This window comes from Rathayibacter sp. Leaf185 (assembly GCF_001423885.1).
Classification (GTDB): Bacteria; Actinomycetota; Actinomycetes; order Actinomycetales; family Microbacteriaceae; genus Rathayibacter.
This window is the reverse complement of sequence record NZ_LMPP01000001.1, coordinates 499,527-955,741: the sequence shown is the minus strand read 5'-3', so window position 1 is coordinate 955,741 and position 456,215 is coordinate 499,527. Positions and strand designations below refer to the sequence as shown.

Sequence of the window (456,215 nt, the reverse complement as noted above, 5' to 3'; positions counted from 1 at the left end):
CGGGCCACCCAGCGTCCCTCGCCGAGCCACTCGCTGCGGCCCTCGAGCAGCTCCCAATCGGCGGCCGGGTCGGCCGCGGCGCCGGCATCGAGCCGGGTGCCGAGCGGCATCGCCCAGCTGGTGACCGCGGTGAGCAGGAGGCGCCCGGCGCCCCTGTTCTCGACGGTGGTCGTCGCGCGGAAGGCCCCGTCGAGAGCGTCGATGGTCGTGGTCGCGCAGACGCCGTCGCCGGTCGTCGACACGATGCGCAGAGTCCGGCCGGGCTCCTCCTCGTGCGAGACGTAGCGGAGCGAGTCGCCGATCGCGGTCTGCACGAGCCGGTCGGTCGCGGTGACGTGTCCGCGGCCGGCGGCGAGGATGCCGACGAGTGGCAGCGGGTGATCGAAGCCGATCTCGAGCTCTCCGGCGACGAGTCGGGCGAGGCTCACGGGCTGCTCGGGGGAGTGGTGGAAGTCGAGCCGGAGGCGGCCCGCGCGCCACGAGACCGTCAGCGGCCCGTCCGCGGAGGTGTCGTCATCGGAGTCGGGCAGCGCTGCCATGGGAGGTCTCTCTGGTGAGGGGGAGCGCCCGACGCCGTCGGTCGCGCGAGGGATTGAAGAGTACCGGCGCGAAGGCTGTCGGCGGGGACCCGTTCTCGAGTGACCCCGGAGGGGCGTACCGAGACCCGCCGCAGCCGGGAAGGAGGTCTGTGGACCTGGTCCTCCGGCGGTGGTGGACCTCGATACGCCCGCTTCGTGGGCTTCGGGCTCGATCAGCAGGGATCGCCCGGCCTCAGCTGAGAGCAGGGCTCGCAGCAGAAGCGCTGCCTGCTCGTCAGCCGCAGCTCCGTGCGGAGTACGGCGCCGTGACGGTCGCGGAGACCGGCTTGCCACCGACCGTGGCGGTCGCGGTGACCGTGGCCTCACCGGCGGCGAGCTGTGCCGCGCGCACCGTGTAGGCGGCGGAGGCGCTCGCGCCCGGCTTCACAGCGGCGAACGTCTTTACGCCCTCCGTCGTGCGCACGGTCACGTCCATCGGCACGGTGTCGCCGTTCTTGGCGACGACGGTCAGCACCGGCTTGCCCGCGACGCAGCGCGAGGAGGCCGTGGCCGTGACCTTCAGCGACGCCTGCACGGTGACCGTGGCGGTCACCGGCATCCGCGACGCGTCCTGCGCGACTCCCGAGACCGTGAAGGTCCCGGCGGCGGCGTAGGAGCTCGGCGCGACGGCGTCCCAGGTGACGGCGACCGACTGCGTCGCACCGGTCTTCGTCGTGATCTGGGCGCCGGGCAGCACGGGGGCGGTGCCGGCCTGGGTCGTGACGGCGATCGGAGCGACCGAGGCCACCGCGATCGAGGGCGCGAGGCCCTCGAGCACCTTCTGGTACTCGGCGCGGGTCACCGGGATGACCGTGCCGTGGCGGGGCTTGCCTCCGTCGGAGTTCTGCGGGAGGTTCGTCCGCAGCTTCGCTCCGAGCGGCTGCCACGAGTCCCCGTCCGCCAGGTCGTCCGAGCCGAACGGGATGTAGTGGTTCGGGCCGCCGTGGTAGTCGGGCTGGTCGATGAACAGGAACCAGTCGAGCCCGTTCACGTCGCCCTCGTTGGCCGGGAACACGTTCGGGCCCTCACCGCTCGTGAAGGTGCCGCCGGGCTCGCCGTTGGGCAGACCGGAGGCGACGCGCTCCTTGACCAGGGTCCACTCGTCCGCGGGTCCCGAGGTGCCGGGCAGGGTTCCGCTGATGGTGGCGAGCAGGTCGGTGCTCTTCTCCTCGCGCAGCGTCATCGACGCCTCGTCCTTGGTGAAGCGGTAGTAGGTGTCGCCGTCCTTCGCGATCGTGGAGTCGATGGTGCCGCGGCCGGTGCCGCGCTTGACGTCGATCCACGGCTTCGCCTCCGAGAAGGTGACGAAGTCGTCGGTCGTCGCGTACATCATCTGGTTGTAGGTGACCGCGGTGCGGTCGGCCGCGTTCGCGGTCGGGTACATGTTCGACGCCCAGAACACCACGTAGGTGTCGAGCTCGTCGTCCCAGTACGCCTCCGGGGCCCAGGTGTTGCCGGCGAAGTCGGTCGAGACCTTCACGTGGCGCTGCGCCGACCAGTTCACGAGGTCGGTGGACTCCCACACCTCGATGTACTTCGAGCCCGACTTCTGGGCCGTGTCGAATCCTCCGGCGAGGCCGTCGATCTTGAGGTCGGTGGCGAGCATGAAGAACTTGTCGCCCTCGGGGGAGCGGACGATGAACGGATCGCGCAGGCCCTGCGTGCCCTGCGTCGAGGTGAACACCGGCTGTCCGCCGTTGAGGGTGTTCCAGCTCAGCGCGTCGTCGCCCTTCGAGGCGGCGAGGCTGACGCGCTCGGCGCCGGCGCCCTCACCGGTGAAGAACGCCCACACGTAGGCCTCGGTGTCGTCGGTCCCGGCGGGGAGCGGCTGGAGGCGCAGCGTGATGTCGCGCGTCTTCGTGACGGATCCGCTGGTCGCGGTCGCGCGGACGACGACGTCGATCGCCGGGGAGCCCGCCTGCGGCCGGTCGACGTCGATCGTGCGGCTGTCGGCGGTGCTGCCGGAGCGCACGGTGGCGCCGGATCCCACGACGCTCCACGTGATGCTCGAGCCGAGCGCTCCGCGCGCGGGCACCGAGACGTCGGTGCGGACGTCGGAGGCGTTCGGGATGCTGATCGCGTCGAGGTCGCGCTGGGCCTTGTCGGCATCGGCGACGTCGGCGAGGACCTTCACGGGGTAGTCGACCGAGCGGGTGTCGGTGCCCGAGGTGTACGTCGCGGTGAGCGTGACGGACGCGTCGGGGGAGCCGGCCGCGGGGCGGGTGACCGTCGCGGTCGCTCCGTTCACGGTGACCGCCGGGTCGTTCGAGCGCCAGGTGATCGCGACTCCGGAGGAGCTGGCGGGCAGGGCGAAGCCGGCCGTCGCCTCCGTGGGGATCGTCACCGACGCCATCGCGCGGTCGATCGCCTCGGAGGAGTAGAGCGCCTTCACGGTGTCGGCGCTGAGCGCGCTGCCGTAGACGGCGAAGTCGTCCACGTCGCCACTCCAGCCGGGGTCGTTGTAGGTGGAGCGCGCGAGGTAGGCGACGAGGGAGGTGCCGAACGAGGCGACATCGCGCGCGATCGCATTCTGGCTGATGCGGGTGCCGTTGATGTAGACCGACAGGGTGCCGGTGGTGCCGTCGATGACGGTCGTGTAGAGGGAGAGTCCCGCGGGGGTCTTGGCGCCCGTGGTGCCGGCGTTCGTGGATCCGGGGCCCACCTCGGTGCCCCAGGGGGCGCCGGCGTTCACGGAGTCGGTGACGACCGACTTCACGTAGCCCGACGGGTTGCTCGGGTTGAGCAGCCAGTAGCCGGCCGAGTGGGAGGCGCCGGTGGCGACGGGCGCTCCGACGAACGCGGCGGCGACGTTGCCCGGGCCCGAGCGGGGCGAGAGCCAGGTCGAGAAGGTGAGGTCCTTCTTGCCGACCAGGCCGGCGGTGGGGATGTCGAGGTAGGGGGCGGCGGAGGCGGATCCGCCCGGCAGGCTGATGCGGCCGTTGCCGAAGGTGGCGCCCGTGCGGCGCACCGTGGCGTCGTAGCCGTTGCCGCTCGAGTCGGCCACCGTGGTGCCGTTCGGCGCGGTGTCGAACGTGTAGTGCAGGAGCGGCTTCTCCGTCGCTCCGAAGGCGGAGCCGGGGACAGCGGCCCCGAGCAGCGCCGTGGCGGCGACGGTGGCGACCGCCAGAGCGGTCCTCACCGCCGATCGTGATCGTGTCATCAAGAACGTCCTCGTGGTCGATGCGGCGACGGAGGCACGACCCGCGGACGGATCCGTGCACCCTCGCACAGATTGTTAACGTGAACATCATAGGAGCGCGCGGTTCAGGGGGGCCAGCCCCGAACCGTGCGCATCGAGCCCGCTGCTCAGGGCGTGCGCCACTCGCGGAGGAACTCCTCGGTGGTCTTCGTCTCGAGGTCGAGCTCGACCTGGCCGAGCAGGTGGTGCGGGTCGCCGATGTCGGCCTTCGTGCGGATGACCTCGGCGCCGGTGTCGAGGCGGGTGACCACCAGGTCGTGGACGGTGACGATCCCTCCACCCAGCGCCGCGTCGATCGCCATCCGCAGGCCGCTGAAGCGTCGGAGGCGGAGCTCGGCCCGCAGGTGCTCGGCCGCGACCTCGCGGCCGTCGTACTCGTCCTCACCCACGCCGACACTGTAGCGACCGGGTTCCGTCTGCTGGACTGTGCCGCATGATCCGTTCCGGCCGCGAGCCGCTCGCCGTGCTGGTGCAGCCGGTGCTGACGGGCGCCGCCGCGCTGACCCTCGGCAGGCGGGCGGGGCCGCTCGACCAGCGGCTGTTCACGGTGGGTCCGCGCGAGCCGGCGGTCCTCCGGGCGCTGGGGGTCGGGCGCTTCGGGAGGATGCTCGACCGGACGGGCTGGAACCGGCGGATCACGCGCCTGCGTGCCTACGACGGCACCCGCGCGGGTCTCGCGGCCCTCGATCAGCACACCCGGCGCTCGGAGCTCGTGCACCTCGTGTGCACCGCGGGCGGCGTCGCCTTCGCCGCGGCCGCCCTCCTGCGCGGCGCGCGGAGCGAAGCGGTGGGGCTCCTGGCCACGACGATCGTGCTGCAGCTCTACCCGGCGCTGCTGCAGCGGCTCGTGCGATCGCGCATCCAGACGCTCCGGCGTCGGGACCTCGCATCCGGGCACGGCAAGCTGGAGGGATGACTGCGCCGACACCTCCCACCAGCCTCGACCGGGTCCGCGTCCGAGGCGCCCGCGAGAACAACCTGAAGGGTGTCGATGTCGACATCCCCCGCGACGCCCTCGTCGCCTTCACCGGCGTCTCGGGCTCGGGCAAGAGCTCGCTCGCGTTCGGCACCCTCTATGCGGAGGCGCAGCGCCGCTACTTCGAGTCGGTCGCGCCGTACGCGCGTCGGCTGATCGACCAGGTCGGTGTGCCCGATGTCGACTCGATCGAGGGGCTGCCTCCGGCGGTCGCCCTGCCGCAACGGCGCTCCGGCGGATCGGCGCGCTCGACGGTCGGCAGCGCGACCACCCTCTCGAGCGTCGTGCGGATGGTCTTCTCGCGGGTCGGCCGGTATCCGGAGGGGGCGCCGATGCTCCTCGCCGAGGACTTCTCGGCGAACACCGTCCAGGGCGCCTGCCCGACCTGCCACGGCATCGGGCGGGTCTACGACGTCCCGGAGGAGCTGATGGTGCCGGACGACACCCTCTCGATCCGCGACGGCGCCCTCGCCGCCTGGCCGACGGCCTGGCACGGCAAGCAGCTGCGCGACAGCCTGATCTCGCTCGGCTACGACATCGACGTCCCGTGGCGCTCCCTTCCCCGCAAGGAGAGGGACTGGATCCTGCACACCCCCGACTCGCCGCAGGTGCCCGTCTGGACCGACCGCTCGCCCGCCGAGGTGCGCGAGGCCGTCGCCGCCGGCGTCGAGCCGCGCTACATGAGCACGTTCCTCGGGGTCGAGCGCTACGTGCTCGACACCTTCGCGGGCTCGAAGAGCGCCCGGATGCGCGAGCGCGCGGCGACGTTCATGGTGAGCGTCGCGTGCGGCAGTTGCCACGGCAAGCGTCTGAAGCCCGAGGCGCTGGCCGTCACCTTCGAGGGCCGCGACATCACCGAGCTCTCGGCCCTCCCGCTCGAGGACCTCGTGGTCGTGCTGAAGCGGGTGCTCGAGCCGGGCTGGATGCCCGCGGACGGCGCTGCGCAGACGCGACTGGCCGCGCAGCGCCTGGTCGAGGACCTGGTCGGGCGGATGTCGCCGATCATCGACCTCGGTCTCGGCTACCTCTCCCTCGACCGCTCGACGCCGACCCTCTCCTCCGGCGAGCTGCAGCGGATGCGCCTCGCCACCCAGGTGCTCTCGCGGCTGTTCGGCGTCGTGTTCGTCCTCGACGAGCCCTCCACGGGCCTCCACCCGGCCGACACGGAGGCGCTCCTCGGCATCCTGCGGACCCTGCGCTCCACCGGCAACACGGTCTTCTTCGTCGAGCACTCCCTCGAGGTCATCCGCCAGGCCGACTGGATCGTCGACATCGGCCCGGCCGCCGGGTCCGGCGGCGGCACGGTCGTCTACTCGGGCGAGCTCGACGGGCTGCCGGGCGCCCGCGACTCCGTCACCCGCCGCTACCTCTTCCCCGAGGGCGAGGCCGCGCCGCTGCGCACCCGCCGGACGGCGGAGGCGCAGATCGAGCTCGCAGGAGTCGCGCGCAACAACCTCCGCGACCTCGCCGTCTCGTTCCCGGTCGGGGTCCTGACCGCCGTCACGGGCGTCTCCGGATCGGGCAAGTCGACCCTGGTGAACCAGGCGCTCCCCGATCTCCTGCGCGCGTCCCTTCGCGCCGACGTCGCCGAGGACACCGCCGCCGCGGAGGACGGGCGATCGGACGACGATCCGCTGCTCGACTCGACCGCGAGCAGCGTCACCCTCGGCAGCGCGACGGGCCCGTCCGAGCGCCTCCGCCGCGTCGTTCAGGTCAGCCAGACGCCCATCGGCCGCACCTCGCGCTCGAACGTGGCGACCTACACCGGCCTGTTCGACCGGGTGCGGGCGCTGTTCGCGGCGACTCCGGAGGCGAAGCGCCGCCGCTTCGGCGCGAGCCGGTTCTCGTTCAACCTGCCGAGCGGCCGCTGCCCGGTCTGCAAGGGCGAGGGCTCGATCGAGGTCGAGCTGCTGTTCCTCCCCACCGTCGAGGCGCCGTGCGCGACCTGCGGAGGCACGCGCTACAACCCCGAGACCCTCGAGGTGACGCTGAACGGGCAGACGATCGCCGACGTCCTCGCGCTCAGCGTCACCGCGGCCCGCGAGGTCTTCGCCGGCGAGCCGGAGGTGGTGCGGCACCTCGACGCGCTGCTCGACGTGGGCCTCGGCTACGTCTCGCTCGGCCAGCCGGCCCCCGAGCTCTCGGGAGGCGAGGCCCAGCGGGTCAAGCTCGCCTCGGAGCTGCGCCGAGCCCAGCGCGGCGACACGCTGTACCTCCTCGACGAGCCGACCTCGGGTCTGCACCCCGCTGACGCCGACCGCCTCCTCGAGCACCTGCAGCACCTCGTCGACGCGGGCAACACCGTCATCGTCGTCGAGCACGACATGCGGATCGTCGCCGACGCCGACTGGATCATCGACCTGGGGCCGGGAGCGGGCCAGGCGGGCGGCTCGATCGTGGCGACGGGCACTCCGGAGGAGGTCGCGCAGTCCGGGGGGAGCCGGACCGCTCCCTACCTAATGGAGGCGCTCGACCGGAGAGGCGCTCGCGGGCCGCGGGTCTGAGCGGCGTCCTCGGAGGCCGTCAGTCCGGATCGACGGTCAGTGTCCATCCGCCCCGGATGTTGCCGCCGAAGGCGTACAGCGGCAGCACCGAGGTCCCGCCCGCGTTGGTGCAGGCGGCGTCGCCCACCACGACCTGGCAGACGCTGCCGTTCTCGTAGTCCGCCACGGAGAAGTTCACGATCCGCCACCGGGCAACGACAGCACCGCCCGCCTCCTCCGGCTCGGAGGAGGTGATCGTCCACGACGCCAGCGCCCGACGACCCGAGTCGCAGTACCGGCCGTCGAGGGTCTGGTCGTAGCGGATGTCGGTGTAGTAGCCACCGAGCCAGGACTCGAAGGGGACGGCTTCGGAGTCGGTACCGGGGTCGACCAGGTTCACGCACCGGTCGATGCCCGGATCGGCATGGATCTCGACCTGACGGCCGTCATCACTGTCGGCCGGCAGGGCGACCGGGACGGTGTACTCCAGCGGTGCCGGGGGCCGCCTGTCCGTCCACCGATAGCCCAGCTGACCGTCGCTCTCCAGCGTGGCGGCATCGGTGGCCTCGATCGGAGAGTACGGGTCCGCCACCTCCGGGCTCGTCGCGCGGAGGTCGTTGCCGATGATCGCACCCCCGATCTCGGCGATCAACGAGGCGATGATCCCGACGGGCGAGAGGGCCAGCGCCGCGAGGATCGCGGTACCGCCGGAGCCGAGCGACGTCGTGGCGGAGTTGCCGTCGATCGCGTAGATGCGCCAGGTGTCGACGAGGTCGAGGTTGTCGTAGAACTCGATGTCCCAGCTGAGGGTGCTCGCCTCGAAGAAGCACGAGCCGTCCGAGATCGGCTGCCACTCGAGCGTTCCCCGGAACGTCGTCTCGCCGTCGGGGCGGCCGAACCCGAAGACCTGCTCGTCGTCGTAGGGTGCCTCGCCGCGTTCGAAGACGCAGTTGTTGACGTCGCGCGGACCTCCCCAGACGCGCCGGGTGACCACGTAGCCGGTCTCGGGAGCATCGCGGACGGTGAAGGTGAGCCTCTGCACGGCGCTCCCGACGGCGGGCGCGGTGGGCCCGATCGTGGGCGAGGGCTCGATCGTGGGCGTCGCCGTGCTCGTCGGCTCGTCCGACGGTGACACGGAGGCGATCGGGCTCGGCTCCGTGGTGACGGCGACGGCCGGGATCCGCCCGCCGCCGACGCAGCCGGACAGTGCAGACGCATGAGCGGGCGCGCCGACCGACACCGAGACCAGGAGGGCGGCGACGACGGCGAGTGCGGTGAACACGCGTGAGCGGGTGCGCCGGCTGCGGTGCCGCAGGGCGACGACGACGAGTCCCGTCACAACGAGGACACCGGCGATCAGAGTCGCGGCGATCGGATCCGCGCCGGTCGCGGCGAGACAAGAGGTCATGGTGGTCCTTCGATCGGGCGTCCGCCCGCTGCACGCGATGAGGAGGCGGGGCTGCCGGAGCCTCGGCTGACGGTAGCGCCGCACGGCGACGCCGGACACCCCCCGAAAAAACGGCCGAACGCGACGGCTCGATACCTCCCGGGGGCGCTCGAGCAGCGCGGGGTGAGCCCTCGCGAGATGCCACTTCGGTACGCCTGCATCGGCGTGTCGTGTACTCAAGTGGCATCTCGCGTCTCCGGACGAGGGGCGCACGAGCCTGGGCGTTATCGATTCGTTATCAGAAACGCGGGGCGGCGACCAAACCGGCAACACCCTGCGAACGGGCAGGTCAAGAGCGAATCATGACTCCCATGAAACAGACAGCAGCACCGACGCGGACCCCTCGCCTGCGGTTCCTCGCGCTCGCCGCGTTCGCCGGCATCGTCGTCGCCGGGGTGCTGCTCGCGGTCGCCGAGCTCGTCGCCCTCCTCGTCGCCCGCACGGCCAGCCCCGTCCTCGCCCTCGGCGCGTTCGTGGTCGACATCGTGCCGCGGCCCGTCAAGGAGTTCGCGATCACGACGTTCGGCGAGAACGACAAGATCTTCCTGCTCATCGGCATCGGCGTCGCCGTGCTGGTGGCGGCCGCCGTCGCCGGCGTGCTGCAGCTGATCCGCCCGCCGCTCGGCCAGATCCTCCTGATCATCGCCGGCGGCCTCTCGATCGCCGCGATCGTCACCCGCACCGGAGCGACGCCGCTCTCGGCGGTGCCCACGCTGGTCGGCCTCCTGGTCGCCCTCGTCGTGATGCACATGACGATCTCGCGGCTGCGCCGCTGGCGCACCGCGCGGGCCTCGGAGGCGAGGGGAACAGGCCCCGAGGCCCGGCCGGCCGGCATCGAGCGCCGCGGCTTCCTCCGCGTCACCCTGATCGCCGCGGTCGGCGCCGCGGTCGTCGGCACCGGCGCCCGCCTGGTCAATGCCGCGACCTCGTCGCTGGCCAGCGTCCGCGAGGCGCTGCGCCTCCCGAGCCCCCGCACCACCGTGACGGTGCCGGCCGGCGCCGAGCTCGACATCGACGGGCTCTCACCGCTCTACACTCCCAACGCCGATTTCTACCGCGTCGACACTGCGCTGACAGTCCCCTCCGTCGACCCGTCGACCTGGACCCTGAAGATCAGCGGCATGGTCGACGAAGAAGTGACGCTCACCTTCCAGCAGCTGCTCGACATGGGTCTCGACGAGTACGGCGTCACCCTCACCTGCGTCTCGAACGAGGTCGGCGGCGGTCTCGTCGGCAACGCGAAGTGGCTCGGCGTGCCGATCCGCGACGTTCTGGCGCTCGCGGGAGTCCAGAGCGGCGCCGACATGGTGCTCTCGACCAGCACCGACGGCTACACCGCCAGCACTCCGCTCGGCGCCCTGACCGACGACGGGCTCGATGCGATCCTCGCCGTCGGCATGAACGGCGAGCCGCTGCCTCTCGAGCACGGATTCCCGGTGCGGATGGTCGTCCCGGGCCTGTACGGCTACGTCTCGGCGACCAAGTGGCTGACCGAGCTGAAGGTGACCACCTTCGCGGCCGACGAGGCCTACTGGACCCCGCGCGGCTACTCCGCCGAGGCCCCGATCAAGATGTCGTCGCGCATCGACACCCCTCGCATCGACGCCGCCATCCCCGCCGGCCCGACCAAGATCGCGGGCATGGCGTGGGCGCAGTCGATCGGCATCGAGAAGGTCGAGGTCAGCATCGACGACGGCGACTGGCAGGCCGCGACGCTGTCGACGCCGGTGAACCTCGACACCTGGGTGCAGTGGTACGTCGACTGGCAGGCCGAGAGCGGATCGCACTACGTCGCCGTCCGCGCCACCGACGCCAACGGCATGCTGCAGATCGAGGACCGCGCGCCCATCGCTCCGAACGGATCGAGTGGCTGGCAGCGCACCCTCGTCCGCGTGAGCTGACGCGCCGCCGCCGTCTCTGCGCCGAGGCAGCCAGCTTCTCGCCGAGACACCGCCGTCTGCGCGGTGTCTCGGCGAAGAGCCGGGTGTCTCGGCGCAGGCGTCAGACAGTGCGGCGGAAGGAGGACGCGTGGTGCTCCGGGGCGATGTGCGCGCCGCCGCCGAGCAGGCGCTCGCGGAAGGTGGCGCCGGTCGCGGGCGGATCGAGGCGGCCTCGGCGGCGCAGCTCCGGCTGCACCAGCTCGATGAAGTCGGTCAGTGACGCGATGCCGAACACCGCCTCGAGCATGATGCCGTCGAGGTCGGTCTCGTCCATCATCCGCTCGAGCTCGTCGGCGACCTCGATGGGGTCGCCGGTGACCGCGAAGCCGCGGGTGCCCTTGCCCTTGAGCTCGTCGAGGATCTCGCGCACGGTCGGCGCGGTGCCGTCGGGCCGCGTCAGGAAGCGCTCGATGTTGCTGGTGCCCATCTGCCCGGCCTGGTCGTCGAGCACGAGCTGCTCGGCGAGCGTGCGGTCGAGGTCGTACTCGAGCAGGTCCACGCCGGTGTTGCCCGCGTAGTAGTGCGCGGCGAGCTCGTCGCTCTGCAGGGCGTCGAACTCGGCACGGAGGCGCGCGGCGTCCTCGGAGGTCTCACCCACCACGACCGTGACTCCGACCATGACCTTGATCGCGGAGCCGTCGCGCCCGTTCTCGTCGGCGCGGCGGCGGATGTCGGCGATGTCGGAGGCGACCTTCGCGTAGCTCGATCCCTGCACGAACACGCACTCGGCGTTCTTCGCGGCGAACGCCCGGCCGACCGGCGAGGTGCCCGCCTGGAACAGCAGTGGCGAGCGCTGCGGCGACGGCGGCAGCGTGTGGTACCCGTGCGAGCGGTAGAACTCGCCCTCGTAGGCGACCGGGTGGATCTTCTCCGGGTCGGCGAACACGTTGGCCTCGTGGTCGAGCACGATCGCGTCGTCGTCGTTGCCACCCTCCCAGAACGAGAAGGCGACGTCGACGTACTCCTGCGCCGCGCGGTAGCGCTCGTCGTGCGGCACCATCGTCGCCTGCCCCAGCATCGCGGCCATCGTGTTCTGGGAGGCGCCGGTGACGATGTTCCAGCCGATCCGCCCGTTCGTCACGTGGTCGAGCGTCGAGAACTTGCGGACGGCGTGCAGCGGGTGGTCGGCTCCGGTGGTCGAGGTGACCACGAAGTTGAGCCGCTCCGTCCCGACCGCCAGCGCGGGGATGAGGTAGGCGCCGTCGAGCGAGAAGGTCATGCCGGCCTCCACCAGCACGTCCGAGAGCTCGCCGCGGCGGGAGGAGTAGCCGAACGAGCCGCCGGCGAAGAAGAGGAAGTCGAAGTCGGCGTCCTCCAGCACCTGCGCCATCCGGATCCAGTAGCCGATGTCGCGGAAGTCGCCGTCGCGGCTGCGCGGGTGGGACCAGCTGATCGTGCCGCCGACGTGCGGCGTGCCTGCTTCGAACACTCCGAGGACGATCTTCTTCATGCTCTCCCGCATTCTCCGAGCCTCATCGAAGGGGATGTTTCCCCCTCGTCACGACGCCGTTTCCGACGCCCGCATCGCCCGAGAAGCCCGTGATCACGCGGCTTGACAGGGATGAACCATTTGGTTCACGATAGCGGAGAAAAGGGCGCACCACTCTCCCTCTCCTTCCTCTCCCGAACGAAAGGGCACTCCGTGGCCACGCTCGCCCTCACCCGCATCGAGGACGCCCTCGCGCACGTCCCCTCCGCCGTCGCGGCCGTCGCGGCCCTGGTCGACGGCGTCCCCGAGGGGCTCGTCGCCACCTCTCTCAGCGTCGGCGCCTCGTTCGACCCGCCGCTGGTGATGTTCGCGGTTCGGGAGGCGTCCACCACCTGGCCGCTCCTGCGCACCTCCCCGCGCATCGGTGTCTCGATGCTGGCGGCGGAGCAGGCCGCGGCCACCCACCGCCTCGCCTCGCGCACCCGGCACAGCCGTTTCGAGGGTCTGGCGCGGGAGGAGCGCGAGGGTGGCGCGGTGCTGCTCGGCGGATCCTCCCTCCGCTTCGAGTGCTCGGTGCACGCCGAGACGCCCGCGGGCGATCACCGCGTCGTCCTCCTCCGCGTGCACTCGCTCGAGGTCGACACCGCGGTCGAGCCGCTCGTCTACCACCGCTCCGGCTTCCGCGAGCTCCGCGACGCGAGCTGAGCGCTACGCTGACCGGCGACCGCGACGGAGAGGCCGCCATCATGATCACGACACCGACGAGGCGGACCCAGCTCCTCGAGAGCATCGTCGACCACATCCTCGAGCACGGTGTCGCCTCCGTCTCGCTCCGGGCCCTCGCCCGGGCGGCCGACTCGAACAACCGGATGCTCCTCTACTACTTCGGCTCGCGTGCCGCCCTGCTCTCGGAGGCGATGATCGTCGCCGCGCGGCGGTTCCCGGACATGCAGCGTGCCGCCGACGAGCTGCTGGTGCCAGGGCGGTCCCTGGCGGAGCGGCTGGACCGCTCGTGGGTCGCGCTGGCCTCCTCCGCGAACCGCCCGTTCCTCCGCCTGTTCTTCCAGGTCTTCGGGCTCGCCGCGTTCGAGCAGGCCGAGGAGTGGCGGGCGATGCGGGCGCGGTTCGACGAGTTCCTGCAGCCCGAGCTGCGTCGCGCTCTCGCCGAGTCGGGAGTCCCGGAGGAGGAGGTGCCCGTCGCCGCGCGCGAGATCGTCGCGTTCTGGCGCGGCCTCGAGATCCTGCTCATCTCGATCGAGGACGACGCCGGTGTCGACGCGGTGCGCCGCCGCGGGCACGAGGATCTGCTGGCGCGACTGGCGCCTCCGCAACCGGGTGCGACGACTCCCGGGCCCGCCTAGCCTTCGAGGATGCGCTCCCGGATCCTCCACGCCCGCGAATCGTTCTGGTTCCTGCCCGCGCTGTTCGGAGTCGTCGCCGTCGCGCTCGCCTTCGGCCTGATCGAGCTCGACCGCGTCCTGATCCGCGCGGGTGTCAGCGACATCCCCCTGGTCGAGGACCTCTCGGCGACCGGCGGCCGCGCGATCCTCTCGGCGATCGGCGGCACGATGCTCGGTGTCGCGGCCACCTCGTTCTCGATCACGATCTCGGTGCTGGCGACCACCTCCTCCGCCTACGGACCCCGCCTCGTGCGCAACTTCATGGCGGACCGCGGCAACCAGGTCGTGCTCGCGGTGCTGACCTCGACGTTCCTCTACTCGCTGATCGTGCTGCGCTCGGTGCACACCGAGGACGACTCGTCGCTCGCCTTCGTGCCGGTCGTCGCGGTCGGGTTCGCGGTGCTGCTCGCGGTCGGCGACGTCGCGGTGCTCGTCTACTTCATCCACCACATCGCGCTGTCGGTGCAGGTGACGACGCTGCAGAAGCGCGTGCTGTCGGAGCTCGAGGCGGTCATCGAGCGGCTGCACCCCGAGGGCGACGAGCCGGGCGGCGACGCGCCCCGGGGGAGCGCGACCCTGGCCGCGCCCCGCGGAGGCTACGTCGAGCAGATCGAGATCGAGCGGCTCGTCGAGCTCGCGCGGCGCGACGGCGCGGTGCTGCGGGTGCTGGCGCTGCCGGGCGATCACGTGCTGACCGGCGATCCGGTGCTCGAGGTCGCCTGCCCGTCGTCGGGGCTCGCGGAGGCGGCGCTCGCCGCCGTCGTCATCGCCGACGCCCGGACGCCCTACCAGGACGTGCGCTACGCGGTGCAGCAGGTGGTCGAGATCGGCGTGCGCGGGCTCGCGACCGGCACGAACGACCCGTACACCGCGGTCGGCGCGGTCGATGCGCTGACCGGCGCGCTCGTCTCACTCTGCGACGGGCCGGCTCCGCGCACGCACTACCGCGACGCGGACGGCGCCGTCCGGCTCGTCTGCGAGTGGCCGCAGGTCGAGGCGCTGCTCGCCGAGGTGTACCTGTCGCTGCGCGCCTACGCGATGGACCAGCCGCTCGTCGTCCGCGCGGGCATCCGGCTGGCGCAGCGGCTCGAGCCCGTGGCGCGGGGAGGCGCGCGGGACGAGCTGCGGCGCCAGATCGGCGCGTTCGCCGACGCCTACGCGGCGGGCGAGCGCGATGCGCTGGAGGCGCCGGCCGTCCGCGCCGACCTCGAGGCGCTCGAGTCGCGGCTGTCTGCGGCGCAACAGCCGCAGAAGTAAGGCTGAACGGCCGGATCTGCGGAGAATCCGTGAGTTCGCCGCTCTCAGCCTTGGTTGTGGGGCCGTCCCGCCTCCGACCACAGCTCTGCGATCGCCGCCGTGAACTCCGCGCGCAGCCGCGCCTTCTGCTCGGGCGGGCAGAACGCCGCCTCCACCCCGTTCAGCGCGATCGTGCACGCGTCGTCGACGCTCAGCCCGAGCGCGGGGAGCGCCTCGCGGTACTCGCGCTCGAGGTCGGTGCGGAAGAACACCGCGTCGTCGGTCGAGACCGTCACGCGCAGGCCGGCGCGCACCATCGCGGCGATCCGGTGCGAAGGGTCGAGGGTCCAGCCCGAGCAGATCGTGGTCGAGACCGGGGTGGTGGTGAAGCCGATCCCGGAGTCGCGGGCCCGCGCGACGAGGTCGAGGTCGTCGAGGATCCGGTAGCCGTGGTCGATGCGGTCGACCTGCAGCTCGTCGAGGGCCACGCGCACCGCGTCGGGCTCGGAGCGGTCGGTCTCGCCGACGTGTGCCGTGAGCTTCAGCCCCGAGCGGCGGGCGAGCGCGAACGCCTCCACGAACCGGGCCGGATCCTCGGTGCCCTCAGGGGTCAGGTCGTCCATCCCGAGCGCGAGCACGCCGTCGCGCGGGTGCGCGCGGATCTGCTCGACGAGCTCGACCGCGCTCGCCGCGGAGTCGCGGCGGTTCACGGCGACGACGATCCCGAATCCGACACCGAGGTCGGTCTCGGCCGCGCGCAGCCCGTCGAGGATCGGGTCGAGCAGGTCCGCATAGCCGAGCCCGCTCCAGCCGAGGAACGCGACATCGGCGAAGTACTGCGGATTGATCGCGTACTCGCGGTAGCGCAGGCCCTGCGCGGCCGCCGCGCGCACGCCGTCGTACGCGACCGTCGCCAGATCGGCCGGTGTCCGCAGCACGCGGTGGGCGGCGCGGAAGGCGACCAGGAACTCCTGCAGATCGGCGAAGTCGAAGAGCGTCGCCGGGTCGTCGGAGGCCAGCGGCACCCCGTAGGCATCGGCCGCCGCGATCAGGTGCGCCGCCGACATCGTCGACGCGAAGTGGCAGTGCAGCTCGGTCTTGGGCAGCCGCCGGAGCAGCTCGTCGTCGTTCATGCGCGCCGCTCGTGCGCGAGGACCGACATCAGCACCTCGTCGTGGAACGACCCCGCGTGGAACACCGCGTCCCTCCGCCGGCCCTCCTCCGTGAAGCCGGCGCGGCGGTAGGCGGCCTGCGACCGGGTGTTGAAGGCCGCCGTGCCCAGCTCGATGCGATGCAGGCCGAGCTCGTCGAAGCCGTAGTCGACCGCGACCCGGACCGCATCCGGTCCGAGCCCGCGGCCCACGGCGTGCGGCCCAAGGATGATCGCGAGGGTCGCGCAGCGCTGCGGCAGCCCGCCTCCGTAGAGGGTGACGTGACCGGCGAGCGAGTCGTCGGCGAGCTCGACGACCGCGAAGCCGACCGCGCCGGCCGTCGCGTTCGCGCTCCAGCCGCGCAGCGCCTCCGCCGCCGCCCCGGCGGGACGCGGCAGCACCGTCGTGTGCTGCAGCACCGCCTGCGCGGGGTCGTTCCACCACGTGTCGATCGCCGCGAGGTCGTTCTCGGTGGCGGGGCGGAGGCGCGTCCGCTCGCCGCGCAGCAGGCCCGCCCCGTAGGCGGTCGCCGCATCCTGATCGGTGAAGGCGCTCATGCCGACCAGCCTGCCAGGCCCGTCCGGGTTCAGCCGAGGTCGAGGCGGTGGCGAGGGGCCGTGAGCAGACTCGCGGAGTCGACGCTCGCCCGGCCGGGGACGCGCCGATCGCGGACGCGGGCGTCGACGAAGACGGTCGAGTCCTCGCGCCACGGGAGGATCCGCACGCGCACGGGCTCGGAGGCGAGGGCCTCGCGCCAGGGCGCCAGGTCGATCTCCCATGCGCGGCCCGACCAGAACTGATCGGCGACGAGCACCCCGCCGATCTCGATGCGCGCGACGTCGCCGCTCCACTCGAGGACGAGGACCGTGGCCGCGTCCGGAGCCGGCCCGGACACCGGGATCTCGATGACGGCTGCGTCATCGAAGTCGCTGTCCAGCGGAGCCGACAGACGGCCCATCGACCCGCCGCGACGCTCGGGCGCGGGGGAGGACTCGGCGCGCACGACCGTGACGGGCAGCTCGCGGAGCGGCTCGTGCGCGGGGAGCCGGAGGCGTTCGAACGCGAGCGACGGCGTGCGCAGGATCGAGACCTCGGCGGAGTCGCTCCAGCGCTCCAGCACGATCCCCTGCTCGTCCACCGTCACTCCGCCGTCGAAGAGCATCACGATCGGCTCGCCGGCGATGTCGACCCGCCACAGCCTCGAGGCGGTGCTGTCGTCGAGGATCACGAACCTCGTGTCTCCGACGGTGACGACGCAGTCCCGCCCGGGCGCACTATCCGGGCGCCAGCGGTCGCCCGAGCGCGATGCTCCGACGACCGCAGCCTCGGTCTCGAACTCCAGCTCGACCGGGATCCCCTCGGTCGCGGCGAGGATCACCACGGTCGTGGCTCCGTCGCTGATCTCGGTGATCGGCTGCGCCGTGGCCGAGACGGCGCGGAGCGACCCGAACGGCCGGCGCACGGGCCAGGCGAGGAAGGCGCCGGCCGGGATCGCCGTCGGCTCGGCCGGGAGCATCGTCACGCGATCATCGATCGCGACCGGGAGGCGCACGCCCTCGACGCGGGGGAGCGGCGCCGCGGCCGGCTGGCGGTTCGTCACGAAGACGTAGCCGCCCTCGGCGTCCGCCCGCGTCGCCCAGCGGACCCCGGCCTCCGGCGAGCCCACCGTGACCGTCATGCCCGTCAGCTCCCCGCCCCAGCGCTCGAGGAACAGGTGCTGGCGGCGCAGCAGGTGGTAGTGCGGGCGCAGCGTCCCCGCCGCTCCGATCGGCGCGAAGAAGTCGTAGTCCTTCCGCGGCATGTCATTGGGGTAGTCGCTGTCGTGCGACTCCTGCGTGCCCGCGCCCCCCGCCCCGGTGACCTGCGTGGTGCCGTGGTAGAGGTAGAAGCCCTGCCAGGCCGAGCCGCTGCCGATCTTGGTCAGCGCGAGCGCGGCGATGTCCTCGCCGTCGACGAGCGGGCGGCGGTGGTAGGCGGTGGTCATCCCGCCGCCCAGCTCGCAGGTCAGGAACGGGTAGCGGTGGTCCTCCGCGATCGGCTGCGCGGGCGCGGGGTCGCCGCGGACGTCGGCTCCCACGGACAGGTCGTCGCGCACCGTCGAGTACTCGAAGTGCATCCGCCCGAAGGCGGGCCACTCCACGTCCGCCTCCTCCCAGAAGCCGTCCGAGTAGCCGGCGTAGACCGGGGCGACCCGGTCCAGCGGCAGCTGCGCGCCTCCCCAGCCCGTCGCCACCCAGAGTGGAGCCGCCATGCCGGCGCTCTCGGCCAGGTCGCGCAGGCGCGCGAGGTGCTCGGGCTGGTCGTAGAGCTCGTTGTCGACCTGGATGCCCACGATCGGCGAATCGGGGTGGCCGGAGTCGCGGAACAGCCCGCGCAGCTCCCGAGCGATGCCGCGGAACCAGCCCTCGACAAGCTCGAGGTACGCGGGATCGTTCGTACGGTGCCGGATCGGCAGCTCCTGCAGCCAGTCGGGGAACCCGCCGTGGCGCGCCTCGCCGTGCGCCCAGGGTCCGATGCGGAGCATGACCGACAGGCCTGCGCGCCGGGCCTCCTCGACGAAGCGCCGCAGGTCGAGGTGGCCGTCGAAGCGGCGCTCGCCGCGGGTCTCCTCGTGCAGCATCCACAGCACGTAGGTCGCGACGACATCGACGCCGCCCGCGCGGATCTTCCGCAGCTCGTGCTGCCAGCGCTCCGGGCGGTCGCGGCTGAAGTGATACTCGCCCATCACAGGGAACCACGGCGCACCGTCGCGCGTCACCGAGATCGAGTCGAGGGCGATGGTCTCCGCCCGAGTGGCCGGCGGGGTCTGCTCTGCTGTCGACATCCCTCGACCGTAGGGCGGATCGACCCCGCGCCTCCAGCACGCGGCCGCGGTCTGCCTGGACGATCCTCTGATCGTCGGCTCAGTGCAGCGGCTCAGTGCAGCGGCGCCGTCGAGCTGCGCAGCACGAGGCGCGCCGAGACCGCCGTGCGCTCCTGGCGCTCGCCCGTCCGGATCCGCGCGGCGAGCATCCGGAGCGCCTTCTCGCCCAGGAGCTGGTGGTCGAGGTGCATGGTCGTCAGCGGCGGCGAGTAGTACTCGGTTTCGGGCATGTCGTCGACCCCGACGATCGAGTAGTCCTCGGGAGCAAACCGCCCGCGGTCGGCCATCGCCCGGAGGAAGCCGAGGGCGATCTGATCGTTGGCGGCCGAGACGGCGGTGAACGATTCGGGGTCGCAGAGGCGTCCCTGCTCGGCACCGGACCCCGCGTCCCATTCCCGGCACCGCAGCACCTCGAGCGGCTCGACCCCCGCCTCCGCGAGTGCCGCCCGGTAGCCGCGCTCGCGGTCGACGGCCTCGTTGCGGTTGCCGGGGCCGGCGACGTGGAGGATCCGCCGGTGCCCGAGCTCGAGGAGGTGGCGGGTGCCGAGGTAGCCGGCGCCGTAGGAGTCGGCGTAGGTCGAGTCCTCGGAGGGGCCCGCGTGCTCGGAGCGGGTGACGACCGGCACCGAGGCGGAGATGTAGTCGACGAGCTCGTCGAGCCCTTCGTAGGGCGTGCCGACGATGATGCCGTCGACCTGGAACGACAGAAGCTTGTCGACGGCGTGCAGCATCTCGAGCCGCGCGCTCGGCTCGCGCGGGTCGACCTCGAGCAGCGCCGTGATCAGCGAGAGCCCCTCGGAGCGGGCGGCGCGGCTGACGCCGGTGAGCAGCTCGGAGTGGCCGTAGTTGAGGGGTCCCATCGCGAGGAACCCGACGGTGTCGGTGCGCTGCACGCGGAGGTTCCGGGCGACGCGGTTGTGCCGGTAGCCGAGGTCGGCGATGGCCGCCTCGATGCGCCCGCGGGTGGCCGGAGCGACGTAGCCGCCGGTGAAGAAGCGCGAGACGGTCTGCGCCGAGACCTCGGCGTGACGGCCGACGTCGGCCATGCTCGGCCGCGCGCGGGGGGAGGGGAGGCTCGACATCGCTGCTCCTCGCTGTGTCCGGGCTCACTCTAGCGAGCGACTCGGCCGTTACTTGATCGTGACCTATCAACCGGTTGGACGCATTGTCACCCGAATGTGTTATCGATAACGTATCCCTCATCCGCCGCCGGGATCGATGCGAATCGGCCCTGCGGATCCGACGTCGATGTCGCGCTGCCCGCGATGTCGCGCAGCGAAAGGACGCGACGATGCGTGCTCTGACCCGAAATGCGACCCGCTCCCTGGCCTTCGCCACGGGTGCCCTCCTCCTCGCCGGTCTCGCCGGCTGCTCCTCCGCGGGCGGCGACTCCGGAGGGAAGACCGAGCTCACCTGGTTCAAGCTCACCGAGTCGGCCGAGTCGGCCAACACGACCATCAACGAGATCGTCAGCGACTTCGAGGCGGCCAACCCCGACATCACGATCAAGGTGGAGGAGCGCGCGACCGACGCCCACAAGGATGCGCTGCGCACCACGCTCGGCACGAGCGGCGCCCCCGACGTCTTCTTCTCGTGGGCGGGCCCGGGCCTCGGCGGCGAGTTCATCGACGCCGGCGCCAGCCTCGACCTCGAGAAGTACTACGACGAGTACGGCTGGGCCGACCGCTTCTCCGACACCACGATGTCGACCGTCACCCAGTACGGCGGCTACGACGGCGTCCCGTACACGCAGCGCACCGAAGCGGTCTTCTACAACAAGGACCTCTTCAGCCAGGCGGGCATCGACGCCGCTCCCACCAGCTACGACGAGCTCGTCGAGGACGCCGGGAAGCTCAAGGACGCGGGCATCACCCCGTTCGAGTTCGGCGGCACCGTCAACTGGCACGTGATGCGCCTGCTCGACAGCCTCCTCGAGACCGAGTGCGGCGCCGACGGCTACCAGGCCCTCGTGACGGGGGAGGCGAGCTGGGCCGACGAGTCCTGCGTCACCGACACCTTCACCGAGTTCGCCACCTGGACGAAGGACTACGTCAACGACGGCTTCGTCTCGATCAACAACGACGAGTCGAGCTCGCTCTTCTTCTCCGGCAAGGCCGCGATGGCGATCGAGGGCGACTGGTTCAACCAGCAGGTCCGCGACGCGGGCATGAAGGAGGACTCGGTGGGCATCTTCGCCTTCCCGACCGGCACCGACCGCGTCTACGGCTTCAACGAGAACAACTACATCTCGGCGAACTCCGAGCACCCCGACGAGGCCGCGAAGTTCCTCGACTACCTGACCTCGGCCGAGGCTCAGCAGAAGTTCATCGCCACCTTCGGCAGCCGCTCGGTCAACGTCGACGTCACCCCCGAGAACCAGAGCGCCTTCGACGCTCTCTGGGGCCCGATCACCGAGGCGGCCACCGGCGTCTACATGAACAACGACCAGAACCTGTCGCAGTCGCAGACCACCGAGTACTGGCGCATCCAGAACCTGGTGGCGACCGGTGAGCTCGACCCGTCCGAGGCGGGGACCGAGTTCCAGAAGTTCATCGACCAGCAGTAGCCGGCGACGGGCGGAGGGGGCGGCGGCCCGGCGCCGCGCCCCCTCCGCCCCCGCGACGCCAGAGAGGTCCGACATGACGACATCCACCCCCGCCCGGCAGCGCACGAAGCGCCGCCGTGCCCTCGCCCGCTTCGGCGGCACCGGCTTCCTCGCCGCCCTCCCCTTCCTCGCCCCGGCGCTCGCCGCCTACCTGGTCTTCGTCGTCGGTCCGTCGCTCGAGTCGGTGCGGCTGAGCTTCTTCGAGTGGACCGGATTCCAGGGCGCACCGCAGGTCTTCGTGGGGCTGCAGAACTACGTCCGCATCTTCACGCAGGACCCGGTCTTCTGGACCGCCTTCTCGAACACCCTGATCTGGGTGCTGATGTCGCTCGTCATCCCGGTGGGGCTCGGCCTCGTGATGGCGCTGGCGCTCAACCGGCCGCTCTTCGGTCGCAACGCCTTCCGCTCCCTCTTCTACATCCCCGGAGTGCTCGCTCCGATCGCCATCGCGAACATGTGGCGCTGGATGTACAACCCCAACTACGGCGTCGGCGTGAACCTCGCGCAGCTCTTCAACCTGCCGTGGCTGGCCGACGTGCAATGGCTGGGCGACAAGAACCTGGCGCTCTACTCGATCTTCGCCGCGTTCGTCTGGCAGATCGCGGGCACCAACATGGTGCTGTTCCTCGCGGGCCTGCAGAGCGTCTCGCCCGACCACGTCGAGGCGGCGAAGCTCGACGGTGCGAACGCCTGGCAGGTGTTCCGCAACGTCACGCTGCCGGCGCTGCGGCCGACCACCGTCGTCGTCGTGGTGCTCACGATCATCAACTCGATCAAGGTCTTCGACCTGATCGTCGGCATGACCGGAGGCGGCCCCGCGCAGCAGACGCAGGTGCTCGCGCTGTGGTCGTTCCAGCAGTCCTTCAACAACCACGAGTACGGCCAGGGCAACGCGATCGCCACGGTCCTGCTCGTGATCACCCTCGTCATCGTCGTCCCCTACATGGTGTGGACCGCGCGTCAGGAGAAGAACGCATGACCGTCACGAGCATCCCGACGAGCGCGCCGGGCCTGGTCGAGCCGCCGAAGAAGCAGCGGCGCCCCGTCGGCGGCCGCGACTTCGTCCGCCTCGGCCTCTGGATCGCCCTGGTCTTCGCCGTGCTGATCTGGGCCGTGCCGCTGATCTTCATGGTCTTCACGTCGCTCAAGAGCGAGGCCGACATCTTCAGCACACCGGCCTTCGTGCCGCCCTGGTCGCCCGACTTCGGCAACTACGTCGAGGCGCTCGACCGCGGGAACCTGCTGACGGCCGGCGGCAACAGCCTGCTGATCGCGCTGATCAAGGTGCCCGTCGGGCTCTTCATCTCGGCCGCAGCGGCCTTCGCGCTCGCCCGGATGCGGTTCCGCCGCCAGCGCCTCCTGATGGGCGTCATCGCGCTCGGGGCGATGGTGCCGATCCAGGTCGCGATCGCGCCGCTGTTCCAGGTGATGAACGGGCTCAACCTGCTGAGCAGCAACGTCGGCATCATCCTGCCGTACATCGCATTCGGCCTGCCGTACCAGACCTTCATCCTCTACGGCTTCTTCCGTCAGATCCCGGAGGAGATCGACGAGAGCGCCAGGATCGACGGCGCCGGCAACTGGCGGCTGTTCCTGACGATCATCCTGCCGCTGGCCCGCCCGGCGCTCGCCGCGCTGTTCATCCTCGACTTCGTCTCGACGTGGAACGAGTACTCGATCGCGCTGGCGCTGCTGCAGAGCCAGGAGTCGTGGACGATCCCGCTCGCGCTGCAGGGCTTCCAGTCGCAGTTCACCAGCTCGTACGGGCCGCTCAACGCCTTCACCATCATGTCCGTGTTCCCCGTGCTGATCGTCTACCTGATGTTCCAGCGCTACTTCGTCGAGGGCGCCTTCGCCGGCGCCGTGAAGGGCTGACCGTGTCGCACGTCGCCGCCACCACCGAGCGCTTCTCGCGCGCCACGCGCCTGTTCGAGGTCCTCCGCGACCCGCGCGGGCACGAGATCGTCGAGCGCCACCTCCCGGGGCTCGCGCACTCGTCGATCCTGCACACCCTGCACAGCTACCCGGTGGGCCTCGTCGTCGACACGGAGGAGTCGCTCGACACCGCCGGCCGCGAGGCGCTGCTCGCCGAGATCGAGGCGATCCCGACCGAGGAGCCGGCTCCCGTCCGCGAGCAGGAGCAGTACGCCGCTCCGTCCGTCTCGTACGAGTCGGGCGAGGTGGAGCTCGGCTCGGCCGCTGTCGTCGCGCCGTCGTCCGTGCCGGTCTACGAGCGGTTCGAGGTCGAGCTGCGCGGTCCGTCGCACGGCAATCCCTTCGTCGACGTCGACCTGTCGGCGATCGTCGACGGGCCGGGCGGCGCCGTGCGCGTCCCGGGCTTCTACGACGGCGACGGGGTGTTCCGCCTCCGCTGGATGCCGGAGGCGCCGGGGGAGTACGCCTGGACGACCTCGAGCACCGCGCGCTCGCTCGACGGGATCACCGGCGCGGTCTCGGCGACGCCTCCGCTCGAGGGGCGGCACGGGCCAGTGCGCGTCGCCGACACGTTCCACTTCGCTCACGCCGACGGCACCCGGCACCGCCCGCTCGGCACCACCTCGTACGCGTGGACCCACCAGGGCGACGAGCTCGAGGAGCGCACCCTCGCGACGCTCGCCGAAGCGCCCTTCACGAAGATCCGGATGGGCGTGTTCCCCAAGTCGTACCTCTTCAACGAGAACGAGCCGGTGCTCTACCCGTTCGAGGGATCGCCCGAGGAGGGGTTCGACCACCGGCGCCCGTCGATCCCGTTCTGGAGGCACTTCGAGCACCGCATCGACCAGCTCGCCGCGCTCGGGATCGAGGCCGATCTGATCCTCTTCCACGCCTACGACCGCTGGGGCTTCTCGACGATGGACCCCGTCGCCGACGACCGCTACGTCCGGTACGCGGTGGCGCGCCTCGCCTCGTTCGCGAACGTCTGGTGGTCGCTCGCGAACGAGTACGACCTTCTCTTCGAGAAGACGGAGGAGGACTGGGAGCGCTTCGCCGCGATCGTCGTCCGCGACGACCCGTCGCGGCACCTGCTCTCGATCCACAACTGCCGCGAGTTCTACGACTACTCGCGCCCGTGGATCACCCACGCGAGCATCCAGCGGCAGGACGTCTACAAGACGTCGGAGTCGACGACCCAGTGGCGCCGCTGGGGCAAGCCGGTCGTGATCGACGAGTGCGCCTACGAGGGCGACATCGACCAGGGCTGGGGCAACATCACCGGAGAGGAGCTGGTGCGCCGCTTCTGGGAGGGTGCGCTGCGCGGCGGCTACGTCGGCCACGGCGAGACCTACGTGCACCCCGACGACGTGCTGTGGTGGTCGAAGGGCGGCGAGCTGCGGGGCACGAGTCCCGCGCGCATCGCGTTCCTCGAGTCGGTGCTGGCGGAGGGCCCCGCGAACGGCCTCGAGCCGATCCTGCTCGACTGGGACGTCCCGCGCGCCGGTGTCGAGGGCGAGTACTACCTCTACTACTTCGGCTTCGACCGCCCCACCTACCGCCGCTTCCTGCTCGAGCCCGACGTGTCGTACACGGTCGACGTCATCGACACCTGGGGCATGACCGTGGAGCGTTTGCCCGGCACCTACTCCGGCCGCTTCCGGATCGCCCTCCCGGGCCGCCAGTACATCGCGGTCCGCCTGCTGCGCGCGTCCTGACCCGCGGCCCCGCGAGGTAGCCAGTTCTCGCCGAGGCGCCGCGTACTCGGCGGTGTCTCGACGAGGAACTGGTTCCTTCGGCGACCTCGAGGTCAGGATGGCCCGCCGCGACGGCGATGCTCGACGACGTCTGTGGGAGTGACGCTCGGGGCCCCGGCCGATCGTAGGCTCGACGGATGGACGACACGCAGCCGCCGGCACGGGACGCGAGCGAGCCCGAGGTCGCTCCGACGCCGGAGCAGCGGGCGCTCCGGGCCATCCGCAACGTGAGCGAGGGCTGCGACCCGAGCATCGAGGCGTTCATGCTCTCGAACGAGTACACGGATCGACGTCTCGAGCAGCTGCGGAGCATCTGGACCCGCTGGCGCTCCCGCCGCTGACCCCGGGCGGCGTCGGGGGCCGGACAGCGGTCTCGATGGGCCCCTGCGGCGCTGCTCGACCAGCAGATCGGGGCCGGACGCTCCCTTCACCCTCGCCACGGGGCGTGAAACGGCATCGCTGCCCCCGGTCGAGGGGGCCTGCGCAGCCCGGACAGCGACGACCCTCCGGTGCCGGGCGCGGGCTAGGATTCGCGGGACGCGACCCGACGCGGATGGACGGAACCCGGCCGGCCACGATCGTCGGTGCGCCGGAACCCGGTGACCCCATGGATGCTCGACGACGCCTGCTGGTGGTGGCCGGCGCGGTCGCGGCGGTGCTCGTGGTGGGCGCGATCGCGCTCGACGCGACCGGCGGGAACGGCGGCGGCAACGCGTCCACGAGCAGCCCGGTCGCCGCGAGCTCGAGCGAGGCCGTCCCGACCTCGACCGAGGCCGTCCCGACCTCGAGCGCGACCGGCGCGACCACCCCGGGCGGGCTCGCCACCGTGACCCCGCCGACCCCCGTCGCGGAGGCCGACCCCTCGGCTCCGCTCGAGGTCTCGGGGCCGGCGCCCGCCGAGACGGGGCTGCCGAGCTCGGCTCCCCGCGCGGCCCTGATCACGCTGCCGCTGCCGGCCGCGGCGAGCGCCTCCCGCTCGGTGGTGGCGGGCTACCCCTCGAGCGTCGTCGCGGCGCTGCCCGGCTCGGTCGTGGCGTCGAGCTCGGTCGAGCCCGCGGGAGACGTGCTGCGCTCGGGCCTCACGGCGACCGTCGAACTCACGGCGGAGCAGATCACAGAGCAGTACCGGAGCTCGCTGGCCGAGCAGGGCTTCACCTCGGCGGCGGTCGACGCGCCCGAGGGCGGCTCCGCGATGCTCTTCACCGCCGGCGACGACACGGTGAGCCTCTCGGTGTCGCCGACCGGCACGCCCCGGATGAGCTACTCGCTGCTCTCGGTCCTGCACGCGTCGAGCGGCGGCTGAACGTGTACATCTCGCTGTCCGACCGGCCGGAGGGCTCGGCCGAGGAGCCGACTCGCGCGACCGGTCCGGCACGGGTCGCCCCGGCCGTGATCGCCCTCGGCATCGTGAGCCTGCTCACCGACATCTCGTCGGAGTCGACCGCCGCGATCCTGCCGTTCTACATCACTGCGGCGCTGGGGATGTCGACGCTCGCGTACGGCTTCCTCGACGGCCTCTACCAGGGCGTCAGCGCGTTCGTCCGGATCGGGGCGGGCTGGACGGCCGACCGCACCGACCGGCCCAAGCTCGTGGCGCTCGCCGGCTACGGGCTGTCGATGCTCGCCCGGCTGGGCCTGCTGGCGGGGAGCGGGCCGGCCGCGCTCACCGCCGTGGTCGCCGTCGATCGCGTCGGCAAGGGCATCCGCACCGCTCCGCGCGACGCGATGATCTCGGCGTCCTCCGACTCCGGCTCGCTCGCGCGCTCGTTCGGCGTGCACCGCATGCTCGACACCGTCGGGGCGACGATCGGGCCGCTCCTGGCGTTCGTCGTGCTCCTGCTCGTGCCCGACGGCTACTCGACCGTCTTCGTGGTCTCGGCCGCGTTCGCGACCCTCGGAGTGGTCGTGCTGCTCCTGTTCGTGCCGGATCTGCGCACGCGCGCGCCCGGCACCCCGACCCGGGCGCGGCTGCCGTGGCGCCGGCTGGGGGATCGGCGCCCGCGCCGGCTCCTGCTCGCCGCGGGCCTCCTCGGCGTGCTCACCGTCGGCGACGGCTTCGTCTACCTCGTGCTGCAGAGCCGGAGCGGCTTCGCGGCGCAGTGGTTCCCGCTGCTGTACGTGGGGACGAACGCGGCCTACCTCGCCCTCGCGATCCCCTTCGGGCGCCTCGCCGACCGCTGGGGTCGCGCGCGGATGTTCGCCGCCGGCCACGTGCTGCTGCTGGCCGTGTACGTGCTGGGGGCGTCGCCCGCCTCCGGTCTGCCCGCGACCCTCGCGTGCCTGCTGCTGCTCGGCGCCTTCTACGCGGCGACCGACGGGGTGCTGGCGGCCGTCGCCGGGTCGAGCGTCCCCGTCGAGATCCGCGCGAGCGGGATCGCGGCGGCCCAGACGGTCGTCGCCGTCGCGCGCCTGATCGCGTCGGTGGGCTTCGGCGCGCTCTGGCTCTGGCTCGGGCGGGAGGGCGCGATGATCGCGGTCGCCGTGGCGCTCGTGGCGGCGCTGCCGGTGGCGGTGCTGCTGCTGCGCGAGCGGTTCGCGGAGGAGTCGCGATGAGCGAGGTGCCGGGCCCCCGCCTCTCGGAGCGCGCCCGCTGGATCATCGCCGTCGTGGCCGCCGTCGCCCTGCTCGGCGGCGCGGCCGTGTACGGCGTGGGCGCGTGGTCGCGGTTCGAGGCGCGCGCGTCGGCCGGGTCCGCCGTCGCGGTCGCCACCGGGGTGCCGGCGGACGGCGACCGGATCGTGTTCCGCAACACCGCGAGCGGGCAGGGCTACGGGATGGTCGCCTCCGTGCCCCTGGCGGATCCGGGCGCGGCGCGCACGGTCACCGACCGGGCCTGCGACCGGGTGGCCGCCACCGCCGAGACGGAGCTGTGCCTGCGCACCGACCGCGGCGTGCTGACGACGTTCGAGGCGGTACTGACGGACGCCGACGGCGCGACGCTGCTCCAGTGGCCGCTGCCCGGCATCCCGAGCCGGGCGCGGATCGGCGACGGGATGCTGAGCACGACCGCGTTCGTCACCGGCCACTCCTACGCGCCGACCAGCTTCTCGACCCAGACCGTGATCCGGTCGCTGGACCCGGCGGTCCCGGACCCGGGCGATCTGGAGTCGTTCTCGCTGAGCGTCGCCGGTGCCCCGCTGACGGCCGCCGACCGCAACCTCTGGGGTGTCACCTTCGCCGAGGACGGCGACACCTTCTACGCGACCGCCGCCTCGGGCTCGCGCACCTGGCTGGTGCGCGGGAGCATGGCGGCGCGGACCTTGACGGCCATCCACGACACCGCCGAGTGCCCCTCGATCTCGCCCGACGGTACCCGGATCGCGTACAAGAAGGCCGCCGGCGGTGCGGTGCCGGACTGGCGCATCGCCGTGCTCGATCTCGCCTCGGGCGCCGAGACGATCCTCCCGGAGGAGCGCAGCGTCGACGATCAGGTGGTCTGGCTCGACGACGGCACGCTGCTGTACGGGATGCCGCGCGAGGACGCGCCCGGCGACACCGACGTGTGGTCGATCCCGGTCGACGGGGGCGGGAAGCCGGAGCTCTACCTCGAGCACGCGTGGTCGCCGTCGGTGGTGCGGCCCTAGGCGGAGCCGGTCAGCTGACGATCACCGCGGTGCTCCGGGGGCTCACCGTCGACCCATCGCCGACCGAGGCGAGCCGCCGCGCGAGCCGGTAGGCGTTGCGCGTCGAGTCGAGCGTCGCCGCCCCGGTGCCCACGATGTCGAACGCCGTGCCGTGAGCCGGCGTGCAGATCGGCAGATCGAGCCCGGCCTCCAGCGTCACCCCGCCGTCGAAGGCGCGGGTCTTCAGGGCGATCTGACCCTGGTCGTGGTACATCGTGACGATCCCGTCGAAGGAGCCGTCGAAGCCCCGCCGGAACAGGGTGTCGCAGGGGAAGGGCCCCGATGCGTCCAGTCCGGCGGCGACCGCTCGCTCCACACCGGGGCGGATCTGCGTGATCTCCTCGTCGCCGAAGAGGCCGTGCTCTCCGGCGTGCGGGTTGAGCGCGCAGACGGCGATCCGCGGGGCGATGATGCCCGAGTCGACGAGCAGATCGTGCAGCAGGGCGATCGACCGGACGACCCGCTCGGCCGTGACCAGGTCGGCGACAGCCCGCAGGGCGACGTGCGAGGTCACCCGCGACGTCCAGAACGTCTCCGTGACGTTCACCTCCGAGGCCGTGTGCGAGCCCCGGAGGCGGTTCTCGAACCAGCGCATCTCGTCCGGCTCGCTCATCCCGGCCTCGTGCAGCGACGTCTTGTTCAGCGGACCGAAGACGAGCCCGCCGATCTCGCCCGCCTCGTGCAGCTCGAGGCCGCGCTCGAGGCAGGCGAGCGCCCACCGTCCGCTCCCAGCGCTCACGGCGCCGCGAGCGGACGGCCAGGAGCCACTCGGCTCGACCACGCGGACGCGACCGGGTTCCAGCAGGTCGTCGAGGGCGAGCTCCAGACCGCTGCGGGCGAGCCCCTCGGTCAGCTCCTCCCGGGAGGAGACGACGACGAGGGGGTCGCCGGTCGAGCCGCGCAGCTCGTCGAGCAGCCTCGCGATGAGCTCGGGCCCGACACCGGCGGGGTCTCCGGTGGTCAGTGCCAGGGGGATCGTCATGAGCGTCCTTTCGTCGTCGGTGGGAGCGTCCTGGGCGGTTCGTCCGGGTCGCGGGGGGGGTCAGCCGGTGAAGTCCGGCGGCACCTTCGCCCCGGTGACCGGCCGTACGGTCGGGAACTCGGCGATCCGCAGGCGGGCGGTGCCGTACGGCACGAGCTCGATGGTGTTGATCCACCGCGCCGGCGCCGGGCCGTCCACCGGGTGGCTCGCGCTCGCTCCGTCGCGCTTCCACTCCGGGAGATCGCGGATGCCGACCGCGTGCACCGTGACCGGCGGGTCCGTGCGATCGAAGGGCACATCGCCCACCGGCGACCGGTGCACGGCCCACTCCTCGAGCGGTACCGGGGCGTCCGGATAGAGCGCCTGATTCCAGGAGCGCTGCGGGAACACCTCCCACTCGCCCATGCCTCGGGCGTCGGGGACGGGACGCCAGTACTCGTTCGGCGTCGCGACCATCACCAGCGGCCCGACCCGGACGCCGACCGCCTGGCGCTCCCGGCGGATGCGGCGCGGGCTCATCGGCAAGTGGAGGACGACCTCGTCGCCCTCGACCCAGAGCCGTTCGACGGTGAGGTAGCCGTCCTCGGCGGGCGTCGTGTCGTGGGACTCGCCGGCGACGGTGAGTCCGACCTCGCTCGCCCAGTCGGGCACGCGGAGCATCAGCTTCGTCGGCTCCCGTGTCGTCGAGGAGACCACGCGGAAGGTGACGGTCTCGGTGAAGGGGTAGTCGGTGACCTCCTCGATCACCAGCTCGCCGCCGCCGATGCTCGCGCGCACCTCGCTCGGCCCGTAGGCGGTCACGGCCAGCGCCTCGTCGCGGCGCATCCACAGCGCCGCGACGAACTTGGGCCAGCCCTGGTGGTAGTTGGCGGTGCAGCAGCCGAAGTGCGGCTCGAGGCCGAAGACGTTCGCCCCGTTGGTGCTGTACGACCAGTCGCGGTCGGCGGTGGACGCCTCGATCTGGTTCGCCTGCTGGTGGTACTGGTGGGCGACCATCCGCGGATCCGACGACGCGGGCAGCAGGTTGTAGGCGGCCCCCTCGAGGAGGTCGGAGTAGACGCCGCGCCCGGTGACGCGCGCGGCGATCTCCATCGTGAACATGTACTCGACGACCTGGCAGGTCTCGACGCCCCGGTTGGCCTCTCGGCCGGCGAGCCACTCGTCACCGGAGAAGAGGCCGTGCACCTGGCCGTGCCACCGGTCGAGGTTGGCCAGCGCGCGCTGGGTCGCCTCGTGGGCGTCCCCGCCGAGCATCAGGGCGCGGACGGCCGGATTCTTCAGCGCCATCGCGACGTTCGGCCCGTGGGTGCGGTGGTCGAAGTACATCGCCCGCCCGGTGATCAGGCCGTCCGAGAAGGCGTCGTCCCAGTCGGGTCCCTGGGTGAAGAGCATCTCGGCCAGGTGCGTCCACTCGTCACGAGGGGCGCGCTCGTGCACCCACGCCAGGGCGAGGACGTTCTCGGCGGCGCGGGCGGCGGCCCAGTCGTGCAGCGGGCGGTGCGGCAGCTCGCGCAGCTGGTGCTCGAAGTAGCGCTGCAGGAACGGCAGCACCCGCGGGTCGTCCGTGGACTCCGCGTGCTGCTGCAGCACTTTCGCCGCGACCATCCGCGGCCACCAGTCGTCGTTGCTCATCGGGCCGAACTGTCCGTCCGGCCTCTGGCTGTCCAGCATCCACTCGATCCACTTCTGTGTCCGCTGGATCAGGGCGTCATCGCCGAGCAGGTGCGCGAGTGGCACGAGCCCGTCGAGGTAGTAGGGACCGCGTTCCCAGCTCTCGCCGGGCCCGCCCAGCCAGCCGGAGTCGGGACCGAGGTCGTTCCAGATCTCCTCGATGTGGCCGGAGAGGCCGTCGGCCTGGATCCGGAGCTGGCGGCGCAGCCAGCCGGCGGGGCGCACGGATCCGAGTGGGAGCGCGTCGAAGGCAGCGTGTATCGGTACAGTTGTTTCCTTACGTCGTGAGAGGTGTCAGCCGCGCAGGGCGCCCTCGGTGAGACCACCGATGTAGAAGCGCTGCAGCAGCAGGTAGAGGACCAGGCAGGGCAGGATCGCGACGGTGGTGCCGGCCTGCAGGAGACCCCAGTCGATCGATCCGTAGGCGCCGGTCCGGATGTTGACGAGCATCACCGAGAGGGTGAAGGTCGAGCCGTCGTTCAGCAGCAGGAGCGGGATGAAGAACTCGTTCCACGACACCAGGAAGGCGAAGAGGGCGACCGTCACCACCCCCGGGAGCACGAGCGGCAGCGAGACCCGGAGGAACACGGCGATCGAGGAGGCGCCGTCGACGCGCGCGGCCTCCTCCAGCTCCACCGGGATCGCCTCGAAGCTGTTGCGCATCAAGAAGATGCTGAAGGGGAGCTGGAACACCGTGAGCACGAGACCCACCGCGATGAGGCTGTCCTGCATGCCCGCCCGGGCGAACATGAAGTAGAGCGGGAGGACGAGTGTGGCGTGCGGGACCATCAGCACGGCGATGACCGCGAGGAAGACGATGTTCTTGCCGCGGAACCGGAAGCGGGCGAAGCCGTACCCGCCCAGCGTCGCGATCACCATGGTGAGGACGACCGAGACCGTCGCCACGATCAGCGAGTTGCCCACGTACTGGCCGAGCCCCTCGCCGTTCTGCACGAGCTCGTCGTAGTTCGCGGTGCTCCACTCCTGGGGCCAGAGCGTGGGCGGTGCCGCGCTCGCCTCGCCCGGTGTCTTGAACGAGTTCAGCACGGACCAGAGCAGGGGGAAGAGGAAGAGGAAGGCCAGGACGATCCCCGTGACGTGGAACGGGATGCCCCGTGCGGTCGAGCGCCAGCCCTCCCGGCGCCGGGGCGGCGTTGTGTGCAGTGACGGCTCCGGGGGAGTCGTCGTGGGCGGCCGGGTGACGGTGGTGCTCATTTCTCGGATCCCTTCACCAGGCGCAGCTGCACGCCGTTGATCACCACGAGGGCGACGAGCATGATGATCGACAGGGCGGCGGCCTTGCCGAGGTCGAACGAGGTGAACGCCGTGTTGTAGATCGACATCACCATCGTCACGGTCGAGTTGTCGGGTCCCCCCTGCGTCATGACGGTGAACTGGTCGAAGGCCAGCAGTGATCCGGTGACCGAGAGCACGAGCAGGAGCGCGAGGGTCGGCCGCAGGAACGGCAGGGTGACGAAGAGGAACCGCTGCCACGCGTTGGCGCCGTCCATCAGGGCTGCCTCGTTGACGCTCGCCGGGATGGACTGCAGCGCCACCAGGAGGATCACCACCTGGAAGCCGACGAATTTCCAGACGATCATGAAGGTCACCGCGAGGGTCGCGCTCAGGGGAGTGTCGAAGAACCCGACCGGCCCGTCGACGATCCCCAGCCAGCGGAGCGCCTGGGCGAAGATCCCGACCTGGTCGTTGTAGTTCACGACCCACATCAGGCTCGCCGTCGACAGTCCGACGACGTAGGGAGCGAAGATCGCGATCCGGTAGAACTTCGCTCCGCGGCGGGTGGAGTTGAGGAACGCCGCGAGCACCATTCCCAGCACGAAGATCGAGACGGTGGCCAGCGCGGTGTAGCCGAGGGTGAAGAGGATCGCGCCGAGATAGCCGGGGTCGGTGAAGATCTCGACGTAGTTGCCCAGCCCGATGACAGTGGGTGACCCCAGCAGCGGCCAGTCGCTGAGCGACATGAATACGACGATGCCGAGGGGCAGGACGAACAGGACGAGGATCGTCGCGGCGGTCGGCGCGATGAACGCCCAGCCGGCGAGCTGCTCGCGCGAGGCGGCGGTCCGCCCGCGGGGACGGAGCGCAGGCGCCGTCCCCGCGGGAAGAGTTGTGGTCGCCACGATCAGTAGGCCCCGTCCAGCAGTGACTGGATCGCCGTCTGGCCGGTCGACAGCGCATCGGACTCGCCGTTGAACACGACACCGCGCAGCGCTGTCAGCCAGGGGCCGTTCGGGGAGTTGATCGCCTCGCCGTAGGCCAGGGTCGACGGGGTGTAGCCGTTCGCCAGGCCGGCGGTGATGGCGACCAGGCGCGGATCTCCGGCGGTGTACTCGTTCTCGGCGAGGTCGACGCGCACGGGGAGGTCGCCCGCTTTCGCGACGATCTCGACCTGCTGGTCCTCCTCCAGGGTCCACTGGATGAAGTCCCACGAGGCGTCCGCGTTCTTCGAGGTTCCCGAGATGCCGATGACGTCGCCGCCCACGAACGTCCCGGTCCCGGTGCCGTCGGCGGTCGCGAGCGGCATGTAGCCCCAGTCGAAGTCCACGGTCTCGTTCACGCTCGGGATCGAGTACGAGCCGTTCGGCCAGATGCCCGCCTTGCCCTGCAGGAAGGGCTCCTGCTGGGTGGTGGAGTCCCCGGTGGAGGCGCCGGGCGCGACGAGGCCGTCGGCGTAGAGGCGCTGGTACAGGCCGAACCAGTCCGCGAGCGCATCGCTGTCGATGTTCGCCGTCGCGCCGTCGTCGCTGAACGGCACGTCCTCGGCGGCCTTCGCCACTCCGAAGGAGGTGTAGGCGTTGCAGCCGGCGCAGTTGCCGGGGAAGTACGCGCCGTACGTGCCGTCGCCGAGCGCGGTGATCGCCTTCGCGGCCTCGTAGATGCCGTCGTAGGTGGTCGGCGGGTTCTCCGGGTCCAGGCCCGCCTGAGCGAAGAGGTCCTTGTTGTAGAAGATGAAGCTCGAGTCGACCTTGTGCGGCACGGCGTAGCTCGTGCCGTCGAAGGTGGACGCGTCGACGTGCGCCTTGACGAGATCGTCCGCGTAGGGGAGCTCGGCGATGCGGCCGGTGATGTCGAGGTAGACCGACTGCTTGGCGTAGTTCGGGGCGTAGACGACGTCGGAGGCGAGGATGTCGGGCAGGGAGCCCGCCCCTGCCGCTGCGCCGACCTTCTGCTGGAAGCTCTCCGACGCGACGATCGTCAGATTGATCTGCGTGTCGTGCGTCTCGTTGTACGCGTCGACGAGCGCCTCCGTGTAGTCCTGGGTGGAGGAGCGCGCCCACATCGTGAGCTCGCTCGCCTCGCCGGAGCCGGTGCTGCCGCCCGCTGCTCCGCACGCTGAGAGTGCCAGAGTCGCGGCCAGGACGGTCGCGCCGCCGACCGTGAATCGCGTCGGTCTGTTCATGATTTCTCCTCTTCGAGATGATGAAGCCGTGGTGCTCACCCAGTGTCGAAGGCAGAGTGCGCACAAAGCAAAACTTTCTCAACATTTCTCAGATCCGACTTGCAGTTGGCCTGAACAATGGGAAAATTGACTGCGCAAAGGAGGTGGGTCTTGGGAGAATCACGAGTCACGCTGTCGGACATCGCCCGCGAGGCCGGCGTCTCGCTGAGCACGGTGTCGAAGGCGCTGAGCGGGACCGGGCGGATGCGGGGCGAGACGCGGGAGCACATCGCGGGCATCGCCCGCCGGCTGGGCTACGACCAGGGCACGGCGCGTCGCGAGGTGCGCACGACCCGCGCCTACACGATCGGCCTGCTGACCACCGACAGCTTCAGCCGCTTCGCCATCCCGCTCATGCTCGGCGTCGAGGACGCGTTGAGCGCCGGGCAGATCTCGGTGCTGCTCGCAGACGGCCGCGGCGACCCGATCCGCGAGAACCACCACCTGCAGACCTTCCTCGCCCGGCGGGTGGACGCCGTGATCGTCACCGGTCGGCGTGCCGAGAGCAGGCCGCCGATCGCCATCTCCACGAAGGTCCCGGTCTGCTACGTCCTCGCGCGGTCGCAGCAGCCCGACGATCTGTCGATCGTCATCGACGACGAGCACGGTGGACGGCTCGCGACCTCGCACCTGCTCGCCCTCGGCCGCCGGCGCATCGCCTACATCGCCGGGCCGCAGAAGCACCTCGCCGCCCGGCTGCGCTACGCCGGGATGCTCGACGAGCTCGCGGCGGCCGGCATAGAGCCGGGCGAGGTCACCGCGATGTGGGGCAGCTGGAGCGAGGCCTGGGGGCGGCAGGCGGCCAGCATCCTCACCCGCGACGGACGGCCCTACGACGCCGTCTTCTGCGGGAGCGACCAGATCGCGCGCGGCGTGGTCGAGCAGCTCCAGGAGGACGGCGTGCGCGTGCCGGAGGACGTCTCGGTCGTCGGCTTCGACAACTGGGACGTGATGGCCCTGGCCACGCGTCCGCCCCTGACCACCGTGGATCCGCGGCTCGACGAGCTGGGACGCCTCGCCGCCGAGTCGGTCCTCGCGATGCTCGGCGGCGAGCAGCGGCGCGGCATCCTTCCGCACGAGTGCGAGCTGGTCGTCCGCGAGTCGACGTCGGTGAGCCCCGCATGACCGGGACCGACGCGACCGAGCTGCCCGACCCCCTCCTCCGGCCGGAGACGCTGCACCGGCTCTCCGAGCACGTGCACCTGATCCCCGACGGCTCGCGGCCCCGCGTCCCGAACGTCGGCATCGTCGTCGGCGACCGCCGGGCCCTGGTCGTCGACACCGGGATGGGCGCGGAGAACGGCGCGAGAGTCCTCGCCGCCGCGCGGACCGTCGCGGGAGAGCGCCCGATCCTGCTGATGACGACCCACACGCATCCCGAGCACGATCTCGGCGCCGAGGCCTTCCCCGCCGACGCGGTGATGCTGCGCGCGCGCAGCCAGGTCCGCGAGCTCGAGAGCACGGCCCCGACGGTGGCCGACGACTTCCGCGCGGCGTCGCCGCACTACCGGCGGCTGCTCGCGGGAGCGGTGTTCCGGCCGGCCGACATCGTGTTCGACGACATCCTCGACCTCGATCTCGGCGGGGTCGTGGTGCGGCTCACCGCCATGGGCACGAACCACACCGAGGGCGACACGATCGCCTTCGTGCGCGAGGACCGCGTGCTGTTCGCCGGCGACCTCGCGATGTCCGGCGCTCCGGCGTTCGCGAGCCGGCACTCGCGCATCGGGCCGTGGCTGAGGAGTCTCGAGCGGCTGCGCGCGACGACGCCCGCGATCATCGTCCCCAGTCACGGCCCGACGGGCGGCCCGGAGCTGATCGACGGCTACGAGACCCATCTGCGCCGCGTCCTCGATCGGGTGACGGAGCTGCGCGCGGGGGGAGCCGACCCGGACGAGGTCCTCCGCAGGGTCGTGGCGGAGCGGGCCGGGGACTTCGGCGACACCGGAAGGCTGGAGGGCGCCGTCCGGGCGGCCCTCCGCGAGGACGAGGACGAGAGAGAGGGCGGGAGCCGATGAGCGACGGGACACCGAGCGACGGGACGACGAGCGGCGAGACGCTTCTGCAGGGCGACGGCGGCCTCGAGCGGCTCGGCACGGGTGCCGTCTGGAGCGAGGGGCCGCTCTGGATCCCGGCCGAGGGCCGGGTCCGCTGGAGCGACATCCCGAACGACCGCATCCTGCAGTGGGACAGCGCCACGGGCGAGACGTCGGTGCACCGCGAGGGCGTCGAGTTCACCAACGGCCGGCTGCTCGACGCCGACGGTAGCGTCGTCCAGTGCTCGCACGGGCTCCGGCGCCTCGAGCGCGAGCGGCGGGACGGCACTGTCGAGGAGCTCGTCTCGACCTGGGACGGCGGCCGGCTGAACTCGCCCAACGACGTCGCGGTCGCTCCCGACGGCTCGTACTGGTTCACCGATCCCGACTACGGCATCCGCCAGCCGGCCGAGGGGTACCCCGGGGAGCGGGAGTACGGAGCGCGCTGGGTCTTCCGTTGGAGCGCCGAGGACGGCCTCGCACCGGTCGTCACCGACATCGTCCAGCCGAACGGGATCGCGTTCTCGCCCGACGGCGGGACCGTCTACGTGACCGACACCGCCCGCGGACTCGACGACGGCCCCGGCCACTGGATCCGCGCCTACGACGTGGTCGATCGGGGAGCCGGCGCCCGGGGCGGCCGGCTCTTCGCGGTGATCGAGAAGGGCCTCCCCGACGGCATCGCCGTCGACGAGCGCGGGCGGGTGTGGTCCTCCGCCGGCGACGGCGTGCACGTCTTCGACCCGACCGGCGCCGAGCTGCTCGTCGTGCCCGTGCCGGAGGTCGTGGCCAACGTCTGCTTCGGCGGACCCGACGGCACCGACCTCTTCATCGCGGCGACCACCAGCCTGTACCGGCTGCGGACCCGCACCCGGGCCGCGTGACGCCCAGGACGAGGTCCTGGATGTCGCGGCTGCGGAGGACGTTCGCTCGGTAGCGGGCACTCCCGGGCGTCGTCCGCGGAGGAGCTCCCCCGGATGTCATTCGAAGCTGCGCACCAGCTCGGCGATGCCCTCGAGTGCCGCGTCGGGCTTCCGAGCCAGAGGCGAGTCGGTGGAGACGAGTGCGATGATCCTGGCGCGTGCCGCGCGACCACGGGCGGTGATCTCGATCACGCGCTGTCGCAGATCGGTCGGTGACGCTCGACGCTCGACGAGCCCCCGCGCCTCCAGCTGGCGGCACATGAACGTGACGTTCTGGGGAGTGCACCGTGCTCGAGCAACAGCAGTGCCCATGGTGGGCGCGGGTTCGTCGGGATCGGCGCAGCGCGGTAGCCGCTTCGGCGGGGGACGGCTGCCGGCCGACCGGCTCGAGAGCGTCAGTGTGCCTCAGTGCCTCAGTGCCTCAGTTGCTCAGCGCACCAGTCGCAGCAGGGCGCGGATGTCGGCGGCGAGCAGGTCCGGCTCCTCGTGCGGGGCGAAGTGGCCGCCGCGCGGCATGCGCGTGTAGCGCACGACGTCGTAGCTGCGCTCCGCCCAGCTGCGCGGCGGATGCGTCAGGTCGGAGGGGAAGACCGCGACCGCGGTGGGCACCCGGACCCGCCCGACCCGGGCCGTCCGCCCGGTCGCGTACTCCCAGTAGGGCCGCAGCGATGTCGAGATCGAGTCGCTGAACCAGTACAGCGACGCGAGGGTGAGCAGGTAGTCGTCGTCGAAGCGGGTCGAGACGTCGCCCCCGCAGTCGCTCCACGCGCGGTGCTTCTCGAGGATCCACGCGAGCAGTCCGACGGGGGAGTCGGACAGCGCGGGCGCGAGAGTGAGCGGCCGCGTCTGCTGCTGGTGCTCGTACGCACCCTCGTCCTGGAACCACCTCCGCTGCTCCTCGACGTGCTCGCGCTCCTCGGCCGTGAGCGATGCCGCGTCCCACTGCTGCGGTGAGGCGACCGCGAGCAGGTGGATGCCGGCCACCGCCTCCGGGTGGCTCTCGGCCAGCCGCGAGGTGATGCCCGCGCCCAGGTCGCCGCCGTGGGCGACGTAGCGGGCGACGCCGAGCTCCTCGGTCATCAGTCGATGCCAGAGCTCGTGCGTCTGCTCGCCCAGGTGCGGCCGTTGCGGAGAGAAGGGGAAGCCCGGCAGCGCCGGGACGACGACCGTGGCGGCCTCGGCCGGACCGCCGCCGAAGCGCGACGGAGTCGCGAGCCGCTCGGCGAGGGGCACCAGCTCGAGCGCCGAGCTGGGCCAGCCGTTCGTCAGGACTATCGGGAGGCGACCCTCCGTCTCGGCCTCGAAGCGGAGGTAGGACAGGGGGGTCCCGTCGAGATCGGCCTGCGCCCAGGGCAGCTCGTGCATCCGACGCTCCTGCGCCCGCCAGTCGAACCCCTCGGACCAGCGCCGGGCCAGGCGCCGCAGCTCGGCCTGGTCGGTGCCCGCCGACCAGCCCTCGACGGGCCATTCCGGCGACCAGCGGGTCCTTCGTACGCGATCGCGCAGATCGGCCCACTCCTCCACCGACACGTCGGGGACCGGAGCGGTGGTCGAATCCTGCGTCATCGCTCGACCGTATCGCCAGGGGGCGGTGACCGGAGCCACCGCCCCCTCGTCCGCTCCGGGATCTCGGAGCGGGGCGGGCTACTTCCCGGAGCCGCGGTAGGCGACCGCGAAGGTCTCCCGGGTCCCGTCCGGAGCCGTCGCGGTCACGCGGACGGTGCCGGCGGGCACTCGGGACAGGTGCGTGTCGACCGACACGCTCCTCGTCCGCCCCTCGCCCAGCGCAGCGACCTTCAGGGCGCCGAACGGGGTCGGGATGCTCAGCCGGACGGGCGTGTTCCCGGTGTTGGTCGCCGTAGCGGTGAGGACGATCGATCCGTTGCGCTTCGTGCTGGTGATCGTCACGTCGACGTTCACGTCGGTCGCCGGGGCGACCACGGTGACGGCGGGGAGCACCGTGCTGGTCTCTCCGCTCGCCGCGGTGATCGAGACGGTGCCGGTGCCGGGCCCCGCGGTGGCGGCGGGCAGCGCAGCGGAGCCGTCGGCCCCGGTCGTGGCCGTGGCCGTCGTGGTGCCGTCCGCGAAGCGGGCCGGGCCGTCGAGGGTGAAGGCGACGTCCGCGCCGCCGACGGGAGCGCCGGCGGCGTTGGTCGCGGTGACTCCCAGCCCGGAGATCGCGTCCCCGGTCTCGACGGTCTGCGGGGCTCCGGTCGCGGTCAGGGTGGCGACGGCGGCCGGGTCGGTGAACATGGAGCGGTCGAGCGGGGTGAGCGTCAGGCTCTCCAGACGCGCCGTTCCTCCGCTGGCGAGGAGCGAGACGCCCTCGCTGGCGGCGTCGGGGAAGATCTGGTCCGTGATCGTCGTGATCCCGCCCTGGGCGAACGTCTCCACCGACGCCGTGTCGACGTAGAGCTCGAGGTGGAGCTTCCCGTCCTCGAGAGCCACCGGCGCGGTCTCGACCGAGGGGAAGTCGGCGTCGAAGCCGACGTCGCCCGAGCGCGTGCGGTCCACGCTCAGCTGACCGGACGCGACGTCGTAGGTGATCGGAGTGCGCTGGCTGCCGTCGGCGGAGTTGCGGACCGAGAGGCCGAAGGACTCGGCGTCCCCGGCGCTGAGCACGGCGTCGAGCTTGTACACGCTGCCGTCGGCTGCTGCCGGCAGCGCGGTCTCGCCCTCGATGATGTCGGTCGCGCCGAGCGTGACGGCGTTCTCCGTCTGCTCGAGGTCGGCCGTCTGATCGACGACCTTCTGCACGAGCTTCGGAGCGCCGTCGACGCTCTGCAGGGCGAGCTCACGCGGCAGGGCCATCGCTCCGCGCCACTGGCCGGTGGGGATCTCCTCGCCGTACTGCCAGTTGTTCATCCACGCGATCATGATGCGCTTGTCGTCCGGCGCGTTGTCGAAGGTGACTCCCGCGTAGTAGTCGCGGCCCCAGTCGAGCCAGTCGTAGTCGACGAGGCGGCTCTGCGCGGGCTCGTCCGAGAGCATGAACTGGTCGGCGAGGATGTGGCCCCAGCCGGAGCGGTTGTTGTCGACGACCTGGAGGTGCGCAGTGCGCCCGCCGAGGTCGCTGACGTCCCACGAGGTCCAGTCGAGCGTCTCGCTGTCATTGCCGGTCGCCGTGCGGACGACGTCGCCGTCCACGACGAGGTTCACGCTCGTCTCGCTGGAGCGGACCTGCGCCGGGGTGTCCGCGAGCACGAGGTGATCGAGCGTCAGGTGCCCCCAGCCACCGGTCGCGTCGTCCACGACGACGATCCGCGCCGCCTTCCCCTGGTAGGCCGAGACGTCCCAGCTCTTCCAGTTGAGCGCGCCGTCGTTGCTGCCGGCGGTGGTCTCGACGACCTCTCCGTCGACGACGAGCTGCACCTCGAGGGTCTGGGCGTCGCCCTCGGGGCGGAATCCGCCTCCGACGAGCATGCTGAGGTGGCTCTTGTCGATCGTGAACTCCGGTGAAGTCAGGGTGCCGAGGTTGTCGTCGCCCTTGGGCCCGCCGTCGTAGGTGTTGATGCGCTTCTGGTCGAGGAAGAACTCGCCGCCGCTCGTGGAGGGGTTGGTGCCGTCGGCGAGGTCGCCGGTCAGCGTCCAGCCGTTGTCCGCGAGGCTCTGCTGCTCCGGGTACTCGAAGCCGTCGAAGAGCAGCTCGCTCCCGGCCGGCGGGTCGTTGGCGAGCTGCGTGCCGTCCACGTGCGGGTGGTTCCCGCCGCCGACGAGGAGGTTCAGGTGGTCCTGGTCGAGGGTGAAGTCGGGCGACTCCATCGTGCCGACCGGCCAGTCGCCGTCGTTGAAGCCGTTGATGAGCCCCGCTCCGGCGAAGCCGGTGACCGTCTGCTGGCCGTCGATCGGACCGGTGGCGGGGGTGGCGCCGAACGGCCCGTTCTTCCAGTTGCCGGGCTCGTTGTTCACAGTCCAGCCGTTGTAGGTGCCGTCGTCGAAGCCGGCGAGTGTCGTGCCCTCGGGGAGGGTGTCGGAGCCGACGGTCGACTCGGAGGTGAAGGTGGTCCCGTCGAAGTCGCCGACGAAGTACTGGCCGCCGGATCCGCCGCCCACAGCACCCGGGTTGAGGTTGACGACCATGACCCACTTGATGTTCGAGGGGTCGCCGTCCACCGCGAGCGGGAACAGGTCCGGGCATTCCCAGACTCCGCCGGTCGCGTTCGCCGGGCCGAACTCGCTGAGCTCCGTCCAGTTCTTCAGGTCGGTCGACTTGTGCAGGAGGACCTTGTGGTCGTCCGCCTCGACGGTGACGACGACCCAGTACGACGACTCCGGCGTGCCGCCGTCGTACCAGAACATGTGCGGGTCGCGGAAGTCGTTCTGGTCGCGGTCGATGACGGGGTTGCCGTCGTACTTGGTCCAGGTCTGACCGGCGTCGATGCTGTAGGCGAGGGCTTGAGCCTGCTCGCCCGTCTTGTAGGCCGCGGTGTACATGGCGACCAGGGGTGGATTGTCGGCGGTGCCGAATCCGGAGGTGTTGTCCTTGTCGACCACGATCGAGCCCGAGAAGATGTCGGACTCGGCATCGCCGGGGATGGCGAGGGGCTGCTCGGTCCAGTGCGTCAGGTCGGGGCTGGTCGCGTGGCCCCAGCTCATGTTGCCCCAGCGCGTGCCCTGCGGGTTGTACTGGTAGTAGAGGTGGTAGACGCCCTGGTAGTAGACGAGACCGTTCGGGTCGTTCATCCAGTTCTGGGCCGGCGAGTAGTGGACGGCGGGGCGGTAGGCCTCGGAGGCGGGGTCGAGGGGTGCCGCCGAGACGGCGGAGACGGAGAGAGCTCCGCCGGCCAGGCAGAGCGCCGCCGCGACAGCGACGAGCCCGCGGCCGCGACGCGGCCTCGGCGGGGAGGAGCGATGAGGAGATAGCACGGAAGTGACGCCCTTCGTTGCGCGTGCCACCGGAGTGACAACGTTGTCAGTACGAACGGGAACCTACGGTCTGTCCTCCGGACAATTCAAGGGCGTCTGAGAAAGTCACCGGAGCGACGGCCCGATCGGGGCTGCTCCTCGACGCCTCGGGGCCCGGGCGGCTCCACGGCGTCAGGGACGCGGGGGGATCTCTGCAGATCCGCGGGCGATCAGGGTGGTGGGGATGACGAAGGTCTGCGCGGGCGCATCCTCGCCGTCGAGGCGGAGGAAGACGCGTTCGGCGGCGGTGCGCCCGATCCGGGTGGGGTCCTGGGCGATGACGGAGACGGCGGGGTGGAGCAGCTCGGCGAGGGGGATGTCGTCGAAGCCGATCAGGGCGACGCGACCGTGCTCCTGGCGGCGGCGGAGAGCGGCGAGCACACCGATGGTGATGAGGTTCTGCCCTCCGATGACCGCGGTCGGCGGCTGATCGAGTCCGAGGAGCTCGAGGGCGGTCTCCTCGGCGGCGAACTCGTCGTGAGCGCCGTGCCGCACCAGCTCGGGGACGACGGGGAGGCCGAGGCGCCCCATCTCCTCGAGGAAGCCGCGCTCGCGCTCCCGCGCCGTGAAGATCTCGGGGCGGTCGCCGATGAAGGCGATGCGCCGGTGCCCGAAGGAGGCGAGATGACCGACCGCGCGCGCGATCCCGGCGGCGTTGTCGGTGATCACGGCATCGGCCGCGATGCCGGTCGGGACGCGGTCGACGAAGACCGCAGGTGTGCCACGATCGACCTCGACACCGAGGTAGGCCTGGCTCGGGGCGACCGCCGTCAGGATGAGCCCGTCGACGCGGCGCGACACGAAGGCGTTCACCGACGACCGCTCGCGCGCGGGGTCGTCATCGAGGCTGGAGGCGAAGACCGCCACTCCGCGCTCGTTCGCGACGTCCTCGACCGCGCGATGCACGGCTCCCGAGAACGGGTTCGCGACGCTGCCCACCAGGAGCCCCAGGGTGTTCGTGCGGCCGTTCGAGCGGCGCAGATTCCCGGCGTGCAGATCGGGCTGGTACTGCAGCTGCGCAGCGGCGGCCTGCACGCGCTCGATGGTGGCGGCCGAGACGTTCGGCTCCCCGTTGATGACCCGGGACACCGTCTTGATGCCGACTCCGGCGAGGGCGGCGACGTGCTTCATGGTCGGGCGGCGCCCGGAGGCGAGTCCATCGCGGGGGGATGACATCGATGTCACAGTCTCATCTCACTTCGTCAGGGATGACTTGACCTTAGCGATGAGGACGCGCTAGACCTACCTCTGACATCGTTGTCGGGAGGATGCTCCCGCCCTATGAACAGGACTTTCAATGACGAACCGCTCCCCTCGTTTCAACCGGTACATCGGGCTCGGCTCGGTCGCGATCCTCGCGGCCCTGGGCATGACCGCCTGCTCCAGCTCCGACTCGGGAGGCGGCTCGTCCGACGCCGGATCGTCCGCCGGCAGCGGAGACGGCGTCGGCGTGACGCTCATCGTCAAGACGACCACCAACCCGTTCTTCGTCGCCATGGAGGACGGAGCGAAGGACGCCGCGACGTCCGCCGGCGTGAACCTGACGCTCGCCGCGGGCAAGGAGGACGGCGACGAGGACACCCAGATCCAGGCCATCGAGAACGCGATCTCCAAGGGCGACAAGGGCATCCTGATCACCCCCAACGGCCCGTCGGTCGTCGACGCGATCCAGAAGGCCCGGGACGCCGGCCTCTTCGTGATCGCCCTGGACACCGCGCCCGACCCGGCGGACGCCGTCGACATCACCTTCGCGACCGACAACTTCACCGCCGGAGAGTCGATCGGCAAGTGGACCGCCGCGCAGCTCGACGGTGAGAAGGCGACCATCGCGATGCTCGACCTCTTCGACGACAAGGTCGTCTCGGTCGACTACAACCGCGACCAGGGCTTCCTGACCGGCATGGGCATAGACGTCGCGGACGACGAGGTCAACGGCGACGAGGACAAGACCGGCAGCTACAGCGGCGGCGACTACGAGATCGTCGGCAACGAGGCCACCCAGGGCGCCGAGGACGGCGGCCGGACCGCGATGGAGACGCTCCTGTCGAAGAACCCCGACATCAACGTCGTGTACACGATCAACGAGCCCGCGGCGTACGGCGCCTACCAGGCCCTGCAGGCCGCAGGCAAGGAGAAGGACGTCCTGCTCGTCTCGATCGACGGTGGCTGCGCAGGCGTGAAGAACGTGAAGGAGGGGCTGATCGGCGCCACCGCGCAGCAGTACCCCGTGAAGATGGCGCAGCTGGGCGTCGAGGCGATCGCGCAGCTCGCGAAGGACGGCACCAAGCCGACCACCAGCGAGGGCCTGGACTTCTTCGACACCGGCTCGCAGCTCGTCACCGACACCCCGGTCGACGGCCTGGACAGCATCAGCTCCGACGACGCCGCCGGGATCTGCTGGGGCGAGTAGCCCACCGCGGGCGGGGCGCCTCCGGTGCTCCGCCCGCTCCCTCCCGTTCCCAGCGACTCCAGAAAGGCCATCGTGGCTCAGAAGACCACCGACCCGAATCCGCCGACCTCCGCACTCGATCTCGCCAGCGAGTTCCTCGACCGACGCACACCGCTGGATCGCGTCCGCGGCGTCCTGCACCGCTACCCGGCCGTCAGCCCGGCCGTCGTGCTCGTCCTCGCGATCATCGTCTTCGGACTGCTGAACGACCGCTTCCTCGATCCCTCGAACCTCTCCCTGATCACGCAGCAGGTCGCCGTCGTCGGAACGCTCGCTGTCGCGCAGACGTTGATCATCCTCACGGCCGGCATCGACCTCTCCGTCGGCGCCGTGATGGTCCTCACCTCGATGGTCATCGCGCAGACCGCGACCGAGAACGGCCTGCCCGCGATCGTCGCCCTTCTCCTGGGCCTGATCGTCGGCCTCGCGGCGGGCGCCTTCAACGGCCTGCTCGTCACGCGGCTCCGTCTCCCACCGTTCATCGTCACGCTCGGCACGCTCAACATCTTCGTGGCGCTGACGCTCCTCTACTCCAGCGGCTCGACCGTTCGCGGCACCGACATGCCCGCGCTGCTGCCCTCCACCGGCGGCACGTTCGACATCCTCGGCGTGCGGATCAGCTTCGGCGTGATCCTGATGCTCCTGCTCTACATCGTGGTCGCGTTCATCCTCGGCAAGACCGCCTGGGGCCGGCACGTCTACGCCGTGGGCGACGACAAGGAGGCCGCGCGCCTCGCCGGCATCAGCGTCAACCGCGTCCTCATGAGCGTCTACCTCGCTGCCGGCGCGATCCTCGCCATCGGCGCGTGGATCCAGATCGGCCGCACCAACGCCGCGAGCCCGAACGCCGGAGCCGACCTCAACCTCGACTCCATCACCGCCGTCGTCATCGGCGGGACCAGCCTCTTCGGCGGCCGCGGCACCGTCTGGGGCACCCTCCTCGGCGCCCTGATCGTCGGCGTCTTCCGCAACGGGCTCTCCCTCGCCGGACTCGACGTCCTCTACCAGACCCTCGCCGTAGGCGTGCTCATCATCGTCGCCGTCTCGGTCGACCAGTGGATCCGGAAGGTTCGCAAGTGACCCTCATCGACCCCGCGGGAACCGCCCCCGCCGACACCCGCACCCCCGTGCTGCAGGCCAAGCGCCTCGTCAAGACCTTCGGCCGCGTGGTCGGTCTCGACGGCGTCAGCCTCGAGCTCTACCCCGGCGAGGTCCTGGCGATCATCGGTGACAACGGCGCCGGCAAGTCCACCCTCATCAAGTGCCTCACCGGCGCCGAGATCCCCGACGAGGGCGAGATCCTCCTCGACGGCAGGCCCGTGACCTTCAAGCGCCCGCAGGACGCACGCGGTGCCGGCATCGAGACCGTCTACCAGAACCTCGCCGTCTCGCCGGCGCTGGACGTCGCGTCGAACCTCTACCTCGGCCGCGAGAAGCGCAAGAAGGGTGTTCTCGGCTCCGTCTTCCGGATGCTCGATACGGCCGGCATGCGCAAGGAGGCCCGCGCCGAGCTGACCGAGCTCGGCATCTCCACGCTGCAGGACGTCACGGTTCCGGTCGAGAACCTCTCCGGCGGTCAGCGCCAGGCGGTCGCCGTCGCTCGCGCGGCGGCCTTCGGCTCGAAGGTCGTCGTCCTCGACGAGCCCACCGCCGCGCTCGGTGTGCGCGAGTCGAACCAGGTGCTGCAACTGGTGCGCAACCTCCGCGACCGCGGGATCCCCGTCATCCTGATCAGCCACAACATGCCGCACGTCTTCGACGTCGCCGACCGCATCCACATCCAGCGCCTCGGCAAGAAGGCGGCGACCATCACGCCGCAGTCGCACTCGATGACCGACGCGGTCGCGATCATGACGGGAGCGGCCACCGCATGACGGACCCGGCGCCCCGCATCCTCTACGCCGAGTTCACCGCGAAGCCCGGACACGAGGAGACCGTCGCCCGGATGATCGCCGACCTCGGCGATCTCGTGCGCCGAGAGCCGGGCAACGTCGAATTCGTGCCGTACCGCCGCGAGGACGACCCTGCGAGGTTCTTCGTCTACGAGGTGTACCGCGACGAGGACGCCTTCCAGTCGCACATCTCCGCCGACTACGGAGCGGTCTTCAACGAGAAGCTCGGCCCGCTGATCGTCGAGCCGCACTCGCAGCTCACCTGGCTCCAGCCGGTCTGAGCGCCCGCCGGAGCCGCCGGAAGAGCACCGTCCTTCCCTCGGGAGGCGGTGCTCTTCTGTGCCCGGGCCGCCCCGTCCGGCCTCACCGCGAGCGGACCGCGAACGCCTCCCCCGGAGCGACGACCCGGATGCGCGACGGATTGACGATCCGCGACCAGAGCGTCGCGGGGTCGCCGTTGAAGGGCGCGAACTCGGGGGAGTCGACCGAGCCCCAGTGGTGGAGGACCAGGTCGGCTCGCGGGTACGCGTTGGCCATCTCGACGGCGCCGTCGAGACCGAAGTGCCACTCGCTGTCGGAGAAGTCGAAGAGGAGGACGTCGGGCTCGGGCATCGTGAGGTGGTGATCGCGGATCAGGCGGGAGTCGCCGGGCGCCCAGACGACTCCGTCGGGAGTGCGGATCCAGAAGCCGCAGCTGTCCTCGTCGTGGAACGTCCGGCCCCGGTGGTCGGGCTGGGCGTTCTGCCAGGCGTGGTCGGCGGGCAGCACGGTCACGTCGACGTGGTCGCCGACGGAGAAGGCGTCGCCGATGTCGTGGCCGGTCCCGGGGATCCCCTCCTCCTCCATCACGGAGGCGACGTACCGGGTCGAGTGGAACGCGGTCGTCACCCGCACCAGCTCACGGCAGCTCGGGATGCTGAAGTGGTCGTTGTCGGCGTGGGTGACGAGGATCGCGTCGACGCGCGGCACGTCGTCGACGCGGAGCGGGATGTCGATGAGCAGCGGCATGTCGAAGCTGTGCAGCACGGGGTCGATCAGGATCGCGGTTCCGCGGCTGGTGAGGAGGAAGCCGGCCATCCCCAGCCAGCGCAGAGTGGTTCCGGCGCTCTCCGCGAAGGCGTCCTCGCCGATCCGCACGCTGGGAGGGGCGACCGCCTGGCGGTCCGGTCGTGCGTCGCTCATCGGGTGCTTCTGTTCGTCGAGTCCACCCCTCGAGTCTCCCCTTCCCGGGGACGTCCGCGGGGATCCGCCGTTCACGACCGACCGTAGGCTCCGCGGCCCCGGCCCGGGGTGCCCTGCCGGTGCACCTCTCGAGAGGGCATCCCGCCGGGCCGTCGGAGGGTCTTCGATGGGAGGAACGACGGAGAGGACTCGAGATCGTGACGGACGCACCGGCGGCGAGGCGCCGTCGACTGACGCTGCTGCTGTGCTCGTCCGGCTTCTTCCTGATCACTCTCGACATCCTGATCGTCAACGTGGCCCTGACCGCCATCGGCCGGGACCTCGGCGGAGACACGGTCGCCCTGCAGTGGACCATCGACAGCTACACGCTGGTGTTCGCCTCCCTGCTGCTGCTCGCCGGGAACCTGTCCGAGCGCCTCGGCGCGAAGCGCGCCTTCCGATCCGGGATCGTCCTGTTCGCGGCGGCGTCGATCGGGTGCGCAGTGGCTCCGTCGATCGAGCTGCTGATCGCGGCGCGCGCGTTCCAGGGAGCCGGGGCCGCGGTGATGCTGCCGGCGTCGATGGCGCTGATCCGCGAGGCGTACGTCGACGATCGCGAGCGGACGCACGCGCTCGGGATCTGGGCCGTCGGCGGGGCGGTGGCGACGGCCGTCGGCCCGGTCCTGGGCGGAGCTCTCACCACCGGAGACTGGCGGCTCGTCTTCGCGATCAACCTGCCGGTGTCTGTTCTGATGCTCGTCCTGCTCCGCGCCGTCGGCCGTTCTCCCGTCGCGACGTCTCCGTTCGACTGGGCCGGACAGCTGGCGTCGATCGTCGGGCTCACCGCGCTGGTCTTCGGTCTGATCGAGGGCGGTGCGGTCGGATTCGCTGAGCCGCTCGTTCTCGCGAGCCTGATCACCGCCGTCGCCGCGATCGTCCTCTTCCTCGTGATCCAGGCGCGGGTCCGGCACCCGATGATGCCGCTCGATCTGTTCCGCTCGAGGGGCATGCGGATCTCGCTCGGAGTGGGCTTCGCGTTCATGGTGAGCAACTTCGGCACGGTCTTCGTCCTGAGCCTCTTCCTCCAGCAGCAGCTCGGCCTCCCGCCGCTGCTCGCCGGTCTCGTGTTCCTGCCCGGCGCGGCCTTCAGCATCCTCGGCAACGTCGCCAGCGGAGCGCTGGCCAACCGCTTCGGGACGCGGGTCCCGATCGTCGCCGGGCTGCTCCTCCTGGCGCTCGGTCTCGCTCTCGCCGTGGTCACTGCTCCGCTCGCCTCGCCCCTGCTGGTCGGGGCGGCGGTCTGCCTCACCGGGTTGGGCGGCTCCGTCACGATGCCGCCGGTGACCTCGGTCGTGCTGAGCAGCGTCCCGCCCGCTCGAGCCGGCACGGCCAGCGCCGTGTTCAACACGTTCCGTCAGGTCGGAGGCGCGGTGGCGATCGCCGTCTTCGGCGCGTTCATCGCCGACAGAGCGACCTTCGTCCCGGGCCTGCAGCTCAGCCTCACCGTCGCGGCCGTCCTCATCGTCGGTGCTGCCGTGGCGAGCCTCTTCCTCCGCACCGGATCGGCTTCTCGACCCATTCTGTGATCCGGTCGTCCGACCCGGTGATCCCGGAGTTCGTCGACCCCGCAGCCGGTGAGCACGCCCGTCGCCGTGCGGTCAGCGGGTACGCATCGTCCGACGTCGCGCGTGAGGACCGCTTGACAGATAGCGATTTCAGGCGCATCCTGATATCGCTTTCAGAGCGGCGGATCCTGAACACGAAGGAGTGGATCGCCCGCCATCGTGTCGACGTCCGCTCTCCCGAACGCCTGAAGGCTCGACCACCCCCCTCATCTGGTGACCAGCACCGCATCGGTGTTGCTGAGGTCGCCTGCGATCACTTCAAGGAAGACGAGATCATGACTTTTCGAACCCGATTCGTCGTCGCCGCGCTCGCGGCCTCGACCGCCCTTCTACTCTCCGGTTGCGCTGCCGGCGGCGACCTCTCCTCCTCGTCGGGCGAGGATGTGCCGTGGAACGATCCCACCGCATCGCTGGAGGGTGTGACGCTGACCTACGGCGGCGGAGCGGTCGCGGACGAGGGCCTCAAGCAGGTTCAGGACGCTTTCGCGGAGGCGACGGGCGTGACGTGGAAGCAGGTCGCGTACCCGGCTCCCTACGAGCAGAGCCTTCTCACCAAGGTCGCCGCCGGCGACATGCCCGATCTCGCCGCCTGGCAGCCGACGGCCAGCTCGCTGAGCGCTCTGCAGGCCGAGCGGAACCTCCTGCCGCTGGAGGACGCTCCGTGGCTCGATCGGCTGGACCCGTCGGTCCGCGACGTCACCGGGATCCTCGATGACACGCGGTACGCGGCTCTCGTGAGTTCTCCGTCCGTCATGGGCGTCTACTACAACAAGGGCGCGTTCGAGAGCGCCGGCATCACCAGCGAGCCCAAGAACTGGGACGAGCTGATCGCTGCGGCCGAGAAGGTCAAGGCGAGCGGGGGCACTGCCTTCTACGAGGCCGGGGGCGCCCAGTGGCCGACGCAGTGGTGGGTGCAGGTGCAGCTCGCCGAGGCGGCGAAGGACGGGCTCTGGGAGGACATCAACACCAACAAGGAGCAGTTCACGGGAGCGACGATCACCGACGCGATCACGAACTACAACGATCTCTTCGCTCAGGGTCTGTTCAACTCCGACTACAAGACCGGGACGTTCGAGGACCAGGCTGCGGCACTCCTCAGCGGTGACGCCGCCATGTCGGTCCAGGTGAACGCGCTTCTGCTGCAGATGCAGCAGACCTCCACCACGGAGGACATCGACGCGAACATCGGGTGGTTCCCCATCTCCAAGGACGGCACGCTCGCCACGTCGATCCCTGACAACAAGAACGGTGTCGTCGCCTTCCGCACGGGAGACGCCGAGCGGGAGGCTGCGGCGAAGCAGTTCCTGAACTTCTGGCTCACGACCGACTACCCGGACTACCTGGCCGCGGTCAAGGGCGTCTCGATCCAGACGGACGTGCCGACTCCGGACGGTGTCCCTGAGGTCGCGTCGACGATCGCCGCCTCCCTGGGCTCCTCCGTCGGCTCGATGCAGTCGCTGGCGATCGCGAACCCCGACCTGTACATCAACCTGGCCAACATGCTCCAGGGAACGGTGACACCGGAGGAAGTCGCCTCCACCACGCAGAAGCAGTTCGAGCAGTTCGCCAAGGCGCAGGGAGCCGAAGGCTTCTAGCCCCGGTTCCGGGGTCGGGCACGCCGTGCCCGACCCCACCCTCTTGATCGGAGACTCCCATGGCACTGCCCACCACGCTCGTACGACCGCCCACGCGCGGCACACCGCAACCGCCCGCACGCAGCAGACCACGACGGTCCGCCGACCGGGCCGCGGCGAGGAACCATCCGCTCTGGTTCCTGATCCCGGCTTTCGCGATCCTCGCCGTCTTCTTCCTGCTCCCGACGGTTCTCAACTTCTTCTACGCCTTCACGAACTGGTCCGCGTACAACGACAGCGTGGACTTCGTCGGCTTCGACAACTTCACGTCCCTCTTCGGCGATGAGGAGGTGCTGCGCGCCGTCCGCGTCACTCTCGTCTGGGCGCTCCTGGTGGCGGTCTTCCAGAACTTCTTCGGGCTGGCACTCGCGCTGTTCTTCGAACGGGACACGCGGATCAACCGCATCGGCCGCGCCTTCTTCTTCATCCCCGTCCTGATCTCTCCCCTCGCGGTCGGCTACATCTTCCAGGCGTTCCTGCAGCCCTCAGGTGCTCTCAACGGGATCTTGAGCGCGATCGTCGGCCAAGAGGTGAGCACGGCCTGGCTGGGGAGCACGACCTGGTCGATCGTCGTGGTCTCCCTCGTGCAGTCCTGGAAGTGGATGGGCCTGTCGATGCTGATCTTCCTCGCCGGCTTGAAGACGCTTCCGGAGGACGTGCTCGAGGCGGCGCGCATCGACGGAGCGTCGTGGTGGAGGACGCTCCGCAGCGTCCGCTTCCCACTCCTCGCCCCCGCCATCACCTTCAACGTCGCCACCGCTCTGCTGGGTTCGATGAACGGATTCGACACCGTCCAGGCGACGACGCGCGGCGGACCGGCGCAGACGACCGAGGTGCTGAACATCTTCATCTACCGAACCTTCGGGCAGGGGCTCTACGCCCAGTCCACGACGATGAGCCTGGTCCTGTTCCTCCTCGTGGTGGTACTGGCCTTCCCCGTCATCGGTTTCCTTCGACGTCGGGAGCAGCAGCTGTGAGCACGAGAAGCATGACCGGGATCCGCCCGCCGAGAACCGGATACGCCGTCTCCCGCCGCACCGGGTCGGTCATCCACAACGTCATCGCCGTCATCGGGACTGCGGTCGTCATCGGGATTCCGCTGTGGCTGCTGGTGATCACCTCCGGCAAGAGCACCGCCGATTCGGCTTCACCGGATCTCTCGCTGCCCGCCACCTGGCACTTTGTCGAGAACTACTCGCAGGCCATCACACAGGGTGGAGTCCTCGCCGCCATGGGAGGCAGCCTCCTCGTGACGATCCCCAGCGTGCTGCTGGTCCTCGGCCTCGGTTCCGCCGCGGCCTGGGTCCTCGCCCGCCGCTCGTCCCGCCTCACGTCCGTGCTGTACTCCATCGGCATCAGCGGGATCATCCTCCCTCCCGCCGTCATCATGATCGTCCTCACGCTGAAGAGCATCGGGTTGGACGGCACTCTCGTCGGCGCGATCGGCGTCTACGGCGGCAGCTTCATGGCGACGGCGATCTTCTTCATCACCGGCTTCGTCAGGTCCATCCCTCTCGAGCTCGAAGAAGCGGCGCGCATCGATGGCGCCGGCCCGGTGGGAGTGTTCTTCCGCGTGATCCTGCCACTCCTGCAGCCCGTCCTCGCCACTGCCGCGATCCTTGTGACGATCAGCGTCTGGAACGAAGTGTTCTACGCCTTCTTCATTCTCAGCGGAGGACCGATCAGCACCATGCCGCTCGGCCTGTTCAACGTCGCCTCGCAGTCGGAGTACGTCAAGAACTGGAACCTGATCTTCGCCTACGTCGTCATCATGAGCATCCCGATGGTCGTCGCGTTCATCATCGGCCAACGCCGCATCATCGCCGGAGTCACCTCCGGCGCTGTCAAGTAAGCCGCATCCCCACTCGCCCCGTCTGCGGCTGTCCGGCCGCTCCCAGGAGGATCCATGTCCGCACTGACCCCCACGCTCACCGGCACCGACGCCGGCACCATCCGGATCGACGCGGGTGACGACGCGCTCGACCTCGTCCTCGCCCAAGACGGCGACGAGCCGCTCCGCGTGCTGCGGTTCGGGCCCCGAGGAGCGAGCGGCGACCTGGCGACCGGCCGGCCGGTCCTGGAGGTGGTCACCAGCGACTCCGGGCGAGCTCCGTCGACACCCCGTCTCATCGGGGGGCAGGCCGGGCTCGGCCTCCGCTACCGCAGTCATCGGTCGGTCGCGTCGGTCGGAGTCGTCTCGACGATCGTCCTGCTCCGGGATGACGAGGCCGGTCTCGAAGCGGAGCTGCGCCTCGAGGTCGTGCAGGGAGCCGCAGCGGTCCGCTGCACGACGGTCGTGCGCAACACCGGAACCCAGCGCCGAGTCCTGCGGTCGGTGACGTCGATGGCGCTCCGGGTCGGTGTCGGATCCCGCGCGGAGACCCGGCCGACCCGTCTCTCCCTCACCTCGGGCCGCAGCGACTGGGTCGGCGAATCGCGATGGTCCACCGCTCCGCTGGACACGTTCCTGGTCGACCTGCGCAAGGACGCACACGGCGGAGGTGCTCGGAACGGCTATGCCGTCACCTCCACCGGGACCTGGTCGACGGCCGGCACACTGCCCGTCGGCGTGCTGGCACTGTCGGACCCTGCCGAGGAGGCCGCCCTCGCCTGGCAGGTCGAGCACAACGGAGGCTGGCGCTGGGAAGTGGGGGAGGACCCCGACGGGACCTATCTGGCGTTGTCCGGCCCCACCGATCAGGACCACCAGTGGCTGCAGCCGCTCGAGCCCGGCGGATCCTTCACGACCGTCCCGGTCCTGCTTTCCGCCGGACGAGGCTTCGACAAGGCTCTCGCCGCCCTGACCGACGGTCGCCGGACGCTGCGGCGTCCGCATCCCGATTCCGCCACCCGTCCCGTCGTCTTCAACGACTACATGAACACCCTGATGGGCGATCCGACGACCGCGCGCCTGCTGCCCCTCATCGACCAGGCCGCCGAAGCGGGCGCGGAGATCTTCTGCATCGACGCAGGCTGGTACGACGACTCCGGCGACTGGTGGTACAGCGTCGGCGACTGGCAGCCCTCCACCGTCCGATTCCCGGACGGTGGCCTGATGGCGGTCCTGAACCGCATCCGGGAGCGGGACATGGTGCCCGGGCTGTGGCTCGAGCCGGAGGTCATCGGCGTCAGCAGCCCCGCCGCCGAGCGCCTTCCCGACGACGCCTTCCTGCAGAGGCTCGGGGAGCGTCTGGTCGAGCACGGTCGCTACACCCTCGACCTCCGCCATCCCGCCGCGATCGCCCACCTCGACGGCGTCATCGACCGGCTGGTCGGCGAACTGGGGGTCGGCTATCTGAAGCTCGACTACAACATCGATGCGGGTGCCGGCACGGATGTCGGAGCGCCCTCCGTCGGCGCCGGGCTCCTCGAGCACAACCGCGCGCATCTGGCGTGGCTCGATGCGGTCCTCGATCGGCACCCCGACCTCGTTCTTGAGAACTGCGCCTCCGGTGCCATGCGGATGGACGGGGCGATGCTCTCGCGCCTCCAGCTGCAGTCGACCAGCGACCAGCAGGACCCGATCGCCTACCCTCCGATCGCCGCCGCAGCTCCGCTCGCCATGATCCCCGAGCAGGCCGCCAACTGGGCCTACCCTCAGCCCGACATGAGCGACGAGGCGATCGCCTTCACCCTGTGCACCGCGATGCTGGGACGGTTCTACCTGTCGGGACGCCTCGACGGCATGAGTCCGGCCCAGCGGATGCTCGTCGCCGAAGGAGTCGCCGCGCACAAGCGACTCCGACCGGGACTCGCCCGAGCGCACGCGGCCTGGCCCCTCGGCATCGACCTGTGGACCGCACCCTGGGTCGCGCTCGCTCTCGGAGACGAGCACGAGACGCACCTCACCCTCTGGCGCCGAGAGGGGGATCGATCGATCGACGTGCCGCTGCCCGCCTTCCGCGGGGGGCCGCTCGTCGTCGAGACCGTCTTCCCGCGCCGCCTCACGCCGTGGCTCACGGAGTGGGACCAGGAGAGAGGTGTTCTCACTGTCACGCTCCCCGAGGGAGACGACGAACCCGCTGCTCGCACGTTCCGTATCGGGCGCGCACCGTTCGTCGAGCACGTGGTCATCGACGCCTCGGCGACAACCGGCGCGGTGCACGGCGGCGCGACGGGAATGCTGTACGGGCTCGCGAGCCCCGATGCACCGTCGTCCGCACTGCTGTCCGGTATCCGCCCGCGCACCCTGGCGCAGAAGGCCCCTGGGGGGCGCCAGCATCCGGGAGGCGACGCCCTCGAGGTCGCGGACGACTTCTTCGCAGCCGGAGGCGAGGAGATGGTCGTCTACCTGCAGGACCTCCTCGAGCAGTGGCCGTACGAGGAGATCGGGGTCGACCGCTACGCGGAGCTGGTGCAGGACGCTGTCCGCACGATCTCCCGGCGTGAGGACCGGGACCGCTTCGTGTACGTGCCGTTCAACGAGGGGGACTGGATCTGGTACGCCGCGTGGGACGCGGCCGGCCGGGACAGGTTCCTCGCCGACTGGACGACGCTGCACCGCGCCATCCGCGCAATCGATCCCGAAGCGCGGATCGTCGGACCGAACGAGTCCCACTACTACCCGAACCGCGTCCGGGACCTCCTCGAGTACGGCAAGGCCAACGGCGTCCTCCCCGACATCATGGCGTGGCACGAACTCCAGCCCTCCTCGCTCGAGCTGCTCCCCCGTCATCTGGAGCACTACCGCGCGCTGGAGGAGGAGCTCTCGATCCCACCGCTTCCCGTGAACATCGACGAGTACGCGAACCGGCGGGACACCTCGGTGCCCGGACGGCTCATCCAGTGGATCGACATCCTCGAGACCGGGAAGATCGACGGCGACCTCGCGTACTGGACGATGGCGGGGAACCTCGACGACCACGCGGTCGGACGGCACCAGGCGAACGGCGGCTGGTGGCTCCTCCACTGGTACGCCGCCCTGCGCGGAGAGACGGTGCGCTCCGAGACGGCCGCCTCGAGCATCCGCGACTCCCTCCACTCCCTCGCGGCCCGGGACGGGGACACCGTGACCGCGCTGATCGGTGGAGGCCGTCACCCCGTGGAGGTGGAGGTCCGCGGGCTCGCGACCGACCTGCACTGGCGTGTCGCCGTGGAGCGTGTCGAGTGGAGCGGGTACGAAGGTCCGCTCAGCAGCACCACGACCGTCGTCGACGCGCCCATCGGCACCAGCGATGGCGGACTCCGCTTCACGATCGCGAACGACGACCCCCTGGCGGCCTACCGGGTCACGATCGCGCCGGACGACGGCACTCCTCCGACTGCTGTCCCGGCCGCCGTCGTGGTGCCCGCAGACGTCGCCACGGGCGAAGGGCTGACGTGGAGTCGGCACGACGACGACATGCAGCAGTACGCGGGTACGGGCCGATCCGGTATCTCGGGAACCCCGGACGCCGGCAGCCGCGCCGAGTTCCCGGTCGTGGTGGAGCAGAAGGGCGAGCACCTCCTCGCGCTCTACTACGGAACCGACTCCGTGCCCGCGACGGCCGAGATCGAGATCGATGGACGCGACGCCGTCCGGATCGACCTGCCGGCGACTCTCGCCCGCGGGTTCACCGGACGGGTCGAGACGCCGGTCCGGCTCGACGCGGGGCCCCACGTGGTCGCCGTCCGGCCTCTCGACGGTGCCGATCTGGCTATCGACCGCGTCGAGCTCCACACGATCGTGCCGGTGCGGCACTATCCCGCAAGCCGAGCGCTGCACACCGGAGGCGAGGTGCGGCACGGAGCCGACGGCGAGAGGACGGCGGTGATCATCGGACCCGACGACAGCCTCTCCTTCCACATCGGAGTCCCCGACCGCGCCCGTTACCGCCTGAGCCTGGACAGCGACGCGGGAGCGACGGTCGAGCTCGACGGCACGGTGCTGACCAGGCTGGACAGTGTCGTGCTGCCCTCCGGCATCAGCGAGGTCCGCATCACCGCTGGTCGGCCGACGGCGATCAGGGCGCTGACCGTCGAGCGGTCGAGCGGGGGGACGTCGGAGATCCCGGTGTCCGACGAGCGGTGGCGGCTGACGGGCGGGGCTCGGCTGAGCAGCGATACGGCCGTCCCTGTCATCGACGGTCTCGGGTCGGCGGACGGGCGGCCTGCCGGCGCGGCGGAGCTCGTCGCGCCCTCTGCCGGGCGCTATCTCCTCTCGCTGCGGTACAGCAACGCCGACCGCAGGACCGGACACCTCTACAACACCGACGTCATCGACCGTCACCTCCAGATTCGAGCCGGGGACGCACCGGCGATCCCGGTGACGTTCCCCTTCACGCACGACTGGACGAATTTCGCGACGGTGTCCGTCTCGATCGATGTCCCTCGAGGCGCCGACGTCCTTCACCTGACCTCGACCACGGGCGCGGGCCCGCTCCTGGCCGGTGCCGCCCTCGATAAGGTCGAGGAGGGAGGTCCGATCTCATGAGGCAGGTCTCCGCCGGCGATGACATCCCGGCCTCGGGCAACCGCCCGTCGACCATCTCGGACGTGGCCGAGTACGCACGGGTGTCCGTACCCACTGTGTCGCGGGTGCTCACCGGAGCAGCTCGCGTCAGCCCGGACCTGACCCGACGGGTGACCGACGCGATCGAAGCTCTCGACTACCGGCCGAGTGCGACTGCCAGAGCTCTCGTGCGCGGCGTGGCCACCACGATCGCCGTCCTCAGTTCCGACACCACGATCTACGGGTACTCCTCCACGATCCGCGGCATCGAGCAGGCTGCGAGAAGGGCGGGATTCTCGGTGACGATCTCCGTCATCGACGATGAGGGGTCGAGCTCAGCCCGCGCTGCCATCGATGCGGCGCTGAGGCTGCCGCTCGCGGGCATCATCGTGCTCACGTTCGATCCCGCAGGAGTCGCTGCGCTCCCTCACCTCCCGGATCATCTCCCGGTGGTCATCGCTTCGGGGGAGATCAACGGCCTCTACCCGCAAGCTGCCCTGGACGAAGTCGCAGGAGGACGAGCGATCACCGAGCACCTCCTGCAGCTCGGCCACCGGACCGTGCACCACGTGACGGTGCCGCCCTCTCGGACGGGGATCGAGGACGGCCGGACGACCGGGTGGCGCGACGCCCTGCGCGAGAGGGGTGCCGTGGCGCCGGCGGTTTCCGCGGGCAGCTGGGAAGCCGCGTCCGGCGTCGCTATCGGCATCGACCTCGCTCACGACCCTGATGTCACGGCGATCTTCTGCGGCAATGACGAGCTCGCGATGGGGGTGATCGCCGGGCTCACGGATTCCGGCCGCAGGGTGCCGGAGGATGTCAGCGTGGTGGGGTTCGACGACCACCCGCTCTCGTCCGTCTGGCGGCCGTCGATCACGACGGTGTCGCAGGACTTCGACGACCTCGGCCAGCGTGCCTTCGCGCTGCTCGAGCGACGGATCGCGGGCGACAGAACGCCGACCCTGTCCACGGCGATTCCTCAGACAGTGCTGCGGGCGAGCTCCGGCCCACCTCCTCAAAGCCGTCAGGAGATACAGGCGTAAGAGTGTGTGTGGTTCTTGCTGCACGACAAGTGGCACCTCTACGGCGCGGCGCGCCCGCGATGGCAAATTCTTATCAACGGCCGTCAGGGTTGATCCGATAGCCCCGGTCATATCGGGTTGCCCTGAGTGCGGCCGCTCACAGAGTTCTCCGCTCCCACAGTTGGCGTCGACCCCTGCGCCTCTGTACCGGTTCGGTCAGCGTTGTGCACCGACCCCGACCATCGAGCCCACCGCCCCTCCGGCATGACCGCGACGCCGCGCGCCCGCCCGTCTCGACAGCAGAACCGACTGCTTTCTCGTCTAAAACAATGCAGAGACACCTACTAGAAAGGCCAATGATGAGCAGTTCATCCAGCGTCGGAGTGATGCTCCCGCGCGATCTTCCAGCGAACGAGATCATCGTTTTCGCCCAGCGCGCTGAAGACCTCGGCTTCGACGAAGTCTGGGTCGTCGAAGATCTCGGTTTCCGGGGCGGAATCGCCCAGGCTGCCGCTGTCCTCGCGAGCACGACACGGGTCACCGTCGGCGTGGGCATTCTGCCTGCCGGCTCGCGCAACGTGGCCTTCGCGGCGATGGAGATCGCGACCCTGGAAGAACTCTTCCCCGGTCGAGTCGTCATCGGCATCGGCCACGGCATGCCCGACTGGATGCGCTCCGTTGGTGCTTGGCCTGCCAGCCCCCTCACGCTGCTTCGCGAGTACACCATCGCTCTGACGACGTTGTTGCGAGGAGAGCCGGGTCCCGCCGCCGGCCGCTACGTCGACGTCGCGGACGTGCGCCTCGAGATGGTGCCCAGCACGCCGCCTCCTATCGTGTGGGGCGTGCGAGGTCCGAAGTCACTGGCCGCCGCTGGTCAAGTCGCCGACGGCGTCGTCCTCGCGGAACCCGCAACCCCGGAATACATCCGCTCGTCGGCTGAGACTGCAGGAATGGACACCGGTCGCGCGGGTCGTACTCCACGACTCATCACCTATGACATCGCCGCCGTCGCGCCCACGGACGCCGAAGCGCGAGAAGTGGTGCGGTCACCGCTCGGAGTCATCGGCGAGAGCGACTGGTTCCCGCACATCGCCCCGTTGCCGTTCGCCTCCGAGTTCACAGAGCTTCGCGAACACGCCGGCAGCGCTGAAGCCTTCGCTGCCGCGCTCCCGGATGAGTGGATCGACACCCTCACCCTCGCCGGCACAGCAGGACGCGTCCGCGACGGTATCGCTGCCCGGCACGCAGCCGGAGCGACGTGCGTCGTGCTCACGCCCATCGGATCCGACAGTCTTCGCGCGCTCGAGAACCTCGCAGCCGCGCTTCCTGCGCAGTAGCACGGTCACGTCCCCAGCCGCCCAGGGCTGAGGCAGCTGCCACGGCAAGGGGGCCACGACTGCGCAGGATCTGCGGAGTCGCGGCCCCCTTGGTCAATCCCGCGGTCATCACTGCGTCGTCATGCATTCCTGCGCCTCCCTCACAAGACCCGCCGGTCCCGGATCGCCGTCGAATGTCCAGCTCCCGCTCTGACCGTCGATCCGCGCCCACACTCGAAGGCGCCCCCGGGCCGCCCGACTTCATGAAGGAAATCCGTGTCCTCCGCCCTGTCCCGGCGCCGTCTGGCGCTGTTCGCACTGTTCTTCATCCCCGGCTTCTCGATCGCCTCCTGGGTCACCCGTACCCCCGCGATCAGGGACCTCCTCGGCGCCTCCACTGCTCAGATGGGACTCGTGCTCTTCGGCCTGTCCGTCGGCTCCATGATCGGCATCCTCGGCTCCGGGCCCCTCGTGGCCCGTTTCAGCACCCGCCCCGTGATCCTCTTCGGAGTAGCTCTCGTCGTCGTGAGCATGCCCACCGTGGGCCTCGGAGCCGCCGTGTCGAGCGCCGCTCTCGCGACCGCCGGTCTGGCCCTGTTCGGCCTGGGCATGGGCAGTACCGAAGTCGCGCTGAACATCGACGGCGCCGACCTCGAAAGGGCCATCGCCAAGCCCGTCCTCCCCGCGTTGCACGGCTGCTTCAGCCTCGGCACCGTCATCGGTGCCGTCGCCGGCATCGCCTTCACCGCCACCTCCTTCTCCGTCGTCTGGCATCTCGTCCTCGTCGGAGTCGCCGTCGGCGCCGTCGTCCCCCTCGCGATCCGCCACATCCCCGGCGGCGTCGGGCAGAGCACGCGAGCCGACCCGCGAACGGACGCAGAGACGACGGTGAAGCCCGCCCCCGTATGGGCCGACCGCACACTGCTGCTCATCGGCGTGATCGTGCTCGCGATGGCCCTCGCCGAGGGCACCGCGAACGACTGGCTGCCCCTTGTCATGGTCGATGGACACGGCTTCACCGCCGCTTTCGGCTCCGCGGTCTACGCCGTCTTCGCAGCCGCGATGACCATCGGACGCTTCGCCGGCGGCTACTTCGTGCACCGCTACGGCCGCGCCGCAGTCCTCACCGTCAGCGCCGCCGCCGCCACCGGAGGGCTCGCCCTTGTCAGCTTTCCCGACAGCCAGGTCCTCGCCGGCGCCGGAGTCCTTCTCTGGGGGCTGGGCGCCTCACTCGGCTTCCCCGTCGCCCTCTCCGCTGCCGGCGACTCCGGGCCCCGCCCGGCCGCACGCGTCTCCTTCGTCGCGACCCTCGGCTACGTCGCGTTCCTGGTAGGGCCGCCCGCCCTCGGTTTCCTCGGAGAGCACTTCACCCTCCGCGCGGCACTGATCATGCCCATGATCCTCGTCGTCATCGCGATCTTCGTCGCCCCAGCCCTCCGCGGGCAGACCGCCACCGACTCCCTTGCCCTCGACGACCGGTCAGGTTCAGGGCGGCGCGACTCGTGACCCCGGCTGCGATCGGCTCCGGCCCGCACGAGGCCGTGATCCTGGACCACTCCGACCCTCACGAGGTCGAAGGCGTCCGCGACGAGCTCGCGCCCGACTATCTGGGGAGCACCGCGGGAGGCGGTGCATCACTGCCTCGAAGCGGGAAACGGGTCTGAGTCGGGGTGGTCGGACGACCTGCGCGGTGGGGAGTCCGCGGGGGGAGAACCGTCCGAGACGGGGAAGCAGCCGCACTGGGTCCATGAGCCCGACGCGGTTCTCGTCCTCGTCGGCGTCGTCTCGCGGGGTGGCCGGATCAGCCGAGGGTCGAGGGCGACAGGCAGGGTGGCGGCTACGGTCGGAAGCCTCCCGTAGCCGAGCAACCGCTCTTGCAGGAGGGCTGCCGAAGCGTGCTCGCGGAGCTCGAGGCCGCGTCCGCACCGCGCAGTCTGCGGGCACCCGATGGTGGGGGCGCGGCAGCTCTCGGCCGACTCGCTGAGCACCCACTCGCGGAGTTCACTCGGATGACGAGTTCTTCCCGCTCGAACCTCTCCGACAGAGCCGACCACCTCTATCGATACGGCTCAGTCGCCGTTGCGCAGGTCGACGACGGTTCGGCGCTCGAACGCGATGTCGGTGAACGAGACTCGGCATCCGTCTCCGGTCGGGCTCTGCACCTCGAAACCCACCGACAACCGGGTCGCCGCTCCCGGCAGCGTGAACGCGCGGACGAAACGCCAACCAGTCGCGTCGTGCGCGTGGAAAGCCAGAACGTTCCCTACCCGCGCGAGACGAAGTCGCGCTTCGGGAGCGTTCACGATGAACCCGTTGGCGTCATCCGAAGTCCCTTTCGTGACGACCGAGACGATCATCACCTCTCCCGCGGGAGAACGCTCGAAGCACAGCTTCGCCCAGTTGCTGTCGTCGACCCACGCGAGCAGAACCCCCGCGTCGAACGTCGCTCGATGATCGGGCGTCACTTCGGCGGCGAAGGTGAAGTCTCCCTCTGGTGGAGACCCGAGGAGGGTGTGTGCGTTGAGCAGAGTCTCCGCGGCGACACCGCTGTCCCCACTGGGGTCTACGAAGAGATCCGTTCCCGCGGGGGCGGCTCCCTCGATGCCTGACGACGTGGTGGTCCAGTCCGACCCCTCGGATGCGAGGAGATCGAACGGCAGGTGGGAAAGGCGCATGACGGAAGCCTAACGAGAGCGGGAACCGGCCCTCCTCGAGAACGTTCTGATGATCGCCGGTGGGCTGCCTGGCGGCTCTCGACTGAAGGAGACGGTCGCGCATCGCCGCGATCTCCGCTGGGGAATGAGCCTGTGATGGATCGATCGCGCCGAGCCGCACCTGGAGTGACGCGATGGCAGGCGCGCGCAGAACGGCAGACGGCAGGCGACACGATCGGTCCTGCGTGGGGACATTGCGCGCGACTTGTGCTCGGATCGGGGATCCGACTGCGTCGACCAGGAGGGATCCACCTCGTCGGGCGCGGAAGCCGCAGCCGGACGAGGCTCCGCCTCACTTCGTGTCGCGACTCAGAACGGCGAGCGACGGGGCGCGGCCCGACTCGATGTGGGCGGCGGCGACCGCCTCCGCCAGGCGCGGGTTGCCGGAGCGGATGGCACCAAGTCGAACACGGTGATCTCGCTGCAGAGTGCGCACAGGGTGTATTCGAGCGTATCCACCATCCGCTACACGAGAACGTCTAGCGGCCGGACGCCCCGCCTACCCCTGGAAGTACACGTCCACGAAGTAGTTCGTGCTGGTGTACGCCGACGTCGGCATCACTCCGCCCGACCCGTACCGGTACACCCCGTTGGGCGCGGACGCCGTCGTCAGCGCGCCGTTGGTCACCGACGACGCGAGCCCGCTCGGCGTCGCCGAGTAGTACCCCGCCGGAGCCAGGTACGACACCGTGTACCGCGCCCCCGGCGCGAGGCTCACCGGCGACGCGAACGCCGCGCTCTGCCAGCCGCTCGCGGTCTCGCCGGTGAAGGTCACCTGCGCGATCCGCGTGCCGGAGGCGTCCCACAGCGATCCGACGTGCGTCCCGGTGTTGCGGGAGCCCTTGTAGAACGCGATGCCGGTCGCACTGCCCGCGGCGGAGGCGGTGAAGCTCATCCCCACCTCGACCGAGGACGGGTCGTCGGCGGAGGCGGTCGCGGGCGTCGCGTCGGCGAACAGGCGCGTGCCCGCGGGGAGGGGAGCGGGCGTCGGGGTCGCAGGAGCCACCGTCGGCGCGAACGTGACATCGACGAGGTAGTTCGTGGTCGAGCGCGACCCGGCGAAGCCGCCGCTGTACGAGTACGCACCGGAGTCGCTCGCGGTGACGAGCGGGCCGCGCGTGCCTCCGGAGCCGAACCCGTTCACGGTGGCCGAGTAGTTCCCCGTGGTCGTCGTGTAGGCGGCGACGTAGTCGGTCCCGGCCGTCACGGCCACCGGTGCAGCGAACACGACCGACTGCCAGCCGCCCGTGCTCTCGCCGACGAACGTCGCCCGGCCGATCTCGGCTCCGGTGTCGGCGTTCGAGAGCGTCCCGACGTGGGTACCGGTGTTGCCGGGGCCCTTGTAGAAGCGCACGCCGGTGACGGTGCCGTCGACGGTCGGCGCGAAGCGGACTCCGAGGGTGACCGGGTTGCCCTCGGCGACCTGCGCGATCCCGGGAGCAGTGGAGTCGTCGAAGAGGCGGCAGGGGCAGACCCCTACGACGGCGTCCGGCGCCTGGGTCGTGAAGGTCCAGCTGCCACCGGCCGTGACGGCGCCTCCGGTGGTCGCGGTGCCCGCGAGGGTGGCGGTGTAGGTGGTCGACGCCGCGAGCGGGGCGCTCGGCGTGAAGGTCGCGGTGCGGGTGGTCGCCGAGTAGGCCGTGCTCCCCGCCACGCTCGCTCCGGAGGCGGTCTTCAGCGTCATCGCGACCGAGGCCGACGTCACGGCCTTCGAGAAGACTCCCGACACGCTCGTCGAGCGCGCGACGCTCGACGAGCCCGCGAGCGGCTTCTGCGACGCGACGCTCAGGGGAGTCGAGTCGACCGTGCTGTAGACGGCGTCGACGTAGTAGTTGCCCGCGCGGTAGCTGTCGGCGGGGAATCCGCCGGAGGTGCTGTAGACCCCCGCCGGCTCCGCGCCGAAGCCGCCGGCGACCCGCAGCGGAGCGGCGTCGTAGCCGGCGCTCGCCCAGAACCACTCGGCCGCCGAGTAGCGGCCGGTCGTGGTCGTGTACGAGACGACGTACGGGGTGCCGGCCGTCACGGCGACGGGCGCGGCGAACGAGGCGGTCTGCCATCCGCTCGCCGTCTCGTTCGCGAAGGTGAGGGTGCCCAGCTGCCGGCGGTCGAGGCTCCAGAGCGTGCCGGTGTGGGTGCCGGTGTTGGCGGCGCTCTTGTAGAAGCGCACGCCCTGGATGAACCCGTCGGCGGTCGGCGTGAAGCGCAGCCCGAGGGTGACCGGGTCGGTGTCCCCGGAGTCGATCGTCCGGGGCGTCTCGGCACCGAACACGCTCGCCGTGCCGGTGATGGTGACGGTGCGGCTCACCGCGGTGCCGATGGTGGCGCTGTCGTCGACGGCGCGCACCCTGATGGTGCCGCTGCCCGACCCGTGCTGCACGTAGCTGTAGGTCCAGGACGTGGTCCCCGTCGCCGGGTGCCAGGTGGCACCGTCGGTCGAGACCTCCACGCCGGCGACCCGTCCCGAGGCGTCGGCCGCGGTGCCCGAGACCGTCACCGTGCTGCCGTTGGCCTTGCTCGTGGTGCCGGAGGGGTTCGTGATCGAGACGGTGGGGCCGGCGGTGTCGGTGCTCTTCGTGGCGGCGACCAGGCCGGTCATCAGGGTGGTGGGCTGCACGCCCATGTCGGCGAAGAGGTTCACCTGGGCCTGCTGCATCCGCACGTCGGCCGGCGCGCCGTCGCCGTCGTGCTCCTGGTCGAGGCCCCACGTCCACTGCACGGAGCCGGCCGAGAAGACCAGCGCGCCGCTGGCGGCCTTGTAGAGCGTGAGGTTGTGCCGGGTGGTGCCCGGCGCGACGGTGTTGCCGAAGTCCTGCAGGTACTCGGGGACCGCTCCGGTCGTCGTCGAGAGCCGGACCAGGCCCGGTGGGCGCGCGCCGTTGTCGAGGTCCTCGTTCGACTCGTAGCCGATCGTGTGCGGGGCGAGCGCCGCGCTGCTGCCTGTGGCGAGCTTGGTGAGCGAGGTGTTGCGCCAGAGCCGCAGCTTCCCCTCCGCGGCGCTGACCGTCACCGGCAGATCGGAGTAGTTGGACATGTAGAGCGTGCCCGCGAGGCTGTTCTCGGGGCGGCCGCCTCCGTTCGCCACCGAGGCGAAGCGCGGGTCGCGCCACGTGCCGGTCGACTCGGCCGCCGGGTCGGTCTTGGCGTTCGCCCACGTCTCCTTGTAGGTGACGATCGTGCGGTAGTCCGTGCCTCCGGTGGTCGGCGAGGGCTCGTAGCGGGTGCGCCAGTAGTTCTCATTGCCCGAGAGGAACTGGAGGTGCACGCCCGCGTCGCGCGCGGCCGTGACGTTCGCCCGCTGGGCGCCCGACCAGTACTCGTCGTGGCCGACCGAGAGGAAGGTGCGGTGCTGCTTGAGCGCCGAGCCGAAGCGGTCGGTGTCGATGCCGCTGAAGTAGCTGACGTCGTAGCCGTTGCGCTCGAGGAAGCGCACCAGCGGGTACTCGTTGGCGAAGTAGAAGTCGCGGCCCGCGTTGTCGCCGCGGGTGGTGACGGGGCGGTTGTAGCTCAGCTTGTAGGCGCGGCCGTTCGCCCCGCCCGAGTAGAAGTTGGAGCCTCCGTAGGTGTTGTAGGCCTGCCACGACGTGTCGGAGGTCTGGAACAGCACGGCCGAGGTGCTCGCGGTGTCGCGCACGACGAAGGTGATCTGGCTCCGGCCGCCCGTGTCGGCGCGGCTGAGCAGGGCGAAGTAGACGCCCGACACGGCGGTGCTCGGCACGTCCCAGCCCGCCGAGACGCCCCAGGTGCCGCAGTCGTAGAGCTCGGTGGTGACGTCCGAGAGGCATTCCGGCTGGATCTGCGGGAGGCTCGCGGTCGGGGCGGTGGAGGCGATGAGGCGCGCGCCCTTCCCGGCGTACCAGCCGGTGCGGTAGATGTCGACGGAGTAGGCCGCGGCGTCGGTGTCGATCTTGAAGTCGATGCGCCGGCCGACGTTCACGCTGATGTCGGTGGCGTAGCCCTGGATCGACGGGTCGCCGGCGCCGGAGACGTCCCAGACCGAGGGATCGGCGCCCGATCGCGAGTTCTCGCAGACGATGGCGTTCTGCCCCGCCGCGCACGGGGTCTCGGCGCTCGCCGTCGGGACCACGGTGCCGACGACGGCGAGCGCGATCACGGCGGTGACCGCCAGGAGGGTGGCGCGCACACGACCCCCGCCGAACGCCACTGCGCGCCTATACCTCGGAAACCTCACGCGCACATCTTGGCGTGAAATGACCCTCGGTGCCCCCCGTCCTGTCGCTGAACGAGGAGAGATTCCCTCGGCTCCGCCGATGACCGGAGACCTTTTGGTCTGTTCGGGGGGTGGGGCGCGCTCCGGGCCGGCTCCTACAGTGGCGGAGCCGGTCATCCGGTCTCGCGGTGAGATCTCGCTGCGATCCGGATACAGGAGTTCTCGAGAGCGGATCCGTGCTGCTGACGAGGCAGGGAGGGTCCTGGCACGAAGGGTTCTCGACGGGAGGCACCACGCCGGAGCCGACGCCGGGCGGGTCGGGCGCGGCACCCGTGGGTCCGTCCGGGGGAGTGACGGAGGCGGTCGCTCCGGCCGCCGCCGACCCCGTGTCAGCGCGGGGCGGGCGGCTCGCCGCGACGGGCACCGACGCGCTCGGGATGCTCGCGGCCGGCTCGGTGCTCGCGCTGCTCGGGGCCGCGCTGATCGGACGCCGGGCGCTCCGACGGGGTGTGCAGGGGCGCGGACGCTGACGCGATCGACGCCCTCCGCGCAGCCGCAGTCGTCATGACGGCTGCGGCTGCGCGGCTCCCGGGCACTGCGCCGGTCACCTCCTCCGGAGGTCGAGGCCGGCGAGGATCGGCTGGTCGACCTTCGCGTCGAACGACACTGTGAGGCCCGTGCCGCCCGTCGCCGTCGCCACGCCGTCGAGGTCGTAGTTCGTGAACGCTCCGACGAGGGCGACGAGGTCGAGGTCTTCGACCAGCACCGTGTCGCCGAGGCGCACGCGGAACACGCGCTGACCCGCGGTGTCCTTCTGGGTCTCCGCGAAGCGCAGCCGCACGTCGTAGGTGCCGTCGGGAACATCGAACCGGTAGGCGGTCATCCCTACACGGAAGAACTGGTAGAGCGGATCCTCGGTGGAGCCGTTGATCCATCCCGCATCCGTCCACCCCAGGGTTCCGCCGACGGCGCCCCAGCCCCCTTCGCGATACTCCTGGTCCTCGATCCACACCGTCTCGTCCGGGTCGACGTACTGCGTGACCCCGCCGATGTTGACGGGAAGCCGACGGACGATCGACGACGGATCCGCGAGCACGGGGGAGTACCGGACGAACGCGATCTCCACGTCGTCCTTCACGGTCGCGGCACCACGGCCGTGAGCAGTGAACGTGTTGCGCCCGTCGACGAAGGGCACCTCCCACACCGCCTCGGAGGCGGCGCCGGTGGCCTTGGTCCCCAGCGAGACGCCGTTGTGCACGAGCTCGATCCGGCCCTGGTTCGAGTACACCTTCAGCGGCTGCGTCACGGTCGCGGCACCGGTCGACTCGGCGGTGCCGGCGCGCCGCGTCCACTCGTGGGCCGCGATGTGCACCACCGGAGTCTCGAGCCACTGCGACCGGTAGAGGCCGACCACGTCCTTCGGCGTGCGGTCGGGGTGCATGATCCCCTTCTGGTTCACGTGCGGGATGGTGCCCGACCGGTCCTCCGAACCGAACTCGAACTGCGCCCACAGCGTGGTGCCGACGAGCCAGGGCCGCTCATTGATGGCGGCGAGGTACTTTTCGTTGAAGAGCTGCTGGAACTCGACGGACTGCTCCTTGTAGCTGACACGGCCCGACTGCGGGTCGACGGGCAGCTCGGTGGCGCGGACCCAGTGCAGGCGGCTGTCGCTGTCGGCGCCGTACTCGCTGACCCACAGCGGCCGGTCGGGGTACGTGGCGTGCTGCTCGTCGAGGAACCGGGCGAAGTCGTCCAGGCCCGAGTAGTACCAGCCGTGGTAGAGGTTCCACGCGGCGATCTTCGGGATGTCCGCGAGGCCCAGGGTGTTGTAGCGGTTCGCGGTGTCGCGGTTCATGGCCATGACGGTGGGACGACTCGGGTCCTCGGCTCGGACGACCTCCTCGAGCCGGCGGGCGAGGTCGACGATGTACTGCTCGTACCCGGGCGGGGTGGGGCGCGGCGCCTGCAGGAGGATCTCGTTCATGTATCCCCAGAAGACGACGCTGGGGTGGTTGAAGTGCTGCCTGATCATCTCGACGGTCTGCGAGACGCTCGAGGCGGTGAAGCCGTCGCTGATCGTGGCGCGGCTGACCAGGGGCGCCTCCTCCCACAGGATGAGCCCCAGCTCGTCGGCGGCCTCGAGGACTGCGGGCGCCTGCGGGTAGTGGGCCAGCCGCAGGACGTTCGCGCCCATGTCCTTGATGATCTGCACGTCGCGGCGGTGCTCGTCGTCGGTGAGCGCGTTGCCCTTCCCGACGATGTCCTGGTGCCGGTTGACCCCGCGGAGGGGGTAGGCGGCTCCGTTCAGCGAGAACCCGGTCGCGGCGTCGAAGGAGTACCAGCGGAAGCCGAGCGGGGAGTCGACGCGGTCGATGCGCAGGTCGGCCTCGATGACCGTGCTGACCCGGTAGAGCGTCGGCGACTCGGGTGACCACAGTGTCGGGTTGCTGATCCGGGGCAGGGTCCGCGTCACCTCGCGGGTCTCGCCGGGGGCGAGCGTGTACTGCGCGGTGTCGAAGACGACCTTGCGGCCGCGGGAGTCGAGCACCGCGTTGAGCAGGCGGACCTTCTTCGTGGACCCGCCCTCGTTGACGAGGCGGGCCTTGACCGCCACGGTCGCCGAGGCGGCGGAGACGCTCGGCGTGCTCACGAACACACCGGAGGAGCCGCTGTCGAGCATGTCGAGGTGGACGTCCTCGGTGATGACGAGCCAGACATTGCGGTAGAGGCCGCCGTAGAAGGTGAAGTCGGCGGTCAGCGGTGCGATGTCGGGGTCGATGGCGTTGTCCACGCGCACCGCGAGGTCGATCCGCCCGCTCGCGACGGCGGCGCGTGCCTGCGCCGAGACGTCGACGGTGAACGCCTGGTAGCCGCCGACATGGCGGCCGACCGCGACGCCGTTCACGAACACCTCGGCGACCTGGTTGGCCCCCTCGAAGTGCAGGAACGCCCGCTTCCCCGGCGGTACCGTCGCCGTCTTGGGCACCTCCACACTGCGGCGGTACCACCCGGGCCCCTGGTAGTAGCCGGGCTCGTCGTCGATCGAATCCTGGTCGTTCCAGGTGTGCGGGAGCGTCACGCTCTCCCATCCCGCCGTCGACGTGATCGCCGCGTCGGCGGCGTCGGTGCGCGAGAACGACCACCCCGTGTCGAGGAGCACCCGATCGCGCTGGCGGGTGATCGACGGGATGCTGAAGCCGCCGGGCGTGCTCCAGGCGGCTCCGGCACTCAGCGCACCGATGGCGGCGCCGGCGCCTGCTCCGATGAGCACGGAGCGCCGTGTGGGGGTGATGTTCTTCAGGACGTCGTTCATGTCGGACCCTCTCCTTTGACGGACGCTTCGGACATTAGGACGGAGCCGAGCGGAGACGATATGGCTTGCCGTCAGTTGCCGCGGATCCGCCCGTGCTGGGTGAGGAGGCACCGACGGGAGCGATCGCGCCGAGCTGGAAGTGGCGTCTGATCAGGGCGGAGGCTCGCCGGTGATCAGGGCGGAGGCTCGCCGGTCGGCCGTGAACGACTCCCCCGTCGCCAGGCGCACGCTCGCCGCTGACGGGTACTGCACGGGGCGGGCCAGGCCCCTGCGGACTGCTGGTCAGACGATCATCGTGTCCGCGTCACCGTCACGTCCTCGGTCAGCGAGATCTCGCGACCATCGACGGTCGCCGTCAGGGTGACCGCGATCGTCCCTGTCGGGAGCGAGGTGCCGGGGAGGGTGATGGTCCTCGTCACGGTAGCTCCCGCCTTGAGCGCGGGCAGCTTCACGGTGCCGTAGGGCGTCGTGAGGGCCACACCGGCCGCGACGTCCTCGTTGTTCGTGGCCGTGACGGTCACCTTCGTCGTCCGTCCCGACACCGTCGAGACGGCGGAGAGGTCGATATCCAGGGTGCTGGTCCGCTCGTACGAGAGTCCGTGGCCGAACTCGAACAGCGCCCCGTCATCGGTCTCGTCGTACCCGGCGAGGTCGCTGTACTGCTGCTCGACCGCCGCGCGGGTCCCGGCCAGGGCGAACGGCATGCGTCCCTGCGGGTCGAACGCGCCCGAGAGCACATCCATCAGCGCCGTCGGGCTGCTGCCGAAGCCGGCCACGATGGCACCGGCGTCGCGCAGTCCGCTGGCCTCGTCGAGGACGAACGGCTGGCGGAAGTACACGTTGAGGATCACCTTGTCGGGATCTCCGACCTCGGCCATGGCCTGCTGGACCACGTCGAGCGACGGGGTCACCTGCCACGACTCCGACTCCGACATCCCCGTGAAGTCGAGGATGCTCGACTCCCACGGCAGCGAGCCGCCGAAGCGCAGACCGTTGTCGCTGCAGCTCGCCGCGGGGTCGATCACGCAGGCGTCCGTCGCGCCGTAACGGCTCTCCCCGTCGAGTCCTTCGAAGCCCTCGGCGACGATCGGGTTGATCGGCGCTGTCTCGGCCGCCACGCGGCTGTCGTACTGACCGGTGTTCACGTTGTTCGCGCGCATCGAGACGATGACGTGATCGCTGCCCTCCGCGCTCGGGCGGTTGCCGTTCTCGTCGAGCACGTTGCCGTCGACGACCTCGTAGCCGTACTCGGCGACGACGGCCGGGTCGAGGTCGCCCAGGACGTAGACCTTCGCGCCCTCCGTGAGGGGCAGCGCGGCGGTGCCCGCCGACGTCGTCTCGTTCTGCAGCAGGACGAGCGACTTGCGCTGGAGGTCGAGGGCGGTCTCCTCGTTCTCGGCCGAGCCGACGATCGCGTCAGCGGCCGCCGCATCGACGTAGGGGTCCTCGAAGAGCCCCATCTGGAACAGCGGCGTCAGCAGGCGGTCGGCCGCGAGCGAGACGCGCTCCTCGGTGACCAGACCCTGCTCGACGAGATCGGTGATGGTCTTCGTGTCGCTGAAGCCCGACAGCGTGTCGGTGCCGCCGTTGATCGCGGTGGCCACGCGCTCCGGGACGGTCGCGTCCTCGAGCCCCCAGGCGCGATCGGTGATGATCCCGGTGTCAGAGTTGACGTAGCCGTCGAAGCCGAGGTCGTCCCTCAGCAGGCCGTTGACGATCTGGTCCGAGAAGGCCATGCCGAGCGGGTTGTACTGGACCCCCTGGTACTCGACGTCGATCGGGACGCCGTAGTACGGCATGATCGACGACACTCCGGCGTCGATGGCGGCCTCGAACGGCTTGATGTGGTCGCCGAACGCGCCACCCGGGTAGACCTGGGTCTTGCCGAACGAGTAGTGCGGGTCGAAGCCGAGCTCCTGCGGTCCGCCGCCGGGGAAGTGCTTGAGCGTGAGCGCGACGTCGGTGTCGGCCGAGAGCGAGACCCCCTCGCCGTCGACCGGTCCCTGCAGCTCGCGCACGAGGGTGCCCATGATCTCGGAGTTGAGGTCGGCGTTCTCGGTGAACGTCTCGTGGGTGCGGTACCAGCGCGGCTCCGTCGAGAGATCGGCCATGTAGCCGTACATCCCGCGCAGGCCGATCGCCGACCATTCATCGCCCATGACTCCGGTGAAGTCCTCGATGACCCCCATGTCGCCGAGGGTCGCGGTGTCGTTGACCTGCGCCTCGCCGAGCGCGGCCGCGGCGAGTCCCGCCTCCTTGGGGAAGGCCGTCATCGCGCCGGCCGCCTCGTTGATCCCGAAGCGGACATCGGGATCGATGTGGTTGCGGGCGTTGGACTTGAACAGCGACGGGATCCCGAGTCGGCTCGCCTCGGACAGCTCCTGCACCGAGTTCGTGAATGTCGCGGCCTCACTCGCGGTCGGCGAGGTGCACGACGCCGAGGCGGCATCGGCGACGACGCTCCTGAAGACGAAGCGGCGCATGTTCTGGTCGTTCAGGAGCGCCACCCCCGAGGCCGGCACGATGCCGCGCTCGCCCGTGGTCTCGTCGCAGGAGGCGTTCATGGTGTTGATCAGCATGAGTCCCGCCTTCTCGGCGAGGGTCATCCGCCCGACGAGGTCGCCGACGCGCTCCTCGACGGAGAGGCGCCAGTCCTCGTAGGGCTCGACGGCTCCGGTGCCGTTGAGGTCGCGGAACTGCACTCCGTCGAGGGTGACGGTGTCCTTGACCCTCGACTCGATGGTCGGCTGACTGACCGCCGCGGCGGCGGGGAGGGCCTGGGCCGTGACGGCCCCTCCCGTCAGCGCCAGCGCGGCGATGGTCGACACGGCGAGCGCTGAGCGCCTCTGGCGTCGTGTCCGGGTGGATGGCATCGATCGATCTCCTTTGATCCTCTGGCTGAACGCCCGGCTCGCGGGCACCGCCCCCAGGGCAGTGGCCCTACTGTGTCGCCGCCCTCAGTGGCCGAGAAGCGATTGCCAGCAGTTGTCGCCGTTGCAGAGGGTCAGACCCGGCCGGAGAGATCGAGCGCGACGTGAGCGAATCCCGCCGCGCCGACCGCTCGCAGCACCTCGCCCCTCAGCGGGCTGTTCGCGATGAGGCTGAGCTCGCGCGCGGGCGCGGCGATGATCGCGAGGTCCCCGCGGTGCAGCACTCTGACCTCCGCGAGTCCCAGCCGTCGCAGCTCGTACTCGGCCACATCGACCTGAGTCGCCTGCTCGGGAGTGAGGCCGGTCGCGGCGGCGGAGCTCTCGTCCGTCTCGCCGGCGATCTCGTTCTTCGACGGGTCGGTCATCCGGTCATGCTGCCTCACTCCGGCGGCTCCGCCGCCTGTTGCTGCTTGTTGCCAGAACAATGTCGATCCAGCGGCATCCGTTGGCAACTGCGCGCAGGGCTCGCCTACTATCGGGGCCATGGCGAAGACGTCGAGTGGTCCGCCGGACGAGCCGGAGGTCCCCGCGGAGCCGACCACCAGGCGTCTGACGATCTACGACGTGGCGGCCGCGGCCGGAGTCGCCACCTCGACGGTGTCGCGCACCTTCTCGCGGCCGGGCAGGGTCAGCGCCGAGTCGGCCGCGCACATCCGCCGGGTGGCGTCCGAGCTGGGCTACCGCACCGATCCGCTCACCCGCCCGGCTCCCGCCGCCGAGTCCTCGCTGATCGCGATCGTCGTCGCGGACGTGACGAACCCCTACTTCTTCGACCTGCTCCGCGGCGCGGAGGAGCAGGCCGCCGAGGCCGACTACACGCTCCTCGTCGCCGACGTGCAGGAGTCGGCGCAGGCCGAGAAGCGGGTGCTGGACCGCACCCTGCCGATGGTCGCCGGCATCGTCCTCGCCACGTCGCGGCTGTCGGACTCGGCGATCAGGATGGCCGCGAGACAGCGGCCGACGGTGCTGCTGAACCGCTCGATGAGCGATGTGACCAGCGTCACCTCCGACAATGCGGGCGGGATGGCCCGGGCCGTCGACCATCTGGTGCAGCTCGGCCACACCTCGATCACCTACGCCGGAGGACCGGAGGCCTCCTGGGCGAACGGCATCCGATGGCACGCTCTGCGCGGGGCGACCCGGGAGCGGGGTCTGAAGACGCGCAGGATCGGACCGTTCGAGCCGACCCAGGCCGGCGGACTCGCCGCAGCCAACGAGCTCGCGTCCTCGCAGGCGACCGCCGTCATCGCCTACAACGACCTCATGGCCATCGGGCTCCTTAGGGGCCTGCAGAGCCTCGGCGCCAGAATCCCCGACGACGTGTCGGTGCTCGGGTTCGACAACATCTTCGGCTCCGACTTCTGCACGCCACCTCTGACGACCGTGGCCGCGCCACTGCGGCAGCTCGGCGCCGTCGCGATCGACACCCTCCTCGCCGATCTGCGCGGCGCCCCGACGCGGCGCCCCAGCGACGCCAGCGGCGGTCTGAAGACGGCCCTGCTCCCCACCCAGCTGATCGTCCGCGAGTCGACCGGTCCCGTCCGCCCGACGCGGCGGTGGGCGAGCATGCGCGGAACCGGTGGCCGCTGAAATCACGGCAACTGACGGCAACTCGTTGCCGCTCCGCCGGGCGCTTGGGTGAATGGACTCCACCGCGCGACTCTGCGCAGAGCACCCGCACCAGCTCTGCCCGGGACCACCCCGCCGCGACACCCCCTGCATCACCATGCGCACTGCATTCGAAGGAGAATCACATGCGGAAGAGCACCCGGCTCCTCACCACCGTCTCGATCGCCGCCGTCGCCTCGCTCGGGCTGGCAGCCTGTTCAGGCGCCGGCGAGGAGGGATCCTCCGGCGGGGGCGGCGGTGAGAGCAAGACGCTGCGTCTCGCCCTCAACCAGACCGAGGAGCACCCCTCCTACATCGCCCTCGAGGCGTTCGGTGAGCGGCTCGACGAGGCGACGGACGGCCGCTGGTCGATCCAGGTCTATCCCAACGAGACCCTGGGCGCGCAGGCCGAGACCCTGCAGCTGGTGGGCGACGGCTCGGTCGACCTGGCGATCGTCTCCGGCCCGCAGCTCGAGAACCTCTCCTCGGACTTCCTCGTCTACGACCTCCCGACGGTGTTCGACTCGATCGACCACCAGATGACGGTCGTGAACGACTCTCCCGATCTGACCGACGAGCTCTACTCCTCGCTCGAGGAGAGCAACAACCTCACGGTGGTCGGCGGCTTCACGCAGGGCGCGCGCAGCGTCTACACGAAGGACGGACCGGCCGAGGAGCCGGCCGACCTCTCGGGCCTGAAGATCCGCGTCCAGGAGAGCCCGCTCTTCATCTCGCTCATCGAGGCTCTCGACGCCTCGCCCACTCCCCTCGCGTTCGGCGAGGTCTACACGGGCCTCCAGTCCGGCGTCATCGACGGCGCCGAGAACAACGAGGTCTCGTACTTCACCCAGAAGCACTACGAGGTGGCGCCCTACTTCTCCTACACCCGTCACCTGATCGGCCTCGACTACCTCATCGGCAACACCGGCGTCCTCGACGAGATGTCCGAGGAGGACCGCACGGCCTTCACCGAGGCGTGGGGCGAGACCTGGCAGCAGCACACCGAGCTCTGGAACGAGGCGACCGAGACGGCGATCACCGATGCCACGGCCGCGGGAGCCACCTTCACCGAGGTCGACAGCGACGCGTTCACCGACGCCATCGCCCCCCTGCTGGACGAGTTCATCACCGACGACCGCCAGGAGCAGCTCTTCGATGAGGCCCGCGCCGCCGCCGAGTGAGTGGAGGAGGCGACCGCCGCCCGCGGTCGCCTCCCGCTCCCGACCGGCCGCCCCGTCGCGGCACGAATCCCTCGAGAAGGACGACGACATGTCCGAAACACCCCCGTCCGGCGGCGCCCCCGAGAGCGGCTCCGTCCCGCCACCGCGGGCGATCGTGGTCCTCGACCGCGTGCGCCGAGGACTCGATCGAGTCCTCGGGATCGTCTGCATCGTCCTCTTCGTCGCCCTCGTGGCGATCGTCAGCTGGCAGGTCTTCACCCGGCAGGTGCTGCAGAACTCGGCGCCGTGGACGCAGGAGGCCGCGCTCTACACCTTCGTGGTCCTGGCGCTGCTCGGCGGGGCGCTCGTCTTCTCCGAACGCGGCCACATCGCGGTCGAGATCCTCGTCGACAAGTTCGCCCGGCCTGCGCAGCGACTCGTCGCCGTCCTCGTCCAGGTGACCATCATCTTCTTCGCCCTGTTCGTCTTCGTGCTGGGCGGCTCGCGGATCGCCGAGAACGCCTGGGGCCAAGCGGTCTCCACCCTCCCCATCACCGTCGGCCAGGTCTATCTGGCCCTCCCCGTCGCCGGAGTCCTCATCACCGTGTACTCGCTCATCCACCTCGCCCGCATCCTCACCGGCGCAGAGGATCCGACGCCCGCGCTCGACGACACCACCGAATCGGTCTGATCGCCGTGGACACCGCTACCGTCATCGCCACCGTCGTCCTCCTCGGCGGCATCACCCTCGGCATCACCTTCGGGCTGCCCGTGGCCGTCGCCATGGGTCTGCCCTCGGCGCTCGCGATCGTCGTCCTGCTCGGCTGGGAGGGCGCGGCCCTCACCTCCGCCCAGCGCGTCTTCGCGGGCACCAACTCGTTCGCACTGCTGTCGATCCCGTTCTTCATCCTCGCCGGCGGCCTGATGAACACCGGAGGCATCGCCACCCGCCTCATCGATCTGGCCCTCGTGATCGCGGGCCGGCTGCCCGCCCCCCTCGCCCAGACGACGGTCGTCGCGAACGCGATGTTCGGAGCCGTCTCCGGCGCCTCCGTCGCCTCCGCGGCGGCCGTGGGAACCGTGCTGTCGCCCCGGATGCGCAAGGACGGCTACGACCCCGCCTTCTCGGCGGCGGTCAACGCCGCGGCCTCTCCCGCCGGCATGCTCATCCCGCCGAGCAACACCTTCATCGTCTACGCGCTGGTCTCGAGCACCTCGATCGCCGCTCTGTTCCTCGCCGGCGTCGGCCCGGGCCTGCTCTGGGTCGCCATCTGCGCCGTGATGGTCGCCCTCTACGCCCGCAAGAACAAGGGACTCCCGGTCGCCGCGCGCCCCACAGCGCGACAGGGCTTCGTCATCCTCCTCCGCGCGATCCCCGCGCTGCTGATGATCGTCATCGTGATCGGAGGCATCCTGAGCGGCTTCTTCACCGCCACGGAGTCGGCGGTCATCGCGGTGATCTACTCGTTCCTCCTCGGCCTGGCGCAGCGCACCCTGCCGCTGAAGTCCCTCCCCAAGGTCGTGCTCGACGCGTCGAAGACGACGGCGATCGTGATGCTCCTGATCGGCGTGTCCAGCATCCTCGCGTGGGTCCTCTCGTACGCGCGGATCCCGCAGCTCATCACGGAGGGACTGCTCGGCGTGACCGACAACGTCACCGTGATCCTGATCCTGATCATGGTGGTGCTCCTGCTCGCGGGAACCGTCATGGACCCGACTCCGGCGATCCTGATCTTCACGCCGATCTTCCTGCCGGTCGTCACGGCGCTCGGAGTCAGCCCCATCCACTTCGGCGCGATGATGGTCTTCAACATGTGCCTCGGCAACATCTCGCCGCCGATCGGCAACAACCTCTTCGTCGCGGCGCGGGTCGCCGGCGTCCGCATCGAGCCGGTGATCAGCCGCCTGTGGCCCTTCTTCTGGGCGCTCTGCGTGGGCCTGTTCATCGTGACCTTCGTCCCGCAGCTCTCGCTGTGGCTGCCGACCGCCTTCGGCCTCATCGCGCCGTGACCCCGCGCTCGGCGCTCCAACCGCCCGAGGGGCGGTGGGGAGCGCCCGGCACCCCTGTTCCCCGAGCCCGCCCGGCTCGATCCAGCAAGAGACGCCCCGAAGGGCGGAAGTGAGGAAGCCATGATCATCGACAAGGCCGAAGTGATCGTCACGAGCCCCGACCGGAACTTCGTGACGCTGAAGCTCACCACCGACGACGGACTCACCGGCCTCGGCGACGCGACCCTCAACGGCCGGGAGATGGCGGTCGTCGCCTACCTGCGCGAGCACGTCGCCCAGCTCCTGATCGGGCGCGACGCGTCTCGCATCGAGGACACCTGGCAGTTCCTCTACCGCAGCGCCTATTGGCGGCGCGGGCCGGTCACCATGGCCGCCATCGCGGCCGTCGACATGGCGCTGTGGGACATCAAGGGCAAGGCAGCGGGCATGCCCGTCTACCAGCTCCTCGGCGGTGCGTCGCGGTCGGGCCTGCTCGCCTACGGGCACGCCTCGGGCAAGTCGACCGAGGAGCTGTTCGACTCGGTCCGCGAGCACCAGGAGGCGGGCTACCGCGCGATCCGCATCCAGACCGGCGTCCCCGGTCTGAAGTCGATCTACGGGATCGCCTCCAACGCCACCTTCGAGGCCAACAGCGGCGTCCGCTACGACCACGAGCCGGCGCAGCGCGGCGCCCTGCCGAACGAGGAGGACTGGGACACCCGCAGCTACCTCCGGCACGTCCCGACCGTCTTCGAGGCGGTCCGCAACGAGTTCGGACCCGAGCTCCCCCTCCTGCACGACGCCCACCACCGGATGACGCCGATCCAGGCCGCGCAGCTGGGCAAGTCGCTCGAGCCCTACGACCTCTTCTGGCTCGAGGACTGCACGCCGGCCGAGAACCAGGAGGCGCTGCGGCTGGTGCGCCAGCACACGACGACGCCGCTCGCGATCGGCGAGATCTTCAACTCGGTCTGGGACTACCAGCAGATCATCCGCGAGCAGCTCATCGACTACGTCCGCAGCGCGGTCACCCACACCGGAGGCATCACCCACCTCAAGAAGGTGCTCGACTATGCGTCCCAGTACCAGATCAAGTCGGGCATGCACGGGCCGACCGACATCTCCCCGGTCGGAATGGCCGCCGCGATGCACCTCGGGCTCGCGATCCACAACTTCGGCATCCAGGAGTACATGAAGCACGGCGCGAAGACCGACTCGGTGTTCCAGCAGTCGTTCACCTGGAGCAACGGGATGCTGCACCCCGGCGACCAGCCCGGACTCGGCGTCGAGCTCGACGTGGACGAGGCGGGGAAGTACCCGTACGAGCAGGCCTATCTGCCCTACAACCGGCTCGCCGACGGGACAGTCCACGACTGGTGACCGTCCGTCCTCGTCCGCATCCGACAGACCGGAGCATCCCATGTCGCCCAGCACCGAACCGCTGACCCTCGATCCCGACCGGCTCTTCCCGAGCGACCCCGCCACCCGGAGCGTCGCCCGCGATCTCTACGCGGCCGTCGCCGACCTCCCGATCGTCTCGCCGCACGGGCACGTCTCTCCGTCGCTCCTGCTCGAGGACCGGTCGTTCGCGGACCCGGCCGACCTCCTGATCCGCTACGACCACTACGTCACCCGCTTGCTCCACGCCGACGGCGCCGACCTGGCGGATCTCGGTGTCGGAGGAGCCGCCGCGGACCCGCGGGAGATCTGGCGCCGCTTCGCGAGCCGCTGGCACCTGTTCGAGGGAACGGCGTCGGGATACTGGCTGACGCACGAGCTGTCGGAGCTGTTCGGCATCACCGTGAACCCCTCGGCCGAGACCGCCGACGCGATCTACGACGCGATCGCGGAGCGGCTCACCGAGCCGGCGTTCCGCCCTCGAGCCCTGTTCGAGCGGTTTCGGATCGACGTCCTGGCGACGACGGACGATCCGCTCGACGACCTCGCGGGGCACGCCGCGCTCGCGGCCGATCCGGGCATCAGGGGTCGCGTCCTGCCGACGTTCCGCCCCGACGTCTACCTGGATCCCGCCGCGGCGGCCTTCGGTGACAGCGTGCGCCGGCTCGCCGACCACCACGGGACGGCGCCCGACGACTTCTCGGGGTATCTCGACGCTCTGGAGGCACGGCGAGCCCACTTCATCGCGCACGGCGCCGTCTCGGCCGACCACGGGGTCGCGGACTGCCACACCGCCGATCTGTCGGACGACGAGGCGGCCGCGCTGTTCCGGCTCGCAGTGGCCGGCCGCCTCGATGCGGCCGGTGCGCGGGAGTTCCGCGGCGCGATGCTGGTGCGCATGGCGGGGATGAGCGCTCGCGACGGTCTCGTGATGACCGTGCACGCGGGTGTCGTCCGCAACCACTCCAGCGAGACGCTCCGCGCCTCCGGGCCGGACTCGGGGCACGACATCCCGGCGACCACGACGTTCACGCAGGAGCTGCGACCGCTGCTCGAGCGCTACGGACTCGACAGGAACCTGCACCTCGTCCTGTTCACCGTGGACGAGACCGCCTACTCGCGCGAGATCGCGCCGCTCGCCGGCTTCTATCCGAGCGTCTTCATCGGGGCGCCGTGGTGGTTCCTGGACGCTCCCGATGCGGTGCTCCGGTTCCGCTCCGCGGTGACCGAGACGGCCGGCTTCTCCCGCGGGTCGGGTTTCATCGACGACACCCGCGCGTTCCTCTCCATCCCCGCCCGCCACGACATGTCGCGTCGTCTCGACGCCGTGTTCCTCGCCCGGCTGGTCGTCGAGGGCCGGCTGTCCCGGCAGCAGGCCGAGAGGCGGGTCGTCGACCTCGTCGACGCGCAGCCGCGGAAGGTGTTCAAGCTGTGACCGGCCGCGACGACGTCGGCCGTCCTGCCCGGACCGCCCGGCCACCGGTCAGGATCGCCCACCTCGGGCTCGGCGCCTTCCACCGCGCGCACCAGGCCTGGTACACCGCTGCGGCGGAGGATCCCGGCTGGGGCATAGCCGCCTTCACGGGCCGGAATCCGCAGGCCGCCCGGGAGCTCGCCGCACAGGACGGCCTGTACTCCCTCGTCGTGCGCTCGGCGGAGCGGGACGACGTGGTCGTGGTCGACAGCATCGTCAGCGCCGAGGAGGGCTCGCGGGTCGACCGGCTCGCCGAGATCCTGTCGTCGCCCGACACGGCGCTCGTGACGCTGACGGTCACGGAGGCCGGCTACGCGCTCGACGCAGGCGGCCGGCCCGACGAGTCGGTCGACGCCATGCGCGAGGATCTCGCCCGGCTGCCCGACGCGCTGCGGGCGGGTGTCACGGACGCCGCCCGAACTCCTCTGGGGCGCCTGCTCACCGGGATCGAGGCCCGTCGTCGCGCCGATGCGGGCCCCCTGGCGGTGGTGCCCTGCGACAACCTGCCCGACAACGGGCCCTTCGTGCGCACGGGGCTGCGCGCCCTCGCCGAGCGGGTGTCCCCGCAGACGCTCGCCTATCTCGACGAGTCCGTCGCCTTCGTCTCGACCTCGGTCGACCGGATCACCCCGAGGACCACCCCGGAGGACCTGGCGACCGTGGCGCGGATCACCGGCTGGCACGACCGCGCGCCCGTCGTCACCGAGCCCTTCCACGACTGGGTGCTCTCCGGAGCCTTCCCTGCGGGTCGACCTGCGTGGGAGCGCGTCGGGGCGCGCTTCGTCGACGACATCGAGCCGTTCGAGCGCAGGAAGCTGTGGCTGCTCAACGGAGCCCACTCCCTGCTCGCCTACGTCGGATCTCTCCGCGGGCACAGCACCGTCGCCGAGGCGGTCGGCGACCGGGTGGCCCGCGAGCTGGTGGAGCAGCTCTGGGACGAGGCATCGCGCCACCTGCCTCCCGAGGGGCTCGATCTGCCCGCCTACCGGGCCGCGCTGCTCGACCGGTTCGACAACGGCCGGATCAGGCACTCGCTCGATCAGATCGGGCAGGACGCAGTCGCGAAGCTGCGCGTGCGCATCGCTCCGGTGCTGCTCGCCGAGCGGGACGCGGGCCGGGAGGCGCCCAGCGCGGTCGCCGTTCTCGGCGCGTGGGTCGCCTCTGCCAGGTCCGGGAGTCTGCCCGCCGACCGCGCGGGCGAATCGATCGCCCGCGCGGCTGCCGAGCCCGGCGAGCGCGCCGTGCGCGCACTGCTCCGGCTGATCGACCCGGCGCTCGCGGAGGATCCCGCCGTCGTCGCCGACGTCTCCGCGGCGTCCTCCGGACTCGGTCGGTGAGGGACGTGCAGCCCGACCGCAGCCGAACGAGTACCGCCCCTGCCGTCGTCGTGATGGGCGTGGCGGGATGCGGCAAGACGACCACAGGCGTCGGTCTCGCCGACGCGCTCGGCGGAGTCTTCATCGACGCCGACGACCTGCATCCCGCGGTCAACAAGGCCAAGATGGCGTCGGGGCAGGCTCTCACCGACGACGACCGCTGGCCGTGGCTGCACTCGGTCGGTGCGGTCTTCCACACCGCGCCCGCCGCCGGCACCGTTGTCGCCTGCTCGGCGCTGCGCCGCGCCTACCGCGACCTCCTGCGCTCGAGCGCGGGGAGACCCCTCTTCTTCGTGCATCTCGCGGGCGCGAGGGAGCTCCATGCCGCCCGCATCCGCGCCCGCACCGGGCACTTCATGCCCCCGGCGCTGCTCGACTCGCAGCTGGCGACGCTGGAGCCCCTCGAACCGGACGAGGACGGGGTGACGGTCGACATCGCCGGCACCCCCGACTCGATCGTCGAGGCGGCACTGGGCGCGCTGACGTCGATGCAGCAGTGAGCTCAGCCGTCTTTATCGAGGGCTCGAATCAATTCGACTAGGCTCGGGGGCATGACAGAGAACACGCTCGCCAGTGAGCTGAGGGTCGGCGTCGTCGGCCTCGGCTTCGCCGGCACCACCCACCTCGACGCTTTCCAGGCCCTCCCCGGGGCGCGCGTCGTCGCGCTCGCCGGTCAGGAGGAGGCCCGCCTGCACGAGCTCGGCGCGACCCGCGGAGTCCCCGACCTCTACGCCGACTGGGAGGACCTCGTCGCCCGCGACGACCTCGACGTCGTCTCGATCGGCGTGCCCAACCACCTGCACCACCCGATCGCGGTCGCCGCCCTCGCCTCGGGCAAGCACGTCTTCTGCGAGAAGCCGCTCGCCACGACCGCCGAGCTGGCGGCCGAGATGGTGGAGGCGGCGCGCGCGAACGACCGCGTCCTCGAGATCGCCTACAACCACCGCCGCCGCGCCGACGTCGCGTTCCTCCGCGACTACCTCGACGACGCCCCGCTCGGCGACATCTACCACGCCCGCGCCAGCTGGCAGCGGCGCACCGGCATCCCCGGCATCGGCTCCTGGTTCACCAGCAAGGAGCTCGCCGGCGGCGGCCCGCTGATCGACCTCGGCTCGCACGTGCTCGACATCGCCCTGCACCTGCTCGACGAGCCGCGGGTGACCAGCGTCTCGGCCGTCGCCTACGGCGAGGTCGGCCGCTCGGGCCGCGGCGGTCGCCCGCACGGCGTCACCACCACCGGCAGCCACGCCTTCGAGGTCGAGGACTTCTCGAGCGCCCTGCTGCGACTCGACACCGGCCGCAGCCTCCAGCTCGACGCCTCCTGGGCGAGCTACTCGAAGGTCTACGAGGACATCGAGGTCGAGCTGCTCGGCTCGGCCGGCGGCGCGCGCCTCCACGTCGCCGACTACGCGACGGAGGGGACGCTCACCCTGTACTCGGAGGTCGCGGGAGCGCCCACCGTGTCGCGCCCCGACGTGAAGGTGCCCGCCGGCCACCACCGCTCGGTCATCGCCGAGTTCCTGGCGGCGATCGCCTCGGGCGCCGAGGTCCCCGCGGGCGAGCCCCGCTACTCCGGTCACTACGGCGAGTACGCGCTGCACCGCAGCCGGGTGGTCGACGCGATCTACCGCTCCGCCGCCGAGAAGAAGGAGGTGGAGGTCGCATGAGCGAGCCCCTCGAGGTCCTGGTCTGGAACGAGTTCCGCCACGAGACGCGCGGCGACGAGACGGTGATGAAGCACTACCCCGACGGCATCCACCGGGTGATCGCCGACGGCCTGGTCGCCTCGCTCGGCGACGACGTCTCGGTGCGCACCGCCACACTCCCCGAGCCCGAGCACGGCCTGACCGAGGAGGCGCTCGCGAGGACCGACGTCCTGCTCTGGTGGGCGCACATCGCGCACCAAGAGGTCTCGGACGAGGTCGTGCAGCGCGTGCTGCGGCACGTGCAGGAGGGGATGGGCATCCTGATCCTGCACTCCGGCCACTACTCCAAGATCTTCCAGGCGCTGATGGGCACGACCTGCTCGCTGAAGTGGCGGAACGACCACGACCGCGAGCTGGTCTGGACGATCGCGCCGACGCATCCGATCGCGGAGGGGGTGCCGAGCCCGATCGTCCTCCCCGAGCAGGAGATGTACGGCGAGTACTTCGACATCCCGGTGCCGGAGGAGACGGTGTTCCTCTCGACGTTCACCGGCGGCGAGGTGTTCCGCTCGGGAGTCACCTATACGCGGGGCCTCGGCAAGGTGTTCTACTTCTCGCCCGGCGATCAGGATTACCCCGTCTACCACCACCCGGACATCCAGCGGGTGCTGGCGAACGCCGTACGGTGGGCGCAGCCGAAGCACCCGCGCACGCCGCTGACGGCCGACCACCACCCGCGGGGCTGGTTCGAGTCGTGAGCTCGTGACCGCGCCGGGGTTCGCGATAGCCTCTCCCTGAGCGTCGGTTCCTCTCCTCGGTGCGGCTCGCCCCCGTCCACCTCGCTCCTCGAGGAGGCGTCGCGGACCGGCCGGTCCCGCCGCCGGGTCCTCGAGGTCGTCGCCGTCGTCAGGAAGCCCTATGCCCCGCCTCCGATCCGTCCCGGTCTACAGCTGGAATCCGCGCCGCAACAAGCTCCCGGTGCTCCGGCGCTTCCAGGTGGGGCCGCGCGTGAAGAACTTCGGCGACCTGCTCGGCCCGGTCGTCGTCAGCGGGATCCTGAAGGAGCGCGGGGTCGGCCCCGCGCTCCGCAGGCCCGGCAGCGGGACGGTCATGGCCGTCGGCTCCGTCATGCACAAGGCTCACGACGGCGACATCGTCTGGGGCACGGGCGTGAACGGGAAGGTGGCGCTCTCGCTGCACGACTTCACTCGGATCGACGTCCGGGCGGTCCGCGGCCCCCGCACCCGAGCGTGGCTCCGCGAGAACAAGGGCATCGAGGCGCCCGCGATCTACGGCGACCCCGCACTGCTGCTCCCGAGGCTGTTCCCGCGGCTGGGCAGGAGCGCGGCGACCAAGCGCCACACGCTCGCCGTGGTCCCGAACCTCAACGAGCTCGGCCGCTTCCGCTCGCACCCCGACTTCGTCGATCCGCGGCGCCCCCTCTGGGAGGTGCTCGAGCGGATCGCCTCCAGCGAGGTGGTCGTGGGCTCGTCGCTGCACGCCGTCGTCATCGGCGAGGCGCTCGGGATCCCCGTCGGCCTGATCGCCTCGAGCGCCGAGCCGCCGTTCAAGTACCAGGACTACTTCGAGGGCACCGGCCGCACCGAGTCGGAGTACGCGATGTTCGACGACTTCGACGCCGCCCACGCGCACGCCACGTCGATCCGGGCCGACTCCTACGCCCCGCTCGACGGGTGGTCGCCGGAGCCGCTGCTCGGCGCGTTCCCGATCGATCGCTGGGTGCGCGCCTAGGCGATCTGCTCGGGCACGTCGGTCGAGGTGTGATGACCGGCTGCGGTCGTTCCGGTGGAGAGTGGAGCAACCAGCCTGTCGACTCACGGCAGGAGATCCCCGTGCCGGCGACGATGGCACGGTCCCCGAGGAAAGCGTTGCGCAGCACCGGGCCACGAAGGTCAGGAGTCGACCACCGCGACCAGGACCGCAGCCCATCCGCCGGAGGCAGCCGGCCCGACAGCGGCCCTGAGGCGGGAAGGGTGGAAGGCGGTCACCGTCCTGGGCGAGGCCCGGGACTTCGAGAGCGGCGGGTATCCCGAACCGCTGGCGCGTCTGGCGGAGTCGCTCGAGATCCGTATCGATCCAGCCCCCGGCGACAAGGGCTTCGAGGTGCACGCCCGGGTCCGCGAGGGTGCCGGTGCCGGGGTGGACGACGATCTGGAGAAGGCGCTGCGTGAGGCTCTGCGCGACGCCAAGCAGATCTTCGAGACGGGCGAGGTCCTGCGGGCGACCCCGAGACCGCACGGAGAACGACCGCGCACTGTGCTCGGTGGCGCGGTCGATGAAGCAGAGGACGAGGCGAAAGGCGGAGGTGTGCTGTGAAGGCTCTGTGCTGGACCGGAGTGAACGAGCTCTCGGTCGAGACCGTCGAGGATCCCCGGATCCTCAATGCTCAGGACGCGATCGTCAAGGTGACCCTGAGCACGAGCTGCGGGTCCGATCTCCACCTCCTCGGCGGGTACGTCCCGACCATGCGAGCGGGCGACGTGCTCGGGCACGAGTTCATCGGCGAGATCGTCGAGGTCGGATCGGCCGTCACGAAGCACCGGGTCGGCGACCGTGTGGTGGTCTGCTCGTTCATCAGCTGCGGGAAGTGCTGGTACTGCCGCCACGAGCTCTACTCCCTGTGCGACAACGGCAACCCGAACGCGGGGATCCCCGAGATGCTCTGGGGCCAGGCGCCCGGCGGCTGCTACGGCTACTCCCGCGCGCTGGGCGGGTGGGCCGGCAGCCACGCCGAGTACATCCGCGTGCCGTACGCCGACCAGGGCGCCTTCGCCGTTCCCGAGGGGATCAGCGACGAGCGGGCGCTCTTCGCCTCCGACGCCGCTCCGACAGGATGGATGGGAGCGGATCTCGGCGGGGTCCGGCCCGGAGACACCGTCGCGGTCTGGGGCGCCGGCGGTGTCGGGCAGATGGCGGCGCGCGCATCGCTGCTGCTCGGCGCCGAGCGCGTCATCGTGATCGACCGCTTCCAGGAGCGGCTGGCCCAGGTCGAGCAGGTCATCGGCGCGGAGACCATGAACTACGAGACCAGCGAGGTGACGGCCGAGCTCCGCGAGCTGACGGGCGGACGCGGCCCCGACGTGTGCATCGAGGCGGTCGGCATGGAGGCGCACCGCGACGGACCCGACTTCGCCTACGACCAGCTGAAGCAGCAGCTGCGGCTGCAGACGGACAGACCCACCGCCGTCCGTGAGGCGATCTTCGCCGCGCGCAAGGGCGGCAGCCTCTTCGTGCTGGGAGTCTTCGGCGGCTTCGTCGACAAGTTCCCCCTGGGGGCGGTGATGAACAAGGGCCTCACGCTCCGGTCCGCTCAGCAGCACGGGCACCGGTACATCCCGATGCTCCTCGAGAGGATGGCGCGAGACGAGATCGTCACCGAGCACCTCGCCACGCACGTCATGCCGCTCGAGGACGGCCCCGCCGGCTACGCCATGTTCAAGGAGAAGACCGACGGGTGCGTGCGGGCGGTCTTCCGACCCTGACACTCGGGGAACCGCCCCCGCTCCACCCGGAGGAGGAGGGGCGGTTCCGATGGCGACGCCGCGGAAGGACGCGGTCGCCCTGCTCACGCCCGTGCGCAGGGGTCAGCGTGCCTCGGGCGCCTCCAGAGCCCAGACCACGCCGAAGCGGTCGAGGAGCTGACCGGCGAGCGGCGACCACGCCGAGGGGCCGAGCGGCTGGCGGATCTCGGCTCCGTCGAGCAGCCCGTGCCAGAGCCGAGTGAGCGCCTCCCGGTCGGTGCTCTCGACGTAGGCGTAGAACGCGTTCGAGCCCTGGTCGTAGGGCTGGTGCGGCCAGACGTCGAAGGCCTTGATGGCGAAGCCGTCCGGGGTGACGACATCGCCGTAGACGATGCGGTCGGCCCAGGCCGGGTCGTCCGAGGCGCCCATCTGCCCGTAGGTCACGAGGGTCGGCTCGATACCGAGCGCGGCTCCGTAGAACGCGAGCGCCGCGCGGGCGTCGCCGTCGAAGTTGAGATGCGGGGTCACTGAGAACGTCATGGTGTCTCTCCTGGTGATGGTCGTTCCGGCGACCCTCTCGGCCGCCGCAGGACGATCCTGTCGGCAGATGCGGTCGGTTCCTGTCCGCTTCTCACGGCAGACTGAAGGGCATGACGAGTCCCTCCTCCCGCATGCTCGAGCTGCTCTCGCTGCTGCAGGTGCGCCGCGAGTGGGCGGGCGAGGTCCTCGCGGAGCGGCTCGAGGTGAGCCCCCGCACGGTCCGCCGCGACGTCGACCGCCTCCGCGATCTGGGCTATCGGATCGACGCGGCGCGCGGGCCGGCGGGCGGCTACCGTCTCGCCGCGGGCTCCGAGCTGCCTCCACTGCTCTTCGACGACGAGCAGGCGGTGGCCGTCGCGCTCGCCCTCGCGGTCGCGCCGGCGTCCGGGGCGGACATCGCGGAGGCGGCGACCAGGGCCCTCGCGACCGTGCGCCAGGTGATGCCGGCCCGGCTGCGGCACCGGGTCGACGCGGTGCAGGTGGTCGCCGCCTCCGGACGCGACACGGTCGACCCGGAGGTGCTCGTCGCGGTGAGCGCAGCGGTGCGCGACCGGCAGGTCCTCCGGTTCCACTACGCGACACCGGAGACCGAGGCGCGACCGGCGCTCCGCGTGCACCCGAGCGCCGTCGTCGCCCGGGCGGGACGTTGGTACCTGCTCGCCTGGGCACCGGACCGCGAGGACTGGCGCACCTACCGCGTCGACCGCATCAGGCCCGGAGACCCGACTCGGATGTCCTTCACTCCGAGGCAGATCCCCGGCGGCGACCCCGCCGCCTTCGTGGAGTCGCGGTTCCGCGGCGGGGACGGGATCGGTGGCTGGCCCTGCATCGGCACGGCCGAGCTCGACGTCCCCGCGGGCGTTCTGCAGCCCTACCTCGCGGCCGACGACGTCCTCGAGCCGCTCGAATCGGAGCGCTGTCGTCTGACTGCCGGGTCCTGGTCCTGGAACGCGCTCGCCGCCCGCTTCGCCGCCACGGGCGCACCCTTCAGGATCTCGGGGCCGCCCGAGCTCCGGTCCGCGGCGGTCGACCTCGCTCGACGTCTCGACGCGAGCTGAAGCCGCACCCCTGACCCGCGCCGACGATGCGTCTCGCAGCGGAGCGGAGGACGCGGCTGCGGATCACGACACTTCGAGGCGGTCGGGAATCACTCCGGATTCGAGATGATGAGACGACGGCGAGTCGCCATCACCGAGTTCGGGGCTGCGCAGTCTCGCCGTGCACAGCGGTTCGCCGTGCACGACGCGACTCCGGGGTGGGAGGAGGCGTGGCGTCGTTGCCGGCCGTCCTCTCAGGAGTGCCTTCCCCGGTGCGCGCCGAGCGCAGACGTCGGTACTCGTCGAGGGAGGATCCGTCAAGGTCGTAGGCGCGGAGGGGTCGCAGCGGGCACGATGGCACCGTCACCGGGCGGACGTGATCCGGGGCCGGCTACGCCGATCGAGCAAGGGAGACCGATGATGGCAACCCAGGTGAGCAAGGCACTCCTCGTCCGTCTGGAGGCGCTGCCCGGCAAGGCGGACGACCTGCGGGCGTTCCTGAACCAGGGGCTGACGATCGTGGAAGGGGAGCCGAAGACGGTCCGGTGGTTCGCGCTGCAGTTCGGACCCACGTCGTTCGGGATCTTCGACGCGTTCCCCGACGACTCCGGACGCCAGGCGCACCTGTCGGGCGAGGTCGGCCGAGCGCTCGGCGAGAACACCGGGGTCCTGTTCGGGGAGCCCACCGTCGAAGAGGTCGATGTCGTCGCCGAGAAGCAGCCCGCGTAGGCGCGGCAGGACGACGCTCATGGAGCACCGCCCATTCGGCCGCCCTCCGTCGGAGGTTTCCGTGATCGGGCAGGGCACCTGGTACATCGACGATGCCCACCGCCCGACCGCCGTGGCCGCACTGCGTCACGGGATCGACAGCGGCATGACGCACATCGACACCGCCGAGATGTACGGCGACGCCGAGCCGGTGGTCGGTGCGGCGATCGCCGGACGGCGGGACGAGGTCTTCCTCGTCTCGAAGGTGCTCCCGAGCAACGCCTCGCGTGCCGGAGTGGTGGCGGCGTGCGAGCGCACGCTGACGCGGTTGGGCACCGACAGGCTGGACTGCTACCTCCTGCACTGGCGCGGCTCGCACCCCCTGGAGGAGACGTTCGCCGGCTTCGAGCAGCTGCGCGAGCAGGGCAAGATCCGGTCGTGGGGCGTGAGCAACTTCGATGTCGACGATCTGGAGGAGGCCTGGCGGTCGGGCGGGGAAGGGCACCTCGCCTGCAATCAGGTGCTGTACCACCTCGAGGAGCGCGCGATCGAGCACGCCGTGCTCCCGTGGTGCGAGCGGCAGGGCGTCGCCGTCGTCGCGTACAGTCCCTTCGGTCACGACCGCTTCCCCGATCCACGGGCGCCGGGGGGCCGCGTGCTGGAGCAGATCGCGGCGGAGCACGGTGCGAGCGCCCGGCAGGTCGCCCTGCGCTTCCTCGTGCGCCGGCCGGCCGTCTTCGCCATCCCCAAAGCCTCCACCGTCGCGCATGCCGACGACAATGCAGGGGCGGGCGCGCTGAAGCTCAGCACCGCCGAACTCGACCGGATCGACGCCGCGTTCCCCCGCGGCCCGCGACCGCGCCGGCTGCCCATGCTGTGACGTCGGCCTCTGCTCGACGCGCGCTACGAGCGGAGGGTGTCGGAGGGGTTCTCGGAGAACGCTGCGCGATAGCTGGCGGCGAATCGGCTGAGATGGATGAACCCCCATCGAGTGGCCACCTCGGTCACGCTGACAGCTCCCGGCGCGGTGACGAGCAGTTCCTCGCGGACCCGCTCGAGTCGCTGCCGCCGGAGGTAGGCCATCGGTGTCGTGTCGAGAGTGCGGCGGAACGCCTCCTGAAGGCTGCGAACACTCGTCGATACGGCCGCCGCCAGTTCGTTCACGGTCCACGGATGCTCAGGCCGGCTCCGCAGGAGCTCCACCGCCTGCGAGAGAGGACGTGGGCCGGCCGTCGGTGCTGGTCGAGTCAGCTCCGACGAGTAGTTGTGCGGCTGCCCGAAGAGCAGGCTGTGCAGCAGGACCTGCTCCAGCCGTTGCAGTGCCAGCGGGTGCGCCAGGGGCCCGGACGCCTGGTCGGACGCGCCGTCGATCAACTGCAGCGCCTGGAGGACGAGCCGACTCGCGGGAGTGCTCAGATCGATCTCGGAGGCGAAGTGGACAGGCGCGAGATCATCTCGCCCGAGCAGAGCCTCCACTTCGAGCTGCATCAGGTCACGGGGGATCATCACGGAGAGTTGCGCGAAGCCGTCGCTGCAGTCGAGCTCGACCGGTTCGCCGGGCACGAAGGCGCCCGCCGTCGTCGAGGAGGCGTGAACGGGCGCACCCGCACCTGCCCGCATGACCGAACGACCGTCCATGGGAATGTCGACGTGATAGTGCTGCGCTTCGACCGTCTCGATCCGCACAGCCTCCCGGAACCTCATGAAGCCGCAGGTGATCCGCCCGACGAGCAGAGCGTTCAGGTGCATCCTGACGTCGTCGTCCGACCGCGCCGCGGGAAAGTCGACCGGGAGGAAGGCCTCGGACAGTGCCTGCCGCGTCTCGTCGAGACCGCGCGTCGACGCCGTGCGTCGACTCGCGAACATCTCCGTCGAGGCGGTTTTCATCCCGTGATCCTGAGCCTCGCCCGCTTCCTGCTGCAGTCGGCCGCTCGCGCGGAACGGACACTCCTCCGCGTGCAACGGATAGAGGCGGGTACACCCCTCTACCTACTCTGAAACGCCGCTGAGATCCCCCTGCTCAGCGCTCCGCGGTGGCCGACCTCTTCGGGTGAGGCCGGCCACCGCCCCACCACCCGGTGAACTGCTGACACGGACACGGATCCTCCCGGCACCTCGCCGCTCCCACTGTCCTGTTCGTCTGCGGTCTCGGGCGGCGGGCGTCCAGGAGAGCCCGCTCGACCGGAGCCTCTGATATCCGGCGACGCGACGGTCTCGGCCTCGCTCTGGCGGGAGTCAGGCGCGGCGGCGCTCCACCGCCGCCAGCGCCACGAAGCCCACGGCGCCCACCACGAGCGCCGTCAGCGCTGTGCGCAGCGACACCGCGGGCAGCAGCAGCGCCGTCGTGAAGACCTGCCACCCGTAGTCGAGCATCTCGAGCGGGTACGGCGCGAGAGCCCGCGACCCCGCCGCGGAGGACACGGCGGTCACCAGCGTCGGCCCGATCCAGAGCAGCACCAGGCTCGCGACCCAGGCGAGCACGCGGCCGACGGAGGTGAGCCCGCACCACGCGAGCGCGAGCCCGGCGAGGATCCCGGGCAGCCACTGCACGGCGTTCAGCACGGCGAGGCCTGCCGCGCTCGAGGCGGCGAGCGCTGCGAGGAGGGTCGTCAGCCAGCTCCCGGCGGCGATCGCGGCGATCGAGACTCCGACGGCCGCCCCCGGCGCCGGTGCCCGGGCGATCAGCAGCAGCACCAGCGCCCCCACCACGATCGACCCGGCGGCACCCGCGACGAGGGCGCCGAGGTAGACGGCGGAGGCGGTGCCCTCGACGAGCCCGCCCGCCACGGTGGCCGCCGACTGCACCAGGGCCGCGATCTGCACGACGAGCACGCCGATCAGCGCGCCGAGCACTCCCTCGCGTCGGATCCGCACCGCGAGTCCCGCGAGCGCCGAGCCGACGAGGATCACCGCCGCGATCAGCACGATCGAGTACTGGCTGAACGGCAGCAGCGCGACGGGCATCGCCTCGGGCCCGACCTCGATCCGCCAGAGGTTCTGCAGCGGCAGCCGCATGCCGGTGAGCAGCCACGGGAGAAGCCCGACCACGGCGGCGGCCGCTCCGACCGCGACGCGCACCAGTCTCATGCCCCCATCCTCCCTGCTCGGTCGTCAGGACGCCCGACCGTGGAGTGCGAGGACGACGGCGGAGGGGCCGGGTGCCGGCGACGGCAGCCCCGGCTCAGTAGACGAACCAGCGCAGCCACTCGCGGTTGTGCGCGTGCACGAGCGCGAGGAACACGACGAGGTCGAACAGCAGGTGCACGCAGATCACGTAGGTGAGCGACTTCGTCTTCGAGAAGATCCAGCCCTGGAGCAGCGCGAACGGGATCGTGAACGCCGGCGCCCACTCGCGGTAGCCGAGCTCCCAGAGGAACGAGACGAACACGACCGCCTGCAGGATGTTCGCCTGCCACATCGGGAGGTGTCGGCGCAGCACCGCGAAGACGACGCAGATGAAGAACAGCTCGTCCCAGATGCCGACGAACCCGACTCCGACGAAGAGGCGGGCGATCTCGTCGGGGGCCGAGATGGCGGGCCAGTTCAGGTAGGCGCCCGAGCGGATGAAGTAGAACGGCAGCAGGATCCAGCCGAGCACGACGACGGCGGGCAGGTACGACTTCTCGAGCGTCGTCCAGCGCTGACCGGTGCGCAGCGGGAAGCGGATGATGCGGCGCTTCGTCCCGTAGTGGTCGATCGCCCACGGCACGGCGACCGCCGCCGAGAGCACGGCGCCCATCAGTGCCATGTTCGGGTAGTCGAGGTTCGCCTCGACCGAGATCGTGCTGACGATCACGAGCCCCGCGGCGATCAGCGAGAGGTCGACGGCGAGCGTGCGGTCGACGACCAGCGCGAGCAGGAGGCTCGCCGCGAGCACCAGGTAGCCCGCGAGCGGCAGGCGCAGGCCGAACAGCAGCACTGCCGAGATCGAGATCCCGGTGGCGGGGGCGAGGGCGGGTCTCATGCCCTCAGGGTAGGCGGCGCGGGTCGCGCCCGTCCGGTCACTCGTCGCGGCCACCCGTTCGGCGGCCCGCAGGGGAACTGACGGTCGTTCAGCGATCGTCAGCGGAGAGTGAGAGCACAGGTGAAGGCTGGACATCGCAGCCAATGCACAGCCGCCGCGGTCGCCTTGAAGCCATCACGCCGCAGTGACGTCGGTCACGAAAAAGAAACACGATCGAAACGCGGACAACACGGTACGGTCACATCCGCTCGATAGACATGAGACCCTGCGACGAGACCCGGCCCCGCGACCCGCCACCGATTCCCGGCTCCGCGCACCATCACACGAAGGGAGGGCTGCCATGGCCCTCGAGGAGAACACCCGCGATCTCGAGAGCGGGATCGTGACCGATCTGCGCGAGAAGATGAGCTACGGCTCGTACCTGTCGCTCGAGACTCTGCTGTCGGCGCAGAACCCGGTGAGCAGTCCGGAGCATCACGACGAGATGCTGTTCATCATCCAGCACCAGACCTCGGAGCTGTGGTTGAAGCTGCTGCTGCACGAGCTGCGCGCGGCGTGCCGTCTGATGGCGGCCGACGACCTGTCGGGGGCGCTGAAGAAGATCGCGCGGGTCAAGCACATCCAGAAGACGATGACCGATCAGTGGTCGGTTCTCGCGACGCTGACGCCGACCGAGTACGCGCAGTTCCGCGACTTCCTCGCGAACTCGTCGGGGTTCCAGTCGCATCAGTACCGGGCGGTGGAGTTCCTGCTCGGGAACAAGAACGCGAAGATGCTCGAGGTGTTCCGCGGCGACGACGCGGCGCGTGCCGAGCTGCAGGAGCTGCTGGAGGCGCCGAGCCTGTACGACGAGTTCCTGCGCCTGCTCGCGCGGGCGGGTCACGACGTGCCTGCCGAGCTGCTGGAGCGCGATGTGACGCTCGCGCACGTGTTCACTCCCTCCCTGGTGCCGGTGTTCACGCGGATCTACGAGAACGACGGCGAGTTCTGGGGTGCGTACGAGGCGTGCGAGGAGCTGGTCGACGTGGAGGACAACTTCCAGACCTGGCGATTCAGGCACCTCCGCACGGTGCAGCGCACGATCGGCTTCAAGCCCGGCACGGGCGGGTCCAGCGGAGTCGGGTTCCTGCAGAAGGCGCTCGAGCTCACCTTCTTCCCCGAGCTGTTCGCCGTCCGCACCGAGATCGGACGACGATGACCGCCACCGGCACCCTCACCACGGCGGCCGAGCTCGACCGGCTCGACCCGCTCTCGTCCTACCGTTCGAGGTTCCTCGGTGCGGACGACCCGGCGCTCCCCGCCTACGTCGACGGCAACTCGCTCGGGCGCCCGCTCGCGGACCTGCCTGCGCGCTACGCCGCCTTCGTCGAGAAGAGCTGGGGCCACCGCCTCATCCGCGGCTGGGACGACAGCTGGTTCGAGCTTCCGCTGGCGCTCGGCGACCGTCTCGGGTCGGCCGTGCTCGGTGCCGGGCCCGGTCAGGTCGTCGTCGGCGACTCGACCACCGTGTCGCTCTACAAGCTGATCCGCACGGCGCTGCACGCGCGGCCGGGGCGCTCCGAGATCGTGATCGACCGCGGCAACTTCCCGACCGATCGCTTCGTCGTGGAGGGCATCGCCGCCGAGACCGGCGCGAGCATCCGCTGGATCGAGACGGAGCTCGGCGGCGGCGTCGCACCCGATGACGTCCGCTCGGTCGTGGGCGCTGACACGGCCGTCGTCGTCCTCAGCCAGGTCGCCTACCGCTCGGGCTTCGCGGCCGACGTGCCCGCGATCACCGCGCTCGTGCACGACGCCGGTGCACTCGTGCTCTGGGACCTCTGCCACTCCGTCGGCGTCCTGCCGATCGAGCTCGACGAGTGGGGCGTCGACCTGGCGACGGGCTGCACCTACAAGTACCTCAACGGCGGCCCGGGCGCTCCGGCGTTCCTCTACGTCCGGCGCGACCTGATCTCCACCTCCGTGCAGCCGATCTGGGGCTGGATGGGCGTCAAGGACTCGTTCCGGATGGGGGAGTCCTACGACCCCGCCGACGGCATCCGCCGCTTCGTGAGCGGCACCCCTCCGATCGTCGGCATGATCGCCATGCAGTCGATGCTCGACCTGATCGAGGAGGCGGGGCTGCCGGCGATCCACGCGAAGTCGCTCGCGCTCACCGCCTTCGCCGTCGAGCTCTTCGACGAGCACCTCGCGCCGCTGGGCGTCACGCTGTCGACCACGCGCCTCTCCGAGCGCCGCGGCGGCCACATCACCGTCGACCATCCGGCCTTCGCCGCGATGGTGCCCGTGCTCTGGGAGCGCGGCGTGATCCCCGACTTCCGCGCCCCGAGCGGCCTCCGCCTGGGCCTCTCGCCGCTGTCGACCTCCTTCGCCGAGGTCGAGATCGTCGTGCTGGCCGTCCGCGACCTCCTCGCGCAGGAGTCGTCGTGACGGCTCGGGCCGGCGCATGACGAGTGTCCTCGACCTCTCGGCTCGCGAGCCCGACCGGGTGCTGCGCTACGGCACGGCGCCGGAGCACGTGGTCGACGTCTACGGAGCGGCGTCGGCGGGGCCCCTGGTCGTCCTGGTTCACGGCGGCTTCTGGCGCCACCGCTACGACCGGATCCACGCCCGGCCGCTCGCGGCTGCTCTCGCCGACCGCGGGGCGTGCGTGCTGCTCCCCGAGTACCGGCGCGTCGGTGATCCCGGAGGCGGATGGCCGGGCACCTTCGACGATGTCCGGGCGGTGCTGGCCGCCGTTCCCGGGCTCGCCCCGGGGCCGCCCCGGCGTGCGACTCTCGTCGGCCATTCGGCGGGTGGTCACCTGGCCGTGTGGTCGCAGGCGGTCGATCCGTCGCCGTCCGTCGCGGCCGTGGTGTCGCTCGCCGGAGTGCTCGACCTGGCGGCCGCGGCCGCGGACCGTCTCAGCGACGACGCGGTGGCCGAGCTGCTCGGCCCGTCCGGCCCGCTCGCGGCCGCCGATCCCCTTCAGCTCCCCGCCCCGCCGATGCCCGTGGCGGTCGTGCACGGCAGCAGCGACGCCGAGGTCCCGGTCGAGTACAGCCGCCGCTACGCCGCGCTGCATCCCAGCGCTTCGCTGCACGAGCTCGAGAGTGCCGGCCACTTCGAGCTGATCGATCCGCGTGACCCGGCGTTCGAGACGCTGGTCGGTCTGCTCGCGGGCTGAGAGATCACTGGCGGAGGAACGTACCTTGCTTTTCGAGTACGGACGTTACGGTGAAGACATTTCCGAGTTCTCCTAGACGAAGGCGACGACCATGACCCCTCACGCCGATGCGCCCCACGAGACCATCGATCCGCCCGAGCTCGCGCGCCCGTCGGGGTTCGCCCACGGCATCAGATCCGGCTCTCTCGTCCACCTCGGCGGTCAGACCGCGATGGATGCGAACGGCGCGATCGTCCCGGGCGGGATCGTCGAGCAGTTCCGCCAGGCCTTCTCGAACGTCCTGGTCACCCTCGCGGCGGCAGGCGGAACGCCGTCCGATCTGGTCTCAGTCACCATCTACCTCCTCGACATCCCCGACTACCAGCGCAACGGCCGCGAGATCGGGCGGATCTGGCGCGATATGGCGGGGACGCGCTACCCGGCGATGGCGGGGGTCGGCGTCACCGCGCTGTGGCAGCCCGAGGCGCTCATCGAGATCCAGGGAGTCGCCGTCGTGGCTCCGCGCTGAGGCGGCAGTGCGGCCCACCGACGATCGTTACACGCACGAAACCTGATCGACGCGTGACGATCGCATTCGTTTGGTTATGTGGAGACATCCCGGACCGAGAACGGACGCCATGCCTGACGCAGAATTCTGGAACCCGAAGACCGAGCGGCTCGAGCGGAACGACCTCCGCGCGCTGCAGTTCGCCAAGTTCACCCGGCTCGTCGAGTGGGCGGCCGCACGCAGCCCCTTCTACCGCCAGAGCTTCGCCCGCGCGGGCTTCTCGCCCGAGCAGCTGAAGAGCTGGAGCGACATCGAGCGCGTCCCCTTCCTCACCCGGGAGGACTGGATGGCCAGCCAGGAGGCGCTCCCGCCCTACGGAGGGCTGCCCGTCGCGGGCGCGGAAGCCGCCATCCGGATGCACACCACCTCCGGCACCTCTGGCAAGACGCCGCTGCGCGCCCTCGACAGCCGGAAGGACTGGAAGTGGTCGGCCGAGATGTGGTCGTACGCGCTCTACGGGATGGGCGTCCGCTCCACCGACATCGGCTACGTGGCCTTCGGCTACGGTTCGTTCATCGGATTCTGGGGGCTCCACAACGGACTCGAGAAGATCGGCGCGCTGACGATCCCCGGCGGTGCGCAGACCACAGCGGCCCGGGTGAAGCAGATCGTCGACTTCGGAGCGACCGTCGTCGCCTCGACCCCCACCTATGCGATCAGGCTCGCGCAGGAGGCCGAGGCGCTGGGCTACGACCTGCGGAACTCGCCCGTGCGCACCGTGATCCTCTCGGGCGAGCCGGCCGGCTCGATCCCCGAGACCAAGGCGTTGATCGAGTCGCTGTGGGGAGCGAAGACCTACGACACCGCGGGGATGACCGAGGTCTCGACGATCTTCATGTTCGAGCCGGCGAACCAGCCCGGCGGCTGCCACATCATCGAGGACCACTTCATCGAGCAGGTCATCGACCCCGAGACGGGTCGGGAGCGGCCCTACGGAGAGGCCGGGGAGCGGGTCTGCACCTCGTTCGGCCGGAGCATCATCCCGCTGATCCGCTACCGCACCGCCGACCTCGTCGTGAAGGTGCCGCACACGGTCGCCGCCAACGGCCGCACCTGGGACCTCTACGAGGGCGGGATCCTCGGCCGGGTCGACGACATGAAGCTGGTGCGCGGCACCAACGTCTACCCGCGCGCGGTCGAGGGGATCGTCCGCACCTTCCCGGGCATCGAGGAGTTCCAGCTCCGGATCACCCGCGAGGGGATCCGCGACGAGATCACGCTCGTGATCGAGCCCGCCGCCTCCGTCGGCGACGGCGAGTGGCGCACTCTCGTCTCCTGCCTCGGCAGGGACCTCGCCGACGCCCACGAGGGCCTCCGCTTCGTGATCGAGCGTGCGCCGTCCGAGTCCCTCCCGCGCTTCGAGCTCAAAGCCAAGCGACTCACCGACCTCCGCACCGCCTGATGGGACGACAGATGACGACCGACCTCCTCGGCACGCCGCTCACCCGGGACGAGACCGACATCCTCGCGGTCTACACGGGCCTCAAGGCGCTCCTCGAGCGCGACCTGGCCCCGGCGGTCGCCGCGAACCTCCGCGATGCCCTCGCCAGCACCGGGGTCGTCGTCACCGACCTCGCGCTCGACTTCGAGCACCTCCTCGACCTCGGCGCGTAGCACCGGAGAGCCTGACCTGATGAGAATCGCCTGCATCGGAGGCGGCCCCGGTGGCCTCTACTCCGCCCTCCTCCTGAAGATCGCCGATCCCGGCCACGAGGTCGTGGTCTTCGAGCGCAACGCGGCCGACTCCACCTTCGGGTTCGGCGTCGTCTTCTCGCAGGAGACCCTCGAGAACCTCCGAGACGCGGACCCGGTCTCGTACCGGTCGATCGAGGCGCTCTGGCGCAGGTGGTCGGCCATGGACGTCGACGTCAGGGGCTTCCAGGAGCGCTCGGACGGTCACGCCTTCGCGGCGCTGGCCCGCAGGGACCTCCTCCTCACGCTGACCGCCCGCGCCCGCGAGCTCGGAGTCGACCTGCGGCACGAGAGCACCGCGCCCGATCTCGACGAGCTGCGCCGCGACCACGACCTCGTCATCGCCGGCGACGGCGTGAGCAGCCCGACCCGCACGGCTCTCGCGGCGGAGCTCGGCAGCTCGGTCGAGACGCGCCCGTTCAAGTACGCCTGGTTCGGCACCGCGCGCCCGGTCGACTGCTTCACCTTCGTCTTCGTCGACACTCCGCACGGGATGTTCTGGGCGCACATCTACCCCTACGACGACGAGCACTCGACGTTCCTCGTCGAGACCGACCCGGCCACTTGGGCGCGGGCCGGTCTCGACGAGTTCGACGCCGCCCGCGAGCCGGGACGCACCGACGAGCGGTCGATGGCCTTCTGCGAGGAGGTCTTCGCCGAGTACCTCGGCGGCCACCGCCTCGTCGGCAACAACTCGGGCTGGCAGAACTTCCGCGACGTCACCAATGAGCGCTGGTCCGACGGGAACGTGGTCGTCATCGGCGACGCCGCGCACACGGCGCACTTCTCGATCGGATCCGGCACGAAGCAGGCGCTCGAGGACGCGATCGCGCTCACCTCGGCGATCGGCGCCGCCGCCGACGTGCCGACCGCGCTCGCGGTCTACGAGGCCGAGCGCAGGCCCGTGGCCGCGTCGCTCCGGCGCTCGGCGATGACGAGCCTGCGCTGGTTCGAGCACATCGACCGCTACCTCGCTCTGCGCCCGCAGCAGTTCGTCTTCCAGCTGCTCACCCGCAGCCAGCGCATCACCTACGACAACCTGCGTGTCCGCGATCCTCTCTACGTGGCACGGCTCGACGAGTGGTTCCACGAGAGCCAGGTCGAGGCGGGGAACTCCGCGCCCGCAGGCACCCCGCCGATGTTCTACCCGCTGACGCTGCGCGGCACCACGCTCAAGAACCGCGTCGCGGTCTCTCCGATGGCCCAGTACTCCGCCGTCGACGGAGTGCCGAGCCGCTGGCACCTCGTGCACCTCGGCTCCCGCGCGATCGGCGGAGCCGGCCTGATCTTCACCGAGATGGCCTGCGTGTCGCCCGAGGGGCGGATCACCCCCGGCTGTCCGGGCCTCTGGAACGACGAGCAGCAGGAGGCGTGGGCCGGGATCGTCGACTTCGTCCACTCCGAGACGACCGCGAAGATCGCCGCCCAGATCGGCCACGCCGGCCGCAAGGGCGCGACGAAGGTGATGTGGGAGGGCATCGACGAGCCCCTGGAGGAGGGGGACTGGCCGATCAGCGGCCCGTCACCGCTGCCGTACCGCTCCGACAGCCAGGTGCCCCGCGAGCTCACTCCCGAGGAGATCGCCGAGGTGACGTCCCAGCACGTCGCCGCCGCGCGCCGCGCCGCCGAGGCCGGCTTCGACCTGCTCGAGCTGCACTTCGCGCACGGCTACCTCGTCTCGAGCTTCCTCAGCCCGCTCTCGAACCACCGGCAGGACTCCTACGGAGGGTCGCTGCGCAACCGGGCACGCCTGGCCCTCGAGATCTTCGAGGCCGTGCGGGCGGAGTGGCCCCAGGACCGGCCGATCAGCGTGCGGCTCAGCGCGACCGACTGGGTCGAGGGCGGCTTCGACGGCGACGATGCGGCTCAGGTGTCGCAGTGGCTGAAGCGGGCGGGCGCCGACATCATCGACGTCTCGACCGGGCAGACGAGCACCGACGCGCGCCCCGACTACGGCCGGCTCTACCAGACCCCCTTCAGCGACCAGATCCGGCACGAGGCCTCGGTGCCGACGATGACCGTCGGCGCCGTCTCGAGCATCGACGACGTCAACACGGTCCTCGTCGCGGGCCGCGCCGACCTGTGCCTGCTCGCCCGGCCGCACCTCGTGGATCCGTACTGGACGCTCAACGCCGCGATCGACCAGGGCTGGGTGGACCCGACGACGCCGCCGCAGTACCTGTCGGGGCTCCGCGCGCGGCGACGGGTGCAGGTCCCGTGAGCGGCTCGCAGCCGTTCCTCGACTCGATCGAGGTGACCGAGGAGGCTCCGCTGCGCTTCTCGGCGCAGCCGCAGGACGTCCCCTGGCCCAAGGCCTACGGAGGCGACACGATCGCCCAGGCGCTCGCCGCGGGGACGCGGACCGTGGAGTCCGGCCGGCTCGTGCACTCGATGCACTCGTACTTCCTCCGCCCGGTCGACGTCGACGAGCGGGTGCACTACGAGGTCACGCCGATCCGCGACGGCCGCGGCTTCTCGCACCGCTCCGTGCTCGGCACTCAGCGCGGCAGAGAAGTGCTGCAGGCCACGATGTCGTTCGCGGCCCCGGCCCCCGGGGACTCGTACGCGGCTCCGCAGAATCGACCTGTGCGGCGGCCCGACGACCTTCCGACCGCGGCGGACGCGGTGCGGACCGCGGGCCTCGCCGGCACCGCGGCGGGCGAGTACTGGGCGCACGGTCGCAGCTTCGACCTGCGGCACGACCCGTCGCCGCTCTACGGGAGTCGCGCCGACCGCTCCCCGGGTCAGGCCGTCTGGGTGCGCTCGCTGTCACCGATCCCGCTCGACCCCGAGACGCAGCGCATCGCGCTCGCCTACGTCTGCGATTACACGATCCTCGAGTCGCTGCTGCGCGTGCAGGGTCTCGGCTGGGGGAGTGCGGGGCTCTCGACGGCGAGTCTGGACCACTCGATGTGGTTCCACCGGCCGTTCGACCTCAACGACTGGGTGCTCTACGTGCAGGAGGCGGTGTCGGCGCAGTCGGAGCGCGGCCTCGCGACCGGACGGTTCTACACGGCCGCCGGCGTGCTCGTGGCCAGCGTCGCGCAGGAGGGGGTCCTGCGGGTCCGGTGACCGCACGGCGCACGCCCCCGCCGTGGCAGGATCGTGGTGTTCACTGGGAACGAACATCTTGAACGAGGGGGAGTGGCGCTCATGGAGGCCTGTTCACGTGCACGGACACCGCTGTCAGCGCGGCCGTCGGCCGGTGGGCGCCGATGAGCTCGCCGCTCGCGCTCCGCGACGACGCGCTGGGCCCGCGCATCCGGGCGCTCCGACTCGAGCAGTCGTTGTCGCTGCGCCAGCTCGCCTCCCGGAGCGGCCTGTCGGTCGGGTTCCTGTCGCAGGTCGAGCGCGGGCTGAGCTCGATCGCGCTGTCGAGTCTGCACTCCGTCGCCGACGCCCTCGGAGTGTCGCTGGCCGCGCTCTTCGGCGAGAAGACTCCGGCGGCGACCCAGGAGACCGTGTCTCCCGACGAGGTGGTCTTCACGATCAGCCGCGCCGGCGAGCGGCCGGCCAGACGGGAGTCGACCGGCCGGCACTACGAGCTCCTCTCGGCCAGGTCACCGGGTCTCGTCCTCGAGCCGATGCTCGTCTACATCGAGCCGGGCGGCGCGAAGGAGGCGGCGTCGCCGCACGCGGGTGAGGAGTTCGCCTACGTGCTCAGGGGCGAGCTCATCTACGAGGTCGCCGGCCGCGAGCACCGGCTGGGCCCCGGCGACAGCTTGTACCTGCGCTCGAACGTGCCGCACACCTTCTACAACGACGGGGACGAGACGACGGTGGTCGTCTCGGTCGTCACTCCGCGGCACTTCTGACCGCTGATCAGCGGGCGGTGCTGGCCGCGAGCCAGTCGCCGCAGAGCAGGATGCTCTCGGCGGGCGTCGGCGCATCGGGGCGGTCGACCTCGACGACCCACCAGAGCGACTCGTCCTCGCCCAGCAGCGCGTCCAGTGCCGCGAGATCGGCGTCCCCGCCGCCGGGCTCGACCCACAGTCCGGCCAGGACGGCGTCGCGGTAGGAGCGGTGCTCCCGGCGCGAGTCGGCGGCGACAGCGGCGCGGTAGTCCTTCAGGTGCACTCCGGCGACGCGGTCGCGGTACTCGCCGATGAGCGCGACCGGATCGGCGCCGGCCCAGGCGAGGTGGCCGATGTCCGGACCGAATCCGAGGACGCCCGCCGGTACACCGTCGAGCACGGCCCGGGTCTCCTCCTCGGTCTCGACCCACGAGCCGACGTGCGGGTGGAGGGCCGGGCGGACCCCCTCGGCGGTCAGCGCCGCCGCGGTCTCGCCCAGGATGTCGACCATGTCGGCGAGCCGGGCGGCGTCGGCGAGGTGGCCGGTCGCCGCATGGGTCACCCGGGGGTGATCGGCGGGCATGTTCGCGGTGAGGAACACGACGTCGACGCCGATCGCGGCGTAATCGCCGCCGATGCGCCGCGCCGCCTCGAGGCGGTCGCGACGCACCTCGGGGTCGTCGGTCCAGTGGTTGCCGGCGATGCCGGGACCGACGGTCAGCCCGTGGCCGGCGAGACGGTCCACGAACGGGCGTCCCAGCGCCGCCTGGCCCGATTCGACGTGCACGCTCGTGAAGCCGGCACCGGCGACGCTCGCGAGCACGACGTCGAGGTCGGGCGCCAGAGCACCGTCGACCCAGCCGTCCGGCGTGGCCGCCCACTGGATGGGATTCAGCGCGATCCGCTGCAGGTGACGCATGGTGCCCCTCGGGAGATGTGGTGGACGGAAGTGTCGTCGTTCGCGTTTCAGTCAGAAAGTGTTTGATGACATGAAATTTACGACGTCGAAACAAACAGAACGTTTCGCTTACATAAAGTAGGCGTCGCGGAGAGAGAACAGCAAGACCCTCCCGCCGAGGCGCAGAACCGCGCGAGCGCCGTCCCACGCACCTTCCACACCCGAGAACGATGGGAAAGACACCATGAAGCCGCACCGCACCAGGGCAGTCGTGGCGGTTTCGATCGCCGCAGCACTCGCGCTCGCAGGATGCTCCGCCGACGGGAGCAGCGACTCCTCCTCCGGCGACGACCTCACCCTCAGCCTCGCCGCCTCGCCCGAGGAGCCCACCTCGTGGGACCCGGCTCAGGCCGGCACCGGAACGGCCTACTACTACCAGGCCGTCTACGACACCCTCATCCGCGCCGAGCCCGACGGGACCTACGTCCCGAGCCTCGCCACCGAGTGGACCTATGACGACACCAAGACGGTGCTCACGATGTCCCTCCGCGACGACGTGACGTTCACCGACGGGAGCACGCTCGACTCCGAGGTCGTCGCCGGCAACCTCGAGCGCTTCTCGGGCGAGGGTGGCAGCGACTCGACCATGCTCGCGGCACTCGCGAGTGTCGAGACTCCCGACGACGCCACCGTGGTCCTCACCCTCAGCCGGCCCGACCCCGCGCTCATCTACTCCCTCAGCAACTCCGCCGGATTCATCGGCAGCCTCGACGCGATCGAGGCCGGCACGATCGGCACCGACCCGGTCGGCTCCGGTCCCTACGTGCTCGACGCGGCGGCGACCACGGTCGGCTCGAAGTACACCTTCGACCGCACCGAGGACTACTGGGGTGAGGACCTCCCCTTCGACTCCGTCGAGCTGCAGCCCATCCAGGACACCGCCGCACGCATCAACGCCCTGCTCTCGGGTCAGGTGAACGGGGCACTGCTCTCGAACGCCTCGAGCGGTCAGGAGGCCGCGGAGGCCGGCTTCACCCACATCCCGAGCGAGATCGACTTCCACGGCATCTACATCTTCGACCGCGAGGGCGTCGACGCTCCGGCCCTCGGAGACGAGCGGGTCCGCCAGGCGATGAACTACGCGATCGACCGCGACCTGCTCGTCGAGCAGGCGATGTTCGGAGAGGCCACCGCCACCGACCAGATCTGGGCGAAGGGCACGCTCGGCTTCAACGACGACTACGAGGACTACTACTCCTTCGATCCGGACAAGGCCCGCGCCCTGCTCGCCGAGGCCGGCTACGCCGACGGATTCGAGCTGACCATGCCCGTCGTCTCGATCTTCGACAACACCGTGCTGACGCTGACCCAGCAGATGCTCGCCGACGTCGGCATCACCGTGAACTACGTCGACGTGCCGATCGCCGACCTCTTCAACGCCTACACGGCGGGCGAGTACCCCTCGACGTTCATGCAGTACTCGGCGGGGGAGGACTGGGTCCTGATCAACGACTACATCGCCTCCGACGCCAACTGGAACCCGTTCGGCGCCTCGACTCCGGAGTCGGACGCCCTCGTCGCCGAGTACCCCACGGCCAGTGAGGAGCGCCAGGCGGAGATCGCCCAGGAGCTCAACACGATCGTCGTCGAGGAGGCCTGGTTCGTCCCCTTCTACCGTGCCGTCCAGCAGCTCTACGTCGACGACACCGTCACGGCGACCCCGCAGGTCGGCGAGGCGAACCCCACGCTGTACAGCTGGGCGCCGGTCAGCTGACCGCACTCGAGGGCGCCCGCAGGCCGGGCGCCCTCGACCCGTCCACCACGTCTCGGAGTCTCACCATGCTCGGGTTCCTCCTCAAGCGGATCGCCACCGGCGTCGTGCTGCTGCTGGCGGCGACCGCCGTCGCCTTCGTGCTGCTCGGTGCGCGCCCCGAGTCGATCGCGCGGAGCATCCTCGGGCAGTCGGCGACCCAGGAGCAGGTGGCCCAGCGGGTCGTGGCGCTCGGGCTCGACCAGCCCCTGCCGCTGCGCTACCTCGACTGGCTCGGCTCCGCGCTCACCGGGGACTTCGGGCGCAGCTGGTTCACCAGCGAGTCGGTCATCGGCTCCCTCTCGACGCGTCTGCCGGTGACGCTGAGCGTCGTGACGGGCGTCATCCTCGTCAGCGCGATCGTCGCCCTCGTGCTCGGCACCCTCGGTGCCGTCCGGCGCGGTGGGATCGACCGCGGCGTCCAGGTCGCGACGGTGCTCGGCTACGGCCTCCCCGGGTTCCTCGTCGCGCTCGTGCTGGTGACCGTCTTCGGGGTGCAGCTCGGCTGGTTCCCCGCGCTGGGCTACATCCCGCCCGCGGAGTCGGTCGGCGGCTGGCTCAGCACCATCACGCTCCCGATCATCGCCCTGAGCGTGGCGACGATCGCCAGCGTGACCCAGCAGGTCAGGAGCGCCGTCGGCGCGGAGCTGCGCAAGGAGTACGTCCGCACGCTGCGCAGCCGCGGAGTCTCGGAGTGGAAGATCCTGCTCCGCTACGTGCTGCGCGGTGCCGCGGCGCCGGGGCTCACCGTCCTCGCCCTCGAGTTCGTGGGGCTGCTGGGCGGAGCGGTCGTCGTCGAGAGCATCTTCGCGCTGCCGGGAGTCGGCGCCATGGCCGTGCAGTACGTCCCGCGCGGCGACATCCCCGTGATCATAGGCCTCGTCGTCGTGACGGTCGCCATCGTCGTCGTCGTCAACACCGCCATCGACCTCGTGGTCGCCTGGCTCAACCCGAGGGCGAGGACCGCATGAGCGTCGTGCCGATGACCGTCCGCGCGCAGAGCACCCAGGGTGCCCTGCGCCGTTTCCTGCGCAATCCCCTCGCGGTGATCGCCTCCGTGCTCCTGGTGCTGATCGTCGTCGCGGCGCTGCTCGCACCGTGGCTCACGCCCTACGACCCGGCGTTCGCCGATGTCACGGCGCTCAACCAGGGCCCCTCGGCGGAGCACCTCCTGGGCACCGACCGCGCCGGCCGCGACGTGCTCTCGAGGCTGCTCATCGGTGGCAGGGTCACCCTCCTCGCCGCCGCGATCGCGGTCGTGGCCGCGGTGGCGATCGGCGTTCCGGCCGGACTCCTCGCCGGATACTTCGGTGGCCCCTACGCGGCCGTCGGCAACGGCCTCACCGCTCTGGTGCTCTCGCTGCCCGCCGTGCTCGTGATGCTCTCGGTGCGGGCCGTCGTCGGCCCCTCGGTGTGGATCACGATGCTCGTCTTCGGCATCTGCGTGTCGACCAGCTTCTACCGGCTCGTGCGCTCCTCCGTCTCGGTGGTGCGGAACGAGCTCTACGTCGACGCGGCCAAGGTCTCGGGGCTGCGCTCCTGGCGCATCCTCTCGAGGCACGTGCTCGCCGTCGTGCGCGCGCCCATCATCGTGCAGACCGGTCTGGTCGCGGGGATGGCGATCGCGGCGCAGTCCGGGCTCGAGTTCCTCGGGATCGGCGACCGGCAGGTGCCCACCTGGGGCTCGCAGATCAGCGAGGCCTTCGCCGCCATCTACACCTCGCCGGCGCTGATCGCCCCGCCCGCCGTGGCCATCGGGCTCACCTGCGTCTGCCTCGGGGTGCTCGCGAACGGACTCCGGGATGCGCTCGAGGACCGCGGACTGGCGGCCCCCCGGCGCCGTCGGGCGGTCGCCGCCCCGGCTCCGACCGGCGCTCCGCCGCTCGCCGACGACGTCGTGCTCGCGGTCCGCGGGCTGCGGGTCGGCTACCCCGACGGTCAGGGAGGCGAGAACGTCGTGGTCGACGGCGTCGATCTCGAGGTGCGGCGCGGCGAGGTGCTCGGGCTGGTCGGCGAGTCGGGCAGCGGCAAGTCGCAGACCTCGTTCGCCGTGCTCGGCCTTCTCCCCTCCGGGGGCCAGGTGCTCGCAGGGAGCATCCGGCTCGACGGGAAGGAGCTGGTCGGCGCACCCGAGCGCGAGATCGCTGCGCTCCGCGGACCGGTCATCGCCTACGTCCCCCAGGAGCCGATCGCCAACCTCGCGCCGTACAGCACGGTCGGCTCGCAGCTGATCGAGTCGCTGCGCGGAAGCCTCGGGCTGGGGCGCGCCGAGGCGAGGGCCCGAGCGCTCGAGCTGCTGGCGAGCGTCGGCATCCGGGAGCCCGAGCGGATCCTGGGCTCCTACGCGCACCAGATCTCCGGAGGAATGGCCCAGCGCGTCCTCATCGCCGGCGCGATCGCGGGCGACCCCGACGTGCTCATCGCCGACGAGCCGACCACGGCGCTCGACGTGACGGTGCAGGCCGAGGTGCTCGACCTCCTCCGTCGGCTGCAGCGCGAGCGCCGCATGGCGCTGCTGCTCGTCACCCACGACTTCGGCGTCGTCGCCGACCTCTGCGACCGCGTCGCGGTGATGAACGCGGGGCGCATCGTCGAGGAGGCGAGCGTCGACGACCTCTTCTCGCGGCCGCAGCACCCCTACACCCGCGAGCTTCTGGCGGCGACGCTCGACGATGTCGAGCCCCGCCCCGATCTCGTGACGGCGGAGGCTGCTCCCGGCCACTCCGCCGCCCCGCGCACCGAGGAGACCCGATCGTGACCGCACTGCTCGAGATCGACGACCTCCACGTCGTGTTCCGCTCGGGCGGGCCGCTGCGGCGCCGCTCCTTCGCCGCGCTGAAGGGCGTGAGCTGCACGATCCGTGCCGGAGAGACCCTGGGCCTCGTCGGTGAATCGGGATCCGGGAAGACCACGATCGGCCGGGCGATCCTGGGGCTCGCCCCGGTCGAGTCGGGCACGATCCGCTTCGACGGCCGCGAGATCCAGCACGCCGCCCCGCGGGAGCGCCGTGCGCTGAGCAAGGACATCCAGGTGGTGTTCCAGGACCCGTACAGCTCGCTCAATCCGGCCCTCACCGTCGAGCAGATCCTCGCCGAGCCGCTGATCGCGCAGGGCGTCTCGCCCGCGCAGGCGCGCCGCAGGCTGACCGAGCTCCTCGACCGCGTGCACCTGCCCTCCGACTCGCTCGGCCGGGTGCCGCGCGAGTTCTCGGGCGGGCAGCGCCAGCGGGTCGCCATCGCGCGCGCCCTCGCGCTCGACCCCCGTCTGATCGTCTGCGACGAGCCGGTCTCGGGCCTCGACCTGCGCACGCAGGCGGCCGTGCTCGACCTGCTCGTCGAGATCCAGCAGGAGTCGGGGGCCGCCCTGCTCTTCGTCTCGCACGACCTCAGCGTGGTGCGGCGCATCAGCCACCGCGTGATGGTGCTGCTGCACGGCGAGGTGATCGAGACCGGATCCGCAGCCGTCGTCACCGGCGAGCCGCGGCATCCGTACACTCGGCGCCTGCTGATGTCGGCGCCGGTCGCGCACCCCGCCCGTCAGGCGGAGCGCCGGCAGGCGAGAGCCGCTCTCGACGCCGCGGAGCCGACTGCATGACACCCGAGCAGGACGCCGATGTCGTCATCGTCGGCGCGGGGCTGATGGGCGCCGTCGTCGCGGCCACCGTGCGCGCTGCGCACCCCGGAGCGCGACTGCTCCTGATCGACGCCGGCCCGCCGCTCGGCAGCGCCCACGGGCACCACCTCCACGACACCCCCGATCTCGAGGCGCGCGCCGGGTTCGCCGCTCGCGCCTTCGCCGGCAATCAGGCCATGTACGTCGGCGCCTCCCGGACGGCCGGCGAGGCGGCCGATCTCGCCGCGGTGCCGGCGGGCCTGCGGACGCTGAACGACTTCGGGCACGACGCGTCCGAGATGCCCGGCGCCTCGATCGCCTGGAACCTGGGCGGGATGAGCGTGCACTGGGCCGCCGCCGCGCCGACGCCGTTCGGCGACGAGGTGCCGGAGGCGATCCCCGCCGCCGAGTGGTCCGCCGACCTCGCCGAGGCGCAGCGGCTGCTCCGGGTGCATCCGGGGCCCTACCCGCTCGATCGCGTGGGCGATCGCGTGCTCGAGGTGCTCGACGAGGTCTTCGGCCCGGTCAGCGCCGAGGGGCGGCACCCGCAGGCCATGCCCGTCTCGATCAACCCGGACGCCGAGGGGCGGCTGGCCCGCACGGGCCCGGGCGCGGTCTTCGCTCCGATCGAGCAGGGCGGTGATCCCGGCGTCGAGCTGAGGCACTCGTCACTCGCGACCCGCATCCTCCTCGAGGACGGCCGGGTGGTCGGAGTGGCACTGCGCTCGATCGCGAACGGCGCGGAGGACGTCGTCCGCACGGGGATCGTGGTCGTGTGCGCCGACACCTTCCGCACCCCGCAGCTCCTCGCGGCCTCGGGTGCGGGCGGAGCGGCGCTCGGCCGGTACCTCAACGAGCACGCCTTCCTCGCCGGTCGGGTGCTGGTCGACATCGAGGCTCTCGGAGCGGGCAGCCCTCCGCGTCCTCTCGAGGGCGAGTGGGCCACCTCGGCGAGCTGGCTGCCCCACAGCGGGGCGTCGCAGCCGTTCCAGGGGCAGATCATGCAGGCTCCGGTCGATCCGGGCGAGGGTGAGCCGACGCAGTACGCGGTGACCCTCGCGCTCTACGTGCCGACCGAGGTGCGCGCCGAGAACCGCATCGAGTTCTCGACAACCGAGACCGACATCGCCGGCCTGCCGAGGATGACCGTGCGCTTCGGCCACAGCACGGCCGACCTCGAGATGATCGATCGTGCCCGCGCGGCGCAGGCGGTGGCGGGCGCCCGCCTGGGCGACTTCGACCCCGAGCGCGACTCGCTCCTGCTCGACGCCGGCGCTTCGCTGCACTACACGGGCACGGCGCGGATGGGAGCGGCGGACGACGGGACGAGCGTCTGCGATCCCGACGGCCGGGTGTGGGGGACCGAGGGGCTCCTCGTCGCGGGCAACGCGGTGGTGCCGACGGCGCTCGTCGCGAACTCGACGCTCGCCGGGGCCGTGACGGCCGTGCGGGCCGGGCGTGCGGTCGCCGGTGCGCTGGCGGAGCCGAGCCGAGGTGCCGCAGGAGCGTCCGACCGAGCAGACCAACCCGGCTGAGCCGATCCGTCGATTGAGACGATCAGATTAAATCGAGGCCATGGGGTGGGTTTAGTGGGAGACAAATGTTTAGTGTGGTTGAACACCTGGAGTGAATACCGGGTGCGGCTGACCACCGACCAGAACCGATCCTCGAGAGGACACTCGTGACCGAGCGCCCCTACCGCCTCGCCGTCGACATCGGCGGCACGTTCGTCGACGCGATGGAGCTCGACCAGCGCACCGGCGCCGTCCGCTTCCGCAAGGCGCCCACCACTCCGGCCGAGCCCTGGAAGGGCGTGCTGGCCGCCCTCGAGGCACTCGGCACCGACCTCGCCGAGGCAGAGCTCTTCATCCACGGCACCACGCTCGGGCTGAACGCCGTCCTCGAGCGCCGGGGGAGCGCGACCGGGATCATCACCAACGCCGGCCTCCGCGACATCTTCCTCCTCGGCCGCGGCAACGTGCCGGACGACCGGATGTACGACTTCCAGTACCAGCGACCGCCGAGCCTGGTGCAGCGCCGGCACACCGCGGGCGTCGTCGGCCGGCTCGACCACCGCGGCGAGGTGGTCACTCCGCTCGACGAGGACGACCTGCGCAGCATCGCGCGTCACCTCGTCGAGGACGAGGGGGTCGTCTCGATCGCGATCTGCTTCGTCCACTCCTACCTGAACCCCGAGAGCGAACGACGGGCCGCGGAGCTGCTGCGCGAGTGGCATCCCGACCTCAAGGTGAGCGTCTCGACCGACATCGTCCAGGAGTACCGCGAGTACGAGCGCACCTCGACCACGGTGCTCGAGGCCTACATCCGCCCGATCTTCGAGCGGTACGTCGACGAGCTCGAACGGGGGCTCGCAGCGAGGGGCTTCGACGCGCGCTTCCTGATCATGCGCTCCGGCGGCGGATCGATGACCTCGGCGAGCGCGAAGGCGTCGCCGACCCCCACCGTCCTCTCCGGCCCCGCCGGAGGCATCGTCGGTGCGAGCCATCTGGCCGAGGTCCTCGGCCGCCAGAACATGCTGACCTTCGACATCGGCGGCACCTCGCTCGACGCCTGCGTCATCGAGGGCGGAACAGCGGTCGTCACCCACGAGGCCGAGCTCGAGCACTTCCCCCTGCTCATCCCGACCTACGACATCCGCACCATCGGCGCGGGCGGGGGCTCGATCGCCGCCGTCGAGCGCGGCCTGCTCCAGGTCGGCCCGCGCAGCGCGTCGGCCGTGCCGGGGCCCGTCGCCTACGGGCGCGGGGGCACCGAGCCGACGGTGACGGACGCCTCCGTGGTGCTCGGCTACGTCGACCCCGAGAGCTTCCTCTCCGGCACCATGCGCCTGCACGAGGCCGAGGCGAGGGAGGCGGTGCGCGAGAGGATCGCCGCGCCGCTCGGCCTCTCGGTCGAGGAGGCCGCGGCGGGCATCTTCGACGTCATGCTCGCGAAGACGGTCGGGGCGGTGCGCCAGATCACGGTCGAGCGCGGCCACGACCCCCGCACCTTCTCGCTGCTCGCCTTCGGCGGTGCCGGTCCCCTGGTCGCTCCGCTGCTCGCCCGCGAGATGGGCGTCGGCGAGGTCGTCGTCCCGTTCGCGCCGAGCGGCTTCAGCGCCTGGGGCATGCTCAGCGCCGACGTCGTCACCGATCACTCCCGCACCCGGATGGAGGTGCTCGAGGACGCCGATCTCGTGGGTCTCGCCGCCGATCTCGCCGAGGTCGGCGAGGCGGCGCTCGCCTCGCTCGAGGAGCAGGGCGTCGCGCGATCGGTCGCGGTGCTCGAGCAGCAGCTCGAGCTGCGCTACCTCGGCCAGGAGCACACCCTCGCCGTCACGGTCGGCGACGACCTCGACGCGCCGGCGATCCGCGCGGCGTTCGACGCCCAGCACCGCGCCCAGTACGGGCACGCGATGGAGAACAAGGTCCAGATCCTGACCACGCGGGTGCGGGGGATCGGGCGCACCGCCCGCCCCGAGCTGAGCACCTCGGCGATCGGAGACGGCGACCCCTCCCGGGCCCTCGTCAGGCACCGCACCGCCTACGACTTCGGCTCCCGCGCCATGACCGGCTTCGCCGTCTACGACCGGAGCCTGCTCGAACCCGGCGACGCCTTCCTCGGCCCGGCGCTGGTCGACGAGGGCACCTCGACGACCGTCGTGCACAGCGGACAGCAGGTGAGGGTCGAGGAGCACGGCTACCTCCTCATCACTCCCGCGACCCCGACCCCCACGGAGGCCTGACATGACCGACCAGACGCTCAACGGCGCGACCGTGGAGGTCGTGCGCTCCTATCTGCTGGCCGCGGCCGACGAGATGCGCACCACGCTCATCCGCACCGCCTTCAACCCGGTCATCTACGAGGTCTTCGACTTCGGGATCTCGATCTACGACGAGGACGCGGAGCTCGTGGCCGAGGCTCCCGGGCTCACCTTCTTCCTCGGTGCCAACGACTACTCGCTGCGCAAGGGGATCGAGTACGTCGGCCGCGAGAACCTGTTCGAGGGTGACATCGTCCTGCTCAACTACCCCTACTGGAACGCCGCGCACGCCTACGACGCGACGCTCTTCGCGCCGGTGTTCCTCCCCGGGGGCGAGCAGCTGATCGGCTACGTCTGCGTGCGTGCGCACTGGATGGACCTCGGCGCGAAGGACCCGGGCTACGTCCTCGACTCGACCGACGTGCACCAGGAGGGGCTGCTCTTCCCGGGCACCAAGGTGTGGAGTCGCGGCGAGCCGGTGCACGACATCCTCGAGCTGATCCGCTTCAACTCCCGCCTCCCCGACCTCGTCCTGGGCGATCTGCACGCGCAGGTGTCGAGCATCAGGACCGGTGAGCGCCGCCTGATCGAGATCGTCGAGAAGTTCGGCCGGCCGACCGTCGACGCCGCGGTCGCCGTCGTGCGCGCCCAGGCCGAGGAGGCGACCCGCGAGGCGCTCCTCGCCCTCCCGCAGGGCACCTGGAGCGCCGAGGACCTGCTCGACGACGACGGCATCAGCGACGACCCGCTCCTGATGAGGGTCACCGTGACCAACGAGGGCGGCGAGCTCACGATCGACTTCGCCGGCTCCGCCCCGGCCGCCAGGGGTCCGGTCAACATGCCCTTCGGCGCCACCATCGCGCTCGGCAAGGTCGTGCTGAAGAACCTGACCTCGAGGGAGGCTCCGAGCAACGAGGGCACCACGGTGCCGCTGCGCGTGCTCGCCGAGCCCGGCACCCTGTTCCACGCCGTGTACCCGGCGCCGACCTTCACCCTCTGGACCGGCATCGTCGCGCTCGAGCTGATCTACAAGGCCCTCGCGCAGGGCATGCCCGACCTGCTCGCGGCGAGCTCGGGCGGAGACGTGCCCGGCTTCATGATGGTCGGCGACCACCCCGACACCGGCGAGTTCTACGCGATCAGCAACAACGACCCGGTCGGCTGGGGCGCGAGCCCGGGACACGACGGCCTGAACGCCACCATCCACCTCTCGGAGTCGACCGTCCGCAGCACCCCGCTCGAGGTGCTCGAGGCTCGCAGCGGCATGCGGTTCGAGCGGATGGAGATCCGCACCGACTCGGGCGGCGCGGGGCGGTTCCGCGGCGGCAACGGCATCGTCCGCGACATCCGCTTCGTGGCGCCCGGTGAGCTGCTGAGCGTGATCAAGAAGACCAAGACCCGGCCCTGGGCGCTCGACGGCGGGCAGGAGCCGGAGCCCAACCGCGTCACCACCTTCCCCGGCACCGAGCGCGAGGCGACGGTCAGCACGAAGCGGGTGCCCGTGCAGGCCGGGGATCTCATCCGCATCGAGAGCGCGGGCGGCGGCGGCCACGGCGATCCGCTCGAGCGCGATCCGGAGGCGGTGCGCCGAGACGTCGCCGAGGGCTACGTCTCGGCCGAGGCCGCCCGAGCGGTGTACGGGTTCGAGTCGTGACCGACCCCGCGAGCCTCAGTCTCGTCGCCGGCACCGCGGCCACTCCGTCGAGCCTCGTGCTCACCGAGGCGCGGGTCGTCGACGTCGTCGCAGGAGTCTCCGTACCGGGTGCGGTCTGGGTGCGCGACGGAGTGATCGCCGCCGTCGGGCCGCTCGACGAGGTGCGCGCGGCCGCCGGAGGTGCGACCGAGCGCTCGCTCGGGGGCGCGAGCCTGCTGCCGGGCCTCATCAACATGCACACCCACTTCTCGCTGGCCCTCCCGGGCGAGCGGGGTGCCGCGATCGCGAGCCTGGACGCCGCCGGGACGGCCCTCTACATGGCCGACGGCGCGCGCCGGGCCCTGCTGGCCGGCATCACCACGGTGCGCTGCGTGGCCGAGCGCGGGCACGCCGACTTCGCGCTGCGACGGGCGATCGAGCGGGGCGAGGCCCAGGGCCCGCGGATCCTGACGGCCGGACAGGCGCTCGTGTGCACGGGTGGCCACGGGCACGAGAACGACGACACCCTCGAGTGCGACGGCGCCGACGGCTTCGCGCGCGGCGTGCGCTCGCAGATCAAGGCCGGCGCCGACCTGATCAAGGTGATGATCTCGGGAGGCATCGCCGGCGAGCACGAGAGCATCGACACCCCGCAGCTCAGCGACGCCGAGATGGCGGCGGTCATCGGCACCGCGCACGCCTGGGGCCGCAAGGTCACCGCGCACGCCGGCCCCGCCGCGGTGATCGCGCGCGCCGTCGAGCTCGGCCTCGACTGCGTCGAGCACGGCTACGAGCTGACCCCGGAGGTGGCCGCGGCGATGGCCGAGGCGGGCACGCACCTCGTGCCGACCCTCGTCGTCACCCGCTGCCAGGAATTCTTCGACGAGCTCGGAGTCCCCGCGTGGATGCAGGCGCGCTCCCTCGCCGCAGGGCCCCGGCACCTCGAGTCCTTCCGCATGGCGATCGAGGCCGGCGTGCCGATCATGGTCGGCAGCGACATGCCTCCGTTCTGGTACTTCGAGGGCACGACCGCGATCGTCCGCGAGATGGAGCACCTGAGCGAGCAGGGCCTCGGACCGGCAGCGACCCTGCGAGCGGGCACGATCACCCCGGCCTCCTGGCTCGGCATCGACGCCGAGGCGGGCAGCATCACGGTGGGCAAGCGTGCCGATCTCGTGGCCGTCGCGGGCGACCCGCTGGCCGACATCAGCGCTCTGCGCGGCATCCACTGGGTGATGCAGGGCGGCCGCATCGTGCGCGACGACGAGGGGGCTACTCCGTGACCACCGCTGACGTCGACGAGCGGGAGGAGGTGCTCGAGAGTCTCCGCGACATGTACCGCGGCTACCTCGAGAACGACCGGTCCCGCTTCGACCGCCACCTGCACGACTCCACGACCACGTGGGAGAGCCACCTGCCGCGGCTGTACTCCCGCGCCGAGCTCGATGCGTTCCGCGACGCCCGGAGTGCCGGCGAGCGGCCCGCCGTCGCCGAGCTGCGCGTGGAGCCGCGCCGCGTCGAGGTGTGGGGCGCGACCGCGCTCGCCGCCTACCTCCTCGTCGTGGTGCCGCCCGGGGGAGGCGAGCCGGAGTCGACGCGCATCACCGATGTGCTGCGCCGCGAGGAGGACGGCTGGCGGATCGTGCACCACCACGCGGTGGCGTGCGATGTCCCCGACGAGGACCGGGCGGCGGACGCGCCGATGACGGAGGAGACCCGATGAGCGGCATCACCAACGGAGCCATGTCGGACGCGGGCGGGCAGGGCTCGCCCGACGACATGGCGCTCTACGACATCGACGTGGTCGTCGACCGGATCGAGGGCCGCTCCGTCTGCGGCATGCGGGTGGGCGACCGGTTCGGAGTGACGGAGTCGAGCCGGCTCTCGACCACGAGCGGTCACTTCTGCCTCTACGCGATCCAGGCGGTCCTGCCGATGATCCCCGCCAAGCAGCGCCCGCTGCCGGCCGGGGACTGGCTCGAGAAGGACTCGGAGGTGGCCTGCCCCGACCCCGAGGAGCGGCTGATCATGCGGATCGAGCGCGGCGAGCTGCGAAGCATGCGCTCGGAGGATCTCACGTGAGACTCCCGGTCGAGATCGGCATCGGCATCCAGACCGACAAGGAGCCGGGCCGGTACGGCGAGCTCGCGCGCCTCGCCGAGCAGCACGGCATCGATGTCGTCAGCGTGTTCAGCGACCTACTCTTCCAGCCGCCGATCGGCGCGCTGCTCGAGATGGCCCGGGCCACCGAGCGGGTGCGGCTCGGCGCGGCCGGGTGGAACCCTTTCACCCTGCACCCGTACGAGATCTCCGGGCAGGTCGCGCTGCTCGACGCCGCGAGCGACGGCCGCGCGTACCTCGGCCTGGTGAAGGGCACGTGGCTCGGAGCGATCGGCGTCGCTCAGCCCAAGCCCGTCGCTCAGCTGCGCGAGGCGGTGGCCGTGATCTACGCGCTGCTCGGAGGCTCGGGCGACGCGGTCGAGGGCGAGTTCTTCCCGCTCCAGGCCGGCACGAGGCTCCGCTACCCGGTGCTGCGCGCCGCTCCGCCGCTGCTCCTGGGCAGCTGGGGGCCGCTCGGCGTCGCCCTGGCGGGGCGGATCGCCGACGAGCTCAAGATCGGGGGCACCGCCAACCCCGACCTCGTGCCCGTGATGCGCGAGAGGCTCGCCGTCGGAGCACGCAGGGCGGGCAGGGACGCGGAGGACGTCCGGCTCGTCTTCGGCGCCGTCACCGTCGTCGATCGCGACGGCGAGGCGGCGCGGGCGGTCGCTCGCCGCGAGGTGGCGATGTACCTCGATGCGGTGGGCGAACTGGATCCGACAGTGACGATCGAGCCCGAGCTGCTCGAAGAGGTCCGTGCCCGCCTCTCCGAGGACGATCACGAGCGGGCCGGCGCGCTCGTGCCCGACGCGCTGCTCGACCGCTTCTGCTTCTCGGGAACGCCCGTCCAGGTCGCCGCGCAGGCGCAGGCGCTCATCGATGCGGGTGTCGACCGGGTCGAGTTCGGGACCCCGCACGGGATGCTCGACGACGCCGCCGGCATCGAGCTCCTCGGTCGCGAGGTGCTGCCGCTGCTGCGCCGGGACCGCTGACGGGCGCGGGGGCTCAGGCCTTCGGCCAGAACGCTGCCGCGTGGGCCAGCGCGCGGCCCTCGAGCTGCAGGGTGAGCGTCTCGAAGAGCGTCACCGCGGCAGGTCCCGGCCAGTCGTCTCCGAGCACCTCCGCGGGCAGTCCCGGGTCCGAGAAGGGGAGCGGGCGCCAGTCGTCCACGACCGCGAGGTAGCACCGCAGCGCCTCCGGCCCGTCGAGGCCGTCGGACCGGGCGAGCTGTCGGGAACGCTCGGAGTAGAGCGCGATGAACTCCCGGTACCGCTCGGCGATCCCCTCGAGATCCCAGCCGCTGCGCAGGAGCCGGTCGATGTCCTGGCCGCCGGCGTAGTCGCCGACGAAGATCAGCGACTGGGAGCCCATCTCGAGCTCCTCGATCGCCTTGCGGGCGGCGTCGAGCATCCGTGCCGGCGCGATCCAGACTGCGGATCCGACGTTGCCGAAGCCGATCGCGGTGAGGTGGGTGCGCAGCTTGTGCCGGAGCGCGCGCTCGGACTCCGCCACCGTGAAGTGGACGATGCACCAGCCCTGGTCGAGCAGCGCGGCCTGTCTGGCGTGCCAGATGACCTCGTCACCGGCGGCCAGCGCGGTCAGGGCGAGGGGTGTCAGGGCGTACCCCTTGACCTTCGCCCGGGTCTCGGCGACGAGCCAGCCGCGCTGCTTCAGCCGGAAGATGGCCGTGCGCACGCCCGCCTCGTCGAGACCGGAGTGGCCGAGCATCTCGACGGCTCCGGCGACCGGCACCCAGTTCCCCAGTCGGCGGACGATGGATCCGAGGAAGGTGACGAGCACGGTCCGCGACCGGCGGACGCGCTCCTCCGGCCGCGGGGAGCCGTCGGTCGTCTCGAGCGCTGTCTCGGTCATCGACGCCATTATGTCAGCGTCGCGCTCGTCACGACTCCGTCATGACGACCGTGCGAGTCACGGGCAGCGGAACGCGCGCAGCCACTCCGTCGCAGTGAACTGCCGGCCGGCCGTGACCGACAGCGCGTTCGCGCACGTCACGTCCTGGCCGATGTCGGGTCCGGTCACGCAGCCGAAGTCCTGATCGGGGTGGTCGAGGACCCGGATCGGCGCCGTGGCGCCGGGGCTCAGCTCGATCTCGGACCAGGAGCACGACCAGCTGATCGTCGCGGCGGTGTCGTTCGTGAGCGAGATCTCGTGCGAGGGGGCGCGCGTGGCGAAGGGGTCCAGGGCGACGAGGCCGACGTCCGCGACTCCGACGACCGCGACGGCGACCGCCAGGCCGACGACGATGCCCCGCCTCCGGGAGGCACGCGGCGGTGCACCCGCATCGGTCACGGCGCGCCGGCCGTCTAGATCGCGGGCGGGTACAGGAACAGCGGCACCTGCGCCGTCGGGAACGTGCGGGTCACGTAGCTGTGCTTGCCGCCGTAGTTGTACTCCTCGAGGAGCACGGTGCCGTCGTCGTTCACCTTCTGCACGTACGAGACGTGGTTGTACGTCCACCAGGCGACGCAGCCGACGATCGGCACGGCGCTGGTCGCCCAGCCCTTGGCGGCCCAGTTGTCGGGCCACTCGTAGGCGCTGCCGCCGAGCGGAGTGATGTTCCCCCAGGTGTACTTCCAAGGCGCGGAGGCGGCGCCGGCGTCGCGGTTGAGGCGCCAGGCGACGAAGTCGACGCACTCGCGGTAGTAGTAGCCGAGCGGCGAGAGTCCGCCGCCGTCGTCGTCGATGGTCTCGTAGGGCCACGGGTAGTCGTCGCCGACGGCGCGGGTCTGCACGGTCGAGAACGCGCCGCCGTCGGAGCTGGACAGCACGGCCGCCTGCCGGCTGGCCTCGTCGAGCTGCGCCTGGGTCGGGGCGGCGAAGGCGTCGCGCACAGCGGTCTGGCCGGCCGCCTCCGACGAGACGGTGAGGTTCTGCAGGTCGACGCGGGCGGTGCCGGTCGCGGCGGTGCCGGTCGTGCTGCGCGCTCCGTAGGCGGGGATCGCGGCGGTCGCGAAGAGCCCGCCGACGACCGAGAAGGTGGCGAAGCCGAGGGTGCGGCGGCTCAGCCCGTGCGAGCGGGTGGGCGCCGGGGCGGTGATGCGCTGCGTCGGAGCGGCGACCGGGCGGGGTGCGGCGGCACGGGTCTCGGCGGCACGGGCCTCAGCGACTCGGGCCTCGGCGGCGCGGGCCTCCCGCCGGGTGAGCGGGGCCGCCGCGGCGGGGGAGGAGGTGTCGTGACACTCCGCTGGGACCGGAATGTCTGGGCTCGACACGCGTGCGCTCTCCTCGGGATCGGGGCTGGGGACTGCCGGATCGGGCCCGGCGAGGAGCGAGTCTAGCTCGGGGCCTGAAGATCACGAAACGGTCACGGAGGAATCGGTCAGCCGACTCCGAGACAGCGGCGGGCGCCGATGGGAGGATGAACGCCTCCGGGAAGGACACGCCATGACCGATCCGCTCCCCTCCGGACCCGTGCTCGTCGGCGTCGTCGACGGCCAGCGCCCCGAGGTCGTCAGCACCGCCGCGCGCTTCGCCGCCGGGCTCGGTGCGCCCCTGCTGCTGCTCACGGTGGCGCCCGATCCGTATCTGGTGGGCGAGTACGTCGATCCGATGACCGGCGGGATCCCGATCGGGCTGGTCCCGCGCGAGGGCGGCGGGCCGAAGGTCGCTCCGTCGCTCCGTGAGGCGGTCGAGGCGGCGCTCGCCGGCATCGACGTGCCGTGGACGCTCCGGGTCGCCGAGGGCGAGCCCGCGCTGGCGCTCAGCGCCGTCGCCGAGGAGACCGACGCGCGGATGATCGTGGTCGGCACCCGCGACTCCGGTGTGCTGGCGAGCATCGCCGAGTTCTTGAGCGGCAGCGTCGCGGTGCACCTCGCGCACCGGCAGCACCGCCCGGTCATGGTCGTGCCACTGCGCGACTCGCCGCGGCGGGCGCCGTGGGATCTGGCGGAGTGACACCGCTGCACCTGCGGCCGGGCGCGATACTCGTCGTCGCCGCGGGAGGAGTGGTCGGGACCGCCGGTCGCTACGGCGTCGCCCTCCTCCTGCCGCCGCTCGGCGACCTGCCCGTCGCCACGATCGCGGTCAACCTCAGCGGCGCCTTCCTCCTGGGCCTGCTGCTCGAGTCGCTGGCCCGCCGCGGGCCCGACGACGGCGGCTGGCGGATGGTCCGCCTGCTGCTCGGCACGGGGGTGCTCGGCGGATTCACCACCTACAGCACCTTCTCGCTCGACACCGTCGGGCTGCTCGAGGACGGGCGCTTCGCCGAGTCGGCGCTCTACGCCGCCGTGACACTCGTGATCGGGACGGCCGCAGCGGTGCTGGGCATCGCGGTCGCCGCGCGCCGCAGGCGAGCCGCCGCATGACCGGCCTCGCCCTGCTCGTCGCCGTCGCGCTCGCCGGGGGAGTGGGCGCCGCGGCCCGCCTCGTCGTCGACGGCGTCGCGCGGTCGCTGATCCCGGTGCGCTGGCCGGTCGGCACGGCGATCATCAACGTCGCCGGCTCGCTGCTGCTCGGAGTCGTCACCGGCCTCGCGCTCTCGGGGGCGGTCGACGCCGAGTGGCGGGCGGTGCTGGGCACGGGGCTCCTGGGCGGCTTCACGACCTTCAGCACCGCGAGCGTCGACGCGGCGCGGATGCTGCTCGCGGGACGGTGGGCGGCGGGCCTGGGCTACGGCCTCGGGATGTGGGCTGCGGCGCTCGCCGCGGCCGTCGTCGGGCTCGCGCTGACGGGGGCGCTCGCGCCGATGTGACCTCCCGATCGCCGTGACACCGCCGTTATCCGACAATGGGCGAAGATGTGCGTGTGACATCAATGGGGGGCGTTAAAGATCTGAGGCTGGCCGTCGTCGACGACCAGCCTCTCTATCGGCAGATGCTGACGACACTGCTGCGGTCGGTGCCGGGGGTGCGCAGCGTGATCGAGGCCTCGTCGATGGCCGAGGCGCGCGAGCGGCTGCGTCCGGCCGAGCTCGACGTCGCGATCATCGACATCGAGCTGGGCGACGGCGACGGGATCGAGCTGGGGCGCGAGCTGCGCGCCTCCTCGCCCGAGCTCGCGATCGTGCTGCTCTCGGCGGTCGACGCGATGCACCGCTTCCTGCGGCTCGACCGGTCGGAGGCGCGGGGCTGGAGCTACCTCTCGAAGACGTCCTCGCTCTCCGCGGCCGCGCTGCTCACGGCGATCCGGGCGACCGCCGACGGCCGCACCGTCCTCGATCCGGCGCTCGTCGCCGCACGGACCGCACGCCGCAACTCGCCCGTCGCCACCCTCAGCCGCCGGCAGTACGAGGTGCTGACCGGTCTCGCCTCGGGCCTCACCAACGCGGCGATCGCGGAGCAGCTCGGCATCGCCGTCCGCTCGGTCGACAACCACGTGAACGCGCTGTACGCGGCGCTCGGCGTGCGCTCCGACGGCGCCCGCAACCCGCGGGTCGAGGCGACCCTCCAGTTCCTCGAGCACACCGGATGACGACGCCCGCCGACGCCTCGGAGGACTCCCGGATCCTCCTCGGCGTCGTCGCGCTGCTCGGCGGCGTGCTCTCGGTCCTCGCCGCACTGCAGGCCGTCATCGCGCTCGGGATGCTGTCCGAGGCCGTCCGCGGGGTCGAGGGCGGGCCGGTCATCGATGTGGTCGTGCGGGTGATCGTGAACGGCTCCTCCTTCGGTCTGGCGATCGCGCTGCTCGCCGTCGTGCGCCCCGAGCGGTTCCGGAAGCGGGGGCGGGTGCTGTGGACCGCGGTGATCTCGGTGGGCGTCGCCGCCGTGCGCTGCCTGCTGCAGGTGCTGACCGGCGTGTACTCGGTGACGGCCGTGCACGTGCTGCTCGTCGAGCTGGTCGTCGGCGCGGTCGTCCTCGCGATGATCACGGCGTTCGGCTTCCTGCTCGTGCGGGCCGCGCGCCGCGTCCGCGAGAAGGAGCGCGCGCACGCCCGCGTCGTGCTGCAGGCGGTCGACGCCGTCCAGGCGCTGCAGCAGGAGGAGCTGCGCGTGCGCCGCGACATCGCCCAGCGCCTGCACGGCGCGCTCCAGGGCACGCTCGTCGTGCTCGTCGCCGAGCTGCGGGCCGCCACGGCACTCGGCGATCCCGCGCGCCTCGCCGCGGTCGCCGTGCGCCTCGACGAGCTGCGCGAGAACGAGGTGCGGGCCGCCGGCAACGCGCTCCACCCGGTCGACATCGAGCACGGGCTCGTCCCCGCCGTCCGCGACCTCTTCGCGCGCCTCCCGCCCGAGATCGCCGTCGACCTCGACGTCGACCACGGCTATCCCGAGCTCGAGGCGCGGAGCATCCCCGTCGATCAGCGGGTGCTGCTCGTGCGCGTGGTCGAGGAGGCGCTCACCAACGCGTTGAAGCACGGCGGCGCGCGAGCCGTGCGGCTGCAGCTGGCGGTCGAGGTGGACGACGTCGTGCTCGGCCTCGAGGACGACGGCCGCGGTATCGCCCCCGACGCGCGCTGGTCGGGCCTCGAGCGCCTGTCGCGGCAGTTCGCGGTCTACGGAGGCTCGCTCGAGCTGCTCCCGTCGGCCGCGCTGGGCGGCGCGCGGCTCGCAGCGCGGCTGCCGCTGCGGTAGGCGGGCCCCCTCGCCGAGGGAACCAGTTCTCCGCGAGACACCGCTGTCTGCGCGGTGTCTCGGCGAGAACTGGTTCGGTCGAGAGAAGGCCCGGCGATCTGCTCTTACCACGTCATCGGAACTCGGACACACTCCACCCCCGAACTGGACCTTGGAAAGTTCTGGGTATGTGACCACGATGAGGGACGCGCCAAAGTCGACGTTCTCGAGACGGACGGCGCCTCTCTGCCCTTCGTCCCACGGAGTCCCCTATGCGCTCGCGCCTGCTCGCCCTCGCCCTGACGGCCACCCTGGCTCTCGGCGCGGCCCTCGTCCCGACGGGCGCGGCCAGTGCCGGCACGGCCCATCCGATCTCCGACAGGGGAGTTGCCCACTCCGGCCCCGGTGCTCCCGATCCGTCGTCCGGTGCGCGCAGGCAAGCGGTCGCTCCTGAGACTCGTGCTGCAGTGACTCCGCCCGCGAACGACAACCTCGCCGATGCGACGAAGATCACGACTCTGCCCTTCTTCACGTCGAGTGCGCCGTATGCGGGAGCGACTCTGGAGTCCGGCGAGCCCGGTCAGTGCCGCACCACCGATCCCGACAACAGCGAGTACTTCACCGACGTCGTCAGCTCGGTCTGGTTCTCCTACACCTCCACGGCTCGTCAGACGTTGACCTTCACCGGAGAGATCGCTGGCCACTCCACCAACGTCATCAGCTATGAGTCGGCGCCGATCGCCGACCTCTCCAGGATCAGTTGCACCGACACGGAGTACCGCAGCGAGAACTACGTCCAGGCGGAGGCGGGGAAGACCTACTACTTCCAGGTCGGCGACTTCTACGGTTCGCCCGTGACCGACGACCAGAGGGTGGAGCTCCGCATCGCGGCGAGCGCTCCTGTCGTCGGGACGACCCCCGCAGATGCCGTCGTGATTCCGTCCCTCCCCGCAACCGTCTCCAGCTCGACTAACAAGGTCGACTCGAACTGGGTAGAGCCCTCCTACAGCTGCGACGGCGGTGACAGCGTTCTCATGGGCACTGTGTGGCACCGATTCACGGCCTCGAAGTCCGGCTCCGTGCTCGTCGACCTGCGTGACAGCTACAACGACACTGTCGCCGTCGTCTGGGAATCGGACGGATTCGCGCCGACCAGCCCGATCGGATGCAGCCCCATCGGACCGAGCATGCAGTTCGGCGGAGACCCCTTCGTCCCGGCGAACGCCAAGATGACCTTCACCGCCACTGCCGGCGCCACGTACTTCATCCAGGTCGGCGGCGATGGCTGGGGTGGAGGCGACCACGTCCTCAAGGTCTCCAACGTCGGGACACTCACCGCATCGACACCGACCATCACCGGCGAAGCAGGCGTCGGCAAGACCCTGACGGCGAACCCCGGAACCTGGGGCCCCTCGCCCGTCGCGCTGACCTACCAGTGGAAGGACAGCAACGGGTACCCGATCTCCGGCGCTACGGCCCGGACCTACTCCCCGTCCACGGATCAGGCCGGCGGCATCGTCTCCGTCTCGGTCACCGGGAAGAAGAGCGGGTACGCCGACCGCACCGTCGACAGCGCGCCGATCTCCGTGCCCTACCTCCAGTTCACCTCGGCACCGGTACCGACCATCACGGGATCCGTGGTCGTCGGCGGGACTCTCACCGCACAGCCGGGCACGTGGAGCCCCGCGCCGGACGATCTCAACTACTCGTGGGAGCGCAACGGCGAGTACATCGCCTCCGGCCCGACCTACACGCTGGTGACCGCGGACCGCGGGGCCTCCATCACGGCGATCGTCTCGGGGAGCAGGGCCGGCTACGGATACGTCCAGCGGGAGAGCGCCCCCGTGACGGTCCCCGCTCCTGCCCAGACCCTCGCGCCCACCCCGACCGTCTCGGGCACCACCTCCGTCGGCTCCACGCTGACCGCGAATCCGGGCACCTGGGACGCGGGCACGACCCTCGCCTACCAGTGGAAGAGGAACGGCAGCACAGCCATCGCCGGGGCCACCGCCGGAACCTACGTCCTCACCTCGACCGACGCCGGCGCCACGCTGACCGTGACGGTCACCAGCACGAAGCCCGGATACGCGACCGCGACCAGGACGAGTGCGGCCACGGCGACGGTCACGACCGCATCGACGACCGCGATCACCGGCCCGACTCCGACGATCACGGGCACCGTGCAGGTCGGCAGGACCGTCACCGCGAGCGCCGGCACCTGGGCGCCCGCGCCGGTGGCGCTCGCCTACCAGTGGAAGCGCGGCGGCGTCGCGATCGCCGGGGCGACCGCCGCGAGCTACACGCTCGTCGCCGCCGATGCGAGCACGAGCCTCACGGTCGCGGTCACGGGGTCGAAGTCGGGCTTCGCCCCGGTCGCCAGGACCAGTGCGGCCTCGACGGTCACGCCCGCACTTCAGACGCTGATGCCCACTCCCACGATCACGGGAACGCTGAAGGTCGGCTCGACCCTCACCGCGAACCCGGGGACCTGGGATGCGGGGACGACGCTCACCTACCAGTGGAAGCGCAACAGCGGCGCGTACATCGTCGGCGCGACGAAGCCGACCTACGTGCTCACCGGTTCGGACGCCGGCGCGACGATCACCGTCTCGGTCACCTCGACCAAGCCCGGCTACTCGCCCGCGACCAAGTCGAAGGGTACGACCGAGACCATCGCGGTCGGCACTCTGACGAGCGCGACTCCGACGATCACCGGCACGGCCGCGGTCGGGAAGACGCTGACGGCGGTGCCGGGAGCGTGGGGCCCCGCCGCCGTGACCTACGCCTACCAGTGGAAGCGCGGCACGACCGCGATCTCGGGAGCGACCGCGTCCACCTACACGCCGGTCGCGGGCGACGCGGGAGCCTCGATCTCGGTGACGGTGACGGGCTCGAAGACCGGCTACACCTCGGTCGTGAAGGCGAGCGCCGCGAAGACCATCGCCAAGGGCACGCTCACCGCGCCCACGCCGACGATCTCGGGCACCGCGAAGGTCGGCTCGAAGCTGACCGCCGCTCCCGGCACGTGGGGGCCGGCGCCGGTGGCGCTGACGTACCAGTGGTTCCGCGCGGGCACCGCGATCAGCGGAGCGACGGCCGCGTCGTACACGCCGGTCGCCGCCGACAAGGGCAAGGTCGTCACCGTGAAGGTCACCGGCACCAAGGCCGGGTACACCACGGTGACGGTCGCCGGCGCCGTCAAGACGATCGGCTGAGGTCCGGCGCCTCCGGCTCTCGGGGGCACGTTCGGCTCGCGGGATCACGTTCGGCTCGTCAGAACCGGCGAATCCCGCGAGCCGGACCGCGTTCTGCGAGCCGGAGGCGGCTGTCATCCCTCCGCCGGGTCTCGTGTGGCGCGAGTCGTCCATTCGTGGCGCCTTTGCCGGTCCGGTGTCGGTGCTCGCTGGTTCGATGTCCGTATGGCAGTTGCAGCAGAAATGAGACCCGCGGAGGCGTCACTCGACGCGATCCGCGAGGGCGCCGATGAGGTCGGCCGGCTCGCCCGGAACGCGTCCCCGGCTCTGCTCGCGGCTGCCGAGAAGCTCTACCAGGTGTACCGGGCAGCGTTCTCGATCCCGCTCGCATTCGCCCGCGGCGGCCTGTCGAGCAGCGAGTCCCACGACCTCGTCGAGCGCTCGATCCGCGCCGAGCTCGCGGTCGGATCGGGAGTGTCCGAGCGCGAGCTGTCCCGCGAACTCGAACGCGCCCACCTGCTCGTCGAGGACCTGCCGCTGACGAGGGCGGCTCTCGCGGCCGCACGCATCCGCTGGCGGGCGGCCGAGGTGATCTGCTCCGTCGCCGCACTGCTGCCGAAGGAGTCGCTCCCCGAGTTCGACGAACGCGCCTCCGAGCTGGCGATCTCGAAGACGCCGACCCAACTGCGGCGCGCAGTCGACCGCCTCCGGGACGAGCTGCACGACCAGCCCCTCGAGAAGCGGCACGCCCGCGCGAAAGAGGACCGCAGCGTCTGGCTCACCCCCGAGACCGACGGAATGGCGACGCTCTCCGCGTACCTTCCGGCGCCAGACGCGGTCGGCGCGTACAACCGCCTCGACCGCATCGCGCGGACACTCCGCGACGGCGACAGCACTCACGGAGACGAGCGCACGCTCGCGCAGCTGCGCGCCGACGCCCTCGCCGATCTGCTCTGCGACGGCGACATCGCCGGCACCACCCCGGTCAGCGACGGAACGACGACTCCGACGTTCGTCCCCGGAATCCGCGCGGACGTACGCCTCACCCTCGCCGCGAGCACCGCCGCGGGCCTCGATGACGCGCACGCCGACCTCGACGGCTACGGAGCGATCCCCGCCGCGACCGCCCGTCACCTCGTCGGAACCGCGGCCACGTTCACCCGCGTCCTCACCGACCCGGACACCGGCACCGTCACCTCCGTCGGACGCGCACACCGCGTCCCACCACCGCCGATGCGCCTGCACCTGCAGCTGCGCGATCAGACCTGCCGCTTCCCCGGCTGCACCCGACCCGCCTCCACGGCCGAGGCCGACCACACGATCGAATGGCGCAACGGAGGCGAGACGGCGCTGAGCAATCTGGCCTCGCTCTGCACCGCCCACCACCACGTCCGCCACGGCGACCGCTGGACCTACCGCCTCCACCCCGACGGGACAGCCGACTGGACCACCCCCACCGGCCGCCACGTCAGCACCCGACCACCCGCCCTCCCCGGACGACCGCCCGCCCCACCGCCGCGCCCGCGCTTCGACGATGAACCGCCCCCGTTCTGACGCCCCGCGCCGCGCCCGTCCGACTCCAGCGGGCATCCCAGCGGAAGCCCGTCCCGTGCTGATCGAGTAGCCCGCGCAGCGGGCGTCTCGAGATCCACCAGCGCCGCGAGGCAGGCCACGGCGCCGATCTGCTGAGCCAGGTTGGCGCGGCTGGGCCCGCAGGCTGTTCGACCAGCAGACATGTCGGCGGCGTCTCGTTTCCCCCTCCGCCCAGACGCGGACCGCTTCTCGGTGCACTCCGTCCTGAGATGCTGCTCGTCGCAGGCATGCCGCCGCCTCCGCCGTTTTGCCCAGCAAACGGGGGATAGCGCACGATGCGTCGCGGCCCGGAAGATCTGCCAGAGTAAGCGCGACCCCCGAACGCAGGGGCGACGGGGGGCCGCGTGAGCGACGAAGCTGTGGGCACCGCCGTCCCCGGAGTCGCCCTCCCCGAGCAGGCCGCGTCGGCAGGCGCGGTGAGAGCGCTCCGGCTCGGAGTCGGTACCGCGGGCATCCTCCTCGCTCTCGTCCTCCTCGTGCCGCACGCGCCCGCACTGCCCGGGCGCTGGCTCCCGTTCCTCGTGCTGCTCGCCGCGATGTGGGTCACCGCCTCGTTCCGCCTCGAGCTCGCCTCCGGCATCGGCACGGTGACCTTCGGAGTAGGCGCGTCCGTCCTCGCGTTCCTCGCGCAGGACGTCCCGGCGCCCGAGGCGCTCCTGCTCTGGCTGATCGCCCTCGCGCTCTTCCAGGTGCTCGCGCGCAGACCCTGGCTCGCCGTCGTCTACTGGACAGGCCTCGCCTCGCTCTCGGGCGGAGCCTTCCTCCTCGTGCTCTCCCTGTTCCCGCAGACCGGCTGGTGGCCGGTGCTCGCCGCGGTCCCGGCGGTCCTCGCCTACGGTGCGATCTCGATCGGGTTCGAGTACCTGCAGGCGTGGCTGTCGCTCGCCCAGGTCCCGGATGTGCCCCGCCCCGCCCTCCGCCCCGATCGCGTCGTGCTCGTGCTGGCTCTCAATGCGGCGCTGGTGGCGCTCGCCTACGGAGCGCACCTCTCTTCGGGTGTCCAGCGGATCGAGATCGCCGACGGTCTCGACATCCGCTCGGCCAACGCCCTCGGGATCGTCGCGCTCGTCATCGCCGTGATCAGCCAGAATCTGCGCCGCAGCCGTGTCGAGCGCAAGCTGAACAGCCTGATCGAAGCCTCGCTGGCGCTGCCCTGGGGGGATCAGGCGGCGATCTTCGAGACGCTCGAACGCGCGGCGCGCACCGCGATCCCCTCGGCGAGCACGCGCATCGCCGACCGGCCCGGCCGCCCCTTCGAGCTGTCGGCGCCCGTGACCGCGCCGGGCACCGGCGTCCGCCACCTCGTCCTCACGCGCCGGCCCGACTCCGACGGGTTCTCGGTGCTCGAGCACCGGACCCTGCTCGCCCTCGCGCACATCGCGACGCAGGCGCTGTACGACCGACGCAACACCCGCACCCTGCGCGACCAGGCGACGACCGACTCGCTCACCGGCCTCACGAACCTCCGCGGGCTCTACGAGGAGTTCGCCGCGATCGACGACCCCGGCCAGCGCGCCATGCTGTTCATGGACCTCGACGACTTCAAGGCCGTCAACGACACCTACGGGCACTCGACGGGCAACGTCGTGCTCGAGGAGGTCGGTCGCCGGATCCGGGAGAGCGTGCGCGGCGAGGACGTGGTCGCGCGCATCGGCGGCGACGAGTTCGCCGTCCTCCTCGACTCCGTCACCGCCGGAGCCGTCGCGCTCCGGATCGCGCGCGCTGTCGAGCGCCCCGTTATAGTCGGCGGCGCGACCCTCGACCCCCGCATCAGCATCGGCGCCCCAGTCGCCGTCGACAGCGGCAGCTTCGATCGGGTGATGCAGGAGGCGGACGCGCGGATGTACGAGTCGAAGAAGGATCGCAAGGGCTCGGCGACCGAGGGGGCCGACCTCCTCGCCGAGATCCACGCCGCGGTGCTGGGCGGGACCGTTCGCGTCGCGTTCCAGCCCGTGATCGACGTCGCGGAGCGGCGCATCATCGGCTTCGAGGCACTGGCCCGTCACACGCGACCGGACGGCACTGCGCTGAGCCCGCTCACGCTGGTCGACATCGCCCGTTCGCTCGGCCTGCTCGACCGGCTGACGATGCAGATCGTCGACCAGGCGGTGGAGTGCATGGCCGAGTTCCGGGAGATCGACGACAGCGTCGCGTTCCTCAGCGTCAACATCGAGGCCGAGCAGCTGATGCACGACGACGTCGTCGACCTGATCCGGGCCCACCGCACTGCGGAGCTCGGCATCCAGCTCTGCCTCGAGCTCACGGAGGGGTCGATCGGCCACGTCGACGAGGCTGTCATCGAGCGGGTGCGGGTGCTCACCGCCGACGGCATCGCGATCGCCCTCGACGACTACGGGCAGGAGCACGCGGCCGCGGCGGCCCTGCTGACCGTCCCGCTCAGCATCGTCAAGATCGACCGCGTCTTCCTCTCGGACGAGGAGAACCCGCGGCACGCCACGATCCTCCGCTCGATCATCAACCTCGTCTCGGACCTCGACATGCACACGATCGTCGAGGGCGTCGAGACCCCGTCGGCCCACGCACTGCTGACGAGCCTGCGCGCCGAGCGTGCGCAGGGCTACTTCTACGGGCGACCGCTGTTCCCCGAGCTGGTCAAGGAGCGCCTGCGCGCCACCGGCACGGCGGCCCTGCCCGACCAGCCTCCCGCCTGAGCTCAGCGGCTCCCCGGCGCGCTGCCCGCCGTCGGAGTGGTGGCGGTGTCGACCGGCGCCGTCAGCGAGACGACGTAGCCCGAGGCCGCATCGCCGCTCATCGCGGCGAGCTGCAGGGCGCCTCCGTCGTCGCCGAAGACGTTGTCGGAGTCGAGGGTGACCTGCGCGAGGTTCCTCGCCGAGCCGCTGTAGGCGTCGAGGGCGTAGACCGCCTCGCACGCCTCCTGCGACAGCGCGACCTGCGAGGTCGCGATCGCGTTCGACGCATCGGTGATCGAGTCGATGCCCGGGTAGACCTCGAAGTGGATGTGCGGCCAGCGCCCCGAGTAGCACGCCGGGAACACCGACGTGAAGGTCACCGTGCCGTTCGCGTCGGCGACCTGCACTCCGCGGAGGTAGGTCTCGTCCTCGATGCCGCTGGAGTACATGGAGTAGTTCCCGCCCGCGTCGCAGTGCCAGACGTAGACGGCGGCACCGGCGAAGGGCACGCCGCCGTTCGCCAGGTCGAGGATCGTGAGGCCGAGCGTCATCGGGACGCCGTCGGCCGACGTCGCACTGTCGATGCTCGAGCGGATGTCGCTGCGGACGATCCCCGAGTTCTCGAGCACGTCGACCCCGTTCGAGCCGTCGCCCGGATAGGGGCCCGCGGTCTCGTCGGGGATCTCGGCGCCGGCGGTGGCGGCGACCGAAGCCGAAGCCGAAGCCGTCGGTGAGGCCGTCGCCGTCGCGGAGGCGATGGCGCTCGTCCCGCCCGCCGTGGAGCAGGCGGCCAACCCGACCGAGGCCGCGCCGACTCCGATCAGCGAGAGCACGCGGCGCCGGCTGAACAGGGTGCCGACATCGAAGAGCAGGCCCTGGTCGACCACCTCGTCGTCGGGGCGGTCCAGGCGGCGGCCCTCGTAGGAGAGTCCGTCCGGGGTGCGCTGGGGCTCGGGAATGCGGGTCATCGTGGGGTGCTCCTCGTCGCTCGTGGTGTCCGTCGAGGTCGACCCTGACCGGTGGGGCTGTGCGGCTCCGATGCGCCCCCTATGACAGGGATCTCACTCACGGATCTCGCTCGTGGACCTCACTGTCGGACCCGGTCGGTATGGTGGCGCCTGCCCCGGGCGCTCCGCCCGACCCGCCCGCATCGAGGGAGACCACCGTGACCCAGGGACGCCTCCGCGTCGTCGCCGCCACCCCGATCAGCGACGAGCTGATCGCCCGCGTGGTCGAGCTCGAGCCGCGGATCGACTTCATCGCCGACCAGAGCCTCCTCGCCCCGATGCGCCACCCCGGCGACCACCAGGGCGACCCGGCCTTCGAGCGCACTCCCGAGCAGCAGGCCGCGTTCGAGGCGCTGATCGACTCGGCCGACGTGCTCTACGGGGTGCCCGACGAGACTCCGTCGGCGCTCGCCCGCGCCGTCGCGGCCAACCCGGGCCTGCGCTGGGTGCAGACGATGCCCGCCGGCGGCGGCGCTCAGGTCAAGGCGGCGGAGCTCGACTCCGAGCAGCTCGAGCGCGTCGCGTTCTCGACCTCGGCCGGTGTGCACGCGGCTCCGCTGGCCGAGTTCTCGATCTTCGGACTCCTCGCCGGCGCCAAGTCCCTGCCCCGGCTGCAGTCGCTCCAGCGCGATCGTGTCTGGGGCTCGCGCTGGACGATGGGGCTGCTCTCGCAGCAGACGATCCTCGTCGTCGGCCTCGGCAGCATCGGCCGCGAGACCGCGCGCCTGCTCGCGCAGTTCGGCGCCCGCGTGATCGGCACGAGCCGCCACGAGACCTCGGTCGAGCACGTCGACGAGGTCGTCGTGCCCTCGGCGATCGCCGACGTGGCCGGACGCATCGACGGAGTCGTGGTGACCCTGCCCGGGACCAGCGCGACCGAGAAGCTGGTCGGCTCCGACTTCTTCGCGGCCCTCAAGCCGGGTGCGACGCTCGTCAGCGTCGGCCGCGGCACTGTGATCGACGAGGAGGCGATGATCGCCGCGCTCGAGGACGGACGTGTCGGCTTCGCCGCGCTCGACGTGGTGGCCGAGGAGCCGCTCGAGCGCGAGAGCCCGCTCTGGACGCATCCGCACGTGCTGATCAGCCCCCACACCGCCGCCCTCAACTCGGCCGAGGACCGCCTGATCGCCGAGCTCTTCGCCCGCAACGCCACCCGGTTCCTCGACGGGGAGCCGTTGATCAACCGCGTCGACACCGTCGAGTTCTACTGACGGGAGGCCCCAATACGCCCCCGGAGGCCGGTTTCTGCGGTAAGAGGGCTCCGGACGGCCTACCGTTGCAGTATGGCGACCACCGATACACCTTCTTCCGCCCCCGAGAGCGATACCGCTCCGGTGGCTGCAACCACTCCCGAGGCCGATTCCGCCCCCTCGCAGACCTTCTCCGACCTCGGCCTGAGCGACCCCGTGCTCAAGGCGCTCAAGGAGGTCGGCTACGAGATCCCCTCGGCGATCCAGGCCGCGACGATCCCGTCCCTGCTCTCCGGCCGTGACGTCCTCGGCGTCGCGCAGACCGGAACCGGCAAGACGGCCGCGTTCGCGCTGCCGATCCTGTCGCGCCTCGACCTCTCGCAGAAGACCCCGCAGGCGCTCGTCCTCGCGCCCACGCGCGAGCTCGCGCTGCAGGTCTGCGAGGCGTTCGAGCGCTACGCGTCCGGCCTCCGCGGCGTCCACGTGCTCCCCGTCTACGGCGGCCAGGGCTACGGCACGCAGCTCTCCGCTCTGCGGCGCGGCGTCCACGTCGTCGTCGGCACGCCCGGCCGCATCATGGACCACCTCGAGAAGGGCACGCTCGACCTCTCGCAGCTGAAGTTCCTGGTGCTCGACGAGGCCGACGAGATGCTCAAGATGGGCTTCGCGGAGGACGTCGAGACGATCCTCGCCGACACCCCGATCGAGAAGCAGATCGCCCTCTTCTCGGCGACGATGCCGGCGCAGATCCGCCGCATCTCGGGCAAGTACCTCAAGGAGCCCGAGGAGATCACGGTCAAGAACAAGACCACGACCTCCGTCAACACCACGCAGCGCTACCTGATGGTGTCGTACCCGCAGAAGGTCGACGCCCTCACCCGCATCCTCGAGGTCGAGAACTTCGAGGGCATGATCGTGTTCGTCCGCACCAAGAGCGAGACGGAGTCGCTGGCCGAGAAGCTGCGCGCCCGCGGCTACACCGCCGCCGCGATCAGCGGAGACGTGCAGCAGGCCCAGCGCGAGCGCACGGTCGAGCAGCTGAAGTCGGGCAAGCTCGACATCCTCGTGGCGACGGATGTGGCCGCCCGCGGCCTCGACGTCGAGCGGATCAGCCACGTCGTCAACTACGACATCCCGATCGACACAGAGTCGTACGTGCACCGCATCGGCCGCACGGGCCGTGCCGGGCGCAGCGGAGCGGCGATCAGCTTCGTCACGCCGCGCGAGCGCCGCCTCCTCGTCGCGATCGAGAAGGCGACCCGCCAGCCCCTCACCGAGATGCGGATGCCGAGCGTCGAGGACGTCAACGTCACCCGCCTCTCGCGCTTCGACGACGCGATCACGGAGGCGCTCGCCGACCGTGAGCGGCTCGAGCGGTTCCGCGAGATCATCGGCCACTACGTCGAGCACCACGACGTGGTCGAGTCGGACGTCGCCGCCGCACTGGCGATCGTCGCGCAGGGCGAGGAGCCGCTGCTGCTCTCGGCCGACGATCCCCGCTTCGCCCGCCGCGAGCGCGAGGAGCGCAGCGACAGCCGCTCGGACCGCGGCGACGACCGGGGCGAGCGCCCCGAGCGCCGTCAGCGCTCGTCGAACAGCAACCTGGCGTCGTACCGGATCGAGGTCGGCCGCCGTCAGCGCGTCGAGCCCCGCCAGATCGTGGGCGCGCTCGCGAACGAGGGCGGCCTCAACCGCGGCGACTTCGGGCACATCGACATCCGCCCGGACTTCTCGATCGTCGAGCTGCCCGCCGACCTCTCGCAGGACGTGCTGGACCGGCTCGCCGACACCCGCATCAGCGGCCAGCTGATCGAGCTCAAGCCCGACCGCCGTCCGAGCCGCGCCGGCTCCGACCGCGGCGGCCGCCCCTCCGGCCCGTCGCGCTCGATGGACCGCCCGGAGCGCAAGCCTCGCTACTGACCACTCCCACGAGATGCCACTTGAGTACGCCCGCCTCGGCGTGTTGCGTACTCAAGTGGCATCTCGCGTTCGGGCCAGGGGTCAGCGGCGCAGCACGCGGCGGGCCAGCACGTTGCCGAGCAGCTGCACGACCTGCACGATCACGATGATGACGAGCACGGCCGCCCACGTCACCACGGGCTCGAACTGCCGGTAGCCGTACTGGATCGCGAAGGTGCCGAGGCCGCCGCCTCCGATCGACCCCGCGACGGCCGACATGTCGACGATCGCCACGAACACGAAGGTGTAGCCGAGGATCAGCGGCCCGAGCGCCTCGGGCAGCAGCACGGTGCGCACGATCCGGAGGCGGCTCGCGCCGACCGAGCGCGCGGCCTCGATCACGCCGGGGCCGACCGTCAGCAGATTCTGCTCGACGATCCGACCGATACCGAAGGCCGCGGCCAGCGACAGCGTGAACACGATCGCGTCGGTGCCGATGCCCTTGCCCACCACGAGGCGTGCGAGGGGCTGCGCCGCGGCGATGAAGATGATGAACGGGATCGGCCGGAACACGTTCACGATCACGTTCAGCAGGCCGTGCACGAACCGGTTCGCGAAGAGCGCCCCGCCGCGGGTGAGTGCCAGCCCGAGCCCGATCGCGAGCCCGCCGATCCCACCGAAGAGGAGGCTGAGCGCGACGATGTAGAGCGTCTGACCGGTCGCTTCGCCGAGCTTGGGCAGCAGGGGGATCAGTGCGTCCATCGGGGCACCTCCGTGAGGGTGATGCGGCCGCCGAGGCGGGCCAGCAGAGGGTCGACGGTGTCGTCGGGGGCGTCGAGGGCGACGGTGAGATGGCCGAAGGCGCGACCGCGGACGTCGGTGATGCCTCCGTAGACGAGCTCGAGCGGCACGCCGGCGCGCGCGATCTCGGCGAAGACGTCGCCCTGCGAGGCGGAGTCGTCCGAGAACGACAGGGTGACCAGCCGGCCGCGGTGGCGCTCGCGCAGCACCGCCGCCTCCGCCGCGGACGGTATCGAGCGGACGACCGTCGAGACGAACCGCTGCGTCACGGGCTGTTGCGGCGCCGAGAACACGTCGAAGACGGGGCCGCGCTCGACGACGCGCCCCGCCTCCATCACGGCGACCTTCGTCGCGAGCTGCTGCACCACGTCCATCTCGTGCGTGATCACGACGATGGTGACGCCGAGCTCCTCGTTGATGCGGCGTAGGAGCGCCAGGACCTCGCCCGTGGTGTCCGGGTCGAGGGCGCTGGTGGCCTCGTCGGCGAGGAGGATGCGCGGCGCGGCGGCGAGCGCGCGGGCGATGCCGACGCGCTGCTTCTGGCCGCCCGAGAGCTGCTCCGGGTGGCTGCGCGCCTTCTCCGACAGGCCGACGAAGCTCAGCATCTCGTCGACCCGCGCGCGCAGCTCGGCGCGCGGGGTGCCGGCGACCTGCAGCGGGTAGGCGACGTTCTGCCACACGGTCTTCGAGCCGAACAGATTGAACTGCTGGAAGATCATGCCGATCCCGAGGCGCAGCCGACGCAGCTCGCGCTCGGGGAGCCCGACGATCTCGCGCCCGTCGATCTCGATGCTCCCGCTCGTCGCGGGCTCGAGAGCGTTGACGAGGCGCGCGAGCGTGCTCTTACCGGCGCCGGAGTAGCCGATGACCCCGTAGACGTCGCCGGCCTCGATGTCGAGACTGACGCCGTCCACGGCGACGGCGCTCGCGCCCCCGCGCGACGTCGGAGGATAGGTCTTGCTCACGTCGGTGAGCCTGATGAGCGTCACTGCGCTGCTCTCCTGGCCGCTCGGCGCTCAGCCGGCCTGCGCCGCGGTGTCCTTCTCGACGGTCTCGAGCGTCGACTGCAGCTCGTCGGCGGGGGTCTTCACGAAGATCGCGGTGCCGCCGGAGTTCTCGGAGACGCCGTCGAGCACTGCCTGCGTGTTCTGGTAGATCTCGACGAGCTTCGTGTAGGTCGCGTTGTCGGCGTCCTCGGAACGCGCCGCGAACACGTTGACGTAGGGGATCGCGTTGGGGTCGCTCGGGTCGTCCTCGGCGATGGCATCGGTGGCGGCGAGACCGGCGCCCTCGAGGTAGTCGTTGTTGACGATCGCGGCGGCCACGTCGGGCAGCGACGTCGCGGTCAGTGCGGCATCGAGGGCTGTGACCTCGACCTCGGACTTCGCGGTGTCGACATCGTCGATGCTCGAGAAGATACTGCCGCCGTCCTTCAGCTCGATCAGTCCGGCCGACTGGAGCACGAGGAGCCCGCGCGCCTGGTTGCTCTCGTCGTCGGGCACGGCGACCGTGGCGCCCTCGGGGATGTCGTCGACGCTGTCGTACTGCGTCGAGTAGAGGCCGAGCGGGTAGATCGCCGTCGCGCCGATCGGCACGAGGTCGGCGTCGGCCGAGGTGTTGTACTGCGACAGGTAGACCAGGTGCTGGAACTGGTTGAGGTCGATCTCGCCCTCGGACAGTGCCGGGTTGGGCTGGTTGTAGTCGGTGAAGTCGACGATCTCGACGTCGATGCCGGCGTCCTCCGCGGCCTTCTCGTAGGTGGCCCAGTACGGGTCGCTCGCGCCGACGACGCCGATGCGGACGGTGTCGTCGTCGCCCGCTGCGGCGGACGAGCAGCCGGCGAGGAGGAGGGCTGAGGCGGTGATGGCGGTGGTCGCGAGGAGGGTGCTGCGCAGGGACATGCTGTGGTGGATCCTTCCGTGGAGAGGATCCGTGCGTCGCCCGGGCGGTACTCGGTCACCGCCGGCGCTGCGACCGGCCTCCGGTCGCACGACGCCGCGACTGCGCGGATCCCGGAGGCCACGCTACGCACGCGCCCGACGGTGCACGAAACGTGCCCGTAACACGGCGTCTCGGACGCTCAGCCTGCGAGCGACTGCACCTCGGCGGCCTCGTGGCGGGCCAGCTTCGTCGCGATCGCGTCGCGCTCGGCGCGGAGCGAGGCGATCGTCGGCGGGTCGAGCCTCGGGTCGGCGATGTCGGCGAGGGGACTCGCCGTGCCGGTGCGGGCCGAGACGAGTGCCGAGTACGCCTTCGCCGCGCTGCGCAGATCGGCGGCGGCGCGCTCGACCTTCCGCTGGCTCGACTCCTTGTCGGTGACGAGGGAGGCGTGCTTGTCGAGTGCTACTACCAGCGCGCGGTGAGCCGCGTCAATCTTCTTGCTCATAGGCGCATTATGTCGCATGCTCGCCTCAGCAGGCGAGATCCCGAAAGGGGCCAGCGGGCGGCTCGCACCCCGGCCGGACTCCGGTGCGCGCGACGACGACGGGTCGGGAGCAGCGCCAGGTCGCCCAGAGCGTCGTAGCCGGCCTTCGTGCCGCGAAGAACCGCCCCTGCTCCTGCGCGTGACTCGTCCGGTCGAGGGTGTCGCCGATTCAGCGTCAGCCGAATGCGGACGACCCCCTCTCATCCGACCGTCGGCGGGGTGCTGAGCGGAAACCGAAGCAACTCGACGTCTGCGGAATTCGTGACGGAGACGGTCGTATCGTCGGCGATGGTGACGCCGTCTATCGACTCCCCGTCGGGAACCGTCGCGCTTCCCATCCATTGCCACCCTCGATAGACGGCGACCATATTGCATCCGCTTCCGGTCGACGACGAGGTCTGTCCTGTGTGCACCTGCCAGAGGGCGCCCTCGACCTCGAGTTGGTCCGACCCGCACGAGTACGTGACCTTCGAGAAGATGTCTCCTTTGACCGACCAGGGGTACGCCGTCGTGGTCAACTTCGAGTACGAGACCTGTTCGGCCGCATTCCACTGAGCGCTGCTGGCGGGGATCAGCCACAGTGCGGCCGCCGCCAGTGCGGTGAAGCCGAACACGATGGACGCTGCTCGCAACGACCAGGGCCGCAGAAGAAGGAAAGCGGCCACGACCAGCAGGATGATGGCGCATCCCATCATCCAGTCCGACAGGAAGTAGTCGCCGTCTCCGCGCACCCGCGTGTCGAAGAGCAGGCCGTTCGTTCGGAAGAACGTGTCGCGAGCGGGCCACCGCCCGATCAGCCATGGTACGACGACCGTGATGCAGGCGATGATCGAGCCGACGATCACGAGCGCGTCGCTCGTCCGGCGGACGGCGGCTTTCGCTCGCGCGGCGGCGATCTTCTGCTCCAGTGTCATGGAGGCGCTCAATGGGAGAGGAAGCGATCGAGCTCGTCCGCCTTCCGGCCGAGGTACGACTTCAGGTCGTCGGCCTTGCGCGAGAAGGTCGAGATCTGGCCGAGGAGGCCTTCGAGATCGCGGTCGAACTGTCGTCGGCGATCGTCGTTCCAGTGGGCACTCTTCACGGTCGACCGCACCGACGCGAGTGACTTGTCGATGTCGTTCTGGCATCGGGTGAGCGCGGCGCGCACGTCGCGGAGAGACTGGGGGTCGGCGTCTACGTGGGGCATGGTCATCCTTCTCATGGTGTTCCCTGGGCGGAGCGTCGTCGGGCCGACGACGGTGTCACAGTTCTCGAAGCGCGCGAGCCAGTGCCTCGTCGGCTCGTGCGATGGTCTCGATCAGCGTCCGATCGGCGATCTGCAACGGTGAGAGTTGCCGGTCGTCGAGTCGCTGATAGACGATGTCGCGCCACTGCATGCGGGCGCGAGACTCCGCCTGCACTCTGAACGACTCATTGCGCCGCATCTCATCGAGCGCCGGCCCCAGATCAGCCACCGTCGTTCACCCGCGCGGGTATCGAGTCCAGGCCCATCCTTCGGGCGACCCAGATCCGGTGGTACCCGTTCTTCACCTCGAACGAACCGGACACCCCGTCGAGCTTGATCGCGTCCCCGTCCAGGAAACCCGAATAGGTGTCCGAATAGGAGCGGGTCCCCATCCGCCCCTCGGCCGCATCGCGGGCACGGAGATCGTCGATGGTTCCGCCTGCTGCAACGGTGGGGACGACGACATCGACGAAAGCGTTGAGCGCCCATTCCAGATCCTGAGGCGAGTAGCCCTTGCCGAAATCCTGGCCGCCGACGATCCGTGAATCGGAGTCGTCGATGTCGCTCAGCGCCACCATCCGCACTCCATTGGGGAGCGAGGGGGAGGCGAGTGTGGAGGACGTGGATGGCGTGGAGTCAGCGGCAGGTCCGGACCCGCCTGAGGCGTAGTGAGCTTGCAGGTACACCTCGAGGTCCGAATGCGTCGATCTCAGCACCCCGAGCGCTGAGGCGACGATCTGCTCGACCGAGCGGGTATGTGTCGTCACAGCGCGTTCGGCTTCGCCGAGGATCGCCTCGACCGTGCTCTGCACCCGGAGCGCCCCCTCGAGCGCTTGTTCCGCCCGGACGACGTTCTCGCGGGCGTGGGCCCGCGCCGCTCGGTCCTCCTCGTCGAGGCTCCGGAGGTCGTCGTAGGCGTCGTCGGAGTTGCGCCGCCGATGATCGACGACCTCCTGCACGTGCTGTCGAACGGACCGCGCGGCTCCTCGAAAGGTGTCGGCCGCGCCGCCGACTCGCGACTCGTAGCTGCGGAGATCCTTGGCGAGGTCGACGACCCCGTCGACTGAGACGTCAGCCGACGGTGTCACGCTGCTGCACGATCTGTGAGGCGAGCCAGTCGGCGCCGGGGAACTCCAGGCGCCGCAGGACCGTGGTGGTCGCACGGTCGAAGTCGTCCAGGAGCGTCTCCCCGCGCTTCAAGCTCGACGCGCGATCCGAGTCGGTGAGGCGGCGCGAGTCGTCGGCGCTCATGACACCGACCAGCTTGACGGTGAATTCACGGAGGGAATCCGAGGTGAGTCGCCGCGCGATCGACGCCGGACGGTCGGCCCACGCGATGGTGAAGACTCCGAACTCCGGCCCCTCGACGAGGAGACGCTCGAGCTTGGCGGAGGCGGAGCCCGGCTCGTTCGAGTAGCTGTCGGAGGAGAAGTCGCGGGCTCGGTGCAGACCGGCGAGCATGAGCACGCGAGGCTCGGCTGTGTAGTTCTGCGAAGCCTTGCGCCCGTCGATCTCGGTCAGCAGCTCGTCGAGCACGGTGATGAGTGCCCGATACCGGACCACACGGACGCCGGCGAGTTCGAGCTGATCGCGGGCCGCCTCACCGTTCGCGTCGAACACTCCGAAGTCGACGAGGGTCGTGTCGACGAGTGCGAGACGGAGATCGGCGGCTGAGATCAGCAGCTGGTGAAGACCCAGCTCGTCGACGATCAGCAGATTGCGTCCGGGCGCCCGGTCGAGAACGGCCCAGACCACCGGCTCCAGCGACATCGGCGCGCCGACCGGAATGAGGAGCGCATCCGACTTGCTGCTGCGGCCGAGGTGATCCCGCTGCACTTGGTCGACGGAGTACGCGCCGCGCCCGTCGAAGACGATCGGGGCCTGCGTCAGGCCCAGCGCGTCAGCTTTCTCGCGCACCTCCGTCAAGCGCTCGGCCCGGTACTCCGGGGCCCAGAAGGCAGTCTGGAACCGGTTGTTCGCTTCGCGCAGGCCTGCCTTGGCGTTCAGGATCCCTTCGCCCTGCTTGGTCAGCAGCTGCGCGTCGGGATTGCCCTCGCCGAGCAGGATCCGGGAATCCTCTTCGGAGGATGCGAGCACCAGCCGATAGAAGATCTGACCGGCGAGGCTGCGGAAGCCGGAGCCGACAGTAGCGATCGATTGAGAGCCGAGAATGGAGTGGACGCCGAAGGCACGGCCCTCCTTGATGATGCGCTCCAGTAAGCGCTCCGCTTCAGCGCGCAGCGCGTCGTCCCTCTCGAAGAGCTTGTGGAATTCGTCGATCACGAGCAGGATCCGTGGCAGCTTCGTCCCACCGAGTCTGCGCATCTGCGTCAGATTCGAGGTCGCTGCGCCGGTCGCGTTGAAGAGCTCCCCCCGGCGGGCGATCTCGGTGTCGAGGGCGCGGAGGATGCTGATGGCGAATTCACGATTGCTCTCCACCGCGACGGCCTTCGCATGGGGAAGACGGTGGTCGGCGTACTGCTTGAACTCGACGCCCTCCTTGAGGTCGATCAGGTACAACTCCAGCTCGTCGGGGCCGTACTGCAACACGAGATCCATGATGATCGCGTGCAACAGGTAGGACTTGCCGGAGCCCGTTCGCCCTCCGATCAGCGCGCTCGACTCCATCTGCGAGTTGAAGTGGATCTGCGCTATGCCGGACGCGCCCATGCGCCCGATGCGGGCGACGAGGGCGTCTTCGCTGGACCCGCGCCACCAGGTGCTCGGTCGGTCGGGCTGAGCGAGATCCGTCGAGAAGGCGACGCCGCGGCGCTGCGCCTGAAGTTCGTGCTTAGCCGCGAGATCGGCTACTCGCGCCGGATCGACCTGTGTCGTCCCGGTCTCCGAGAGTCCGCGGAGAACGGAGGAGAAGACGAGTTCGCGATCGGCCGCCGACGGAGCGCCGTTCCCGACGAACTCCCAACCGAGGTGCAGATCAGTGAAATGGCCAGAGGTGGGCGCCGTTTCCGGGGCCCCGAAGACGGAGGTCGAGTTCAGGTCGAGAAGGGACTCCAGCGTCGGCTGCTCGCCCGAGCTGCGAACGAGGAAGAAGACACCGGCGCGACGGCCGGCACCCACCAGCTTCTCGAGTCGGTTCAGGCTCTCCCCGTCCCACGAGTTGCCATCGCGCGTGAACATGGCGGGGAAGTCGTACAGGAGTACCGCCCGGTACGGCTCGGCCACCTCGCCGGCCGCGACGTTGTACTCGGTGAGGCTCGAGTGCTGGCCCTGCAAGTACTTCTGGGTCACGAAGGTGACGTGCTTCTCCAACTCGATCAGGAGCTTGCTCGACTGCTCGGCGGTGGTCCAGACGGCGTCTCCGAGCACCTTGTCGCCGGCGTCGTTCAGACCGTAGAGGAACTTCAGCGATTCGCCGAGTCCGACGGGATCGACGGCGTCCACGCGGAGCATTCCAGCGGGGAGCGTTGCGAGCAGCTGGATCACCGCGCTCTCGATGAGCGCCGGGGATTCGGTGACGAATCCGCCGGTGGTGTCGAAGTCGACGGCGACGGGGAATTCGAGGTTCAGCCGATCCGCTCGCAGCGAGATCCGCCGACTCACACTGGCGCCTCCCTCGCCCTTGCCGCGTGTGTAACCGTCGAACCGGAATTCCTGCAACTGCACGCGACCCGGCTGAACGACCGGAATCGGAACGGTGGAGCTGCTCGGAACCCGACCGTTCCACGACGCATGGTGGTCGCGGGGCCGCATGCTCACGTACGGCGCGTTGTCCCGCTGAATCTCGTCCGCCACGGGGCTCCAGGCGGTCGCAACGCGCTGCAGCCAACCATCGAATGCGCGTTGAGCGATGCCGTTGAGGTCGTTCTGGTAGTCGGTGGCGATGCGGTGGCGCAGATCTGCGAAGTGGGAGAGGACGCGTTCGGCTTTGTCCGTGAAGAGCTTGCGGTCTTCGAGCTTGGACACATTGAAGAACGGGATGCGCGTGCTCAGCGCCTGGCCGGTGAGCCCGTGTACATCGTGCAGCCAATCGTGGATCGACATTCCGCTGCGGTTCGAGAGCGAGAGCGACTGTGGTCTGATCTCGCGCGGCAGGAGGGCGCCGAGCAGAGCGTCTCTCGCACTGGTCACCGTCTTGATCGTCTCGGCGTACTTCGCGTCCGCGGTCGCTTCCTCGGCGAGCGGCTCGATCCATTCGGCGCCCAGCCCCTCGATCATCCGGCGCGCGGCGGCCAGTGACTCGTTCTGGATCTTCTTCGCATGTATCCGGTAAGTCGTCGGGAACGACAGAGTCGTCTCGGACGGACGCGCGTCGACATCGGTTGCATTCGGCACGGTGATCCTTCGCGGTCGTGGACACGGTGTCCGCATGCTAGCGGATGTGCGCCACTCGCCGTCGTAGCAATTACGGGCCCATCGACCCGGCAGATAGGGATGTCGTGTCCTCCCGATCTCCGGCGGACACCGTCACGGGCGATCCGGGGTGACGCTGCACAGGCTGCAGTCGGGCCGTCCCAGGTGAGAACCGCACGGGGCATGCTGGAGGGATGACCGACGCACCCCGATCCTCCGAGCGCCGCGCGCGCAGCCAGCACGTCCTCACCGTGCTGAGCACCGAGCCTCTCACCCCGCACCTCGTCCGCGTCCACCTCGGCGGCGACGGGCTCGACGCGTTCCTGGCGGAGGCCGACCCGGCGCGCCTGGCCGCGACCGATCGCTACGTGAAGCTCCTGCTCCCGCCGGCCGGCTCTCCGCTCGAGCCGCCGTACGATCTCGATGCTCTTCGCGCGAGCGTCGCATCCGAGGAGCTGCCGGTGCGCCGCACGTACACCGTGCGCTCCGTCGGCGAGCGGAGCGTCGCGATCGACTTCGTCGTGCACGGCGATGACGGCGTCGCCGGACCCTGGGCCGCTGCCGCCCGGGCCGGTGACCGGCTCGCGATGTCGGCTCCCGGAGGCGCGTGGGCGCCGAGCGGGGACCCGGCCGTCACGCACCTCCTCCTCGGCGACGACTCCGCGCTCCCGGCGATCGCCTCGGCACTGGAGGCGATGGGCCCGGCGACCCGCGGGCGCGCGCTGATCGAGGTGGGCGGGTCGGCCGACGAGGTGCCGCTGACCGCGCCCGAGGGTGTCGAGATCCGCTGGCTGCACCGTGGAGACCTCGAGGCGGGTCGTGCCCTGGTCGCGGCGGTGCGTGCCGAGGCGCGCCCGGACGGTGCCGTCGAGGTCTTCGCGCACGGCGAGCGCACGGCGATGAAGGAGTTGCGCGGGATCCTGCAGGACGGCTGGGGGGTGCCGCGGTCGGCGCTCTCGCTGTCGGCCTACTGGGCGCTGGGCCGGGCCGAGGACCGCTTCCAGGCCGAGAAGCGCGAGCCCGTCGGCGCGATCTTCAGCGACTGAGGGCCCCAGCGCTCGCGCGCCGGAGCCCTCGATCGTCAGCTCGGCATCAGACGCGCTTTAGCGAGACCGCCGCGCTCGTCGTCGAGTTGCCGGCCGCATCGACGGCCTTGGCGGTCAGCGGGTAGGTACCCTTGGCGAACGCCGAGGTGTTCATCGTGAGCTGCCAGGTCCCGTCGGCTGCGAGCGTGGCGTCGCCGAGCTTCGTCGTGCCGACCCAGTAGCTGACCCCGGTGACGGCCACGTTGTCCGACGCCGTCGCTGCGAGGGTGACAGTGCCGGTGACGGAGGTGCCGGACGCCGGTGAGACGATCGCGACGGTCGGCCGCGTCGTGTCGGCCGGAGCCGGCGCGGCGGTCGGGGTCGCGGTGGGCGTCACCGTGGGTGTCGCGGTGGGCGCCGGAGTGGCGGTCGGGGTCGCCGTCGGCGTCGGCGTCTCGGTCGGGGTCGGCGTCGCGGTCGGAGTGGGGGTCGCGGTGGGCGTCGCGGTCGGAGCGGTCACTCCGCCGAACTGGTCGGCGCCGGCGGTCGTGCCGCCCATGGTCTCGCCGTCGATGTCGGTGCGGGCACCGGTCGTCGATCCCCAGCCCGCGATCTGCGTCTGCGCGGCGTTCAGGACGTGCAGGTCGCCGGTCGCCGAGGAGACGAAGGCCGGAGCACCCTGCACGTTCCCCTGCTGGTTGAGCAGCGCGGGGGTCTTGCAGAGCTTGACGTTCCAGCCCTCGACGATCGTGTTCGTCATCGGGCTGGTGCACGAGGAGAGGTAGCTGACGATGTTGCGGTCGAAGACGGTGTTCTTCGCTCCACCCACGCGCAGCGCGCCGCTCTCGAACGTGTTGTTGCGGATGTAGATCCCGTCGGCCGACACCTCGCGGAAGTCGGCGGCCGAGCCTCCGCGGCAGTCGTTCGTGATCACGACGCAGCCCGACACGAAGTTCGACTCGACCGTGATCTCGCTCATCCCGTCGCCGCCGCCCGGCGAGAAGATGATGCCCGCGTTGTAGCAGTTGCTCAGCCTGTTACCGCGGAGCGTGACGTTGTTGCTCTCGAACACCTGGATGCAGTCGGCGTGCAGGCCGTTGTTCTTGTTCTGATCGAAGTCGCGCACGACGTTGTTCTCGATCAGGCCGTTGTCGGTCCCACCGACCTGGATGCCGTCGATCGACGAGCCGTTCTCGAAGAGGGAGTCGCGGACCACGACGTTCGGGCTGCGCACGAAGATCCCGGCGCCGTCGATGTGCATCCGGTTGACCGTGATGCCCGAGCCGTAGGTGTAGAACGGGGTCCTCGAGAAGATGTCGTTCCACACCGTGTTCGGCGTGTAGACCTTCGTCGTGCCGAGCACGGGCGAGGCGCCGGGGGCGGGCTGGACGGGGACGGGTGCGGCGACGGTCGCCTTGCCGCCCTTGAGGTCGGTCGTCGGGTAGGTGCCCGAGGTGAGGAGCACCGTGTCGCCGGGGGCGGCGCTCTGCACCGCGACGGCGAGAGTGCAGGGGGCGGCCGTGGTGCAGAGCGTTCCGGAGCCGGTGGGGGAGGCGTAGCGGTTCGCGGCCGCGAAGCTGGGGGCCGCCGTGAAGAAGGCGGCGATCACCACCAGCAGAGCGGCGAGAGTCGCGCTGAGCGTTCGAGTCATGGGCGTGGGGTCCAATCGGGGAAGGTGTGAGCGGGGACTCGGGAGAGGGGTCTGGGGTCGAGCGCCGCCGCTCTCCGTACCGGTTCCGCTCGCGGCCTTCCGCGCGCTGGAGCGCTGTCGGGGCTTCGCGGCGGTCACCGGCACGGGGCGTCCTTCGGGGCGTCGAGGTCAGGGGCGCGACCTGGGAGGGGGACCCCGGCGCTCATGCAGTGACACTAGGGGCGAGCCTCGAACATCCGTTCTCGATGAGCCTTCCTCCGCCGCCGTGGCCCTCATGGCGGGGCGCCGACCAGTCACGCCGCGCCGCGCCCCCGACGGATCCCGCCGCGGGGGCCCGTCAGGGCCCCCGCGCCGCCACTCAGACCAGGCGCCTCCCGCTGAACCGGTCGATCGGGGCGTCGCGCCGCATCGCCTCCTCGTACATCCGATGCAGAGGCTCCGTCAGTACCCCGTTCGTGCGGTCGAGCGAGTCCTGCCAGGCGACGATCTCGCCGAGCTGCGCCGCCAGATCGGCCCGCAGCGCCGCCTCGTCGACGGTCGTCGAGCGCCCGCCGGCCACCACGATCCGCCCCGCCACGATCACCGTGTCGATCGACGAGCCGTTCTCGGAGTAGACCAGCTGGTTCTCGAGGCGCTGCCGTGGGGTGAAGTTCAGCGTCTCGAGGTCGAAGAGCACGAGGTCGGCCTGCTTGCCCACTTCGATGCTCCCCGTGACGCGGTCGAGGACGGCGCTGCGCGCGCCTCCGATCGTGCCCGCCGTCAGCACCTCGGCCACCGTCGGCCACGTCGCGATCTCGGGGTCGGTCACCTTGTGCAGCAGCGCCGCGGCCTTCACCACGTCGAGCATCCGCGGCGAGTCGCTGCTCGAGCAGCCGTCGGTGCCGAGCCCGAGGTTCACCCCCGCGTCGTGCAGCGCCCGCCACGGCGCGATCCCCGAGCCGAGCTTGAGGTTCGAGATCGGGTTGTGCGAGATCGAGGTCCCCGCCGCGGCCACGCGCTCCATGTCGGAGTCGGTCAGCCAGATCCCGTGCGCGAAGGTCGTGTTCGGCGAGAGGGCGCCGATCCGCTCCATGTACTCGACCAGGGTCGAGCCGTAGGACTCCTCGCCGGTCACCAGCTGCGTCTTCGTCTCGAGCACGTGGATGTGGCACTCGGCGTCGTGCTCGAGCGCGAGCTCGGTCGCCCCCGTCAGCAGCTCCGGCCCGCAGCGCTGGGGAGCCGACGGCGCGACCATGTAGCGCAGCCGCCCGCCTCCGCGCCCGTGCTGGGTGGCGAACGCCTCGCGGCTGAACGCGAGGTACCCCTCCGTCGTGGGGCGCGCGGCCGAGCGCACCGAGTCGAGGATCTCGGCGGGCAGGTACTCCTCGACGAACGGCATCGTCTCGTAGAACGGCTTGCTGATCACGTGCCCCGAGATGTTCGCCCGGATCCCGATCTCGTCGTACGCGTCGAACACCGCGGCGAGCTGCGCCGCGTCCTGATCGGGGTTCTCGAGCACGTCGTCGACGAGGGTCGTCACGCCGGCCTTCAGCGACTCCAGCGCGAACAGCGACGATCGCAGCTTCACGAGATCCGGAGCGACGCGGCTGTTCCCGAGGATCGGGTACGACAGCAGCATCCACAGCTCCAGGGGCAGGTTGTCGTAGCGCCCCTTGTAGAGGTACTCCCACGAGTGGGTGTGGGCGTTGACGAACCCCGGAGTGACGAGGCGGTCGCGGCCGTCGATCACCTCGTCGCCGGGCTCGGGCGAGAGGCCGGGGCCGATCGCGGTGATGACGTCGTCGACGACGCGGATGCTCGCCGTGATCGGGACGGCGCCCGAGACCGGGTCCATGGTGATGACGGAGGCGTCGGTGATGAAGAGGGGCATGGCGGTTCCGTTCGTGCTGCGGTGTGCGGGGTGCTGGGGTGCGGGTCAGCTGCGGGCGGGCTCGGGCTGAGCTGCGGGCGCGGTGGCCTCGCGACGCTCGACCCAGGCGGCGGCGTCTCCGCGCCCGAGCAGGAGGTAGGCGAGCCCGGCCGACACGCCGCCCGCGAGCCACGACACGTCGATGCCGCCGAGCGCCGTCGCCGCGGGGCCCTGGAGGGCGGGCACCGAGCCGTTCATGAAGAGCCAGGTCAGCGTCGCGCCGATCGCGAACGAGAGCAGTGCGCGCCAGCGCACATCCGGGAGCAGCGGCGAGCCGACCGGGGCGAAGAGGTGCCCGAACGAGCGGACCCGCGGCTCGAACACCGCGTAGTGCACGAGCACGATCGCGCCCCACGGAGCGACCCAGCCGACCAGGCCGACGAGCCAGGCGTCGAGCGTGGTCGCGAGGTCGTCCTGGAAGACGAAGAACACCGCGGCGACGAACGCGAGCACGCCGACGAGGAGGCTCAGGGCGCGCCGACCGAGCCGGATGTCGAGAGCCTGCGTGGCCATGCCGAACGAGTAGATGTTGAGCACGTTCGTCGCGATCGGCCCGTGCACGACGAGCAGCAGCACGGGGATCGCGAGGGCGCCGAAGTTCTCGACGATGAGCTGGCCCGGATCGACCGAGCCGTTCTTGGTGGCGAGCGTCGCGCCGAGCACGCCCAGCCAGACCACGGGGATGAACTGCCCGAGGACGCTCGCGAAGTAGAGCTTCCGCTTCGAGGCCGTGGGGCTGACGAAGCGGGAGTAGTCGCCGGCGTAGGCGAGCCAGGTGAGGCCCCAGCCGATGCCGATCGCGGTCATGACGATCGACATGGCGGCGAGGCGGTCGCCTCCCGTCAGGGCGCCCTCGGCGGGGCCCGCGTACGACCAGTCGATGTCGAGGAAGAACCAGGCGACGATCGACATGATCGCGAGCACCAGGAGGGTCGGCGGCACGGTCCAGCGCTCGAACGCCGCGATCGCGCGGTAGCCGAGGAACGAGATCCCGACTTGGATCGCCATGATCACGGCGGCGACGGCGATCTTCCAGCCGAGGTTGGCCTCCTCAGGATCGACGATCCCGACGGAGCCGAGCAGGGCGATCACGAGGTCGAGCACGATCCAGGTGTTGATCGCGCACCAGCCGATGACGACGACGGCCTGGATCGCGGCCGGCGCGTAGTTGCCGCGGCGCCCGAAGACGGATCGGCCGACCAGCATGCCGGTCGCGCCCGTGCGCTGACCGAGCAGGACGAAGAAGCCGAAGACGGCCATGCCGACGACGTTGCCGAGGACGAGGACGGTGATGGTGTCCCAGAGGCCGAGGCCCATGTTCACGCCGAGGGCGCCGAGCACCCAGTTGATAGGGGCGATGTTGGCGCCCGCCCAGATCCAGAACTGGCCGTCGAGGCGGGCGGTGCGGCGGGAGTCGGGGAGCGGGGTGAGCGCGTCCTCCGTGTCGTGTGCGGTGCCGTGCAGGGCGTCGGTGCTCATGGCGGTTCCTCTCGGAGGGGCGGGCGCGGGGTGGGGCGACTGCGGTGGGGTGCGGCTCCAGCCTCGTTCCGCGCCGTTTCGCCGGGCTCCCGGCCGTGTAAATTCGCGGTGACACGAGAGGACGTTCTGTATGGCCTATCTGCTCGTCGACGCCCTCCGCGATCCCCTCCTGGCGGCCGCGCTGCCGGTGGTCGTGGCCGGAGGCGCGGGGGCCGATCGCGCGCTCATCCGCTGGGCGCACGCGAGCGAGCAGCTCGATGTGGCGCCCCTGCTGCTGGGCGGCGAGCTGCTGCTGATGGAGGGCGTGCACCTGTCGCTCGACCAGGACGCCGCGGACTGCCGCCGGTACGTGGCGTCCCTCGTCGAGGCGGGCGTGGGCGCGCTGGCCGTCGAGCTGTCGGTGCGTCTGCCGGAGGTCCCCGCGCCGATCGTCGCGGCCGCCGACGAACTCGGCCTCCCTGTGCTCGCCCTGCCCCGCCGCGTGCCCTTCGTGCAAGTCTGCGAGAGCATCAACACGCACCTCACCGAGCAGAAGTTCCGGAGTCTGCGCCTGGCGGACAGACTGTCCGGTCTGCTGAGCGACGCAGCGGCCGCCGACGCCGGTATCGACGAGCTCCTGCGCGTGGTCGCGACCGCGACCGGCGCCTCCGCCTCGCTGGTGTCGCTGACGGGGGAGGAGCTCGCGCGCGCCTCACCGGGGCGCGGGGTCGACACCTCGCCCACCGCGGGGGCGTTCTCGGGGGTGCTGCGGGCCGGCGACTCGCTGCTCGGGACTCTGCATCTGCGCGCCCACGACGCCGCCGACCTGCACTCGGTCGCCGTCGCGCTCGACCGCGCACCCGACGTCCTGGCGATCGCACTGCTGCGGCACCGGCCACCCTCGGTCACCGAGCGGCTGGCCGCGCAGCTCTTCGCGGTCGCCACCGACGAGCAGACGCGCGAGGAGGCGTCGGCGGACCTGCAGATCGATGCACTCCTCGGCCGGCTCGGCGCCGCCTCGCGCGAGCGCTACCTCGGGGTGTGGGCCGACACCGGGCACGACGACAGGGTGCTGCGCGCGCTCCGCGGTCTGCTCGGGAGTGTCGGCGCCGATCCCGGACCGGTGCTGATCGCGGTCGGCGCCGAGGTGCTCGCGCTGCTGCCCTTCGCCGATGCAACGGCGATGGAGGCGGGGCGCGCGAGGCTCCTCGAGCGCGCGGGGCTCCTCGATCGCTCAGGGCTCGCCGATGCCTCCGGGGCGCTGATCTGCGTCGGCAGCGGGCTCGGCGGCCAGCGGAGGGTGCAGCGCGAGCTCGCGGAGGTGCGGGGCGTGCGCGACTGGGCTCCCGCGGGCGGCGAGTTCGCGGTCGACTCGCGGCAGCACCGCCTGGCGCGGTTCGCGAGCACGCTGCACGACGACGTCGAGGCCGACGACCTCGTCGAGGAGGTGCTCGGCCCGCTGCGCGACGACCAGCTCGCCACCCTCGAAACGTTCGCGTCGCACTGGGGGAGCAAGACCGCGACGGCCGCGGCGCTCGGCATCGGCCGTCAGACGCTCTACGACCGCCTCGAGCGGATCGAGTCGCTGATCGGCCCGCTCGACTCCTCGCCGGCGCGCGCCCGCGTCGTCATGACCGCGGTCTTCCTGCACCGCGCCCGCGCGGCGCTCCCCTCGGCGCCCCCGCGCTCCCGCCGCGCGTTCCCGCCTCCCGCCGACCGCTGACGCGCCTCGAGACTCCAGGAGTTGTCGTACTCGGCACTCGAGCACGACAACTTCTGGAGGGTGGAACGTGTCACCGGGGCTGTCAGGCCTCGTCGGAGGTGAGCTCGGTGTCGGTCTCGTCGGCACGGTCGCGCAGCTCGTCGGCCATGGCGCCCGCACCCTCGGCGCCGTGGTCCTGGTCGACCTGCTCGATCAGGCCGCTCAGCTTCTCGTCGTTGCTCGCGTCGTCGGCGCCGTCCATGACGGGCTGGTTCTGCTCGGGCTGGTTCTTCTCACTCTGGCTCATGGTCGCCTCTCCGTGCGCCGCAGGTCGGCCGCACGCCTCCGACGGTACGGATCGCCACCGCCGAGCGCCGGACCTTGACGCCGCTGCCCCGACGTGGAACGACGACGGCCCGGCGCCTCCGGAGCGGGAGGAGCCGGGCCGTCAGCGGAGGGGAGCTACCTGATCAGCGTGACCGTCACCGGCGCGCTGTTCGTGGTGTTGCCGGCCGCGTCGGTCGCGCGGGCGGTCAGCGGGAACGTCCCGACGATGCCGGCCGTGCCGGCCGACAGCGACCAGGTGGTCGGGCCGGTCTGCAGGGCGTTGCCGACCTTCAGCGTCCCGACGTAGAACGTCACGGCCGTCACTCCGACGTCATCGGTCGCCTCGACGCTCGCGGTCGCGACGCCCTTGATCACGGCGCCGTTCAGCGGAGAGGTGATCGAGACGGCCGGTGCGACCGTGTCGGCCTCCGGTGCCTCGGGCTGCGCCGGGCCCGTGGAGGTCGGCGTCGGGACGGGAGTGGTCGAGGTCGGCGTCGGCGTCGGAGTCGCGCTCGGCTCCTCGGTGGGCTCCTCGGTCGGCTCCTCGGTCGGCTCCGCCGTCGGGGTGGCGGTCGGCGTGGCCGTGGCCGTGCTCGTCGGCGCAGGCGTCGGGTTCGCCGAGGCCTTGGCGGAGTCGGCGCCCGCGATGTTCCGCGCGAAGGCCTGACCGTCGATGTCCGTCGCGGCGGGAGCGGTGGAGCCCCAGCCGGCGATGACGGCCTCGTTCCCGTCGACGAGGCGCAGGTTCCCGCCGTTCTCGTCGACGAAGCGCGGTGCGCCCTGAATGTTGCCCTGCGAGTTCAGCAGGATCGGCGCGGCGCACATCTTGGTGTTCCAGCTCGCGACGATCGAGTTGGTCATCGGGCTGTCGCACGCGGCGAGGTAGCTGACGATGTTGCGGTCGAAGGTCGTGTTCGCGGCACCGCCGACGCGCAGCGAGCCGTCGACGAAGGTGTTGTTGCGGATCAGCAGGTCGCTGGCCGACACCTCGCGGAAGTCGGCGGCCGATCCTCCGCGGCACTGCGCCGTCTTGACGACGCAGCTCTGCACGAAGTTGGACTCGACGGTGATGTCGCTCATGCCGTCGCCCGAGCCGGGCGAGAAGATGATGCCCGCGTTGTAGCAGTTGGCCAGCTTGTTGCCCCGGATGGTGATGCCGTTGCTCTCGAACACCTGGATGCAGTCGGCGTGCAGGCCGTTGTTGCGGTCCTGGTTGTAGTTGCGGACGGTGTTGCCCTCGATCAGTGCATCGGAGGCGCCGCCGACCTGGATGCCGTCGATCGACGAGCCGTTCTCGAAGAGCGAGCCGCGGACGACCGCGCCGGCGTTGCGGACGAAGAGACCGCCTCCGTCGAAGTGGGAGGACTCGACGGTCTGGTTGGCGCCGTAGAGGTAGAAGGTGAGCGACACGGTGATGTCGGACCACACGACGTTCGGCACGTAGCTCTTGGTGCGGCTCAGGATCGGGGAGGCGCCGGGTGCCGGGACGACCTGCAGGGGGTCGGCCGCAGTGCCCTTCCCGCCTCGCAGCGTCAGCTCCGGGTACGTGCCGGTGGTCAGGTAGACGGTGCTGCCGGCCGGGGCGTTCTGCATGCCGACGGTCAGGGCGCACGGTGCGGCCTGGCTGCAGGCGGTGCCGGTACCGGAGGGCGAGGTCCAGCGGTCGGCAACGGCCGCGGTCGCCGCGGGGGCGGCGAAGAGCGTCGCGACGAGAACGGCGAGGGCGAGGAGGATCGCGCCCAGCGATCCGGCGGTCGATGGTCTGTGCGGGGTGGTGCTGGAGGGGGACGTCGAGGACATGGCGGTGGCTTCCGATCGGCTCGTGAGGGCGAGGGGTGTGCCAGGAGGGTGTCGAAGCGGACCTCGAGTCGATCGGCGGCCCGGGCCGGCACCGGTGAGGGTGCCGCCCCGGGCGTACGCGTCACTGCATTCCGGGCGGGCGGTGCGTCTGGTGCGGTGGCTGTCGTGCGGGTGGTGCTGTGCTGTGCGTGCTGTGCTGTGTGTGCTGTCGGTCAGTTGCGGATGGTCAGGGTGATCGAGGCGCTCGTGCCGATGTTGCCGGCGGCGTCCACGGCCTTCGCGACGACCGTGTAGGTCGCGTTGGGCCAGTTCTTGCTGTTCGCGGTCAGCGACCAGGAGCCGTCGGCCTGCTTGACCGCGTCTCCGAGCTTCGAGGAGCCGGACCAGAAGGCGAGCGAGGTCACGGCCACGTTGTCGCTCGCATTGGCGACGAGCGTCGTGGTGCCGGTGACGACGCTCTGGCTGGCGGGCGAGACGATCTTCGCCTGTGGCTTCACCGTGTCGGCTCCGCTGGTCGGGGTGGCAGTGGGCGTCGGCGTGGCGGTCGCGGTGGGAGTCGCGATCGGCTTCGGGGTCGCCGTGGCCGTCGGAGTCGCGGTGGGCGTGGGCGTCGCCGTCGGGGTGACGGTGGGCGTGGGCGTCGCCGTCGGGGTCGCGGTGGGCGTCGCGGTCGGCGTGCTCGTCGGAGGCGTCGTCGCTCCGGTCGCGACGGTCGACAGCTCGTAGCCGTAATAGCGGCCCGCTACCGGCGAGGTCGGGTCGCCCGTGAAGGTGCGACCGCGGTCAGCGGCAGCCTTGGCCTGCGCGCGGATCTGGGCGATGATCTGCGCCGGAGTCTTGCCGACGCAGGCGCCGCCGGGGGCGAGGCAGTCGAGCACTGCGCCCGAGGTCGCGGCCGCCGCCATGCTCGTGCCGCTCTGGATGTAGGCGTAGCCGTTGCCCTTCTTGGTCGTGTAGGGGCACACTCCCGGCGCGGCGATGGTGTGAGCGCGGTCGGCCTCCGACACGGCCCAGTTGCTCTTGTCGGCGTAGGCGTCGTCCTTCAGGGTCACGCCCTGGCAGGGGACCGCGGCGAGCCCGCCGGGCTTCCCGTCGTAATTCGACATGTTGGTGACGGCGAGGACCTCGTCGTAGGACGCGGGGATGTAGGTGGCGAGGTCGGCGGTGCCGTTGCCGGCGGAGCCGACGACGGTGACGCCCTTCGCGACGATGTCGCAGATGATCTGGTGCACGGCGTCGCCGTTGGTGTAGCCGCAGTTGCCGTCGTCGGCTCCGGCGGTCGCGAGGGACATGTTCAGGACCTTGATGCCGTAGGTCGCCGCGTTCTGGGATACCCAGTCGAGCGCGCAGGTCAGGGTGGCGATGGTGCCGCGGTTGTCGCCGTCGAGGGCGCGGACCGAGTAGATCGGGGCGCCGGGCGCGATGCCCACGGTCCCGTAGCCGTTGTCGAGAGCGGCCATGTAGCCCGAGACTCCGGTGCCGTGACCGTTCGCGTCGTCGCCGGTCCCGGTGCTGAAGCAGTTGACCTGCTTCTGGAGGCTGTAGTCGGAGTGGTTGCTGACCCCGGAATCGATGACCGCGACCGCGGGACCGGTCCAGCTGGTGATGCCGTCACCGGCCGACACGGGTGCGAGGTCGGCCTGGGTGCTCAGGACGTGGGAGGGCATGACCTGGGCCGCACCCTCGACGACCTGGTCGGCGGGGGAGAGCGCGAGGACCCGGCTGTCCGCCGCGAGGACCGCGTGCTGGCGGGCGGTGAGCGTCGCAGTGAAGCCGGCGACGCCTCCCTCGAAGGAGTGCTCGAGCGGGATCCCGAGGGCCCGCACCAGGCTCGCCGAGACGGCGTCGGAGTCGACGGTCACGACGTAGCGGCCGGCCTCCGAGGCCTGCGCGGCGGGCGCCGTCAGGCCGACCGATCCGGCGGCGAGGACGGCGGTGACCGCGGTCGCGGTCAGGAACCGGCGCAGCCGCGACGGGGTGCGGCGGAGCGGGGTGGAGCTGCGGATCACGTGGACCTGTGTTTCTGTGCGGCGGGGGAGGCCGGGGCGGCCGGGAGCGTCTCGCCGGTCAGGGGTCGACCGACGACCGCCGGATGCTGCTGCATCGGGCGGAGGAGAAGGGGGCTTCGATCCCTAAGTTAGCGGCGCGAGGTTTCCGCCGCGTGACGAATTCGGGCTTCTCCGGCATTGACACGCCGGTGCGATACCCCCAGAACGAGTCTGTATGCGGCAATCGTCGAACGCGCGATGGCGTCCCACTCGAGCGCCGAGAGATCGGCCCGCTCGTCGGCCTCGCGCCGGTCGAGCCACTCGAGCGCCTCGTCGAGCACCGAGCGGTCGAAGTCCCCGCCGTACAGCCGCACCCAGTCGGGCCCCACCAGGGCCGCCAGCTCGTGCATCGATCCGAGGTCGGGGACCAGCACCGGGCGGTCGGCCGACACCGCGAGGATCGCGGATCCGGAGTTCTGGATCGCCGAGTACGGCAGCACGACGAGGTCGCTGGCACGCAGCCAGAGCGCGATCCGCTCGTCGCTGAGGAAGGCGAGCTCGAGGCGGATGCGCGGGTCGCCGCCGACGGCCTCCTCGATCACGCCGCGCAGCGGTCCGCGGGCCGGGTTGCCGGCGACCGCCAGCAGCGTGCCGTCGTCCTCGCGCTCGCGGAACCGCTCGATCAGCGTCGGGATGTTCTTGTAGGGCCGGATCTGGCCGACCGACACCACGAGACGGGCGTCGGGATCCACGCCGAGCTCGGCGCGCGCCTCGGCACGGCCGACCGAGAAGTCGTAGTCGGCGCGGTAGTGCCCGTGCGGAGTGACGAACGCGGGCACCTCCGCGAGCTCGGGGTACGACACGCGCATGGCCGCGACGCCCTCCTGCGAGAGGCAGATGATCGCATCGAGGTTCTCGGTCAGGAGGCGCCGGTACCAGTTGCGCAGGAACGGGGTCGCCCGCTCCTCGTGCGAGACGACGTTGTGCGCCGTCCAGATCAGGCGGGTGCCGCGGAGCCGGGCGACGCGGAGGAAGCCGAAGAAGAAGATCAGCCGCGCGACGACGCGATAGCGGCGGATCCCGCTGAGGAACGTGAGATCCGGCCAGTGCAGGTGCACGATGTCGACCCGCGAGGTCAGCAGCCGGAACCAGGAGAGGTCGCGCACCAGCACGCCCTCGGCGGTCATCGCCGTGTAGAGGCGCGCGTTGTAGGGGTTCGCGTAGCGGGTGCGGAACGCGGGCTCCGCCTCGACGACGAGACTCCTGCTCGCGGCGCTCTCGGGCAAGAGCAGACCGCGCAGGCGGGTGCGGATGCGGCCGCGGAGGGTGCGCGTGCCGCCCGGGATCATCGGGTGGCCCCGGTCGCCGCGCCGGTGCCGGGGACCCGGCCGAAGAGCGTGCGCTCCGCCTCCGGATAGCCGACGCGCCAGTCCTCGCGGCGCTGCCAGACCTCGGTCCACGCCCGGCGCTTCCGGCGGGTGGCGGCCTCGAGCACGGTGCGCACGAGCGCGCCGGCCTGGAGCAGCGCGATGCCCGCGCGGGCGGGGAGCGGCTTCCACGCGAGCCTGATCATCGTCGCCTTGCCGGCCATGACCATGCACATCTTGCGACCCGAGTTGCCGTCGGTCGCAGCGTCGCGGGTCGAGGCTCCGACGTCGTGCACGATCACGGCGGTCGGCACGATAACCGGGGCGAGACCCGATCGGCGGGCGCGGATCGAGAACTCGGCGTCCTCCCCGTAGAGGAAGAAGCGCTCGTCGAGGCGGCCGACGCGCTCGTACTGCGCGCGCTCCATCAGGAGCAGGCAGCCGGTGATGATGGGCACCTCGCGGACGGTGTCGCGCTGCCAGTGCCCGAGCGACTCGGGATCGAGCAGCGGATTGCCGCGGAACGCGGTCGAGAGCATGGTCGCATAGGTCAGGAGCGACCACAGCGACGGGGCGCCCCAGCAGGACGACGGGTCGACGCCGCCGTCGGGCCGGAGGGTGCGGCCGCCGTAGACGCCGTAGCGCGGGTTCGCGACGGCGAACTCGAGCAGCGCGCGGAACGAGCCGTCGAGCACGAGGGTGTCGGGGTTGAGCAGCAGCACGTAGCGCTCGGTCGCCGCGGCGACGCCGCGGTTCACCCCGCGGGCGAAGCCGAGATTGTCGCCCGCCTCGATCACGGTGGCGTCGGGGTGCGCAGCGCGGATCGCCTCCGCGCTGCCGTCGGCCGAGCCGTTGTCGACGACGATCACGTGCGGTGCGGTCGGGGCGTCGCCGCGGGGGATCGAGGCCAGGCAGGCGAGGGTCTTCTCGCGGGTGTTGTAGCTGACGACGATGATCGCCAGGCTCGTGTCGGTCGTGCTCTGCGGGTCAGGCACCGTTCGCCTCCGGTCGCTGTCCGATGACCTTCGCGGGCACGCCGCCGGCGATGCAGTTCGCGGGCAGGTCCTTGGTGACCACGGCCCCCGCTCCGACGATCGCGCCGTCGCCGATGGTCACACCGGCGACCACGACCACGTTCGCGCCGAGCCAGACGTCGCGGCCGATCACGATGTCGCGCTCGATCTTCGCCTGGTCCATCACGGGGGTGCCCTGCACGATGCCGTAGTTCGATGCCGTGACGGTGACGTTCGGGGCGAGCAGGCACTTCTCGCCGAGCGTGATGCGGCCGGAGGTGTTGCCCGCCCAGACGATCGAGTTCTCGCCGATGTGCGTCCCCGCGCCCAGCGTGATCCGCTCGGCGTTCCTGAACGACACGTTCGGCGCGAACGACACGTCGGCCCCGCGGGTCAGCTTCGGCACCTGATCGGCGTGGCTGTACGCGTGGAAGTGCAGCAGGCGCACGGCCTGCAGGTAGGTGCGCAGCTTCGTCAGCGTGCGCAGCGGTCCGCCGCCCTGGCTCATCGGGTTCCCCCCCTCAGGCTCGCGGGCTCGTCGGCCGGCCAGTCGACCGGAGGTGCACCGAGCTCCGTCAGCGAGCGGACCACCGAGTCGACGAAGGCGCGGGAGTCGTGGTCGGCGCGCACCTGCACGGCGAAGTCGAGGCGCTTGAGGTACGAGCTCGAGAACAGAGCGGCCTCGTCCTCCGGCTCGGTCGTGGGCCACAGGGTGAACGACTCGACGGCGGCGTGGCCGAAGTATCGCGGGCGGAGGAAGACGGGCAGGAACGAGGCGTAGCCCTGCCAGTCCCGCACGCCCCGGGTGATCCCCGACTCGCCCGTCTCCATCGCGTGGACGATCTGCTCGTGCACCGACGCGATGCTCTCGCGCAGCCCCAGGTCGACCGGGATGCTGACGCGCGCCATCGTGATGTGGTTGCGCTTCTCGGCCGTGCGGTCGCGCTGCGGCGAGATCGGCACGAGGGTCGCGATCTCGGAGCGCTCGGGGTGCATCGCCGCGAACGCGTGCAGGGCGAGGGCGACCGTGAGGTCCGAGACGGTGCCGCCCGAGGTGCGCGCGACCGACTTCGCCGCCTTCAGCTCCACGGTGATGATCGCCGCGTCCTTGGGCTTCACAGTGCGCTCGAGCAGGCCCGAGCGGCGGATCCAGACGTCGCGCGGGGCTCGGATCAGGCGCCCGGCCACCCGGCGGAGGCGCTTCTTCAGCGGCTTGCGCTTCCAGTCGGCCCACTCGTCGGCGAACGAGTCGTACGACGATGCGATGGCGCGGCGAGCCGCAAGCGTCAGGGCGATCGGACCGCGCGGAGCGGGCGGGTCGTCGGGGAAGCGCAGGGGGCGGCCGCCGGACGGCGCGACGTCGTAGGGCTTCTCCTCGGTGAAGGTCGTGAAGAGCATCAGGCCGAACATGCCGTCGCCCATCACGTGCTGGATGCGCATCGGGAACGCCAGCTGCCCGGTCGAGAGCTCGACCACGAGGATGTCCCAGAGCGGGCCCTTCGGATCCATCGGCCCGTTGAAGAGGCCGGTCAGCAGCTCCGTGCGGCGGGGGTCCCACTCGACGACTCCGGGGTGGAAGCGGACGTGGTCGGTGATGTCGATCGCGTCGGCGAAGACCCAGGACGGCGTGAAGAGCCCGAGCGGCGCGCGGACGAGGCGCTGCCGTTGCGCGGGGGAGTGCGTGATGAACCTCTCCCACGCCGTGAGGATGAGCTCGCGGTCGAGCGAGCCGTCCTCGCGCCGGAAGGGCGTGCTGTCGACGACCATCGTGGCGACGGGGCGCGCGGCCTCGTAGGCGATGGCGTTCGAGACGAACTTCTCATCGAGCGTGCGCAGCGGTTCGGCCTGCGTGCGGCCGGATCGGCGGGGAGTGCGGGTCATGGTCGGGCTCCTAGCGGGCGGGGCGGAGTCGGGACGGCCGAGGGGATCGCGCTCACTCGGCGGCGCGCCCGGTGCTCGCGTCGCCGGGCAGCCGGATCGGGGTCGGCGGGTACTCGTCGACGAAGGTCGAGCCCGAGAGCCGGAGGTGCCGCGAGCGGAGGTAGCCGCGGAGGATGCCGTCGATCATCGCGAGCTCGTCGCGTGCTCCGCGGCCGCGCTTCTTCGCCGAGCGCACGAGGCGGCGGCCGCTGCGGACGGCGAGCGTCGCGCTCATCCGCGCGCCGACCAGCGGCGACATCCGCCACCACTTGCCCACCAGCGCGCCGAGTCCGAGCCCGTAGCCGCGCATCAGGCGGCGGTACGCCGTGGGATTGCGGGTGTTGACGTGCAGCACGACGCTGTCCGGGACGAACACGGCGGTCGTGCCCGCGGCGAGGGCGCGGCAGAAGATGTCGAGATCCTCGGCGCCGGCGAGGTAGCGGCCCGCGCCGAGCGTGTCGTCGAAGCCGCCGAGCGTCTGCAGGGTCGAGCGGCGGAACGCCATCACGGCGCCGTGCCCGGCGTCGAGACCCTGCACCGCCGTGCGGTAGGTGATGCGATCGGTCGGCGGCACGTCCGTGTCGACGAGGGTGTGGTCGAGCATCCGCCCCGTGGCGACGCTCACCCGCTCGTCGTCGAAGGCGCGCAGCAGCGCCTCGATCCAGCCGGGCGTGGGCGAGCAGTCGTCGTCGGTGTAGACGACGACCGGCCGCTCGCTCGAGGCGAGCCCGAGGTTCCGCGCGATCGAGAGCCCCTTGGTGTCGGTGCGCACGTAGCGGACGCCGGCGGCCTCGGCGACCTCGCGGGTGCGCGAGTCGGTCGAGGCCGAGTCGACGACGATCACCTCGACCTCCGGGTCGGTCCCCGCGTTGATCGCCGCGAGAGCCTCCCGCAGCATGTCGGGCCGCTCGCGCGTGCAGAGGATGATCGAGACGTCTCGGGTGTTCACAGGTGTCAGGTCCTCGACGGGTCGGCGGGAGCGGTCGCGGTGCCGACCTTCCGCATGGCGGCGCGGTAGGCGGCGACGAGGTCGACGCCCGCTCGCGTCCAGGTGAGTTCGCTCCGGTTCGCGAGCGCGGCACGGCGCAGACGCGCCAGCAGCTCCCGGTCGGAGGAGACGAGATCGAGGTGCGCGGTCAGCGTCTCGACGTCGCGGGGCTCGTGGACGAGACCCTGGACGCCGTCCTCGAGGTTCGCGCCGGCCGCCGACGAGACGAGCGGCACGCAGCCCGCGGCCTGCGCCTCCGAGGTGACGAGGGCGCTGCCCTCCTCGATCGTCGGCAGGATCAGCACGTCGGCGTTCTGGAACACGCCCGCGACATCGTCGGTGAAGCCGCGCAGCTCGACGCCGGGCTGATCGAGCAGGCCGGCGAGCCGCTCGCGGTAGCCGGGCGTGAACTCTCCGTAGACCAGGAACCGGCCCGTGCTGCTGGCCGTTGACGCCTGCCAGGCCTGGAGGGCGTAGAGCAGGCCCTTCCGCGGCTCGATCCGGCCCACGAACACGGCGGTGAACACGTGGTCCGGATCGTCGCGCGGGTCGGGGTCGAGCACGCGGTCGGTGTCGACGAGGGCGCCGTAGCGGTGGCGGAGCAGCTTGTCGGGCGAGAATCCCTTCTCGAGGAAGGTGTGCTCGACCGAGGCGGACGGGACCAGGATCGCGGTCGCGGACGCCCACTCCCGCTCCTCCCGCTTCAGTCGCACCGCGTTGTAGGTGTGCGGCGACCCGGGGGGCGGGGTGATGCCGAGACGCTCGTACTCCTCGGCCACGACCTCGAAGGCGTGCGCCGTGTGCGTGTTCGGCGCCTCGCGGACCGAGGGCACGCCCTGGCGGGCGGCCTCGTCGAAGGTGCGGGCCGAGCCCCACGGCCAGCCGTGGACCACGTCGTAGTCGCCCTCGGCGAGGATCCGTGCGGTCACGCGGTCGTGGTGCGCGATCGAGCGGCTCCGCCCGAAGAGCCGGTGCGGGAGGCGCTGGCCGGCGACCGTGAGCGTGGTCACGGCGCGCGCGACCGGCCCCAGCGGCTCGGTGATGGACGCGGCGACGACGGTCACGCGGTGACCGGCCTCGGTCAGCGCGCGGACCTGGTGCAGCGCTGTCCAGCCGATGCCGGGCGAGCCGATCCCGTGCGGGAACGAGTAGAGGACCGAGAGCGGGTGGCCGTCGGAGCCCGAGGGCGCGACGGAGCCGGCGACCGTCATCGAACGGTCGTCAGCGGAGTCGGATCCGGTCGTGGAACGGGCGGATGGGTCTGTGGCAGTGGTGGAGCACTGATGCTCGTCATCCATGCGTCTCCTGTCGTGAGGGCGGCGCGCTCCGAGCTGAACCGAGGACTTCCATCCTCGTCTTTCCTGGAGGGAACAAGGTCTACCATCCTCGTCCATCTGAGAGGAATGCAAGTGCACGCCCTGCTCGGCGGGTCGAACGTCCAGGAGACTTAACACACCCGCAATACTTTCGGCATCTGCTTGCCGTGGGTTATGGTCACAATGAGTGTGTCGGGGCACCGCACTCGCGGGGTCCCGGTTCTCTGCCCGTTCCGACCCCCCAGGCCGCTCGCCCGGAGGACGGTGCGGACGCAGCGAGAGCACGTTCGAATCGCACTACGCACCAGGTTCCGTCCTCGTCATCCCGACGTCGACCGCCACACCACCCGTTCCGCCATTACCGCCGTGATGGACGGAGGCGTTGCTCCATCGTCTGCAGCAGCATTGCACCCTCCGAGCACGCGGCGCGTCGCCCGAGGTCCTACACCTCGCCGTCTGGAAGTCGAGACCGAGATGTCCGTTCCCCTTTACCTCCGAGTGCTCTGGAGCTACAAATGGCTCCTCGCCGTCGGCATCGTCGTCTCGGTGCTGGCTGCGATGGTCGCCGGATACACCGTCAAGGACGGTGAGATCGTCTCGCGCGTCGAGTCGACCTACCAGTCCGAGACCACCGTGCTGCTCGGAGGCGGGACGCAGAACCCGTTCGCGGCCGTCCGGCCCGGCCAGACCCTCCAGGAGGGCACGACCGCTGCCCAGCAGCTGGACCTGACGAACACCGCGGTCATCTACGCCTACCTCGTCAGCGGATCCGAGATCCGCGCGCAGGTCGAGGCCGCCATCGGCGGCTTCAACGAGGGCGAGGAGCTCAGCGGACTCCGCCGCACCACGCAGCCCTCCGGCACCGAGACCAACCCGGGCCGCTTCTCCCTCCCGATCCTCGCGATCGTCGGAGTCTCGACCGATCCCGCCCGCGCGACCCTCATCTCCGAGACCGCGTCGACGATCTTCCAGACCTACGTGGCCGCCCAGCAGGACGCCGCGGGAACCGCTCCCGACCAGCGCGTCACCCTGTCGGTCACCGACCAGGGCAACGTCGTCGAGCAGGAGGGCTCGAACCCGATCATCCCGATCGCCATCACCGGCCTCGGCGTGTTCCTCGCGTTCATCGCCCTCGCGTTCATCCTCTACAACATCCGCATCTCCCGTGAGCGCGTCACCGCGAACCGCGCCAACGTCCGCCGTGGCGAGTCGTTCCGCCGCGGTCCGGCCATCACCGGCTCCGGCACCGCCGAGAACCCGCGTCCCGCGGCCCTCGGCTCCTCCGCCGAGCCGGCTCCCGGGGCGGGTGAGCTCGCCTCCTCCGGGAAGCGCAGCGCCACCTGACGCGGGGTTCGCAGATGAGCACCAAGACGATGAAGGGGACCCCGATCGGGGTCCCCGGGAGCGACGACCCGTACGCGGGCGAGATCCTCGTCAAGCGGACCTTCACGGTCCGCTCGGCGCTCGCGACCCTGCTCCTCTCAGCGGTCGCCGTCGCGGCCGTCTACTACCTCAACCCGCTGATCGCGGGTGCGGTCCTCTTCGGGATCTCGTTCCTCTACCTCACGCGCAAGCTGGTCTTCAACTGGACCGGCGGATTCATCGTGCTGCTCGGCGTCGTGATGTTCATCCCGGCGCGCTACTACTCGCTGCCGATCCCGATCGGGTTCGCCCTCGAGCCGTACCGGCTCATGATCGTGGCCATGGTCGTCGCGGCGATCGTCGCGCTGATGATCGATCCGAAGTTCGTCTGGCGGCCCGCCGCGTTCGGCTGGCCGATCGGCATCTGGATGGCGTCGAGCATCGTCTCGATCGCCGCCAACGTCCAGTTCATCTCGGACGGTGGCCTGGGCAGCGGAGTCGTCGGTGCCATCATCATCGACCTGCTGGTCCTCTCGCTCTTCTTCGTCTCGCGCCTCGTGATGCGCAGCGAGAAGATCGTCGAGTCGTTCCTGATGGTGCTGGTCTTCTCGGCCGTCGTCGTGGCGTTCTTCGCCGTGATCGAGCGCGTCACCCACCAGAACATCTTCACCAGGCTCGACCAGTTCCTGCCGCTCGAGAAGCTCGGGGCCGAGCAGGAGGCGTACCGCGCCGGCGGATTCCGCTCGTTCGGCTCGTCGCAGCACCCGATCGCGCTCGCCGTGATGTTCACGATGATGATCCCGATCTCGGTCTACCTCTCGAAGTACGCCCGCTGGCCCTTCAACGAGATCAACCGCCGCATCATCTACTACGGCTGCGTCCTGGCGCTGCTGGTCGGCGTCGTCACGGCGGTCTCGCGGACCGCGATCGTCACGCTCGGCGTGATGTTCCTGGTGACGCTGATCCTGCGGCCGAAGATCGGCGGGTACCTGCTGCTGGGCGCGATCCCGGTCCTGGGCCTCGGCTTCGTCCTGATCCCCAAGATCCTGACCGACATGATCGGCTCGTTCCTCGACCCCGAGGCCCTCATCGCCTCGCAGTACACCTCCGCCGGCATGGCGGGAGCGGGCCGCCTGGCAGACCTCGAGCCCGCGATGGCGATCGTGCGCGAGCATCCGTTCTTCGGGACGGGCGTCGGCAGCCGCATCGTGGTGGGTCCTGAGGCGAACTCGTTCATCCTCGACAACCAGTGGCTCGGCACGCTCATGGACGCCGGAGCGGTCGGGATCCTCGGACTCGCCGTCCTCTTCCTCGTGCCGATCGTGATGCTGCTGCGCTACTCGTTCAACCGCACCTCGACGTCGCAGTACGCCGGCCTGGCCTTCGCGGTCGCGATCGTGCTGGTCGGATACACGGTGTCGGCGTACTTCTACGACGCCTTCGGCTTCTACCAGGCGTTCATGCTCTTCTGGGTGTTCATGGCCGTCGGGGCGTGGACCCTCACGGAGGCACCGCGGAAGTCGGCACGTCGCCGGCTCGCTGCCGAGGACGCCGGGCACGTCTCGGCCTTCAGCCGCTCCGCGGCGCACCACTCCGAGAACGGGCCGGCCCTCGGCGCGCACATCGGGAGCCACTCCGCCGATCACGTCGTCCGCAAACCCGCCCCCATCGAGTCGTGAGCGCGCGCGTCAGCGTGATCATCCCCGCGCACGACGAGGCGGCGGTGATCGGGCGGCTGCTGCGCGCGCTCGTGGACGGTGACCCGGAGGGCCGCCTCGAGATCGTCGTGGGGGCCAACGGGTGCACCGACGGCACCGCTGCGGTCGCCCGCGCCGTGGATCCGAGGATCCTCGTCGCGGAGACCGAGCGGGCATCGAAGATCGCCGGCCTGAACGCGGCCGACGAGATCGCGACCGTGTTCCCGCGCATCTACGTGGACGCCGACGTGAGCGTCTCGGCCGAGACGCTGCTCGCGGTCGGCGACGAGCTCGCCCGCCCGGGCGGCCCGCAGGTCGCGGCGCCGGAGTTCCACGTGGACACGACCGACGCCTCGTGGCCGGTGCGCGCCCACTACTCGATCTGGGAGCTGTCGGAGTACCGCGTGAGCGGGCTGGTCGGCTCCGGGATCTACGGCCTGTCGGCCGAGGGACGGCGCCGATTCGGCGCGTTCCCCGAGATCATCGCCGACGACCGCTTCGTGCAGCAGCTCTTCGCCCCCGAGGAGCGGCTCACCCTGGCCGGGTGGTCCTTCTCGGTGAAGGCGCCGCGCCGGATGCGCAGCCAGATCAAGCGCACCGTGCGGATCGCGATCGGCAACGCCCAGCTCGCCGCGTCCGGCCTCGTGCCCGATCGGCCGGCTCCCGCGGGGGGCACGATCGGCGCCCTCCTGGCGCGGCTCGTGCGCCGCCCCGCGCTGTGGCCCGCCTTCCCGGTGTACTGCTACGGCTATCTGCGACCGCGCCTCGAGGCCCGGTCGATCATCGCTCGAGGAGGCGTACCCGAATGGAACCGCGACGAGACGACGCGCGCGTGACGGGGTCGACCCCCGTCGGCGGCTCCTCCGCTCGGCCCCGTGCCACAGACGACCAGATCGAGGCGGCGATCGACGACACCGCCCACACGACCGAGACGCTCGCGACCGACGCGATCGCGCAGTCTCCGACGGTCGGCGACGGCCCGAACCTGCCTCCGAAGCCCTCTCTCGGCCACACCGCGAGCCGCGGAGTGCTGCAGACCCTCGGCGGACTGTGGGGCAAGACGGCGATCCAGCTGATCTCGACGCTCGTCCTGGCCCGGCTCCTCGCTCCGAGCGACTTCGGTCTGCTCGCGATGGTCACCGCGATCGTCGGTGTCGCCGACCTGGTCCGCGACTTCGGCCTGACCGGTGCGATCATCCAGTCGAAGAAGATGAGCGACGAGGTCTGGCGCTCGGTGCTGTGGCTGTCCGTCGCCCTCGGCATCGTCGGCACGATCGTCATCGCGGCCTGCGCGCCCCTGATCGCCGCCCTGTACAACGAGGACCGCCTGATCGTCCTGACGCTCGCCGTCGCGCCGACCCTCCTCATCAACAGCCTCTGCATGCCGCTCCAGGCGCGCGTGCAGAAGGAGATGCGCTTCGGCCTGATGGCGAAGATCGACGTCGTGTCGATGTTCGTCGGAGTCGTCGCGTCGATCATCGCCGGCTTCCTCGGCTGGGGCGTCTGGTCGCTGGTCGTCCTCCAGGGCGGCGCGCTGATCTACCGCTTCATCGCCCTGTGGGTCGCGGCGCGGCCCACGTTCGGCCGCCCGCGCATCGCGCGCGAGGTCATCCCGCTGGTCACCACGGGTGGCAGCATCTTCGGCGTGCAGCTGCTCAACTACGCGGCGCGCAACCTCGACAACGTCATCGTCGGCCGCCAGCTCGGCGACGGCGTGCTCGGTCAGTACTCGCGGGCCTACTCGCTGTTCCTGCTCCCGCTCCAGCAGCTGAACGGACCCCTGGGCCGCGTGGCCCTGCCGGTGCTCTCGTCGCTGCAGGACGACGGCGAGCGCTACCGCCGCTACGTGCGGGGTGCGCTGCTGGTGGTCGGCTACCTGACCCTCCCGACCTTCGGAGTCCTCGCTGCCCTCTCGGGGCCGCTGGTCGACCTCCTGCTCGGCGCGCAGTGGTCGGCCTCGGCGACGATCCTGTCGCTGTTGTCGATCGCCGGCATCGCTCAGGGCATCGGCAACGTGCAGGGCTGGATCTACATCTCGCTCGGCCGCGTGCACCGCCAGCTCGTGTACTACGTGGTGACGCGCCCGCTCGTCATCGGCTCGTTCTTCATCGGCATCTGGTGGAACGGCGTCGAGGGCCTCGCGCTGCTCTACGGCCTCACGACGCTGGCCCTGCTGGTCCCGGGCTTCGGCCTCGCGATCCGCGGCACCTTCGTCCGCGCCTCCGACATCGTGATGCCCGTGCTGCGCCCCGCGCTGATCGTGCCGTTCATGTTCGGTGCCGCCTGGGCGGTCGGGCAGTTCACCGACCTGCCCGCGTTCACCGATCAGGTCCTCGGCGGCCTGCACTCGGCCCTGCCCGCCGAGATCGCGCTGGTCATCCCGTCGATCCTGCACCTGCTGCTCGGCGGTCTCGCCTCGCTCGTGCCGCTGGCGCTGGCCATGCTGATCCCCGCCTACCGCCGCGACCTGCAGCAGATCCTCGCGTTCGTGAAGCAGGTCAAGAAGCCCAAGTCCAAGGCCCCGAAGGCCCCCGAGTCCACTCCCGTCGCCGATGGAGGCGCAGCATGATCCGTTCCCCCCGTCACCGCGCTCTCCGGCTGGCCGCCGCGGCCGCCGTCGCCGCCGTGCTCCTCGCCGGCTGCACGTCCTCGCCCGCTCCGGAGGAGACCACCGCCTCCGCTCCCGCGGGCGCCCTGCCGTTCGAGGCCGGGACGATCGTCGCGATGGGCGACTCGATGACCGCGGCCGTCGCGGCCTGCGGGCAGGACAAGGCCTGCCCCAGCGCCTCCTGGGCGACCGGTGAGGACGAGGGGGTCGACTCGATCGCCCGGCGCGCGGGCGAGACCGTCGGCGAGGTGCCGACCATCGACAACATCGCCTCGAAGGGCGCCACGTCGGACCGCATGCCGCTGCAGGCCGAGAAGGCCGTCGCGGCGAACCCGGACCTGGTGCTCCTCCTGATCGGCGCGAACGACGTCTGCCGCAAGAAGGTCGCCGAGATCACGCCGCCCGACACCTTCCGCGCGGCCATCACGTCGACCCTGCAGTCCCTCTCGACCGGGGCGCCGGACGCGACGATCTTCGTCGCCTCCATCCCCGATCTGCTCGCGTTCTTCGACGCCGAGCGGACGGACTCCGAGGCGGTCTCGCGCTGGGCACAGAGCCCCAACTGCAACTCGCTGCTCTACAACCCCGGCTCGGACGCCGAGGAGGACGTGGCCCGTCGAGCGGCCGTGGGCGACACGATCGATCAGTACAACACGATCCTCGCCGAGGAGTGCGCCGCGGTGGCGAACTGCGTGTCCGACGGCGGCGCGCTGCACTCGATGCCCGTGACGAGCGACGACATCTCGCTCGTCGACCACTTCCACCCGTCGATCCAGGGTCAGGGCAAGATCGCCGACGCCCTGTGGCCGGCGCTGCTCGCGAACGCGGGCTGACGCCGGCGCTCCCGGGCGCTCGGACCCCGGAGGACTCAGACGGCCGGGGAGCGCTTCTCGCCCCGGCCGCCGAAGTCGGCCCGGGGCCGGCCGCGCCGAGCGCGTGCGCGTGCCGGGGTGAAGCGGAACGGGGCGACGTCCTCGACGCGGCCCGTCGTCCCGCCGGCGGCGCGCAGCAGCAGCTCGGGAGTCAGCTCCTCGGGTGATGCGGCGATCGCGAGCCCGCGGCGGTCGAGCTCGCGGGCGATCTGGATCTGGTGGTCGTCGATGTGCTCGCCGCGCGCGACCAGGCGCGGGACCAGGATCGGCACCTTGCCCGCCTCGATGGCGGTGATGGCGGCGCCGGTGCCCGCGTGCGCGATGACGACGTCGGCGGCCTCGACCGCCTCCTGCAGCTCGTGGTGGGGCACGCTGACGCGGCCCTCGATGCCGTAGGGCGCGACATCGGCGAGACCGGTCTGCCAGAGCACGTCGGCTCCCGAGAGCAGGGGCACCGCGGCCGAGATCAGCCGGTCGAACGGGTAGAGGTCCTGCGTTCCGACCGAGATGACGGCCCGATGGATGCCGTCGACCTCCTTCGCGGGGCCGGTCGTGAAGGCGTCGAAGATCGAGCCGCCGAACTGCCAGCGCGCGTCCGCCCACACCGGGTACTGGCTGTAGGTGTTCACTCCTGGCAGGCGCGCCATGATCCTGCCCGTGATCGAGGGGCCGTCCGCCCGCGCCGCGCTCTCGATGTAGTGGCACTCGATGCCGCGCAGCGACGCCTCGGGCATGAACGACACCGCGGGGCTCGAACCGGTGCTGAACACCGCGGAGTAGTCGCCCTCGTTGAGGATGCGGTGCGCGAGCAGGGCGTTCTGCGCGATCGGCAGGGTGTCGCGCGGTGCGGCGAAGCGGCTGAAGGTCACGCGCCGGCCCTCGAGGAGGGAGCGGCTCAGACCGTTGTCGAACGTGACCCAGTGCTGATCGGCCGGATCGATCCCGAACCGGGACGAGAGCGTGAACAGCTGCTTGAGGTGCCCTCCGCCGGAGCAGACGAACAGGAACTGGGACATGGGGCCCTCCTCCGGACCGGGAGCCGAGGCGGCTCGCGGCGGATGCTGAGTGAACGGGAGATGGAGTCTGGTGGCGGAACCCGCGGCGTCAGCCGGGGACGACCTCGCCGGAGCGGGCGCCTCCGCGATCGAGCAGGATGTCGAGCACGGTCCCGTGCCGGGCCGCCCACGAGTTGGCGTGGATCCACTCGAGGCGGTCCTCCTCGCTCGCACGGCCGTCGGCGAGCGCGTCGTCGATGACGGAGGCGAACTCGGCCATCGTCGGGACGATCCGGATGCGGTCGCTGATCCCGTGGATCGGCGGGAGGTCGACCGAGATGACGGGGCAGCCGCTCGCGACGTACTCGTAGAGCTTGAGCGGGCTCATCGCCTCGGTCAGCGGGGTGCGGCGGTGCGCGAGGAGGCAGAGCTCGACGTTGCGCATGGTCGCGACCAGCTCGCGGCGGCCGACCGAGTGGTGCAGGTGCACGTTCGGGAAGCGGGCGAGCGGCGCGAGGTAGCCGGCATCGGGCTGCGGGCCCATCAGGATGATCTGCAGACCGGGGTGGGCGGTCGCGACCGCCACGATGCCCTCGACGTCGAGCCGGTCGTCGAGCGTGCCGACGTGCAGGGCCCGCGGGCCCGGGATCCGCTGCAGCCACTCGGGAGCGTCGGGGACCGGGCCGGTCCACTCCTCCGGAGCCACGCCGTTCGGCACCACGGCGTGCGGGCCGGTCGGGGCGATGCGGTCGATGATCTCCTGCGAGACGGCGGTCACCGAGCGTCCGGAGGAGGCCACGCGGCGGTACGCCTCCTGGAACGCGGGCCAGTGGCCCTTCCAGCGGGTCGAGGTGGTCCAGTCGTCGCGGGCGAAGAACATCACGTGCTCGGCCCACTCGAACGGCGAGAAGCCCGCCACGACGGGGCTGGTGGTGACGACCACCGGTCGCACGAGCTCGAGCTCGTCGGCCAGCTTCGCGATGCCGCGGTCGTAGGCCCGGTACTCCTTCTCGAGGCCCGCGATGTCGGTCGGGTCGCTCCGGCGCAGGCGCAACGGAGTGTGCAGGACGCGCGTGGGCGTGCCCGGGAACTCCACCTCCTTGCCGAGGGCGGAGCGCACGATGCTGGTCGGAGCGAAGCGGAACGGGTTGGCCACGATCAGGCGCCCCACCTGCGGGCTCTCCATCAGCGAGGTGAGGATGCGGTCCGGCGGACGCATCATGCCTCGGCGGGCCGCGTCGGTGTACGTCTCGTACGAGAACGTGAAGACGACGTCGCGCACGAGGCCGTCTCGAGTCGGGTTTCCCACAGCTGATGTCCTCACGCGAAGGTCCGGACGACGCGCGCGGGGACCCCGACGGCGACGGAGTAGTCGGGCACGTCGGACCGGACGACGGCATTGGCTCCGATGACGGCACCGCGCCCGACCGTGACGCCGGGCATGATCACGACGTTCTCGCCCAGCCACGCGCCCCGGCCGATGCGGACCGGAGCGATGCGCTCGATCGGCTGATCGCGCACGAACGTTCCGGCGTCCGAGAACCCGTGGGAGTGGTCCGAGATGTAGCAGCCGCGGGCGATTCCCACGCCGTCCTCGATGACCACGCTCTTCACGGCGCTGATCGCGGTCATGTTCATCCGGACGCGGTCGCCGATGATCAGGGCGGGGGTGGGGGCATCGGAGGAGGGGACCATGAGCATGCAGTTCGCACTGATCAGGACGTTCTCACCGATCGAGATGCGGCTGCCCTGACCGGGGCCGATCCTGAACGGCAGGCAGATGCGGGATCCCTTCCCGAACCGGTGGAAGCCACCGGCGACGATCTTGCTGAAGGCCAGATCGCGGGCCCGCTGAGCGAGAATCGCGAGATCCAGTCCGTTCACGGCATCAACTCCAGGTTCGAGCGGCGTGCAGAACGGCGGTGCGTTCAGCGCCTGGGGGCGGGGGCGCGCGGGCATCGCACGGGGGAGGAACGGACCCACGATAGCGAGCGTCACCCGTACAGGCGACCCCGACTCCGGGAGGCCTGCGTCTTGTAACCCTGTGGAAACAGGATGGACACGGTGCGGATTGCTGCGCGCTGGCCGAGGATACGGTCGCTCGAGAGGTACCGGGGCGCTCCGGAGTCGAGGAGAGCGTAAAATCGGACAGTCCGCGGAGCCGACGCACCCCGCAGGGGCGCCAGAGCCTCCGGATCGCGCGCTCAGCGCCGACGGACCCGGCGGCGTCGCTCGGTCCGATCGCGACTCCGACCCACCGCACCACCAGAGAGGCTCGACCGTGGCCCACGCCGCCGACACCGCCGAACGGGCGAGCTCCTGGACCCTCGCGCTCGCACGCGCCGCGGTCGCCGCGATCGCCGGATGCGTGGTGACGTTCTCTCCCGACCACAGCCCGGCCTTCGGTCTGGCCGTCTTCGCCGGATTCGCGCTCGCGAGCGGCGCCGTCTCGCTGGTGCGCGCACTGCGGGCACCGGAGGGACGCGGCAAGCGCCCCGCCGTCACCTCCGCGGGCGTCACCCTGCTCGCCGGCGTCCTGGGTCTCGTGGCCCTTCCCGTCGCCACCCTCCTGCTCTTCGTCGCGCTGGTCGCCGGCTGGGCTCTGATCTCGGGATCACTCGAGATCACCAGTGGGCGCCGGGGGCACGGGCTCGCCGCCCGCGACGCGGTCGTCGTCGGAGCCGGCACCGTGCTGCTCGGCGCCGCCTTCGCACTCCTCCCGCCGCATCCGGTCGTCACGGTCGGACTTCTCGGCGCGTACGCCGTCGTGATCGGCGTCTACCTCGCGATCGCCGCGTTCTCACTCAAGTGGGCCGCCGGTGCCGACGCCGTCGACGCCTCGACACCGACCTCCGGAGGAGACCGATGACCGCCGAAGGCCAGACCCCCGATGCGCCGACCCCCGGCGGCGAGCCCGAGGAGTTCGCGCCCCGCACCTTCCAGCCGACCCGCAAGGACCGGCTGCGACCCCTCGAGCTGATCGGCTTCTCGGCCGCGATGGCCGCGTTCGTGGGCCTCGTCGTCCTCCTGTCGACCCGCGAGCCGCTCGTCTCGGTCATCTCCTTCGGAGTCGCGTTCATCGTCGTCCTCGTCGCGATCGCGATGTTCTCGCTGACCTTCAAGCCGGACGACGCGGAGATCGCCGACCTCGACGAGCAGGATGGGCCGCACTGAGGCAGGGCGGCTTCGCCGCCCTGCCTCGCTGTCGGCTTCCCGAAGTGGTCGGGTCTTGTAGAGCGAGTCACGTTCGCTGCGCGGAAGCGCTTGGCACGCGATTCCGCGGTGCGCTCGTGAGTCCGGCTTGCGCGGAACGATCGGCGGGTGTTGATCGCGGTCGGTCCGGGTCGGTGGCTGCCCGCTGATCGAATAGCCCGCGGCGCGGGTGTATCGAGATCGACCGGTGCCTGGAGGTGCGGCGTGCGGACTTCTCGCCGGGCGGCGGCGTCGGTGGTCGGACGTACTGTGCGGGGGTGGCGGAGGCGATCGGGCGGTGGTGGGAGCGGCGGCGGTTCTCGCGAGGGGTCGAGGTGCCGTACGAGGTGGGGCGGTACCGGGAGGCGTGGTCCTCGTTCCCGGTGCTGGTGCGCCAGTACCGGCCCGAGTACAACGACGGGATCGTGCTCAGCCAGATCCCGCCGGCGGCCGACGTCTACCTCTGCTGGCTCTGCGACTCCGGGCACCTCTTCGTCGCGACGCCCGACGAGCAGCGCCACCGCCCGGGCCGCGAGCGGCGGCGGTCCTCCTGGTGCCCCGAGTGCGCGGCGCTCGCCCGGCCGCGGACGCCCAGGCCGGCTCGGAGTGACACGCCCGCGGAGAGCGATCCGCCGCCGCGACCGTCCGCCCGCGCGCCGCGGATCTGTTCGAAGACGCCCGACCTCCCGGTCGGCGAGCCCTTCGCGAGCCGGTGCGCGCCTCCGCCCGCCTCCGCCGTCGAGGCGCGACTGCGGGCGATGCTGGCCGCGCGGCTCGAGTTCGAGCCCGGGTTCACCGCGGTGCGGCTCGGGCGGGCGTTCTTCGACCATCTCGAGGCGTGGCCCGACATCGTGCTGGGCGAGCTGCGAGTGGCCGTCGAGTACGACTCCACGGGGCGGCACGGTCTCGAGCACGTCGGTCACCGCGAGGAGGCCGACCGGCGGAAGGACCGCGCACTGCGGTCGGCGGGGTGGGAGGTCGTCCGGATCCGCACCGGCCGCCTCCTCCCGCTCGGACCCCACGACGTGGTCGCCTCGGGGGTCTCGAACGCCGTGATCGACCGCCTGCTCGACGAGCTGCGGCTGATCCGCGGGGACCTCCTGGTCGCCTCCTGGAGCCGCTGACCCGCCGCGGCAGCGTCTCAGGTGCGCAGCGCGAGCGCTTCGCTCCACCAGCGGCGGTGCAGCGCCCACGGGTCGGGCTCGCCCGCCGCGACCGTCTCGATGTGTCGGTCGAGCGCGGGGCTCCTGGCGAACCACTCCGTGCGCTCGAGCCGCTCGGCGGCGAACTGCGCGTGCCGCTGCTGCTCGAGTGCCCGGCCGCCGCGCTCGAAGGCGAGCAGCTCCTCGTGCCGCAGCCGGTGCAGGCGCTGGCGCGGGTTGCCGCTGGTGCCGATCTTGATGCGCTCGCCGAAGCGGATGTAGTAGACGACGTCGATGCGGGGCGGCGCGAGCTCGCCGTCGGGGACCTCGCCGAACCGCCACTCGCAGGCGGCGCAGAGCCACGCGGAGGGGAGCCGGACACCCAGCCGCGAGCCGCAGACGAGGCACGGCGAGGGCAGGGCGTCGACGACCCCGCTCTCGCGGGCGACCCAGTCGTGCGCCAGCTCGAGGTGCGCGGCGCAGAGATCGAGCGGAGCACCCGCGTCGGCCTCCGCCCGGCACCCGTCGATCGCGCACGCGCTCATCCCTCGACGCTACGCGCGACCCCCGACACCGGGCGCATCAGGGGAGGCGGTCCACCAGCTCCGAGGCGACGCCCGTGTACGCGGCGGGGGTGAGGGCGAGCAGGCGCTCCCGTGCCGCCTCGCCGATGTCGAGGCCTCGGACGAACGCCGCGAGGTCCTCGGCGTCGAGGCGCTTGCCGCGGGTGAGGTCCTTGAGCATCGCGTAGGGGTCGGTGATGTCGGAGCGGCCGGCGACCACCTCGGCTCGGATCACGGTCTGGATCGCCTCGGCGAGCACCTCCCAGTTGGTGTCGAGATCGGCCGCGAGGGCCTTCGGGTCGAGGTCGATCTCGAGCAGGCCGCGCGCGATGTTGTCGAGCGCGAGGAGGGAGTGGCCGAACGCGACTCCGATGTTGCGCTGGGTCGTCGAGTCGGTGAGGTCGCGCTGCAGCCGCGAGGTGACGAGGGTCTGACCGAGGGAGTCGAGCAGCGCGCTCGAGAGCTCGAGATTGGCCTCGGCGTTCTCGAAGCGGATCGGGTTGATCTTGTGCGGCATGGTCGAGGAGCCCGTCGCTCCGGCCTGCGGGATCTGCCGGAAGTAGCCGAGCGAGATGTAGGTCCAGACGTCGGTGCAGATGTTGTGCAGGATGCGGTTCGCGTGCGCCGCCTTCCCGTAGAGCTCGGCCTGCCAGTCGTGCGACTCGATCTGGGTGGTCAGCGGGTTGAAGACGAGCCCGAGCGACGCGACGAACTCCGACGCCAGCTCGGGCCAGTCGGTGTCGGGGTCGGCCGCGAGGTGCGCCGCGAACGTGCCGGTCGCGCCGCTGAACTTGCCCAGGTACTCCGTCGCCTCGATCTGCGCGATGACGCGCTCGAGGCGGAACGCGTAGACGGCGAACTCCTTGCCCATCGTCGTGGGCGTCGCGGGCTGCCCGTGGGTGCGGCTCAGCATCGACTCGTCTCGGTAGCGGACGGCGAGCTCGCGCAGGGAGTCGACGACCGAGCGGAGCTTCGGCAGCCAGATCTCGCCGACCGCCTGCCGCACGACGATCGCGTAGGAGAGGTTGTTGATGTCCTCGCTGGTCGCGGCGAAGTGGGTCAGCTCGGCGATGCGGTCGAGTCCGAGGTCGGAGAGCCAGTGGCGCACGAGGTACTCGACGGCCTTCACGTCGTGCCTGGTGCGGGCCTCGAGGGTCGCGAGCTCGTCGATCTCGGCCTGGCCGAAGTCGCGGGCGCGGCGGCGCAGCTCCTCGGCGGTGGCGGCGTCGACCGGCTCGGAGCCGAACAGCCGGCGGTCGGTCAGGGCGAGCAGCCACTCGACCTCGACGTGGACGCGTGCGCGGTTGAGGCCGGCCTCGGAGAGGTACTCGCCGAGCGAGGAGACGGCGCCGCTGTACCGGCCGTCGAGGGGGCTCAGCGGCTGGGTGGGGAGCGAGGTCATGCGGTGGAGCCTTCCGGGTCGCGGTTCTCCGCGCGGGCCGCGGAGCCGGCGACGGCGCCGGAGCGCGCGTCGGGGGAGTCGGGGCGGGTCGCGCGGTTGCCGCGCAGCCCGGGTTCGATCTGGGCGAAGAGCGACCGGCACGCGCTCTCGATGAGCGAGAGCACCCGGTCGAACGCCGCCGCATCGGAATAGTAGGGGTCGGGGACGTCGCCCTGCGGCGAGAGCGAGGGCTCGAAGGCGAGCAGGCGGCGCACCTTCTGGCGGTCGACGTCGGTGCGGGCCCACGATCGCAGTGCCCGCTCGTGGCCGTGGTCGAGCGCGACGACGAGGTCGAACTCGTCGAAGCGGACCGGGTCGAACAGCTGCGCGCGGTGCCGCGCGCCGTCGAGCCCTCGGCGCTCGAGGGCCGCGAGCGCGCGATCATCGGCGTGCTCGCCGAGGTGCCACTCGCCGGTGCCCGCCGAGCTGATCTCGATGACGGAGGCGAGCCCGGCGCGGTCGGCGAGCGACCTCAGCACCACCTCGGCCATCGGCGACCGGCAGATGTTCCCGGTGCAGACGAAGCACACGGCGAACGCCGAGGGCGCGGAGGAGCGGGGGGTCACCCGCCCATTGTGGCGCACCGCGGCTCCTCCACACCCGGCCGATCCGTCGGTTCTCCACGGTCCGGGCGGAGGCGGTCCCGCGGCCCGGCGCGCTCGTCGAGGCTGGCCGCGACGAGGACGGAACGGAGGCGGTGCGGATGACGATCGAGCAGCCGGCGGGGGTGACGGCATGGCCGAGCGCGGAGCTGACGGCGCTCGCCGACGGGATCGGCGGCGTGCGCGCGGCGGCGGCGGGACTCCTCCCCGATGCCGACTGGGAGGACGAGGCGGCGCGCGGCTTCGCGGAGCGGGCGGCCGAGCTCCTGGCGGGGCTCGCCGTCGCCGAGGGTGCGGCGCGGGGCCTCGCGGGAGGTGTCCGGTGACGGCGGACGTGCTCAGTCGCGTCGACACCGGTGAGCTCGACGAGCGCCGGCGGGCACTCGAGACCGTCCTCCGCGGCCTCGCCGACTGCGCGGGTGCTGCGGTACGGGCGGCGCCCTCCGTCGGTGCGGCGGCGCCGGAGCGGGTCGGCGAGCTCGAGCTGCTCGGCCGGCGGCTCACCGGGCTCGAGGGCGAGGCGGCGCTGCTGCGCGAGGCGCTGGGGGAGGCGGTGTCGGCGTACGAGCGGGCCGAGGAGGCGCTCGAGGAGCAGCTGCCCGTGATCCCCGCGCGGGTGGCTCCGCTGGTCGCGGCGGTGGCCTTCGGTCTGCGCGCGTCGGAATCGTTCGCCCGTCGTGTCCCGGGCGCGCGGGAGGACGCGGCTCTGCTCGTCAGGGCGACCGCGGAGGCGGCGTTCGGCTCGGTCGGCGCGGCGGCCCGGGTCCTCGCCGGTGACGACGGCGCCCGCGACGAGCTCTCCGCCGAGAAGGCGGACCTCGTCCGCGCGCTGCTCGGCGATCCGCTCCTGGTCGAGGGTCTGCGCGCGGTGATCTCGACGATCGGCCTGGGCACCGAGGTCGGCGTGCTGCTGCTGCCACCACCGGTGACGGCTGCTCTCGGCGGCCGCTCCGCCGGCGAGACGGTCGGCGGCGGGGTGAGCTCGGCGGCGAGCGTGCTGGTCGTCCTCGCGACCGTCTTCGGCGTCGTCCCGCCGCCGGGGGAGCGTCGACTGCGCGTGCAGACGGTCGAGCCGCCGCCGATCCGGCTGGGATCCGCGGCCGAGGCGCCCTCGAGCTGGGGCGAGCTGGCGGCGCGCATCCCGCCGAGCGATCCCGACGGTCCGCAGGTGGTGATCGAGGAGTTCGGAGGGGAGTGGCTCGTCACGGTCTCGGGGACGACCGACTGGAGCCTCGACCCCGAGCAGGCGTTCGGCGCCGCCTCGAATCTCAAGGCGATGAGCGGAGGAGGTGCGGCGTCGGTCGCGGGGACGCTCGCGGCGATGGAGGCGGCGGGCATCCCCGAGGGAGCTCCCGTGACGATCGCGGCGCACTCGCAGGGTGGGCTGGTCGCGCTGCGCGTGGCGCAGTCGGGGCGCTACGACGTGCACGACGTGATCGCGTTCGGAAGTCCGATCCGCGGTCTCGACCTGCCGAGCGGGACGCGGTCGGTGTCGATCGAGCACTCCGACGACCTCGTCCCGGCGCTGAGCGGATTCGGGCGCACCGCCGGCCAGGAGCAGGGGGTGATCGTCGTCGAGCGCGACTCGCCCGCCTCGACGCCGCAGGAGGGCCCGGTGCCGGCGCACGCACTCGAGTCCTACGTGGCGACGGCGCAGACGCTCGATGCCGATCCGCGGCTCGCCGCCTCCGGAGCCGCTCTCTTCGGGCTCTGGACCGCCGCCCCCGGCTCGAGGGTCGGCGCCCGCCTGACGACGGTGCCGGTCAGTCCTCGCGGCGCCCCAGGAACGGCCGGACGAGCAGCCCGATGAACCAGTTGACGATCGCGAGCACGAGGGCGCCGAGCACACCCCACCAGAAGCCGTCCACGACGAGACCGAAGCCGAAGAGACCGCTGACCCAGGCCGTCAGCAGCAGGAGGAGCCCGTTGACCAGGAACGCGACGAGCCCGAGCGTGATGATGTACAGGGGGAACGCGACCACGCGGACCACTCCGCCGACCACCGCGTTGACCACTCCGAAGATCACCGCGACCAGGAGGTACGTCAGGACCGCCGCGGTCGCCCCCTCCTCGTACGGATCCACGCGGACGCCCGACACGACGAGCGTGGTGAGCCAGATCGCGACGGCGTTGGTCAGGAGTCCGAGGAGGAGTCTGCGCATGCGTCCACTATCGCGGCCCGGCGGGTCGGCCGCGAGTCGCCGGTCAGGTGACGGGGTCGTCGATCGAGGGAGTGGGCGCCGGGGCGCAGAGGTCGGGATCGGTGCTGCAGTCGGGGCCGGGCACGGCGGTCGGCTCGGGCTCCGGCGCGGGCTCGGGTTCCGGCTCGGGAGCGGGCTGCGTCGGGACCGCCGTCGGGCCGGGTCGGACGGTCGCCTCCGGGGGCGCGGGCTCCGGCTCGGCGGGCTGCACCGGCTGCTCGGGCGGCGCGGTCGGGGCCTGCGCGGTCGGCGCGGGTGCCGGCGGCGCGGGGGCCTGCTGCGCGGGCGGGCCGCCGCCGCTCCCCGGAGGCGGGACGAGCGGATCGCGGGCGTCGAGCACCTGCGCAGCCGCGCCGGCGAGGCCCGCGCGCGCCTCGACGGCAGCGGCGAGCACCTCGATCGCGGTGCTGAGGGCCGCGCGCCGAGCGGTCGAGCCGCGACCGGAGGCGAGGGTCGCCTCGCCGAGACCGCGCACCCTGTCCGCGACCGCGAGCTCCGCCTCCGTCGTCGCCGCCGTCGCCTCGGTGATCGTCTCGGTCGAGACGCCACCGAGCGCGGAGTTGAGGGCGGCGACCGCCGAGAGGAGAGTGCTGCGCACGCCGCCCGAGACGGCGGAGTCCGTCGCGGTGAGGAGGGCGAGGGCATCGTCGCGGGTCGCGGTCCCCTTCTCCTTGGCCGCGGTGAACTCGGCCGTCGCCGAGACGTCGACCGCGACCACGCGGGGAGTCGGGCTCGGCTCGGGAGCGTCGGACGCGGGAGAGCAGGAGGAGAGGGCGCCGGTGAGCAGAGCGACGCTGAGAACGGCCACGGAGACACGGAGGACTGCCGGGCGCGCTGGCCGGACGGCTCCCCATCGACTCCGCATTCTCGAACCCTAATCGGGGGACTCGGCCGAAACCGCCCCTCGAAGGGGGACGCGAGCCGTTCGACACCCGATCGTGATCCTCGCGCCGAGCCCGACCGGGCCCTGTCGGCCCCTCGGCCTACCATGGGGCGGGTGACCGAACAGCAGGGGCCTCCCGTCCGACTCCGCCCCGAGATCCTCGCGCTCCCGGCCTACCGGCAGGGCCGCGCCGCCTCCGCCGATGCGTTCAAGCTGTCCTCCAACGAGAACCCGTTCGATCCGCTGCCCTCGGTGCTCGAGAGGGTCCGCGGCGTCGCCGACTTCAACCGCTACCCCGATGCGGCGGCGACCGCCCTGCGGACGGCGCTCGCCGAGAGCCATGGAGTGAGCATCGACCAGGTCATCGTCGGCGCGGGATCCGTCGCCGTCATCGCCCAGCTGATCAGTGCCGCCGCGGGAGTGGGCGACGAGGTCGTCTACGCGTGGCGCTCCTTCGAGGCCTACCCGTCGCTGGTCACGACCGCGGGCGCCACGAGCGTCCGGGTCCCGCTGCGCTCCGACGACACCCACGACCTCGACGCGATGGCGCAGGCCGTCACCGAGCGCACCCGCCTCGTGATCGTCTGCAGCCCCAACAACCCCACCGGCACCGTCGCGCAGGCCGACGACGTCGAGGCGTTCCTCGACCGGATCCCCGCCGACGTCCTCGTCCTCCTCGACGAGGCCTACGCCGAGTTCGTGACCGACGAGCGCGCCGTCGACGGCACGACCCTCCTCGGCCGCCACCCCAACCTCGTCATCGCGCGCACCTTCTCGAAGGCCTACGGCCTCGCCGGGCTCCGGGTCGGCTACGCGATCGGGCACCCGCGCATCCTCGACGCCGCGCGATCGACGGCCATCCCGCTCTCGGTGACCCGCTTCGCCGAGACGGCCGCGATCGCCTCGCTCGAGCACCGCGACGAGCTGCTCGAACGGGTGCACCGCATCGTGCTGCTGCGCGATGAGCTCTGGCAGGCTCTGCTTGACCAGGGCTGGACCCTCCCGAAGTCCGAGGCCAACTTCCTCTGGTTCGACACCCGCGACGAGACCGAGTGGGCCGCCGGCGTGTTCGAGCGGGCGGGAGTCGTGGTCCGGGCCTTCCCGCCCGAGGGCATCCGCGTCTCGGTCGGCGAGGCGGATTCTGTCGAGAAGCTCCTCTCCGCGGCGTCGGAGATTGTCGAGACCCTCCCCGAGGGCCATCCGGCCAGGCGGATAGGTTAGTCGGGTGGTAGCCACCAGCACGCAGTCGCCGACGGTCCAGTTCCTCACCGCGGACGGCCGCTTCGCACCGTCCCCCGCGGCCGAGCAGTACGCCTCCCGCCTCGACGGGATCGGCGAGGAGCAGCACCGCACCTTCTACCGCGAGATGGCGGTCGTGCGCCGGTTCGACCTCGAGGCGGCGAACCTGCAGCGGCAGGGGCAGCTCGGCCTCTGGGTCCCGAGCCACGGTCAGGAGGCGGCGCAGGTCGGCTCCGCGTTCGCGATGCGCCCGCAGGACCACGTGTTCCCCTCCTACCGCGAGCACGTCGTCGGCAAGATCCGCGGCATCGACCTCCTCGGAGTCCTCGCGCTGCTGCGCGGAGTCAGCCACGGCGGCTGGGACCCGGCGGACCCGGCCAACGGCAACTTCCACCTCTACACGCTCGTCCTCGGCTCGCAGGCGCTCCACGCGACCGGCTACGCGATGGGCCTCACCTTCGACGGCGCCACCGGCACCGGCGACCCCGAGAAGGACGCGGCGGTCGTCGTCTACTTCGGCGACGGCGCCTCGAGCCAGGGCGATGTGAGCGAGGCGATGGTCTTCGCCGCGAGCTATCGGACGCCCGAGGTCTTCTTCCTCCAGAACAACCACTACGCGATCTCGGTGCCCGTCGCGACCCAGTCCCGCAGCCCGCTCTACCTCCGCTCCTCGGGCTTCGGCATCCCCGGCGTCCAGATCGACGGCAACGACGTGCTCGCCAGCTACGCCGTCACCGCCCAGCACCTCGACGAGGCGCGCTCCGGAGGCGGCCCGCAGTTCATCGAGGCCCTCACCTACCGCATCGGCGCGCACACCTCGAGCGACGACCCGACGAAGTACCGCACCGACGACGAGCTCGCCTCGTGGGTCGCGAAGGACCCGATCACCCGCTTCGCCGCCTACCTGAAGACGCAGGGCGCCCCGCAGTCGTTCTTCGACGAGGTCGACGAGGAGGCCGCGGACTTCGCCGCCGACATCCGCCGCCGGCTCCTCGCGCTCGAGGCGCCGCCGACCGACGTGATCTTCGACCACGTGTACTCCGAGCCGCACCCGCAGCTCCAGGAGCAGAAAGCGTGGCTCCAGCGCTACGAAGAATCGTTCGGAGGCGAATGATGACGATCGACACGAGCACCACGACAGCCCAGGCGCCCCTCACCGAGGTGCAACTGGAGTCGATGTCCATGGCCAAGGCGCTCAACGCCGGCCTCCGCCGCGCGATGACCGAGAACGACCGCGTCCTGCTGATGGGCGAGGACATCGGCCCGCTCGGCGGCGTGTTCCGCATCACCGAGGGCCTGCACGCCGAGTTCGGCGCGAAGCGCGTGCTCGACACTCCGCTCGCCGAGTCGGGCATCGTCGGTACCGCGATCGGTCTCGCGATGCGCGGGTTCCGTCCCGTCTGCGAGATCCAGTTCGACGGGTTCATCTACCCGGCGTTCGACCAGATCACCTCGCAGCTGGCCAAGATGACCAACCGCCACGAGGGCACTCTCGCGATGCCCGTCGTCATCCGAGTGCCCTACGGCGGGCACATCGGAGCGGTCGAGCACCACCAGGAGAGCAACGAGGCCTACTTCGCCCACACGGCGGGGCTCCGGGCCGTCAGCCCCTCCACCCCGAACGACGCCTACTGGATGATCCAGGAGGCGATCGCCTCGGACGACCCGGTGATGTTCTTCGAGCCCAAGAGCCGCTACTGGCCCAAGGGCGACGTCGACCTGCGCTCCTCCGCCGCTCCGCTGCACGCGTCCCGCGTGGTGCGCACGGGCGAGGAGGTCACGCTGGTCGGCTGGGGCCCGATGGTGTCGGTGCTGCTGCAAGCCGCCGAGCTCGCGGGCGAGGAGGGCACGAGCGTCGAGGTCGTCGACCTGCGCTCCCTGTCGCCGATCGACTGGGAGCCGCTGCTCGCCTCCGTGCGCAAGACCGGTCGGCTCGTGGTCGCCCAGGAGGCCTCGGCGAACGTCAGCCTCGGCTCCGAGATCGCCGCGACCGTGACCGAGAAGGCCTTCTACTCGCTCGAGGCGCCCGTCCTCCGCGTCGCCGGCTTCGACGCCCCGTTCCCGCCCGCCAAGGTCGAGAAGATCTTCCTCCCCGATGTCGACCGCGTGCTCGAGGCCGTCGACCGCTCGCTCGCGTACTGACGCGCCCCCTCTTCATGAACGACCGGCACAGCCAGGAGTCCCGACGATGACCGAACAGTTCCTCCTCCCCGATGTCGGCGAGGGCCTCACCGAGGCCGAGATCGTCGCCTGGCGGGTCAAGGTCGGCGACGAGGTGAGCGTCAACCAGGTGCTCGTCGAGATCGAGACCGCGAAGTCGCTCGTCGAGCTGCCCTCGCCGTTCAGCGGAACGGTCGTCGACGTGCTCGTCGACGAGGGCCAGACGGTCGACGTCGGCACGGCGATCATCACCGTCAGCTCCGGTGCGGCGGACGGCCCCGAGGTCCCGGCGATGCCGGCCCAGGCTGCGCCCGCTCCGTCGACCACCGAGCCCGGCGAGGGATCGGGAGCCGCGCTGGTCGGCTACGGCACCTCGGGCGGACACGTGGCGACCCGCCGCCGCCGGCCGGGTGCCGCCGCTCCGGAGGCGCCCGCCCGTCCCGCCGCGCCCGTCCGCCCGACATCGGTGCCGGCCGCCGCCGCGCTCCCCGTGATCGCGAAGCCGCCGATCCGCAAGCTCGCCAAGGACCTCGACGTGAACCTCCTCGAGGTGCAGGCGACCGGGCTCGCCGGCGAGGTCACCCGCGACGACGTCATCCGGCACGCGTCCCAGGCCAGCGTCTTCCGCAACATCCAGACGCCGGAGTGGGGCGACTCCCGTGAGGAGCGCATCCCCGTGCGCGGCGTCCGCAAGGCCATCGCGGCGGCGATGTCGCACAGCGCGTTCACGGCCCCGCACGTCAGCGTCTTCGTCGACGTCGACGCGACGCGCACCATGGAGTTCGTCAAGCGCCTCAAGAACTCGCCCGACTTCGCCGGCGTCAAGGTCTCACCGCTGCTGATCATGGCGAAGGCCGTCATCTGGGCGGTCCGGAGGAACCCCACCGTGAACTCCGCGTGGACCGATTCCGAGATCATCGTCCGCCACTACGTGAACCTCGGGATCGCCGCGGCGACCCCGCGGGGACTCATGGTGCCCAACGTGAAGGAGGCGCAGTCGATGAGCCTCCTCGAGCTGGCGGGCGCCCTCGAGGCCCTCACGCTCTCGGCGCGCGACGGCAAGACCCAGCCCGCCGACATGCAGAACGGCACCATCACGATCTCGAACATCGGCGTCTTCGGCATGGACACCGGAACCCCGATCCTCAACCCCGGCGAGGTCGCGATCATCGCCCTCGGCACGATCAAGCAGAAGCCGTGGGTCGTCGACGGCGAGGTCCGCCCCCGCTTCGTCACCACGGTCGGCGGATCCTTCGACCACCGCGTCGTCGACGGCGACGTCGTCAGCCGCTTCGTCGCCGACGTCGCGAGCGTGCTGGAGGAGCCGGCGCTGCTGCTCGACTGAGTTCACCGGTCGATCTCCTCGTTCCTCGTCGATCTCCCCGCGGTCGGCTCGCAGAGGTCGCCACGACCCGGAAGGAGGGGGTCGACCACGCGCTCCGCTGTGGCCGGGGTCGGAGCTGACGCGGTCGGGGAGAATCGGCCGATCTTCTCCGCTGTTCCCTTGCCGTCGGTGAGGATGAGGGCCACTCTCGGAGCGAGCGCGATGCGGCGTTCGTGCCCGAACGAGGGAGACGCCGATGCTGAGGCCGAGCGAGACCTGGTTCTACGCGGATGCCGCCGCTCGGATCGTCGCCACTCGCGGCAGTGACAGGGCGCTGTCGAGGGTCGTGACGCCCCGTGACCGACGGCAGCTCGCTCGACTGCTCACCACCTCTCGTACGCGTCACCACTCTGCAGAGAGACTGACGACCACGCAGCTCTTCGAGCACGTGATCGCGGACGACGTCCGAGCCGCCTCCGTCGCGGTGAAGGTCGTCGACCGGGTGTCCCGGTCGCTCGACCTCGTCGCAGAGCACGAGGTCCCCCCGGCTGAGCCGGAACCGGAGCCGAGCAGCTCCGCCTCGCGCTGGCTCAACGTCGAATTCGAGGATCAGCCTCCGGAGGCCGCTTTCGAGGCGGACGAGTGGTACACGCTGGCCATCGACTTCTCCGCCACGAGGCGTCGATCCGCTCTCGGCGGCGGAAGTCTCCCGGTGTTCCCCGAGGGTGTCGACGTCGTCGAGTTCGGCGTGCGTCTGGACGGCATCAACGCGGAGATCGACAAGGGTGTGCGTCGCCTCCGCGTGCGGCGTGACGAGAAGCGTCCGCAGATCGTCCGGCTCGATTTCCGCCCGGAGGAGGACGGGCCGTGCACCCTGCGGGTCATCCTGCTCCGCAAGCGCAACTTCGTCCTCGCTGTCTCGATCGACTTCGAGATCGGCGTGGCCGACCCGAGGCCTCGGATCACCTTCGACGGCCGCCCCTTCGCCGCGGCCATCACTGCCGAGCCCCGATTCGCGCACATCCGGTTCGACAGGTCGGGTGACGACCGGCTGCGCTGCACCGCGACGGGACCGGGAACGGCGAACCCCGCGGCGACGCTCCCCCTGGCGGCCTCGTCCGTCTCCGATGCGGCGGCGGCCGTCTACCGCCAGCTCGACCTGATCGCCTCCTCCATCGACCTCGGGGACATCCCGGTCTCGGAGGGCGTGATCACTCCGCTCACAGAGCTGTCCGCTGTCGAGATGACACCGGATCGAGCGGCAGCCGTCGACGAGTGGAAGTACGAACTGGCGCTGCGCGGCCGCAACCTGTTCAACCGGCTGTTCCTCTCCGACCCCGCGAACACGGACGCCGTCAGGATGGGCGAGTGGCTGCTCACGGTGCTGGGTGGCGAAGAGTCCTCGATCGTCCAGGTCACGACCTATCCCGGTCTCACCCTCCCGTGGGGGTTGCTCTACCTGGGACCCGCAGTCCGGTCGTCGGCGGATGTGCGCTGGGACCACTTCCTCGGAGTCCGCCACACCGTGGAGGTGCAGACCCGATCGACCTACGGAGACGCCTCCTCCGCGCTCTCGGCGCAGCCGAGCCTGTCGATGGCATTCACGGGATACCGGGCGGAGCCGGGCGAGATCGTCACCGATGCGGTGGACAGACAACTCCGCTACTTCCGGGGGGTCGCGAAGACGTCGCCGCGACTCGCTTTCCGCGAACGTGCGGGACGCGAAGGGGCGATGAAGACTCTGGTCGCTCCGTCGCCGCCCGGACTGGTCTACTTCTTCTGCCACGGAGAGACCGCAGCCAGCAACGCCACGGACGGTCTCGGCTCGATGCTCCTGAAGTTCGCCCCGAACCGGGCCGGGATACTGAAGCTCGACCAGTTGGCTGCGGCAGACCCCTCGCCCGGAGTCGCCTGGCGAAAGGGGCCGCTCGTCGTCCTGAACGCCTGCCAGGTCGGCCGGCAGGCGGACGGGGACACCTTCGACTTCGTGACGCGACTCCTCCAGAAGGAGGCGCGGGGTGTGATCGCGTCCCACGCCTACGTGCCGGTGACCTTCGGAGACAGTTGGGCGCAGTCGTTCTTCATGCGGTTCTTCGCAGGCGAGACGGTCGGTGAGATCCTCCGCGTTCTCACCCTGCATTCTCTGAAGGTCTGGGGAGTCCCTCTCGGCCTCGTCTACACGGCCACGTGCGATATCGACACGCGGCTGGATCCACCGGTCCTCTGACAGGGAGGAGCGGACCGACCTCCTGAGAGGAGACACCGATGGTCATGCGCACCGTGCCGGGGACGACACTCGAGTACGAACTGATCAGCTTCGACAAGAACGGCGACGAGACGACGACCGGTGGAGCGGCCTCCGCAGTGGACGAGGTGGCGGCGCGCATCGCCGGCGGGGCCGCCCAGGAGGTGATCGTCGTCAGTCACGGGTGGAACAACGACAGCGTCGATGCTCCGCGTCTGTACGACCGCTGGCTCGGCCCGGTCGCCACCCTCATCGAGGATCGCAGCCTGCCCCGACCGCTCATCGTGGCCGTCCACTGGCCGAGCAAGGCCTGGGGTAGAGAGGTGGGGGTGACGCTCGGCGGAGCGGTGCTCGGCGCTCCCGAGACAGGGATGCTCATTCCGCTGAAGCAGGCCGTCGAGGAGTGGGCGGCGAGGCTGGGCGACACCGATCAGGAGCGGGCCGTCCTCGTCGAGCCGCTCACGGCGATCTTCACAGAGTCCGTCATCGGACCGGATCGTGATGAGCTCCCGCCCGACCTGAAGCGGCACTTCGACGTCATCAGCGCGATCGTGTCGCGGGACGGGAAGGACGAGGGCCCGTGGTCTCCACCCGAGGCGTACCGCCTCCTCGGGCAGTTCGGTACCGATGGTGCAGGACTCGGTGGAGCGGATCGGCCAGGCGAGGTCCTGGGCGGATCAGGTGGGTGGAAGCTCTTCGGGCTGGTGCGTCAAGCGTCGTTCTGGAAGATGAAGAAGCGGGCGCGCGTGGTCGGGACCAGCGGGGTGCACGCGATGATCGCGGCTTTCCGCAGCGCAGCAGTGGGCACCTCGACTCGTCTGCACCTCGTGGGTCACAGCTTCGGCTGCATCGTGGTGTCCGCGGCGGTCCTGGGAGACCCCGTGCTCGGGCCTCGCACGCCCGTGAGCTCGCTCACGCTTCTCCAGGGTGCGATGTCGATGTGGTCGCTCGACGCCTCCATCGCGGTCGCCGACGGAGCTCCCGGGTACTTCAGTCCGCTCCTGACGGAGAAGCTCGTCGATGGCCCCCTCGTCGTGACCTGGTCGAGGAGCGATCATGCGGTCGGGACGTACTACCCCCTCGCGGCGGCAGTGGTCGGCGCGGTGGTTCTCGGGCAGCCCGTGTACGGGGCGACGGGAGCGCACGGCGCGAGAGGCCTGGAGGCGGGCGTGGACGAGGTTCTCGAGCTCGCCCTCGGTCCGGCGACCTATGCGCTGAGAGCCGGCACGGTCTACAACGTGGACGCGAGCGCCGTGATCTCGGACGAGGAGCCGATCGAGGGCTCGCACAACGACATCGCCAGGTCGGAGGTCGCCGAGCTCGTGCTCGCTGCCGTGCGCGCGGCTCCGCGCGACAGGCCGTGATCGGCCGAGCCCGGGTCAGCGCGCGCCCGCGCCGAACGAGTGCAGGGCGAGGTCGGCGCTCAGCAGCTCGCTCGCGGCGGCGGCGCGGACGCTCGTGCCCTGGGCGTCGAGGGGCGGGCTGATCACGGCGGCGCCGAGGCGGCCGGGGGCCGAGAGGACGACGGCTCCCGAGACGCTCGACTTCGCGGGGATGCCGACGGCGCGCATCCACCGGCCGGAGCCGTCGTAGACGCCGCAGGTCGCCATCACCGAGACCACGTCGCGGGCGACCCGCGCGGGCACCACTCGCTCGCCCGACACCGGATTGACGCCGCCGAGAGCGAGCGTCGCGCCCATCACCGCGAGCGCCTCCGCGTCGACGAGCACCGCGCACGCGCGGGCGTAGGCGGCGACCGCGTCGTCCGCGCCGACCTGCAGCGTCCCCTCCGCCCGCATCAGGTGGGCGAGGGCGTGGTTGCGGTCGCCGAGCAGGTGCTCGTTGCAGGCGACGCTCTCGTCGACCTCGAGCGGCCGGCCGGCGAAGGCCGACAGTCCGCGGAGGATGCGGGCGCTGCGGCCGCGCTCGTCGCCTCCCTCGACCAGGGCGGCCGTCAGCAGGGCGCCCGCGTTCACCATCGGGTTCGGTGGGCGGCCGGTGCCGGTCTCGAGCTTCAGGGCGTCGAACGCCTCCCCGGTCGGCTCGATGCCGACGCGGTCGAGCGCCTCGCCATCGGTGTCGAGCAGGGCGAGCGCGAACAGGAACGGCTTGACCGCCGACTGGATGCTGAACGCCGCGTCGGCCTGGGCGCTCGAGCGCACCGTTCCGTCGGGCAGCGCGAGGGCGACGGCGCAGAGATCCGGGTCGGCGGCGGCGAGCTCGGGGATGCTGTCGTCGACGGTGCCGCCGGTCTCGCCCAGCACCCGCGACCGCAGCGCGTCGAGGTCGTAGGAGCGGGGGTCGCGGAGGGTGCTCATCGTCCCACTGTGCCAGGGCCGTCTGCGGACGGCGCTCAGCCGATGATCCGCCGCACCGCCTCGCGCACCACGGAGTCGTCGGCCGGCTGGTCGTCGAGCGCGCGGTGGATCGTCAGCCCCTCGGTCAGCGCGTCGATCATCCGAGCCGTCAGCGGATCGAAGTGCTGCTCGAGGGCGGCGCGGGAGCGGGCCATCCAGGTGTGCGTGATGACGCGGTACTCGGGTCGCCGCGCGGCGAGCGTGTAGAGCTCGTGGGTGAGCACGAGCTCGCGCCGGCTGCCGAAGATGTCGTGTACGACGACGTCGATCACGGCCCGGCGCGCCTCGTCGGGAGTCCGCGCGTCGTCCATCCGCCGCGTCGTCTGCGCGGCGACGGTGTCGGCGAAGCGCGTGAACGCCTCGTGCAGCAGCTCGTCCATGCCCGAGAAGTGGTAGCTCATCGAGCCGAGCGGCACGTCGGCCGCGGCGGCGACCCGACGGTGCGAGGTGCCGCTGACCCCCTCCTCCGCGATCACGTCGAGGCAGGCGTCGATGATGCGGTCGCGCCGGTGCGGGTCGGTGCGCCGCGGTGCCCGCTCCGCGCTCACTCGGCGATGCTCCGCAGCACCCGGGCGGGGTTGCCCACGGCGACCACTCCGGCGGGGATGTCGCGCGTGACGACCGACCCCGCTCCGATGACGCTGTCGTCGCCGATGCTGACTCCGGGGCAGACGATGACCCCGCCGCCCAGCCAGACGTTGTCGCCGATCGTGATCGGCAGTGCCGCCTCGAGCTTGTCGCGGCGCGGGCCGGGGGCGACCGGGTGGGTCGGGGTCAGCAGCTGCACGTTGGGGCCGATCTGGCAGTCGGCGCCGATGGTGATCGCGGCGACGTCGAGGGCGGTGAGGTGGTAGTTGACGAAGGTGCGGGCGCCGATCGTGATGTTCTCGCCGTAGTCGACGACCAGCGGAGGCTTCACGAACGCGCCGTCGCCGAGCGATCCGATCAGCTCGTCGAGCAGCGGGCGGGCGGCGGCCTCGTCTTCGACCGCCGCGCGGTGGTAGGCGTCCGCGAGCCGGACGGCGCGCTGGGCGAGACGGGCGTTCTCGGGATCGTCGGCGATGTAGAGATCGCCGGCGAGCATCCGCTCGCGGTTCGTGCGGTCGTCTCCGGCGAAGTGGTCCATGTGCACGATCGTACACATCGCGTGTACGTTCGTACGCATGACCCTCCCCACGCCTCCGACCCGCGAGGACCGCCGTGCCCGTGGCGCCGTGGCCGCGCTGTTCCTCACGAACGGCGCGCTGTTCGCCAACCTCATCCCGCGCTACCCCGAGATCAAGGCCGACCTCGGGCTCGACAACGCGGCGTACGGAGTCGCGATCGCCGCGTTCCCGGCGGGAGCGATCCTCGCGGGGCTCGCGGCCGGGGCGCTGATCCGGAGGTTCGGGAGCGGGCGCGCGGCGGTCATGGGCACGATCCTCACGGCGGCCGGCACGATCGTCGCCGGATTCTCGCCCTCGCTGCTCGCGTTCGCGGCGGCCCTGCTCGTCGCCGGCGCGACCGATGCGATCACCGACGTGGCGCAGAACACGCACGGGCTGCGGGTGCAGCGCCGCTACGGACGCTCGATCATCAACTCCTTCCACGCGATCTGGTCGATCGGCGCGGTGCTCGGCGGCTCGATGGCGGCGGGAGCGATCGCACTCGGACTGCCTCGGGCGGTGCACCTGAGCATCTCGGGGGTGCTCTTCGCGATCGTCTCGCTCGTGGCCCTGCGCTTCTGCCTCCCGGGGAAGGACGACGAGACCGAGCCCGGCGCGGTACCCGCGGTGCGCGGGCGCATCACGGCGCGGGTCGGGTTCGTGCTGGCGGCACTCGTCGCCGTCGCCATCGCGGGCACGCTCGTCGAGGACGCGGCATCGACCTGGGCGGCGGTCTATCTGAACGGCACTCTCGGCGCCCCGGCGGCCGTCGCCGCCTACGGCTTCGTCGCCCTGGTCGGCGCGCAGTTCGTCGGCCGGATCTTCGGCGACCGGCTGGTCGACCGCTTCGGGCAGCGCACGGTGGTGCGGGTCGGAGGGGTGATCACGGCGCTCGGGATGGGCGCGGCACTGCTGCTCCCCTCCGTGCCCGGCACGATCCTCGGCTTCGCGGCGGCCGGGTTCGGCCTGGCGACCACGGTGCCCGCGGCGATGCACGAGGCCGACGAGATCCCGGGACTGCGCGCGGGGACCGGGGTGACGCTCGTCTCGTGGCTGATGCGGCTCGGGTTCCTGCTGTCGCCTCCGATCGTGGGGCTGGTGGCGGACGGTGCCGGCCTGCGGGTCGGGCTGCTCGTCGTGCCGCTCGCCGGAGTCGTGGCGGTCGTTCTCGCGGGAGTGCTCAGCCCGCGCCGCTCCGAGAGGGTCGCCTCGTGATCGCCGCGGTGCTGTGGGACATGGACGGCACGATCGTCGACTCGGAGCCCGCGTGGGTGCGGGCGCAGGGCGTGCTCGCCGCGCGGTTCGGCTGCGCGTGGACCCGGGTCGACGCCCTCGCGCTGATCGGCAGCACGATGGAGCAGACAGTGCGCTCCCTGCAGGCCGCGGGAGTCGAGCTCGGCGACGCCGAGGTCGAGGCGGCGCTCGAGCGCGACGTCCTCGCCGAGATGCGCCGGGGCCTGTCGTGGCGGCCGGGCGCGCGCGAGCTCCTGCGCGACGTGCACCGCGGGGGAGTGCCGCAGGCGATCGTCACGACCTCGTCCCGCGTCGTGGCGCAGGTCGTGGTCGATGCCCTCGCCTCGGAGCTGCCGCTCGCGGCGCTCGTCACCGGCGACGACGTGACGCGGGGCAAGCCCGACCCGGAGCCGTACCTCCTGGCGGCCGCGACGCTCGGCCTCGACATCGCACGCTGTGTGGCGATCGAGGACTCGCCGACGGGACTGGCCGCGGCCGTCGCCTCCGGTGCCGTCGCGATCGGGGTGCCGCACGACGCAGTGCTCGCCGCGGGCGCCGACCGCACGATCTGGCCGACGCTCGCGGGGCGCGGGCTGCGCGATCTTGTGGAGCTGGCGGAGGCGCGTCGCTGACGGCCTCACAACCGAGGCTGAGGCGGTCGAACCGCCCGAAATTCTGAGGAATCCGCCGTTGAGCCTTACTTAAGAGGGCGGCGGCGCTCGCACCTCCGTGTCCTGCGGTTGTCCGGCTCGCAGAAACACGTTCGGCTCGCAGGAATCGAGGATTCTCACGAGCCGAACGGGATGTCACGAGCCGAAAGTCGGCATCACGCCGTCAGCGAGACCGCCGTCCACGACACCGGAGGCAGGGTGAGCGTCAGCACGCCGTCGGCGAGGTCGGCGGAGGCGTCGCGCAGGCCGACGCGCTCCTGGTCGTCCTTCGTGTTCTTCGCGTACGGGTCCTCGTCGAACAGGGCCACCGCCTCCGCGACGCTCGAGACGCCGAGGCCGCTCACGTCGACCGACACCTCGAGTGACTCGGTCGTCGAGCGGTTCACCAGGAACACCGCGGCGCGACCCTCGTCGACCGTCGCGACCGCGTCGACCAGCGGCGCGTCGCCGTGCCGGGCGGTCGAGTAGGTGCCGACCTCGATGCGCGGCTTCAGCACCGATCCGGAGGCGAGGCGCGAGGTGGTCGCGAACGGGAAGAACGTGGTCTGGCGCCACGCGGCGCCTCCGGGCTCGGTCATGATCGGCGCGATCACGTTGACGAGCTGTGCGAGCGACGCCGAGGTGACGCGGTCGGAGTTCTTGAGCAGCGTGATCAGGAGGTTGCCCACCACGACCGCGTCGGCGACGGAGTAGACGTCCTCGAGCAGGCGCGGGGCGTACTCCCACTCGCGGGTGCTCTGGTCGCCCTCGGCGTCGGCCTTCTCCTTGGCCTGCCACTCCTCCAGGTACCAGACGTTCCACTCGTCGAACGAGAGCTTGATGTCCTTCGTCTTCTTGAGCTTGTACTTCACGTGGTCGACGGTCGCGGCGACCGTCGCGATGAAGTACTCCATCTCGAGGGAGGAGGCGAGGAACGAGCCGAGGTCGCCGCCGTACTCCTGGTAGTAGGCGTGGCACGAGACGTACTCGACGTCGTCGTAGGTGTGCTCGAGGACGACGCGCTCCCACTCGCCGAAGGTGGGCATGCTCGACCCGGACGAGCCGCAGACGACCAGCTCGAGCGACGGGTCCGCGATCTTGAGGGCCTTGGCCGTGCGGGAGGCGAGCTTGCCGTAGTCGTCGGCGTTCATGTGGCCGACCTGCCACGGGCCGTCCATCTCGTTGCCGAGGCACCACATCCGGATGTCGTGCGGCGCGGTCGCGCCGTTGGCGATGCGCTGGTCGGCGAGGGCGGTGCCCGCGGGGCCGTTCGCGTACTCGAGGACGTCGAGCGCCTCCATCACCCCGCGCGTGCCGAGGTTGACGGCGTACATGATCTCGCTGCCGGTGAGCGCGGCCCACTTGGCGAAGTCGTCGAGGCCGACCTCGTTGGTCTCGAGCGAGTGCCAGGCGAGATCGCGGCGGCGGGGGCGCTCGGCGCGCGGGCCGACCCCGTCCTCCCAGCGGTAGCCCGAGACGAAGTTGCCGCCGGGGTAGCGGATCGTCGTCGAGCCGAGCTCCTTGACGAGGTCGACGACGTCGAGGCGGAAGCCGTCCTCGTTCGCGGTCGGGTGCCCGGGCTCGTAGATGCCGTCGTACACGCAGCGGCCGAGGTGCTCGACGAACGAGCCGAACAGTCGCGGGTTCACGGGAGCGACCACGGCGGCCGGGTCGAGGGAGATGCGCGCCGAGGCGGCGGCGCGGGGGGCGTCGGTCATGATGAGCCTTTCGTGGCGCGTCTACAACGATGGAGACAACGTTGTAGAAACGATGATGCGGAGTCGCCGGGGGCGGTGTCAAGGTCGGGATCGTGGTGGACTGTCCTGCGTGGGATCGATCGACGCGTGCGCACTCCTCGCCGACCGGGTCGACGCGATCGCGTCGCGGGAGCAGCGGCCACGCGCCCTCGTCCGCTCGGTCGCTCGCGAGATCGCGGGTATCCGCGGCGGCCTGCTCGGTCCCGTCGACCTGGCCACCGGCGGTCGCAACCGGATCCGCGGCCACGGCTTCGCCCCCGCCTACGACGATGACACCCGCGGCCAGGCGCGGCACTTCGCCGGAGTCGCCGGAGCGACGCTCTACCTCGGCGGCGGGCTCGCCCACCTCTTCCTGCGCACGCTCGGCGGCGACGAACCGGGCAGTGCCGACGACCGCCTCACCCGGCGCGCGATCGAGTGGAGCCGCCTGCTGCGCCGCGGCGAGCTGCCGGTCGCGGAGGCGGGAGCGTGGATCCGGAGCGAGATCTGCGCCTGCGCCTGAGTGTCAGGCGGCGGCGGTCGACTCGCGCTCGACCAGCGTGAACGCGGCCTCGTGCAGGCGGGGCGGGGTCGTCGCGGTGCCGTCGATGCGCGCCTTCAGCACGTCGACGGCCGACTGCGCGATCTCGTCGCGGCCCGGGGCGATGCTCGAGAGGCTCGGGACGGAGTAGGCCGACTCGTCGATGTCGTCGAAGCCCATCACGGCCACGTCGACGGGCACGCGGAGGCCCGCGTCCTGCAGGGCGCGGATCGCGCCGAGGGCCAGGGTGTCGTTGAAGGCGAAGACCGCGTCGAACACGACCCCGGAGTCGAGGACCCGGCGCATCGCCGCCGCTCCGTTCGCGCGGTGCCAGGGCCCGGAGGCGCCCACCAGGTGCTCGTCGAAGCTCAGGCCGGCCGCCTCGAGGGCCTCGCGGTAGCCCTGCGTGCGGAGCGGCGCCGACCCGACCCGCTCGCCCTCGTGCGCTCCGAGCGCGAGGATCCGCCTGCGCCCCCGTGCGATCAGGTGTGCGGTCGCGGCGCGGGCCGCCGCCACGTTCTGCATCGTCACGTGGTCGACGCGGTCGCTGAAGATGCGCTCGCCGAGTAGCACCAGCGGGTAGTCGAGGGCGAGCTCGGGCTCGTCGGCGATGCCGAGGCCGAGCGGGCTGAAGAGCAGCCCGTCGGTCAGCTGACGGCGCGCGCTGGTGAGCACGCTGCGCTCGCGTGCGGGGTCGCCCTGGGTCTGCTCGATCAGCACGGTGAGGCCCCGCTGATCGGCGGCGCGCATGACGCTGTCGGCCAGCTCGGCGAAGTAGGGCAGGCTCAGCTCGGGCAGGGCGAGCCCGATGACGCCGGTGCGCCCGCGCCGCAGGCTCCTGGCCGAGAGGTTGGGGCGGTAGCCGAGCTCGGCGATCGCCGCCTCGACCCGCGCCCGCGTCTCGGGGCGGATGTACGGGTAGTCGTTGATGACGTTGGAGACCGTCTTGATCGAGACCTCCGCCGCGCGGGCGACGTCGTGCAGGGTGACCGCCACGTTCCTCCTCCGCGTGCCCTGATCGCCGCAGGCCGGGATCGCCCCGACCCTACAACGTTGTACCCATCCGCTCCCCACGAGATCCCGCGAGAGAGCGGGCGGAGGCGGTGATCGCGTGGGAGAGGAAGCGGTCGGCGACCGGGTTCCTCCGCCGGTCGAGCCGGCCCGACGGCGTCTCGACGAGATCGTGGAGGCCCATCGTGAGGAGGTGATCGGCGCGCGGCGCGCTCGAGTGCCGCCAGGTCCACTCGTACATGTCGAAGAGCGGCCACCAGGTGTAGCCGACGACCTCGGTCCCCTCGGCCCGCAGCTCGCCGAGCGCGGCGACCGACTCGTCGAGCCAGCGGATCCGCTCGGCGACCGAGCCGGTGACGCAGGTCTCGGTGAGCATCACGGGCGCACCGTAGCGCCGCGCCCAGGTGCGCAGCACGTCCTTCAGGCCCTCGGCCCCCGCGTCCTCGTAGGGACGCGGATCGGCGAACCCGCCGCTGTGGTGCACGCCCGCCTCGAAGACCTCGGTCGAGTGCAGCGGGTAGTAGTTGACCCCCATGACGTCCGGGTGCACGGCGTGCGAGCCGAACCAGTCGAGGAGCGCGTCGTCGACTCCGCCCCGCTCGAGATGCGGGAGGAGCGGATGCCCGGCCCCGACGCGGCCCGTCACGAGGTCCTCCACCAGGAACACCTGATCGCGCAGGCGCGCGACGGTCTCGCGGTGCTCGGGTGCGGTCACGGCGCCGGAGTAGCGGACGCCGGCGTCGACGTGCACGAAGGTCGCCCGCGCGCCCAGCGTCGAGGCGATCGCGCGCTGCGTCTTGACGAAGCCCTGAGCGAGCGCGGAGGCGATCCTCGCCATGCCGGTCGCGCCGGAGAGGTAGGGGGGCCAGTACCCGTACTCGCCCGAGAACAGGGCGTGGATCACCGGCTCGTTGACCGGCGTGTAGTCGGTCGCGATGTCTCCGTACCTCTCGGCGAAGCGCTGGGCGTACTCGGTGACGTGGTCCGAGTAGTCCGGGTGCGCGAACTCGCCCTCCAGCCACAGGGGTGTGCCGTAGTGGAGGAGGTCGATCACCGGCCGCAGGCCCAGCTCGGCGAAGCGGCCCATCACGCCGTCGACCCACGACCAGTCCCATCGGCCGCGCTCGGCCGCGACGCGGTGCCAGGGGACGCCCCAGCGGACGAACTCGGCGCCGACGCCGGAGGCCAGCAGCAGATCGGTCTCGTACTGCTCGTAGTGCTGGGTGAGCTCGTACTCGTCGATCGGACGCTCGCCGGGCCGCGTCTGCGGCACGAAGGTGTCCTCGATGCCGAGTCCGAAGTGCAGGGCGCCGTCGGCGTACCAGGTCATGGGGTCCTCACGGTGGGTCGGAGTCGGTGCGGTCACTTCAGCCCCGAGCTGGCGACGCTCTCGATGAAGCGGCGCTGGACGAGGAGGAACATCACCGCGAGCGGCAGCACCGCGATCAGAGCGCCGGCCATCATCACGCCCTGCGGGATGATGCCGCCCGGTCCGGTGAGCAGGGTCAGGCCGGAGGTGATCGTGCCCATCTCGCCGTCGGTCGTGAAGACGAGCGGCCAGAGCAGGTCGTTCCAGTTGTTGACGAAGGTGAAGATGCCCAGCGTGAGCAGAGCGGGCACCGCGTTCGGCAGCACGACGCTGCGGAAGATGCGCCACTCGCCTGCGCCGTCGATCCGGGCGGCGTTGTCGAGATCGCGCGGCAGGGAGAGGAAGAACTGCCGGAGGAAGAAGATCCCGAACGCGTCCGCCGCCCGCGGTGCGATCAGGCCGGCGAACGTGTTCACCCAGCCGAGGTCGGAGACCAGCTGGTAGATCGGGATCAGGGTCGCCTGGAACGGGATCATGAGGCTCGCGATGATCGCGATCAGCAGGACCTTCGACCCGCGGAAGTCGATGCGGGCGAGGGCGTAGGCCGCGAGGGAGTCGAAGACGAGCGCGAACGCGGTGACTCCGCCGGCGAAGAGGACGCTGTTGCCGATCAGTCTCGCGAACGGCAGCTCGGAGAAGATCGCGCGGAAGTTGTCGAGAGTCCACGCCGAGGGGGCGAGCGTCGGCGGGAACGCGTTGACCTCGGACACCGGCTTGAAGGCGGTCAGCACGATCACGACGATCGGCAGGAGGATCACCAGCGTGGCCAGCAGCAGGCCGGCGAAGCAGAGCAGCCCGACGGGGCTGACGCGACGGCGGCGCGCTACGACGACCGCAGCGGTGCGGGGGCGGGTGCCGACAGCGGCGCTCATGAGGCGGTGTCCTCTCCGCGGCGCCCGAAGAAGACGAACTGGATCAGGCTCAGCACGAGGGTGATGATCAGCAGGACGTAGGACAGCGCCGAGGCGAAGCCGAGGTCGAGGTCCTTGAAGCCGGACTGGTAGATCTCCATCACGATCGTCTGCGTGCTGCGGTAGGGACCGCCTCCGGTGAGCACGTAGATCTGATCGAAGGCCTGCAGGGCCGCGATCAGCGCCACGATCACGACGAACGCGAGGGTGTTCGAGAGCATCGGGAACGTCACCTGCGTGAAGCGCTTCCAGGGGCCGGCGCCGTCGAGCTGGGCCGCCTCGTAGAGGCTCTTCGGGATGTCCTGCAGCCCGGCGAGGAAGATCACCATGTAGAAGCCGAACGTCTTCCACACCGCGACGAGCACGACGGTCGGCATGGCGAGGACGGGATCCTGCAGGACGTTGCCGAGCCTGATCCCGACGGCCTGCAGCCAGTAGTTGAGCAGCCCGATCTGCGGATCGAGGAGGTACGACCACGCGAAGGCGGCCACCGCGAGCGAGACGATGAAGGGGAAGAACAGCGCCGTGCGGAAGAAGCCGCGGAACGGCAGCTGCTCGGCGTTGACCGCCAGCGCCAGCAGGAGCGCCACGGCGATCGCGACCGGGGTGAACAGGACGGCGTAGAGGGCGGTGTTGCCCATCGCCTGCACGATCGAGGCGTCGGTGAAGACCCGGAGGTAGTTGTCGAGGCCGACGAACTCGGCCCGCCCGAACCCGCTCGCATCGGTGAACGAGAGCTGGAGCGCCGAGACCATCGGCCAGGCGACGAACGCGGTCAGCACGATCAGCGCTGGGGCGAGGAAGCCGGCGACGGTGAGCCGGCGGCGGAGGTTCCCGGCGAGCGGAGAGCGGCCGCCGAGGGGCGCGGGCGGCCGGTAGCGGCGCCGCCGGTCGATCGGGTGAGTGGTCATGGGGTCTCCGCGTCGGGGTGGGCTCGGGGTGTCATCGGGGGGAGGGTGCGGCGGGGGTCCGGGTCCACCGCCGCACCGGCTCGGCGGATCTACTCGGCGAGAGCCGACTCGGCCGCCGTCTGCGCGGCGGCGAGCAGCTCCTCCGGGTCGCCGCCCGCGAGGGCCTTCTGGGTCGCCTCGTCCATGGCGGAGAGCACGTCGGTGCTGTTGACCACGCCGGGGAGCAGGGCCCGGCTCGTCGGTGCGATCTCGGTCAGGCTGGCGACCACGGGGTTCTCGGCGACATCGCTCGCGCTGACGTCGGTACGCAGCGCCGGCCAGCCCGATCCGAGCGACCAGGCGGTCGCGACGTCCTTGGTGTTGAAGTAGGCGAAGAACTTCTCGGCCGCGGCCTGCTCGGCCTCGGAGCTCTGCGCGGTGACGGCCATCGAGACTCCGATGGCCGAGGCGGCCTGCTCGGCGGGGCCGGCCGGGATCGCGGCGATGCCGTAGTCGATCCCGGCGTCGGCCGCGAGGCTCGCCATCCACGGGCCGCCGATGTGCATGACGGCCTTGCCCGAGGTGAAGAGCTTGTCGGCGGCGATCCCGTCGAGACCGGTCGGAGAGATCCTGTCGTTCTGCACGGCCGACGCCCAGTAGTCGAGGGTGGCGACGTTCTCGGGGGAGTCGAGGTCGGCGGAGGTGCCGTCCTCGGAGGTGACGGATCCGCCGCCGCTCTCGAAGAGGCTCGGCCAGACGCCGTTGCCCACGGTGGAGTGGTCGGGGAGGGCGAGGCCGTACTGCTCGGGGGTGCCGTCGCCGTTCTCATCGACCGTGGTCTTCTTCGCGGCGTCGACCCACTCGTCCCACGTGGTCGGGAAGGAGGTGACTCCGGCGGCCGCCAGCTTGGTCTTGTCGTAGAAGACCGAGAGCGGGACGAACCCGGTCGGCACGCCGAACTTCTCGCCCTTCACGGTCTCCATCGCCACGGCCTCGGGATTCAGCTCCGCGGTGTTGCTGTCGTCGGCGTCGTAGAAGTCGTCGAGGCCGACCAGAGCGCCCTTCGAGGCGTAGACGGGGAGGCGCTCGGCCGGCATCGCGACGATCTGCGGTCCGCTGTCGGCGGAGAGGGCCGGGAGCAGGGTGTCGTCGATGACGGCCCAGGTCTTGGTCTCGGTCGTGATCGTGATGTCGCTCTGCGACGCGTTGAAGTCGTCGACGATCGAGTCGAGGACTCCGCCGTCGGCCTCGGTGTAGCCGTGCCAGAAGGTGAGAGACACGGGGCCGGAGTCGTCGGTGCCTCCGGAGTCGCTCGAGCAGCCGGCGAGAGCACCGACGAGGACGAGGGAGGCCGCGACGGCGGCCGTCAGCTTCTTCACTGAGTACCTGCAATCTGCGTGCGACATCGCTGTGGCACGCGTGTGGAGTGGGAGGGGATCGATATTTACATCGATGTAAATGTGAACCTAGGTCAGCGGGGCGGCCGTGTCAACAACGCCGCGTCAGAGAGCGGCGCGACCGGTCGTCGATTCGCGCAGCAGGAGCGAGTAGCCCAGCTGCTCGACGACGGCCTCGTGCCGGCCCGGCTCCTCCGTGCTGTCGATCCGGGCCAGCAGCAGTTCGACGGCGCGTCGGGCGATGTCGGCCCGGCGGGGAGAGACGGTGCTCAGCCGCGGGGTCGAGTGCCGGCTGTCCTCGATGTCGTCGAAGCCGATCACGGCGACGTCCTCGGGGATCCGCCTCCCGGCGCGCTGCAGTGCGCCCATGGCTCCCAGGGCGAGGGCGTCGTTGCAGCAGACGAGCGCGTCGAGGCTCGTGCCGCCCTCGAGGAGCTGCTCCAGTGCCTGCGACCCCTCCGTGCGGTGCCAGAGCGGGGCGTCGAGCACGAGCGACGGATCCGCGGCCGTGCCGGCCGCCTCCAGCGCATCGAGGTACCCGCGGAGTCGCAGGGCGCCCGTCCCGGTGGCGCCCTCGGCGGGTGCGCCGAGGAAGGCGATGCGGCGGCGACCGAGGGCGAGGAGGTGCTCGGTCATGGCCCGGACGGCCTCGATGTCCGGGAGCACCAGGTGGTCGGCGCGGCTCTCGACGACTCGGTCGCCGAGCACGACGAGCGGGTACTCGGCGTCGAGCTGCGTGACGTCGCCGGTCGCGACGGCCGACGGGCTGTAGATGAGCCCCGCGATGGCGTGCCGCTTCATCGACGCGACGACCGCGATCTCGTCGCTGTCGGAGACGTCGGTCTGCTCGATGAGCACCGTGTACCCGCGCTCTCGGGCGGCGGTGATCACGGCGTCGGCGAGCTCCGCGAAGTACGCCTGGCTCAGTTCCGGGACCGCGAGGCCGAGGACCCGGGTCCGCCCTGAACGCAGTGCTCGCGCCGCGGTGTTGATCTCGTACTCGAGCTCGTCGACCGCCGCCATCACGCGCACCCGCATCCGCTCGGAGACGTGCTCGTAGCCGGAGAGGACGTTCGACACGGTCTTGGTAGACACCCCGGCGAGGCGTGCCACGTCCTGCATCGTCGTCGCCCGCGTCATGCCCCTAATCTCCCACGCCGATGGAGCCTCCTCCGTCGCCGCTCCTCACGATTTTGACAATCGTTATCAATAGCCGGTACCGTGTGGGCACACCGACCGTCCGACCCCGGACCTAGATTGGCGCCTCCTGTGACGACCCGCACCCGCACCCTCTCGCTCGCCGCCCTCCTCGGCGCCTCCGCTCTTGCGCTGTCCGCGTGCTCCGGCACCGGTGCCGCCTCCGACGCCGCGACCGACGGGCCCGTGCGGATCGTGGCCTCGACCGACGTCTACGGCGACCTCGCCTCGAGCGTCGGCGGCGACCTCGTCGAGGTGACGAGCATCATCGACAGCCCCGACAAGGACCCGCACGAGTACGAGGCCACCGCCCGCGACCAGCTCGCCGTCTCGGACGCCGCGCTCGTGATCGAGAACGGCGGAGGCTACGACCCGTTCATCGAGACCATGCTCGACGCCTCCTCCTCCGAGGCGCCCGTCATCACCGCGACGGTCGTCGCCGGCCTCGAGGACGAGCACGCCCACGAGGACGAGGCCGAGCACACCGACGAGGCGGAGGAGGGGCACTCCGACGAGGACGGCCACGAGCACGCCGAGTACAACGAGCACGTCTGGTACGACATCTCGGCCGTGCGCGACGTCGTCGGGCAGATCCGCGACGAGCTCTCGAGCATCGACCCCGGCAACGCGTCGACCTTCGAGTCCAATGCCGAGTCCCTCGACGGCGAGCTGAGCGCTCTGGTCGACCGTGAGGAGGAGCTCAAGGGCTCTCTCGGCGGCGCGTCGATCGCCATCACCGAGCCCGTGCCGCTCTACATGACCGACGCCCTCGGGCTCGTGAACGCGACTCCGGAGGCGTTCAGCGAGGCGGTCGAGGAGGGCACCGACGTGCCCGCGACCACGCTCCAGGACACCCTCGCCCTCTTCTCGGACAAGACGGTCGACGCCCTGATCTACAACGAGCAGACCGAGAGCGCCCAGACCGACGCGCTCCTCGACGCCGCCGACGCGGCCGGGATCCCCGCGGTCGGCGTCACCGAGACGCTGCCCGAGGACGCCGGCGGGTACGTCGGCTGGATGACCGCGAACCTCGATGCGATCGAGGGAGCCCTCTCGTCGTGACCCCGACCGACCCGACTGCCGGGCCCGCTTCCTCGGAGGCGGGCCCTTCGGTGCTGCAGCTGCGCGGCGCCGGGCTCCGCTTCGGCGACCGCGAGCTGTGGAGCGGCGTCGACCTCGACGTGCAGGCGGGGGAGTTCGTCGCGGTCCTCGGTGCGAACGGATCGGGCAAGACGAGCCTCCTGAAGGCCGTGCTCGGTCAGCAGGCCCTGAGCGAGGGCGAGCTGCGCGTCCTCGGTGCGCCGGTCCACCGCGGCAACCGCCGCATCGGATACATCCCCCAGCAGAAGCTCGCCGACGACGGCACCCCGTTGCGCGCCCGCGACCTTATCGGCCTCGGGATCGACGGCCACCGCTTCGGCCTGCCGCTTCCCTCGCGCTCGCGGCGCGCTCAGGTCGACGCGCTGCTCGAGTCGGTCGGCGCCATCGAGTTCGGCGACGCCCCGATCGGCAGTCTCTCCGGAGGCGAGCAGCAGCGCGTCCGCGTCGGCCAGGCTCTCGCGGGCGATCCCGCGCTCCTGCTCTGCGACGAGCCGCTGATCGCCCTCGACCTCGCGCACCAGCGCGCGGTGAGCGAGCTGATCGACCGGCACCGCCGCGAGCGCGACCTCGGCGTCCTGTTCGTCACGCACGACGTGAATCCGGTGCTCGGGATGGTCGACCGCGTGCTCTACCTCGCCGGCGGCCGGTTCCGCGTCGGAACGCCCGACGAGGTGCTGCGCTCGGAGGTGCTCAGCGAGCTCTACGACGCACCCGTCGACGTCATCCGCGCCCGCGGCCGCGTGATCGTGGTCGGCGCACCCGATCACAGCCACGTCCACGAGCACGAGCACGGCCACGAGCACAGGGAGGAGCGCGCATGACCGACGACGTCTGGTCGCAGATCTTCGACTTCTCGGACTACGGGGCGCTGCTCGCGCTGCTGATGAACTCGGTGATCGCCGGGGCGGTCCTCGGCGTCGTCGGCGGCCTCATCGGCGTCTTCGTGATGTCGCGCGACATGGCCTTCGCGGTGCACGGCATCAGCGAGCTGTCGTTCGCGGGCGCCTCCGCCGGCCTGCTGCTGGGCGTCGGAGTCGTGCAGGGCTCGATCATCGGCTCGCTCATCGCCGCCCTGCTGATCGGTCTGCTCGGCTCGCGCGCGAGGGATCGCAACTCGATCATCGCCGTGCTGATGCCGTTCGGCCTCGGGCTCGGCATCCTCTGCCTCGCGCTGTACCCCGGGCGCAGCGCGAACAAGTTCGGCCTGCTCACCGGGCAGATCGTGGCCGTCGACGACCCGCAGCTCGGCTGGCTGATCGCGATCTCGGTCGTGGTCGTCATCGGGCTGGCGCTGATCTGGCGACCGCTGACCTTCGCGAGCGTCGACGCCGACGTCGCCGCTGCCCGCGGGATCCCGACGCGGGCGCTGTCGATCGCGTTCATGCTGCTGCTCGGTCTCGCGGTCGCCGTCTCGGTGCAGATCGTCGGCTCGCTGCTCGTGCTCGCGATCCTGGTCACTCCGGCCGCCGCCGCGCTGCGCGTCTCGGCGTCGCCGGTCGTCGTGCCGCTGCTGAGCGTCCTCTTCGCGGTCGCCTCGCTCGTCGGCGGGATCCTGCTGGCGCTCGGCGGCTCCGTGCCGATCAGCCCCTACGTGACCACGATCTCGTTCACGATCTACGTGGTCTGCCGGATCATCGGCCGCAACGGGGTCCGCCGGACCGCGCGGCTCAGGGTCGGCGCGTAGCGTGGGGCGAGTGGAGAAGAAGGACGGGACGCCCGTGGTCAAGCGCAACACGTGGCAGCGCGAGGCGGTGCGCGAGGCGCTGACGGGCCGCGACGACTTCGTGAGTGCGCAGGGCCTGCACAGTGCGCTGCACGCCTCCGGATCGCCGATCGGGCTCGCGACGGTCTACCGCGCGCTGTCCGACCTGGCCGGCGAGGGCGAGGCCGACTCGCTGCAGTCGCCCGAGGGCGAGAGCCTCTACCGGGCCTGCACGCCGGGCACGCACCACCACCACCTGATCTGCCGGCGCTGCGGGCTGACCGTCGAGATCGCGGCCGACGAGGTCGAGACGTGGGCCCGCTCCGTCGCGGCGCAGAACGGATTCACCGAGGCGCACCACGTGGTCGACGTGTTCGGCCTCTGCGCGGACTGCACGCGCGCGCTCGCCTGATCCCCTCCGCGATATGCCACTTGGGTACGCGACACGCCGGGGGAGGCGTACCGAAGTGGCATCTCGCGGAGCAGGTCGGGAGGGTCAGCCGACGGTGACGATCGGCGGGACGGGGCGGCGGGCCTGGCGCAGCCAGACGAAGAAGCCGGTCAGCGTGAACGCGCCGTAGAAGACGTACATCAGCCCGGAGGCGTAGTAGCCGGCCGAGAAGAGCAGCGGCACGCCGACGAGGTCGACAGCGACCCAGATCAGCCAGAACTCGACCCAGCCCTTCGCCATCCCGTAGGTGGCGAGCAGCGAGCCGACGAAGATCCAGGCGTCGCTCCACACCGGCTCGTAGGAGCCGAGCGCGCGGAACACCGGAGTCAGCACCGCGGTGCCGCCGATCATGCCGAGCACCAGCAGCCCGCGCGTGCGCCAGGAGGCCCACCGCGGCTCGATCATGGTCGCCGCCTCGGGGCGGTGCGTCCAGCGGTACCAGCCGTAGATGCTGACGATGATGAACATCACCTGCCGGCCGGCCTGGCCGAGCAGGTTCACCGGGTTCGGAGTGTCGAACAGCGCCCCCATGAACACGGTGAACAGCAGCGCGTTGCCGATCAGCCCGACGGGCCACGCCCAGACCTTCCGGCGCATGCCGCCGAGCGCGCTGAGCAGCCCGAAGACGTTTCCGATGACCTCGCGCCACAGGATCGTCTGATCACCGATGACGAGCTGTGCGTCGAACAGCCAGTTCACGACGTCCACGTGGTCCTCCTCAGAACGATGACCCCAACCATGGCGGAGGCGTGGACATTCCGTGCTCGAGTGGCGCACGTAGGCTGGCACGATGAGCTCCCGGGTGCGCCTCCTGCTGGCGTCGTCGCATCCCGGGCCGACCGTCACCGTGACCGTGCTGGCGACGGTTCTGGCCGCCGCCTCCGGTCACGTGCCCGGGATCGTGGTCCTCGTCGCTCTCGCCGTCCTCGCCGGGCAGCTGTCGATCGGGCTGGCGAACGACTGGATCGACGCCGACCGCGATCGTGCCGTGGGCCGCACCGACAAGCCGGTCGCGCTCGGTCGCATCAGCGTCGGCGAGGTGCGGGCCGCCGCCGTCGTCACCGCGGTGGTCGCGGTCGTGCTCTCGCTCCTGCTCGGGCCGGTCGCGGCCGTCGCGCACCTGGTGCTCGTCGGCGCCGGCTGGGCCTACGACGCCGGGCTCAAGCGCACGGCGTTCTCGGTCGCTCCGTTCGTCGTCGCGTTCGGGCTGCTGCCGGTCGTCGCGGTCTCGGCGGGAGGTGATCAGCTTCCGGCCGCGTGGGCGATCGCGACCGGGGCCGTCTTCGGCATCGCGATCCACTGCACCAACGTCCTGCCCGACCTCGTCGACGATGCGGCGACCGGCGTCCGCGGGTTCCCGCACCGGCTCGGCCTGCGGCGCTCGGGCGTGGTCGCGTTCGGCTCGCTGGTCGTCGCGGCGGTGCTCGTGCTCGTCGGTCAGGTCGTCGGCGACGAGCCGGTCGAGGGCGTCGGAGTCGCGCTCGCTGTCGCGGGGACCGCGATCGTGGTCGCCCTCGCGGCCGTCGGCATCCGGCTGGTGCTGTCGGGGCCGCCGAGCAGGACGCTGTTCCGGCTCGTGATCATCGCGTCGCTCGTGCTCGTGGTCGAGCTCGGCCTCTCAGGAGCGCGGCTCGTCGCCTGAGCCTCGCGTCACGACCAGCGCATCGCGTAGACGCGGGCGAGCAGATCCGCGGAGGGGAGCGCCAGCGCCACCCGCAGCCCGGCCTCGCGACCCGCGCGGCCGAGACCGTGCACGGGGCGCCCGAGCGCCATGTTCGCCTCCGCCTGGTCGGCCGCCCGGCGTGCGACCACCGCGCGGCGCCGCGCGAAGCCGGGCCACGGCCCCGCGGAGCCCGCGCGGACCGCGCCGGTGAGCAGGGGAGCGAGCTCGGCGGCGTCGAGCCAGCCGAGGTTCATCCCCTGACCGCCGATGGGGCTGATCTCGTGCGCGGCGTCGCCGATCAGCACGACGCGGCCGACGCCGAGGCGGTCGGCGGCGCGGCGGCGGACGCCGAAGCCGCTGGTCATCGTGCAGGTCGCGGGGTCGAGGTCGGCGCCGGTCCGCGCCCGCACGACCGCGGCGAGGGCCGTCGCGGCGTCCGGATCCACGGGGCCGGTCGGATCCTCCAGCTCGGACGCGCCCCGGAGCGCCACGTACCGGCGGCGCCCGCCCGGCAGCGGGAACGACTCGACGACTCCGTCGGGGCCGACGTCGACCAGGGCGGAGGAGGCGCGCGAGGCGGGTTCGGGGTCGGCGAAGTCGCCCATCACGTAGCGGTCGGGGTAATCGCGGCCGCTGGTCCCGATCCCGAGCAGCTCGCGGACGGTGCTGCGCGCGCCGTCGGCGCCGACGACGAACGACGCGCGGACGGCCGTCGCCGTGCCGTCCTCCGCGATGCCGGTGGCGTCGACGTGGTCACGTGCACGCTGCAGGCCGGTCAGTCCCACTCCTGTCCGCAGCGCGTCGGGAGCCCGGGCGCGCAGCTGGTCGCGCAGGATCTGCTCGGTGCGGTGCTGGTCGAGGGTGACGACGTACGGATGCGTGCTCGACGCGCGCGCGAAGGACAGGGTCCCGAGGGTGCGACCGCGGCTGCGCGCGACTCCCTCGCGCACCCGCACGCCCTCGGCCAGGATCGGCGCCGCGGCGTCGATCGGCGCGAACGCGTCGAGCGAGGGCGGGTGGATCCCGATGGCGCGCGATCCGGACGGCACGGCGGTCCGCCGCTCCCAGACCTGCACGTCGACGCCGTTCGCGGCGAGGAGCGCGCCGAGGAACGCGCCGACCGGTCCGCCGCCGACCACGAGCACGTCCGTCCGCGATGCCGTCATGCTCCCGAGCCTAGGAGCGCCGGGCCGATCACCGTCAGGGTTGCGCTCGGCGCCACCAGCGGCGTCGAGCCGGCGGCGGCTCGGGCGGGCGCGCTCGCGACGCCCGCCGGTCCGCCCACGCCGCGACCTCGGCGTCGACATCGCGGAGCGGAGTCACCACCGGCGGCCCGCCGAGCAGCTGACGGCGCGCCTCGACGACGCGGCGATTGAAGTCGACGAGCGTCGCACGCACCTCCGACTCGCGCACGAGCCGGTCGAGCTCGTCGTTCAGCCGGCGGTCCTCGGCGCGGAGGAGGAACGCGGCCGGGCCGAGTCCGGTCAGGTTCTCGCGCTCGATCTTGCGGCGGATCCACCAGTCGGGATCGTGCGCCTGCCCGAGGCCCTCGAGCGGTTTCCCCGCACCGGGCAGATCGTCGAAGTCGCCCCGGCGGATCGCCTGCTGGATCGAGGTCTCGATGAACGCGGCCCGCTCCTGGGCGTCCTCGGGGATGGTCGGGCCGGGGTCCTCCCCGGATCCGCGGCCCTGGGAGTAGCGCGCGGCACGGTCGGCGGCGTCGGACACGGGTCAGGCCTCGGCCGGGAACCCCGGCAGGCCGTCGATGCTGCGCGCGTTCCGCGTGGCGCGGTACTCGGCCATCCCCTCCGGGCCCTTCTTCTCGGCCTGGAGGCGGAGCAGGTCGCGCTCGCCGGTCAGCTCCATCACGGGGACGCCCCAGCCGCAGGCGTCGCTGATGCGCGTGACGTCGACCGTGATGACCGCCCGCGTGCTGGGGTTCTCGGGGTGCTGGGCCACGACCTCGTCGAACTCGGCCGCTCCGGGGAGGAACACGGAGCCGAGCCCGTGCAGGCGGACGATGCGCGGGCGGCTCCCGAACGAGGCGAACATCAGGCAGACGCGGCCGTTCTCGCGCAGGTGCGCGATCGTCTCGACTCCGCTGCCGGTGTAGTCGACCCAGCCGACGCGGTTCGGTCCGAGGACCGAGAACGAGTCGAGTCCGCGCGGCGAGATGTTGATGTGCCCCTCGGCACCGAGCGGCGCCGTCGCGACGAACCACATCGGCTGCGCCCGGATCCAGGCGGTCAGGTTCTCGTCGAGGGAGTCGAATATCGCAGCCATGCTTCGAGCGTAGAACGTCGCGCTCGGGTCAGCGTCGCCGCTCTCGGCGGACGGCGAGGAGCCGGCCGGCCGAGAAGGCGAGCAGCAGGGCGCCGAGCACCGCGAGCACCCAGGCGAGCGCGACGCCCCGCGACATCACCACGGCGTCCGAGGGGGAGAACATCGTCTCCGAGAGCGGCGCATACGCGAACCAGCCGAAGCTGACAGCGCCGGGCGCGGTGACGCCGACGACGAGCCCGGCGATGATCAGGGCGAGCCCGGCGGCCGGGACGATCCAGGGGAGCAGACGCCTCACGGGTTCCCTCCGTTCTCCTCCGGCGGGCCGCTGACGACGAACGTCCCGCCGTCCCACGTGCCGGTCACCGCGTATTCGCCCCAGGTGGTCTCGTCGACGGTCGTCGCGCCCTCGACGGCGTCCCAGTCCCAGCCGCGCAGGGCCGACCCCTCGCACTGCGGCGGGGACGACTGGAGGATGAGGTCGCGGCAGAGGACGGGCCCCGAGCCCGTATCGAGGACGGTGGCGTCGACCGTGACCTCGCCGGCGCTGCACCCGGTGAGAGCGAGGACGGCGACGGCGACGAGGAGTCGCGCCGGCTGCACGGCACTGGTCATGCGGGCAGGAACACGCCCGCCGCGCGGTCCTTCACGACGGAGCCGGCCGGCAGGACGCGTCCGCTCATCGCGATGTAGACGCCCGGCGGGAGCAGCTGGACGGCGGCGACGGCCGCGCCGAGGTTGAAGGAGGCGTCGCTGTCGCGCATCCGCGCCGGCTGCATCGCCCCGGTGAGGACGACCACGCGGTCGCGGACGGTGCCGAGGGCCTCGGCGGACGCCGTCATGGTGTCGGTGCCGTGGGTGATGACGATGCGGTCCTCCTCGGCGGTGAGCACCCGCTCGCGCAGGAGGGCGCGGTCGTCGTCGTCGAGGTCGAGGCTGTCCTTCGCCAGGACCTGCTCGACGCGGAACTCGAGCGTCGACAGCACGGGCTCGAGCAGGCGCGGCACGGTCGGCTCGCCGATCTCGAGCTCGCCCGCGAGCGAGTACTCCTTGTCGATCGTGCCGCCGGTGGTGAGGAGGAGGATGCGGTCTGTCACGCGCCCAGACTAGAGCGGGGCTCCGACACGGGGCCGGAAGGGAGCCGCGATCTGTAGTGCGGTGTGCAGGTGCCGGTGCGGTGTGCAGGAGCCGGTGCGGTCTGCAGGAACCGGCGGTGCGATTCGCAGGTGATGGTGCGGTGTGCAGGAGTCGATCGGGAATCCCTCCGGAAATCCTGTTGCCGTGCCAGAAAAATGGTCGAAGTCCTGCAGACCGCACGAAGTCCTGCAGACCGCACGAGCACCTGCAGACCGCACGCCCCGAGCGAGCACGTTCGTGCGGAAACGCCCGATCGCCCGAGGCGCCCCGCCCCGTCCGCCACGATGGAAGCCATGTCGACCTCCACGATCTCCGTCCTCCGCACCGGAGCCAAGCTGCTCCTCGGCTCCGCCCTCGTCTTCGCCGGGGTGAGCCACCTGACCCGGGCGCGCGAGGAGTTCCAGGCGCAGGTCCCCGAGTGGGTGCCGCTGGATAAGGACACGGTGGTGCTCGCCTCGGGTGTCGTCGAGATCGGCCTGGGCGCGTCGCTGGTGCTCGCCCGCCGCCGTGCCCCGCTCGTCGGAGCCGCCGCGGCCGCGTTCTTCACCGCGATCTTCCCGGGCAACATCTCGCAGTGGCTGACGAAGACGAGCGCCTTCGGTCTCGACACCGATCGCAAGCGCGCGGTGCGCCTGCTCTTCCAGCCCGTCCTCGTGGCCTGGGCCCTCTGGTCGACGCGGCGCCCGCAGCGCTGACCAGGCGCAGCGCAGCGCCTCCACCATCCGGTCCACTCGAACCGCCACGCGCTGCCCGTCTCGCCACCGAGGGTGGAGGCCCCGGCGATCTCGCCGCCCACGGGCGCCACACGGCCGCCCGGGGCTGAGCCTGCTCAGGAGGCGGGCACCAGGTTCCAGCGCGCGGCCAGTAGCTCGAGGCCCTTGTCGAACGTGGCCGACCAGGCCGTCTTGTCGTGGGCGCTGTCCGGTACCTCCATGTACGTCGCGTCCATGCCCGCCGCCTTCGCGTCGGCGTAGAGCGTCTTCACTCCCGAGAGGAACGACGTGTCGTTCGCCCCGACTCCGAACAGCGCGACGGTGTCGGCGTACGGCGCGTTCTCGGCCAGGATGCTCGCGGGTTTCGCGGCCTCGTAGGCGGCCGAGCTGCCTCCGAAGCCCTTCGCGATGGTGGTCGCGTCGTCGCCGAGGGTCGGCGCGAGCTCGCCCGAGGCGACGATGATGTTGCCGAACAGCTGCGGGTACCCCGCGCCGAGCTGGATCGCGCAGGTGCCGCCCTGCGAGAGCCCGCCGATCGCCCAGTCGTGCGCGTCGCTCATCACCGGCAGGTTGGCGCGGATCCAGTTCGGCACGTCGACGGTGAGGTAGGTCGCGGAGTTCCCGAGGGGCGAGTCGATGCACATCGGGTTGGCGTCCGGGTCGCCCAGCTGGTCGGGGGAGACCACGATCGGCGCGAGCCCCGCGTGGGCGGCGGCGTAGGCGTCGAGCGAGGCCTGCAGGTTCTCGGTCGAGAGCGGGTCGGAGGGGGAGCCGGGCTGGCCGGAGAGCATCACCATCACGGGCAGCAGGGGCGGGTCGGCGGTGAGCGCTGCGGGGGGCAGGTAGACGACGGCGTCGCGGGCGGCGAACCTCGAGGTCGTGGCCGGGATGCTGACGGTCGAGACCGTGCCGACGCTCGGCATCCCGGCGGGGGCGGTCCACTCCGCGAGGCTCGAGTGATCGCCGCTGGGGACGGCGATCGGGTCGCCGACCGTGGGGTAGGGGCTGATGCCGAGGGCGCTGCGCACGGTCGGGTACTGGCCGAAGTCGATGTTCACCGACATCGCCGCCGTGGCGATCACGAGCACGCCGACCCCGAGGGAGGCGAGCAGCCGCAGCGGCCGCCGTGCGGCGAGCGCGTGCACGAGCACAACGGCGACCAGGGCGAGGCCGCCGAGACCGAGGCCGACCCAGAGGCGCGTCACCGGAGTGAAGTCGACGCCGAACGGACCGTCGGCGCCGTCGAGCAGCGCGGCGAGGGCGGCACCGGCGATCGCGGTGGCCACGAGGACGGCGACGGCGAGCACGAGCCGGCGGCGCCGGCCGTGGGGCCGGGCCCTGACGAAGGCGAGCACGAGCAGGAGGAGGGCGAGCCCGGCGACCGCGTACACGCCGATCACGAGGGGGCCCGAGAGCAGGCTGAGCCCGAGGAGTGTGGTCATGCGTCGGTCCGGTCGAGTCGTCGAGGCACCGCGGCGCGCGGCGGCGGTCAGTCTGGCCCGGCTCTCTGGGGGAGATCTGAGCGTCGGAGGGGAGCGGCTCGCGGGGCGGCCGCTCGGGGTCATCCTCCTCCACAGCCCGCGGATCACGCGACAGACCCGCAGACCGGGCGCAACCCCGCGCGGGTCGGCAGCCGCCCGCCTAGCGTGGAGGGAGAAGACGAACCCTCACGAAGGAGCTCGACCATGACGCACCCCCTCCGCCCCACCTCCTCCGGAGCCTCCGCATGAGCCGCGGCGTGGCCGTGGTCACGGGAGGCACCGCCGGTCTCGGCCGCGCGACGGTCCGCGAGCTCGCCTCGCGCGGCTGGGACGTCGCCGTGCTCGCCCGCGGAGAGGACGGCCTCGCCGCGACGCTGGCCGAGATCGAGCAGGCGGGTCGCCGGGGGCTGGCGATCCCGACCGACGTCGCCGACCGCGAGGCCGTCGAGTCGGCGGCCGACCGCGTCGAGTCCGAGCTCGGCCCGATCGAGCTGTGGGTGAACGACGCGATGGTCGGCGTGTTCGGCGAGTTCCTCACCACCGAGCCGGCCGATTTCGAGCGCGCCGTGGCCGTCAACTTCTTCGGCTTCGTCAACGGCACCCGTGCCGCTCTCTCGCGGATGACGCCACGGAACCGGGGGCACGTCATCCAGGTGGGCTCCGCGCTCGCGCACCGGGGCATCCCGCTGCAGGCCGCCTACTGCGCCTCGAAGTTCGGCGCGCGCGGCTTCACCGAGTCCGTGACGGCCGAGCTGCTGCACTCCAAGAGCAGGATCAGGCTGTCCGAGGTCGACATGCCGGCGCTCAACACGATCCAGTTCAACTGGGTCAAGTCGCAGCTGCCGCACCACCCGCAGCCGGTGCCGCCGATCTACGAGCCGGAGGTGGGCGCGATCGCCATCGCCGACGTCGCCGACAAGCCGCGTCGCCGCACCTGGGTCGGCGAGCCGACCGCCGGCACGATCCTGGGCGATCGCTTCGCCGGAGCCTTCATGGACTGGTACCTCGCCCGCAGCGCCTTCGACGGCCAGCAGGCGCCCGACAAGAAGGAGCCGATGCTCCCGAACAACGTCTACGAGCCGGTCGCGGGCGACCACGGCGCCCGCGGGCTCTTCAGCGACCGCGCGCACACCATGACTCCGCAGATCTGGATGATCAGGCACCGGGCGATTAGCTACGCAGGGGCGGCCGTCGCCGTCGCCGCGGGTGCGGTCGGGGCCGTCGCGGCACTGCGGAGGAAGTGAGCATGGTCGACGCGGTCGTCGTCGGAGCGGGCCCCAACGGTCTCGCCGCCGCGGTCACCCTGGCCAGGGCCGGGCTCTCGGTCACGGTGCTCGAGCGCAACGACACCATCGGCGGCGGTGCGCGCACGGCGGAGCTGACGCTCCCCGGGTTCCACCACGACGTCTGCTCGGCGGTGCACCCGATGGCGCTCGCGTCCGAGTTCTTCCGCCGCTTCGCGCTCGATCAGCGGATCGACCTCCGCGTCCCCGAGATCTCGTACGCGCACCCGCTCGACGGCGGCCGGGCCGGCATCGCCTACCGCGACATCGAGCGGACGGCCGGCCGCCTCGGCCGCGACGGTGCCGCCTGGCGCTCGCTGATGGCGCCGCTCGCCGAGCGCGCCGACCGCGTCGCCGGCTTCACCAACGACGCTCTGCTGCGCGTGCCGACCGACCCCGCGGTGCTCCTCCGCTTCGGCCTGCGCGTGCTCGAGCAGGGCTCGCCGCTGTGGAACCTGCGCTTCAGCGAGGACACCGCGCCGGCGATGCTCGCGGGCGTCGCGGCGCACGCGATCCGCCCGATGCCGAGCCTCTCGACGGCGGCCGCGGCGCTCGCACTCGGCTCGTACGCGCACGCCAGGGGCTGGCCCGTGCCGATCGGAGGCAGCCAGGCCATCGTCGACGCGATGGCCGACGACCTCCGTGCCCACGGCGGCACCATCGAGACCGGGGTCGAGGTCACCTCGCTCGCGCAGCTGCCGGAGGCGAAGGCCGTGCTGCTCGATCTGACGCCCGATGCGCTGCTCTCGCTCGCGGGCGATCGGCTGCCCGGCGCCTACGCGAAGGCGCTGCGGCTCTTCCGCTACGGCAACGGAGTGGCCAAGGTCGACTTCGCGCTCGACGGCCCCGTCCCGTGGACGAACCCCGAGCTCGCCGGGGCCGGCACCCTCCACGTCGGAGGCACGCGCGCCGAGATCGCAGCGGCCGAGCGCGACGTCGCCCAGGGCAGGCACAGCGAGAACCCCTACGTGCTGGTCGCGCAGCCCTCGCTCGCGGATCCGAGCCGCGCGCCCGCGGGCAAGCACGTCCTCTGGGCGTACACCCACGTGCCCCGGCACTCGCCGGCGCACCAGAAGGAGGCGATCACCGCTCAGATCGAGCGCTTCGCCCCCGGATTCCGCGACCGCATCCTCGCCGCCTCCTCGATGACGGCGCGCGACATGCAGGCGTACAACCCCAACTACATCGGGGGCGACATCGCCGCCGGAGGCGCGAGCGTCGCCCAGTTGATCTCGCGCCCCGTCCCGTCGCCCGATCCGTGGCGCACCCCCGCGAAGGGGCTCTACCTCTGCTCGTCGTCGACCCCTCCGGGCCCGGGCGTGCACGGGATGGGCGGCTGGCACGCCGCCCGGAGCGCTCTGCGCCACGAGTTCGGCATCAGGAGCACTCCCGACCTGGCACCCTGAGGGGGAAGCACTGCCCGATCCTCACGACAGGAGCCCGCGATGTCCCGCAACACCCGCGTCTTCCACTGCCCGCCCGAGTCCGTCTTCGCCGTCTTCGCCAACGGCTGGCTCTTCCCCGGCTGGGTGGTGGGGTCCTCGCGCATGCGCGAGGTCGGCCGCGACTGGCCGCACGTCGGCTCGAAGCTGCAGCACTCGTTCGGCGTCTGGCCGCTCGTCATCGACGACGAGACGACGGTGCTCGAGTGGGACCCCTCGAGCCGCTTCATCATCCAGGCGGCCGGCTGGCCGATGGGCGAGGCGCGGGTGCGCCTCGAGGTCGAGGAGCACGCCCGCGGCTGCCGGGTGCGCATCCACGAGACCGCCGTGAAGGGCCCGGGGACGCTCATCCCGAAGCCGCTCCTGCACGGCTTCCTCTGGGTCCGCAACATCGAGACCCTGCGCCGGCTCGCGCACATGGCCGAGGCGGGGGCCAACGGGCGCACGCTCGAGCCGACGGCGCTCCCCTCGCCGCGCGACCGCGAGGGGATGCCGACGAAGAAGCACGTCCTGCCGCGCGTGCTCGGCACGATCGCCTCGGTGGCGCTGGGGTCGCTCGCACTCCGCGCCGCGGCAGCCGCGGTGAGGAGAGCGCGCGACTAGACCTCAGGCGATGCGCTCGATGAGCCGGATGTGGTGCACGGCCACCCGCGTCGGCTCGCCCGCGAAGGCGGCCTCGCGCTCGGGCGAGGCCAGGTACACCGACTCGAGCTCGGCGAACGCCGCGGCGTCGCCCGGGGCGCTCACCGCCCAGACGAACTCGTTCACCTCGCGGTCGGCGTAGGCGAACTCGATCCGGAAGCCGTGCGCCTCGCGCGCCGCGATGATCCTCGCCCTGTACCAGGCCAGGAAGTCGTCCATCACCCCGTCCACCAGTTCGTAGCGGCGGAGTTGAATGGTGCGGGCCTCGTCGGTGTCGCTCATGCGCTCGACGCTACCCGAGGCCGCCACCCCACCCCACCCCACCCGCACCCCGAGGAGGCACGCCCTGGATCCCCGCCGCCAACGCGCCATCGCCCTCCTCGTCGCGGGCTGCTTCTTCATGGAGAACCTCGACGCCACGATCGTGACCACCGCGGCACCCGCGATCGGCGCCGACCTGGGCGTCGACTCCGCGGCGGTCGCGATCACCGTGACGGCGTTCCTCCTGACCGTGGCGGTGCTCATCCCCGCCTCCGGCTGGCTGAGCGAGCGCTTCGGGGTGCGCCGCGTCTTCACGCTCGCGATCGCGATCTTCACCGTCGCGTCGCTGCTCTGCGCGCTCAGCCCGACGCTGCCGCTGCTCGTGGCGGCCCGCGTGCTGCAGGGGGTCGGCGGCGCGCTGATGGTGCCGGTCGGCCGTCTCGCGGTGCTCCGCGTCACGCCGCGGGAGGGGATCATCCGCGCGATCGCGATCCTCGTCTGGCCCGGCCTCGTCGCTCCGATCATCGCGCCGTTCGTGGGCGGGCTGCTCACCACCTACGCCTCGTGGCACTGGATCTTCCTGATCAACCTCCCGCTCGGCGTGGTCGCGTTCGTGATCGCGCGGCGGATCATCCCGGCGGCGAGCACCGAGGCGGTGCCGCCCCCGCTCGACGTCGTCGGCCTCGTGCTCGTCGCGGTCGGCCTGGGGGCGCTGGTCGGCGCCTCCGGGCTCGTCTCGGCCGACGCGATCGACCCCCTGGCGCTCGCCCTCGCGGTCGGAGGCGCCGCCGTCACCCTGGTCGCGGTGCGGCACCTCCTCCGCACGCCGCATCCGCTCGTGCCCCTCGATGCGTTCCGCTTCGCGACCTTCCGCGTCGCCAACGCCAGCGGATCGCTGTACCGGGCGACGATCAGCGCGGTGCCGTTCCTGCTGCCGCTGCTGTTCCAGGACGCCTTCGGCTGGGACGCGGTCCAGGCCGGATCGATCGTGCTCGCGCTCTTCGTCGGCAATCTGGCGATCAAGCCGGCGACGACGTGGCTGCTGCGCACCGCCGGATTCCGCGCGGTGCTGGTCGTCTCGAACCTGGTCGGGGTCGCGTGCATGGCGGCGATGGCGTTCCTCACCGCGGACGTGCCGGTCGCCGCGATCGTCGCGCTGCTGGTGCTCAGCGGCGTCGCGCGCTCGGCGGGCTTCACCGCCTACAACACCGTGACCTTCGCCGAGGTGCCGCCGGAGGGGATGTCGGGCGCGAACACGCTGAGCGCGACGACGCAGCAGGTCGCCGCGGGCTTCGGAGTCGCCGCGGGCGGCATCGCGCTGGCCGTCGGCTCGGCGCTCGGCCCGGGTCTCGTGCCCTACCGCTTCGCGTTCCTCGCGATGGCCGTGCTCACCCTCGTGCCCTTGATCGCCGCCGCCCGCCTGCGCCGCGACTCCGGGAGCTCGCTGACCGGCTGACCCGTCCCGTAGTGGGAGACTCGGGCCGGACGATCCGGGCAGCGGAGACAGGACGACATGGCAGAACCGCGCAGGAAGGCGACTCTCGCGTCCGTCGCGGAGAGCGCCGGCGTGTCGCTCAAGACCGCGTCGAACGCCGTCAACGGGACGGGCCGGATGACGGACGAGACCCGCGCGCGCGTGAAGGCGGCGGTGGAGGAGCTCGGCTACACCGTCAACATCGCCGCCCGCAGCCTGACCCGGGGACGCACGGACGCGATCTCGCTCGCGGTGCCGACCCTGAAGGCGGCCTACCTGGCCGAGCTCGCCGAGGCCGTCATCGAGACGGCGCGCGACATGAGCCTCGCGGTCTACGTGACGACCTACCCCGATGACGGCGGCGACGGCTCCCGTCGGCTGCTGCAGCGCTTCGACTCCCAGCGCACGGATGGGCTGCTGCTCTCGCTCTCGGAGCACGAGACCCTCGATCGGGCGGACTTCGACGTGGCCTACCCCCTCGTCTGCCTCGGTACCCGCCACACCTGGGACCTCGTCGACAGGGTCACGACGGACGATGTGGCCGACGCCCGGGCGGCCGCGGCGCACCTCCTCGAGCGGGGCAGCAGGACGATCGCCGTGGTCGGAGCCCACGCGCCCTTCGACCCCGAGGTGATCGGCACGGCCCGCGAGGGCAACGCCGAACTGCGGCTGCGGGGCGTGTCCGAGGAGGCGGCGGCGGCGGGGCGCGCGCTGGATCCCCGGCTGGTGGGCGTGACCGGGTACGACTGGACGATCGGCTCCGGGTTCCGCGTCGCCCGGGATCTGGTCCGGTCGGGCCTCCCCTTCGACGGGCTGGTCTGCTTCAACGACCAGCTCGCCACCGGTGCGATCTCGGCGCTGCGCGAGGGCGGGCTGCGCATCCCGGAGGACGTGCAGGTGATCGGCTTCGACAACGTCGAGGAGTCCGCGTTCCTGACTCCTCCGCTGACCTCGATGGACTCGCGGATCGAGTGGATCGCCCGCACCTCGCTCGAGCGGCTGGTGGCGCGCATCGAGAGTGCGGACGCCGCGCCCACGACCGTCTTCGCCCGCTCCCGGCTGATCACCCGCGGTACGACGCGCTGAGACGCGGGAAAGCGCTTCTTGCCCTTTCCCCTCCTGCGGGCTAGATTCCCCCGTGTGGTACAACGCTGTATCACGGTGAACCTGCGATGACGGAGGATCTTCATGACACGAACGACGACGGCGCCGAGGCGGCTCCACGGGCTGGTCGCCGCGCTCCTCGCAGGTCTCCTCGTGCTCGCCGGGCAGACGCCCGCGACGGCGGCCGAGGTGCAGACCACGACGGTCGCGTTCACCGACACCACCACGGTGCGCGGCACTGCGCTGAAGACCTTCTACGAGGGCGCCTGGTCGAAGAACAGCACCCACACGTGGGCGAGCGCCGGCGCGGCCTTCGAGATCGCGTTCACGGGCGAGACGGTCGCTCTCTCGGGCCGGCGGGCCACCACCAACGGCACCGCCGACGTGTTCGTCGACGGGGTGAAGGTCGGCTCGGCCGACTACCGCGGCGCCCGGTCGACCAGCACGGTCCCGATCGCCTCCTTCACCGGTCTCGAGCCCGGAGAGCACGTCCTCCGCGTCGTCACCGTCGGCTTCATCAACCACGCCTCCGCCGAGTTCACCGCTACGACGCAGGTCGACGAGCGCGCCCGGCTGAGCGCGGTGCTCGACCGCCTGAGCGCGCTCGACGCGGCGGACGTCACCGCCGACTCCTGGGCGGCCTTCTCGAGCGTCCTCTCCCGCGCCACCGCGGTGCGCGACTCCGCCACCGCGACCGATGCCGAGCTGATCGCCGCCCGGGCCGACCTCGAGTCGGCCGAGGGCGACCTCGTCAGGATCTCGGGCCTGCGCGAGATGCTCGAGCAGTACCGCACCCGCGTCCCGTCGGCGTACTCGGCCGCGTCGTGGGCGCCGTTCGCCGCGGCGACGGTGACGGCGGGCGACGTCGTCGATGACCCGAGTGCCTCGAGCGCCGAGGTGGTCGCCGCCAAGAACGCGCTGCAGGACACCGCCGCCGCACTCGACCCCGTGTCGGACGGCGCCCTCGAGACGATCGGGAACAACCGCTTCTGGCTCGACACCGCGGGCGACCCGATCTTCTCGCAGGGCGGCGGCATCTTCCGCTTCGGCGACCGGTACTACTGGTACGGCGTCGAGTACACGGGCTCGCAGCTCTACTACGACGACCCGACCCGCACCTACACGCGGGCCGGAGAGGGCGACTTCGTCGCGGTCACCGCGTACTCGTCCGAGGACCTCGTGAACTGGACCTTCGAGAACGACATCGCGACCAGGGACACCGCGCTGCAGATCCCGACGTCGAAGGACGTCACGGGAACCTACTTCTCGGACATGGAGACGCTCGCCGACGCCGTCTGGATCGGCCGCCTGGGCGTCGCCTACAACGAGAGCACCGGACGCTACGTGCTGCTCACGCAGTTCGAGAGCCCCGACCCGGCCCGGGTCACGAACGCCGGAGTCCTGTTCCTCAGCGGGGACTCGCCCGTCGCCGACTTCGAGTACGCGAACCTGCAGACCCGCATCCCCGGTGTCTACGAGAACCCGAGCAAGCCCGGTTGGAACCAGGGGACCGGCGACCAGACCGTCTTCACCGACGACGACGGCACCGACTACCTCGTCTTCTCGTACCGCGACGGCCGGAGCCGCACCTACGTCGGCAAGATCAGCGACGCCGACTCGCTCTCGGTCGAGACGGCCGTCGAGGTGTACCGCGGAGCGGGCCGCGAGGGCAACGCGATGTTCAAGCTCGACGGTCAGTACTACGTCGCCAGCTCGGATCTGCACGGCTGGAACACGTCGCAGACCTACCTCGTGCGCTCGCTCGAGGGGCGGATCCAGGGGCCCTACTCGAGCATGTACGTGCTCCCCGGCACCGAGAAGGACTACAGCCACGTCACGCAGAGCGGCTTCTTCCTCACCGTGCAGGGCACGGAGCAGGACACCGTGATCTACGCCGGCGACCGCTGGGCCGACTTCGCCTGGAACGGCCTCGGCTACAACCAGTGGGTGCCGCTCAGCGGGACGGGTGCCGAGGTGCGCTTCAACTCGCTCAGCGAGTGGGACCTGAACGCCCGCACCGGCGAGTGGCAGGTGGGCGCCGGCAACAACTGGATCCTCAACCCCGACTTCGCCGCCGACCGGATCGCCGTCAGCACGGTGACCGGCTGGACGCAGACCACGGACCCGGCCTCGTCGACCACCGCCTTCGTCTCGAACCCCTCGCCCGGAGCCGACGGCTCTCGCTTCGCCCTCCGTCTCGGTGCGGCGCAGGCCTTCTCGGGCGGGGTGCAGCAGGAGAACGAGGTGCCCGCGGGCGTCTACGCCCTCTCGCTCCGGGCGGACAACCCGGGCGGGCTCTCGGCGGCGCGGGTCGCGGTGACCGGCGCCGATGGCATCGAGCACGTGACCGGCATCCCCGTGACGAGCGGATGGGCGGACGTCTCCTCCCCGGAGTTCGTCCTCCCGGCGGGCACGGCGCGCGTCGCGATCCTCGCGACCGGGCCCGGCGGCCGGAGCCTCACCGTCGACGCTCTGTCGCTGCGCCGTCAGGGCAGCGAGGCGGCGGTCCGCTCGATCGCCGTGACCCCGTCGACACTCCAGGTGCCGGTCGGTTCGGCCTTCGACCCGGCGGCCGTCACGGTCACCGCGACCCTCGCCGACGGCACGACGCGCGCTCTCGGTGCCGCCGAGTACACGGTCACCGGATTCGACACCGCGACCGCCGGGGACTGCACCGCCACGCTGTCGGTCGTCCCCGGCCTCCTCGCCACCGGCAGCGCCGGAGTCGAGGCGCGGCTCGACCTGAGGGTCCGCGCCGCCTGGTCGGCGACCGCGGTGTACCAGAAGGGCGACGGCGTCCTCTTCGCGGGCTCCGAGTGGCGGGCCTCCTGGTACTCGAGCAACCAGACTCCGGGCGACGTGAACGGCCCCTGGCAGCAGATCACGACCGCCCCCGACGGCACCGCCGTCTGGACGGCGTCGCGCATCTTCGACACCGGCGAGATCGTCCTGCACCAGGGGAAGCGCTTCCAGGCCGAGTGGTGGACCCGCAACCAGGCCCCCGGCGACCCCTACGGCCCCTGGCAGCCGCTCGGCTGACCGCCTCCGGCACCCTCGACCTCTCCCGCTTGCACTCCTCACACCTGCACTCACCCACTGCACCCACACAGAAGGAACAGATCACCGTGCGCACATTCAAGAAGAAGGTCACGACAGCCGTGGCCCTCGCCCTGCCCCTCACCCTCGCCCTGAGCGCCTGCGCGGCCGGCGGCGGCGGCTCGTCCTCCGGAAGCGGAGAGGGCGACGGCGACCAGAAGCTCACCGTCTGGGCCTGGGACCCGACGTTCAACATCGCCGCCCTCGAGGAGGCCGAGAAGATCTACCAGAAGGACAACCCCGACTTCGAGCTCGACATCGTCGAGACGCCGTGGGACGACCTGCAGCCCAAGCTCACGACGCTCGCGCAGTCGCAGCAGTACGAGGAGCTGCCCGACATCTTCCTGATGCAGAACAACGCGTTCCAGAAGAACCTCGTCAACTACCCCGAGGTGTTCACCGAGGTGTCCGCCGACGCGGTCGACTTCTCGGAGTTCCCCGACGCGGTCTCGGCCTACTCGACCCTCGACGACGTGCACTACGGCGTGCCGTTCGACTCGGGCACCGCCGTCACGGCGCTGCGCACCGACGTCCTCGAGGCGGCCGGCTACACGATCGACGACTTCACCGACATCACCTGGGAGGACTTCCTCGCCAAGGGCAAGGACGTCCTGGCCAAGACCGGTTCGCCGCTGATGTCCGGTCAGGCCGGTTCCTCCGACACGATCATGATGATGCTGCAGAGCGCCGGCGCCAGCCTCTTCGACGACGAGGGCAACCCCACCATCACCGACAACGATGCGCTGCTCGCCGCCATCGACATCTACAAGCAGCTCGTCCAGTCGGGCGTCTACGTCGAGGTCAACTCCTGGGACGAGTACCTCGGCACCTTCGTGAACGGCTCCGTCGGCGGCACCATGCAGGGCATCTGGATCGTCGGCTCCATCCAGACCGCCGAGGACCAGGCCGGCAACTGGGCGATCACCAACGTGCCCTCGCTCGACGGCATCTCGGGTGCGACCAACTACACGGCCAGCGGCGGATCGTCGTGGGCGATCAGCTCGAACGCCGACACCGAGCTCGCGACCGACTTCCTCGCCGCGACCTTCGCCGGCTCCACCGAGCTGTACGACACCATCCTCCCCAAGTCCGGTGCGGTCGCCAACTGGCTCCCCGCCGGCTCCTCCACCGCCTACGAGCAGCCGAACGAGTTCTTCGCCGGCCAGCCGATCTTCGCCGAGGTCGCCGAGTTCGGCGCCGAGGTGCCCAGCAACAACACGGGCGCCTACTACTACGAGGGCCGCGACGCCGTGAGCGCCGCGATCACGCAGATCATCGGCGGTGCCGACCCGGCGAAGGCACTCGAGGAGGCGCAGGCGAACGTCGAGTTCGCGATGAGCTGACCGCGTTCCCGGGCCGGGGAGGACGCCTCCTCCCCGGCCCGGTCCCCCTCTTCCCTCTCTCCGAGAATGCGAGTCGCCCGTGACCACCTCCGCCCCACCGCGCCCCAGACCGCGCGTTCCTCAACAGCGGCAGCGCGACCTGCGCCGCCCGACCCGCATGACCGGCGAGCGCCGCCGCAGCCTCACCGGCTGGGCGTTCCTCCTCCCGGCAGCGCTGCTCATCTTCCTGGTGAGCTTCCTGCCGATGCTCCAGGCGTTCCTGCTGTCGCTGCAGACCGGGCGGGGGGCGAACCTCTCGTTCGCCGAGCCCCTGTGGACCAACTACGAGCGGCTCCTGCAGGACGAGATCTTCCGGCTGACCCTGCAGAACACCTTCATCTACCTGATCATCCAGGTGCCGGTGATGCTGATCCTCGCGCTCGTGCTGGCCAGCGTGCTGAACACCCGGAACCTGAAGTTCAAGACCTTCTGGCGCACCGCGATCTTCCTGCCCTGCGCGGTCTCCCTGGTCGCCTACTCCCTGGTGTTCCGGACGATCTTCGCGAACGACGGCTTCGTCAACGACGTGCTGCTGGGCATCGGCCTGCTCGACTCGCCGATCAACTGGCTCGGCAACCCCGACACCGGGCGGTTCGTCATCATCCTCGGACTGCTCTGGCGCTGGACCGGCTACAACATGGTCTTCTACCTGGCGGCGCTGCAGAACGTCGACTACTCGAGCATCGAGGCGGCCAAGATGGACGGCGCGAACGCGCTGCAGACCTTCTGGCACGTCACGATCCCGCAGCTGCGGCCGATCATCCTGCTCACCGCGATCATGTCGACCAACGGCACCCTGCAGCTCTTCGACGAATCGTGGGCACTGACCAGGGGAGGCCCGGCGTACACGACCATGTCGATGTCGCACTACCTCTTCGAGGTCTCGTTCCTCAAGAACCCGAACTTCGGCTACGCGTCGGCGCTCTCCTACGTGATCCTCATCCTCGTCGCGATCCTCGCGTTCGCCCAGCTGAAAGTCGGTGACAAGCGTGACTGATCCCGTGCGCACTCTGCCTGTGACGGATCCGGTCCTCTCCCTCCCCGAGACGGAGTCGTCCGACTCCCGTCCCGAGACCGTTCCCGTCCACTCCGCCTCCCTCGGGACGCGGCTGCGCTCGCTGCCGAAGTACCTCTTCCTCTCCGTCTTCGCGATCTTCTCGATCTTCCCGCTCTACTTCATGGCCGTCTCGGCGACGAACACGAGCCAGGACGTGCTCGACTCCCGGCTCATCCCGGGCGCCGCGCTGTTCGAGAACTTCGCGGGCCTGCTCGACCTCCAGGATGTCGGGTCGGCGATGTGGAACTCGCTGACGGTCGCCGTCGGCACCACGGTGCTCGCCCTGATCATCTGCTCCATCGCGGGCTACGGCTTCGAGGTGTTCCACTCGCGGGCGAAGGACGCCGTGATGGCGGTCCTCCTGATCGCGATCATGATCCCGTTCGCGGCGACGATGATCCCGCTGTTCCAGGTCTTCGCGGAGCTCGGGATGATCAACTCGCTCGCCGCGGTCGTCATCCCCGCGGTCTCGACGCCGTTCCTCATCCTGCTGTTCCGCCAGGCGTCGCGGTCGTTCCCCTACGAGATCATCGAGGCGGCGCGGATCGACGGAGTGAGCGAGCTGGGCATCTTCGCGAAGATCTACCTGCCGTCGATGCGGTCGACGTACGCGGCGGCCGCGGTCATCACGTTCATGACGGCGTGGAACAACTTCCTCTGGCCCAAGGTGATCCTCGTGAACAACGACTTCCAGACCATGCCGATGCTGATCTCGAACCTCAGCGCCGGCTACGTGGTCGACTACGGGGTCCTGATGCTGGCCGTGTTCCTGGCCTCGGTACCCACGGTGATCGTCTTCATGATCCTGCAGCGCTCGTTCGCCGAGGGCATCACGGGAGCGATCAAGTGAGCCTCGCGCACCTCCCCTCCTCCGGCGCGCCGTCCGTCACCGGGTTCGATCCCGCGCGGCTCTCCGATCCCGGCTACTTCGCCGAGAACCGGCGGCCCGCCCACTCCGATCACCGCTGGTTCGCCTCGGCGGCGGAGGCGGAGTCGGGCACGAGCTCGTTCGAGCAGTCGCTCAACGGGCTGTGGCGGATCCACTGCGCGACGGACTTCTCGGGCACGGTCCCCGGCTTCGAGCAGCCGGGGTTCGACGCCTCCGGCTGGGATCTCATCCCGGTCCCCGCGCACATCCAGCTCCACGGCTACGACCGGCCCCAGTACGTGAACACGCAGTACCCCTGGGACGGCCGCGAGACGCTCGCGCCAGGCCAGGCGCCCCAGCGGTTCAACCCGGTCGCGTCCTACCTGACCACGTTCGAGCTCGCCGAGCCCGTCGCGCCCGGCGAGCGGATCGCGCTCGACGTGCGCGGCGCCGAGAGCGCCGTCGCGCTCTGGCTCAACGGCGTCTACCTCGGCTTCTCGGCCGACAGCTTCTCGCCCGCCGAGTTCGACCTCACCGACGCGCTCGTGCCGGGAACCAACACGCTGGCGGCCCAGGTCGTGAAGTGGACGAGCGGCTCCTGGCTCGAGGACCAGGACTTCTTCCGCTTCTCCGGCATCTTCCGCGACGTCGTGCTGCTGCGCCGGCCGCGGGTGCACGTCGAGGACCTCCGCGTCACGACGCTCGTCGAGGACGGGTCGGCCGAGATCGTCGTCGAGCTGGATGTCGACGGTGCCGGCACCGCCACGGTCGAGCTCGAAGGAGTCGGCGAGCTGCGCCGCGGCTCCGACGCGACGTACCGCCTCCGCCTCGAGGCCCCGCGCCTGTGGAGCCCGGAGGACCCGCACCTGCACCGCCTGCTCGTGCGCGTCCACGACGCCGAGGGCGGGCTCACCGAGGTGATCCCGCAGAGGGTGGGCCTCCGCCGCTTCGCGATCGAGGAGGGGGTGCTGCGCCTGAACGGCCGGCGCATCGTGTTCCTCGGGGTGAACCGCCACGAGTTCGGCCTCGAGGGCCGCGTCGTCAGCCGCGAGCAGACCGAGGAGGATCTGCGGATCCTCAAGCGCGCCGGAGTGAACGCGATCCGGACGAGCCACTACCCCAACAACTCCTACTTCTACGAGCTCGCCGACGAGTACGGCTTCCTCGTCATCGACGAGATGAACCTCGAGACGCACGGCCTGTGGGACCGCGTCCGCTACCTCGACGCGCCGCTCGCCGAGGCGGTGCCCGGGGACGACGGCCGCTGGGCGCCGGCTCTGCACGACCGCGCCCGGAGCCTCCTCGAGCGCGACAAGAACCACCCGAGCGTCGTGATGTGGTCGCTCGGCAACGAGTCGTTCGGCGGGACGGTGCTGCGCGACCTCTCCGACTGGTTCCGCGAGGCCGACGACCGGCCGATCCACTACGAGGGCGTGCACTGGGACTCCCGGTACCCCGGGACGACCGACGTCGTCAGCCAGATGTACACCCCGGCCGCCGAGATCGAGCAGTACCTCGCTGAGCACCGCGACAAGCCGGTCATCCTGTGCGAGTACGCCCACGCGATGGGCAACTCCTTCGGCGCGGTCGACCGCTACCTCGATCTCGCGTATCGCGACCCGCTGTTCCAGGGCGGGTTCATCTGGGACTTCGCCGACCAGGCCGTGGCGCTGGTCGACCGGCACGGGCGGCCCTACTTCGGCTACGGCGGTGACAGCGGGGAGTCGCCGCACGACGGGGACTTCAGCGGCAACGGGATCCTCTTCGCGGATCGGACGCCGACGCCGAAGCTGCAGGAGGTGGCGTACCTCTACCAGCCGTTCCGCATCGAGGTCGCACGCGAGGGGATCACGATCGAGAACCGGTCGCTGTTCACGCCGTCCTCCGAGTACGACGCGGTCGTGACCCTGCGGAGGGAGGGGCGTCAGCTCGCGGTCGCGGCGCTCGCGACCGCGGTCGCTCCGGGCTCGACGCAGCGCTACCCGAACCCGGTGGTCGTGCCGGAGCTGCCGGGCGAGTACACGGTCGACGTCGAGCTGCGGCTCGCGGTGGCGACGCGCTGGGCGGAGGCGGGGCACGTGATCGCCCGCGGTCAGAGCGTGCTCGAGGTGGCCGGCCGCCCGGCCGTCGAGCAGCTCCCGCGACCCGAGATCATCGACGGCACGCACAACGTGGGCGTCCGCGGCGAGGGCTTCAGCGTCCTCTTCTCGCGACTGCACAGCGGGCTGATGTCGTACCGGTGGGGCGGCGGGGCCGAGGGCGGGCGCGAGCTGCTCACCTCGATCCCGAAGCCGTCCTTCTGGCACGCTCCGACCGCGAACGAGCGCGGCTGGGGCGGTCCCTTCGAGGACGGGCAGTGGCTGCTGGCGAGCCGGTACGCCCGGGCCGCCGGCGACTCGCTGCGGACGGCGACGGTGACGTCGGACGACTCCGCGGTGACCGTCGGCTTCCACTACGAGCTGCCGACCACTCCGCGCGCGGTCTGCGACGTCGACTACCGGGTCACCGGCGACGGCCGGATCGAGGTGACCGTCTCGATGGCGGTGCCGGACGGCCTGCCCGACCTGCCGGAGTTCGGCATGCTGCTCACCACGGGCGCCGACGCGCACCGCCTCCGCTGGTACGGCGACGGACCGGACGAGTGCTACTCGGACCGCCGACTCGGCGCGCGCCTGGACGTCTGGGAGAGCGACGTCGCCGACGAGCTGCCCCCGTACTTGATGCCGCAGGAGTCGGGCAGCCGCACCGGGGTGCGCTGGGCCGAGGTGACGGGCGACGACGGCTGGGGTCTCCGGCTCGAGAGCGAGGGCGGCATGGAGTTCTCGGCGCTGCCGTGGACCCCGTACGAGATCGAGAACGCGCAGCACCCGAACGAGCTGCCGCCGGTGCAGCGGACGGTGCTGCGCCCGGCGCTGCGGCGTCGAGGAGTCGCGGGGGACGACTCCTGGGGGGCGCGCACGCACCCGGAGTTCCGGGTGCGCGCGGGCGCGGGGCCGCTCGTGTTCCGGTTCAGGATGGCGGGGGTGACGGGCGCCTGAGGCTGTACCCCTAGAGGGCGCCCTGCTCCGGGGTGCCGGCGGGGATCGGGACCAGGCGGACGATGCGCGGCGGCTCGGCGAGGAGCCCGTCGAGCGCCGCGTTCATCCGGGCGACGCGCTCGCCGGCGCCGTGGCGGTCGAGCTCCTCGGCGCTGGTCCACTTCTCGATCATGACGACGGTGCCGTCGGGCGCGTGGTGGATCGAGTACAGCTCGCAGCCGGGCTCGGTGTGCACCTCGGCGATGCCGGCGCGGAGGGCGTCGACCATCCGGTCCAGGGCTCCCTCGGCGGGGGTGAAGACGACGTGGACGACGACGGGCTCGGTCATGGAGCTTCCTTCCAGAGGCGGTCCGCCCACCGTACCCGGCGCGTGATCATCCGAGCCCGAGTGCGATCCCGTCGAGGATGTCGTGCGCGGTGGTGGTGACCGTGTCGAGCGCCCCTGACGCCTCCTGAGCCGCCCGCAGCACCTCGCTCCAGATCAGCGCGCCGGCCGCCAGCACGTCCTCGCGGCCGCTGCGCACGTAGGGCAGCGCCGCGGCCTCGGCGGGCGAGAGCGCGGCGAGCTCGTCGCAGGCCCCGAGCACGTCGGCGAGGGGGAGCGTCGCCTCGAGCGCCGCTCGATCGTAGGCCGTGAGCCGCAGGGCGTGCGCCGTGATCGTCAGCACCGTCGCCGCGACGCCGACCACGCTGCGGGCGGCCGGGAGATCGACGGAGGAGGCGGCCAGCGCGGCCCGCACGTCGCCGCGGATCGCGTCCCGCTCGGCCGCCGTCGGGGCACCGGCCCGGCGGTGCCGCTCGGTCAGCCGCACGCTGCCCACGTCCATCGAGTGCGCCTGCCGGGGCTGCGTGTCGCCGAGGACCAGCTCGGTCGATCCACCGCCGAGGTCGACGACGAGGACGGGCCGGGCGGAGTCGACGGCCGAGACGGCGCCGCGGAACGAGAGCGCCGCCTCCTCCTCACCGCTGATCGTCTCGGGCCGGACCCCGATGATCCGCTCGACCTCGTCGAGGAACTCGTCGCGGTCGGCCGCATCGCGGGTCGCCGAGGTCGCGACGAAGCGGAGGCGGGCGGCACCGGCCTCGCGGGCGAGCGCGGCGTACTCGCGGGTCACGCCGAGCGTGCGCTCGAGCGCCGCCGGATCGAAGCGGCCGGTGCGGTCGACGCCGTGTCCGAGGCGGACGATCTCGGTGCGCCGCAGCACGTCGACGAGGGCACCGCCCTCGACGTCGGCGATCAGCAGGCGGAGGGAGTTGGTGCCGCAGTCGAACGCGGCCACGCGGGATCGGGAGGGCATGACCCCATTCAAGCGCGCGCGGCGGCGGCGATAGATTGGCGGGACCCCCGTCGAAGGAGCCCTCCGTGCACGATCACCACGTCCGCGTCCACCGCAGCGACGAGGAGCTCCCCCGTCACGGGCAGCTCGCCCACGCGCTCGCCGAGGTCGCCGCCGACCCCGTCGAGGTCGACTCCGAGGTCGCCGAGATGGTGGTGAACCGCGTCATCGACAACGCGGCCGTCGCCACCGCGTCGCTGCTGCGCCGCCCCGTCGTGGCCGCCCGGTCGCAGGCCCTCGCGCACCCCGCCTCCATCGGCGGCGACGGAGCGAACGTGGTCGGCGCCGATCCCGCCCGCCGGGTCTCGCCCGAGTGGGCGGCCTGGGCCAACGGCGTCGCCGTGCGCGAGCTCGACTACCACGACACGTTCCTCGCGGCCGAGTACTCGCACCCGGGCGACAACATCCCTCCGCTGACCGCCGTCGCCCAGCATGCGGGCATCGGAGGCGCGCAGCTGCTGCGCGGCATCGTCACCGGCTACGAGGTCCAGGTCGACCTCGTCCGCGCGATCAGCCTGCACGCGCACAAGATCGACCACGTCGCCCACCTCGGACCCTCGGCCGCCGCCGGCATCGGCACGATGCTCGGGCTCGACGTCGCCGTGATCGAGCAGGCGATCGCGCAGGCCCTGCACACCACCACCGCGACCCGGCAGTCGCGCAAGGGCGAGATCTCGAGCTGGAAGGCCTTCGCCCCCGCCTTCGCCGGCAAGACGGCGATCGAGGCCGTCGACCGGGCGATGCGCGGCGAGACGAGCCCGTCGCCGATCTACGAGGGCGAGGACGGCGTGATCGCCCGGCTCCTCGACGGGCCCGATGCCGCCTACGACGTGCCGCTGCCCGATGCGGGCGAGGCCAAGCGGGGGATCCTCGACACGTACACGAAGGAGCACTCGGCCGAGTACCAGGCGCAGGCGCTGATCGACCTCGCCCGCCGCCTGCACCACACGCATCCGGAGGCGGCCGATCCCGAGCGCGTCGAGCGGATCGTCATCCACACCTCGCACCACACGCACTACGTGATCGGCTCGGGCGCGAACGATCCGCAGAAGTACGACCCGACGGCCTCGCGCGAGACGCTGGATCACTCCGTGCCCTACATCTTCACGGTGGCGCTGCAGGACGGCGCCTGGCACCACGAGCGCAGCTACGCGCCCGAGCGGGCCGCCCGCCCCGACACGGTCGCGCTCTGGCAGCGCACCACGACCGAGGAGGACGCGGAGTGGACGCGCCGCTACCACTCCACCGACCCGGCCGAGAAGGCGTTCGGCGCGCGCGTCGAGATCGTGCTCACCGACGGCACGACGATCGTCGACGAGATCGCGGTGGCGGATGCGCATCCGCTGGGAGCCCACCCGTTCACGCGCGAGCAGTACGTGGCGAAGTTCCGCACGCTCGCCGAGGGGGTGCTCGAGGGCGACGAGATCGAGCGCTTCCTCGACCTCGCCCAGCGGCTGCCCGAGCTGACCCCGGAGGAGGTCGGCCGGCTCACGGTCGTCGCGGCTCCGGGCGTGCTCGCCTCGGTGGAGTCGCCGCGCGGGCTGTTCTAGCGGCGCTCAGCGCGTCTGGCCGGCGATCCACTCCTGCAGCTCGGCGATGAAGCGCGAGCGCGAGAAGACGAGGGTGCGCGGGCGGAACTCGTCGACGTCGAGGTCGGTGGCGCGCTGCAGCAGGTCGTTCCAGTCGGTGTCGTGCTCGAGATCGGCGGTCACGCCGCCTCCGGCCAGCGCGACGCTCTCGCGCACGCCGCCGATCTCGGTGCCGATCACCGGGGTGCCGCACGCCATCGCCTCGACGGGCATGATCCCGAAGTCCTCGATCGCCGGGAACACGTAGGCGATCGCGCGCGCGTAGAGCGCCCGGATCAGCTGATCGGAGGGGGAGATCACGAACGTGACGTCGGCGGCGATCTCCTCCGCGTAGGCGCGCAGCCGCGCCTCCCAGGGCCCGTGGCCCGCGATCACCACGGGCAGGCCGGTCTTCACCCCCGCGTCCATGACCTTCTCGAGGCGCTTGTAGGGGACGAAGCGCGACGCTCCGAGGAGGTAGGGGCGGGTGAGCGAGTCGAGGACGCGGCACTCCTCGTCGGTGAGCGGCGCGCACCAGTCGATGATGCTCGTGAGCACCTCGGTGTTCACCGGCGGGTAGATGACGGTCGAGGGCTGGTGCCAGGCCTGGCCGACCCGCTCGCCGGTGAACCGGCTGTTGACCGCGATGGAGGTCGCCTCCGCCGCCCGGTAGCGGTCGATGGGCTTCAGCACCGTGCTCGCGGCGCGGGCGGCCAGGCTGCTGCCGCGGCCGTCGCGGTCGGGCTCCCAGATGTAGCGGGCGGGCGTGTGGGCGTAGACGAACTTCTTCGTCGGCCCCGTCGTGCGGACGTGGTGGGCGAAGAGGTGCGAGCTGACCAGCACCCACTCGTGCGGCTCACCGATCGGGAGGCGCCAGGTCGGCAGCATCGCGGGGAGCGCCAGGATCTTGTGGCGGCGCAGCGGCGTGCGGGCGAGCCACGACTCCTGCACGGGCCGCCCGACGACCTCGGCGGAGTCGCTCCACAGGACTCGGACGTCGGCATCGGTGAAGGCCTCGGTCATCGCCTCGAGGACGCGCTCCGCGCCTCCGCGGCGCTCGACCCACTCGTGGACGATCAGGCCGGGGCCGGTGGCGGCGGCAGGCCGGGGCCGCCCGGTCACTTCGACGAAAGCAGTGATGATGAGCCTCGATTCCCGAATGCGCGCTGATGCCTCGTCAGCGGTTGTCGAGACGCGAGGCGCCATTCCGATATCCCCACTGGTCCCCGTATGCGGGTCACAATTCAGTAGAAGCTAACCCGGCGCCTTCTTCGAGAATCGGAAGCATCGGGGAGTCGTCGCAGAATGACGGGGTGAGAGGGTTGTCATTCGATGCCCGGAAGCGCGTCTATAACCTCGGGATAATGGCGAGGATCGTCGGGCACTCGTCGGAGAAGCGCTTATCGATAAGCGGATCAGACCGCATGGACCATGCCGGAGGTCTGCCAGCGCCACTGGTCGCGGACGCAGTCGCGGATCGTCCTCGTGGCCCTCCAGCCCAGCTCCTGCGCCGCGCGGCGCGGGTCGGCGTAGCTCGCGGCCACGTCGCCCGGGCGGCGTCCCACGAGGCGGCGCCGGATGCTCGTCCCGCTCTCCTCCTCGAACGCGTCGATCAGCTCGAGCACGCTCGTCGGCACGCCGGTGCCGAGGTTGTAGACGGAGTGGCCGGTCGCCGCGCGCTCGAGGGCTGCGACGTGCCCCGCGGCGAGGTCGGAGACGTGGATGTAGTCGCGCAGGCCCGTGCCGTCGGGGGTGTCGTAGTCGTCGCCGAAGACGTCGACGCTGAGTTCCGGATCGGCGGCGGCGCGCGAGACGATCGGCATCAGGTTGGTCGGGAGCCCGGCCGGGTCCTCGCCGATCAGCCCGGACGGATGAGCGCCGACCGGGTTGAAGTAGCGCAGGCTCACGGCGGTCAGCGCCGGATCGGCACGGGAGACGTCGGCGAGGATCTCCTCGATCACGCGCTTCGTGCGGCCGTAGGGGTTCGCGAGGTCGAGGCCCGTCGGCGCGTCCTCGGCGACGGGCATCGCCCCGCCCGGCCGGTAGACGGTGGCCGAGCTCGAGAAGACGATCGTGCGGATCCCGGTGGCGGCCGCGACGGCGAACGTCGTCATCGCGGCGCCGAGGTTCACGGCGTAGTACTCGAGCGGGCGGGCCACCGACTCGCCCACCGACTTGAGGCCGGCGAGCAGCACGACGGCGTCGACGGGCGCGTGCTCGCGGACGAACCGCGTCAGCCGCGCCTCGTCGCGCGCGTCGGCGACGAGCAGGGGGAGGCGCACGCCGGTGAGGTTCTCGACCGCGCTGAGGGAGGCGGTTCCCGCGTGCGAGAGGTCGTCGACGATGAGGACCTCGTGCCCGCTGTCGACGAGCGCGACGGCGGTGTGACTCCCGATGTACCCCGCACCACCGACCAGAAGGACCCGCATGGCGGGGAGCCTAGAGCGGGGCGCGGTGCCGGCTCACCTCCGCCCGTAGCCCGCGATCCCGGCCGATTCGACGGTCAGCGCGACCAGTTTCTCGCCGATCGCGCGGGGGAGGACGGGCAGGGCTCCGTCGATCAGCGACGCCAGCCGGGCGAGTCGCCGCTCGGTCTCGACGCGGGCGAGGAGGCGGACGGCGGTGTTCCAGGGGCTCGCCGTCGCCGGGGCGGACGGGTGCGCCTCGGCCCCGTGCAGCCGCTCGAAGGTGCGCCGCGCGGCGCCCGACAGGAACGCGCGGCGGCTGCGGATCGCGGTGCTCGTCGAGGCGCCGTGGTGCGGGGCCTCGGCGGCCCGGTCGATCCGCACGGGGAGCCCGATGCGGTGCAGGCGGTAGCCCCAGTCGACGTCCTCCCAGCCGTAGGCCCGGTACTCGGTGCTGTAGCCGCCGATCCGCTCGAAGGTGCTGCGCGTGACCGAGACGTTGCCGCCCCAGTACCGCCAGGTCTGGCCGGCGGGTGCGGCGTAGGCGCCCGCCCGGAAGCGGGCATCGGCGCCGCGGCCGTAGGCGCGGGCGTACGCGGTGTCGTCGTAGACGTTCGGGCAGAGGCCGACGACGCCCGTCGCCGCGCCGGCGTGGGCGCTCACGTGCGCGGCGGCCCAGCCCGGCGGCGGCTCGAGGTCGTCGTCGCAGCGGATGAGCACCGAGCCGGTGGCCGCCTCGAAGCCGGCGTTGAGCGCCGCCGAGCGGCCGCGGTTCTCGGGGAGCACGACGCGCCGGACCCGGGGCGAGCGATCGAGCACGCGCTCGCTGTCGTCGACGACGCCGTCGAGCACGACGACCACCTCGAGCTCGGGGTGCGACTGCGCCTCGAGCGCTCGCAGCAGGCGCGGCAGCCGCTCGGCCCCCGCGTAGCTGGGGACGATCACGCTCGCGGCGGTCATCGGAGGCTCTCGACCAGCATCAGTTTCTCCATCTCGGTCAGCATCCGTTCGAGGTCGTCGACGATCGTGTCGGCCGCGACTCCGTGCAGCAGCGCGAGCCGCTCGGCGATGTCGGTGAAGTCCTGCGCGTCGGCCGCTAGAACGCGCCACGCCTCGGCGACGCTCGCCTGCATGGCGTACGGGCTGCTCATCGGCGACGGCGTCAGCGGCAGAACGAGGATCCGGCCGCGGACATCGACGAAGGCGGTGTCGGGATGGCGACGCCATCGGAGGCGTCGCGTGTCAGCCCGCACTGCTCTTCCCTTCTCTTCGCTCACTGCTTCATGCGCTCGCAGTCTTATCGGCGCATAAGCCTGTCGGCACATAAGGCCGTCCGCGCATTGTCGCCACGACGAGTAGAAATCCGCCAGAGAGCCATGAGACCGGCATGTCCTTCGCTATGTTTGCGGCCGACGCCACCACTTCGGGTGGTCCGTCGAGCGACACCTCGAAAGGGCCGCCCATGTCGGAGTCTAATCCGCTCGAAACGAACGAGATCAGCTCGAAGAAGAGCTCTGCTCTCGGGCTCACGCGGCGCACCGTCGTCGCCACGGCGGCCTGGTCGGTGCCGGCCATCATGGTGGCGCAGTCCGCCTCCGCAGCCCAGGTCAGCTGCTTCCCGACCGGGACTCTGTTCCAGGCGCGGGCGCGCGGCCGGCTCCTGAGCGGATTCCTCGGCGGGGTCAACCTCGACAACGTGGCAGGGCTCCAGGGCGAGTTCGCCCTCGTGCCCGATCAGGGCACCCCGGAGGTCACCCGGTTCGGGACGACCAGCGTCACGGCTCTCAACACGGTGCAGATCAACGCGACCGGACTGACGGGCGCGCTCTCGACGCTGCTGTCCGTCGCCGCGCCCAGCGGCGTCGGCGCCCTCGACCAGTACGCCCGGGCGAACATCAACGGCTCGGTCCGCGGAGCGGCGGGCGCGGTCGACAACCAGGGACAGCTCGAGCTCAACTCCGCCTCGGCGACGTTCCCCGACTTCGGCACGATCGACCTGCGGAGGATCCTCACCGGAATCGGCGCGCCCGCGGCGGGCCTCGTCGGTCAGGTCACCGACCTGCGACTGCAGATCGGCGCCGTCACCGGACGCGCCATCCTCGACTCGACGTGCATCGCGGGCATCGAGAACCTCCAGCGCGACTACCAGGTCACCCGACTGAACCTGGTGGCCGCGTCGCCGCTGCTCGGAACGGTCGTGACCCTCGTCGGCAACACCCTCGATCTGCTGGCCGGTATCGCTCTGACGACCGGCACCACCATCACGGTCGACCGCACGGCCGTCTTCGCGGGGAACCTCCCCGGAGCGGGTCAGCCCATCCAGGCGCAGCTCGGAGTGACGCCCGCGACCATCACGATCGACCTGCTGTCCCTGCTGGGGCCGGCGCCGGGTCAGCCGGGCAACACCCCGTTCGGTACCTACTCGGCCTACTTCAACAGTCTGCCGCCGAACTCGACGCTCTTCGTCGACAACAACGTCGCACTCCCGGCCGGAGCTGTCGCGGGATTCACGACCGCGCTCGTCGCAGCCCTCCTGAGCCGTCTGCAGGACAACATCCGCATCAACGGCACCCCGCTCCGCACCGCGACGGGTACGGCCGCCGGCCTCGTGAACGCGGCGCTCAACACGCTCCTCACGGTCACTCTGGTGCCGACACTCGGGCTGATCCAGACTGCGCTGCTCACTCCGCTGTTCTCGGCGCTCTCGACGCTGATCAACATCGACGTGAACGCGCAGAACCGCTCGACGAATCCTCCGGGCCCCGTGGTCTGGGACAGCCTGCCGGTCGGCCGCTACGACGTCGCGGCGATCTACATCCGCGCCCTCGGAGTGGTGAACCTGCTCGACCTGTTCATCGCCCGCGGCTCGGTCGGCGAGAACATCCCGCAGCCCTAGCCGAGCGGCTGAGGCGCGCGGGCTACTCGATCAGCGGGGCTGCGCGGACGACGCCGCGACGCACGAGCTCGGTGAGGACGGACTCGACGAGGGTTCGGGGGTCGCCGTCGGGCGGGGTGCCGTGGGCGTCGAGGACGGCGGCGGTGAGGTCGTCGAGAGTGGCGGGCAGCGCCCGCCACATCGTCGGGGCGATGCCCGAGAGGGTCTCGACGTGACTGCCGTGCAGGCAGGTGACGGTGCCGTCGCGGTCCACCCACTCGGTGCCCGCATCCCTCGAGTACAGGCCGGCCGGCGCCTCCGCGACGACCTCCGGCCCGTGCACCTCGACCGGCGCGGGCTCGCCCACGGTGTCGAGCAGCGGGAGCACCGACTCCGCCTCGCGGTAGCGGAGTCGCCGCACGCCTCCGATCGCGTCGACGAGGTCGGCCAGGTGGTGCAGGGCCGCCGGCAGGGTCGCGAAGAAGCTGAGCTCGGGCAGCAGGGTCCGGAGCGCGTCGTCGAAGGCGACCTCCTCGAGGGCCGGAGCCGCCGGGCCGTCGGCGTCGCGGGCGAGCAGCCACAGGCCGGCGAGCCGCAGAGGGGCGTCGGGCAGGGGGAGCATCCCCATCGCTGCGGGGGAGCGGTGCTCCTTCCATCCGGTACCCGTGCTCGCGTGCAGCGCGATCGGCTTCCGGAACGGCAGCACGCCTCCGTCGCGGCGCACGGCCACCGTCTCGTCGGTCACGTAGCCGTGCACGCGCCCGGCGCGGCTGACCAGCGTCGACTTCCCGGCCCCCGGTCGCCCGACGAAGGCGACGACCCGGCCGTCGGGCAGCGCGACGGCGGAGGCGTGGATGCTCAGCAGCCGGCCCTCGCAGGCGTTCGCCGCGGCCACGGTGAGGGCCGCGCCGATGTGCTCGGCGATCGCCTCCTCGGTCGGCTGCGCGATCACCCGCGGCACGCCCGCGGGCTCGGACAGCGAGACCAGGTGCGCGGAGCCCGGGCGATCCGCGACGTCGGTGACGTCACTCCACGACTCCTGCAGTGAGGCGATCAGCTCGTCGGGGACGGTGTCGTCGAAGGTGAGGCGCACGCCGAGCCCGAAGGGCGCGATCGTCAGCTCGCGGGTCATCCGGTGCTCCGGCCGGCGGCGCCGTCGGTCTGGCGGAGGCGCCGCCACGCGGGCCAGGCGGTCCGCGCTCCCCGGCGGAAGCGCCGCCACCAGCCCGCTACGGCGTCGCGGCGGCGCGGGCCGATCGCCGGGTCGGCGGCGCGCAGGGCGAAGGCCGAGGGGAAGAGGGCGCGGCGCAGCACGGCGAGCCGGCGCGCGGGCGGTGCGGTGCGCAGGGCCTCGACCCAGCCGGCGGAGGCGTGCGGGGAGGCCGCGTTGAGGCGCCAGGCGCGCACTTCCGCGGCGGGCACGTCGCCCTCCCGAGCTTCGATCCCGAGCTCCTGCAGGAACGGTGCAGCCGTCTGCACGGCGCCGAGCGACTCGGCGGCCCGGGCCAGTGGATCGTGGATCTCGGCGCGGGGAGCGACCGCGGCGACCAGCAGCTCGTAGTCGACGGGCCCGACGTGGCGCGGATCGGTGATCTGCCAGGCGTCGCGGAGGGAGTGCAGGGCCAGGACGAGCGCCATGTCGGCGACGCTGACCGTCGCGACCGTGCGGCCGGCGAGATCGACGAGGCGCCTCCTCGCCCACAGACCCTCGAAGGCCTCGGCCGGCGGGACGAGGAAGCCCGGCCAGCGCCAGTGCACGTCGATGTCGATCGGCCAGTCGGGGTGACGGTAGCTGCGCGAGTGCTTCGCCGCGAGCGTCGGCGCGTCGGGCCACGGGCGCAGGGTCCAGCCCTCGTCGCCGAGCAGCGAGACGAGGCGGGCCAGATCCTCCGGCGGCACGAGCACGTCCACGTCTCCGGAGGCGCGGGGCGGCCGCAGCAGGTCGGCGTCGGCGATCGGACCCTTGAGGACGAGGGCGCGGATCCCGGCCGCCTCGGCGCGCTGGTGGACGAACGCCGTCACCAGCGGGACCGCCTCCTCGGCGAAGAGCGCGGTCACGGGATCCATCGATCCAGTATCCCAGCCGGCCCCGCGCAGTGCCCGGCCGTTCTAGCGTGGGGCGAGGTCGGAGGGGCGGGCGAATGGCGAGCACGGGCGGGCTGTGGCGCGACGGGGTGACCCTCGCGACGAACAACGGCGACGTCGGCGGCGGCGAGGTGATGCTGCTGAGCATCGCGGCGGCGCTCGAGGAGCTGGGAGTCGCGGTGAGCGTGGTCGGACCGTCGCAGCCGGGGCGGCTCGTCGCGGCGGCGCGCGAGGCGGGCCACCGCGTCGTCGAGCTCGAGGCGACCGGGCGCCGGGAGTGGATGCGGGTGCTCCGGCGCTGGGACGCGTCCCCGCGCCGGGGCGTGCTCTGGTGCAACGGGCTGGTTCCTGCGGCCGCGACCGCGGGGCACGCGCGGCGGATCGTGCACCTGCATCAGCGCCCGACCGGCCCGCAGCGGGCGCTCGCGCCGGTCGCGCGTGCGGGGGCTCTGACGACGCTCGTGCCGTCGCGGTCGATGGCCCAGGCGGTGCACGGCGCCTCCGTGTTCGCGAACTGGAGCCGGCGGGTCGAGCTCGCGGAGCGCCGGGACCGCTCGGACGGCGTGACCGTGCTGGGCTTCCTCGGCCGGCCGTCCCCCGACAAGGGCGTGCCCGTCCTCGCGCGTGCGCTCGCCCGGCTCGAGGCCGCCTCGCCGGGCGCATATCGGCTGCTGCTGGCGGGAGAGCCCCGGTTCGTGTCGGAGGAGGCGCGGCGCGAGGTCGACGCGGCCCTCGAACCCCTCGCGTCCCTCCTGGAGCGACCGGGCTGGCTGGCGCCTGCGGACGTCTTCTCGCGGATCGATCTGCTCGTGGTGCCGTCGATCTGGCCGGAGCCGTTCGGCCTCGTCGTGACGGAGGCGATGTCGGCCCACGTACCGGTCCTGGTCAGCGATGCCGGTGCCCTTCCCGAGATCGTGGGTCCGTCGATCGGCGACAGGGTTCCGGCCGGGGACGACGAGGCACTCGCCGAGGCGATCGTCGCGAGGGTCTCCCGCGGGCTCGACGAGGGCGTGGAGGCCGGTCACCAGCGGTGGCGGGAGCACTACTCGCCCGATGCCGGGCGACGCCGCGTGGAGCAGCTGATGACCGATCTGGAGCGACGTCACGGACAGTGATTCGTCGGAGAGAAGCCGGAGTCGTGAGGTCGGAAGCGATATCCGCTCGGATATCGGCGCTGTTCTCGATGGTCGTGCTCTTCCCGGAGTCGGTGGTCCGTCGATCAGCGACACGGTCCCGGCAGAAGGCGACGTGTCGGTGTCGGGTGATCTTGCTAAGAGAGGAGCAGCGAGAGGGGGGAAAGGGCACAATGCCCTCATGACGACTTCGGCCGGAGAACGGCGACTTCGAGTCGTGGGGCTCTTCCTCAAGCATTCATCGATCGTGGCGGAGTCGGGTGAGCCCTTTCTCTCGGGCCGTCTTCCCTATCGCGCCGATCTTCTCGAGGACGACTCCCTCCGTCTTCTCGCCAAAGGCCATGCCTCGAGCCCTCGGCATGTGAAAGTCCGGGATGTCCTCGAGCACCGGACCGGCCTCTCCCTCGATACTCAGATCCGCTCTCTGCGCGCCGTCGCCTCGGCCGATGCGGTGCTCTGCGTGCTGGAGCCCGAGGCGGAGTTCCCCGCGCTGCTGCGGCGCGCGGGGATCCCGCCGTACGCGCGGACGCCGCTGGTCGTGCTCTCGTGCTGGTGGGCGGAGGAACTCGAGTCGGGGTCGTCCGAGCGCAGGCGCCGGGTGCTCCGGGCCGCCGGGAGCGTCGACCGGATCATCGTGCTGAGCGAGAACCAGCGCGGGATCTTCGCGCGGCACGGAGTCGGCGAGGAGAAGGTCGTCTCGGTCGGCTTCGGCGTCGACGCCGACTACTACACCCCTGCGTCGGAGCGCCCGAAGCGGTTCGAGGTGCTGGCCGTCGGCGTGGACCGGGGCCGCGACTTCGCCTCGCTCGTCGCGGCCGCAGCGGTGCTGCCGCACCGGCGGTTCGACGTCTTCACCACTCCGGGGCGCCTCGGCGGCCTCGCGGTACCGGCGAACGTGATGGTCCACGAGCCCGTGGCGGTCGGCGAGCACCGCGACAACCTGCGCGACGCCGAGCTCGTCGTGGTGCCGACCCACGACCTCGCCTACCCGACGGGCCAGAGCGTCCTGCTCGAGGCCGCCGGCTGCGGGACGGCGGCGGCGGTGACCCGGAGCGCGGCGATGGCGGGCTACGTGCACGACGGAGTCAGTGCGTTCACGATGCCGATGCACGATCCGGAGGGGATGGCGGCCGTGATCGAGGAGGCGCTCGGCGACGACGTCCGCCGCGCCTCCGTGGCTCGCGCGGGGCGGGCGCGCGTGCTGGCCGAGGCGAACGCGGTGCGGATGTGGGCCGATGTGCGCGCGGTGCTGCGCGAGGCGGCTGGTCGCTAGAACAGCGGCGGGACGAGCGGATCCTCGCGCCGCTCGGCCAGCAGCGCCAGCCCCGCACCGACGACGACGAACGAGATCGGCGCGAAGAACACCTCGCCGAGCTGGGTCGCGCTCAGCAGAACGGTGATCGTCGCTGCGCCCACCGCGTGCCGCGCGAACGAATCGGGGCGCCGGGGGAGGAGGCCGAAGCCGGCCACCACGTAGACCAGCAGCACGCCGACGAGCAGGACGACGCCTCCCTCGGCGAGCAGGGCGAGGTAGGAGTTGTGGAAGAACCAGAGGGTCCCGTCGACATCGGCCGTCGCCTGCCCGAGACCGCTGCCGGTCCACGGGGCGAGCGCGACCCGGTCGAGCGAGGACTGCAGGATCCGCTCGCGGAGGAGGTCGGATCCCGCCCGCTCGACACCGTAGACCCCGGCCGTCGAGAGGTTGGCCTCGGCCCAGACGAAGAGGAGGTAGATGCCGAGCCCGGTGAGCGCGCGGAAGAACAGCCCGAGGCGCGGGGTCACCACGAGCCAGAGCACCCCGCAGGCGAAGGCGGCCATCGAGGTGCGCGAGTCGGTGGCGACGACCGCGACGCCGCCCGCGACGAGGACGGCGATCCGCAGCCACCGGCGCGACGTCGCCGCCATGACGAGCAGCGCGGCGACGCCGTAGAAGAGGCCGGCCACGTTCTTGTCCTGCAGGACGCCGGTGAGCGCGCCCTGGTAGGCGTCCGGGGTGACGCCGGCGGCGAACAGCGCGGCGTTCAGCGCCAGCGCGACGCCGATGCCCTTGAGGGCGGAGGCGACGTCGATGCGTCCGCTCGCGAGGAACCCCGCCATCAGCATGACCAGCGCGATGTTGCCCGCTCGGCGCTCGACCTCGAGATCGTTGGTCACCGAGATCGCGACGACGAAGACGAGGAGCCCCAGGCAGAGGAAGGGATACCACGCGGCGGGCAGAAGAGATCGGGTCGGCTTGCGGAAAAGGCTTATCGCGAGAAGAACGATAAGCGCCGATTGGGCCACGGGAACGACGACCGGAAGAAAAGGAGCGGGAAGCCGATAGACGATCAGGCCCATCAGCACGGCATCGATGATGCGCGCGGAGTGTGCTATCGGGAATGCGACGCCGAGGCGCGACAGACGCGATGTCCTGACATCGACGACGTCCACTCCTCGCGCGCCGCCGTCCACTGCACTGCTCATATCGGAATCCTCGCAGAAGACGCCTCCCGGGCGCAGGAATACCGGTGCGCGAGAGGCGAGCGGTCAGGCTAGCGTTGCGGAAAACCTCAGCATCGTCGAGTGGCGAATGCCCCGACGGAGAAAGGCGCTCAGTGACTGTCGTCGATTTCATCGCGTTCATCCGACGGAACTGGAAGGCGCTCGTCGTCGCCGTCCTGGTCGGCGTCACCGCGATGGCGGCGTTCTCGTTCGTCACTCCGAAGGTCTACGAGTCGAGCTCGGCCGGGTTCGTGATCGCCGCCACTGACGGCAGCTCGGCGGACGCGATCAGCGGCGCGCAGACCGCCGTGACCCGGGCGAACGCCTACCTGCCGCTCATCTCGAGCAGCGCGGTCTACGAGCGCATCCAGTCGGATCCCGAGGCGAACCCGGGCGGCGAGGCCCTCAACGGCCGTCTGACCGCGAGCGTCGCGCCGGGCAGCACGCTCATCCAGGTGACGGCGGAGGCATCGACGCCCGAGAACGCGGCGGCCCTCGCGAACGGCGCCCTGGCGGCGCTCGCCGCGGTCATCGCCGACATCGAGACGCAGTCGACCGCCGACCGCACGCCGCAGATCACGGTCGTGCCGCTCGAGAACGCCGAGCCGGCGTCCACTCCGACCAGCCCGAACTGGCTGCGCAACCTCCTCCTCGGCGCTGCGGGCGGACTGGTGCTGGGCTTCGTCGTCGCGTTCCTCCGCCGCGCCCTCGACATCCGCGTGCGGACCGTCGATCAGCTCACCGAGCTCTTCGGAGTCGGTGTGCTGGGCCGCATCCCCAAGGCGGGCCGACGGGCCGGCCGGAAGGGCGAGACGGTCGACCGGATCACCGCCGAGGCCTACCGCGCGCTCCGCACGGGACTGCGCTTCTCGAGCGTCGACGACGAGACCCGCAGCGTCGTCATCACCAGCGCCAACCAGGCCGAGGGCAAGTCCACCATCGCGTCCGGCCTCGCCCGCGTCACCGCCGACTCCGGCCAGCGCACCCTGCTCATCGACGCCGACCTGCGCCGCCCCACGGTCGCGAAGATGCTCGGCATCGACGGAGCCGTCGGGCTGAGCGAGGTCCTCAGCCACCAGATCCCGGTCGAGGACGCGATCCGCCCGACCGGCACCGAGGGACTCTTCGCGCTGCCGTCGGGGCACATCCCGCCGAACCCGTCCGAGATGCTCGGATCCGCGGCGATGCGCACCCTCGTCGAGCGGCTGTCGAAGGACTACTTCGTGATCATCGACGCGCCGCCGATCCTCCCCGTCACCGACGCCTCCATCGTCGCGACGGTCGTCGACGGCGTCGTCTTCGTGGTCGCCTCCAACCGCACCCGCCGGCCCGAGGTCACCGCCGCGCGGAGGATCCTCGCGCAGGTGCGCGGTCGCGTGCTGGGCACCGTCCTCAACATGGTCACGGCCCAGGACGGCGACACCGGGTACTACTACTACGACCGCAAGAACTCGTACTACACGCAGCCGCAGCAGGCCGCCACGGAGAACGCGGCCGTCGGCCGGTCCGCTCGCCGCTCGCCGCGCACGCAGGCCCTCGAGCCCGTCGAGTCGAGGGCGGAGCGACCGACGGCCTCCCGGCGGACTCTGCGATGAGCCGTCACCTCCTCCTGCTCTGCCACGCGAACATCGCCCGCTCGCCCTCGGCCGAGCTGCTCGCGGCGGGCTACCTCGACGCGACGTCGGGCTGGAGGGTGACCAGCGCGGGAACGCACGCGCTCGTCGGGCGCGGCCTCGATCGCGAGCTGGGCGCCGTGCTCCGCGCCCGCGGCGTCTCGGTCGCGTCGCACCGGTCGCGGCAGGTCGACGGGCGGATGCTGCGCGACGCCGACCTGGTCCTCGCCTTCGACTCGGGTCAGCGCGCCTGGATCACGCAGCACTTCCCGGCGGAGGCCAGGCGGACGGCGACCATCCGGCGCGCGGCGCGGCTCGTGAGGGCCGCCCCGGGTGCCGAGGTCGGCGAGCTGGTCGCCGCGGACACCGCTCCCTACGACTCCGGAGACGACGTCGCCGACCCCTTCGGTCGCGGTCCCGCGGCGGCCCTCGCGGCGATCGACGAGATCGACTCGCTGCTGCGCGTCCTCCTGCCGGCCCTCGGCGCGGTACCGGCCGGCTGGGCGCCGCCGCGCGCCACGATGAGCCGCACGCGCCACTCGATGCGCCTCGAGGCGGTGGCCTCATGAGCGGTACCGCCGTGAGCAGTGCCGCCGTGAGCATCGTCGTCCCGCACTTCGGCGATCCCGCCCCCGCCCGCGCCCTCGTCGCCCGGCTGCGCGCCCAGCTCGACGCGCCGGAGCACGAGGTCATCGTGGTCGACGACGCCTCACCCGTGCCGTTCGGCGAGACCGAGGGCGTCGTGCTCGTCCGCCGCGAGCGCAACGGCGGCTTCGGCACGGCCGTGAACACCGGCGCGGCCGAGGCGCGGCATCCGCTCCTCCTGGTGCTGAACAGCGATCTGGTCGTCGGCGACACGTTCCTCCGCGACCTGGTGGCCGCGGGCGAGGCGTGGATGCCCGCCGTGGTCGCACCCCAGCTGCACGACGAGACCGGTGCACCGCAGTGGGTGGGCCGCCGGTTCCCGCACGTGCGGCACTACGTGATCGAGTGGCTGACCCCGCTGGCGCGCTGGCGGCCGCGGCTGCGCACGGCGGTCGGTCTCGACCCGCGCTGCGTCGACGGAGCGACGGTGCCCGTCGACTGGGTCGTCGGCGCGGCGATGCTGCTGCCGACCGCCGAGTTCCGGGCGGCCTCGGGGTTCGACGAGTCGTTCCACATGAACTGCGAGGAGGTCGACCTGCAGCGCCGCCTCCGCGCGCGCGGGGTGCCGTCGGTGTTCGCGGGCGACGTCGTCGCCGTGCATCGCGGCGGGGTGTCCTCCGACCCCGCCCGCCGACTCGTCTGGCTGCTCACCTCGCGCCTGCGCTACGCGCGGAAGTGGCGATCGAGCCCCGCAGCGCTCGCGGGGGCGCTCCGAGCCGCCTCCGTGGTCAACCTCGCGGCCAACGCCCTGCGCGCGCTCGCGGGCCGGCGCGTCCGGCCGGTCATGACGTTCCGCCGCGAGCTCCGGCTGATCGACGCGGCCGTGACGGCGGCGACGTGAACCGACCCGTGCTGGTCGTCAGCCCCGTCTTCCACGACTACTGGAGGGCACTGGAGGCGGCGTTCGTGCACCTCGGCGACTCCGTCGTCGTGCACCGCTACGACGACACGGCCGGAGCGGTCCGCCTGCGCGACGCCGTCGGCCACCGGCTGCCCCGCACGCGGATCCGCGCGTGGTCGAGGCGCGCCGAGACCGACCGCGCGATCCGGGCGCTGCGCGAGACGCGACCGCGCGCGGTCCTCGTGGTCAAGGGCGACTCGCTCGGCGAGGCGTGGTGGGAGGCGGTCCTCTCGAGCGGCGCGCCCGTCGTGCTCTGGCTCTACGACGAGCTGCGCAACATGACCTTCGGCCTCGAGCGGCTCCGGGAGCTCGCCGCCTCCGCCGTCTCGGTCGCCAGCTACTCGCCGCGCGATGTCGCGACGCTCGCGGGTGCCGGAGTCGCGGCCACGCTGCTGCCCGACGCCTTCGACTCGCTGCTGGGCTTCACACCGCGACCCTCGAGCGCGGTCACCTTCATCGGCGCGCGGTACCCCGAGCGCGAGCGCGTGCTGCGCGGGCTGGCCGAGAGCGGCGTCGAGGTCGAGGTGTTCGGGAGGCAGTGGTCGCGGCATCCGGCGGACGTCGTGCGCACCGGGCGCCTGCGCGGCCCGGGGGTCCGTGCGCACCGGGACATCCCGCGGTCGGCGTACTACGGCGCGATGGCCGGGTCGGTCGCCACGCTGGCGATCCACGGCGACGGCCACGGTGGGCTCTCGATGCGGGCCTTCGAGGCCCCGGGAGTCGGCGCGCTCGCGCTGATCGACCGGCCAGAGGTCGCCGACTACTACGACGTGGGGAGCGAGGTGCTCGTCTTCGACGGCCGCGATCAGCTCGTCGAGCACGTGCGGCACGCACAGGCCGATCCCGCCTGGGCGCGCGGCGTGCGCCGGGCGGCCGCCGAGCGGACCCGGGCCGAGCACACCTTCGTGCACCGCATGCGGGCGGTGAGTGCGCTGTGGGCCTGAATCATCCCGAAGACCTCGACGCCTGGCGGCGCTGGCAGCGCGGGCGCGATCCCCTGCGCGCGGCCCGGGCGCGCCTGCGGCCCTCGACCCCGGCCCGCCTGGTGCTGCACGTGCGCGGAGCCGAGCCGTCGATCCTGCTCGCGGTGGAGGCGTCGACGGCGAGCGCGGTGGCCTCGACCGCGGCCTCGCTCGCCCATGTCGGCGACCACTCGGTGGCCGTGCTGGCCCCCGCGGACGTGACGCGCCTCCTCCCGGGGGAGTGGACCACTGTGCCGCTCGACGAGGGCGCCCCCGCACCGGCCGGGCTGCGGAGCCTCCGCGCGGTCGTCGGCACCGGCCACTACCTCCCGGTCGGCGCCACCGCCCACTGCTGGGCCGAGCGCCTCGGCGCGCGCTTCCTCGTCGTGCAGCACGGGCTGCTCACGCCGTTCGCGCCGCCGCTGCCGCCGAGGGCGACGCTGCTCGCCTTCTCGGCCGCCGACGCCGACTTCTGGCGGTCGGGGCGGAGCGATGTCACGACAGCCGTCGTCGGCAGCCAGCTGCTGTGGTCGGCCGCTCAGCACCCGCGCCCGGTCGACCAGGAGGCCCGGCCGCTGTTCCTCGGCCAGCTGCACGGCGCCGAGCTCCCGCGCCGGATCGCCGCCGCGACCGCCGCCCGCTTCTGCCGCGAGACCGGCGCCGACTACCGCCCGCACCCCGCCGAGGTCGACCGCCGCTCGCGCTGGCAGCACGCGGCCTGGCGCCGCGGCGGCATCGGCGTGCTGGTCGGCGGCGACCTCGCCGCGCAGGCCCGCCCGGTCGCCTCCGTCTTCTCGACCGGTGTGCTCGAGGCCGCGGCCGCGGGGACGCCCGCCTGGGTGACCTGCGTGGACCCGCCCGCCTGGGTGCGCGAGTTCTGGAGCCGCTACGGGCTCTCGCGCTGGGGAGAGGCCCCGCCGACGCCGGCGCCCGCCGTACCGCCCGTCGAGCCCGCGGCCGCTGTCGCCGCCGAGGCCCTGTCGATCGCTGAGAGAGGTGCGGGATGAGCATCCTGTGCGTGATCCCCGTGCGCGGCGGCTCGAAGGGCCTGCCGCGCAAGAACGCCCGTCTCGTCGCGGGGAAGCCGCTCGTGGTCTGGAGCATCGAGCAGGCTCTCGCCGCCGGGCTCGACGTGCTCGTGTCGACTGACGACCTCGAGCTGGCGGCGATCGCCGAGGGCGCCGGAGCGGATGTGCCGTTCCTCCGCCCCGCCGAGCTGGCCCGCGACGAGACGGCGACCGAGCCCGTGGTGCTGCACGCGATCGCGCACCGCACCGCGCTCGGCCGGCGACCGGAGGCGGTGATGCTGCTCCAGGCGACCTCGCCGATCCGCCTCCCGGGCACTCTCGACCGCGCCGTGGAGCAGTTCGAGAGCACGGGAGTCGACTCGCTCGTCGGTGTGGTCGCGCAGACTCCGTTCCTCTGGCGCTCGGACGGCGACCCGGGCTCCTCCGCCGAGCAGAGCGCCCTGCCGCAGTACGACGTCTCGGCGCGCCCGCGCCGGCAGGACCTCGAGCCCGCGGAGTTCTTCTACCGCGAGACGGGATCGATGTACCTCACCCGCACCGAGGTCTACGAGACCGAGCACAACCGCATCGGCGGCCGGGTCGGCCTCTTCGTGATGGACGAGCTCGAGGGTGGCGACATCGACACCGCGCTCGATCTCGTCGTGGCCGAGCAGATCCTCCTCGAGCTCGAGGAGCGGAGACCCGCATGATCATCGACCGCCATCTCGCGCCCTACATCGTGTTCGCCGAGGACCCGGTGCTGACCGCGCTCGCGAAGATCAACGCCAACCGGCAGCGGATCGTCTTCTGCGTCGACGGTCACGGCGTGCTGCGCGGCTCGGTGTCCGACGGCGACTTCCGCCGCTGGATCATCGCGAACCCGACGGCCTCGCTCGACGTGCCGGTGATCGCGGTGGCGAACACCGACGTGACCACCGCCTCCGCCGACGACCCGACCACCGAGATCGCGGCGCGGCTCGGCTCGAACGGGATCAGCCACGTGCCGCTCGTCGACGAGCGCGGCCACCTCGTCGCCATCGCGATCGAGGGCGACCTCGCGCTGCAGATCGGCCGGCACCCGGTCGGCGACGGGCACCCGGCCTTCCTGATCGCCGAGGTCGGCAACAACCACAACGGCTCGGTCGACCTCGCCAAGCGCCTGGTCGACCTCGCGGCGGGGGCGGGGGCCGACGCGGTCAAGTTCCAGCTGCGCGATCTCGACTCGCTCTACCGCCAGAGCGGGAGCGCGACGGCGGGGGAGGACCTCGGCGCGCAGTACACGATCGACCTGCTGCGCCGGTTCTCACTGCCCGCCGAGGCGCTGTTCGAGGTGTTCGACCACGCCGGCGACGTCGGGATCGACGTGCTCTGCACCCCCTGGGACTCGCCGAGCGTGCAGGCGCTCGTCGACTACGGCATCCCCGGACTCAAGATCGCCTCGGCCGATCTCACCAACCACGCGCTCCTCGCCGACGCCGGCACCCGTGGCCTGCCGCTCCTGCTCAGCACGGGGATGTCGCGCGAATCCGAGATCCTCGAGTCGGTGACGCTCCTGCGCTCGATGGGCACCTCCTACGCGCTGCTGCACACGCAGTCGACCTACCCCGCGCCCTACCGCGATCTGAATCTCGCCTACCTCGAGCGGCTGGCCGAGATCGGCGGCGGCGTGATCGGCTACTCCGGTCACGAGCGCGGCTGGCACGTGCCGGTGGCCGCCGTGGCGCGGGGTGCGCGGATCATCGAGAAGCACTTCACGGTGGACCGCGCGATGGAGGGCAACGACCACTCGGTCTCGCTGCTGCCGGACGAGTTCGGCCGGATGGTGGCCGAGATCCGCGACATCGAGGTGGCGCTGGGCACGGCGGAGGCGCGCGGCATCTCGACCGGGGAGTCGATGAACCGCGTGGCGCTCGCCAAGTCGCTCGTGGCGGTGCGCCCGCTGCCGAGCGGGCACGTCGTCGCCTCGGCGGATGTGGCCGTGCGCAGCCCCGGCCGCGGACTGCAGCCCAACGAGCTGCCGCGACTGCTCGGCCGGACGCTGCACCGCGACGTCGCCGAGGGCGGGTTCTTCTTCGATGGCGACCTGCGCGAGTCGACCCCCACCGGCCGGCCGTTCCGCTTCCGCCGACCGTGGGGGCTGCCCGTCCGCTACCACGACCACGCCGAGCTCACGGCGGGCGCCGAGCCCGACTTCCTCGAGTTCCACTTCTCGTACCGCGATCTCGAGATCGACGTCGACGACGTGTTCACCGAGCGTCAGGACCGGGGCTTCACGACCCACCTGCCCGACCTGTTCGCGGGCGACTTCCTGGTCGACCTCGCCTCGGCCGACCAGGACCACTGGGAGCGCTCGATCGCCGAGGTGCAGCGCACGATCGGCGTCACCCGCTCGCTGTCGCGCTGGTTCCGGCAGGACGAGGACCCGATGATGGTCGTCACGATGGGCGGCTTCACGCGACACGGCCACGTGGATCCGTCGCGCCGCGGTGCGATGTACGAGCGGATCGCCGATGCGCTCGCCCGCATCGACTCGAGCGGCGTGCGTCTGCTGGCGCAGACCCTGCCGCCGTACCCGTGGCTGATGGGCGGACAGCAGTTCCACAACCTCTTCGTCGATCCGTGCGACACGGCGGAGTTCGCCCGGGCGACCGGCACCGCCCTGTGCCTGGACGCGTCGCACACCAAGCTCGCCGCCAACTTCCTCGGCACGGCCTTCTCGGAGGCGGTCGAGATCCTCGCGCCTCTCAGCGCGCACCTGCACCTCGTCGACGCCACCGGCATCGACGGCGAGGGCACGCAGATCGGCGAGGGCGAGATCGACTGGCCGTCGTTCGCGACGGCGCTCGACGTCCTCGCGCCGGGCGTCCCGTTCATCCCCGAGATCTGGCAGGGGCACGTCAACAGCGGCGAGGGCTTCTGGACGGCGCTCGAGCGGCTGGAGGAGTGGCTGTGAGCGCGCCGCCCATCGCCCTGTGGGTCGTCCCCGTCCCCGAGTTCGGAGGCGTGGCGCGCCACGTCGTCGACGTCGCGCGGCAGGGCCTCCCGGGCCACCGCGTCGTCGTGCTCTGCCCCGAGGGCGCGCTGGCGCGACGCCTCCGCGCCCAGGGCTCGGCGGTCACGACAGGACGCTTCGGCACGGGAGCCGGCCCGGCCGCCTCCGTCGGCACGCTGCGCGCGACGGTGCGGGCGCTCCGCCCCGCGATCGTGCACTCGCACCTGGCGTACGCCGACATCGTGAGTGCCGCGACTCCGCTGCCCCGGCCGGTGCGGCGGCTCACCACCGAGCACGGCATCGCGGGCCCGGATGCGGTCTACCACCGCTCGGGGGCGCAGGCGCGGCTGATGGCCGCCGCCCACCACGCCCGGCTGCGCGCGTTCGACGGCGCGATCGCGGTGTCGCAGGCGACGCGGCGCGCGATGCTCGAGAAGTGGCGGCCGTCGCTGCCGGTCGACGTGGTGCTCAACGGTGTGGACGCGCCCGCGCAGGTCTCCTCCGAGCCCTCGGTCGACGGCTCCCTCCGCGTCGTCTCGCTCTCGCGGCTCTCGCCCGAGAAGCGGATCGACAGCCTCCTCGACGCGTTCGCCCTGCTCCTGCGCCGTGTCCCCGGCGCCACCCTGACCGTCGCGGGGGAGGGGCCGCTCGGCGACGACCTGCGGGCGCAGGCGCACCGGCTCGGCCTCGGCGACGCGGTCGCGTTCCCCGGCTTCGTCGACTCCGAGCGGGCCCTCGCGCACGCCGACGTCATCGCCCAGCTCTCGGTCTGGGAGAACTGCTCGTACACGCTGCTCGACGCGGCCGCCCGGGGTCTCGGGCTCGTGGCGTCGGCGGTCGGCGGCAACCCCGAGATCCTGGCGCCGGGCTCGCTCGTCGACGCCACGGACACCGCAGCGGTCGCCTCGGCGATCGAGCGGCAGGCGGCGAGCGGAGGCGGCGCCGCAGTACCGCGGTCCGTCGCGGAGATGTGCGGGGACATCGCCGCGGTCTACGAGAGGACGCTGCACAGGAGGACCACCGCATGAGGGGCTCGATCCGCCAGGGTCTCGGCACCCTGCTCGCGCTCGCCCACGCCGCGTCGCCCGGCTGGATCGTCGTCGCGATCGCCGGGTCGATCGCGCTCGCCGTCCTCGACACGCTGGGCGTCGCCGCGATGGTGCCGCTGATGGCGCTGCTCACCGGCGCCGACACCGGCTCGGGCTCGGTCACCGGGGTGATCGCCGGGATCCTCGGAACCACCGACGTCGCGACCCTGGTCCCGATCGTCGCGGGCTTCGTCGCCCTCGTCTTCGTGCTCAAGAGCATCGGCACGATCGTGTTCCGCTGGTGGCTCCTCGGCCGCACGACGCGGATCGCGGCCGACGCCTCGACCGAGCTGCTGCGCCGCTACGTGCTCGCGCCCTACGCCGTGCACCGCTCGCGCCGGCTGTCGGAGGTGTACCGGAACATCAACGACGCGACCGCGCAGGCGTCGGGCGTGCTGCTCGGCGTGCTCGGGATCGCCTCCGACCTGCTGGTGCTCGTCGCGCTCGTCGCGATCCTGGTCGTCGCCTCGCCCGTGGCGACGATCTTCGCGGCCGCCTTCTTCGGGATCCTGCTCGGCGGCACGCAGCGGCTCCTCCGCCGCAGGCAGGGCCGGATCGGCGAGGAGACGGCCGAGGCGTCGCTGCAGACCTGGCAGTTCCTCCTGCCGGCGCTCGACGGCTTCCGCGAGGCGCGGCTCTCCTCGAGCGCGTCGAGTCTCGTCACCGGGTTCCGCGCCGCCAAGCGACGGGGGGCGGAGGCGTCCCGGATGCTCTCGATGGTCTCGGAGCTGCCGAAGTACCTTCTCGAGATCGGCTTCGTCGTGGCCATCATCGGCATCTCGGGGATCCTCGTCGCGACGGGGTCGTCGGCGGAGGCGCTCTCGGTGCTGGGCGTGTTCGCCGCGGCCTCGCTCCGTGCGCTGCCGACGCTCAACCGTCTCTCGGCGACCTTCGCGATCGTCCGGAGCGGTCAGGCGAGTCTGCTGATCGTCGACGACGCGGCGCGCGAGCTCGAGGGGCACGACTCGCACGACGAGACGCCCGGCGCGGGCGGGCGCTTCGCGGGCGACCTCGAGCTCGAGGGGGTCTCGTACCGCTACCCCGACTCCACCGACGACGTCATCCGCGGCATCAGCCTGCGGATCGAGGAGAACGCGACCACCGCCTTCGTCGGCTCGAGCGGGGCGGGCAAGAGCACGCTGCTCGACCTGGTGCTCGGGCTGCTCGATCCCACCGAGGGCCGGATCCTCTGCGGCGGCCGCCCCATTCGGGACGACCTCGCCGGCTGGTATGCGGGGCTCGGCGTGGTGCCGCAGGACGTCTTCCTGCTCGATGACTCCTTCGCCGCGAACATCGCCTTCGGGGTGCCCCGCGAGAGCGTCGATCCCGACCGGGTGCGCGAGGTCGTCCGCGCCGCCCAGCTCGCCGACGTCGTCGACCAGCTGCCGCTCGGGCTCGAGACCCGCGTGGGCGAGCGCGGGGTGCGGCTCTCGGGAGGGCAGCGGCAGCGGATCGGGCTGGCCCGCGCGCTCTACCGCCGGCCGTCGGTCCTCGTGCTCGACGAGGCGACCTCGGCGCTCGACAACAAGACCGAGCACGAGATCTCTCGGGCGATCGCCGACCTGCACGGCAGCATGACGGTGCTGATCGTCGCCCACCGGCTCTCGACCGTCCGCGGCGCCGACCGGCTGCTGTTCCTCGACGACGGGCGGATCGAGGGCGAGGGCACCTTCGACGAGGTGCGCGCCGCGCATCCGGGATTCGCGCAGCTGGTGGCCCTCGGCGAGCTGTCGTGAGCCTGCGGGCTGCGGTGCTCGAGCCGCTCCGGAGGCGCGGGACGACCGTGCTCATGCCGCAGGAGGCGTTCGGGGTCGGCAACCTGCTCTACTTCTGGCTGCAGGCCGCGGTGCGGCGCGAGCGCGGGGAGCCGACGGCGGTCCGGCGGACGGCCCGGACGGTGCAGTGGTCGAGCGTGTTCGAGGTCGGAGACCTCGTCGTGGCGCCCGAGGACGTGTCGTTCTTCAGCCCGCGCGAGGTCGGCGACGTCTACCAGCGGTTCGGCGTCGACTTCACGCCCGGCGATCTCGAGGAGTTCATCGCCTCACGGCTCCTGGGCGGCCTCACGGGACTGGTTCCCGAGACGCCCCCGGCCGATCTCACGATCAACGTCCGCCGGGGCGACTACTACAGCGTCCCCGAATTCCGCGGGCGGTACTCCTTCGACGTCGTCGAGTACGTGCGCACCGCTCTCGCGGTGGCTCGCGAGGCGGGGGAGGTGCGCAGCGTGCTGCTCGTCTCGGACGACCTCGCCTGGTGCCGGCTGAAGCTCGCGCCGCTCCTCGGCGGGATCGACGTGCGCAGTCCCGACCCCGCGACTCCGGTGCCGCAGCAGCTGGCCCTGCTGGCGGGGTCGCCCCGCCTGGTGCTCACCAATTCGACCTTCTCGTACTGGGGCGGCCACCTCAGCACCCACCTGCACGACGACGCCCGGGTGATCGCGCCCTGGTTCCACAGCCGGGGCTGGGGCGGCGGCGCGGCCACCCAGCTCGACCCGCGCTGGAGCGTCATCCGCGACATCCCGGGCGGCTGGGACGGCTGACGGCGGGAGCGTCCGTCGAGTGCGGGCGGGGCGTGGGCGCGTCAGAACGGAGGTGGCGCGTCGTCGAAGCGCGGAGGTGGGGTAGGTGGGCGCCCGGGGAGGGCGGGTGGAGGGGTGGTGACCCGGCGTCCGGTGGGCGTGGTCCAGTCGGTGGTGCCGTCGGGGTGGAGGCGGTAGGTCCAGCGGTCGCCGTGGCGGACGTGGTGGTGGGCGGTGCAGAGGGAGGCGAGGTTGTGAAGGGAGGTGTCGCCTCCGTTGCGCCACTCGATCGTGTGGTCGGCCTCACTCGTGGAGGCGGGTCGGGTGCAGCCGGGGAAGCGGCAGGTCTGGTCTCGGAGCTGCAGGTGGAGCCGCATCTGCGGGGGTGGGACCCGGTGCGTGCGGCCGACGGAGGTGACGGTGCCGGTGTCCGGGTCGGTGAGGACGCGGGTGAACGTCGCCGCCACTCCGACGAGATGGCGGGCGGTCGCGGCGGGGATCGCTCCGTAGCCGTCGAGGTCGGCGTGGGCGTCGTCGAGGCCGGCAGCCGTGGCGGCGGCGAGGGTGAGGCGGACGTCTGCCCGCACTGCGGGGACGAAGGTCGGCGGAGCCTCCATTCCGTCGCTGACCGGAGTGGTGCCGGTGATGTCGCCGTCGCAGAGCAGATCGGTGAGCGCATCGGCGCGCAGCTGAGCGAGCGTCCGCTCGTCTCCGTGACTGCCGTCGCCGTCGCGGAGGTTGCGGGCGATCCGGTCGAGGCGGTTGTACGCGCCGACCGCGTCAGGCGCGGGTAGATAGGCGGACAGGGTCGCCATTCCGTCGATCTCCGGGGTCAGCCAGACTCCGCGGTCCTCCTTGGCGCGGGCGTGCCGCTTCTCGAGGGGCTCGTCGTGGAGCTCGTCCCGCAGCCTGTCCACGGCGCGTCGCAGCTGGGTCGGGGTCTTCGAGAGCGCCAGCTCTGCGGCGCGCTCGTCGAACTCGGGGAGGGACGCTTTCGGCAGCAGTGCGGCGACCGCGCAGATCACCTCGGCTGCCCGCCAGCGGATGCGCGCCGCTGCGAGCGCCGCGCGGGTGCGGGGCAGGTCCTCGATCAGCAGATGTGCGCGTTCGAGTTCGCGGGACAGCTCCCGCTCGGACACCCCCGACCCGACCGCGAGCTCGGCACGGATCGAGCGCTCGACGAGGTCGCTCGAGTCGCTGCTCGACAGGCCGCCTCGGGCGAACGCGAGCGGGATGGAGAGCGCTGCCCGGTACACCTCGTAGAGCTTCTCGGCGGACGCGAGCAGCGCCGGGGCGGCGTTCCGCGCGAGCCGACCGACCTCGTCGGCGCCCTCGCGGATCGCGTCGAGTGACGCCTCCGCGGGACTGATCTCTGCTGCAGCTGCCATACGGAGATCGAACCAGGGAGCACCGACACCAGGGCGGCTAATGCGCCAGATCAGGACGACTCGCGCCACGGAACGACCTGTAGAGGAGAGATCCACGATGGCGTCCCTGCCCGTCACCGCGAGGGGGTCGCCGTCCAGCAGGTAGCGACCACGGGCCCGCTACTGCGCCCGGTCTCCCGCTGCGCGGCGCCGTCGTCAGGCAGCCGCCTACTCGAGCAGCTTCCCGGCCGTCTCGACCTCGCCGATCAGCGCCTGGATCTCCTCCGGGACCGCGGGGATCTCCTCGCGGGTGATGCCGGTGCCGGGCGACCAGACGAGGTTCACCTGCAGGGCGGGGTCGATGTCGGGGTAGTCGCTGCGGTTGTGGCAGCCGCGGCTCTCCCGGCGCTCGAGTGCGGCCTCCAGGGTGGCGCGCGCCGCCATGGCGGCCGACTTGAGGTCGAAGGCGTGCGCGAGGTCCTGGTAGCCGGCGATGTCGGGGTGGATCCCGATGTCGGCGATGCGCGCCTCGATGGCGTCGAGTTCGGCGAGTCCGGTGAGCAGGCCCTGCTCGTCGCGGACGACTCCGGCGTGCGCGGTCATGGTGTTGCGGATGGCGCGCTGCAGGGCGCGGACGTTCTCCTCGCCGTCGGCGGCGAGCAGGTCGGCGATCTCGTCGCGGGCGACCTGCACTGACGCCGCTGAGCGGGTCTGCGCCGTGAGGGAGGCGGAGTACTCCGCGGCGGCCTGGCCGACGATGCGGCCGAAGACGAGCAGCTCGATGAGGGAGTTGCCGCCGAGGCGGTTGGCGCCGTGCAGGCCGCTGGAGGCCTCGCCGATGGCGTAGAGGCCGGGGACGTCGGTGCTGTGGTCGTCGGAGCGGACCCAGACGCCGCCCATCGAGTAGTGCGCCGTCGGTGCGATCTCGATCGGGTCCTTCGTGATGTCGAGCATCTGCAGCTCGAGCATCGTCTGGTAGACGCGGGGGAGGCGGGTCATGATCGTCTCGCGCGGCAGGTGCGAGACGTCGAGCCAGACTCCGCCGTTCGGGGTGCCGCGGCCCTCCTTGATCTCGGTGTAGCAGGCGAGCGCGACCCGGTCGCGGGTCGAGAGCTCGAGGCGCTCGGGGTCGTACTTGTGCATGAAGCGCTCGCCGAGCCCGTTGCGGAGGATGCCGCCCTCGCCGCGCGCGGCCTCGGAGATCAGCGTTCCGGCCGCGTTCTCGGGCTCGATGATGCCCGACGGGTGGAACTGCACCAGCTCGGGGTCGCGCAGGCGCCCGCCGGCCTCGACGGCCAGGCGGAACGAGTCGCCCGTGTTCTCGTCGCGGCGCGAGGAGGTGCGGCGCCAGATGCGGTTGTGGCCGCCGGCGGCGAGGATCACGGCGTCGGCGTGGATGAGGTAGCGAGTGCCGTCGACGAGGTCGAAGCCGTACGCGCCGAAGACGACGCCGTCCTCGTTGACGAGGATGCGCGTGACGTAGACGGTGTCGAGGATCGGGATCTCGAGCTGCGCGGCCCGATTCACGAGCGTCCGCTGGATCTCGAGTCCGGTGTAGTCGCCCGCGAAGGCGGTGCGGCGGTAGGTGTGCGCGCCGAAGAAGCGCTGAGAGATGCGGCCGTCGTCCTCCCGGGCGAACGGCATGCCGTAGCGCTCGAGGTCCTGGATGCCGCGGGCGGCGTTCGAGGTGACGATCTCGACGGTGTGCGGGTTCGCGAGCAGGTAGGACTCGGTGATGGTGTCGGCGGCGTGCTGCTGCCAGCTGTCGTCGGGGTCCATCGTGGCGAGGGCGGCGTTGATCCCGCCGGCGGCGAGCGAGGTGTGCGCGTCCGACTTCGACCGTTTGCCCAGGGCGATCACGTCGACGCCGGCCTCGGCCAGCTCGATCGCGGCGCGCAGACCCGAGCCTCCGGTGCCGATGACGAGGACCGAGGTGGAGATCCGACGCTCCGTGGTGGGTGCTGAGGTGCTCATTCCTCCACGGTAGGCAGCGCTTCTCGATTACTCCAATGCATATAACGGCTGCAGTTGATGCATTTAGGCTATGAACATGAACTTCGAGCAGCTGACCGGCTTCGTCGAGGTCGCGCGCCTGGGCAGCTTCACCCGCGCGGCCGAGGAGCTGCACCTCGCGCAGCCGTCGCTGAGCCGCCAGATCGCGTCGCTGGAGCAGGACCTCGGCTCGGAGCTGTTCCACCGGGCGCGCGCCGGCAGCACCCTCACATCGGCCGGTGAGCTCCTGCTGCCGCTCGCGCGGCGCATGCTCGCCGACGCCGAGTCGGTGCGCCGCGAGCTGGCCGAGCTGGCGGGGCTCGAGCGCGGCCGGGTGCGCTTCGGCGCGACTCCGACCCTCTGCATCAGCCTCGTCGCGGAGGTGCTGCACGCGTTCCACGCGGCGCATCCCGCCATCGAGCTGCACCTCGCCGAGGACGGCTCGCGGAGCCTCTTCGACCGGCTCGCCCGGGGCGAGCTGGACCTCGCGCTCGTGACGACGTCGACGGCGGCGGCGGTCGGCGCCTTCACGGTGACTCCGCTGCTCGTCGAGGAGCTCGTCGTGGTCTCCTCCGCCGCGCAGCCGCCCCTCGCCGAGGGCGACGCGATCGATCTGGCGGCCGTGGCCCGCCTCCCGCAGATCGTCTTCAACTCGAGCTACGACCTGCGCCGAGCGACCGATGCCGCGTTCTCGGCGGCGGGTCTGGCGCCCGACATCGTGCTGGAGGGAGCCGAGATGGACGCCGTGCTGCGCTTCGCCGAGCGCGGCCTGGGCATCGCGATCGTCCCGGCGATGGTGCTGCAGGGCCGCCCGGGCCTGCGCTCGATCCGCCTCGAGGAGCCCGACCGGCTGACCCGCACCATCAGCCTCGCCCGCCCGGCCGACCTCGCGCCGACCGCCGCGGTGCGCGTGATGCAGCGCACGATCGCCGCGACGGCGAGGGCGTTCGCCGCCCAGGCGGGCGGCACGATGCGCCTCGCCGACGCTCCGGTCGTTCATCCCTCCGTGAGTGTATGATGATATGTAATCATCACGCTCGAACGGGGGACTGTTGTACACCGCGCCCGATCTGACCAGCGAGGAACGCGACGTCCGTGCCGCCGTCCGCGAGGTCAGCGACTCCCTGAAGTACCAGGTACGTCAAGGCAACCGCTGGACGGCGCCTCTCCGCCGAATGACCTTCGCTCGAAACGTGCAGGGATCGAACAGTATCGAGGGCATCAACGCGAGCGTCGATGACGTGGCTGCCATCGCCCAGGGCGAGAAGCCGGTCGGTCTCGACGACGAGACGGAACGCGCTCTCGTCGGCTACCAGCTGGCGATGACCTACGTGCTTCAACTCGCTCAGGATCCGGTGATCGTCGACCCCACGCTCCTCCGCAGCCTCCACTACATGGTGACGTCGCACGACCTCACCAAGCGCCCCGGGCGCTACCGACGGGGACCCGTCTACGTCCAGCAGGAGTCGACCGGCGACATCGTCCACGAAGGCGCCGATGCAGCGGCTGTGCCCGCGCTGATGGACGAGCTCGCGAACTCGGTCGTCCTCACTGGCGACACGCTCATCGATGCGGCGATGGCGCACCTGAACTTCGTGCTCATCCACCCGTTCAAGGACGGCAACGGACGTATGGCACGTGTGCTGCAATCGCTCGTGCTCGCCGCGGACGACGACATCTCGCCCGTCTTCCTCTCGATCGAGGAGTACCTGGGCCGCCACACTCAGGCCTACTACGACGTCCTCGCCGCTGTCGGCCGCGGCCGGTGGGCGCCGGAGGAGTCGACACCCGAGCAGGTGCGCCCCTGGATCCGGTTCGTCCTCACCGCCCACTTCAATCAGGCGGAGGAGCGCGCCGCCCGCATCACCGCCGCGGGAGTCGCATCCACTGCCCTCACCGACCTCCTGCAGGCCGTCGGCGTCGATGATCGCGCACTGGACGCGCTGTTCGATGCGCTGTTCGGTGCGACGGTCACCCGAGGCCGCTACATCACCTCGCTCGCCGACGTGGGAACAGTGGTCAGCCCGCAGACAGCCACGCGCGACCTGATGACGCTCGCCCGAGCAGGGCTCCTCGCGGCGGTCGGCGAGAAGCGCGGACGCGCCTACACCGCCGGCGAGGCGCTGCTCGCTCTTCGGCGGGAGGTCGGCCTGGGGCGTGCGTGGAAGCAGGTCGATCCGTTCCGGCGGCCCTGACAGCTTCTGCCGCGTCACGCGTCGAGGTCGCGCACCCGCCGTGCCGGGGTGCCGGCGTAGAGGCCGTGCGGCTCCGTGTCGGCGGCGACGACCGCGCCCGCGGCGATCACGCAGCCCGGAGCGACGGTGACGCCGGGCAGCACGAGGGCGCCCGCGCCGATCCAGCAGCCGTCGCCGATGGTCACGGGGTGGTACTCGGAGGCGCCCCCGCGCCGGTCGGCGCCTCCGATCGCGTGGGTGGAGGTGATCACCTTCGCGTAGGGCCCGATCATCACCTCGCGCCCGATCGTGACCTGCGCGGCGGCATCGAGGTAGACGCCGACGGCGAGGAAGCCGCCGGGTCCGATGCTGAGACGGTGGCCGTTGATCCAGCCGCCGCGCTTGATCGTCGGCGCCGCGAGGTCGCGCCAGCCGAGCGCGCGCAGCGCCCGCCAGCGCACCCGGGCGCCGAACAGCGACGAGTACGCGACCGCCTCGGCGAGCTCGTGCGCGCGGATCCTGATGCCCAGTGTCATCGCGGTGCCTCCTCCCTCAGCGGAGGACGCGGCCCTCGGCGTCGACGGGGGCCTTCGCGGTGAGCCGCTTGAGCCGCATCGCGGGCCGTTCGACCAGCAGCCAGCTCGCCCAGGCCAGCGGGAGGGTGCAGGCGATCGCGAGCAGGATGAACGCCCAGGTGGGCACGTCGATGCCGAGGAGCATCAGCGCGAGGATCTGCTGCACCGGGAACGCGTAGATGTACATCCCGTACGAGATGTCGTGCGTCGCGCCGAGCTGCTGGAGGGGGAGGAGCGCCCCCAGCGCGAGCATCAGGTAGGCGAGCGGGAGGCCGGCGAGGACGCGGTACAGCCCGAGATCGACGACGACCGCGAAGACGACGGCGGCGGCGATCGTCAGCGGGATGCTCAGCGGGATCCGATCGCGGAAGAGGTACACGAGGGCCCCCGCGAGGAAGTAGCCGACGAGCGTCACCATCTGGTTCAGCACCGCCGGGACGGGCACGAGATCGGTGGCGAGCACGCCCGCGGCGAGGGTGAGCCCCGCGAACAGCACGACCACGCAGGGGCGGACCCCGCGCAGAGGCACGACCGAGACCAGCGCGCCGATCACGAGGTAGCTCGCGAACTCGTAGAAGAGGCTCCACAGCGAGCCGTTCCAGGGCCCGGGGTACGGGATCGAGCCGAGCATGCCCGTGATCCCGAACTCGCGGATGTAGAGCGCGAGGTTCCCCAGGACGAACTGCAGGCCGGCCCCGACGCTGTACGGGCCGGCTCCGAGCAGCAGCGACGCGAGCGGCGCCATCACGAACGCGACGACGAGGAGGGAGACGAGGAAGCCGGGGTAGATGCGCAGGAACCGGCGCCAGAGGTAGTCGAGCAGGGTGCGCGAGCGGATCCGGCTGGCGGTGATCAGGTAACCGGAGGTCGCGAAGAAGCCGCCCACCGCCCAGTTGCCGAGATCGGTGCCTCCGAAGCCCGGCGCGTCGCCGTAGCCGCCGAGCGGCCAGGAGTGCGCCACGATCACCAGCACCGCGAGGCCGAGGCGCAGCGCGTTGATGCTGTTGTGCCGCGGGTCGAACGCGGAGCCGACCGTCGAGCGCCGTGGGGTGTCAGCGGCGGTGGGGCGCTGAGCGTTCTCCTGCCGCGTCATGCGGACATCCTGCTCACCGCCGCCCCCCGATGGGTGGCCTGACGCTAACGGCATGCACCCGGTCGCGGATGGGCGGGACGCCCTCCCCGCCGCTCTGGAACACTCGGCGGAGAGGGCGAGGGGGATCGGGTGTCGTCACGCTTCGTCGAGCTCGACGGCCTCCGCGGGCTCGCCGCGCTGGGGGTCGTGGTCTACCACCTCACCTCGTCGTTCTCGACCGACAACCCGGAGGCGCCGGCGAGCCTGATCGGCTTGCCGTACGGCATGTTCGGCGTGCAGCTCTTCTTCGTGATCAGCGGGTTCGTCATCCTGATGACCGCGGAGCGGGCCGAACGGCCGTCGGACTTCGCGATCTCGCGCCTCACCCGGCTCTACCCCGCGTACTGGATCGCGGTGGTCGTCTCGATCGTCGTCGGGGCCCTCGCGCACGTTCCCGGCACGGATCTGACGCCGCTCCAACTGCTGCTCAACTTCACGATGGTGCAGCGGCTGCTGCTGGTCCCCGACGTGAACGGCGCCTTCTGGACGCTCGCGATCGAGATGCAGTTCTACCTGATCGTGCTGCTGCTCCTGGTCGTCACGCGGTGCCGGATCTCGGATCGGCTCGTCCGCGTGCTCGTCGGCGCGTGGCTCGGACTCGCGGCGGTGGCGGCGTTCGCGGCCCACGTCCTCGCGGGGGGCGTCGACGTCGCCTCCGCTCCCGTCGCGGTGCGCATCCTGGCGAACGTGACGCTGGCCGAGTACGGGCCGCTGTTCTGCTTCGGGATGCTGCTGTTCCTCGCGCGGCGTCGCGGGAGGTTCGAGCCGCTCGCGGTGCCGGCCGGGCTCGTCGCGGCGGTGAGCGCGTCACTGCTGCACGACTGGACCCACGGCGCCGTGGTGCTGGGGATCTGCGCGCTCTTCGCGGCCGTCGCGCTCCGCGACAGGACCGCCGTGCTCCGCTGGGCGCCGCTGCTGTGGCTCGGCCGGATCAGCTACTCGCTCTACATCCTGCACGTCGTCGTCGGCTACGCGATCCTCGCGGCGCTCTGGCCGGTCGTCGGGCGCGATGCGGCGGGGATCGCGGCCTTCGGCGCGGTGCTCCTCCTGTCGTGGGGCCTGAACGCGCTCGCGGAGCAGCGCCTCAGCCCGGCGTGGCGCCGCACGCTGACGTCGTGGCGCGACCGCCGCGCGCTCGCGCAGGCGGTGCGCAGAGCCTGATGCAGCGATCGGCCGCCGGCGTCAGAGCAGCGCGTCGGTCAGGTGGTCGGGGGTTCCGAAGCGGTGGGCGGTGATCGAGACGGCCTGCTCGCGGAGGAACGGGAGCAGCTCGAGGCGGCCGGACTCGGTCGCGGGGCCGGCGTAGACCGCGAGGTCGGGCCGCCCGCCGGTGACCGCGGTGACGGAGGAGGCGGGAGCGCCGAGCAGCCGCACCCGCCCGGACCCGTGGGCGCGCACCCGCAGGGCCCAGGCGGCGGCGTCCTCGACCGTGACCGTGTCGGCGATCCCGGCCACTGCTGCGGCGAGCTGCGGAGGCAGTGCCACCGCACTCGAGACGACCACGCGCGCCGAGGCCGTCGCCGCCGCGGCCGCCACCAGGGCGAGCGCGCCGAGCGGGGCGTCCTCGAGCCGCACCAGCACCGCGGAGTCGTAGGGCCGGTGCCGGAACACGTTGCGCTCGGCCGAGAGCCCGGTGACATCGACCGGACCGGTCGCTCCCCACGCCGCCGCGATGCTGCGCGCCGCCCGCTCGACCGACGACGCCTCCGCGCCCGGCAGCTCGGCCCGAGCGGCCGCCGCGAGTCGGGCTGCGCGAGCGTTCACCGGCGCCATCGCCGACGACTCCGCCGGCTCCCACGACCCGAGCCCCAGCAGGTAGTCGGGCCCGCCCGCCTTGGTGCCCGGGCCGACCGCCGACTTCTTCCAGCCGCCGAACGGCTGGCGCTCGACGATCGCGCCGGTGATGCCGCGGTTGACGTACAGGTTGCCCGCCTCGATGGAGTCGAGCCAGGTGCCGATCTCGGCCGGGTCGAGCGCGTGGAGCCCCGAGGTCAAGCCGTAGTCGACCTCGTTGACCACCGCGATCGCCTCGTCGAGGGTCGCGGCGGTCATGATCCCGAGCACCGGCCCGAAGTACTCGGTGCGGTGGAACTCGGAGCCGCGCCGCACGCCGTCGCGGACCCCCGGGCTCCACAGCTTCCCGGAGTCGTCGAGCTTCCGCGGCTCGAGCAGCCAGCTCTCGCCCGCGCCGAGCGTCGTCAGGCCGCGCAGCAGCTTGCCCGCGGCGGGCTCGATGACCGGGCCCATCCGGGTCGCGGGGTCGGTCGGGTAGCCGACCGTGAGGGAGGCGACGGCATCGAGCAGCTGAGCGCGGAACCGCTTCGAGCGCGCCACGGACCCCACGAGCACGACGAGGGAGGCCGCCGAGCACTTCTGGCCGGCGTGGCCGAAGGCGCTCGAGACGACGTCCTTCACCGCGAGGTCGAGGTCGGCCGACGGAGTGACGATGATCGCGTTCTTGCCGCTCGTCTCGGCGAGCAGCGGCAGATCGTGGCGGAACGAGCGGAAAAGCTCGGCGGTCTCGTACGCACCGGTGAGGATCACGCGGTCGACACCGGGGTGCGCGACGAGATCGCGCCCGAGCTCCTCCTCGGGCAGGCGGAGCAGCAGCAGAGCCTCGCGCGGCACGCCCGCGGCCCACAGCGCCTCGGCCACGACGGCTCCGCAGCGCGCGGTCGGACCGGCGGGCTTGAGCACGACGGCCGAGCCCGCGGCCAGCGCGGCGAGCACGCCGCCGGCCGGGATCGCGACCGGGAAGTTCCACGGCGGAGCGACGAGCGTCAGCGCGGCGGGAGTGAACGCGGCCCCGTCGACGTGGTCGAGCTCGCGGGCCCGCTCGGCGTAGTAGTGCGCGAAGTCGATCGCCTCCGACACCTCCGGGTCGCCCTGGTCGATCGTCTTGCCGGCCTCCGCAGCCATCACCTCGAGCAGGTCGGCGCGACGCGCCTCCAGCTCCTCGCCCGCGCGGTGCAGGATGCGCGCGCGCTCGTCGGCGGGCAGCGAGCCCCAGCCGGAGGCGCGGGTCGCGGCGATCCCCGCCTCGAGCTCCTCGCGGGTCGAGATCGTCGCGGCCTCGATCGTGTCCACTCCGAGCAGCGACGACGGCACCCGGTCGAGGATCGCGCGCGCCCACTCCCGGTTCGCCGCGACCGATGGATCGGTGTCGGGCGTGCTGCGGAAGTCCCCGAACCCGGGGCGCCCCGCCGCGGCGAACCGGTCGGCGACCCGGTGCGCGGGCGGCACCGCCCCGTCGAGCGCGGTGACGGAGGCGCGGAACCGCGACTCCTCCCGCGCGAACAGCGCCTCGTTCGACTCGAGCTCGAAGACGGCCGACATGAAGTTCTCGCTCGAAGCCCCCTCCTCGAGGCGGCGGATGAGGTACGCGATCGCGACGTCGAACTCGGCGGGTGCGACGACCGGCGTGTAGAGCAGGAGCGACCCGACCGTGCGGCGCACCGCCTCGGCCTGGCCCTGCGCCATGCCGAGGAGCATCTCGTACTCGATGCCCTCGCGGACCCCGCGCTCGCCGGCGAGCAGCCACGAGTAGGCGACGTCGAAGAGGTTGTGCCCGGCGACACCCAGGCGGACGTTGCGGATCCGCTCGGGGTGCAGGGCGTAGTCGACGACGCGCTTGTAGTTCGTGTCCGAGTCCTGCTTGGTGCTCCAGGTCGCGAGCGGCCAGCCGTGGATCGACGCCTCGACCTGCTCCATCGGCAGGTTCGCGCCCTTGACCAGGCGCACCTTGATGCCCGCTCCGCCGCGGGCGCGGCGGGCGGCGCTCCACTCCTGCAGACGGATCATCGCCGCCAGCGCGTCCGGCAGGTAGGCCTGCAGCACGATGCCGGCCTCGAGGGCGAGGAACTCCGGCCGGTCGAGCAGCCGGGTGAAGACCGCGATCGTGAGATCGAGATCCTTGTACTCCTCCATGTCGAGGTTCACGAACTTGTTCGGAGTCGCGGCCGCGGCCCGCGCGAAGAGCGGAGCGAGCTCGTCGACGATGTCGTCGACCGCCGCGTCGAACGCCCACGGGTTGTGCGGGGCGACCGTCGACGAGACCTTGATCGAGACGTAGTCGACGTCGGAGCGCTCGAGGAGGCGGTGCGTGCCCTCGAGGCGGCGCTGCGCCTCGGCCCGGCCGAGCACGGCCTCGCCGAGCAGATTCATGTTGAGCCGCACGCCCTCGCGGCGGATCTTCGCGATCGCCGGACCGAGACGCGAGTCGGTCGCGTCGATGATGAGGTGGCCGACCATCCGCCGCAGCACGCGGCGCGCGATCGGCACGACGACGTCGGGGAGCAGCGGGGCCATCACGCCGCCGAGCGCGACGGCCCCGCGCATCGGGGCGGGGAGGAACTCCGGCACACCGCCCGCGATCGAGCGCAGGGCGGCGGCGGCGACGCGGGTGTCCTCGGGGCGCACGACTCCGTCGACGAAGCCGACCGTGAAGTCGAGGCCCGACGGGTCCTTCAGCACGCCGGCGAGCTGCGTCCCGGAGGCGTCCACCGGGATCTGCGCCGCCTCGCGCAGCCAGCGGCGCACCAGCGCGATGCTCTCGTCGACCAGTCGCGGGTCGACGGAGTCGGGCGAGGGCCCGGTCGGGCGGGCGGGAGCGGCGAGGTCGGTCACGGGATCTCCTTCAGGGGCGGTGACCTCAGTATTCGTCCGCAGTACCGTTGAGCAGAAGCGATCGTTCCTTACCGGTACCGGTCAGCTGAACTGATCGATGGGAGTCGCCGATGCTCGATGTCCGCCGCCTCGTGCTGCTGCGCGAGGTCGCCATCCGCGGCACGCTCGCGGCCGCCGCCGACGCCCTCGCCTACAGTCCCTCGGCGGTGTCGCAGCAGCTCAGCGTGCTCGAGCGCGAGACCGGCGTCGAGCTGCTGCGCAAGGTCGGGCGGCGGGTGCAGCTGACGCCGCAGGCCGAGATCCTGGTCGAGGCCGCCGGCGAGGTGCTGGCGCTGCTCGAGCGGGCGGAGGCGGCGCTCGCCGCGTCGGGCGAGTCCGTCACGGGCCGTGTCCGGGTCGCCGTCTTCCAGTCGGCCGCGCTCGCGCTGATGCCGGGCGCACTGCGGGCGATCGCCGAGCGCGCGCCGGAGGTCCGGGTCGAGATGGTCCAGCGCGAGCCGGAGGGGGCGCTGCACGAGACGTCGTGGGCGCGCGAGTTCGACCTCGTGGTCGCCGAGCAGTACCCCGGCCACTCGGTGTCGTGGCTGCCGGGCCTGGTGCGGGCCGACCTCACGACCGACGCGATCCGCCTGGCGGTGCGCCGCGACTCCGCTGCACTCGCACTGGGCGACGTGCGCGATGCCGCCTGGGTGATGGAGCCGCGCGGCACCGCCAGCCGCCACTTCGCCGAGCAGCTCTGCCGTGTCGCCGGCTTCGAGCCCGACGTGCGCTTCGAGACGGCCGACCTGCAGGCGCAGATCCGCCTGGTCGCCTCGGGCAACGCGGTCGCGCTGATGCCCGACCTGGTCTGGGCGGGCGAGGCCCCCGAGTGCCGCCTCCTCGACCTGCCCGGCCTGCCCCGCCGCACGATCTTCACCGCGCAACGGGAGGCGGGCCTCGCGTCGCCCGCGGTGCGCACGTTCCGCGAGTGCCTGGCCGAGGTGGCCGGGGCGCACACCTCGGCCTGACCAGTCAGGCCGTCGCCGCCTCCGGGCTCGGGATCGCAGCGAGCAGCGCCCGGGTGTACGGGTGCTGCGGCGCGTCGAAGATCTGCGCCGGAGTGCCCGACTCGACGATGCGGCCCTTCTGCATCACGTGCACGGTGTGCGAGATCATCCGCACCACGGCGAGGTCGTGGCTGATGAAGAGGTAGCTGACGCCCAGCTCGCGCTGCAGGTCGGCGAGCAGGGCGAGGATCTGCTCCTGCACGAGCACGTCGAGGGCCGACACCGCCTCGTCGAGCACGACCAGCTCGGGCGAGAGAGCGAGCGCCCGGGCGATTGCGACCCGCTGCAGCTGCCCGCCCGAGAGCTGGCGCGGGAGCTTCGCGGCGGTCTCGGGCGGCAGCGCGACCTGCGCGAGCAGCTCCTCCACGCGCGTCCGCCGGGTCGAGGCGTCGCCGATCCGGTGCAGGAGCAGCGGCTCCTCGATCGAGCGGAACACGGTGTAGCGCGCGTCGAACGAGCTGTAGGGGTTCTGGAACACGGGCTGCACGTGGCGCCGGAAGTCGGTCAGGTCGGCGCCGCGCAGGTGGGCGACGGTGCGCCCGCGGAACTCGATCGCGCCGGTCGTCGGCTCCTCGAGCCGCAGCACCAGCTTCGCGGTCGTCGACTTGCCCGACCCCGACTCGCCGACCACCGCGACCGTCCGTCCGCGCGGGATGTCGAACGACGACGACTCGACGGCGGTGAAGGGCCGCGCCCGACCGAGGCCGGAGCGCACCGGGTACTGCTTGCCGACCTCGCGGAGGGTGACCAGGGGCGGCTCCGTCTCGACCCGCGCCTCCGCGACCAGCCGCTCCGAGGTCAGGTTCGGCGCGGCGGCCAGCAGCCGCCGGGTGTACTCGTGCTCGGGGTGGCGGAGGATCTGCGCCGCGTCGCCCTGCTCGACCACCTCGCCGCGGAACAGCACGAGCACCCGGTCGGCGCGCTCGGCCGCGAGGGCGAGATCGTGCGTGATCAGGATGACCGCCGTGCCCATCTCGGCGGTCAGCTGCTCGAGCTGGTCGAGGATGCCGCGCTGCACGGTGACGTCGAGCGCGCTCGTCGGCTCGTCGGCGATGAGCAGTCGCGGCCGGCAGGCGAGGCCGATCGCGATGAGCACCCGCTGGCGCATCCCGCCCGAGAGCTCGTGCGGGTACTGGCGCGCCCGGCGCTCGGGCTCGGGGATGCCGACCATCGCGAGCAGCTCGACGACGCGCGCCTGCGCCTCGGCCCGGCGCATCCGGCCGTGCACCAGCAGTGCCTCGCGGATCTGCGCGCCGACCCGCTGCAGCGGGTTCAGGTTCGACATCGGGTCCTGCGGGACGAGGCCGATGCCCGCCCCGCGCAGCGCGGTCATCCGCTTCTCGGTCGCCTGCGCCAGGTCCTCGCCCTCGAACAGGATCGAGCCCGAGGCGATCCGGCCGTTCTCGGGCAGCAGCCGGTTGATGCTCGCCGCCGTCGTCGACTTGCCCGAGCCCGACTCGCCGACGATCGCGATGGTCTCGCCGGCGTGCAGCTCGAGGTCGAGCCGGCGCACGGCCTCGACCTCGCCCGCGGGCGTGGCGAACGAGATCGTCACGTCCCGCAGCGAGAGGAGCGGCTCGGTCACTACACGGCCTCGGCGGTCTCGAGCTCCCACGCCGACTCGATCTCGGCGATGTCGACGACCTCGCCGAACGACCAGGCGATACCGAAGAGCGCGTAGTGGTTGCGCTCGGCCGTGAACTCGGCGACCGCGTCGCGCACCACGTAGGTGCCGTAGTCGCGCTGGCCGGCGTCGCGGGCGGTCGACTCGACGCAGATGTTGGTCGTCACTCCGCAGATCACCACGTTGCGGACACCCATGCCGTTGAGCACCGGCTCGAGCCGCGTGCCGTAGAAGGCGCTCGGCCGCGACTTGTCGATCACGATCTCGTCGGGCCGCGCCTCCAGCTCGGGGATCAGCTCGATCTCGTCGGTGCCCGCGCCGAGCGAGTTCGAGGCGATCCGCTCGGCCGCCTTCGCTCCGCGGACCGGGCCGAAGTCGACCATGCCGGGCATGTAGACGTAGCGGGTGAAGATCACGGGCACTCCGGCGGCGCGGGCGTCCTGGACGAGGCGCACGGTGCCGGGGATCGCGTCGCGCAGCGGGGTGACGTCGATGCCCGAGCGGCCGAGGGAGTCGTCGTTGTCGAAGAAGGCGCGCTGCATGTCGACGACGATGAGGGCGGTGTTCTCGCGGGGGATGGTGGTCATGGCTTTACTCCTGATCAGAAGGGGTTTCAGTTGAAGACGATCATGCCGTCGGGGCGCGGGGTCCAGTCGAGGCCCTGCGCGACTGCGTACGTGTAGGTGTCGGTGAAGAGCGGCGCGTAGTAGGTGTTCTCGTCGACCAGCGCCGAGATCTGCGCAAAGTCGTCGGCGCGCGCGGTCTCGTCGGCCTCGCCGGTCTCGTCGGCGAGCAGCTGGTCGATCGCCGGGTCGGAGCTGTAGCCCTGACCGCCGGTCTTCAGCAGCATCGTGAGGGGCAGGTCCGCATCCATCACCGACGGCGCGAAGGCGTAGAGGTAGAGGCCGGGGAGCGCGGCCGAGAACCAGGTGCCGCTGAAGGTGTTGGCCTCCTGACCGTCGAGCTCGATCGTCAGGCCGACGTCCTCGAGCTGGCTCGCGATCGCCTGCGCGATCTGGTCGATCTGGGGGAGCCCCGCGGTGGGGTACGAGAGCGTGATCGGGCTGCCGTCGTAGCCGGAGGCGGAGATCAGCTCGCGGGCGGCGTCGGCATCGGTCTCGGTCGCGGGCAGCGACTCGTCGTAGCCGAACGAGACCGGGGCGATGAGCTGCCCGGTCGGAGTGACGGAGCCGTTGAGCAGGTCGTCGCTGATCGCGTCGCGGTCGATCGCGAGGTCGACGGCCTCGCGCACCTGGGGGTCGGAGAGCCACGGCGCGGTCGCGTTGAAGCCGGTGTAGAGCACCCGGTTCGACTCCTGCTCGACGACGTCGACGGTGCCGGAGCCCTCGACGGCGGCGACGTTCGACGGGCCGAGGAGCACCAGGTCGAGATCGCCCGACTGCACCGAGTTGGCGCGCGTCGTCTCGTCGGGGACGGGCTGGAAGACGACCTCCTCGTACGCGCCCTTGGCGCCCCAGTAGTCGTCGTTGCGCTCGAGGGTGATCGAGTCGCCGTTGACCCACGAGGCGACGGAGTAGGGGCCGGAGCCGACCGGCGCCTTCGCGAACGCGTCGGCCCCCTCGGCCTCGTAGACCGCCTTCGGCACGATCGGCACCAGGGTCACCTGACGGTCGAACGGGGCGAAGGGCGTGTTCAGGGTGAAGGTGACCTCGTTCTCGCCGGTCGCGGCGACCGTGTCGATGGCGGTCATGTAGCCGCCCAGGTTCGAGGCCGGATCGGCCATCGCGGTCTCGTAGGTGAAGACGACGTCCTCCGCGGTGACGGGGCTGCCGTCCTGCCAGGTCGCGTCGTCGCGCAGGGTGAAGACCCAGCTCGTGAGGGAGTCGTCGTGGGTCCACTCCGTCGCCAGCCGCGGCGAGACCGAGCCGTCGGCGTCGACCTGCGCGAGCTGGTCGAACACGTTGTAGAAGATGTTGAGCGCCGGCAGCTGGGTGTCGTAGAGCGGATCGAGCGACGACGGCTCGCCGGTCAGGGCGACGGTGATGCTTCCTTCAGCGTCGGCGGCCGAGGCGGAGCCGTCGTCGAAGCTCGCGCAGCCGCTGAGGACGAGGGTCGCGGCGCCGACGAGGGCGACGGCGCCGAGGGTGCTCCGGGGGTGTGCAGGGTTCACGGGAGGGGCCTTTCGGGTGGGGGGGGGTCACGGGCGCGGGCGGGCGCCCTGCGAGACGAACTGGACGCCTCCGATGACGAACAGGATCATCAGCGCGGGCAGGAGGGTGAGCGCGGGATCGGTCTGGAGGTACTTCTGGCCCTCGTTAATCATCAGACCGAGACTCGGAGTGGGCGGCTGGATGCCGAGGCCGAGGAAGCTCAGCGACGACTCGATGGTGATGACCACTCCGATCTCGAACGCGGCGAGGATCAGGACCTGCGGGAGCACGTTGGGCAGCAGGTGCTTGCGGACGATCCACCAGCCCCCGCCTCCCGCGGCCGTGACGGCGCTGACGAAGTCGCTCTCGCGCAGCGACACCGCGAGCGAGCGGGTGACGCGGCCGTAGCCGACCCAGTTCGTGAGACCGAGCAGCGTCACCAGCAGCAGCGGGCTCGAGCCGAGCGCCGCGACGAGCACGATCAGCAGGAGCACGACCGGGATCGCGAGCTGCACGTCGCCGACCGCCATCAGCACGCTGTCGAGCCGGCCGCGCCGCCAGCCGGCGAGCAGCCCGATCGTCAGCCCGACGAGGGCACTGATCGCGACGGCGCCGAACGCGACGAGGAGCGACACCCGGGTGGCGACCGCGAGGCGGCTCAGGGTGTCGCGGCCCAGCGCGTCGGTGCCGAGCAGGTGCCCCGGGTCGGTGAACGCGGCCGCGCGGCTCCCCGCCAGGTCCTGGGAGTAGGGGTCGAAGCCCGGGAGGAACGGCACGGCGACCACGACGAGCGCCACGATCGCGAGCATCACGACGGCGATCCCCACCGACGGACCGGGCAGGCGGGCGGCCGCGAGCTGCCAGCGGGTGCGCGTCCGGATCGTCTCGGTGGTCACGACAGCCTCACTCTCGGGTCGAGGACCGCGTAGAGCAGGTCGACGACCAGGTTGATCACGATGAAGAGCAGGGCGATGACGACGACTCCGGCCTGCACGATCGGGTAGTCGCGCTGGGTGACGCCCTGCACGATGAGCCGCCCGAGGCCGGGCCAGTTGAAGACCGTCTCGAGCACCACCAGGCCGCCGACGAGGACGCCGAGGTTGATGCCCGCGACCGTGATGATCGGCAGGAGCGCGTTCGGCAGCAGGTGGCGGATCACGATCCGCCCGTTCGAGACGCCCTTGGCGCGGGCGGTGCGCACGAAGTCGAGCGAGCGGGTCTCGTCGAAGGAGGCGTTGAAGAGTCGGAGGTAGAGCGCCACCTCGAACGTCGCGATGGTGATCACGGGGATCACGTAGCTCGCGTAGGAGGTGCGGCCGAGCGCGGGGAGGAGGCCCAGGCCCACCGAGAAGACCAGGATCATCAGGATCCCGAAGAGGTACGGCGGGACCGCCTGCCGCAGCGTCGCGGCCCAGAGCATCACGGCGCGGAGGCGGCGGTCGCCGGTCACCTCGGCGAGGACAGCGAGGGTCGTGGCCAGGACGAACCCGATGACGAACGAGGTGATCGCGAGCTCGAGCGTGGCGGGCAGCCGGTCGAGCACCAGCGCGAGGGCGGGCTGGCCCTGCCGGATCGAGTCGCCGAGGTCGCCGCGGAGGATGTCGGCGAGGAACGCGCCGTACTGCACGATCAGCGGCCGGTCGAGTCCGAGCGCCGCGCGCACATCGGCGACGTCCTGCGCGGTCGCCTGGTCGGGCAGCATCAGGCGCACCGGGTCGCCGGTCATCCGGGCGAGCACGAACGCGAAGGTGAGCACGGCGAGCAGGGTCAGGATCGCCCTCACGGCGCGCCAGCCGAGGAATCGCAGCACGGCCGTCACCTCCTCTCGTCGGCCGGAACGGGTGCCCGGTCGATGAGTCAGGAGCGTAGGAGCCGTGGTGACTCCGGCTGATTGCGGCGGCGTGAAGCTTGGATTGCGCACCCGCGATCGCCGTCCTGGCGCCCATCGGAGCGCTGTCCGCCACTGCGCTGAGCATGCCGCGCCCGCGCGCACCCCTGCTGGTCGAGCAGCCCCGCAGGGGCGTCTCGAGACCGACCGGCGTCAGGAGGCGGCGGAATAGGAGGGCGGTGTCGTCGGTGGAAGTGTCGCAGGAGGCGCAATCGTCTCGGATTCCCCGCGCTGACGCGGATCCGAGCCCCTCACCGGCGGCGCGAGCGCCCCTCCGCCCGACCTCGGGAACTGTGTCCACCGGCGCAATCCGGATTCAACATCCGGCTGTCAGGATCGTGCCCGACCCCGCCGTGCTCCCCGACCGAAAGGACTCCTGCGCCATGAGTCTCGAGACCTACTCGCCCGATCCGCAGCTCCTCCGCCAGGCCTTCTCGCACTTCCCGTCAGGAGTCGCGGCCTTCGCCGCAGAGGTCGACGGGCGGCTCGAGGGGATGGTCGCCTCCTCCTTCTCGGTCGGCGTCTCGATGGATCCGCCGCTGGTGATGTTCGCCATCCAGAACTCGTCGACCACCTGGCCCGTGCTGCGCTCGGCCGGCCGGATCGGCGTCTCGGTGATGGGCGCCGGTCACGACGGCGCGGCCCGGCAGCTCGCCTCCCGCAACAAGGCGGGCCGCTTCGAGGGCCTCGAGATCGAGCGGAGCGAGGCGGGCGCGGTGTTCGTGCACGGCTCGCCGCTGTGGCTCGAGTGCTCGATCTTCCAGGAGATCCCGGCCGGCGACCACCACGTCGTGCTGCTCCAGGTCACCGCCCTGCACAACGACGCGACGATCGAGCCGCTGGTCTTCCACGGCTCGGCCTTCCGCCACCTGCGCTCGGTGGCCTGACTTCTCGTCCAGACTCGGTGGAGGGGCGCGCGATCCGCGCACTCCGGTCACCGAGAGGAGTCGACGTGCCCTTCGCCGATCAGCTGATCGACTCGCGTACCGCCGATGACCTCGCCGCGGCGATCGCACTCGTGCACACCGGCACTCCGGAACTCCATGCGGCCGGGGCGCGCCTCGCCGGACTCGCGCTGCGCGAGCGGGCGGACCTCCTCCGCGACGCCCTGCTCGCGGATGTCGCCGGGAACTACGCGGAGCTGGCGCGGGTGGTCCGGGCGGCACGCTCGGAGACGTTCCGCGGCTGGATGATCTGGCCCGTCACCGCCGCGGTGGCGACCAGGGCGGTGGAGGATCCCGACACGGCCGCCGTCGACGATGCGCTCGCCCTCCTGGCCGAGCTGACCGGCCTCCTGAGCTCCGAGTTCGCGATCCGCACGCTCCTCCGTCACGACCTCGACCGCGCGCTCGCGATGGCGGCGACCTGGACGACCTCGAGCGACGAGCACGTGCGCCGCCTGGCCTCGGAGGGCACGCGCCCGTACCTGCCGTGGTCGGTCCGCGTCCCCGAGCTGACGGCGAGCCCCGGCGTCACCGTGCCGATCCTCGACGGCCTGTACCGCGACGACTCCGAGTACGTCCGCCGCTCGGTCGCGAACCACCTCAACGACCTCAGCCGCGATGCGCCCGCCCTCGTCACCGACACCGCCGCGCGCTGGCTCGCCGACCCCGACGAGCACACCTCGCGCCTCGTGCGCCACGCCCTGCGCACCCTGGTCAAGCGCGGCGATCCCGCGGCGCTCGCCCTGCTCGGCTTCCCCGCCGCGGGCGACTCCCTCGAGGTCGACGGCCCGCACCTCGAGCGCACCGTCGTCGCGATGGGCGAGGCGATCGAGTTCCGCGCGAGCATCCGCAACGTCGGCGGCGACGACCTGCGCCTCGCCGTCGACTACGTCGTCCTCCACCGCAAGGCGAACGGCGGCCAGACCTCGAAGACGTTCAAGCTGACGACCGCGACCGTCCGGCCCGGGGAGACCCTGGAGGTGCGTCGCGCGCACTCGTTCCGGGCGATCACCACCCGCCGCTACTACGCCGGCCCGCACGCGATCGCTCTGCAGATCAACGGCGTCGCGACCGAGCGCGCGGTCTTCGAGCTCGTGGGGGAGTGAGCGGTCAGCCCGTCCCTCGCAGCCGCACCCGCGGCAGCAGTATCAGCGCGGCCAGCGCCACGCACGCAGCGACCGCCGACAGCGCGAACACCAGCGGCAGCCCGAGCGCGTACGCCTCCGCCTCCGTCGCGCCCGCCCGCGTCAGCACCGAGAGCCGCGCCGAGAGCGCCGCTCCGTAGCCGACCAGCCCGGCGGTGCCTCCGAGGGTGAAGAAGAAGACGATCGCGGCGCTCACCGAGCCCGTGCGGCCGAGCGGAGCGACGGTCTGCGCGGCGAGCACCAGGTTCTGAAGGGTCATGCCGAGGCCGGCGGCCAGCAGCAGCGCGCCTCCGAGCGCCAGGGGGAGGGGAGCGAGCGGCGCCAGGGCGAGCAGCGCATTGCCGACGAGCATCGCCGACGCCGCGAGCAGCAGCACGCCCTTCAGCCGGCCGGTCCGGGTGATGCGGCGGCCCGCGAACCAGGAGGCGGCGACCGCGCCGACTGCGAGCGGCGCCAGCAGGAGTCCCGCCGGCGCCGGATCGATGCCGAGTCCGATCTGCAGGTACTGCGTGACGAACACCGAGCCTCCGAACAGCGTCGATCCGAGGAGCAGGGCGGCGGCGGCGCACACCAGCGTCACCCTGCCGCCGAGCAGTCGCAGCGGGATGATCGGCGCGGCCACCCGTAGCTCGACGATCACGAGGGCGATCAGGGCGAGCGCACCGAACGCGCCGAAGCCGATCAGCGCGACGCCGATCGAGCCCTCCCCGAGCAGAGTCAGCGCGATCAGGAGGGACGGCACGCCGGTCGCGATCAGCAGCGCGCCCGCGTAGTCGGTCCGCCCGCCGCGCGCCTTGACCGGGAGGCGCACGTGCAGCGTCGCGGTCAGCACGGCGAACGACGCGAGGGCGAGCGGCAGGGCCACCACGAAGCACCAGCGCCAGCCGAGCGACTGCACCACCAGGCCGCCGACGAGGGGGCCGAGGATCGTCGCCGAGGTCTGCAGGGCCTGCAGCGCTCCGTTGACCCGGCCGCGCTCGCGCAGCGGGACGAGCAGAGCGACGGCGGCCATCGACACCGCGGCGGTCCCTCCGAGACCGATGCCCTGCACCGCGCGGGCGGTCAGCAGCACCGCGGTCGAGGGAGCGAGCGCGGCGAGCACCGAGCCGGCGACGAACACGGCGATCGCGGCCTGCAGGATCCGCTTCGGCGCGACCAGGTCGGCGAGGCGGCCCCACAGCGGAGTCGTCGCCGTGTTGCCGAGGATCGTGGCGGCCACCAGCCAGGTCGACAGGCCCGCGGCGCCCTCGAGCGAGCGCATCACGGTGGGGATGCTGGTCGCGACGATCGTCGCCGAGAGGCCGGCGACGAACTGGGCGATCATCAGGCCCGAGAGCGGCGCGCGCACCTCGCGCGCCAATGCGGGTGCGGCGACGCCCGCCGTCACGACCCCAGGCCGGCGCCGGCGAGGACGGCCGCGGTGAACTCGCGGGGAGCCCTGGCCGGGAACTGGCCGCTCACCGGCATCTCGACGACGCGGGTGCCGGGCATGTCGGTGAACTCGATCGGGATGTCGAGGGTCATCCGCGCCCACGGCGGGCGCAGCACGGTCAGCTCGACCCCGGCCTCGACCAGCGCGAGGTTGTCGGACCAGGTCGTCGCCCGGCCGCGGAACACTGCAGGGTAGATCGAGTTGTAGCGCTCGAGATTGCCGAGGGTGTCGGCCACGCAGCCGAGCAGCGCGCGCGGATCGTCGGTGCCGTAGAGGCCGATGTTCTTCTGCCACAGGTACTGCAGCACGGCGCCGTCGGCGGTGACCGGCAGCTCCGGCGCCCAGTTCGCGGCCCAGTACTCGGTCGACTCCTCGTCGGGCTGCTCGAGGGCGTAGAGCACGGCGCGCTGCACGCGACCGGTCCCCACGAGCGAGACGGCGATCGCCGTCGCCAGCGAGCTTCCGGTCTTCATCCCGACCGGCACGAACTCGTCGACCCCGAGCGCGTCGAGCGCCTGCACGAGGATCCGCGCGTACTCGGCGAGCGGCTGGTCGGCCGGCGCCGAGTCGCTCTGGCCGAAGCCGGGGGTGTCGAAGGCGATCGTCGTCGTGTGCGCGCCGAGCGCCTCCAGCACCGGCTCGTAGACGGCCGAGGTGCGGGGCGACTCGTGCAGCAGCACGAGCGCCGGGCCGCCGGAGCCGCCGGGGCCGCCCGAGCCGCCCGGGCCGCTCCTCCGGTAGTGCAGCTGACCCCAGTCGGTGTCGACGTATCCGCGCATGGTGACTCTCTCCAGAACGATCGATGGCTCAGAACTCGAGCAGGTTGTCGCGCAGCTGGTCGAACGAGTACTCGCGCCGCGTGAGTCCGCGGCGCTGCAGCTCGGGCACCAGTCCGTCGCAGATCTCGGCGATGAAGCGGCGGGTGACGCCGCTGGTCGAGATCAGGAACCCGTCACCGCCGGCGATCCGCATCATCTCCTCGAGCTGATCGGCCACCGACTCGGGGGTGCCCGCGATGACCGGGCCGTTGCCGACTCCGCGCGAGACCACTGCCTCCCGGAGCGTCCTGGTGGCGTTGCGGGTGACGAAGTCGGTGAGCTGCTGCGTGCCGTTGGTGCGCAGATCGAGCGAGCCGAGGGGCACGTCGAGCGGGACCTGCGCGAAGTCGATGTCGGTCGACTTGGCCATCGCGGCGAGGTGCACCTCGATGTTCTCGGCGATGTCGTCGCGGCGCAGGCGCACGCGCTCCTCGGCCTCGGCCTGCGTCGAGCCGACGACGGGACCGACTCCGAAGAGCACCTTGATGTCGTCGGGGTCGCGCCCGAACGAGACCGCCGCCGCGCGGACCTTGTCGCGGTAGGCCTTCATCCCCTCGGCCGTCGCATGGATGGCGACGATGGTGTCGGCGTACTGCGCGGCGAACGCGATGCCGCGGGGCGAGCCTCCGGCCTGCGAGATCACCGGGCGGCCCTGCGGCAGCGGGCCGGTGTTGAGCGGCCCGCGGGTGGAGTAATGACTGCCGCGGTAGTCGGCGCGCCGCACCTTCGTGTGGTCGGCCCAGTAGCCGGTGTCGTGGTCGGCGACCACGGCGTCGGGCTCCCAGGTGTCCCAGAGGGCGATCGCCGCCTTCAGGAAGTCCTCGGCCACCTCGTAGCGCGAGTCGTGCTCGTCCATGCCGTCGAAGCCGTAGTTCTGCAGGGCGCGGTCGGAGGTGCCGGTGACGACGTTCACGCCCATCCGCCCCTTCGAGATCTGGTCGATCGACGCGGTGAGCCGCGCCAGCATGTACGGGTGGTAGGCGAAGGTGCCCGCCGTCGCGATGATGCCGAGCCGCTCGGTCGCCTGCGCGAGGAGGGTCGCGGTGACCATCGGATCCTGGCGCGGGGTCTGGAACGCGTGCTTGAGGTAGAGCTCCATCGAGTCGCCGTAGCGGTCGCCGACGAAGGTGTTGTCCTCGATCAGCACGTAGTCGAAACGCGCCCGCTCCATCGCCCGCGCGAGGTCGACGAAGATCTCGGCCTGCTGCCACTGCGTGCCGATCGCCCCCGAGAACTCCTGGCCCCACGCGGGCACCGAGGTGCCGTTGAGGAACCAGCCGAGGTGGAACGGAGCGACGCCGGCCATCAGAACGCCGCCAGGTTCGCCTTGAAGGTGGGCTCGTCGTAGGAGGAGCGGATCAGGCCGCGCCGGCGCAGCGCCGGCGCGAGGCCGCTCGCGATCTCGTCGATGTAGCGGCGCGAGTGCGTGCGCACCGGCTCTCCGCGGACGAGGAAGCCGTCGCCTCCGACGAAGTCCACGACCTCCTCCATCTGCTCGGCGACGGAGTCGGGCGTGCCGACGAGCTTCACCGACTCGGACGACTGGCCCATCAGCGCCTCGCGGATCGTCTTTCCCGCGGCGCGCTTCTTGAACGACGCGAGCCCCGACTGGTGCCCGTTGGTCGTGACGTCGTCGGGCAGCGGCTGATCGAGGTCGAACTGCTTGAAGTCGACCTCGGTCGTGATCGACATGATGCCGAGGACCGTCTCGATCTGATCCTGGCTGAGCTCGTAGCGGCGGCGCGCGAGCTCCTCCGCGTCGGCCTGCGTCTCGCCGAGGACCGGCTGGATGATGTACATCACCTTCACGTCGTCGGGGTTCCGGCCGTGGGCGGCGGCGCGGGCGCGGATGTCGTCGCGGTACTCCTTCATCCCCTCCACTCCGCTGGGCTGCGAGAGCAGCACGTTCGAGTGCTTCGCGGCGAAGTCGCGGCCGGCGGGGGAGCCGCCCGCCTGGCAGAGCACGGGGTGCCCCTGCGGGCCGGCGGGCAGGTTGAGCGGCCCGCGGACCTTGAAGTACTTCCCCTCGTGGTGGATGGGGTGCACCTTCGTGTGATCGGCGAGCACGCCGGTCTCGCGGTCGGCGACGATCGCGCCCGGCTCCCACGAGTCCCAGAGCGCCTTGACGACGGTGACGTACTCCTCGGCCATCGCGTAGCGCTCGTCGTGGGGCAGCAGGTGGTCGAGGCCGTAGTTCTGGCCGGCGAGGTCCTCGGAGGAGGTGACGATGTTCCAGCCGACCCGCCCGCGGGTGAGGTGGTCCATGGTCGCCATGGTGCGGGCGAGGATGAACGGCGGGTAGAAGCTGGTCGACATCGTCGCGATGAAGCCCATCTTGGAGGTGTGCTGCGCGAGCACCGGCAGCAGTGGAACCGGGTCGCCCTTGGGCGAGTGCAGACCGTGCTTGAGGTCGTTCTCGGTCGTGCCGCCGTAGGTGTCGGAGACGAGCGTCGAGTCCTCGAACATCATGAAGTCGAAGCCGGCCCGCTCGAGCTGGCGCGCCATGTCGATGTAGTAGTCGCCGTTCAGCCAGGTCGTCGGGGTGTCGGCGGCCCACGGACTCTTCCAGGCGGGGGTCTTGAACGGGGTGAACCAGGCGAGATGGAAAGGGGTGACCATGGGATCGGGCTCCTTCGGAAGTGGCGCGTGCGTGCGGCGGTGCCGGTGCCGCTGCTCTGGAGGCCATTCCACCGGGCGCAGATTTCGCCGGGAGCGCGGCGCGGTGCCGATCTGATTGCGCAGTGCGGAGGCGGGGCGATCGGGCGCTGACCGGGCGTTCTGCGGCGGAGGGCGCGGCAATTCGCCGGGAGGCGGATGCAGCTCGCGCGGGTCGCGCCGGCGCTCGCGGCGGTATCCGCCGGAGTCGATCGGGTCGGAGCATGCCGAGGCGCGGCTGCGGCGAGGGGGAAGTCGAGTAGCCCCGCAGGGGCGTATCGAGCGTCAGAACGGGGGTGGTGGGTCGTCGAAGCGCGGGCGCGGCGGTGGGGCGGGCGGTCGTCCGGGGAGTGCAGGTGGTCGGGTGGTGACGTGGCGGCCGGTGGGGCTGGTCCAGTCGGCTGTGCCGTCGGGGTGGAGGACGTAGGTCCAGCGGTCGCCGTGGCGGACGTGGTGGTGGGCGGTGCAGAGGCAGGCCAGATTGCTCAGCGCCGTCTCGCCGCCGTTGCGCCACTCGAGGGTGTGGTCGGCCTCGGCCGTGGAGGCGGGCCGGGTGCAGCCGGGGAAGCGGCAGGTCTGATCGCGCAGCTGCAGGTGGAGGCGCATCTGCGGTGGTGGGACGCGGTGTGTGCGTCCGACGGAGGTGTCGGGGTCGGTGAGGACGCGGGTGAACGTCGCGGCGATCCCGACGAGGTGGCGGGCGGTAGCGGCGGGGATCGCTCCGTAGCCGTCGAGGTCGGCGTGCGCGTCGTCGAGGCCCGCGGCGGTGCTCGCGGCGAGGGTCAGGCGTACTTCCGCGCGGATTCCGGGGACGAACGTCGGAGTCGTCGTGCCGTCGCTGAGCGGGGTGGTGCCGGTGATGTCGCCGTCGCAGAGCAGATTGGCGAGGGCGTCGGCGCGCAGCTGCGCGAGGGTGCGCTCGTCACCGGCAGTGCCGTCGCCGTCGCGGAGTGTCCGCGCGATGCGGTCGAGGCGGTTGTATGCGCCGACCGCGTCTGGCGCCGGAAGGTACGCGGACAGGGTGGCCATTCCGTCGATCTCAGGGGTGAGCCACACTCCGCGGTCCTCTTTCGCGCGGGCGTGCCGCTTCTCGAGGGGCTGGTCGTCCAGCTCGTCGCGGAGGCGGTCGACTGCGCGCCGCAGTTGGGTCGCAGTCGTCGACAGCGCCAGCTCGGCGGCGCGCTCGTCGAACTCGGGGAGTGACCCCTTGGGCAGCAGCGCGGCGACGGAGCAGATCACCTCGGCCGCCCGCCACCGGATCCGGGCCGCTGCGAGCGCCGCCCGGGTCAGCGGCAGGTCCTCGACGAGCAGGTGGGCGCGTTCGAGCTCGCGGGACAGCTCGCGCTCGGAGACTCCCGACCCGACCGCGAGCTCGGCGCGGATCGAGCGCTCGACGACGTCACTCGACTCCCTGCTCGACAGGCTTCCGCGCGCGAACGCGAGCGGGATCGACAACGCTGCCCGGTACACCTGGTAGAGCCGCTCGGCGGACGCCAGCAGATCGCGCGACGCGGCGCGGGCGAGCCGGCCGACGTCATCGGCGCCCTCGCGGATCGCGTCGAGTGACGCCTCCGCGGGTCTCATTTCTGCTGCAACTGCCATACGAACATCGAACCAGCGAGCACCGACACCGGACCGGCAAAGGCGCCAGAACCGGACGACTCGCGCCACACGAGACCCGGCGGAGCGACGACGCCGCGGTCAGCGGGCTCTGCGCAGGTCGCCCGGCACCTCGCGAGGCCGGGAGCCGGCCCGGAACGCCGCCGCGGCGAGCCCGACTGTCGCCGCCAGGTACACGACCTGCAGCGCGCTCCGCGGACCGAGCCTCTGCGACCACTCCAGATCGCCTCCCGAGAGCGCGAGCCCGACGTTCGCCGGGAACATCGCCACGAGCAGTGCCGAGAGGCCGGTCGCGGCCCAGGGGGTGAGTCGCGGCGAGAGCATTCCCGCGGCGCCGGCCAGCTCGAGCACTCCGGTGGCCGAGACGACGAGCTCGGGATCGGGCAGCCACTCCGGCGTCATCGCGATCATCCGGTCGCGCATGCCGGCGAAGTGACTGATGCCGGTGACGGCGAACATCGCCCCGACCGCGACGCGCAGGGAGGAGACGACGCGCGGCCGCCGGTCGGGCGCGCGCAGAGCCGTCACGCCGAGGGCGCTGCAGAAGGAGGCGGACAGGACGGCGAGGGGGACCACGGGTTCTCCGATCGGGGCGTCGAGCGTTTGGATAGTGACGCTACCCACCGCCGGATAGTACCCGTATCCACCGACGCCCCCTCACACCGCGGCGGCCGCCTGCTCGCGCGACCAGGCGGCGGCCGCCGCGAGCTCGTCGGCGTCGACCGGTGCGACCACCCCGCCGCCCGGCTGCATGGCGAGCCACTCCTCCGTCGCGACCGGCACCGGGTGCTTGTAGTCGCTGGTGACGGTCGTGTAGAGCGAGCCGCCGAGGCGGGCGACCGGGCGGTACTTCGCGATGTCGATGCGCCCGCTCGGGTCGAGGATCGCGTCGTCCGCGTGCACCGCGAGCACCTGGCCGAAGACCACGTTCGCGTCGTACACCTCGGTCTCGCGCAGCAGCACGCACTCGAGCGCGACCTTCGCCATCGCGAGCCGCTTCGGCCCGACCCTGGTCGACTCGACGACCTCGAGCCCGAGCAGCGCGGCCTCGTCGACCGACGGCGGAGTGATCGCCGCCGTCGCCGTCTCGACCTCGGCCTGCCCGTCGGTCACGAGGTTCACCACGAACTCGCCGGTCGCCCGGATGTTGTCGTGCGAGTCCTTCTCTCCGGTGAACGAGATCATCAGCGTCGGCGGGTCCATCGTGACCAGCGTGAAGTACGAGAACGGGGCGAGGTTGCCCACTCCGTCCGCGCTCTCGGTGCCGACCCAAGCGATGGGGCGCGGCACGACCGCGTTCTTGACCATCCAGGTGAAGTCGTGCGGGCTGCCGGTGTCGTCGGCGAGGTACATGCGTGCTCCTTCGTGATCGGGGACGGTGTCGACGCGCCCGCTACTCCCAGCTCGCCTCGCGCCAGTCGACGTGGCCGTCGGCGCGCGGAGTCCAGTCGAGGCCGGGGGCGACTCCGTAGGTCGCGACGGTGTAGTCGATGTTCGCGAGGTGGGTGCGCTCGGCGTTCAGCGCCCAGATGTCGGCGATCACGTCGTTGCGGGCGTCGGTGTCGACCGTGGCGTTGGCCTCGACGATCAGAGCGTCGACGTCGGGGTCGGAGAAGATCGCGTAGCCGGTCGGTCCGTAGAGGTAGTTGAGCGTCGTCGAGGCGTCCATCATCGACGGTGAGAACTGGGTGATGTACATGCCCGGGTGCGACTTCGACGAGGTCAGCAGCACGTAGGAGGAGTACTCCACGCCCTCGAGCTCGACGGTGATGCCGACCTCGGCGAGCTGCGAGGCGATCGCCTGGGCGACCTCGGCCGAGTTCGGCACATTGCCGCCCGTGGGGTACTGGAAGGTGATGGCGCTGCCGTCGTAGCCGGAGGATTCGACCAGCTCGGCCGCCGCGTCGGGGTCGTAGGCGAGATCGGGCAGCTCGGCGTCGAAGCCGTTGACGTTCGGGGCGACGGAGGAGGCGTTCGCCACGGTCGCGTAGCCGTCGTGGATGGTCTCGATGATGGTCTCGCGGTCGATCGCCAGGCTGATGGCGTTCCGGAGATCGGCGTCGGCGAGCGGGCCGCCGGAGGTCTCGTTGAAGCCGACGTAGATCAGCTGGTTCGACTGGCCCTCGGCGACGGTGTAGCCCGAGCCCTCGACGGAGGCGACCTGCGCGGGGGTGATCGCGGTCAGGTCGATGTCGCCCGAGAGCAGCCCGTTCAGCCGCGCGTCGGGATCGGCGATGGGCTCGACCGTCACGTTCGCGATCGCCGGCTCGCCGCCCCAGTAGTCGGGGTTCGCGGCGAGCTCGGTCGAGACTCCCGGCGTCCAGCTCTCGAAGGTGTAGGGACCGGAGCCGATGGGGGCCTTCGCGAAGCCCTCGGAGCCGACCTCGGTGTAGTACGCCTCCGGCACGATCGAGATGTAGTAGGCGCGGCGGGTGAAGACCGAGTCGCCGGCGGTGAGCTGGAAGGTGATCTCGGTGTCGCCGGTCACCTCCATGCTCGCGATGTTGTTCGTGTAGATCTTGTTCAGCGAGTCGGGCGAGTCGATGACCGCCTGGAAGCTGAAGCGCACGTCCTCGGCGGTGACGGGGGTGCCGTCCGTGAAGGTCGCGTCGTCGCGGAGGGTGAAGGTCCAGGTCTTCGCGTCCTCGCTCGCCGTCCACTCGGTGGCGAGGCGGGGCTGCAGCTCGCCGTCGCCGTCGACCGTCGTGAGCTGGTCGTAGACCGCGTGGAAGATGTTGGTGCTGTAGAGCCCGTTGTCGATCACGGGGTCGGCGTTGGCCAGGTCGCTCGGCTGCGCGACGACGATCGAGTCCTTCGCGCCGCCCTCGCTCGAGGAGGCCTGGCCGCTGCAGGCGGTGAGGAGGAGGGCCAGGGCCGCGGCGGAGGCCACGGCGGCGGAGTGCCGGGTGCGTCGGAGCATGGGGGGAGTGCCTTTCGTCGAGGATCGGGCGCACGGGAGCGGAACCGACCGGCGCGGGAGCGCGCGGGAGGAGCGTGAAGGCGGAGCTGTGGAGCGTGAGGGGAGCGGGTCAGGCGGCGGCCGGGAGGGCGCGCCGACGGCGGGTGGGATCGGGGACGGGGGCGGAGGCGAGCAGCGAGCGGGTGTACTCGTGCTGCGGATCGTCGAACACCGCCGCGGTCGGCCCGGTCTCGACGAAGACGCCGCGGTGCATGACCGCCACGTCGTCGGCGAGGGCGCGGACGACCGAGAGGTCGTGTGAGACGAAGAGGTAGGCGAGTCCGAGCTCGGACTGCAGCTCGGTGAGCAGCGCCATCACCTGGGCCTGGATCGACACGTCGAGGGCCGAGGTCGGCTCGTCGAGCACCAGCACGTCGGGCTTGAGCGCGAGCGCCCGGGCGATGCCGATGCGCTGCCGCTGGCCGCCCGAGAAGTCGGCGGGGCGGCGCTTGGCCGATTCGCGGGCGAGACCGACCTGCTCGAGCACCTCCGCCACCCGGGCCGCCGAGTACCGGCCGTTGATCCGCAGCGGCTCGGCCACGATCTCGTGCACGGTCAGGCGCGGGTCGAGCGAGGAGTACGGGTCCTGGAACACCGCCTGGATCGCGGAGCGCAGCGGCCGGCGGGCGCGGTCGCCGAGCTCGGAGACCGTCGTGCCGCGGTAGCTCACCGAGCCCGACGTCGGCTTCTGCATGCCGAGGATCGTGCGCACCAGCGTCGACTTGCCGCAGCCGGATTCGCCGACGAGGCCGAGGGTGCGGCCCGCCTCGAGGCGGAACGAGACGCCGTCGACCGCGCGGAACGGCTCGGCCGACCGGCCCCAAGCGCCCCGCTGCGGGAAGTGCACGCGCACCTCCGACACCTCGACGACCGCCTCGGCGTGCGGGTGCGCGACGGAGGTGACGACGGGCGCGACGGCGCGCGCCTCCGTGCCCGTCACCGGCAGGATGCTGGCCAGCAGCCGCTTCGTGTAGTCGTCGCGGGGGTCGCGGAACACGTCGAGCGTCGTGCCGCTCTCGACGATCCGCCCCTGGTGCATCACCAGCACCCGGTCGGCGTTCTCGGCGACGAGGCCCAGATCGTGGGTGACCAGCACCAGCGACGAGCGGAGGCGCTCGCGCACCTCCTGCAGCACGCCCATGACCTGCGCCTGCACCGTGACGTCGAGCGCCGTGGTCGGCTCGTCGGCGATCAGCATGCCCGGCTCGTGCGCGATCGCCATGGCGATCATCACGCGCTGGCGCTGACCGCCCGAGAGCTCGTGCGGGTACGAGCGCAGCCGCCGCTCGGGGTCGGGCAGGTGAACGAGCTCGAGCAGCCGGAGCGACTCCGCGCGCACCTCGGCCTTCGAGAGGCCCTTCCGGTGCAGCGTGATCATCTCGGCGATCTGGGTGCCGATGCGCATCACCGGGTTCAGCGAGGTCATCGGGTCCTGGAAGATCATCGACAGCTCACCGCCGCGGATCGAGCGGAGCGCCGCCTCGTCGACCGCGCGCAGGTCGACTCCGCCGAGGAGGATCTCGCCGCTCGTGACGCGCACCCCGCGGGGCAGCAGGCCCATCGTCGAGAGCATCGTCATCGACTTGCCCGAGCCCGACTCGCCGACGACAGCGACGACCTCTCCGGGCATCACGTCGAAGCCGATGCCGTCGACGAGTCGGACGGGGGCGTCCTTCGGGCCGGCCTCGATGACGAGGTCGCGGACGCGGAGGACGGGGACGTCACCTTCGTGGGGCATGCGCTACTCCGCCTTCTGCGACTGGACGCCGGTGAGGCGCTGGCTCATGAACTGGAGCCCGGCCACGAGCATGAAGAGCATCAGGCCGGGGAGGATCGTGATCATCGGGCTGTCGCGGAGGTAGGTCTGACCCTCCTCGATCATCCCGCCCCAGCTCGGGGTGGGCGCCTGGATGCCGAGGCCGAGGAACGACAGCGCCGCCTCGAGCAGCACGATCACGCCGAGGTCGAACGGCACCAGCACGGCGAGCGCGGGGACCACGTTGGGCACGAGGTGCTTGCGCAGGATCCAGCCGTGGGTGGCTCCGTGCGTCTTGGGCGCCCAGATGAACTCGCGCTCGCGGAGCGACCAGGCGGTCGCGCGGGCGACGCGGGCGTAGCCGACCCAGTTGGCGACTCCGATCACCACGATCAGCGTGAGGATGCTCGGGCCGATCGCCGAGACGATCGCGATCAGCAGCAGCATGATCGGGATCGCGAGCTGGATGTCGGACAGCGCCGAGATGACGGTGTCGAGCCGCCCGCCGAAGTAGCCCGCGATGAGCCCGAGCGTCACGCCGATCAGGAGGTTCAGCGCCACAGCGGGCACCGCGATCGAGAGCGACACCCGGCCGGCGACGGCGAGGCGCGAGAGCATGTCGCGGCCGAGCGCGTCGGTGCCGAGCAGGTGCGCGGGGTCGGCGAACGGCAGGAGGAAGCGGCCTCGCAGATCCTGGGTGTCGGGGTCGAAGAACGGCAGCAGCGGCACGAGCACGATCGTCAGCACGACGATCGCGACGAGCCCGGTGGCCACGAAGAAGGAGGCGCTCAGCGGCGCCCGCGACGAGCCGGGTTGCGGGCGGCGGAACAGCCACCGCACCCGCTGGATCGCGAGGGCCTGCGTCGAGGTCCGGGTGGAGGCGGGAGTCGGCACCGGGATCGGCTCGCGCGCATCGATCGTGGCGGGGACGCGGCCCTGGGCGGCGTCCGTCTCGAGGGGGCTCACTGCAGTCTCACTCTCGGGTCGAGGGCGGCGTAGAGGAGGTCGACGACGACGTTGACGAGGACGAAGAAGATCGCGATGACGAGGATCGCCGACTGCACCACGGTGTAGTCGCGGTTCGAGATCGACTGCATGAGCAACTGCCCGACTCCTGGCCAGTTGAAGACCAGCTCGACGACGACCGTGCCGCCGAGCAGGGCGCCGAGGTTGAGCCCCGCGACGGTGATCACGGGCAGCAGGGCGTTGGGGAGCATGTGCCGAAGGATCACGATGCTGCGCCGCTGCCCCTTCGCGTAGGCGGTGCGGACGTAGTCCATCCGGTACTGGTCGGCGAAGCCGGTGTCGAGCAGGCGGATGTACAGCGCGAGCTCGAGGGTCGCGATCGTCACCGCCGGCAGGATGATCGACAGCGGCGAGTTGTTGCCGAGCGCCGGCAGCACCCCGAGGCTCACGGCGAAGACCATCACCAGCAGGATCCCGAACCAGAACGACGGGATCGCCTGGCGGGCGCTGGCGAACCACAGGATCGCGTTGCGCAGCCGAGACGAGTCCGAGAGCTGCAGGATCAGCACCACCACGAAGGCCAGCACGAGTCCCAGCACGAAGCTCGTCAGGGCCAGCTGCAGGGTCGCGGGCATCCGCTGCAGCACGAGCTCGAGCGAGGGCGTGCCCTGGCGCAGCGAGTCGCCGAAGTCGCCGGTGACCGCCGCCGCCAGGAAGCCGGTGTACTGGAAGAGGAGCGGCTGGTCGAAGCCGAGGCTCGCCGAGAGGCGCGCGATGTCCTCCTGCGACGCCTCCGGCCCCAGGAGGAGCGCGGCCGGGTCGCCCGAGAGGCGCACCAGGAAGAACGCGACGGTCACGACTCCGAAGACCGTGACGAGGCCCTGGACGAGCCGTCGTGAGACGAAGCGGACCATGGTCGCTCTCCTTGTGCTGGGCGACGCGCGAGAGCGCGACCGGTGCTGTCGGGGGGTGTGATCAGTACAGCGGGTGGGTATTTCGGGAGGGGGTCGCGGCCGTCAACACCTGATTGCGCGTCGCGTCATCGACGCGGAAAGCCGCACCGACCGGGGGTTTCCCCCGCCCGACCCGTCAATTCGCCGGTGCCGTGTCGGCTGTGCGCTCGCCGAGGGGCGGGGCGGTGAAGCGCATCGCCTCGACGTCGGGGTCCTCGGCCCAGAGCGCGACGCGATCGCCTCGGTAGTGGCCGTAGGCGAGGATCTGCGGCACCCCGGCCGCGTCGCGGACGAGGGTCTCGCGGGTGAGGATCGCGGCGCCCTCCTTGAGGCCGAGGATCCGCGCGGTGCGCTCGTCGGCGTTCACCGCCTCGACCGTCGCCTCGACCTGGTTGCCGGGGGCCGCGCGGACGGAGTCGATGAAGGGCATCGGATCGGGGCGCATCCCGGGCGGGGTCGTCCCCGCGATCGGGTGGTAGCCGACGATGATCCCGGCCGGGACCCCCTCGATCGACACGAGCTGCTCGGCCATCACGACGCGGTCGCCGTCGAGCTCGAGGCGCTCGCGGATGTGGCGGTGGGCGATGACCTCGCTGACGTCCGTGACCTCGCAGGTCATCTCGAGGCCTCCCGGGTGCTGCACCGAGTCCGACCCCATCACCCATCCGCTCGTGGGGAGGAGGGAGAGCAGGGGGAGCTCCCAGATGCTGCCGACCACGTTCGTGCCGATCCGCTGCCGGCGGCGGATGAGACCCTCCGAGCCGAGCTGCTGCAGCGCGCTGCGGATGGAGTTGCGGCTCATCATCATCGACATGACGAGGTCGTGCTCCTCGACCAGGTCCTTCTCGGTGATCAGACCGCGGCGGATGCTGGCGCGCAGCAGGGCGTGGGCGCGGCGCGGGCTGCTCTGCAGCAGCTCGCGGATCCGGCGCTGGCTGCCTTCACGGGCGCGGCCGAGGGCCTCCGCGAGTTCGAAATCGTCGTCCATGGTGTGCCTCCTCGGGGGGCCCGGGGCCCGAATCCCCACCGTAGGTGGGCTTCTATGCGCCTGATCGCGTGTCGCGTAAAAGCTGGGTTACGGCTGCTCCGGCGCGGTCGTCGACCGCACCGCGGTCAGCAGCTCCTGCGTGCTCGGGTACGCCCAGCGGAGGTAACCGAGCGGGAGTCTGCTGCGCTCGGCGACGGTCTCGTGGGTGGCGTCGGCGGCGTCGAGCGACCCCGCGAGGGCGGCGAGCCGCTCGGCGGTGCGCCGGCCGGCAGCGGCCTCGTCCCGCGGGCGGCGCGCGCCGACGGGGTGCCGGCGTCCGCGGTGCTCCGGCGCGGAGGCGCTCTCGAGCGAGGCGCTCTCGAGTGCCCAGGTGCGCGTGGCCGCGACGTCGCGCACCAGCTGCTCGACGAGCGCCTCGGCTCCGCGGTACCGGCGCTGCGGTCGCAGCTTCACGTGCAGCTCGACGCGGAGGGAGTGCCCGTACAGGTCGCCGGCGAAGTCGAGGAGGTGGGCCTCGAGCAGGCGGACGCCGTCGCGGCCGTAGAAGCTCGTGCGGCGGCCGACCGAGACGGCGGCGAGGTGCTCGGAGCCGTCGGCCGCGTCGATCACGGTGCCGGCGTAGACCCCGTCCGAGACTCCTCCGTCGGGCAGCGGCAGGTTGGCGGTCGGGAAGCCGAGGAGGCGACCGCGCTGATCGCCGGGCACGACGACTCCGCTGATCACGGTCGGCTGGTTCTGAGTGCTCACGCGGTCTCCTCCTCGTGCGGGTGGGGCCCAGTCAACCCGCCTCCCGTTTCGGCCGGATGACCGGCGGCGACCTGTCGTATTGCGCCGTCCGGAACCGCGGTGCCGACCCGCCCCGCCCCGTATTCCGCCTCCGGGATCAGGCCGCGAGGTCGCTGAGCACCGCGCGCGCCGTGCGCACCGCGAGCGTGACGCCGGTCAGCGTCGCGTTGCAGACGAGCGCCGTCGGGACGACGCCGTTGCCCGCGAGGTAGAGGTTCTCGTGTCCCCACACGCGGCCGTCGCTGTCGCAGACGCTCGTGCCGTCGTCGACCGGACCCATCCTGACGGTGCCGGTGTAGTGCAGGGACGAGCCGGGCGGCAGCACGGCGGAGGTGTGCTCGGCGGCGTCGGCGGAGAGCCTCCGGGCGACGGCGGCCTGCTCGACGCGGGCGCGCGCGATCAGCTCGAGGTCGCGGGCGGAGTAGTCGAACGACAGCGCCATCCGGGGCAGACCCGCGGCATCGGTCTCGTCGGGCGAGAACGCGACGCGGTTGCCGGCCGAGATCTCGGTGGGCACGTACCAGGACATCGTGACGAGGTAGTCGCGCCCCCGGTCGGCCCGCACGTGGGCACGCACCAGCATCCCCGCGTGGAACGGCTGCTCCTCGCCGCCCTGCGGCACCCAGAGGGAGTTGAGGAACGGCTCGTCGGGGTCGGGGGCGGGCACCTCCTCCGGTGCGACGCCGAGGGTCTCGGGATCGACCAGCACCGCTCCGCTCACGAAGGCGTGCTCGTTGAGGCGGGTGCCGAGTGCCGGCGGCCGGATGCCCGATGCGAACAGCAGCTGCGGGGTGCGCAGTGCATCGGCCGCGACGACGACCACGTCGGCCTCGAGCGTTCCCGATGCTCCGGTCGGGAGGTGCCGCGTCTCGACGCCGGTGGCCCGCCCGCCCTCGACGATCACGCGGGTGCAGAGGGTGTCCTCGACGAGGCGGAGGCGCGCGCCGTCGCCCTCGGTCATCTCCGGCAGGATGCGGTTGGGTCCGGTGCGCACGAGCGTGCCGTCGGCGGTCTGCTCGAGCGCCATCGGCATCCGCCGCGGGCGCAGCCCGGGCGGGTTGCGGGCGCCGACCGTGCTCTCGAGCACGCCGAGGAGGGCGCACGCCGTGCGGTCGAGCGGGAACGCCTCCGGAGTCACGCGCAGGAGGCGCTGCGCGGTGTCGAGATCGCGCCGCCACTCGTCGGCGTCGAGGAACTCCGGCACCTCGTGGCCCGACGGGAACGGCGTGCCGCCCGCCCAGTGCACGCTCATGCCGCCCTCGTTCCAGGCGACCGCCGCGCCGGGCATCGCCGCGCCGTCGTCGCCGAGCGCCCCGATCGCGCTCATGCCCGCGCGGATGCCCGCCGCGCCCCCGGCCTCTCCCCGGTTCGCTCCGACGTAGAGGTTCTGCGAGTTCACGGCGGCGCTCCGGGCGAACTCCCGCCGGACCGCGGGATCGGGGCTGGCGTGCAGGTGCTGCCCCGGGATGCCGCCGATGCGCGGCCCGCCCGAGATCATCGTGATCCGCGCCCCGGGGTGCTCGTCGAGCACCCTCCGAGCGACGGCCGCGCCCATGATGCCGCTGCCGACGATGAGCACCGAGGCCCGGGCTGTCATCGGAGGGCCCCCGTCGCCGAGCGGCGCGAATGCAGGCCGGAGGCGGCCGCCTCGTCGAGGATCACGACCGCGTCGCCGTGGAGCTGGAGCACGGAGGCGGGGACCTCGGTGGTCGGCGGCCGCTCGAGGGCCCGGGCGACGGCATCGGCCTTGGCCTCGCCGAGCGCGAGCAGCAGGAGGCGCCGCGCCGACAGGATGGTGCCCAGCCCCTGGGTGAGGCAGTGCGTCGGCACCTCGTCGAGCGAGCCGAAGAAGCGGCGGTTGGCGAGCCGGGTGCTAGGAGCGAGAGCGGTCGCCCTGGTGCGCGAGTCGAACGCCGAGCCGGGCTCGTTGAAGCCCACGTGCCCGTTGGTGCCGATGCCGAGGATCTGGAGGTCGATCCCTCCCGCGTCGCGGATCGCCTGCTCGTAGCGGTCTCCGGCCCCCTCGAGGCCGCCCTCGCCCGGGACTCTCACGGAGTCCGCTGGCAGCCCGAGCACGCCGATGACGTCGCGGTCGATGACCGCCCGGTAGCTCTCGGGGTGCCCGGGCGGCAGGCCCAGGTACTCGTCGAGCGCGAAGCCCGTCACCTCGTCGAGTGCGAGACCGCGGCGCGCGAGCGCGCGGTAGGTCGCCTGCGGCGTCGACCCGGTGGCGAAGCCGAGCACCGCCGCGGGCCGCTCCCGCACGACGTCCGAGAGGAGATCGGCAGCGGCCTCGGCGGCGGCCTCGGGGGTCGTGACGATGAGGATGTCGGGCATCAGCACCGCCCGAGGTGGGCCGCGCCGAGAGCGGCCACGGGGGCGCTCGATCCCGCAGCATCGTCGGCGTCGAGGAGCCGCACCCGGCCCTCGAGATCGAGGGAGCGGAGGAAGGGCGAGTCGGCCGCCCAGCGCGCCAGGACGTCGCGGACGGCGTCGAGGAGCGGGCGCCCCACCGAGGTCAGGCCGCCGCCGATGACGATCAGATCGACATCGGTCGTGAGGATCAGGATGCGCACCCCGGCGGCGATGCTCGAGACCAGCCGGTCCTTGACCGCGATCGCATCGGCACGGCCGGCGAGGGCGGCGTCGAAGAGGGCCTGCACGGGGCGCCCGTGCGAGGTCGGCCACATCCTGGCGACCGCCGATCCCGAGGCCGTGAGCTCGAGGCAGCCGCGCTGCCCGCAGGCGCAGACAGGGCCGTCCGGGTCGACCGGGATGTGCCCGATCTCGCCCGCGCTGCCTCCGAAGCCCCGGCGCAGCTCGCCGCGCAGCACGAGCCCCGCCGCCGTTCCCGTGCCGAGGTTGAGGTAGGCGAGCGAGTCGGGCGAGGCGAGGCCCAGGAGGTGGAACGCCCCGACCGCGGCCGCGTTGACGTCGTTCTCGATCCGCACGGCGAGGCCGAACGACTCCTCGAGCAGATGGCCCAGCGGCAGGTCCTCGAGGCCGAGGTTGACGGCGTGGGCGACGACCCCCGAGCGGCTGTCGACGCGGCCGGGGATCCCGACTCCGATCGAGGCGAACGCGCTCGGCGCGCGCCCCATCGCCTCGGCGAGCTCGGTGACCGCGAGGCGGGTCGTCCGTACGACCGCCTCGGGCCCGAATCCTGTCGCCGACCGGCGGCGCTCGAGGATCCGGCCCTCGCCGTCGATCGCGATCGCGTCGGTCTTGGTCCCGCCGACGTCGACCCCGAGCAGGATCGGGAGCCGGTCTCCGGCTGCCTCGCGCGTCATCGGACGTCGATCTCCCGTCCCTCGGCGGCCGAGCGGTAGATGGCCTCGACCATCCTCATGACCTCGACGCCCTGCGAGGCGGTGGCGATGTCCTCCGCCTTCCCGAGGCAGAGATCGACGAAGTGCGCGAGCTCGTTGCGGAAGCCCTCGTCCATCTCGAAGCTCGGGTGATCGAGCTGCGGCGTGATGTTCAGGATGGTGTCGTGCTGCTCCGACACGAGGCGGAGGGCCGGCTCGAGCTCGGCGCCGCCCCGATCGCCGAAGAGCGAGATCTCGAGCTTGTCGTCGGTCGCGTGCACCGAGTAGCTGGTGTCGAGCAGCAGCGAGGATCCGTTCTCGAAGCGGATCAGCGCGTTCACCAGGTCCTCGACCGTGTTCAGCGACGGGTCGTAGTCGGTGGCCTTGTAGCGGGTGAGGTTGGTGATGTTCGCGCGGTTGCCGAGGTGCGAGTAGGTGTTCGCCGAGACCGTCGTCACCGCGGGCGAGCCCATCATGTACCAGCAGAGGTCGATGACGTGCACGCCGATGTCCACGAGCGGGCCGCCGCCCGAGCGGTCGACATCCGCGAACCAGCCGCCGGGATTCCCGATGCGGCGGAGGTTCGCCGCCTTGGCGTAGTAGACCTCGCCGATCGCCCCCGCGTCGATGAACCGCTTGAGAGTCAGCGCGTTGTCGCCGAACCGGCGCACGAACCCGACCTGCAGGTGCTTGCCGCTGCGGGCGACCGCCTCCTCGACCGCGATCGCCTCGGTGACACTGCGGCTGAGCGGCTTCTCGACCAGCACGTGCTTGCCTGCGTCGAGGGCCGCGACGGCGAGCTCGGAGTGGGAGTCGTTCCAGGTGCAGATGCTGACCGCGTCGATCCCGGGGTCGGCGAGCATCTCGGTCAGCGAGGCGTAGGCGCGGTCGGCGCCGTAGGCCGACGCGACGCTCTCGGCGCGGATCATGTTGCGGTCGTGGATGCCGACGAGGTCGACGGCGGGGTTCGCCGCGTACGACCTCAGGTGGAAGCCCGCGATGGTGCCGGCGCCGATCAGGCCGACGCGGAGCCGCTCGCGGCTCATCGGATCTCCTCGAGGATCCGCACGGTGTTCTCGAGGCCGCGCTGGGCGCCCAGCAGGCAGTCCTCGATGCCCTCGAACTCGATCGAGACGTACCCGTCGAAGTCGCTCCGGTCGATCGCGCGCAGGATCGAGCGCATGTCCATGTCGCCGTAGCCGACGATCGAGCCGCGGATGTGGTTCCCGCCCGCCGTCAGCAGCCAGCCCGGTCCCGGATGGTCGCGTTCCGGCCGGATGTAGAAGTCCTTGAGGTGGATGATCGAGGCCACGGGCAGGTTCTGGGCGGTCGCCGTCACCGGGTCCTCGTCGACGACGAGGAAGTTGCCGACGTCGAGCGTCGTCTTGAAGTTCGGCTCGTCGACCAGGTGGATCAGGCGGCGCACCCGCTCGCTGGCGTTCATCATCAGGCCGTGGTTCTCGATGCTGGTCGTGATGCCGTACCCGGCGGCGAACTGCGCGATCTCCTTCGACGCGTCCACGATGATCGGCAGGCTGCGCTCGAAGTCGGCGATGTCGGTGTCGCGGTGCGCCCATGTGACCACGTCGTGGCGGAACAGGCGGATGCCGAGCTCGTCGGCGACCCGGATGTGGCCCTTCACCCGCTCCATCTGGTAGTCGAACTCCTCGCGGGTCGGCGGGAGGAAGTCGGCCGGGATGACGAGGTTGCTCAGCTCGACGCCGGTCGACGCCGCCTTCGCCTTGATCGCCGCGACGAACTCGGGGTCGGTGTCGAGGGTCGACGAGTCGGAGGTCATCTGCTCCGACAGCGAGACGGTCGCGAGCTCGAGGTGCTCGCCCTCGCTGGCGGCGACCCAGTCGAAGACGTCGAACAGGGTCATCTCTCCGGTCTGCATCTTCTGGTAGAAGCTGTACGAGCTGAATCCGAACTTCACGGCGGGATCTCTTCCTTGTGTCTGATCTGACGGGGCTGGTGCTGGTTCAGGGGGTCGTGGCCGAGAGCGACTCGTAGTGCCGCCGCCGCTCGGCCTGCCGCGCCGGATGCGGCACGGGGGAGGCGAGCAGGAGCTTCTGCGTGTAGGGCTCGCTCGGCTCGGTGGTGACGGTCTCGCTGTCGCCGGTCTCGAGGATCCGGCCGCCGAGCATCACCGCGACCCGGTGGCTGATGTAGCGCACCACCGAGAGGTCGTGGGTGATGAAGAGGTAGGCGACTCCGGTCTGCTGCTGGATGTCGATGAAGAGGTCGAGCACGCGGGCCTGGGTCGAGAGATCGAGCGCGCTGACGGGCTCGTCGCACACGATGAGCTTCGGATCGAGAGCGAGAGCCCGCGCGATCGCCACCCGCTGCCGCTGCCCGCCCGAGAACTCGCGCGGGTAGCGCCGCACGGCGTCGGAGGGCAGCTGCACCTGGTCGAGGAGTGTCCGGATGCGCGCGGAGGCGTCGCGCCGGGTCGCGCCCGCCGCGCGCAGCGGCTCGGCGAGCACGGTCTCGATGGTCATGCCCGGGTTGAGCGACGAGTACGGGTCCTGGAACACCACCTGCAGGTCGCTGCTCAGCGCGCGCCGGGCGCGGGGGCGGAGCGAGGAGATGTCGCGGCCGTCGAACCGCACCCGTCCCGATCCCACGGGAGCGAGCCCGAGGATGGCGCGGCCGAGCGTCGTCTTGCCCGAGCCCGACTCGCCGACCAGGCCGAGCGTCTCGCCTGGCGCGATCTCGAGCGACACGTTCTTCAGCGCGTGGAACGGCTTCGCACGCAAGCCCTTGGCCCGGTACGACACGTCGATGTCCTCGACGCTCAGCAGAGCACCTCCGACGGTCATCGCTGCGCCCCTCTCGCATCGCGCCGCGCCCGCGACTCCGCACCCTCGAGGGTGGAGTCGAGGAGCATGCGGGTGTACTCGTGCCGCGGGTCGTCGAACAGCTCGGCCACCGGCCGCTGCTCGACCACGACGCCTCCGCGCATGACCGCGACGCGGTCGCAGAGGTCGGCGACGACGCCGAAGTTGTGGGTGACGAGGATCATGCCCATGTTCCGCTCTCGCTGGAGTTCTCGGAGGAGGCTCAGGACCTCGGCCTGCACGGTCACGTCGAGCGCGGTGGTCGGCTCGTCGGCGATCAGGAGCTCCGGATCGCACGACACCGCGCCGGCGATGAGGACGCGCTGCGCCATGCCTCCGCTGAGCTGGTGCGGGTACGACGCCATGGTGCGCACCGGGTCGGGGATGCCGACGCGCTCGAGCAGCGCGATCGCGCGGTCGCGCGCCTCCTGACGCGACACCTTCAGCCGGTGCCGCATCGGCTTGGTCAGCTGCGAGCCGACGGTGAAGGAGGGGTCGAGGTTCGACAGCGGCTCCTGCGGCACGTAGGCCATCCGGGTGCCGCGGAACGCCTGCAGCTCCTTCTCGCCGAGGCCCGAGAGGCTGGTCCCGTCGATGCTCAGGCGCGACGCGGTCACCTCGGCGCCGGGCGGGAGCAGGCCCAGGATCGCGAACGAGGTCTGGGACTTGCCCGAGCCCGACTCGCCGACGAGCCCGAGGACCTCGCCGCGGTCGACCCGCAGCGACACCCCGTCGACGACGGTGCTCAGCGCGCCCGTGCGGGAGCGGTAGCCGATGGTGAGGTCCTCGACCTCGAGCAGCGCCTGCGGTCGCGAGGACGGCTGCTGCTCGCGCGGGCTCGTCACGATCGGGGCGGCGCTCGCCGCGGCGGGCTTCGGGCGGCGCGCGATCGCCCGCTCGGCTCCGAGCGCGTCGGCCGCCGCGGCGCCCACGATCACCAGCGACATCACGGTCAGCCCGATCGCGACGCCGGGCGGGTAGATCAGCTCGGGCGCCCGGTAGAAGGTCTGGAACGCCTCGCTGAGCATCCGGCCCCAGCTCGGCCGGTTCGACGAGCCGAAGCCGAGGAACTCGAGCCCGGACTGCACGATGATCGCGAGCCCGAACACCAGTGACGAGCGGATCAGCACCGGCCCGAGGATGACGGCGAGCACGTGGCGGAAGATGATCCGCGCGTTGCTGAGCCCCGACACCCGCGCGGCGTCGATGTACAGCTCCCCGCGGACGGTGACCACGACGCTCCGCGTGAGGCGGAAGAGGTCGGGCGAGGACAGCACGCCGAGCGCGATCATCGTGGGGTAGAGGCCGTTGCCGAGCGCCGTGATCACGACGACGAGGATCAGGACCTGCGGGAGCGACATCAGCAGGTTCGAGAACCAGGACGCGAGGGAGTCGAACCAGCGGGCGAAGTAGCCCGCGAGCAGGCCGGAGGGGACGCCGCAGAGGATCGCCGTGACGATCATGATCAGCCCGGCCTCGAGGCTGGTCCGCCCGCCCCAGAGCAGGCGGCTGAGCTGGTCGCGTCCGCTGCCGTCGGTGCCGAGCGGGTGCTCGGCGCTCGGCGGCTGCAGCGCCTTCGCGAGGTCGATGAAGTTGGGGTCGTACGGGGCGATCAGCGGCGCGAGGAGCGACGAGAGCACGATCACCAGCAGGAGGACCGCCGCGCCCATGCCGAGCGGGTTGCGGAGGAACCGCTTGCCGCGGACGAAGCCGCCGCCTCCTCCGCCTCCGCCGACTCCGGGATCGACCAGTGCTGCCTGCGTCATGAAATGCGCACCTTCGGGTTGATGGCGCCGTAGACGATGTCGACGACGAGGTTGACGCCCACGACGATGAGGACGGTGAAGAGGAGGACGCCCATGATCACCTGGATGTCGCTGGCGCCGCTGCCGGCGATCGCCACGGAGCCGATGCCGTTGAGCGCGAACACGCGCTCGACGATCGCGGCGCCGCTCAGAGCCGCGATGAACTGGAGCGAGAGCATGGTGAGCGCCGGGGGAGACGCGTTGCGCAGCACGTGCGTCAGCAGGATGTTCCGCGGCGAGAGGCCGCGGCTGCGGAGCGTCCGCACGTAGTCCTGCTCGTAGACGCCGATCACCGAGTTGCGCAGCTGCTGGGCGATCGCGGCGATCGAGCCGATGGCCAGGGCGACGACCGGCAGGATGATCGTGGTCAGCCAGCCGATCGGCGAGTCGGTGAAGGTGATGTACCCGGTGGCGGGGAACCAGCGGAGGTTCACAGCGAACACGATCGCCAGCAGGATCGCGACCCAGAAGTTCGGCAGCGCGAAGCCCAGCACCATCACGACCTGGAGGAGCCGGTCGAGGCGCCCGGGGTTCACCGCGGCGGCCATCCCGAGCAGTCCGCCGAGGACTCCCGCCACGACCACCGCACCGATGGCGAGCGACACCGTCACGGGCAGGGCCGAGAGGACGAGGTCGACGACCGGCGCGTTCGTCGAGGACGAGACGCCCAGGTCGCCGCGGAGCGCGGAGGTCAGCCAGTCGAGGTACTGCTCGAGCACCGGCCGGTCGAGCCCGAGCTGCTCGCGCTTGGTCGCGACCTGGTCGGCCGTGGCGTAGAGCCCGAGGGCGCCGCGCGCCGGGTCGGTGCCCGTGAGCTTGAGGAAGAAGAACATCCCCGTCACGACGACGTAGGCGAGCAGCAGGCCCGCGAGGAGCCTGCGGATGATGAACCGGATCACGGAGTCCCCCTGGGATCGTGGTCGGGCGGGGCGGTCCGGCGTGAACCGGACCGCCCCGCGAGAGGCGCTACGACGAGGCCGGGGCGAAGAACCGCAGGCTCGGCACCAGCTGCGCCTGCTGCATCGTCACCGAGATCTCCGGGCTGGACAGGTAGATGTTGTCCAGCGTCGCGATCGGGGCGAACCAGGCCTGCTCCACGATGTACGTGTTGAAGTCCTGGTAGAGCGTCTTCTGCTCGTCTCCGGAGGCGCGCGGGATGTCCGCGAGGAATCCGGTGACCGTGTCGTCGGTGTAGCCGAAGTGGTTCCAGAGCGAGGTCGGCGTGAGCTTGTTGAGCACGTCGATCCAGGCCGGGATGTTCGTCGAGAACGACAGCACGAACGAGGGCTGGCCGACGAGCGTGTCGAGTCCGCCGTTCGAGAACGAGGCGACCGAGACCGGCTCCAGCGTGATCCCGACGTCCGCGAGGTACTGCGAGAGGATCGGGATCAGCGGGGTCTGGAAGCCCTCGGAGTACGACAGCGGCAGAGTGAAGCCGTCGGCGTAGCCGGCCTCGGCGAGCAGCGACTTCGCCTTCTCCGGGTCGTAGGGGTACTCCTCGTTCAGGCTGTCGAGCCACGCGTCGCTCGCGGGGTTGAACGTCTGGGTCGACACCCGGCCGTAGCCGCCGTAGAAGGTCTCGAGGATGCTCTCGCGGTCGAGCGCGTAGTTGATCGCCTGGCGCACGCGGACGTCGCCCAGGGCGGGGGCGATGGTGCCGGCGCGGTCCTGGAGGATGATGCCCTGCCACTCACCGGGCACGGTGTCGACGGTGAGCCCCGCGGCCTCGGCCTGCTCGGTCATGTCGGCCGTGGCGTACATGAACTGGATCTGGCCGGTGCTCAGCGCGTTGTACTCGGCGGTCATCTCGGTGATCGGCTTGATCACCACGGTCGAGAACGGGAACGCGTCGCGGTTCCAGTAGTCCTCGCGGGCGTCGAACTCGTAGCTCGTGCCCTTCTGGCTCTTCGCGTCGTTGAGCGTGTACGGGCCTGTTCCGACGGGCGTCGTCGCGGCGGTGCCGTCCTCGATCGCCTTCGGGCTCACCATGAAGCCGGTGTAGGTGGCGAGTCCGGCCAGCAGGCCGGGGCTCGGCTCGCTGAGCGAGATCTTCACCGTGGTCGCATCGACGGCCTCGACGGACTCGATCGACTTCGCCGTCTCGGAGGCGGATCCGGCGCCGGTCTTGCGCGCCTCGAGGTTCGCCTTGACCGCATCGGCGTCGAACTCGGTACCGTCGGTGAACGTGATGCCCGACTGCAGGGTGAGCGTCAGCTCGGTCAGGTCGTCGTTGTAGGCGTAGTCGGTGGCGAGGTTGCCCTCGATCTGCGAGTCGGCGGTCTTGCGCAGCAGCGGGTCGTAGACGGCCTCCGCGTAGTGGATGACCATCCCCTCCTTGAGCTCGCCCGGGTCCCAGCTGGTGATGTCGCCGGCGTTGCCGAGCGTCAGGGTCTCGGAGGCGGAGTCCGAGGACCCCTCGTCCGACGACGTCCCGCATCCGGTGAGGAGCAGGGCGCTCGCGGCGAGGAGCGCCGCGAGCTTGTATGCAGTACGCACGTCGTTCTCATTTCTGTGGCGCGGCCACGGTCGAGTGAAGTGGAGCTCGTGGTGCCGCTCGGGCTCAGGAGAAGCCGAGCTCGCGGGACAGGACCGTGACCGCGGAGCCGCGGATCACGATGTCCTGCCCGAGCGTCGTGAGGCGGATGGTCAGCTCGCCCGTGTACGTGGCCATGGTGCGCGCGCGCACCACCGCCGTCGCCGCGTCGAGGAGGACTCCGCCGAGCAGCCCCTCGGGGCCGCTCAGGATGATCTCGGTCAGGTTCAGGACGCCGACGATCGGCGCGAGCACGAGGCCGAGTCGTCGCCCGGCCTCCCGCAGGATCTGCTGAGCGCTCTCGCCGTCGACGGAGTCGGCGGGGCCGACTCCCGCCAGCGCGAGCCGCGATTCGAGGCGGGGGCCGGCCACCCAGGTCTCGAGACAGCCGACCTTGCCGCAGACGCAGAGCAGCCCGTCGTCGTCGAGGCCGCTCACGACGTGCCCGATCTCACCGGCGGCGTTCATGCTGCCGAGCAGCGGTGCGCCGCCGAGCAGGAGCCCGGCGCCGACTCCGTGACCGACCTTGACCAGCATCATGTCGTTGTCGGTCTCGCCGAAGGAGAACTCGGCGAGCAACGCGGCGTTCGCGTCGTTCGTGACGACGACCGGGACGCCGAAGCGCGTCGTGAGGCGCAGCTGCAGCGGGAGGTCGAACCAGCCGAGGTTGGGGGCGGTCACGACGACGCCGTCGGGGTCCACGATGCCGGGGGAGCCGATCCCGATGCCCAGCAGCGGCGACGTGGACCGGGCGATCAGCGCCTCGCACAGGGCCACCACCTTCTCGAAGGCGTCATCGGCGGTCGCGCCCTCGAGCGGCACGTCGGCGCGCTCCAGGATCCGCCCGTCGAGGTCGAGCACGCCGCCCCGGAACGTGACGTAGTCGCTGAGGTCGATGCCGATGATCTGGAACGCCGCGCTGTCGATCTCGAGCAGCGTGGCGGGCTTCCCCGGCCGAGCGTCCTCCCGCTGCCCGGTCTCGACGACGAGGCCCTCGACGATCAGCTCGGCCACCAGATTCGAGATCGTCACGCGGGTCAGACCCGTGCGCCGGGCGATGTCGGCGCGGCTCAGGGTGCTGGCGCTGTAGAGCGTCTGCAGGACGAGGGCGCGGTTGTGCACCCGCCCGTGCTGGGGCAGGCGCTTGGTCGTCGGGCGGAGGACCCGGGTCGGCGCGACGGCGCGAGCGGACGGATCGGTCATCGCGAACCCGTCCGTTCACCTGTGCGCCGTGTCGTGGTCATGCGATTAGTAAACGGACTGAACATATCCGGGCGCAACGTTCATTAAGACTATTAACATATTGGTAACACGACGGAATCACGGGCGGTCCCCGGCGACGGCGGAGCCGACTCCGGTCATGGGCATCCGCTTCCGCACCACCCCCTGACAGCGAGACCGCCACGGCGTAGCGTCGCGGGATGTCGAAGTCGAGCACGCACGGGGACCGGATCCGCAAGAGGCTCTACGAGGCCGAGCTCGAGCGCCTCCAGATCGAGCTCGTGACGATGCAGCGCTGGGTGATCGAGACCGGCGCCCGCGTGGTCGTCGTCTTCGAGGGCCGCGACGCCGCGGGCAAGGGCGGCGCGATCAAGCGGATCGTGCAGTACCTCAACCCGCGCTCGGCGCGCGTCGTAGCGCTGCCGACGCCGAGCGAGCGCGAGAAGGGGCAGTGGTACTTCCAGCGCTACCTCGAGCGACTCCCGACCGCGGGCGAGATCGTGCTGATGGACCGCTCCTGGTACAACCGCGCGGGTGTCGAGCGCGTGATGGGCTACTGCACTCCGGAGCAGTACCGCCTGTTCCTGCGGCAGGTCCCCGCGGTCGAGCGGATGCTGGTCGAGGACGGCATCATCCTGCTCAAGTACTGGTTCTCGGTGTCCGACGACGTGCAGGAGGCCCGCTTCCGGTCGCGCCTGGAGGATCCGATGCGGCGCTGGAAGCTCTCGGACACCGACCTGCAGTCGATCACCCGGTGGGAGGACTACTCGCGTGCCAAGGACGAGATGTTCGAGGCCACCGACCACGCCGACGCGCCCTGGTGGACCATCCCGAGCGACGACAAGCGCTCCTCGAGGCTGAACGCGATCACGCACCTGCTCTCGCAGATCCCCTACGAGCACCGCGATCCGGAGCCGATCGTCTTCCCGCCGCGCCCGGCCTCCGATACCTACGAGCGCCCGGCCCGCGACCGCTTCCGCACGGTGCCCGATCACGCGCGCACCCTGGAGTAGGAGGCCGCGCTGCTGCGCTGACCTCGCCGGCCGCGGCAGCGAGCCCGCACGCATACTCGACCCGCGGGTCCTTCCGCCAGCGTCGTCCGCCGTGTTGCCTCCGAGCCCCCGAGACGGCACTGTCGACCACAGACCGCCGACATCACGGGAGATGCATGGACGACGAGACGCTGCTCGCGGCGCTGCACCGCGGCCGCCCGAGCACCCTCGCCGAGGCCTCCGTGCTGACCGACCTCGACTCCGCCGAGCTGCAGACCGCCGTGGACCGGCTGCGCGATCGAGGTCTCCTCCGCCGCGACGGCGACGCGCTCGGGTACATCCCGCCGGCCGAGTGGGCGTCGGAGGCGATCGCCCGGCACACCGAGGCGGCGCGCCTCGCCACTCGCGAGTCGATGGACGGCATCGAGCGCATCGTCGCCGGGCTGCCCTCGCTGCTCGGCGCGTGGTCGGTCGGCGAGTCCTCCGCCGATCTCGTGCCGACCCTGCTCCGGAGCGGGCCGCACGCCTCCGAGGACCTCTGGTTCGACCTCGTCCGCCGCGACTCCGGCACGCTCGACGCCGTGCTGCCCGACGTCGAGCGGTTCCTCGACCCGCCGAGCGAGCGCGCCCAGAGGTTCGGGCAGGCGCTGATGGCGAAGGACAGGGTGCGCGTCATCATCCCCGCCGCGTCGATCGGTGATCCGCGCGTCCTCGCCAGGGTCGACGCCTACCAGAGGGCCGGAGTCCAGTACCGGCTGCTCGAGAGTCCGCCGTGCTGGTTCTGGGTCGACGGCGAGCACCTCGCCGTGCCGTTCCAGTGGGGCGAGACTCGACCCACGAGCGTGCTGGGCGTGCGTCACGGCGGCCTCGCCGGGCTGGCCGGCGCGTACTTCGAGGAGCTGTGGCGGCAGTCGACTCCGGTCGGTGCCGTCGAGCAGCCGTGGACTCCGCTGCTCCGCCTCATGCAGAAGGGCATCACCCTCGAGACCGCGTCGAAGCGCCTCGGGATCAACCCCCGCACCGGTCGTCGTCGCGTCGCCGCCGCCATGGAGCACCACGGCGTCTCGACCCTGTTCGCGCTCGGCGCGGCGTGGGCGGCCGACGGCTCAGCGCCTCAGGGTGCCGATCACACGGCGAGTATTCGGGTCACCCCGGGTGATCGGCACGCACCGCAGGGGCGCGATCCAGTGTCCTGAACCTGCCGCGATCGCTTCAAGCTCCTCTTGCGGACACGTCCGGAAGAGGACGCGATCTCAGAGGTGCAGCAGGCTCCAGTCGATGATCACCGCCAGCGCCGTGTAGAGGGCGGCGACGGCTCCGATCGCCTTCCCGGCCCGGTCCAGGTCGTCCTGCGGGTCCGGCCGCACATCCGCGACGACGCGCAGCACGGCCCCGAGCACGGCTATCACCGTGATGGCGAGGATCCAGACCTTGAGCGCGAAGTGCGCATCGGCCGCCATCAGCGTCAGCGACCCCACCGGGACCAGCACCGCGAAGATCGACACCAGCACCAGTAGGCAGCCGCGGCGCGTGAGGTCGGTCGGTCCGAAGGATCCGCCCCGGAGCCACGCGCGGAGCCGGTCCCGCGCGGTCGCGTCGGTGGACGGCCGCTCCTCGGTGGTCTCGGTCACCGACGTGCGCCGACAGCGATGAGCGGGATCACGGGCATCGCGGCGACTCCTGTGGTCGGGGAACCTCCCGATTGTCCCGACGCGGCCCCGTCGCGGCAAGATCCGCTTGCGGACACGTCCGGAAGCGGACGGCGCGGCGTTCACCGAGCGTTCGCCCCATTCGGCACCCATCAGGGGGAGTCTTGTCGTATGGCGAAGAAGCTCTGGATCTCTCTCGGCGCTCTGCTCGCGATCGGCCTCGGCGGTGCGGCGATCGTCGTCTTCGTGTGGATGATCGACGAGACGCACTTCGACCGGCCCGACGAGGGCTTCGACCGGCTGACCGCGCAGGTCGAGAGCCTCCCGGGTGCGAGCGTCGACGGCAGCGAGCGCTGGGTCGAGGCGCCGACATTCTCGGATCCGACCTCGTGGATCGGCCTGAGCGTCGACGAGGCCGGACTGGCCGAGGTGATCGACACCTCCTGCGCCTCGCCGTACCCGAGTGAGGTGATGTGGACGCTGCGGGTGCGGACCGACGGCGGGAACTCGGTCACGGTGAACAGCCCGGCGGAGGGAGCCGCGGCGTCGGGCCCCTGCCTCGACTCCGGTCTCGACGCCGCGGCGCTCGCCGAGCGGATCGGCGGCGCCGCGCAGGACCTGGAGCTGTACGCCTCGAATGCGCCCGACGGCCCGTTCGCGCTGGTCGCTCTCGAGGAGGGCTCGGTCCTCGACGACGACGCCGCCCGGATCTCCGCCCTCCTCCCGCTGGTCACCCACGCCGAGGCCCTGCGGGACGCCGCGGGAGTCGACTCGACGGTGTCGGTCGACATCGGCGGTTCGCTGCTCAGCGTCCTCGTCGAGCCGGGGGAGTCGGAGCGGTACCGCGCCCTGCTCGACCGCCTCGTCGACGAGCACGGGGTCACGCGGTACTACGCCGACGGCGGCAATCAGATCGACGGAGTCGCGAAGGTGCAGATCGTCGCGCCCGACGACCAGCACGCCGCGATCGAGGCGGCCGTCCGCGACTCCGGACTGCACATCGCCGACCTGCCGGTGCGCTTCCTCGAGCCCTGACGGAGTGCGCGGCTCAGGCGCGTTCCACGGGCAGCCACAGCTCGCAGGTGGCGGTGCTGAAGTCGTCGGAGCGGTCCAGGACCGCGACGATCGACGGCCCGGGTCGGAGCCTCCAGGGCTGCGAGGGGAACCACTGCGTCGCGGTGGCCGCCCACGCCGCCTGCAGGGCGTCCGGGTGGGGGCCCTCCGTCCGGAACACCGCCCAGGTTCCGGCGGGGACCTCGATCGCAGCGAGATCCCGGGGCGTCGCGGTCGTGCCGTCGACGGCGACTCCGTGGAGGTACGTCAGCTCGCTGCCCTCCGCGTAGTCCGGATCGACGTCGGCGCTGACCTGGAGCAGGCCCGCCGGCTCCGTGCTGCTCAGCTCCTTCAGCCGGGCGTGCGCCGACGGGGGCAGCGCGGCGATGTGGGCCTGGATGTGCGGATTGACCCCGTGGTGCAGGAGCGGGACACGGGCGGCGTGGCCGATGAGGCGGAAGGCCGGTCGGTCGGCGATGCGGGTGTGCAAGACGGTCGTCCCTTCTACGGTCAGGTGGAACCTGAGCTGCGGTTGCGTGCGAAGGGGGCCGCCGTCTCGGCGCACGTCGCCGGGGCCGGCGCCGTGCACGGATCTGAACGCTCGACCGAAGGCCTCGGTCGAGCCGTATCCGTAGCGCACCGCGATGCCCAGCAGGTCGCCGGTCCCGAGCACGTCGGCTGCGGCGACCGTCATCCGGCGACGGCGCACGTACTCCGAGAGCGGCATGCCGGCCAGTGACGAGAACATCCGGCGGAGGTGGTACTCCGTCGTGCCGAGCTCGGACGCGAGTCCGGCGACGTCGATCTCGTCGGTCAGCCGGTCCTCGACCAGCTCGACGAGGGTGTTCAGTTCTGCGATCACGGCTCCCCCTTCGAGATCCAGACTCGCCGGTGCTCCCGACCGGCACCCTACTCATCCGGTCCGATCCGATCGGCCTGCCGGTGCCCCTGCCGCACGGGCGTCCGCGGGGCTAGCCTCCGAGGGCGGACGCACCGGCGCGCCGCAGTGGAGGACGAGGAGAGCGACCGTGTCGATCATCGTGACTGTTCCCGAATCGGAGGCGGCGGGCTCGGTGGCCGAGCTCTACGCCGACGACGTGCACGACCAGGGCTCCGTGGCGGCCCACACGAAGGTGCTGGGTCTCAATCCCGGCGCCCTCCTCGCCTGGAACGAGCTGAGCAGGGCGATCACCGCGCAGATGGATCGCCGGCGCTACGAGCTCGTGACCCTGGCGGCCGCCCGTGGGGCCCGCTCGGCGCACTGCCTGCTCGCGCACGGCCGCGTCGCCTCGCGGTACCTCCCCGAGGAGCAGCTGATCCGCATCGCGCGCGACTTCCGCGACGCCGGGCTGACCCCCGCCGAGGTCGCGATGATGGAGTTCGCGGAGCGGATCAGCAGGGACGCGGCCGACATGACGGAGGCGGACAGTCTCCGGTTGCGCGAGGCCGGCTTCACCGATCGCGAGATCGTCGACATCGCGCTCGCCGCCGCGGCCCGCAACTTCTACAGCCGCGCGGTGCAGGCGCTCGCCGTCGAGGTCGAGCCGCCCGGCGACGTCAGCGCCGAACTGCAGTCGGCCCTCGTCGACGGGCTGTAGCCCGGCGCGTCGATGTCAGAGGAGGTCGAGGCCGCCCCAGTCGAGGATCACCGCGAGCGCCGTGAAGAGGGCGGCGACGGCTCCGATCACTTTCCCGGCCCGATCGAGGTCGCTCCGCGGGGTGGGCCGGGCGTCCGCGATCACGCGCAGCGCCGCTCCGACGAGGGCGACCACGGTCACGGCGAGCACCGACACCTTCAACGCCAGGTGCACCTCGACCGACAGCAGCGTCAGACCCACGACGGGGACGATGACGACGACGACCGACAGGAGGACCAGGAGCACTCCGCGGTGGGAGAGCTCGGTCGGCCCGAAGGCGCCTTCTCGGAGCCACGAGCGGAGGTCGCGCGGTTCAGTCGCGACGGCGGTGCCCGAGTCGGAGGCGCCGGGCTGGGTCTCGATCAACGACGTCCTCCTCTCGGCGCTTCGTGGGCCGGCGTCTGCCACGGACATGCGCTGGTGTCGAGTGTCGCGACGCGGGCTCCCCGCGGGCAAGTGCCGCTTGAGGACACGTCCGCAAGCGGACGGCGCCGGCTCGTCAAGCGCGTGCGGCCTTCACGTACGCGACTATCGCGTTCGCGTGCCCGTGGCCCAGCCCGTGCTCGTCCTTCAGCCAGGCGACGACCTGCATGTGCGGCACTTCGTCGAGCTTCGCGTCAGCGAGGTCCAGCCACTCCTGGATCGGGCGCTCGTAGGTGCGCTCGATGCTCGCGAAGTACGACGCGGGCCCCTTCGGCTTCGACCCGTCGGCGGGCGGCTCCGGGGCGAGGACTCGATCTGCAGGCATGTCGTCACCGTAGCGAGCACCCGCCACCGCCGTCGAGGGCCGCCGCGCTCACGGGATGAGCCGCCGGTCGCGGAGGTCCTGGAAGATGCGCAGGAGCATCGCCTCGCTGTCGACGTACTCGTGGAACCCGGCCCGTCGCGACTTCGAGGTGTCGGCGAGGACGTCGTAGTCCCAGCCGAAGACGAAGTCGCCGAACCGCCACGAGGACACCTCCGAGTACGGGGTCCTGACGAGACCGTGGCGCAGGGTCATCGCGTCCCACAGCGGCCCCTTGTCGGCCATGACCTCGGTCAGGCTCATCGGCAGCGGAGGGGCGGCGTCGAGGTCGAAGAACGCCGCGATCGCGGGCCACATCCTCGACCAGCGGAACAGGTCGCCGTTGGTGATGTTGTACGCCTGGTTCCGGGTCTCGGGCGTCGTCGCCGCCCAGGTGATCGCCCGGGAGAGCAGATCGGCGTCCGTCAGCTCGATCAGCGCGGTGTAGGCGCCGGGGCGGCCCGGGAAGCGCAGCGGGATGCCGAGCTCCTTGCTGATCGAGGCGTAGACCGCGATGACCATCGCCAGGTTCATCGGGTTGCCCAGCCCGACTCCCGCCACGACCGACGGCCGGAGCGCCGACCACGTCCAGGTGGCGCCCGCCTGCCGGCGCTCGAGGAACTGCTGCTGGTCGACGTTGAACTCGGGCGGCATGTGCCCGGGGTCGTCCTCCTTCGCCGGCGTCGAGAACGGCCCGAGGTGTGCGCCGTAGACCTTGTACCCCTGCATCAGGCCGATGTGCTCCAGTCGGGCGGCGACGGGCTCGATCGCGTCGACGACGTTCGTCAGCATCGCGAGGTTCGGCTCGACCAGCTCGGCCCAGGTCGGCCTGTCCTGGTAGGCGGCGTAGAAGACGTGGGTCACCTCGGTCAGATCGCGCAGGCCCTCCGCCGTCGCCGCCCTGTCGAGCAGGTCGATCGACCTGTGGCGGACGACGCCCGCATCGGCTCCTCCGCGCCGGGAGAGTCCGATCACGTCCCAGCCGCCCTCCCGCTCGAGATGCTCGATCAGGTTGCCCCCGATCACTCCCCGTGCCCCGACCACCAGTGCCGTCCGTCGTGTCATGCCGCCTCCATCGTTGAATCGTGATCTACCGATTTAAGGAGTAGCACAGCATCGGTACATCGCGATACTGCGATATAGTCGTCGGCATGGCGGAGCTGACGGACGAGCAGATGGTGGCGGCCTTCAAGGCCCTCGGTCACCCGACCCGGCTCGCGATCCTCGGCTGGCTCGGCGAGCCCGAGACGTTCCCCCCGCAGGACAGGCCGGCCGAAGAGGTCGGAGTGTGCCTCAAGCACATCCAGGCGCGGGCCGAGGTCTCGCAGTCCACCGCCTCGCAGTTCATGGCGACGCTGCAGCGGGCGGGCCTGGTGACCTGCACGCGGATCGGACAGTGGTCGCACTACCGCCGCAATGAGGAGGTCCTCAGCGCCCTCGGGCACGGGCTCGTCTCGCGCGTCTGAGGGGTCACCTCTGCCTCGCCGAGCCCGAGCTCAGGCCGAGCTCTCCCGCACGACGAGCTTCGGCGCCGCGGTGTACTCGCCCGCCGGCTCGGTCCCGCCGGCGATGCGGTGCACCAGCCGCTCGACGGCCGTGCGGGCCATGTAGGCGTGGTCGGGATCGATGGTGGTCAGCCTCGGGATGGTGTACTCGCCCTCGATGATGGCGTCGAACGCGGCGACGCGGACGTCCCCCGGCACCGCGACGCTCCGGTCCGCGAGGCCGCGGAGGACGCCGATGCCGACCGTGTCGGTGATGCAGAACACCCCGTCGAAGGCGATCCCGCGGTCGATGATGTCGCGGATCCCCTCGGCGCCGCCCGTCATCGTGAACTCCGAGACGTTCACGTGCAGATCGGGGTCGACGGGCAGCCCGGCGTCGCGATGGGCGCGCCGGTAGCCCTCGAGGCGGAGGCTCGAGACGTCGACCTCGTCGTGCTCCGGGTTGTCGACCATGACGATGCGCCGGCAGCCGCGCTCGATCAGGTGGGCGACCGCGGTGCGGGCGCCCTCGACGTTGGCCATCGCGACGTGGTCGACGGGCCCCTCGAAGATGCGCTCGCCGAGGATGACGAGCGGATGATCGACGCGCAGCAGCTCGGTGTCGGCGGCGCCGAGACCGACGGTGCTGAGGATGATGCCGTCGTAGAGGCGCTTGCGCGACGAGGCGAGCGCCTCGAGCTCGTTCTCGCGCCGGGCACCGGTCTGCTCGATCACGACCCGGAGGCCGTGCTTCTCGGCGGCGGTGATGATCTCGGCGGCGAGGCGGCCGTAGTAGGGGCGATCGATCTCGGGGACGGCCAGGCCGATGGTGCCGGTCCGTCCGGTCCGGAGGTTGCGGGCAGCGACGTTGACGCGGTAGTCGAGCCGGGCGATCACGCCGAGCACGTGCTCCCGGGTGCTCTCGCGCACATGCGGATGCTCGTTCAGGACGTGCGAGACGGTCATGGGGGAGACCCCCGCCTCCTTCGCCACGTCGTGGATCGTCACCATGTCGCGCCTCCTCGCGTCGATCGTCCCACGCCGGCCGGCAGCAGCGAGCGGAGGCGGTCGGCCTCGTCGCGATCGAGCGCGAGCAACGAGCCGTGCCGCGCGTCGGCGGGGAGGCGGGCGCCCCTGACCGGCTCGAACGCGCCGGAGCGCGGGTCGTCGCTGACGAACACGCGGTAGCCGCGCAGCCCGAACTCGTCGATCAGGAGCCAGGTCCGCTCCCCGTCGGGCGAGGAGGCGACCGCGGGGCCCTCGCCCTGCGCCAGTTCGGGGGTGCCGATGCCGGAGCGCACGGTTTCGAACGGACCGTCGAGCGAGGGGCCGCGCGCGAGGGTGATCGCGCTGACGCCTCCGACGCTCTCGGCCTCGACGGTGAAGCGGAGCCACTCGTCGCCCCGCTCGAGGAAGGCGGCGTCGATGACGTCGCGCCCCGTGTCGAGGGCGACCCGCGCCGGCGAGAAGGCGGCGAAGTCGGGGGTCTCGACCACGAGGATCCGCTGGTGCGCGGCCGCCCGGCGATCCGACTCCGGAGCGAACAGGCCCGAGGAGAAGAACACCAGCCAGCAGCCGCGCTCGGTGCTCCAGTACGCCTTCGGCGCCCAGGCGTTGCCCGCCGCCTCGGGGGCCACCTCGTGCAGGGAGGCGTCGCTCCAGTCGACGAGATCGCTCGAGTGCCAGACCAGGATCGAGCGGCTCCCGCGTCGGACGGCCCGGTGCCAGTCGCCGTCGGGCCAGGTCCGCAGGTCGGTCGCGACCATGATGAACCGGTCCGTCGCCGCGTCGCGCACCAGGAACGGATCGCGGGCACCGCGCTCGCCGACCCGCGGCACCGGCACCTCGATCGGGAGCGGGAGGAACGACTCCGGAGTCGCCCCCTCGCTCACCGCCAGTCGCACCCGCTCGCCGTCCTCGCGCTCACCGGGGAGGAAGTAGGCGAGCAGGAATCCGGTCATCCCTTCACGCTGCCCGAGACCAGGCCGCCGACGATGTGCTTCTGCATCGCGATGAAGAACACCACCATCGGCAGCAGCACGATCACGCTGAGCGTCAGGAACGCGGGCCAGTTCACGCCGAACTGCCCGACCGCCTTGTAGACCTGCAGCACCAGGGTCTGCTTCTCGGGCGAGCTGATGAACACGTTCGGAGTGATGAAGTCGTTCCACACCCACATCGTCTGGAACACGCCCACCGTGATGAGGATCGGGCGGATCAGCGGCAGCACGATGCGCCAGTAGATCTGCCACGGTCCGGCGCCGTCGATGCGTGCCGCCTCGAAGATCTCGAGCGGCAGCGACTTCATGTACCCCTGGATCAGGAAGTAGCAGAAGATCGAGCCCGCGGCGTAGAGCAGGATCAGGCCCTCGAGGCTGTCCACGAGACCGGCGCCGGCGAGCAGCCGGTAGAGCGGGATCAGCGTCGCCTGACCCGGCACGAGGAACGCGATGATCAGGACCACGGAGGCGACCCGGGTCACGACCGTCTTGCGCAGCAGCATCGCGTAGGCGGCCATCGACCCCACGAGCAGCATCAGGGCCACGGAGGCGACGGTCACGTAGAGCGTGTTCGCGAAGGCTCCGAGGATGGGGACCGAGGCGAACACGTCCGCGTAGTTGCTCGGGTCGAAGGTGCTCGGCAGGGCGAACGGGGCGCTCGACACCTCCTGCTGCGTCTTCAGCGTGCTGACGACGATGTAGTAGAAGGGAGCACCGACGAGGGCGGCGAGCGCGATCATGCCGACGCTGGTGAGCGCGCTGCCCCAGCGGCGGCGGCGCCGAGCGGGCCCCGCCGGGCGTCGGCGCCGGGGCGGCTCGAGCTCGAGGGCCGGGGCGGGGTCCTTGATGAGGGTGGTCATGAGGTCCTCTCCTCGAAGCGGCGCGAGATGAGCAGCTGGACCGCGACGATCGAGCCGACGACGAGCAGGAACACCACGGCGAGGGCCGAGGCCTTGCCGAACTGCGCCTGCGCGACTCCGTTCTGGATGATCGACTGCGTGATCGTGTAGGTCGAGAACCCCGGCCCGCCCTTGGTCAGGGTGAACGGGAGGTCGTAGACCTTCAGCCCGCCCGTCATCAGGAGGAGGGTGCTCACCGTCACCGCGGGGGCGAGGAGGGGGAGCGTGATCGAGAAGAACCGGCGCGGGGCCGACGCTCCGTCGATGCGGGCGACCTCGTAGTAGTCCTCCGGGATCGACTGCAGGTAGGCGAGGTAGAGGATCGCGTGCCAGCCGGTGCTCGACCAGACCCCCACGACGATCACGGAGAGCTGCGCCAGGGCACCGTTCGAGAGCCAGGGCACCGGACCGAGCCCGGCGACGGCCTCGAGGACGCGGTTGATCGCTCCGGAGCCGAGCGGGGACAGGATGAGCCCCCAGACCAGGCCGAGGATCGCGATGCTCGGGATGGCCGGGAAGAAGAGGATCGCGCGGACGGCTCCGCGGCCGACGAAGGGCCGGTTGAGCACGAGCGCCAGCGGGATCGCCAGCGCCGTGACGATCGCCGTGGTGCCGAGGCTGTAGGTGAGGGTGAAGACGAGCCCGGCGAGCATCGCCGGGTCGCGGAAGATGCTGACGTAGTTGGCGAAGCCGACGAAGTCGGAGTCGACCGAGTACCCGTCGAAGTTCGTCAGGCTGAAGTAGAACGACTGCGCCAGCGGCACGGCGAACAGGAGTGCGAAGACGAGCAGGATCGGCACCAGGAACATCCCGGTGCTGATGGTCTCGCGTCGGCGGAGCGGAGAGGCGGGGCGCCGGAGCGCGAGGGCTCCGGCGCCGCGGGTGGCGGTGTGGGCGGTCATCCGAGGCCCGGGCTCAGCCCTGCGACTCGAGTCGCGCCTGGAGGGCGGCGGCGACGTCAGCGGGAGTGGACTGCCCCTGAGCGAGGAGCTGGATCTGCGCCACGGCCTCGGTGTTCAGCGCGTCCTGCTCGCGCGGCCAGGCGATCTGCGGGAGGTAGAACTCGCCCGCCTGCAGACCTGCCAGGTTGGGCTCGAGCGCGGGGTCGATGACGGGCGAGTAGTTCGTCGTGGTGGTGAGCGCCGAGGTGCCCTCCTGGTAGATGCGGACGCCCTCCTCGCTGCCGAGGAAGGTGAGGAACTCCTCCGCCTCGGCCGTGTGCTCGGTCTTGGAGTTGATGGCGAAGCCGGGCGACGCGGCGCCGGCCCAGTATCCCTGGCCGTCGAGCGTCGGGAACGGAGCGAAGGCGACATCGAGGTCGGGCGCCTTCTCGCGCACGGCGGGGAGGTTCCAGGGGCCGGCGGACATCATCGCGACGCGACCGTTGGCGAACTCGTCGACGATCTGGTCGCCGGTCAGGCTGACGACGTCCTGGCTCATCAGGCCGCTCGTGAGCAGCTCGCTCCAGGCCGTCAGCGGCTCCTCCCAGAGGTCTCCGAACTCGGCGGATCCGTCGAAGATCGCAGCGTCCACCTCACCGCCCTGCTCGGCGTCGGCCGAGCCGACGAGGGCCGAGACGCCCAGCGGGATCTGCGAGGCGGAGTCGTAGTACGGCGTGACTCCGGAGTCCTTCACCGTCTTCAGCACGTCGAGGAACCCGTCCCAGTCGGTCGGGATCTCGGTGACGCCGGCGGCCTCGAGGAGCGCGCGGTTGTACAGGATGCCGCCCGCCCACGAGGAGGTGGACATCCCGTAGGCCTTGCCGTCGGCGCTGTACGTCTCGGTGTTGTACGGCGACATCGCCGACATGAAGGGCTCGTCGGTGAGGTCCTTCACGAAGCCGCCCTCGATGAGGTTGGTCTTGTTCTCGGCCGCGATGATGAAGACGTCGGCGGCGTTGTTGCCCGCGAGGCGCGTCTGGAGCGTCGAGATGTACTCGGCGACGGGCGGGGCGTTCGAGAACTCGATCTCGATGTCGGGGTGGGCGGTCTCGAAGGCGTCGATGACCGGCGTCATCGTCGCCTCGTTGTCCCACGAGAAGAAGCTCAGCGTGGTCTTCCCGTCGGAGGCGCCCGAGGCGCCGCAGGCGGTCAGGGAGAGAGCGGCCGCGGCGGCGACGACGAGAGCCGCCGAACGGGTGGTGCGGGAGCGATGCGACATTGCATACCTCTGTTCTGTGTGTTCTGTGGAGGGGGTCAGTGGTCTGTTCTGTGTGTTCTGTGGAGGGGGTCAGTGGTCGGTCGGAGTCAGGGGGAGGCGGAGGTGCTCGTGGCGCGGGACCACCGGGACGAGGCGGTCGCCGTCGTGCACGAGCAGGTCGAAGACGATCTCGCGGTGCACCCCGTCGCCGTCGGGGATGGCGAAGCGGTGGTACGCGATCACCCACTGGTCGGTGCCCGGGACGGGGGTGATCGAGTGGTGGCCGGTGGCGAGGATCCCGATCGCGGTGTTCTTCTCGAGCAGGACGCCGCCGTCGGTCCACGGGCCGTACGGAGTCGGGCCGACGGCCCAGCGCACGCGGTAGTCCTCCTCGCGGGTGTCGTTCTCGGACCACGTGAGGAAGTAGGAGTCGCCCTGGCGGTGCAGGTGAGCGGCCTCGCGGAATCCGGTGGGCACCCACGAGTGGACGTCCGCCTCGTCGAACGACACGAGATCGTCCGCGAGCCGCACGAGGTGCGCGACGCCGTTGCCCCAGAGCAGGTACACAGTCCCGTCGTCGTCGCGGAAGACCGACGGATCGATCGCGACGCCCTCGAACCGGCCGGCCGTCACGAGGGGGGCGCCGATGTCGGTGTACGGCCCGGCCGGGCCGGAGGCGCAGGCGACTCCGATGTTGTTGCCCGCGGTGAAGTAGAGGTAGTGGGTGCCGTCGGCCTCGATGGCGGAGGGGGCCCAGGCGAACGAGTCGGCCCAGGCGACGTCGCGGCCCAGCTGCAGGATCTCGCCGTCGTCGGTCCACTCGACCAGGTCGTTCGAGGAGTAGGAGCGGAACGCGCTCGCGCCCCAGCCCTCGATGCCGTCGGTCGTGGGGAAGAGGTGCCAGCGCCCGCCGATCACCACGAGCGACGGGTCGGCCAGGAAGCGCTGCAGGGGCGAGGGCGAGGGCGCCGCCGTCGTGTCGTTCATCGCACTCCTTCGTGCTGCCGTTCCTGTATCGGTACAGGATTTGTGTATCGATACAGTACGAAGCGCCGGAGACCGTGTCAAGAGACCTGGTCTCCGCTCCGTCGGACAGGACCCGTCGCTACGCTGACCGGCGTGAGTCCAGCCGCGTCGATCCCTCCCGCGAGAGGGCTGCTGCGTGTCGCCGTCGGCGTCTGCGCGATCGCCATGATCGGGTACGCCTTCGGCCTGAGCGTCGCGGCGGGAGACGCGAATCCGTTCGACTACTTCGGCTACTTCACGAATCAGACGAGCCTCTTCGTGAGCGTCCTGCTCGTCGCATCCGGAGGGCTCTCGCTGGCGCAGCGCCGAGCGCCGTCGTAGCTGAACTCCCTCCGCGGAGCGGCGACCACCTACCTGATCGTCGTCGCGGTGATCTACAACACCCTCGTCCCGGGGACCGGTTCAGCACCGCCGTGGGTCAGCGCCGCGCTCCACGTCGTGCTCCCCGTGATCGCCGTGCTCGACTGGGCTCTCGTCGACGACAGGCGCCCGCTCGCGTGGCGGCGGCTGTGGAGCGTCCTCGTCTACCCGCTCGTCTGGCTGATCGTCGTCCTCACTCGAGGAGCCACCGACGGCTGGGTGCCCTACGGCTTCCTGCTCCCCGAGAACGGGATCGCGTCACTCGCGCTCCACATCATCGGGCTGATGGTCGCCGTGGTCGCCGCGGGCGCGCTCGTCTGGGCGATGAGCAGGCTGCGGATCGGTCGACGCGCACCCTGAGGGGGAGGTCCACCTCGTCCATCACGCCTGCTTCATCGCAGGCTGACGGCTCTGCGGGTCAGGCCCAGGTCCACGACGCGAGGATCGACTCCGAGAGGTCCTCGCGGGCGTCGTCGTCGACGGTCGGGCTGAACGAGAACGTGACGACGTACGTCTGGTCGTCCTGGGTGAGGTAGTACTGCTCGATGCTGTACGACGCGCCCTGCGAGGTGAGCGCCGCGCTCAGGTGGGCCGACTCCGTGCCCGCGACCTGCACCCGGTCCTGCACCTCGACGTCGGTGGCGCCGGCGCCGGTGAGCTCGTCCTTCCCGGCCGTCTCGACCTGGTCGGGCGTGACTGCTCCGGAGGGGCTCAGGACGACGTTGACGTTGTCGGAGAATCCGTCGGTGTCGGTGAGGTCGGCGGCGAGGGTGTCCGCGCCGATCGTCGAGGGGTCCGTGTCGGGGATGTCCCAGCCCTCCGGTACGGAGTAGCTGTAGCCGTCACCGGTGACCTGCACGCCCGCGGCCGCGGCGGCGTCGATCTCGTCGGCGTCGGAGCCGCTGCCGGTGGTGGAGGAGCAGGCGGTGAGGAGGGCGGCGACCGCGACGGTCGCCCCGAGGCGCAGGAATCGAGACATCATGCCTCCACAGTAAACCGACTGGTTCCCTCGGCGTGGTTCCTCGTGCGCCTCGCACGTGGCGTCAGCTCGCTGACGATCGTGCCGGCGACGATCAGCGCGGCGCCGAGGATCGCGAAGGCAGGGAGGCGGTCGCCGGCCAGCCGTCCGACGACTCCGCCCCACACCGGCTCGGCCGCGTAGATGATCGTGGCGCGGGCGGGCGAGACGGAGCGCTGCGCCCAGTTCATCGTGAGCTGGATCAGGCAGCTGCTCGCCCCGAGCGCGAGCGCCGCGACGAGCCAGACCCACGAGAACGCCGGGATCGACTCGCCCGTGAGGGGCATGAACGCGAACGAGAGCGTCCCCGCGACGAGCAGCTGCACCACCGTCACCCGACCGAGATCGACGCGGCCGGCGAAGACGCTGATCAGGATGATCTCGGCCGCGATCGGGAGGGTGCTGATGAGCGTCGCGACCTCGCCGGCACCGAGCCCCATCCCCGTCTGAGGGCCGGCGATCAACAGGAGCCCTGCGAAGGCGAGCGCGACTCCCACGAAGGTCAGTGCTCTCGGCCGCTTGCGGAAGACGATCCACTGCATCAGCGGTACCAGCGGCACGTACAGCGCGGTGAGGAAGGCCGACGTGCTGCTCGGGATCGTCTGGAGGCCGTAGGTCTGGAGCCCGTAGCCGAGGAAGATCATCGCTCCGATCGAGGCTCCGGCGCCCAGATCGATCCTCCTCATACCGCGGAGAGACCGGTGGAACACCACGGCGCTGATGAGTCCCGCGGCGACGAATCGCACGCCCACGAAGAACAGCGGCCCGCTGTGCTGCATCGCGATGTGGACTGCGAGGAAGGTCCCGCCCCAGACGGCGGTGATGCCGATCAGCGCCCATTCGGGCCGGGAGAACCGGATCTGCATCCGCGATGTGCGCAACATTCTGCTCATTCTAGAGTGCAGAATTCTGCACAGTGCAGAATAGTGCGCATGTCACCCGCCGCCGTCCTCGCGCACCTCGGCAGCAACCTGCGCAGCGCCCGGCAGCACGCGGGGTTGAGCCAGTCGGCTCTGGCCGAGCGCTCCGGCATCAGCCGTCGCACGATCGTCGCCGCCGAGGCGGGCGAGGCCAACATCAGCCTGACCGGAGTCGACCGCCTCGCTCTCGCGCTCGGCACCACCTTCACCGCGCTCGTCGCCGCGCCGGGAGCGTCGCCCGCCGACATCGACGAGGTCGCCTGGCGGGGTGAGCACTCGCAGAGCGTCGCCGTGATGCGGTCCTCGGTCCCGGCCCGAGCGGAGGCGCAGCTCTGGACCTGGACGCTCGGCCCGGGAGACCGCTACGACGCCCAGCCCGACCCGGAGGGCTGGCACGAGATCCTCCTGGTCACCGCTGGAGTGCTCCTCCTCGAGCGCGGCGACGGAGACGTCTCGCTGGCCGCCGGCCGGCACGTCGCGTTCTCGACCGCGCAGCCCTACGCCTACGCGAACGCGAGCGCCGACGACAGCGTCACCTTCACCCGCATCGTCGTGAGCTGAGCCGGCCGCCCATCGCGCTGGGCGACCCGGACGTGCCCTTCCGTACACTGGCCGACGACGTCGACGCCCCTGGGAGGGGTGAACGGCGCGCGACGCCGGGGGAGGCCGAACGATGACGACGAACGAGCGCGGTGTCCGGCACGGACGCCTCCGGGCCCGCTCGGGAGCCCGCACCCTGCTCCTCGCAGTGGCTGCCTGCGTCGGAGTCCTCGCGGTCAGCGGGACGTCGATCGTCGCGATCGCGTCGGCGAGCATCAGCCGCAACGTCACCGAGAACTCCGTCGATCTCGGCGTCGCGCCGTCGGCCGAGCCCGAGGCGGTGCAGCTCGGAGCGATCGAGGGCGGCTTCAACGTCCTCGTCGTCGGGACCGACAACGATGCCACCCAGGGCGATCAATTCGGGGAGCGCGACGCGACCCTCAACGACGTGAACATCCTGCTGCACGTCTCGGCCGACCACCGCAGCGCGACCGTCATCAGCTTCCCCCGCGACCTGATCCTCGACCGCCCCGAGTGCACCGATCCCGAGACCGGCACCGTGACGGAGGCGGACGACGGCGTGCCGCTCAACTCCACGTTCCAGTACGGCGGCCTGGCCTGCGTGAACGACACTCTGCAGCAGTTCACCGGCCTCTCCGTCCCCTACGCCGGCTGGGTCTCGTTCAACGGCGTCATCGAGATGAGCAACGCGGTCGGGGGAGTGCCGATCTGCCTCGCCGGGCCGATCCTCGACACCGACTCCGGCCTCGACCTCCCCGCGGGTACGACCACCGTCTCCGGCGCCACCGCCCTCGCGTTCCTCCGCACCCGTCACGGAGTCGGCGACGGCAGCGACCTGAGCCGGATCTCGTCGCAGCAGCAGTACCTCGCGTCGCTGATGCGCACCGTCCGCTCGGCCGACACCCTGTCGAACTTCCCCGCCCTCTACGGTCTCGCGCACGCGGCGTCGTCGAACCTGCACCTCTCGACCACGATGACGAGCCCGGCGACGATGATCTCGCTCGCGCTCGCGCTGAAGGACGTCGACCTCTCGCAGATGGTGTTCGTGCAGTACCCGGCGCTCGACGACCCGGACTACCCCGGCAAGGTCGTCCCCGACTCCGTCCTCGGTGCCGAACTGATGACGCGGGTCCTCGCCGACCAGCCCGTGACCCTCGCGACGACGCCCACCGAGGCGCCCGCGGCGCCGGTCGAGACGGAGGCGCCTCCCGAGACGGAGGCGCCTCCCGAGACGGAGGCGCCTCCCGCGACGGAGGCGCCGGCCGCCCCCGCCGCCGAGGCGCTCACCGCTCCCGGCCAGACGGCCGCCGAGGAGACGTGCGCCGTCCCCAACGACTGACGACCTCCGGTCGCAGCTCGCGCTCACCGTGCGGACGCGGCCCGGCGCCTCTCGAGCACTGCCGCGAGCACGAACAGCGCCGCCGCGGCGATCGCCCACGGCGCGGTGAACACCAGCGCGCGATCGAGAGGCCGCCACATCGGAGCCACGAGCCCGCCCAGCAGCAGCCCCGCGCCCGCGCCGACGAGGGCGTTCGCGACCGTGCCCGCGGCGAGACGGCCGCCGCGGCTCAGCCAGACGCGGTCGACCACGCGATCGAGGAGGTAGGTGACGACTCCGACCGGGATGCTCGCGAGCGCGGCGACGACGAGCAGTGCGCCGAGGGCGAGCAGCGTGAAGCCGGGATCGGCGGCGAGCGGAGTCGCAGCCGTGCCGTTCGCCACGTCGGTCAGCGTCCCGATCGAGAACGGGACGACGGCGAGGAGCGAGCTGAGCAGCGCCCGGACCGCATGTCGGCGTCCACGCGCGCCCGGCTCGGTCGTCACAGCGTCTCCGTTCCTCGCTCCGCGCGCTGCCGGAGCAGCGGGCCTCCCATTCTGCAGCCGGTTCAGCTGAGCTCCGTCTGCTGCGCGCCGAGGCCGGCGGACGCGGACCAGCTCCCGAGCAGCCGCAGGCCCTCTCCGGACGCCGAGCCGATCGGCGCGGAGAAGGCGATCAGGAGCAGGCCGCGGTCGTTCGTGAGCTCCATGCCCTCGTAGCCGAGGTCGAGGTCGCCGACGACCGGGTGGCGGAGGCGCTTCACTCCGGTGAGGTGCTCGCGGACGTCGTGCGACGCCCACAGGCGGCGGAAGGGCTCGCTGCGGGTGGAGAGCTCGCCGATCAGGTCGGTGAGGAGGCGGTCGTAGGGGGCGCGCCCGGCCTCGGCGCGGAGCAGGGCCACGGTCTGCGCCGCGGTGTCGTCCCAGTCGCGGTAGAAGCCGGGCGCGCGGGGGTGCTCGAAGACGAAGCGGCCGAAGTTCGCCGGGCGATGCGGCTGCTCGAGCATCGGCGAGAACACCGCTGCTCCGAGCCTGTTCGTCGCGAGGACATCGAGCCGGCCGTTCTGCACGAGCGCGGGGACGTCGCGCATCCCGTCCAGGATCTGCTGCACGATCGGGCGCACCTTCTGCGGTCGGCTGGTGCGGCGGCGGCGGAGCGGGTGGGCGCCGTCGTTCGCGGTCCGGACGAGATCGTAGAGGTGCGAGCGCTCGGCATCGTCGAGCTGCAGGGCGCGGCTGACGCCCTCGAGGACGGTGTCCGAGACGCCGGAGGCGTTGCCGCGCTCGAGCCGCACGTAGTACTCGACGCTCATCCCGGCCAGCAGGGCGACCTCTTCGCGTCGCAGCCCGACCACGCGGCGACGGCCGCCGAAGTCGGGCAGGCCGGCCTGCTCCGGAGTGAGCCCGGCGCGACGGGAGATCAGGAACTCGCGGATCTCGTTCGGAGTGTCCATGCCGTCGAACCTACGACGGTCGCGAGTGCCGAGAGGGTCACCAGCATTAACCCTGTCGGCAGAGACTCCCTCACTCCGCGGCCGGAGCCGAGAGTGGAGGTGTTCCCGCCATCGAAGAGAGAAGACGCAGATGAAGAACGCACGACTCGGAGACCTCGAGGTCTCGCGCATCGGCCTGGGCGCGATGACCATGGCCGGCACCTACACGACCGGCGGCGGACTCGACGACGACGAGTCCATCCGCACCGTCCAGCGCGCCCTCGACCTCGGCGTCACCCACATCGACACCGCCGAGATCTACGGGCCGTTCCACAGCGAGGAGGTGGTCGGCCGCGCGATCCGGGGCCGTCGCGACCAGGTCAGGATCGCCACCAAGTTCGGCCTCGTCTCGCACTCCGGAGGCGGACCCGGCACCGTCGACAGCAGCGCCGCGAACGTGAGGGCCGCGGTCGAGGGCTCATTGACGCGTCTGGGCACCGACCGCATCGACCTCTACTACCAGCACCGGGTCGACCGGGGCACTCCGATCGAGGAGACCGCCGGAGCCGTCGCCGATCTGATCGCCGAGGGCAAGGTTCTCCACTTCGGTCTCTCGGAGGCGTCGCCGGAGACCATCCGCCGCGCGCACGCCGTGCAGCCGGTCTCGGCGCTGCAGACCGAGTACTCGCTCTGGACCCGCGACGTCGAGGCCGAGATCCTGCCGCTGCTGCGCGAGCTGGGCATCGGCTTCGTCCCGTACTCGCCGCTCGGTCACGGGCTGCTCGCCGGGCAGCTGCGCTCCGCGGCGGACATCCCCGACGGCGACTGGCGCACGACCAATCCGCGCTTCGTGGGGGAGAACTTCGACCGCAACCTCGCCCTCGTCGACGAGGTCCGGGCCGTCGGCGCCGAGATCGGCGCGACGCCGGCGCAGACCGCACTGGCCTGGATCCTCACCCGCGGCGACGACATCGCGCCCATCCCCGGCACCCGTCGCGTGGCCCGGGTCGAGGAGAACACCGCCGCCGACGCCGTCGAGCTCGGCCCGGAGCAGCTCGACCGCCTGAACGCGATCGAGCCGGCCGCGGGGGAGCGGCACGACGAGGCGAACATGGCGTCGATCGACCGGTAGGACGCGACCGCGGCGCGAGTCGTCCCGTTCAGGCGCAATCGGGGCCCGGGTGTCGGTGGTCCTTGCTTCGATAGGTGAATGGCAGTAGGAGCAGAGACCAGACCCGCGGAGGCGCCACTCGACGACATCCGCGAGGGCGCCGACGAGGTCGGCCGGCTCGCCCGCCACGCGAGCCTCGACCTCCTCGCCTCCGCAGAGAAGCTCTACGCCGTCTATCGGCAGGGGCTCGCGATTCCGCTCGCGTTCGCGCGCGGCGGCCTGTCTAACCGCGAGTCCCTCGATCTCGTCGAGCGCTCCCTCCGCGCCGAGCTCGCGACCGGATCGGGGGTGTCCGAGGGGGAGCTGTCCCGCGAGCTCGAGCGAGCGCATCTGCTGGTCGAGGATCTGCCGCGGACTCGTACGGCTCTCGCGGCGGCGCGGATCCGGTGGCGGGCGGGCGAGGTGATCTGCGCGGCCGCCGCGATGCTCCCGAAGGAGTCGCTCGCCGAGTTCGACGAGCGCGCCGCCGACCTCGCCCTGTCGACGACGCCGACGCAACTGCGACGAGCGGTGGACCGGTTGCGAGACGAGCTGCACACGACGCCCCTCGCGCAGCGGCACGAGCGCGCCCGCGCGGACCGCGGTGTGTGGCTCACCCCGGAGATCGACGGCATGGCGACGCTGTCGGCCCACCTCCCGGCTGCTGCTGCGGTCGGTGTGTGCCACCGCCTCGACCGCATCGCCCGCGCCCTCCGCGAGGGTGACGGCGATGCTGCTGCGGGCGACCAGCGGACCCTCGCGCAGCTGCGTGCCGACGCCCTCGCCGATCTGCTCTGCGACGGCGACATCGCCGGAACGACCCCGTTCAGCGACGGGTCGGCGACTCCGCCGACGTTCGTGCCCGGAGTGCGCGCAGAAGTGCGCCTCACGCTGGCCGCGAGCACCGCGGCCGGGCTCGACGACGCTTCCGCCGACCTCGACGGCTACGGTGCGATCCCCGCCACGGTCGCCCGAGAACTCGCCGGAGTCGCGGCCTCCTTCACCCGCGTCCTCACCGATCCGGACACCGGCGCCGTCATCTCCGTGGGCCGAACCCTCCGCGTGCCACCGTCGCAGATGCGCCTCGCGCTGCAGCTGCGTGATCAGACGTGCCGCTTCCCCGGCTGCACCCGGCCCGCCTCCACAGGCGAGGCCGACCACACGATCGAGTGGCGCAACGGCGGCGAGACCGCCCTCCACAACCTCGCGTCGCTCTGCACCGCCCACCATCACGTCCGCCACGGCGACCGCTGGACCTACCGCCTCCACCCCGACGGCACTGCCGACTGGACCACTCCCACCGGCCGCCACGTCACCACCCGTCCACCCGTACTCCCCGGACGACCACCCGCAGCGCCGCCTCCGCGGTTCGCCGACGCGCCCCCGCCGTTCTGACGCGCCCGTGCGCGTCAGGAAGGACGCGCGCCGTCACTCGCCGCCGAGACCGAATCGTGACTCGTGAGAGCGCTCTCTCTGGCTGTATCCTGCAGGGGACACGATGTCCGGCCTCGACCCGGCGCCGGTCGCACGGGTAGTCGGCCCGAAGAGCCCCGGCGACATCACCACTCAACGAGGAGGAACCATGCGGTCATCCCTGCACCGCCGAATCACCCTGCCGATCGCTGTTCTCGCGGCCGCAGGCATCGCTCTCGCGGGCTGCTCGAGCAGCAGCGACCCCAACGACCCCAACGCCGGCGGCGACAACGGCGGCACCGCGGCCGCGGGCGACGGCGTGGTCAACATCTACGGCACCATCAACGGTGACGAGGCCACCCTCCTGGAGCAGTCCTGGGCCGACTGGGAGAAGGAGTCCGGCATCGACATCAAGTACACCGGCGACAAGGGCTTCGAGCAGCAGATCGGCATCAAGGTCCAGGGCGGCGACGTCCCCGACCTCGCGATCTTCCCGCAGCCCGGACTGCTGGCCGACACGGTGGCGTCGGGCAAGGTGAAGGAGCTGCCCGAGGGTGCCCTGAAGAACGTCCAGGACAACTGGTCGGAGGACTGGCAGAAGTACGGCCAGGTCGACGGCACCCAGTACGGCGCGCCGCTGATGGCGAGCGTCAAGGGCTACGTCTGGTACTCCCCGGCGAAGTTCGCGGAGTGGGGCGTCTCGGTCCCGACGACGTGGGACGAGATGGAGGCGCTCGGCACGACGATCGCCGAGAAGTCCGGCGGGCCGTCGTGGTGCGCGGGCTTCGCCTCCGACGCCGCCTCGGGCTGGCCCGGAACGGACTGGATCGAGGACGCCGTCCTCCGCGAGTCCGGCCCCGACGTCTACGACTCCTGGGTCGCCGGTGACACCCCGTTCACCGACCCGAAGATCAAGCAGGCCTTCGACTCCGTCGGCTCGATCCTCCTCGACCCGACACTGGTCAACGCCGGCTACGGAGACGTCTCGTCGATCAACGCGACCGCGTTCGGTGACGTCGCGCAGAACATCGCGAACGGCTCCTGCGCGCTGACCCACCAGGCGTCCTTCTTCGAGGGCTTCCTCACCGGAGCCGACGCGACGGTCGCCGAGGACGGCGACGTGTGGGCGTTCCTCACCCCGCCCATCAACGCCGATGACGACCAGGCCGTCACCGGTGGTGGCGAGTTCGTCGCCGCATTCGCCGACGACGAGGACACCGCGAAGGTCCAGGAGTACCTGGCCAGCGCCGACTGGGCCAACAGCCGCGTCACGCTCGGCGGAGTGATCTCGGCCAACACGGGCCTCGACCCGGCGAACGCGAGCAGCGACCTGCTGCGCAGCTCGATCTCGATCCTGCAGAGCGAGGACACCACGTTCCGCTTCGACGCGTCCGACCTGATGCCCAAGGCCGTCGGCTCCGACAGCTTCTTCAAGGGCATCGTCGACTGGGTCGACGGCTCGAGCACCGACCAGGTCCTGGAGTCGATCCAGGCCGGGTACACCTCCTAGCGGGCACGAGAAGGGCCGCCGTCCTCCGGGGCGGCGGCCCTTCTGCGTCCGTCGGCTCCGGTGCGTCCGGACGAGACGCCGATTCAGGAGTGGAGCCGGATCCGCCAGGGCAGGACCGACCAGATCCCGACGATCGCCGCGGCCGTGACCACGGCCATCGTGATCGCGAGGGGGCGCGTGGTCACGACGTCGAAGACGAGGAGGACCGTGCCCACCAGGACGAGAGCCACCGCGCTCAGGGTGAGACGCAGGAGGATGTTCGCCGCGTGCACGAGGGACTTCTTGGCGCCGCGGCGGAACAGCTCGCGGTGCAGGCTGACGGGTGCGAGCCCGAGCAGAGTGGCGAGCACCGAGACGGTGACCAGCACGAGGTAGACGTCGATCTGGAACGCGTCGAGATCGGTGAAGCGCTGCTGGAAGGCGATCGCGAGCAGGAATCCCGTCAGGATCTGCGTCCCGGTCTGGATGACCCGCAGCTCCTGGAGGATCTCGTTCCAGTTCCGGTCCAGTCGCTCCGTCTCGGTCTCGTCCCGCCCGTCGCCCTGAGCATCGGAGGCGGGATCGAGGGGCGCGGCGTCAGCGGACATCACCACATTCTCGCCTGCGCGATCCGCTCGTGCGGCATCCGGAGGGCGCTCGCCGGTTCTGCGGATCGTGGAGGCTCGTCCGTCGAACCGCGAGCCGGAGGCGTCGTACTGAGCAGAACCTACTGGTCTTCGGAATGGTGCCGCCGGCTCGAGGGCGCCTCGTTGCGCCCCTGACCGGGCCGGGCGTCGCGGAACCCTCGTCGTGACCCCCCATCGGGTGTGAGACTTTCTCGCGACACCCGGACAGACTGACCGGCGCCTCCCGACCTGCTCCATCGACACGGAAGACTCCGATGGAGACCGCCACCGCCCTGGACCCGTCGCCCGCGCGCGATCCCCGCGTCCCACCGCTCATCGCCCTTCTGCGCTCACCCGCCGCCTGGGCGCACGCACGGTGGTCGGACCTCGGCGCGGTGCCCACCGGGCGACGGGTCCCCGGCAGCGTCACGGTGTTCGTCGTCGTCCTCGTGATCGGGGCCCTCGCCTCGGTCGTCTCGGTCTCGTCGGGGGCGGGGATCACCTACCGGGACGAGCAGCTGCACCTGAGCATCGCCCGGCGGCTGTTCGACAGCGCGACACCCGGGTTCCAGCAGCTGGGCACGGTCTGGCTGCCGGTGCCCCACCTGATCCTCGCCCCGTTCGTGATCGACTTCGGCTGGTGGGTCAGCGGAGCCGGGGCCGCGATCGTCGGGACCGTCTGCCTGGCCGCCTCCGCCTCCGCTCTGTACCGCATCGCCGCGCGGATGCGAGGGGGTCGCACCGCGCGCCTCGCGACCGTGGCGGCCTTCGTCAGCAGCCCCGCCGTGCTCTACGTGTTCACCACTCCGCTCACCGAGCCGGTGCTGATCGCGGGCCTGCTCGGATGCATCGCCGGGCTCGCCCGCTGGGTCACCGCCCGGCGCCGGCACTCGTTCGGCGAGACGGCGGTCTTCTGCGGCATCCCGCTCGCGATCGCGGTCATGTCGCGCTACGAGGGCTGGGCGCTGCTCGCGGGCGGAGTGCTGTTCGTCCTCGTCGTGTCGTTCCGCCGCGACCGCCGGGTCGCCTCCGCGGTGTCCTCGGCGATCGGCCTGGCGCTGCCCTCGGCGGTGGCGATCGCCTGGTGGCTCGCCTACAACGCCGCGACCTACGGCAACCCGCTCGAGTTCGCGAACGGCCAGTTCTCGGCCGCAGAGCTGCAGCGCGGCATCACGGAGGCGGGGCTCGTCACCACCGCGGGGAACCCGGGTATCTCGGTCTACGTCTACGGCTGGAGCATCGTCCAGGCGTTCGGCCCGGCGACCGCCGTCCTGGCCACCGGCGGTGCGGTGCTCCTCGCCGTCCGCGACGGGCTCTCGGACCGCTTCCTCCTTCTGGGCCTCACCTCGGTGCCGGCGCTGTTCTCCCTCGTCAGCCTCGCGGCGGGCCAGTCCGTGATCTACAGCGACCACACTCTGCCCACGGGCTGGTGGAACACGCGCTACGCGCTGGTCGCCGGCCTCTTCACCTCCGTGCTGATCGGATACCTCGTGCAGGCGGTCGTGGAGGCGCGCGGCCGAGCTCGCCCCACCCCGAGGACGTTCCGCGCGGCCGTCGGCGTGACGGTGCTCATCGCGCTCGGCGGTCAGTCGCTGTGGATGCTCCAGGCGCCCGACCGGGTCGCGGTGCTCGCCGAGGCCGCCGACCAGCGCGCGGCCTTCGCCGACCTCCGCCGCTCGTTCACCTGGCTCGGCGGCGAGTACGACGGAGGCGGGATCCTGGTCGACGAGAGCCAGAACCCCTTCGTCCTCGACCTCGGGCTGCCGCTCGTCGAGCTCGTCGACTACGCGGCGGGCGACGCGTTCGTCCTCGCGCAGGAGGACCCGGAGAACTCGGTCGAGTGGATCTTCCTGAACGAGGACAACGAGGTCGACACGATCGCGAGGACGCTCTCGCGGCACCCGGAGCGGCTCGAGGGGTTCGCCCTCGTCCACTCCGACGGGCCGTACCGCGTCTATCGGAGGTGGTGACGGGGTCGCGCCGCCGGGCGCCCGGCCTGCCACGCACGCCGAACGATCGCGACCGTGAAGCAGATGCCTGCCCCGACCAGTGACAAGGCTGCTGACACGGTCATCCCCATCGGCTGAACCGACGTGCCGTCGGCGCACATCGCCGTGCCCAGGAACTTCTCCGTGCTGGGGTAGCTCCCGCGCACCAGGCACGTCTCCTCCGGATCCCACGCGAAGATCCCGGAGACGGTGCTCAGCACGACCGCGACGACGACGAGGAGCAGTCCGAGCACGAGGGGAGCGGCGGCACCCTTCCGCGCAGGCTGTCCGGCACTCACGTCGCCGTACCCTCGTCCTCCTCCGAGCCGCCGACGTCCGTCACGGACGATTTGCGCGCAGCGACCGAGAACATGAGCGGCAGACGCTCGCGACCGTCGGGCAGGACGAAACCCTCGGCTGTCGGGACGAGCGTGGGCAGCGCCTTCCACGGGATGGTCGTGTGCTCGTCGAAGGAGACGATCGTCAGCCCGGCGCGCAGCAGCGACCCGAGGATCTCGGAGAGGGAGTGCGGCCACTGGTAGGTGGTGACGTGCTCCTCGATGAGGGTGTCGCTGGCGTAGGTCGTTCCGTCATCGAAGCGCTGCGGTTCGCCGGTGGGGAAGTACGGCTCGGTGACCACGAGGAGGTCGTCGTCGCGCTCGTAGGCGAGGGCGCTCATCATCGGGTGCCCCTCGCGGAGGAAGAAGAGCCCGCCCGGGCGCAGGAGCGTGTGGATCGTGCGCGCCCAGGCGTCGAGGTCCGCGAGCCAGATCAGGACGCCGACGCTGGTGAAGGCCACGTCGAACTCGCGCCCGAGCACGGCCGGCGCGTCGTCGTTGAGGGTCTGCACGAACTCCGCCTCGAGCCCCGCGCGAGCGGCGAGCCCGCGGGCGGCGCTGACCGCCTCGGCGGAGAAGTCGGTTCCCGTCACGCGCGCGCCGAGCCGCGCCCAGCTCAGCGAGTCCGTGCCGATGTGGCACTGCAGGTGCACGAGATCCAGACCCTCGACCGAGCCGCCGGGCAGGTGGGGTGCCATGAGCGCCAGGTCGCCGAGGACCCGGTTGGCGTCCGGGTCGTCGGCGAACGCGTCAGCGCCGTAGGCGATCAGGTGGTCGGAGACGCGCGCGTCCCAGTTCACGCGGTTCGCTTCCACGTATTCGTCGGTCATCATCGGCTCCTGAGTCGGGGGATGAAGCCCGCCAGACTCCCAGGCGCGGCGCGGGCCGTCAAGCGCGATGTCACCCGAGCCCGACCGCCGGACATCACTCCGATCGAGCGCTGGGCGCGGCCACCACGGGACCTCGAGAATAGTCGCAGAGCGAGGGGGGAGCCGATGGCCGACGCGAACGAGCACTGCATCTTCTGCGTGATCGCCGAGGCCGATCCGCACGGGCAGACCTTCTACGAGGACGAGCACGTCGTCGCCTTCCTCGACATCGCCCCCGCCGCCGAAGGCCACGCCCTCGTCGTACCGCGGCGTCACGCCGCCGACGTCCTGAGCATCACCAGCGACGACTTCGCGGCCGTCGCGCGGGGAGCGCACGCTGTTGCCGCGCTGCTGAACGAGGAGATGCGGCCGGACGGGCTGACGATCGTGCAGAGCAACGGGACCGCTGCGGGACAGGACGTGCTTCATCTGCACGTGCACGTGATCCCGCGCTTCGCGAGCGATGCGCTCGTGCCGCCGTGGAACTCGTCGCCGGCGGGCGCCGTTCAGGGTGTCGCTCAGTTGACGGACGCGCTCCGTCGTCGAGTCGCCGCCCAGTAGGTCACCGAGCGGGTCGACCGCCTGCGCCGTCGGACGGCGGGTCATCCGCACCTCGCGCAGGCCGTCCTCGATCTCGGCCCTGCGGTGCCCGCGCTTAACGGGGGGTACCCGGATCTGCCGGTGCTCGACGGGGGATGCGTCACACTGAGCGCGTCGACTGCCGCGTCCCGTGTGCTTCTCGGCCGGGTCGTGCCGATGCCGTGCGGCGCGAACGCCGACCTGCCTCGTCCTCCGGTCGACGTCGAACCTCCCGATCCCTCGCCGGACCGAACACCCTGGAGCGCACCCATGACCGACCTCGAAGAGACCCCCACGGAGTCGACCGGTCCCTCGCGACGTCGCATCGCGGAGGCCGCGGGCTGGTCCGTGCCGCTCGTGATCGCCGCCGTCGGCGCACCGGCCGCGCAGGCGAGCACGACACCGCCGCCCGCGTTCGAAGGTCTCACCGGGTTCTGGGGTGCCGTCTCGACGGCGCGCCAGATGTTCGACACCACCTTCACGGTGGTCAACACGGGCACGAGCAACTACGACTTCAACTCGATGACGATGTTCAGCAGCAACCGCGCGCAAGACGGCCATCAGGGTGCCCTCGTCATCATGGGGCTCAGCGGGTACATCCAGACGAATGAGGCGACCTACACCGGTCGGTTGAACCGTTCGGCCGGGATCCCCTGCATCCTCTACAGCATCGAGGAGTCCGGGGTGATCGTGCCGGGTGGACAGCTCGTGATCGACGTCTCCGTGGGGCGGAACCCCGACGGCATCGTCGAACTCGTCCCCGCCCTCGCCCCGTTCGTCTACTTCAACCAGAACCCCGCACCGACGAGTTTCCCGCCGAAGACCTTCACCACCTGAGCTGCGCCGCCATCACCACCGTCGACCGCACAGTGATGCCGGGGGAAGTGCTGACGATCGGCGCGCTGGGTCAGCGCGTCGGGATCGATCCGGCCGCACTCGATCTGCACGAGATCGTCGAGATCCGACGACTGTGGGCGCGCGCGACGACGAACTCCGGCGCGACAGCCCCGGAGTCGTCGTTCCCGATGCGTCGCACCGACACACCCTTCGAGCACCGCGCGTCGGCGGCGATCTCGGAGGTGACGCTGCGGGCGATCGAGGCCGCGCAGGGCTCGCTCCTGATGCTGCACGCCTGCGCCCTCGCCGACCCGTCGGGCGCGACCGTCGTGTTCGTCGGGCCCTCCGGTCGCGGGAAGACGACGGCCGCTGCGACCCTGGGTCGCTCCTACGGGTACGTCACCGACGAGACGACCGGCATCACCCCGGACGGGCGGATCCTCCCCTACGAGAAGCCGCTCCTGATCCGGACCGCGGAGGGCATGCCCAAGCGGCCCTTCTCGCCCGACGAGCTCGGCCTGCTGCCGGCGCCCGCGGACCCCCCCCTACGAGAAGCCGCTCCTGATCCGGACCGCGGAGGGCATGCCCAAGCGGCCCTTCTCGCCCGACGAGCTCGGCCTGCTGCCGGCGCCCGCGGACCCTCGGCTCGCCGCTCTCGTGATCCTGGATCGCGACCCGTACCTGATCGGGCCGGCGCAGCTCGAACTCCTCGACCTGGCCGACGCGATCCCGCTGCTGGTCCCCGAGACCAGCGCCCTGCCCGCGCTCGAGAACGGCATCCCGATCCTCGCCCGCCTCTCAGCCGGCGTCGGCGGCGTGCATCGGGTCCGGTACCGCGACGCGGAGCAGCTCGTCACGATCACCGCCGAGCTGCTCGCGGCGCCGCCCGCACCCGACCCCCACTGGCGTGACGTGCCCGGTCGGAACGCGGTCACGGACGGACAGCGGGTCATCACCCTCGCCACCGGCACCGTGCACGTGCTCGACGGCATCGCCGCGACCATCTGGCACCACCCGCACCTGCACGGCGACACCCTCACCGCAGCCGTCACCGCCGAGCACGGGCACGTCGACGACGCGGCGGAACGCGTCAGCGATGCGGCGGCCGCGCTCGAGACGCTCGGGCTGCGCGCCTCGGAACAGCTGCGGGCGGCATCGCCCCGGCTTCAGGGCCGAGGCTCACTCCGGCCGCGCTGAGACCGCGGCGTCGAGTGATGGACGGGGTGGAGCGTCAGCCCACGTGCACCGACAGGTTCTCGCCGAGCTGCGTCCAGCCGTCGCCGGTGGCGTCCTCGGGAGCCGCATCGTCCGGGTGGATCCGCACGGTCCACTCGTTCTGCTTCGAGACCGTGTCTCCGCAGCCGCTCACCAGCCCGTCGTCGGAGTGGACGATGATGCATCGTCCGGCCGTGTCCCGACCGTCGGCGCGGTAGAAGTCGAGGCCGTCGACCGAGCCGGCGAAGTCGACCGACTCGGGATCGAGGTTCTCGGCGACCCGTCCGAGGAAGGGGAGCACGTCCCGCTCCTCCTGCACCTTGTCGTAGTCGGAGTAGGTGGTCGAGTTCTGCTCGGCGCAACCGACGAGAAGGGGGAGCACGATCGCCGCGGTGATCGGACCGATCATGTACGCGCCTGTTCGAGAGTGCACAGCCGCCCCTCCCTCGTTTCCGTTCACCCTAGGTCTCGGAGCCGTCGAGCGGTGCGGCGAATCCGCACTGGTTATCCTGGCGTCAGCGTCGCGTGCCGGTGGCAGTCCGTGTCAGGCATGGAGGCGCCGAACCGAAGGACCGTGGATGCTCGCATCACTCCCTTCGTCGTCGCGTGACTGAGCGCGACACGACCCGGCTGCTCGCCTGGAGCACCGAACTGCGCACCGTGCACCAGCGCCTCCGCGATGCCCTGGCGATCGCCCGGGAGGCTGCTCACGACGGGGGCCCGAGCGAGCAGGCCGGCCGCGACCTGCTGCTCTTCTGCCACGGCTTCTGCGCGGCACTCGACGGACACCATCGCGGCGAGGACCGCGCCCTGTTCCCCGCGATCGAGGAGGCGCATCCGCACCTCGCACCCGTGCTGCGGGCCCTCGAGCGCGATCACTCGATGATCGGGCACCTCCTCGGCGGTCTCCGCGACGCCCTCGACGGAGCCGCTCCACCGGACGAGCTCGACCGGCACCTGGAGGGTGTGGCCGCGATCATGGAGAACCACTTCCGCTATGAGGAGCGGCAGCTGCTCACCGTCCTCGAGGGTCTGCAGCTGGATGCCGCGGTACACGACGTGCTCGGACCGCTGTGACCAGGAGCCGCGAGCCGTCTGCGAGAGTGCTGGCATGCCGTCTCCGCAGTCGCTGTCCGAAGAAGATCGTCGTCTCGTCGCAGGGTGGGCCGCCGACTGCGCGGAACGGGTGCTGCCTCTGTTCGAGGCCGAGGCTCCGGAGGACGAGCGCCCGCGCGACGGGATCGCTCGCGCGCGGGCGTTCTCGCGGGGCGAGCTGGAGGCGGCGGGGGAGATCCGGCGGCGGTTCGTCGCGGGGCGGGCGGCGCAGTCGGCGACGTCCCCGGTGGGAAAGGCCGCGGCGTGGTCCGCGGGGCAGGCGTCCGGAGTCGCGCACATGGGAGCGCACGCGCTCGGCGCCGCCGCCTACGCGGTGAAGGCGGCCGAGCTGGCGTCCCCTCAGCGGGGTGGCGAGGCCGAGATCAGGTGGCAGGTCGAGCACCTGAGCCCGCCGGTGAGGGCGGCGCTGCGACGGCTGCCACTTCTCGCAGAGGACCCGTCCGGCCCTCTCGGTTCCGGTCTGCTGGCGTCGGGCGCGCTCGGGTCGACCATCCGCGCTCTTCAAGCGGCTCTCGCGGAGGAGGAATGAGCGTGACGAGCGCCCTGGTGGACCGGTGGGTCGAGGGGTGGTGCGACTCCCGTCGGATGCTCGGCCGGCGCGACGGCGACGGCTGGCTGGTCGAGGTCGCGGCGGACACTCGATCGCGGGAGTCCATCAGTGCGGCGCCGTCGCTCGCTGAGCTTCATCGTCTGGTGGCCCTCACCACCGCGCCGGACGTGTGGCTGACGCTCGTCGGCGACCTCGATGCGCAGCACCTCGCCGCGGTGGCCGCCCTCGACCCGGTGACGAGCGGCGAGCGCATGATGACCGCCGGCATCCTGCCCGCTGAGGTGCCGCAGCGCGTGAGCATCGAGGTGGACGGGCGGGTCGCGCATGCCCGCATCGAGGTGGAGGGCGCGCCGGCCGCTCGCGGGCAGGCGGCGGTGCGCGGAGGCGACGTCGTGTTCGATCGCATCGAGACGGTTCCCGAGTTCCGTCGACGCGGCTTCGGCGCCCTCGTCATGACCGGCCTGGGCGCGTGGGCGGCGGAGAACGACGCGACGACGGGCCTCCTGATGGCGAGTGCCAGCGGGCGCCGGCTCTACGAGAGCCTCGGCTGGTCGGTCGTCGCGCCGATCGTCACCTTCCGAGGACGGGGGTAGGCCGGCTCCCGCTCAGGCCGCCGCGTGCTCCGGAGCGGTCGGCTCCTCCGTGGCCCGCGAGTCGGTGAGGGACAGCGAGCCGATCGTGGCGATCACGCCGACGAGGACGGCGACGGCGAGGTAGATGATCCGCTCGCCGGCGAAGAAGGACTGCACGAGGTCGGAGCTCCACGCGCCGGCCGGGAGGCTCTTGGTGACGAGGGCGGCGATGAGGGTGCCGACGACGGCCGTGCCGAGGCTGGTGCCGAGCTCCTGCGACGTGTCGTTGAGGGCGGCGCCGATCGAGGTCCGGTTCTCGTCCATCGCCTCGACGAGAGCGACCGCGCAGATGGTCATGATCGTGCGCAGTCCGATCGTGAGCACGATCATCATCGCGGCGATCGCGAGGTAGCCGTGCTCGACCGCCCAGGCCATGCCGAGCAGTGCGCCCACCAGCAGTCCGGTGCCGACGAGGCAGGCCATCCGGTGGCCGAGGCGGGCGGCGAGCTGCTCGGCGATCGGAGTCGCGGCGATCATCGTGACGATGATGGGCAGGTTCGCGAGACCGGCCTGCATCGGGCTCCAGCCGTAGGCGTACTGGAAGTGCAGGATCAGCCCGAACAGCACGCTGGCGAACGCAACCGAGGCCGCGAGCTGCGTGAGCGCCGCACCCCGGACCGGTCCGGTGCGGAAGATCGCGAGGTCGATCATGGGCGAGGTCGCACGGCGCTCCCGGAGGAGGAATCCGACGACCGCGGCGACCGTCCCGACCGCGCAGGCCAGGGTGACGAGCGAGAACCAGCCGTCCTGCACTCCGCTGGTGAGGGTGTAGCAGCCGAGCCCGATCGCGGCGACGGTGAGGGCCGCACCGGGCAGGTCGAGCCGCTCGGAGGTGAGGTCGGCGCGCCGGTCGGGCGGCACGCCCATGCGGACGCCGATCCAGGCGATCAGGGCGATGGGCGCGTTGATGACGAGGAGCCACTGCCAGCTGAACTGGCTGAGGACCGTCCCGCCCAGGATCGGACCGAGGACGAACCCGGACATGCCGACGATCATGACGATCGTGATGGAGCGCATCCGCAGCTTCTCGTCGTCGAAGAGGCGGAAGATCAGCGACATCGTGACGGGGGCCATGGCAGCGGCAGCGCCTCCGAGCACCGCGCGCAGGGCGATGAGGTGGCCGATGTCGGTGACGAACACGACGGCGAGGCTGATCAGGCCGAAGGCCGCGAGGCCGCTCAGCAGCACGCGACGTCGCCCGAACCGGTCGGCGGCAGACCCCGCGGTCAGCAGCAGTCCGCCGAAGGTGAGGGAGTAGGCGCCCGTCACCCACTGCAGTCCCGCCGTGCCGCTGTCGAGCGAGCGGCCGATCGTGGGCAGGGCGATCGAGAGCAGGGTGTTGTCGACCATCTCGACGAAGAAGGCCAGGCAGAGAGCGGCCAGAGGGAGTGCTGCGGCGCGCAGCGAGGTGTAGGCCGGGGGCTTGGTGGGGCTGATCGTGAGCGCGCTCATCGCGGACCTCTCTATCGAACGTCGTACGACTATCGAACGACGTTCGTTAACATAGAACGGCGTTCGGTAAGATGCAAGGCATGGCTGCAGATCGATCGACGGAGACCGAGCGCGCTCGTCCGACCCGTGCCCGGGGCCGTCAGCGGGCGTCGCACTCGCTCGACACGGTGCTGGGGGAGGCCATCGCGATCCTCGACGAATCGGGCGAGCCCGCACTGACCTTCCGGGCGCTCGCGGCGCGGCTCGGCGGAGGCGTGGCGAGCATCTACTGGTACGTCGCCAGCCGCGAGGAGCTGCTCGATCGCGCGACCGAGGAGGTGATGGGCCGGGTCCTCGAGGAGAGCGAACCGCTCACCCATGGGCCCGACCCGGTGGCGAACGTCCGCGCCATCGCCGTTGCGCTGTTCGACGAGTTCGTGCGCCGGCCGTGGTTCGGCCAGTTCATGCTCCGCAACAACGGGCTGCTGCCGAACTCGATGGCGATGTACGAGCGGATCGGCCAGCAGCTGTTGACGCTGGACCTGACGCCACGGCAGCGCTTCCACGCGGCGTCGTCGATCGTGAGCTACGTCGTCGGCGTCGCCGTCGATCTCGCGCAGCCGCCGCCCAAGGAGTTCCTCGAGAGCGGGCTGGAGCGGCTGGAGTTCCTGGCCGTGCTCGCCGACCGGTGGCGGGATCTCGACCCGGAGGCGTTCCCCTTCTACCACCAGGTCGCCGACGAGATGGCGACGCACGACGACATCGACGTGTTCCGCTCCGGACTCGATCTGCTGCTCGACGGGCTGCGCCTGCAGGCCGGCCTCGGACCGGACCTCCGGCGCTCGTAGGGGACTCGATACGCCTCAGGCGGTGGCTGCTCGACCAGCGGGGCTGCCGGCTCGCCTCCGCTCAGGGGCTCGGCTTCATCCAGAAGGGCGAGTAGTGGTAGCCGTCGAGGTCGTCGAACTGCCGCTGGTACATGAAGGGGTAGTCGTCGGTGTCGCCGACACGCCCGCCGGCGGCGCGGGCGCGCTCGACGAACTCGTCGACCGCCTCGCGGCTGCCGAGGTCGAACGAGACGGTGACCTTCGAGGGGGTGCCGGGTCCGCCGATCAGGTCCTCGGTACCGCCGACGCTCGCGTACATCTCGCGACTGCCGAGCATGACGTACTGGTCGGGTGCGATCGCGAAGCACGCCGCGTTCTCGCCCGACATCTCGGCGTTCATGGTCCAGCCGAGGGCGGTGTAGAAGGCGGTCGCGCGCTCGACGCTCTCGACCGGGCAGCTGATGAAGAGGCTCATGCGGCCCACACTCCGCCGTCGCTGGCGCGAGGGCAAGGAAACCGCTCGTTTCCGCGAGCGGAGTCGGTCGACGGAATGGCGTGGTGACAGCTCCGGAGCCTAGGCTCATCGGATCGCGTCCCTGCCCTCGATGCGCTGAATCGTGTTCGTGAATCAGCAGAGGACGTCGCCATGAAGACCCTGTTCCACACCGGCGGGTCCGTCGACCTCGAGAACGAGACCGCGGCCGCCGTGATCCGCTACTCCCTCGCCCTCGCGCACCGCCGCGAGATGGGCACCGTGACGCTCGACGACGCCGGGCACCCGGAGAGTCGGTCGCAGGTGCAGATCGTCGTCGGCCTCGGCGTGCCGCTGTCCGTCCACGGCGTCCTCGGACCCGACGAGGTGACGCGAAGCGGGGACACGGGAGCCGACATCGACGCGCGGACAGCGGGACTCGGCGCCCCTCTCGTCGTCGGTCTCGCGGACGGCCCGGACCACGCGGAGGCGTACGACTACGACTACGACGTCGGCTTCGATCTCGAACTGATCTGACGCACTCGTAATCCGAGGCGGCCCCGCGCTCCAGGCGCGAGCCGCCGCCTCAGGAGGCGCTCCACGCGATCTCGAGCTCGCTGCGTCCGCCGGGCGGCAGCACGGTCAGTGGCCCGAGCACCTCCAGCTCCACCAGGTGCGCGGTCGGGTGCAGGCCCTCGAGCGAGGCGATCGGCGCGTCGGTCGGCCGCTGCAACCAGACCTCCACCTTCGAGCCGCCGTCGGGCCACTCGCCCTCAAGTGCGGGGGCGGTCGCGAGGCGGAGGGAGGCGCCGCCCGGCTCGCGGTACCGCACGGATCCCGAGGCCCGCGGATAGCCGCGCTTCGCGACTCCGCTGCCGAATGGCAGGACGACGTCGCGGCCCTCGAGGGACGACGACACCGCGCCCTCGTACGAGCCGAGGTCGAGCTCGAGCGGATCGTGATCGTGCGGCACCACGACGACGCCGCCGGGAGCGGTCGCGACCTGGCACACCTCCCAGATCGCCCACCTCCGCTCGGTCGCCGACACGTTCTCGAACGTCACGCGCTCGCCGAACGACGATCCGGTCGCCGGGATCGTGAAGCGCCGCGTCACGCGGAGGCCGGAGCGCGGATCGTCCGGGCTCGTCAGCACCACCTCGACCGACGACGGCTCCCGCGTCCACTCGGACGCCCAGGCCCCCGAGTCGAGCACCGGATCGGGGGGCCCCGCCCACTCGCCGGGCCCCGACCAGCCCTGCGGCGCGGGCCAGGTCTTCGAACCGCCGAGGTTCGCCCAGCTCGACATGCCTGCGGTCCCGGCCGGCCACGCGGCGACCGGCACGATCGGGGTCAGCGTCGCGGAGACCAGCTCCGGGTTCCGCCAGAGCAGCTCCCGCCCGTCCACGACCAGCGAGAGGAGGCGCCCGCCGCAGCTCGGCGCGAACACCAGCGCCAGATCGGGTGTGGTGACGGCGAGCAGCGGCAGGTCGTCGCCTCGCGACTCGACGATCACGGCAGGTCGCGCACGGGCAGCGACTCGCGCAGGCCGGCGACGACCCGGCGCAGGCGGGCCACCTCGGCGTCGCGGAGCTGCTGCGGATCGGTGTGGAACAGCAGCATCGTCGGCAGCGAGGTCGCGAAGTAGTCGACCTCGCCGGGGGTGACTGCGAGCTCGTCGACGAACGCCTCGAAACGGTCGAGGACCTCGGCGGCGGCCCGCTCGTCGCCGAGGCGGGCCAGGGCGAGGATCGCCGCGGCGCTGCGCTCGGTGAACGGCTGGGCGGCCATCCCCGCGAAGTCGCCGGTCGCGCGCGACGACTCCGTCCAGGCGGCGCGCGCGCCCTCGGTGTCGCCGCACGCCGCGAGCGCGTCGCCGAGGGCGAGGTGCAGCTCGGCCGTCGTCGCGAGGGTGTGCCGGGCCTCACCGAGGGTCGGCGGAGGCGTCAGCGCGGCCAGCACGAGCGAGCGCGCGGTCTCGGGATCCCCGGCCGCACGCGCCGCGGCGAGGGAGGCGTCGTCCCAGGCGCCGAGCACCTGGCCCTCGCCGCCCTCCCAGGGCTGGAAGCGGCGCGACGCCAGCGCCCGCAGCGCCTCGTCGTGCCGGCCGACGGCCGTCAGCAGCCGCGCCGAGACGACGCTGAGGTCGTCGCGCTCCTCGACGAGTGCGGGCCGCGCCTCCAGGGTCGCGAGGCGGGTCGCGGCACTCTCGCCGCGGCGCTCGGCGAGCTGGTCGGCCTCGAAGAGCAGCCGGGCGTCGTCGGGGAGGCGGCGGCGGGCGGAGGCGTAGTGGCGCGCGGCGAGATCCGGGTCGTGCAGCACGTTGTAGGCGGCGACGCCGAGGTTGCGCTCGACGAGCGCTGCGGCGGAGTCGTCGAGGTCGCACTCGAGTGCCGCGCGCCAGGCGTCGATCGCGTCGGAGCCTCGACCGCGGTCGTAGTACCAGCTGCCGAGCAGCGACCAGGCGAGGCCGTCTCGCGGGTCGCGCGCCACCGCCTCCTCGAGCACCGCGATGTCGTCGAGCCGCGAGGGGAGGCAGTGGGTGGCGTCGCGGTGGCCGACGTCGACGGCTCGGCCGAGCAGTGCCGCGCGGTGGTACGCGATCAGCGGAGCGACGTTCACCTGGCCGAGCGCCGTGACCGAGCCGTCCGCCAGGTCGAGGACCTCGAGCGCCTCCTCCGCGTACCCCGCCGACGCGTACTCGAGGGCGACGTCGAGCAGCGTCGGCGCATCGGCGGTGAGCGGCTCGCCCGCCAGGTGCCGCGCCCACTGATCGAGCGGGTCGATCGCGAGCGTCTCGGCGAGGAGGCGCTCGGCCTCCTCCGCGCGGCCCAGGGCGCGGAGGCTGAGCGCCAGCAGATCGCGGGCCTGCAGGTTCTCGACGTCGTGCCGCAGCACCGTGCGCAGCAGCTCCTCCGCGCGCGCCGGATCGACGAGACGGGCGAGGGCGAGCGAGGCGGGGGCGACCCACGCGGAGTTCCAGGCGGACTTCGCGAACGCCTCCGCCGCCTCCGTCACGCGGCCGAGGCGGCGCAGGGTGAGGCCGAGACGGTAGTGCGCCTCGCCGTCGGCCGGGTTCGGCGCCCAGGCGAGCTGGCGCGCGAGGGCGGTGCGGAGGAGCGCGAGCGCCTCCTCGTACCGAGCGGCCCCGTGGCGGCGCGCGGCCAGGGCGACGTTGCTGCGCAGGTCGCAGGGATCGCGGCGCAGCGCCTCCTCCCAGTACGGCTCGGGCGATCGGGTGGCGTGCCGGTACTGCTCGAGGTACTGCCCGATCAGGAAGAGCTCCTCGACGGTGCCGACCTCGGCGGGTCTCGGCGGTGCGACCGCGGGCGCGGGCGCCTCACCGCGCGGCTCGGTGCGCTCGACGGCGGATCCCGGAACGGCGACCAGCAGACGCCCGCCGTGGCGCACCTCCACCACGAGATCGGCGAGCCGCACGCCCGGCGGCAGCGCGAGATCGACGACCACCGGGGAGCCGGGCGCCGCGTCGTGCAGCGAGGGCGCGAGGGCGCTGCCCGCGACGGCGCTGCCCGCGACTGGGCTGACCACGATCTCGAGACCGGAGCGGACCGCCGTGACGGCCACGCCGACCCGCAGCACCGACTCGTCGACGAGGTCGAGCCGGAGGGCCGCGTCGCGCGTCGCCTGCTGCGCCGGCCCGATCTCGGTGATCGGGTACCAGTACTGGCTGAAGGTCTTGGTCTCGCCGGGTGCGAGGAACGAGAAGTCGGGCTGGTTGTCGGTGTACACGCCGGCCATCAGCTCGACGTAGGGGCCGTCGCCGTCGGTGAGGTTCGCGTCCCAGGCGTGGCCGAACGGAGCATCGCCCCAGGTCCACTGCTTCTTGCCGGGCGAGATCGCGCGGTCGGCCCAGTGCACGAATCCTGCACGGCGGCCGTGGTCGTAGCCGCCGAAGAAGGCGTCGGCCGTCTGCGTGACCATGTACGAGGTCGGCACGGGGATGTTGCGGTACCAGTCGAGCCGATCCGCATCCGGATGCTCCGCGTCGACGCGGGCGGGGTAGTCGACTCCGTAGTACTCGCCCTCGACTCGCGGGAACGAGACCACCGCGCGCTTGGCGTGGTCGGCCACGTACTCGACGTCGGTGGGGAAGAACGACTGGTAGTCGTCGTTCACCGCCGCCGCGACGTTCGCCCACCAGAGGAAGGTCTGCACCTCCTCGCTGCGGTTGAACAGGCGCACGCGCGCCTCGATCAGCGACGAGTCGGGGCGGAGGCGGATGCCGTGCATGCCCTTCATCCGCGCGAAGGGATCGTGGTCGGAGCACCAGACCGTCACGGAGCCGTCGTCCTCATGCTCGATCGAGACGTCGGTCGGGAGGAACGTGGCGGGACGGTGGTGCTGCGGCCAGTTGAACTCGATCCCGCCCGAGATCCACGGCCCGGCGAGCCCGACCAGCGCCGGCTTGATGACGTTGTTGCGGTAGAAGACGTCGTAGTCGGCGCTCTTGTCGTAGGCGATGTGCAGGCGGCCGCCGAGCTGCGGCAGCACCACGAGCCGCAGCCAGCGGTTCTCGAGGTGCACCGCGTCCCACGAGTGCGGCGCCTTCTCGGCCGCGATCCGCTCGTGGAACGGGAGGGGGAACACCCGCCCCGACGAGCCCTGGTAGACGCGGGAGTCGAGGAACGCGGGATAGCGGTCCGGCTCGCCCGGCAGGTAGGTGTCGATCAGCAGCGGCTCCGTCCACACCGCGACCGCGGCATCGGCCTGGTCGGCGGGGACGGGCGGGAGGATCAGGGTCGACTCGGCGGTGAGCATGCGCTCATCGTAAGAACAGGCCGCAGGCAGGCGGAACGACCGATCCGGCGGCCTGCATGGACGAAACGACGATCGTGCGCCAGGCTGGCGGAATGGTGATCGAAGACGGCTTCCCCGGGCAGCGGCTGCTGGTGATGCCGCGTCCGCGCGTCAAGGCGGCGCTCGCCAGCCCCGGCGCCTCCCACCTGGTGGTCACCGACGCGGGCTACTTCCCGGAGGCGCGAGCGCACGGGATGACGCGGCGCGAGGGGGTCGCGCAGTGCGTCATCCTCGTCTGCACCCGCGGCTCCGGCTGGTGCGAGATCGACGGGGTGAGGCATCCCGTGCAGGCCGGCCAGGTCGTCATCGTGCCGCCCGGCACCCCGCACTCGTACGGAGCCGACACCGCCGCCCCCTGGACGCTCTGGTGGCTGCACGTGGTCGGCCGCGACCTCGCCGAGTTCCTCCGGGTGGCGGGAGTGACGGCGACCGCTCCGGTCCGCGAGCTCTCGGACACGTACCGCATCGTCGCCCTCGTCGAGGAGGTCGTGCAGGCCATGGAGCGCGACCAGACCTTCGCGAGCACGCTGGCCGCCTCGGGAGCCGCCTGGCACCTGATGGCCCTGCTCTGCTCCGAGCGCACGGCCGGAGCGCCGCGTGTCTCGGCGATCGACCAGGCGATCGAGTACCTCCGCCAGCACGTCACCGACCAGATCTCGATCGGCGATCTCGCGCGGATGGCGCGGCTCAGCCCGTCGCACTTCGCCGCCCGGTTCCGCCAGGAGACCGGATCGTCGCCGCTGAAGTACCAGACGCAGCTGCGCATGTCGCGGGCGCGCGAGCTGCTCGACACCACCGACCTGCCCGTCGCGCAGATCGCCGCCCGCGTCGGCTACGCCGATCCGTTCTACTTCGCGCGCCAGTTCACCTCGGTGCACGGGGTGCCGCCGATCCGGTACCGCCTGCAGCGCAAGGGCTGAGCCGGCCATCACGCGTCCTGCGGCTCGAGCACGAGGACATCGGCGTCGGGGGCCCAGGTGAAGGCGACCGGTACTCCGACGCCGCTGGCGGTCTCGGCGGTCACGACCAGGTCGGTGTCGCGGAGGCGGTACCTGACGCCCGGGGCGAGCCGCGTCGGGAACACCCGCGGCGCCTCCCGATCGCGGTGGCGGTCGCGGTCCCGGTCGAAGACGAGGATCACGACGCGTCCGTCGGCGCCTGCGTACTCGGTCGAGTAGAGCGGAGCGGCGGGATCGCCGTGCACCGTGACGTCGCCGGTCAGCACCACGTCGCGGATCCCGCGGTAGGCGGCGATGCGCGCGGTCGCCTCCGCCCGCTCCTCCGGCGACCACGCGAGCAGATCGGAGCCGATGCCGAGCACGCCGCCCATCGCGACGGCGAAGCGGTAGCCGAGCGAGACGGGGGAGCGGTCGCGGTGCCCCGGGTCGTCCGAGACCCACGAGCTCATGGCGTGCGGCGGGTAGGCCGAGAGGTAGCCGTCCTGGATCACGAGACGGTCGCGGGCGCCCACCTGATCGCTGGTCCAGACCACGTCGGCGAGCGCGAGGACCGCGTTGTCGATCCGCGCGCCTCCGCTCGCGCACGCCTCGACGGTGACCTGCGGGAACTCGTCGCGCAGCATCCGCAGCACCCGGTAGTAGCCGCGGGTGTGCTGGATCGGCCACTCGCGCCCGTGCACGTCTCCGGGCCGGCCGCCGTCGGTGACCGGCCGGTTCATGTCCCACTTGAGGTAGGTGATCGGCGTCGTCGTCAGCAGGGTCCGGAGCATCGCGCAGATCCAGTCGACGACCTCCGGCCGCCCCAGGTCGAGCACGTACTGGTTGCGGATGGTCAGAGGCTCCCGGCCCTCGGCGCGGTAGATCCAGTCGGGATGCTCGCGGTAGAGGTCGCTGTCGGGGTTCACCGCTTCGGGCTCGACCCAGAGGCCGAAGCGCATTCCGGCGGCGAGAACCTGGTCGGACAGCTCCGTGAGGCCGCGGGGGAACTTGGCCTCGTCGGGGCGCCAGTCGCCGAGCCCCGCGTCGTCGTCGGTGCGCCCGGCGAACCAGCCGTCGTCGACGACGAACACCTCGACGCCGATTCCGGCCGCGAGGGCGGCGAGCTCGGCCTGGTGCTCGACGCGCACGTCGAACCGCGTCCCCATCCACGAGTTGTAGACGATCGGCCGGTGCTCGGGGCCCCTCGCGAGGGTGCGCTGGAACGCGTGCCAGGCGTCCGACACGCCCTGCGCGCCTCCGGCACTGAAGACCCCGAGGGCGTCGGGCGCGGCGAAGGTCTCGCCGGGCAGGAGCGTCACGACCGCGGTGTCGTCGTCGACGCCGCCCGAGACGCGGATGCTCTGCCCGAGAGGGGTGGAGTCGGCCTGCAGGCGCCAGGATCCGCTCCAGTCGAGCGCGACGCCGTACGCCTCGCTCGGGGGCCTGCCGAAGGAGTCGGCGCCCGGCCGCGCGGTCACCGTCATCGTCGGCGCGAAGGTCATGCCCGTCACGCCCTGCCGGCTGCCGAGGGCGAAGGTGCCCCACTCCAGATCGATCGAGCGCCGGTTGGTCTCGTAGGCCCAGGCTCCGGCGAGGTAGTCGATCCGCGCCGACTGGCCGACCGGCACGTTCCAGCCCGCCGAGAACGCGCGGCGGAGCTCGACGGTCGTGCCGGAGTCGGTCAGCGTCATCGAGCGCCGGATCACATCGTGAGCGGTCGAGACCGCGTAGCGCAGTGTCAGGAGGAGCGTGCCGGACTCGTCGACGAACGGGACGCTGAGCTCCGCCGCCGTCTGCCGCACCTCATCGGCGAGGACCCGCCAGCGTGCGCCCGTGCGGCCGTCGCCGCGGTCGACGAGCAGCTCGCTGAAGGCGACGTGCCGCTGCCCCGCCGACGCGTACTCGAGCGGAGCGGCGTCGGCGGCGGTCGCGAAGCCGACGAACCGCTCGGGCTCGCTCCACTCCGGGATCGCCTCCTCCGTCGCCGCGCCCCAGTAGTCGAGCACCAGCCCGTCGCCGCTGCCGTCGTGGTCGCGCAGCAGCGAGACCACGTAGAGGGTCGACGCCGTGCGGAGGCGCCACTGCGTCATCGCGTCACTTGCCCGACCCGAGCGTCAGGCCCGAGACGAACTGCTTCTGGAACGCGAAGAACACGATCGCGGTGGGGATCGCGGCGATCACGGCTCCCGAGGCGACGACGTTCCACTGGCTCACGTAGCCGCCCTGGATGTTGAGCAGCGCGGCCGTGATCGGGAAGTTCGTCTCGGTGCGCAGCACGGTGACCGCCCAGATCAGGTCGTTCCAGATCCAGGTCGTCGCGAGCGCCCCGAGGGCCGCGAGGGAGGGCCGGCACAGCGGCAGGATGATGCGCCAGTAGGTGCGGATCGCGCCGGCACCGTCGACCTGCGCCGCCTCGAAGATCTCGACCGGGATCGAACGCATGAAGCCGTGCAGCACGAACGTGTAGAAGCCGAGCCCGAAGCCGACCTGCACCACGATCAGCGCGAAGAGCGTGTCGTAGATGCCGAGGCCCTCGGTGATCCGCGAGACCGGGATCAGCAGGATCTGCGGAGGCAGCAGGTTGCCGGCCAGCATCAGCAGGAGGATCCCGCGGCGGAACGGGATCGCGAACCGGCTGAGCGCGAAGGCGGCCCACGAGGCGAGCAGCAGCGACAGCAGCACCGTGAAGACGGTGACGATGACGCTGTTGACGAGCGCCTCGCCGACGAGCCCGGCCGTGAACACCGTCACGAAGCCGTCGAACGAGAAGCTCGCCGGCAGGGCTCCGAGGCCGTTGCTCGTGATGTCGTCGAAGCTGCGGACGGCGACGAAGAGCACGAACACCATCGGCAGCACCCAGAGCACCGCGATCGGGCCCATCACGGCGTGGAAGATCCAGGAGCCCTTCACCCGGCGCGGGCGGGTCTTCGGGGCCGACCCGGCGGGGATGATCGGCGCGATGACGGCCATCTCAGTCCTCCTTCGTGGCACGCACGAGGTACGTGATGATGAAGACGATCGCGAGCAGGAAGATCACCACGGCGATCGCGGAGCCGTAGCCGAGGTTCAGCACGGTGAAGCTCTCCTGGAACATGTAGGTCGAGAGCAGCTGCGTCGAGTTGTAGGGCCCGCCCCGCGTCATCGCCCAGACGATGTCGAAGGTCCGCAGCGAGTCGATGACGGTGACCGCGAAGACGACTCCGTTCACGCCCTTCAGCTGCGGCATCACGATGCGCCAGAAGCGCTGACTCCGCGAGGCGCCGTCGACCGCCGCCGCCTCCTCGAGCGTCGGGTCGACGCCCTTCAGCCCGGCCAGGTAGAGCACCATGATGTAGCCGCACTGCCGCCAGACGGCCGCGACCAGCACCGCGTAGAGCGCCAGGGTCGGGTCGGCGAGCCACTGCCGCTCGAGATCGCCGAGGCCGATCACGCCGAGGAAGCTGTTGACGACTCCGTCGGGCTGGTAGATCACCCGCCAGAAGAGACCGGTGACCGCGAGCGAGAACACCATCGGCAGGTAGATCGCGCTGCGGTAGAAGCCGACGCCGCGGCGCGGCTTGTTGAGCGCCACGGCCAGGGCGAGCCCGATCGCCACCGAGAGCCCGCCGAAGCCGATCACCCAGATGATGTTGTTGACCAGCGCGGTCGCGAAGATCGGGTCGGAGCCGAGATCGACGAAGTTGTCGAACCCGATGAACTCGGGAGTGCCGATGCCGTTCCAGCGGGTGAGCGAGAGGTAGAACGAGTTGATCGCCGGCCAGAACACCCAGGCGACCTCGATCGCCAGCGGGATGAGCAGGAACAGCCAGACGGCCAGGGGGACGCGGGTGACGCGGCGGGACCCGCGCTTCCTCTGGACCGTCGGCCGCTCCGGCTCCGCCGCGTGGGGCAGCGGAGCCGGAGCCGTCCGGGTGGGTGTCGTCACGGGTTGAAGATCTTGTCGGCGGCGGTCTGCCACTCCTTCAGGATGCTGTCGACCTCGCCGGGCTGCGCGATGAACTTCGTCAGCGCCGCATCGGCCGTGGTCTGCAGGTCGTCGGAGGAGTCGCGGTTGAAGAACTGCGTGATCTGCTCGGTGTTCGCGAGCAGCTCGACGCCCTTCTGCACCAGCGGCGAGAACCCGGAGGTGTCGACGTCGGGCGAGGTGGGCAGGTTCGAGGACTGCGAGGCCGCGATGTACGCCGACTGGCTCTCGGCGCCGGCCAGGTAGGCGAGGAACGCCTTGGTGGCGTCGGCGTCCTTGGTCTTCGCGCTGGCGAAGTAGCCGTCGGTGGGCGCCTCCTCGGCCGTCGGGATCGACTGGTCGATCACCGGGACCGAGAAGAAGTCGAGGTCGTCGCCCTCGCCCTCGGGCATGTTCTGCGAGATGAAGGCGCCGACGAGGTACATCGCGTTCTTCTTCTGCACGAGCGGCGTGACCGCGTCCTGCCAGGCGTAGGAGGGAGCGTTCGGGTCCATGAAGGGCACGATGTCGGCGTAGTACTTCATGACGTTCTTGACCTCGGTCGAGTCGAACGAGGATTTTCCGGCCAGGAGCTCCTTGTGGTAGTCCGCACCGTTGACGCGGAGGTTCAGGATGTCGAACCACCCGGAGGCCATCCACGGGGTCGAGCCGATGCCGTTCGAGAGCGGGACGATGCCCTTGCCCTGCAGCGTCTCGCAGAGCGACATGAACTCGTCCCACGTCGTCGGGACCTCGACGCCCCACTCCTCGAAGGCCGACTTGCGGTAGAAGACGGCCCACCAGTAGTAGTTCGTCGGCAGGAAGATCTGCTTGCCGCTGCCGTCGGTCGAGAGGTCCTTGAGGGCGGGAGAGTAGTTCGCCGCCGCTCCGTCGCCGCTCCACATGTCCGAGAGGTCGAGCAGCAGATCCTGGCTCGCGTAGTCGCGGGCGACCGAGCCGGCGTACCAGGTGAGCACGTCGGGCGGGTTGCCCGAGGTGAGGTAGGTCGAGAGCTGCGCGCGGAACTGCTCGATCGCGACGGTGTTGAGGGTCACGGATCCTTCGGAATAGCTCTTCACGAGGGCCTCGAGCGCCGCCTTCGGGGCGGGGTCGGAGAGGGAGGACTGCAGGACGATGCCGCCGCCTCCGCCGCCCCCTCCTCCGCTCGTGCCGCCCATGCAGCCGGCGAGTGCTGCGGTCGTGCCGAGCGCGGTGGCTCCGTAGAGGAAGCCTCTGCGGGTGAGATGCGGGAACTGCTGCTGCTGGGTGGTCATGGTGTCCTCCTCGACTCCGTGATGCCGTGCTTGCTGGTGCGTGCTGCTTGCTGTGCGGGTGTGGTCAGGGTGCGGCGGTGAAGATCGCGTTGCACTCGAGCTGCAGGGCGACGTCGTCCCACATCGGGTGCTGCGGAGCCGCGTTCGAGCAGACGATCGAGCCGCGCGCGCCGACGCGTCGCGACTCGCGCATGGCGAGCCTGCAGTACTCGGCGCCGACCGGCCCCTCCTCGAAGCGGCCCTCGAGCGGCGTGTAGCCGACCCAGCCCTCGCCGAAGACGAGGGGGATGCCGCGCATCGCCGCGTGGTCGGCCGCGACGGCGATCCAGGTCTTCAGCGTCGCCTCCATCTCGAGCTGGTGGCGCCCGTAGTGCTCGTAGAGGAACAGGTCGATCCGCTCGGCGTCGCCCCAGTCGTGCGCGTAGATCTCGCCCTTGCCGACGATGGTCGCGGTCAGCTTCCACTGCGACTCCGGCGGCAGCGTCCACTCCGCGATCGGAGGCGCCCCGTCGAGCAGGAAGGTCTCCGCGGCCCGTTCCTGCTCGAACTCCTCGATCGGCCGCCGCAGCGCGAAGTCGCGGATGAAGTCGTCGAGCACCCCGTAGATGTAGGGGTGCACGACGAGCACGTCCGAGTTCCACGGGATCCCGCGCATGCCGCCGACGGGCACGTGCGCGTAGTTGACCGAGCACGGGACGCCGGGGGCCAGCTCGTGGAAGCGGTCGATGCCGCGGGTGAGGCGGGGGCGGAGGGCGAGGGTGGCTTCGTCGAGGTTCTCGTACTCCAGGCCCTCGGTGAGGTGGCCGGCCTGGACCTCGTTGTGCAGCTCGACGAAGGCGATGCGGTCGTCGAGGTCGTGCTCTCTCAGGAACGCTATGAGGTTCGCGTGCGCCTCGGCGAGCCGCTCCGCCCGCTCCTCCGGAGGAACAGCCATCAGCGCGTCGAACCACGCGCGATCCTCCGCGAAGGCGGACGACTGCTGGTACTCCCAGGACGAAACGATCACGAACACGTCGTGCTTCTTCGCCGCCTCGAACAGCGCCAGAAGGTGCTGCCGCGCGTCGATGACGGTCGGGGTTTTCACGTCGTACCAGCGCACGTGCTGCGCGTACCCGCCGCCGAGCGGACCTAGCTTGAGCGCACTCGTGTCGATGTCCGTGCCGAACAGCAGGAACGGCATCGCGCAGATGCGGATCGTGTTGTATCCGCGCTGCAGCGCGCCCGCGAAGGCGGCGTCGAGATCCTCGAACGGCTCCCCGGGGCCGGTGCGCACGTACCAGGAGAAGTCCCAGAGGGTGATCGTGAGCTGGTCCGGGATGTGCGGTGCGAGCGGGACGGGCTTGGCGGGGGAGTCGTACTCGTCGATGAGCATGGGGTCAGCGTAAGGAGCGCGGTGGGTGCGCGCCCATGGCTGATCTGGCGGAGTTGCTGGAGGAAACGACGGGGGACCGAGCTCCCGCAGGCGATCGAGCACCGACCGGCTGCGGAAAGGCGATGTGACAGCGGGTTTGGGTGATGGACGATCTGGCGGTTGGTAATCTGGCCGCTGAATCGCAGATTCCCGTGCGTCACTCTGCGCCGGGTCGAGACGTTGCGGGAGCTGGGCGCGGGCCTCTCCTTCGTCGGTCGGCAGGTGCACTTCTAAGTGGACGGCGATGACTTCTTCGTCGACTTGCTGTTCTTCAATTGGCAGCAGGTGCGTTTCGTCGTCGTCGAGCTCAAGATGCGCAAGTTCGATCCGCGCGATGCCGGCCAGCTCGGCTTCTACGTTGCGCTCGGCTCAACACAGCAGGTCGCCGTCAGTCGTAACGAGCTGTCGCCCAGCGACCAGGCGACGCTCCCAGCGGAGGAGACGGTGACCAGAATCGCCGCAGAGGACGCGGACAACCCGGATCCGACAGTGGACTGACGGAGATGCTCACCGCACCGCAGAGCGCAGCCGCCGTCAGGGGACCCGACTTGGAGCCGCCGTCGTGAGGGAGCGTCTGGGCGCCGAAGATTCCCAGCACCTCCTGAAGAAACAGTGCCGCCGGTCCGGGCGTGTCATACCGCCGTGCGCCTATTCGCTATTGACCGCCGCGCCTCGAGTGATCGAGTTCCCAAATCTCGGGCTTGCAGAGACGTTCGTGTTGAGTCTCCGATTCGGTCGGGGTCCCGCTGTCCACCTGTGTGCAGGCCAGCCCTAGTGAGAGCTTAGCTGAGACCCTTCGAGGGCCCCAGCTAGCTCAAGTGCGCACGCGCCTGGCCTGGCGCTGAACTAACAGGGGTCGTTTGGGGCTATCGGCGTACGGCGCCAGCGACCCAGGCTGGTTGTGCGACGCCGTTGGCGAAGACGTGGGCGCCCTTGTATGTGGTTCCTGCGGAGGTAAGAAGTCGCAGAGTGGTGCTTCCGACGTCTTGGTAGAGCAGGTCGCTTTTGCCGTCACCGTCGAAGTCTTGCGCCCTTGTATGTGGTTCCTGCGGAGGTAAGAAGTCGCAGAGTGGTGCTTCCGACGTCTTGGTAGAGCAGGTCGCTTTTGCCGTCACCGTCGAAGTCTCCGGTGACTTGCCAGGCTGGTTGTGCGACGCCGTTGGCGAAGACGTGGGCGCCCTTGTATGTGGTTCCTGCGGAGGTAAGAAGTCGCAGAGTGGTGCTTCCGACGTCTTGGTAGAGCAGGTCGCTTTTGCCGTCACCGTCGAAGTCCTTTCCCAGGCTGGTTGTGCGACGCCGTTGGCGAAGACGTGGGCGCCCTTGTATGTGGTTCCTGCGGAGGTAAGAAGTCGCAGAGTGGTGCTTCCGACGTCTTGGTAGAGCAGGTCGCTTTTGCCGTCACCGTCGAAGTCGGACGGCTTTGTCGTTGGCTTGCTAATTGAGGACGTGAAATGAATGAAATTGTCCGGCCACTGGGGATATGTTGATCCGGCGCTTATCCTCTTCCTCGTCGTGTAATTGTATCCGTAGTTGTCATCCGTGGTAACTATATATCCATTGCCAACTTCTTCAACATATGCCACATGTCCAGAGTTGTACTGAGCGATGTCGCCTACGCGCGGGTAGCCGTCGACAGGTATGCCATATTTCCTAGCATTATCGTCCCAGGATCCTGCGCTACCCAGGTTTCCTGGATTGCGGGCACCGTTCTGCGCAACTCGGAAAGCAGCGTAGGAAGTGCAGTTGTGCTTTGTGCCATTCGATGCCGTGCTTGAACTGTTCGAGTAACCCCACGAGTCGGTCCCCGTGTATCCACCGCCAGTGCACCCGTAGGAGTCCTGCATTTTGCATGTCTCTGTGCCGTTAGCAAAAGCCGGCGGGGAGATGATCAGGATCGCTATAGACACAGCTAGCGCCAGCATCGCTGCCGTCACAGCCCGTCCGAGGCGTCGGATCACGAAACTGGGTTTGCGGCTGCTCACGGGGGGAGCGTAACATCGACATCCCGATTCGAATAGGCTGCTGAGCGAAGATCCCTGTCCCAAAGTTGATTACGTGCACGCGCCAGAAGCGAAGATGCAAGGTCTCGGTAGGCTGTTTTCATCGGGTTCGGTGGTCCTCGGACCTAACCGGCTCGAATTGGGAAGGGGAAGTACCCCTCAACCATCTGTGGAAGCTTCTGCATCTCATTGATCTCGTCGGAGCGGTCTGCCCGGGGTGGGACGATCGGACCGATGGGTGCGGCCGTCGATCGCGCGGAGGCTCGGGTCGGTCGGGGTGCAGGTCACGGCTTCAGCGCAATCAGGGGGCGTGGTGGAGTCGTCGACGGTCACCGGAGTGACGGAGTCAAGCACCCCCGCAACGGCGCCAACTCCTCGCTTCGCCAGATCGTTTTCTCGCCCGGCCGCCGTACAGATCGTGCATGTGCCCCCTCTCGGCAACATCCGATAACCGTGAAGACGTCTGGCTCGACGCCGTGCGCAGGCTGCTGCCGACGCCGCCGGAATGCCCGTCAGCGCTCGCGCACCTGACAGAGGCGTGCTCGCGCGACGAGCGCCCGATGAGAGAAGCAGAGGCCCAGCAGGAGTGGCGCCGAGCCCCGGAAGAAGCGGGATGCCTCGGTCCTGATCAGGCCGACTGCGCCCGCTCGACCAGCAGCCGCAGAGCCCCCCGCGGCCCCTCCTCCACCCGAGGGTGCTCGGCGAGGACCAGCGTGGATCGTCGAGCACTCGAGTACTCCGGCCACCCGCTCAGGTCTCGTCCCGCGATGAAGTCTCCCCACCAGCCGCTCATCGCGTCGCTCAGCGTCCAGGGTGCCCCCAGTCCGACTTCGCGGAGGGCCGCGTCGGAGTCGTCGAGGTGGCGGAAGAGGAACGGCAACTCGAGCGAGTGAGCCGCACCGCGCGCGTCATCCGCTCGGAAGGCGAAGAGGAACGCCCTCGTCGATGCCCCGGTCTCCGCTCGGGCGTCGAGGAGGCGCTGGCTCGGCTGGCGGTAGATCTCGTCGGCGAGGCAGCTCTCGAGCGCTTCGGCGTCGGTGGGTGCTCGGCCCAGGTCGACGGCGAGCGCGTCGCGGTAGGCGGAGGAGCGGCTGCCCGGCCACACAGGCAGCACCTCCCGAAGGTGCCGGTCGAGTTGAGCGCGCAGGAGCCCGTCGTCTCGGGCCTGGAGATCGACGGCGCCCGAGCCCTCGTTCACGTTCGTGCCGACAACGAGGTCGACGTGGGCGGAGGCGCCGCCGCGGAGCGCCTCCGCGGGCGACCGCGTGAGCAGGCGGCCGTCGAGGGCGGGCCGGAACACCGCGACCGTGTTCGGTCCGTCGGAGGAGCGCTGCTCCAGCAGTCGGTTCTGGGCCGTGAGGATGCTCTGCCACGGGAGGCCGAGCAGTCGATCCGGTGCGTGCCGGAGGCCGAGGAGCCCGAGGAGATCGTTCGTGACTGCCTCCCCGTAGGCGCGGTCGCCGAGGCGCTCGGGGTTGGCGCTGTGCAGGATCGCCCGAGGGAAGAGGCCGGCGGCGCGGTCGGAGGCGAGGAGCATCGCGACCGTCGTCGCTCCGGCCGACTGGCCGGCGAGCGTGATCGCTCCGGGGTCCCCTCCGAAGGCGCTGATGCTCTCGCGCACCCATTCGAGTGCGGCGATCACGTCGTGCAGTGCGAGGTTCGCGGAGTCGGAGTACTCGTCGCCGAGCAGGTGGTCGAGGGTGAGGAACCCGAGCGCGCCGAGGCGGTGGTTCACCGCGACGACGACGGTGCCGGTCCGCGCGGCGAAGCGGGCACCGTCGGTGAGGGGCTCCGCGTTCGAGCCCGCGACGTGCAGGCCGCCGTGGATCCACACCAGGACCGGTGCAGCGCCGTCGGTCCGCTCCGGCGTCCAGATGCTGACGGTGAGGCAGGAGTGCTCGTCGCCCACGGGATCCCCGGAGGCCCAGGCGATCTGCGGCGCGGGAGGCGCCGGCCGCGTCGCGTCGCGGACACCGCTCCACGACGGGGCCCGACCGGCCGGCCGGAAGCGCTCGGTGGGCTCCGCGTAGGGGATGCCGAGGAACGCCTGGGCGGGGCCGTCCGGAGTCGAGACGGCCAGCCCGCGGAGGCGCCCGGAGGGCGTGTCGAGCTCAGGCCTCATCGGAGCGCTGCAGGATCGGGCCGTGCCCGGGCGAGAGCGTGCTCTGGAGGACGAGCGAGGACGCTCCGACAGCAGCGGCGTCGCGCGGATTGCTCGACAGAGACACCTCGAGGGGATGAGCGCGGCGCGCGAAGCGGCGCTCGTCGAGCCTCGACCTGATCGCGCGCGTCGAGATCGAGCCTGCGATCGCCACTCCGGGGCCGGTGAGGACCAGCTCGTCGAGGTCGAACAGGTTCACCAGCGTGAGCGCGCCCTGCGCGAGGTGGTCGGCGGCCCTCTCGACGAGGGCGAGCGCAGCCGCGTGGCCGTTGATCGCGGCGAGGCTCAGCACGTCGAAGTCGCGGCCCTGATCCTCCGCCTCGAAGGAGAGCTCGAGATCGGTGAAGGAGCGGTGATCCGCCCGCGCCTCGTCGACGACGACGGTCGGAGCCGCGTACCGCTCGAGGCAGCCGCGGTTGCCGCAGAAGCACTCGTGGCCGTCCGGCACGATCGAGATGTGGCCGACCTCGACGGCGTTCGAGCTCGCCCCGCGCAGCAGAGCCCCGTCGAGCACGACACCGGCGCCGATGCCGGTGCCGACGTAGATGCAGCCGAAGGTCCGGTGCCGCGAGACGCCGCGGCTCCAGAACTCGCCGATGCCCGCCGCGGCCGCGTCGTTGTCGAGCAGGATCGGGGCGCCGATGCCGGCGCCGAGCGCCTGCCGCAGGGGGAAGTCGCGCCAGTGGTGCAGCGACGGAGGCCCGAGAACCCGGCCGGCCCGCTGGTCGATCGGCCCGGGAGCCACGGCGGCGACGCCGGCGATCGCGCGGCGGTCGATCCCGGTGCCGCGCACGAAGTCCTCGTAGCCGCGCACGAGGCGCTCAGTGACCTCCTCGGGGGAGGCCAGCGCTGCTCCGTCGATCTGCTGGCGGGCGATGACGCCGCCCCCAGTGTCGGTCGCGACCAGCGTGATCGATTCGAAGCCGAGCTGGATGCCGATCCCGATGCGCGCGCGGGCGTTGATCTCGAGGAGCTGACGGGGCTTGCCTCCGGTCGCGGTCGAGCCGGTCTGCCGGATGATGCCGTCGGTCAGGAGCTTGCGGACGATCATCGAGATCGCGGGCTGGGTGAGACCGGTCGCGGCGGTCAGCTCGACACGGCTGATGGGGCCGGACGAACGGATGAGGTCGACCACGAGAGCGCGGCTGCCCGGCGCGGCGGGGGTCGCTTCACGGCGTGCCATGGCGCCTCCTCTCGCTCCGATCGACAGAGTACGGGACCGCCCGGGCCCCGCTCCTCCCGCCCGTGACACGATCGCGGGTCGCTCTACGCTGGTGGTCTCCGCAGGAAGGACAGCGCTGATGACCCGGACGGCACTCCCTCGACCCATCGGCCTCGCGCTGGTCCGCGCGACCGAGATCATGGGCGCCGAGCCCTACTTCCACGAGTTCATCGCGGGCGTCGAGCGCGCGGTCAGACCCGCGGGGTACTCGGTGCTGCTCAATGTGCTGCCCGATGCGGAGGCGGAGCTCGCGACCTACCGGCGGTGGAGCGACGACGGCGAGGTCAGCGGAGTGATCGTCGTCGACCTCGAGGTCGACGACGAGCGACCCGAGTTCGTGCGGGGTCTCGGGCTGCCGGCCGTCGTCATCGGGCCGCCGAGCGCTGCGGAGGGCTTCCGCGCGGTCTGGACGGACGACGGCAACGCGATGAGGAGCGCCGTCGGCTTCCTCGCCGGGCTCGGGCACGAGCGCATCGCGCACGTCACGGGCCCCGCCGAGCTCCTGCACACGCGCATCCGGCAGGAGGCGTTCGCGCAGGAGTGCGAGCGTCTCGGGATCGCCTCGGCCACCGCCTCGGGCGACTACTCCCGCGCGTCCGGGGGCCGTGCCCTCCGATCGCTGCTCGACGACGCCGCGCCGCCGACCGCCGTCGTGTTCGACAGCGATCTCATGGCTCTCGGCGGGCTCGACGAGACCCGCGAGCTCGGCATCCCGGTCCCCGGCGAGCTCTCGCTCCTCGCCTGGGACGACTCCGCCCAGTGCCAGCTGAGCGAGCCTCCGCTGTCGGCCGTGTCTCACGACGTGCAGGTGATCGGGATGCTCGCGGGCCGGGAGCTCCTGGAGGAGATCGCGGGCGGCGAGAGCCGGGCGACGAGCAGCCCCGAGGTCGTCATCGTGCCGCGGCGGTCGACCGGCACGCCCGCAGCAGCCCGCGAATGAGGAGCGCCGTGGACCGAATCCTTCACGGGTCGATCGTTACATAAATTATTTACTTTTGTATTGACGAGGCCCCCGATCGTCGACGAGTCTGTGTGAACCGACGCAGCGCGCCCGAGCGGCAGCGAGCCGGTCAGTCTCATCCCCCGGTCGAAGGAGCCCTGGAAAACACATGTCCCGATCCGCCCCACCGCCCGCCTTCCTGCGGGCCCCGCTCCGCAGCTGCCTCGCGGGCATCGCCGTCGTCACCGTCACCGCAGCGACACTCGTCGCTGCGGCCCCGGCCTCCGCCGACGCGCCCCGCGACTGGACCAGCGAGAACACCGACTTCGTCCAGCGCGAGGGCAGTGCGCTGACTCTCGACGGCGAGCGGTTCCGTGCGAGCGGCACGAACATCTACTGGCTCGGTCTCGACGAGAACGTCGGGGGAGTCGACTACCCCACCTACTTCCGGATCAAGGACGCTCTGGACACCGCTTCGCAGATGGGCATCACCGTCGTGCGCTCGCACATGATGACGTCGACGAGCCAGGACGGCCAGGACCCTCTCGCGCTGATGCCCCGCCTCGGCGAGTACAACGAGGAGGCGTTCCGCACGATCGACTTCGCCGTCGCCTACGCGGGCACTCTGGGCATCCGGCTCGTGCTGCCGCTGACCGACGAGTGGGAGTACTACCACGGCGGACACCGCGACTTCACGACTCCGCTCGGCCTGGAGTCGGCCGACTTCTACACGGATCCCGCTGCGATCGACGCCTACCAGGACTACGTCGACCACATCCTCGACCGCACGAACTCGATCACCGGCACCCGGTACGTCGACGACCCCACGATCATGGCGTGGGAGCTCGGCAACGAGCTCGAGGGGATGACCCTCGACTGGATCGACCAGCAGGTCGCCCACATCAAGGAGCAGGCTCCCGAGCAGCTCGTCGCCGCCGGCCGTCGTTTCGACATCGACCCCGACACGCTCGCCGCTCCGGATCTCGACATCGTCGACGTGCACTACTACCCGCCGACCGCGGAGCGCGTCTCGGCCGACGCCGCGACCGTCGCGGACGCCGGCAAGGTCTACATCGCGGGCGAGTACGCCTCGACCGCCGCCACCCCGGAGCTGCTCCAGTCCGCCGCCGCGGACGAGAACGTCTCGGGGATGTTCTTCTGGTCGCTCTTCGGCAACAACGACCGCGGCGGATTCGTGCCGCACGACGACGGCTTCACCCTCCACTACCCGGGGGACTCCGCTCGCGAGCAGGAGAGCGTCACCGCCATCGAGGAGTACAGCGCCGCGACCGGCAGCGCTCCCGGTGGGCTCGAGCTCGGTGCACCGCTGATCACCGCCCTCGACAAGAACTACGGGATCAACGTCGTCTCGTGGCGCGGCACCGCCGGAGCCGAGGGCTACCGGGTGCAGCGCTCGGTCGGCGACGGCGATTGGACCGACGTGACGGATGGAGTCGTGCTCGCCTCCGCCTCGCCCGTCACCGACTACGAGTCCCCGGCGGACGCCCGGTACCGCGTCGTCGCGATCGGTGCCGGCGGCGAGCGCGGACCGGCGTCCGACGTCGTCGCCGCGCCGTCCGAGGGTGCGGTGCTCGTCGACCCGCTGCAGAGCTGGTCGCTCACCTCGGCGCACGACGGTGCCGAGATCTCCGCCACTCCCGCGGGGGGAGTCGTCACCGCCACCGGAGACGCGGCCGCCGGCATCACCTGGCAGCGGGACGGCCTCAGCGCGGCGTCGTTCCTCGTGTCCGAGGTCGACGCCGTGGTCGAGACCACCGCGGACGGATCGACCTGGACCCGCGCGCAGACGACCGCCACCGCGGTCGACGGGCGCACGACGATCACCGCGACCGGCCTGTCCGGCAGCGCCGTGCGGCTCAGCTGGACGGGCGCCGGCTCGGTCGAGCGGGCCACCCTCACCAGTGCCGCCGAGAAGGTGGCGCTGTTCGATCCGCTGGACGACTTCTCGAAGACGACGGCGCACGACGGCAGCCTCTCGTTCGACAGCGGCAATCCCGCGCTCTTCGGTGGTGACGCCTCACGGGTGAAGCGCGACAGCGCCGATCCGGCGAGCCTGACCTACTCCCTCGACGACATCAGCGGCGCCGACATCACGGCCTACTACTGGCCCGACCAGGCCGTCGTCCCGCTGAGCGTCGAGGGCTCCTCGGACGGCACGACCTGGACTCCGCTCGCGGTCGACACGCGCGGCGGGACCGGGAACTGGAAGGCGTACACGTACAGCGTGCGCGGCCTCTCGGGCACCGACCACCTCCGGATCTCGTGGCCGCAGGGCGCGGGCGAGGTGTGGACCCCGCAGATCGGCGCGGTCAGCCTGCACTCGCCGAACGCGGCCGAGCTCGGCGCTCCCGGTGCGGTCGCTCTCGGTTCGCCGGAGGACGACGCCTCGGCGATCCGATCGACTCCGACCTTCGCCTGGCAGCCGGCGGCGGACGCGGCCTACTACCGCTTCGCGCTGTCGACCTCGAGCGATCTCGCGGACCCGATCGTCTCGACCACCGGACTCTCCGCGACCAGCTACCGCCCGGCCGTCGATCTCGCCCCCGACACCCGCTACTTCTGGCAGGTCACGGCCGTGAACGGAGTCGGGACCACCGCCTCCGAGACCCGCTCGTTCGAGACGGCGGCGCTGCCCACCGAGCCGGTGATCGTCGACGACTTCGAGGGGTACGCCGACGACGCTGCGCTCCAGGCCGCGTACGTCCGCAACACGGGCGGCGGCACCATCACGCCGACGCTCGTGCCCGAGGCCGTCACCGGCTCGACCGCCGCTCGCTTCGACTACGACCTCGCGACCGCGGGGTACGCCGGAGTCGTGAAGACGTTCGACGTCGCGCAGGACTGGTGGGGCCGATCCGGCCTCTCGCTCCAGGTCGACACCGATGCCGACGACTCCCTCTCGGTGCAGTTCGTCGCGAACGGCGCCTACTGGGAGGCCTCGGTCACGCCGGGCACGGACGGGCCGCAGACGATCGTGATCCCGTTCACCGAGTTCGCGCCGCCGTCGTGGGCTCCGGAGGCGGACCTGGATCTGACCTCGGTCAGCCAGTACGCCCTCTACCTCAACGGCAGCGGGACCGGCAGCCTCACCGTCGACGACGTGCGGGCGGTGCTCGCGGAGACGACGCCCACGCCGACGCCGACGCCGACTCCCACTGCGACGCCGACGCCGACTGCCACCCCGACGCCGACTACCACCCCCACTCCGACTGCCACCCCCATTCCGACCGCGACCGCGACCCCGACACCCGGAACGCCCTCGACCCCCGCGATCCCCTCGTGGCTCGAATCGCTGGTCAAGCAGTACCTGCCCTCCCTCTGGCAGTGGTGGCTCGGCCGCCGCTAGCCCCCTCCCTCCGTCACACAGCACTGCACCCCGTCGCCGATGGCGGCGACGGCCTACCTAGGAGAATCACCGTGCACCGTACGACCCCCACCCGCCGAACCACGCTGATCGGCATCGCCGCCGTCGCCGTCTCGACGTCCCTCGCTCTCTCCGGCTGCGCCGCCGGCGCGAGCAACGACTCCGGAGAGCCGGCCGGCGAGATCACCGTGCTCACCAACCGCACCGACATCGTCGACACCACCTTCGCCGACTACGCGAAGGCGTTCGAGGAGAAGTACCCCGGCACCACCGTGAAGTTCGAGGCGCTGACCGACTACGAGGGCGACACCAAGATCCGCCTGAACTCGAAGGACTACGGCGACGTGCTGCTCATCCCGAGCTCCAACGTCACGAAGGACGACTACGCGAACTACTTCGAGCCACTCGGCTCCACCGAGGAGCTGTCGTCGCAGTACCGCTTCACCAACGAGGGCTCGTTCGACGGCACCGCCTACGGCATCTCGACCTTCGGCTCGGCGATGGGCTACGTGTTCAACCGCGACGTCTGGACGGCCGCCGGTATCACGACTCCGCCCGAGACCGAGGAGGAGTACCTCGCCGCCCTCGAGAAGATCAAGGCGAACGGAGTCACTCCGTACTACACGAACTACAAGGACGGCTGGCCGCTGGCCACCATCGAGGGCAACCTCGGCACCGTGCAGGGCGCCGAGGTGCGCACCGAGATGATCGCCGACGACGCACCGTGGACCGAGGGCAACGACCAGTACAACATCGACGGTCTGCTCTACGACACCGTCGCCGCCGGCCTCAGCGAGGACGACCCGACCACGACCAACTGGGAGGAGTCGAAGGATCTGCTCGCCAGCGGCGAGATCGGCTCGATGGTGCTCGGCTCCTGGGCCGTTTCGCAGATGCAGGACGCCGCCGAGAAGGCAGGCGAGCCGCGCGACACCATCGGCTTCTGGCCGATGCCGTGGGCGCAGGACGGAGCGTTCACCTCGGTGACCGCCTCCGACAAGTTCCTGGCGATCAACAAGAACTCCGAGAACAAGGCGACCGCCCGCGCGTGGATCGACTGGTTCACGAACGAGTCCGGCTTCGCGGCGAGCCAGGGCGCGATCAGCCCGGTCATCACCGACCCGGCGCCCGACACCCTCGCCGACTTCGACGCGCTGGGCGTGCAGTACCTCGAGCTCGCTCCCGACCCGGTCGGTGAGGAGGCGGTCATCAACGACATCGCCAACGAGGCCGAGATCGACCTGTTCGGCAACTCCTACCGTCAGGAGCTCATCGACACCGCTCGCGGCGCCGGCGACGGCGACAAGGAGACCCTCTTCGCCGATCTCAACGAGCGCTGGGCCGCCGCCCGCGCCGCCGTCGCGGAGTAAGACCCCGASCGCATCCCCGGATGCCGAAAGGATCGACATGGCGATCACCGATGCTCCGCCTCTCGAGGTCGGAGCGAGCAAGCGGAGCCGCCCCCGACGCGGACAACGGCTCACCGGCCGCCGCATCACTCCGTGGCTCTTCCTGGCGGTGCCGCTCGCCTTCCTCGTCGTTCTGACCTACATCCCGGTCGCGAACATGTTCTGGTACAGCGTCACCGACTGGGACGGGCTGGACCCCGACAAGACCTTCGTCGGGCTCGAGAACTACGTCGAGATCTTCACCCGGCCCGAGATCTTCCGCGTCTTCTTCGTGAGCCTCTTCTACCTCGCGGGCGCCGTCGCGCAGCTCGGACTCGCCCTGTTCTTCGCGACGCTGCTGAGCTTCGACACGCGGTTCCGCAACTTCTTCAAGGGGGTCATCTTCTTCCCCTACCTGATCAACGGCGTCGCGATCGGGCTGATGTTCCTCTACTTCTTCCGCCCCGACGGAACGCTCGACGCGGTCCTCGGCGCCTTCGGTGTCCAGGACACCCCGCAGTGGCTCGGCGACCCCTCTGTCGTGAACGTGTCGCTCGCCGCGACCTCGGTCTGGCGCTACATGGGCCTCAACTTCGTGCTGTTCCTCGGAGCGATCCAGTCGGTCCCGGAGGAGCAGTACGAGGCCGCCGACATCGACGGAGCCACGTCGTTCGACAAGTTCCGCTTCATCATCGTGCCGAGCATCCGCCGCATCCTCGGCCTCTCGTTCATCCTGGCGATCGCGGGAGCGCTGTCGGCCTTCGAGATGCCGTACATCATGACCGGCGGCGCCAACGGCTCCGAGACGTTCGTCATCCAGACCGTCGACACGGCCTTCCGCTACTCGAAGGTCGGCCTCGCCTCGGCGATGGCCGTCGTGCTGCTCGCGATCGTCCTGATCATCACCGCGGTCCAGCGCCGCGTCTTCCCCGACGAGAAAGGCGGCCAGGAATGACCGACACCCAGCCGCGACAGGCCGACGTGACCGGTCTGCCCGTCGAGGACCGGCCGGCGGTCGGAGCACCCGCACCGACCCGCAGCCGTCGGAGGGGATCGGGCCGCCTGCTCGCCGGGTTCGGCAAGTACGGATCGCTCGTGATCGCCTGCCTCTTCGCGCTGCTCCCGATCGTCACGATCTTCATGCTCGCGTTCAAGACGTCGGCGGAGTACCGCAGCACCGGTCCTCTCGTCCCCCCGAGCAACTGGTTCAACTTCGAGAACTTCGCGATCGCCTTCACGCAGGGCGGGATGGTGACGGGCTTCCTGAACACCGGGATCATCCTGGTGGTCTCGATCGCCGGGACCGTGTTCATCGGGACGATGGCCGCCTACGCCATCGACCGCTTCCGGTTCCGGGGGCGGAGACTCGTGACGGGGCTCTTCCTCCTGGCCACTCTCGTCCCGGGGGTCACGACCCAGGTGGCGACGTTCCAGGTGATCAACGTGCTCGACCTCTTCAACACCCGTTGGTCGGCGATCCTGCTCTTCACCGGCACCGACATCGTCGCGATCTACATCTTCCTGCAGTTCATGCAGTCGATCCCGGTCTCGCTCGACGAGGCGGCGATGCTCGACGGCGCGAGCCGGTTCACCGTCTACTGGCGGATCATCCTGCCCCTGCTGAAGCCCGCCATCGCCACCGTCGTGATCATCAAGGGCATCGCGGTCTACAACGAGTTCTACATCCCCTTCCTCTACATGCCCTCGCGCGACCTCGGCGTGATCTCGACCTCCCTCTTCCGCTTCATGGGGCCCTTCGGGGCGCAGTGGGAGGTCATCGCCGCCGGCACGATCCTCGTGATCGTCCCGACGCTGATCGCGTTCCTCTTCCTCCAGCGCTTCATCTACAACGGACTGACCTCAGGAGCAACGAAGTGACCCACATCCTCGACACCAACCCTCGCACCGCGGCGGCCACGAGCCGCACGCTGCACGACGGCTGGAGCGTCCGCGCGACCCGCGGACCGATCCCCGCCGAGCTGGTCTCGGCCGTCGTCCCCGCCGTCGTCCCCGGACTCGTGCACACCGACCTGCTCGCAGCCGGGCTGATCCCCGACCCGTACCTCGATCAGAACGAGAAGAAGGTGACGTGGATCGGGGAGACCGACTGGGAGTACTCCGCCTCCTTCGACTGGTCGCCCGACGGCCACGAGGTGCACGAGCTCGTCTTCGAGGGGCTCGACACGGTCGCCGTCGTCTCGCTCAACGGACGCGAGATCGCCAGCACCCGCAACCAGCACCGCACCTACCGGGTGCGCGTCGACGGGGTGCTGCAGGAGGGGGCGAACGATCTGGTAGTGCGCTTCGCGTCGCCCGTGGCGGAGGCGGACCGCGCGAGCCTCGAGATCGGCTACCGCCCGCACACCTACTCCCACCCCTTCAACGCGCTGCGGAAGGCCGCGTGCAACTTCGGCTGGGACTGGGGTCTCGACGCCGCCTCCGTCGGGATCTGGAAGCCGCTCACCCTGGCCGCGTGGACGACGGCGCGCCTCGCCTCTGTGCGCCCCGTCGTGACCGTCGACGGGAGCACCGGTCGAGTGGCCGTGCACGTCGAGCTCGACCGCGACTCCGACTCCGAGGTCGAGCTCACCGCGACGGTCGCGGGAGTCGTGGCGACCGCGAGCGTCGCGGGAGGCTCGAGCTCGGCGGTGCTCGAGCTCTCGGTCGAGGACGTCGCGCTGTGGTGGCCGCGCGGCTTCGGCGAGCAGCCCCTCTTCGACCTCGAGGTCGAGCTGAGCGCCGACGGAGAGCCGATCGATTCGCGCTCGCACCGCATCGGCTTCCGCACGCTCGAGGTGCAGCTCGACAGTGACGCCGAGGGCACCTCGTTCCGCTTCGTCGTCAACGGCGAGCCCGTCTGGATCCGCGGGGCGAACTGGATCCCCGACGACGCCTTCGTCACTCGCGTCGACCGCGCGCGCCTCGCCCGGCGGATGGACCAGGCGGAGTTCGCGAACATGAACCTGCTGCGCATCTGGGGCGGCGGCTACTTCGAGTCGGACGACTTCTACGAGCTCTGCGACGAGCGCGGGATCCTCGTCTGGCAGGACTTCCTCTTCGCCTGCGCCGCCTACGCCGAGGAGGAGCCGCTGCGCAGCGAGGTCGAGGCCGAGGTGCGCGACAACGTGACCCGCATCATGCCCCACCCGAGCCTCGCGCTCTGGAACGGCAACAACGAGAACATCTGGGGCTTCGAGGAGTGGGGCTGGGAGAAGCGCCTCCAGGGCCGCACCTGGGGGCTCGGCTACTACCTCGATCTCCTCCCGCGCCTGGTCGCGGAGCTCGACCCCGAGCGCTCCTACACGCCGGGCAGCCCCTGGTCGGGCGACCCGCAGGTCTTCGCGAACGACGTCGATCACGGCTCCGTGCACCTGTGGGAGCTGTGGAACCGGGTCGACTACCCGGCCTACCGCGAGGTGCACGCCCGCTTCGTCGCCGAGTTCGGCTGGCAGGGGCCGGCGAGCTGGTCGACCATCCAGCGCTCGATCTCGGACTCTCCGCTGACCCCGGAGTCGCCCGGGATGATCCACCACCAGAAAGCGACCGACGGCAACGACAAGCTCACCGACGGCCTCGTCGCGCACCTCCCGCTCCCCGACGACACCGAGGACTGGCACTGGGCGATGTCGCTCAATCAGGCTCTCGCGGTGACCGTCGCGATCGAGCACCAGCGCTCCGAGAGCCCGCGCTGCATGGGGTCCGTGGTCTGGCAGCTCAACGACTGCTGGCCGGTCACGTCCTGGGCGGCGGTCGACGGCGACGGTGTCGCCAAGCCGCTGCTCTATGCGCTGAAGCACGTCTACGAGGACCGCCTGCTCACGGTCCAGCCGCGGGGTGAGGGACTCGCCGCGGTCGCCGTGAACGACAGCGCCGAGGAGTGGTCGGGTGAGTGCCTCGTGCGCCGTCTGGGCTTCGACGGCCGCGTGCTGGCCGAGGAGCGACAGGAGGTGACCCTGGGCGCGCGCTCGGCGACGACGCTCGCCATCGGCGTCGGCGAGGCCGGCGACTCCGCCTCCGAGCTGCTGGTCGTCGACTTCGCCGGAGCGCGCGCGTTCTGGTTCTTCGCCGAGTACCGGGTCTCGGCTCTCGAGGTGGCCCGCGTCGCGACCTCGGTCCGGCAGCTCGACGGAGTCGCAGAGGTGACGGTCACGGCCGAGAACCTCGTTCGCGATCTCACCCTCCTCGTCGACAAGCTCGATCCGTCCGCGGTGGTCGACGACCAGCTCGTCACCCTGCTGCCGGGGGAGTCGGTCACGTTCCGGGTGCGGTCGGAGTCGCCGCTCGACGCGGAGGCGCTCGTGTCGCCGAGCGTGCTGCGCACCGCGAACCAGCTCGTCGCCGACTGGGCCTGACGCCCGCGTGGGGCGGTGGCGACCTCCGCCGCCCCGCCCCACCCGCCCCTCCCGAGGAGACCTCCATGCCCATCCAGCTCGCCCTCGCCCTCGACGTCGGCGGAACGAAGGTGGAGTCGGCGCTCGTCTCCTCGGACGGTGCGCTCGTGCCCGGCTCCCGGCACCGTCGGCCGACCGGCCGTGCTCTCGCTCCCGACGGATTCCTCGACGCGATCGGCGCCTGCGTCGACCTCTCGCTCGCCGCCGCTCGACGAGCCGAGGTCGTCGGGATCGGGATCGGGTCGGCGGGGCCGATCGACGTCTCCGAGGGGCGGGTCAGCCCCAAGAACCTGCCGCTGCTGCACGGCTTCCCGCTCCGCGACGCGATCGAGCAGCGGTCCGGTGGGTTGCCGGCCGTTCTGCGGCTCGACGGCACCTGCATAGCGCTCGCGGAGCAGTGGGTCGGCGCGAACCGCGCAGCCGCCTCCTCGATGAGCCTCGTCGTCTCGACCGGCGTCGGCGGAGGGATCGTGCTCGAGGGCAGGATCGTCTCGGGTCGCTCCGGCAACGCCGGACACATCGGGCAGATCCACCTCCGCGACGCGGATGCGGCCTCGGGATCGGACGGCACGCTCGAGAGCATCGCCTCGGGCCCGAGCAGCGTCTCGTGGGCGCGGAGCCGCGGATGGTCGGGCCTGACGGGGGAGGACCTCGGCCGGAGTGCGGCGGGCGGCGACGCGACGGCAGTGGCCGCGATCCGCCGCTCGGCCTCCGCCGTCGGGACGGCGATCGCGAGCGTCGCGACGCTCCTCGACATCGATGCGTTCGCCGTGGGAGGCGGGTTCTCCGGGGTGACCGACTGGTACCTGGAGGAGGTGCGCCGGGCGGCCCGCGCGGGAGTCGTCTTCGACTACTCCCGCGAGGTCGGCATCCGTCCCTCCGGGCTCGGCAGCGAGGGACCGCTCATCGGAGCGGCGGCGCTCGTGCACCTGCCTCTCCTGCTCGGCCCCGCCCGGACTCGTGAACCCGTGTCGGTCGACCTGCTGTGAGCCGCCGGTCCGCGACCGACCGCTCCGGCTCGGGGATCGATGCCGAGCGTCCCCTGCGCTCCGCGCTCCGCCCCTCCGGAGGGCGCCTGGTTCTGGCGGCCCTCGCGTTCGCGGTCAAGGACAGCCCGCTCTGGATCCTGCCGCTCGTGACCGCAGCCGTCGTCGACGCCCTCGTGGCAGGCGACCCTCCCGAGGCGCTGCTGATCCCGGCCGCGGTGGCGGCCGCCACCATCGTCGTGAACGTGGCGGCGAACGGCGTCTTCGTGCGGCTCTTCTCCTCCTCCGTCCGCTCCATGGGCGCCCGTCTGCGGGAAGCGCTGGCGGTGCGCCTCCAGCTGCTCTCCTTCGGCTACCACGCCCGCGGCAGCGCATCGGTGGTGCAGACGAAGATCGTGCGGGACGTGGAGAACCTCGAGCTCATGCTGCAGCAGGCGTTCGGTCCGGTGCTCAACGCCGTGGTGATCCTCGTCGGTGCCGGAGTCGCGACAGCCGCCCGGGTGCCGCAGTTCCTCCCGGTCCTGGCGCTCACCCTGCCTCTCGCAGCGGCGCTCATCCTCTGGCTGCGGTCCCGCACCGCCGCGAGCAACGAGACCTTCCGGCTCGACGTCGAGACCATGTCCTCGGCCGTCGGCGAGATGTCCTCGCTCCAGGAGATCACCCGGGCACACGGTCTCGAGCAGGTCTCGACGCGGAGGGTCGTCGACGCCGCGCACCGGGTCGAGCGCGCCGGCGTGCGACTCGACCGCCTCAACGGCCGATTCGGAGCACTGTCGTGGAGCAGCTACCAGGTGATCACGCTCGGCTCTCTCTTCGGAGCCGCGCTGGTCACGATGACCGGTGTGCTCTCCATCTCGGTGGGCGAGGTGGTGCTGCTGAGCTCGTACTTCGCACTGCTGACCGGTGCTGTCACGGGCGCGTTCCAGACCGCCCCGCTGATCACCCGCGGCATCGCCTCGCGACGCTCCATCGCCGACGTCCTGACCGATCCGGACGTCGAGAGGAACGAGGGAGGCGCCGTCGTCGACTCGCTCGACGGTGCGATCGAGTTCGAGGCGGTCTCGTTCTCGTACGGCGAGCAGCGAGTCCTCACGAGTGTGAGCCTGCGCATCGCTCCGGGGGAGACGATCGCGTTCGTCGGCGCCTCCGGATCGGGCAAGTCGACCCTGACGCGCCTCGTCCTGGGCTTCCTCCGGCCGACCACAGGACGGGTGCTGCTCGACCGCCGCGACATCGGGACGCTCGACATGCGCTCCGTCCGGCGATTCGTCTCGGTCGTGCCGCAGGAGTCGGTCCTGTTCCGCGGGAGCATCCGCGACAACATCCTCTACGGCGCCGACGAGTCGGACGACGAGCGGCTGACGGCGGCGCTCCGAGCGGCGAACGCCGACTTCGTCTTCACCCTCCCCGAGGGGTGGGACACGACCGTCGGAGAGCGCGGCGCGCAGCTCTCGGGCGGGCAGCGGCAGAGGCTCGCGATCGCCCGAGCGCTCATCCGGGATCCGCGGCTGCTGATCCTCGACGAGGCCACTGCCGCGCTCGATCCGCAGGCGGAGGCCGAGGTGCGGACGGCGCTGGAACGCCTCCGGAAGGGGCGGACGACGCTGATCGTGGCGCACCGGCTGAGCACCGTGCGGACGGCGGATCGGATCGTCGTCCTCGACGGCGGCCGTGTCATCGAGGTGGGGACGCACGAGCAGCTGCTCGCCGCTCGAGGGCGCTACGCCGAGATGGTCGGGGCCGCGTGAGGCACGCTCCCGGGCAGCGTCAGCTCACCCTGGTTGAGCACTCTCGGGTGGAAGTACGCGCTCTGGATCGCCGCGTTCGTGTTGCTGCCGCGGAGCTGCTCCGACCAGATCATGAAGTACGACCAGCGCGTCCGGCTCTGCAGGAGGGACGCGTCGGGGACCTTGCCCATCTCGGCGATCGCGATCGGCTTCGAGCCGGCGATGGACTGCATCTGCTGCCCGGATCAGGTTCGCCGGGCCCTGGGAGTCGAAGTAGTCGCGCATCTGCTGGTAGATCTTCGCTCCGCCGTTCACTCCGGGGCGTCCGCTCCACCAGTTCCGGTTCTCGTGCATCTCTGTGCTGCCCCGATCCGCCGCTTGTGCTCGAGGGAGCGGCCGCCCATCTCGGTGGACCGCTCGCACCCCGGGCAGCGCCTGACAATCCCCTTTCATCGGCGGCCGCCCGGCGGTGCGCTTGAGCATGCGTGAAATGAAGTTCGTGAAACTCGTCACCCGCCTCGAAGACGCGGCTGCCCTCGATCCGCTGGTCGGCCGCGTGCGGAAGGTGGTCAACGCCGTCATCCGGCCGCAGCCCGTGCGCGACGTGCTGCACGGGGTCCCGGTCGGGCACCCGGTGCATCCGCTGCTCGTTCTCATCCCCGCGGGCGCGTGGGTCTCGGCGGCGGTCCTCGACCTGCTGCCGGGCAACGAGCGGGCGTCGCGTGCGCTCATCGGCGTGGGAGTGGTCAGCGTCCTGCCGACCGCTGCGGCCGGCTACACCGACTGGTCGGAGCTGCACGAGCAGCAGATGCGCGTCGGGCTCGTCCACGCCGGCGCCAACGTGATCGCGACGGCCCTCTATGCGGCGTCCTTCGTGCAGCGAGGGCGGGGGCGTCGCACCAGCGGCAAGGTCCTCAGCATGGCCGGGCTCGCCGTCGTGTCCGGTGCCGGATACCTGGGTGGGCACCTGAGCTATCGGCAGGCGGCGGGCGTGAACCACGCCGAGGACGTTCCGCACCGCTTCCCCACGGGGTGGCAGCTGGTGGGACCGCTGGAGGACCTGCCGGAGAGGAAGCCCGTCAAGAAGGACGTCGCGGGGATGCCGCTGCTCGTCTTCCGCCGAGGCGAGCGCGTCGACGTGCTGTCGAACGTGTGCAGCCATCTGTCGGGTCCGCTCGATGAGGGCGAGATCACGGAGGCGGGCGGTGAAGCATGCGTCGCCTGCCCGTGGCACTCGAGCGTGTTCTCGCTCGAGACGGGCGAGGTGCTGCGGGGGCCGGCCACGTCTCCGCAGCCGCGGTTCGAGACGCGGGTCACCGGCGGGCTCGTGGAGGTGCTGCTGCCGAACGCGGGGTGAAGTCGGGGGTGAACTCCGGCGCCCGCGTCGGTCGCGGCGCTCCGCCTCTGCCTGGATACGAGGGAGGGAGCAATCGAGCCCCTCATCTTGCCAGAAGAGGACTTTCATGCTCCAGGACTCCCGCCACCTGTCGCGCCGCACCGTTGCCACTGGCGCGGCGTGGACCATTCCCGCCGTCGCCGTCGCCGTTGCAGCTCCGATGGCCGCCGCGTCGACGACGCCGCCTGAGCCCGATCTGTACAACTTCGCCGCCCAGGGCGGCGGGGCCCTGCCCGGCCAGAAGATCAACGCGTACGTCCGCATCCGCAACCGCTCCACCAACCTCGCCGTCCAGGGCCAGGTGGGCATCGTCTTCTTCGGCGCGACGACAGGCTTCGAGCTCCGCGACCTCTCGGGGAACGTCGTCACCATGCTCCCGGGCACTCCCACCGACGCCTCCGGACGCTCCTTCCCGAGCAACGGCGGCGTCTACGTGAAGGAGGACACGGTCGAGGGGACCCTCGGCAGCCTCAGCGCCTCGTGGACCAGCCCGGCCCCCGAGTCCCGCCTCTACTCGACGGACTCGCTCGACCTCGAAGCGCTGTAGCCCGACCCCGCCCTCAGAGCCCCCGGTCTCGATGCGGGATCCAGCGACGGCAGACCCGAACCGCCGTCGCTGGGTCCCGCTCAGTCCTGAGCCCGCGCCGCGATCCGGCGCGCCATCACGATGGAATATCGTGTCGCGAGCGTGCGAGGACCCGACCCCGCCGCTCTTTCCGGAGTCCGCCATGTCTGTCACGGCCCTTACTTCCGCGCGCCCGTCCGCCGGCCCCCACGGGCGTCCCCGCCTCCTGCGGCGCCTGGCTCACATCCGAGGCCTCATCCTCGTGCGCGGTGTCCGCGGGAGCGGGCGCACCACCCTCGCTGCGGCCTGGAGTGCCCAGAGGCGCAGACACGGCTCGACGACCGCCTGGATCGACGGACGCCCCCGCTTCGCGCAGGAGCAGGACCTCGTCGCGGCGCTGGCAGAAGCCCTGCGCGTGCGTCCGCGCGGCGAAGGCCTGGATGCCCTCGCCGGCGTCCTGCTCGAGCGCGAGGGACCGATCGATGTCGTGCTCGACGATGCGGACGCCTACATCAGCGAGCCGTTGCTCCGCTCACTCGGCTCCCTGGTGACGCGGGTGCCGAGCATGACCGTCCTGATCATCGGCCGCCGCCCCGAGCCGATCAGCACAGTGGCGCTCGATCTCCCGAGCGGCGAGCTGCACGCGACCGTCGATGAGCTCGGCAGCATCCTCGACTCCTTCCTGCTGGACCTCGGCGCGGAGGAGATCGAGCAGCTCCACGCGTGGTTCGGCGGCTGGCTGGTTCCGACGCTGTCAGCGGCACGGGCGTGGTCGGCGTCGCTCGGCGCGGGACATCCGGACGAGCTCGCGCGGCGGACGGCTCGAGAGGCGGGGAGCGCCACGGCGCTCGAGATCGCCGACTCCGAAGCGGGTGCGCAGCTGCTCGGCTCCCTCTGGCTGTGGCGGCTGGCGGGCGACGAGATGACTCCGCAGGCCGCCGCGGCGGCATGGGACCGTCCGGAGCCGATGCCGATGATCCTCGCCCTCGCTGCGGAGGGAGCCGTCGTCGTCGTCGACGGGACCCGCCCGCGCTGGCGGGTCGCGATCAGCGAGGTGCTCGCGGATGCTCTCTCCGCCCGCTTCGAGACCGAGGAGGCGGACTGCATCCGCGCCGCTCATCGGCGCCTGTCCGATCTCGCGCTGGCGGAGGATCGTGTCGCCGACGCTCTCCGGCACGCGTCGCTCTCGCAGGACTGGGAGCACACCGCGGCGCTGCTCATCGAGCACTGGGCGTCGTTGCTCGCCTCTCACAAGAGCGTCGTCCGGGAGGCGCTGCGTGCACTGCCGGAGGAGTTCGTCGACCGGTATCCGCGGTGGGCGCAGGCGAGGGTGTACGTCGAGCGCATGCCGTTCCCCGGCACGGCACGTCCCGTGCAGTTCACGGCCCCTCGCCGCGAAGCGACGGATCTGATGGACGTCCTCGCGACGACGACCGCTCGACTCTCGACAGACCGCTTCGCCGGCCGCCTGACCGCCGCGCGCGCCGCCGTCGAGGATCTCGCCGAGATCGTCGCGGAGGTGAGCCCGGACCGTCTGGAGCCCCTCCTCCCCGCGTTCCCCGATCTGCGCACGCAGTGGGCGCGGACCTTCTTCTTCAGCGGCGCGCTCGGACGCGCTCGCTCGGAGTACGAGAGGACCTACGACGAGGCGCTCACCCACGACAACCTCCGCATCGCCGTCGGTGCCGCGGGCTCACTCGCCCTCGTGTCGGCGCTCGCAGGCCGGACCGACAAGGCCGAGATCTGGCTGGAGCGGATCCCCGAGTACCCCTCGAGCGACGCTCCCGACACGGTGCACGCCGTCGGGCACCTCGCCCGGGCCCTTGTCGCGCTCAACACCCTCGACGTCCAGGCCGCCGAGGTGATCCTGCGGGACCAGGCGGACATCACAGACGCATCCGAGTATGCGGCGATCCAAGCGTCGATCTTCGCGCTCATCGCCGGCTGGAGGGGGAACCCGATCGCCGCACTGCACACGCTCCGGTCCGAACGGGATGCGGCCGGCTCGCGGTGGAGCTCGGGGCTGAACGCGGTCGTCCTCGCCGATACCGAGTCGACCCTCCTGGTTCTCGCCGGCCGCTACAACGACGCGGCGAGGGCACTCGAGATCGCGGTCGACGACGACGTCCTGCAGGACGTCCTCCTCGTCGGCCGCGCCCGCACGGGGCTCGCCGCCGGCCATCCCGACGCCGCCGAAGCCGACAGCCGTACCGCGCTGGAGCGTCCGGTGCTGTCCGCCCGCTCAGCGATCACGGCCCACCTCGTCCTCGCCGGTGCCCTCCACGCGGCCGGTGACCGCGATGCCGCGGACGCGAGCGCTCGGACCGCCGTCGCTCTGGCTGCCCAGTACCGCCTGCCCTCCGCCTTCGCGGCCCTCGCGCTGCCCGATCTCGAGGAGATCGCGCAGATCGTTCCCGAGGAGGTCCTGGTGCGACTGCGCTCGATGAGCCTCCCGCGCAAGGCGGAGCGGCCGCTGCCCGCGCTCACCCCGCGCGAGCGGGAGATCCTCGGACAGCTGATCGCGGGCCTCACGGTGGACGGCATGGCCGACGCGGCGTTCGTCAGCCGCAACACCGTCAAGGCGCAGATCCGTGTGCTCTACCGCAAGCTCGACGTCCACTCCCGCCGGGAGGCGATCGACCGAGCTCGGGACGCCGGTCTGATCAGCGGTTGAAGTGTCGCGTGGATCCTGGAGTCTCGACGATCAGAGGTGGGGTGCGATCTGCTCCGCGAAGTCCGTCGCCACCCGCGCAGCCACCGCCGCGTACTCCGCATCCCACACGTCCTGGTTGAAGATCTCGACCTCGATGTCGCCGGTGTAGCCGGCGGCGGACACCGCCTCCGTCAGCAGCGTGAAGTCGATGACGCCGTCGCCCACGTAGTGGCGGGAGAGCAGGACGTCGGCGGCGAGCGGGGTCGCCCAGTCGCAGACCTGGTAGCTGGCGATGCGCTTCTCCGCGCCGGCGCGGGCGATCTGGGGGAGTACCTCGGGGTCCCACCAGATGTGGAAGGTGTCGACGACGACTCCGACGGCCGCGGGGGCGAAGGGGGCGGCGAGGTCGAGGGCCTGCTTCAGGGTCGAGACGACGGCGCGGTCGGAGGCGTACATCGGGTGCAGGGGCTCGATCGCGAGCTGCACGCCGGCCGACAGGGCGGCGGGGGCGAGCTCGGCGAGGGCGTCCTGCACGCGGGAGCGGGCGCCGATGAGGTCGCGGGAGCCCGCCGGGAGGCCGCCGGCGACGAGCACGAGGGCGGGGGCACCGAGGGCCGCGGCCTCGTCGATGGCGCGGCGGTTGTCGTCGAGGGCGACGCGGCGCTCCGGGCCCTCGACGAGGGTGAAGAAGCCGCCGCGGCAGAGGGACGAGACGCGCAGGCCGCTGTCGGCGACGAGCCGGACCGCCTCCGCCAGCCCGACCTCGGCGACGGGCTCGCGCCACAGGCCGATCGAGGAGTAGCCGGCGGCGGCGGTGACATCGAGGGCGGTCGCGAGCGGGGCGTACTTGATCGTCGCCTGGTTCAGCGAGAGGCGCGGATGCGCGGGGACCCCAGTCACACCAGCACCGTCCTCAGCGCGTCGACTCCGCTCAGCGCGAGCAGCTGCGTCCACCGCGCGGCCGCCAGCTCGGGCCGCTCCAGAGCGCCCGCCTCAGCGGCCAGCCGCACGATCTCGGACAGGTGCGGCAGCGACCGCGCCGAGTGCAGCCCGCCGACCATCGAGAACGCCTGCTGGTGGCCGTTGAGCCACGAGAGGAACGCGACTCCGGTCTTGTAGTACTGCGTGGGCGCAGCGAAGATCTGGCGGGACAGGGCCTCGGTGGGGCTGAGGATCCGGCGGTACGAGTCGACGTCGCCGGCGTCGAGGGCCTGGATCGCGGCGGAGGCGTTCGGCGCGACGGCGGCGAACGCGCCGAGCAGGGCGTCGGAGTGGCGGGTGACGCCGTCCGCCTCCGCTGCGCCCTCGATGAGGCCGACGTAGTTGAAGTCGTCGCCGGTGTAGAGGCTCGCGCCGAGCGGGAGGCGGGCGCGGACGGCGATCTCGGACTCGGCGTTCAGCAGCGACATCTTGATGCCGCTGACCGACGCGAGATTGGTCTCGATGATCCGGATGACGGTGTCGGACGCCTCCGACACGACCGACGACCCGAAGTAGCCCGCCAGCACGGCGTCGAACGCCTCGCCGAGCCAGTGCAGCACCACGGGGCGCGACGCGCGCGACAGCACGGCCGCATACGCGCGCTCGTAGTCGGCGGCGGAGGTCGCCGCGCGCGCGAGGTGCCGCGAGGCCATCATGACCACTCCCGCGCCGGCATCCTCGGCGAAGGCGAGCTGCTCGAGGTACGCGTCGATGACGCGGTCGAGCGAGACCACGTCGTCGGTCAACTGGTCGGTGTTGATGCCCACGACGACGGAGGCGTTCACCGACGCGGCCTCCGCGGCGCTGCGGCGGATCAGCTCCTGCGTCGCGACCCAGTCCATGCCCATGTTGCGCTGGGCGGTGTCCATCGCGTCCGCGACTCCGAGGCCCCAGGACCAGACGTGATGGCGGAACGCGAGCGTGGCGTCCCAGTCGACCTGCGCGGGGTGGCCCGGCACGTTCTCGCCGTGCACGAGCGGCACGACGTGGGCGGCGGCGTACGCCACCCGGGAGGCGAGCGGCGCGCGCGGGCGGACGAAGGCGGGAGCGCCTCCGATGTCGAACGCAGTCAGCGTGCCGTCGGAGGAGAGCAGGGTGACGTCGGTCACGACACGACCTCGACGGCGGCCAGCGCCTCGGCGTCGGCGGCGGCGTCGAGGGCGGCGACGTCGATGCGGCGGCCGTCGCGCGAGGACTCGAGGCCCAGCTCGGCCAGGCGGACACCGCGGGCGCCGGCGAAGAAGTCGTACTCGTGCGGGGCGTCCTCGACCACGTGGCGGATGAACTGCTCCCACTGGGTCTTGAAGCCGTTCTCGAAGACGTCGTTGACCGGCAGCTCCTGCCAGTCGCCGGAGTAGTCGTGCTTCTCGGGGAGGTCGGGGTTCCAGGTGGGCTTGGGGGTCGCGACGCGCGGCTGCACCTTGGCGCCGAACAGACCGACGACGGCCGAGCCGAGGGTGCCGTCGACCTGGAACTCGACGAGCTCGGGGCGGTCGACGCGCACGGCCCACGAGGAGTTCAGCTGCACGGTGATGCCGCCGGCGACGTCGAAGATCGCGTAGGCGGCGTCGTCGGCGGTCGCGGTGTAGGGCTCGCCCTGCTCGTCGACGCGGGTGTGGATGTGGGTGGTCGCCTTGGCGTAGACGCCCTCGATGGGGCCGAAGAGGTTCTCGAGCACGTAGTTCCAGTGCGGGAACATGTCGACGATGATGCCGCCGCCGTCCTCGCTGCGGTAGTTCCAGCTGGGGCGCTGCGCGTCCTGCCAGTCGCCCTCGAAGACCCAGTAGCCGAACTCGCCGCGGACGCTGAGGATGCGGCCGAAGAAGCCGGAGTCGATCAGGCGCTTGAGCTTCTGCAGGCCCGGCAGGTAGAGCTTGTCGTGGACGACGCCGTTCTTGATGCCGGCGGCCTTCGCCGCCTCGGCGATCTCGAGCGCCTCGGCGTACGACTCCGCGGTGGGCTTCTCGGTGTAGATGTCCTTGCCCGCGGCGATCGCCTTCTTGATGGCGGGGACGCGGGCCTTGGTGACCAGGAAGTCGGCGTAGATCGGCCAGGCGGGGTCGGCCAGGGCGGCGTCGAGGTCGGTGGTCCAGTGCGTCAGGCCGTGCTTCGCGGCGAGCTCGGCGAGCTTGGCCTCGGAGCGGCCGACGAGCAGGGGCTCGACCTGCACGCGGGTGCCGTCGGAGAGCAGGACGCCGCCCTGCTCGCGGATGGCGAGGATCGAGCGGACGAGGTGCTGGCGGTAGCCCATGCGGCCCGAGACGCCGTTCATGATGATGCCGATGGTGCGGGGCGTGGTCGACTCTGACACGAGAGGCCCTTTCGATGGAGGAGCTGGAAAGCGTTTACCGCATCGTATGCGCAGGGAAGGGGGCCGGGCAAGCGATTTCCCGCGGGTGCGCCTCCGCGGCATGCCACTTCAGTACGCGACACGCCGAGGAAGGCGTACCGAAGTGGCATCCCGCGGAGCGGGACGAGGGGTGGCGCCCCGGGTCAGCGTCCGGGCGTGCTCTCGCGCACGACCACGGCGGTCGGCAGCACGACGGAGGTGTCGCCGTCGGCGTCGTCGTCGAGCGCCATCGCGATCGCGCGGCTGCCGATCTCGGTGAGCGGCACGGCCACCGTCGTGATCGCGGGGCTGACATCGCGCAGGGTGGGGATGTCGTCGAAGCCCGCCACTCCGATGTCGGCACCCGGTTCGACGCCGCGCGAGCGCAGGGCCGAGGAGGCGCCGATCGCCATCACGTCGTTGACGGCGAAGATCAGGTCGATGTCGTCGGCGTGCTCGTCGAGCAGCCGGAGCGTCGCCGCGTGTCCGCCGTCGCGGGTGAACGCCGTCTCGACGACGAGCGCGGGGTCGACGCTCACGCCGTGCGCGGCGAGACCGTCGGTGAAGCCCTGCATGCGGTCGGCCGAGGTGAGCAGGCTCGCGGGGCCGTGCACGATCGCGAAGCGGCGGTAGCCGAGGGCGACCAGCTCGACGGCGAGGTCGCGCGCGCCGGCACGGTTGTCGAGCTGCACGGTCGGGAACGGCAGCGAGCGCTGGCTCAGCATCACCACGCGGCCGCCCGAGCGCTCGAACGCCTCGAGCTCGGCGACGAGCGCGTCGCGGGAGGACTCGTCGTCGAAGCGGCTGCCGGCCAGCACCATCACGCGCGGGCGCCCGCCGCGGAGGGTGCGCACCAGCTCGAGCTCGCGGAGCGGGTCGCGGCGCGTGACGCCGATGGTCACGACGAGACCGGCGGCCTCGGCCGCGGCGAGCACACCGGAGGCGATGCTCGAGAAGTAGGGGTCGGCGATGTCGCTGACCAGCAGGGCGACCGTCGAGGTCGTGCCCTTGGCGACGGCCTGGGCCGACAGGTTCGTGGAGTAGCCGAGCTTCGTCGCGGCGGCGACGACGCGGGCGCGGTAGGCGTCGTTGACCTTGCGGGCGCTGCCGTTGAGGGCTCGGGAGGCGGTGGCGAGCGATACTCCTGACTCGCGGGCCACGTCGTGCAGGGTCACGGCCGCGGTGCGATCCTTCGATGCCATCGATCACTCCTCGGCGGGCTGCGTGCCCGCTCCACGGTCGCCATTGTGCCACTCCGCGACCCTGCGGGGGAAAGCGTTCGCCGCCGAGCGCCGCGAGAGAAAACCCCGGTGCGGTCGGTTATTCGACAGCTGTCCGCGAGAAGCGGACGGCGACGGCCGCGAAGACCGTGCAGCCGAGGGCCGGCACGACGAGCGGAGCGAGCTGCCAGGTGACCACTGCGGCGAGCAGGAGCGCCACCAGCACCGCGCCCGAGCCGCGGAGGTCGCGGACGGAGCGGGCGGCCGCCTCCTGCAGCAGGGGCAGCCAGCGGGAGTCGGGCTGCCAGGCGGCGCAGGCCGTGAGCAGCACGACGAGCCCCGCGGCCAGGAGCGCGGCGCAGACGACTCCGACGGCCGCGGCACCCGGCAGGGCGCCTCCGGCCACGAGCGCGAGATCGAGGGCGAGCGCGGCGGAGGCGACGACCAGCCCCAGCCCGACCGGGAGGGACCGGAGCAGGCCGGCACGCGCCTCCGCCAGCGCCGTGCGCATCGACGACGGCTCGTCGAGCACGAAGCGGCGGAGGTGCCGCGCACCGACCGCGAGCGCGAGCGGCAGGGTGACCAGCGGCAGCGCGAGCACCGTGACCAGCACGCCGGTGAAGAGCACCTCGGCGAACAGCGCGAACTTGTTCGCCGCGCCCGGCCACCGCAGCGCCGTGCCGTCGGCGGCGGCCGCCCGGGCGTCCCGGGCGGCACGGCGCTCGCGCGACGCGCTCATCCCTTGAGGCCCTGCGTCGCGACTCCGTCGACCAGGAAGCGCTGGAAGATGATGAAGAAGATCAGCACCGGGAGCAGCGCGAGCACCGAGACGGCGATCGTCGCTCCGTAGTCCGAGGCGGAGGTCTGGTCGTTGTAGACGCGCAGCGCCAGCGGGAGCGGCTGCTTGTCGGGGGTGTTCAGGTAGAGCAGCGGGCCGAGGAAGTCGTTCCAGCTCCAGATGAACGCGAAGATCGACGAGGTGATCAGCGCAGGGCGGATCAGCGGGATCGTGATCGAGCCGAAGATCCGCAGGTGGCCGGCACCGTCGATCCGTGCGGCCTCGTCGAGCTCGCGCGGCAGGTTGCGGATGAACTGCACCATCAGGAAGACGAAGAACGCCTCGGTCGCGAGGAACTTGCCGATCAGCAGCGGCCAGTAGGTGTCCATCATCCCGAGGGTGCGGAAGATCGTGTACTGCGGGATCAGCAGCACGTGCATCGGCAGCAGCAGCGTGCCGATCATCAGCGCGAAGTAGAGCGGACGACCGCGGAAGTCGAGCCGCGCGAAGGCGTAGGCGGCCATCGACGACGAGAGGACGACTCCGATGACCGAGCCCACGGCCAGCACGGTGGAGTTGAGGAAGAACTGCCAGAGCGGGACGCCGCCGACCCCCGCGAACACCTTGACGAAGTTGTCGATCGTCGGGTTCTGCGGCAGCAGCGAGGTCTGGCCGCCGAACTCGCTGTTGGGCTTGAAGGCCGCGGCGCCCATCCAGACCAGCGGGTACAGGACGATCGCGGTCAGCACGATCATCGCGGCGACCCACAGGATCGTCGAGGTCTTCGGCCGCTTGCGCTTCGCGCGGGGGCGGGGAGCCGGCTCGGTCAGCACCTGCGTGTCGGCCGAGGGGAGCGTGGTGTCGAAGGTCGTCATTTGGTGTCTCCCGAGTAGTGCACCCAGCTCTTCTGAGTCTTGAAGAGGACGAAGGCGAGGAGTCCGACGAACAGCAGCAGGACCCAGGCCATCGCCGAGGCGTAGCCCATCTGGTTGTTCGTGAAGGCACGGGTGTAGAGGTACACCGTGTAGAAGTTGGTGGCTCCGGCGGGGCCGCCGGTGCCGTTGCCGATGATGTACGCCGAGGCGAAGACCTGGAACGCGTTGATCATCTCGAGCAGCAGGTTGAAGAAGATGACCGGCGAGAGCATCGGGAGCGTGACGCTGCGGAACTTGCGCCAGGGCCCTGCTCCGTCCATCATCGCGGCCTCGTAGAGCTCGGCCGGGACCTGCTTGAGGCCGGCGAGGAAGATCACCATCGGGGCGCCGAACTGCCACACCGCCAGGATGATCATCATCGGCAGGATGAGGGCGGGCACGCCCACCCAGCCGCCGATCTGGATCCCGAAGATCTGCAGCCCGGAGTCGACGGGGCCGTCGGTCGAGAACATCGCGCGCCAGACGATGGCGATGCTGACGCTCGCGCCGATCAGCGACGGCGCGTAGAAGGCGGAGCGGAAGAACCCGGTGCCCTTCGCGCTGTAGTTGAGGAGCATCGCGACGACCAGCGCTGCGGCGAGCTTGACCGGCGTCCCGACGAACACGTAGGCCAGGGTCAGCTGCACCGACTGGATGAACTTCGGGTCGCCCAGCAGGCGCTCGAAGTTGGCCAGGCCGACCCACTCGGGCGCGGTGAAGAGGTTGTAGTCGGTGAACGCGAAGTAGAGGGACATCAGCATCGGGCCGAGCGTGAGCCCGACGAAGCCGATGAGCCACGGCGAGAGGAATGCGTAGCCGGCCAGGGTGTCCCGCTGGGGGCGGCGCCGCGCTCCGCCGCCGGCCGGACGAGGAGTGCTCGTCCGGCCGGGGGTGGGCGCGACGCGACCGTCTGCGGCGGTGCCGCTCGGGGTCGACGTCGTCGTCATGAGATGCCTTTCCTGGCCAGTCGAACGGATCAGTTGTCGAGCGTGACGGCGGTCTCGTCGAAGAACTGCTTCACGGCCTCGTCGACGCTCACGGCGCCGAGGCCGAGGCTCGTGCCGAGGTCGAGGAAGTTCGCCTCGATGGCGCCGTAGCCTGCGACCGGAGCGGCCGGGGCCTCGCCGATGCGGTCCTCGACCGAGTCGAGGTAGTCGGCGACCTGCTTGTCGGGGCCCTCGAGGTTCGCTCCCGCGAGCTGCTCGGAGGAGGCCGGGATGCCGAGCGTGGCGCCGAAGATCTCGCCGACGTCGGGGCTGTTGATGAGGAAGTCGAGGAACGTGGCCGCGGCCTCGGGGTGCTCCGTGCTCGACGAGATCGCCTGCATCAGGCCGACCTTCTGGTAGAGGTCCTTCGACCCCTCGTCGGCGGTGGGCGGGGCGGTCATCAGGATCTCGGAGGCGCCGCTGTCGCCGATGTAGCCGCCGAGGAAGTTGCTCCAGCTCATCTCACTGGTGGCGATGCCGGCGCCGAAGCCGGATTTGGGCAGCAGCTCCTGGAGGCGCGCGGCCGGCACGCCGGTCGTGGTGCGCATCTCGTCGCCCTGCTCCCAGAACGACGCGAGGTCGTCCTCGGTGAAGGCGAGCTCGCCGTCCTCGGTGAACAGCTCCTTGCCCTCGGCGCGCAGCTGCAGCTCGAAGTTCTGGATGCGGCCGGTGTAGTCGGTGCCTCCGTAGACAGCGCCGCCGGTCGTGGCGGTCACGTCGGCGACGTAGGCCGCGTAGTCGTCCCAGCTGCCGCCTCCGGGGTAGGGCTCGACGCCGTTGGCGGTCAGGAGGTCCTGGTTCTGGAAGATCGCCCAGGCGCTGTAGCCGGTGGGGATCGCGTAGGTCGCGCCGTCGAGCACGCCGGTCGCGAGCAGGTCGTCGGAGATGGTGGTCTCGTCGACCGCGCCGCCGAAGTAGTCGGACAGGTCGCCGAGCAGGCCGTTGTCGCCGTACTGGCGGAGGTAGGTGTAGTCGAACTGCATCACGTCGGGGAGTCCGCCGCCGGCGGCCTCTGTCTGGCGCTTCTCCCAGTACCCGCTGTAGTCGGTGAAGGTCGAGTTGATCGTGATGTTCGGGTGCTCCTCCTCGAAGAGCGCGATGGCCTGGTCGTAGCGGGCGGCCCGGTCGTCGTTGCCCCAGAACGTGTAGTTCAGAGTGATCTCTTCGTCGGGGTCCACCGTGGCCGAGGCGCCGGAGCCTCCACCGGAGCAGGCGGTCAGCGCGAGCGCGGCGGAGGCCATCAGGGCCACGGCTGCGACGCGGGTGCTGTGTGTGCGGAACATCTTCGTCCTTTCGAGAACATCATTGTTTCGAACCCCCGCGACGCTGTGAAACGTTTCGGGAAAGCGTTTGCCCTAAAGTACGTCGCCGTTCTCCGCGGAGTCAAGCGGGGATTGCGCAAGGGTCCGGCGGGGAGGGGCGCACAACGTCGGCTGAGAGTGCTCGTCGCGCACGATCAGCCGCGAGCACGACCCTCAGCTGACGTTGTGCGGCCGACTACTCGGGGAGGAGGGCGGTGAGCTGCTGGGGGTCGAGCGGCCTGTCGGCGAGCAGCACGCGCCACGACCAGCGGGCCGGGCCGGCGAGGGGCCAGGCGCGGTGGAAGAACGGGGCGGCGCAGAGCATCGGCGTCGGGTCGGTGCGCACGAACCAGGGCGACGGAGCGACGGGGTTCGTCGCGGAGGCGGCGATCGCCACGGTCGCGGCGTCGGTCGCGAGGGCCAGCCACGGGGCGTCTGCGCCGCGGGCCTCGTCGGCGGTCGTCTCTCCGCTCGGCGACAGGACTCTCGCGCGGGCGAACGCGGGTGCCAGGCGGAGGAACAGCCCGCCGTACCCCGCGTCGGGGCGGCCCGCGGTGGTCGGCGACCCGAAGTGGAGGCCATGGACCTCGGGGGTCCACTCGCTCTCGATGCCGAGTACCGCGACTCCGTCGGCCGGCCGCTCGACGCGGTGGCGGCGCCTCTCGCGCAGCAGCAGCCGACCACCGGCGTCGAACCAGCCCAGGCTCAGGGTCGAGCCGTGCTGCTCGAGCACGCGCTGCGAGCCGTTGTTGTCGAGCTGGCGATAGCCCTCGCCGGTCACCCAGGTGACGCCGCCCCAGAAGTTCGCGTCCTGCGGCTCGTCGCCGATGCTCACGTTCGAGACCGTCAGCGAGAGGCCCAGGTGCCAGTCGTGATCCGGCGGGCGGAGGTCCGAGACGACGACTCCGCCGGGCGTCCGCAGCGGATGCAGATAGGGCCGGGGGGAGTCGCGCGCCGGAGTGCCGGGGTCATCGGTGACGAGCACGGCGACGCCGTCCTGGAGGATCACGGCCGCGCCTCCGGACGCAGATCGACCACGTCGGCGCGCACGGCCGACCGCAGGCGGGGATCCTCGCGCAGCTCCGCGATCCGCACCGCGCCGCCCCTCTGCGTCGAGAGGTAGAGGGCCTCGACGATCTCGAGGGAGCGGGTCGGCTCGTCGGCGACGTCGGGCAGGGGAGCGCCGGAGCGCAGTGCCGTGTAGACCGCGTCGAGGTAGGGCTGGTGCCCGCTCGCGACCTCGTCGGCCGGGAACGCCCAGCCGGCGGCCTCGGTGGGATCGACGTGGGGCGCCGGCGTGATCCGCCAGTGGTCGTGGCCGTGGCCGTAGAGGTGCTCGAGCTCGACGGTCGCGCGCTCGGTGTCGATGCGGATCGAGCTCGACTGCCGCGGCGAGACGGCGCTCGTGAGCACGGAGGCGACGACTCCCGAGGCGAAGCGGAGCACGGCGGTCGAGACGTCCTCGGTCTCGATCTCACGGCCGACGCGCCAGGCCTGGCCGGTCACCTCGTCGACGTCTCCGAGCAGGTGCGCGAGCAGGTCGAGCTGGTGGATGCCGTGGCCGAAGGTGGTGCCGCCGCCCTCGGTGTCCCACCGGCCGCGCCACGGGACGGCGAAGTACTCGTCGTCTCGGTACCAGAGGGTGTCGCAGCGCGCGACGAGCGGGCGGCCGAGCGCCCCGGTGCGGAGCAGGCCGCGGACATGGGCGGCGGCGGTGCCCGTGCGCTGCTGGAACACCACGGCGAGGCGGCGGCCCGCGCGCTCGGCGGCGGCGAGCATCCGGTCGACCTCGGCGAGCGAGAGGGCCGGCGGCTTCTCGACGACGACGTGCGCGCCGAGGGCGAAGGCCGCCTCGGCCTGCTCGGCGTGCACTCCGGGCGGCGTGCAGAGGTGCAGCACGTCGACCTCGGGGAGCTCGGCGAACGAGGTGCCGGAGGCGGGGATGCCGTACTGCGCGGCGAACCGGCCCGCGCGCTCGGCGTCGGTGTCGATGGCCGCGACTATTCGGGTGTCGTCGCGACCGGTCAGTGCGGCGGCGTGCAGGTGGGCGACCCCGCCGGTGCCGATGATACCGACGCGCAGCGGAGGGAGGGTGTCGGCGTCCATGGGCGTCCTCGCGATCAGGGCGTCGGCGCGTGCCGGCGCTCTGGGAACCCTAGCTCGGAAAACGCTTGCCCGCCATCGGGATCGCGAGTAGCGTCGCCTGCGACCACGCCGACGGAGCCGCCGTCGGAGGTGTCGAATCGGAGACGATCCCCTCGTGAGGCAAGCCCGCCCGTCCCTCGCACCGATCGGGATCGACCGGCGCCGGCCCGCCCGCTCGTCCCTCCGGCTGCTCGGCCGCTACCGCGGACGGATCACCGTCGCGGTCCTCTTCTTCGCCGTGAAGGACACTCCGCTCTGGCTGCTGCCCGTGGTCACCGGCGCGATCGTCGATGTCGTCGTGGCGGGCGGACCCTCCTCGACGCTCTGGCTCTGGACCGCGATCGCGCTGCTCGCGCTGCTGCAGAACTACCCGAACCACGTGATGTACACCCGGCTCTACATGAGCTCGGTGCGCCAGACCGGCAAGGACCTCCGGAACGCGCTCGCGGCGCGGCTGCAGAACCTGTCGATCGGCTTCCACACCCGGGCGAGCTCGTCGATCGTGCAGACCAAGGTCGTGCGCGACGTCGAGAACATCGAGACGATGCTGCAGCAGGTCGCGCATCCGCTGCTCTCGGCCGTGATGGTCGCGATCGGCGCCCTGGTGATGACCGCGCTGAACGTGCCCGAGTTCCTCCCCGTCTACGCGCTCGCCATCCCGCTCGCGGTGCTGCTGCGCGCGTTCCTGACCAAGCGCTCGCGGCAGGGCAACGAGTTGTTCCGGCGCGAGGTCGAGCAGTTCTCGGCACGGGTGGGCGAGATGGCGACGCTGATCCCGATCACCCGCGCGCACGGACTCGAGAGCACCGCCGTCGACCGGGTCGCGGCGGGCGCCGAGGGCGTGCGCTCGGCCGGCTACAGCCTCGACCTGCTCAACGGGCGCTTCGCGTCGCTCTCGTGGGTGGGGCTGCAGCTGCTCGGAGTCGCGTGCCTCGTGGCCGCGGCCTGGGCGTCGATCAGCGGTTGGGTCCCGATCACGGCGGGCCAGGTGGTGCTGCTCAGCTCCTGCTTCGCGCTGCTCACCGGAGCCGTGACGAACCTCCTGATGCTGCTGCCGATCATCGCGCGCGGCACCGAGTCGGTGCGCTCGATCGGCGAGCTGCTCGAGGATCCCGACCTCGAGCACAACGAGGGCAAGGCGCGGGTCGACGAGCTGCGCGGCGCGATCCGCCTCGACCACGTGGGCTACCGGTACGACTCCGACACCATCGCCATCGACGACGTCTCGCTCGACGTGCAGCCGGGCGAGACGATCGCGTTCGTCGGATCCTCGGGCTCGGGCAAGTCGACGATGCTCAACCTGGTGCTCGGGTTCCTCCGGCCGACGCGCGGGCGCATCCTGCTCGACGGGCGCGATGCGGAGTCGCTGGACCTGCGGAGCGTGCGCCGCTTCGTGTCGGTCGTGCCGCAGGACTCGGTGCTGTTCGAGGGCTCGATCCGCGAGAACGTGGCCTACGGGCTGGGCGCGGTCGGCGACGAGCGGATCACCGGGGCGCTGCGGGACGCGAACGCGCTCGACTTCGTCGACGCGCTGCCCGAGGGCTGGGACACCGTTGTCGGCGAGCGCGGGGCGCGGCTCTCGGGCGGGCAGCGGCAGCGGATCGCGATCGCGCGGGCGCTGGTGCGCAACCCGCGCGTGCTGGTGCTCGACGAGGCGACGAGCGCGCTCGACCCCGAGTCGGAGGCGCTCGTGCGCGAGGCCCTCGAGCGGCTGATGCGGGGCCGGACGACGCTGGTCGTCGCGCACCGGCTGTCCACGATCCGGTCGGCGGACCGCATCGTGGTGCTCGAGCACGGGAGCGTCGTCGAGGTGGGCTCGCACGCCGAGCTGCTGGTGGCGCGGGGTCGCTACGCGACGCTGCACGCGGTGCAGGCGGGGAGCTGACGGAGCCGCTCCCCCTATCGCGTCGGCGCGTCTCCTCGGGGCTCTCCGGGCGCAGCCGTGCTCTCGCGCACCATCAGCGACGGGCTGATCACGACGCGGTGCACGGGTCGATCGGGCGAGCTGATCCGCCTGTTCAGCAGATCGACGGCCGCCTGTCCGACGGTCGCCCGGGGTGGGCTCACGGCCGTGAGAGCGGGACTGAACAAGTGGGCGACCTCGTCGTCGTAGGCGATGATCGAGAGGTCATCGGGCACCGAGATCCCGCGGTTCAGCGCGAGATCGACGATCGCCATCGCCTCCGGATCGGAGTGCACGAGCAGGCCGGTCGTGCCGCTCCTCAGGACCGCGTCGAGGGTGTGATCCACGACGCTGGGGAACTCGGCGCTCGTGCGATCCGGGAGGATCTCCTCGATCGCGCGGCCCGGCGTCAGCCCGAGCTCCGCGCACGCCGTGTGCCAACCCGAGGAGATCTTGCGCGACGTCGGTGAATTGCGGGAGAGGACCAGGCCCACGCGCGTGTGCCCCAGCGCCGCGAGGTGTCGGGCCGCCAGGACAGCGCCCAGAGCGTGGTCGGTGACCACCGACTCCACGGGTGCTCCCTCGGGGTAGGACACCGCATCGCGCTCGACGAGCACGCTGGGCACGCCGCACTCGTGCAACCACTGGATGACCTCCTGCGCGTGGGCGGTGTCCGTGTTCGGAGCCACGATGATGCCGCGCACGTCCTCCGTCGACACGAGTCGTTCGAGCACGGGCCGTTCGTCCTGCAGCTCGTAGGACGCACCCCGCAGCAGGAGCCGCAGGCCCAGGCGGCGCGCCTCGGCCTTCATGCCCTGCACGACCCCGGGCCAGTAGTAGTTCAACGACGGCACGAGCACCGCGATGGCACCCGCGTCGACATCGGGGAGAGGCGCCGCCACCACGTCGGAGAGGGCGGGAGCTCCGGGGGCGGCCACGGCGCCACCGTGCACCCTGCTGAGCAGGCCCTCACGCTCCATCTGCGCGAGGTCGCGGCGCAGGGTCACCGGGGCGACGCCGAGCTCCTCCAGCAACTGCGACACCCTGACCACACCGTCGCGGGCCAGGGCGCTGAGCACGAGCTCTCTGCGCTTGGCGGCGAGGAGCGGATGCTGCAACTGGTCTGTCATCGCTCTTCCCCCTCCGGCATCGCGCCCCGGGACCCGTCGTCGGCCACCTCGATCGTGAGAGACGCCCTCGTCCGGCCCGCCACGGGGAGTGTGAGTCGGACCAGCTGCGGCCCCCACACGTCTCGCAGCAGCGGATCGTCGAGCGGCCGGATCTCTGCAGAGGCCTCGATGTCGTCCGGCCATCGCAACAGTACCGGCGGCGCCGACGCCAGCGGCACCACCCGCGCACCACCGGGGTGCAGCGACACCTCGCCGGCGAGGAGGAGGTGCAGCGACGTCGGGGCGGACGTCTCCCCGGCGGGGGCGAGGTCCCACTCGTCGAGCACCTGCACGCGGCGCCCGAGGCGGTCGAGCAGGGCGCGACGACGCCAGCTGCGCAGACCCTCGACGTCGTACGCGCCGGCGAGCTCGAGCTCCTGCGACGTGGCGGCGTCGGTGACCTGCACGGTGACGTCCGCCGCCGCCCACGTCTCACCCGCAGGCTGAGAGGCGCCCCGGATCTCGGGCACGTTGTGCCAGTCGCTCTGCATGGTCCAGATGTCGTACCGGTCGGGCCCGAAGGTCTGCTTCGTGTAGGTGGGACGCCCGGCGTCGACGATCACCGGCACGCCGTCGGAGGCGACGATGAAGGAGCCGACGTCGTTGTGATTGTGGTTCTCGCCGTTGTGGCCGCCCTTCACCACGAGGGTGAGACCGTCGGCACGGCCTGTGCTCTGCCGCGCGAGCAGGGTCTGCGTCGATGGCAGCACGACGTCGCGGGGGAGGGGCGGCGCTCCTGTGGCGCCGAGCCACGCCGCGTCCGTCATGCCCCTCAGCAGGCGTCCGAGGCCCTCGACCTCGGACGCCGCGGCCGTCCCGGCGATCCGGTGCCACGCGGCGTGCGCCGCCGCGGCGCTGTCACCCACACGATGTGCAGCGCGGTGGAGCGCGTGCCAGGGCTGGTCGCGCGCGGGCCGGGCCTGGCCGTCCGCGAAGTTGACGTACCAGGGACCACCGAGGTGGCTGCGGTGCGGGAAGGCGACGGTCTCCCGCAGTGCCTCGATCCGGGCACTCGGATCGAGCACGCCGTCCGTGACGACGGCCAGCAGATCGAGGGTCTCCAGCGCGCGGCAGGCACCGTTCCACCAGTAGCCGAACCCTTCGTCGATCGCGCCGTCGCTCGGCAGCGCCGCGACGTAGCGGTCGAGCCCGTCGAGAGCGAGCGCGATCGTCTCTCCGCGCACGCCGGTGTCGTCGGGGCCGTCGAGCAGTCGCAGCGCCGCGGTCACGACGTTGCCGTGGATCCACGGGTTCCAGTTGTGGACGTCGCCGTCCAGGCCGATCCAGTGCCAGTCGCGTCGAGTCAGGAAGGGATCGATGACCCGGGTGCGGACCTCGGTCCGCATGCGCGCGCGGAGCCCCGGATACCGGTCGTCGAGAGCATCGGAGAGGAGGTGGTCGATCCACGCGAGCTGCGCGGCGATCTCGCCCGCGCCGAGGTCGAGGAACGGTGCGGAGACCGTCGCCAGAACGGCACCGTGGCGCTCTCGGGTGTCGTCGTGAGCGGGCCAGCACCACGACGACTGCTCGCACAGGAGCTGCACGCCGTCGGCGACGGAGTCGATCCAGGCGTCGTCGAGCGTGTGCGCCGCTGCCACGGTCGCGCGGGTCAGTCGGCGCTGTCGTTCGAAGGCGGCGCTCTCCCACTCCTCCCGGTTCCCGTCACGATGAACGCGGGCCGCCTGGCTGGCGAGGGGCTGGGGCCAGGGAGCGGCGCGCTCCGCTTCGGCGCGAGCGAGAACGCCGTGCACGGTCGCCGAGTCGGCCCGGCCCGTCGGCCCCCAGACCTCCCGGTCGGTCGCCGGAGCCACGGGGAGTGACGCTGCGGGCGAGGGGAGCGCGCGGGCGAGAGCGGACTCCCACTCGGTCCCGGGCCCACCCAGCTGATGGGCGAGGACGTCGATCAGTGGCCGGAGCCTGGGCTCCGATGATGTCGTGACGATGATCAAGTCCCTCCGAGGCGGCTTCCGTGCTCAAGCGATCACAAACGATCATATGCGTGATCGAATTGTCTTGCAATGGACGGAACCCGTTGATAATCTCCCTGCTAGAGCGAGTCTGACTGTCGTTCTGCTCATTCAAAGGAGAATCGCGTGCTCGTTGTCGACTGGCGCAGGGAGCAGTGGGTGGCGCTCGCGGACCGCCTGCTCTCGGCCGTCGAACCGTGGGCCTCGCCCGACTTCGCGCGGATCTCTCTTCCGGGTGAGGAGGGCGGCTACGGTGCCGACGTCGACGGCCTCGAGGGATTCGCGAGGACGTTCCTGCTCGCCGGTCTCCGCATCGTCGGCGAGCGCGGACAGGGCCTCGACCGGCTGATCGCCGACTACAGCCGCGGTATTCGCGCCGGGGTCGATCCCGCGAATGCCGGCCGGTGGGTGCGGCTCGACGAGCACGCGCAGGCGAAGGTGGAAGCGGCCTCGATCGCGCTCGCCCTCGACATGACCCGCCCCTGGATCTGGGATCGACTCGACGCGACCACGCAGCAGCGGGTCATCGCGTACTTCTCGCCGGCCGTCGGCGACGACACCTACCCGCAGACCAACTGGGTGTGGTTCCGGCTCGTGGTGCAGACCTTCCTGCGCTCGGTGGGCGGGCCGTGGTCGGCGTCCGACATCGCAGCCGACCTCGCGCGGCACGACTCGTTCTCGCGGTCCGACGGATGGTCGTCCGATGGCGACGAGCGGTCGTTCGACCACTACGTCGGCTGGGCGCTGCACGTCTACCCGGTGCTGTGGGCGCGCATGCGGGGAGCCTCCGAACTCGCTGAAGGACGCGGGCCCTCCGACACGGCGGCTCTCGACCGCTACCTCCTCGACGCCGTCGCCCTCGTCGGCGCCGACGGCTCGCCGCTCTTCCAGGGCCGGAGCCTCATCTACCGCTTCGCCGCCGCCGCTCCCTTCTGGGCAGGCGTCATCGCCGGTGTCCCCTCGACGAGTGCCGGCACGCTGCGGCGAGCGGCCTCCGCGGTCGTCGCGCACTTCGTCGATCGCGGGGCGCCCGATCCCGACGGGCTGCTGACGCTCGGATGGCACGGCGCCTGGCCCGCCCTGGCGCAGAGCTACTCCGGTCCGGCCTCGCCCTACTGGGCGGTCAAGGGGCTGCTGGGCGTCGCGCTGCCGGCCGATCACCCGGTCTGGACAGCCGACGCCCAGCCCCTCCCGATCGAGCGAGGCGACGACCTGCGCGTGGTCGCCGCCGCGGGGTGGATCGTCTCGGGCACGCAGGCCGACGGCGTGGTGCGCGTCATCAACCACGGCACCGATCACGCTCGTGCCGACGCCGTCTCGGGCGACTCGCCGCTCTACGCCCGGATGGGGTACTCCACGGCGACGACGCCCCTCCTCGACCCCGAGGCGTGGCGCGAGCCTCTGGAGCAGTCCGTCGTGCTCGTCGACCGCGAGGGGCGGAGCACCCATCGGACGGCCATGGCACTGCAGGCGGCGCGGATCGATGTCGACCCGTCGGGGACGCGTGTCGGAGTGGCCGGTTCGGTCTCGCAGGTGCACTGGATCGACTTCCACGATCGCCAGATCGGCCACGGCTCCGGTCTGGCGGGGGAGCCCTCGTTCGCCGCCCCCCTCACCACCTGGTCGATCGTCCGCGGCGGGTGGGAGGTGCGGTGCGTCCACATCGGAGCCCTCACCCCCGGCCTCCGTGCCGAGGACCTGCGGCTGCGGATCGGCGGCTGGGCCCTGACGGAGGCGACCGGGCTGGAGGTCTCCGAGAGCGCAGCCGCCGTCTCCGACGGCCGCCTCAGGAGCATCGTCGAGGCCGTGGGCCGCGAGGCCGTCGCCACGGTCGTCGAACGGCCGGCGAGCAGTCCGCTGGGAGCCCGCTCCTTCGTCCCGACGCTCGAGAGCGCGGTCGCAGTGGGCCGATGGACCCTCACCGCTGTGGCACTCAGCGGCGCTGCCGGCTCGACTCCCCTCGTCGTGCTCGGCGACGACCGGACCGCGGTGCTCGTCACCTGGGCCGACGGCGTCCGCACCCGCACCGATCTTCCCGACCCGCAGACCCTTCCCGACCCCACAGACCATCGACGCGTCATGACGACAGCGTCGGTCTCCGGAGGCCCATCGTCGGGTGCCGGAGCAATTGCAAAGGAGCAACTGAAATGAAGCGCAAGATCGCAGCCGCCGGGGCTCTCATCGTCTCGGCGACCCTCGTCCTCACGGCGTGCAGCAGTGGGACGTCGTCCGAGGCCTCGGGCCCGGCGACCCTCACCGTGTCCGGGTGGAGCCTCCAGACGACGCCCGAGTTCCAGGTCCTCGCCGACGGCTTCCACGAGAAGTACCCCGACGTCACCGTCGAGCTCAAGGAGTACGACCCCGCCGAGTACAACACGCTGGTGACCGCGGACCTCGCGGCCGGGTCCGGCCCGGACATCATCACGCAGAAGGAGGTCAAGTACGTCACGACCTTCAAGGAGGGCGGGCAGCTGCTCGACGTCTCCGACATCGAGCTCCCCGACGGCATCAGCGGTACCGAGTCCTACGAGATCGACGGATCGGCCTACGCCGTCCCGTACCGTCAGGACTCCTGGGTGCTCTACTACGACAAGACCCTCTTCGACACGGCGGGCGTCGCCTATCCCGACGGCTCGTGGACGTGGGACGACTACGCCGATGCGGCGGAGGCCCTCAAGGCCGGCCTGACCGCGGCGGGCAACACGGCCTACGGCGCATACCTGCACCGGTGGCAGTCGACCGTCCAGGGATTCGCGAGCGCGCAGGCGCCCGACGCCGACATCCTCAGCGGAGAGTTCGACTACCTCGAGCCCTACTACGACCGGACGCTCTCGCTGCAGGACGACAAGGCGCAGGTCGACTTCAACACGATCACGGCGAATCAGCTCGGCTACGGATCGGAATTCGGTACGCAGAAGGCAGCGATGATGCTGATGGGCACCTGGTACGTCGGGAGCCTCACCGCGCAGCAGGCCTCCGGCGAAGCGCAGGACTTCGACTGGGGCATCGCTCCGGCCCCCCAGTACGACGAGTCCACCACCGGTCTCGACGAGACCCCCGTGACGTTCGGCGACCCGACCGGATTCGGCATCAACGCGAACATCGACGACTCCAAGACGCAGGCCGCGAAGGACTTCCTCGCCTATGCGGCCAGCGCGGACGCGGCGGAGCGTCTCGCCGAGATCGCGATCACGCCGGCACTGCTCGACGACGAGGTCGCCGAGACCTTCTTCGCCACACCCGGTGTGCCGACCGACGAGCTCTCCCGCTTCGCCGTCTCGACGCACGACACGAAGCCCGAGAACCCGACCTCGAGCAAGACCGCGGCCGTCCAGACCATCCTCGGCGACCTCCACACCGGCGTGATGTCGGGATCGGAGTCGGTCAGCGACGCCGTCTCGACCGCGCAGGACCGTGTCGCCAGCGAGGTGGGCACGGACTGACCTGAGAGGGCCCGTGAGGGCCACCCGGCGGTGGCCGGCCGCGACGCCGGCCACCGCACCCCCCTTCTTCACACTCGACGAGGAGTCTTGATGTCCACCACCATCCCGGAGGTCGGTTCGACCGCACCGCCTCCCGTGCGCAAGCGCCGGTCGGCGCTGCGGCGGCGAAACGCCCTCATCGGGTGGAGCTTCATCCTCCCCAACTTCATCGGCTTCGGGTTCCTGACCCTGCTGCCCGTGCTCATCCTCTTCTACATGGCGTTCACCAACTGGAACGTCTTCGGCAAGGCCGACTGGATCGGGTTCGACAACTTCACCCGTCTCCTGAGCGACGGCAGCTTCCGCATCGCCTTCGGGAACACGATCTACTACTCGGTCCTGCACATCCCGCTGACCATCGCCGTCTCGCTCGGACTCGCACTGCTGCTGAACAACAAGCTGCGCGGAGTCGCGTTCTTCAGGACCGCCGCGTTCTTCCCGTACATCACGTCGATCGTCGCGATCGCGGTGGTGTGGAACCTGCTCTTCAGTCCCGACTCCGGGCCGATCAACGAGGCGCTGCGCGCCATCGGCTTCACGGATCCCCCCGGCTGGCTGACCTCGTCGGAGTGGGCCATGCCCGCCGTCGTCATCGTCAGCACCTGGCGGGACATGGGCTACTACATGATCCTGTTCCTCGCGGGGCTCCAGACGGTACCGCGCGAGCTGCACGAGGCCGCCCGCGTCGACGGTGCGAACGCCGTGCAGCGCTTCTTCAACGTGACCCTGCCCTGCCTGCGCCCGACGATGTTCTTCGTCACGGTCATCCTCACCATCAACTCCTTCAAGATCTTCGATCTGATCCTCGTCATGACCGACGGCGGGCCGGGGCAGTCGACGTCGGTCCTGTCCCAGTTCATCTACCGGAAGGGCTTCGAGGAGTCGCAGTTCGGCTATGCGTCGGCGGCGGCCGTCGCCCTGTTCTTCCTCTGCATCGTCGTCACGATCGCGCAGTTCCTCTGGAACAAGAAACGGAGCGTCTGATGTCCGAACTCCTCGTCCCCACCGACGACCGACGGGCTCTCCGCGACCTCGCGGAGAACCCGGAGCCCCTGCCCGCCCGCCGACGCGGCGCGCCGGACCGGCGCACCCTCGGCCGCGTCCTCGGCTACCTCGGCCTGTTCGTGTTCGCGGTCGGTCTGCTGACGCCGTTCATCTGGATGGTGCTGAGCTCGCTCAAGTCTCCGAACGAGGTCTTCTCCGTACCCATCGTGTGGCTGCCCGAGACGTTCGTCTTCAGCAACTACATCGACATCCTGCAGCTCGCGGACATGCTGACGTGGATCCGCAACTCCCTGCTCCTGGCGACCGCCGTCACCTTCCTCCAGGTGCTCACCGGGTCCTTCGCCGCCTACGGGTTCGCCAAGATCCGCTTCCCCGGGCGCGACGCCCTCTTCCTGGTGTACATCGGCACCATCGCCGTGCCGTGGCAGTCGTACATGATCCCGCAGTTCATCCTGCTGTCGAATCTGAAGGTGTCGAACACTCTGTGGGCGATCATCCTGCTCCAGGCGTTCGGCGCGTTCGGCGTGTTCCTGATGAAGCAGTACTACGAGACGATCCCCGACGAGCTGAGCGAGGCCGCGCGGCTCGACGGGCTCAGCGACTACGGCATCTGGCGACGGATCATGCTGCCCCTGTCCGTCCCGGCCCTGGCGAGCCTCACTCTGCTCACCTTCGTCAACACGTGGAACGACTACCTCGGTCCGCTGATCTACCTCCGCAACCCGGACCTCTGGACGATCCAGCTCGGGCTGAAGAGCTTCGCCTCGAACCTCTACGACACGAACTACGCACTGCTGTTCGCGGGCCTCACCATCTCGGTCATCCCCATCGCGGTGATCTTCGTCCTCGGCCAGAAGTACTTCGTCGAGGGTCTCGCCACCAGCGGACTGAAGGGCTGACCGTGCGACGCGTTCCGCATCAGACCTGGGAGGCGATCCTCGGAGTCGTCTATCTCGGGCTCATGGGCAATCTGCTCACCTGCGCGGCGGCGCTTCCGCTCGTCGTGCTCCTCATCACGACGGATCCCGCCGTGTCGTGGCCCTTCATCGCCCTGACGGCGCCGACGGTCGCGCCGGCCGTCGCCGCCCTGTTCAGGGTCTTCCGCGACAGCAGCGACGGTTCGTCGGCGGTCGTCCGTCCGTACTTGCGGGCGTGGCGCCTCCTCTGGCGCCGCTCGCTGCTCATCGGGGCATCGGCCACCGCCGTGCTCGTCGTTCTCGCCGTGGATGTCCGGATGCTGTCGGCGACGCCTCTGTCGGTCGTCGTCGTACCGGTGCTCCTCGTCCTCGCCTTCCTCACCCTGGCGACGGGGCTCCTCGCCCTCGTCGCCGTCGGTGAGCAGCCGGACGCGCGCCTGCGGGACGTGCTGCGGACGAGCCTCGTGCTGTCGGTCCGGCGCTGGCCTTTCAGCATCGCGTCGATCGCCGTGATCGGCGTGCAGGTCGTGCTGTTCGTCAATGTCCCGGCCCTGGCGCTCGGGCTCACTGCAGCGCCCGTGCTCTACGTCGCCTGGACCAACTCCCGATACTGCCTCCGGTCTCCGGCCGCCGTCACCCGCGCACTCTCCGGATCACCCACGACGAAGGACGCCATCTCATGAGTCACCAGTCCCTCCCGGCCTCTCCCGGTGCAGCAGTCGCGGTCGATGCTCCCGCGGCACTCGAGGCCGCCCTGCACACCGTACGACGCAACATGGCCGCGTGGGGCGCGTCCTACCCCGACGACACCACCGTCGACGGCCGCTACCTCCCCCGTCCGGCAGCCGGCGGCATCGCGCAGGGCGGCAACAGGGGGTGGACGACCAGCTTCTGGCCCGGCGCGCAGTGGCTGTCCTGGGAGTCGACGCGCGACGAGGCGTTCCGGTCGGCCGCGGAGGCGCACGCGGGCGACTTCGCCCATCGCGTCCGAGAGGGCATCGACCTCGACACCCACGATCTCGGCTTCCTGTACAGCCTCGGGTCCGTGACGGCGTCGCGGATGGGCTCGACCCCCGCGATCAGGGACGATGCGAGGGCTGCGGCCCTCCTCGCGGCCGACCACCTGATGACGCGATTCCTCGAACCGGCGGGCATCATCCAGGCGTGGGGCGACCTCCGCGATCCGACTCAGGCCGGCCGGACGATCATCGACAGCCTGATGAACATGCCGCTGCTGACGTGGGCGTTCGAGCAGACGGGCGATCGGCGGTACGCCGACGCGGTGCGACGGCACACCGAGCAGCTGCGGGCGCACATCCTCCGGCCCGATGACACGACGTTCCACACCTTCTACTGGGACGTCGAGACGGGACGTCCGCTCCGCGGGGCGACCGAGCAGGGCGCCTTCGACGACTCCTGCTGGGCGCGGGGTCAGGCGTGGGGTGTCTACGGATTCGCCATCGGTGCGCGCACGACCGGTGATCCCGGTCTCCGCGAGGCGGCGTGGCGCTGTGCGAGGTACTTCCTCGCGCACCTCCCCGACGACGACGTGCCCTACTGGGACCTCGTCTACACGAACGGGAGCGATGCCCCCCGCGACAGTTCGGCCGCGGCGATCGCCGCCTGCGGTCTGCTGGAACTCGCCGGCCTCGAGCCGGACACCGAGCGCGCGAGGACCGCGACCGAGGCGGCGCACCGCCTCGTCGCCGCCCTCATCGCACGATGCACGCCGGAGAGCCCCTCCGATTCGGACGCGCTCCTGCTGCACGGCGTCTACGACCTGCCGAAGCAGGTCGGGGTCGACGAGGGAACGCTCTGGGGCGACTACTTCTACCTCGAGGCACTCGTGCGGATCGAGGACCCGGAGTGGGTGACGCACTGGTGAGGCTCGTCAGCATCCGCACACCCGGCGGAGAGCGCACGGGAGTGGTGGTCGACGTCGACGGCACGGATCGCGTCGTCGAGGTGCCCGGCGGGCACACGACCGTCGACGTGATGTCCGACCCCGACGCCCGCACCGCGGCTCGCCGGGCGGCCGAGAGGGCGAGCGCGGCATCGCCCGCCCTCGCCGGACTCGACCTCGCCCCACCGGTGCGCCCCGGCACGATGCTGTGCCTGGGCTACAACTACCGGGGGCACGTGCCGGACGGGCAGGACCCGCGCCTGGGCGATCCGGACTTCCCCGACGTGTTCGTCAAGACTCCGAACACCCTCGCGGGCCCCGGCGACGCGGTCGCGATCCCCGCGGTGGCGGAGGACGTCGACTACGAGGGCGAGATCGCCGTCGTCATCGCCCGGACCGCGCACGCGGTCCCGATCGAGGACGCCCTGTCCTGCATCGGCGGCTACACCCTCCTCAACGACGTGTCGGACCGGTCGTGGCAGCGTCGGCAGAGCCAGTGGACGATGGGCAAGTGCTTCGACGGCTTCGCCCCCCTCGGCCCGTGGATCGTCACTGCTGACGACGTGCCGGATCCGCAGGACCTCGTGGTGGAGGTCGTCCGCGACGGTCGGGTGACGGTCTCGCAGTCGACCTCGACGACGATCTTCAGCGTCGCCTTCATCGTCCACTACCTCAGCACGGTCATGACCCTCCGCCCCGGCGACGTCATCTCGACGGGCACGCCCCAGAAGCTCCCCGACGCCCAGGCCGCCCACCGCCCGATCGCGTCCGGCGACTCGGTCACGGTGCGCGTCGCCGGGATCGGCGAGCTGACCACCGTCTTCACCGACCCTCCGGAGGTCCGCCCATGATCCTCGACTCCTTCAGACTCGACGGCCGGGTCGCCCTGGTCACGGGGTCGAGCCGAGGCCTCGGTCGGAGTGCCGCCCTCGCGCTCGCCGAGGCCGGCGCCGACATCGCAATGCTGGATCGCAGCGAAGCGACCGAGACCGCTGCGCTCATCCGCGGACTCGGACGCCGTGTGCTCGAGCTGCGCTGCGACTTCGCGACGGCCTCGCCCGATGACCTCGCCTCGGCCGTGACCGCGGTCGTCGCCGAGTACGGGCGCCTCGACGTCCTCGTGAACAACGCCGGCACGATCCGGCGCGCCCCCGCCGTCGACTACGCACCCGACGACTGGAGCGAGGTGCTGCGCGTCAACCTCGACTCCGTCTTCCACCTCTCGCAGGCCGCAGGACGGCAGATGCTGCTCCAGGGCTCGGGACGCATCATCACGGTGGCCTCCATGCTCTCGTTCCAGGGCGGCATCCTGGTGCCCGCGTACGCGGCGTCCAAGCACGCTGTCGCCGGGCTCACCAAGGCGCTCGCCAACGAGTGGGCGTCGGGCGGAGTGACGGTGAACGCGGTCGCGCCGGGCTACATGGCCACCGACAACACGGCGGGGCTCCGCGCCGACATCGAACGCGAGAAGTCCATCGTCGCCCGCATCCCCGCCGGGCGGTGGGGCGAGCCCGCCGACGTGCAGGGCGTCTTCGTCTTCCTCGCCTCGCCGGCGTCCGCCTACGTCACCGGCGCCGTCATCCCCGTCGACGGCGGCTGGCTCGTCCGTTGACCCCCTCCACCCCTCAGCTTCCAGGAGCAGTCATGCAGCAGCGCTACGCCACCAACCCCGCCCAGGTCCCCGGGATGACCACCGAGGACCTGCGCACGAACTATCTCGTGCCGGACGTCTTCGTCGCGGGCGAGATCCGGGTCACCTACACCCACCACGACCGCATCGTGCTCGGGGGCGCCGAGCCCGCCGGGTCGGAGCTGACCCTGACCGGCTACCCCGAGATCCGGAGCGACTACTTCCTCGAGCACCGAGAGCTCGGCATCGTCAACGTGGGCGGAACGGGCTCGGTGACCGCCGACGGGGAGGTCCACACGCTCGTGAAGGGGGCGTGCCTCTACCTCGGCCGCGGGATCCGCGAGGTCGTCTTCGCCGATGCGGAGGCGGGATCGGGCGCGCAGTTCTACCTGTTCTCCGCGCCCGCGCACACGACCTATCCGACAGTGCTCGTCGCCCCGGGTGGAGGAACCGTGCGCGAGCTCGGCGACCCGATGACGTCGAATCGGCGCACCCTCAACCAGTACATCCACGAGAACGGGGTCCGCTCGTGCCAGATCGTGATGGGCGTCACGCAGCTGCACCCCGGGTCGATGTGGAACACGATGCCGGCGCACACGCACGACCGCCGCACCGAGTGCTACCTGTACTTCGACGTCGCCGACGACGCCCGCGTCATCCATCTGCTCGGTGAGCGCGAGGAGACGCGCCACCTCGTGGTGGCGGACCGGCAGGCCGTCCTCTCCCCGAGCTGGTCGATCCACTCCGGAGTCGGAACCGCCTCGTACTCCTTCGTCTGGGCGATGGCGGGCGAGAACCAGGCCTTCGACGACATGGACACCGCCCCGGTCTCCGGGCTGCGCTAGACCGTGGCGGCTCGGTGGGCCCAGGACGGCGCCCTGCTCGCCGTCGGCGAGACCATGGCGATGATCGCTCCCGTGAGGGCCGAGCGCGTCGAGGAGGCCGAGGTCTTCCTCGTCGACGCCGGGGGCGCCGAGTCGAACGTCGCCGCGCACGTCGCGGCTCTCGGACACGAAGCGCGGTGGTTCAGCCGACTCGGCGACGACGCGCTGGGTCGTCGGGTGGCCGCGCAGCTGGCCGCTCGCGGCATCGACGTCTCGGGCGTCGTCTACGACAGCGACCGTCCGACGGGCCTCTACGTCAAGGATCCCGGCCGAGGCGTGGTCTACCACCGACGCGGTTCGGCGGCCTCGCACCTGTCGGTCGAGGACGTCGGGCTGGTCGGCCTCGACGGTGTCGGGATCCTGCACGTGTCCGGGATCACCGCGGCGCTGTCCTCCACCGCCGCGGCCTTTCTCGACCACCTCATCGATCGTGCCCGGAGGGCAGGAGTGACCATCAGCATCGACATGAATCATCGGGCCTCCCTGTGGCGGCCGGGAGGCGCGGCTCCGGCGCTCGACGCGCTCGCGCGCCGTGCCGACGTCCTCTTCACCGGCCGTGACGAAGCGGAGGAGCTCTGGGCCACACCGAGCGCTCTCGACGTCCGGCGTCGCTTCCCCGATGTGCCGGAGGTGATCGTCAAGGACGGCGAGGTAGGAGCCACGGCCTTCCTCGGTGGCGAGGCGACGTTCGAGCCGTCGGAGCGGGTCGACGTCGTCGATGCGGTCGGTGCGGGGGACGCGTTCGCGGGAGGGTACCTGGCCGCCCGCCTGTCGGGCGCTCCAGTGGCCGACAGGCTGCGGAGCGGGCACCTCCGCGCGGCACTGACGCTGAGGACGACGGGCGACTCACTGCACGAGAGCGCTGCCCTGCGCGAGAGGATCGGCCGATGACCGTGACCGGCTCCTGGTTCGACGGCGCGTTCGCCGACAGCCCGATCATGGCCATCCTCCGCGGCACCGGCACCGATCGCGCCGTGCGCCTGGCCGAGACCGCCTGGAATCTCGGGATCGACTCGGTGGAGGTCACCATCCAGAGCGCGGAGGACGAGGAGGCGCTGCGTGAAGTGGTGCGGCGTGCGTCCGCGCAGGGGAAGAGCGTCGGCGCCGGCACCGTGCTGACCCGCGAGCAGGTGAGGATCGCGTCCGATGCGGGGGCGTCGTTCGTCGTCGCGCCGGGCTTCGACCCGTCGATCGTGGACGAGGCCGAGGCGCTCGGCATGCCCGTCCTCCCCGGGGTCGCGACCCCCGGGGAGGTGCAGCTCGCCTACGCCAGGGGGCTGCGATGGATGAAGGCCTTCCCCGCCGAGTGGCTCGGCGTCGGCTGGTTCGGCCACATCAGAGGTCCGTTCCCCGATGTGCGCTTCGTCGCGACCGGCGGGCTGGGGGCCGGGAACGTCTCGGCCTTCCTCGATGCGGGGGTGCGGGTCGCAGCCGTCGGCTCGGCGCTGGAGGACCCGGCTCAACTCGCGCTGCTCGCCGAGATCCTCCGCACCCGACGGGGGGCCGGACTCGGCAGTGCTCGCTAGGCGGCGGGTCCCGACTCGCGCACCAGTGCCCAGCCGTACTGCTCGAGGCGCAGCGACTCGACGGGGGCTCCGGTGAGCACGTCCGAGCCGGACACGGCCACGTCGACCGGCTCGGCGCCGTGGTTGATCACCGTCAGAACGTCACCGCGGCGCGCCGCTTCGACCCACGGCGACGCGGCGAGAACCGGCTCCACACCCGACTCCGCAGCCAGCCAGCCGGTGAGCGCGGTCATGCCCGCGTCGTCGGGGATCGTCGCGAGGTAGTGCGCGGTCCCGGAGCCGGTGGTGCACGCCGTGAGCGCCGGCATTCCGGCGGCCTGTCCGGAGGTGAAGCGGCCGAGCACGGTCACCGGGCCCGTCTCGACGAGCTCCTCCGCCAGGAACCCGCCCTCGAAGGCGCCGACGGGCCCGTCTGCACTCACGGAGGCGGTCGCGCCGAACTCGACCACGCTCACCCCGAGCACCTCGCGCAGCCCCACCTGGAATCCTCCGTCGCGGAACGCGTCGTCCTCGTCGACCACGTCGCTGAAGGCGGTGACGAGCAGGCGTCCGCCGCTCTCGACGAACGAGGTCAGGTTCACCGCCGCATCGTCGGTCAGCAGGTAGGAGTGGGCGAGCACAACGAGTGCGTAGCCGGAGAGGTCGTCGGTCGCGCGCACGAGGTCGACGGCGAGGTTCTGCCGGTGGAACGCGGCGTGCCAGCGCTGCACCAGGTCGAGATAGTCGAGCACGACGGGGTGGTCGGGGTTCTGGATCGCCCACCAGTTCTCCCAGTCGAGCACGAGGGCGATCCGCGCTCCGGAGGCGGTGCCTCCGAGATCCGGCAGCTCGGCGAGCGTGGACCCCAGCTCGACGACCTCCCGCCAGGTGCGGGTGTCGGTGCCGGCCTGCGGCAGCATCGCCGAGTGGAACTTCTCGCTGCCCCGACGCGACTGGCGCCACTGGAAGAACAGGATCCCGTCGGCTCCGCGGCCCACGGCCTGCATCGACAGCGCCGCCATCCGCCCCGGCGCCTTCGGGGAGTTGGACGGGCGCCAGCTGACCGCGCTGGTCGCCTGCTCCATCAGCAGCCACGGCTGGCCGGGCTTCAGCGACCGCATCAGGTCGCGGGTGAAGGCGGCGCCGCGGAACGACTCCGGATCGGCGGGGTCGAAGTAGTTGTCGTCGCTGACGACGTCGACCTCGGCGGCCCACTTCCAGTAGTCGAGTGGAGGGAACGCGCCCATGAAATTCGTCGTGATCGGCTGGGTCGCACCCGCGGCGCGGAGGATGTCGCGCTCCATCGTGTACAGGCCGAGCAGGGTGTCCGAGGTGAAGCGGCGGAAGTCGAGCAGGCCGGCGGGGTTGTGGCTGTACGGCGCCTTCCTCGGCGGCACGATCTCGTCGAACGAGCCGTAGCGCTGCGACCAGAAGAGCGTGCCCCAGCGGCGGTTCAGCTCGGCGACGTCGCCGTACTTCCGCTCGAGCCACGCGCGGAACGCGACGGCGGCGTTGTCGGAGTAGTCGTGGTTCAGGTGGCAGCCGTACTCGTTGTTCACGTGCCAGAGGACGATCGCGGGGTGATCGTGGTACCGCTCGGCGATCGCAGTGACGAGGCGAGCGGCGAGCCTGCGGTAGTCGGGCGAGGACGGGCTGTAGGCCTGGCGGCTGCCCGGCCAGTAGGTGGCGCCGTTCTCGTCCTGGGGGAGCAGGGCCGGGTACTTCTTCGCGGCCCACGACGGAGGCGACGCGGTCGCGGTCGCGAGATCGACTCCGATCCCGTTCTCGTGCAGCAGGTCGATGACGCGGTCGAGCCACTCGAAGTCGAAGGTGTCCTCGTCGGGCTGGATCCGCGCCCACGCGAAGATGCCGAGGCTGACCGTGGTGACGCCCGCCTCCCGCATGCGGACGACGTCCTCGCTCCAGGTCGCCTCGTCCCACTGCTCGGGGTTGTAGTCGCCTCCGTAGTGCATCATCCGTGCGACGTCCCTTCCGTGATCGAGATTCAGGAGCGACGGGGCCGGGCCGCGTCGTCCGCCGGACTTCGAGCATAAAACGTTTCACGACGCCTCCGCCGCTGCCCTGCGGAGGGGTGCACTCGCGGTGCACGCACCGTCCACCCCTGTCACCAGGGCCCGTCACGCGGTGTGATGGAGCGAACGCCCGCACGGGGCATCACGACGAGAGAAGGACCGCCATGACCACCTGGCTCATCACCGGCTGCTCCACCGGCCTCGGCCGCGCCCTCGCGACGGCCGTCCTCGAGCACGGGCACGACGTCGTCGTCACCGCCCGCGACGTCGAGTCGGTGCGCGACCTCGCCGAGCAGCACCCCGGCTCCGCCCTCGCGCTGGCGCTCGACGTGACCGACGACGCTCAGGTCACCGCCGCCGTCGAGGCGGCCGAGGAGCGCTTCGGGGGAGTGGACGTGCTCGTCAACAACGCCGGCTACGGCTACCGCTCGGCGGTCGAGGAGGGCGACGACGCCGACGTGCGGCAGCTCTTCGACACGCAGCTCTTCGGCACCGTGCGCACCGTCAAGGCGGTGCTGCCCGGGATGCGCGCCCGCCGCTCCGGCACGATCGTCAACCTGTCCTCGATCGGTGCGCGCATCTCGCCCGAGGGGTCGGGCTACTACGCCGCCGTGAAGGCCGCGATCGAGGCGCTCACGCTCTCGCTCCGCAAGGAGGTCGCTCCGCTGGGGATCACCGCGTTCTCGGTCGAGCCCGGCGGATTCCGCACCGACTTCGCGGGACGCTCGCTGACGCAGTCGTCGCAGCCGATCGCCGACTACGCCGACACCGCGGGCAAGCGCCGCAAGGAGAACGACACCGTCCACGGCACCCAGGCCGGTGACCCCGCGAAGGCGGCCGCCGCGCTGATCCGGGTCGTCGAGTCGGAGTCGACTCCGTCACTGCTGCTGCTCGGCAACGACGCGTCCGACGCGTTCCGCACCGCGCTGAACACCCTCCTCGCCGAGGCCGACGAGTGGGAGGCGCTCAGCCGCGGTACGGACTTCTGACCGCGCGGCTCAGGCCGGCGCGTGCACCAGCTCCGAGATCCGGCGCTTGTACTCGTTGAACTCCGGAGTGGTGACGTCGCGCTCCTCCGGCAGCCCGATCGGCACGATCTCGCTGATGTGGCCGGGGACGCCGTGCGAGGCGCCTCCGGTCATCACGACGACGCGGTCGGCGAGGTAGACCGCCTCCTCGATCGAGTGCGTGACGAACAGCACCGTGGTGCGGGTCTCGCGGTGGATGCGCTTGAGCTCGGCCTGCAGATCGGAGCGGGTCAGCGCGTCGAGCGCGCCGAACGGCTCGTCCATCAGCAGCACCGAGGGCTCGTTCGCGAGGACGCGGGCGATCGCGACGCGCTGCTGCATGCCTCCGGAGAGCTCGCCCGGGAACCGGTCGGCGAAGCGGGTGAGCCGCACCGCCTCGATGAAGCGGTCGGTCACCTCCGTCACTGCTGCCTTGGGCAGCTTCTTGCGCCGCGGCCCGTAGGCGACGTTCTCGCGCACGCTCAGCCAGGGGAAGAGGCCGTAGTCCTGGAACACGACGCCGCGGTCGGGGCCGGGGGAGGCGACGGGGACGCCGCCGACCTCGACCACTCCCTCCGTCGCCTCCTCGAACCCGGCGAGGATGCGCAGCAGCGTCGACTTGCCGCAGCCGCTCGCGCCGACGACGGCCACGAACTCGCCGGAGGGGATGTCGAGCGTCACGTCGGCCATGGCGAGCACGCCGCCGGTCGCGGTCTCGTAGCGCTTGACGAGGTCGAGCACGTGGACGTCCGCGGTGCGGACCGGTGCGAGTGTCATGAGGGCCTCACTTGATGAGCGGCCGGCGGCCGAAGAGCAGACGGAACACCAGGAGCAGCAGGCGGTCGGAGGCGAAGCCCGCGATCGCGATGCAGATCATGCCGACGACGATCAGGTCGGTGCGCACGACGTCGCGCGCGAGGAAGATCGTCGAGCCGAGGCCCGTGCTCACCCCCGTCGTCTCGCTGAGCACCAGCACGACCCAGGCGAGCCCGAGACCGACGCGCATGCCGTTCACGATCGCGGCGGCGGAGGCGGGCAGCACGACCCGCGCGAGGACGCCCGCGGTGCCGGTGCCCAGCATCCGCGCCGCCTCGATCAGGCGCGGTGGCACCTGGCGCGCACCGCTGATGGTGCCGAGCACGATCGGGAAGAAGGCCGAGAGCGTGATCAGGAAGATCGACGCCTGGTCGCCGTAGCCGATGAGCAGCGCCACGAGCGGGACCCAGGCGGTCGCCGGGACCGGGCGGAACAGGTTGATGAAGGGGTCGAACAGCGAGTTGACCGTGTAGTACCGCCCCATCAGCACGCCGAGCGGGATCGCGATGACGGTGGCCAGCGCGAAGCCGCCGAACACGCGCCCCGCGCTCGCGCCGAGGTCGGCCCAGAGTCCGCCGCTGAACGCGTCGTTGCGCAGGCCCGCGAAGGCGTAGTCGATCAGCGAGACGAGCACGTTGCCCGGGTAGGGCAGGAACGCCATCCTGATGCCGAAGGGCAGCTCCCACTCGCCCGCCCGCCCGAACTGCCAGAGCAGCACGAACAGGATCGGGACGGGCAGGCCGAGGAGGAACGTCGTCCAGCCCGAGCGTGCGGGCCGGCGCTTGCGCGTCGTGGTCGAGAGCCGCTCGGTCGCGGTCGACGGCTCGGCCGTGGTCGTCACGAGGTCGGCGCGAAGCTCGTGTCGACGACGTCAGCGATGGCGGGCGCCTCGTCGATGAAGCCGAGCTCCTGCATCTGGGTCGCGAGCGCCTCGAGCTGGCCCTGGTACTCGTCGGTCAGGTCGGAGCGGAGCCAGAAGTTCTCGAGCGCCGATTCGAGGACCTCCTGATCGCCGCCGAACTCCGAGATCATCTCGGGCAGCCACTCGTCGACGTTGTCGTCCATGTACTCGATGGTCGCCGCGTGGGTGTCGACGACCTTCTGCACGACCTCCGGCTGCTCCTCGATCATCGCTCCGGTGGTGACCAGGCCGATGTTCACCCGGCCGATCGGGGTGTCGTACGGGTCGGCGATCTCGGTGCCGCCGGCCGCCTCCGCGAGCGAGACGCCGATCTCGACTCCGAAGAAGGCGTCGATCGAGCCCGTCGTGTATGCCGACGCCATCTCGGGCACGGGGATGGTGGTCAGCTCGAGATCGGAGTCGGTGAGGCCGGCCTGCTCGAGGTAGTAGCGGAGCGCCACCTCCTGGGCGCTGCCCTGGATGTAGCCGACCTTCTTGCCGGCGAGGTCCTCGACCGACGAGATGCCCTCGCCGCCGATGAAGCCCGATCCGCCGTCGGCCGCGGAGGCGACGATCTTCAGGTCGCGGTCCTGCGCGATCGACGAGATGGTCGGCGTGACCCCCGAGATCGCGAAGTCGATGGTGCCGGCGACGAGCGCGTCCGAGAGAGCGGGAGTCGTGTCGAGGGTGATGACCTCGAACTCCACGCCCTCCTCGGCGAACTGCTCGTAGAGGAACGGCTGGTAGAAGTGCGGCTGGCCGCGCAGGGTGCCGACGGTGACGGTGACGGACTCGCCGCCCGCGTCCTCCGCGTCGCTCGCCCCCGAGCAGGCGACGAGCGAGAAGGTCGCCGCGGCGGTGGCGGCGAGGGCGAGGGCGCGACGGTATCGGGACTGGGGCATGGCGGGCTCCGTGGGGTAGAGGTGCGCGACCCCGTGCTGTCGGGGACGTCGTGCCTCCACTCAACCCTGCGCAGAAGTCAGGGCATTTCTGAGCGGTTTCGAACGTGTTAAACCCCGGGCACCACTTCGCGAGATGCCACTTCAGTACGCCTGCGCCGCGTGTCGCGTACCGGAGTGGCATGCCGGGGCGCGGCGTCAGGCCTGGGCGAGGAAGCGGTCCGCCGTCCGCAGCGACAGCGCCATCGTCGCGAGTGCCGGATTGGCGATCAGCGCGCTCGGGAACACCGAGTTGTCGCAGACCCAGAGGTTCGGGATGTCGAAGCTGCGCCCGTCGGAGTCGATGACCGCATCGCCGGGGTCCGTCCCCATCCGGCAGGTGCCCAGCGTGTGCGCGGTGCGCGCCAGCACTCGGGTGCTCGTCGCGCCCGCCGCCTCGACGATCGCGGTCATGGTGCGGATCGCATGCGCGTCGATCGCCTCCTCGTTCGCGCCGGCCGAGAACGAGATGCGCGCCTTCGGCACGCCGTGCTCGTCGAGCTCGTCGGTCAGCTCGAGGCGGTTGCCGTCGGCGGGCAGGCACTCGGCGTTGATGCCGACCCCCGCCATGAAGCGGTAGCCGTCGAGCGCGTCGACCAGCTCGCGGCCCCACAGCCCGCCGCCGCGGGCGAGGGTCGTCGCGAGGGTGAGCGGCATGACTCCGAGGCTCTGGATGAGGTAGCCGCCGGCGAAGTCGGCATCGGCGGGCCGCACCGTGTCCTCGGTGATCACGGAGGAGGGGTAGCCGCGGTAGCCGCGCATCTCGGTCTCGAAGGTGCCCCAGACCTGCGTGGCGCCGTGCGCGAGGAAGTTGCGGCCGACCTGGCCGCTGCTGTTCGCGAGCCCCGTGTGCAGCAGGAGGCGCGGGGTCTCGACTCCGCCCGCGCAGAGGAACAGCGCCGAGCAGCGCTGACGGCGCTCGACACCGCCGACGGTGTAGACGACGGCGCTCACCCGGCCCGCCACGTCGAGCTCGATGCCGTGCACGAAGGACTCCGCGCGGATCTCAGCCCCGGCGCGAACGGCCTGCGGCAGGTAGGTGTTCTCCATGCTCCCCTTGGCGCCGGTGCGGCAGCCCTGGTGGCACTGGCCGCAGTTGACGCAGGCGGGGCGCTCGCCGAAGTCGCCCTGGTGCCGGCCCCCGCTGAGCACGGCGGCGGGAGCGTCGGTGGCGCGGATCCCGAGGGCCGCGCAGCCCCGGAGCATCATGTCGGCCGACGCGTTGCGGTCGACCGGCCCCTGCAGATAGCGGCGGGAGGGGTCCCACGGGTAGTCGGCCGGCCCGGAGACGCCGATGGTCGCCTCCACCTGCTCGATGTACGAGGTCAGCTCGGCGTGCGCGATCGGCCAGTCGCGGCCGAGGCCCGACTCGGTGCGCAGCAGCAGGTCGCGCGGGTCGGGGCGCGGCGTGAACGCGCCCCAGTGCAGCGTCGAGCCGCCGACTCCGCGGCCGCTGTTGTTGGGGCCGAAGGCGGTGGGGGTCTCGCCGCCGCTGAGGCGCTCCTCCATCCAGTTGATCTGCGTCGCCGCGTCCTCGTCGGCCGTGTAGTCGACCGGATCGAAGTGCGGGCCGGCCTCGAGCGCGACGACGCGGAGGCCGCGCGCGGCGAGGGAGGCGAGCAGCGGCGCGCCGCCTGCGCCCGTGCCGATCACGACGGCGTCGACGACCTCGTCGAGATCGAAGCGGCGCATTCCTGCGGTGTTCATCGGACACTCCTCGTGCTCGGCTCCCAGGGTTCCCGTTCGTCTGCGCCGAGCACGCGGAAACCGGGGATGAGCGCGGTGTCGCCTCCGGTGGCGTAGCCGTCGTAGCCGACGCGCGCCATCGTCGCGGGGTGCGCGAGCCACTGGCGCACGAGGTCGACGCGGCAGTCCTCGAACCAGGCGGTGAGCTGGCCGGCCGAGAGGGTGCCGAGGTCGCCCGTGCCGAGGTCGCCCGTGCCGAGGTCGCGCAGAGCCGCCTCCTGATCGGCGAGCGTCTCGAACCCGGCGAGCGCGTCGAGAGCGAGGCCGTACGCGACCGGGTCCGCGGGGAGCTCGGCATTGCGCCAGCCGTCACCCACGCCCTCGGCGAGCTGGGCGTCGACGCGGGCGGCGAGATCGATCGCGGGGCCGTCCTGCGGCACGACGCGGTCGGCGATCGCGCGCAGAGTGGTGAGCTGCGCGGCGGTGAGCACCTGCGGCGCGTAGTGCGGGTCGTCGGCCAGCGCGCGCTCGGCCAGAGCGGCGCGCACGCGGCTGCTCGTGCGGGCCGAGACGATCGCCCGGGAGGCGTCGGCCGGCACGATCGGCGCGGTGCCCGCCTCCTCGGCCCAGAACTCCCTGATCGCGGTGGCGACCTCGGCCGGCCGCTCGAGGGGGAGCACGTGACCGGCGCCCGCGAGGGTCACGAGGCGCGAGCGCGGGTAGGTGCGGCCGTTCGTGCGGCGCTGAGCGTCCTCGCCGAGGTCGCCGTCCTCGCCGCCCGCGATCAGCAGAGCGGGCACGGCGGAGGCGTCGCGCGAGAAGTCGGTCCGGCTCCCGGTCTCGAGCCACTCGCGCCACGCTTCGGGCGAGGTGCGCAGCAGGTCGCCGAGAGCGAGCTCGTCGAGCGCGGGCGGCAGCGCTGCGCCGAGGTTCTGGTCGAGGAACGTGCGGGCCTGCTCCTCGTCGAGCGGACCGTCGTCGACCCAGCCGAGCATGGTGCGCCGCTGCTCGTCGGCCATCGGCTCGGGCGAGAGCGGCGAGCCGGCCAGCAGCACGACTCCGGCCAGGCCGAACAGGCCCGAGCGGCCCGACATCGTCCGCTCGGCGACGAGAGAGGCGACCTTGCCGCCCATGCTGTGGCCGGCGATCAGCCAGCGCTGGGGCGAGTGCTCGCGGATGCGGCGGACGACGTGCGCGGTGACCTGCTCGACCGACGTCTCCGGATTGTCGCGCTCGTCGCCGAAGCCGGGCAGGTCGATCGCGACCACGTCGAACTCGCCCTCGAGCTCGCGGGCGAGCGCGTCGAAGAGGTGCCGGCTGAAGCCGAGCCCGTGCAGGGCGAAGAGAGTGGGAATGTCGGCGGGCACGCGGCTCCTTGATCGTGGTCGCATCGGTCGCGACGAGTTCCATGCGACCACACGCCGATCGTGCTGTCCGGCACTTGCGCGTCCCGGGCCGTCGTGCGAAGCGGCGGGTCAGGCGGCGGCGGGAGGCTCCTCGGTCGGCACGAGCACGACCTTCCCGTTCTCGACCGTGACCGTCATCGGCCGGTGGCCCTCGATCATCACCGTCTGACCTGCCGTGAGCCCGCCACCGTCGAGCAGCGACTGTGCGAACCGGGTGCTCTCCTCGATCGGGAACTGGGTCACCAGCCGGGTCGTCGTGTCCTCGGCCGGTGCGGGTGGCGTGTCCTGCGACCGCGCGAGTCGCGCCACGAATCCGGCGAGACGGTCGAGGCGCAGTGAGCGGAGGAACGGCATGACTCGATCGTGTCAAACCTCGCCTGTGTCGGTGCTTCGCACACGGGGTGCTTGCGCTGCCGACGAGAAGAGGCTCCGGATCCCGCACCCGAGCACGAGGGAGCGTGTCAGTGCGGTGGCGGTCGGTCGTCGAAGCGCGGGCGTGGTGGTGGCGGTGCGGGTGGGCGCCCGGGGAGCGCCGGTGGGCGGGTGGTGACGTGGCGGCCGGTGGGAGTCGTCCATTCGGCGGTCCCGTCCGGGTGGAGTCGGTAGGTCCAGCGGTCGCCGTGACGGACGTGATGGTGGGCGGTGCAGAGGCTCAGCAGATTGTCGAGCGCGGTCCGTCCGCCGTTGCGCCATTCGATGGTGTGGTCGGCTTCGGCGGTGGAGGCGTGGCGGGTGCAGCCGGGGAAGCGGCAGGTCTGGTCTCGGAGCTGGAGCGCGAGGCGCATCTGCGGCGGCGGGATGCGGTGGGTGCGGCCGACGGAGACCACGGCTCCGGTGTCGGGGTCGGTGAGGACGCGGGTGAGGGTGGCGGCGATGCCGGCGAGTTCTCGAGCGACGGCGGCGGGGATCGCTCCGTACCCGTCGAGGTCGGCGGGGGCGTCGTCGAGACCCGCCGCCGTGCGGGCGGGAAGGGTGAGGCGCACCTCTGCGCGCACTCCGGAGACGAACGTCGGCGATGGGTCCGCCCCGTCGCTCACGGGGGTGGTGCCGGTGATGTCGCCGTCGCAGAGCAGGTCGGTGAGGGCGTCGGCGCGCAGCTGAGCAAGGGTCCGCTCGTCACCGGCAGGGCGGTCCCCGTCGCGCAGGGTCCGCGCGATCCGGTCGACGCGGTTGTAGGCGCCGACCGCGTCCGGGGCGGGGAGGTAGGCGGACAGCGTCGCCATCCCGTCGATCTCCGGGGTCAGCCACACTCCGCGGTTCTCCTTCGCGCGGGCGTGCCGCTTCTCGAGGGGCTGGTCGTGCAGTTCGTCGCCGCGAGCGCGAGCTCGGAGGCGCGTCCGTCGAACTCGGCGAGCGACTCCTCGGGCAGTGTCGCCGCGACGGTGCAGATCACCTCGCCCGCTCGCCACCGGATCCGCGCCGCCGCGAGCGCCGCCCGGGTCAGCGGCAGGTCCTCGACGAGCAGGTGCGCGCGTTCCAGCTCGCGCGACAGCTCCCGCTCGGACACCCCCGACCCGACCGCCAGCTCGGCCCGGATCGACCGTTCGACGAGGGCGTTCGACTCGCTGCTGGGCGGCCCGCCGCGCGCGAAGGCGAGCGGGATCGCCAACGCTGCCCGGTACACCTCGTACAGCCGCAGAGCCGACGCGAGCATCGACGGCGCGGCCGCGCGGGCGAGCCGGCCGACCTCGTCGGCGCCCTCGCGGATCGCGTCGAGTGACGCCTCCGCGGGTCTGATCTCTGCTGCAACTGCCATGCGGAGATCGAATCAGCCAGCACCGACACCAGGGCCGCCGATGCGCCGGAACCGGACGACTCGCGCCTCACGAAACCCTGTGGAGGAACGTCACCTCACCCCGCTAGCGTTCCTCCCGAGCAACGTGTCGACGGAGGGGGACCCGCACCGTGCCACTGGACGAGACCGACCGAGACCTGATGCGAGCCGTCGCCCGCTACCTCAAGCGCATCGAGGCGCTCGAGACCTCCGAGCAGGCCGCCGCGCGCACCCCCTTGGGCGACGCGGTGAGCGAGTACCTCGGCGCGGACGCGACGGCGCTCGCCGTCATGACCGAGGAGGTCGCCCCGCACCGGCTGGTCGACGCCGACATCGCGCTCGACCTGATGGCCCGGGAGGGCGGGACAGTGCTCGGTGTCGGCGGCGGCGACCAGCGATTCCACTCCGCGATCGGCGAGCTGCTCGGCAACCCGCACACCCGCTTCGCGCCCGGGCCCGTGACGTACGCGACGCGCGCGACCGGCCCCGACTCCGATCGGCGCGTCGTCGCGTTCGGGGTCCGGCTGCTCCGGGTCGAGGGCGCGCCCCTCGCGGTCCTGCAGCGCGACGCGGCGCCTCAGTACGGCCGCATGAACGCCACCCTCGAGGTGATCGCCGCCGACGAGGGCGTGGTCCCCGGGTTCCTCCGGCGCCTGCACGAGCTGATGGTCGAGCACAGCGTGCTCCGCGGCCAGGTGCTCTCGTTCTCGGGCACCGAGTACGGACAGCAGGCGGGCGCGACGTTCCTCGCTCGCCCCGAGGTCCCCGCCGCCGACGTCGTCCTCGCCGACGGTGTGCTCGAGTCGGTCGTCGACCACGTCGTGGGCATCGGCGAGCACCGCGCCGAGCTGCTCGAGGCCGGTCAGCACCTCAAGCGCGGGCTGCTGCTCTACGGCCCTCCCGGCACCGGCAAGACCCTGACCGTGCGGCACCTCCTGACCCGCACGCCCGGAGTCACGGCCGTGCTGCTCACCGGATCGAGCATCCAGTTCATCCAGGCCGCCGCCGAGATCGCCCGGACGTTCCAGCCCTCGTTGGTCGTGCTGGAGGACATCGATCTCGTCGCGATGGAGCGCAGCCACAGCCCGCAGCCGCTGCTGTTCGAGGTGCTCGACGCGCTCGACGGCCTCGACGGCGACGCCGACGTCGCGTTCGTGATGACGACCAACCGGGTGCAGGTGCTCGAGCGCGCGCTCGCCGCGCGTCCCGGCCGCGTCGACCTGGGGGTCGAGATCCCTCTGCCGGGAGAGGCGGCGCGGAGGCGTCTCTTCCGCCGGTACGCGGGCTCCCTGCCGTTCAGCGACGCCGCCCTCGATCGCGCGGCCGATCGGGCGGAGGGCACCACCGGATCCTTCGCGAAGGAGCTGATGCGCCGCAGCATCCTCTCGGCCGCGCTCCGCGGCGCGACGCCCGACGACGACGATCTCGCCGGCGCCCTCGACACCCTGCTCTCCTCCGGCGAGGCACTCACGAGACTGCTGCTGGGCAGCGGCTCCGGAGACACGCGGCCGGACGACACGGGGCCGGACGAAACGGGTCCGGACGAAACGGGGCCGGACGACGCGGACGGCCACGTCGTCGTCGCGCCCGGCCGCTACACCTCCGGCTCCTCCGCGATGAGCAGCCGTCTCGAGATCACCGACGACCCGACCTGACCCGGCCCCGTCGCTCCGCCATGACCGTCTCGATCGAGTGCCGCACCCGCTCGGCCCGCCCCGCCGCCGAGCTGTTCGACCGCGCGCGCGACATCGATCTGCACCGCGCGTCGCAGGCCGGTGCCCGCGAGCGCGCGATCGGCGGAGTGACGAGCGGCCTGATCGGGCTCGGCGAGCACGTGACCTTCCGCGCGCGCCACTTCGGGGTGCCGCTCACTCTGACGAGCGCGGTGACCGCGCTCGACGCGCCGAGGAGCTTCGTCGACGAGCAGACCAGGGGGCCGTTCCGGCGGTTCCGGCACGAGCACCGCTTCGAGCCCGACGGCGCGGGCTCGGTGATGATCGACCGCGTCACGTTCGCCGCCCCGTTCGGAGTCCTGGGCCTTCTCGCCGAGCGGCTCGTCCTCGCTCGCCACCTCGAGCGCCTCCTCGTCGCCCGCGGCCGGTTCCTCGCCTCCTGAAAGCCGACCTCGTGCGACCCGCGCCGCACCCGACCGCGGGAGAGCCTCAGTCGGCGGTCGCCGTCGCCGACACCATCTCGACCACCTGGGCGAGGATGTCCGCGAGCGGCTCCTCCGCACCGCCCGTGAGCCACCGCTCGAGCGTCATGTCGTAGACGGCGACGGCCAGGCGTCCTGCGACCTCGGCCTGCAGCGGAGCGAGCCCCCGGCGGACGAACGCCTCGGTCGCGCCCTCGTGGATGATCGCGAGCTTGCGCAGCTCGCGCTCCCGGAGCGCCTCGTCGGTCCGCACGATCGTCCACCGCCGCAGCAGCTCGGAGCGGTACAGCTCGAGCCTCGGCAGCACGATCGAGCGCAGCCCGCCGTGGATGACCGCCATCGGCGCCAGCGCGGGATCGGCCTCGTCGACCACCCGTGCGACGACCGCGGGCAGCTCCTCCTCGCCGACGAAGAGCACTTCGCGCTTGTCGGCGTAGTAGCGGAAGAAGCTGCGCGTCGTCAGCCCGGCGCGCTCCGCGATCTGCGGCACGGTCGTCGCGGCGAAGCCCTGCTCGAGGAACAGCTCGAGGGCGGATTCGTGGAGTCGGCTCGCCGCATCCGGAGCCCATCGCGTCATGCCGACCATGCTACTTGACGACACGCCGTGTCATCGTTCATGCTCATGACACGACGTGTCGTCAGGCCGTCACGAAGGAGTCGTCATGCCCCATCCCACCGCCCCCACCCGCCGCACGCGGGTCCGCCGATGAGCGCCCACGAGGCGCTCCGGCTGCGCACGCGCTTCGGCTCGCTCGAGGTGGGCGAGGCGCCCACTGCGGCTCCGGGCCCCGGCGAGGTGGTCGTCCGCGCCCGCGCCGTCGCCGTCAATCCGGTCGACGCGATGAACGGCGTGGCCCGCGGCTTCGTCTACCCGTGGTTGAGCTATCCGGCGGTGCTCGGCTCCGACGTGGCGGGCGAGGTCGTCGCCGTCGGCTCCGGAGTGGCGGCGCTCGCGGTCGGCGACCGGGTCACCGGCTTCGCGGTCGGGGCCGAGCGGAGTCGGAACTCGCCCGCCGAGGGCGCGTTCCAGACCCACGTGACGCTGCTCGCGACCCTCTGCGCGCCGATCCCCGACACGCTCTCGTTCGCCGACGCCTCCGTGCTGCCCCTCGCGCTGACGACGGCTGCGGCCGGCCTCTTCGAGGCCGACCAGCTCGCGCTCGAGCTCCCGCGCGCCGACACCCCGGCGCGCGGGAGCACCGTGCTCGTGCTCGGTGCCGCGACGAGCGTCGGCATGAACGCCGTCCAGCTCGCCCGCAGCGCCGGCCACCGGGTCGTCGCGACGGCCTCGCGGAGCAACACCGAGCTCCTCCAGGGGCTCGGCGCCGACGCGGTCGTCGACTACCACGACTCCGATGCGGTCGCGCAGCTCGTCCGGGCGCTCGACGGACACGATCTCGTCGGCACGATGGCGGTCGCGAGCGGATCCCTGCCGATAGCGCTCGCGGTCGACTCCGCCCGCGGAGCGAGCGGCGTGCGGCGCATCGCCTCGGCCCACCCGACCCCTGTGACGACCCTCCGGGCGGCGCTGGCCCGGCGTCGCGGCGTGCAGGTGTCGGCGATCTGGGGCGGCAGCCCGAAGGACACCCCGGTCGGTGCCGGCATCTGGAACGACCACCTGCCCGCGGCGCTCGCCGACGGCCGGCATCGCGCGGCTCCGGAGTCGAGGGTCGTCGGCCACGGACTCGCAGCGATCCCCGAGGCGCTCGCGCGGCTGCGTCAGGGTGCCCGCGCCGAGAAGTTCGTCGTCACGCTCTGATCCGCCCCCCTGCCCCTCTCCGGACACCTCCCGCCGGTACGGTGTCGCTCATGAGCGACTCCCTCCCGCACGTCCTGTTCGTCTGCCGCAAGAACGGCGGCAAGTCGCAGATGGCCGCCGCCCTGCTCCGCGATCTGGCCCGCGGAGACGTCGTCGTCGTCTCGGCGGGCACGGCGCCGGGAGAGGCGCTGAACGCGCAGTCCGTCGAGTCGCTGACCGAGCTCGGCATCGGCCTCGGCGACGAGCACCCGAAGCCGCTGACCGACGAGATGCTGCGGACGGCCGATGTCGTGGTGGTCCTCGGCGCGGAGGCGCAGGTCGAGGAGGTGCCCGGTCCCCGCTACGAGACCTGGATCACCGACGAGCCGTCCGAGCGCGGCGTGGAGGGCATGGAGCGGATGCGTCTCGTCCGCGACGACATCCGCGCGCGGGTGCACGAGCTGCGCGCCCGCCTCTGAGGGAGGCCGGCCCGAGTGCACGGGGCGCCCGAGCCGGGACCTCCCTGCGCATTCGGGACAGGCTGAGATTCTCTTCATAGAATCAGGGGCGGCCCGTCACCGGTGAACGGTCGGGCCCCGCACTCCGTACTCCTCTGAGAGGGGCCGACCGGTCCGACGAGGAGGCGCCAGTGGCGACAGCGCAGACGGCGTTCGCGCCCGCCGCGATGAGGCGACGACGAGAGGGGCCGGCTGTGACGGAGCCCGACACGCGAGGCCGCTTCGCCCGCCTCCGACGACCCGCCGCACTCGATCTCACCGCCGCGTTCGACGAGCACGGAGCTGCCTTGCTCGGCTTCGCGGTCAACGCCCTGCGGGACCGGGGACTGGCCGAGGACTGCGTGCAGGAGACGTTCCTGCGCGCCTGGCGCGCGCGCGAGAGCTACTCGTCCGAGCGCGCGAGCCAGCGGACCTGGCTGTTCGCGATCGCGCGCAACGTCGTCATCGACGTCCACCGCTCGGTGCAGAGGCTGCCCCGCCTGGTCGCGGCGGAGGTGCTCGAGGACCTGCCGGGCGACGAGGCCGATCCGCTGATGCCGCTGATCATGCTCGAGGCTCTCGCGCGGTTGAGCGTCGAGCACCGCGCCGTCGTCGTCGCCGTCCACGTGCGCGGCGAGAGCTACGCCGAGGTCTCCGCGGCCACCGGCGTGCCGGTCGCGACGCTGCGCACCCGCGCCTTCTACGCCCTGCGAGCGCTCCGCGAGCACCTCGCGGACGCCGATCCGACCGCCGAGGAGCGATCATGACCGACATCGACGACCCGCGCGGCGGCGGCCGCCGCGAGGAGCTGATCGCCGCGGCCCTCGCCGGCGAGCTCTCCGCCGCCGAGGGCGCCGAGCTCGACCTGCTGCGCGCCTCCGACCCGAGCATCGACCGCGAGCTCGCCTTGTTCGGCGTCGTGCTCGCCGATCTCCGCACGGTCGGCCGGTGGGACGAGGTCGCGCCGTCGGACGACCTGCGCCGACGCATCCAGAGCCTCGCGGGTGTCGCCCCGATCGCCCGTGGTCGCGGCGCCCTCCTGATCGGGGCCGCCGCGGCCTGCCTGGCGCTCGGCGCCGTCGGTGGCGCGGGCCTGTACCTGCTCGGCGACCGCCCCGTCGAGGGCGCGCCCGGCCAGCTCGGCGCCGTCGAGACGATCGCCTTCGACGGCGCTCCCGAGGGGATCGACATCGACGGCTCTCTGATCGCGCACACCTGGGGCACCGAGACGATCCTGCGCGCCAGCGGCTTCGCCGTCGGCGAGAGCTACGACCTCGTCCTCGTCACCGATGAGGGGGAGCGCCTGCCGTCGGGGTCCTTCCTCGGCAGCGCCGTCGAGATCGACTGCGAGATGAACGCCGCGATCCTCCGCGACTCCGTCTCGGCGATCGAGATCACCGACGACTCCGGCGAGACGATCGCCGTCGCCGACCTGCCGCCCGTCGCGACCTGACGTGAGCGTCCGTTCCCTCACGCGGTCCTCGGAGCAGACCGCTCAGGCGCGCACCCGCAGCGCCTCCAGCAGCGCCGCCGGCGTCTCGGGGTCGGGCAGGCTGATCGCGAACTCGCGCCGGTTCGCCGTCGTGATCACGAGGCCGGGTCCCGCGCCGAGGATCAGCGCCGAGCGGCCCGGCATCACCCGGTAGCCCCAGCCGCCCCACTCCGACGGGCGCAGCTGAGCCGTGCTCGCCGAGGCGATGTCCTCGAGCGGGATGCGGCGCAGCGGGATCCCGAAGGCGCGCGACACGACCCGCAGCCCCCGACGGTCGGCGGTCACGCGGAGGCGCGCGAAGCCGAGCATCACCAGTGCGCTCGCTCCCAGCGTCACCGCCATCGCGACGGCCGGCCCCACGGCGCCCTCCGCCAGGAGCGTCGAGGTGGCGATCGCGGCCGAGCCGATCAGCACGACTCCGACGACCGCGAACATCCGGCCGGTGATCGTCGACGACCACGCGCCCGTCTCTGCGCTGCCGAGCGGGAGGCGATCGACGGCGGTGCGCGGTTCCCGGACGGTCGGGGGCGCGATCAGAGCGGGCACGATCGCGTAGAGGATGCCGGCGAGCAGCACGAGCAGCCACGGCCCGAGCACCGCTCCCTCAGCGGAGCCGGCCGCGAGCGTCGTGCCGACCGAGGTCGCCCAGGTCGAGGCGCCGAGACCGGCGACGCCGCCGGCGGTCGCGAGGACGAGCCGGGGCGCGCGGCCGAGCGCGACGAGCACGACCCCCGTCAGCGCCGCCCCGCCGGCCATCACCAACGAGAGGGCGAGCGCGGCACCGACGGTCATCGTGTCGTCGGCCGCGCCGGTGCTCGACCAGTGCGAGGCGAGGGTCCCGGGGAGCCGATCGGCCAGCGCGAGGCGGGAGGTGATCACTCCGAGGGCCGGGAGCAGGAGGGAGGCGGCGGCGAGGATGTCGCGGGTGCGGGTGGTCATGGGGTGGTCCTCTCGATCAGGCGGACGAGGTCGGCGGGGCTGATCCCGCTGCGGCGGGCCTCCGCGAGCAGCTGCTCGACCAGGGTGGTGACGCGCACCAGGCCGGGCCCGGCCGACTCCGCGATCCACGCGCCGCGGCCGCGCCGCATCTGCAGCAGGCCGTCGTCGCGCAGCGCCCCGTAGGCCCGCAGCACGGTGTGCATGTTGATGCCGAGCGAGTCGGCCAGCTCGCGGGCGGGCGGCAGGCGGTCGCCCGCTGCGAGGCTGCCGTCGGCGACGGCGGTGCGGACCTGCGCCTCGAGCTGATCGGCCAGGGAGCGCGGCGAGGAGTGGTCGACGCGGAACAACATGTTCGTAATGTTAGTAGAACAATCGGTTCAGGAGCATGCCTGGATCGACGGGTGTCGGGTAGCGTGGCGGGAAACCCCGGGGGAGGGGATCCGCATGACCGCCGTCCGACCGTCCGCCCCTTCGCGCGGAGCGACGCTGCGGCTCGCAGGGATCCTCGTGGGTGCCGCGGGACTCCTCCAGATCACGCTCTGGTTCGCGCCGCTGGGCATCGTCGGCGTCGGCCGCGTCGCGCCGATCCTGCTCGCCGGGCTCCTCGGTTCCGCCGCGGTCGTCTCGGCGCGGGGCGTCGACGTCGAGGGCGGCCTGGTCGGCCGTCGCGGCCGCGCTGCCTTCCTGGCGTTCGCCGTGCTGCTGGTGCTCGGCCCCGTCGTCCGGCTGGCCACTCCGGCGAGCGGATCGCTGGGCATCATGGTCGGCTCGTCCGTGCTGTCGGGGGTGATCCTCGCGCTGTCCGTCGTCGCGGCGGCCCTCGGGCTCGCGGCGCTCGCCGCCTCCCGTTCCGTCCCGCGTCCTGCGGTCGTCGTCGCGATCGTGGCGCTCGCCGTCCATCTGCTCGGCGGGGTCGTCACGTCGATCCCGGGATTCGTCGTCGAGGTCCCCGCGCAGGAGCTGCTGCTCGCGCTGTACGCGATCGCCTCCGTCGCCGAGACGGCGTCGCTGGTCGCGGTCGGACTCGTCTGGTTCCTCACAGGCCGGTCTCTGCGGGGCTGAGCCCCGTGGGCCGTCAGCTCAGCGCGAGCGACACCGCCAGCACCACCATCACCACGGCCACCCCCGCGTCGAGCACCCGCCACGCCCCGCGGCTCCGGAACAGCGGGCGCAGCGCCCGTGCCCCGACCCCCAGCGCCGTGAACCAGAGCACGCTGCCCAGCGCCGCCCCCGCGCCGAACCACCAGCGCTCGTCACCGTGCGTGTTCGCGACCGATCCGAGCAGCACGACCGTGTCGAGGTACACGTGCGGGTTCAGCAGCGTCAGTGCCAGGCAGGTCCCGACGGCAGTGCGCAGCGACGTGGAGGCGCCGGCCGGGTCGCCCTCGAGGGTCCCGGGCCTCAGTGCCCGCTTCGCCGCGAGGAAGGCGTAGGCCAGGAGGAAGAGGATCCCGCCCCAGCGGATGACGACGAGGAGCCAGGGCGCCGACTCGAGCACCGCGCCGATCCCCGCGATACCGACGACGATCAGCGCCGCGTCGGCCAGCGCGCAGATCGCGACGACCGCGAGGACGTGCTCGCGGCGCAGCCCCTGCCGCAGGACGAAGGCGTTCTGGGCGCCGATCGCGACGATGAGCGAGAGGCCGAAGCCGAGACCGGAGGCGGCGGCGAGGAGGGAGGACACGGCTCGACGGTACGGGTGCCGCGTACTGTAGACCAGCTCATGCTCCTTCAGTACCGTAAGCCGAACTGATGCTGACCGACGATCTCGACCTCTCGCGCCTGCGTGCGCTCGCCGCCGCCGTGCGGCACGGCTCCTTCGATGCAGCCGCCCGCGCCCTGCACATCACTCCCTCGGCGCTCAGCCAGCGCATCAAAGCGCTCGAGTCGGCCGCGGGCCGTGTGCTGCTCGTGCGGTCGCGGCCGGTCGTGGCGACGGAGGCCGGTGCCGGGCTCCTCCGCCTCGCCCGCCAGATCGAGCTGCTCGCCGACGACGCGGTGCGCGCGCTCGGCGGCGACGAGGTCGACACCTCCGGGCCGGTCGTCGTGCCGCTCGCGGTGAACGCCGACTCGCTCGCGACGTGGGTGCTGCCGGCGCTCGCGGGCGTGCCCGACGTCGTCTTCGAGCTGCACCGCGAGGATCAGGAGCACACGACCGCGTTCCTCCGCGACGGCACGGTGCTCGCGGCCGTCACCGCCGAGGCGGAGGCGGTGCTCGGCTGCACCGTCGCGCCCTCGGAGTGATGCGGTACCGCGCGATGGCGGCGCCCGGGTTCGCCGACCGGTGGTTCCCCTCCGGAGACCTCGGCGCCCTCGACCGCGCCCCGGCGGTCGTCTTCGACGAGAAGGACCGGCTGCAGGAGCGGTTCCTGCACTCGCGCGGAGTCGAAGCGCGGCCCCCGCAGCACCGGGTGCCCGGGTCGACCGACTTCGAGGCGGCCGTCCGGCTCGGCCTCGGCTGGGGGATGCTGCCCGAGCTGCAGGCGCCGGTCGGCGCGCCGGGCCTCGTCGCGCTCGGCGGCGCGCCCGTCGACGTCCCCCTCCACTGGCAGCAGTGGGCGCTGCGCACCCCCAGCCTCGAGCGCGTCGCCGCCGCGATCACCGCCGCCGCCCGCGCGACCCTCCGCTGATCGGGTGCGCCCCGCCCGCGGCCTGCGCGAGATGCCACTTGTGTACGCGACACGCCGACGAACGTGTACCGAAGAGGCATCTCGCGGACCGGGTCAGACGGCGAAGACGTCGCGCAGGGTCACGGTCTCGAGCGAGCGCGAGCGGAGGATGTCGACCAGCTGCGCGTAGACCTGCGTCACCGGGTCGAAGTTCGCGTGCCCGATCACGACGTGCTGCGGCAGGAACCACTGGTCGGCGAAGTCGAGCACCTGCTCCGGCGTGATGCGCCCCGAATCCGACAGCGACCCGTACCAGAGCGTCGTGGCCGTGTAGCCGATCCCCGCGGCGGCGGCCCGGCTGGCGGGGTCGGTGTAGCCGAACGGCGGTCGGTAGAACGGCGCGGCCTCCACCCCGTAGGTCGCGCGGATGAAGTCGCCGTTGCGGCCGAGCTCCTCCTGAATCCCCTCGGTCGAGAGCGTCGTGAGGTCGGCGTGCGACCAGGTGTGGTTCGCGAGCTGCACCTGACCCGACTCGACCAGTGGCGCGAGCGCGGGCGCGTTCACGGTCCAGGAGTCGTACTGGCCGTTGAGGAAGAACGTCAGCCGCGTCCCGGTGTCCTTCGCGAACTGCGCGTAGGCGGCCACCACCTCGGTGTCCGAGCCGTCGTCGACGGTCCACGCGAGCAGGTTCCCGTCGCCGGGGAGCTCGGTGATCGTCCCCTCGGGCAGGGGCACGCGGACCCGGACCGGCGCGGCGGCCGCGGTGATCGAGGGCGTCGGGCGCGGCGGGGGAGGGGGAGTGGCTGTCGGGGTCGGGGTCGGCGTGATCGTCGGCGTGGCCGTGACCGGCTGCGGCGTGCACCCGGTCAGTGTCACAGCGGCGGAGGCGAGCCCCAGCAGCAGCGCGCGCCGCCTCATCCGGTCCACGGTGTCCCCCTCGAGGCGCAGGTGCCCCCCGGGCGCCACTCGCGACCGTAGCAGCGATGACGCCGGCGGAGGCGGCGATCCTTGCGGCCGGGTCGGCGCTCGCCTAAGCTACTCAGGTTGCGTGCATCTGCACGCGCTTGCGTGCTGCCCACGCGACGGGATCCTCGTCGCCGGCGGGCGGTGCGCCGACAAGTGACCTTGGGTGGGTCGGGCGGAGCTTCCGCGTGGCCCACGGTAACCACACATGGAGGAAACCATGGCAGCAGTCTGCCAGGTGACCGGAGCCGTTCCCGGCTTCGGGCACGCCATCTCGCACTCGCACCGGCGCACCAAGCGCCGCTTCGACCCGAACGTGCAGAAGAAGACGTACTACGTCCCCTCGCTGCGCCGTAACGTCACTCTGACGCTGTCGGCCAAGGGCATCAAGGTCATCGACGCCCGTGGCATCGAGTCCGTCGTCAAGGATGTTCTCGCTCGCGGGGTGAAGATCTAATGGCCAAGCAGCAGGACGTCCGACCGATCATCAAGCTCCGTTCGACGGCAGGAACCGGTTACACCTACGTGACCAAGAAGAACCGTCGCAACGACCCCGACCGTCTCGTGCTCAAGAAGTACGACCCCGTAGTGCGCAAGCACGTCGACTTCCGCGAGGAGCGCTAAGTATGGCTAAGAAGAGCAAGATCGCCCGCAATGAGCAGCGAAAGATCGTCGTCGACCGTTACGCGGCCAAGCGCCTCGAGCTGAAGAAGGCCCTCGTCGACCCGGCCGGGACCGACGAGAGCCGCGAGGAGGCCCGCGTCGGCCTCCAGAAGCTCCCCCGCAACGCGTCGCCCGTCCGCGTCCGCTCGCGCGACGCCGTCGACGGCCGCCCCCGCGGCAACCTCTCGAAGTTCGGCATCTCGCGTGTCCGCTTCCGTGACATGGCCCACCGCGGCGAGCTGCCCGGCATCACCAAGTCGAGCTGGTAGTCAGCAGCGCGCAGCGCTGCTGACCAGTGCCGCAGCGCTCACGCCGAAGGCCCCGGATCTAGCGATCCGGGGCCTTCGGCGTTCCCGTGCAAGGGGCGTCCCCGCCGCCCCTTGCCGCAGTCGGCTTGTCGAGGCGGCCGATTTCCGCAGAGCGTGTTGCGTCCGCTCCGTCGAATCGCTTGGCACGCGATCGATGCTTTTCCGAGAGGGCGTCCCCGTCGCCCTCTCTCGCAGTCGGCTTGTCGAGGCGGCCGATTTCCGCAGAGCGTGTTGCGTCCGCTCCGTCGAATCGCTTGGCACGCGATTCGACGATGCGCTCGGGGTTCCCTCGTGCGGTCCACGCTCCTGAGGATCGAGTCGTCGCGGATGGCTGCCCCGGCTCGGCTCAGGGGGCCGTTCGTGACGGATCGGAGGGGAGCTGCCGCCTGCCTGCTGATCGAGACCGCAGCCCTCCCAGAGGGCGGATCGAGATCCATCTCCGCCCGCAGGGGAGGCGCCTGCGCCCCGCGTAAAATGGGGGCATGACAAGCAGCCTTCCGAGTGTCGCCGAGATCGCGGCGCTCATCGACCACGCGATCCTCAAGCCCGAGCTCACCCGCGCCGAGGTCGACGCGCAGCTCGACGAGGCGCGCGCGTCGGGCGTCTTCAGTGTGTGCGTCCGCCCCTCCGACATCGCGCACGCCGTCGCCCGCCTCGAGGGCTCCGGCGTCCTCGTCGGCACCGTCATCGGCTTCCCGCACGGCACCACCTCGACGGCGGCCAAGGTCGCGGAGTCGCGTCAGGCTCTCGCCGACGGCGCCTCCGAGCTCGACATGGTCGTCAACATCGGCCGCCTGCGCAGCGGCCTGCTCCAGGACGTCGAGGACGACATCCGCGCAGTGGTCGACGCCGCCGACGGTCACGTCGTCAAGGTGATCCTCGAGACGAGCTTCCTCGACGACGAGCAGATCGTCGCGGGCAGCGAGGCGTCCGAGCGCGCCGGCGCCGACTTCGTCAAGACCGCGACGGGCTTCGCGGGCGGCGGCGCCAACGAGCACGACCTGCGGCTGATGCGCGGCGCGGTGTCCGAGGCCGTCGAGGTGAAGGCCTCCGGAGGCGTCCGCGATCTCGACACTCTCCTCGCCTACCGTGCGCTCGGCGTGACCCGCTTCGGCACGAGCGGCTCGGCCACGATCCTCGGCGACCTCTCCGCGCGGCTCTCGGGCGACTCCTCCGCCGCTCGCGTCGACGCCGCCTCCTACTGATGCCCGCGGCCCGACGTGCGTGAGGGCGGCCCGGCGTCGCGCCGGCTCGCCGACTCCCGGGTCCCTCTCGACCAGATCGCCCGGGCCCTCAAGGAGCGGGTCTACGCCGCCTTCACGGGTCTCGCCGTCGTGATGATCTACGCGGTCGGCGACGAGCCCGACGCGGCGCACGCGCTGCGGAGCCTCGTCGTCTCGATCGTGGGCATCTCGGCGGCCGGCTTCGTCGCCGAGGTGATCGCCCACCAGGTCACCCATGCCGCGACTCCCTCGGCCGCGGAGGCGCGCACGATGCTGCGGATCGCGGCCGGCGCGCTGGCCTCCGCCTCCGTGCCCGTCTTCGCCCTGTTGGCCGCCGTGCTCGGCTGGCTCGATGACCAGACCGCCCTGTGGATCGGGGTCGGCGTCTACGTCGCGACGCTCGCGGGCATCGCCCTGATCGCGGTCGCCCGGTCGGGGCTCGGCTGGCGTCGGAGCCTCGTCTCGCTGCTCGGCCTCGTCGGCCTCGGCGCGCTCGTCGTCGGGGTGTTGGCGCTCGCGCACTGACGTGCACGCGCGCGCGTAGGCTCGGACACCATGTCGTCACGCACCAGGGTCGAGCTCGGTCGGCGCGAGGATCTCGGCGCCGACTGCGCGAACTGCTTCGCCCTGTGCTGCGTCGCGCTCGCGTTCGCCCGCTCGGCCGACTTCCCGGTCGACAAGCGCGCGGGCGACCCGTGCACGAACCTCGACGCGGAGGACTCCTGCACGATCCATCGCCGCCTGCGCCCCGAGGGCTTCGTGGGCTGCACCGTCTTCGACTGCTTCGGCGCGGGCCAGAAGGTCTCCCTGCAGACCTTCGGAGGCGTGTCGTGGCGCGGTGACGACGCGGTCCGGGCGCAGATGTTCGCGGTGTTCCCACTGATGCGGCGACTGCACGAGCTGCTCTGGTACCTCGATGTGGCCCTCGCGCTGCCCGGCGTCGACCCCGAGCTCCGGCGCAACGTGCGACAGCGGTTCGATGCAGTGCACGCCCTGACGCTGCGGGACGCGGCGGGCGTTCTGGGCCTCGACGTCGACGCGGAGTACGCGGCGTCGCGTCCGGCGCTGATCGCGGCCAGCGCGGCGGCGCGCGCGGGTCGTGGAGCTCCTCGCAAGCGCTTCGCCCCGGGCGCCGATCTCGTCGCGGCGCGCCTCAGAGGAGCGGACCTGCGCGGAGCCGACCTCCGGGGTGCGCTGCTGATCGCCGCGGACCTCCGTGGCGCAGATCTGCGCGACTGCGACGTGCTCGGGGCCGACCTGCGCGACGCCGACGTCTCGGGCGCTGATCTGTCGGAGGCGATCTACCTGACGCAGTCGCAGGTCTCGAGCACCCGGGGCGACGCGGCGACGATGCTGCCGCGCGACTTCTCCCGCCCTCCGCACTGGACGCGCTGAGCACCCGACCGCCGAGGTCAGTCCGCGCGGACGTCCTCGGGCGCGTCCTCGGCGTCGATCCCCTCGATCACGGACCGCTCGAGCAGGTTCGGTCCGCTCCACGTCTCGACGATGCAGCGGGGGAACGCCTCGCGATCGGGGTCGCGCAGCCAGGTCGTCGCCGCCTCGCGGGCCCAGGCCTCGGAGGCGTAGACGCCGATGGTCTCGGTGCGGTCGTCCCAGGGAGTCGCGGTCGAGAGCACGAAGTGGTCTCCGCTCATCACTGCTCCTCCCCCTCCGCCTCAGGCGTCCGCCCGCGCGACGGCGAGACGATCGGCTGTGCCGAACTGTCCCTCATCGGCGGGCCAGCCCAGAGTACCGGTCGCCGGGCGGGCTGATCAGGCGATCGTGTCACGGAGTCGCCCGTTCAGAGCGCCCAGTGCGGCGACGAGCTCGTCGCTGTCGGCACCGGGCAGGACGGCGGCGCCCAGCTCGAGGCTGTGCCGGAGGACGGCGACATCGCCTTCGGGGAGTCTGCCCGCCGAGACGAGGGCCTCGAGGGTGGCGAGGACGGCGACGAGGGCGACGGCGTCGTCCACATCTAGGGGTCGGGCGCTGGAACGCTCCACGACGCACCTCCTGTTCGGAGTCGAGAGGATGATCGGGTGGGAGGGGGATCCGCGTTCGGGGATCGCGCGCACTCGATCTTGACGCACGCGAGACGCCCCGCGGCCGTTCAGCCGCGAGGCGTCGCGCAAAGGGACTACTACTGGGGTCAGGCGACGCGAGGCTCGGCCTCCGGAGCGTCGTCCTCGGGGATGTGGACGTCCTGCACGGTCACGTTGATCTCAGCGACCTCCATGCCCACGATCTGCGAGATCGCATCGGCGACGGCTGCGCGGACGCCCTCTGCGACGTCCTGGAGCGGGACCGGGTACTCGGCGACGATCGTGACGTCGGCGGCGACCTGCCGCTCGCCGACCTCGACCTTGACGCCCTGGGCGCGGTCGTCGTTGCCGATGGCGCTGCGGAGCGCCCCGATGGCCCGGGCGGCGCCTCCGCCGAGAGCGTGCACGCCGGGCACCTCGCGCGCGGCGATGCCGGCGACCTTCGCGATGACGCCGTCGTCGATGACGGTGCGTCCTGCTCCGGTTCCGGGGGTGGTGATGCTCTCGGCCATGATCTCCTCTTTCGCTCTCGGCCCGGTCTCGGTGATCGGGCGCTTCTGCAGAGAGGACGCTCGTGGCGGCTCGATCGTCACGCTCGGATCCGGTGCGCCCAGGGAACTGCCAGACGGATCCGCCTCCGCTGCCCGCGGGAGACGCGCGCAGTCAGCGGGCCGTGACGCTGTCGAGGAACGCGAGGGTGCGGGTGAGCGCGGTGCGCGCGTCGGGGAGGTCGAGGTCGAACTGGTACTCGTGCCCGAGCTGCGCCTCGTGCCCGGCGCCCCAGAAGAGCTCGGTCACGGGGACGCCGAGCGAGCGCAGGTGCGCCGCGAACGGCCGGGACTGACGGGCCGTGAGGGCGTCGGCGTTGCCTCCGCTGATGAACACCGGAGGGAACCGCGGAGTGACGTGGTCGATCGTCGACATGTGGGCGCCGACCGTCGACTCCGCCCAGTTCCGCCGACCGGTGTACGCCCAGAGTGCCGAGCGGAATCCCCAGCCCGCGACTCCGGTGACCCTCGCCATCGCGCTCAGGTCGAACACTCCGCAGTGCAGCACGACGGCGCGCACGGCCTCGACGGGGAGCGACGTCGTGAGGCCCGCATCGCGGGCGTACGAGGGGTTGGTGACAGCGGTGGCCAGCTGGCTCGCGAGCTGCGCGCCAGCGGAGTCGCCCGCCAGCACGATGCGGTCGCGGGCGATCCCGAGGCGGCCGGCGTTCCTCCGCAGATGCTCGAGCGCGGCGAGGAGCTGGCGGGGCGCCGTCGGGTAGGTCGCCTCGGGCCCGCGCCCGTAGTCGAGGCCGACGGCCGTGTAGCCGGCGTCGGCGATCAGGCGCAGGTAGGGGTCGACGTCTCGCCGGTGCCCCGAGATCCAGGCGCCGCCGTGGATCCAGACGACGGTCGGGCGGGAGCCCGCCCCGCCCGTGCGGGAGCCCGCCCCGCCCGTGCGGAAGACGTCGGCGGTGGTCGCAGGGGCGCCCGGGCGTGCCGGGACCACCTCGGCGACGCGCACCACGCCCTCCGGGACGTGCCGCCGCATGCCCGCGGCCGTCCGCCGTGCCTCCCGCTCGAACACCGCCCTGATCGCCAGTGCCGACGGCCACCGCGTCGCCGCGAGCACGCCGCCCCCGAAGTCCTTGCTCGCCATTGGTCCCCCCGCCGCGCACGACGAAGGCTACGCATCGCCGGTGCCGGTCGAGCGGCACCCGGCGGTGATTCGCCGGAGGCTGTCGCCCTGTGATGCGATGGAGCCGTGACGGACGATGCGACGATCGAGACCCCCGCTCCTCGGGTGCGCCCGCGGACGCTCCTCCTCCTGGCCCTGATCGGCGCGATCGGCGGAGTGCTCTCGGGCCTCTTCGGCGTCGGCGGCGGCATCGTGATGGTGCCGATGCTCATCGCGTGGGCCGGGATGGACCAGCGACGCGCCTCCGCCACCTCGCTGCTGGCCATCGCGCCGACGTCGGTCGCGGGTGCCTTCGCCTATGCGCTGTCGGGCCAGGTCGCCTGGCTCCCCGCCGCCGTGATCGCCGCGGCGGCGATGCTCGGCGCCCTCGCCGGATCGTGGCTCCTGGCCCGCCTGCCCCTCGGGGTGCTGCGCTGGATGTTCGTCGTCCTGCTCGTCGCGGCGGCCGTGCGGATGGCCGTCTTCGGCTCGAACGAGACGGGCGACGTCGCGGAGGGCTGGGGCGTGTGGCCCGGCTTCGCGGGGCTCGGGATCGCGATGGGCGTCGCCTCCGGCCTCTTCGGGATCGGCGGCGGCGCGATCGCCGTGCCCGTGCTGGTGGGCGCGTTCGGCCTCGCCGATCTGCTCGCGAAGGGCACGTCGCTGGCGGCGATGATCCCGACGGCGGTCACCGGATCGATCGCCAACGCGCGGCGCGGGCTGCTCGATGTGCGGGCGGGCCTCGTCGTCGGACTCACCGCGACGGCGTTCTCGTTCGCCGGGGTCGCGCTGTCGTTCCTCCTGCCCGCTCGGCTCTCGGGCGTGCTGTTCGCCGCGCTGCTGCTGCTCGCGGCACTGCAGCTCTCGCTCCGGGGTCGTCGGAAGGCTTGACACCGGCGAGTTGTTAGTGTCTGATCAGTCACATGTCTTCCACCGGACTCCGCTCCACCGCCGAGGCGCAGCGCGAGCGGATCACCCTCTCGGCCCTGCGCGTCTTCGCGGCGACCGGCTACTCGTCCACCCCGGTCACCGAGGTCGCGACCGACGCGGGCGTCTCGCCCGCCTACGTCTTCCGGCTCTTCCCGGGCAAGCTCGGCCTCTTCGTCGCCGCGGTCGACCGCTGCTACGCGCTCGTCTCGGCGACGCTCGCCGCAGCGGGGGAGGCGTCGCCCTCCTCCGACCCGGCCGATCGCCTCGAGGCGATGTCGGAGGCCTACATCGCCCTCGTCGCCGACCGCGACCTCATCCGGCTCCAGGTGCACGCGCAGAGCGCCTGCGAAGTGCCCGAGATCCGGGACGCGGTGCGCCGCGGTCTCTCGGAGCTGGTGCGCACCGTCTCGGTCGTGACGGGCGCCGACGGCCCCGCCGTGCAGCGGTTCCTCGCCTACGGGCAGCTCTGCCACCTCATCGTGCAGGCCGAGCTCGACGGGGTCGACTCCGAGTGGGCGCGCATCGCGACCGCTGGCATGCGCCATCCGGGCTGAGCACGGCCCGCCTCTCCGTTCTTCTTTCTTGTCCGCATTTGTGACTGTCCGATCACTAACAAAGGAGTCCACCATGTCCGACCTTCCCGCCACCACCCTCCGCGTCGTCCTCCCCGGGCTCGTCGAGCCCTCCGGCCTCGAGCTCGAGCACGCGCCGATCGAGCAGCCCGGCGCCGGCGAGCTGCTCGTCGCTGTCGAGGCGACCGGCATCACCTTCGCCGAGCAGTCGATGCGGCGCGGCCGCTACTTCGGCCAGCCGGCCTTCCCCTTCACGCCGGGCTACGACCTCGTCGGCCGCGTCGTCTCCGTCGGACCGGGCGGCGACCGCACGCTGCTCGGCCGCCGCGTCGCCTCGATCACGAAGACGGGCGGCTGGGCCGAGTACGCGCGGGTGCAGGAGCGCGACTCCGTCCTCGTGCCCGACGGCGTCACCTCGGAGGACGCCGAGGCCGTCGCCGTCAACGGCGTGACCGCGTGGCAGATGCTGCACCGGTCGGCCCGCGTCCGGCGGGGCGGCACGATCCTGCTGTTCGGTGCGAACAGCGGAGTCGGCGGCATCCTGATCCAGCTCGCGCGGCAGGCGGGCATCCGCGTGATCGGCGCCGCCTCGCCGCGGCACCACGAGGCGCTCCGGGCGGCGGGCGTCGAGCCCGTCGACTACAGCGACCCGGATCTCGCCGCCACCGTCCGCGCGCTGGCGCCCGGCGGCGTCGACGCCGCGTTCGACAATGTCGGCGGCGAGACGACCCGCGTCGCCTGGTCGCTCCTGGCTCCCGGAGGCGCGCTCGTCGCCTACGCGATCGTCTCCGCCCCGGTCACGGGAAACGTCTGGATGCCGTTCCTGAAGGCGCTGGGTCGCGTCGCCTTCTGGAGCCTCTCGCCCAACGGCCGCACGGCCACCTTCTACAACCTGTGGGCCGGCCACTCCCTGCGCCCCGCCCGCTTCCGTGCACGGCTCCAGGGGGATCTCGGCCGGCTCTTCGCCCTCCTCGCCGACGGAACCGTCACGGCCAACATCGCGGCGCGCTTCCCGCTGACCGAGGTCGTCGCGGCCCTCGAGCTCGCCGAGTCGCGGACGCTCAACGGCAAGGTGATCCTGCTGCCGTGAGGGTCGGGCTCCTCTGCGATCGCCGTGAACGCTGATCGATCCGTCACGGAAGGCCCGTGCCGCTCGCATCACACGGGCCGGTTCCGACGGATCGATCAGCGCGGAGGCGCGAGACGGAACGCGGGAGCCCGCGGGCGTGACACGATCGAGGGTGATGTCCTCCGGAGCCGCATGAGCGCGTTCACCTACCAGGCCGCGTCGATCCCGCTCCGCCTCGCGAGCTCGGGGATGGTCGTCGCCCTCCCCGTCCTCGCCGTCGAGCGGCTCGACGACGTGGCGCTCGGCGCGCTGCTGACCGGCGCCGCGCTGTTCCCGAGCGTGGTGGCGGCACCGCTCGTCGGCACGGTGCTCGACCGCATCCGCAGGCCGCGCCGCCTGCTCGTCGGCGCCGCGCTGACGACGGCCGTCGCGTACGCCGCGGCCGCCTTCCTCGGCGACGTGCCGACTCCGCTGATCGCCGTGCTGCTCCTGCTGGCCGGGCTCGCGACTCCGGTCTACATGGGCGGCATGTCGAGCTTCGTCACCAGCGCGATCGCCGACCCGCGGCGGGCCTACGCGCAGGACTCGCTCTCGTACACCGTCGCCTCGATCAGCGGCCCGGCCATCGCGGGGCTGGCGATCGGAGTCGGATCGGCTCGCGTCGCGATGCTCGCGATGGCCGCGCTCGCCCTCGTCGGGGTCCTCGGCTCGCTCGCCCTGGTGATGGAGCCGCGCCCGATGCCGACGGTGGGCGTCGGGCGGACCATCGCGGCCGGGATCACGCACCTCGTCCGGCACCGGCCGATCGCGGTGGTCACCCTCTCGGGCACGCTGAGCCAGGTCGGCGGCGGCGCCGCGGGAGTCGCCGCCATCGGCCTCTCGCTCGAGCGGCTCGGCAGCACGGCCGGGGCGGCGTGGATCCTCACCGCCTTCGCCGTCGGCGGCCTCGTCGGTGCGATCGCCGTCGCCGCTCGGCGCTGGACCCGCCGGCCGCCGGCCTGGGTGATGGGCGCGGGCTTCGCCGCGACCGGTGCCACGCTGCTGGTCGCCGCTCCCGACCTCGGGATCGTCGTCACCGTCGTCGCGTTCGCCGTGGCGGGGATCTTCACCGCGCCGGCCAACGCGGCCATGCTGCTCCTGCGCGATCAGGAGAGCCCGGCGGCCGTGCGCTCGCAGGTGTTCACCATCGGCGCGGGCCTGCGCGCCGCCGCAGCCGCGGTGGGTGCGGTGCTCGCGGGTGCCGCCTCTGGTCTCGCCGCCGGCTGGCTGGTCGTCGGCATCGCGACGATCTGGATCGTCTCGGGCCTGCTGCTGCGCCTCTTCCCGCGCCCGAGGGTCGACTCTCAGCGGGAGGCCCCGCACAACTGAGGCTGGATCAGCTGATTCCGCGAGAATTCCGAGATTCGAGCTGTCCAGCCTCACCTGTGCGGACGATCAGGCTGCGACGCCCGCGAGGCTCCCCGAGTTGGGGCCGGCCGGGTCGGTGATCAGGCAGTTGATGGTGCGGTCGCCGCCGTCCCAGCTCTCCTGGGTCGGGTAGTAGTAGCTGAAGTCGTACTGCGACTCCTGGTAGCCGATGCCGACGAAGCCCTCGAAGGCGGCGGTGCACTCGGTCTCGGCCTGGTCGGTGGTCGCCGACTCGCCCGGGTACTCGTCGGCCTCGGCCATCGTCACGTTCTGGAACACCTCGTAGCTGTGCGGCTCGGTGCACGGCACGGTCGGCACATCCGTGACCTCGGTGGCCGTCTCGCTCAGCTCGTCGTTCAGGCAGTCGCCCACGCGCAGCTGGAAGACATCGGTCGTGCCGCCCTCGACGATCTCGCCCGATGTGTCGTCGCGGGTCTCGCCGCCCATCATGCTGTTGATCCCCGAGCAGCCGGTGAGGCCGAGGGCGAGCGCGGCGGAGGCGGCGAGGACGAGGGCGGTACGACGGCGGTTCATGAGCTGCTCCAGACGAGGCTGCGGTGACGGATCGACCACCAGGGTAGGGCGAGACGGGGGCGCGGGGCTCCCTCCGGCGACGGATTCGCGACACTCTGCAGTGGCGGACGCCCAGCCGACGGTAGTCGAATAGGGGCATGGCTCAGAAGACGGTCGCGGACCAGCTCATCGCTCAGCTCATCGACGCCGGTGTCTCCCGGATCTACGGGATCGTCGGGGACTCGCTCAACCCCATCGTGGACTCGGTCCGCCGCAGCGGCGGGTCGGCGAAGGGGGGCATCGACTGGATCCACGTGCGCAACGAGGAGGCGGCCGCCTTCGCCGCCGGCGCCGAGGCGCAGCTCACGGGGAAGCTCGCGGTGTGCGCGGGCAGCTGCGGCCCCGGCAACCTGCACCTGATCAACGGGCTCTACGACGCGCACCGCTCCGGTGCCCCCGTGCTCGCCATCGCGAGCCACATCCCCAGCAACGAGATCGGCTCGTCCTACTTCCAGGAGACGCACCCCGACCGCCTCTTCGTCGAGTGCTCGAACTACCGCGAGCTGGTCTCGACCGCGGCGCAGGCGCCCCGCGTGGTGAACGCCGCGATGCGCAGTGCCGTGGCCCTGAAGGGGGTGGCCGTGGTGACCCTCCCGGGCGACATCGCCGAGCTGGAGGCGGTGGGGGAGTTCCCCGCGTTCGTGCTGCCCGCGACCCCGACGCTCGTGCCGAGCGACGCCGACGTGCGGGCGCTCGCCGCGGCGATCGACGAGGCGAGGACCGTCGCGATCTTCGCCGGCGCCGGAGTGCGCGACGCGCACGACGAGGTGGTCGCGTTCGCCGAGCTCGTGGGAGCCCCGGTCGGGCACTCGCTGCGCGGCAAGGAGTGGATCCAGTACGACAACCCGTACGACGTCGGCATGACGGGCCTGCTGGGCTACGGAGCCGCGCACGCCGGCATCCACGACGCCGATCTGCTGATCCTGCTCGGCACCGACTTCCCCTACGAGCAGTTCCTGCCGGACGACGGGAAGGTCGTCGTCGCGCAGGTCGACACCGACGCGTCCAAGCTCGGCCGGCGCGTGAGCGTCGCGCATCCCGTGCACGGAGACGTCGCCGCCACCCTCACCGCGCTCACGCCGCTGGTGAAGCGCAAGGATCACCGCTTCCTCGACAAGACGCTGAAGAAGCACGAGAAGCTCGTCACCGGAGTCGTCGGCAAGTACATCGAGGTCGAGAAGCGCCGCCCGATCCACCCCGAGCTGGTCGCCTCCACCCTCGACGGCCTGCTCTCGGACGACGCGATCGTCACCGCCGACACCGGGATGGGCAACGTCTGGCAGGCCCGCTACATCACGCCCAACGGCAGGCGTCGGCTGATCGGCTCGTATCTGCACGGCTCGATGGCGAACGCACTGCCGCAGGCGGTCGGCGCGCAGCTCTCGCACCCCGGCAGGCAGGTCGTCTCGCTGAGCGGCGACGGCGGACTCTCGATGCTGATGGGCGAGCTGGTGACGGTGGCGGCCTACCGGCTCCCGGTCACGATCGTGCTGTTCAACAATTCGACGCTCGGGCTGGTCAAGGTCGAGATGCTGGTCGACGGCTTCCCCGACTTCGCGGTCGACGTGCCGATGGTCGACTACGCGAAGGTCGCCGAGGCGGTCGGCATCCGCGGGATCCGCGTCGAGGATCCGCGCGAGGTCGAGGGTGCGCTGCGGGAGGCGCTCGCCGAGGACGGGCCGGTCCTCGTCGACGTGGTGACGGATCCGCTCGCCCTGTCGCTGCCGCCGACCATCACCGGCGCCCAGGTGAAGGGCTTCGCGCTGGCGATGTCGAAGATCGTGATGAACGGAGGCGCGGGCGAGGCCGTCGCACTCGCGCGCACCAACATCAAGCACGCGCTGCGGTGATCGACCGCGAGGCGCTCGCCACCGGCACCTGGTTCGTGCGCGGCTCGAGCCTGCCGCTGTGGCGCTCGCGGGCCGGAGTCGCGATCACCTACGCACCGCTGCCGAGCGGTGAGATCGGCGACGTCGTGAGCTGGCGCGGGCGGCGCGGGACGCGCTACGTGGTCGGGATCGACGTGCCCGACCCCGCGGATCCGCTCGGCTTCCGCTGGCGCGGCGTCGAGCCGCTCACGCTGCTCGCGCGCAGCCGGTGGTCGTTCGTCGCGGCCGACATCGAGGCGGGCTGGGCGCTGACGCGCTTCGCCCGCACGCCGTTCACTCCGGCGGGGGCGGACGTGTACGTGCGCTCCCCGCACCCGGCCCCCGGGGTGCTCGCTGCGGCGCTGGCGGCGTGCGCCGCTCATCCGCTGACGGCGCCGTTGCGCCCGCGGATGTTCGAGGTCGCGGCCTGAGCGCAGCACGACGTCAGCTGAGAGCGGCTCTCGCGCACCATCGTGCGCGACGCCCCCTCTCAGCTGATGTTCTGCGCGTCTGCCAGCTCGATCGAGTCGGCACCCATCGGCTCGCCGCACACCGCGCAGTGCAGCCGCGGCTCCAGCCGCGCGCCGCAGTCGTGCGCGTACGGCTGCCGCGCGCCGGGTTCCCGCGCCCAGCGCTCGCCCCAGTCCGCGAGCGCGATGAGGATCGGCACGGCCTCGCGGCCGGCCTCGGTCAGGTGGTACTCGGACCGCGGCGGGCGCTCGGAGTAGCGGACGCGCTCGAGGACCCCGTGCTCCTCGAGACTGCGCAACCGCGAGGTGAGCACGTCGCGCGGGGCGCCGGTGAACGCCTGGATCCGGTCGAAGCGGTGCACGCCGAAGGCGAGCTCGCGCAGCACCAGGAGGCTCCAGCGCTCGCCCAGCACCTCGAGGCCCGCCGCGATCGGGCAGGCGCGGGGAGTCGAGTCGACGTCGGTCATGAGTGCCCTCCTCGAGTCGGTTGGGAATACCAACCTACTCGTCCCGGGTTGTCAGCGGTGATGGTCGCGTCGCGACCCGGACCCCAGGGAGAACCACCATGTCATCACTCAGCGGAGCAGTCGTCCTCGTCACCGGAGCGAACGGAGGACTCGGCTCCGAGTTCGTCGCCCAGGCGCTCGCGCGCGGCGCGGCCAAGGTCTACGCCGCCGCCCGCCGCCCGAAGGAGTGGGGCGACGAGCGGATCGTGCCGCTGGTGCTCGACGTGAACGACGCGGAGTCGATCGCGGCGGCCGTCGACGCGGCGCCCGACGTGAGCGTCCTCGTCAACAATGCGGGTGTCACCGGGGCGAGCTACAGCCTCCTCGAGCTGTCGGCGGAGGAGCTGCGCGCGGTCATGGAGACCAACTTCTTCGGGCCCGTCCTGCTCGCGAAGGCGTTCGCGCCGCGTCTCGCCGGGGTCGACGGAGCGGCGATCGTCGACGTGCACTCCGCCCTCAGCTGGTTCGCGGTGGCCGGCGGCTACAGCGCCTCGAAGGCCGCGCTCTGGTCGGCGACGAACTCGCTGCGGCTCGAGCTGGCGCCGCAGGGCGTGCACGTGCTCGGCCTGCACGTCGGCTACATCGACACTCCGATGGCGGCCGGCGCCGAGGGCCCGAAGGCGAGCCCGGTCGACGTCGTCCGGCAGGCCTACGACGGCCTCGAGGCGGGCGCCTTCGAGGTCCTCGCCGACGACACGAGCCGTCAGGTCAAGTCGGGCCTCTCGGCCCCCCTCGAGGCGGTCTACCCCCAGCTCGCGGTCTGAAGCCCGCACGACATCAGCTGAGAGTGGTGGGCCTCGCCCAAGGGCGGAGCCCCCTCCCTCTCAGCTGATGCTGTGCGCAGCTCCGACGGCCTTCCCGACCTTCCGCTCACCGCCGGCACCACGAGCGCACCGCGGAATCGCGTGCCAGGCGATTCCGCGCAGCGAACGCACGACGCTCTTCGGTACCCGACCACCTCGACGAGCCGACCGCGGGAAGGGGCGGCAGGGACGCCCCTTCCTAGAGAGAACTGCCGACGGCGATCGCCTGGGCCTCGACGACCTCTGCCTCCTCGCCGTGCGCGTCCGCGCGGGCGAGCGTCTTGCGGCCCAGCAGCACGATCAGCGACGCGATCAGCACGGCGCCGGCGGCGGCGTACATCGGGAACGCGGGCGAGATCGCCGCGGCCAGGGCGGAGGCGGCGGGCGGGGCGATCGCGCCGCCGAGGAACCGCACTCCCGAGTAGGCGGAGGACGCGACGGAGCGGGGCAGGTCGGTCGCCTCCATCACGCACTCGGTGAGCACGGTGTTGACGACGCCGAGCAGCAGGCCGCCGACGATGATGCAGACGATCAGCCCGACCCGCGACGAGATCGCGAGGCCGCCGGCGACGAGGTCGAGGGCGAGCAGCACCAGCACCGAGCGCAGGACCACGGTGCGGGGCAGCCTGCGGGTGAGCAGCGGCGCGACGAAGACCGACGTGATCGCGACTCCGAGACCCCAGCCGAAGAAGGTGAAGCCCAGACCCATCTCGTCGAGCCCCAGCGGGTAGGGCGTGTAGGCGAGCAGCACGAAGAAGCCGATGTTGTAGAAGAGCGCGGCGCCGGCGAGGGTGCGGATCGCGGGGACCTTCAGCGCGGCGAACGGGGCCGAGAGCCGGGTCGGGGTGGGCCGGGGGCCGTCCTCGCGCAGCAGGGTCGCGATGGCGATGAAGCCGATCGCCATCAGCACGGCGGTGCCGAAGAACGGACCGCGCCACGAGACGCTGCCGAGCAGGCCGCCCAGCAGCGGGCCGATCGCGATGCCGATGCCCAGCGCGGCCTCGTAGAGCACGATCGCGGCCGACGAGCCTCCTGAAGCAGCGCCGACGATCGTCGAGAGCGCGGTGGCGATGAACAGCGCGTTGCCGAAGCCCCATCCGGCGCGGAAGCCGATGACGCCCTCGACGCTGCCGGCGGTCCCCGCGAGTGCGGCGAAGACCACGATCAGCACGAGCCCGATCATCAGCGTCTTCTTCGCGCCGATGCGCGTCGAGATCCAGCTGGTGAAGAACATCACGACGCCGGTGATCACCAGGTAGCTGGTGAACAGCAGCGAGGTCTCGGTCGGGGTCGCCTTCAGACTCTCGGCGATCGCGGGCAGGATCGGGTCGACCAGGCCGATGCCCATGAAGGCGATGACCGCGGCGAAGGCGACGGCCCAGACCGCGAGCGGCTGCTTCAGGATCGAGCCGCCGGCGGCGGGGGAGTGCGGGGAGTTCACGGCGTGGGGCCTTTCTCGGGGGAGGGGGAGCGGGTGCGGGCGACGCGGCTCTCGATGATCGAGGCGGCGCGCTCGAGGGCGCGCCGGTCGTCGTCGTCGAGGTCGTCGAAGAGCGGGGCGAGGGCGCCCTCGAGGCGGAGGCGGTGCTCGCCGAGTGCGGCGAACCCCTCGGCGGTGCCCTCGATCAGCCAGGCGCGACCGTCGTGCTCGTCGTGCACGCGACGGATCCAGCCGGCCTCGTCGAGGCGCGCGATGATGCCCGTCATCGTCGGCTGGGTGACGCGGACGCGCTCGGCCAGCTCGCCGAGGCGGACGGGAGGCGAGGTGCGCAGCTCGGCGAGCGTCGACCAGACGGCGCCGGACTGGGCGCCGAGCCCCGTGGCGCCGCTCGACCGACCGGCGAACCGCGCGAGGGCGGTGGCGGCGGAGGCGAGGCGCACGGGAGCGCTGGAATCGGGCACGTCCATAAACATAGCACGCCTATGTATCCGAGGAGGCGTCTCCGTGCTCACCGCCCATCTCCACCGTCGATGTGGCAAAATGGTCCGCAATCCCTCGCTCAGCGCGGTGATCACCGACGGAAAGAGTTGTCATGCACCGAAGCGAGACCGACCGGATCGAGCGCGAGTACGACGTCGTCGTGATCGGAGCCGGTGCCACCGGCCTCACCGCCGCCCTCCGCCTGCACGAGGAGGGCCGCAGTGTCGTCGTGCTCGAGGCCCGCGATCGCGTCGGCGGCCGCCTCGAGACCCGCGTCATCGAGGGGCAGATGCTCGAGCTCGGCGGCCAGTGGGTCTCGCCCGACCAGACCGCGCTGCTCGAGACGCTCGACGAGCTGGGCCTCGAGACCTACTCCCGCTACCGCGACGGTGAGAGCGTCTACATCGGCGCCGACGGCCGCGCCCGCCGCTTCGTCGGCGACATCTTCCCCGGCAGCGAGACCACCGAGGCCGAGATCGAGCGCCTGATCAGGGTGCTCGACCGTCTCGTGTCCGAGACCGACCCGGCCGCTCCGTGGGCGCATCCACTCGCTCACGACTACGACCGCATCAGCTTCAGCGCGTGGCTCGAGCAGCAGACCGAGGATGCGGAGGCGCGCGCCAACATCGCGCTGTTCGTCGCCGACGCCATGCTCACCAAGCCCGCGCACTCGTTCTCGCTGCTCCAGGCTCTGCTGATGGCGGCGAGCGCGGGCGGCTTCAGCCACCTCGTCGATGCCGACTTCATCCTCGACAAGCGCGTGCTCGGGGGCCTGCAGCAGGTGCCCGAGCGCCTCGCCGAGCGCCTCGGCACCGAGCGGGTCGTGCTCGACGCGCCGGTCCGCTCCGTGCGCTGGGATGCCGACGGAGTCGAGGTCCAGACCGACGACGAGACGGTGCGCGCCCGCCGCGCGGTCGTCGCCGTGCCGCCCAACCTCGTCAACCGCATCGCGTTCGATCCGCCGCTTCCGCGCCTGCGGCAGCAGTCGCTGCAGCACCAGTCGCTGGGCCTCGTGATCAAGGTGCACGCGACCTACGCGACCCCGTTCTGGCGCGCCGACGGACTCTCGGGCACTGCGTTCAGCCCGCACGCCCTCGTGCACGAGGCCTACGACAACTCCAACGCGGGCGAGGAGCGCGGCACCCTGGTCGGCTTCGTCTCCGACGAGAAGGCCGATCGGGTGCTCCGCCTGCCTGAGGCCGAGCGGAAGGCCGCGATCCTCGACTCGCTCGCCGCCTACTACGGGCCGGCCGCGCTCGACCCCGTCGTCTACTACGAGAGCGACTGGGCTGCCGAGGAGTGGACGCAGGGCGCCTACGCCGCGAGCTTCGACCTGGGTGGGCTGACCCGCTACGGCGCGCTGCAGCTGGAGCCCGAGGGCCCCCTCCGCTTCGGGTCGAGCGACCTCGCGGCCGAGGGCTACCAGCACGTCGACGGCGCGATCCGCGTCGGCCGGCGGCTGGCGCAGGAGATCATCGACGAGGACGGCGCGACCGCTCCGGCCCACCACCGCGAAGGAGCACTGCCCGCATGAGCACCCACTACGCCGTGATCGACCCCGCCTCCGGCGAGACCCTGAGCGAGTACCCGGGCATCGGCGACGCCGAGCTGATCGAGGCGATCGGAGCCGCGCACGACGCGTACTCGACGTGGTCGCGCACCGTGCCCGTCGCGACGCGCGCCGCCCTCATCGCGCGGGTCGCCGACCTGCACGTCGAGCGCGCCGACGCCCTGGCCGAGATCATCGTGCGCGAGATGGGCAAGCCGCTCGAGCAGGCGCAGGGCGAGGTCGGCTTCGCGGCCGACATCTACCGCTACTACGCCGACAACGGCGAGGCGTTCCTCGCCGACGAGCCGATCGAGTTGTCGGACGGCACCGGCTCCGCCTTCGTCCGCCGCGCGGGCCTCGGCGTGCTGCTGGGCATCATGCCGTGGAACTTCCCCTACTACCAGGTGGCCCGCTTCGCCGGCCCGAACATCGTCGCGGGCAACACGATCCTGCTCAAGCACGCTCCGCAGTGCCCGGAGTCGGCCGCCGCGATCGCCGACATCTTCCGGACCGCGGCCGAGGAGCTGGGCGCTCCCGCCGGCGTCTACGTCAACCTCTACGCCTCGAACGACCAGGCCGCGACCGTCATCGCCGACCCGCGCGTGCAGGGAGTCTCCGTCACCGGCTCCGAGCGCGCCGGCGCGGCCGTCGCCGAGATCGCCGGGCGCCACCTCAAGAAGGTGGTGCTCGAGCTGGGCGGCTCCGACCCGTTCATCCTGCTGTCGACCGACGACCTCGACAAGGCGGTCGAGGACGCGGTCTCGGCGCGCCTGGACAACAACGGGCAGTCCTGCAACGCGGCCAAGCGCTTCATCGTCATCGACGACCTGTACGAGGCGTTCGCCGCCAAGTTCACGGAGGCGTTCACCGCCGCCCAGCCCGCCGACCCGTTCGCGGAGGGGACCCTGCTCGGCCCGCTCTCCTCCTCCGCCGCCACCTCGCGCCTCGAGCAGCAGCTCGCGATCGCGCGAGAGCAGGGCGCGACCGTCCGCGCGAGCGGCGAGGTGACGGGCAACTTCTTCCCGCCCGCCGTCCTCGAGGACGTCACCCCCGAGATGAACGCCTACCGCGAGGAGTTCTTCGGCCCGGTCGCCGCGCTCTACCGCGTGCACGACGAGGACGAGGCGATCGCAGTCGCGAACGACACCCCGTTCGGTCTCGGCTCCTACCTCTACACGACCGACTCCGAGCAGGCGCTGCGTCTCGCCGACCGGATCGACGCGGGCATGGTCTGGATCAATCTCGTCCTCGGCGACGCCGTCGAGCTGCCCTTCGGCGGCGTCAAGCGCTCGGGTACCGGACGTGAGATGGGTCGCAGCGCCCTCGAGGAGTTCGTCAATAAGAAGCTGATCCGCATCGCGTGAAGAGGGGGAGCGCGCGCGGCAACCCCGCGCGCTCTCTCCCCGCGGCTGACTAGGGTCGAGGGGCGGCGCCCGCCGCCGCCTCGTCACCCCGGAAGGCCTCTGTCGCATGCGCGTGTTCGGCTGCCCCCACTGCGAGGCCCGCGTCGAGTTCGAGGACGCGGTGTGCCTCCGGTGCCGCACGGCGCTCGCCTACGACCTCGAGCACGACGAGCTGGCCGAGGCCGGGGGCCGGCACCTCTGCCGCTATCGCGACACGATCGGCTGCACCTGGCTCGCGGTGGAGGGGACCGGCGGCGCCTGCGCGTCGTGCGCTCTCACCGGCCTGCGTCCCGCGGTCTACGACGCCGCCACTCTGAGCCAGCTGACCGTCGCCGAGTTCGCCAAACGCCGGCTCGTCCGCCAGCTGCGCCACCTCGACCTGCCCGTGCAGCGCCGCAGCGGCTCGACCGGACTGACCTTCGAGCTGCTGTCGTCGGCGCAGGGGCAGCAGGTCACGACGGGTCACGCCGACGGAGTCGTCACCGTCGATCTCTCCGAGGGCAACGACGCGCACCGCGAGGCCCTCAAGGCGCGCCTCGGCGAGCCGTACCGCACGCTGCTCGGCCACTTCCGCCATGAGATCGGCCACTACTACTGGCAGCTGCTCGTCGAGGGCACCGACCTGATCCCCGCCTTCCGCGCTCTCTTCGGCGACGAGCGCGCCGACTACGCGGCCGCGCTCGACACGCACTACTCCGGAGCATCGGGGAGCGAGGACTGGGCGCGCGACCACATCTCGCAGTACGCGACCACCCACCCGTGGGAGGACTTCGCCGAGACCTTCGCGCACTACCTGCACATCGCCGACGCGCTCGAGACGACCGCCTCGGTGGGCATGACCGTCGCGGGGCCGTGGGGGCGCCTCCCGGAGTCGCTGGTCGGCAGCGTGCACGCGATCGGCGCCGAGCGCGTGTCGTCGCTCGAGATGCCCGAGATCCTCGGCCGCTGGCACGGCTTCTCACTCGCGCTCAACAGCGTGAACCGCTCGATGGGCAAGGACGACCTCTACCCGTTCGTGATCACTCCGGTGATCGCCGAGAAGCTCGGCTGGGTGCACGAGCTGGTGCGCCGCTCGGTCTGACGCCTCGGCGCCGACCTCCGGTGAGCGTCGTCAGCGAGCGGCGGGCTCCGGCTGCGCGGGCGTGGCGGCTCTGCTCCGCCTCGCGTCGAGCCGGCCGAGACGACCGGCCTCGGCGAGCCACCTCTCCCGCCGCTGGGGAGTCGAGCCCTTCACCGGCCCGAGCCGCGTGGCGCGCACAGGCCGGATCCCGCAGAAGCGCAGGGTCGTCTGCCGCACGTGCCTCACCGTCGTGTCGCCGACGAGCGGCAGATACCACCACGGAGAGTCCGACGTCACGATCACGCGTCCGGTCCTGCCGGTGAGCAGCCCCTCCGGAAGGCCGTTCTCCTTCGTTCGGTAGGCCCGGCGGGGCAGGAGCACCCGGTCGAAGAACCCCTTCAGCAGAGCGGGAACCGAGCCCCACCAGATCGGCGTCACGACGACCACGTGCCGCGCCTCGAGCAGCAGCTGCCACGCGCGTTCGAGATCGGGCTCCAGCTCCTGCCTGCGGGTGTAGCCGGAGCTGAGGTCCGGGTCGAACTCGAGGTCGCGCACGGCGAGGACCACGGCATCGCCGTGCGCGACGGCGTACTGCCGGGCGAGGGCGGCGCAGAGCGAGCCGGCGTTCGGGTGTCCGTCGATGATCAGGGTGTGCACGGTGCCTCCGTTGAGAAGAGTCGATCTGGACGACGCCCAGAATGTAGACGATGCCCATAATGTGGACGATGCCCACAATGTGGACGGTGCCCACATCGACGTCCCGACGCTAGAGGTACGATGTTGCTCGTGTCAAGATCAACGAGCGCCTATCATCACGGGAATCTCGCTCCAGCGCTCGAGGCCGCGGCATTCGACCTCCTCCGCACCCAGGGGCACGCCACGTTGAGCCTGCGCGAGGTCGCGAGGGCCGCGGGAGTCAGCCACAACGCGCCGTACCACCACTTCGGCGACCGCACCGCTCTGCTGAAGCGGCTCAGCGAGGTCAGCATGGCCGAGCTGCTCGCGTCACTGACCGAGGCGCAGGCGCAGGCGGCCGGACGCTCGGCCCAGGCGGGCGCGGTGCTGATCGGAGGCGCCTACGTCGGCTACGCGAGCCGCTACCCCGAGCGGTTCCGCATCATCTACGACCCCGAGGTCTGCGTCCCCGGATCGCCGAGCGCCGCGATGGCCCCGCTGATCGACGGGGTCGAGGAGGTCCTCGCCACGGCGACCGCCTCCCTCCTGCCGGCGGACGCCTCGCCCGCGGAGAGTGCCGCCCTGACCACCGCCGTGTGGGGTGCGGTGCACGGTCTGGCCGAGCTCGTCGTCGCGGGCCACATCACCGAGGCGGCGGTGGAACCGGCGCTGATCGCGCTCCTGAACCACCGCTGACGCCCTGACGTCACTGCCCCACGCGGCGGTCGACGCACTCGCGGAGCAGGTCCGCGTGCCCGCAGCGCCGCGCGTACTCCTCGATGCGGTGCGCCGGCCGCACGACCGCGGGAGTGGTCAGCCCACCGTCGACAGCACGCCCGACACGATGACCGCGACGATCGTCGTCCACGCGATGATGGCGACGCCCTGCCATACCAGGATGCGCACCCGCTCCACCCCGGCAGCCGCGAGCATCGATGCCGTGAACTGCGTGGGCAGCAGCAGCGGGCCGAGCAGGCTCACTCCGGGGACCCCGTAGCGCTCGAAGGCGCGCTGGAACTTCGCCTTCCGGGGCGAAGGCGCGGGCTCGACCTGCTCCGAGCCCCCGCCGGCGGTGACGAGCACCCGCTTGCGGTTGACGACCGCCTGCCGCGCTCCCGAGCTCAGCAGCACGACCAGCGCGACGCAGGCGAAGTTGCCGACGATCGCGGCGATCACGGCGACGACAGGGTTCACGCCTCCGAGGATGCCGATCGTCGCCGCTCCCTCACCCTCGACGAACGGCACGGCGCCCGCGGCGGCGACGATGATCGGCTGAACGAGGTCGGGGACCTGGGCGACGAGGTCCTGGAAGGTGGTGATGACGCTCATGACGTGCTCCTTGAGTTCGAGGACCCGAGTCGGTCCGGTGCCTGCGGTACCCAGTCCACCGCCGTGCAGCCGACCTCGGAAGTGCCCGCCTGTCACCGCCTCCCGGGCGCTCCACCCGCCCGACCCGTGACTTCTGTCACGCGTTTAGGGTGGCCTCGTGACCACTCCCGCCCCCGCCTCCGTCGCGCCTGCGCGCAGTGCGCTGCAGCTCACGAGGGGCGTCTCGGCCACCTGGTGGTACACCGCGAGCGGCATCCTCTTCTTCGACGCGGTACTCGTCCTCGTCTGGATGTCGGCGCTGCTGGTCTCGGATCGCGGCACCGTCGCGGTGCTCGTGTCCGGTATCGGCGGCGCCTGCTGGGTGCTGGCGCAGATGCCGGTGCTGCTCGCCTACCGCAACCGGCCGGGAGTCCTGGAGTGGCGTCGAGTCCTCCTCCCGATCCTGGTCGCCGTGGCCTACGGCGCCGCCGGGGGGCTCGCCTCCGGGATGTGGATCGCGGCCGCCTTCCCGCTGATGCAGATCCTGGTGCTGCTGAGCTGGGGCCCGGGCATCCGCCGCCGGATCCTGCTCGCAGCGACGCTGCTGCTCGTCGCACTGTGGATCATCGACGTCCGCGCGGATCCGCTGTCCGACGAGGGGGTCAGCGGCTGGCTCGTCGGCTTCTACTCGATCTTCCTGCCGTGGATGTCGGTGCTCTCGCTGTGGTGGTGGGACGTGCTCGTCTCGCTCGACCGCGCCCGCGCCTCCGAGGCCCGGCTGGGTGCCACGCAGGAGCGCCTGCGCGTGGCGACCGACGTGCACGATCTTCAGGGGCACCACCTGCAGGTGATCGCCCTGCAGCTCGAGCTCGCCGAGCGGCTGATGGCGAGCGATCCGGAGGCGGCGCTCGCCCAGCTGCGCGCCGCCCGCACCAGCGTCGACGAGGCTCGGCAGGGCACGCGCGACCTCGCGACCCGGTTCCGCTCGGTGCCGCTCGGCGACGAGGTGGCGAACGCCGTCGACCTGCTGCGGGCGGCCGGCGTCTCCGCGGAGGCGTCGGTGCATCCCTCCGCCGATCTCGCGCCGGCCGACGTCCTCGGGCCGGTGGTCCGCGAGACGACGACCAATGTCCTGCGTCACGGCGGTGGCCGGTGGGCGCGGTTGTCGCTGCACCCGGAGGCGGGGGCGTGGCGTTTCGCGATCGAGAACGACGCGGAGGCGGCGGCGGACGACGACGGCGGGGGCGCCGGGCTCGAGGGGGTCGGCCGGCGGGTCGCCGAGGCCGACGGGACGCTCGACGTCCAGCGCGGGTCGAAGTCGTTCGCGGTCACGGTGACCGTCCCGGTGTCGGGGGACGCGCGGTGATCCGCGTCCTGATCGCCGACGACGAGGCGATGATCCGCTCGGCGCTCGCGTCCCTCCTGGGCCTCGAGGACGACATCGAGGTCGTCGCGCAGTGCGCCGACGGCGAGGAGGCGCTCGTCGAGGCCGCCCGCCTCGCCCCCGACATCTGCCTCCTCGATCTCGAGATGCCGGGACTGGACGGCGTCGACGTCGCCGAGCGGCTGGTGCGCACGGTGGCGACCCGCTGCATCGTCGTGACCCGCCACGCGCGGCCCGGCGTGCTGCGGCGCGCGCTGGCGTCGGGAGTCTCGGGCTTCCTCCCCAAATCGCGGGATGCGCACGAGGTCGCGGAGGTGATCCGCCGGGTCGCGGCGGGCGGCCGCTACGTCGATCCCGAGGTCGCCGCCGACGCGCTCAGCGACCAGCGCAGCCCGCTGACCGACCGCGAGCTCGATGTGCTGCGCGCCGGCCGTCGCGGCGAGACCACCGGCCAGATCGCGCGCGCCCTGTCGCTCGCCCCGGGCACGGTCCGCAACCACGTCTCGGCGGTCCTCGCGAAGCTCGCGGTCCGCACCCGCCAGCAGGCCGTCCTCCTCGCGGAGGAGCGCGGCTGGCTCTGACCGCTGCCGCAGGCGCGGCGTCAGCCCTGATCGCGGAGGCGCTTCGGGGCGCGGGCGTCCCACGCCTCCCGGAGCAGCTCGCCGAGGCGGTCGGGCGCGACCTGGTCGAGCCGCACGAGCACGCTCGGGTGCCCGTCGTAGTGGCTCGTGGTGAAGAACGCCTCGGGGTCGCTCTGCAGGAGCGCCTCGCGCTCCCCGAGGTCGGCGCGCCACAGCACGAGCACGCCGGGCTGCTGGTGCAGCCGTGCGAACATCTTCGGGCCCGCATAGAAGGCGGGGGTCCCGTAGGCCGTTCGCTCCTCGGTGCCCGGGAGCTCGAGCGCCAGCCTGCGCACGTCGTCGTCGCTGCTCATGCCGCCAGTGTGCCGCCCGCCGGCTCGGTGGTCGAGTGCTGCCCGCTGGTCGAGCCCGGGATTCCTCGGGGGGTGGTCCCTACTTCTTCGTCAGCGACGACTCCTTGTGGGCGGCCTTCGCGTCGGTCTTGTCGCTCTGGACGATCCAGTACGGCTCGTCGTCCGAGGCCTTGAACGTCTGGCCCTCGAACTGGAACTCCTTCGTCTTCTTCTCGACCAGCTCGCCGTGGGTCTCGCCCTGCGAGGTGTTCCAGCTGATCTTGTCGCCCTTCTTCATGAGGAGCGTCCCTTCTCGTGGTGGCGCGGATGCGCGTCGGTGGTGTCGCGCGGGAGCGCGATCGTGGTGGTGACGTCGACGATCGCCGGAGTGGCGGGCGCCGATGAGAAGCCGAAGCGCACGGGAGGCGACAGCGGCCGGAGCGGCCCGAGCGCGGCTCCGTCGAGCGACGCATCGACCCCGAGCACCCGGCGGATCGCGCGGACCCCGTAGTACTCGCGGCGGCCGTGGCCCGCCGAGCCCGCGGTGCGCACGCCGCGCACGAGCAGGGAGGCGACGGGCGAGATCGCCGTCAGCCAGGCCGGATGCTCCGCCACGGCTCGCGGCACGACCCTCAGCAGCCGTCCGAGCGGAGTCAGCGCGCCCAGCCGCAGCGTCACCGCGAGCGGGCCTGCCGTGAGCGCGATCCCGCCGTGGATCCGCCGCCAGGCGACCGGCTCGATCCGCACCTCGTCGAACGAGTACGTCGACGCGATGAGGTCCGCGGCCTCCGGGGTGGGCGCGATGAGGAGTCGGTGCCCGGCCGGGTCCTCGATCATCGCGTCGGCGAAGGCCCCCAGCGGAGTCGTCTCCCACATCCCCAGCACCACGCGGGTGCCCGAGGCCGTGCCGAACCCCGCGATGCGCCCGCTGAAGCGGAGGCGCCGCGGGGTCCGGCCCGGCATCACGCGGCCGAGCGCAGCAGCGTGAACGAGCCGTCGCGCACGATGAGCGTGGTGACCTCGCCCTCGACGACCTGGCCGGGGTCGCTCGAGGAGGCGAGCACCCACTCCGCACCGGGTGCCTTCGGAACCGTGAACTCGACTCCGTTCTCGGCCGCGTTCATCAGCAGGGCGAACGAGTCGCTGCCCTCGTGGGTGAACACGAACGTGATCGAGCGTGCGTCGGGGTTGTCCCAGTCCTCGTCGGCGAAGCCCTCCGCGTCGGAGCGGAGGATGTCGACGATGTCGGGCCCGCCGTCGCCGGGGGCGCGGCGGAACCACTTCGGGCGCAGCGCCGGCTCGGCCCTGCGCAGGGCGATCAGCTCGCGGGTGAAGGCGAGCAGCTCGCGGTCCGCGTTCTCCCAGTCGAACCACGAGATCTCGTCGTCCTGGCAGTAGGCGTTGTTGTTGCCGCCCTGGGTGCGGGCGATCTCGTCGCCGCCGAGGATCATCGGGACGCCGGCCGACAGCAGCAGGGTCGCGAGGAAGTTCCGGCGCATGCGCGCGCGGCGCTCGTTGACCGCCTCGTTCTCGGTGGGCCCCTCCGCGCCGTTGTTGGAGGAGCGGTTGTCGCTCTCGCCGTCGTTGTTGTCCTCGCCGTTGGCCGCGTTGTGCTTGCGCGAGTAGGCGGTGAGGTCGGCGAGGGTGAAGCCGTCGTGCGCGGTGACGAAGTTGACGCTCGAGACGGGGGAGCGCTTGTCGGCCTCGTAGACATCGGGCGAGCCGAGGATCCGCTGCGCCGTCGTGCCGAGCACCGAGTCGGCGCCGTGCCAGAAGTCGCGCACGTCGTCGCGGAACTTGCCGTTCCACTCCGACCAGTCGGCCGGGAAGCCGCCGACCTGGTAGCCGGCGGTGTCCCACGGCTCCGCGATCATCTTGACGGGGGCGAGCACCGGGTCCTGGGCGATGAGGTCGAGGAACGCGCTGTGCACCTCGGCCTCGCCGGTCTGGCGCGTGAGCGTGGTGGCGAGGTCGAAGCGGAAGCCGTCGATGTGCATCTCGGTGACCCAGTAGCGCAGCGAGTCCATGATCAGGCCGAGTGCTGCGGGGTGCGCGACGTTGAGGCTGTTGCCGGTGCCGGTGGTGTCGAAGTAGTTGGCGCGGTCGTCCTCGACGAGGCGGTAGTACGAGCCGTTGTCGATGCCCTTGAACGAGAGGGTCGGTCCCTTGTCGTTGCCCTCGGCGGTGTGGTTGTAGACCACGTCGAGGATGACCTCGAGCCCCGCCTCGTGGAACGCCTTCACCATCGCCTTGAACTCGTCGACCTGCGAGCCGTCGTCGCCGGCGTGCGAGTACTCGTTGTGGGGTGCGAAGAAGCCGAGGGAGTTGTAGCCCCAGTAGTTGCGCAGGCCCTTCTCCTCGAGGTGCGAGTCCTGCACGAACTGGTGCACGGGCAGCAGCTCGACCGAGGTCACACCGAGGTCGGTGAAGTGCTTGATCGCGGCGGGGTGACCGAGCGCGCGGTAGGTGCCGCGGATGTCCTCGGGGATGTCGGGGTGCAGCTGGGTGAACCCCTTCACGTGCACCTCGTAGACCACGGTCTCCTCGAGCGGGATGCGCGGCGCGACGTCGCCGCTCCAGTCGAAGGAGGCGGGGTCGGTGACGACGCACCGCGGCACGGATGCGGCGTCGTCGGCGTCGTTGCGCGTGTCGGCGTCCTCGTAGAACTGCCCGAAGACGTCCTCGGACCAGCTGTACGAGCCCTCGATCGCGGTCGCGTGCGGGTCGAGGAGGAGCTTGGCGGCGTTGTGGCGGAGGCCGTTCGCCGGGTCCCAGGGGCCGTCGACGCGCAGGCCGTAGCGGGTGCCGACGGTCATCCCGGGGACGATGCCGTGGAACACGTGGCCGGTGCGCTCCGCGAGGGCGACGCGGGTCTCGGCTCCGGACTCGTCGAAGAGGCAGACCTCGACGCTGTCCGCGGTCTCGGAGTAGAGGGCGACGTTGGCGCCGTCGTCTCCGCGGAGGGAGACGCCGAGCGGATAGGGGAAGGAACGGGGAGTTGCGGGCATGCGACCATCCTGACCGGAGGCCTCCGGCCGCTTCTCGTCCTTGCCCGCCCGGCTCGCACCCGGTACTCTCGCTGCCCCTCTTTCCTCGCCGCCGGACTGGCGCTGCAGCGCCGGTCGGGCATATAGTCAGCCGGCTGACTAAATAAGAGGAGAAGCGGATGCGCAACCGCAAGTGGATCGGGCTGGTCGTCATCAGCCTCGGCGTGGCGACGATCATCGTCGACTCGACCATCGTGAACGTGGCGATCCCGTCGATCGTCGCCGACCTCGGCATCACCTCGACCCAGGTGCAGTGGGTGCAGGAGTCGTACACCCTCGTGTTCGCCGCGCTCCTGCTCGCATTCGGCACGCTCGCCGACCGCTGGGGCCGCCGCCGGATGCTCGTGATCGGCATCTCGCTCTTCGCCCTGTCCTCGATCGCGGCGGCGCTCGCTCCGACCGGCGATCTGCTGATCCTCTCGCGGGTCGTGCAGGGCGTCGGCGGCGCGATGGTGCTGCCGACCACGCTCTCTCTGATCAACGCCACCTTCCGCGGGCGCGAGCGCGCCGTCGCCTTCGCCGTCTGGGGGTCGACGATCGGAGGCATGACCGCCGTCGGTCCGCTGCTCGGCGGCTGGCTCACCACCGACTTCTCGTGGCGCTGGGCGTTCGGCATCAACATCCCGCTCGGCATCGTCATCGTCGTCGGCGCGCTGGTGTTCGTCGACGAGTCGAAGCAGGCCGACGGCCGCCGGGTGGATCTCGTGGGCGCCCTGCTGTCGGTGGTCGCCTCCGCCTCGCTCGTCTTCGCGCTGATCGAGGGCCGATCCCTCGGCTGGTGGGGCGTCGATGAGCGCCTCTCGGCGGGCGGCTGGACCTGGCCGATCGACCTCTCGCCCGTGCCGATCGCCTTCGCCGTCGCCGTTCTGGCCGGAGTCGCGTTCGTGCTCTGGGCGCGGGCGCGTGAGCGGGCGGGCCGGTCGGCGATGCTCGCGCTCGAGCTCTTCCGGCTGCCGTCGTTCCGCAACGGCAACCTCGCCGCGATGATCGTCTCGCTCGGCGAGTTCGGCATCATCCTCGCCCTGCCGATCTGGCTGCAGAACGTGCTCGGCTACTCGGCGGTGCAGACGGGGCTGGTGCTGATCGCGCTCGCGCTCGGCTCGTTCGTCGCCTCCGGGTTCGCGGGCGCCTACGGCAACAAGGTCTCGCCGGTGCTGATCGTGCGGGTGGGCCTCGCGGCCGAGATCGTCGGAGTCGCCGGCATCGGAGTCGTGATCTCGGACTCGACGCCGTGGTGGGCTCTCGTGCCGTTCCTCGCGGTCTACGGCTTCGGCGTCGGGCTGGCGACGGCGCAGCTGACCGGAGTGGTGCTGCGCGACGTGCCGGTCGAGCGGAGCGGCCAGGGCTCGGGCACCCAGTCGACCGCGCGCCAGATCGGCTCGGCGCTCGGCATCGCGGTGCTCGGCACGGTCCTCTACACCTCGACCGCGGGAGTCCTGACGGCCTCGCTCGAGGAGCAGGGGCTGCCCGCGGCGCAGGTCTCGAGCACGGTCGATGCCGTCGTCGACTCGTCCGGCGCCGCGATCGCGGGGCTCGCCGCGTCCGATGCGACCGCCGACATCGCCCGGGCCGCCGAGGAGGCGTTCTCGAGCGGCACCCGCTACGCCGCCTTCGCGGCCGCGGGCTTCCTCGCGATCGGGTTCCTCGCGACCCTCTCGCTCGGCAGCGGGCGACCGCCGGAGGAGGTGGCGGAGGCCGGGCCGGCGGAGGTCAGGCCAGAGGAGCCGTATCGTCGGCCGTGAACACGATCTTCCCGTGGGTGCGATCGGTCCCGGCCGATCGCCGGGCGAGCACGTCGACGACCTCGTCGAGCGGATGCACGGCACCGACCTCGGGCCGGAGGTCACCGGAGGCGGCCAGCGCGACCGCGCGTCGGATCCGCTCGGCGCTCGCCGTGACGATCAGGTTCTGCACCCGCGGGCGGTCGCGGAGGACGACGCCCGCGGCCTGGGCGCCCAGGGCCGCTCCGCTGGGCACGAGAGTCGCGTAGCGACCGCCGTCGGCGAGCAGGATCGCGGCGTCGGAGGCGGGCAGACGGCCGGAGACGTCGATCACCGCATCGAAGCGCCCAGCCAGAACTCCGAGGTCGAGCGCACGGTAGTCGTGCGGCTCGGCGCCGAGAGCGCGCAGCAGGTCGGCGGAGGAGGCGGAACCGGTCGCGGCGACCGCGCAGCCGGCACGCACGAGCAGCTGAACGACGGGATTCCCGATGGCGCCGGAGCCGCCGCCGACGAGCACCCGCTCGCCGGCCCGCACCCGGAGCGCGTCGACGACTCCGATCGCCGTGCCGCCCGACATCGCGAGCGCCACGCCCTGAACGAAGTCGAGGGAGTCGGGCAGCGGGACGAGTGCGCTGCTCTTCGCGAGCGAGGCGTCGGCGAAGGCGTCGCCGTCGCGGGTCATGCCGACCACGCGGTCGCCGATCGCGACGGAGTGGGCGCCCGGGCCGAGAGCCTCCACGGTCCCGGCGACGTCGAGTCCGAAGCCGAACGGGCGGCGGCGTCCGAGCGCCATGATGCGGGCGCTGCCCGAGAGGATCTTCTCGTCGGTCGCGTTGATGCTCGCCGCGCGGGTGCGCACGAGCACCTCGCCGCGACCCGGCATCGGCACAGGGGCGTCGCGCCACGACAGTGCGTCCGGTCCGCCGAACCGTTCGTATCCGAGCCGTCGCATCGTTCTCCCGTCCCCTTGCGCCGTTCTCACGGCCCCGCGACAAGCCTAGGCGGTGCCGCAGGAGCCGGGATCGAGGCCTCTGTCGACCCCTCGGGGAGTGGGCCGCGCCGGTGCTACCGTGCCCCCATGAGCGCAGACACGACCCCCGAGTTCTCCGGCTGGAACGGCGAAGGCCTGAGCGGCGCCGACCCGAGCGGTGCAGGAGCGGCCGATGATGTGCGTCCCGCCGACGCCGAGGTCGAGGAGAGCACGACGCCGGACGAGAGCCGCGACCCGGATCACGGCTACGACCCGATGGCCGAGAGCGGCTCCGAGAACGCGGCGGAGGACGAGGTGACCGACTCCGAGGACGAGGAGGGCCTGCTCGCTCCCGGCAGCACCGCCGAGGGCGCCGGCACGTCTCTCGGCGCGGTCCCGTCGGAGGCGGCCCGGCCGCTGCGGGCAGAGGGGACCGCCGGTCAGCTGGCCGACGAGCGCTGGCGGACCAACGGCGTCGACCCTCTCGGCTGAGATCGCGCGCGGGCGGAGGACCGAGCGCCCTCGAACTCCGCACGCTCGAACTCCGCGTCCAGGAACTACCCCGGTTGCTCGGAGGTGTCCCTCCGGCGGGCCCCGTAGCGTGCCCGGAGCGCGGTCGGCAGGCCGCGCGGACAGGGAGTGCCATGTCGTTGTTCCTGAACCGCACCCGGGAGGTCCGCTGGACCCCGGACGAGCGTCGGGCCCTCGCCGAGGCCGTCGCCGAGGACCGTGCCGAGCTCTGGCGGGCTGTCGGCGACCTCGATCGCACCGTCGTCGTCTCCACCGAGGACCCGGGCGTCCGCGGCGGAGCGCGCTGGCCCACCGATCACCGCGCGTTCCTGCGCGTCGACCGCGGCGCCTCCGTCGTGCTCGCGACCGACGGCCTGAGCGACCCGTTCGACCGTCTCGCCAGCCCCGGCACCGGGCTCGGGCTGGAGCTGTGCCTCGAGACCTCCGCGCTCCGGGGGGTGCCCACTGCCGAGCTCTGGAACCACTGGCAGTTCCGGCTGCTCTACGAGTCCGCGCGCCTCGCCGCCTTGCAGGGCGTGTGCTGCCGTACCGGGATCGTGACGAGCCGCCTGACCGGCGTGGCCGCGCCCGCCTCCTGGGCCGACGAGCACGGGGCCGTCGGCGTGCTGCTCGGGCTGCGCAGTGCCGGCCTCCCCGAGCGGATGGACCTCGCGACCGGCCAGGCCGAGCTCGTGACGCTCACTCCGCTGTGGCCGGAGGAGTTCGCCTGGGCGAGCGTCGACGCAGCGGCTCGCGCCGAGATCGCCGCTCGCCTCCGCGCCCTGCCGCACGACGAGCTCGTGCACACCGCCCGACCGCGCGTGGTCTGAGCCGGAGGGGTCAGTCGCCCTCGGGCTCCGGGCCGACGATCATCTCGCCGGTGTTGTTCGCGACGGTGACGAACTGGTCGATCCACACGCGGTTGAGCGCCGGGCGCCTGCCCGCGTGGAAGCGGAAGTGCAGCGGTGTCGTCGGATGGATCCAGATCGAGCTGCGGCCGAATCCGGTCGACTCGGGCTCGGCCCACGAGAGGCTGAACGACTCGTTGCGGCGCATCTTGGTGAACATCGCCACCTTGAGGTGTGCGAGCAGTCGATCGTCGAAGTCGATCTCGAGTGATTGCGGCCCGTAGATCAGTCGTCCCATGGCTCCGAGCCTACCGATCCGTGGAGCCTGCCGATCCGTGTGCACGGCGCAGGAACGACGAACGCCCCGCCGGCCGGATCCTGGGATCACGGCCGACGGGGCGCCGGCTGAGTTCGGAAGAACTCTGAGTTCGAAGAACTCGGAAGTCGGAGATTACTCGCCGACGCCGCGGATGTTCGCGGCCTGCGGGCCCTTGCGGCCCTGCTCGACGTCGTACTCGACGTGCTGGTTCTCGACGAGCTCGCGGTAGCCCTGCTTCGCGATGGCGGAGAAGTGCGCGAACACGTCGGCGCCTCCGTCGTCGGGAGCGATGAAGCCGAAGCCCTTTTCGGAGTTGAACCACTTAACGGTGCCAGTAGGCATGTCTTTTCCTTACGTGATGGTGACGCGGCCGGGGCCGACGTCTTCTATATTCCGCACGAGTGTGCGGTACCCGACCGGCTCCGCCCCTGCGCCGGTGAGCGCTGCGCGGATGAATCACGCGTCGGGAGGGAGTCGTCCGGGTCGTTGTGGGGGCGGAGGATGCTGTTCTGCACGAGAACGGCAGCTCTGCGGGGGAGAACGTCCCGCGAGCCGACGGAGTCGGTGGGGCGGGGGTCGAACGAGGAACGGCGCGGCTTCCGCGGCGTCCTGTGAAGGGCGGTACCCGCGGGCGAGGCGGGCGTTCGAACCGTGCGATCGGGGGCCGAACCGAGGCCGGAACCGGTGAGGGTGGGGCCGTCGAGCTCTGCGCCAGTGATCGTGGCGGTCTCTATCAGGGGCTGAGTCTCTTCGTCGTGGTGCGACTTCTCAGCCGTGGAATTCGGGCGAGTGCCCAGGAGATGCCTCCACCCTACGGGATGGGACGCACCGAATGCGACCGTCGGCCGTAACACAGCGGGTGCCGGTGTGTCACGATGATCCCCCGTCCACCGCCTCCCGGGCCGCCGCGTCCCGGGAGCCTCCTCCGCCGAGGTCGCCGTTGCCCGCTCCGAGGACCCTCGGCCGCTCCTCCCAGGACGTCCTCCGCAGGGAGCAGTCCGACGTCGGGATCGTCTGCGCCCGGCTCGCCGGCGGCGTCTTCACCGCCGCCTCGGCGCTGCACCTGCTCACCCTCGACCCGGCGGGTCTCCTGGCCGCGCTGCCGGTGCTCCTCCTGCTCTCGGTCGCGGCCGTCGTCCTCCTCGTCGGCCGCCGGTCGGGTCCGGGCGGCGGGGTCGCCGTGATCGTCGGCACCGCTCTCGGCGTCGCGGGGCTCGCCGCCTCGCTTGCCCCGGGGGTCGACGGGCGCATCCCCGCGGTGATCGGGGGAGTCACGATGATCGCGTCGATGGCGATCCCCTCGGCGCTCTTCGCGATCGGCACGGCCAGGCGTCTCCCCGTGATCGCCCTCGCCGGTGTGGTCCCCACCCTCGCCTTCGCTCTCGCGGCCACGTGGGAGTCGGGGCGCGCCTTCTTCGTCGCCCTCTCGGTGGTGGTCTGCTGGGCGGTGCTCACCGCCGCGGCGCGCTGGCTGGCAGCCAGCGTCGAGCGCGCGCATGTCGGCACGGCCCGGCTGCGGACCGCGCACGCCGCCGAGCGGCGCTCCAGCGAGAGCGAGGCCCGCCGCCGCTACGACGCGCGCCTGCTGCACGACACCATCCTCGGCACTCTCACGCTGGTCGCCCACCGCGGCGAGGGCGTGGCTGCCGACACCGTCCAGGCGCAGGCCGCCGCCGACCTCGGGCTGCTGCGGCGCCTCGGCCGGCCGGGCGCCGAGGAGGTGCGGCCGGTCGACTCCGACCCCGTGCCCCTGCCCGCCGCGTTCGCCGCGCTCGAGAGGCGCTTCGAGGCGGTCGGTCTCGAGATCGCCTGGCACACGACGAGAGCGGTCGGACCCGCCGACGACGCGCTCGCCGCTTCCGCCCTCGACGCCCTGGTGCGCGCGACGGGGGAGTGCCTCGAGAACGTGCGGAGGCACTCCGGCGTCCTCGCCGTCGACGTGACGGTCGCCGAGGACCCGGAGACGGTCCGCGTCGCCGTCTCGGACGCCGGGAGGGGCTTCTCGCCCGACGAGGTTCCCGCCGGCCGGCTCGGGCTCGCGGAGTCGGTCGTCGCCCGCCTCGAGGCCGTCGGCGGCGACGTCCGCGTGTTCTCCGCCCCGGGTGCGGGGACGACCGTCCTGATGAGCGTGCCGCGATGAGCCGGCGCGAGGACGCGGTCGGGGAGGGGACGCTCCTCGAGCTCGTCCGTGCCGCCGAGACGGGCTCGCGGACGCTGGAGTCTGTCCGGCACCGGATCACGCGGACTCATCGACTCAGCGCCAGCTACCTCGGCCTCGGCTTCGTCGGGATGGCGGTGCTCATCGTGATCCGCGGTCTCGCGTCGTTCCTCTGGGCTCTCAGCACGCACTCGGCGACCTGGCTGAGCGGCGCCGCGTGGCTCGTCGTGATCGCCGGGCTCGTGGCCGGAGTCGCAGTCGCGCTGCTCCACCGCGGCGAGCTGCCGAGGGGGGTCCTCGCCGCCGTCCTCGTGGTCGACACCGTCGCGCTGCTCCTCGAGTTCTCCGACTTCGGCCTGACGGACCCGTCGCGGTCGTACTACCCGAGCGTCTGCGTGGGCATCGGGGCGACCCTGATGGCGCTGATCTCGTTCCAGCCGCTCTCGCGCACCTGGGGGGCGGTCGGCCTTCTGGTGGGGCTGAGCGCGCTCGGCATGCTCGTGCAGGCACTGATCGGCCACCGCGGCCTCGGGCTCAGCGTCACCACCATCCTGCTCGCGCTGGCTCCGGTCTTCGTCTGCGTCTCGCTGCTGACGACGCTCGATCGCCACGTCCACCGCTCCCTCGACCGCTCGATCGCCGAGAGCGTGGTCGACGGGCCGGGCACCGGGCCGGGCAGCATCGCCTCCTCCGAGATCTCGAGGGTCGACGCACAGGTCGAGGAGCTGCTCGGCCGGGTGCGCACCGAGCCGCTCGACGCCGCGATGGGCGAGCGAGCGCGGCGTCTCGGCGACGAGCTGCGCACCGCGCTGGCACGCAGCCACGACCAGACCTGGCTGAGCATCGCGATCGAGGAGTCGGCGCATCTCTCGGGAACCGTCTCGCTCGAGGACGACGGGAATCTCGCCGCCGCGTTGAGGCCGCCGGACCGGGCGCGCCTGCTGTCGGTGCTCTGGCTGCTGTCGGCACCGTCGATCGCGTCGAGGACGCCCTCGATCGCGCTCACGCTCTCGTCGGGCCGGGAGCCCCGCGCGGTGTCCCTCGTTCTGGAGGCAGAGGGAGTGCGGTCGCGCGACCTCGACGCGGCGATCTGGGGCATCCTGAGCGAGCTGGGCGACTACAGGGTCACCGCAGTCGGCGTGCGCACGACGCTCCGCCTCGACCACACCGCCGCACGGAGGCCCTCGACATGAGTCACGCGGAGACCGGCGACCTCCCCGCCGAGGAGCTCGCCGTGGCGATCCTCGACGACCACCCGATCCTGCTCCGGGCGCTGACCGAGTGGGTGAACCGCTCCGGATCGAGCATCCGCGTCGTCGCGACCGCGAGCCGCTGGATCGATCTGCTCGCCCATCCCGCGTTCCCCACCGACGTGGTCCTGCTCGACGTCGACCTCGGAGACGATCTCGACCTCGCCATGAAGATCCGGACCCTCACCGCGGCCGGCGCCGCGACGATCATCATCAGCACCCACTCGCGGCCCGAGACGGTCGCGCGCGCGCTCGAGGCCGGCGCGTGCGGCTACCTGGTCAAGAGCGAGCCGACGGAGGTGATCATCGACGCGATCCGCACCGCTGCGGCGGGAGGGCGGGTACCGAGCGCCGAGGCGCAGGCGAGCGGCGCCACCGCCTCGCTCAGCGCCCGGGAGCGGCGGATCGTCGGCCTCTTCGTCGAGGGGATGTCGCTCAAGCAGGTCGCGAGCTCCCTCGGGATCACTCAGGACGCCGCGCGCAGCTCGCTCCGGAGCGCTCGCGCCAAGTACCGGGCCGACGGCAGGAGCGTCAGCACGAAGATCGCGCTGCGCGCCGAGGCGCGGCGGGACGGCATCATCGGGCGGCACTGACGGCGGGTCGGCGTTCGCGGGTCGGCGCTCGCGGATCTGTGCTCGAGGATCGGTGCTCGAGGCGGGAAGAGGACAGGGCAGGTCTCCGGCCGGAGGGCCTGTGCGGCGTATCGGGTCCGTCGCAGAGGCGATACTGCCACCTCGTCGCCCCCACTCGGAGGGCTTGGCATTAACGGGGGTCATGACCCCCGTGCGGTGGACACACGGATCGGCTGTCGCAGGGCCGTCAGGGTCCGCCGGATCAGGCCGGAGCACCCTCGCCGTCGGTCGCGTACTCCATCGTCCAGCGGTACTGCACCTGGTCGGCGACCGCTCTCGAGGTGTCGACGGTGATCTGCTGGTCGGTCCGGGTGCGCAGGTACCGGCCTCCGGTGTCGACCCGGAAGCCCGATCCGTACTCGCTCGCGAGGTAGCCGCGGATGCCGATCGAGCCCTCCATGTACCCCGTGTACGTCACGCGCAGCCGGGTCCCCTCCTGCGCATAGCTCCAGACGCCCGCCTCGTCGTCCTCGCCGACGATCGGACCGAACGCGGACAGCGTCGCGATGATCGTGTCGGTCGCGCGCGACGGCGAGATGAGCAGCGAGACGGTCCCCGTGTAGTCGACTCCCGCGGTCTCGATGAAGGCGATGGTCATGTCGGAGCTCTGCCCGATCGCCAGCTCGGTGTCGTAGGGGTACCAGTTGCCCTCGATGGTCGAGAGGCCGGTGGAGGCCGCGGCGGCCGGAGTCGCGAGGGCGACCACGACGACGGGCGAGGACCACACCGCTCCCCGCAGGAGGGTGCGGCGAGCCGGTCCGGGCTCGGCGTGCGCTGCCGCGCCGGGGGTCGTGGTCATGAGGCGTCCGTCCGATCGGTGCGGGAGCAGCGGAGTCTGACCGCCGCCTCACACTGACAGCCGGACCGCCCGACCGACGTCGTTCGGCATCAACGGGGGGTCAGACGCGCTCGGACCGCTTCTGGCGCGCGGGCTCGGCCGGCTGGTCCGGTCCGTTCCAGATCGTGACGATGCCCCATGCCACCGCGGCGATCGGCACGGCGAGCACAGCGCCCACGATGCCGGCGAGCACGGTCCCGACGGTCAGCGCGATCAGCACGATCAGCGGGTGCAGCTTGAGCGAGCGGGCCATCACGACCGGCTGGAGGAAGTTGCCCTCGAGCTGGTTGACCGCGACGACGACGATGATCACGGCGAGGGCGGCGACCGGGCCGTTCGCGACCAGGGCGACGAGCGCCGCCAGGATCCCGGCGGCCGTCGCACCGACGATCGGGATGAAGGCCGTCAGGAAGACGATGACCGCGAGAGGAAGGGCCAGCGGTACCTGGATGATCGCGAGCGCGACTCCGATGCCGATCGCGTCCACTGCGGCGACGGTCGCGGTGCCGCGGATGTAGCCGCCGAGCACGTCGACCGTCTTCGCGCCGACGCGCTTGGCGCGGTCGTAGCTCGAGCCGGTGAAGGGGCGGAGGAGGAACTCCCAGATCTTCGGGCCGTCCTTCATGAAGAAGAAGAGGACGACGATCATCAGCACGAGGCCGGTGACGAAGTTGGCCGCGGCCGCGGCGCCCGCGAGCGCACCGGAGCCGAAGCTGCTCGACGTGAGGAAGTCGACGACGGTCTGGCGGGCGTCCTCGATCTGCTGCTCGTCGATCTGGAACGGCAGGTGCTGCACGTAGTCCTGCAGCGAGCTGATGCCGTCGGAGGCGCTGCTCACCAGCTCGTCCCACTGGTTGCGGACCGCGACGGTGATCAGCCAGGCGACGGCGCCGAGGATCGCGAGGAGGCCGAGCAGCGAGAGCCAGGTCGCGAGGATCGACGGCACGCCCTTCCGGCGCATCCAGGCCAGCACGGGGTGGATCGCGGAGGCGAGGATGATCGCGATCATCACCGGGATCAGCACGATGGTGAGCTGCGTCATCGCGAACACCAGCACGGTCGCGAGAGCCAGGACGATGATCACCTGGAGGCAGCGCAGCGCGAAACGGCCCGCTCCGTCCCGCCACACCGTCGGCGCCGGCGTCGGCTCGGGCCGCTGCTCGCGGTCGGGGGTCGCGGGTGGGACGGTGCGGTCGAAGAAGCCCATGGGGTGACGGTACTGGAGGCGCTGATCGGCTGTTGCGGGTTGACGAGCCGGTGCTTCCGAGCGCGAGCGCGCTGTCCGGCCGATCGTCGTGACGCCGACGTGCGCGGCCGATGTCGCGAAATGTGCGGGATCCGTCGTGCCGGCAACGGATCCCCTCGAAAAACGGCCCCCTTGCGAGGCAGAACGGTGTCGTTCGGGCGAAAGTCATTGCTCTCACGACGGAATGCGCACTATGGTCGCGATATCCATGCAGGTGCATGGGGTGCGGCACCCGAAGCCGCGCTGCAGTTCTGCGCCTGCTCGCGATCGCCTCGGCGGCCGGGAACCCGAAACTCCCGGCCACTCGAGAACACCGCCCGCGTCGAGAACCCGAAGCTCTCACGCACCGCGACCGGGAACCCGAAACTCCCGGTGGCGCCACGGCGGACCCCACCCCCCCCGGAACACCCGCACACCCTGGAGCACCACCCCCATGCCCACGACCCCCCTGCGGGGTGACTCCG

415 protein-coding genes (2 of these 415 cut by a window edge) are annotated in these 456,215 nt (G+C 71.5%); 215 read left to right on the top strand and 200 right to left on the bottom strand.

Annotated elements, in window-relative coordinates; genetic code table 11:
* The 3 genes from ASG06_RS04585 to ASG06_RS04575 form a co-directional block, all read right to left on the bottom strand.
* Positions 1–539 carry the start of a glycoside hydrolase family 36 protein gene (locus ASG06_RS04585; RefSeq protein WP_056039110.1) on the bottom strand. 1,594 nt of this gene lie to the left of the window's left edge, so the window shows 539 of its 2,133 coding nt (coding positions 1–539); the start codon lies at positions 537–539; its stop codon lies off the left edge, out of view.
* Positions 540–813: 274 nt separating this feature from the next.
* Positions 814–3,738 carry an immunoglobulin-like domain-containing protein gene (locus ASG06_RS04580; RefSeq protein ID WP_082498937.1) on the bottom strand — a complete coding sequence of 975 codons (2,925 nt, stop codon included), beginning with the start codon at positions 3,736–3,738 and terminating at the stop codon, positions 814–816.
* Between the two features lie 146 nt (positions 3,739–3,884).
* A complete protein-coding gene (locus ASG06_RS04575; protein ID WP_056039104.1) occupies positions 3,885–4,166 on the bottom strand; it encodes a hypothetical protein in 282 nt (93 codons plus the stop codon).
* Between the two features lie 44 nt (positions 4,167–4,210).
* Here ASG06_RS04575 and ASG06_RS04570 point away from each other — a divergent pair, with 44 nt between their 5' ends.
* Positions 4,211–4,693 (top strand): hypothetical protein, encoded by a 483-nt coding sequence (locus ASG06_RS04570; RefSeq protein ID WP_056039101.1) that lies wholly within the window; start codon positions 4,211–4,213, stop codon positions 4,691–4,693.
* Complete coding sequence (locus ASG06_RS04565) at positions 4,690–7,257, top strand: excinuclease ABC subunit UvrA (RefSeq protein ID WP_056039098.1); 2,568 nt, start codon at positions 4,690–4,692, stop codon at positions 7,255–7,257. Before ASG06_RS04570 ends, ASG06_RS04565 begins: the two co-directional genes overlap by 4 nt.
* A 19-nt stretch (positions 7,258–7,276) precedes the next feature.
* Here ASG06_RS04565 and ASG06_RS04560 read toward each other — a convergent pair whose 3' ends face one another.
* Positions 7,277–8,644 carry a hypothetical protein gene (locus ASG06_RS04560; RefSeq protein WP_056039096.1) on the bottom strand — a complete coding sequence of 456 codons (1,368 nt, stop codon included), beginning with the start codon at positions 8,642–8,644 and terminating at the stop codon, positions 7,277–7,279.
* A gap of 350 nt (positions 8,645–8,994) precedes the next feature.
* On the opposite strand from ASG06_RS04560, the gene ASG06_RS04555 reads away from it, so the two are divergent.
* Positions 8,995–10,584: a molybdopterin-dependent oxidoreductase gene (locus ASG06_RS04555; protein WP_056040485.1), complete on the top strand. Its 1,590-nt coding sequence runs from the start codon at positions 8,995–8,997 to the stop codon at positions 10,582–10,584.
* A 100-nt stretch (positions 10,585–10,684) separates the two neighbouring features.
* Here the strand turns inward: ASG06_RS04555 and ASG06_RS04550 are convergent, their stop codons facing one another.
* Positions 10,685–12,073 carry an NtaA/DmoA family FMN-dependent monooxygenase gene (locus ASG06_RS04550; RefSeq protein ID WP_162238997.1) on the bottom strand — a complete coding sequence of 463 codons (1,389 nt, stop codon included), beginning with the start codon at positions 12,071–12,073 and terminating at the stop codon, positions 10,685–10,687.
* A 192-nt stretch (positions 12,074–12,265) separates the two neighbouring features.
* Between ASG06_RS04550 and ASG06_RS04545 the strand changes: the two genes are divergently transcribed.
* Genes ASG06_RS04545 through ASG06_RS04535 form a run of 3 tightly spaced genes read left to right on the top strand, consistent with a single transcriptional unit; the run spans position 12,266 to position 14,709 of the window.
* Complete coding sequence (locus ASG06_RS04545; RefSeq protein WP_056039092.1) at positions 12,266–12,757, top strand: flavin reductase family protein; 492 nt, start codon at positions 12,266–12,268, stop codon at positions 12,755–12,757.
* 41 nt (positions 12,758–12,798) lie between these two features.
* Positions 12,799–13,413, top strand: a complete 615-nt coding sequence (locus ASG06_RS04540) for a TetR/AcrR family transcriptional regulator (RefSeq protein WP_056039090.1) — start codon at positions 12,799–12,801, stop codon at positions 13,411–13,413.
* Between the two features lie 9 nt (positions 13,414–13,422).
* Positions 13,423–14,709: a DUF2254 domain-containing protein gene (locus tag ASG06_RS04535; RefSeq protein ID WP_056039088.1), complete on the top strand. Its 1,287-nt coding sequence runs from the start codon at positions 13,423–13,425 to the stop codon at positions 14,707–14,709.
* A gap of 44 nt (positions 14,710–14,753) precedes the next feature.
* Here ASG06_RS04535 and add read toward each other — a convergent pair whose 3' ends face one another.
* The 4 genes from add to ASG06_RS04515 all read right to left on the bottom strand — a co-directional run bounded on the left by add (position 14,754) and on the right by ASG06_RS04515 (position 19,784).
* Entirely contained in the window at positions 14,754–15,821 is a 1,068-nt protein-coding gene (gene add / locus ASG06_RS04530) for an adenosine deaminase (protein ID WP_056039079.1), read from the bottom strand.
* Positions 15,818–16,396 (bottom strand): GNAT family N-acetyltransferase, encoded by a 579-nt coding sequence (locus ASG06_RS04525; protein ID WP_082498935.1) that lies wholly within the window; start codon positions 16,394–16,396, stop codon positions 15,818–15,820. Before ASG06_RS04525 ends, add begins: the two co-directional genes overlap by 4 nt.
* A gap of 29 nt (positions 16,397–16,425) precedes the next feature.
* Positions 16,426–18,663, bottom strand: coding sequence for a beta-galactosidase (locus tag ASG06_RS04520; RefSeq protein WP_056039076.1), 2,238 nt, complete (start codon positions 18,661–18,663; stop codon positions 16,426–16,428).
* A gap of 92 nt (positions 18,664–18,755) precedes the next feature.
* Positions 18,756–19,784 (bottom strand): LacI family DNA-binding transcriptional regulator, encoded by a 1,029-nt coding sequence (locus ASG06_RS04515; RefSeq protein WP_056039061.1) that lies wholly within the window; start codon positions 19,782–19,784, stop codon positions 18,756–18,758.
* A gap of 209 nt (positions 19,785–19,993) precedes the next feature.
* On the opposite strand from ASG06_RS04515, the gene ASG06_RS04510 reads away from it, so the two are divergent.
* The 8 genes from ASG06_RS04510 (at position 19,994) to ASG06_RS04475 (ending at position 28,580) form a co-directional block, all read left to right on the top strand.
* A complete protein-coding gene (locus ASG06_RS04510; protein WP_056039060.1) occupies positions 19,994–21,268 on the top strand; it encodes an ABC transporter substrate-binding protein in 1,275 nt (424 codons plus the stop codon).
* 73 nt (positions 21,269–21,341) lie between these two features.
* The gene (locus tag ASG06_RS04505; protein WP_082498934.1) at positions 21,342–22,286 is read left to right on the top strand and encodes a carbohydrate ABC transporter permease; all 945 of its coding nucleotides are present in this window, start codon (positions 21,342–21,344) and stop codon (positions 22,284–22,286) included.
* Positions 22,283–23,182 carry a carbohydrate ABC transporter permease gene (locus ASG06_RS04500; protein WP_056039059.1) on the top strand — a complete coding sequence of 300 codons (900 nt, stop codon included), beginning with the start codon at positions 22,283–22,285 and terminating at the stop codon, positions 23,180–23,182. The genes ASG06_RS04505 and ASG06_RS04500 overlap by 4 nt, the downstream gene beginning before the upstream one ends.
* 2 nt (positions 23,183–23,184) lie before the next feature.
* Complete coding sequence (locus ASG06_RS04495; RefSeq protein ID WP_082498933.1) at positions 23,185–24,957, top strand: DUF5605 domain-containing protein; 1,773 nt, start codon at positions 23,185–23,187, stop codon at positions 24,955–24,957.
* Positions 24,958–25,133: 176 nt separating this feature from the next.
* Positions 25,134–25,337, top strand: coding sequence for a hypothetical protein (locus tag ASG06_RS04490; RefSeq protein WP_056039056.1), 204 nt, complete (start codon positions 25,134–25,136; stop codon positions 25,335–25,337).
* A gap of 266 nt (positions 25,338–25,603) precedes the next feature.
* The gene (locus ASG06_RS04485) at positions 25,604–26,299 is read left to right on the top strand and encodes a hypothetical protein (protein ID WP_156465858.1); all 696 of its coding nucleotides are present in this window, start codon (positions 25,604–25,606) and stop codon (positions 26,297–26,299) included.
* Positions 26,300–26,301: 2 nt separating this feature from the next.
* Positions 26,302–27,549: an MFS transporter gene (locus tag ASG06_RS04480; RefSeq protein WP_056039051.1), complete on the top strand. Its 1,248-nt coding sequence runs from the start codon at positions 26,302–26,304 to the stop codon at positions 27,547–27,549.
* Positions 27,546–28,580 carry a TolB family protein gene (locus tag ASG06_RS04475; protein ID WP_156465857.1) on the top strand — a complete coding sequence of 345 codons (1,035 nt, stop codon included), beginning with the start codon at positions 27,546–27,548 and terminating at the stop codon, positions 28,578–28,580. The genes ASG06_RS04480 and ASG06_RS04475 overlap by 4 nt, the downstream gene beginning before the upstream one ends.
* Positions 28,581–28,590: 10 nt before the next feature.
* On the opposite strand, the gene ASG06_RS04470 is transcribed toward ASG06_RS04475, so the two are convergent.
* The 5 genes from ASG06_RS04470 to ASG06_RS04450 all read right to left on the bottom strand — a co-directional run bounded on the left by ASG06_RS04470 (position 28,591) and on the right by ASG06_RS04450 (position 34,693).
* Positions 28,591–29,601 carry a PdxA family dehydrogenase gene (locus ASG06_RS04470; RefSeq protein ID WP_056039049.1) on the bottom strand — a complete coding sequence of 337 codons (1,011 nt, stop codon included), beginning with the start codon at positions 29,599–29,601 and terminating at the stop codon, positions 28,591–28,593.
* 60 nt (positions 29,602–29,661) lie between these two features.
* The gene (locus ASG06_RS04465) at positions 29,662–31,497 is read right to left on the bottom strand and encodes a beta-L-arabinofuranosidase domain-containing protein (RefSeq protein WP_056039045.1); all 1,836 of its coding nucleotides are present in this window, start codon (positions 31,495–31,497) and stop codon (positions 29,662–29,664) included.
* 69 nt (positions 31,498–31,566) lie between these two features.
* The gene (locus ASG06_RS04460) at positions 31,567–32,487 is read right to left on the bottom strand and encodes a carbohydrate ABC transporter permease (protein WP_082498931.1); all 921 of its coding nucleotides are present in this window, start codon (positions 32,485–32,487) and stop codon (positions 31,567–31,569) included.
* Positions 32,484–33,413 carry a carbohydrate ABC transporter permease gene (locus ASG06_RS04455; protein WP_056039042.1) on the bottom strand — a complete coding sequence of 310 codons (930 nt, stop codon included), beginning with the start codon at positions 33,411–33,413 and terminating at the stop codon, positions 32,484–32,486. Before ASG06_RS04455 ends, ASG06_RS04460 begins: the two co-directional genes overlap by 4 nt.
* A 2-nt stretch (positions 33,414–33,415) precedes the next feature.
* Positions 33,416–34,693: an ABC transporter substrate-binding protein gene (locus ASG06_RS04450; protein ID WP_056039040.1), complete on the bottom strand. Its 1,278-nt coding sequence runs from the start codon at positions 34,691–34,693 to the stop codon at positions 33,416–33,418.
* 150 nt (positions 34,694–34,843) lie between these two features.
* Here ASG06_RS04450 and ASG06_RS04445 point away from each other — a divergent pair, with 150 nt between their 5' ends.
* Genes ASG06_RS04445 through ASG06_RS04435 form a run of 3 tightly spaced genes read left to right on the top strand, consistent with a single transcriptional unit; the run spans position 34,844 to position 37,652 of the window.
* On the top strand, positions 34,844–35,857 hold the full coding sequence (locus tag ASG06_RS04445; protein WP_197409356.1) for a LacI family DNA-binding transcriptional regulator: 1,014 nt from the start codon (positions 34,844–34,846) through the stop codon (positions 35,855–35,857).
* Complete coding sequence (locus tag ASG06_RS04440) at positions 35,854–36,750, top strand: MBL fold metallo-hydrolase (protein ID WP_056039033.1); 897 nt, start codon at positions 35,854–35,856, stop codon at positions 36,748–36,750. The genes ASG06_RS04445 and ASG06_RS04440 overlap by 4 nt, the downstream gene beginning before the upstream one ends.
* Positions 36,747–37,652, top strand: coding sequence for an SMP-30/gluconolactonase/LRE family protein (locus tag ASG06_RS04435; RefSeq protein ID WP_056039031.1), 906 nt, complete (start codon positions 36,747–36,749; stop codon positions 37,650–37,652). Before ASG06_RS04440 ends, ASG06_RS04435 begins: the two co-directional genes overlap by 4 nt.
* A gap of 96 nt (positions 37,653–37,748) precedes the next feature.
* Here ASG06_RS04435 and ASG06_RS04430 read toward each other — a convergent pair whose 3' ends face one another.
* The 4 genes from ASG06_RS04430 to ASG06_RS04415 form a co-directional block, all read right to left on the bottom strand.
* On the bottom strand, positions 37,749–38,003 hold the full coding sequence (locus ASG06_RS04430) for a MarR family transcriptional regulator (protein ID WP_082498930.1): 255 nt from the start codon (positions 38,001–38,003) through the stop codon (positions 37,749–37,751).
* Between the two features lie 117 nt (positions 38,004–38,120).
* Positions 38,121–39,257: an epoxide hydrolase family protein gene (locus ASG06_RS04425; protein WP_056039018.1), complete on the bottom strand. Its 1,137-nt coding sequence runs from the start codon at positions 39,255–39,257 to the stop codon at positions 38,121–38,123.
* 78 nt (positions 39,258–39,335) lie between these two features.
* Positions 39,336–42,374, bottom strand: coding sequence for a GH32 C-terminal domain-containing protein (locus ASG06_RS04420; RefSeq protein WP_156465909.1), 3,039 nt, complete (start codon positions 42,372–42,374; stop codon positions 39,336–39,338).
* A 354-nt stretch (positions 42,375–42,728) separates the two neighbouring features.
* Complete coding sequence (locus ASG06_RS04415; protein WP_231727609.1) at positions 42,729–43,772, bottom strand: LacI family DNA-binding transcriptional regulator; 1,044 nt, start codon at positions 43,770–43,772, stop codon at positions 42,729–42,731.
* 121 nt (positions 43,773–43,893) lie between these two features.
* On the opposite strand from ASG06_RS04415, the gene ASG06_RS04410 reads away from it, so the two are divergent.
* From ASG06_RS04410 to ASG06_RS04395, 4 genes are all read left to right on the top strand, one after another.
* The gene (locus ASG06_RS04410; protein ID WP_056039012.1) at positions 43,894–45,006 is read left to right on the top strand and encodes a substrate-binding domain-containing protein; all 1,113 of its coding nucleotides are present in this window, start codon (positions 43,894–43,896) and stop codon (positions 45,004–45,006) included.
* 72 nt (positions 45,007–45,078) lie between these two features.
* On the top strand, positions 45,079–46,125 hold the full coding sequence (locus ASG06_RS04405) for an ABC transporter permease (protein ID WP_056039010.1): 1,047 nt from the start codon (positions 45,079–45,081) through the stop codon (positions 46,123–46,125).
* Positions 46,122–46,919 (top strand): ATP-binding cassette domain-containing protein, encoded by a 798-nt coding sequence (locus ASG06_RS04400; protein WP_056039006.1) that lies wholly within the window; start codon positions 46,122–46,124, stop codon positions 46,917–46,919. The genes ASG06_RS04405 and ASG06_RS04400 overlap by 4 nt, the downstream gene beginning before the upstream one ends.
* On the top strand, positions 46,916–47,218 hold the full coding sequence (locus tag ASG06_RS04395) for a putative quinol monooxygenase (protein ID WP_056039003.1): 303 nt from the start codon (positions 46,916–46,918) through the stop codon (positions 47,216–47,218). The genes ASG06_RS04400 and ASG06_RS04395 overlap by 4 nt, the downstream gene beginning before the upstream one ends.
* Before the next feature lie 82 nt (positions 47,219–47,300).
* On the opposite strand, the gene ASG06_RS04390 is transcribed toward ASG06_RS04395, so the two are convergent.
* Positions 47,301–48,119 carry an MBL fold metallo-hydrolase gene (locus ASG06_RS04390; protein WP_056039001.1) on the bottom strand — a complete coding sequence of 273 codons (819 nt, stop codon included), beginning with the start codon at positions 48,117–48,119 and terminating at the stop codon, positions 47,301–47,303.
* 197 nt (positions 48,120–48,316) lie between these two features.
* Here ASG06_RS04390 and ASG06_RS04385 point away from each other — a divergent pair, with 197 nt between their 5' ends.
* The 8 genes from ASG06_RS04385 to ASG06_RS04350 all read left to right on the top strand — a co-directional run bounded on the left by ASG06_RS04385 (position 48,317) and on the right by ASG06_RS04350 (position 61,631).
* On the top strand, positions 48,317–49,684 hold the full coding sequence (locus ASG06_RS04385; RefSeq protein ID WP_197409355.1) for a DHA2 family efflux MFS transporter permease subunit: 1,368 nt from the start codon (positions 48,317–48,319) through the stop codon (positions 49,682–49,684).
* A gap of 314 nt (positions 49,685–49,998) precedes the next feature.
* Entirely contained in the window at positions 49,999–51,318 is a 1,320-nt protein-coding gene (locus ASG06_RS04380; protein WP_056038999.1) for an ABC transporter substrate-binding protein, read from the top strand.
* A 59-nt stretch (positions 51,319–51,377) separates the two neighbouring features.
* Positions 51,378–52,334 (top strand): carbohydrate ABC transporter permease, encoded by a 957-nt coding sequence (locus ASG06_RS04375; protein ID WP_197409354.1) that lies wholly within the window; start codon positions 51,378–51,380, stop codon positions 52,332–52,334.
* Between the two features lie 11 nt (positions 52,335–52,345).
* Positions 52,346–53,209, top strand: coding sequence for a carbohydrate ABC transporter permease (locus tag ASG06_RS04370; protein WP_082498927.1), 864 nt, complete (start codon positions 52,346–52,348; stop codon positions 53,207–53,209).
* A gap of 54 nt (positions 53,210–53,263) precedes the next feature.
* Positions 53,264–57,769, top strand: a complete 4,506-nt coding sequence (locus tag ASG06_RS20180; protein WP_082498926.1) for an alpha-galactosidase — start codon at positions 53,264–53,266, stop codon at positions 57,767–57,769.
* Complete coding sequence (locus tag ASG06_RS04360) at positions 57,766–58,830, top strand: LacI family DNA-binding transcriptional regulator (RefSeq protein ID WP_231727608.1); 1,065 nt, start codon at positions 57,766–57,768, stop codon at positions 58,828–58,830. The genes ASG06_RS20180 and ASG06_RS04360 overlap by 4 nt, the downstream gene beginning before the upstream one ends.
* Before the next feature lie 338 nt (positions 58,831–59,168).
* Positions 59,169–60,146, top strand: coding sequence for an LLM class flavin-dependent oxidoreductase (locus tag ASG06_RS04355; protein ID WP_056040465.1), 978 nt, complete (start codon positions 59,169–59,171; stop codon positions 60,144–60,146).
* Positions 60,147–60,401: 255 nt separating this feature from the next.
* Positions 60,402–61,631: an MFS transporter gene (locus ASG06_RS04350; protein ID WP_056038996.1), complete on the top strand. Its 1,230-nt coding sequence runs from the start codon at positions 60,402–60,404 to the stop codon at positions 61,629–61,631.
* A gap of 563 nt (positions 61,632–62,194) precedes the next feature.
* Here the strand turns inward: ASG06_RS04350 and ASG06_RS04345 are convergent.
* Together ASG06_RS04345 and ASG06_RS04340 are read right to left on the bottom strand one after the other, a co-directional pair.
* Positions 62,195–62,800, bottom strand: a complete 606-nt coding sequence (locus ASG06_RS04345; RefSeq protein WP_056038990.1) for a DUF1349 domain-containing protein — start codon at positions 62,798–62,800, stop codon at positions 62,195–62,197.
* Between the two features lie 538 nt (positions 62,801–63,338).
* Positions 63,339–66,980 (bottom strand): DUF4082 domain-containing protein, encoded by a 3,642-nt coding sequence (locus ASG06_RS04340; protein ID WP_327205480.1) that lies wholly within the window; start codon positions 66,978–66,980, stop codon positions 63,339–63,341.
* Between the two features lie 359 nt (positions 66,981–67,339).
* On the opposite strand from ASG06_RS04340, the gene ASG06_RS04335 reads away from it, so the two are divergent.
* Complete coding sequence (locus ASG06_RS04335; RefSeq protein ID WP_156465856.1) at positions 67,340–67,537, top strand: hypothetical protein; 198 nt, start codon at positions 67,340–67,342, stop codon at positions 67,535–67,537.
* Positions 67,538–67,611: 74 nt separating this feature from the next.
* Here the strand turns inward: ASG06_RS04335 and ASG06_RS04330 are convergent, their stop codons facing one another.
* The 3 genes from ASG06_RS04330 to ASG06_RS04320 all read right to left on the bottom strand — a co-directional run bounded on the left by ASG06_RS04330 (position 67,612) and on the right by ASG06_RS04320 (position 73,615).
* Positions 67,612–70,320, bottom strand: coding sequence for a glycoside hydrolase family 2 (locus ASG06_RS04330; RefSeq protein WP_056038983.1), 2,709 nt, complete (start codon positions 70,318–70,320; stop codon positions 67,612–67,614).
* Between the two features lie 290 nt (positions 70,321–70,610).
* Positions 70,611–73,193, bottom strand: a complete 2,583-nt coding sequence (locus ASG06_RS04325; protein WP_082498924.1) for a glycoside hydrolase family 3 N-terminal domain-containing protein — start codon at positions 73,191–73,193, stop codon at positions 70,611–70,613.
* Positions 73,194–73,324: 131 nt separating this feature from the next.
* Entirely contained in the window at positions 73,325–73,615 is a 291-nt protein-coding gene (locus ASG06_RS04320; RefSeq protein WP_056038980.1) for a hypothetical protein, read from the bottom strand.
* A gap of 118 nt (positions 73,616–73,733) precedes the next feature.
* Here ASG06_RS04320 and ASG06_RS04315 point away from each other — a divergent pair, with 118 nt between their 5' ends.
* The 13 genes from ASG06_RS04315 to ASG06_RS04255 all read left to right on the top strand — a co-directional run bounded on the left by ASG06_RS04315 (position 73,734) and on the right by ASG06_RS04255 (position 87,404).
* A complete protein-coding gene (locus ASG06_RS04315; RefSeq protein ID WP_082498923.1) occupies positions 73,734–74,840 on the top strand; it encodes a LacI family DNA-binding transcriptional regulator in 1,107 nt (368 codons plus the stop codon).
* A 164-nt stretch (positions 74,841–75,004) separates the two neighbouring features.
* Entirely contained in the window at positions 75,005–76,039 is a 1,035-nt protein-coding gene (locus tag ASG06_RS04310; RefSeq protein WP_056038977.1) for a TRAP transporter substrate-binding protein, read from the top strand.
* Positions 76,040–76,127: 88 nt separating this feature from the next.
* Entirely contained in the window at positions 76,128–76,709 is a 582-nt protein-coding gene (locus ASG06_RS04305) for a TRAP transporter small permease (RefSeq protein ID WP_056038973.1), read from the top strand.
* A gap of 5 nt (positions 76,710–76,714) precedes the next feature.
* Positions 76,715–78,028, top strand: a complete 1,314-nt coding sequence (locus ASG06_RS04300; RefSeq protein WP_056038971.1) for a TRAP transporter large permease — start codon at positions 76,715–76,717, stop codon at positions 78,026–78,028.
* A 120-nt stretch (positions 78,029–78,148) separates the two neighbouring features.
* Positions 78,149–79,387 (top strand): D-mannonate dehydratase ManD, encoded by a 1,239-nt coding sequence (gene manD / locus ASG06_RS04295; protein ID WP_056038968.1) that lies wholly within the window; start codon positions 78,149–78,151, stop codon positions 79,385–79,387.
* A gap of 40 nt (positions 79,388–79,427) precedes the next feature.
* Positions 79,428–80,840, top strand: a complete 1,413-nt coding sequence (uxaC, locus tag ASG06_RS04290) for a glucuronate isomerase (protein ID WP_056038965.1) — start codon at positions 79,428–79,430, stop codon at positions 80,838–80,840.
* On the top strand, positions 80,837–82,216 hold the full coding sequence (locus ASG06_RS04285; protein WP_056038962.1) for a mannitol dehydrogenase family protein: 1,380 nt from the start codon (positions 80,837–80,839) through the stop codon (positions 82,214–82,216). The genes uxaC and ASG06_RS04285 overlap by 4 nt, the downstream gene beginning before the upstream one ends.
* 5 nt (positions 82,217–82,221) lie before the next feature.
* On the top strand, positions 82,222–82,755 hold the full coding sequence (locus ASG06_RS04280; RefSeq protein WP_231727607.1) for a gluconokinase: 534 nt from the start codon (positions 82,222–82,224) through the stop codon (positions 82,753–82,755).
* A 51-nt stretch (positions 82,756–82,806) separates the two neighbouring features.
* Positions 82,807–83,922, top strand: a complete 1,116-nt coding sequence (locus ASG06_RS04275) for a Gfo/Idh/MocA family protein (RefSeq protein WP_056038955.1) — start codon at positions 82,807–82,809, stop codon at positions 83,920–83,922.
* Positions 83,919–84,659 carry a ThuA domain-containing protein gene (locus ASG06_RS04270; protein ID WP_056038952.1) on the top strand — a complete coding sequence of 247 codons (741 nt, stop codon included), beginning with the start codon at positions 83,919–83,921 and terminating at the stop codon, positions 84,657–84,659. Before ASG06_RS04275 ends, ASG06_RS04270 begins: the two co-directional genes overlap by 4 nt.
* Positions 84,660–84,819: 160 nt before the next feature.
* Entirely contained in the window at positions 84,820–85,653 is an 834-nt protein-coding gene (locus ASG06_RS04265; RefSeq protein WP_056038950.1) for a polysaccharide pyruvyl transferase family protein, read from the top strand.
* Between the two features lie 408 nt (positions 85,654–86,061).
* Positions 86,062–86,238, top strand: a complete 177-nt coding sequence (locus tag ASG06_RS04260) for a hypothetical protein (protein WP_156465855.1) — start codon at positions 86,062–86,064, stop codon at positions 86,236–86,238.
* Positions 86,235–87,404, top strand: coding sequence for a zinc-dependent alcohol dehydrogenase (locus ASG06_RS04255; protein WP_056038945.1), 1,170 nt, complete (start codon positions 86,235–86,237; stop codon positions 87,402–87,404). Before ASG06_RS04260 ends, ASG06_RS04255 begins: the two co-directional genes overlap by 4 nt.
* Before the next feature lie 102 nt (positions 87,405–87,506).
* Here ASG06_RS04255 and ASG06_RS04250 read toward each other — a convergent pair whose 3' ends face one another.
* Entirely contained in the window at positions 87,507–87,923 is a 417-nt protein-coding gene (locus ASG06_RS04250) for a VOC family protein (RefSeq protein ID WP_056038941.1), read from the bottom strand.
* A 110-nt stretch (positions 87,924–88,033) separates the two neighbouring features.
* Here ASG06_RS04250 and ASG06_RS04245 point away from each other — a divergent pair, with 110 nt between their 5' ends.
* The 3 genes from ASG06_RS04245 to ASG06_RS04235 all read left to right on the top strand — a co-directional run bounded on the left by ASG06_RS04245 (position 88,034) and on the right by ASG06_RS04235 (position 90,548).
* On the top strand, positions 88,034–88,981 hold the full coding sequence (locus ASG06_RS04245; RefSeq protein WP_056038937.1) for a helix-turn-helix transcriptional regulator: 948 nt from the start codon (positions 88,034–88,036) through the stop codon (positions 88,979–88,981).
* Positions 88,982–89,380: 399 nt separating this feature from the next.
* Positions 89,381–89,689 carry a putative quinol monooxygenase gene (locus ASG06_RS04240; protein WP_056040462.1) on the top strand — a complete coding sequence of 103 codons (309 nt, stop codon included), beginning with the start codon at positions 89,381–89,383 and terminating at the stop codon, positions 89,687–89,689.
* Between the two features lie 61 nt (positions 89,690–89,750).
* A complete protein-coding gene (locus ASG06_RS04235; protein WP_231727606.1) occupies positions 89,751–90,548 on the top strand; it encodes an aldo/keto reductase in 798 nt (265 codons plus the stop codon).
* A 23-nt stretch (positions 90,549–90,571) separates the two neighbouring features.
* On the opposite strand, the gene ASG06_RS04230 is transcribed toward ASG06_RS04235, so the two are convergent.
* The 3 genes from ASG06_RS04230 to ASG06_RS04220 all read right to left on the bottom strand — a co-directional run bounded on the left by ASG06_RS04230 (position 90,572) and on the right by ASG06_RS04220 (position 93,632).
* Positions 90,572–91,630 (bottom strand): AraC family transcriptional regulator, encoded by a 1,059-nt coding sequence (locus tag ASG06_RS04230; protein WP_231727605.1) that lies wholly within the window; start codon positions 91,628–91,630, stop codon positions 90,572–90,574.
* A 273-nt stretch (positions 91,631–91,903) separates the two neighbouring features.
* Positions 91,904–92,755 carry a hypothetical protein gene (locus ASG06_RS04225; protein ID WP_056038927.1) on the bottom strand — a complete coding sequence of 284 codons (852 nt, stop codon included), beginning with the start codon at positions 92,753–92,755 and terminating at the stop codon, positions 91,904–91,906.
* A 94-nt stretch (positions 92,756–92,849) separates the two neighbouring features.
* The gene (locus tag ASG06_RS04220) at positions 92,850–93,632 is read right to left on the bottom strand and encodes a CPBP family intramembrane glutamic endopeptidase (protein WP_056040459.1); all 783 of its coding nucleotides are present in this window, start codon (positions 93,630–93,632) and stop codon (positions 92,850–92,852) included.
* Positions 93,633–93,972: 340 nt separating this feature from the next.
* Between ASG06_RS04220 and ASG06_RS04215 the strand changes: the two genes are divergently transcribed.
* From ASG06_RS04215 to ASG06_RS04175, 9 genes are all read left to right on the top strand, one after another.
* Positions 93,973–94,830, top strand: coding sequence for a tryptophan 2,3-dioxygenase (locus ASG06_RS04215; RefSeq protein ID WP_056038924.1), 858 nt, complete (start codon positions 93,973–93,975; stop codon positions 94,828–94,830).
* Entirely contained in the window at positions 94,827–96,062 is a 1,236-nt protein-coding gene (locus ASG06_RS04210) for a kynureninase (RefSeq protein ID WP_056038922.1), read from the top strand. Before ASG06_RS04215 ends, ASG06_RS04210 begins: the two co-directional genes overlap by 4 nt.
* 16 nt (positions 96,063–96,078) lie before the next feature.
* Entirely contained in the window at positions 96,079–96,798 is a 720-nt protein-coding gene (locus tag ASG06_RS04205; protein ID WP_056038919.1) for an alpha/beta hydrolase family protein, read from the top strand.
* A gap of 91 nt (positions 96,799–96,889) precedes the next feature.
* Positions 96,890–97,306, top strand: a complete 417-nt coding sequence (locus tag ASG06_RS04200) for a RidA family protein (protein WP_056038917.1) — start codon at positions 96,890–96,892, stop codon at positions 97,304–97,306.
* Positions 97,307–97,415: 109 nt separating this feature from the next.
* A complete protein-coding gene (locus ASG06_RS04195) occupies positions 97,416–98,747 on the top strand; it encodes a phenylacetate--CoA ligase family protein (RefSeq protein ID WP_056038913.1) in 1,332 nt (443 codons plus the stop codon).
* A gap of 11 nt (positions 98,748–98,758) precedes the next feature.
* The gene (locus ASG06_RS04190) at positions 98,759–98,959 is read left to right on the top strand and encodes a hypothetical protein (RefSeq protein WP_056038910.1); all 201 of its coding nucleotides are present in this window, start codon (positions 98,759–98,761) and stop codon (positions 98,957–98,959) included.
* Between the two features lie 19 nt (positions 98,960–98,978).
* A complete protein-coding gene (locus ASG06_RS04185; RefSeq protein ID WP_056038907.1) occupies positions 98,979–101,258 on the top strand; it encodes a bifunctional salicylyl-CoA 5-hydroxylase/oxidoreductase in 2,280 nt (759 codons plus the stop codon).
* Positions 101,255–102,109: an acyl-CoA thioesterase gene (locus tag ASG06_RS04180; RefSeq protein WP_056038903.1), complete on the top strand. Its 855-nt coding sequence runs from the start codon at positions 101,255–101,257 to the stop codon at positions 102,107–102,109. Before ASG06_RS04185 ends, ASG06_RS04180 begins: the two co-directional genes overlap by 4 nt.
* 143 nt (positions 102,110–102,252) lie before the next feature.
* The gene (locus ASG06_RS04175) at positions 102,253–102,852 is read left to right on the top strand and encodes a cupin domain-containing protein (protein WP_056038900.1); all 600 of its coding nucleotides are present in this window, start codon (positions 102,253–102,255) and stop codon (positions 102,850–102,852) included.
* A 7-nt stretch (positions 102,853–102,859) separates the two neighbouring features.
* Here the strand turns inward: ASG06_RS04175 and ASG06_RS04170 are convergent, their stop codons facing one another.
* Positions 102,860–103,750, bottom strand: coding sequence for a sugar phosphate isomerase/epimerase family protein (locus ASG06_RS04170; RefSeq protein ID WP_056038899.1), 891 nt, complete (start codon positions 103,748–103,750; stop codon positions 102,860–102,862).
* Between the two features lie 250 nt (positions 103,751–104,000).
* On the opposite strand from ASG06_RS04170, the gene ASG06_RS04165 reads away from it, so the two are divergent.
* The 11 genes from ASG06_RS04165 (at position 104,001) to ASG06_RS04115 (ending at position 117,639) form a co-directional block, all read left to right on the top strand.
* Entirely contained in the window at positions 104,001–105,503 is a 1,503-nt protein-coding gene (locus ASG06_RS04165; RefSeq protein ID WP_162238996.1) for an ABC transporter substrate-binding protein, read from the top strand.
* Between the two features lie 65 nt (positions 105,504–105,568).
* Complete coding sequence (locus tag ASG06_RS04160; RefSeq protein ID WP_056038895.1) at positions 105,569–106,510, top strand: ABC transporter permease; 942 nt, start codon at positions 105,569–105,571, stop codon at positions 106,508–106,510.
* Positions 106,507–108,297 (top strand): dipeptide/oligopeptide/nickel ABC transporter permease/ATP-binding protein, encoded by a 1,791-nt coding sequence (locus tag ASG06_RS04155; protein WP_082498920.1) that lies wholly within the window; start codon positions 106,507–106,509, stop codon positions 108,295–108,297. The genes ASG06_RS04160 and ASG06_RS04155 overlap by 4 nt, the downstream gene beginning before the upstream one ends.
* Positions 108,291–109,133: an ATP-binding cassette domain-containing protein gene (locus tag ASG06_RS04150; RefSeq protein ID WP_056040457.1), complete on the top strand. Its 843-nt coding sequence runs from the start codon at positions 108,291–108,293 to the stop codon at positions 109,131–109,133. The genes ASG06_RS04155 and ASG06_RS04150 overlap by 7 nt, the downstream gene beginning before the upstream one ends.
* Positions 109,130–110,686 carry a GMC oxidoreductase gene (locus tag ASG06_RS04145; protein ID WP_056038893.1) on the top strand — a complete coding sequence of 519 codons (1,557 nt, stop codon included), beginning with the start codon at positions 109,130–109,132 and terminating at the stop codon, positions 110,684–110,686. Before ASG06_RS04150 ends, ASG06_RS04145 begins: the two co-directional genes overlap by 4 nt.
* A 146-nt stretch (positions 110,687–110,832) precedes the next feature.
* The gene (locus ASG06_RS04140) at positions 110,833–112,896 is read left to right on the top strand and encodes a hydantoinase/oxoprolinase family protein (protein ID WP_056038891.1); all 2,064 of its coding nucleotides are present in this window, start codon (positions 110,833–110,835) and stop codon (positions 112,894–112,896) included.
* A 1-nt stretch (position 112,897) separates the two neighbouring features.
* Positions 112,898–114,568 (top strand): hydantoinase B/oxoprolinase family protein, encoded by a 1,671-nt coding sequence (locus tag ASG06_RS04135; RefSeq protein ID WP_056038889.1) that lies wholly within the window; start codon positions 112,898–112,900, stop codon positions 114,566–114,568.
* Positions 114,565–115,830, top strand: coding sequence for an amidohydrolase family protein (locus ASG06_RS04130; RefSeq protein ID WP_231727604.1), 1,266 nt, complete (start codon positions 114,565–114,567; stop codon positions 115,828–115,830). The genes ASG06_RS04135 and ASG06_RS04130 overlap by 4 nt, the downstream gene beginning before the upstream one ends.
* Complete coding sequence (locus tag ASG06_RS04125; protein WP_056038887.1) at positions 115,827–116,270, top strand: YybH family protein; 444 nt, start codon at positions 115,827–115,829, stop codon at positions 116,268–116,270. The genes ASG06_RS04130 and ASG06_RS04125 overlap by 4 nt, the downstream gene beginning before the upstream one ends.
* Positions 116,267–116,629 carry a TIGR04076 family protein gene (locus ASG06_RS04120; protein WP_231727603.1) on the top strand — a complete coding sequence of 121 codons (363 nt, stop codon included), beginning with the start codon at positions 116,267–116,269 and terminating at the stop codon, positions 116,627–116,629. The genes ASG06_RS04125 and ASG06_RS04120 overlap by 4 nt, the downstream gene beginning before the upstream one ends.
* On the top strand, positions 116,626–117,639 hold the full coding sequence (locus ASG06_RS04115; protein WP_056038885.1) for an LLM class flavin-dependent oxidoreductase: 1,014 nt from the start codon (positions 116,626–116,628) through the stop codon (positions 117,637–117,639). Before ASG06_RS04120 ends, ASG06_RS04115 begins: the two co-directional genes overlap by 4 nt.
* A gap of 13 nt (positions 117,640–117,652) precedes the next feature.
* Here ASG06_RS04115 and ASG06_RS04110 read toward each other — a convergent pair whose 3' ends face one another.
* Genes ASG06_RS04110 through ASG06_RS04100 form a run of 3 tightly spaced genes read right to left on the bottom strand, consistent with a single transcriptional unit; the run spans position 117,653 to position 119,880 of the window.
* Complete coding sequence (locus ASG06_RS04110) at positions 117,653–118,519, bottom strand: PaaX family transcriptional regulator (protein WP_197409353.1); 867 nt, start codon at positions 118,517–118,519, stop codon at positions 117,653–117,655.
* A gap of 57 nt (positions 118,520–118,576) precedes the next feature.
* Complete coding sequence (locus ASG06_RS04105; RefSeq protein WP_056038883.1) at positions 118,577–118,957, bottom strand: hypothetical protein; 381 nt, start codon at positions 118,955–118,957, stop codon at positions 118,577–118,579.
* Positions 118,958–118,971: 14 nt separating this feature from the next.
* Positions 118,972–119,880, bottom strand: a complete 909-nt coding sequence (locus tag ASG06_RS04100) for a CHAP domain-containing protein (RefSeq protein WP_056038880.1) — start codon at positions 119,878–119,880, stop codon at positions 118,972–118,974.
* 172 nt (positions 119,881–120,052) lie between these two features.
* On the opposite strand from ASG06_RS04100, the gene ASG06_RS04095 reads away from it, so the two are divergent.
* From ASG06_RS04095 to ASG06_RS04060, 8 genes are all read left to right on the top strand, one after another.
* Positions 120,053–120,562, top strand: coding sequence for a universal stress protein (locus ASG06_RS04095; RefSeq protein WP_056038877.1), 510 nt, complete (start codon positions 120,053–120,055; stop codon positions 120,560–120,562).
* A complete protein-coding gene (gene crcB, locus ASG06_RS04090; protein ID WP_327205479.1) occupies positions 120,559–120,972 on the top strand; it encodes a fluoride efflux transporter CrcB in 414 nt (137 codons plus the stop codon). Before ASG06_RS04095 ends, crcB begins: the two co-directional genes overlap by 4 nt.
* Positions 120,969–121,358 carry a fluoride efflux transporter FluC gene (locus tag ASG06_RS04085; RefSeq protein ID WP_056038874.1) on the top strand — a complete coding sequence of 130 codons (390 nt, stop codon included), beginning with the start codon at positions 120,969–120,971 and terminating at the stop codon, positions 121,356–121,358. The genes crcB and ASG06_RS04085 overlap by 4 nt, the downstream gene beginning before the upstream one ends.
* Positions 121,359–121,393: 35 nt before the next feature.
* Positions 121,394–122,077, top strand: coding sequence for a response regulator transcription factor (locus ASG06_RS04080; protein WP_056038871.1), 684 nt, complete (start codon positions 121,394–121,396; stop codon positions 122,075–122,077).
* Positions 122,074–123,177 (top strand): sensor histidine kinase, encoded by a 1,104-nt coding sequence (locus tag ASG06_RS04075; protein ID WP_056038869.1) that lies wholly within the window; start codon positions 122,074–122,076, stop codon positions 123,175–123,177. The genes ASG06_RS04080 and ASG06_RS04075 overlap by 4 nt, the downstream gene beginning before the upstream one ends.
* A 446-nt stretch (positions 123,178–123,623) precedes the next feature.
* A complete protein-coding gene (locus ASG06_RS19825; RefSeq protein ID WP_156465852.1) occupies positions 123,624–126,371 on the top strand; it encodes a hypothetical protein in 2,748 nt (915 codons plus the stop codon).
* Between the two features lie 204 nt (positions 126,372–126,575).
* On the top strand, positions 126,576–127,904 hold the full coding sequence (locus tag ASG06_RS04065; protein ID WP_082498918.1) for an HNH endonuclease signature motif containing protein: 1,329 nt from the start codon (positions 126,576–126,578) through the stop codon (positions 127,902–127,904).
* A gap of 383 nt (positions 127,905–128,287) precedes the next feature.
* Positions 128,288–130,615: a putative bifunctional diguanylate cyclase/phosphodiesterase gene (locus ASG06_RS04060; RefSeq protein WP_156465851.1), complete on the top strand. Its 2,328-nt coding sequence runs from the start codon at positions 128,288–128,290 to the stop codon at positions 130,613–130,615.
* Positions 130,616–130,617: 2 nt separating this feature from the next.
* On the opposite strand, the gene ASG06_RS04055 is transcribed toward ASG06_RS04060, so the two are convergent.
* Complete coding sequence (locus tag ASG06_RS04055; protein WP_056038855.1) at positions 130,618–131,562, bottom strand: intradiol ring-cleavage dioxygenase; 945 nt, start codon at positions 131,560–131,562, stop codon at positions 130,618–130,620.
* A 197-nt stretch (positions 131,563–131,759) separates the two neighbouring features.
* Here ASG06_RS04055 and ASG06_RS04050 point away from each other — a divergent pair, with 197 nt between their 5' ends.
* Together ASG06_RS04050 and ASG06_RS04045 are read left to right on the top strand one after the other, a co-directional pair.
* Complete coding sequence (locus ASG06_RS04050; RefSeq protein ID WP_056038851.1) at positions 131,760–132,812, top strand: D-2-hydroxyacid dehydrogenase; 1,053 nt, start codon at positions 131,760–131,762, stop codon at positions 132,810–132,812.
* 72 nt (positions 132,813–132,884) lie between these two features.
* Complete coding sequence (locus ASG06_RS04045) at positions 132,885–134,711, top strand: DEAD/DEAH box helicase (RefSeq protein WP_056038848.1); 1,827 nt, start codon at positions 132,885–132,887, stop codon at positions 134,709–134,711.
* Positions 134,712–134,792: 81 nt separating this feature from the next.
* Here the strand turns inward: ASG06_RS04045 and ASG06_RS04040 are convergent, their stop codons facing one another.
* From ASG06_RS04040 to ASG06_RS03995, 9 genes are all read right to left on the bottom strand, one after another.
* Entirely contained in the window at positions 134,793–135,452 is a 660-nt protein-coding gene (locus tag ASG06_RS04040; protein ID WP_056038844.1) for a methionine ABC transporter permease, read from the bottom strand.
* The gene (locus ASG06_RS04035; protein ID WP_056038840.1) at positions 135,440–136,480 is read right to left on the bottom strand and encodes a methionine ABC transporter ATP-binding protein; all 1,041 of its coding nucleotides are present in this window, start codon (positions 136,478–136,480) and stop codon (positions 135,440–135,442) included. The genes ASG06_RS04040 and ASG06_RS04035 overlap by 13 nt, the downstream gene beginning before the upstream one ends.
* Positions 136,481–136,507: 27 nt before the next feature.
* Positions 136,508–137,392, bottom strand: a complete 885-nt coding sequence (locus ASG06_RS04030; protein ID WP_056038838.1) for a MetQ/NlpA family ABC transporter substrate-binding protein — start codon at positions 137,390–137,392, stop codon at positions 136,508–136,510.
* Between the two features lie 179 nt (positions 137,393–137,571).
* Positions 137,572–137,877, bottom strand: coding sequence for a hypothetical protein (locus ASG06_RS04025; RefSeq protein ID WP_056038835.1), 306 nt, complete (start codon positions 137,875–137,877; stop codon positions 137,572–137,574).
* Positions 137,878–138,116: 239 nt separating this feature from the next.
* Positions 138,117–138,830 (bottom strand): hypothetical protein, encoded by a 714-nt coding sequence (locus ASG06_RS04020; protein ID WP_056038833.1) that lies wholly within the window; start codon positions 138,828–138,830, stop codon positions 138,117–138,119.
* A gap of 8 nt (positions 138,831–138,838) precedes the next feature.
* Positions 138,839–139,102: a hypothetical protein gene (locus ASG06_RS04015; protein ID WP_056038831.1), complete on the bottom strand. Its 264-nt coding sequence runs from the start codon at positions 139,100–139,102 to the stop codon at positions 138,839–138,841.
* A gap of 55 nt (positions 139,103–139,157) precedes the next feature.
* Positions 139,158–139,370: a hypothetical protein gene (locus ASG06_RS04010; RefSeq protein WP_056038827.1), complete on the bottom strand. Its 213-nt coding sequence runs from the start codon at positions 139,368–139,370 to the stop codon at positions 139,158–139,160.
* A complete protein-coding gene (locus ASG06_RS19820; protein WP_156465850.1) occupies positions 139,363–140,100 on the bottom strand; it encodes a hypothetical protein in 738 nt (245 codons plus the stop codon). Before ASG06_RS19820 ends, ASG06_RS04010 begins: the two co-directional genes overlap by 8 nt.
* Positions 140,101–140,212: 112 nt before the next feature.
* On the bottom strand, positions 140,213–143,434 hold the full coding sequence (locus ASG06_RS03995; RefSeq protein ID WP_162238995.1) for an FtsK/SpoIIIE domain-containing protein: 3,222 nt from the start codon (positions 143,432–143,434) through the stop codon (positions 140,213–140,215).
* Between the two features lie 212 nt (positions 143,435–143,646).
* Here ASG06_RS03995 and ASG06_RS03990 point away from each other — a divergent pair, with 212 nt between their 5' ends.
* Positions 143,647–144,498: a siderophore-interacting protein gene (locus tag ASG06_RS03990; protein WP_056038815.1), complete on the top strand. Its 852-nt coding sequence runs from the start codon at positions 143,647–143,649 to the stop codon at positions 144,496–144,498.
* A 46-nt stretch (positions 144,499–144,544) separates the two neighbouring features.
* On the opposite strand, the gene ASG06_RS03985 is transcribed toward ASG06_RS03990, so the two are convergent.
* The 3 genes from ASG06_RS03985 to ASG06_RS03975 form a co-directional block, all read right to left on the bottom strand.
* Positions 144,545–146,128 (bottom strand): Ig-like domain-containing protein, encoded by a 1,584-nt coding sequence (locus tag ASG06_RS03985; RefSeq protein WP_056038813.1) that lies wholly within the window; start codon positions 146,126–146,128, stop codon positions 144,545–144,547.
* A 358-nt stretch (positions 146,129–146,486) separates the two neighbouring features.
* Positions 146,487–147,998: an amidohydrolase family protein gene (locus ASG06_RS03980; RefSeq protein WP_056038811.1), complete on the bottom strand. Its 1,512-nt coding sequence runs from the start codon at positions 147,996–147,998 to the stop codon at positions 146,487–146,489.
* Positions 147,999–148,043: 45 nt separating this feature from the next.
* Positions 148,044–149,516 (bottom strand): purine-cytosine permease family protein, encoded by a 1,473-nt coding sequence (locus ASG06_RS03975; RefSeq protein ID WP_056038808.1) that lies wholly within the window; start codon positions 149,514–149,516, stop codon positions 148,044–148,046.
* 130 nt (positions 149,517–149,646) lie between these two features.
* Between ASG06_RS03975 and ASG06_RS03970 the strand changes: the two genes are divergently transcribed.
* A complete protein-coding gene (locus tag ASG06_RS03970) occupies positions 149,647–151,218 on the top strand; it encodes a PucR family transcriptional regulator (protein WP_056038805.1) in 1,572 nt (523 codons plus the stop codon).
* Between the two features lie 82 nt (positions 151,219–151,300).
* Here the strand turns inward: ASG06_RS03970 and ASG06_RS03965 are convergent, their stop codons facing one another.
* The 9 genes from ASG06_RS03965 to ASG06_RS03925 form a co-directional block, all read right to left on the bottom strand.
* Positions 151,301–151,504: a hypothetical protein gene (locus tag ASG06_RS03965; RefSeq protein ID WP_056038802.1), complete on the bottom strand. Its 204-nt coding sequence runs from the start codon at positions 151,502–151,504 to the stop codon at positions 151,301–151,303.
* Between the two features lie 155 nt (positions 151,505–151,659).
* On the bottom strand, positions 151,660–153,324 hold the full coding sequence (locus tag ASG06_RS03960; RefSeq protein ID WP_056038799.1) for a right-handed parallel beta-helix repeat-containing protein: 1,665 nt from the start codon (positions 153,322–153,324) through the stop codon (positions 151,660–151,662).
* Between the two features lie 212 nt (positions 153,325–153,536).
* Positions 153,537–155,333, bottom strand: coding sequence for an Ig-like domain-containing protein (locus ASG06_RS20175; RefSeq protein ID WP_056038795.1), 1,797 nt, complete (start codon positions 155,331–155,333; stop codon positions 153,537–153,539).
* A 128-nt stretch (positions 155,334–155,461) separates the two neighbouring features.
* Entirely contained in the window at positions 155,462–156,661 is a 1,200-nt protein-coding gene (locus ASG06_RS03950; protein ID WP_056038793.1) for a hypothetical protein, read from the bottom strand.
* Positions 156,658–157,674 (bottom strand): glycosyltransferase family 2 protein, encoded by a 1,017-nt coding sequence (locus ASG06_RS03945; protein ID WP_056038791.1) that lies wholly within the window; start codon positions 157,672–157,674, stop codon positions 156,658–156,660. Before ASG06_RS03945 ends, ASG06_RS03950 begins: the two co-directional genes overlap by 4 nt.
* Positions 157,667–158,200, bottom strand: a complete 534-nt coding sequence (locus ASG06_RS03940; RefSeq protein ID WP_056038787.1) for an acyltransferase — start codon at positions 158,198–158,200, stop codon at positions 157,667–157,669. The genes ASG06_RS03945 and ASG06_RS03940 overlap by 8 nt, the downstream gene beginning before the upstream one ends.
* Positions 158,197–159,573: a wax ester/triacylglycerol synthase domain-containing protein gene (locus ASG06_RS03935; protein WP_056038784.1), complete on the bottom strand. Its 1,377-nt coding sequence runs from the start codon at positions 159,571–159,573 to the stop codon at positions 158,197–158,199. The genes ASG06_RS03940 and ASG06_RS03935 overlap by 4 nt, the downstream gene beginning before the upstream one ends.
* Before the next feature lie 52 nt (positions 159,574–159,625).
* Positions 159,626–160,561, bottom strand: a complete 936-nt coding sequence (locus ASG06_RS03930; RefSeq protein WP_056038779.1) for a glycosyltransferase family 2 protein — start codon at positions 160,559–160,561, stop codon at positions 159,626–159,628.
* Positions 160,562–160,566: 5 nt separating this feature from the next.
* Entirely contained in the window at positions 160,567–161,898 is a 1,332-nt protein-coding gene (locus ASG06_RS03925) for a glycosyltransferase family 4 protein (protein WP_162238994.1), read from the bottom strand.
* Positions 161,899–162,390: 492 nt separating this feature from the next.
* On the opposite strand from ASG06_RS03925, the gene ASG06_RS03920 reads away from it, so the two are divergent.
* Genes ASG06_RS03920 through ASG06_RS03900 form a run of 5 tightly spaced genes read left to right on the top strand, consistent with a single transcriptional unit; the run spans position 162,391 to position 168,416 of the window.
* Positions 162,391–163,260 carry a hypothetical protein gene (locus ASG06_RS03920; protein WP_156465849.1) on the top strand — a complete coding sequence of 290 codons (870 nt, stop codon included), beginning with the start codon at positions 162,391–162,393 and terminating at the stop codon, positions 163,258–163,260.
* Positions 163,261–163,274: 14 nt separating this feature from the next.
* A complete protein-coding gene (locus ASG06_RS03915; protein WP_056038771.1) occupies positions 163,275–164,957 on the top strand; it encodes an O-antigen ligase family protein in 1,683 nt (560 codons plus the stop codon).
* Entirely contained in the window at positions 164,954–165,811 is an 858-nt protein-coding gene (locus tag ASG06_RS03910; RefSeq protein ID WP_056038765.1) for a glycosyltransferase, read from the top strand. The genes ASG06_RS03915 and ASG06_RS03910 overlap by 4 nt, the downstream gene beginning before the upstream one ends.
* Positions 165,781–167,544, top strand: coding sequence for a lipopolysaccharide biosynthesis protein (locus tag ASG06_RS03905; protein ID WP_056038763.1), 1,764 nt, complete (start codon positions 165,781–165,783; stop codon positions 167,542–167,544). Before ASG06_RS03910 ends, ASG06_RS03905 begins: the two co-directional genes overlap by 31 nt.
* Positions 167,541–168,416 (top strand): SGNH/GDSL hydrolase family protein, encoded by an 876-nt coding sequence (locus ASG06_RS03900; RefSeq protein WP_056038760.1) that lies wholly within the window; start codon positions 167,541–167,543, stop codon positions 168,414–168,416. The genes ASG06_RS03905 and ASG06_RS03900 overlap by 4 nt, the downstream gene beginning before the upstream one ends.
* A 35-nt stretch (positions 168,417–168,451) precedes the next feature.
* On the opposite strand, the gene ASG06_RS03895 is transcribed toward ASG06_RS03900, so the two are convergent.
* The 3 genes from ASG06_RS03895 to ASG06_RS20580 form a co-directional block, all read right to left on the bottom strand.
* Positions 168,452–169,471: a glycosyltransferase gene (locus tag ASG06_RS03895; protein ID WP_056038758.1), complete on the bottom strand. Its 1,020-nt coding sequence runs from the start codon at positions 169,469–169,471 to the stop codon at positions 168,452–168,454.
* An 88-nt stretch (positions 169,472–169,559) separates the two neighbouring features.
* Positions 169,560–170,759, bottom strand: a complete 1,200-nt coding sequence (locus ASG06_RS03890; RefSeq protein WP_156465848.1) for a hypothetical protein — start codon at positions 170,757–170,759, stop codon at positions 169,560–169,562.
* An 11-nt stretch (positions 170,760–170,770) separates the two neighbouring features.
* Positions 170,771–171,334, bottom strand: coding sequence for an acyltransferase (locus ASG06_RS20580; protein ID WP_056038752.1), 564 nt, complete (start codon positions 171,332–171,334; stop codon positions 170,771–170,773).
* Between the two features lie 397 nt (positions 171,335–171,731).
* Here ASG06_RS20580 and ASG06_RS20165 point away from each other — a divergent pair, with 397 nt between their 5' ends.
* From ASG06_RS20165 to ASG06_RS03870, 3 genes are all read left to right on the top strand, one after another.
* Positions 171,732–172,319: a DUF308 domain-containing protein gene (locus tag ASG06_RS20165; RefSeq protein ID WP_056038748.1), complete on the top strand. Its 588-nt coding sequence runs from the start codon at positions 171,732–171,734 to the stop codon at positions 172,317–172,319.
* Positions 172,316–172,624, top strand: coding sequence for a hypothetical protein (locus ASG06_RS03875; RefSeq protein WP_231727601.1), 309 nt, complete (start codon positions 172,316–172,318; stop codon positions 172,622–172,624). The genes ASG06_RS20165 and ASG06_RS03875 overlap by 4 nt, the downstream gene beginning before the upstream one ends.
* A 296-nt stretch (positions 172,625–172,920) precedes the next feature.
* On the top strand, positions 172,921–173,766 hold the full coding sequence (locus ASG06_RS03870; RefSeq protein ID WP_056038745.1) for a hypothetical protein: 846 nt from the start codon (positions 172,921–172,923) through the stop codon (positions 173,764–173,766).
* Between the two features lie 17 nt (positions 173,767–173,783).
* On the opposite strand, the gene ASG06_RS03865 is transcribed toward ASG06_RS03870, so the two are convergent.
* From ASG06_RS03865 to ASG06_RS03855, 3 genes are read right to left on the bottom strand one after another with little or no spacing between them, the layout of a single operon-like run.
* The gene (locus ASG06_RS03865) at positions 173,784–174,329 is read right to left on the bottom strand and encodes a GIY-YIG nuclease family protein (RefSeq protein WP_056038742.1); all 546 of its coding nucleotides are present in this window, start codon (positions 174,327–174,329) and stop codon (positions 173,784–173,786) included.
* Between the two features lie 37 nt (positions 174,330–174,366).
* Positions 174,367–175,749, bottom strand: coding sequence for an adenylosuccinate lyase (gene purB / locus ASG06_RS03860; RefSeq protein WP_056038737.1), 1,383 nt, complete (start codon positions 175,747–175,749; stop codon positions 174,367–174,369).
* Positions 175,746–176,354, bottom strand: coding sequence for a low molecular weight protein-tyrosine-phosphatase (locus tag ASG06_RS03855; RefSeq protein WP_327205478.1), 609 nt, complete (start codon positions 176,352–176,354; stop codon positions 175,746–175,748). Before ASG06_RS03855 ends, purB begins: the two co-directional genes overlap by 4 nt.
* Positions 176,355–176,491: 137 nt before the next feature.
* Here ASG06_RS03855 and ASG06_RS19810 point away from each other — a divergent pair, with 137 nt between their 5' ends.
* Together ASG06_RS19810 and ASG06_RS03845 are read left to right on the top strand one after the other, a co-directional pair.
* Entirely contained in the window at positions 176,492–176,716 is a 225-nt protein-coding gene (locus ASG06_RS19810; protein ID WP_056038734.1) for a hypothetical protein, read from the top strand.
* Positions 176,713–178,200: a hypothetical protein gene (locus ASG06_RS03845; protein WP_056038731.1), complete on the top strand. Its 1,488-nt coding sequence runs from the start codon at positions 176,713–176,715 to the stop codon at positions 178,198–178,200. Before ASG06_RS19810 ends, ASG06_RS03845 begins: the two co-directional genes overlap by 4 nt.
* Here the strand turns inward: ASG06_RS03845 and ASG06_RS03840 are convergent.
* Entirely contained in the window at positions 178,154–178,552 is a 399-nt protein-coding gene (locus tag ASG06_RS03840; protein WP_056038728.1) for a phage holin family protein, read from the bottom strand. The two genes, ASG06_RS03845 and ASG06_RS03840, sit on opposite strands and share 47 nt — an antisense overlap.
* 43 nt (positions 178,553–178,595) lie before the next feature.
* Positions 178,596–179,399, bottom strand: a complete 804-nt coding sequence (locus ASG06_RS03835; protein WP_056038725.1) for a hypothetical protein — start codon at positions 179,397–179,399, stop codon at positions 178,596–178,598.
* A gap of 180 nt (positions 179,400–179,579) precedes the next feature.
* Between ASG06_RS03835 and ASG06_RS03830 the strand changes: the two genes are divergently transcribed.
* The 6 genes from ASG06_RS03830 to ASG06_RS03800 all read left to right on the top strand — a co-directional run bounded on the left by ASG06_RS03830 (position 179,580) and on the right by ASG06_RS03800 (position 187,806).
* Positions 179,580–180,695 (top strand): histidinol-phosphate transaminase, encoded by a 1,116-nt coding sequence (locus ASG06_RS03830; protein ID WP_056038722.1) that lies wholly within the window; start codon positions 179,580–179,582, stop codon positions 180,693–180,695.
* Between the two features lie 4 nt (positions 180,696–180,699).
* Positions 180,700–181,827: a thiamine pyrophosphate-dependent dehydrogenase E1 component subunit alpha gene (locus ASG06_RS03825; RefSeq protein WP_056038719.1), complete on the top strand. Its 1,128-nt coding sequence runs from the start codon at positions 180,700–180,702 to the stop codon at positions 181,825–181,827.
* Between the two features lie 62 nt (positions 181,828–181,889).
* Positions 181,890–182,855 carry an alpha-ketoacid dehydrogenase subunit beta gene (locus ASG06_RS03820; protein ID WP_197409377.1) on the top strand — a complete coding sequence of 322 codons (966 nt, stop codon included), beginning with the start codon at positions 181,890–181,892 and terminating at the stop codon, positions 182,853–182,855.
* A gap of 46 nt (positions 182,856–182,901) precedes the next feature.
* Entirely contained in the window at positions 182,902–184,218 is a 1,317-nt protein-coding gene (locus ASG06_RS03815) for a dihydrolipoamide acetyltransferase family protein (protein WP_056038713.1), read from the top strand.
* Positions 184,219–184,453: 235 nt separating this feature from the next.
* Positions 184,454–186,424: a CHAT domain-containing protein gene (locus ASG06_RS03805; protein WP_056038707.1), complete on the top strand. Its 1,971-nt coding sequence runs from the start codon at positions 184,454–184,456 to the stop codon at positions 186,422–186,424.
* Positions 186,425–186,462: 38 nt separating this feature from the next.
* The gene (locus tag ASG06_RS03800; RefSeq protein WP_056038705.1) at positions 186,463–187,806 is read left to right on the top strand and encodes a hypothetical protein; all 1,344 of its coding nucleotides are present in this window, start codon (positions 186,463–186,465) and stop codon (positions 187,804–187,806) included.
* A gap of 15 nt (positions 187,807–187,821) precedes the next feature.
* Here the strand turns inward: ASG06_RS03800 and glsA are convergent, their stop codons facing one another.
* The 3 genes from glsA to ASG06_RS03785 are packed head-to-tail and all read right to left on the bottom strand — an operon-like array spanning position 187,822 to position 189,931.
* Entirely contained in the window at positions 187,822–188,760 is a 939-nt protein-coding gene (gene glsA, locus ASG06_RS03795; RefSeq protein ID WP_056038702.1) for a glutaminase A, read from the bottom strand.
* 35 nt (positions 188,761–188,795) lie between these two features.
* Positions 188,796–189,347 carry a TetR/AcrR family transcriptional regulator gene (locus ASG06_RS03790; RefSeq protein WP_056038699.1) on the bottom strand — a complete coding sequence of 184 codons (552 nt, stop codon included), beginning with the start codon at positions 189,345–189,347 and terminating at the stop codon, positions 188,796–188,798.
* The gene (locus ASG06_RS03785; RefSeq protein WP_156465906.1) at positions 189,344–189,931 is read right to left on the bottom strand and encodes a sugar O-acetyltransferase; all 588 of its coding nucleotides are present in this window, start codon (positions 189,929–189,931) and stop codon (positions 189,344–189,346) included. Before ASG06_RS03785 ends, ASG06_RS03790 begins: the two co-directional genes overlap by 4 nt.
* Before the next feature lie 31 nt (positions 189,932–189,962).
* Between ASG06_RS03785 and ASG06_RS03780 the strand changes: the two genes are divergently transcribed.
* Together ASG06_RS03780 and ASG06_RS03775 are read left to right on the top strand one after the other, a co-directional pair.
* Positions 189,963–191,159 carry an MFS transporter gene (locus ASG06_RS03780; protein ID WP_056038694.1) on the top strand — a complete coding sequence of 399 codons (1,197 nt, stop codon included), beginning with the start codon at positions 189,963–189,965 and terminating at the stop codon, positions 191,157–191,159.
* On the top strand, positions 191,156–191,809 hold the full coding sequence (locus ASG06_RS03775) for an HAD family hydrolase (RefSeq protein WP_056038690.1): 654 nt from the start codon (positions 191,156–191,158) through the stop codon (positions 191,807–191,809). The genes ASG06_RS03780 and ASG06_RS03775 overlap by 4 nt, the downstream gene beginning before the upstream one ends.
* Positions 191,810–192,003: 194 nt before the next feature.
* Here the strand turns inward: ASG06_RS03775 and arfA are convergent, their stop codons facing one another.
* Entirely contained in the window at positions 192,004–193,545 is a 1,542-nt protein-coding gene (gene arfA / locus ASG06_RS03770) for an arabinosylfuranosidase ArfA (RefSeq protein ID WP_056038686.1), read from the bottom strand.
* A gap of 109 nt (positions 193,546–193,654) precedes the next feature.
* Between arfA and ASG06_RS03765 the strand changes: the two genes are divergently transcribed.
* Complete coding sequence (locus ASG06_RS03765; protein WP_056038683.1) at positions 193,655–194,086, top strand: hypothetical protein; 432 nt, start codon at positions 193,655–193,657, stop codon at positions 194,084–194,086.
* A gap of 3 nt (positions 194,087–194,089) precedes the next feature.
* Here ASG06_RS03765 and ASG06_RS03760 read toward each other — a convergent pair whose 3' ends face one another.
* From ASG06_RS03760 to ASG06_RS03735, 6 genes are all read right to left on the bottom strand, one after another.
* Complete coding sequence (locus ASG06_RS03760) at positions 194,090–195,100, bottom strand: LacI family DNA-binding transcriptional regulator (RefSeq protein ID WP_056038679.1); 1,011 nt, start codon at positions 195,098–195,100, stop codon at positions 194,090–194,092.
* A gap of 49 nt (positions 195,101–195,149) precedes the next feature.
* A complete protein-coding gene (locus ASG06_RS03755) occupies positions 195,150–196,445 on the bottom strand; it encodes a family 1 glycosylhydrolase (RefSeq protein ID WP_056038677.1) in 1,296 nt (431 codons plus the stop codon).
* A gap of 32 nt (positions 196,446–196,477) precedes the next feature.
* Positions 196,478–197,356 (bottom strand): carbohydrate ABC transporter permease, encoded by an 879-nt coding sequence (locus ASG06_RS03750; RefSeq protein WP_056038672.1) that lies wholly within the window; start codon positions 197,354–197,356, stop codon positions 196,478–196,480.
* Positions 197,353–198,306: a carbohydrate ABC transporter permease gene (locus tag ASG06_RS03745; protein WP_056038668.1), complete on the bottom strand. Its 954-nt coding sequence runs from the start codon at positions 198,304–198,306 to the stop codon at positions 197,353–197,355. Before ASG06_RS03745 ends, ASG06_RS03750 begins: the two co-directional genes overlap by 4 nt.
* A gap of 89 nt (positions 198,307–198,395) precedes the next feature.
* Complete coding sequence (locus ASG06_RS03740; protein ID WP_056038665.1) at positions 198,396–199,664, bottom strand: ABC transporter substrate-binding protein; 1,269 nt, start codon at positions 199,662–199,664, stop codon at positions 198,396–198,398.
* Between the two features lie 123 nt (positions 199,665–199,787).
* Positions 199,788–200,822 carry a LacI family DNA-binding transcriptional regulator gene (locus tag ASG06_RS03735; protein WP_056038662.1) on the bottom strand — a complete coding sequence of 345 codons (1,035 nt, stop codon included), beginning with the start codon at positions 200,820–200,822 and terminating at the stop codon, positions 199,788–199,790.
* Positions 200,823–200,951: 129 nt separating this feature from the next.
* Between ASG06_RS03735 and ASG06_RS03730 the strand changes: the two genes are divergently transcribed.
* From ASG06_RS03730 to ASG06_RS03715, 4 genes are read left to right on the top strand one after another with little or no spacing between them, the layout of a single operon-like run.
* Complete coding sequence (locus tag ASG06_RS03730) at positions 200,952–201,941, top strand: metal ABC transporter substrate-binding protein (protein WP_056038659.1); 990 nt, start codon at positions 200,952–200,954, stop codon at positions 201,939–201,941.
* A complete protein-coding gene (locus ASG06_RS03725; protein ID WP_056038656.1) occupies positions 201,938–202,801 on the top strand; it encodes a metal ABC transporter ATP-binding protein in 864 nt (287 codons plus the stop codon). The genes ASG06_RS03730 and ASG06_RS03725 overlap by 4 nt, the downstream gene beginning before the upstream one ends.
* Positions 202,798–203,664 carry a metal ABC transporter permease gene (locus ASG06_RS03720; RefSeq protein ID WP_056038653.1) on the top strand — a complete coding sequence of 289 codons (867 nt, stop codon included), beginning with the start codon at positions 202,798–202,800 and terminating at the stop codon, positions 203,662–203,664. Before ASG06_RS03725 ends, ASG06_RS03720 begins: the two co-directional genes overlap by 4 nt.
* A 34-nt stretch (positions 203,665–203,698) precedes the next feature.
* Complete coding sequence (locus ASG06_RS03715) at positions 203,699–204,094, top strand: Fur family transcriptional regulator (protein WP_056038651.1); 396 nt, start codon at positions 203,699–203,701, stop codon at positions 204,092–204,094.
* An 84-nt stretch (positions 204,095–204,178) separates the two neighbouring features.
* Here the strand turns inward: ASG06_RS03715 and pnuC are convergent, their stop codons facing one another.
* The gene (gene pnuC, locus ASG06_RS03710; protein WP_056038648.1) at positions 204,179–204,841 is read right to left on the bottom strand and encodes a nicotinamide riboside transporter PnuC; all 663 of its coding nucleotides are present in this window, start codon (positions 204,839–204,841) and stop codon (positions 204,179–204,181) included.
* Between the two features lie 82 nt (positions 204,842–204,923).
* Here pnuC and ASG06_RS03705 point away from each other — a divergent pair, with 82 nt between their 5' ends.
* Positions 204,924–205,775, top strand: coding sequence for a UbiA family prenyltransferase (locus ASG06_RS03705; RefSeq protein ID WP_056038646.1), 852 nt, complete (start codon positions 204,924–204,926; stop codon positions 205,773–205,775).
* An 8-nt stretch (positions 205,776–205,783) separates the two neighbouring features.
* Here ASG06_RS03705 and ASG06_RS03700 read toward each other — a convergent pair whose 3' ends face one another.
* From ASG06_RS03700 to ASG06_RS03675, 6 genes are read right to left on the bottom strand one after another with little or no spacing between them, the layout of a single operon-like run.
* Complete coding sequence (locus ASG06_RS03700) at positions 205,784–206,962, bottom strand: FAD-dependent oxidoreductase (RefSeq protein WP_056038643.1); 1,179 nt, start codon at positions 206,960–206,962, stop codon at positions 205,784–205,786.
* A gap of 34 nt (positions 206,963–206,996) precedes the next feature.
* Entirely contained in the window at positions 206,997–207,524 is a 528-nt protein-coding gene (locus ASG06_RS03695; protein WP_056038640.1) for a J-domain-containing protein, read from the bottom strand.
* Between the two features lie 3 nt (positions 207,525–207,527).
* Complete coding sequence (locus tag ASG06_RS03690) at positions 207,528–208,079, bottom strand: pyridoxamine 5'-phosphate oxidase family protein (RefSeq protein ID WP_056038637.1); 552 nt, start codon at positions 208,077–208,079, stop codon at positions 207,528–207,530.
* A gap of 28 nt (positions 208,080–208,107) precedes the next feature.
* A complete protein-coding gene (locus ASG06_RS03685) occupies positions 208,108–208,374 on the bottom strand; it encodes a hypothetical protein (protein ID WP_056038634.1) in 267 nt (88 codons plus the stop codon).
* On the bottom strand, positions 208,371–208,691 hold the full coding sequence (locus tag ASG06_RS03680; protein ID WP_056038631.1) for a hypothetical protein: 321 nt from the start codon (positions 208,689–208,691) through the stop codon (positions 208,371–208,373). Before ASG06_RS03680 ends, ASG06_RS03685 begins: the two co-directional genes overlap by 4 nt.
* A complete protein-coding gene (locus ASG06_RS03675; RefSeq protein ID WP_056038627.1) occupies positions 208,688–209,173 on the bottom strand; it encodes an asparaginase domain-containing protein in 486 nt (161 codons plus the stop codon). The genes ASG06_RS03680 and ASG06_RS03675 overlap by 4 nt, the downstream gene beginning before the upstream one ends.
* Before the next feature lie 333 nt (positions 209,174–209,506).
* Here ASG06_RS03675 and ASG06_RS03670 point away from each other — a divergent pair, with 333 nt between their 5' ends.
* A complete protein-coding gene (locus ASG06_RS03670) occupies positions 209,507–209,908 on the top strand; it encodes a DoxX family protein (protein WP_056038624.1) in 402 nt (133 codons plus the stop codon).
* A gap of 134 nt (positions 209,909–210,042) precedes the next feature.
* Here the strand turns inward: ASG06_RS03670 and ASG06_RS03665 are convergent, their stop codons facing one another.
* A complete protein-coding gene (locus ASG06_RS03665) occupies positions 210,043–211,368 on the bottom strand; it encodes an alpha/beta hydrolase (protein ID WP_056038621.1) in 1,326 nt (441 codons plus the stop codon).
* Between the two features lie 284 nt (positions 211,369–211,652).
* Here ASG06_RS03665 and ASG06_RS03660 point away from each other — a divergent pair, with 284 nt between their 5' ends.
* Genes ASG06_RS03660 through ASG06_RS03650 form a run of 3 tightly spaced genes read left to right on the top strand, consistent with a single transcriptional unit; the run spans position 211,653 to position 214,735 of the window.
* Complete coding sequence (locus ASG06_RS03660; protein ID WP_056038618.1) at positions 211,653–212,651, top strand: SDR family oxidoreductase; 999 nt, start codon at positions 211,653–211,655, stop codon at positions 212,649–212,651.
* A 2-nt stretch (positions 212,652–212,653) separates the two neighbouring features.
* Positions 212,654–214,096 carry a phytoene desaturase family protein gene (locus ASG06_RS03655; RefSeq protein ID WP_056038615.1) on the top strand — a complete coding sequence of 481 codons (1,443 nt, stop codon included), beginning with the start codon at positions 212,654–212,656 and terminating at the stop codon, positions 214,094–214,096.
* Positions 214,097–214,135: 39 nt separating this feature from the next.
* Positions 214,136–214,735: an SRPBCC family protein gene (locus ASG06_RS03650; protein WP_082498910.1), complete on the top strand. Its 600-nt coding sequence runs from the start codon at positions 214,136–214,138 to the stop codon at positions 214,733–214,735.
* Between the two features lie 3 nt (positions 214,736–214,738).
* Here the strand turns inward: ASG06_RS03650 and ASG06_RS03645 are convergent, their stop codons facing one another.
* On the bottom strand, positions 214,739–215,056 hold the full coding sequence (locus ASG06_RS03645; protein WP_056038612.1) for an NIPSNAP family protein: 318 nt from the start codon (positions 215,054–215,056) through the stop codon (positions 214,739–214,741).
* Here ASG06_RS03645 and ASG06_RS03640 point away from each other — a divergent pair.
* From ASG06_RS03640 to ASG06_RS03610, 7 genes are all read left to right on the top strand, one after another.
* Positions 215,055–216,491, top strand: coding sequence for an MFS transporter (locus tag ASG06_RS03640; protein WP_082499024.1), 1,437 nt, complete (start codon positions 215,055–215,057; stop codon positions 216,489–216,491). The two genes, ASG06_RS03645 and ASG06_RS03640, sit on opposite strands and share 2 nt — an antisense overlap.
* 57 nt (positions 216,492–216,548) lie before the next feature.
* Positions 216,549–217,595: a LacI family DNA-binding transcriptional regulator gene (locus ASG06_RS03635; RefSeq protein ID WP_056038609.1), complete on the top strand. Its 1,047-nt coding sequence runs from the start codon at positions 216,549–216,551 to the stop codon at positions 217,593–217,595.
* Positions 217,596–217,697: 102 nt separating this feature from the next.
* The gene (locus ASG06_RS03630) at positions 217,698–220,652 is read left to right on the top strand and encodes a family 43 glycosylhydrolase (protein ID WP_056038607.1); all 2,955 of its coding nucleotides are present in this window, start codon (positions 217,698–217,700) and stop codon (positions 220,650–220,652) included.
* An 86-nt stretch (positions 220,653–220,738) separates the two neighbouring features.
* Positions 220,739–222,052: an extracellular solute-binding protein gene (locus tag ASG06_RS03625; RefSeq protein ID WP_056038603.1), complete on the top strand. Its 1,314-nt coding sequence runs from the start codon at positions 220,739–220,741 to the stop codon at positions 222,050–222,052.
* 79 nt (positions 222,053–222,131) lie between these two features.
* Positions 222,132–223,088: a carbohydrate ABC transporter permease gene (locus ASG06_RS03620; RefSeq protein WP_231727599.1), complete on the top strand. Its 957-nt coding sequence runs from the start codon at positions 222,132–222,134 to the stop codon at positions 223,086–223,088.
* Positions 223,089–223,092: 4 nt separating this feature from the next.
* Complete coding sequence (locus tag ASG06_RS03615; RefSeq protein ID WP_231727598.1) at positions 223,093–223,998, top strand: carbohydrate ABC transporter permease; 906 nt, start codon at positions 223,093–223,095, stop codon at positions 223,996–223,998.
* A complete protein-coding gene (locus tag ASG06_RS03610) occupies positions 223,995–227,054 on the top strand; it encodes a glycoside hydrolase family 2 TIM barrel-domain containing protein (protein WP_056038597.1) in 3,060 nt (1,019 codons plus the stop codon). Before ASG06_RS03615 ends, ASG06_RS03610 begins: the two co-directional genes overlap by 4 nt.
* 10 nt (positions 227,055–227,064) lie before the next feature.
* On the opposite strand, the gene ASG06_RS03605 is transcribed toward ASG06_RS03610, so the two are convergent.
* Both ASG06_RS03605 and ASG06_RS03600 read right to left on the bottom strand, forming a co-directional pair.
* Entirely contained in the window at positions 227,065–227,382 is a 318-nt protein-coding gene (locus tag ASG06_RS03605; protein WP_056038594.1) for a putative quinol monooxygenase, read from the bottom strand.
* A 46-nt stretch (positions 227,383–227,428) separates the two neighbouring features.
* Entirely contained in the window at positions 227,429–228,352 is a 924-nt protein-coding gene (locus ASG06_RS03600) for a Ppx/GppA phosphatase family protein (RefSeq protein WP_056038591.1), read from the bottom strand.
* Between the two features lie 65 nt (positions 228,353–228,417).
* Between ASG06_RS03600 and ASG06_RS03595 the strand changes: the two genes are divergently transcribed.
* Positions 228,418–229,941 (top strand): MmgE/PrpD family protein, encoded by a 1,524-nt coding sequence (locus tag ASG06_RS03595; protein WP_056038588.1) that lies wholly within the window; start codon positions 228,418–228,420, stop codon positions 229,939–229,941.
* Positions 229,942–229,947: 6 nt separating this feature from the next.
* Here ASG06_RS03595 and ASG06_RS03590 read toward each other — a convergent pair whose 3' ends face one another.
* The 4 genes from ASG06_RS03590 to ASG06_RS03575 form a co-directional block, all read right to left on the bottom strand.
* Positions 229,948–231,081, bottom strand: coding sequence for a glycosyltransferase (locus tag ASG06_RS03590; protein ID WP_056038585.1), 1,134 nt, complete (start codon positions 231,079–231,081; stop codon positions 229,948–229,950).
* Positions 231,082–231,374: 293 nt separating this feature from the next.
* Positions 231,375–232,388 (bottom strand): UDP-glucose 4-epimerase GalE, encoded by a 1,014-nt coding sequence (gene galE, locus ASG06_RS03585; RefSeq protein WP_056038582.1) that lies wholly within the window; start codon positions 232,386–232,388, stop codon positions 231,375–231,377.
* 33 nt (positions 232,389–232,421) lie between these two features.
* Positions 232,422–233,324, bottom strand: coding sequence for a glycosyltransferase family 2 protein (locus ASG06_RS03580; protein WP_056038577.1), 903 nt, complete (start codon positions 233,322–233,324; stop codon positions 232,422–232,424).
* Complete coding sequence (locus ASG06_RS03575; RefSeq protein ID WP_056038574.1) at positions 233,321–233,617, bottom strand: hypothetical protein; 297 nt, start codon at positions 233,615–233,617, stop codon at positions 233,321–233,323. The genes ASG06_RS03580 and ASG06_RS03575 overlap by 4 nt, the downstream gene beginning before the upstream one ends.
* A gap of 209 nt (positions 233,618–233,826) precedes the next feature.
* Between ASG06_RS03575 and ASG06_RS03570 the strand changes: the two genes are divergently transcribed.
* Positions 233,827–235,260, top strand: a complete 1,434-nt coding sequence (locus ASG06_RS03570; RefSeq protein WP_056038572.1) for a choice-of-anchor G family protein — start codon at positions 233,827–233,829, stop codon at positions 235,258–235,260.
* Positions 235,261–235,282: 22 nt separating this feature from the next.
* On the opposite strand, the gene ASG06_RS03565 is transcribed toward ASG06_RS03570, so the two are convergent.
* Positions 235,283–236,371, bottom strand: a complete 1,089-nt coding sequence (locus ASG06_RS03565) for a hypothetical protein (protein ID WP_056038570.1) — start codon at positions 236,369–236,371, stop codon at positions 235,283–235,285.
* The gene (locus ASG06_RS03560; protein WP_056038568.1) at positions 236,368–237,306 is read right to left on the bottom strand and encodes a nucleotidyltransferase family protein; all 939 of its coding nucleotides are present in this window, start codon (positions 237,304–237,306) and stop codon (positions 236,368–236,370) included. Before ASG06_RS03560 ends, ASG06_RS03565 begins: the two co-directional genes overlap by 4 nt.
* 74 nt (positions 237,307–237,380) lie before the next feature.
* On the opposite strand from ASG06_RS03560, the gene ASG06_RS03555 reads away from it, so the two are divergent.
* A complete protein-coding gene (locus tag ASG06_RS03555; RefSeq protein ID WP_056038566.1) occupies positions 237,381–238,439 on the top strand; it encodes a glycosyltransferase family 4 protein in 1,059 nt (352 codons plus the stop codon).
* A gap of 379 nt (positions 238,440–238,818) precedes the next feature.
* Positions 238,819–239,730 (top strand): glycosyltransferase family protein, encoded by a 912-nt coding sequence (locus tag ASG06_RS03550; RefSeq protein WP_056038563.1) that lies wholly within the window; start codon positions 238,819–238,821, stop codon positions 239,728–239,730.
* Here ASG06_RS03550 and ASG06_RS03545 read toward each other — a convergent pair.
* Positions 239,727–240,920 carry an O-antigen ligase family protein gene (locus ASG06_RS03545; RefSeq protein ID WP_156465845.1) on the bottom strand — a complete coding sequence of 398 codons (1,194 nt, stop codon included), beginning with the start codon at positions 240,918–240,920 and terminating at the stop codon, positions 239,727–239,729. The genes ASG06_RS03550 and ASG06_RS03545 overlap by 4 nt on opposite strands.
* 131 nt (positions 240,921–241,051) lie before the next feature.
* Between ASG06_RS03545 and ASG06_RS03540 the strand changes: the two genes are divergently transcribed.
* From ASG06_RS03540 to ASG06_RS03495, 10 genes are read left to right on the top strand one after another with little or no spacing between them, the layout of a single operon-like run.
* Positions 241,052–242,533 (top strand): polysaccharide biosynthesis tyrosine autokinase, encoded by a 1,482-nt coding sequence (locus tag ASG06_RS03540; RefSeq protein ID WP_056038558.1) that lies wholly within the window; start codon positions 241,052–241,054, stop codon positions 242,531–242,533.
* Positions 242,530–243,120 carry an arsenate-mycothiol transferase ArsC gene (locus ASG06_RS03535; RefSeq protein WP_056038555.1) on the top strand — a complete coding sequence of 197 codons (591 nt, stop codon included), beginning with the start codon at positions 242,530–242,532 and terminating at the stop codon, positions 243,118–243,120. The genes ASG06_RS03540 and ASG06_RS03535 overlap by 4 nt, the downstream gene beginning before the upstream one ends.
* A complete protein-coding gene (locus tag ASG06_RS03530) occupies positions 243,117–244,037 on the top strand; it encodes a glycosyltransferase family 2 protein (RefSeq protein WP_056038553.1) in 921 nt (306 codons plus the stop codon). The genes ASG06_RS03535 and ASG06_RS03530 overlap by 4 nt, the downstream gene beginning before the upstream one ends.
* Positions 244,034–245,041, top strand: coding sequence for a glycosyltransferase family protein (locus ASG06_RS03525; protein ID WP_056038550.1), 1,008 nt, complete (start codon positions 244,034–244,036; stop codon positions 245,039–245,041). Before ASG06_RS03530 ends, ASG06_RS03525 begins: the two co-directional genes overlap by 4 nt.
* Complete coding sequence (locus ASG06_RS03520) at positions 245,032–246,066, top strand: hypothetical protein (protein WP_056038546.1); 1,035 nt, start codon at positions 245,032–245,034, stop codon at positions 246,064–246,066. The genes ASG06_RS03525 and ASG06_RS03520 overlap by 10 nt, the downstream gene beginning before the upstream one ends.
* Complete coding sequence (locus ASG06_RS03515) at positions 246,063–246,776, top strand: acylneuraminate cytidylyltransferase family protein (RefSeq protein ID WP_056038543.1); 714 nt, start codon at positions 246,063–246,065, stop codon at positions 246,774–246,776. The genes ASG06_RS03520 and ASG06_RS03515 overlap by 4 nt, the downstream gene beginning before the upstream one ends.
* Complete coding sequence (locus ASG06_RS03510; RefSeq protein ID WP_056038540.1) at positions 246,773–249,019, top strand: N-acetylneuraminate synthase family protein; 2,247 nt, start codon at positions 246,773–246,775, stop codon at positions 249,017–249,019. The genes ASG06_RS03515 and ASG06_RS03510 overlap by 4 nt, the downstream gene beginning before the upstream one ends.
* Positions 249,016–250,086, top strand: coding sequence for a glycosyltransferase family 4 protein (locus ASG06_RS03505; protein WP_056038537.1), 1,071 nt, complete (start codon positions 249,016–249,018; stop codon positions 250,084–250,086). Before ASG06_RS03510 ends, ASG06_RS03505 begins: the two co-directional genes overlap by 4 nt.
* Positions 250,083–251,882: an ABC transporter ATP-binding protein gene (locus tag ASG06_RS03500; RefSeq protein ID WP_056038534.1), complete on the top strand. Its 1,800-nt coding sequence runs from the start codon at positions 250,083–250,085 to the stop codon at positions 251,880–251,882. The genes ASG06_RS03505 and ASG06_RS03500 overlap by 4 nt, the downstream gene beginning before the upstream one ends.
* Positions 251,879–252,685 carry an alpha-1,2-fucosyltransferase gene (locus tag ASG06_RS03495; RefSeq protein ID WP_056038531.1) on the top strand — a complete coding sequence of 269 codons (807 nt, stop codon included), beginning with the start codon at positions 251,879–251,881 and terminating at the stop codon, positions 252,683–252,685. The genes ASG06_RS03500 and ASG06_RS03495 overlap by 4 nt, the downstream gene beginning before the upstream one ends.
* Before the next feature lie 41 nt (positions 252,686–252,726).
* Here ASG06_RS03495 and ASG06_RS03490 read toward each other — a convergent pair whose 3' ends face one another.
* Positions 252,727–254,052, bottom strand: coding sequence for an HNH endonuclease signature motif containing protein (locus ASG06_RS03490; protein WP_056038529.1), 1,326 nt, complete (start codon positions 254,050–254,052; stop codon positions 252,727–252,729).
* A 207-nt stretch (positions 254,053–254,259) separates the two neighbouring features.
* Positions 254,260–256,005, bottom strand: coding sequence for an L-aspartate oxidase (locus ASG06_RS03485; RefSeq protein WP_056038526.1), 1,746 nt, complete (start codon positions 256,003–256,005; stop codon positions 254,260–254,262).
* A 76-nt stretch (positions 256,006–256,081) separates the two neighbouring features.
* Here ASG06_RS03485 and ASG06_RS03480 point away from each other — a divergent pair, with 76 nt between their 5' ends.
* Positions 256,082–257,041 carry a LysR family transcriptional regulator gene (locus tag ASG06_RS03480; RefSeq protein WP_056040440.1) on the top strand — a complete coding sequence of 320 codons (960 nt, stop codon included), beginning with the start codon at positions 256,082–256,084 and terminating at the stop codon, positions 257,039–257,041.
* Between the two features lie 175 nt (positions 257,042–257,216).
* The gene (locus tag ASG06_RS03475; protein ID WP_162238993.1) at positions 257,217–258,218 is read left to right on the top strand and encodes a Fic family protein; all 1,002 of its coding nucleotides are present in this window, start codon (positions 257,217–257,219) and stop codon (positions 258,216–258,218) included.
* A gap of 14 nt (positions 258,219–258,232) precedes the next feature.
* Here ASG06_RS03475 and ASG06_RS03470 read toward each other — a convergent pair whose 3' ends face one another.
* Positions 258,233–258,733, bottom strand: coding sequence for an acyltransferase (locus tag ASG06_RS03470; RefSeq protein WP_056038521.1), 501 nt, complete (start codon positions 258,731–258,733; stop codon positions 258,233–258,235).
* Between the two features lie 16 nt (positions 258,734–258,749).
* On the bottom strand, positions 258,750–259,865 hold the full coding sequence (locus tag ASG06_RS03465; RefSeq protein ID WP_056038518.1) for an acyltransferase family protein: 1,116 nt from the start codon (positions 259,863–259,865) through the stop codon (positions 258,750–258,752).
* A gap of 129 nt (positions 259,866–259,994) precedes the next feature.
* On the opposite strand from ASG06_RS03465, the gene ASG06_RS03460 reads away from it, so the two are divergent.
* The gene (locus tag ASG06_RS03460; RefSeq protein WP_056038515.1) at positions 259,995–261,065 is read left to right on the top strand and encodes an acyltransferase family protein; all 1,071 of its coding nucleotides are present in this window, start codon (positions 259,995–259,997) and stop codon (positions 261,063–261,065) included.
* Between the two features lie 21 nt (positions 261,066–261,086).
* On the opposite strand, the gene ASG06_RS03455 is transcribed toward ASG06_RS03460, so the two are convergent.
* Positions 261,087–264,530, bottom strand: coding sequence for a bifunctional proline dehydrogenase/L-glutamate gamma-semialdehyde dehydrogenase (locus ASG06_RS03455; protein WP_056038512.1), 3,444 nt, complete (start codon positions 264,528–264,530; stop codon positions 261,087–261,089).
* Between the two features lie 110 nt (positions 264,531–264,640).
* On the opposite strand from ASG06_RS03455, the gene ASG06_RS03450 reads away from it, so the two are divergent.
* A complete protein-coding gene (locus ASG06_RS03450) occupies positions 264,641–265,537 on the top strand; it encodes a LysR substrate-binding domain-containing protein (RefSeq protein ID WP_056038508.1) in 897 nt (298 codons plus the stop codon).
* A 4-nt stretch (positions 265,538–265,541) separates the two neighbouring features.
* Here the strand turns inward: ASG06_RS03450 and ASG06_RS03445 are convergent, their stop codons facing one another.
* Genes ASG06_RS03445 through ASG06_RS03425 form a run of 5 tightly spaced genes read right to left on the bottom strand, consistent with a single transcriptional unit; the run spans position 265,542 to position 271,121 of the window.
* Positions 265,542–267,161, bottom strand: a complete 1,620-nt coding sequence (locus tag ASG06_RS03445; protein ID WP_082498903.1) for an ABC transporter ATP-binding protein — start codon at positions 267,159–267,161, stop codon at positions 265,542–265,544.
* Complete coding sequence (locus ASG06_RS03440) at positions 267,161–267,787, bottom strand: cysteine hydrolase family protein (RefSeq protein ID WP_056038502.1); 627 nt, start codon at positions 267,785–267,787, stop codon at positions 267,161–267,163. The genes ASG06_RS03445 and ASG06_RS03440 overlap by 1 nt, the downstream gene beginning before the upstream one ends.
* A gap of 26 nt (positions 267,788–267,813) precedes the next feature.
* The gene (locus ASG06_RS03435) at positions 267,814–269,331 is read right to left on the bottom strand and encodes an ABC transporter substrate-binding protein (protein ID WP_056038499.1); all 1,518 of its coding nucleotides are present in this window, start codon (positions 269,329–269,331) and stop codon (positions 267,814–267,816) included.
* A gap of 27 nt (positions 269,332–269,358) precedes the next feature.
* Entirely contained in the window at positions 269,359–270,207 is an 849-nt protein-coding gene (locus ASG06_RS03430) for an ABC transporter permease (RefSeq protein ID WP_056038496.1), read from the bottom strand.
* On the bottom strand, positions 270,204–271,121 hold the full coding sequence (locus ASG06_RS03425) for an ABC transporter permease (RefSeq protein WP_156465843.1): 918 nt from the start codon (positions 271,119–271,121) through the stop codon (positions 270,204–270,206). Before ASG06_RS03425 ends, ASG06_RS03430 begins: the two co-directional genes overlap by 4 nt.
* Positions 271,122–271,582: 461 nt before the next feature.
* Between ASG06_RS03425 and ASG06_RS03420 the strand changes: the two genes are divergently transcribed.
* Together ASG06_RS03420 and ASG06_RS03415 are read left to right on the top strand one after the other, a co-directional pair.
* The gene (locus ASG06_RS03420) at positions 271,583–272,086 is read left to right on the top strand and encodes a flavin reductase family protein (RefSeq protein WP_056038490.1); all 504 of its coding nucleotides are present in this window, start codon (positions 271,583–271,585) and stop codon (positions 272,084–272,086) included.
* 65 nt (positions 272,087–272,151) lie between these two features.
* Complete coding sequence (locus ASG06_RS03415) at positions 272,152–273,249, top strand: hypothetical protein (protein WP_056038487.1); 1,098 nt, start codon at positions 272,152–272,154, stop codon at positions 273,247–273,249.
* A gap of 4 nt (positions 273,250–273,253) precedes the next feature.
* Here ASG06_RS03415 and ASG06_RS03410 read toward each other — a convergent pair whose 3' ends face one another.
* The 23 genes from ASG06_RS03410 to ASG06_RS03300 all read right to left on the bottom strand — a co-directional run bounded on the left by ASG06_RS03410 (position 273,254) and on the right by ASG06_RS03300 (position 299,910).
* Entirely contained in the window at positions 273,254–274,675 is a 1,422-nt protein-coding gene (locus ASG06_RS03410) for an MFS transporter (RefSeq protein WP_156465842.1), read from the bottom strand.
* Entirely contained in the window at positions 274,672–275,499 is an 828-nt protein-coding gene (locus ASG06_RS03405; RefSeq protein ID WP_056038482.1) for an alpha/beta fold hydrolase, read from the bottom strand. Before ASG06_RS03405 ends, ASG06_RS03410 begins: the two co-directional genes overlap by 4 nt.
* A 28-nt stretch (positions 275,500–275,527) precedes the next feature.
* Positions 275,528–276,844: an NtaA/DmoA family FMN-dependent monooxygenase gene (locus ASG06_RS03400; RefSeq protein ID WP_056038477.1), complete on the bottom strand. Its 1,317-nt coding sequence runs from the start codon at positions 276,842–276,844 to the stop codon at positions 275,528–275,530.
* Positions 276,844–278,157, bottom strand: a complete 1,314-nt coding sequence (locus ASG06_RS03395) for an NtaA/DmoA family FMN-dependent monooxygenase (RefSeq protein WP_056038474.1) — start codon at positions 278,155–278,157, stop codon at positions 276,844–276,846. Before ASG06_RS03395 ends, ASG06_RS03400 begins: the two co-directional genes overlap by 1 nt.
* A gap of 321 nt (positions 278,158–278,478) precedes the next feature.
* Positions 278,479–279,795, bottom strand: coding sequence for an HNH endonuclease signature motif containing protein (locus ASG06_RS03390; RefSeq protein ID WP_082498902.1), 1,317 nt, complete (start codon positions 279,793–279,795; stop codon positions 278,479–278,481).
* A gap of 99 nt (positions 279,796–279,894) precedes the next feature.
* Positions 279,895–280,437: a DoxX family protein gene (locus tag ASG06_RS03385; protein ID WP_197409352.1), complete on the bottom strand. Its 543-nt coding sequence runs from the start codon at positions 280,435–280,437 to the stop codon at positions 279,895–279,897.
* 33 nt (positions 280,438–280,470) lie between these two features.
* A complete protein-coding gene (locus ASG06_RS03380) occupies positions 280,471–281,166 on the bottom strand; it encodes a flavin reductase family protein (RefSeq protein ID WP_056038468.1) in 696 nt (231 codons plus the stop codon).
* 40 nt (positions 281,167–281,206) lie between these two features.
* Positions 281,207–282,733, bottom strand: a complete 1,527-nt coding sequence (locus ASG06_RS03375) for an ABC transporter substrate-binding protein (RefSeq protein ID WP_056038464.1) — start codon at positions 282,731–282,733, stop codon at positions 281,207–281,209.
* A gap of 109 nt (positions 282,734–282,842) precedes the next feature.
* Positions 282,843–284,510, bottom strand: coding sequence for an ABC transporter ATP-binding protein (locus tag ASG06_RS03370; protein WP_056038462.1), 1,668 nt, complete (start codon positions 284,508–284,510; stop codon positions 282,843–282,845).
* 3 nt (positions 284,511–284,513) lie between these two features.
* Positions 284,514–285,494: an ABC transporter permease gene (locus tag ASG06_RS20160; protein ID WP_056038458.1), complete on the bottom strand. Its 981-nt coding sequence runs from the start codon at positions 285,492–285,494 to the stop codon at positions 284,514–284,516.
* A complete protein-coding gene (locus ASG06_RS03360; RefSeq protein WP_056038455.1) occupies positions 285,491–286,408 on the bottom strand; it encodes an ABC transporter permease in 918 nt (305 codons plus the stop codon). The genes ASG06_RS20160 and ASG06_RS03360 overlap by 4 nt, the downstream gene beginning before the upstream one ends.
* Before the next feature lie 175 nt (positions 286,409–286,583).
* Positions 286,584–287,435 carry a GntR family transcriptional regulator gene (locus tag ASG06_RS03355; RefSeq protein WP_056038452.1) on the bottom strand — a complete coding sequence of 284 codons (852 nt, stop codon included), beginning with the start codon at positions 287,433–287,435 and terminating at the stop codon, positions 286,584–286,586.
* Between the two features lie 87 nt (positions 287,436–287,522).
* On the bottom strand, positions 287,523–288,182 hold the full coding sequence (locus tag ASG06_RS19385; RefSeq protein ID WP_082498901.1) for a riboflavin kinase: 660 nt from the start codon (positions 288,180–288,182) through the stop codon (positions 287,523–287,525).
* Positions 288,183–288,318: 136 nt separating this feature from the next.
* Positions 288,319–289,818, bottom strand: a complete 1,500-nt coding sequence (locus tag ASG06_RS03345) for a GMC oxidoreductase (protein WP_056038448.1) — start codon at positions 289,816–289,818, stop codon at positions 288,319–288,321.
* Positions 289,815–290,558, bottom strand: a complete 744-nt coding sequence (locus tag ASG06_RS03340; RefSeq protein ID WP_056038445.1) for a glucosamine-6-phosphate deaminase — start codon at positions 290,556–290,558, stop codon at positions 289,815–289,817. Before ASG06_RS03340 ends, ASG06_RS03345 begins: the two co-directional genes overlap by 4 nt.
* Positions 290,558–291,511 carry an ROK family protein gene (locus tag ASG06_RS03335; RefSeq protein ID WP_156465838.1) on the bottom strand — a complete coding sequence of 318 codons (954 nt, stop codon included), beginning with the start codon at positions 291,509–291,511 and terminating at the stop codon, positions 290,558–290,560. Before ASG06_RS03335 ends, ASG06_RS03340 begins: the two co-directional genes overlap by 1 nt.
* The gene (locus ASG06_RS03330) at positions 291,508–292,575 is read right to left on the bottom strand and encodes a Gfo/Idh/MocA family protein (RefSeq protein WP_056038442.1); all 1,068 of its coding nucleotides are present in this window, start codon (positions 292,573–292,575) and stop codon (positions 291,508–291,510) included. Before ASG06_RS03330 ends, ASG06_RS03335 begins: the two co-directional genes overlap by 4 nt.
* Positions 292,572–293,465 carry a sugar phosphate isomerase/epimerase family protein gene (locus tag ASG06_RS03325; protein ID WP_056038439.1) on the bottom strand — a complete coding sequence of 298 codons (894 nt, stop codon included), beginning with the start codon at positions 293,463–293,465 and terminating at the stop codon, positions 292,572–292,574. The genes ASG06_RS03330 and ASG06_RS03325 overlap by 4 nt, the downstream gene beginning before the upstream one ends.
* Positions 293,466–293,511: 46 nt before the next feature.
* A complete protein-coding gene (locus ASG06_RS03320) occupies positions 293,512–294,351 on the bottom strand; it encodes an ATP-binding cassette domain-containing protein (RefSeq protein WP_056038434.1) in 840 nt (279 codons plus the stop codon).
* On the bottom strand, positions 294,348–296,135 hold the full coding sequence (locus ASG06_RS03315; protein ID WP_082498900.1) for a dipeptide/oligopeptide/nickel ABC transporter permease/ATP-binding protein: 1,788 nt from the start codon (positions 296,133–296,135) through the stop codon (positions 294,348–294,350). The genes ASG06_RS03320 and ASG06_RS03315 overlap by 4 nt, the downstream gene beginning before the upstream one ends.
* Positions 296,132–297,073, bottom strand: a complete 942-nt coding sequence (locus tag ASG06_RS03310) for an ABC transporter permease (RefSeq protein WP_056038433.1) — start codon at positions 297,071–297,073, stop codon at positions 296,132–296,134. The genes ASG06_RS03315 and ASG06_RS03310 overlap by 4 nt, the downstream gene beginning before the upstream one ends.
* 67 nt (positions 297,074–297,140) lie before the next feature.
* Positions 297,141–298,670, bottom strand: a complete 1,530-nt coding sequence (locus ASG06_RS03305) for an ABC transporter substrate-binding protein (RefSeq protein ID WP_056038430.1) — start codon at positions 298,668–298,670, stop codon at positions 297,141–297,143.
* Positions 298,671–298,734: 64 nt separating this feature from the next.
* A complete protein-coding gene (locus tag ASG06_RS03300) occupies positions 298,735–299,910 on the bottom strand; it encodes an ROK family transcriptional regulator (protein ID WP_056038427.1) in 1,176 nt (391 codons plus the stop codon).
* Between the two features lie 218 nt (positions 299,911–300,128).
* Here ASG06_RS03300 and ppk2 point away from each other — a divergent pair, with 218 nt between their 5' ends.
* Both ppk2 and ASG06_RS03290 read left to right on the top strand, forming a co-directional pair.
* Positions 300,129–300,941, top strand: coding sequence for a polyphosphate kinase 2 (gene ppk2, locus ASG06_RS03295; RefSeq protein ID WP_056038425.1), 813 nt, complete (start codon positions 300,129–300,131; stop codon positions 300,939–300,941).
* A 155-nt stretch (positions 300,942–301,096) separates the two neighbouring features.
* Entirely contained in the window at positions 301,097–302,116 is a 1,020-nt protein-coding gene (locus ASG06_RS03290; protein ID WP_056038423.1) for a hypothetical protein, read from the top strand.
* A gap of 57 nt (positions 302,117–302,173) precedes the next feature.
* Here ASG06_RS03290 and ASG06_RS03285 read toward each other — a convergent pair whose 3' ends face one another.
* Entirely contained in the window at positions 302,174–302,551 is a 378-nt protein-coding gene (locus ASG06_RS03285; protein WP_056038420.1) for a hypothetical protein, read from the bottom strand.
* 189 nt (positions 302,552–302,740) lie between these two features.
* On the opposite strand from ASG06_RS03285, the gene ASG06_RS03280 reads away from it, so the two are divergent.
* Complete coding sequence (locus ASG06_RS03280; RefSeq protein WP_056038418.1) at positions 302,741–303,604, top strand: hypothetical protein; 864 nt, start codon at positions 302,741–302,743, stop codon at positions 303,602–303,604.
* 13 nt (positions 303,605–303,617) lie between these two features.
* Here ASG06_RS03280 and ASG06_RS03275 read toward each other — a convergent pair whose 3' ends face one another.
* Positions 303,618–304,484, bottom strand: a complete 867-nt coding sequence (locus tag ASG06_RS03275; RefSeq protein ID WP_056038415.1) for an AraC family transcriptional regulator — start codon at positions 304,482–304,484, stop codon at positions 303,618–303,620.
* 166 nt (positions 304,485–304,650) lie between these two features.
* Here ASG06_RS03275 and ASG06_RS03270 point away from each other — a divergent pair, with 166 nt between their 5' ends.
* Positions 304,651–305,220 (top strand): carboxymuconolactone decarboxylase family protein, encoded by a 570-nt coding sequence (locus ASG06_RS03270; RefSeq protein WP_056038413.1) that lies wholly within the window; start codon positions 304,651–304,653, stop codon positions 305,218–305,220.
* 15 nt (positions 305,221–305,235) lie between these two features.
* Here ASG06_RS03270 and ASG06_RS03265 read toward each other — a convergent pair whose 3' ends face one another.
* From ASG06_RS03265 to ASG06_RS03255, 3 genes are all read right to left on the bottom strand, one after another.
* The gene (locus ASG06_RS03265) at positions 305,236–305,625 is read right to left on the bottom strand and encodes a hypothetical protein (RefSeq protein ID WP_056038410.1); all 390 of its coding nucleotides are present in this window, start codon (positions 305,623–305,625) and stop codon (positions 305,236–305,238) included.
* A 133-nt stretch (positions 305,626–305,758) separates the two neighbouring features.
* Positions 305,759–306,007, bottom strand: coding sequence for a DUF4287 domain-containing protein (locus tag ASG06_RS03260; RefSeq protein ID WP_056040432.1), 249 nt, complete (start codon positions 306,005–306,007; stop codon positions 305,759–305,761).
* 48 nt (positions 306,008–306,055) lie between these two features.
* Positions 306,056–307,108, bottom strand: a complete 1,053-nt coding sequence (locus tag ASG06_RS03255) for an SDR family oxidoreductase (protein ID WP_056038406.1) — start codon at positions 307,106–307,108, stop codon at positions 306,056–306,058.
* An 86-nt stretch (positions 307,109–307,194) separates the two neighbouring features.
* On the opposite strand from ASG06_RS03255, the gene ASG06_RS03250 reads away from it, so the two are divergent.
* Entirely contained in the window at positions 307,195–307,509 is a 315-nt protein-coding gene (locus ASG06_RS03250; protein WP_056038403.1) for an ArsR/SmtB family transcription factor, read from the top strand.
* A gap of 30 nt (positions 307,510–307,539) precedes the next feature.
* Here ASG06_RS03250 and ASG06_RS03245 read toward each other — a convergent pair whose 3' ends face one another.
* The 6 genes from ASG06_RS03245 to ASG06_RS03220 form a co-directional block, all read right to left on the bottom strand.
* A complete protein-coding gene (locus ASG06_RS03245; protein WP_056038400.1) occupies positions 307,540–308,538 on the bottom strand; it encodes a LacI family DNA-binding transcriptional regulator in 999 nt (332 codons plus the stop codon).
* Positions 308,532–309,488 (bottom strand): glycoside hydrolase family 43 protein, encoded by a 957-nt coding sequence (locus tag ASG06_RS03240; RefSeq protein WP_056038399.1) that lies wholly within the window; start codon positions 309,486–309,488, stop codon positions 308,532–308,534. Before ASG06_RS03240 ends, ASG06_RS03245 begins: the two co-directional genes overlap by 7 nt.
* Positions 309,485–310,387: a carbohydrate ABC transporter permease gene (locus ASG06_RS03235; RefSeq protein WP_082498898.1), complete on the bottom strand. Its 903-nt coding sequence runs from the start codon at positions 310,385–310,387 to the stop codon at positions 309,485–309,487. Before ASG06_RS03235 ends, ASG06_RS03240 begins: the two co-directional genes overlap by 4 nt.
* Positions 310,384–311,328, bottom strand: a complete 945-nt coding sequence (locus tag ASG06_RS03230) for a carbohydrate ABC transporter permease (protein WP_082498897.1) — start codon at positions 311,326–311,328, stop codon at positions 310,384–310,386. The genes ASG06_RS03235 and ASG06_RS03230 overlap by 4 nt, the downstream gene beginning before the upstream one ends.
* A gap of 13 nt (positions 311,329–311,341) precedes the next feature.
* Positions 311,342–312,586, bottom strand: a complete 1,245-nt coding sequence (locus ASG06_RS03225; protein WP_056038396.1) for an ABC transporter substrate-binding protein — start codon at positions 312,584–312,586, stop codon at positions 311,342–311,344.
* A gap of 69 nt (positions 312,587–312,655) precedes the next feature.
* Positions 312,656–313,552 carry a family 43 glycosylhydrolase gene (locus ASG06_RS03220; RefSeq protein ID WP_056038393.1) on the bottom strand — a complete coding sequence of 299 codons (897 nt, stop codon included), beginning with the start codon at positions 313,550–313,552 and terminating at the stop codon, positions 312,656–312,658.
* 132 nt (positions 313,553–313,684) lie between these two features.
* On the opposite strand from ASG06_RS03220, the gene ASG06_RS19795 reads away from it, so the two are divergent.
* Together ASG06_RS19795 and ASG06_RS19790 are read left to right on the top strand one after the other, a co-directional pair.
* Entirely contained in the window at positions 313,685–313,912 is a 228-nt protein-coding gene (locus tag ASG06_RS19795) for a hypothetical protein (protein ID WP_156465837.1), read from the top strand.
* Complete coding sequence (locus ASG06_RS19790) at positions 313,913–314,311, top strand: Pr6Pr family membrane protein (protein ID WP_197409374.1); 399 nt, start codon at positions 313,913–313,915, stop codon at positions 314,309–314,311. It abuts the gene before it with no gap.
* 58 nt (positions 314,312–314,369) lie between these two features.
* On the opposite strand, the gene ASG06_RS03210 is transcribed toward ASG06_RS19790, so the two are convergent.
* Together ASG06_RS03210 and ASG06_RS03205 are read right to left on the bottom strand one after the other, a co-directional pair.
* Positions 314,370–314,933, bottom strand: coding sequence for a hypothetical protein (locus ASG06_RS03210; protein WP_156465835.1), 564 nt, complete (start codon positions 314,931–314,933; stop codon positions 314,370–314,372).
* Positions 314,930–315,853 (bottom strand): DMT family transporter, encoded by a 924-nt coding sequence (locus ASG06_RS03205; RefSeq protein ID WP_082498896.1) that lies wholly within the window; start codon positions 315,851–315,853, stop codon positions 314,930–314,932. The genes ASG06_RS03210 and ASG06_RS03205 overlap by 4 nt, the downstream gene beginning before the upstream one ends.
* 48 nt (positions 315,854–315,901) lie before the next feature.
* Between ASG06_RS03205 and ASG06_RS03200 the strand changes: the two genes are divergently transcribed.
* Together ASG06_RS03200 and ASG06_RS03195 are read left to right on the top strand one after the other, a co-directional pair.
* On the top strand, positions 315,902–316,450 hold the full coding sequence (locus tag ASG06_RS03200) for a helix-turn-helix transcriptional regulator (RefSeq protein ID WP_056038384.1): 549 nt from the start codon (positions 315,902–315,904) through the stop codon (positions 316,448–316,450).
* Between the two features lie 112 nt (positions 316,451–316,562).
* Entirely contained in the window at positions 316,563–317,789 is a 1,227-nt protein-coding gene (locus ASG06_RS03195; protein WP_056038382.1) for an LCP family protein, read from the top strand.
* A gap of 23 nt (positions 317,790–317,812) precedes the next feature.
* On the opposite strand, the gene ASG06_RS03190 is transcribed toward ASG06_RS03195, so the two are convergent.
* On the bottom strand, positions 317,813–318,274 hold the full coding sequence (locus ASG06_RS03190) for a hypothetical protein (RefSeq protein ID WP_056038379.1): 462 nt from the start codon (positions 318,272–318,274) through the stop codon (positions 317,813–317,815).
* 62 nt (positions 318,275–318,336) lie between these two features.
* On the bottom strand, positions 318,337–319,221 hold the full coding sequence (locus tag ASG06_RS03185) for a helix-turn-helix transcriptional regulator (RefSeq protein WP_056038376.1): 885 nt from the start codon (positions 319,219–319,221) through the stop codon (positions 318,337–318,339).
* Positions 319,222–319,351: 130 nt separating this feature from the next.
* Between ASG06_RS03185 and ASG06_RS03180 the strand changes: the two genes are divergently transcribed.
* The 3 genes from ASG06_RS03180 (at position 319,352) to ASG06_RS03170 (ending at position 323,273) form a co-directional block, all read left to right on the top strand.
* Positions 319,352–320,332 (top strand): aldo/keto reductase, encoded by a 981-nt coding sequence (locus ASG06_RS03180; RefSeq protein WP_056038373.1) that lies wholly within the window; start codon positions 319,352–319,354, stop codon positions 320,330–320,332.
* Positions 320,333–320,410: 78 nt separating this feature from the next.
* Positions 320,411–321,745, top strand: coding sequence for an HNH endonuclease signature motif containing protein (locus ASG06_RS03175; RefSeq protein ID WP_056038370.1), 1,335 nt, complete (start codon positions 320,411–320,413; stop codon positions 321,743–321,745).
* 187 nt (positions 321,746–321,932) lie between these two features.
* A complete protein-coding gene (locus tag ASG06_RS03170; RefSeq protein ID WP_056038367.1) occupies positions 321,933–323,273 on the top strand; it encodes an ABC transporter substrate-binding protein in 1,341 nt (446 codons plus the stop codon).
* A gap of 83 nt (positions 323,274–323,356) precedes the next feature.
* Here the strand turns inward: ASG06_RS03170 and ASG06_RS03165 are convergent, their stop codons facing one another.
* Positions 323,357–323,860, bottom strand: coding sequence for a DUF6328 family protein (locus tag ASG06_RS03165; RefSeq protein ID WP_056038365.1), 504 nt, complete (start codon positions 323,858–323,860; stop codon positions 323,357–323,359).
* Positions 323,861–324,153: 293 nt separating this feature from the next.
* Between ASG06_RS03165 and ASG06_RS03160 the strand changes: the two genes are divergently transcribed.
* Positions 324,154–325,848, top strand: coding sequence for an ArnT family glycosyltransferase (locus ASG06_RS03160; protein ID WP_056038361.1), 1,695 nt, complete (start codon positions 324,154–324,156; stop codon positions 325,846–325,848).
* On the opposite strand, the gene ASG06_RS03155 is transcribed toward ASG06_RS03160, so the two are convergent.
* Complete coding sequence (locus tag ASG06_RS03155; protein WP_056038357.1) at positions 325,833–326,165, bottom strand: hypothetical protein; 333 nt, start codon at positions 326,163–326,165, stop codon at positions 325,833–325,835. The genes ASG06_RS03160 and ASG06_RS03155 overlap by 16 nt on opposite strands.
* Positions 326,162–327,034 carry a class I SAM-dependent methyltransferase gene (locus ASG06_RS03150; RefSeq protein WP_231727597.1) on the bottom strand — a complete coding sequence of 291 codons (873 nt, stop codon included), beginning with the start codon at positions 327,032–327,034 and terminating at the stop codon, positions 326,162–326,164. The genes ASG06_RS03155 and ASG06_RS03150 overlap by 4 nt, the downstream gene beginning before the upstream one ends.
* 165 nt (positions 327,035–327,199) lie before the next feature.
* Here ASG06_RS03150 and ASG06_RS03145 point away from each other — a divergent pair, with 165 nt between their 5' ends.
* From ASG06_RS03145 to ASG06_RS03135, 3 genes are all read left to right on the top strand, one after another.
* Positions 327,200–327,634 (top strand): HIT family protein, encoded by a 435-nt coding sequence (locus ASG06_RS03145; RefSeq protein ID WP_056038350.1) that lies wholly within the window; start codon positions 327,200–327,202, stop codon positions 327,632–327,634.
* A 288-nt stretch (positions 327,635–327,922) separates the two neighbouring features.
* A complete protein-coding gene (locus tag ASG06_RS03140) occupies positions 327,923–328,489 on the top strand; it encodes a hypothetical protein (RefSeq protein ID WP_056038347.1) in 567 nt (188 codons plus the stop codon).
* 582 nt (positions 328,490–329,071) lie between these two features.
* A complete protein-coding gene (locus tag ASG06_RS03135; RefSeq protein WP_056038342.1) occupies positions 329,072–329,686 on the top strand; it encodes a hypothetical protein in 615 nt (204 codons plus the stop codon).
* 34 nt (positions 329,687–329,720) lie between these two features.
* Here ASG06_RS03135 and ASG06_RS03130 read toward each other — a convergent pair whose 3' ends face one another.
* Complete coding sequence (locus ASG06_RS03130; protein ID WP_056038339.1) at positions 329,721–330,113, bottom strand: hypothetical protein; 393 nt, start codon at positions 330,111–330,113, stop codon at positions 329,721–329,723.
* 197 nt (positions 330,114–330,310) lie between these two features.
* Here ASG06_RS03130 and ASG06_RS03125 point away from each other — a divergent pair, with 197 nt between their 5' ends.
* Genes ASG06_RS03125 through ASG06_RS03115 form a run of 3 tightly spaced genes read left to right on the top strand, consistent with a single transcriptional unit; the run spans position 330,311 to position 331,963 of the window.
* On the top strand, positions 330,311–330,781 hold the full coding sequence (locus ASG06_RS03125; protein ID WP_056038334.1) for a hemerythrin domain-containing protein: 471 nt from the start codon (positions 330,311–330,313) through the stop codon (positions 330,779–330,781).
* Between the two features lie 34 nt (positions 330,782–330,815).
* Positions 330,816–331,349 carry a putative immunity protein gene (locus ASG06_RS03120; protein ID WP_056038331.1) on the top strand — a complete coding sequence of 178 codons (534 nt, stop codon included), beginning with the start codon at positions 330,816–330,818 and terminating at the stop codon, positions 331,347–331,349.
* Positions 331,346–331,963: a GNAT family N-acetyltransferase gene (locus tag ASG06_RS03115; RefSeq protein WP_056038328.1), complete on the top strand. Its 618-nt coding sequence runs from the start codon at positions 331,346–331,348 to the stop codon at positions 331,961–331,963. Before ASG06_RS03120 ends, ASG06_RS03115 begins: the two co-directional genes overlap by 4 nt.
* A 12-nt stretch (positions 331,964–331,975) precedes the next feature.
* Here ASG06_RS03115 and ASG06_RS03110 read toward each other — a convergent pair whose 3' ends face one another.
* Positions 331,976–333,454: an MFS transporter gene (locus ASG06_RS03110; protein ID WP_056038325.1), complete on the bottom strand. Its 1,479-nt coding sequence runs from the start codon at positions 333,452–333,454 to the stop codon at positions 331,976–331,978.
* Positions 333,455–333,534: 80 nt separating this feature from the next.
* On the opposite strand from ASG06_RS03110, the gene ASG06_RS03105 reads away from it, so the two are divergent.
* Positions 333,535–334,281 (top strand): TetR/AcrR family transcriptional regulator, encoded by a 747-nt coding sequence (locus ASG06_RS03105; RefSeq protein WP_056038322.1) that lies wholly within the window; start codon positions 333,535–333,537, stop codon positions 334,279–334,281.
* A gap of 61 nt (positions 334,282–334,342) precedes the next feature.
* Here the strand turns inward: ASG06_RS03105 and ASG06_RS03100 are convergent, their stop codons facing one another.
* Entirely contained in the window at positions 334,343–334,735 is a 393-nt protein-coding gene (locus ASG06_RS03100) for a VOC family protein (RefSeq protein ID WP_056038319.1), read from the bottom strand.
* A 171-nt stretch (positions 334,736–334,906) separates the two neighbouring features.
* Between ASG06_RS03100 and ASG06_RS03095 the strand changes: the two genes are divergently transcribed.
* Positions 334,907–335,269 carry a hypothetical protein gene (locus ASG06_RS03095; protein WP_056038314.1) on the top strand — a complete coding sequence of 121 codons (363 nt, stop codon included), beginning with the start codon at positions 334,907–334,909 and terminating at the stop codon, positions 335,267–335,269.
* Positions 335,270–335,318: 49 nt separating this feature from the next.
* Here the strand turns inward: ASG06_RS03095 and ASG06_RS03090 are convergent, their stop codons facing one another.
* Both ASG06_RS03090 and ASG06_RS03085 read right to left on the bottom strand, forming a co-directional pair.
* Complete coding sequence (locus ASG06_RS03090; RefSeq protein WP_056038313.1) at positions 335,319–336,245, bottom strand: DUF4380 domain-containing protein; 927 nt, start codon at positions 336,243–336,245, stop codon at positions 335,319–335,321.
* Positions 336,242–339,508 carry a DUF5107 domain-containing protein gene (locus tag ASG06_RS03085; protein WP_056038309.1) on the bottom strand — a complete coding sequence of 1,089 codons (3,267 nt, stop codon included), beginning with the start codon at positions 339,506–339,508 and terminating at the stop codon, positions 336,242–336,244. Before ASG06_RS03085 ends, ASG06_RS03090 begins: the two co-directional genes overlap by 4 nt.
* Before the next feature lie 92 nt (positions 339,509–339,600).
* Between ASG06_RS03085 and ASG06_RS03080 the strand changes: the two genes are divergently transcribed.
* Entirely contained in the window at positions 339,601–340,467 is an 867-nt protein-coding gene (locus tag ASG06_RS03080) for an AraC family transcriptional regulator (protein WP_056038306.1), read from the top strand.
* 8 nt (positions 340,468–340,475) lie between these two features.
* Here ASG06_RS03080 and ASG06_RS03075 read toward each other — a convergent pair whose 3' ends face one another.
* The 5 genes from ASG06_RS03075 to ASG06_RS03055 all read right to left on the bottom strand — a co-directional run bounded on the left by ASG06_RS03075 (position 340,476) and on the right by ASG06_RS03055 (position 347,074).
* Entirely contained in the window at positions 340,476–342,575 is a 2,100-nt protein-coding gene (locus tag ASG06_RS03075; protein ID WP_056038303.1) for an alpha-galactosidase, read from the bottom strand.
* Positions 342,576–342,579: 4 nt separating this feature from the next.
* Complete coding sequence (locus tag ASG06_RS03070) at positions 342,580–343,455, bottom strand: carbohydrate ABC transporter permease (protein ID WP_056038300.1); 876 nt, start codon at positions 343,453–343,455, stop codon at positions 342,580–342,582.
* A 1-nt stretch (position 343,456) separates the two neighbouring features.
* A complete protein-coding gene (locus ASG06_RS03065) occupies positions 343,457–344,410 on the bottom strand; it encodes a carbohydrate ABC transporter permease (RefSeq protein ID WP_231727596.1) in 954 nt (317 codons plus the stop codon).
* A complete protein-coding gene (locus ASG06_RS03060; protein WP_056038297.1) occupies positions 344,407–345,702 on the bottom strand; it encodes an ABC transporter substrate-binding protein in 1,296 nt (431 codons plus the stop codon). The genes ASG06_RS03065 and ASG06_RS03060 overlap by 4 nt, the downstream gene beginning before the upstream one ends.
* A 64-nt stretch (positions 345,703–345,766) precedes the next feature.
* Positions 345,767–347,074 carry a cellulase-like family protein gene (locus ASG06_RS03055; RefSeq protein ID WP_056038294.1) on the bottom strand — a complete coding sequence of 436 codons (1,308 nt, stop codon included), beginning with the start codon at positions 347,072–347,074 and terminating at the stop codon, positions 345,767–345,769.
* A gap of 273 nt (positions 347,075–347,347) precedes the next feature.
* On the opposite strand from ASG06_RS03055, the gene ASG06_RS03050 reads away from it, so the two are divergent.
* Positions 347,348–347,611 (top strand): PDDEXK nuclease domain-containing protein, encoded by a 264-nt coding sequence (locus tag ASG06_RS03050; protein WP_056038291.1) that lies wholly within the window; start codon positions 347,348–347,350, stop codon positions 347,609–347,611.
* 368 nt (positions 347,612–347,979) lie between these two features.
* On the opposite strand, the gene ASG06_RS19380 is transcribed toward ASG06_RS03050, so the two are convergent.
* The 3 genes from ASG06_RS19380 to ASG06_RS03040 all read right to left on the bottom strand — a co-directional run bounded on the left by ASG06_RS19380 (position 347,980) and on the right by ASG06_RS03040 (position 352,457).
* Entirely contained in the window at positions 347,980–349,095 is a 1,116-nt protein-coding gene (locus ASG06_RS19380; RefSeq protein WP_156697660.1) for a CHAP domain-containing protein, read from the bottom strand.
* 646 nt (positions 349,096–349,741) lie between these two features.
* Complete coding sequence (locus tag ASG06_RS03045) at positions 349,742–351,235, bottom strand: carboxylesterase/lipase family protein (RefSeq protein ID WP_056038287.1); 1,494 nt, start codon at positions 351,233–351,235, stop codon at positions 349,742–349,744.
* Positions 351,225–352,457 carry an ROK family transcriptional regulator gene (locus ASG06_RS03040; protein WP_197409351.1) on the bottom strand — a complete coding sequence of 411 codons (1,233 nt, stop codon included), beginning with the start codon at positions 352,455–352,457 and terminating at the stop codon, positions 351,225–351,227. Before ASG06_RS03040 ends, ASG06_RS03045 begins: the two co-directional genes overlap by 11 nt.
* Positions 352,458–352,575: 118 nt before the next feature.
* On the opposite strand from ASG06_RS03040, the gene ASG06_RS03035 reads away from it, so the two are divergent.
* From ASG06_RS03035 to ASG06_RS03000, 8 genes are all read left to right on the top strand, one after another.
* Positions 352,576–353,436, top strand: a complete 861-nt coding sequence (locus tag ASG06_RS03035; RefSeq protein WP_197409350.1) for a LacI family DNA-binding transcriptional regulator — start codon at positions 352,576–352,578, stop codon at positions 353,434–353,436.
* Positions 353,437–353,605: 169 nt separating this feature from the next.
* Positions 353,606–356,803: a carbohydrate binding domain-containing protein gene (locus ASG06_RS03030; protein ID WP_056038284.1), complete on the top strand. Its 3,198-nt coding sequence runs from the start codon at positions 353,606–353,608 to the stop codon at positions 356,801–356,803.
* A gap of 71 nt (positions 356,804–356,874) precedes the next feature.
* Positions 356,875–358,191, top strand: coding sequence for an ABC transporter substrate-binding protein (locus tag ASG06_RS03025; protein ID WP_056038281.1), 1,317 nt, complete (start codon positions 356,875–356,877; stop codon positions 358,189–358,191).
* Positions 358,192–358,228: 37 nt separating this feature from the next.
* A complete protein-coding gene (locus ASG06_RS03020; protein ID WP_056038278.1) occupies positions 358,229–359,164 on the top strand; it encodes a carbohydrate ABC transporter permease in 936 nt (311 codons plus the stop codon).
* Entirely contained in the window at positions 359,161–360,087 is a 927-nt protein-coding gene (locus tag ASG06_RS03015; RefSeq protein ID WP_082498893.1) for a carbohydrate ABC transporter permease, read from the top strand. The genes ASG06_RS03020 and ASG06_RS03015 overlap by 4 nt, the downstream gene beginning before the upstream one ends.
* Positions 360,084–362,561: a glycoside hydrolase family 2 protein gene (locus tag ASG06_RS03010; protein WP_231727595.1), complete on the top strand. Its 2,478-nt coding sequence runs from the start codon at positions 360,084–360,086 to the stop codon at positions 362,559–362,561. The genes ASG06_RS03015 and ASG06_RS03010 overlap by 4 nt, the downstream gene beginning before the upstream one ends.
* Positions 362,562–362,626: 65 nt before the next feature.
* The gene (locus ASG06_RS03005) at positions 362,627–363,589 is read left to right on the top strand and encodes an ROK family protein (RefSeq protein ID WP_082498892.1); all 963 of its coding nucleotides are present in this window, start codon (positions 362,627–362,629) and stop codon (positions 363,587–363,589) included.
* A complete protein-coding gene (locus tag ASG06_RS03000; RefSeq protein ID WP_056038275.1) occupies positions 363,586–365,334 on the top strand; it encodes an ABC transporter ATP-binding protein in 1,749 nt (582 codons plus the stop codon). Before ASG06_RS03005 ends, ASG06_RS03000 begins: the two co-directional genes overlap by 4 nt.
* Here the strand turns inward: ASG06_RS03000 and ASG06_RS20155 are convergent.
* Positions 365,307–365,546 carry a hypothetical protein gene (locus ASG06_RS20155; protein WP_056038271.1) on the bottom strand — a complete coding sequence of 80 codons (240 nt, stop codon included), beginning with the start codon at positions 365,544–365,546 and terminating at the stop codon, positions 365,307–365,309. The genes ASG06_RS03000 and ASG06_RS20155 overlap by 28 nt on opposite strands.
* A gap of 248 nt (positions 365,547–365,794) precedes the next feature.
* Here ASG06_RS20155 and ASG06_RS02990 point away from each other — a divergent pair, with 248 nt between their 5' ends.
* From ASG06_RS02990 to ASG06_RS02980, 3 genes are all read left to right on the top strand, one after another.
* Positions 365,795–366,670: a Rieske 2Fe-2S domain-containing protein gene (locus ASG06_RS02990; protein WP_056038269.1), complete on the top strand. Its 876-nt coding sequence runs from the start codon at positions 365,795–365,797 to the stop codon at positions 366,668–366,670.
* A gap of 106 nt (positions 366,671–366,776) precedes the next feature.
* Positions 366,777–367,256: a hypothetical protein gene (locus ASG06_RS02985; RefSeq protein ID WP_056038266.1), complete on the top strand. Its 480-nt coding sequence runs from the start codon at positions 366,777–366,779 to the stop codon at positions 367,254–367,256.
* Positions 367,257–367,536: 280 nt separating this feature from the next.
* Complete coding sequence (locus ASG06_RS02980; RefSeq protein ID WP_056038263.1) at positions 367,537–369,948, top strand: LuxR C-terminal-related transcriptional regulator; 2,412 nt, start codon at positions 367,537–367,539, stop codon at positions 369,946–369,948.
* A gap of 30 nt (positions 369,949–369,978) precedes the next feature.
* Here ASG06_RS02980 and ASG06_RS02975 read toward each other — a convergent pair whose 3' ends face one another.
* The 10 genes from ASG06_RS02975 to ASG06_RS02930 all read right to left on the bottom strand — a co-directional run bounded on the left by ASG06_RS02975 (position 369,979) and on the right by ASG06_RS02930 (position 380,542).
* A complete protein-coding gene (locus ASG06_RS02975; protein WP_056038260.1) occupies positions 369,979–370,827 on the bottom strand; it encodes a sugar phosphate isomerase/epimerase family protein in 849 nt (282 codons plus the stop codon).
* A complete protein-coding gene (locus ASG06_RS02970; protein ID WP_056038256.1) occupies positions 370,824–372,017 on the bottom strand; it encodes a dihydrodipicolinate synthase family protein in 1,194 nt (397 codons plus the stop codon). Before ASG06_RS02970 ends, ASG06_RS02975 begins: the two co-directional genes overlap by 4 nt.
* Complete coding sequence (locus ASG06_RS02965; protein ID WP_056040411.1) at positions 372,014–373,180, bottom strand: Gfo/Idh/MocA family protein; 1,167 nt, start codon at positions 373,178–373,180, stop codon at positions 372,014–372,016. Before ASG06_RS02965 ends, ASG06_RS02970 begins: the two co-directional genes overlap by 4 nt.
* Before the next feature lie 221 nt (positions 373,181–373,401).
* The gene (locus tag ASG06_RS02960) at positions 373,402–374,439 is read right to left on the bottom strand and encodes a LacI family DNA-binding transcriptional regulator (RefSeq protein WP_056038253.1); all 1,038 of its coding nucleotides are present in this window, start codon (positions 374,437–374,439) and stop codon (positions 373,402–373,404) included.
* A 118-nt stretch (positions 374,440–374,557) separates the two neighbouring features.
* Positions 374,558–375,196: a hypothetical protein gene (locus tag ASG06_RS02955; RefSeq protein ID WP_056038250.1), complete on the bottom strand. Its 639-nt coding sequence runs from the start codon at positions 375,194–375,196 to the stop codon at positions 374,558–374,560.
* Positions 375,193–376,110: a carbohydrate ABC transporter permease gene (locus ASG06_RS02950; RefSeq protein WP_056038247.1), complete on the bottom strand. Its 918-nt coding sequence runs from the start codon at positions 376,108–376,110 to the stop codon at positions 375,193–375,195. Before ASG06_RS02950 ends, ASG06_RS02955 begins: the two co-directional genes overlap by 4 nt.
* Entirely contained in the window at positions 376,107–377,096 is a 990-nt protein-coding gene (locus ASG06_RS02945; RefSeq protein ID WP_056038244.1) for a carbohydrate ABC transporter permease, read from the bottom strand. Before ASG06_RS02945 ends, ASG06_RS02950 begins: the two co-directional genes overlap by 4 nt.
* A 29-nt stretch (positions 377,097–377,125) precedes the next feature.
* A complete protein-coding gene (locus ASG06_RS02940; RefSeq protein WP_056038242.1) occupies positions 377,126–378,418 on the bottom strand; it encodes an ABC transporter substrate-binding protein in 1,293 nt (430 codons plus the stop codon).
* A gap of 214 nt (positions 378,419–378,632) precedes the next feature.
* Positions 378,633–379,445, bottom strand: a complete 813-nt coding sequence (locus ASG06_RS02935; RefSeq protein WP_056038239.1) for a DUF6807 family protein — start codon at positions 379,443–379,445, stop codon at positions 378,633–378,635.
* The gene (locus ASG06_RS02930) at positions 379,442–380,542 is read right to left on the bottom strand and encodes a Gfo/Idh/MocA family protein (RefSeq protein ID WP_056038233.1); all 1,101 of its coding nucleotides are present in this window, start codon (positions 380,540–380,542) and stop codon (positions 379,442–379,444) included. The genes ASG06_RS02935 and ASG06_RS02930 overlap by 4 nt, the downstream gene beginning before the upstream one ends.
* Positions 380,543–380,696: 154 nt before the next feature.
* Here ASG06_RS02930 and ASG06_RS02925 point away from each other — a divergent pair, with 154 nt between their 5' ends.
* On the top strand, positions 380,697–382,466 hold the full coding sequence (locus tag ASG06_RS02925; RefSeq protein WP_056038231.1) for an ABC transporter ATP-binding protein: 1,770 nt from the start codon (positions 380,697–380,699) through the stop codon (positions 382,464–382,466).
* A gap of 14 nt (positions 382,467–382,480) precedes the next feature.
* On the opposite strand, the gene ASG06_RS02920 is transcribed toward ASG06_RS02925, so the two are convergent.
* Positions 382,481–383,614, bottom strand: coding sequence for a substrate-binding domain-containing protein (locus ASG06_RS02920; protein WP_056038228.1), 1,134 nt, complete (start codon positions 383,612–383,614; stop codon positions 382,481–382,483).
* Complete coding sequence (locus tag ASG06_RS02915) at positions 383,611–385,602, bottom strand: heparinase II/III domain-containing protein (protein ID WP_056038225.1); 1,992 nt, start codon at positions 385,600–385,602, stop codon at positions 383,611–383,613. The genes ASG06_RS02920 and ASG06_RS02915 overlap by 4 nt, the downstream gene beginning before the upstream one ends.
* 144 nt (positions 385,603–385,746) lie before the next feature.
* Between ASG06_RS02915 and ASG06_RS02910 the strand changes: the two genes are divergently transcribed.
* The 11 genes from ASG06_RS02910 to ASG06_RS02860 all read left to right on the top strand — a co-directional run bounded on the left by ASG06_RS02910 (position 385,747) and on the right by ASG06_RS02860 (position 396,967).
* Positions 385,747–387,771 (top strand): DUF2264 domain-containing protein, encoded by a 2,025-nt coding sequence (locus ASG06_RS02910; protein ID WP_082498891.1) that lies wholly within the window; start codon positions 385,747–385,749, stop codon positions 387,769–387,771.
* On the top strand, positions 387,768–389,063 hold the full coding sequence (locus ASG06_RS02905) for an ABC transporter substrate-binding protein (RefSeq protein WP_056038222.1): 1,296 nt from the start codon (positions 387,768–387,770) through the stop codon (positions 389,061–389,063). Before ASG06_RS02910 ends, ASG06_RS02905 begins: the two co-directional genes overlap by 4 nt.
* A 90-nt stretch (positions 389,064–389,153) precedes the next feature.
* The gene (locus ASG06_RS02900; RefSeq protein WP_056038218.1) at positions 389,154–390,086 is read left to right on the top strand and encodes a carbohydrate ABC transporter permease; all 933 of its coding nucleotides are present in this window, start codon (positions 389,154–389,156) and stop codon (positions 390,084–390,086) included.
* Complete coding sequence (locus tag ASG06_RS02895; RefSeq protein WP_056038215.1) at positions 390,086–391,006, top strand: carbohydrate ABC transporter permease; 921 nt, start codon at positions 390,086–390,088, stop codon at positions 391,004–391,006. Before ASG06_RS02900 ends, ASG06_RS02895 begins: the two co-directional genes overlap by 1 nt.
* A 2-nt stretch (positions 391,007–391,008) precedes the next feature.
* Complete coding sequence (locus ASG06_RS02890; RefSeq protein ID WP_231727594.1) at positions 391,009–391,707, top strand: DUF624 domain-containing protein; 699 nt, start codon at positions 391,009–391,011, stop codon at positions 391,705–391,707.
* Positions 391,704–392,909: a glycoside hydrolase family 88 protein gene (locus ASG06_RS02885; RefSeq protein ID WP_056038212.1), complete on the top strand. Its 1,206-nt coding sequence runs from the start codon at positions 391,704–391,706 to the stop codon at positions 392,907–392,909. Before ASG06_RS02890 ends, ASG06_RS02885 begins: the two co-directional genes overlap by 4 nt.
* A complete protein-coding gene (locus ASG06_RS02880) occupies positions 392,891–393,778 on the top strand; it encodes a fumarylacetoacetate hydrolase family protein (RefSeq protein WP_231727593.1) in 888 nt (295 codons plus the stop codon). The genes ASG06_RS02885 and ASG06_RS02880 overlap by 19 nt, the downstream gene beginning before the upstream one ends.
* The gene (locus tag ASG06_RS02875) at positions 393,775–394,539 is read left to right on the top strand and encodes an SDR family oxidoreductase (RefSeq protein WP_056038209.1); all 765 of its coding nucleotides are present in this window, start codon (positions 393,775–393,777) and stop codon (positions 394,537–394,539) included. The genes ASG06_RS02880 and ASG06_RS02875 overlap by 4 nt, the downstream gene beginning before the upstream one ends.
* Positions 394,540–394,571: 32 nt before the next feature.
* Positions 394,572–395,402 carry a 5-dehydro-4-deoxy-D-glucuronate isomerase gene (gene kduI, locus ASG06_RS02870; RefSeq protein ID WP_056038206.1) on the top strand — a complete coding sequence of 277 codons (831 nt, stop codon included), beginning with the start codon at positions 394,572–394,574 and terminating at the stop codon, positions 395,400–395,402.
* 3 nt (positions 395,403–395,405) lie between these two features.
* Complete coding sequence (locus ASG06_RS02865; RefSeq protein WP_056038203.1) at positions 395,406–396,332, top strand: sugar kinase; 927 nt, start codon at positions 395,406–395,408, stop codon at positions 396,330–396,332.
* The gene (locus ASG06_RS02860) at positions 396,329–396,967 is read left to right on the top strand and encodes a bifunctional 4-hydroxy-2-oxoglutarate aldolase/2-dehydro-3-deoxy-phosphogluconate aldolase (RefSeq protein ID WP_056038200.1); all 639 of its coding nucleotides are present in this window, start codon (positions 396,329–396,331) and stop codon (positions 396,965–396,967) included. Before ASG06_RS02865 ends, ASG06_RS02860 begins: the two co-directional genes overlap by 4 nt.
* On the opposite strand, the gene ASG06_RS02855 is transcribed toward ASG06_RS02860, so the two are convergent.
* On the bottom strand, positions 396,964–398,922 hold the full coding sequence (locus ASG06_RS02855; protein WP_156465832.1) for a beta-galactosidase: 1,959 nt from the start codon (positions 398,920–398,922) through the stop codon (positions 396,964–396,966). The two genes, ASG06_RS02860 and ASG06_RS02855, sit on opposite strands and share 4 nt — an antisense overlap.
* 221 nt (positions 398,923–399,143) lie before the next feature.
* Here ASG06_RS02855 and ASG06_RS02850 point away from each other — a divergent pair, with 221 nt between their 5' ends.
* Positions 399,144–399,968, top strand: a complete 825-nt coding sequence (locus ASG06_RS02850; protein ID WP_056038197.1) for an oxidoreductase — start codon at positions 399,144–399,146, stop codon at positions 399,966–399,968.
* A gap of 9 nt (positions 399,969–399,977) precedes the next feature.
* Here the strand turns inward: ASG06_RS02850 and ASG06_RS02845 are convergent, their stop codons facing one another.
* From ASG06_RS02845 to ASG06_RS20420, 8 genes are all read right to left on the bottom strand, one after another.
* Positions 399,978–400,763: an ABC transporter ATP-binding protein gene (locus tag ASG06_RS02845; protein ID WP_056038193.1), complete on the bottom strand. Its 786-nt coding sequence runs from the start codon at positions 400,761–400,763 to the stop codon at positions 399,978–399,980.
* Positions 400,764–400,770: 7 nt separating this feature from the next.
* Positions 400,771–401,643 carry an ABC transporter permease gene (locus tag ASG06_RS02840; protein WP_082498890.1) on the bottom strand — a complete coding sequence of 291 codons (873 nt, stop codon included), beginning with the start codon at positions 401,641–401,643 and terminating at the stop codon, positions 400,771–400,773.
* Complete coding sequence (locus ASG06_RS02835; protein ID WP_056038190.1) at positions 401,640–402,605, bottom strand: ABC transporter substrate-binding protein; 966 nt, start codon at positions 402,603–402,605, stop codon at positions 401,640–401,642. The genes ASG06_RS02840 and ASG06_RS02835 overlap by 4 nt, the downstream gene beginning before the upstream one ends.
* A gap of 195 nt (positions 402,606–402,800) precedes the next feature.
* Complete coding sequence (locus tag ASG06_RS02830; RefSeq protein WP_056038185.1) at positions 402,801–404,348, bottom strand: GMC family oxidoreductase; 1,548 nt, start codon at positions 404,346–404,348, stop codon at positions 402,801–402,803.
* On the bottom strand, positions 404,345–405,694 hold the full coding sequence (locus ASG06_RS02825) for an alpha/beta hydrolase (protein WP_056038184.1): 1,350 nt from the start codon (positions 405,692–405,694) through the stop codon (positions 404,345–404,347). The genes ASG06_RS02830 and ASG06_RS02825 overlap by 4 nt, the downstream gene beginning before the upstream one ends.
* A 108-nt stretch (positions 405,695–405,802) precedes the next feature.
* Positions 405,803–406,087 carry a hypothetical protein gene (locus ASG06_RS02820; RefSeq protein ID WP_056038181.1) on the bottom strand — a complete coding sequence of 95 codons (285 nt, stop codon included), beginning with the start codon at positions 406,085–406,087 and terminating at the stop codon, positions 405,803–405,805.
* Between the two features lie 107 nt (positions 406,088–406,194).
* Positions 406,195–406,983 carry an HNH endonuclease signature motif containing protein gene (locus tag ASG06_RS20575; RefSeq protein WP_056074130.1) on the bottom strand — a complete coding sequence of 263 codons (789 nt, stop codon included), beginning with the start codon at positions 406,981–406,983 and terminating at the stop codon, positions 406,195–406,197.
* A complete protein-coding gene (locus tag ASG06_RS20420) occupies positions 406,974–407,489 on the bottom strand; it encodes a hypothetical protein (RefSeq protein WP_056074128.1) in 516 nt (171 codons plus the stop codon). Before ASG06_RS20420 ends, ASG06_RS20575 begins: the two co-directional genes overlap by 10 nt.
* A 149-nt stretch (positions 407,490–407,638) precedes the next feature.
* Here ASG06_RS20420 and ASG06_RS02805 point away from each other — a divergent pair, with 149 nt between their 5' ends.
* Positions 407,639–409,162, top strand: a complete 1,524-nt coding sequence (locus tag ASG06_RS02805) for an AAA family ATPase (protein WP_231727592.1) — start codon at positions 407,639–407,641, stop codon at positions 409,160–409,162.
* A 20-nt stretch (positions 409,163–409,182) separates the two neighbouring features.
* Positions 409,183–409,623, top strand: coding sequence for an SRPBCC family protein (locus tag ASG06_RS02800; RefSeq protein WP_056038175.1), 441 nt, complete (start codon positions 409,183–409,185; stop codon positions 409,621–409,623).
* Between the two features lie 46 nt (positions 409,624–409,669).
* Here the strand turns inward: ASG06_RS02800 and ASG06_RS02795 are convergent, their stop codons facing one another.
* The gene (locus tag ASG06_RS02795) at positions 409,670–410,239 is read right to left on the bottom strand and encodes a TetR/AcrR family transcriptional regulator (RefSeq protein ID WP_056040406.1); all 570 of its coding nucleotides are present in this window, start codon (positions 410,237–410,239) and stop codon (positions 409,670–409,672) included.
* Positions 410,240–410,368: 129 nt separating this feature from the next.
* On the opposite strand from ASG06_RS02795, the gene ASG06_RS02790 reads away from it, so the two are divergent.
* The 4 genes from ASG06_RS02790 to ASG06_RS02775 all read left to right on the top strand — a co-directional run bounded on the left by ASG06_RS02790 (position 410,369) and on the right by ASG06_RS02775 (position 413,350).
* Positions 410,369–411,421 (top strand): zinc-binding alcohol dehydrogenase family protein, encoded by a 1,053-nt coding sequence (locus tag ASG06_RS02790; RefSeq protein WP_056038170.1) that lies wholly within the window; start codon positions 410,369–410,371, stop codon positions 411,419–411,421.
* 50 nt (positions 411,422–411,471) lie between these two features.
* Positions 411,472–411,879, top strand: a complete 408-nt coding sequence (locus ASG06_RS02785; protein WP_056040403.1) for an arsenate-mycothiol transferase ArsC — start codon at positions 411,472–411,474, stop codon at positions 411,877–411,879.
* A gap of 170 nt (positions 411,880–412,049) precedes the next feature.
* The gene (locus tag ASG06_RS02780) at positions 412,050–412,664 is read left to right on the top strand and encodes an RNA polymerase sigma factor (RefSeq protein WP_231727591.1); all 615 of its coding nucleotides are present in this window, start codon (positions 412,050–412,052) and stop codon (positions 412,662–412,664) included.
* The gene (locus ASG06_RS02775) at positions 412,661–413,350 is read left to right on the top strand and encodes a hypothetical protein (protein ID WP_056038166.1); all 690 of its coding nucleotides are present in this window, start codon (positions 412,661–412,663) and stop codon (positions 413,348–413,350) included. The genes ASG06_RS02780 and ASG06_RS02775 overlap by 4 nt, the downstream gene beginning before the upstream one ends.
* A 42-nt stretch (positions 413,351–413,392) precedes the next feature.
* Here ASG06_RS02775 and ASG06_RS02770 read toward each other — a convergent pair whose 3' ends face one another.
* A complete protein-coding gene (locus ASG06_RS02770; RefSeq protein WP_056038163.1) occupies positions 413,393–414,328 on the bottom strand; it encodes a hypothetical protein in 936 nt (311 codons plus the stop codon).
* The gene (locus ASG06_RS02765; RefSeq protein WP_056038160.1) at positions 414,325–414,678 is read right to left on the bottom strand and encodes a GntR family transcriptional regulator; all 354 of its coding nucleotides are present in this window, start codon (positions 414,676–414,678) and stop codon (positions 414,325–414,327) included. The genes ASG06_RS02770 and ASG06_RS02765 overlap by 4 nt, the downstream gene beginning before the upstream one ends.
* Before the next feature lie 94 nt (positions 414,679–414,772).
* On the opposite strand from ASG06_RS02765, the gene ASG06_RS02760 reads away from it, so the two are divergent.
* Positions 414,773–415,390, top strand: a complete 618-nt coding sequence (locus ASG06_RS02760; protein WP_056038157.1) for a hypothetical protein — start codon at positions 414,773–414,775, stop codon at positions 415,388–415,390.
* Positions 415,391–415,403: 13 nt separating this feature from the next.
* Here the strand turns inward: ASG06_RS02760 and ASG06_RS02755 are convergent, their stop codons facing one another.
* Entirely contained in the window at positions 415,404–416,012 is a 609-nt protein-coding gene (locus ASG06_RS02755; RefSeq protein WP_056038154.1) for a LysE/ArgO family amino acid transporter, read from the bottom strand.
* Between the two features lie 68 nt (positions 416,013–416,080).
* Between ASG06_RS02755 and ASG06_RS20635 the strand changes: the two genes are divergently transcribed.
* On the top strand, positions 416,081–416,572 hold the full coding sequence (locus ASG06_RS20635) for a LysR family transcriptional regulator (protein WP_327205477.1): 492 nt from the start codon (positions 416,081–416,083) through the stop codon (positions 416,570–416,572).
* Positions 416,572–416,958: a hypothetical protein gene (locus tag ASG06_RS20630; RefSeq protein ID WP_327205476.1), complete on the top strand. Its 387-nt coding sequence runs from the start codon at positions 416,572–416,574 to the stop codon at positions 416,956–416,958. The genes ASG06_RS20635 and ASG06_RS20630 overlap by 1 nt, the downstream gene beginning before the upstream one ends.
* Positions 416,959–417,051: 93 nt before the next feature.
* Here ASG06_RS20630 and ASG06_RS02745 read toward each other — a convergent pair whose 3' ends face one another.
* A complete protein-coding gene (locus tag ASG06_RS02745) occupies positions 417,052–417,855 on the bottom strand; it encodes a polysaccharide deacetylase family protein (RefSeq protein WP_056038150.1) in 804 nt (267 codons plus the stop codon).
* Positions 417,856–418,120: 265 nt separating this feature from the next.
* Between ASG06_RS02745 and rpmB the strand changes: the two genes are divergently transcribed.
* The 6 genes from rpmB to ASG06_RS02715 all read left to right on the top strand — a co-directional run bounded on the left by rpmB (position 418,121) and on the right by ASG06_RS02715 (position 421,489).
* Positions 418,121–418,357, top strand: a complete 237-nt coding sequence (rpmB, locus tag ASG06_RS02740) for a 50S ribosomal protein L28 (RefSeq protein WP_056038148.1) — start codon at positions 418,121–418,123, stop codon at positions 418,355–418,357.
* Positions 418,357–418,524, top strand: coding sequence for a 50S ribosomal protein L33 (gene rpmG, locus ASG06_RS02735; RefSeq protein WP_027692168.1), 168 nt, complete (start codon positions 418,357–418,359; stop codon positions 418,522–418,524). The genes rpmB and rpmG overlap by 1 nt, the downstream gene beginning before the upstream one ends.
* Before the next feature lie 2 nt (positions 418,525–418,526).
* The gene (gene rpsN, locus ASG06_RS02730) at positions 418,527–418,832 is read left to right on the top strand and encodes a 30S ribosomal protein S14 (protein ID WP_056038146.1); all 306 of its coding nucleotides are present in this window, start codon (positions 418,527–418,529) and stop codon (positions 418,830–418,832) included.
* 521 nt (positions 418,833–419,353) lie between these two features.
* Positions 419,354–420,076: a deoxyribose-phosphate aldolase gene (gene deoC, locus ASG06_RS02725; protein WP_056038143.1), complete on the top strand. Its 723-nt coding sequence runs from the start codon at positions 419,354–419,356 to the stop codon at positions 420,074–420,076.
* 15 nt (positions 420,077–420,091) lie between these two features.
* Complete coding sequence (locus ASG06_RS02720; RefSeq protein ID WP_056038142.1) at positions 420,092–420,619, top strand: hypothetical protein; 528 nt, start codon at positions 420,092–420,094, stop codon at positions 420,617–420,619.
* Between the two features lie 30 nt (positions 420,620–420,649).
* A complete protein-coding gene (locus tag ASG06_RS02715; protein ID WP_056038140.1) occupies positions 420,650–421,489 on the top strand; it encodes a pentapeptide repeat-containing protein in 840 nt (279 codons plus the stop codon).
* Positions 421,490–421,506: 17 nt separating this feature from the next.
* Here the strand turns inward: ASG06_RS02715 and ASG06_RS02710 are convergent, their stop codons facing one another.
* From ASG06_RS02710 to ASG06_RS02695, 4 genes are all read right to left on the bottom strand, one after another.
* Positions 421,507–421,749: a hypothetical protein gene (locus ASG06_RS02710; RefSeq protein WP_056038137.1), complete on the bottom strand. Its 243-nt coding sequence runs from the start codon at positions 421,747–421,749 to the stop codon at positions 421,507–421,509.
* Positions 421,750–421,866: 117 nt separating this feature from the next.
* Entirely contained in the window at positions 421,867–422,097 is a 231-nt protein-coding gene (locus tag ASG06_RS02705) for a hypothetical protein (protein WP_156465830.1), read from the bottom strand.
* Positions 422,098–422,243: 146 nt separating this feature from the next.
* On the bottom strand, positions 422,244–422,648 hold the full coding sequence (locus ASG06_RS02700) for an Asp23/Gls24 family envelope stress response protein (RefSeq protein WP_056040399.1): 405 nt from the start codon (positions 422,646–422,648) through the stop codon (positions 422,244–422,246).
* A 151-nt stretch (positions 422,649–422,799) separates the two neighbouring features.
* On the bottom strand, positions 422,800–423,783 hold the full coding sequence (locus ASG06_RS02695) for an alpha/beta hydrolase (protein WP_056038132.1): 984 nt from the start codon (positions 423,781–423,783) through the stop codon (positions 422,800–422,802).
* Between the two features lie 105 nt (positions 423,784–423,888).
* Between ASG06_RS02695 and ASG06_RS02690 the strand changes: the two genes are divergently transcribed.
* The 4 genes from ASG06_RS02690 (at position 423,889) to ASG06_RS02675 (ending at position 427,740) form a co-directional block, all read left to right on the top strand.
* A complete protein-coding gene (locus ASG06_RS02690) occupies positions 423,889–424,692 on the top strand; it encodes a sulfite exporter TauE/SafE family protein (protein ID WP_082498888.1) in 804 nt (267 codons plus the stop codon).
* Between the two features lie 32 nt (positions 424,693–424,724).
* Positions 424,725–425,285 (top strand): TetR/AcrR family transcriptional regulator, encoded by a 561-nt coding sequence (locus ASG06_RS02685; RefSeq protein ID WP_056038130.1) that lies wholly within the window; start codon positions 424,725–424,727, stop codon positions 425,283–425,285.
* A 73-nt stretch (positions 425,286–425,358) separates the two neighbouring features.
* Entirely contained in the window at positions 425,359–426,393 is a 1,035-nt protein-coding gene (locus ASG06_RS02680; protein WP_056038127.1) for a medium chain dehydrogenase/reductase family protein, read from the top strand.
* Positions 426,394–426,564: 171 nt separating this feature from the next.
* The gene (locus tag ASG06_RS02675; RefSeq protein ID WP_056038122.1) at positions 426,565–427,740 is read left to right on the top strand and encodes an MFS transporter; all 1,176 of its coding nucleotides are present in this window, start codon (positions 426,565–426,567) and stop codon (positions 427,738–427,740) included.
* A 66-nt stretch (positions 427,741–427,806) separates the two neighbouring features.
* Here the strand turns inward: ASG06_RS02675 and ASG06_RS02670 are convergent, their stop codons facing one another.
* A complete protein-coding gene (locus ASG06_RS02670) occupies positions 427,807–428,313 on the bottom strand; it encodes a septum formation family protein (protein WP_056038121.1) in 507 nt (168 codons plus the stop codon).
* Between the two features lie 137 nt (positions 428,314–428,450).
* Between ASG06_RS02670 and ASG06_RS02665 the strand changes: the two genes are divergently transcribed.
* Together ASG06_RS02665 and ASG06_RS02660 are read left to right on the top strand one after the other, a co-directional pair.
* Positions 428,451–430,202, top strand: a complete 1,752-nt coding sequence (locus ASG06_RS02665) for a pyruvate dehydrogenase (protein WP_056038116.1) — start codon at positions 428,451–428,453, stop codon at positions 430,200–430,202.
* Complete coding sequence (locus ASG06_RS02660) at positions 430,199–430,651, top strand: hypothetical protein (protein WP_056038114.1); 453 nt, start codon at positions 430,199–430,201, stop codon at positions 430,649–430,651. The genes ASG06_RS02665 and ASG06_RS02660 overlap by 4 nt, the downstream gene beginning before the upstream one ends.
* A gap of 59 nt (positions 430,652–430,710) precedes the next feature.
* Here ASG06_RS02660 and ASG06_RS02655 read toward each other — a convergent pair whose 3' ends face one another.
* On the bottom strand, positions 430,711–431,157 hold the full coding sequence (locus tag ASG06_RS02655) for a winged helix-turn-helix transcriptional regulator (protein WP_056038111.1): 447 nt from the start codon (positions 431,155–431,157) through the stop codon (positions 430,711–430,713).
* 98 nt (positions 431,158–431,255) lie between these two features.
* Here ASG06_RS02655 and ASG06_RS02650 point away from each other — a divergent pair, with 98 nt between their 5' ends.
* Complete coding sequence (locus ASG06_RS02650) at positions 431,256–431,960, top strand: SDR family oxidoreductase (RefSeq protein ID WP_056038108.1); 705 nt, start codon at positions 431,256–431,258, stop codon at positions 431,958–431,960.
* A 238-nt stretch (positions 431,961–432,198) separates the two neighbouring features.
* Here ASG06_RS02650 and ASG06_RS02645 read toward each other — a convergent pair whose 3' ends face one another.
* Positions 432,199–433,440, bottom strand: a complete 1,242-nt coding sequence (locus tag ASG06_RS02645) for an MFS transporter (protein ID WP_056038106.1) — start codon at positions 433,438–433,440, stop codon at positions 432,199–432,201.
* A complete protein-coding gene (locus tag ASG06_RS02640) occupies positions 433,437–433,901 on the bottom strand; it encodes a MarR family winged helix-turn-helix transcriptional regulator (protein WP_162238991.1) in 465 nt (154 codons plus the stop codon). Before ASG06_RS02640 ends, ASG06_RS02645 begins: the two co-directional genes overlap by 4 nt.
* Positions 433,902–434,032: 131 nt before the next feature.
* Between ASG06_RS02640 and ASG06_RS02635 the strand changes: the two genes are divergently transcribed.
* From ASG06_RS02635 to ASG06_RS02625, 3 genes are all read left to right on the top strand, one after another.
* Complete coding sequence (locus tag ASG06_RS02635) at positions 434,033–435,454, top strand: flavin monoamine oxidase family protein (protein WP_056038099.1); 1,422 nt, start codon at positions 434,033–434,035, stop codon at positions 435,452–435,454.
* Positions 435,451–436,833, top strand: coding sequence for an NAD-dependent succinate-semialdehyde dehydrogenase (locus tag ASG06_RS02630; RefSeq protein ID WP_056038096.1), 1,383 nt, complete (start codon positions 435,451–435,453; stop codon positions 436,831–436,833). The genes ASG06_RS02635 and ASG06_RS02630 overlap by 4 nt, the downstream gene beginning before the upstream one ends.
* A gap of 106 nt (positions 436,834–436,939) precedes the next feature.
* Positions 436,940–437,953 carry a zinc-binding metallopeptidase family protein gene (locus tag ASG06_RS02625; RefSeq protein ID WP_056038093.1) on the top strand — a complete coding sequence of 338 codons (1,014 nt, stop codon included), beginning with the start codon at positions 436,940–436,942 and terminating at the stop codon, positions 437,951–437,953.
* Between the two features lie 30 nt (positions 437,954–437,983).
* On the opposite strand, the gene ASG06_RS02620 is transcribed toward ASG06_RS02625, so the two are convergent.
* A complete protein-coding gene (locus ASG06_RS02620) occupies positions 437,984–438,589 on the bottom strand; it encodes an NAD(P)H-dependent oxidoreductase (RefSeq protein WP_056038090.1) in 606 nt (201 codons plus the stop codon).
* 129 nt (positions 438,590–438,718) lie between these two features.
* Here ASG06_RS02620 and ASG06_RS02615 point away from each other — a divergent pair, with 129 nt between their 5' ends.
* Positions 438,719–439,303, top strand: a complete 585-nt coding sequence (locus tag ASG06_RS02615) for a TetR/AcrR family transcriptional regulator (protein WP_056038087.1) — start codon at positions 438,719–438,721, stop codon at positions 439,301–439,303.
* A 117-nt stretch (positions 439,304–439,420) separates the two neighbouring features.
* Here the strand turns inward: ASG06_RS02615 and ASG06_RS02610 are convergent, their stop codons facing one another.
* Positions 439,421–439,936 (bottom strand): hypothetical protein, encoded by a 516-nt coding sequence (locus ASG06_RS02610; protein WP_056038084.1) that lies wholly within the window; start codon positions 439,934–439,936, stop codon positions 439,421–439,423.
* A gap of 157 nt (positions 439,937–440,093) precedes the next feature.
* On the opposite strand from ASG06_RS02610, the gene ASG06_RS02605 reads away from it, so the two are divergent.
* Positions 440,094–441,281, top strand: a complete 1,188-nt coding sequence (locus tag ASG06_RS02605; RefSeq protein WP_056038081.1) for a sensor histidine kinase — start codon at positions 440,094–440,096, stop codon at positions 441,279–441,281.
* The gene (locus ASG06_RS02600) at positions 441,278–441,880 is read left to right on the top strand and encodes a response regulator transcription factor (RefSeq protein ID WP_056038079.1); all 603 of its coding nucleotides are present in this window, start codon (positions 441,278–441,280) and stop codon (positions 441,878–441,880) included. Before ASG06_RS02605 ends, ASG06_RS02600 begins: the two co-directional genes overlap by 4 nt.
* A gap of 20 nt (positions 441,881–441,900) precedes the next feature.
* Here the strand turns inward: ASG06_RS02600 and ASG06_RS02595 are convergent, their stop codons facing one another.
* The 4 genes from ASG06_RS02595 to glgX form a co-directional block, all read right to left on the bottom strand.
* Entirely contained in the window at positions 441,901–442,233 is a 333-nt protein-coding gene (locus ASG06_RS02595; protein ID WP_056038074.1) for an MmcQ/YjbR family DNA-binding protein, read from the bottom strand.
* 79 nt (positions 442,234–442,312) lie between these two features.
* The gene (locus tag ASG06_RS02590; RefSeq protein ID WP_056038070.1) at positions 442,313–442,510 is read right to left on the bottom strand and encodes a DUF2945 domain-containing protein; all 198 of its coding nucleotides are present in this window, start codon (positions 442,508–442,510) and stop codon (positions 442,313–442,315) included.
* Positions 442,507–443,175 carry a hypothetical protein gene (locus ASG06_RS02585; protein WP_056038066.1) on the bottom strand — a complete coding sequence of 223 codons (669 nt, stop codon included), beginning with the start codon at positions 443,173–443,175 and terminating at the stop codon, positions 442,507–442,509. Before ASG06_RS02585 ends, ASG06_RS02590 begins: the two co-directional genes overlap by 4 nt.
* Positions 443,175–445,220: a glycogen debranching protein GlgX gene (glgX, locus tag ASG06_RS02580; protein WP_056038059.1), complete on the bottom strand. Its 2,046-nt coding sequence runs from the start codon at positions 445,218–445,220 to the stop codon at positions 443,175–443,177. The genes ASG06_RS02585 and glgX overlap by 1 nt, the downstream gene beginning before the upstream one ends.
* Positions 445,221–445,378: 158 nt before the next feature.
* Here glgX and ASG06_RS02575 point away from each other — a divergent pair, with 158 nt between their 5' ends.
* Positions 445,379–447,001, top strand: a complete 1,623-nt coding sequence (locus tag ASG06_RS02575; RefSeq protein ID WP_056038056.1) for a DHA2 family efflux MFS transporter permease subunit — start codon at positions 445,379–445,381, stop codon at positions 446,999–447,001.
* On the opposite strand, the gene ASG06_RS02570 is transcribed toward ASG06_RS02575, so the two are convergent.
* On the bottom strand, positions 446,970–447,932 hold the full coding sequence (locus ASG06_RS02570) for an NADP-dependent oxidoreductase (RefSeq protein ID WP_082498885.1): 963 nt from the start codon (positions 447,930–447,932) through the stop codon (positions 446,970–446,972). The genes ASG06_RS02575 and ASG06_RS02570 overlap by 32 nt on opposite strands.
* A gap of 126 nt (positions 447,933–448,058) precedes the next feature.
* Between ASG06_RS02570 and ASG06_RS02565 the strand changes: the two genes are divergently transcribed.
* Together ASG06_RS02565 and ASG06_RS02560 are read left to right on the top strand one after the other, a co-directional pair.
* Complete coding sequence (locus ASG06_RS02565) at positions 448,059–448,442, top strand: hypothetical protein (RefSeq protein ID WP_056038051.1); 384 nt, start codon at positions 448,059–448,061, stop codon at positions 448,440–448,442.
* Between the two features lie 152 nt (positions 448,443–448,594).
* Positions 448,595–449,290: a hypothetical protein gene (locus tag ASG06_RS02560; protein ID WP_056038047.1), complete on the top strand. Its 696-nt coding sequence runs from the start codon at positions 448,595–448,597 to the stop codon at positions 449,288–449,290.
* A gap of 10 nt (positions 449,291–449,300) precedes the next feature.
* Here ASG06_RS02560 and ASG06_RS02555 read toward each other — a convergent pair whose 3' ends face one another.
* Both ASG06_RS02555 and ASG06_RS02550 read right to left on the bottom strand, forming a co-directional pair.
* Entirely contained in the window at positions 449,301–449,606 is a 306-nt protein-coding gene (locus tag ASG06_RS02555) for a DUF7882 family protein (RefSeq protein ID WP_056038044.1), read from the bottom strand.
* Positions 449,607–449,759: 153 nt separating this feature from the next.
* Positions 449,760–449,969, bottom strand: coding sequence for a cold-shock protein (locus tag ASG06_RS02550; protein WP_055786246.1), 210 nt, complete (start codon positions 449,967–449,969; stop codon positions 449,760–449,762).
* Between the two features lie 598 nt (positions 449,970–450,567).
* On the opposite strand from ASG06_RS02550, the gene ASG06_RS02545 reads away from it, so the two are divergent.
* From ASG06_RS02545 to ASG06_RS02535, 3 genes are read left to right on the top strand one after another with little or no spacing between them, the layout of a single operon-like run.
* The gene (locus ASG06_RS02545) at positions 450,568–451,767 is read left to right on the top strand and encodes a sensor histidine kinase (RefSeq protein ID WP_056038041.1); all 1,200 of its coding nucleotides are present in this window, start codon (positions 450,568–450,570) and stop codon (positions 451,765–451,767) included.
* A complete protein-coding gene (locus ASG06_RS02540; protein ID WP_056038038.1) occupies positions 451,764–452,978 on the top strand; it encodes a hypothetical protein in 1,215 nt (404 codons plus the stop codon). Before ASG06_RS02545 ends, ASG06_RS02540 begins: the two co-directional genes overlap by 4 nt.
* A complete protein-coding gene (locus tag ASG06_RS02535; protein WP_056038035.1) occupies positions 452,975–453,628 on the top strand; it encodes a response regulator in 654 nt (217 codons plus the stop codon). The genes ASG06_RS02540 and ASG06_RS02535 overlap by 4 nt, the downstream gene beginning before the upstream one ends.
* A gap of 241 nt (positions 453,629–453,869) precedes the next feature.
* On the opposite strand, the gene ASG06_RS02530 is transcribed toward ASG06_RS02535, so the two are convergent.
* Positions 453,870–454,466, bottom strand: a complete 597-nt coding sequence (locus ASG06_RS02530; protein ID WP_056038033.1) for a hypothetical protein — start codon at positions 454,464–454,466, stop codon at positions 453,870–453,872.
* A gap of 100 nt (positions 454,467–454,566) precedes the next feature.
* Positions 454,567–455,712 (bottom strand): AI-2E family transporter, encoded by a 1,146-nt coding sequence (locus ASG06_RS02525; protein WP_056038028.1) that lies wholly within the window; start codon positions 455,710–455,712, stop codon positions 454,567–454,569.
* Between the two features lie 472 nt (positions 455,713–456,184).
* Between ASG06_RS02525 and ASG06_RS02520 the strand changes: the two genes are divergently transcribed.
* Positions 456,185–456,215 carry the 5' portion of a hypothetical protein gene (locus ASG06_RS02520; RefSeq protein WP_056038025.1) on the top strand. The gene runs 602 nt beyond the window's last position, so only the first 31 of its 633 coding nucleotides appear in the window; the start codon lies at positions 456,185–456,187; its stop codon lies beyond the right edge, outside the window.

Coding starts and splice junctions, on each gene's coding strand:
- ASG06_RS03245 (WP_056038400.1), bottom strand. CDS start 308,538: ATGGTGACGATCCACGACGTGGCGAAGGAGGCGGGGGTCTCCCCCATG.
- ASG06_RS03360 (WP_056038455.1), bottom strand. CDS start 286,408: ATGGTCCGCTTCGTCTCACGACGGCTCGTCCAGGGCCTCGTCACGGTC.
- ASG06_RS03560 (WP_056038568.1), bottom strand. CDS start 237,306: ATGGATCCCGTGACCGCGCTCTTCGCCGAGGAGGCGGTCCCGCTGGTG.
- ASG06_RS04040 (WP_056038844.1), bottom strand. CDS start 135,452: ATGGACGCACTGATCCCCCTGCTGCCCAAGCTCGGCGAAGCGACCGGT.
- ASG06_RS02790 (WP_056038170.1), top strand. CDS start 410,369: ATGAGCGCCCACGAGGCGCTCCGGCTGCGCACGCGCTTCGGCTCGCTC.
- ASG06_RS03395 (WP_056038474.1), bottom strand. CDS start 278,157: ATGGTCACCCCTTTCCATCTCGCCTGGTTCACCCCGTTCAAGACCCCC.
- ASG06_RS02700 (WP_056040399.1), bottom strand. CDS start 422,648: ATGGCCGAGAGCATCACCACCCCCGGAACCGGAGCAGGACGCACCGTC.
- ASG06_RS02950 (WP_056038247.1), bottom strand. CDS start 376,110: ATGACGACCTTCGACACCACGCTCCCCTCGGCCGACACGCAGGTGCTG.
- ASG06_RS02800 (WP_056038175.1), top strand. CDS start 409,183: ATGACCGTCTCGATCGAGTGCCGCACCCGCTCGGCCCGCCCCGCCGCC.
- ASG06_RS19810 (WP_056038734.1), top strand. CDS start 176,492: ATGACGATCGAGCAGCCGGCGGGGGTGACGGCATGGCCGAGCGCGGAG.
- ASG06_RS03975 (WP_056038808.1), bottom strand. CDS start 149,516: ATGAGCACCGACGCCCTGCACGGCACCGCACACGACACGGAGGACGCG.
- ASG06_RS04520 (WP_056039076.1), bottom strand. CDS start 18,663: ATGTCGACAGCAGAGCAGACCCCGCCGGCCACTCGGGCGGAGACCATC.
- ASG06_RS02990 (WP_056038269.1), top strand. CDS start 365,795: ATGCGTGAAATGAAGTTCGTGAAACTCGTCACCCGCCTCGAAGACGCG.
- ASG06_RS04120 (WP_231727603.1), top strand. CDS start 116,267: ATGAGCGGCATCACCAACGGAGCCATGTCGGACGCGGGCGGGCAGGGC.
- ASG06_RS04030 (WP_056038838.1), bottom strand. CDS start 137,392: ATGTCCCTGCGCAGCACCCTCCTCGCGACCACCGCCATCACCGCCTCA.
- ASG06_RS03665 (WP_056038621.1), bottom strand. CDS start 211,368: ATGACCACACTCCTCGGGCTCAGCCTGCTCTCGGGCCCCCTCGTGATC.
- ASG06_RS03315 (WP_082498900.1), bottom strand. CDS start 296,135: ATGACGCAGGCAGCACTGGTCGATCCCGGAGTCGGCGGAGGCGGAGGA.
- ASG06_RS04415 (WP_231727609.1), bottom strand. CDS start 43,772: ATGTCATCCCCCCGCGATGGACTCGCCTCCGGGCGCCGCCCGACCATG.
- ASG06_RS04025 (WP_056038835.1), bottom strand. CDS start 137,877: ATGAGCAAGAAGATTGACGCGGCTCACCGCGCGCTGGTAGTAGCACTC.
- ASG06_RS03805 (WP_056038707.1), top strand. CDS start 184,454: ATGCTGAGGCCGAGCGAGACCTGGTTCTACGCGGATGCCGCCGCTCGG.
- ASG06_RS04440 (WP_056039033.1), top strand. CDS start 35,854: ATGACCGGGACCGACGCGACCGAGCTGCCCGACCCCCTCCTCCGGCCG.
- ASG06_RS02785 (WP_056040403.1), top strand. CDS start 411,472: ATGAGCGACTCCCTCCCGCACGTCCTGTTCGTCTGCCGCAAGAACGGC.
- ASG06_RS03195 (WP_056038382.1), top strand. CDS start 316,563: ATGACGACGAACGAGCGCGGTGTCCGGCACGGACGCCTCCGGGCCCGC.
- ASG06_RS04500 (WP_056039059.1), top strand. CDS start 22,283: ATGACCGTCACGAGCATCCCGACGAGCGCGCCGGGCCTGGTCGAGCCG.
- ASG06_RS04380 (WP_056038999.1), top strand. CDS start 49,999: ATGACTTTTCGAACCCGATTCGTCGTCGCCGCGCTCGCGGCCTCGACC.
- ASG06_RS02895 (WP_056038215.1), top strand. CDS start 390,086: ATGTCCGAACTCCTCGTCCCCACCGACGACCGACGGGCTCTCCGCGAC.
- ASG06_RS02635 (WP_056038099.1), top strand. CDS start 434,033: ATGCACCGAAGCGAGACCGACCGGATCGAGCGCGAGTACGACGTCGTC.
- ASG06_RS03005 (WP_082498892.1), top strand. CDS start 362,627: ATGCCCATCCAGCTCGCCCTCGCCCTCGACGTCGGCGGAACGAAGGTG.
- ASG06_RS03075 (WP_056038303.1), bottom strand. CDS start 342,575: ATGACGCAGTGGCGCCTCCGCACGGCGTCGACCCTCTACGTGGTCTCG.
- ASG06_RS20180 (WP_082498926.1), top strand. CDS start 53,264: ATGTCCGCACTGACCCCCACGCTCACCGGCACCGACGCCGGCACCATC.
- ASG06_RS03670 (WP_056038624.1), top strand. CDS start 209,507: ATGTCGACCTCCACGATCTCCGTCCTCCGCACCGGAGCCAAGCTGCTC.
- ASG06_RS04075 (WP_056038869.1), top strand. CDS start 122,074: ATGACGACGCCCGCCGACGCCTCGGAGGACTCCCGGATCCTCCTCGGC.
- ASG06_RS02955 (WP_056038250.1), bottom strand. CDS start 375,196: ATGAGCGCGTCGCGCGAGCGCCGTGCCGCCCGGGACGCCCGGGCGGCC.
- ASG06_RS03480 (WP_056040440.1), top strand. CDS start 256,082: ATGAACTTCGAGCAGCTGACCGGCTTCGTCGAGGTCGCGCGCCTGGGC.
- ASG06_RS04195 (WP_056038913.1), top strand. CDS start 97,416: ATGCCTGACGCAGAATTCTGGAACCCGAAGACCGAGCGGCTCGAGCGG.
- ASG06_RS02540 (WP_056038038.1), top strand. CDS start 451,764: ATGAGCCGGCGCGAGGACGCGGTCGGGGAGGGGACGCTCCTCGAGCTC.
- ASG06_RS04245 (WP_056038937.1), top strand. CDS start 88,034: ATGACGAGTCCCTCCTCCCGCATGCTCGAGCTGCTCTCGCTGCTGCAG.
- ASG06_RS04425 (WP_056039018.1), bottom strand. CDS start 39,257: ATGACGCAGGATTCGACCACCGCTCCGGTCCCCGACGTGTCGGTGGAG.
- ASG06_RS03840 (WP_056038728.1), bottom strand. CDS start 178,552: ATGCGCAGACTCCTCCTCGGACTCCTGACCAACGCCGTCGCGATCTGG.
- ASG06_RS02575 (WP_056038056.1), top strand. CDS start 445,379: ATGCGCAACCGCAAGTGGATCGGGCTGGTCGTCATCAGCCTCGGCGTG.
- add (WP_056039079.1), bottom strand. CDS start 15,821: ATGAACGACGACGAGCTGCTCCGGCGGCTGCCCAAGACCGAGCTGCAC.
- ASG06_RS04155 (WP_082498920.1), top strand. CDS start 106,507: ATGAGCGTCGTGCCGATGACCGTCCGCGCGCAGAGCACCCAGGGTGCC.
- ASG06_RS02595 (WP_056038074.1), bottom strand. CDS start 442,233: ATGAGCAGCGACGACGACGTGCGCAGGCTGGCGCTCGAGCTCCCGGGC.
- ASG06_RS04460 (WP_082498931.1), bottom strand. CDS start 32,487: ATGAGCACCACCGTCACCCGGCCGCCCACGACGACTCCCCCGGAGCCG.
- ASG06_RS03040 (WP_197409351.1), bottom strand. CDS start 352,457: ATGGCACGCCGTGAAGCGACCCCCGCCGCGCCGGGCAGCCGCGCTCTC.
- ASG06_RS04190 (WP_056038910.1), top strand. CDS start 98,759: ATGACGACCGACCTCCTCGGCACGCCGCTCACCCGGGACGAGACCGAC.
- ASG06_RS04175 (WP_056038900.1), top strand. CDS start 102,253: ATGAGCTCGCCGCTCGCGCTCCGCGACGACGCGCTGGGCCCGCGCATC.
- ASG06_RS02845 (WP_056038193.1), bottom strand. CDS start 400,763: ATGACACTCGCACCGGTCCGCACCGCGGACGTCCACGTGCTCGACCTC.
- ASG06_RS03405 (WP_056038482.1), bottom strand. CDS start 275,499: ATGCGCGGATACGTCGACACCGACTGGGGTCAGCTGCACTACCGGAGG.
- ASG06_RS03250 (WP_056038403.1), top strand. CDS start 307,195: ATGGCGGAGCTGACGGACGAGCAGATGGTGGCGGCCTTCAAGGCCCTC.
- ASG06_RS03570 (WP_056038572.1), top strand. CDS start 233,827: ATGTCGGAGTCTAATCCGCTCGAAACGAACGAGATCAGCTCGAAGAAG.
- ASG06_RS03220 (WP_056038393.1), bottom strand. CDS start 313,552: ATGAACGACACGACGGCGGCGCCCTCGCCCTCGCCCCTGCAGCGCTTC.
- ASG06_RS02610 (WP_056038084.1), bottom strand. CDS start 439,936: ATGAGCGTCATCACCACCTTCCAGGACCTCGTCGCCCAGGTCCCCGAC.
- ASG06_RS02630 (WP_056038096.1), top strand. CDS start 435,451: ATGAGCACCCACTACGCCGTGATCGACCCCGCCTCCGGCGAGACCCTG.
- ASG06_RS02930 (WP_056038233.1), bottom strand. CDS start 380,542: ATGGACGCCGACACCCTCCCTCCGCTGCGCGTCGGTATCATCGGCACC.
- ASG06_RS03690 (WP_056038637.1), bottom strand. CDS start 208,079: ATGGCTGCGATATTCGACTCCCTCGACGAGAACCTGACCGCCTGGATC.
- ASG06_RS03345 (WP_056038448.1), bottom strand. CDS start 289,818: ATGACAGCCCGGGCCTCGGTGCTCATCGTCGGCAGCGGCATCATGGGC.
- ASG06_RS04200 (WP_056038917.1), top strand. CDS start 96,890: ATGACCCCTCACGCCGATGCGCCCCACGAGACCATCGATCCGCCCGAG.
- ASG06_RS03100 (WP_056038319.1), bottom strand. CDS start 334,735: ATGAGCCTCTTCATCAGCTGCCCGGTCGAGAGCGTCGAGCGCGCGACC.
- ASG06_RS02590 (WP_056038070.1), bottom strand. CDS start 442,510: ATGAAGAAGGGCGACAAGATCAGCTGGAACACCTCGCAGGGCGAGACC.
- ASG06_RS03205 (WP_082498896.1), bottom strand. CDS start 315,853: ATGTTGCGCACATCGCGGATGCAGATCCGGTTCTCCCGGCCCGAATGG.
- ASG06_RS03820 (WP_197409377.1), top strand. CDS start 181,890: ATGTCCATGGCCAAGGCGCTCAACGCCGGCCTCCGCCGCGCGATGACC.
- ASG06_RS03650 (WP_082498910.1), top strand. CDS start 214,136: ATGTCCCGCAACACCCGCGTCTTCCACTGCCCGCCCGAGTCCGTCTTC.
- ASG06_RS04225 (WP_056038927.1), bottom strand. CDS start 92,755: ATGAGACTGGTGCGCGTCGCGGTCGGAGCGGCCGCCGCCGTGGTCGGG.
- ASG06_RS04345 (WP_056038990.1), bottom strand. CDS start 62,800: ATGCGCCTTTCCCACCTGCCGTTCGATCTCCTCGCATCCGAGGGGTCG.
- ASG06_RS03390 (WP_082498902.1), bottom strand. CDS start 279,795: ATGGCAGTTGCAGCAGAAATGAGACCCGCGGAGGCGTCACTCGACGCG.
- ASG06_RS03175 (WP_056038370.1), top strand. CDS start 320,411: ATGGCAGTAGGAGCAGAGACCAGACCCGCGGAGGCGCCACTCGACGAC.
- ASG06_RS04160 (WP_056038895.1), top strand. CDS start 105,569: ATGCTCGGGTTCCTCCTCAAGCGGATCGCCACCGGCGTCGTGCTGCTG.
- ASG06_RS03230 (WP_082498897.1), bottom strand. CDS start 311,328: ATGACCGCCCACACCGCCACCCGCGGCGCCGGAGCCCTCGCGCTCCGG.
- ASG06_RS03490 (WP_056038529.1), bottom strand. CDS start 254,052: ATGGCAGCTGCAGCAGAGATCAGTCCCGCGGAGGCGTCACTCGACGCG.
- ASG06_RS04470 (WP_056039049.1), bottom strand. CDS start 29,601: ATGACGATCCCCCTGGCACTGACCACCGGAGACCCCGCCGGTGTCGGG.
- ASG06_RS03600 (WP_056038591.1), bottom strand. CDS start 228,352: ATGCCCTCCCGATCCCGCGTGGCCGCGTTCGACTGCGGCACCAACTCC.
- ASG06_RS03420 (WP_056038490.1), top strand. CDS start 271,583: ATGAGTCTCGAGACCTACTCGCCCGATCCGCAGCTCCTCCGCCAGGCC.
- ASG06_RS04170 (WP_056038899.1), bottom strand. CDS start 103,750: ATGCGTCACCTGCAGCGGATCGCGCTGAATCCCATCCAGTGGGCGGCC.
- ASG06_RS03130 (WP_056038339.1), bottom strand. CDS start 330,113: ATGATCGGTCCGATCACCGCGGCGATCGTGCTCCCCCTTCTCGTCGGT.
- ASG06_RS02570 (WP_082498885.1), bottom strand. CDS start 447,932: ATGCGACGGCTCGGATACGAACGGTTCGGCGGACCGGACGCACTGTCG.
- ASG06_RS02820 (WP_056038181.1), bottom strand. CDS start 406,087: ATGCCGTTCCTCCGCTCACTGCGCCTCGACCGTCTCGCCGGATTCGTG.
- ASG06_RS04275 (WP_056038955.1), top strand. CDS start 82,807: ATGACAGAGAACACGCTCGCCAGTGAGCTGAGGGTCGGCGTCGTCGGC.
- ASG06_RS03095 (WP_056038314.1), top strand. CDS start 334,907: ATGAAGACCCTGTTCCACACCGGCGGGTCCGTCGACCTCGAGAACGAG.
- ASG06_RS03355 (WP_056038452.1), bottom strand. CDS start 287,435: ATGGACGACGATTTCGAACTCGCGGAGGCCCTCGGCCGCGCCCGTGAA.
- ASG06_RS04320 (WP_056038980.1), bottom strand. CDS start 73,615: ATGACCGACCCGTCGAAGAACGAGATCGCCGGCGAGACGGACGAGAGC.
- kduI (WP_056038206.1), top strand. CDS start 394,572: ATGCAGCAGCGCTACGCCACCAACCCCGCCCAGGTCCCCGGGATGACC.
- ASG06_RS04490 (WP_056039056.1), top strand. CDS start 25,134: ATGGACGACACGCAGCCGCCGGCACGGGACGCGAGCGAGCCCGAGGTC.
- arfA (WP_056038686.1), bottom strand. CDS start 193,545: ATGACCGACGCCCCCCGCGCCGCCGCCTCGGCGCGCATCTCCCTCGAC.
- ppk2 (WP_056038425.1), top strand. CDS start 300,129: ATGTCGAAGTCGAGCACGCACGGGGACCGGATCCGCAAGAGGCTCTAC.
- ASG06_RS04315 (WP_082498923.1), top strand. CDS start 73,734: ATGGCGAAGACGTCGAGTGGTCCGCCGGACGAGCCGGAGGTCCCCGCG.
- ASG06_RS03745 (WP_056038668.1), bottom strand. CDS start 198,306: ATGACCACTCACCCGATCGACCGGCGGCGCCGCTACCGGCCGCCCGCG.
- deoC (WP_056038143.1), top strand. CDS start 419,354: ATGACAAGCAGCCTTCCGAGTGTCGCCGAGATCGCGGCGCTCATCGAC.
- ASG06_RS03235 (WP_082498898.1), bottom strand. CDS start 310,387: ATGACCACCCTCATCAAGGACCCCGCCCCGGCCCTCGAGCTCGAGCCG.
- ASG06_RS03530 (WP_056038553.1), top strand. CDS start 243,117: ATGAGCGGTACCGCCGTGAGCAGTGCCGCCGTGAGCATCGTCGTCCCG.
- ASG06_RS04085 (WP_056038874.1), top strand. CDS start 120,969: ATGACCGGCCTCGCCCTGCTCGTCGCCGTCGCGCTCGCCGGGGGAGTG.
- ASG06_RS02775 (WP_056038166.1), top strand. CDS start 412,661: ATGACCGACATCGACGACCCGCGCGGCGGCGGCCGCCGCGAGGAGCTG.
- ASG06_RS04505 (WP_082498934.1), top strand. CDS start 21,342: ATGACGACATCCACCCCCGCCCGGCAGCGCACGAAGCGCCGCCGTGCC.
- ASG06_RS03165 (WP_056038365.1), bottom strand. CDS start 323,860: ATGTCCGCTGACGCCGCGCCCCTCGATCCCGCCTCCGATGCTCAGGGC.
- ASG06_RS04515 (WP_056039061.1), bottom strand. CDS start 19,784: ATGTCGAGCCTCCCCTCCCCCCGCGCGCGGCCGAGCATGGCCGACGTC.
- ASG06_RS04565 (WP_056039098.1), top strand. CDS start 4,690: ATGACTGCGCCGACACCTCCCACCAGCCTCGACCGGGTCCGCGTCCGA.
- ASG06_RS02900 (WP_056038218.1), top strand. CDS start 389,154: ATGTCCACCACCATCCCGGAGGTCGGTTCGACCGCACCGCCTCCCGTG.
- ASG06_RS02655 (WP_056038111.1), bottom strand. CDS start 431,157: ATGACCGACGTCGACTCGACTCCCCGCGCCTGCCCGATCGCGGCGGGC.
- ASG06_RS02710 (WP_056038137.1), bottom strand. CDS start 421,749: ATGAGCGGAGACCACTTCGTGCTCTCGACCGCGACTCCCTGGGACGAC.
- manD (WP_056038968.1), top strand. CDS start 78,149: ATGATCATCGACAAGGCCGAAGTGATCGTCACGAGCCCCGACCGGAAC.
- ASG06_RS03035 (WP_197409350.1), top strand. CDS start 352,576: ATGACCCGGACGGCACTCCCTCGACCCATCGGCCTCGCGCTGGTCCGC.
- ASG06_RS02905 (WP_056038222.1), top strand. CDS start 387,768: ATGAAGCGCAAGATCGCAGCCGCCGGGGCTCTCATCGTCTCGGCGACC.
- ASG06_RS02550 (WP_055786246.1), bottom strand. CDS start 449,969: ATGCCTACTGGCACCGTTAAGTGGTTCAACTCCGAAAAGGGCTTCGGC.
- ASG06_RS03920 (WP_156465849.1), top strand. CDS start 162,391: ATGTCCGTTCCCCTTTACCTCCGAGTGCTCTGGAGCTACAAATGGCTC.
- ASG06_RS02685 (WP_056038130.1), top strand. CDS start 424,725: ATGTCTTCCACCGGACTCCGCTCCACCGCCGAGGCGCAGCGCGAGCGG.
- ASG06_RS03900 (WP_056038760.1), top strand. CDS start 167,541: ATGATCCGTTCCCCCCGTCACCGCGCTCTCCGGCTGGCCGCCGCGGCC.
- ASG06_RS03960 (WP_056038799.1), bottom strand. CDS start 153,324: ATGTCCTCGACGTCCCCCTCCAGCACCACCCCGCACAGACCATCGACC.
- ASG06_RS04420 (WP_156465909.1), bottom strand. CDS start 42,374: ATGAACGACCCGAACGGTCTCGTCTACTACCAGGGCGTCTACCACCTC.
- ASG06_RS04410 (WP_056039012.1), top strand. CDS start 43,894: ATGACGAACCGCTCCCCTCGTTTCAACCGGTACATCGGGCTCGGCTCG.
- purB (WP_056038737.1), bottom strand. CDS start 175,749: ATGACCTCGCTCCCCACCCAGCCGCTGAGCCCCCTCGACGGCCGGTAC.
- ASG06_RS04450 (WP_056039040.1), bottom strand. CDS start 34,693: ATGAACAGACCGACGCGATTCACGGTCGGCGGCGCGACCGTCCTGGCC.
- ASG06_RS03555 (WP_056038566.1), top strand. CDS start 237,381: ATGGCGAGCACGGGCGGGCTGTGGCGCGACGGGGTGACCCTCGCGACG.
- ASG06_RS03375 (WP_056038464.1), bottom strand. CDS start 282,733: ATGCTCCGACGCACCCGGCACTCCGCCGCCGTGGCCTCCGCCGCGGCC.
- ASG06_RS03630 (WP_056038607.1), top strand. CDS start 217,698: ATGACACGAACGACGACGGCGCCGAGGCGGCTCCACGGGCTGGTCGCC.
- ASG06_RS03160 (WP_056038361.1), top strand. CDS start 324,154: ATGGAGACCGCCACCGCCCTGGACCCGTCGCCCGCGCGCGATCCCCGC.
- ASG06_RS04020 (WP_056038833.1), bottom strand. CDS start 138,830: ATGACACTGGAGCAGAAGATCGCCGCCGCGCGAGCGAAAGCCGCCGTC.
- ASG06_RS03580 (WP_056038577.1), bottom strand. CDS start 233,324: ATGACCGCCGCGAGCGTGATCGTCCCCAGCTACGCGGGGGCCGAGCGG.
- ASG06_RS03465 (WP_056038518.1), bottom strand. CDS start 259,865: ATGACGCGGCAGGAGAACGCTCAGCGCCCCACCGCCGCTGACACCCCA.
- ASG06_RS02670 (WP_056038121.1), bottom strand. CDS start 428,313: ATGAACCGCCGTCGTACCGCCCTCGTCCTCGCCGCCTCCGCCGCGCTC.
- ASG06_RS03185 (WP_056038376.1), bottom strand. CDS start 319,221: ATGGACACTCCGAACGAGATCCGCGAGTTCCTGATCTCCCGTCGCGCC.
- ASG06_RS02885 (WP_056038212.1), top strand. CDS start 391,704: ATGAGTCACCAGTCCCTCCCGGCCTCTCCCGGTGCAGCAGTCGCGGTC.
- ASG06_RS03980 (WP_056038811.1), bottom strand. CDS start 147,998: ATGCCCCTCTTCATCACCGACGCCTCCGTCATCACCATGGACCCGGTC.
- rpsN (WP_056038146.1), top strand. CDS start 418,527: ATGGCTAAGAAGAGCAAGATCGCCCGCAATGAGCAGCGAAAGATCGTC.
- ASG06_RS03240 (WP_056038399.1), bottom strand. CDS start 309,488: ATGACCGGATTCCTGCTCGCCTACTTCCTCCCCGGTGAGCGCGAGGAC.
- ASG06_RS03150 (WP_231727597.1), bottom strand. CDS start 327,034: ATGACCGACGAATACGTGGAAGCGAACCGCGTGAACTGGGACGCGCGC.
- ASG06_RS20635 (WP_327205477.1), top strand. CDS start 416,081: ATGCTGACCGACGATCTCGACCTCTCGCGCCTGCGTGCGCTCGCCGCC.
- ASG06_RS04540 (WP_056039090.1), top strand. CDS start 12,799: ATGATCACGACACCGACGAGGCGGACCCAGCTCCTCGAGAGCATCGTC.
- ASG06_RS03030 (WP_056038284.1), top strand. CDS start 353,606: ATGTCCCGATCCGCCCCACCGCCCGCCTTCCTGCGGGCCCCGCTCCGC.
- ASG06_RS02665 (WP_056038116.1), top strand. CDS start 428,451: ATGGCTCAGAAGACGGTCGCGGACCAGCTCATCGCTCAGCTCATCGAC.
- ASG06_RS02920 (WP_056038228.1), bottom strand. CDS start 383,614: ATGACAGACCAGTTGCAGCATCCGCTCCTCGCCGCCAAGCGCAGAGAG.
- ASG06_RS03280 (WP_056038418.1), top strand. CDS start 302,741: ATGGCGAAGAAGCTCTGGATCTCTCTCGGCGCTCTGCTCGCGATCGGC.
- ASG06_RS02530 (WP_056038033.1), bottom strand. CDS start 454,466: ATGACCACGACCCCCGGCGCGGCAGCGCACGCCGAGCCCGGACCGGCT.
- ASG06_RS03780 (WP_056038694.1), top strand. CDS start 189,963: ATGACCCTCCCCACGCCTCCGACCCGCGAGGACCGCCGTGCCCGTGGC.
- ASG06_RS03635 (WP_056038609.1), top strand. CDS start 216,549: ATGGCAGAACCGCGCAGGAAGGCGACTCTCGCGTCCGTCGCGGAGAGC.
- ASG06_RS03115 (WP_056038328.1), top strand. CDS start 331,346: ATGAGCGTGACGAGCGCCCTGGTGGACCGGTGGGTCGAGGGGTGGTGC.
- ASG06_RS04435 (WP_056039031.1), top strand. CDS start 36,747: ATGAGCGACGGGACACCGAGCGACGGGACGACGAGCGGCGAGACGCTT.
- ASG06_RS03400 (WP_056038477.1), bottom strand. CDS start 276,844: ATGGCCGGCGTCGCTCCGTTCCACCTCGGCTGGTTCCTCAACGGCACC.
- galE (WP_056038582.1), bottom strand. CDS start 232,388: ATGCGGGTCCTTCTGGTCGGTGGTGCGGGGTACATCGGGAGTCACACC.
- ASG06_RS03565 (WP_056038570.1), bottom strand. CDS start 236,371: ATGACCCGCGAGCTGACGATCGCGCCCTTCGGGCTCGGCGTGCGCCTC.
- ASG06_RS04210 (WP_056038922.1), top strand. CDS start 94,827: ATGACCGCCACCGGCACCCTCACCACGGCGGCCGAGCTCGACCGGCTC.
- ASG06_RS03545 (WP_156465845.1), bottom strand. CDS start 240,920: ATGAGCAGTGCAGTGGACGGCGGCGCGCGAGGAGTGGACGTCGTCGAT.
- ASG06_RS03680 (WP_056038631.1), bottom strand. CDS start 208,691: ATGACCAGTGCCGTGCAGCCGGCGCGACTCCTCGTCGCCGTCGCCGTC.
- ASG06_RS02850 (WP_056038197.1), top strand. CDS start 399,144: ATGACCACCTGGCTCATCACCGGCTGCTCCACCGGCCTCGGCCGCGCC.
- ASG06_RS04475 (WP_156465857.1), top strand. CDS start 27,546: ATGAGCGAGGTGCCGGGCCCCCGCCTCTCGGAGCGCGCCCGCTGGATC.
- ASG06_RS03660 (WP_056038618.1), top strand. CDS start 211,653: ATGAGCCGCGGCGTGGCCGTGGTCACGGGAGGCACCGCCGGTCTCGGC.
- ASG06_RS03705 (WP_056038646.1), top strand. CDS start 204,924: ATGAGCTCCCGGGTGCGCCTCCTGCTGGCGTCGTCGCATCCCGGGCCG.
- ASG06_RS04240 (WP_056040462.1), top strand. CDS start 89,381: ATGGCAACCCAGGTGAGCAAGGCACTCCTCGTCCGTCTGGAGGCGCTG.
- ASG06_RS02625 (WP_056038093.1), top strand. CDS start 436,940: ATGCGCGTGTTCGGCTGCCCCCACTGCGAGGCCCGCGTCGAGTTCGAG.
- ASG06_RS03735 (WP_056038662.1), bottom strand. CDS start 200,822: ATGACGCGGGCGACGACGATGCAGGACGTGGCACGCCTCGCCGGGGTG.
- ASG06_RS04355 (WP_056040465.1), top strand. CDS start 59,169: ATGAGCAGTTCATCCAGCGTCGGAGTGATGCTCCCGCGCGATCTTCCA.
- ASG06_RS03535 (WP_056038555.1), top strand. CDS start 242,530: ATGAGCCGTCACCTCCTCCTGCTCTGCCACGCGAACATCGCCCGCTCG.
- ASG06_RS03510 (WP_056038540.1), top strand. CDS start 246,773: ATGATCATCGACCGCCATCTCGCGCCCTACATCGTGTTCGCCGAGGAC.
- ASG06_RS04045 (WP_056038848.1), top strand. CDS start 132,885: ATGGCGACCACCGATACACCTTCTTCCGCCCCCGAGAGCGATACCGCT.
- ASG06_RS03865 (WP_056038742.1), bottom strand. CDS start 174,329: ATGAGCGCGTGCGCGATCGACGGGTGCCGGGCGGAGGCCGACGCGGGT.
- ASG06_RS04485 (WP_156465858.1), top strand. CDS start 25,604: ATGGATGCTCGACGACGCCTGCTGGTGGTGGCCGGCGCGGTCGCGGCG.
- ASG06_RS03370 (WP_056038462.1), bottom strand. CDS start 284,510: ATGCCCCACGAAGGTGACGTCCCCGTCCTCCGCGTCCGCGACCTCGTC.
- ASG06_RS03340 (WP_056038445.1), bottom strand. CDS start 290,558: ATGCCCGACATCCTCATCGTCACGACCCCCGAGGCCGCCGCCGAGGCC.
- ASG06_RS02795 (WP_056040406.1), bottom strand. CDS start 410,239: ATGACGCGATGGGCTCCGGATGCGGCGAGCCGACTCCACGAATCCGCC.
- ASG06_RS03070 (WP_056038300.1), bottom strand. CDS start 343,455: ATGGCCGTCATCGCGCCGATCATCCCCGCCGGGTCGGCCCCGAAGACC.
- ASG06_RS04310 (WP_056038977.1), top strand. CDS start 75,005: ATGCGGAAGAGCACCCGGCTCCTCACCACCGTCTCGATCGCCGCCGTC.
- ASG06_RS03655 (WP_056038615.1), top strand. CDS start 212,654: ATGGTCGACGCGGTCGTCGTCGGAGCGGGCCCCAACGGTCTCGCCGCC.
- ASG06_RS02965 (WP_056040411.1), bottom strand. CDS start 373,180: ATGAACGGCGTCTCGGGCCGCATGGGCTACCGCCAGCACCTCGTCCGC.
- ASG06_RS03380 (WP_056038468.1), bottom strand. CDS start 281,166: ATGTACCTCGCCGACGACACCGGCAGCCCGCACGACTTCACCTGGATG.
- ASG06_RS03915 (WP_056038771.1), top strand. CDS start 163,275: ATGAGCACCAAGACGATGAAGGGGACCCCGATCGGGGTCCCCGGGAGC.
- ASG06_RS04055 (WP_056038855.1), bottom strand. CDS start 131,562: ATGACCCGCATTCCCGAGCCCCAGCGCACCCCGGACGGACTCTCCTAC.
- ASG06_RS04390 (WP_056039001.1), bottom strand. CDS start 48,119: ATGAGCGACGCACGACCGGACCGCCAGGCGGTCGCCCCTCCCAGCGTG.
- ASG06_RS03200 (WP_056038384.1), top strand. CDS start 315,902: ATGTCACCCGCCGCCGTCCTCGCGCACCTCGGCAGCAACCTGCGCAGC.
- ASG06_RS02875 (WP_056038209.1), top strand. CDS start 393,775: ATGATCCTCGACTCCTTCAGACTCGACGGCCGGGTCGCCCTGGTCACG.
- ASG06_RS03320 (WP_056038434.1), bottom strand. CDS start 294,351: ATGACCGTCGGAGGTGCTCTGCTGAGCGTCGAGGACATCGACGTGTCG.
- ASG06_RS04110 (WP_197409353.1), bottom strand. CDS start 118,519: ATGACCGAGACAGCGCTCGAGACGACCGACGGCTCCCCGCGGCCGGAG.
- ASG06_RS20155 (WP_056038271.1), bottom strand. CDS start 365,546: ATGCAGTCCATCGCCGGCTCGAAGCCGATCGCGATCGCCGAGATGGGC.
- ASG06_RS03080 (WP_056038306.1), top strand. CDS start 339,601: ATGGTGATCGAAGACGGCTTCCCCGGGCAGCGGCTGCTGGTGATGCCG.
- ASG06_RS02680 (WP_056038127.1), top strand. CDS start 425,359: ATGTCCGACCTTCCCGCCACCACCCTCCGCGTCGTCCTCCCCGGGCTC.
- ASG06_RS03180 (WP_056038373.1), top strand. CDS start 319,352: ATGAAGAACGCACGACTCGGAGACCTCGAGGTCTCGCGCATCGGCCTG.
- ASG06_RS02565 (WP_056038051.1), top strand. CDS start 448,059: ATGAGCGCAGACACGACCCCCGAGTTCTCCGGCTGGAACGGCGAAGGC.
- ASG06_RS03895 (WP_056038758.1), bottom strand. CDS start 169,471: ATGTCCCAGTTCCTGTTCGTCTGCTCCGGCGGAGGGCACCTCAAGCAG.
- ASG06_RS02960 (WP_056038253.1), bottom strand. CDS start 374,439: ATGGCATCGAAGGATCGCACCGCGGCCGTGACCCTGCACGACGTGGCC.
- ASG06_RS04375 (WP_197409354.1), top strand. CDS start 51,378: ATGGCACTGCCCACCACGCTCGTACGACCGCCCACGCGCGGCACACCG.
- ASG06_RS04570 (WP_056039101.1), top strand. CDS start 4,211: ATGATCCGTTCCGGCCGCGAGCCGCTCGCCGTGCTGGTGCAGCCGGTG.
- rpmB (WP_056038148.1), top strand. CDS start 418,121: ATGGCAGCAGTCTGCCAGGTGACCGGAGCCGTTCCCGGCTTCGGGCAC.
- ASG06_RS03755 (WP_056038677.1), bottom strand. CDS start 196,445: ATGACCTGGTACGCCGACGGCGCCCTGCACTTCGGACTCGGCATCGAG.
- uxaC (WP_056038965.1), top strand. CDS start 79,428: ATGTCGCCCAGCACCGAACCGCTGACCCTCGATCCCGACCGGCTCTTC.
- ASG06_RS02535 (WP_056038035.1), top strand. CDS start 452,975: ATGAGTCACGCGGAGACCGGCGACCTCCCCGCCGAGGAGCTCGCCGTG.
- ASG06_RS04185 (WP_056038907.1), top strand. CDS start 98,979: ATGAGAATCGCCTGCATCGGAGGCGGCCCCGGTGGCCTCTACTCCGCC.
- ASG06_RS03140 (WP_056038347.1), top strand. CDS start 327,923: ATGACCGACCTCGAAGAGACCCCCACGGAGTCGACCGGTCCCTCGCGA.
- ASG06_RS03905 (WP_056038763.1), top strand. CDS start 165,781: ATGGAACCGCGACGAGACGACGCGCGCGTGACGGGGTCGACCCCCGTC.
- ASG06_RS03950 (WP_056038793.1), bottom strand. CDS start 156,661: ATGATCCCGGGCGGCACGCGCACCCTCCGCGGCCGCATCCGCACCCGC.
- ASG06_RS04250 (WP_056038941.1), bottom strand. CDS start 87,923: ATGACGTTCTCAGTGACCCCGCATCTCAACTTCGACGGCGACGCCCGC.
- ASG06_RS03985 (WP_056038813.1), bottom strand. CDS start 146,128: ATGACTCGAACGCTCAGCGCGACTCTCGCCGCTCTGCTGGTGGTGATC.
- ASG06_RS03225 (WP_056038396.1), bottom strand. CDS start 312,586: ATGTCGCATCGCTCCCGCACCACCCGTTCGGCGGCTCTCGTCGTCGCC.
- ASG06_RS02940 (WP_056038242.1), bottom strand. CDS start 378,418: ATGTTCCGCACACACAGCACCCGCGTCGCAGCCGTGGCCCTGATGGCC.
- ASG06_RS04580 (WP_082498937.1), bottom strand. CDS start 3,738: ATGACACGATCACGATCGGCGGTGAGGACCGCTCTGGCGGTCGCCACC.
- ASG06_RS04145 (WP_056038893.1), top strand. CDS start 109,130: ATGACACCCGAGCAGGACGCCGATGTCGTCATCGTCGGCGCGGGGCTG.
- ASG06_RS02760 (WP_056038157.1), top strand. CDS start 414,773: ATGACCGCCGTCCGACCGTCCGCCCCTTCGCGCGGAGCGACGCTGCGG.
- ASG06_RS03290 (WP_056038423.1), top strand. CDS start 301,097: ATGGACGACGAGACGCTGCTCGCGGCGCTGCACCGCGGCCGCCCGAGC.
- ASG06_RS04395 (WP_056039003.1), top strand. CDS start 46,916: ATGACGGACCCGGCGCCCCGCATCCTCTACGCCGAGTTCACCGCGAAG.
- ASG06_RS04220 (WP_056040459.1), bottom strand. CDS start 93,632: ATGAGACCCGCCCTCGCCCCCGCCACCGGGATCTCGATCTCGGCAGTG.
- ASG06_RS04370 (WP_082498927.1), top strand. CDS start 52,346: ATGACCGGGATCCGCCCGCCGAGAACCGGATACGCCGTCTCCCGCCGC.
- ASG06_RS04560 (WP_056039096.1), bottom strand. CDS start 8,644: ATGACCTCTTGTCTCGCCGCGACCGGCGCGGATCCGATCGCCGCGACT.
- ASG06_RS04270 (WP_056038952.1), top strand. CDS start 83,919: ATGAGCGAGCCCCTCGAGGTCCTGGTCTGGAACGAGTTCCGCCACGAG.
- ASG06_RS03940 (WP_056038787.1), bottom strand. CDS start 158,200: ATGAGCCAGGGCGGCGGACCGCTGCGCACGCTGACGAAGCTGCGCACC.
- ASG06_RS03720 (WP_056038653.1), top strand. CDS start 202,798: ATGACCGACGACGTCTGGTCGCAGATCTTCGACTTCTCGGACTACGGG.
- ASG06_RS03145 (WP_056038350.1), top strand. CDS start 327,200: ATGGCCGACGCGAACGAGCACTGCATCTTCTGCGTGATCGCCGAGGCC.
- ASG06_RS03440 (WP_056038502.1), bottom strand. CDS start 267,787: ATGACCACCATCCCCCGCGAGAACACCGCCCTCATCGTCGTCGACATG.
- ASG06_RS03300 (WP_056038427.1), bottom strand. CDS start 299,910: ATGACCGATCCGTCCGCTCGCGCCGTCGCGCCGACCCGGGTCCTCCGC.
- ASG06_RS02945 (WP_056038244.1), bottom strand. CDS start 377,096: ATGACGACGACGTCGACCCCGAGCGGCACCGCCGCAGACGGTCGCGTC.
- ASG06_RS04325 (WP_082498924.1), bottom strand. CDS start 73,193: ATGCCATCCACCCGGACACGACGCCAGAGGCGCTCAGCGCTCGCCGTG.
- ASG06_RS04215 (WP_056038924.1), top strand. CDS start 93,973: ATGGCCCTCGAGGAGAACACCCGCGATCTCGAGAGCGGGATCGTGACC.
- ASG06_RS02560 (WP_056038047.1), top strand. CDS start 448,595: ATGTCGTTGTTCCTGAACCGCACCCGGGAGGTCCGCTGGACCCCGGAC.
- ASG06_RS03210 (WP_156465835.1), bottom strand. CDS start 314,933: ATGATGTCTCGATTCCTGCGCCTCGGGGCGACCGTCGCGGTCGCCGCC.
- ASG06_RS03925 (WP_162238994.1), bottom strand. CDS start 161,898: ATGGATGACGAGCATCAGTGCTCCACCACTGCCACAGACCCATCCGCC.
- ASG06_RS03700 (WP_056038643.1), bottom strand. CDS start 206,962: ATGACGGCATCGCGGACGGACGTGCTCGTGGTCGGCGGCGGACCGGTC.
- ASG06_RS03330 (WP_056038442.1), bottom strand. CDS start 292,575: ATGAGCCGCGAGCGGCTCCGCGTCGGCCTGATCGGCGCCGGCACCATC.
- ASG06_RS02985 (WP_056038266.1), top strand. CDS start 366,777: ATGCTCCAGGACTCCCGCCACCTGTCGCGCCGCACCGTTGCCACTGGC.
- ASG06_RS02555 (WP_056038044.1), bottom strand. CDS start 449,606: ATGGGACGACTGATCTACGGGCCGCAATCACTCGAGATCGACTTCGAC.
- ASG06_RS03120 (WP_056038331.1), top strand. CDS start 330,816: ATGCCGTCTCCGCAGTCGCTGTCCGAAGAAGATCGTCGTCTCGTCGCA.
- ASG06_RS03875 (WP_231727601.1), top strand. CDS start 172,316: ATGACCGCCGAAGGCCAGACCCCCGATGCGCCGACCCCCGGCGGCGAG.
- ASG06_RS03970 (WP_056038805.1), top strand. CDS start 149,647: ATGGCCTATCTGCTCGTCGACGCCCTCCGCGATCCCCTCCTGGCGGCC.
- ASG06_RS02765 (WP_056038160.1), bottom strand. CDS start 414,678: ATGTTGTTCCGCGTCGACCACTCCTCGCCGCGCTCCCTGGCCGATCAG.
- ASG06_RS04080 (WP_056038871.1), top strand. CDS start 121,394: ATGGGCGAAGATGTGCGTGTGACATCAATGGGGGGCGTTAAAGATCTG.
- ASG06_RS03450 (WP_056038508.1), top strand. CDS start 264,641: ATGCTCGATGTCCGCCGCCTCGTGCTGCTGCGCGAGGTCGCCATCCGC.
- ASG06_RS04305 (WP_056038973.1), top strand. CDS start 76,128: ATGTCCGAAACACCCCCGTCCGGCGGCGCCCCCGAGAGCGGCTCCGTC.
- ASG06_RS04065 (WP_082498918.1), top strand. CDS start 126,576: ATGGCAGTTGCAGCAGAAATGAGACCCGCGGAGGCGTCACTCGACGCG.
- ASG06_RS03255 (WP_056038406.1), bottom strand. CDS start 307,108: ATGACACGACGGACGGCACTGGTGGTCGGGGCACGGGGAGTGATCGGG.
- ASG06_RS04095 (WP_056038877.1), top strand. CDS start 120,053: ATGACCGATCCGCTCCCCTCCGGACCCGTGCTCGTCGGCGTCGTCGAC.
- ASG06_RS03935 (WP_056038784.1), bottom strand. CDS start 159,573: ATGACCCGCACTCCCCGCCGATCCGGCCGCACGCAGGCCGAACCGCTG.
- glsA (WP_056038702.1), bottom strand. CDS start 188,760: ATGAGCACCCTCCGCGACCCCCGCTCCTACGACCTCGACGCGCTGCGG.
- ASG06_RS02770 (WP_056038163.1), bottom strand. CDS start 414,328: ATGACCACCCGCACCCGCGACATCCTCGCCGCCGCCTCCCTCCTGCTC.
- ASG06_RS04205 (WP_056038919.1), top strand. CDS start 96,079: ATGACGAGTGTCCTCGACCTCTCGGCTCGCGAGCCCGACCGGGTGCTG.
- ASG06_RS03020 (WP_056038278.1), top strand. CDS start 358,229: ATGGCGATCACCGATGCTCCGCCTCTCGAGGTCGGAGCGAGCAAGCGG.
- ASG06_RS04525 (WP_082498935.1), bottom strand. CDS start 16,396: ATGAGCGCCTTCACCGATCAGGATGCGGCGACCGCCTACGGGGCGGGC.
- ASG06_RS03500 (WP_056038534.1), top strand. CDS start 250,083: ATGAGGGGCTCGATCCGCCAGGGTCTCGGCACCCTGCTCGCGCTCGCC.
- ASG06_RS02835 (WP_056038190.1), bottom strand. CDS start 402,605: ATGCCCCAGTCCCGATACCGTCGCGCCCTCGCCCTCGCCGCCACCGCC.
- ASG06_RS03605 (WP_056038594.1), bottom strand. CDS start 227,382: ATGACCGAGCCCGTCGTCGTCCACGTCGTCTTCACCCCCGCCGAGGGA.
- ASG06_RS03645 (WP_056038612.1), bottom strand. CDS start 215,056: ATGAGCGACACCGACGAGGCCCGCACCATTCAACTCCGCCGCTACGAA.
- ASG06_RS03990 (WP_056038815.1), top strand. CDS start 143,647: ATGACCGACGCACCCCGATCCTCCGAGCGCCGCGCGCGCAGCCAGCAC.
- ASG06_RS20630 (WP_327205476.1), top strand. CDS start 416,572: ATGCGGTACCGCGCGATGGCGGCGCCCGGGTTCGCCGACCGGTGGTTC.
- ASG06_RS04135 (WP_056038889.1), top strand. CDS start 112,898: ATGACCGACCAGACGCTCAACGGCGCGACCGTGGAGGTCGTGCGCTCC.
- ASG06_RS03470 (WP_056038521.1), bottom strand. CDS start 258,733: ATGACACTGGGCATCAGGATCCGCGCGCACGAGCTCGCCGAGGCGGTC.
- ASG06_RS03965 (WP_056038802.1), bottom strand. CDS start 151,504: ATGAGCCAGAGTGAGAAGAACCAGCCCGAGCAGAACCAGCCCGTCATG.
- ASG06_RS02715 (WP_056038140.1), top strand. CDS start 420,650: ATGTCGTCACGCACCAGGGTCGAGCTCGGTCGGCGCGAGGATCTCGGC.
- ASG06_RS04510 (WP_056039060.1), top strand. CDS start 19,994: ATGCGTGCTCTGACCCGAAATGCGACCCGCTCCCTGGCCTTCGCCACG.
- ASG06_RS03485 (WP_056038526.1), bottom strand. CDS start 256,005: ATGAGCACCTCAGCACCCACCACGGAGCGTCGGATCTCCACCTCGGTC.
- ASG06_RS04535 (WP_056039088.1), top strand. CDS start 13,423: ATGCGCTCCCGGATCCTCCACGCCCGCGAATCGTTCTGGTTCCTGCCC.
- ASG06_RS03060 (WP_056038297.1), bottom strand. CDS start 345,702: ATGACCACCCAGCAGCAGCAGTTCCCGCATCTCACCCGCAGAGGCTTC.
- ASG06_RS04430 (WP_082498930.1), bottom strand. CDS start 38,003: ATGGGCACTGCTGTTGCTCGAGCACGGTGCACTCCCCAGAACGTCACG.
- ASG06_RS04555 (WP_056040485.1), top strand. CDS start 8,995: ATGAAACAGACAGCAGCACCGACGCGGACCCCTCGCCTGCGGTTCCTC.
- ASG06_RS20420 (WP_056074128.1), bottom strand. CDS start 407,489: ATGGCAGTTGCAGCAGAGATCAGACCCGCGGAGGCGTCACTCGACGCG.
- ASG06_RS04265 (WP_056038950.1), top strand. CDS start 84,820: ATGCCCCGCCTCCGATCCGTCCCGGTCTACAGCTGGAATCCGCGCCGC.
- glgX (WP_056038059.1), bottom strand. CDS start 445,220: ATGCCCGCAACTCCCCGTTCCTTCCCCTATCCGCTCGGCGTCTCCCTC.
- ASG06_RS03260 (WP_056040432.1), bottom strand. CDS start 306,007: ATGCCTGCAGATCGAGTCCTCGCCCCGGAGCCGCCCGCCGACGGGTCG.
- ASG06_RS03015 (WP_082498893.1), top strand. CDS start 359,161: ATGACCGACACCCAGCCGCGACAGGCCGACGTGACCGGTCTGCCCGTC.
- ASG06_RS04330 (WP_056038983.1), bottom strand. CDS start 70,320: ATGAACGACGTCCTGAAGAACATCACCCCCACACGGCGCTCCGTGCTC.
- ASG06_RS02745 (WP_056038150.1), bottom strand. CDS start 417,855: ATGAGGCGGCGCGCGCTGCTGCTGGGGCTCGCCTCCGCCGCTGTGACA.
- ASG06_RS03335 (WP_156465838.1), bottom strand. CDS start 291,511: ATGACGCGCGAGGCAGCCGGAGACCGGCTCCCGATCCTGCTCGGGGTC.
- ASG06_RS02525 (WP_056038028.1), bottom strand. CDS start 455,712: ATGGGCTTCTTCGACCGCACCGTCCCACCCGCGACCCCCGACCGCGAG.
- ASG06_RS02695 (WP_056038132.1), bottom strand. CDS start 423,783: ATGGCGAGCAAGGACTTCGGGGGCGGCGTGCTCGCGGCGACGCGGTGG.
- ASG06_RS02830 (WP_056038185.1), bottom strand. CDS start 404,348: ATGAACACCGCAGGAATGCGCCGCTTCGATCTCGACGAGGTCGTCGAC.
- ASG06_RS03135 (WP_056038342.1), top strand. CDS start 329,072: ATGCCCAAGCGGCCCTTCTCGCCCGACGAGCTCGGCCTGCTGCCGGCG.
- ASG06_RS03105 (WP_056038322.1), top strand. CDS start 333,535: ATGGCTGCAGATCGATCGACGGAGACCGAGCGCGCTCGTCCGACCCGT.
- ASG06_RS03055 (WP_056038294.1), bottom strand. CDS start 347,074: ATGCTCATCGACGAGTACGACTCCCCCGCCAAGCCCGTCCCGCTCGCA.
- ASG06_RS02585 (WP_056038066.1), bottom strand. CDS start 443,175: ATGCCGGGCCGGACCCCGCGGCGCCTCCGCTTCAGCGGGCGCATCGCG.
- ASG06_RS03085 (WP_056038309.1), bottom strand. CDS start 339,508: ATGCTCACCGCCGAGTCGACCCTGATCCTCCCGCCCGTCCCCGCCGAC.
- ASG06_RS03830 (WP_056038722.1), top strand. CDS start 179,580: ATGGGGCGGGTGACCGAACAGCAGGGGCCTCCCGTCCGACTCCGCCCC.
- ASG06_RS03170 (WP_056038367.1), top strand. CDS start 321,933: ATGCGGTCATCCCTGCACCGCCGAATCACCCTGCCGATCGCTGTTCTC.
- ASG06_RS02650 (WP_056038108.1), top strand. CDS start 431,256: ATGTCATCACTCAGCGGAGCAGTCGTCCTCGTCACCGGAGCGAACGGA.
- ASG06_RS03515 (WP_056038543.1), top strand. CDS start 246,063: ATGAGCATCCTGTGCGTGATCCCCGTGCGCGGCGGCTCGAAGGGCCTG.
- ASG06_RS02855 (WP_156465832.1), bottom strand. CDS start 398,922: ATGATGCACTACGGAGGCGACTACAACCCCGAGCAGTGGGACGAGGCG.
- ASG06_RS03800 (WP_056038705.1), top strand. CDS start 186,463: ATGGTCATGCGCACCGTGCCGGGGACGACACTCGAGTACGAACTGATC.
- ASG06_RS03815 (WP_056038713.1), top strand. CDS start 182,902: ATGACCGAACAGTTCCTCCTCCCCGATGTCGGCGAGGGCCTCACCGAG.
- ASG06_RS02860 (WP_056038200.1), top strand. CDS start 396,329: ATGACCGTGACCGGCTCCTGGTTCGACGGCGCGTTCGCCGACAGCCCG.
- ASG06_RS02675 (WP_056038122.1), top strand. CDS start 426,565: ATGAGCGCGTTCACCTACCAGGCCGCGTCGATCCCGCTCCGCCTCGCG.
- ASG06_RS04360 (WP_231727608.1), top strand. CDS start 57,766: ATGAGGCAGGTCTCCGCCGGCGATGACATCCCGGCCTCGGGCAACCGC.
- rpmG (WP_027692168.1), top strand. CDS start 418,357: ATGGCCAAGCAGCAGGACGTCCGACCGATCATCAAGCTCCGTTCGACG.
- ASG06_RS03045 (WP_056038287.1), bottom strand. CDS start 351,235: ATGAGGCCTGAGCTCGACACGCCCTCCGGGCGCCTCCGCGGGCTGGCC.
- ASG06_RS03110 (WP_056038325.1), bottom strand. CDS start 333,454: ATGAGCGCGCTCACGATCAGCCCCACCAAGCCCCCGGCCTACACCTCG.
- ASG06_RS04015 (WP_056038831.1), bottom strand. CDS start 139,102: ATGCCCCACGTAGACGCCGACCCCCAGTCTCTCCGCGACGTGCGCGCC.
- ASG06_RS03640 (WP_082499024.1), top strand. CDS start 215,055: ATGCGCTCGACGCTACCCGAGGCCGCCACCCCACCCCACCCCACCCGC.
- ASG06_RS04550 (WP_162238997.1), bottom strand. CDS start 12,073: ATGAAGAAGATCGTCCTCGGAGTGTTCGAAGCAGGCACGCCGCACGTC.
- ASG06_RS03750 (WP_056038672.1), bottom strand. CDS start 197,356: ATGAGCGCCGCTGTCGGCACCCGCCCCCGCACCGCTGCGGTCGTCGTA.